General features: G+C 62.0%; 373 protein-coding genes, 10 tRNA genes, 1 other RNA gene, 4 pseudogenes and 1 other annotated feature (1 of these 389 only partly in view). Of the genes and pseudogenes, 236 read left to right on the forward strand and 152 right to left on the reverse strand.

Annotation, left to right across the window (positions count from 1 at the left end):
- Positions 1-169, forward strand: a pseudogene (locus ACZ6WW_RS03575) (integrase core domain-containing protein); the annotation flags it as partial.
- Positions 170-480: 311 nt separating this feature from the next.
- On the opposite strand, the gene ACZ6WW_RS03580 reads toward ACZ6WW_RS03575, so the two are convergent.
- A complete protein-coding gene (locus ACZ6WW_RS03580; RefSeq protein WP_465273017.1) occupies positions 481-942 on the reverse strand; it encodes a hypothetical protein in 462 nt (153 codons plus the stop codon).
- Positions 943-1311: 369 nt separating this feature from the next.
- Here ACZ6WW_RS03580 and ACZ6WW_RS03585 point away from each other — a divergent pair, with 369 nt between their 5' ends.
- The 6 genes from ACZ6WW_RS03585 to ACZ6WW_RS03610 all read left to right on the forward strand — a co-directional run bounded on the left by ACZ6WW_RS03585 (position 1312) and on the right by ACZ6WW_RS03610 (position 5351).
- Positions 1312-1521: a cold-shock protein gene (locus tag ACZ6WW_RS03585; protein ID WP_281852751.1), complete on the forward strand. Its 210-nt coding sequence runs from the start codon at positions 1312-1314 to the stop codon at positions 1519-1521.
- Positions 1522-1806: 285 nt separating this feature from the next.
- The gene (locus ACZ6WW_RS03590; RefSeq protein WP_465273018.1) at positions 1807-2016 is read left to right on the forward strand and encodes a cold-shock protein; all 210 of its coding nucleotides are present in this window, start codon (positions 1807-1809) and stop codon (positions 2014-2016) included.
- A gap of 93 nt (positions 2017-2109) precedes the next feature.
- Entirely contained in the window at positions 2110-2985 is an 876-nt protein-coding gene (locus tag ACZ6WW_RS03595; protein ID WP_465273019.1) for an alpha/beta hydrolase family protein, read from the forward strand.
- Positions 2986-3040: 55 nt separating this feature from the next.
- Positions 3041-4099 carry an NADH:flavin oxidoreductase/NADH oxidase gene (locus tag ACZ6WW_RS03600; protein ID WP_465273020.1) on the forward strand — a complete coding sequence of 353 codons (1059 nt, stop codon included), beginning with the start codon at positions 3041-3043 and terminating at the stop codon, positions 4097-4099.
- A gap of 10 nt (positions 4100-4109) precedes the next feature.
- Positions 4110-4985 (forward strand): pirin family protein, encoded by an 876-nt coding sequence (locus tag ACZ6WW_RS03605; protein ID WP_465273021.1) that lies wholly within the window; start codon positions 4110-4112, stop codon positions 4983-4985.
- A gap of 63 nt (positions 4986-5048) precedes the next feature.
- Complete coding sequence (locus ACZ6WW_RS03610) at positions 5049-5351, forward strand: Mpo1-like protein (protein WP_281852755.1); 303 nt, start codon at positions 5049-5051, stop codon at positions 5349-5351.
- Here the strand turns inward: ACZ6WW_RS03610 and ACZ6WW_RS03615 are convergent, their stop codons facing one another.
- Entirely contained in the window at positions 5352-5741 is a 390-nt protein-coding gene (locus ACZ6WW_RS03615) for a cytochrome c (RefSeq protein WP_465273022.1), read from the reverse strand.
- Positions 5742-5881: 140 nt separating this feature from the next.
- Between ACZ6WW_RS03615 and ACZ6WW_RS03620 the strand changes: the two genes are divergently transcribed.
- On the forward strand, positions 5882-6685 hold the full coding sequence (locus ACZ6WW_RS03620; protein ID WP_465273023.1) for a tRNA threonylcarbamoyladenosine dehydratase: 804 nt from the start codon (positions 5882-5884) through the stop codon (positions 6683-6685).
- Positions 6686-6881: 196 nt separating this feature from the next.
- On the opposite strand, the gene phbB is transcribed toward ACZ6WW_RS03620, so the two are convergent.
- Together phbB and gluQRS are read right to left on the reverse strand one after the other, a co-directional pair.
- Complete coding sequence (gene phbB, locus ACZ6WW_RS03625; protein WP_281852759.1) at positions 6882-7622, reverse strand: acetoacetyl-CoA reductase; 741 nt, start codon at positions 7620-7622, stop codon at positions 6882-6884.
- Positions 7623-7778: 156 nt separating this feature from the next.
- The gene (gluQRS, locus tag ACZ6WW_RS03630; protein WP_465273024.1) at positions 7779-8642 is read right to left on the reverse strand and encodes a tRNA glutamyl-Q(34) synthetase GluQRS; all 864 of its coding nucleotides are present in this window, start codon (positions 8640-8642) and stop codon (positions 7779-7781) included.
- Positions 8643-8795: 153 nt separating this feature from the next.
- Here gluQRS and htpX point away from each other — a divergent pair, with 153 nt between their 5' ends.
- The 4 genes from htpX (at position 8796) to ACZ6WW_RS03650 (ending at position 13446) form a co-directional block, all read left to right on the forward strand.
- Positions 8796-9680 carry a protease HtpX gene (gene htpX / locus ACZ6WW_RS03635; protein ID WP_465273025.1) on the forward strand — a complete coding sequence of 295 codons (885 nt, stop codon included), beginning with the start codon at positions 8796-8798 and terminating at the stop codon, positions 9678-9680.
- 89 nt (positions 9681-9769) lie between these two features.
- Complete coding sequence (gene htpG, locus ACZ6WW_RS03640) at positions 9770-11626, forward strand: molecular chaperone HtpG (RefSeq protein ID WP_465273026.1); 1857 nt, start codon at positions 9770-9772, stop codon at positions 11624-11626.
- Positions 11627-11873: 247 nt separating this feature from the next.
- Positions 11874-12536 (forward strand): hypothetical protein, encoded by a 663-nt coding sequence (locus ACZ6WW_RS03645; RefSeq protein WP_465273027.1) that lies wholly within the window; start codon positions 11874-11876, stop codon positions 12534-12536.
- Positions 12537-12543: 7 nt separating this feature from the next.
- On the forward strand, positions 12544-13446 hold the full coding sequence (locus tag ACZ6WW_RS03650; protein WP_465273028.1) for an AEC family transporter: 903 nt from the start codon (positions 12544-12546) through the stop codon (positions 13444-13446).
- Here ACZ6WW_RS03650 and ACZ6WW_RS03655 read toward each other — a convergent pair.
- A complete protein-coding gene (locus ACZ6WW_RS03655) occupies positions 13438-13746 on the reverse strand; it encodes a ribosomal protein L7/L12 (protein WP_465273029.1) in 309 nt (102 codons plus the stop codon). The genes ACZ6WW_RS03650 and ACZ6WW_RS03655 overlap by 9 nt on opposite strands.
- Positions 13747-13786: 40 nt before the next feature.
- Here ACZ6WW_RS03655 and ACZ6WW_RS03660 point away from each other — a divergent pair, with 40 nt between their 5' ends.
- The gene (locus tag ACZ6WW_RS03660; protein WP_465273030.1) at positions 13787-14197 is read left to right on the forward strand and encodes an RNA-binding S4 domain-containing protein; all 411 of its coding nucleotides are present in this window, start codon (positions 13787-13789) and stop codon (positions 14195-14197) included.
- A gap of 63 nt (positions 14198-14260) precedes the next feature.
- Here the strand turns inward: ACZ6WW_RS03660 and ACZ6WW_RS03665 are convergent, their stop codons facing one another.
- Positions 14261-15700, reverse strand: coding sequence for a catalase (locus ACZ6WW_RS03665; protein ID WP_465273031.1), 1440 nt, complete (start codon positions 15698-15700; stop codon positions 14261-14263).
- A gap of 152 nt (positions 15701-15852) precedes the next feature.
- Entirely contained in the window at positions 15853-18429 is a 2577-nt protein-coding gene (mutS, locus tag ACZ6WW_RS03670; protein ID WP_465273032.1) for a DNA mismatch repair protein MutS, read from the reverse strand.
- Positions 18430-18853: 424 nt separating this feature from the next.
- Between mutS and ACZ6WW_RS03675 the strand changes: the two genes are divergently transcribed.
- Entirely contained in the window at positions 18854-19558 is a 705-nt protein-coding gene (locus ACZ6WW_RS03675) for a response regulator transcription factor (RefSeq protein WP_465273033.1), read from the forward strand.
- 188 nt (positions 19559-19746) lie between these two features.
- On the opposite strand, the gene ACZ6WW_RS03680 is transcribed toward ACZ6WW_RS03675, so the two are convergent.
- The gene (locus tag ACZ6WW_RS03680) at positions 19747-20286 is read right to left on the reverse strand and encodes a DUF2058 domain-containing protein (RefSeq protein ID WP_281852771.1); all 540 of its coding nucleotides are present in this window, start codon (positions 20284-20286) and stop codon (positions 19747-19749) included.
- Positions 20287-20349: 63 nt separating this feature from the next.
- Complete coding sequence (locus ACZ6WW_RS03685; protein WP_465273034.1) at positions 20350-22158, reverse strand: hybrid sensor histidine kinase/response regulator; 1809 nt, start codon at positions 22156-22158, stop codon at positions 20350-20352.
- Positions 22159-22383: 225 nt separating this feature from the next.
- Here ACZ6WW_RS03685 and ACZ6WW_RS03690 point away from each other — a divergent pair, with 225 nt between their 5' ends.
- From ACZ6WW_RS03690 to ACZ6WW_RS03725, 8 genes are all read left to right on the forward strand, one after another.
- Positions 22384-24369: a S8 family peptidase gene (locus ACZ6WW_RS03690; protein WP_465273035.1), complete on the forward strand. Its 1986-nt coding sequence runs from the start codon at positions 22384-22386 to the stop codon at positions 24367-24369.
- A 189-nt stretch (positions 24370-24558) separates the two neighbouring features.
- Positions 24559-31527: an ESPR-type extended signal peptide-containing protein gene (locus ACZ6WW_RS03695; protein ID WP_465273036.1), complete on the forward strand. Its 6969-nt coding sequence runs from the start codon at positions 24559-24561 to the stop codon at positions 31525-31527.
- A gap of 113 nt (positions 31528-31640) precedes the next feature.
- On the forward strand, positions 31641-32183 hold the full coding sequence (locus ACZ6WW_RS03700) for a CinA family protein (RefSeq protein WP_281852777.1): 543 nt from the start codon (positions 31641-31643) through the stop codon (positions 32181-32183).
- Between the two features lie 110 nt (positions 32184-32293).
- Positions 32294-33340, forward strand: a complete 1047-nt coding sequence (recA, locus tag ACZ6WW_RS03705) for a recombinase RecA (protein ID WP_281852778.1) — start codon at positions 32294-32296, stop codon at positions 33338-33340.
- 191 nt (positions 33341-33531) lie between these two features.
- A complete protein-coding gene (locus ACZ6WW_RS03710; RefSeq protein ID WP_465273037.1) occupies positions 33532-34035 on the forward strand; it encodes a regulatory protein RecX in 504 nt (167 codons plus the stop codon).
- A 56-nt stretch (positions 34036-34091) separates the two neighbouring features.
- Positions 34092-36737: an alanine--tRNA ligase gene (gene alaS, locus ACZ6WW_RS03715; RefSeq protein WP_465273038.1), complete on the forward strand. Its 2646-nt coding sequence runs from the start codon at positions 34092-34094 to the stop codon at positions 36735-36737.
- Between the two features lie 256 nt (positions 36738-36993).
- On the forward strand, positions 36994-37200 hold the full coding sequence (gene csrA / locus ACZ6WW_RS03720) for a carbon storage regulator CsrA (protein WP_281852782.1): 207 nt from the start codon (positions 36994-36996) through the stop codon (positions 37198-37200).
- 75 nt (positions 37201-37275) lie between these two features.
- A tRNA-Ser gene (locus ACZ6WW_RS03725) sits at positions 37276-37368 on the forward strand.
- A 437-nt stretch (positions 37369-37805) separates the two neighbouring features.
- Here the strand turns inward: ACZ6WW_RS03725 and lpxH are convergent.
- The 7 genes from lpxH to ACZ6WW_RS03760 all read right to left on the reverse strand — a co-directional run bounded on the left by lpxH (position 37806) and on the right by ACZ6WW_RS03760 (position 46939).
- Positions 37806-38543, reverse strand: a complete 738-nt coding sequence (gene lpxH, locus ACZ6WW_RS03730; protein ID WP_465273039.1) for a UDP-2,3-diacylglucosamine diphosphatase — start codon at positions 38541-38543, stop codon at positions 37806-37808.
- 7 nt (positions 38544-38550) lie between these two features.
- Positions 38551-39267 carry a peptidylprolyl isomerase gene (locus ACZ6WW_RS03735; protein WP_281852785.1) on the reverse strand — a complete coding sequence of 239 codons (717 nt, stop codon included), beginning with the start codon at positions 39265-39267 and terminating at the stop codon, positions 38551-38553.
- Positions 39268-39358: 91 nt separating this feature from the next.
- Positions 39359-40876 carry a Ppx/GppA phosphatase family protein gene (locus tag ACZ6WW_RS03740; RefSeq protein WP_281852786.1) on the reverse strand — a complete coding sequence of 506 codons (1518 nt, stop codon included), beginning with the start codon at positions 40874-40876 and terminating at the stop codon, positions 39359-39361.
- 59 nt (positions 40877-40935) lie between these two features.
- Complete coding sequence (gene ppk1 / locus ACZ6WW_RS03745) at positions 40936-43041, reverse strand: polyphosphate kinase 1 (RefSeq protein ID WP_465273040.1); 2106 nt, start codon at positions 43039-43041, stop codon at positions 40936-40938.
- 73 nt (positions 43042-43114) lie between these two features.
- Positions 43115-44380, reverse strand: coding sequence for a phosphate regulon sensor histidine kinase PhoR (gene phoR, locus ACZ6WW_RS03750; RefSeq protein ID WP_465273041.1), 1266 nt, complete (start codon positions 44378-44380; stop codon positions 43115-43117).
- Positions 44381-44475: 95 nt separating this feature from the next.
- A complete protein-coding gene (gene phoB / locus ACZ6WW_RS03755) occupies positions 44476-45165 on the reverse strand; it encodes a phosphate regulon transcriptional regulator PhoB (protein WP_281848095.1) in 690 nt (229 codons plus the stop codon).
- 148 nt (positions 45166-45313) lie between these two features.
- A complete protein-coding gene (locus ACZ6WW_RS03760; RefSeq protein ID WP_465273042.1) occupies positions 45314-46939 on the reverse strand; it encodes a M48 family metalloprotease in 1626 nt (541 codons plus the stop codon).
- Positions 46940-47067: 128 nt separating this feature from the next.
- Here ACZ6WW_RS03760 and grxC point away from each other — a divergent pair, with 128 nt between their 5' ends.
- From grxC to ACZ6WW_RS03775, 3 genes are all read left to right on the forward strand, one after another.
- Positions 47068-47334, forward strand: coding sequence for a glutaredoxin 3 (gene grxC, locus ACZ6WW_RS03765; RefSeq protein ID WP_281848097.1), 267 nt, complete (start codon positions 47068-47070; stop codon positions 47332-47334).
- Positions 47331-47714, forward strand: coding sequence for a carboxymuconolactone decarboxylase family protein (locus ACZ6WW_RS03770; RefSeq protein WP_281848098.1), 384 nt, complete (start codon positions 47331-47333; stop codon positions 47712-47714). The genes grxC and ACZ6WW_RS03770 overlap by 4 nt, the downstream gene beginning before the upstream one ends.
- A 410-nt stretch (positions 47715-48124) precedes the next feature.
- Positions 48125-49141 (forward strand): isocitrate dehydrogenase, encoded by a 1017-nt coding sequence (locus ACZ6WW_RS03775; RefSeq protein WP_465273043.1) that lies wholly within the window; start codon positions 48125-48127, stop codon positions 49139-49141.
- A gap of 60 nt (positions 49142-49201) precedes the next feature.
- Here the strand turns inward: ACZ6WW_RS03775 and ACZ6WW_RS03780 are convergent, their stop codons facing one another.
- The 8 genes from ACZ6WW_RS03780 to ACZ6WW_RS03815 form a co-directional block, all read right to left on the reverse strand.
- A complete protein-coding gene (locus ACZ6WW_RS03780; RefSeq protein ID WP_281848100.1) occupies positions 49202-49672 on the reverse strand; it encodes a carboxymuconolactone decarboxylase family protein in 471 nt (156 codons plus the stop codon).
- Positions 49673-49718: 46 nt separating this feature from the next.
- Entirely contained in the window at positions 49719-50612 is an 894-nt protein-coding gene (gene sigJ / locus ACZ6WW_RS03785) for an RNA polymerase sigma factor SigJ (RefSeq protein WP_465273044.1), read from the reverse strand.
- 58 nt (positions 50613-50670) lie between these two features.
- Positions 50671-51645, reverse strand: coding sequence for an aspartyl/asparaginyl beta-hydroxylase domain-containing protein (locus tag ACZ6WW_RS03790; protein ID WP_465273045.1), 975 nt, complete (start codon positions 51643-51645; stop codon positions 50671-50673).
- A gap of 54 nt (positions 51646-51699) precedes the next feature.
- Positions 51700-52485 (reverse strand): bifunctional hydroxymethylpyrimidine kinase/phosphomethylpyrimidine kinase, encoded by a 786-nt coding sequence (gene thiD, locus ACZ6WW_RS03795; protein ID WP_465273046.1) that lies wholly within the window; start codon positions 52483-52485, stop codon positions 51700-51702.
- A gap of 37 nt (positions 52486-52522) precedes the next feature.
- Complete coding sequence (locus ACZ6WW_RS03800) at positions 52523-52849, reverse strand: GIY-YIG nuclease family protein (RefSeq protein ID WP_465273047.1); 327 nt, start codon at positions 52847-52849, stop codon at positions 52523-52525.
- Between the two features lie 220 nt (positions 52850-53069).
- On the reverse strand, positions 53070-54449 hold the full coding sequence (locus tag ACZ6WW_RS03805; protein WP_281848105.1) for a PhoH family protein: 1380 nt from the start codon (positions 54447-54449) through the stop codon (positions 53070-53072).
- A 127-nt stretch (positions 54450-54576) separates the two neighbouring features.
- Complete coding sequence (locus tag ACZ6WW_RS03810; protein WP_465273048.1) at positions 54577-55038, reverse strand: peroxiredoxin; 462 nt, start codon at positions 55036-55038, stop codon at positions 54577-54579.
- 228 nt (positions 55039-55266) lie between these two features.
- Positions 55267-55857: a glycine cleavage system transcriptional repressor gene (locus ACZ6WW_RS03815; protein WP_281848107.1), complete on the reverse strand. Its 591-nt coding sequence runs from the start codon at positions 55855-55857 to the stop codon at positions 55267-55269.
- A gap of 85 nt (positions 55858-55942) precedes the next feature.
- Between ACZ6WW_RS03815 and dapA the strand changes: the two genes are divergently transcribed.
- Positions 55943-56836, forward strand: coding sequence for a 4-hydroxy-tetrahydrodipicolinate synthase (dapA, locus tag ACZ6WW_RS03820; RefSeq protein WP_465273049.1), 894 nt, complete (start codon positions 55943-55945; stop codon positions 56834-56836).
- A gap of 43 nt (positions 56837-56879) precedes the next feature.
- A complete protein-coding gene (locus ACZ6WW_RS03825) occupies positions 56880-57485 on the forward strand; it encodes a hypothetical protein (protein ID WP_281848109.1) in 606 nt (201 codons plus the stop codon).
- 86 nt (positions 57486-57571) lie between these two features.
- Here the strand turns inward: ACZ6WW_RS03825 and fdxA are convergent, their stop codons facing one another.
- Both fdxA and ACZ6WW_RS03835 read right to left on the reverse strand, forming a co-directional pair.
- Positions 57572-57895, reverse strand: coding sequence for a ferredoxin FdxA (fdxA, locus tag ACZ6WW_RS03830; RefSeq protein ID WP_281848110.1), 324 nt, complete (start codon positions 57893-57895; stop codon positions 57572-57574).
- Between the two features lie 48 nt (positions 57896-57943).
- A tRNA-Glu gene (locus tag ACZ6WW_RS03835) sits at positions 57944-58019 on the reverse strand.
- A 175-nt stretch (positions 58020-58194) separates the two neighbouring features.
- Between ACZ6WW_RS03835 and pcnB the strand changes: the two genes are divergently transcribed.
- The 6 genes from pcnB to pgi all read left to right on the forward strand — a co-directional run bounded on the left by pcnB (position 58195) and on the right by pgi (position 64158).
- Complete coding sequence (gene pcnB, locus ACZ6WW_RS03840) at positions 58195-59556, forward strand: polynucleotide adenylyltransferase PcnB (protein WP_465273555.1); 1362 nt, start codon at positions 58195-58197, stop codon at positions 59554-59556.
- A complete protein-coding gene (folK, locus tag ACZ6WW_RS03845) occupies positions 59553-60035 on the forward strand; it encodes a 2-amino-4-hydroxy-6-hydroxymethyldihydropteridine diphosphokinase (RefSeq protein WP_465273050.1) in 483 nt (160 codons plus the stop codon). The genes pcnB and folK overlap by 4 nt, the downstream gene beginning before the upstream one ends.
- A gap of 64 nt (positions 60036-60099) precedes the next feature.
- On the forward strand, positions 60100-60930 hold the full coding sequence (gene panB, locus ACZ6WW_RS03850) for a 3-methyl-2-oxobutanoate hydroxymethyltransferase (RefSeq protein ID WP_465273051.1): 831 nt from the start codon (positions 60100-60102) through the stop codon (positions 60928-60930).
- Between the two features lie 41 nt (positions 60931-60971).
- Complete coding sequence (panC, locus tag ACZ6WW_RS03855; RefSeq protein WP_465273052.1) at positions 60972-61817, forward strand: pantoate--beta-alanine ligase; 846 nt, start codon at positions 60972-60974, stop codon at positions 61815-61817.
- Positions 61818-61987: 170 nt separating this feature from the next.
- Positions 61988-62374: an aspartate 1-decarboxylase gene (gene panD / locus ACZ6WW_RS03860; RefSeq protein ID WP_281848114.1), complete on the forward strand. Its 387-nt coding sequence runs from the start codon at positions 61988-61990 to the stop codon at positions 62372-62374.
- Between the two features lie 149 nt (positions 62375-62523).
- Entirely contained in the window at positions 62524-64158 is a 1635-nt protein-coding gene (gene pgi / locus ACZ6WW_RS03865) for a glucose-6-phosphate isomerase (RefSeq protein ID WP_465273053.1), read from the forward strand.
- A 242-nt stretch (positions 64159-64400) separates the two neighbouring features.
- Here the strand turns inward: pgi and queG are convergent, their stop codons facing one another.
- A complete protein-coding gene (gene queG, locus ACZ6WW_RS03870; RefSeq protein ID WP_465273054.1) occupies positions 64401-65474 on the reverse strand; it encodes a tRNA epoxyqueuosine(34) reductase QueG in 1074 nt (357 codons plus the stop codon).
- Positions 65475-65532: 58 nt separating this feature from the next.
- Here queG and ACZ6WW_RS03875 point away from each other — a divergent pair, with 58 nt between their 5' ends.
- The 5 genes from ACZ6WW_RS03875 (at position 65533) to ACZ6WW_RS03895 (ending at position 72119) form a co-directional block, all read left to right on the forward strand.
- The gene (locus ACZ6WW_RS03875) at positions 65533-67014 is read left to right on the forward strand and encodes an NAD(P)H-hydrate dehydratase (RefSeq protein ID WP_465273055.1); all 1482 of its coding nucleotides are present in this window, start codon (positions 65533-65535) and stop codon (positions 67012-67014) included.
- The gene (gene tsaE / locus ACZ6WW_RS03880; protein ID WP_465273056.1) at positions 67011-67475 is read left to right on the forward strand and encodes a tRNA (adenosine(37)-N6)-threonylcarbamoyltransferase complex ATPase subunit type 1 TsaE; all 465 of its coding nucleotides are present in this window, start codon (positions 67011-67013) and stop codon (positions 67473-67475) included. Before ACZ6WW_RS03875 ends, tsaE begins: the two co-directional genes overlap by 4 nt.
- Before the next feature lie 172 nt (positions 67476-67647).
- On the forward strand, positions 67648-69249 hold the full coding sequence (locus tag ACZ6WW_RS03885) for an N-acetylmuramoyl-L-alanine amidase (RefSeq protein ID WP_465273057.1): 1602 nt from the start codon (positions 67648-67650) through the stop codon (positions 69247-69249).
- Between the two features lie 43 nt (positions 69250-69292).
- Positions 69293-71128 (forward strand): DNA mismatch repair endonuclease MutL, encoded by a 1836-nt coding sequence (gene mutL, locus ACZ6WW_RS03890; protein ID WP_465273058.1) that lies wholly within the window; start codon positions 69293-69295, stop codon positions 71126-71128.
- Between the two features lie 61 nt (positions 71129-71189).
- Positions 71190-72119: a DUF1684 domain-containing protein gene (locus ACZ6WW_RS03895; RefSeq protein WP_465273059.1), complete on the forward strand. Its 930-nt coding sequence runs from the start codon at positions 71190-71192 to the stop codon at positions 72117-72119.
- Positions 72120-72402: 283 nt separating this feature from the next.
- On the opposite strand, the gene ACZ6WW_RS03900 is transcribed toward ACZ6WW_RS03895, so the two are convergent.
- A complete protein-coding gene (locus tag ACZ6WW_RS03900; protein ID WP_465273060.1) occupies positions 72403-73185 on the reverse strand; it encodes an enoyl-CoA hydratase-related protein in 783 nt (260 codons plus the stop codon).
- Positions 73186-73317: 132 nt separating this feature from the next.
- Here ACZ6WW_RS03900 and ACZ6WW_RS03905 point away from each other — a divergent pair, with 132 nt between their 5' ends.
- The 3 genes and pseudogenes from ACZ6WW_RS03905 to ACZ6WW_RS03915 all read left to right on the forward strand — a co-directional run bounded on the left by ACZ6WW_RS03905 (position 73318) and on the right by ACZ6WW_RS03915 (position 75736).
- Positions 73318-74034 carry an FKBP-type peptidyl-prolyl cis-trans isomerase gene (locus ACZ6WW_RS03905; RefSeq protein WP_465273061.1) on the forward strand — a complete coding sequence of 239 codons (717 nt, stop codon included), beginning with the start codon at positions 73318-73320 and terminating at the stop codon, positions 74032-74034.
- Between the two features lie 54 nt (positions 74035-74088).
- Positions 74089-74891 (forward strand): annotated as a pseudogene (locus tag ACZ6WW_RS03910) (CoA pyrophosphatase).
- Entirely contained in the window at positions 74888-75736 is an 849-nt protein-coding gene (locus ACZ6WW_RS03915; RefSeq protein WP_465273062.1) for a sulfurtransferase, read from the forward strand. The pseudogene ACZ6WW_RS03910 and the gene ACZ6WW_RS03915 overlap by 4 nt, the downstream one beginning before the upstream one ends.
- Here the strand turns inward: ACZ6WW_RS03915 and ACZ6WW_RS03920 are convergent.
- From ACZ6WW_RS03920 to uvrA, 4 genes are all read right to left on the reverse strand, one after another.
- On the reverse strand, positions 75733-76488 hold the full coding sequence (locus ACZ6WW_RS03920; RefSeq protein ID WP_465273063.1) for an enoyl-CoA hydratase/isomerase family protein: 756 nt from the start codon (positions 76486-76488) through the stop codon (positions 75733-75735). The two genes, ACZ6WW_RS03915 and ACZ6WW_RS03920, sit on opposite strands and share 4 nt — an antisense overlap.
- A gap of 303 nt (positions 76489-76791) precedes the next feature.
- The gene (locus tag ACZ6WW_RS03925; protein ID WP_465273064.1) at positions 76792-78246 is read right to left on the reverse strand and encodes a DUF4139 domain-containing protein; all 1455 of its coding nucleotides are present in this window, start codon (positions 78244-78246) and stop codon (positions 76792-76794) included.
- Positions 78247-78350: 104 nt separating this feature from the next.
- A complete protein-coding gene (locus ACZ6WW_RS03930) occupies positions 78351-78785 on the reverse strand; it encodes an acyl-CoA thioesterase (RefSeq protein ID WP_465273065.1) in 435 nt (144 codons plus the stop codon).
- Positions 78782-81640 carry an excinuclease ABC subunit UvrA gene (gene uvrA / locus ACZ6WW_RS03935; protein ID WP_465273066.1) on the reverse strand — a complete coding sequence of 953 codons (2859 nt, stop codon included), beginning with the start codon at positions 81638-81640 and terminating at the stop codon, positions 78782-78784. Before uvrA ends, ACZ6WW_RS03930 begins: the two co-directional genes overlap by 4 nt.
- 174 nt (positions 81641-81814) lie before the next feature.
- Here uvrA and ACZ6WW_RS03940 point away from each other — a divergent pair, with 174 nt between their 5' ends.
- The 7 genes and pseudogenes from ACZ6WW_RS03940 to ACZ6WW_RS03970 all read left to right on the forward strand — a co-directional run.
- Positions 81815-82345, forward strand: coding sequence for a DUF2059 domain-containing protein (locus ACZ6WW_RS03940; RefSeq protein WP_281848129.1), 531 nt, complete (start codon positions 81815-81817; stop codon positions 82343-82345).
- Positions 82346-82591: 246 nt separating this feature from the next.
- Positions 82592-82906 (forward strand): 50S ribosomal protein L21, encoded by a 315-nt coding sequence (rplU, locus tag ACZ6WW_RS03945; protein WP_281848130.1) that lies wholly within the window; start codon positions 82592-82594, stop codon positions 82904-82906.
- Positions 82907-82931: 25 nt separating this feature from the next.
- Positions 82932-83189, forward strand: coding sequence for a 50S ribosomal protein L27 (gene rpmA / locus ACZ6WW_RS03950; protein WP_281848131.1), 258 nt, complete (start codon positions 82932-82934; stop codon positions 83187-83189).
- Positions 83190-83368: 179 nt separating this feature from the next.
- Entirely contained in the window at positions 83369-84448 is a 1080-nt protein-coding gene (gene cgtA / locus ACZ6WW_RS03955) for an Obg family GTPase CgtA (RefSeq protein WP_465273067.1), read from the forward strand.
- Positions 84449-84502: 54 nt separating this feature from the next.
- Complete coding sequence (locus ACZ6WW_RS03960) at positions 84503-85972, forward strand: DUF3375 domain-containing protein (protein ID WP_465273068.1); 1470 nt, start codon at positions 84503-84505, stop codon at positions 85970-85972.
- A 46-nt stretch (positions 85973-86018) separates the two neighbouring features.
- A pseudogene (locus ACZ6WW_RS03965) lies at positions 86019-86621 on the forward strand (DUF4194 domain-containing protein); the annotation flags it as partial.
- Positions 86618-90019, forward strand: a pseudogene (locus tag ACZ6WW_RS03970) (ATP-binding protein); the annotation flags it as partial. The pseudogenes ACZ6WW_RS03965 and ACZ6WW_RS03970, both read left to right, overlap by 4 nt.
- A gap of 277 nt (positions 90020-90296) precedes the next feature.
- Here ACZ6WW_RS03970 and rpsT read toward each other — a convergent pair.
- A complete protein-coding gene (rpsT, locus tag ACZ6WW_RS03975; RefSeq protein ID WP_281848135.1) occupies positions 90297-90560 on the reverse strand; it encodes a 30S ribosomal protein S20 in 264 nt (87 codons plus the stop codon).
- A gap of 232 nt (positions 90561-90792) precedes the next feature.
- Here rpsT and murJ point away from each other — a divergent pair, with 232 nt between their 5' ends.
- The 13 genes from murJ (at position 90793) to ACZ6WW_RS04040 (ending at position 107647) form a co-directional block, all read left to right on the forward strand.
- A complete protein-coding gene (murJ, locus tag ACZ6WW_RS03980) occupies positions 90793-92400 on the forward strand; it encodes a murein biosynthesis integral membrane protein MurJ (protein WP_465273069.1) in 1608 nt (535 codons plus the stop codon).
- Between the two features lie 150 nt (positions 92401-92550).
- Positions 92551-93504, forward strand: a complete 954-nt coding sequence (locus tag ACZ6WW_RS03985; protein ID WP_465273070.1) for a bifunctional riboflavin kinase/FAD synthetase — start codon at positions 92551-92553, stop codon at positions 93502-93504.
- Between the two features lie 77 nt (positions 93505-93581).
- Positions 93582-96455: an isoleucine--tRNA ligase gene (gene ileS / locus ACZ6WW_RS03990; RefSeq protein ID WP_465273071.1), complete on the forward strand. Its 2874-nt coding sequence runs from the start codon at positions 93582-93584 to the stop codon at positions 96453-96455.
- Between the two features lie 56 nt (positions 96456-96511).
- Positions 96512-97009, forward strand: a complete 498-nt coding sequence (gene lspA, locus ACZ6WW_RS03995; protein ID WP_465273072.1) for a signal peptidase II — start codon at positions 96512-96514, stop codon at positions 97007-97009.
- A 63-nt stretch (positions 97010-97072) separates the two neighbouring features.
- Entirely contained in the window at positions 97073-98032 is a 960-nt protein-coding gene (gene ispH / locus ACZ6WW_RS04000) for a 4-hydroxy-3-methylbut-2-enyl diphosphate reductase (protein WP_281848139.1), read from the forward strand.
- A 54-nt stretch (positions 98033-98086) separates the two neighbouring features.
- Positions 98087-98162 (forward strand) — tRNA-Thr (locus ACZ6WW_RS04005).
- A 191-nt stretch (positions 98163-98353) separates the two neighbouring features.
- Positions 98354-98881 carry a type IV pilus modification protein PilV gene (gene pilV / locus ACZ6WW_RS04010; RefSeq protein WP_281848141.1) on the forward strand — a complete coding sequence of 176 codons (528 nt, stop codon included), beginning with the start codon at positions 98354-98356 and terminating at the stop codon, positions 98879-98881.
- Positions 98882-98895: 14 nt separating this feature from the next.
- A complete protein-coding gene (locus ACZ6WW_RS04015) occupies positions 98896-99999 on the forward strand; it encodes a PilW family protein (protein ID WP_465273073.1) in 1104 nt (367 codons plus the stop codon).
- Positions 99999-100736 (forward strand): PilX N-terminal domain-containing pilus assembly protein, encoded by a 738-nt coding sequence (locus tag ACZ6WW_RS04020; protein WP_281848143.1) that lies wholly within the window; start codon positions 99999-100001, stop codon positions 100734-100736. Before ACZ6WW_RS04015 ends, ACZ6WW_RS04020 begins: the two co-directional genes overlap by 1 nt.
- Before the next feature lie 36 nt (positions 100737-100772).
- Entirely contained in the window at positions 100773-106184 is a 5412-nt protein-coding gene (locus ACZ6WW_RS04025) for a pilus assembly protein (RefSeq protein WP_465273074.1), read from the forward strand.
- An 11-nt stretch (positions 106185-106195) separates the two neighbouring features.
- On the forward strand, positions 106196-106606 hold the full coding sequence (locus ACZ6WW_RS04030; RefSeq protein ID WP_465273075.1) for a type IV pilin protein: 411 nt from the start codon (positions 106196-106198) through the stop codon (positions 106604-106606).
- Positions 106607-106608: 2 nt separating this feature from the next.
- Complete coding sequence (locus ACZ6WW_RS04035) at positions 106609-107037, forward strand: DUF4124 domain-containing protein (protein WP_465273076.1); 429 nt, start codon at positions 106609-106611, stop codon at positions 107035-107037.
- Positions 107027-107647 (forward strand): GspH/FimT family pseudopilin, encoded by a 621-nt coding sequence (locus ACZ6WW_RS04040; RefSeq protein ID WP_465273077.1) that lies wholly within the window; start codon positions 107027-107029, stop codon positions 107645-107647. Before ACZ6WW_RS04035 ends, ACZ6WW_RS04040 begins: the two co-directional genes overlap by 11 nt.
- A 12-nt stretch (positions 107648-107659) precedes the next feature.
- Here ACZ6WW_RS04040 and recD read toward each other — a convergent pair whose 3' ends face one another.
- Genes recD through recC form a run of 3 tightly spaced genes read right to left on the reverse strand, consistent with a single transcriptional unit; the run spans position 107660 to position 116701 of the window.
- A complete protein-coding gene (gene recD / locus ACZ6WW_RS04045) occupies positions 107660-109582 on the reverse strand; it encodes an exodeoxyribonuclease V subunit alpha (protein WP_465273078.1) in 1923 nt (640 codons plus the stop codon).
- Positions 109572-113234 (reverse strand): exodeoxyribonuclease V subunit beta, encoded by a 3663-nt coding sequence (gene recB, locus ACZ6WW_RS04050; protein WP_465273079.1) that lies wholly within the window; start codon positions 113232-113234, stop codon positions 109572-109574. The genes recD and recB overlap by 11 nt, the downstream gene beginning before the upstream one ends.
- Positions 113231-116701 carry an exodeoxyribonuclease V subunit gamma gene (gene recC / locus ACZ6WW_RS04055; RefSeq protein WP_465273080.1) on the reverse strand — a complete coding sequence of 1157 codons (3471 nt, stop codon included), beginning with the start codon at positions 116699-116701 and terminating at the stop codon, positions 113231-113233. The genes recB and recC overlap by 4 nt, the downstream gene beginning before the upstream one ends.
- A 189-nt stretch (positions 116702-116890) precedes the next feature.
- On the opposite strand from recC, the gene ACZ6WW_RS04060 reads away from it, so the two are divergent.
- The 15 genes from ACZ6WW_RS04060 (at position 116891) to ACZ6WW_RS04130 (ending at position 142393) form a co-directional block, all read left to right on the forward strand.
- On the forward strand, positions 116891-117601 hold the full coding sequence (locus ACZ6WW_RS04060; RefSeq protein WP_465273081.1) for an STN domain-containing protein: 711 nt from the start codon (positions 116891-116893) through the stop codon (positions 117599-117601).
- Positions 117602-117605: 4 nt separating this feature from the next.
- Positions 117606-118151: an RNA polymerase sigma factor gene (locus ACZ6WW_RS04065; RefSeq protein WP_281848152.1), complete on the forward strand. Its 546-nt coding sequence runs from the start codon at positions 117606-117608 to the stop codon at positions 118149-118151.
- Between the two features lie 4 nt (positions 118152-118155).
- A complete protein-coding gene (locus ACZ6WW_RS04070) occupies positions 118156-119157 on the forward strand; it encodes a FecR family protein (protein WP_465273082.1) in 1002 nt (333 codons plus the stop codon).
- A gap of 378 nt (positions 119158-119535) precedes the next feature.
- The gene (locus tag ACZ6WW_RS04075) at positions 119536-119715 is read left to right on the forward strand and encodes a hypothetical protein (RefSeq protein ID WP_281848154.1); all 180 of its coding nucleotides are present in this window, start codon (positions 119536-119538) and stop codon (positions 119713-119715) included.
- Entirely contained in the window at positions 119712-121316 is a 1605-nt protein-coding gene (locus tag ACZ6WW_RS04080; protein ID WP_465273083.1) for a ShlB/FhaC/HecB family hemolysin secretion/activation protein, read from the forward strand. Before ACZ6WW_RS04075 ends, ACZ6WW_RS04080 begins: the two co-directional genes overlap by 4 nt.
- Before the next feature lie 50 nt (positions 121317-121366).
- On the forward strand, positions 121367-123187 hold the full coding sequence (locus tag ACZ6WW_RS04085) for a DUF2341 domain-containing protein (protein WP_465273084.1): 1821 nt from the start codon (positions 121367-121369) through the stop codon (positions 123185-123187).
- 14 nt (positions 123188-123201) lie between these two features.
- On the forward strand, positions 123202-123609 hold the full coding sequence (locus ACZ6WW_RS04090) for an ExbD/TolR family protein (protein ID WP_281848157.1): 408 nt from the start codon (positions 123202-123204) through the stop codon (positions 123607-123609).
- A gap of 16 nt (positions 123610-123625) precedes the next feature.
- Entirely contained in the window at positions 123626-124297 is a 672-nt protein-coding gene (locus ACZ6WW_RS04095) for a TonB C-terminal domain-containing protein (RefSeq protein WP_465273085.1), read from the forward strand.
- 53 nt (positions 124298-124350) lie between these two features.
- The gene (locus ACZ6WW_RS04100; protein WP_465273086.1) at positions 124351-126105 is read left to right on the forward strand and encodes a putative porin; all 1755 of its coding nucleotides are present in this window, start codon (positions 124351-124353) and stop codon (positions 126103-126105) included.
- A 15-nt stretch (positions 126106-126120) separates the two neighbouring features.
- Positions 126121-126753, forward strand: a complete 633-nt coding sequence (locus ACZ6WW_RS04105) for a hypothetical protein (RefSeq protein WP_465273087.1) — start codon at positions 126121-126123, stop codon at positions 126751-126753.
- A complete protein-coding gene (locus ACZ6WW_RS04110) occupies positions 126750-127367 on the forward strand; it encodes an OmpH/Skp family outer membrane protein (RefSeq protein WP_465273088.1) in 618 nt (205 codons plus the stop codon). Before ACZ6WW_RS04105 ends, ACZ6WW_RS04110 begins: the two co-directional genes overlap by 4 nt.
- Positions 127364-127729 (forward strand): hypothetical protein, encoded by a 366-nt coding sequence (locus ACZ6WW_RS04115; RefSeq protein WP_465273089.1) that lies wholly within the window; start codon positions 127364-127366, stop codon positions 127727-127729. Before ACZ6WW_RS04110 ends, ACZ6WW_RS04115 begins: the two co-directional genes overlap by 4 nt.
- Before the next feature lie 217 nt (positions 127730-127946).
- Positions 127947-140111, forward strand: coding sequence for a filamentous haemagglutinin family protein (locus ACZ6WW_RS04120; RefSeq protein ID WP_465273090.1), 12165 nt, complete (start codon positions 127947-127949; stop codon positions 140109-140111).
- Positions 140112-140279: 168 nt separating this feature from the next.
- Complete coding sequence (locus ACZ6WW_RS04125; protein WP_465273091.1) at positions 140280-140651, forward strand: hypothetical protein; 372 nt, start codon at positions 140280-140282, stop codon at positions 140649-140651.
- 359 nt (positions 140652-141010) lie between these two features.
- Positions 141011-142393, forward strand: a complete 1383-nt coding sequence (locus ACZ6WW_RS04130) for a PstS family phosphate ABC transporter substrate-binding protein (protein ID WP_465273092.1) — start codon at positions 141011-141013, stop codon at positions 142391-142393.
- A gap of 72 nt (positions 142394-142465) precedes the next feature.
- On the opposite strand, the gene ACZ6WW_RS04135 is transcribed toward ACZ6WW_RS04130, so the two are convergent.
- Positions 142466-144922: a TonB-dependent receptor plug domain-containing protein gene (locus ACZ6WW_RS04135; protein ID WP_465273093.1), complete on the reverse strand. Its 2457-nt coding sequence runs from the start codon at positions 144920-144922 to the stop codon at positions 142466-142468.
- A gap of 302 nt (positions 144923-145224) precedes the next feature.
- Here ACZ6WW_RS04135 and ACZ6WW_RS04140 point away from each other — a divergent pair, with 302 nt between their 5' ends.
- From ACZ6WW_RS04140 to ACZ6WW_RS04155, 4 genes are all read left to right on the forward strand, one after another.
- Positions 145225-145686 carry a DUF3574 domain-containing protein gene (locus tag ACZ6WW_RS04140; protein WP_281848170.1) on the forward strand — a complete coding sequence of 154 codons (462 nt, stop codon included), beginning with the start codon at positions 145225-145227 and terminating at the stop codon, positions 145684-145686.
- 32 nt (positions 145687-145718) lie between these two features.
- Positions 145719-147314: a hypothetical protein gene (locus ACZ6WW_RS04145; RefSeq protein ID WP_465273094.1), complete on the forward strand. Its 1596-nt coding sequence runs from the start codon at positions 145719-145721 to the stop codon at positions 147312-147314.
- A gap of 639 nt (positions 147315-147953) precedes the next feature.
- Positions 147954-148940 carry a hypothetical protein gene (locus ACZ6WW_RS04150; protein WP_465273095.1) on the forward strand — a complete coding sequence of 329 codons (987 nt, stop codon included), beginning with the start codon at positions 147954-147956 and terminating at the stop codon, positions 148938-148940.
- 69 nt (positions 148941-149009) lie between these two features.
- A complete protein-coding gene (locus ACZ6WW_RS04155; RefSeq protein ID WP_465273096.1) occupies positions 149010-149321 on the forward strand; it encodes a hypothetical protein in 312 nt (103 codons plus the stop codon).
- Positions 149322-149759: 438 nt separating this feature from the next.
- Here the strand turns inward: ACZ6WW_RS04155 and ACZ6WW_RS04160 are convergent.
- Positions 149760-149834 (reverse strand) — tRNA-Val (locus ACZ6WW_RS04160).
- A gap of 137 nt (positions 149835-149971) precedes the next feature.
- On the opposite strand from ACZ6WW_RS04160, the gene ACZ6WW_RS04165 reads away from it, so the two are divergent.
- On the forward strand, positions 149972-150316 hold the full coding sequence (locus ACZ6WW_RS04165) for a lipid-A-disaccharide synthase N-terminal domain-containing protein (protein ID WP_281848174.1): 345 nt from the start codon (positions 149972-149974) through the stop codon (positions 150314-150316).
- A 15-nt stretch (positions 150317-150331) separates the two neighbouring features.
- Here ACZ6WW_RS04165 and metH read toward each other — a convergent pair whose 3' ends face one another.
- The 3 genes from metH to ACZ6WW_RS04180 are packed head-to-tail and all read right to left on the reverse strand — an operon-like array spanning position 150332 to position 155066.
- Entirely contained in the window at positions 150332-153016 is a 2685-nt protein-coding gene (gene metH, locus ACZ6WW_RS04170; protein ID WP_465273097.1) for a methionine synthase, read from the reverse strand.
- Positions 153017-153053: 37 nt separating this feature from the next.
- On the reverse strand, positions 153054-154127 hold the full coding sequence (locus tag ACZ6WW_RS04175) for a homocysteine S-methyltransferase family protein (protein WP_465273098.1): 1074 nt from the start codon (positions 154125-154127) through the stop codon (positions 153054-153056).
- Positions 154128-154130: 3 nt separating this feature from the next.
- Positions 154131-155066 carry an ArsR/SmtB family transcription factor gene (locus ACZ6WW_RS04180; protein ID WP_465273099.1) on the reverse strand — a complete coding sequence of 312 codons (936 nt, stop codon included), beginning with the start codon at positions 155064-155066 and terminating at the stop codon, positions 154131-154133.
- Between the two features lie 154 nt (positions 155067-155220).
- Between ACZ6WW_RS04180 and ACZ6WW_RS04185 the strand changes: the two genes are divergently transcribed.
- Entirely contained in the window at positions 155221-156381 is a 1161-nt protein-coding gene (locus ACZ6WW_RS04185; RefSeq protein ID WP_465273100.1) for an acyl-CoA dehydrogenase family protein, read from the forward strand.
- 234 nt (positions 156382-156615) lie between these two features.
- Here the strand turns inward: ACZ6WW_RS04185 and msrA are convergent, their stop codons facing one another.
- From msrA to ACZ6WW_RS04210, 5 genes are all read right to left on the reverse strand, one after another.
- Positions 156616-157317 (reverse strand): peptide-methionine (S)-S-oxide reductase MsrA, encoded by a 702-nt coding sequence (gene msrA / locus ACZ6WW_RS04190; protein ID WP_465273101.1) that lies wholly within the window; start codon positions 157315-157317, stop codon positions 156616-156618.
- A gap of 72 nt (positions 157318-157389) precedes the next feature.
- On the reverse strand, positions 157390-157608 hold the full coding sequence (locus tag ACZ6WW_RS04195) for an RNA-binding S4 domain-containing protein (protein WP_465273102.1): 219 nt from the start codon (positions 157606-157608) through the stop codon (positions 157390-157392).
- The gene (locus ACZ6WW_RS04200) at positions 157608-158042 is read right to left on the reverse strand and encodes a barstar family protein (RefSeq protein ID WP_465273103.1); all 435 of its coding nucleotides are present in this window, start codon (positions 158040-158042) and stop codon (positions 157608-157610) included. The genes ACZ6WW_RS04195 and ACZ6WW_RS04200 overlap by 1 nt, the downstream gene beginning before the upstream one ends.
- Positions 158039-158461, reverse strand: a complete 423-nt coding sequence (locus ACZ6WW_RS04205; protein ID WP_465273104.1) for a guanyl-specific ribonuclease — start codon at positions 158459-158461, stop codon at positions 158039-158041. Before ACZ6WW_RS04205 ends, ACZ6WW_RS04200 begins: the two co-directional genes overlap by 4 nt.
- A gap of 22 nt (positions 158462-158483) precedes the next feature.
- A complete protein-coding gene (locus tag ACZ6WW_RS04210; protein WP_465273105.1) occupies positions 158484-159332 on the reverse strand; it encodes a DUF72 domain-containing protein in 849 nt (282 codons plus the stop codon).
- Between the two features lie 135 nt (positions 159333-159467).
- Between ACZ6WW_RS04210 and ACZ6WW_RS04215 the strand changes: the two genes are divergently transcribed.
- From ACZ6WW_RS04215 to ACZ6WW_RS04225, 3 genes are all read left to right on the forward strand, one after another.
- The gene (locus ACZ6WW_RS04215) at positions 159468-160448 is read left to right on the forward strand and encodes a TolB family protein (RefSeq protein WP_465273106.1); all 981 of its coding nucleotides are present in this window, start codon (positions 159468-159470) and stop codon (positions 160446-160448) included.
- A gap of 68 nt (positions 160449-160516) precedes the next feature.
- The gene (locus tag ACZ6WW_RS04220) at positions 160517-162166 is read left to right on the forward strand and encodes a serine hydrolase (protein ID WP_465273107.1); all 1650 of its coding nucleotides are present in this window, start codon (positions 160517-160519) and stop codon (positions 162164-162166) included.
- Between the two features lie 210 nt (positions 162167-162376).
- Positions 162377-162874, forward strand: a complete 498-nt coding sequence (locus ACZ6WW_RS04225) for a DUF3761 domain-containing protein (protein ID WP_465273108.1) — start codon at positions 162377-162379, stop codon at positions 162872-162874.
- Positions 162875-163042: 168 nt separating this feature from the next.
- On the opposite strand, the gene ACZ6WW_RS04230 is transcribed toward ACZ6WW_RS04225, so the two are convergent.
- Together ACZ6WW_RS04230 and ACZ6WW_RS04235 are read right to left on the reverse strand one after the other, a co-directional pair.
- Complete coding sequence (locus ACZ6WW_RS04230; protein WP_465273109.1) at positions 163043-163459, reverse strand: VOC family protein; 417 nt, start codon at positions 163457-163459, stop codon at positions 163043-163045.
- A gap of 22 nt (positions 163460-163481) precedes the next feature.
- Complete coding sequence (locus ACZ6WW_RS04235; RefSeq protein WP_465273110.1) at positions 163482-165947, reverse strand: DUF3772 domain-containing protein; 2466 nt, start codon at positions 165945-165947, stop codon at positions 163482-163484.
- Between the two features lie 105 nt (positions 165948-166052).
- Between ACZ6WW_RS04235 and nfi the strand changes: the two genes are divergently transcribed.
- From nfi to ACZ6WW_RS04300, 13 genes are all read left to right on the forward strand, one after another.
- The gene (gene nfi, locus ACZ6WW_RS04240) at positions 166053-166715 is read left to right on the forward strand and encodes a deoxyribonuclease V (protein WP_465273111.1); all 663 of its coding nucleotides are present in this window, start codon (positions 166053-166055) and stop codon (positions 166713-166715) included.
- Between the two features lie 196 nt (positions 166716-166911).
- Entirely contained in the window at positions 166912-168756 is a 1845-nt protein-coding gene (locus ACZ6WW_RS04245; protein ID WP_465273556.1) for an ABC transporter ATP-binding protein, read from the forward strand.
- 91 nt (positions 168757-168847) lie between these two features.
- Positions 168848-169336, forward strand: a complete 489-nt coding sequence (locus tag ACZ6WW_RS04250) for a DUF6496 domain-containing protein (protein WP_465273112.1) — start codon at positions 168848-168850, stop codon at positions 169334-169336.
- A gap of 73 nt (positions 169337-169409) precedes the next feature.
- On the forward strand, positions 169410-170120 hold the full coding sequence (locus tag ACZ6WW_RS04255; RefSeq protein WP_465273113.1) for an rRNA pseudouridine synthase: 711 nt from the start codon (positions 169410-169412) through the stop codon (positions 170118-170120).
- A 216-nt stretch (positions 170121-170336) separates the two neighbouring features.
- Positions 170337-170801: a DUF4126 domain-containing protein gene (locus tag ACZ6WW_RS04260; RefSeq protein ID WP_465273114.1), complete on the forward strand. Its 465-nt coding sequence runs from the start codon at positions 170337-170339 to the stop codon at positions 170799-170801.
- Positions 170798-172177 (forward strand): FAD-containing oxidoreductase, encoded by a 1380-nt coding sequence (locus ACZ6WW_RS04265; RefSeq protein ID WP_465273115.1) that lies wholly within the window; start codon positions 170798-170800, stop codon positions 172175-172177. Before ACZ6WW_RS04260 ends, ACZ6WW_RS04265 begins: the two co-directional genes overlap by 4 nt.
- Before the next feature lie 359 nt (positions 172178-172536).
- The gene (locus tag ACZ6WW_RS04270; protein ID WP_465273116.1) at positions 172537-174858 is read left to right on the forward strand and encodes a TonB-dependent hemoglobin/transferrin/lactoferrin family receptor; all 2322 of its coding nucleotides are present in this window, start codon (positions 172537-172539) and stop codon (positions 174856-174858) included.
- 11 nt (positions 174859-174869) lie between these two features.
- Positions 174870-175958 (forward strand): hemin-degrading factor, encoded by a 1089-nt coding sequence (locus tag ACZ6WW_RS04275; RefSeq protein ID WP_465273117.1) that lies wholly within the window; start codon positions 174870-174872, stop codon positions 175956-175958.
- On the forward strand, positions 175951-176796 hold the full coding sequence (locus tag ACZ6WW_RS04280) for a heme/hemin ABC transporter substrate-binding protein (RefSeq protein WP_465273118.1): 846 nt from the start codon (positions 175951-175953) through the stop codon (positions 176794-176796). Before ACZ6WW_RS04275 ends, ACZ6WW_RS04280 begins: the two co-directional genes overlap by 8 nt.
- Positions 176793-177854 (forward strand): FecCD family ABC transporter permease, encoded by a 1062-nt coding sequence (locus ACZ6WW_RS04285; RefSeq protein WP_465273119.1) that lies wholly within the window; start codon positions 176793-176795, stop codon positions 177852-177854. Before ACZ6WW_RS04280 ends, ACZ6WW_RS04285 begins: the two co-directional genes overlap by 4 nt.
- A complete protein-coding gene (locus ACZ6WW_RS04290; RefSeq protein WP_465273120.1) occupies positions 177851-178678 on the forward strand; it encodes a heme ABC transporter ATP-binding protein in 828 nt (275 codons plus the stop codon). Before ACZ6WW_RS04285 ends, ACZ6WW_RS04290 begins: the two co-directional genes overlap by 4 nt.
- Positions 178679-178776: 98 nt before the next feature.
- Positions 178777-178944, forward strand: coding sequence for a hypothetical protein (locus ACZ6WW_RS04295; protein ID WP_465273121.1), 168 nt, complete (start codon positions 178777-178779; stop codon positions 178942-178944).
- A 239-nt stretch (positions 178945-179183) separates the two neighbouring features.
- Entirely contained in the window at positions 179184-180170 is a 987-nt protein-coding gene (locus tag ACZ6WW_RS04300) for a multidrug resistance efflux transporter family protein (RefSeq protein WP_465273122.1), read from the forward strand.
- Between the two features lie 232 nt (positions 180171-180402).
- On the opposite strand, the gene ACZ6WW_RS04305 is transcribed toward ACZ6WW_RS04300, so the two are convergent.
- Positions 180403-181221 carry a dienelactone hydrolase family protein gene (locus tag ACZ6WW_RS04305; RefSeq protein ID WP_465273123.1) on the reverse strand — a complete coding sequence of 273 codons (819 nt, stop codon included), beginning with the start codon at positions 181219-181221 and terminating at the stop codon, positions 180403-180405.
- A gap of 92 nt (positions 181222-181313) precedes the next feature.
- Here ACZ6WW_RS04305 and ACZ6WW_RS04310 point away from each other — a divergent pair, with 92 nt between their 5' ends.
- The 9 genes from ACZ6WW_RS04310 to ACZ6WW_RS04350 all read left to right on the forward strand — a co-directional run bounded on the left by ACZ6WW_RS04310 (position 181314) and on the right by ACZ6WW_RS04350 (position 194165).
- Complete coding sequence (locus ACZ6WW_RS04310) at positions 181314-182312, forward strand: GlxA family transcriptional regulator (RefSeq protein ID WP_465273124.1); 999 nt, start codon at positions 181314-181316, stop codon at positions 182310-182312.
- Between the two features lie 213 nt (positions 182313-182525).
- Positions 182526-183110, forward strand: coding sequence for an RNA polymerase sigma factor (locus tag ACZ6WW_RS04315; protein WP_465273125.1), 585 nt, complete (start codon positions 182526-182528; stop codon positions 183108-183110).
- Positions 183111-183112: 2 nt separating this feature from the next.
- The gene (locus ACZ6WW_RS04320) at positions 183113-184126 is read left to right on the forward strand and encodes a FecR family protein (RefSeq protein ID WP_465273126.1); all 1014 of its coding nucleotides are present in this window, start codon (positions 183113-183115) and stop codon (positions 184124-184126) included.
- Between the two features lie 290 nt (positions 184127-184416).
- Complete coding sequence (locus ACZ6WW_RS04325) at positions 184417-187017, forward strand: protease pro-enzyme activation domain-containing protein (RefSeq protein WP_465273127.1); 2601 nt, start codon at positions 184417-184419, stop codon at positions 187015-187017.
- A 291-nt stretch (positions 187018-187308) separates the two neighbouring features.
- On the forward strand, positions 187309-190410 hold the full coding sequence (locus ACZ6WW_RS04330; RefSeq protein ID WP_465273128.1) for a TonB-dependent receptor: 3102 nt from the start codon (positions 187309-187311) through the stop codon (positions 190408-190410).
- 86 nt (positions 190411-190496) lie between these two features.
- Positions 190497-191417, forward strand: a complete 921-nt coding sequence (locus ACZ6WW_RS04335; RefSeq protein WP_465273129.1) for a YihY/virulence factor BrkB family protein — start codon at positions 190497-190499, stop codon at positions 191415-191417.
- Between the two features lie 404 nt (positions 191418-191821).
- Positions 191822-192304 (forward strand): DUF3465 domain-containing protein, encoded by a 483-nt coding sequence (locus ACZ6WW_RS04340; RefSeq protein ID WP_465273130.1) that lies wholly within the window; start codon positions 191822-191824, stop codon positions 192302-192304.
- Between the two features lie 126 nt (positions 192305-192430).
- The gene (locus tag ACZ6WW_RS04345) at positions 192431-193435 is read left to right on the forward strand and encodes an alpha/beta fold hydrolase (protein ID WP_465273131.1); all 1005 of its coding nucleotides are present in this window, start codon (positions 192431-192433) and stop codon (positions 193433-193435) included.
- A gap of 22 nt (positions 193436-193457) precedes the next feature.
- The gene (locus ACZ6WW_RS04350; RefSeq protein ID WP_465273132.1) at positions 193458-194165 is read left to right on the forward strand and encodes an ArsR/SmtB family transcription factor; all 708 of its coding nucleotides are present in this window, start codon (positions 193458-193460) and stop codon (positions 194163-194165) included.
- A 19-nt stretch (positions 194166-194184) separates the two neighbouring features.
- Here ACZ6WW_RS04350 and ACZ6WW_RS04355 read toward each other — a convergent pair whose 3' ends face one another.
- Together ACZ6WW_RS04355 and ACZ6WW_RS04360 are read right to left on the reverse strand one after the other, a co-directional pair.
- Positions 194185-194817, reverse strand: a complete 633-nt coding sequence (locus ACZ6WW_RS04355) for a Vgb family protein (RefSeq protein WP_465273133.1) — start codon at positions 194815-194817, stop codon at positions 194185-194187.
- 294 nt (positions 194818-195111) lie between these two features.
- Positions 195112-196332, reverse strand: coding sequence for a helix-turn-helix domain-containing protein (locus ACZ6WW_RS04360; protein WP_465273134.1), 1221 nt, complete (start codon positions 196330-196332; stop codon positions 195112-195114).
- A gap of 92 nt (positions 196333-196424) precedes the next feature.
- Here ACZ6WW_RS04360 and ACZ6WW_RS04365 point away from each other — a divergent pair, with 92 nt between their 5' ends.
- From ACZ6WW_RS04365 to ACZ6WW_RS04375, 3 genes are all read left to right on the forward strand, one after another.
- Entirely contained in the window at positions 196425-197189 is a 765-nt protein-coding gene (locus ACZ6WW_RS04365) for a DUF899 domain-containing protein (protein ID WP_465273135.1), read from the forward strand.
- A 6-nt stretch (positions 197190-197195) separates the two neighbouring features.
- On the forward strand, positions 197196-197984 hold the full coding sequence (locus ACZ6WW_RS04370; protein WP_465273136.1) for a DUF2182 domain-containing protein: 789 nt from the start codon (positions 197196-197198) through the stop codon (positions 197982-197984).
- Between the two features lie 361 nt (positions 197985-198345).
- The gene (locus ACZ6WW_RS04375) at positions 198346-200568 is read left to right on the forward strand and encodes a hypothetical protein (RefSeq protein WP_465273137.1); all 2223 of its coding nucleotides are present in this window, start codon (positions 198346-198348) and stop codon (positions 200566-200568) included.
- Between the two features lie 87 nt (positions 200569-200655).
- Here ACZ6WW_RS04375 and ACZ6WW_RS04380 read toward each other — a convergent pair whose 3' ends face one another.
- Positions 200656-201546 (reverse strand): helix-turn-helix domain-containing protein, encoded by an 891-nt coding sequence (locus ACZ6WW_RS04380; protein WP_465273138.1) that lies wholly within the window; start codon positions 201544-201546, stop codon positions 200656-200658.
- 718 nt (positions 201547-202264) lie between these two features.
- On the opposite strand from ACZ6WW_RS04380, the gene ACZ6WW_RS04385 reads away from it, so the two are divergent.
- From ACZ6WW_RS04385 to ACZ6WW_RS04405, 5 genes are all read left to right on the forward strand, one after another.
- Positions 202265-213160 carry an autotransporter-associated beta strand repeat-containing protein gene (locus ACZ6WW_RS04385; RefSeq protein WP_465273139.1) on the forward strand — a complete coding sequence of 3632 codons (10896 nt, stop codon included), beginning with the start codon at positions 202265-202267 and terminating at the stop codon, positions 213158-213160.
- Between the two features lie 51 nt (positions 213161-213211).
- Positions 213212-214423, forward strand: coding sequence for an alpha/beta fold hydrolase (locus tag ACZ6WW_RS04390; protein ID WP_465273140.1), 1212 nt, complete (start codon positions 213212-213214; stop codon positions 214421-214423).
- Positions 214424-214812: 389 nt separating this feature from the next.
- A complete protein-coding gene (locus ACZ6WW_RS04395) occupies positions 214813-216204 on the forward strand; it encodes a hypothetical protein (RefSeq protein WP_465273141.1) in 1392 nt (463 codons plus the stop codon).
- Between the two features lie 7 nt (positions 216205-216211).
- Positions 216212-216937: a hypothetical protein gene (locus tag ACZ6WW_RS04400; RefSeq protein ID WP_465273142.1), complete on the forward strand. Its 726-nt coding sequence runs from the start codon at positions 216212-216214 to the stop codon at positions 216935-216937.
- Positions 216938-216987: 50 nt separating this feature from the next.
- On the forward strand, positions 216988-217668 hold the full coding sequence (locus tag ACZ6WW_RS04405; RefSeq protein WP_465273143.1) for a hypothetical protein: 681 nt from the start codon (positions 216988-216990) through the stop codon (positions 217666-217668).
- Positions 217669-217772: 104 nt separating this feature from the next.
- On the opposite strand, the gene ACZ6WW_RS04410 is transcribed toward ACZ6WW_RS04405, so the two are convergent.
- Together ACZ6WW_RS04410 and ACZ6WW_RS04415 are read right to left on the reverse strand one after the other, a co-directional pair.
- The gene (locus ACZ6WW_RS04410) at positions 217773-219506 is read right to left on the reverse strand and encodes a UvrD-helicase domain-containing protein (RefSeq protein ID WP_465273144.1); all 1734 of its coding nucleotides are present in this window, start codon (positions 219504-219506) and stop codon (positions 217773-217775) included.
- Entirely contained in the window at positions 219503-221590 is a 2088-nt protein-coding gene (locus tag ACZ6WW_RS04415) for an ATP-dependent nuclease (RefSeq protein WP_465273145.1), read from the reverse strand. Before ACZ6WW_RS04415 ends, ACZ6WW_RS04410 begins: the two co-directional genes overlap by 4 nt.
- 790 nt (positions 221591-222380) lie before the next feature.
- On the opposite strand from ACZ6WW_RS04415, the gene ACZ6WW_RS04420 reads away from it, so the two are divergent.
- From ACZ6WW_RS04420 to ACZ6WW_RS04470, 11 genes are all read left to right on the forward strand, one after another.
- Entirely contained in the window at positions 222381-222803 is a 423-nt protein-coding gene (locus tag ACZ6WW_RS04420; RefSeq protein WP_465273146.1) for a heavy metal-responsive transcriptional regulator, read from the forward strand.
- Positions 222800-225130 carry a heavy metal translocating P-type ATPase gene (locus tag ACZ6WW_RS04425; protein WP_465273147.1) on the forward strand — a complete coding sequence of 777 codons (2331 nt, stop codon included), beginning with the start codon at positions 222800-222802 and terminating at the stop codon, positions 225128-225130. The genes ACZ6WW_RS04420 and ACZ6WW_RS04425 overlap by 4 nt, the downstream gene beginning before the upstream one ends.
- Before the next feature lie 359 nt (positions 225131-225489).
- Entirely contained in the window at positions 225490-225648 is a 159-nt protein-coding gene (locus tag ACZ6WW_RS04430) for a hypothetical protein (protein ID WP_281848220.1), read from the forward strand.
- Between the two features lie 50 nt (positions 225649-225698).
- Positions 225699-226106: a ketosteroid isomerase-related protein gene (locus ACZ6WW_RS04435; protein WP_465273148.1), complete on the forward strand. Its 408-nt coding sequence runs from the start codon at positions 225699-225701 to the stop codon at positions 226104-226106.
- Positions 226103-226699, forward strand: coding sequence for a GNAT family N-acetyltransferase (locus ACZ6WW_RS04440; RefSeq protein ID WP_465273149.1), 597 nt, complete (start codon positions 226103-226105; stop codon positions 226697-226699). The genes ACZ6WW_RS04435 and ACZ6WW_RS04440 overlap by 4 nt, the downstream gene beginning before the upstream one ends.
- A 15-nt stretch (positions 226700-226714) precedes the next feature.
- Positions 226715-227992, forward strand: a complete 1278-nt coding sequence (gene folC / locus ACZ6WW_RS04445) for a bifunctional tetrahydrofolate synthase/dihydrofolate synthase (RefSeq protein ID WP_465273150.1) — start codon at positions 226715-226717, stop codon at positions 227990-227992.
- Between the two features lie 74 nt (positions 227993-228066).
- The gene (locus tag ACZ6WW_RS04450) at positions 228067-229122 is read left to right on the forward strand and encodes an SPOR domain-containing protein (protein ID WP_465273151.1); all 1056 of its coding nucleotides are present in this window, start codon (positions 228067-228069) and stop codon (positions 229120-229122) included.
- A gap of 34 nt (positions 229123-229156) precedes the next feature.
- Positions 229157-229912, forward strand: a complete 756-nt coding sequence (locus ACZ6WW_RS04455; RefSeq protein WP_465273152.1) for a CvpA family protein — start codon at positions 229157-229159, stop codon at positions 229910-229912.
- Positions 229913-229924: 12 nt separating this feature from the next.
- Positions 229925-231400, forward strand: coding sequence for an amidophosphoribosyltransferase (purF, locus tag ACZ6WW_RS04460; RefSeq protein ID WP_281848226.1), 1476 nt, complete (start codon positions 229925-229927; stop codon positions 231398-231400).
- Between the two features lie 58 nt (positions 231401-231458).
- Positions 231459-232280 (forward strand): ferritin-like domain-containing protein, encoded by an 822-nt coding sequence (locus tag ACZ6WW_RS04465; RefSeq protein ID WP_465273153.1) that lies wholly within the window; start codon positions 231459-231461, stop codon positions 232278-232280.
- A gap of 133 nt (positions 232281-232413) precedes the next feature.
- Positions 232414-233790: a phosphatidylinositol-specific phospholipase C gene (locus tag ACZ6WW_RS04470; RefSeq protein WP_465273154.1), complete on the forward strand. Its 1377-nt coding sequence runs from the start codon at positions 232414-232416 to the stop codon at positions 233788-233790.
- Between the two features lie 175 nt (positions 233791-233965).
- On the opposite strand, the gene ACZ6WW_RS04475 is transcribed toward ACZ6WW_RS04470, so the two are convergent.
- Positions 233966-234042 (reverse strand) — tRNA-Pro (locus ACZ6WW_RS04475).
- Positions 234043-234206: 164 nt separating this feature from the next.
- Here ACZ6WW_RS04475 and hisS point away from each other — a divergent pair.
- Complete coding sequence (gene hisS, locus ACZ6WW_RS04480) at positions 234207-235595, forward strand: histidine--tRNA ligase (protein WP_465273155.1); 1389 nt, start codon at positions 234207-234209, stop codon at positions 235593-235595.
- An 81-nt stretch (positions 235596-235676) separates the two neighbouring features.
- The gene (locus ACZ6WW_RS04485; RefSeq protein ID WP_465273156.1) at positions 235677-237566 is read left to right on the forward strand and encodes an HAL/PAL/TAL family ammonia-lyase; all 1890 of its coding nucleotides are present in this window, start codon (positions 235677-235679) and stop codon (positions 237564-237566) included.
- Between the two features lie 1159 nt (positions 237567-238725).
- Here ACZ6WW_RS04485 and ACZ6WW_RS04490 read toward each other — a convergent pair.
- A complete protein-coding gene (locus ACZ6WW_RS04490; RefSeq protein WP_281848231.1) occupies positions 238726-241938 on the reverse strand; it encodes an efflux RND transporter permease subunit in 3213 nt (1070 codons plus the stop codon).
- A gap of 15 nt (positions 241939-241953) precedes the next feature.
- The gene (locus tag ACZ6WW_RS04495; RefSeq protein ID WP_465273157.1) at positions 241954-243165 is read right to left on the reverse strand and encodes an efflux RND transporter periplasmic adaptor subunit; all 1212 of its coding nucleotides are present in this window, start codon (positions 243163-243165) and stop codon (positions 241954-241956) included.
- A gap of 602 nt (positions 243166-243767) precedes the next feature.
- Between ACZ6WW_RS04495 and ACZ6WW_RS04500 the strand changes: the two genes are divergently transcribed.
- From ACZ6WW_RS04500 to ACZ6WW_RS04535, 8 genes are all read left to right on the forward strand, one after another.
- A complete protein-coding gene (locus tag ACZ6WW_RS04500) occupies positions 243768-248696 on the forward strand; it encodes an NAD-glutamate dehydrogenase (RefSeq protein ID WP_465273158.1) in 4929 nt (1642 codons plus the stop codon).
- Positions 248697-248818: 122 nt separating this feature from the next.
- Complete coding sequence (locus ACZ6WW_RS04505) at positions 248819-249580, forward strand: NAD kinase (protein ID WP_281848234.1); 762 nt, start codon at positions 248819-248821, stop codon at positions 249578-249580.
- Positions 249581-249614: 34 nt separating this feature from the next.
- Positions 249615-250544 carry a 5'-nucleotidase gene (locus ACZ6WW_RS04510; RefSeq protein WP_465273159.1) on the forward strand — a complete coding sequence of 310 codons (930 nt, stop codon included), beginning with the start codon at positions 249615-249617 and terminating at the stop codon, positions 250542-250544.
- Positions 250545-251025: 481 nt separating this feature from the next.
- Positions 251026-252036 (forward strand): LysR substrate-binding domain-containing protein, encoded by a 1011-nt coding sequence (locus tag ACZ6WW_RS04515; RefSeq protein WP_465273160.1) that lies wholly within the window; start codon positions 251026-251028, stop codon positions 252034-252036.
- 231 nt (positions 252037-252267) lie between these two features.
- Entirely contained in the window at positions 252268-253437 is a 1170-nt protein-coding gene (locus tag ACZ6WW_RS04520; RefSeq protein ID WP_465273161.1) for an acyl-CoA dehydrogenase family protein, read from the forward strand.
- Between the two features lie 50 nt (positions 253438-253487).
- The gene (locus tag ACZ6WW_RS04525; protein ID WP_465273162.1) at positions 253488-254030 is read left to right on the forward strand and encodes a GNAT family N-acetyltransferase; all 543 of its coding nucleotides are present in this window, start codon (positions 253488-253490) and stop codon (positions 254028-254030) included.
- Positions 254027-254488: a hypothetical protein gene (locus tag ACZ6WW_RS04530; protein ID WP_465273163.1), complete on the forward strand. Its 462-nt coding sequence runs from the start codon at positions 254027-254029 to the stop codon at positions 254486-254488. Before ACZ6WW_RS04525 ends, ACZ6WW_RS04530 begins: the two co-directional genes overlap by 4 nt.
- A 58-nt stretch (positions 254489-254546) precedes the next feature.
- Positions 254547-256811 carry a thiamine pyrophosphate-dependent enzyme gene (locus tag ACZ6WW_RS04535; RefSeq protein ID WP_465273164.1) on the forward strand — a complete coding sequence of 755 codons (2265 nt, stop codon included), beginning with the start codon at positions 254547-254549 and terminating at the stop codon, positions 256809-256811.
- Here ACZ6WW_RS04535 and ACZ6WW_RS04540 read toward each other — a convergent pair.
- A complete protein-coding gene (locus ACZ6WW_RS04540) occupies positions 256808-258529 on the reverse strand; it encodes a sensor domain-containing diguanylate cyclase (RefSeq protein WP_465273165.1) in 1722 nt (573 codons plus the stop codon). The two genes, ACZ6WW_RS04535 and ACZ6WW_RS04540, sit on opposite strands and share 4 nt — an antisense overlap.
- A 227-nt stretch (positions 258530-258756) precedes the next feature.
- Here ACZ6WW_RS04540 and ACZ6WW_RS04545 point away from each other — a divergent pair, with 227 nt between their 5' ends.
- Positions 258757-259311 (forward strand): NADPH-dependent FMN reductase, encoded by a 555-nt coding sequence (locus ACZ6WW_RS04545; RefSeq protein ID WP_465273166.1) that lies wholly within the window; start codon positions 258757-258759, stop codon positions 259309-259311.
- 18 nt (positions 259312-259329) lie between these two features.
- Here the strand turns inward: ACZ6WW_RS04545 and ppk1 (ACZ6WW_RS04550) are convergent, their stop codons facing one another.
- Positions 259330-261501, reverse strand: coding sequence for a polyphosphate kinase 1 (gene ppk1, locus ACZ6WW_RS04550; RefSeq protein ID WP_465273167.1), 2172 nt, complete (start codon positions 261499-261501; stop codon positions 259330-259332).
- Positions 261502-261620: 119 nt separating this feature from the next.
- Entirely contained in the window at positions 261621-262415 is a 795-nt protein-coding gene (locus ACZ6WW_RS04555) for an AraC family transcriptional regulator (protein ID WP_465273168.1), read from the reverse strand.
- 125 nt (positions 262416-262540) lie between these two features.
- Between ACZ6WW_RS04555 and ACZ6WW_RS04560 the strand changes: the two genes are divergently transcribed.
- Positions 262541-263809, forward strand: a complete 1269-nt coding sequence (locus ACZ6WW_RS04560) for an MFS transporter (RefSeq protein ID WP_465273169.1) — start codon at positions 262541-262543, stop codon at positions 263807-263809.
- Between the two features lie 133 nt (positions 263810-263942).
- Here ACZ6WW_RS04560 and poxB read toward each other — a convergent pair whose 3' ends face one another.
- From poxB to ACZ6WW_RS04625, 13 genes are all read right to left on the reverse strand, one after another.
- A complete protein-coding gene (gene poxB, locus ACZ6WW_RS04565; RefSeq protein ID WP_465273170.1) occupies positions 263943-265673 on the reverse strand; it encodes a ubiquinone-dependent pyruvate dehydrogenase in 1731 nt (576 codons plus the stop codon).
- Positions 265674-265922: 249 nt separating this feature from the next.
- A complete protein-coding gene (murB, locus tag ACZ6WW_RS04570) occupies positions 265923-266951 on the reverse strand; it encodes a UDP-N-acetylmuramate dehydrogenase (RefSeq protein WP_465273557.1) in 1029 nt (342 codons plus the stop codon).
- Positions 266952-266961: 10 nt separating this feature from the next.
- Complete coding sequence (locus ACZ6WW_RS04575) at positions 266962-267999, reverse strand: quinone-dependent dihydroorotate dehydrogenase (protein WP_465273171.1); 1038 nt, start codon at positions 267997-267999, stop codon at positions 266962-266964.
- A gap of 4 nt (positions 268000-268003) precedes the next feature.
- Entirely contained in the window at positions 268004-268771 is a 768-nt protein-coding gene (locus ACZ6WW_RS04580) for a class I SAM-dependent methyltransferase (protein ID WP_465273172.1), read from the reverse strand.
- 5 nt (positions 268772-268776) lie between these two features.
- Positions 268777-269550: an SDR family NAD(P)-dependent oxidoreductase gene (locus ACZ6WW_RS04585; protein ID WP_465273173.1), complete on the reverse strand. Its 774-nt coding sequence runs from the start codon at positions 269548-269550 to the stop codon at positions 268777-268779.
- Positions 269551-269739: 189 nt separating this feature from the next.
- Complete coding sequence (amaB, locus tag ACZ6WW_RS04590; protein ID WP_281848249.1) at positions 269740-271275, reverse strand: L-piperidine-6-carboxylate dehydrogenase; 1536 nt, start codon at positions 271273-271275, stop codon at positions 269740-269742.
- Positions 271276-271356: 81 nt separating this feature from the next.
- The gene (locus ACZ6WW_RS04595) at positions 271357-272568 is read right to left on the reverse strand and encodes a type III PLP-dependent enzyme (protein ID WP_465273174.1); all 1212 of its coding nucleotides are present in this window, start codon (positions 272566-272568) and stop codon (positions 271357-271359) included.
- Complete coding sequence (locus tag ACZ6WW_RS04600) at positions 272565-274313, reverse strand: IucA/IucC family protein (RefSeq protein WP_465273175.1); 1749 nt, start codon at positions 274311-274313, stop codon at positions 272565-272567. The genes ACZ6WW_RS04595 and ACZ6WW_RS04600 overlap by 4 nt, the downstream gene beginning before the upstream one ends.
- A complete protein-coding gene (locus tag ACZ6WW_RS04605) occupies positions 274291-275472 on the reverse strand; it encodes an MFS transporter (protein WP_465273558.1) in 1182 nt (393 codons plus the stop codon). The genes ACZ6WW_RS04600 and ACZ6WW_RS04605 overlap by 23 nt, the downstream gene beginning before the upstream one ends.
- Positions 275469-277262, reverse strand: coding sequence for an IucA/IucC family protein (locus tag ACZ6WW_RS04610; RefSeq protein ID WP_465273176.1), 1794 nt, complete (start codon positions 277260-277262; stop codon positions 275469-275471). Before ACZ6WW_RS04610 ends, ACZ6WW_RS04605 begins: the two co-directional genes overlap by 4 nt.
- Entirely contained in the window at positions 277259-278488 is a 1230-nt protein-coding gene (locus tag ACZ6WW_RS04615; RefSeq protein ID WP_465273177.1) for an ATP-grasp domain-containing protein, read from the reverse strand. Before ACZ6WW_RS04615 ends, ACZ6WW_RS04610 begins: the two co-directional genes overlap by 4 nt.
- Positions 278489-278567: 79 nt before the next feature.
- A complete protein-coding gene (locus ACZ6WW_RS04620) occupies positions 278568-280637 on the reverse strand; it encodes a TonB-dependent receptor family protein (RefSeq protein WP_465273559.1) in 2070 nt (689 codons plus the stop codon).
- 51 nt (positions 280638-280688) lie between these two features.
- Positions 280689-281438 carry an HpcH/HpaI aldolase family protein gene (locus ACZ6WW_RS04625; protein WP_465273560.1) on the reverse strand — a complete coding sequence of 250 codons (750 nt, stop codon included), beginning with the start codon at positions 281436-281438 and terminating at the stop codon, positions 280689-280691.
- 386 nt (positions 281439-281824) lie between these two features.
- On the opposite strand from ACZ6WW_RS04625, the gene ACZ6WW_RS04630 reads away from it, so the two are divergent.
- A tRNA-Arg gene (locus ACZ6WW_RS04630) sits at positions 281825-281901 on the forward strand.
- Positions 281902-282222: 321 nt separating this feature from the next.
- A complete protein-coding gene (locus tag ACZ6WW_RS04635) occupies positions 282223-282714 on the forward strand; it encodes a hypothetical protein (RefSeq protein ID WP_281848255.1) in 492 nt (163 codons plus the stop codon).
- A 94-nt stretch (positions 282715-282808) separates the two neighbouring features.
- On the opposite strand, the gene ACZ6WW_RS04640 is transcribed toward ACZ6WW_RS04635, so the two are convergent.
- On the reverse strand, positions 282809-284395 hold the full coding sequence (locus tag ACZ6WW_RS04640; RefSeq protein WP_465273178.1) for an MASE1 domain-containing protein: 1587 nt from the start codon (positions 284393-284395) through the stop codon (positions 282809-282811).
- 328 nt (positions 284396-284723) lie between these two features.
- Between ACZ6WW_RS04640 and ACZ6WW_RS04645 the strand changes: the two genes are divergently transcribed.
- From ACZ6WW_RS04645 to ACZ6WW_RS04660, 4 genes are all read left to right on the forward strand, one after another.
- Positions 284724-287228, forward strand: a complete 2505-nt coding sequence (locus ACZ6WW_RS04645) for a glucose/quinate/shikimate family membrane-bound PQQ-dependent dehydrogenase (RefSeq protein WP_465273179.1) — start codon at positions 284724-284726, stop codon at positions 287226-287228.
- 19 nt (positions 287229-287247) lie between these two features.
- The gene (locus tag ACZ6WW_RS04650) at positions 287248-288963 is read left to right on the forward strand and encodes an esterase/lipase family protein (protein ID WP_465273180.1); all 1716 of its coding nucleotides are present in this window, start codon (positions 287248-287250) and stop codon (positions 288961-288963) included.
- A 90-nt stretch (positions 288964-289053) separates the two neighbouring features.
- Positions 289054-289416 carry a DUF2946 domain-containing protein gene (locus tag ACZ6WW_RS04655; protein ID WP_281848259.1) on the forward strand — a complete coding sequence of 121 codons (363 nt, stop codon included), beginning with the start codon at positions 289054-289056 and terminating at the stop codon, positions 289414-289416.
- Positions 289417-289539: 123 nt separating this feature from the next.
- Positions 289540-291810, forward strand: coding sequence for a TonB-dependent receptor (locus ACZ6WW_RS04660; protein ID WP_465273181.1), 2271 nt, complete (start codon positions 289540-289542; stop codon positions 291808-291810).
- Positions 291811-291904: 94 nt separating this feature from the next.
- On the opposite strand, the gene ACZ6WW_RS04665 is transcribed toward ACZ6WW_RS04660, so the two are convergent.
- The 7 genes from ACZ6WW_RS04665 to ACZ6WW_RS04695 all read right to left on the reverse strand — a co-directional run bounded on the left by ACZ6WW_RS04665 (position 291905) and on the right by ACZ6WW_RS04695 (position 300868).
- Complete coding sequence (locus tag ACZ6WW_RS04665) at positions 291905-293281, reverse strand: MFS transporter (RefSeq protein WP_465273182.1); 1377 nt, start codon at positions 293279-293281, stop codon at positions 291905-291907.
- A 185-nt stretch (positions 293282-293466) separates the two neighbouring features.
- Positions 293467-294411, reverse strand: coding sequence for a dihydrodipicolinate synthase family protein (locus ACZ6WW_RS04670; protein WP_465273183.1), 945 nt, complete (start codon positions 294409-294411; stop codon positions 293467-293469).
- A 34-nt stretch (positions 294412-294445) separates the two neighbouring features.
- Positions 294446-295306, reverse strand: coding sequence for an IclR family transcriptional regulator (locus tag ACZ6WW_RS04675; protein ID WP_465273184.1), 861 nt, complete (start codon positions 295304-295306; stop codon positions 294446-294448).
- 310 nt (positions 295307-295616) lie between these two features.
- Positions 295617-297137 (reverse strand): CoA-acylating methylmalonate-semialdehyde dehydrogenase, encoded by a 1521-nt coding sequence (locus tag ACZ6WW_RS04680; protein WP_465273185.1) that lies wholly within the window; start codon positions 297135-297137, stop codon positions 295617-295619.
- A 13-nt stretch (positions 297138-297150) separates the two neighbouring features.
- Entirely contained in the window at positions 297151-298656 is a 1506-nt protein-coding gene (locus tag ACZ6WW_RS04685) for an aldehyde dehydrogenase (RefSeq protein WP_465273186.1), read from the reverse strand.
- A gap of 34 nt (positions 298657-298690) precedes the next feature.
- Complete coding sequence (locus tag ACZ6WW_RS04690) at positions 298691-300079, reverse strand: MFS transporter (RefSeq protein ID WP_465273187.1); 1389 nt, start codon at positions 300077-300079, stop codon at positions 298691-298693.
- A gap of 54 nt (positions 300080-300133) precedes the next feature.
- Positions 300134-300868: an enoyl-CoA hydratase/isomerase family protein gene (locus ACZ6WW_RS04695; RefSeq protein WP_465273188.1), complete on the reverse strand. Its 735-nt coding sequence runs from the start codon at positions 300866-300868 to the stop codon at positions 300134-300136.
- Between the two features lie 119 nt (positions 300869-300987).
- Between ACZ6WW_RS04695 and ACZ6WW_RS04700 the strand changes: the two genes are divergently transcribed.
- Positions 300988-301695: a GntR family transcriptional regulator gene (locus tag ACZ6WW_RS04700; protein WP_465273189.1), complete on the forward strand. Its 708-nt coding sequence runs from the start codon at positions 300988-300990 to the stop codon at positions 301693-301695.
- Between the two features lie 252 nt (positions 301696-301947).
- On the opposite strand, the gene ACZ6WW_RS04705 is transcribed toward ACZ6WW_RS04700, so the two are convergent.
- Genes ACZ6WW_RS04705 through ACZ6WW_RS04720 form a run of 4 tightly spaced genes read right to left on the reverse strand, consistent with a single transcriptional unit; the run spans position 301948 to position 305140 of the window.
- Positions 301948-303159, reverse strand: coding sequence for an epoxide hydrolase family protein (locus ACZ6WW_RS04705; protein WP_465273190.1), 1212 nt, complete (start codon positions 303157-303159; stop codon positions 301948-301950).
- A 49-nt stretch (positions 303160-303208) separates the two neighbouring features.
- Positions 303209-303529: a DUF1634 domain-containing protein gene (locus ACZ6WW_RS04710; protein WP_465273191.1), complete on the reverse strand. Its 321-nt coding sequence runs from the start codon at positions 303527-303529 to the stop codon at positions 303209-303211.
- Entirely contained in the window at positions 303526-304389 is an 864-nt protein-coding gene (locus ACZ6WW_RS04715; protein ID WP_465273192.1) for a sulfite exporter TauE/SafE family protein, read from the reverse strand. Before ACZ6WW_RS04715 ends, ACZ6WW_RS04710 begins: the two co-directional genes overlap by 4 nt.
- A 10-nt stretch (positions 304390-304399) precedes the next feature.
- A complete protein-coding gene (locus ACZ6WW_RS04720; protein WP_465273193.1) occupies positions 304400-305140 on the reverse strand; it encodes a GntR family transcriptional regulator in 741 nt (246 codons plus the stop codon).
- A 63-nt stretch (positions 305141-305203) separates the two neighbouring features.
- On the opposite strand from ACZ6WW_RS04720, the gene ACZ6WW_RS04725 reads away from it, so the two are divergent.
- Positions 305204-305695 carry a DoxX family protein gene (locus tag ACZ6WW_RS04725; RefSeq protein WP_465273194.1) on the forward strand — a complete coding sequence of 164 codons (492 nt, stop codon included), beginning with the start codon at positions 305204-305206 and terminating at the stop codon, positions 305693-305695.
- 9 nt (positions 305696-305704) lie between these two features.
- On the opposite strand, the gene ACZ6WW_RS04730 is transcribed toward ACZ6WW_RS04725, so the two are convergent.
- The 3 genes from ACZ6WW_RS04730 to ACZ6WW_RS04740 are packed head-to-tail and all read right to left on the reverse strand — an operon-like array spanning position 305705 to position 308714.
- Positions 305705-306598, reverse strand: a complete 894-nt coding sequence (locus tag ACZ6WW_RS04730; protein ID WP_465273195.1) for an alpha/beta hydrolase — start codon at positions 306596-306598, stop codon at positions 305705-305707.
- On the reverse strand, positions 306598-308103 hold the full coding sequence (locus tag ACZ6WW_RS04735; protein ID WP_465273196.1) for a GMC family oxidoreductase: 1506 nt from the start codon (positions 308101-308103) through the stop codon (positions 306598-306600). Before ACZ6WW_RS04735 ends, ACZ6WW_RS04730 begins: the two co-directional genes overlap by 1 nt.
- Entirely contained in the window at positions 308100-308714 is a 615-nt protein-coding gene (locus ACZ6WW_RS04740) for an isochorismatase family protein (protein WP_465273197.1), read from the reverse strand. The genes ACZ6WW_RS04735 and ACZ6WW_RS04740 overlap by 4 nt, the downstream gene beginning before the upstream one ends.
- 268 nt (positions 308715-308982) lie before the next feature.
- Between ACZ6WW_RS04740 and ACZ6WW_RS04745 the strand changes: the two genes are divergently transcribed.
- Positions 308983-309894: a LysR substrate-binding domain-containing protein gene (locus tag ACZ6WW_RS04745; RefSeq protein ID WP_465273198.1), complete on the forward strand. Its 912-nt coding sequence runs from the start codon at positions 308983-308985 to the stop codon at positions 309892-309894.
- 23 nt (positions 309895-309917) lie between these two features.
- Here the strand turns inward: ACZ6WW_RS04745 and ACZ6WW_RS04750 are convergent, their stop codons facing one another.
- Positions 309918-310778, reverse strand: coding sequence for a pirin family protein (locus tag ACZ6WW_RS04750; RefSeq protein WP_465273199.1), 861 nt, complete (start codon positions 310776-310778; stop codon positions 309918-309920).
- Between the two features lie 349 nt (positions 310779-311127).
- Here ACZ6WW_RS04750 and tehA point away from each other — a divergent pair, with 349 nt between their 5' ends.
- Positions 311128-312141 carry a dicarboxylate transporter/tellurite-resistance protein TehA gene (gene tehA, locus ACZ6WW_RS04755; protein ID WP_465273200.1) on the forward strand — a complete coding sequence of 338 codons (1014 nt, stop codon included), beginning with the start codon at positions 311128-311130 and terminating at the stop codon, positions 312139-312141.
- A gap of 73 nt (positions 312142-312214) precedes the next feature.
- Here tehA and ACZ6WW_RS04760 read toward each other — a convergent pair.
- Positions 312215-312290: transfer RNA gene (locus tag ACZ6WW_RS04760), tRNA-Ala, on the reverse strand.
- A gap of 862 nt (positions 312291-313152) precedes the next feature.
- On the opposite strand from ACZ6WW_RS04760, the gene ACZ6WW_RS04765 reads away from it, so the two are divergent.
- The 3 genes from ACZ6WW_RS04765 (at position 313153) to ACZ6WW_RS04775 (ending at position 318934) form a co-directional block, all read left to right on the forward strand.
- Positions 313153-315675, forward strand: a complete 2523-nt coding sequence (locus ACZ6WW_RS04765; RefSeq protein ID WP_465273201.1) for a TonB-dependent receptor — start codon at positions 313153-313155, stop codon at positions 315673-315675.
- Positions 315676-315894: 219 nt separating this feature from the next.
- Positions 315895-316986: a glycerophosphodiester phosphodiesterase gene (locus ACZ6WW_RS04770; protein WP_465273561.1), complete on the forward strand. Its 1092-nt coding sequence runs from the start codon at positions 315895-315897 to the stop codon at positions 316984-316986.
- 895 nt (positions 316987-317881) lie between these two features.
- Positions 317882-318934, forward strand: a complete 1053-nt coding sequence (locus ACZ6WW_RS04775) for an acyltransferase family protein (protein ID WP_465273202.1) — start codon at positions 317882-317884, stop codon at positions 318932-318934.
- A gap of 189 nt (positions 318935-319123) precedes the next feature.
- Here ACZ6WW_RS04775 and ACZ6WW_RS04780 read toward each other — a convergent pair whose 3' ends face one another.
- Entirely contained in the window at positions 319124-320620 is a 1497-nt protein-coding gene (locus ACZ6WW_RS04780; protein WP_465273203.1) for a hypothetical protein, read from the reverse strand.
- Between the two features lie 300 nt (positions 320621-320920).
- Here ACZ6WW_RS04780 and ACZ6WW_RS04785 point away from each other — a divergent pair, with 300 nt between their 5' ends.
- Both ACZ6WW_RS04785 and ACZ6WW_RS04790 read left to right on the forward strand, forming a co-directional pair.
- Positions 320921-321907 (forward strand): phytanoyl-CoA dioxygenase family protein, encoded by a 987-nt coding sequence (locus tag ACZ6WW_RS04785; RefSeq protein ID WP_465273204.1) that lies wholly within the window; start codon positions 320921-320923, stop codon positions 321905-321907.
- 245 nt (positions 321908-322152) lie between these two features.
- Complete coding sequence (locus tag ACZ6WW_RS04790) at positions 322153-323802, forward strand: MASE1 domain-containing protein (RefSeq protein ID WP_465273205.1); 1650 nt, start codon at positions 322153-322155, stop codon at positions 323800-323802.
- Here the strand turns inward: ACZ6WW_RS04790 and ACZ6WW_RS04795 are convergent.
- Complete coding sequence (locus tag ACZ6WW_RS04795; protein ID WP_465273206.1) at positions 323780-324241, reverse strand: hypothetical protein; 462 nt, start codon at positions 324239-324241, stop codon at positions 323780-323782. The two genes, ACZ6WW_RS04790 and ACZ6WW_RS04795, sit on opposite strands and share 23 nt — an antisense overlap.
- Positions 324242-324471: 230 nt before the next feature.
- On the reverse strand, positions 324472-325593 hold the full coding sequence (rnd, locus tag ACZ6WW_RS04800) for a ribonuclease D (protein ID WP_465273207.1): 1122 nt from the start codon (positions 325591-325593) through the stop codon (positions 324472-324474).
- Between the two features lie 100 nt (positions 325594-325693).
- Here rnd and ACZ6WW_RS04805 point away from each other — a divergent pair, with 100 nt between their 5' ends.
- Positions 325694-327637 (forward strand): SUMF1/EgtB/PvdO family nonheme iron enzyme, encoded by a 1944-nt coding sequence (locus ACZ6WW_RS04805; RefSeq protein WP_465273208.1) that lies wholly within the window; start codon positions 325694-325696, stop codon positions 327635-327637.
- A 260-nt stretch (positions 327638-327897) separates the two neighbouring features.
- Entirely contained in the window at positions 327898-328047 is a 150-nt protein-coding gene (locus tag ACZ6WW_RS04810) for a hypothetical protein (RefSeq protein WP_465273209.1), read from the forward strand.
- 226 nt (positions 328048-328273) lie between these two features.
- Here the strand turns inward: ACZ6WW_RS04810 and ACZ6WW_RS04815 are convergent, their stop codons facing one another.
- The 27 genes from ACZ6WW_RS04815 to ACZ6WW_RS04945 all read right to left on the reverse strand — a co-directional run bounded on the left by ACZ6WW_RS04815 (position 328274) and on the right by ACZ6WW_RS04945 (position 350628).
- Positions 328274-328573, reverse strand: a complete 300-nt coding sequence (locus tag ACZ6WW_RS04815; RefSeq protein WP_281848299.1) for a putative quinol monooxygenase — start codon at positions 328571-328573, stop codon at positions 328274-328276.
- On the reverse strand, positions 328570-329289 hold the full coding sequence (locus ACZ6WW_RS04820) for a glutathione S-transferase family protein (RefSeq protein WP_465273210.1): 720 nt from the start codon (positions 329287-329289) through the stop codon (positions 328570-328572). Before ACZ6WW_RS04820 ends, ACZ6WW_RS04815 begins: the two co-directional genes overlap by 4 nt.
- Positions 329290-329339: 50 nt before the next feature.
- Positions 329340-330068 (reverse strand): cytochrome c biogenesis CcdA family protein, encoded by a 729-nt coding sequence (locus tag ACZ6WW_RS04825; protein WP_465273211.1) that lies wholly within the window; start codon positions 330066-330068, stop codon positions 329340-329342.
- The gene (locus tag ACZ6WW_RS04830; RefSeq protein WP_465273212.1) at positions 330068-330454 is read right to left on the reverse strand and encodes a thioredoxin family protein; all 387 of its coding nucleotides are present in this window, start codon (positions 330452-330454) and stop codon (positions 330068-330070) included. The genes ACZ6WW_RS04825 and ACZ6WW_RS04830 overlap by 1 nt, the downstream gene beginning before the upstream one ends.
- A gap of 453 nt (positions 330455-330907) precedes the next feature.
- A complete protein-coding gene (locus ACZ6WW_RS04835) occupies positions 330908-331393 on the reverse strand; it encodes a DUF3455 domain-containing protein (RefSeq protein WP_465273213.1) in 486 nt (161 codons plus the stop codon).
- A gap of 244 nt (positions 331394-331637) precedes the next feature.
- Positions 331638-331988 (reverse strand): hypothetical protein, encoded by a 351-nt coding sequence (locus ACZ6WW_RS04840; protein WP_465273214.1) that lies wholly within the window; start codon positions 331986-331988, stop codon positions 331638-331640.
- Between the two features lie 176 nt (positions 331989-332164).
- Complete coding sequence (locus ACZ6WW_RS04845) at positions 332165-332869, reverse strand: hypothetical protein (protein WP_465273215.1); 705 nt, start codon at positions 332867-332869, stop codon at positions 332165-332167.
- A gap of 313 nt (positions 332870-333182) precedes the next feature.
- Positions 333183-333268, reverse strand: a tRNA-Leu gene (locus tag ACZ6WW_RS04850).
- Between the two features lie 25 nt (positions 333269-333293).
- Positions 333294-333872 carry a cysteine dioxygenase family protein gene (locus ACZ6WW_RS04855; RefSeq protein WP_281848313.1) on the reverse strand — a complete coding sequence of 193 codons (579 nt, stop codon included), beginning with the start codon at positions 333870-333872 and terminating at the stop codon, positions 333294-333296.
- Positions 333873-333939: 67 nt separating this feature from the next.
- The gene (gene metX / locus ACZ6WW_RS04860) at positions 333940-335040 is read right to left on the reverse strand and encodes a homoserine O-acetyltransferase MetX (protein ID WP_465273216.1); all 1101 of its coding nucleotides are present in this window, start codon (positions 335038-335040) and stop codon (positions 333940-333942) included.
- Positions 335040-336074, reverse strand: a complete 1035-nt coding sequence (locus ACZ6WW_RS04865; protein WP_465273217.1) for a tetratricopeptide repeat protein — start codon at positions 336072-336074, stop codon at positions 335040-335042. Before ACZ6WW_RS04865 ends, metX begins: the two co-directional genes overlap by 1 nt.
- Positions 336071-336517, reverse strand: coding sequence for a cytochrome c-type biogenesis protein (locus tag ACZ6WW_RS04870; protein WP_465273218.1), 447 nt, complete (start codon positions 336515-336517; stop codon positions 336071-336073). The genes ACZ6WW_RS04865 and ACZ6WW_RS04870 overlap by 4 nt, the downstream gene beginning before the upstream one ends.
- Positions 336517-337059, reverse strand: a complete 543-nt coding sequence (locus tag ACZ6WW_RS04875; protein ID WP_465273219.1) for a DsbE family thiol:disulfide interchange protein — start codon at positions 337057-337059, stop codon at positions 336517-336519. The genes ACZ6WW_RS04870 and ACZ6WW_RS04875 overlap by 1 nt, the downstream gene beginning before the upstream one ends.
- Complete coding sequence (locus ACZ6WW_RS04880; protein ID WP_465273220.1) at positions 337056-339032, reverse strand: heme lyase CcmF/NrfE family subunit; 1977 nt, start codon at positions 339030-339032, stop codon at positions 337056-337058. Before ACZ6WW_RS04880 ends, ACZ6WW_RS04875 begins: the two co-directional genes overlap by 4 nt.
- Positions 339033-339120: 88 nt before the next feature.
- Positions 339121-339591: a cytochrome c maturation protein CcmE gene (gene ccmE / locus ACZ6WW_RS04885; RefSeq protein WP_281848319.1), complete on the reverse strand. Its 471-nt coding sequence runs from the start codon at positions 339589-339591 to the stop codon at positions 339121-339123.
- Between the two features lie 24 nt (positions 339592-339615).
- On the reverse strand, positions 339616-339813 hold the full coding sequence (ccmD, locus tag ACZ6WW_RS04890) for a heme exporter protein CcmD (protein WP_281848320.1): 198 nt from the start codon (positions 339811-339813) through the stop codon (positions 339616-339618).
- The gene (locus tag ACZ6WW_RS04895) at positions 339810-340568 is read right to left on the reverse strand and encodes a heme ABC transporter permease (RefSeq protein ID WP_465273221.1); all 759 of its coding nucleotides are present in this window, start codon (positions 340566-340568) and stop codon (positions 339810-339812) included. The genes ccmD and ACZ6WW_RS04895 overlap by 4 nt, the downstream gene beginning before the upstream one ends.
- A gap of 4 nt (positions 340569-340572) precedes the next feature.
- Complete coding sequence (gene ccmB, locus ACZ6WW_RS04900) at positions 340573-341259, reverse strand: heme exporter protein CcmB (RefSeq protein ID WP_465273222.1); 687 nt, start codon at positions 341257-341259, stop codon at positions 340573-340575.
- A 165-nt stretch (positions 341260-341424) separates the two neighbouring features.
- Positions 341425-342051: a cytochrome c biogenesis heme-transporting ATPase CcmA gene (gene ccmA / locus ACZ6WW_RS04905; protein ID WP_465273223.1), complete on the reverse strand. Its 627-nt coding sequence runs from the start codon at positions 342049-342051 to the stop codon at positions 341425-341427.
- Between the two features lie 53 nt (positions 342052-342104).
- Complete coding sequence (locus tag ACZ6WW_RS04910; RefSeq protein ID WP_465273224.1) at positions 342105-342503, reverse strand: DUF3293 domain-containing protein; 399 nt, start codon at positions 342501-342503, stop codon at positions 342105-342107.
- Entirely contained in the window at positions 342496-343899 is a 1404-nt protein-coding gene (locus ACZ6WW_RS04915; protein ID WP_465273225.1) for an FAD-dependent oxidoreductase, read from the reverse strand. The genes ACZ6WW_RS04910 and ACZ6WW_RS04915 overlap by 8 nt, the downstream gene beginning before the upstream one ends.
- Before the next feature lie 175 nt (positions 343900-344074).
- Complete coding sequence (phaR, locus tag ACZ6WW_RS04920) at positions 344075-344572, reverse strand: polyhydroxyalkanoate synthesis repressor PhaR (RefSeq protein ID WP_281848326.1); 498 nt, start codon at positions 344570-344572, stop codon at positions 344075-344077.
- A 101-nt stretch (positions 344573-344673) separates the two neighbouring features.
- Positions 344674-346227 carry a DHA2 family efflux MFS transporter permease subunit gene (locus tag ACZ6WW_RS04925; RefSeq protein WP_465273226.1) on the reverse strand — a complete coding sequence of 518 codons (1554 nt, stop codon included), beginning with the start codon at positions 346225-346227 and terminating at the stop codon, positions 344674-344676.
- 54 nt (positions 346228-346281) lie between these two features.
- A complete protein-coding gene (locus ACZ6WW_RS04930; RefSeq protein WP_465273227.1) occupies positions 346282-347490 on the reverse strand; it encodes an EmrA/EmrK family multidrug efflux transporter periplasmic adaptor subunit in 1209 nt (402 codons plus the stop codon).
- Entirely contained in the window at positions 347477-349009 is a 1533-nt protein-coding gene (locus tag ACZ6WW_RS04935; protein ID WP_465273228.1) for an efflux transporter outer membrane subunit, read from the reverse strand. Before ACZ6WW_RS04935 ends, ACZ6WW_RS04930 begins: the two co-directional genes overlap by 14 nt.
- Positions 349006-349530, reverse strand: coding sequence for a MarR family winged helix-turn-helix transcriptional regulator (locus ACZ6WW_RS04940; protein ID WP_281848330.1), 525 nt, complete (start codon positions 349528-349530; stop codon positions 349006-349008). Before ACZ6WW_RS04940 ends, ACZ6WW_RS04935 begins: the two co-directional genes overlap by 4 nt.
- 321 nt (positions 349531-349851) lie before the next feature.
- Complete coding sequence (locus tag ACZ6WW_RS04945; RefSeq protein ID WP_465273229.1) at positions 349852-350628, reverse strand: TatD family hydrolase; 777 nt, start codon at positions 350626-350628, stop codon at positions 349852-349854.
- A 201-nt stretch (positions 350629-350829) separates the two neighbouring features.
- Here ACZ6WW_RS04945 and ACZ6WW_RS04950 point away from each other — a divergent pair, with 201 nt between their 5' ends.
- On the forward strand, positions 350830-351396 hold the full coding sequence (locus ACZ6WW_RS04950; RefSeq protein WP_281848332.1) for a glycine zipper 2TM domain-containing protein: 567 nt from the start codon (positions 350830-350832) through the stop codon (positions 351394-351396).
- Between the two features lie 12 nt (positions 351397-351408).
- The gene (locus ACZ6WW_RS04955) at positions 351409-351888 is read left to right on the forward strand and encodes an outer membrane lipoprotein (protein WP_281848333.1); all 480 of its coding nucleotides are present in this window, start codon (positions 351409-351411) and stop codon (positions 351886-351888) included.
- 100 nt (positions 351889-351988) lie between these two features.
- Here ACZ6WW_RS04955 and ACZ6WW_RS04960 read toward each other — a convergent pair whose 3' ends face one another.
- A complete protein-coding gene (locus tag ACZ6WW_RS04960; RefSeq protein ID WP_281848334.1) occupies positions 351989-352432 on the reverse strand; it encodes a cell wall hydrolase in 444 nt (147 codons plus the stop codon).
- 461 nt (positions 352433-352893) lie between these two features.
- Positions 352894-353691: a CAF17-like 4Fe-4S cluster assembly/insertion protein YgfZ gene (gene ygfZ / locus ACZ6WW_RS04965; RefSeq protein WP_465273230.1), complete on the reverse strand. Its 798-nt coding sequence runs from the start codon at positions 353689-353691 to the stop codon at positions 352894-352896.
- A 142-nt stretch (positions 353692-353833) separates the two neighbouring features.
- Here ygfZ and ACZ6WW_RS04970 point away from each other — a divergent pair, with 142 nt between their 5' ends.
- The 15 genes from ACZ6WW_RS04970 to ACZ6WW_RS05040 all read left to right on the forward strand — a co-directional run bounded on the left by ACZ6WW_RS04970 (position 353834) and on the right by ACZ6WW_RS05040 (position 367328).
- Complete coding sequence (locus ACZ6WW_RS04970; protein ID WP_281848336.1) at positions 353834-354001, forward strand: DUF1674 domain-containing protein; 168 nt, start codon at positions 353834-353836, stop codon at positions 353999-354001.
- Between the two features lie 88 nt (positions 354002-354089).
- The gene (gene sdhC / locus ACZ6WW_RS04975; protein WP_465273231.1) at positions 354090-354485 is read left to right on the forward strand and encodes a succinate dehydrogenase, cytochrome b556 subunit; all 396 of its coding nucleotides are present in this window, start codon (positions 354090-354092) and stop codon (positions 354483-354485) included.
- Positions 354482-354892 carry a succinate dehydrogenase, hydrophobic membrane anchor protein gene (sdhD, locus tag ACZ6WW_RS04980; protein WP_465273232.1) on the forward strand — a complete coding sequence of 137 codons (411 nt, stop codon included), beginning with the start codon at positions 354482-354484 and terminating at the stop codon, positions 354890-354892. The genes sdhC and sdhD overlap by 4 nt, the downstream gene beginning before the upstream one ends.
- 6 nt (positions 354893-354898) lie before the next feature.
- On the forward strand, positions 354899-356686 hold the full coding sequence (gene sdhA, locus ACZ6WW_RS04985) for a succinate dehydrogenase flavoprotein subunit (RefSeq protein WP_281848339.1): 1788 nt from the start codon (positions 354899-354901) through the stop codon (positions 356684-356686).
- A gap of 75 nt (positions 356687-356761) precedes the next feature.
- The gene (locus ACZ6WW_RS04990; protein WP_281848340.1) at positions 356762-357547 is read left to right on the forward strand and encodes a succinate dehydrogenase iron-sulfur subunit; all 786 of its coding nucleotides are present in this window, start codon (positions 356762-356764) and stop codon (positions 357545-357547) included.
- A gap of 61 nt (positions 357548-357608) precedes the next feature.
- The gene (locus ACZ6WW_RS04995; protein WP_465273233.1) at positions 357609-357857 is read left to right on the forward strand and encodes an FAD assembly factor SdhE; all 249 of its coding nucleotides are present in this window, start codon (positions 357609-357611) and stop codon (positions 357855-357857) included.
- The gene (locus ACZ6WW_RS05000) at positions 357829-358365 is read left to right on the forward strand and encodes a protein YgfX (RefSeq protein ID WP_465273234.1); all 537 of its coding nucleotides are present in this window, start codon (positions 357829-357831) and stop codon (positions 358363-358365) included. Before ACZ6WW_RS04995 ends, ACZ6WW_RS05000 begins: the two co-directional genes overlap by 29 nt.
- 160 nt (positions 358366-358525) lie before the next feature.
- On the forward strand, positions 358526-359770 hold the full coding sequence (locus ACZ6WW_RS05005) for a lipoprotein-releasing ABC transporter permease subunit (RefSeq protein WP_281848343.1): 1245 nt from the start codon (positions 358526-358528) through the stop codon (positions 359768-359770).
- A 4-nt stretch (positions 359771-359774) separates the two neighbouring features.
- Positions 359775-360497, forward strand: coding sequence for a lipoprotein-releasing ABC transporter ATP-binding protein LolD (gene lolD, locus ACZ6WW_RS05010; RefSeq protein ID WP_465273235.1), 723 nt, complete (start codon positions 359775-359777; stop codon positions 360495-360497).
- Between the two features lie 77 nt (positions 360498-360574).
- Positions 360575-362884: a DNA internalization-related competence protein ComEC/Rec2 gene (locus ACZ6WW_RS05015; protein WP_465273236.1), complete on the forward strand. Its 2310-nt coding sequence runs from the start codon at positions 360575-360577 to the stop codon at positions 362882-362884.
- Between the two features lie 102 nt (positions 362885-362986).
- Positions 362987-363646, forward strand: a complete 660-nt coding sequence (locus ACZ6WW_RS05020) for a MotA/TolQ/ExbB proton channel family protein (protein ID WP_465273237.1) — start codon at positions 362987-362989, stop codon at positions 363644-363646.
- Positions 363647-363651: 5 nt separating this feature from the next.
- Positions 363652-364098: an ExbD/TolR family protein gene (locus tag ACZ6WW_RS05025; protein WP_281848347.1), complete on the forward strand. Its 447-nt coding sequence runs from the start codon at positions 363652-363654 to the stop codon at positions 364096-364098.
- The gene (msbA, locus tag ACZ6WW_RS05030; protein WP_281848348.1) at positions 364095-365867 is read left to right on the forward strand and encodes a lipid A export permease/ATP-binding protein MsbA; all 1773 of its coding nucleotides are present in this window, start codon (positions 364095-364097) and stop codon (positions 365865-365867) included. Before ACZ6WW_RS05025 ends, msbA begins: the two co-directional genes overlap by 4 nt.
- A 13-nt stretch (positions 365868-365880) precedes the next feature.
- Entirely contained in the window at positions 365881-366858 is a 978-nt protein-coding gene (lpxK, locus tag ACZ6WW_RS05035) for a tetraacyldisaccharide 4'-kinase (protein WP_465273238.1), read from the forward strand.
- Positions 366859-366935: 77 nt separating this feature from the next.
- Complete coding sequence (locus tag ACZ6WW_RS05040; protein ID WP_465273239.1) at positions 366936-367328, forward strand: DUF6165 family protein; 393 nt, start codon at positions 366936-366938, stop codon at positions 367326-367328.
- Positions 367329-367611: 283 nt separating this feature from the next.
- Here ACZ6WW_RS05040 and ACZ6WW_RS05045 read toward each other — a convergent pair whose 3' ends face one another.
- Positions 367612-368655: a glycosyltransferase family 9 protein gene (locus ACZ6WW_RS05045; protein ID WP_465273240.1), complete on the reverse strand. Its 1044-nt coding sequence runs from the start codon at positions 368653-368655 to the stop codon at positions 367612-367614.
- Between the two features lie 40 nt (positions 368656-368695).
- Between ACZ6WW_RS05045 and ACZ6WW_RS05050 the strand changes: the two genes are divergently transcribed.
- The 10 genes from ACZ6WW_RS05050 to ACZ6WW_RS05095 all read left to right on the forward strand — a co-directional run bounded on the left by ACZ6WW_RS05050 (position 368696) and on the right by ACZ6WW_RS05095 (position 374626).
- The gene (locus ACZ6WW_RS05050) at positions 368696-369427 is read left to right on the forward strand and encodes a 3-deoxy-D-manno-octulosonic acid kinase (RefSeq protein WP_465273241.1); all 732 of its coding nucleotides are present in this window, start codon (positions 368696-368698) and stop codon (positions 369425-369427) included.
- A complete protein-coding gene (locus tag ACZ6WW_RS05055) occupies positions 369424-370182 on the forward strand; it encodes an MBL fold metallo-hydrolase (RefSeq protein ID WP_465273242.1) in 759 nt (252 codons plus the stop codon). Before ACZ6WW_RS05050 ends, ACZ6WW_RS05055 begins: the two co-directional genes overlap by 4 nt.
- Before the next feature lie 26 nt (positions 370183-370208).
- Positions 370209-370715 carry a DinB family protein gene (locus ACZ6WW_RS05060; protein WP_281848354.1) on the forward strand — a complete coding sequence of 169 codons (507 nt, stop codon included), beginning with the start codon at positions 370209-370211 and terminating at the stop codon, positions 370713-370715.
- A gap of 90 nt (positions 370716-370805) precedes the next feature.
- Positions 370806-370898 (forward strand) — tRNA-Ser (locus ACZ6WW_RS05065).
- A 36-nt stretch (positions 370899-370934) separates the two neighbouring features.
- Positions 370935-371031: signal recognition particle sRNA small type (gene ffs / locus ACZ6WW_RS05070), an RNA gene on the forward strand.
- Positions 371032-371118: 87 nt separating this feature from the next.
- Positions 371119-372792 (forward strand): DNA polymerase III subunit gamma/tau, encoded by a 1674-nt coding sequence (gene dnaX, locus ACZ6WW_RS05075; protein ID WP_465273243.1) that lies wholly within the window; start codon positions 371119-371121, stop codon positions 372790-372792.
- 40 nt (positions 372793-372832) lie between these two features.
- Positions 372833-373156 (forward strand): YbaB/EbfC family nucleoid-associated protein, encoded by a 324-nt coding sequence (locus tag ACZ6WW_RS05080; RefSeq protein ID WP_281848356.1) that lies wholly within the window; start codon positions 372833-372835, stop codon positions 373154-373156.
- Between the two features lie 97 nt (positions 373157-373253).
- A complete protein-coding gene (gene recR / locus ACZ6WW_RS05085) occupies positions 373254-373856 on the forward strand; it encodes a recombination mediator RecR (protein WP_465273244.1) in 603 nt (200 codons plus the stop codon).
- Between the two features lie 2 nt (positions 373857-373858).
- Positions 373859-374260: a GNAT family N-acetyltransferase gene (locus tag ACZ6WW_RS05090; RefSeq protein WP_465273245.1), complete on the forward strand. Its 402-nt coding sequence runs from the start codon at positions 373859-373861 to the stop codon at positions 374258-374260.
- 21 nt (positions 374261-374281) lie between these two features.
- Positions 374282-374626 (forward strand): histidine triad nucleotide-binding protein, encoded by a 345-nt coding sequence (locus tag ACZ6WW_RS05095; protein WP_281848359.1) that lies wholly within the window; start codon positions 374282-374284, stop codon positions 374624-374626.
- Between the two features lie 112 nt (positions 374627-374738).
- On the opposite strand, the gene ACZ6WW_RS05100 is transcribed toward ACZ6WW_RS05095, so the two are convergent.
- The 4 genes from ACZ6WW_RS05100 to ACZ6WW_RS05115 are packed head-to-tail and all read right to left on the reverse strand — an operon-like array spanning position 374739 to position 379237.
- Positions 374739-375320: a Slp family lipoprotein gene (locus tag ACZ6WW_RS05100; protein WP_465273562.1), complete on the reverse strand. Its 582-nt coding sequence runs from the start codon at positions 375318-375320 to the stop codon at positions 374739-374741.
- 49 nt (positions 375321-375369) lie between these two features.
- Entirely contained in the window at positions 375370-377340 is a 1971-nt protein-coding gene (locus ACZ6WW_RS05105; protein WP_465273246.1) for a transglutaminase TgpA family protein, read from the reverse strand.
- On the reverse strand, positions 377337-378296 hold the full coding sequence (locus tag ACZ6WW_RS05110; protein ID WP_281848361.1) for a DUF58 domain-containing protein: 960 nt from the start codon (positions 378294-378296) through the stop codon (positions 377337-377339). Before ACZ6WW_RS05110 ends, ACZ6WW_RS05105 begins: the two co-directional genes overlap by 4 nt.
- Positions 378296-379237: an AAA family ATPase gene (locus tag ACZ6WW_RS05115; protein WP_281848362.1), complete on the reverse strand. Its 942-nt coding sequence runs from the start codon at positions 379235-379237 to the stop codon at positions 378296-378298. Before ACZ6WW_RS05115 ends, ACZ6WW_RS05110 begins: the two co-directional genes overlap by 1 nt.
- A 41-nt stretch (positions 379238-379278) precedes the next feature.
- Between ACZ6WW_RS05115 and ACZ6WW_RS05120 the strand changes: the two genes are divergently transcribed.
- Positions 379279-380871, forward strand: a complete 1593-nt coding sequence (locus tag ACZ6WW_RS05120; RefSeq protein WP_465273247.1) for an ArnT family glycosyltransferase — start codon at positions 379279-379281, stop codon at positions 380869-380871.
- Here the strand turns inward: ACZ6WW_RS05120 and ACZ6WW_RS05125 are convergent.
- The 3 genes from ACZ6WW_RS05125 to ACZ6WW_RS05135 all read right to left on the reverse strand — a co-directional run bounded on the left by ACZ6WW_RS05125 (position 380868) and on the right by ACZ6WW_RS05135 (position 383164).
- Entirely contained in the window at positions 380868-382052 is a 1185-nt protein-coding gene (locus ACZ6WW_RS05125) for an RDD family protein (protein WP_465273248.1), read from the reverse strand. The two genes, ACZ6WW_RS05120 and ACZ6WW_RS05125, sit on opposite strands and share 4 nt — an antisense overlap.
- Positions 382053-382127: 75 nt before the next feature.
- Entirely contained in the window at positions 382128-382712 is a 585-nt protein-coding gene (locus ACZ6WW_RS05130; RefSeq protein ID WP_465273249.1) for a Maf family protein, read from the reverse strand.
- Positions 382709-383164, reverse strand: a complete 456-nt coding sequence (locus ACZ6WW_RS05135) for a hypothetical protein (RefSeq protein ID WP_465273250.1) — start codon at positions 383162-383164, stop codon at positions 382709-382711. The genes ACZ6WW_RS05130 and ACZ6WW_RS05135 overlap by 4 nt, the downstream gene beginning before the upstream one ends.
- A 140-nt stretch (positions 383165-383304) precedes the next feature.
- Between ACZ6WW_RS05135 and ACZ6WW_RS05140 the strand changes: the two genes are divergently transcribed.
- The 42 genes from ACZ6WW_RS05140 to gyrA all read left to right on the forward strand — a co-directional run bounded on the left by ACZ6WW_RS05140 (position 383305) and on the right by gyrA (position 427005).
- Positions 383305-383823 carry a YceD family protein gene (locus ACZ6WW_RS05140; RefSeq protein WP_465273251.1) on the forward strand — a complete coding sequence of 173 codons (519 nt, stop codon included), beginning with the start codon at positions 383305-383307 and terminating at the stop codon, positions 383821-383823.
- An 18-nt stretch (positions 383824-383841) separates the two neighbouring features.
- Positions 383842-384036, forward strand: coding sequence for a 50S ribosomal protein L32 (rpmF, locus tag ACZ6WW_RS05145; RefSeq protein ID WP_281848368.1), 195 nt, complete (start codon positions 383842-383844; stop codon positions 384034-384036).
- A 171-nt stretch (positions 384037-384207) separates the two neighbouring features.
- Positions 384208-385182, forward strand: a complete 975-nt coding sequence (locus ACZ6WW_RS05150; protein ID WP_465273252.1) for a beta-ketoacyl-ACP synthase III — start codon at positions 384208-384210, stop codon at positions 385180-385182.
- A gap of 346 nt (positions 385183-385528) precedes the next feature.
- Positions 385529-386473 carry an ACP S-malonyltransferase gene (gene fabD, locus ACZ6WW_RS05155; RefSeq protein ID WP_465273253.1) on the forward strand — a complete coding sequence of 315 codons (945 nt, stop codon included), beginning with the start codon at positions 385529-385531 and terminating at the stop codon, positions 386471-386473.
- Between the two features lie 46 nt (positions 386474-386519).
- A complete protein-coding gene (fabG, locus tag ACZ6WW_RS05160; protein ID WP_281848371.1) occupies positions 386520-387263 on the forward strand; it encodes a 3-oxoacyl-ACP reductase FabG in 744 nt (247 codons plus the stop codon).
- Between the two features lie 271 nt (positions 387264-387534).
- Positions 387535-387774 (forward strand): acyl carrier protein, encoded by a 240-nt coding sequence (gene acpP, locus ACZ6WW_RS05165; RefSeq protein WP_281848372.1) that lies wholly within the window; start codon positions 387535-387537, stop codon positions 387772-387774.
- 222 nt (positions 387775-387996) lie between these two features.
- Positions 387997-389235, forward strand: coding sequence for a beta-ketoacyl-ACP synthase II (gene fabF, locus ACZ6WW_RS05170; RefSeq protein WP_281848373.1), 1239 nt, complete (start codon positions 387997-387999; stop codon positions 389233-389235).
- A 17-nt stretch (positions 389236-389252) separates the two neighbouring features.
- Entirely contained in the window at positions 389253-390587 is a 1335-nt protein-coding gene (locus ACZ6WW_RS05175; RefSeq protein ID WP_465273254.1) for an aminodeoxychorismate synthase component I, read from the forward strand.
- On the forward strand, positions 390587-391417 hold the full coding sequence (gene pabC / locus ACZ6WW_RS05180) for an aminodeoxychorismate lyase (RefSeq protein WP_465273255.1): 831 nt from the start codon (positions 390587-390589) through the stop codon (positions 391415-391417). Before ACZ6WW_RS05175 ends, pabC begins: the two co-directional genes overlap by 1 nt.
- On the forward strand, positions 391414-392451 hold the full coding sequence (gene mltG, locus ACZ6WW_RS05185) for an endolytic transglycosylase MltG (protein ID WP_281848375.1): 1038 nt from the start codon (positions 391414-391416) through the stop codon (positions 392449-392451). Before pabC ends, mltG begins: the two co-directional genes overlap by 4 nt.
- Positions 392448-393080, forward strand: coding sequence for a dTMP kinase (gene tmk, locus ACZ6WW_RS05190; RefSeq protein WP_281848376.1), 633 nt, complete (start codon positions 392448-392450; stop codon positions 393078-393080). Before mltG ends, tmk begins: the two co-directional genes overlap by 4 nt.
- Positions 393077-394012, forward strand: coding sequence for a DNA polymerase III subunit delta' (holB, locus tag ACZ6WW_RS05195; RefSeq protein ID WP_465273256.1), 936 nt, complete (start codon positions 393077-393079; stop codon positions 394010-394012). Before tmk ends, holB begins: the two co-directional genes overlap by 4 nt.
- Positions 394013-394020: 8 nt before the next feature.
- Positions 394021-394947 carry a PIG-L deacetylase family protein gene (locus tag ACZ6WW_RS05200; RefSeq protein WP_465273257.1) on the forward strand — a complete coding sequence of 309 codons (927 nt, stop codon included), beginning with the start codon at positions 394021-394023 and terminating at the stop codon, positions 394945-394947.
- Between the two features lie 79 nt (positions 394948-395026).
- Positions 395027-395383 (forward strand): PilZ domain-containing protein, encoded by a 357-nt coding sequence (locus tag ACZ6WW_RS05205; RefSeq protein ID WP_281848379.1) that lies wholly within the window; start codon positions 395027-395029, stop codon positions 395381-395383.
- A gap of 377 nt (positions 395384-395760) precedes the next feature.
- Positions 395761-396117: an NADH-quinone oxidoreductase subunit A gene (locus tag ACZ6WW_RS05210; protein ID WP_281852894.1), complete on the forward strand. Its 357-nt coding sequence runs from the start codon at positions 395761-395763 to the stop codon at positions 396115-396117.
- The gene (locus ACZ6WW_RS05215) at positions 396108-396665 is read left to right on the forward strand and encodes a NuoB/complex I 20 kDa subunit family protein (RefSeq protein WP_281848380.1); all 558 of its coding nucleotides are present in this window, start codon (positions 396108-396110) and stop codon (positions 396663-396665) included. The genes ACZ6WW_RS05210 and ACZ6WW_RS05215 overlap by 10 nt, the downstream gene beginning before the upstream one ends.
- Before the next feature lie 13 nt (positions 396666-396678).
- Positions 396679-397407 carry an NADH-quinone oxidoreductase subunit C gene (locus ACZ6WW_RS05220; protein ID WP_465273258.1) on the forward strand — a complete coding sequence of 243 codons (729 nt, stop codon included), beginning with the start codon at positions 396679-396681 and terminating at the stop codon, positions 397405-397407.
- A 2-nt stretch (positions 397408-397409) separates the two neighbouring features.
- Positions 397410-398663 carry an NADH-quinone oxidoreductase subunit D gene (locus ACZ6WW_RS05225; protein ID WP_281848382.1) on the forward strand — a complete coding sequence of 418 codons (1254 nt, stop codon included), beginning with the start codon at positions 397410-397412 and terminating at the stop codon, positions 398661-398663.
- Positions 398664-398682: 19 nt separating this feature from the next.
- Positions 398683-399210 carry an NADH-quinone oxidoreductase subunit NuoE gene (gene nuoE / locus ACZ6WW_RS05230; protein WP_281848383.1) on the forward strand — a complete coding sequence of 176 codons (528 nt, stop codon included), beginning with the start codon at positions 398683-398685 and terminating at the stop codon, positions 399208-399210.
- An 11-nt stretch (positions 399211-399221) separates the two neighbouring features.
- Positions 399222-400532, forward strand: coding sequence for an NADH-quinone oxidoreductase subunit NuoF (gene nuoF / locus ACZ6WW_RS05235; protein WP_465273259.1), 1311 nt, complete (start codon positions 399222-399224; stop codon positions 400530-400532).
- Complete coding sequence (gene nuoG / locus ACZ6WW_RS05240) at positions 400529-402853, forward strand: NADH-quinone oxidoreductase subunit NuoG (protein ID WP_465273260.1); 2325 nt, start codon at positions 400529-400531, stop codon at positions 402851-402853. Before nuoF ends, nuoG begins: the two co-directional genes overlap by 4 nt.
- Positions 402854-402856: 3 nt before the next feature.
- Entirely contained in the window at positions 402857-403882 is a 1026-nt protein-coding gene (gene nuoH / locus ACZ6WW_RS05245; protein ID WP_281848386.1) for an NADH-quinone oxidoreductase subunit NuoH, read from the forward strand.
- Between the two features lie 7 nt (positions 403883-403889).
- Positions 403890-404381 carry an NADH-quinone oxidoreductase subunit NuoI gene (gene nuoI, locus ACZ6WW_RS05250; RefSeq protein ID WP_281848387.1) on the forward strand — a complete coding sequence of 164 codons (492 nt, stop codon included), beginning with the start codon at positions 403890-403892 and terminating at the stop codon, positions 404379-404381.
- Between the two features lie 12 nt (positions 404382-404393).
- Positions 404394-405041, forward strand: coding sequence for an NADH-quinone oxidoreductase subunit J (locus ACZ6WW_RS05255; RefSeq protein WP_281848388.1), 648 nt, complete (start codon positions 404394-404396; stop codon positions 405039-405041).
- On the forward strand, positions 405038-405343 hold the full coding sequence (gene nuoK / locus ACZ6WW_RS05260) for an NADH-quinone oxidoreductase subunit NuoK (RefSeq protein ID WP_281848389.1): 306 nt from the start codon (positions 405038-405040) through the stop codon (positions 405341-405343). Before ACZ6WW_RS05255 ends, nuoK begins: the two co-directional genes overlap by 4 nt.
- Before the next feature lie 4 nt (positions 405344-405347).
- A complete protein-coding gene (gene nuoL / locus ACZ6WW_RS05265; RefSeq protein WP_465273261.1) occupies positions 405348-407387 on the forward strand; it encodes an NADH-quinone oxidoreductase subunit L in 2040 nt (679 codons plus the stop codon).
- Between the two features lie 12 nt (positions 407388-407399).
- A complete protein-coding gene (locus ACZ6WW_RS05270; RefSeq protein ID WP_465273262.1) occupies positions 407400-408911 on the forward strand; it encodes an NADH-quinone oxidoreductase subunit M in 1512 nt (503 codons plus the stop codon).
- Between the two features lie 12 nt (positions 408912-408923).
- Complete coding sequence (gene nuoN, locus ACZ6WW_RS05275) at positions 408924-410369, forward strand: NADH-quinone oxidoreductase subunit NuoN (RefSeq protein WP_465273263.1); 1446 nt, start codon at positions 408924-408926, stop codon at positions 410367-410369.
- Positions 410337-410420: a sequence feature (Trp leader region), on the forward strand. It overlaps the preceding gene by 33 nt.
- 104 nt (positions 410421-410524) lie before the next feature.
- Positions 410525-410601: transfer RNA gene (locus ACZ6WW_RS05280), tRNA-Met, on the forward strand.
- 211 nt (positions 410602-410812) lie between these two features.
- The gene (locus tag ACZ6WW_RS05285) at positions 410813-411337 is read left to right on the forward strand and encodes a ribosome maturation factor RimP (protein WP_281848393.1); all 525 of its coding nucleotides are present in this window, start codon (positions 410813-410815) and stop codon (positions 411335-411337) included.
- 48 nt (positions 411338-411385) lie between these two features.
- Complete coding sequence (gene nusA / locus ACZ6WW_RS05290; RefSeq protein ID WP_465273264.1) at positions 411386-412891, forward strand: transcription termination factor NusA; 1506 nt, start codon at positions 411386-411388, stop codon at positions 412889-412891.
- 126 nt (positions 412892-413017) lie between these two features.
- On the forward strand, positions 413018-415906 hold the full coding sequence (infB, locus tag ACZ6WW_RS05295; RefSeq protein WP_465273265.1) for a translation initiation factor IF-2: 2889 nt from the start codon (positions 413018-413020) through the stop codon (positions 415904-415906).
- Positions 415907-416044: 138 nt separating this feature from the next.
- Positions 416045-416425: a 30S ribosome-binding factor RbfA gene (gene rbfA, locus ACZ6WW_RS05300; RefSeq protein ID WP_465273266.1), complete on the forward strand. Its 381-nt coding sequence runs from the start codon at positions 416045-416047 to the stop codon at positions 416423-416425.
- A gap of 236 nt (positions 416426-416661) precedes the next feature.
- Positions 416662-417588 carry a tRNA pseudouridine(55) synthase TruB gene (gene truB, locus ACZ6WW_RS05305; RefSeq protein ID WP_465273267.1) on the forward strand — a complete coding sequence of 309 codons (927 nt, stop codon included), beginning with the start codon at positions 416662-416664 and terminating at the stop codon, positions 417586-417588.
- Between the two features lie 152 nt (positions 417589-417740).
- On the forward strand, positions 417741-418010 hold the full coding sequence (gene rpsO, locus ACZ6WW_RS05310) for a 30S ribosomal protein S15 (RefSeq protein WP_281848398.1): 270 nt from the start codon (positions 417741-417743) through the stop codon (positions 418008-418010).
- Between the two features lie 26 nt (positions 418011-418036).
- Complete coding sequence (pnp, locus tag ACZ6WW_RS05315) at positions 418037-420142, forward strand: polyribonucleotide nucleotidyltransferase (protein WP_465273268.1); 2106 nt, start codon at positions 418037-418039, stop codon at positions 420140-420142.
- A 169-nt stretch (positions 420143-420311) separates the two neighbouring features.
- The gene (locus ACZ6WW_RS05320; RefSeq protein WP_465273269.1) at positions 420312-421421 is read left to right on the forward strand and encodes a poly(R)-hydroxyalkanoic acid synthase subunit PhaE; all 1110 of its coding nucleotides are present in this window, start codon (positions 420312-420314) and stop codon (positions 421419-421421) included.
- A gap of 9 nt (positions 421422-421430) precedes the next feature.
- The gene (locus ACZ6WW_RS05325) at positions 421431-422498 is read left to right on the forward strand and encodes a class III poly(R)-hydroxyalkanoic acid synthase subunit PhaC (RefSeq protein ID WP_281848401.1); all 1068 of its coding nucleotides are present in this window, start codon (positions 421431-421433) and stop codon (positions 422496-422498) included.
- Positions 422499-422522: 24 nt separating this feature from the next.
- Positions 422523-422711 (forward strand): PspC domain-containing protein, encoded by a 189-nt coding sequence (locus ACZ6WW_RS05330; RefSeq protein ID WP_281848402.1) that lies wholly within the window; start codon positions 422523-422525, stop codon positions 422709-422711.
- A gap of 118 nt (positions 422712-422829) precedes the next feature.
- On the forward strand, positions 422830-423855 hold the full coding sequence (gene mtnA / locus ACZ6WW_RS05335) for an S-methyl-5-thioribose-1-phosphate isomerase (RefSeq protein WP_465273270.1): 1026 nt from the start codon (positions 422830-422832) through the stop codon (positions 423853-423855).
- Between the two features lie 17 nt (positions 423856-423872).
- Positions 423873-424262 (forward strand): GtrA family protein, encoded by a 390-nt coding sequence (locus tag ACZ6WW_RS05340; RefSeq protein WP_281848404.1) that lies wholly within the window; start codon positions 423873-423875, stop codon positions 424260-424262.
- A gap of 139 nt (positions 424263-424401) precedes the next feature.
- Positions 424402-427005, forward strand: coding sequence for a DNA gyrase subunit A (gene gyrA, locus ACZ6WW_RS05345; protein ID WP_281848405.1), 2604 nt, complete (start codon positions 424402-424404; stop codon positions 427003-427005).
- A 73-nt stretch (positions 427006-427078) separates the two neighbouring features.
- Here the strand turns inward: gyrA and ACZ6WW_RS05350 are convergent, their stop codons facing one another.
- Complete coding sequence (locus ACZ6WW_RS05350) at positions 427079-427555, reverse strand: redoxin family protein (protein WP_465273271.1); 477 nt, start codon at positions 427553-427555, stop codon at positions 427079-427081.
- A gap of 139 nt (positions 427556-427694) precedes the next feature.
- Here ACZ6WW_RS05350 and ACZ6WW_RS05355 point away from each other — a divergent pair, with 139 nt between their 5' ends.
- Both ACZ6WW_RS05355 and ACZ6WW_RS05360 read left to right on the forward strand, forming a co-directional pair.
- Positions 427695-428147, forward strand: a complete 453-nt coding sequence (locus ACZ6WW_RS05355) for an Hsp20/alpha crystallin family protein (protein ID WP_465273272.1) — start codon at positions 427695-427697, stop codon at positions 428145-428147.
- A 146-nt stretch (positions 428148-428293) separates the two neighbouring features.
- Complete coding sequence (locus ACZ6WW_RS05360; RefSeq protein ID WP_465273273.1) at positions 428294-429202, forward strand: DnaJ C-terminal domain-containing protein; 909 nt, start codon at positions 428294-428296, stop codon at positions 429200-429202.
- Positions 429203-429256: 54 nt separating this feature from the next.
- Here the strand turns inward: ACZ6WW_RS05360 and pilH are convergent, their stop codons facing one another.
- From pilH to purB, 9 genes are all read right to left on the reverse strand, one after another.
- Entirely contained in the window at positions 429257-429622 is a 366-nt protein-coding gene (gene pilH, locus ACZ6WW_RS05365; RefSeq protein WP_465273274.1) for a twitching motility response regulator PilH, read from the reverse strand.
- A gap of 69 nt (positions 429623-429691) precedes the next feature.
- Positions 429692-430699, reverse strand: a complete 1008-nt coding sequence (locus tag ACZ6WW_RS05370) for a YhdH/YhfP family quinone oxidoreductase (protein ID WP_465273275.1) — start codon at positions 430697-430699, stop codon at positions 429692-429694.
- 13 nt (positions 430700-430712) lie between these two features.
- Positions 430713-431306 carry an LOG family protein gene (locus ACZ6WW_RS05375; protein WP_465273276.1) on the reverse strand — a complete coding sequence of 198 codons (594 nt, stop codon included), beginning with the start codon at positions 431304-431306 and terminating at the stop codon, positions 430713-430715.
- A gap of 277 nt (positions 431307-431583) precedes the next feature.
- Positions 431584-433008 (reverse strand): dihydrolipoyl dehydrogenase, encoded by a 1425-nt coding sequence (gene lpdA / locus ACZ6WW_RS05380; RefSeq protein WP_465273277.1) that lies wholly within the window; start codon positions 433006-433008, stop codon positions 431584-431586.
- A 121-nt stretch (positions 433009-433129) separates the two neighbouring features.
- Positions 433130-434323, reverse strand: a complete 1194-nt coding sequence (odhB, locus tag ACZ6WW_RS05385; RefSeq protein ID WP_465273278.1) for a 2-oxoglutarate dehydrogenase complex dihydrolipoyllysine-residue succinyltransferase — start codon at positions 434321-434323, stop codon at positions 433130-433132.
- Between the two features lie 7 nt (positions 434324-434330).
- Positions 434331-437189, reverse strand: a complete 2859-nt coding sequence (locus tag ACZ6WW_RS05390) for a 2-oxoglutarate dehydrogenase E1 component (protein WP_465273279.1) — start codon at positions 437187-437189, stop codon at positions 434331-434333.
- A gap of 284 nt (positions 437190-437473) precedes the next feature.
- On the reverse strand, positions 437474-437974 hold the full coding sequence (locus ACZ6WW_RS05395; RefSeq protein WP_465273280.1) for a DUF7931 domain-containing protein: 501 nt from the start codon (positions 437972-437974) through the stop codon (positions 437474-437476).
- A complete protein-coding gene (locus ACZ6WW_RS05400) occupies positions 437974-439164 on the reverse strand; it encodes a JmjC domain-containing protein (protein WP_465273281.1) in 1191 nt (396 codons plus the stop codon). The genes ACZ6WW_RS05395 and ACZ6WW_RS05400 overlap by 1 nt, the downstream gene beginning before the upstream one ends.
- A 157-nt stretch (positions 439165-439321) precedes the next feature.
- Positions 439322-440686 (reverse strand): adenylosuccinate lyase, encoded by a 1365-nt coding sequence (gene purB, locus ACZ6WW_RS05405; RefSeq protein WP_465273282.1) that lies wholly within the window; start codon positions 440684-440686, stop codon positions 439322-439324.
- 144 nt (positions 440687-440830) lie between these two features.
- On the opposite strand from purB, the gene ACZ6WW_RS05410 reads away from it, so the two are divergent.
- On the forward strand, positions 440831-442234 hold the full coding sequence (locus ACZ6WW_RS05410) for a class II fumarate hydratase (RefSeq protein WP_465273283.1): 1404 nt from the start codon (positions 440831-440833) through the stop codon (positions 442232-442234).
- Here ACZ6WW_RS05410 and ACZ6WW_RS05415 read toward each other — a convergent pair.
- The 7 genes from ACZ6WW_RS05415 to ACZ6WW_RS05445 all read right to left on the reverse strand — a co-directional run bounded on the left by ACZ6WW_RS05415 (position 442231) and on the right by ACZ6WW_RS05445 (position 447056).
- Positions 442231-443469 carry a serine hydrolase domain-containing protein gene (locus ACZ6WW_RS05415; protein ID WP_465273284.1) on the reverse strand — a complete coding sequence of 413 codons (1239 nt, stop codon included), beginning with the start codon at positions 443467-443469 and terminating at the stop codon, positions 442231-442233. The genes ACZ6WW_RS05410 and ACZ6WW_RS05415 overlap by 4 nt on opposite strands.
- 67 nt (positions 443470-443536) lie before the next feature.
- Complete coding sequence (locus tag ACZ6WW_RS05420) at positions 443537-444097, reverse strand: DUF2884 family protein (protein WP_465273285.1); 561 nt, start codon at positions 444095-444097, stop codon at positions 443537-443539.
- Between the two features lie 29 nt (positions 444098-444126).
- On the reverse strand, positions 444127-444510 hold the full coding sequence (locus ACZ6WW_RS05425) for a hypothetical protein (protein WP_465273286.1): 384 nt from the start codon (positions 444508-444510) through the stop codon (positions 444127-444129).
- A gap of 27 nt (positions 444511-444537) precedes the next feature.
- Positions 444538-445503 carry a hypothetical protein gene (locus tag ACZ6WW_RS05430; RefSeq protein WP_465273287.1) on the reverse strand — a complete coding sequence of 322 codons (966 nt, stop codon included), beginning with the start codon at positions 445501-445503 and terminating at the stop codon, positions 444538-444540.
- Positions 445500-446357, reverse strand: coding sequence for an ABC transporter ATP-binding protein (locus tag ACZ6WW_RS05435; protein WP_281848423.1), 858 nt, complete (start codon positions 446355-446357; stop codon positions 445500-445502). Before ACZ6WW_RS05435 ends, ACZ6WW_RS05430 begins: the two co-directional genes overlap by 4 nt.
- On the reverse strand, positions 446354-446734 hold the full coding sequence (locus tag ACZ6WW_RS05440; RefSeq protein ID WP_281848424.1) for a GntR family transcriptional regulator: 381 nt from the start codon (positions 446732-446734) through the stop codon (positions 446354-446356). The genes ACZ6WW_RS05435 and ACZ6WW_RS05440 overlap by 4 nt, the downstream gene beginning before the upstream one ends.
- Before the next feature lie 4 nt (positions 446735-446738).
- The gene (locus ACZ6WW_RS05445; RefSeq protein ID WP_465273288.1) at positions 446739-447056 is read right to left on the reverse strand and encodes a hypothetical protein; all 318 of its coding nucleotides are present in this window, start codon (positions 447054-447056) and stop codon (positions 446739-446741) included.
- 308 nt (positions 447057-447364) lie between these two features.
- Here ACZ6WW_RS05445 and ACZ6WW_RS05450 point away from each other — a divergent pair, with 308 nt between their 5' ends.
- The 4 genes from ACZ6WW_RS05450 (at position 447365) to ACZ6WW_RS05465 (ending at position 452129) form a co-directional block, all read left to right on the forward strand.
- On the forward strand, positions 447365-448150 hold the full coding sequence (locus tag ACZ6WW_RS05450) for an SDR family NAD(P)-dependent oxidoreductase (RefSeq protein WP_465273289.1): 786 nt from the start codon (positions 447365-447367) through the stop codon (positions 448148-448150).
- Positions 448151-448346: 196 nt separating this feature from the next.
- On the forward strand, positions 448347-449972 hold the full coding sequence (locus ACZ6WW_RS05455; RefSeq protein WP_465273290.1) for a methyl-accepting chemotaxis protein: 1626 nt from the start codon (positions 448347-448349) through the stop codon (positions 449970-449972).
- A gap of 173 nt (positions 449973-450145) precedes the next feature.
- A complete protein-coding gene (locus tag ACZ6WW_RS05460; protein WP_465273291.1) occupies positions 450146-450394 on the forward strand; it encodes a hypothetical protein in 249 nt (82 codons plus the stop codon).
- Positions 450395-450470: 76 nt separating this feature from the next.
- Positions 450471-452129: an amidohydrolase gene (locus ACZ6WW_RS05465; RefSeq protein WP_465273292.1), complete on the forward strand. Its 1659-nt coding sequence runs from the start codon at positions 450471-450473 to the stop codon at positions 452127-452129.
- A 135-nt stretch (positions 452130-452264) separates the two neighbouring features.
- On the opposite strand, the gene ACZ6WW_RS05470 is transcribed toward ACZ6WW_RS05465, so the two are convergent.
- Entirely contained in the window at positions 452265-452849 is a 585-nt protein-coding gene (locus tag ACZ6WW_RS05470) for an FMN-dependent NADH-azoreductase (protein ID WP_281848430.1), read from the reverse strand.
- Between the two features lie 113 nt (positions 452850-452962).
- On the opposite strand from ACZ6WW_RS05470, the gene ACZ6WW_RS05475 reads away from it, so the two are divergent.
- The 3 genes from ACZ6WW_RS05475 to ACZ6WW_RS05485 all read left to right on the forward strand — a co-directional run bounded on the left by ACZ6WW_RS05475 (position 452963) and on the right by ACZ6WW_RS05485 (position 456118).
- Positions 452963-453922 (forward strand): LysR substrate-binding domain-containing protein, encoded by a 960-nt coding sequence (locus ACZ6WW_RS05475; protein ID WP_465273293.1) that lies wholly within the window; start codon positions 452963-452965, stop codon positions 453920-453922.
- A 268-nt stretch (positions 453923-454190) separates the two neighbouring features.
- The gene (locus tag ACZ6WW_RS05480) at positions 454191-455336 is read left to right on the forward strand and encodes a pyridoxal phosphate-dependent aminotransferase (protein ID WP_465273294.1); all 1146 of its coding nucleotides are present in this window, start codon (positions 454191-454193) and stop codon (positions 455334-455336) included.
- A complete protein-coding gene (locus ACZ6WW_RS05485) occupies positions 455324-456118 on the forward strand; it encodes an amidohydrolase (protein WP_465273295.1) in 795 nt (264 codons plus the stop codon). The genes ACZ6WW_RS05480 and ACZ6WW_RS05485 overlap by 13 nt, the downstream gene beginning before the upstream one ends.
- A gap of 522 nt (positions 456119-456640) precedes the next feature.
- On the opposite strand, the gene arsC is transcribed toward ACZ6WW_RS05485, so the two are convergent.
- Genes arsC through ACZ6WW_RS05505 form a run of 4 tightly spaced genes read right to left on the reverse strand, consistent with a single transcriptional unit; the run spans position 456641 to position 460410 of the window.
- Positions 456641-456994 (reverse strand): arsenate reductase (glutaredoxin), encoded by a 354-nt coding sequence (arsC, locus tag ACZ6WW_RS05490; RefSeq protein ID WP_465273296.1) that lies wholly within the window; start codon positions 456992-456994, stop codon positions 456641-456643.
- 11 nt (positions 456995-457005) lie between these two features.
- The gene (locus ACZ6WW_RS05495; RefSeq protein WP_465273297.1) at positions 457006-458517 is read right to left on the reverse strand and encodes a pseudouridine synthase; all 1512 of its coding nucleotides are present in this window, start codon (positions 458515-458517) and stop codon (positions 457006-457008) included.
- Entirely contained in the window at positions 458514-459473 is a 960-nt protein-coding gene (scpB, locus tag ACZ6WW_RS05500; protein ID WP_465273563.1) for an SMC-Scp complex subunit ScpB, read from the reverse strand. The genes ACZ6WW_RS05495 and scpB overlap by 4 nt, the downstream gene beginning before the upstream one ends.
- Positions 459474-459498: 25 nt before the next feature.
- Positions 459499-460410 carry a segregation and condensation protein A gene (locus ACZ6WW_RS05505; RefSeq protein WP_465273298.1) on the reverse strand — a complete coding sequence of 304 codons (912 nt, stop codon included), beginning with the start codon at positions 460408-460410 and terminating at the stop codon, positions 459499-459501.
- A gap of 888 nt (positions 460411-461298) precedes the next feature.
- Here ACZ6WW_RS05505 and ACZ6WW_RS05510 point away from each other — a divergent pair.
- Positions 461299-461373: the start of a PilZ domain-containing protein gene (locus tag ACZ6WW_RS05510; protein ID WP_281852896.1), read on the forward strand. The gene runs 234 nt beyond the window's last position; only the first 75 of its 309 coding nucleotides appear in the window; its start codon is at positions 461299-461301; the stop codon falls past the right edge of the window.

The raw sequence follows: 461373 nt of genomic DNA on the forward strand, positions 1-461373 counted from the left end.
CGGCGCGTGTTGCATGACCTGGCCGATGCCCAGGAGGCCTTCGATACGTTTCGCGATATCTACAACCAGCAACGGCCCCATCAGGCGTTGGACCTGGCCGTGCCGATCTCGCGTTATCGCCCGAGCGAGCGCACCTATCCCGAGCGGCTCCCGCCGATCGATTACGGACCCGCGGCAACGGTACGCAAGGTCGACAGCAGCGGACGCATCGTCTTGCGAGGACGCAGTTACCGCATCGCCAAAGCCCTGCAGGGCTTACCTGTCGCGGTGCGACCCGATCCGGAAAATGATCACTGTCGGATCGTCTATTTTTGCCATCAACCCGTCCGGAGGATCGATCTGACCGCCAACGACCCGATGGATTAACCTGTTACCCATGTCCCCGAACACCTGTCACCTATGTCCCCGGTCCATACACTGAGCCAGGGGAGAGGGTTGGAGTGAGGGGCACAAAAGGCGGTGCGAAGCGAGCCTGCAGCTTTATTGGCCGCCACCATTTACCGCGGCCCCACTGCTACAGGATTTGCCATGCAGCACCTGATGCAGCTGGTTGGCCAGCGCGACACAGCGCGTGCCCAACTGAGGCCGCATGTCGGGATCCTGGGAATCTTCGATCAGGCTATGGCGCATCTGGTCGTAGCGGCTTTCGATCTGGTCGGGCGCGTAGATGCCAGCAGCCCGGTGGCAGGCAACATAGCTGGCCAGGTAATCGTCGCAGGCGGCAATGCCAGTTTTGGCCGGCAGGTCCGAGGACGTTTCCGGCTGGGCTGGTGCCGTCTGCTTCGGCCTGGTCGAGGCACCGGAGCGAGAGCTCGCGCCGGTCACCGTGGTGTGCGTGCTGCCGGTAGTGGTGGTATGGCGGGCGGGTTTGTCCGCACAGCCGGCCACGGTCAGGCCAGCGATGAGCGCCAGCAAGGCAAGTCGAGCTGAGGAAGTGAACATGCGCGCGCTCCTGCGTAGCGGTGGATGCTTTGGCGGCGTCAGCATACCTGTCGCCACCCTGTCGACCACTAAACTATGCTCGTGGTAAAGGAAAACTGAAGGAAAACCTGTGGCATGAACGTGTTTAGACCGATCTTAAGCCGATCCAAGTCTCGTTATCGCATAAATAAATTCGCAATGGCGCGAATCTGGGCTATGATCCGCTAGCTGTGTTTGCCAGGGGTCACCAGAGTTTTGTGACCCGATGCCTCAGATCTGCGATCTGCCTCATCGCCTCACCCCTAGGGTTTCCTTAGCACACCAGTAAGCCGTCCGAGCCGTATTTTGTGGTTCGGACTGAGTCTTTCTATACCTTTAGGAGTGTTTTACATGTCAGATCGTCAGATCGGTACCGTCAAGTGGTTCAACGATGCCAAGGGTTTCGGCTTCATCAGCCGTGACAATGGCCCGGATGTTTTCGTGCATTTCCGCGCGATCCAGGGCAATGGCTTCAAGAGCCTCGCCGAAGGCCAGAAGGTTAGCTTCAAGGTCGTGCAGGGCCAGAAGGGCCTGCAGGCAGACGAAGTCAACGTCGCCTGAGCTAGCTCAAAAGTTGTAAGAAAAAGCCGGGCAGCAATGCCCGGCTTTTTTTATGACCAAATGTGAAGACGATTAATTGCACAAATAATCGGCCAATACCCACTTGTAATCCGAAAATCCGTTATGCTGGGGTCACTGTGTCTGCTAGGTCACGTGCGTGCCCCGATGTTCGGTTCCACAGAATCCTCACATCGCCTCACCCGAATTCCTGCATGCCCAGTAAGTCGTCGGCCAGAGGGGAGGCTGACTTGTCTCAGTATCGAGAAGAGTCGGAGTGAGTGAGTCATGTCGGATCGTGAGAATGGCACCGTAAAATGGTTCAACGACGCCAAGGGGTTCGGGTTCATCAGTCGGGAGAAGGGACCGGATGTATTCGTCCATTTCCGTGCTATCCAGGGCACTGGCTTTAAGTCTCTCAAAGAGGGGCAGAAGGTCAGTTTCAAGGTAGTGCAGGGACAGAAGGGCGAGCAGGCCGAGGAAGTTCAACCGCTCTGAGCGGTACTTTCCGAAGCTTAGGTTTGTCGTTAAAGAAAAGGCCGGCGCTAGCCGGCCTTTTCTTTAACCATAGCCATAAAGCCGAGAGCCTGCGTGCAGCCTGCCGATTCGGACACACCGATCCACGAAACTGGATTACCCGTTACTGCCGCCGATGGAGCCTCCACACAGTTATTGTGGCGTGCGCCGGAGACGCCAGTACATGAAGTGCTCTACTGGATGCCAGCCCTGGGCGTGGCCGCCAAACATTATCTGCCGCTGGCCGATGCCCTGGCCGCACGCGGTATCGCGGTGGCCATTCATGAATGGCGTGGCATCGGGTCGAGCAATCGCCGCGCCGGTCGCCAGACCGATTGGGCATACCGGCAATTGCTGGAGCTGGACATGCCGGCAGGCATTGCCGTGGCGCGAAGCCAATGGCCGGGTGCGCGGTACTGGATCGGCGGGCACAGTCTCGGCGGCCAACTGGCCACGGTGTACGGCGCGCTCCATCCGCAAGCTTTCAGCGGCCTGGCCCTGGTCGCCAGTGGCGCGCCTTACTGGCGGCGATTCCCGCGATCCTGGCTGATCGGATTGGCCTATGTCGCTGCGCCCTGGCTGGCGCGACTGGTGGGACACCTGCCTGGGCGCCGTATCGGTTTTGGCGGCAACGAAGCGCGTGGCGTGATCGACGATTGGGCGAGGACCGGCCGTACCGGGCGATACGCTGCGCGTGGCATGGCGGACACCATGGAAGCGAAGCTCGCCGCATTGCATTGGCCGATCCTTACGCAGCGCATGCACGACGACTGGTTGGTGCCGCAGTCGTCGCTCGACTGGTTGATCGACAAGATGCCGCTCGCGTCGCGTCGCTCGTATGTTCTTGCATCGAGCGACCTCGGTCATGTGCACGCGGATCATTTCAGCTGGATGAAAGCGCCGGGTGCCATCGCTGGACATATCGCCGATTGGATCGACAGCGGCACTTGAACTGGCCGGAAGTGAGGGCACTTAGCCGTGATGCCTTTCTTTTGAGATGACCGGAATGAACCTCTACGCACCTTTTGCACAACGCAGTCTCACCTTGCGCAATCGGCTGGTGATTTCACCGATGTGCCAGTACTCCGCCGTCGATGGCGTGCCCAATGAATGGCATCTGGTCCATCTGGGCAGTCGCGCCGTCGGCGGTGCGGCGGTGATCGTGACCGAGGCGACGGCGGTGTCGCCGGAAGGACGCATTTCGCCCGGAGACGTCGGTCTGTGGAATCAGGAGCAACTGGATGCGTGGAAGCCGATCGTGCGTTTCATCGCGGCGCAAGGGGCGATCCCCGGCGTACAGTTGGCCCATGCCGGCCGCAAGGCCAGCGCGCAGCGTCCCTGGGATGGCGGTGGCGCGTTGCGCGCCGATCAGGATCCATGGACTACGGTAGCGCCGTCGGCCGTCCCGTTCGACCAGGGTTGGCATGTGCCGCAAGCGCTCGACGATGCGGGTATCGCCAAAGTGATCGCGGATTTCAGCGCGGCGGCGGTGCGCTCGCTGGAAGCCGGCTTCCAACTGATCGAACTTCATGCTGCGCACGGTTATCTGCTGCACCAGTTCCTCTCGCCGCTGAGTAACCATCGCGACGACGGCTACGGCGGCAGCTTCGAAAATCGTACCCGTCTGGTGCGCGAAGTGATCGCCGCGGTGCGTGAAGTGTGGCCTGAGCATCTGCCGTTATGGCTGCGCATTTCTGCTACCGATTGGGCCGAGGGTGGCTGGGATATCGACCAGAGCGTGCGACTGGCCGCGATGGTGCGTGAACTCGGCGTCGACCTGATCGATGTCTCCAGCGGCGGCCTGATACCGCATGTCAAAATTCCCCTTGAGCCCGGTTATCAGGTGCCCTTTGCTGCACGCATTCGTCGTGAGGCAAAGATCGCCACTGGCGCGGTCGGCCTGATTACCGAAGCCGACCAGGCCGCCGGTATCGTCGACGACGACGCGGCCGATCTGGTGCTGATTGCACGCGAAAGCCTGCGCGACCCATATTTCCCGCGTCGCGCGGCGAAGACACTGGGTGCGGATATCGCCGCGCCGGCGCAATATCTCAGGGCCTGGTAAGGAGTTCGATATGGAGCAGCAGCCGATCTTGATCGATGGTCGCCAGCACGATCTGGGCGATGGGTTTGTAGTACGGCGGCTGTTGCCCGTATTGCAGGCGCGGCACGTCGGGCCATTCGTGTTCTATGACCATATGGGGCCGGCCCGGTTTGCGCCGGGTCGCGGCATGGACGTGCGGCCGCATCCGCATATTGGCCTGGCCACCGTCACCTGGTTGTTCGATGGCGCCATCCGGCATCGCGACAGCCTGGGCAGCGTGGCCGATATTCGTCCCGGCGAAGTGAACTGGATGACTTCCGGTCATGGGATCGTCCATTCCGAGCGCACGCCGCCGGAAGAGCGTCGCGACGGACAGACAGTGCACGGCATCCAGGTCTGGGTGGCCTTGCCGCAGGGCGATGCCGAAGTGGATCCCGAGTTCCATCATCACGATGCGAGCCAGCTGCCGCGGATCGAGCGCGATGGCGCGTCACTGGTCCTGATCGCCGGTACGGCTTATGGCCAACAATCGCCGGTGAAAGTGTTCGCGCCGATGTTCTTTGTCCAGGCGCATCTGAAGGCGGGCAGCGAACTGGAGTGGCCGAGCGAACACATCGAGCGAGGTTTGCACGTGATCGACGGCGAGGTGCAATGGGGCGATCTGACGGTGGCTTCACAGCGGGTGGCGGTGCAGGCAGGCGAGAAGGCCGCGCCCATGCGCGCAACCCAGGACAGCCGCGTGATGCTGTTTGGCGGCGCGCCGCTCGATGGCGAGCGCCACCTGTGGTGGAACTTCGTTGCCAGCAGCCACGAACGCATCGAAGAGGCCAAACAGGCCTGGGCCGAGCAGCGCTTTCCGCGTATTCCCGGCGACGATCAGGAGTTCATTCCGCTGCCGGAGCGCTGAAGCAGCATCGATCGGGTCTTAGGGTTTAGGCTTGTCGCCATCGCTCCAGCGGAGGTTTGTCCCATGTCCGGCTTTGCCAGCTTTCGCCAGTTCTATCCCTATTACCTGGGCGAGCACAGCAATGTGCAGTGCCGCCGCCTGCATTTTGTCGGCAGCACACTGGTGCTGCTGATCTTGCTTGCTGCGGTTTTCAGCGGGGCGTTGGTGTGGCTATGGCTGTTGCCGGTGGTGGGCTACGGATTTGCCTGGGTCGGGCATTTCTTCTTCGAGAAGAATCGGCCGGCGACGTTTCGCCATCCGCTTTACAGCCTGATGGGCGACTGGGTGATGTTCTGGGATGTATTGCGCGGGCGCGTCAAGCTCTGATCAGCGGTACTGCTGATGACAGGAATGGCAGGCCTCGCCGATCGGCTTGAGTGCGGCGGCCAGGGCAGGGCAATCCGCCGGTGCGGCCACGGCGGCGGCCTGAACGGCCGCGTGCAGCTTGTCGGCAGCATCCAGGAACGGTTGGTCCACCCCAGGAAAAGCCGGTCCGATGTCTTGCGAAACCGTCAGCAGGCTGCCGAGTTGGGCATGCGTCTTGGCGGCGTCGCACTGCTTGGCCTTGACCGCGTTACCCAGTTCGCCGAAGTGATGGGACATCACCACCATCACCGAGTGCGGCATGGGGTTGCGATCGCGCAGCGCATTCATCGAGAAAACGGTGCCGATGACGCCGATCACCAGGCCCAACACAATCAATAGAGCGGCACGCATCGTCGGTTCCCTTCTCGATTCGAATCAGGGCGGGAGGGTAGCACAGGCTTTGCGGCCGCTTCCCGGATAAAATGACACGCTGGTTTTCAGGAATTCGTTCACATGTCCCGCCGTACCCGTTTCTTCATCCAGGCCCGCGCATGAGCACCCAGGCGCAACAGAATCAGGCGCAGCATGCCGAGCGCTTTGCCGGCGTGGAAAGGCTCTATGGTGTCGGCAGCCTGGAGAAATTTGCGCGCAGTCATGTCGCTGTCATTGGTGTCGGCGGCGTGGGCTCGTGGGCGGCCGAGGCGCTGGCCCGAACCGGCGTGGGCCGATTGACGCTGATCGACGCGGACGAAGTGTGCGTGTCCAATACCAATCGTCAGCTGCATGCACTCGATGGCGAATACGGCAAGCCGAAGGTCGGCGTGGTCGCCGCGCGTGCGCACGCGATCAATCCGGGTATCCGCCTGGAAGCGATCGAACGGTTTCTCACGCCGGCGACCTTGGATGAATTGCTCGATCGCGGCTACGACGTGGTACTGGACGCCTGCGACGCGTTTCGCGTCAAGCTCGAAGCGATCGCCTGGTGCCGGCGTCGCAAGCTGCCGATGGTGACGGTGGGCTCGGCCGGTGGCCGCACCGATCCGACCCAGGTCCGCGTGCGCGATCTCTCTCGCACCGAACACGATGCGATGTTCAGCCTGATTCGGAAAAAGCTGCGCCAGGATTTCAACTTTCCGCGCAACCCCGATCGTTACTTCGGCGTATCGGCCGTGTACTCGCTGCAGAACGTGCAGTATCCACAGCCCGATGGCACCGTTTGCGGCACGCGCCCGCCAGGCGGCGATGCATTGAACCTGGCCTGTGGCGGCGGTCTCGGCGCGGCGACCCATGTCACCGGGGCGTTCGCGTTTGCGGCGGTGGGGAAGGTGATCGAGAAAATTCTCGAGAAAAGCTGAAGTCGTCGACCTCGGGGACCTCTAAAAAACCTCTCCGACTCGTCATCCCGGCGCAGGCCGGGATCCAGTGGCGTTGTGATCGGTTATCGCGAGAGCACAGAGAATCCGCTCTATCGCGAAAGCCGTAAACCGAAGTCACTGGATCCCGGCCTACGCCGGGATGACGATATGGAAACTGTGGTTCCTTCAGTCGGTGTTACCACCCCATGTAATGACCGCCATTGATCGCCAGGTTCGCCCCGGTGATCCAGCTGGCTTCTTCACCGGTGAAAAACGCCACGGCATGCGCGATCTCTTCCGGTTTGCCCAGGCGCCCCACCGGAATCTGCGCGATGATTTTCTCGCGGACTTCCTCGGGCACCGCCATCACCATGTCCGTACCCACGTAACCCGGTGACACCGTGTTCACGGTGACGCCGAAGCGTGCGTTCTCTTGCGCAAGCGAAATAGTGAAGCCGTGCATGCCGGCCTTCGCCGCCGCGTAGTTGGCCTGGCCGTACTGGCCTTTCTGTCCGTTGATCGAGCTGATCTGCACGATGCGACCCCAGCGCTTGTTGCGCATGTTTTCAATCACTGGGCGCGTGACATTGAAGCAGGCATTGAGGTTGGTGTTGACCACCTCGGTCCACTGCTCGTAGGTCATCTTGTGGAATGTGGTGTCGCGCGTGATACCGGCGTTGTTGACCAGGATCTCCACCGGGCCCAGCTTGCTGTTGATCGCCTCGACCATCGTTTCGCAGGCGGCGGGCTCACCCACGTCGCCGGGAACCAGCAACACCTCGATACCTTCGCGGTTCATTGCATCGCGCCATGCTTCGGCCTTGGCCTGATCGCGATAGTTGGTGGCGACCCGATGGCCTTGGCGGGCCAGATAACGAATGATCGCGCTGCCGATGCCGCCAGTACCGCCAGTGACCAATGCCGTGCGTTGCGTCATACCTCGTCTCCTCAACTGTTTGGATGTCCATTTCGCAGCACCGTCTACGCGGTGAAACTCCGACGCAAACAGCCTAGCGATGGATCATGGCAGAACGTTGGCGTTCCGGGAACGCTGTTTGTGCGTAAAGATCGTGCTTAGTTCATCGAAGCAAGATTACGCGTGACGTTCGCTGCAGTGCGGTAAGGCGCTGGGGTCGAAATGGCGCAGCGCATCTTGCAGCAATGTGTCTACGTCATGGCTGATGTTCGACGTGTCGACATCGAGAAAAGCCAGTGCGCGACGCAGCGCGGGCAGTGGATTCATGGGATCGACAGGCAGGGCGCCATCGGATTTGGACAGCTTGCGGCCTTCATCATCCAGCGCCAACGGCAAATGTAGATAAGCCGGTGTCGTCAGGCCCAGGCAGCGTTGCAGCCAGATCTGTCTGGCGGTCGAATCAAGCAGGTCATGGCCGCGTACCACTTCGGTAATGCCTTGATCTGCATCGTCGACCACACAAGCCAGTTGATAGGCGTAGAAACCTTCCACTCGCTTGATGACGAAGTCGCCGGCGGCCTCTCGCAGGTGCTGGCGTTGCTCGCCCTGCAGGCCATCGGTAAAGACGATCTCGATATCCGGGACGCGTATCCGCCACGCCGGCGGTCGTAAAGGGTCCGATGCTGCGACGCAATATCCGTCGCGGTGCATGCCCCTGCTGGCCGCCAGATCGCTACGGCTGCACCAGCAGGGGAACACCATATCGGCGGCACGAAGACGCTCAAAAGCGACGTCGTACGCTGCACTGCGTTCGGATTGGTACATGGCGGGTCGATCGGCCAGCAATCCGAAGGCGGGAAGCGCGGCCAGGATGCTCTGCGCCGATCCGGGCACTTCGCGCGGCGGGTCGATGTCTTCCACCCGCAAGAGCCATTGCCCACCGACATGCCGCGCGCAAAGCCAGCTGCCCACCGCGGCCACCAGGGAACCGAAATGCAGCCGGCCGGTCGGAGAAGGGGCAAAACGTCCGCGGTAACTCATCGGTGCGATTTTAGAAGATCGAACCCCGGAGTTCGCAACGCTTTTTGAACGGCCGGCGGGAGCGGGTAGCCACGACTACCCTTGAAACTCACCGGTACAGCCACGATTCTTGTTAGGGTTACACCCCCTTTCATGACTGCCCGAGAGACAGCCATGCGACGCATCGCATTATTCCTGCTTACCAATATCGCCGTCCTTTTCCTGCTGAGCATCGTCTGCCATCTGTTTGGCATCGATCAGTGGGCTGCCTCCCGTGGTTACGGCGGCATGACCGGGCTACTGATCTATGCCGCCGTCTTCGGCATGGGCGGCGCTTTCATTTCGCTGGCCATGTCCAAATGGATGGCCAAGATGTCCACCGGCGCCCGGGTGATCGAACAGCCGCAGAACGAAGGCGAGCGCTGGCTGGTCGAGACCGTGCGTCGCCACGCCCAGGCTGCCGGTATCGGCATGCCCGAGGTGGCGATCTACGACGCGCCGGACATGAACGCCTTCGCCACCGGCATGAGCAAGAACAGCTCGCTGGTGGCCGTCAGCACCGGCCTGTTGCAGCAGATGGACCGCGAGCAGGTGTCGGCCGTGCTCGGCCACGAGATCGGCCACATCGCCAACGGCGACATGGTCACGCTCACCCTGATCCAGGGCGTGGTCAACACCCTGGTGATCGTGGCGGCGCGCGTGGTCGGTCGTATGGTCGACAGCTGGCTGTCGGGCGGTCGTGACAATCGCGATGGCGGCGGCATCGGTTATTTCGTGACGGTGATGGTGCTGCAACTGGTGTTCGGCCTGTTCGCCTCGATGATCGTGATGGCGTTCTCGCGCTGGCGCGAATTCCGCGCCGACGCAGCCGGCGCCAGCCTGGCCGGGCGCGCGTCGATGATCTCCGCGCTGCAGCGCCTGCAGGCGGGCCACGGTGAGACCACGCTGCCGCAGACGATTGCCGCGTTCGGTATTTCCGGTCATCTGGCCGGGGGCTTCAAGCGCCTGTTCATGAGCCACCCGCCGCTTGAAGAGCGCATCGCTGCGCTGCAAAAGTAGTTCTGAACATTCCGGTAGCAAGGCGGGCGCCTGACTGAGGCGCCCGTTCGCTTTTTCCCTTTTCTCACTCCATCGACTTTCAAGTTGCCATGACCGCCGAAACCCATAAGTTCCAGGCCGAAGTCGCTCAGGTGCTCCACCTGGTCACGCACTCGCTTTATTCGCACAAGGAAATTTTCTTGCGCGAGCTCATCTCCAATGCATCGGACGCGTGCGACAAGCTGCGCTTCGAATCGATTGCCCAGCCCGACCTGCTCGGCGGCGACGGTGAATTGCATATCGATGTCAGTTGGGACCCGCAGGCACGCACCGTGACCGTGCGCGACAACGGCATCGGCATGACGCGCGATGAAGTGGTCGCCAACATCGGCACCATCGCCAGCTCCGGCACCCGTCGTTTTCTCGAAGCGATGTCCAGCGAACAGAAGACCGACGCGCGCCTGATCGGCCAGTTCGGCGTGGGCTTCTATTCCGCGTTCGTGGTCGCTGACCGCGTCACCGTGCTGACCCGCCGCGCCGGCGCTACCGAAGGCGTGAAGTGGGAGAGTGACGGCAAGGGCGAGTATTCGCTCGAGTCGACCGAATTGTCCGAGCGCGGCACCCAGGTGATCCTGCATCTGAAGGCCGACGAAGACGAGTTCCTGAAGCCCTGGACCTTGAAATCGCTGATTACGCGTTACTCCGATCACGTCGCCTTCCCGATTCGCATGCCCAAGGAAGAAGACGGCAAGCCGGGCAGCGAATGGGATACGGTCAATGCCGCCTCCGCGCTGTGGACGAAGCCGAAATCGGAGATCAGCGACGAGGACTACCAGAGCTTCTACAAGTCGCTCGGTCACGACTTCAACGATGCGCTGGCCTGGACGCATAACCGCGTCGAGGGCAGCCAGAGTTTCACCACGCTGCTTTATCTCCCGGCGCAGCCACCGTTCGATCTGATGATGGGCGGGCGCGACGAGCGCAAGGGGCTCAAGCTCTATATCAAGCGTGTTTTCATCATGGATGCCGCCGAAGAGCTGCTGCCGAACTATCTGCGCTTCGTGCGCGGCGTGGTCGACGCGGATGATTTGCCGCTCAATGTAAGCCGTGAAATCCTGCAGCAGAATCGTCAGCTCGATCGCATCAAGGCGGCCTGCGTCAAGCGCGTGCTGGACCTGATCGAAAAGCTGGCCCGCGATGAGCCGGAAAAATTCGCCACCTTCTACAAGGCCTTCGGCAATACGTTGAAGGAAGGCATCGCCGAAGATCAGGCCAACAAGGAACGCATCGCCAAACTGCTGCGTTTCGCTTCGACCAAGGGCGATGGCGCGGCACAGACCGTGTCGCTTGACGATGTCGTCGGCCGGTTGCCGGTGGGCCAGGACACGATCTGGTACATCACCGCCGACAGCTATGCGGCGGCGGTCGGCAGCCCGCAGCTAGAGGCCTTCAAGGCCAAGGGCGTCGAAGTCCTGCTGATGTTCGATCGTATCGACGAGTGGATGCTTGGCAGCCTCAACGAGTATGCCGGCAAGAAGCTCAAGAACGTCGCCAAGGGCGAGCTGCCGCTGGACGAAGCCGACAAGAAGCAACAGGAGGAAGCCACCAAGGCCGCCGAGCCGTTGCTGGTCAAGCTGAAAGAGCTGCTCGGCGATCGCGTGGCCGACGTACGCGTTTCCGCCCGCCTGACCGACTCACCGTCGTGTCTGGCATTGAGCGATTACGAAATGGCCCCGCATCTGGCGCGCCTGTTGCGCGAAGCCGGTCATGACATGCCCGAAAGCAAGCCGACGCTGGAGATCAATCCGCAGCATGCCTTGCTTAAGCGCGTCGAGGCGGAGGCTGATACCGGCAAGGCAAAGGATCTGGCCAACCTGCTGCTTGAGCAGGCGGAGATATCCGCGGGGGCGCAGTTGCCGGATCCGGCGGCGTTTGTGCAGCGGATGAATCGCGTTTTACTGGGCTGATGGTGACGGACAGAAATTTCTAAGCACCACCTCCTACTCGTCATCCCGGCGCAGGCCGGGATCCAGTGACGTTGTGGTTGGGTTGTCGCGAAGTCATCAAGCATTTGCTCTGCCGCGAAAACCGGAAACCGGAGCCACTGGATCCCGGTCTGCGCCGGGATGACGATATAAGGAGAGGCCTTCGGTAAATAACCGAAGGCCTTTTTTGTCGTGCTATGTTGAACATAGGCCAAGGGGATAGCCGCCTATGTCATGGCATCAACTCAATGTTGGCGCACATATCGCCATGGGCGCATTCGGCCTGCTGGTAGGCTTGCTGCCGCTGTGCTCGCGCAAGGGTTCCACGATGCATCGGCGCGCCGGCCGCCTGTTCGTTTGCCTTGCCGGTGTCGTACTGACCACGGCCGCGATCGCCGATGTATTTTTCCCTGTGCCCATGACGCTGGTGGCAGTAACGCTATCGGCGGCCTACCAATACGTGAGCAGCCTGCGCGCGTTGTATCTGCGCACGTCACCACCCGGCCCGCTCGATGCCGCCCTTGCAGGAGCGACCCTGCTGGCCTGCGGGTTTTTCATCATGTCGATGGGGAAGGGCAATGCGTCCTTCACGCCGGCGATCGGCTATTCCACCATCGGTTACGTGGCGATCGTGGCCATCTACGATCTGTCTCGTGGTTTCTGGGGTGAGCTCTGGCTTCGTCGCGTGCGCCCGCTCGATCATGGCCTGAAGATGACCGGCGTGTATTTCGCCATGCTATCGGCGGGTGCAGGTAATCTCCTGCGTGGGTTGCAGCCTTGGAGCCAGATACTTCCCTCGGTGGTTGGAACACTCGTGCTTATCGCGCTCGCAGTCCGTTATATCCGCCGATGGCGTGCTGTCACGGCCAATGCCATGCCGATCGTGGAATAAACGACTGATGAGTGCCTTGCTGCTGCTTTTTACCTGTCTGCTCCTGGGCATCGCCGTTGCGCGTTGGGCAAAGCCGCCGGCGGGCATCGTGCCCGGCATTAACTGGTGGGTGATCAACGTCGCGCTGCCGTCGCTGGTGCTGGGGCTGATTCCCAAGATCCACTTCGATCCGCAGCTATGGTTTCCCGTCGCGGCGATGGCGATAACGTTCGGTGGCTCCTGGCTGGTGTTTGCCACGCTGGGCGCATGGCTGGGCTGGTCGCGCCAGCGTGTCGGCGGGCTGATCCTGGTGTGCGGCTTGGGCAACACCTCGTTCATGGGCTACCCCATGATGCAGGCCCTGCACGGCAAGGAAGGCCTGGCGGTTGCCGTGGTAGCCGATCAGCTTGGCTGCTTTCCCTTGCTGGCATCCGCCGGGGTACTGGTGGCGTCGCTTTATGCGGGACGTCGTCCTCCAATAGGCCTGATAGCGAAACGCATCCTCAGCTTTCCGCCGTTCATTGCGCTGGTGGTGGGCGTGCTGGCAGGTCTATGCGGCGGCTGGCCACCTATGGTCGATGACGTACTGGCGCCGTTGGGCGCAACCTTGACCCCGCTCGCTTTGTTTTCGGTCGGTTTGCAGTTCAAGCTGCATCCTGGCGAAGGGCAGATCAAAGTGGTGGGATTGGGCTTGGCATGGAAGCTCGCGCTTGCACCACTGGTTTGCTGGCTGCTCGGCATCGCAACCGGCGTACATGGATTGACTCTGACCGTTGGCGTTCTGCAGGCCGCGATGGCACCGATGATTTCCGCGGCAATTCTTGCCGACGAATACGAACTCGAACCCACGTTGGCCAACACCGTGCTCGGGGCGGGTATCGTGCTGTCGCTGGTGACGATTCCCCTCGGGAATTGGTTGTTGTCAGCGTAGATCCAGGTGGCGTCGAGCGGCGATCGCCTCGACGGTATCCTTGGCTTCGCGTAAACCAACGCCGGTATGCTCGCGATACAGCTTGATCGCTTCGATCTTGCTGCGCTGGCTCAACAGCAAAACGACCTGGCTTTCCAGGTCTCTGTCCATCAGTGGTGCTGCCGGTGGTTTGTAGCTGGCTTGAACGGATTTGGGGCGCCGCTCGTGCTGCGGACGCTGGCGCGCGGTAACGCGGCCGATGACAAAGCCCAGTATCAGCAGCAAGGCGTAGACGATATAAGTCTGCGTTTGTTGATCCATAAACACCTCGCCGGGAATCGATATACGGGATAATGCGCCCATGTTGACAGATCACGCCAACCCGCCAACCCAGGTGCGTGCCGACCAATGGTTATGGGCCGCCCGCTTCTTCAAGACGCGCAGCATCGCCAAGCAGGCGATCGAGGGCGGCAAGATCGATGTGAACGGTGCCGGCTGCAAGCCGGCCAAGACGTTGCATGTCGGCGACACGCTGAAGATCAGCCGTGGCGAGGAACGCCTCGAAGTCGAAGTGCTCGCCTTGTCCGCGCAACGTGGCCCGGCATCGATCGCGCAGACACTCTATCGTGAGAGCGAAGCCAGCATCGCGGCCCGCGAAGTCGCCCGTGCCGAGCGCGGCACACGCAACGGCGGCTTGTTGCGCCCGCCCTCACGACCGAACAAGCAGGAACGGCGGCAGCTCATGCGCTTCAAGGATCAGGATCAGGGCTGACGCAAAACCCCGCGCATCGTGGGCTGCTGACTCACGATGCGCGGGGAATGCGGGTGGAGCGTTTTACAACGTCAGGCCGAGCGCCTTGGCCACGCCTGCTGCATAGGCCGGGTCGGCCTTGCCAAAATGCCCCAGCTGACGGCGAACAATGGTTTCCGGCACGCCCTGCATGGCGGCCGCAATATTGCCGAACAGCTGTTGCTTCTGGTGCTCGTTCATCAGGCGGAATAGATCGCCGGCCTGAGTGTAGTCATCGTTGCCTTCCCGGTGGTCGTAGCGATCGGCATCGCCCGAAATCTTCAACGGTGGTTCTTTGGCCGAGGCATCCTGTACCGGACCGTTGAACGAATTGGGCTCGTAATTGACGCTGCCACCACCGTTGCCGTCAAAGCGCATCTGACCGTCGCGGGCATAGTTGTGCACCGGACAGCGCGGGCGATTGACCGGTAGCGCATCATGATTGACGCCCAGGCGATAACGCGCTGCGTCGGCATAGGAAAAGATGCGGAACTGCAGCATCTTGTCCGGGCTGTGGCTGATACCGGGCACCACGTTGGCTGGCGAGAAACTCGATTGCTCGACCTCGGCGTGATAGTTCTCCGGGTTCTGGTTGAGCTCCATTACGCCCACTTCGATCAGCGGATAGTCCTTGTGCGGCCAGACCTTGGTGAGATCGAACGGGTTGTAGCGGGTTTTCTCCGCATCGGCTTCGGGCATCACCTGCACATACATGGTCCAGCGCGGGAACTCCTTGCGCTCGATGGCTTCGTACAGGTCGCGCTGATGTGACTCACGGTCTTCGCCGATGATCTTGGCCGCTTCCTCGTTGGTCCAGTTCTTGATGCCTTGCTGGGTCTTGAAGTGGAACTTCACCCAGTAACGCTCGCCTTGTTCGTTCCAGAAGCTATAGGTGTGGCTGCCGAAGCCGTGCATATGGCGCAGGCTGGCGGGGAGGCCGCGATCGCTCATCAAGGTGGTGACCTGATGCAGCGACTCGGGCGATAACGACCAGAAATCCCACATGGCCGTGGCGCTGCGCATATTGGTGCGCGGGTCGCGTTTCTGGGTGTGGATGAAATCGGGGAATTTGTAAGGATCGCGCACGAAGAACACCGGCGTGTTGTTGCCGACCAGATCCCAGTTGCCTTGTTCGGTATAGAACTTCAAGGCGAAACCGCGCACGTCGCGCTCGGCATCGGCCGCGCCGCGCTCACCCGCCACGGTGGAAAAGCGCAACAGCAGCGGCGTCTTGCTGCCCGGCTTGAACACCTTGGCCAGGCTGTAACGGGTGATGTCATGCGTGATGGTCAGCGTGCCGAATGCAGCCGAGCCCTTGGCATGAACGACGCGTTCGGGAATGCGCTCGCGATTGAAATGGGCATGCTTCTCGAACAACTGGTGGTCTTGCACCAGCAGCGGGCCGCGGGGACCGGCGGTGAGGCTGTTCTGATTGTCCGGCACCGGAGCACCGGAGTCGGTAGTAAGCGTTTTACGGTCGCTCATGGGCTGATTTCATCCTGGCTGGGCGTGTGGGGAGTGGGCTGACGATGCCCTGCCTGGATGGAATCTACGGAGGTTTGCCGACTAGTGGAATTTGATTGATTTGATGCTCTTCATAGGCGATGCCTATTATGGGGTTGAGGGACGATCTCCCCTCAACCCTTCAAATGCTTCAACCGATAAAGCGCCTCAAGCGCCTCACGCGGCGACAGTGCATCCGGGTCGATATCTTCCAGCGCGCGCTCGACAACCGAAGGCGCAGCAGCAAACAAACCCAGCTGCGGCGATGCATCGGTCGACGCGGCCGGCTTCGCCACATGCGCATGCATGCCGCGTTCAAGCTCGGCCAGGGTGCGCCGAGCATCGGCAATCACACTCTTTGGCAAACCGGCCAGCGCCGCTACCTGCAAACCGAAACTGCGATTGGCGGGCCCTTCCTTGACCGCGTGCATGAAGACCAACTGTTCGCCGTACTCCACTGCATCCAGATGCACGTTGGCGATGGTCGAATACTCGGTGGCCAGCTCGGTCAGTTCGAAGTAATGCGTCGCAAACAAGGTGTAGGCGCGACTGGCCGCAGCCAGATGTACCGCCGCGGCGCGGGCGAGCGCCAGGCCATCGTAAGTGCTGGTGCCGCGACCGACTTCGTCCATCAGCACCAGGCTGTGTTCGGTGGCGTTATGAAGAATGTTCGCCGTCTCGCTCATTTCCACCATGAAGGTGGACTGGCCACGCGACAGGTCATCGCCGGCGCCGATACGCGTGAAGATGCGATCGACCGGGCCGATCGTGGCGCTGCTGGCCGGCACGTAGCTGCCGATATGCGCGAGCAGCACGATCAACGCGTTCTGGCGCATATAGGTCGACTTACCGCCCATGTTCGGGCCGGTGATCACCAACATGCGGCGCTCGTTGTCGAGCTTGAGATCGTTCGGCTCGAAGGGTTCGTCGCGAACTTTTTCGACGACCGGGTGGCGACCGCGCTCGATGGCGATGCCGGGCGCATCGATCAGCTTTGGCTCGCTCCAATCCAGCGACGCCGCGCGCTCGGCCAGCGTGGCAAGCACGTCGAGCGCGGCCATGGCGGATGCAGCGGCTTTGAGCGGTTCGAGTTTTTCGATCAGGCTGTCGAGCAGCGCTTCGTACAGCGCGCGCTCGCGCATCAGCGAGCGTTCCTTGGCCGAAAGCACCTTGTCTTCGAAGGTTTTCAACTCTTCGGTGATGTAGCGTTCGGCGTTCTTGGTGGTCTGCCGGCGCGTGTAATGCGTCGGTGCCTTGTCGGCCTGCCCCTTGCTGATTTCGATGTAGTAGCCGTGCACGCGGTTGTAGCCGACTTTCAGCGTACTGATGCCGCTGGCGGCTTTTTCGCGTTCTTCCATCTCGACCAGATACTGGTCGGCGTTGGTGGCCAGGCGACGCAGCTCGTCCAGCTCCGCGTCGTAGCCATCGGCGATCACGCCGCCGTCGCGCTGCAGGACCGGTGGCTGTTCCACCACGGCGCGCACCAGCAGGGCAGCGATATCGGCGTGGTCGCCGATGCTCTCCACCAGTGTGTGCAAGAGCGGACTGTCGAGCGTGGCGATCCGCTCACGCAAGTTGGGTGCGGCAGCCAGACCGTCGCGCAAGGTGGAAAGATCGCGTGGACGTGCGGAACGCAGCGCCACGCGAGCCAGGATGCGTTCGAGATCGCCGATACCGCGTAACGGTTCGCGCAGGTTTTCGTAATGGCGATTCTCGATCAGCATGCCCACCGCCTGATGGCGGCGGCGCAAGATGTCCTGCGAACGCAAGGGACGATTGAGCCAGCGGCGGAGCAGGCGTGCACCCATCGGCGTCACCGTCTCGTCGAGTACGCCGAGCAGGGTGTGTTCGACGCGGCCGCTCGGGTGCGTGTCCAGCTCCAGGTTGCGGCGCGTGGCCGCGTCCAGCGCGATCGTTTCGCTGGCGCTTTCCACCGCCATGCCCGAAAGATGCGGTAGTGCGCTTTTCTGCGTCTCTTCGACATAGCCCAGCAGGCAGCCGGCAGCGGCAATCGCCAGCGGCAGGTTGTCGACGCCAAAGCCATCGAGGCCGCGCGTGCCGAAGAAACGATTGAGTTCGCGTCGCGCCGCGTCGCCGTCGAAATGCCACGGCGGGCGCTTGCGCACGCCGGGTAGGGCGGTGACCAGGCGAGGCCAGGCGATGTCTTCGCTGACCAGGGTTTCGGCCGGCTGCAGGCGCGCCAGCTCCGCGGCCAGGGCTTCGGCGGTCGGCACTTCGCTCAGCAGAAAGCGGCCACTGGAAAGATCCGCCCAGGCCAGCCCGTAAGCGCCTTGCGCGCCGGCGGCGATGGCCAGCAACAGGTTGTCGCGGCGTTCTTCCAGCAACGCAGCATCGGTCACCGTACCGGGAGTGACGATGCGTACCACTTTGCGTTCGACCGGCCCCTTGGACAAGGCCGGGTCGCCGATCTGCTCGCAGATCGCCACCGACTCGCCCAGCCGTACCAGCCGGGCCAGATAGTTTTCGGCGGCGTGATAAGGCACGCCGGCCATCGGAATCGGTTGCCCGGCCGACTGACCGCGCTGGGTCAGTGTGATATCCAGCAACCGCGCGGCCTTGCGCGCATCGTCGTAGAACAGCTCGTAAAAATCGCCCATCCGGAAAAACAGCAGCACGTCCGGGTGCTCGGCCTTGGCCGACAGGTACTGGCGCATGAAGGGGGTGTGGGCGGCGTGGTCTGGTCTATCCATCGAGCGCTTGGCTTGTCTTGAAGGCAGGCACGGCAGCGCCGCGCGGAACGAGCGATTGTGCGCTGGACCGGCTTTTATCTCCAGCCTTGCCAGGTTGCCGTGCCGCTCGGGCAGTCGTAGGGCATGCGTTAGAACCTGCCACCCTGGCCGGCGCAAACGTCGGTCAAAAGTCGATTTAACTCGTGGAAAACCGATTTGAATAGCCAAATATGACGTAACAAATTACGTGAGTGATGTCGGTCACGAAAGCGCAGCGCAAGCTTGACGGCCTCCTGGGGCGGGCGCAATCTCGTGAAGCTGCGGGTAGGGGGCTCCTCGCGCGTTGGATCCGGTGCATCGAAGCACCGGAGCATTTCCGCCACTGCTGGGAGGCTGTGCGACGATGCTTGCGTCTGTGCCCTTATCTTCTTCGACCGTGCCGCCGATGGAGGCTGTACCTCCGGCGATGCACGTGCTGGTGCTCGAAGACGACGATTTATTGCGTGATCGTGTCCTGGTGCCGCGGCTGCGGCAGTTCGGTTTCGACGTCGTCGCGATCGGCCAGGCGGCGGATCTGCCCGATCAATTGCGCCGTCGTCGTCCCGATATCGTGCTGCTTGACGTGGGTCTGCCCGATGCCGATGGCTTCGACGTGACGCGGCAGTTGCGCCGCGATACATCCGAGATCGGCATCGTCATGCTGACCGGCCGCGGTCGCAAAACCGATCGCGTGCGGGGCCTCAGCGAAGGTGCCGATGCCTATCTGGCCAAGCCGATCGATCTGGATGTGTTGGGCGCGACGCTTTTCAGTCTGGCGCGGCGGCTGCGTAGCGCCTGCACCTTGCCCGAATCCCTGACCCGGGGTTGGCGTCTGGGTGCCGACGGCTGGTGTCTGATCTCTCCGGCGGGTGGCACGGCGGCGTTGACCAAGACGGAGGGGCGCCTGATGGACAAGTTCCTGAAGAACATCAACCGGGTGATTTCGCGCGAGGAGTTGATTGCGCTATTTACCGCCGATGCGTACGACTTCGACCCGCATCGTCTCGACTCGCTGATTCACCGTTTGCGCAAGAAGGTCTTGACCGTGCTTGGTGAGCCGCTGCCGTTGAATGCGGTGCATCGCGAGGGGTATGTGATGGTGCGGGTGTAGGACTAAAAAGCCTTTCCTACCCGTCGTCCCGGCGAAAGCCGGAATCCAGCGCCTTACGCTGCAACGTGTTGAAGGCGCTGGGCCCCGGCGTTCGCCGGGGCGACCATGAAAACTGAGGTTATTTGAGATGAGTGAAGAGTAGCGAGCGGATAGAGAAAAGCTCGGCACTCACTCATTCCCCGAGTTACTCACCAGGTCAGGTCGTCCGGCACCTGGAACTGCTTGTAATACTCGTCGTCTTCGCTAGTGCTGTCGGCGGTACTCGCGCGGCCATGGTCCAGCACGATCATCGACGCGTCGCGCGCATAGACCTTGTCTGCCGCGGCGCGGGGCAGCAGTTCGTAGCCCGCGTCGTGACGCGCAATCACCAGCGCGCCAGCCGCCAACTGCTTGCGTAGCGCATCGTTGACCAGCAGGCTCTTGATCGCGTTGCCGTCGGAAAAACGGTAGTCGATCTCGCCTTCGCGTTTGACCTTGTTGGTTTCCACGATCTGGCGGATCTGCGCGCGCAGTTCCTTGGCATGTGCCTGCGCGTTGCGCTCGGCGGCAATCGCACGATCGCGCTCGGCCCGTTCGGCCTGTACGCGCTGGGCATCGATACGCTCCGCGTCAGCCGAGACCGGCGCTTTTCCCTCGCGTTGCTTGGTCTGTTCGCGCACCACCTGGGCGACCTTGCCCTTTTTGACCAGGCCCGCTTTAAGTAGCTGTTCTTGCAGGGGATTGCGCATATGAATACGAGTCGGGCGTTGATTTTGACGCGGGCATTGTACCGCTGGAGGGACGGTCGCGACTCACTCCTCACTCCTGATCACTGCTCTTTCCCCGGCGACCTTCAACACGCGCGCCAGCAAATGGCTGGGCGCAAACGGCTTGGGTAGCCGCTCGGTGAAATCGTCCTCATTGCGAAACGGTTGCCCGTCGCTTTCCAGGTAGGCGGAAATCAGGATGACCGGCACGCCCGGCAGGTGTGCGCGCAGTTTCCTGAGCAAGGTGATGCCGTCGGTATCAGGCATGCGGTTGTCGCAGACGATGATCTGCGGCGCATGTCGCGCCGTCTGCACGAGCCATTCGGCCTCGTTGCCGGAGGCTGCCATGCACACGTCGCAGCCGCCTTGCTCAAGCGCGTTGGCAAGCAGGGTGCGCAGATCTTCGTCATCATCGATCAACAGCACGCGCACGCGTTGACGCGCCTCCACCAGTTGCGTGCGGGGAGCTACCGTGGCCGGCTCGCTTATCGGCAGGATCAAGGTCAGGCTCGTTCCATGGCCGGGCGAGCTGTCGACATCGATCGAGCCACCGGCGCGTTCGATCAACGCATACACCACGGAAAGGCCCAGACCGGTGCCACTGTCCGCGGGTTTGGTGGTGAAGAACGGCTCGAAGATGCGTCGGCGAACCGATTCGGACATGCCCGCACCGGTGTCGCTGAGCGTGATGCTGATGGCCGCCGGGGCATGACGCGTGGCGCAGATGGTGAAACTGCCGCCGTCGGGCATGGCATCGCGTGCATTGGAGGCGATATTGAGTATGGCCAGTTCGAACTGGCTGCGATCGAAACTGATCGGTAGCGGCAACGGCGACGATTCGATCAGCAGCCGTATGTCCGGCGGCAGCAGCTGGCGCAGCAAGGGCACCAGTTCGCGCAAGGCTTCGTCTGCGTCGAAGGTTTCGATATGGGTCACATCGTGGCGCGAAAAGTTCAGCAGCTTGCCGCTGATCGAGGCACCCCGTCGCGCCGCCATCTCCACGCCTTCGAGCGCATCGGCCAATGCCTGCGTGTCGGCATTGAGGGCGGCGTCGGGCTCGTTGAGCCGATGCCGTTCCATGCTGAAGCCGAGAATGATCCCCAGCACATTGTTGAAGTCGTGCGCGATGCCGCTGGTAAGGCGGCCCACGGCGTCCATCTTCTGTGCGTGCAGCAGCTGTTCCTGCGCATGCTCCCGCTCGATCATCTCGTGTTGCAGCTGGCGTCGTTGCAGGTTCGACTCCTCCAGGCTGCTGCGCAGCGCGCTGGTGCTTCGGTCGAGAATGATCACCACCAGAAGGTAGCTCAAGGCCAGCGAGATCAATCCGTCGTACGAGGCCAGCAACGGCTGCAACGAATGCGTCTGGCGAAACTGGTCGCGGGTCATCCCAGCCACGAAGACCAGCATCACGATACCGTAGATGCTCCACAGTGCAGTGCGGCCGAGCATCAAGCCACCCAGCGCCAACGCAACGATCGCCACCAGATCGTGCGGCCAGGCCACGTAGCCGAAGGTGCTGTAGGCAATGGCCGAAGAAAGCAACAGCACGGCCAGGAACTGCGCGACGGCAGGGCGGAAGCGCCCGCGACGCAACAAGTAGAAACCGAACCATGCCGAAAGCGTGATGACCAGGTCGGTACCCAGGTCGATTTCCAGCGCAAAGCGAGGCCAGGCGGCGATATTGCCCTGGCGAAGCAAGGCATAGGTGGCGTTGTAGCAAAGCAGGTACAGCTTGTTGAGCGGGATTTCGCATCCTTCGTAGATCATCAGCAACTGCATGAAGAATGCATTGCGCAGATCGACCGGATCGTCGATGGGCAGCCGCTTGAGCCACCCGATAAGGCGTTGCCACATACATCCCCCTGCCCAAGCTCGCCTGTACGCCGCGGTTCGACGTGCCCCTGTCATTGGACGGCTGGCCGTCCGAATGCCGCGGTGACTTTTGGTGAGTTTAGCGAAGAACTCGTGCGTGACGAGCGATATCGGTACTCACTAATTTCGAAAAGGCGATGACCGCCACATGACGGTTGTCGACAAACGAGTCGGCGAGATCACTGTCTTTCTTGGGGAGAGGTTGCCTTGAACACGAAAGCTTTCAAATTGAATGCATTGGCTGCGGTTTTGGCACTGGCTTTGGGCAGCCAGGCGTCTTTCGCGGCCGATGTCGCAGCGCCGCTGTCGGCGCGTATCAACGCCAGTGCGATGCAGGAGAACGGTTCATACGATCGTTTCATCATCACCTACCGCGACGGCTCGACCCAGCGCCGCGACCACGCCGCAGCCACGCAAGCGGTCAGTGCAGCCATCGGGCGTGCCGGTCTGGTGACGCGCGCGGCGGCTGGCAAGGCCTCCGTGCGCACAAGTACTGTCAATGCCGTTTACCAGCGCAAGCTGGCCATCGGTGCCGATCTGGTGAGCATCTCGCGCAAGTTGAGCCGCGCCGAAGCGGTCTCGCTGATGCAGCAACTGGCAGCCGATCCGAACGTGGCTCACGTGGAGCCGGACGTGATGCTGCGCGCCATTCGCGACACGCGTGCGTCGGCGATGCTGGCACCGACGGCGTTCACGCCGAACGACCAGTACTACGCGGCCTATCAGTGGCATCTGCGCGCCGGTGACGGCACCAGCGAAAAGATCGGTGGCGACAGTTCCAGCTACCCCAACAAGGGCGGCGCGGATGTCGCCGCGGCCTGGGACCTCGCCGATGGCACCGGCGTGACTGTGGCGGTCCTCGATACCGGCCTGACCCATCATCCGGATATCGATACCTCGCTGGGCGATGCCGGCTACGACTTCATCAGCAGCGGTTTCGTTTCCGGTCGCTCTACCGACGATCGCGCCGCGGGCGGCTGGGACACCGGCGACTGGACCACCGGTGACGAGTATCTGGCCACCAACGGCGGTTGCGTGGATGCGACCCATCCGGCCGAGGACAGCTCCTGGCACGGCACGCATGTGTCGGGCACGGTGGCCGAGTTGACCAACAACGGTACCGGCATGGCCGGTTCCGCATTCAACGCGAAGGTGTTGCCGGTGCGTGTGCTCGGCCATTGCGGCGGCTTCAACTCCGATATTGCCGATGCCATCGAATGGGCCTCGGGCGGCCATGTCGACGGTGTGCCGGACAACCAGAATCCCGCGCAGCTCATCAACATGAGCCTGGGTGGTGGCGGCAGCTGCTCGGCCACCGACGTGCTCGGCCAAGCGATTGCCGACGCCAACAGCCGCGGCACCGTGGTGGTCGTGGCTGCCGGTAACAACAATGCCGACGTGTCCGGTTTCTCGCCGGCCAGTTGCCCGGGTGCCATTGCCGTCGGTGCGATCGGTATCTCCGGCAAGCGTGCGTTCTACTCCAACTTCGGCTCGGGCATCGCGGTCGCCTCGCCGGGCGGCGGCATCTACGCCAACGACGCGTCCAGCGGCACACAGGTACAGGCCGGCTTCGTATGGTCGGCGATCAACGATGGCACCACCGTGCCGGACGAGAGCGGCTACACCTATGGCGGCTACGCGGGTACTTCGCAGGCCACGCCCCATGTCACCGGCACCATCGCGCTGGTGATAAGCGCCTTGAAGGCCGCCAGCCTGCCGGCATTGAGCCCGGCCGATGTGCGCACGCTGATCACCTCCACTGCACGTAGTTTCCCCAGTACGCCGGACCAGACCCTCGGTGCGGGCATCATCGATGCCGCCGCCGCGGTCAACAAGGCATTGGGTAACGATGGCAATCCTGGCGGTCCCGGCGGCGATGCCACCGCGCTGACCAATGGTGCCGCGGTCGTAGTCAGTGGCAACGCCGGCGATACGAAGCTGTACAAGATCGACGTGCCAGCCGGTGCACACGCATTGGTACTGCGCACCTTCGGCGGCACTGGCGACGTATCGCTGTATGTGAAGAACGGCGATGTGCCGACCACCAGCAGCTTCGACAAGTCGTCGGTGCATGTGGGCAACAGCGAATCGGCCGTGTATGCGGTACCGGCCGCTGGAACCTACTACCTGCTGGTCTCTGGCGTAGCCGACTTCAGCAACGTCTCGGTACAGGCGACCTTCGTGTCTCCGTAATAGCTCGTAAGCAACACCGGCCGCGCGATCGACGGGAGCGATCGCGCGGCCACCTGGCTTGACCGACACCAGTACGCAGCGATGACGCAGCGGGCCGCTTCGAAGTGGTGGCCCGAAGGCGAGTGTCGCGCGAGCGCTCAATTCAACGCATCACTGCTGCGGCGCGCGCAGTGAGCTAAGGGGAATGTCATGAACAAGATTTACAGCAAGGTATGGAGCAAGTCGCTGGGGATGCTCGTTGTGGCATCCGAGATGGCCAGGGCGAACGGCAAGGGCGGTACGGCACGCCGCACGCGCGCCGGTGTTGTAGCACGAACGCTCATGGCCTCGACGCTGCTGGCCGCTGCTGCCGTTCTGGCACAGCCGGCATTGGCTGCCGATGCAGCGCAACCCGCTAAAGCTGCGACGACTCAAGCCAAGACCACGCAAAAAGCCAAGCCGGACAAATCGGCGACCGCGCTGGGCGACAGCGCCAATGCATCAGGACAATCGTCCACCGCTATCGGTTCGGATACGCAGGCGGCGGGTGACTACAGTTTTGCCGGTGGCAACGCTTCCACCGCGTCGGGCACCGATTCGCTCGCCATCGGCGGCTACGGCGCCAATGCAAGCGGGCAGGGTGCGGTCGCGCTGGGCACGCAGAGTGCTGCGGCGGGCAAGGATGCGGTGGCACTCGGCGATAGCGCCGATGCGCGCGCAGCCAACAGCATGGCGCTGGGCGCCGACAGCCAGAGCACGGCCAAGAACAGCGTGGCGCTCGGCGCAGGTTCCGTAGCCAACCGCGCCAACACGGTGTCGGTCGGCAGTGCCGGCAATGAACGTCAGATCACCAACGTCGCCGCCGGTACCAAGGGCACCGACGCGGTGAACGTCGATCAATTGAACACACTGGCCGACGCAACTTCGTCGGCTGCACATTACTTCTCCGCCAATGGTGCGGCCGATGGCAGCGATGATGCGTCGGCGACGGGCAAGAAATCCGTGGCCGCCGGTCCCGATGCCAAGGCATTCGGCAAGGATTCGGTGGCGATCGGCAACAAGGCCGTGGCGCGCAAGCAGGGCGCGACCGCTGTCGGTAACCAGGCGACCGCCAAAGGCCAGGAAGCTACCGCGCTAGGCGACGGCGCGCAGGCGACCGACAACTTCGCCATGGCGTTGGGCGGTGGCGCGCTGGCTAACAATGTGGGTGCTACGGCCATCGGTACGTTCGCCTCCGCGGTGGGCGACCAGTCCACGGCAATCGGCAATTCGGCGCGCGCTTCCGGCGACAACACACTGGCGATGGGCACGGGAGCCTATGCCGCAGGCGTCAACAGCATGGCCCTGGGTCCTGACAGTTGGTCCGATGGCGAGGAATCGATTGCCATGGGGCAGTTTGCCACCGCAACAGGCGCTAACTCGCTGGCCATCGGCGACAACAGTTCCAGCACCGGGCAAGGCAGCGTGGCGCTCGGGTCCGGCGCATGGGCGTTGGCCGATGGCGCCACCTCGATCGGCATCAACAGCCAGGCTAGCGGCAATCTGAGCACGGCGCTGGGTCAGACCGCGTTCGCTAGCGGCCTGGGTGGCACCGCGCTCGGTGCGCAATCGCATGCCACCGGGACGCAGGCGACTGCGGTCGGTTCGGCAGCGGCGGCACAGGGCGATTTTTCTTCGGCGCTCGGCAGCGGCGCTACGGCGGTCAACCTCAACGACGGCAGCGACGCGACCAACGGCACCGCCGTTGGTGGCCAGGCGCTGGCCGGTAATCAGAACGCGACCGCCATCGGCGCCTTCAGTCAGGCCACCGGCAGCAACAGCACGGCAACGGGCGAAGGCTCTTCGGCATTCGGCAACGACAGCACGGCGACCGGCGCCAACGCCATCGCCAATGGCAACGAAAGCGCAGCCTATGGCGCCAACTCGGTAGCGTTCGACGACAACAGTACGGCGACCGGTGCGAATGCGATCGCGCAGGGCGTCGGTTCCACTGCGCTGGGTAGCGGCGCGGCCACCAACGGCAACTACGCTACGGCGACGGGCTATGGCGCGGCGGCAAGTTCGATCAATGCAGCGGCTTATGGCGCCGGTGCGCAAGCCAGCGGCAGCAGCGCGGTGGCGATCGGTGGCCAGGCGGTGGATGCCGATGGCAACCCGCTGATCGTCTATACCGCGACCGGTCAGGCGGTCGGCCCGGCACTGGCCAGCGGCATGGCCGCAACGGCAGTAGGTCCCAGTGCGCAAGCGACGGGAGATCTGAGTGCCGCACTGGGTACGGCGGCACTCGCTTCGGGCACGCGCTCGGTAGCCACCGGCTCCCTGGCCGATGCCTCGGGCAATTTCTCGGTGGCAAATGGCTACGGCGCACAGGCCACCGGCGAGGAGAGCGTCGCGGTCGGTGGTGCGGCGTTGGGCCTGGTCAGCGCGCAGGCCAGCGGCCTGGGTGCGGCGGCCTTCGGTGCGGGTGCCTTTGCCACCGGAGATCTCTCGACCGCCAGCGGCTGGATCAGCACGGCCTCCGGTTATCAGTCGTCCGCGTTCGGTTCGGCCTCGACGGCCTCCGGCGACAATGCCACCGCCATCGGTGGTGCTTCGCAGGCCACCGCCGTTTTCAGCTCCGCTATCGGTTCGGGCTCGGCCGCGGAGGGGCAGCTGTCGACCGCGGTTGGCGCCGGTGCCTTTGCGCAGGCCGACAGTTCCACCGCTATCGGCACAGCCAGTTACGGTGCCGGAGAACAATCGACCGCGGTCGGCCTGGCCGCCAGCAGCCTCGGCGACAACAGCACCACGGTCGGCGCGTACACCACCGCTTCGGCTGCCAACAGCACGGTCGTCGGCGGCAACTCGCAAGCGACTCAGGAAGGCGGCACCGTGACAGGTGCGAATGCCGCTGCATTCGGCAGTAGCGCCACCGCCAATGGTGTCAACGCCGTGGCCAACGGCAACGAAAGTACGGCTGTCGGCGCCAATACGGCAGCGATCGCCGACAACAGTACGGCGGTGGGCGCGAACGCGACCGCGCAGGGCGAGCGTGCGTCGGCGTTTGGTAGCGGCGCGGCCACCAATGGCGACGATACGACCGCAGGTGGTTATGGCAGCGTGGCGGCAGCGAACAACACCACCGCCTATGGCAGTCAGGCGCAAGCAGGCAATACCTTTGCCACGGCGGTCGGTGCGAACGCGCAAGCCCTGGGCAACCAGGCACTCGCTTTTGGTGCGTCCTCACAAGCGTCGGCTGATTACTCCGGTGCCATCGGTTACAAGAGCGAGGCGACCGGCGAATCGAGCCTGGCGATCGGTGGTCAGGCCAACATCTTGCACGGCATCCCCGGCGGTGCCGCTTTCCTGCACACGCAGGCGCTGGGTTATGGCGCGACATCCATCGGTGCGGCGGCGTATGCGCGCGACTACGGCACGGCTGTCGGTCTGCTGGCGGCGTCGGGCGGTACGCAGGGCACCGCGGTGGGTTGGAGTGCATCGGCGTATCAGGAAAATGCCACGGCCCTGGGCGAGTTCGCGATCGGCTACGGCGTCAACTCGACGGGTGTTGGTGGCGAAGCGACGGCCTATGGCAACAACTCCATCGCGCTGGGTTACCAATCGGGCACGGATGAGGCCGACACCATTTCGATCGGTTCGCACAGCACCGCGGTGTTCGATGGCGCGGTCGCACTGGGTACCAATGCCTACGCGAACAACACCAACTCGGTAGCGTTGGGCACCAATTCCATGACCGTGCGCGACAACACGGTGTCGGTCGGTGCGTCGCAGGAATGGGTGGATCGCAACGGCGTGGTGCACGAGCCCTTTACTCGGCAGATCACCAATGTCGGCGCGGGTACGGAAGCGACCGACGCGGTGAACGTCAGCCAGCTCGATGCGCTCACGCAGCAGACAGCTTCGGCATCGCATTACTTCAATGCCAATGGCGCGGCCGACGGTAGCGACGATGCCTCGGCCACCGGCGAACACAGCGTGGCGGCCGGCGCCAACGCTATCGCCAATGGCACGGAAAGCAGTGCGTTCGGCGCGGGTGCGGTGGCGTTCGACGACAACAGTACGGCGGTGGGCGCGGGCGCGATTGCGCAGGGTGTCGGTTCGTCCGCCATCGGTAGCGGCGCCAACACGGCAGCCGATTATGCGACGGCGGCGGGTTACGGCTCGGTGGCGTCAGGCGGCAGCAGTGCGGCATTCGGCGCGAATGCACAGGCGATCGGTAGCGGTGCTGTGGCGATCGGCTCGGCGACATCGGCCAACGGTGCGGCAAGTACGGCCATCGGTGCCAATTCGGTGGCCGGTTCCGATAACTCGATTGCTATCGGCGGCGCATCGGTGGTCGGCACCAACAACTACAACAGCATTGCCGCGGGTTTCTTCACCAGCATCGGCGATGGTGCGGGTAGTTCGATCGCCATGGGTGTGGATGCTTCGGTGGCCGCGGGTGCGGCCAATTCGGTGGTGTTCGGTTCGTTCGCGCATGCAGGCGATCAGAACGCGATCGCGATCGGTCCATTTGCCTATGCCAATGGTTTCCACAGCATCGCCATCGGTGCGCTGTCGAGTGCGTTGACGCAATCGTCGGTGGCTGTTGGTGGCATCTACGATGGCCCGACGCTGATCCGCGGTACCAATGCCAGCGGTGCGCAGTCGGCGGCCTTCGGCGCAGGTGCCTGGGCGACCGGTGCCAATACCACGGCATTGGGCACGGCAAGCCAGGCCGACGGCGCCAATTCGGTGGCGCTCGGTGCGCTGTCGGTGGCCGATCGTGCGAACAGCGTGTCGGTGGGCAGCGTCGGCAACGAACGTCAGATCACCAATGTGGCGGCCGGCACGCAAGGTACCGATGCGGTCAACGTGAATCAGTTGAACGCCCTGGCGGCATCTACCGCATCGGCTTCGCACTATCTGCAAGCCACTGGCGCGGGCGATGGCAGCGACGATGCGGCGGCGATCGGCGACAACAGCGTGGCAGCCGGTTCGAACGCGATAGCCAATGGCAAGGAAAGCTCGGCCTACGGTTCGGGTTCGGTCGCATTCGACGACAACAGCACGGCCGTCGGTGCGGGTGCGATTGCGCAAGGTGTCGGTGCATCGGCCTTGGGTAGCGGTGCGAACACCAACGCCGACTACGCGACAGCCAGCGGTTACGGTGCGAGCGCATCGGGCGTGCATTCGGCGGCCTACGGTGCGGGTGCGCAAGCCAACGGCGAGTCGTCGACGGCGCTCGGTGGGCAGAGCGTGCAGATCGATCCGGTGACTGGCAACCCGGTACTCGATCCGAACGGCAATCCGGTACTGCAATCGACGACCGCAGGCACGTATGCAACGGCGGTCGGCGGCGGTGCGCAGGCGAACGATGCATCCACGGCGGTGGGCAATCTTGCTCAGGCGTCCGGCGTGCAATCGACGTCGGTGGGCTTCCAGAGTGGGGCGTCCGGACAAGGTGCGTTGTCGGTCGGTGCGTATAGCCACGCGAGCGCGGACTATGCCGCGGCCGTCGGTTACCAGGCACAGGCCAGCGGCCAGTTCGGCATCGCGATGGGCACGGCGGCCAACGCCGCGGGTGTCGACAGTGTTGCCATTGGTGGGGTGGATACCTTGAGCGGCAGCAATGCATTCGCCATGGGTACCGGTTCGACCGTAGTCGGCGCGGCGGCATACGACTATCAGGACTACGGTACGGCGATCGGCTACTTCGCCGGTGCCGGTGCGCAAGGTGTGAGCGTGGGTGCGGCGGCGCGCACGTTCGGTACGGGTGCAACGGCTGTCGGTGCGCTGGCCCGTTCGGAAAACGATGGCGACACGGCGCTGGGTTATCTCTCGCACGCCTATTGGACCAACAGTACGGCAGTGGGCTTCCAGGCCCAGTCGATCGGTGACAACGCTGTCGCTATCGGTGCCGGTTCTTATGCGCAGGGCGAGAACAGCATCGCGATCGGCAACAAGTCGCAGACGGGAGACGGTGCTGGCGGCACCTATGGCCCCGAAGCAGTCGCATTGGGCGATTCGGCCTGGGCTTCGCAGCAGAACAGCATGGCCTTGGGCGCCAACGCCAATGCATCGGCGGTCAACAGCGTTGCGCTCGGTGCCGGTTCGGTGGCCGATCGGGCCAATACGGTGTCGGTGGGCAGCGTCGGTAGCGAGCGCCAGATCGCCAATGTGGCTGCGGGCACGCAGAACACCGATGCGGTCAATCTCAGCCAGTTGAATCATGCCGTCGCCAACGTCAACGGTGTGGTGGGTGCGGAGTACTCCGCGCTGGGCGAAGACGTTGCCGCGGCGATGGGCGGCGGCGCGATGATGACGCCCGGCGGCTTTGTCGGTCCGTCGTACAGCATCCAGGGCTCGAGCTACAACAACGTTGGCGCTGCGTTCCATGCGGTCGATGGCGTGTTGACCGGCGCGCTGCAAAGCATCAACCAGTTGCAGAACGACGTCGCGCAGTTGCAGAACGGAGGTGGTACCAATGGTTCGGGCGGGACCGGCGGTGGCAAGGTCGGCACGGGCGATCCGCAGAACGGAGGTCACGTACTGGCGACTACCGCCAAGGCGGCGATAGCACCACAGGCACCGGCCAATGCATCGGCTTCTGGCGGTGCGATCACGGCAGCGGCTGCCGCTGCACCGGTAGCCGCGGCCAGCCCGGCGCAGGCGGCCGCACCGCTGGCCAGTGGCGATGCAACCACCGTGTCGGCAGCCAGCACGACCGGGGGTACCCGCCGCGTCACCAACGTCGCGGCGGGTACAGCGGCGACCGATGCCAGCACGGTTGGTCAGGTCAACGACGCTCTGCAAACCGCCAAGACCTATTCCGATGCGGGTGATCGCACCACCTTGAGCTCGGCGCAGGCATACACCGACGCCAAGGTGGCCGGCATGGTCAGCAGCAGCGATTTCGATAACTTCCGCAACCAGGTTTCCGATCAGTTCCATAGCGTCAACCAGCGCCTGGATCGCGTCGGTGCCATGGGTACGGCGATGGCGCAGATGGCTGCCAACACCTCGGGCCTGGCTGGAAACAACCGCGTCGGGGTGGGCGTGGGCAACTACGGTGGTCAGTCCGCCTTGTCGGTGGGCTATCAGCGGGCCTTCGCCAATAACCACGCCAGCATTTCGATCGGCGCTTCGGCATCGGGGTCGGAAAGCAGCGTGGGCCTGGGCGGTGGGTTCAGCTGGTAAGCATTAGATGAGGTAAACGGGCCGGCGGCGCGCGCCGCCGGTCCGTGCAGGTGGGCGCAAGCTCTTGCCGTCAAGTCTTGGCGGCGCGCGGGCGAAAGAGTAGAAAGCCCTCGATGGACGCCTCTACTACGACCCAAGATATCCATGGCCCGAACGATGCCGAGCTCAATCGCCTGGCTCGCGAGGTCGCTGCCGCCGTCCAGTTGCGGCGCATGATGGCGGTGACCGCCGAGTCATGCACCGGCGGCTGGATCGCCAAGGTGTTGACCGACCTGGCGGGCAGCTCGGCCTGGTTCGACGCCGGCGTGGTCACCTATAGCTACGAAGCCAAGCAGGCACTGCTGGGCGTCAACCCGCGCACGCTCGAACGCACCGGGGCGGTCAGCGAAGAAACCGCGCTGGAAATGGTCTCCGGAGCCCTGTCGCGCTTTGGCGCCGGCATCGCCGTGGCGGTTACCGGCATCGCCGGCCCCAGCGGCGGCACGGTCGACAAGCCAGTCGGCACCGTCTGGATCAGCTGGAAGTGTCGCGGCGGCTATCCGCGTGCGCAGCTTTTTCATTTCCCCGGCGACCGGGAAGCGGTGCGGCGTCAGACAGTTGCGGCCGCTTTGAGCGGCATGCTCGAGATGCTGACGCATGGACCGGGAAAGTCCTGACCGACTTGACCGGTGTGGGATACTCGAACTTCACCTGATCAGATCGCAGCCCGTGAGACATGACACGGGCATCATGCATTTCATTCACAGCCAAACCGGGATTCAAGACGATGGATGACAACAAGCGCAAGGCGCTCACTTCCGCCCTCAGCCAGATCGAAAAGCAGTTCGGCAAGGGTGCCGTGATGCGTCTGGGCGACCGCGCCGACGAGGCCATCGAAACCGTATCCACCGGTTCGCTGGGCCTGGACATTGCCTTGGGCATCGGCGGCCTGCCGCGTGGCCGCGTGGTCGAAATCTACGGCCCTGAGTCCTCGGGCAAGACCACCCTGACCCTGCAGGCCATCGCCAACTGCCAGAAGAACGGCGGCACGGCGGCCTTCGTCGACGCCGAGCATGCGCTCGACCCGACCTATGCTGAAAAGCTCGGCGTCAATGTGGCCGATCTGCTGATCTCCCAGCCCGACACCGGTGAACAGGCGCTTGAAATCGCCGACATGCTGGTGCGTTCGGGCGCCGTGGACATGGTCGTGGTCGACTCGGTCGCCGCGCTGACGCCCAAGGCCGAAATCGAAGGCGAGATGGGCGACTCCCACGTCGGCCTGCATGCCCGCCTGATGAGCCAGGCGCTGCGCAAGCTCACCGCCAATATCAAGAAGTCCAACTGCCTGGTGATCTTCATCAACCAGATCCGCATGAAGATCGGCGTGATGTTCGGCAGCCCGGAAACCACCACCGGTGGTAACGCGCTGAAGTTCTACGCTTCGGTGCGCCTGGATATCCGCCGCATCGGCGCGGTGAAGAAGGGCGACGAGGTGATCGGTTCGGAAACCCGCGTCAAGGTGGTCAAGAACAAGGTCGCGCCGCCGTTCCGCCAGGCCGAGTTCGAGATCCTCTACGGCGAGGGTACCTCGCGCGAGGGCGAGATCATCGAGCTGGGCGTGGCCCAGAACCTGATCGACAAGTCCGGCGCCTGGTACAGCTACAAGGGCGATCGCATCGGCCAGGGCAAGGAAAACGTCCGCCAGTTCCTGCGCGACAACCCGGCCATCGCCAACGAGATCGACGCCGAGCTGCGCGTGCGCCTGCTGACCAACGGCAAGGGTGCCTCGCCGGCGGCCTCGGCCGCTTCGGAAGAGGCGCTCGAAGAGGTTTGATTCATCGTCTTACGACAGTGGCCGCGTCAAATTAGGACGTGGCCCCGTTTTTGGCTCGTCATTCCGGCGTAGGCCGGAACCCAGTGTCGTAAGAGCTCGGTCTTCGCGACAACTGGCAACCGATGCCACTGGGTTCCGGCCTACGCCGGAATGACGGCTTGGATGGGTTTCGAAAAACATTAGCGCTTCGCATGCCCAAACGCCGCCCCGACAACCCCGACGACAAAAAGCCCAAGCGCAGCGCCTACGACAAGGCGCTGGGCCTGTTGGCGCGCCGCGAACACTCGCGTCGCGAACTGGGCCTGAAGCTGCGCCAGGGCGGCTACGAGGGCGACGAAGCCGGTGCCGCGCTCGACCGCCTGGGCGAGCAGCAGTACCAGGACGACGACCGCTTCGCCGAAGTGCTGGTGCGCAGCCGGGTGGGACAGGGCTACGGCCCGCAGCGCCTGCGCGCGGAGCTCAAGAGCCACGGCCTGTCCGATACGCGTATCCGCGAATGCCTCGATCAGGCCGAGGTCGACTGGAATGCCTCGGCGGTGACCCAATTGCATCGGCGCTACGGCACAAAACCCCCGGTGGACCCGTCGGAGCGGGCCAAACGGGCGCAATTTCTCTTGCGCAGAGGCTTTTCCGCCGCCACAGTACGGAGTGTTACCCACGCCGAAGTGGACGACGCAGCCGACGGAGACGACTGATCCTCGAAGCTGGAGCGTTCGAATGGCGTGTCCCCGCAGCTTGACGCCACGAATCCATGAAAACCGCTGAAATCCGCTCCGCTTTCCTCGATTACTTCCGTTCCAAAGGCCATACCATCGTGCCGTCCAGCTCGCTGGTTCCCTCCAGCGATCCGACCCTGTTGTTCACCAACTCGGGCATGGTGCAGTTCAAGAACGTGTTTCTGGGCAGCGAAAAGCTGTCCTATGTGCGCGCGGCCGACGTCCAGCGCTGCCTGCGTGCCGGCGGCAAGCACAACGACCTCGATGCCGTGGGCTACACCGCCCGCCACCACACGTTCTTCGAAATGCTCGGCAACTGGTCGTTCGGCGACTACTTCAAGCGCGACGCGATTGCCTTCGCCTGGGAACTGCTGACCGACGTCTTCAAGCTGCCGAAAGAAAAGCTGTGGGTCACCGTCTATCACACCGATGACGAAGCCTTCGATATCTGGAACAAGCAGGTCGGCATTCCGGCCGAGCGCATCGTGCGCATTGGCGACAACAAGGGTGCGCCGTTCGCCTCGGACAACTTCTGGCAGATGGCCGACACCGGCCCCTGCGGTCCTTGCACGGAAATCTTCTACGACCACGGCGCGGAGATCGCCGGTGGCCCACCCGGCTCGCCGGATGAAGACGGCGACCGTTACATCGAAATCTGGAACCTGGTGTTCATGCAGTTCGACCGTGCGCCGGACGGCACGCTGTCGCCGCTGCCGGCGCCCTGCGTCGATACCGGCATGGGGCTGGAACGCCTGGCGGCCGTGCTGCAGCACGTGCATTCCAACTACGAGATCGACCTGTTCGCGCACCTGATCAAGGTCGCCGCCGAGCTCACCAGCACCGCCGATATCGGCAACAAGTCGCTGCGCGTGATCGCCGATCACATCCGCGCCTGCTCGTTCCTGATCGTCGACGGCGTGCTGCCGTCCAACGAAGGCCGTGGCTATGTGCTGCGCCGTATCATCCGTCGCGCCTTGCGTCATGGCTGGATGCTCGGTGTGCGTGGCGATTTCTTCTGGAAGATGGTGCAGCCGCTGGTCGAGGAAATGGGCGAGGCCTATCCGGAATTGGCTGCCAAGCAGCGCTTCGTCGAAGAGGCCTTGCGTACCGAAGAGCAGCGCTTCGGCGAAACGCTCGAGCACGGCATGCGCGTGTTCGACGAGGTGGCCGGCAAGTCGGGCAAGACCATTCCCGGTGCCGACGCCTTCCGCCTGTACGACACCTACGGCTTTCCCGTTGACCTTACCGCCGATATCGCGCGCGAACGCGGCCTCGATGTCGACATGGTCGGTTTCGAGCAGGCCATGGAAGAGCAGAAGGAACGCGGCCGCAAGGGCAGTAACTTCCAGGCCAAGGGCTTGATGCCTGCCGAGCTCGCCAGCCAGCTCAAGCCCACCGAATTTCTCGGCTACGACGCACTGAGTACGCAGGGCGGCAAGGTCGTCGGCATCGTGCGCGACGGCAAGCAGTTCGATCAGTTGAACGATGGCGAAGACGCGCTGGTGATTCTCGATCGCACACCGTTCTACGCACAGTCCGGCGGTCAGGTGGGCGATATCGGTACGCTGGTCAGTACGGCGGGCCGCTTCGACGTAGGCGATACGCTGAAGATGGGCGGCGTGTTCTTTGGTCATGCCGGCCAGTGGCATGGCGGCCAGCCGCTGCGCGTGGGCGACGAGGTCGCGTCGCATGTGGACGCCGATCGCCGCCAGGCGATCGTGCTCAATCATTCGGCCACGCATCTGCTGCATTCGGCCTTGCGCAAGCTGCTGGGCGAACACGTCGCGCAGAAGGGCTCGGAAGTCGCGCCCGAGCGTCTGCGATTCGACTTCTCGCACTTCAAGCCGCTCAGCCGCGACGAACTCGCGCAGATCGAGGCGATGGTCAACGAAGAAGTCCGCCACAACGATGCCGCCGAAATCCATCACATGGGCTACGACGAAGCGATCGACTTCGGCGCCATCGCGCTGTTCGGCGAAAAGTATGGCGATGAAGTGCGTGTGTTGAAGATGGGCGATTTCTCCACCGAACTTTGCGGTGGTACGCATGTGGGCCGTACCGGCGACATCGGCTTGTTCAAGATCGTCAGTGAGTCCGGCGTCGCCTCCGGCGTGCGCCGGATCGAAGCGGTCACCGGTGCGGGTGCGTTGGCCTATGTGGCCGAGGAGGAGCGCCGCCTGGGCGAGCTGTCGCAGCTGCTGTCCAGCAGTGGCGATGACGCCGTGGAGAAGCTGCGCCAGGTCTTCGACAAGCAGAAAAAGCTGGAGCGCGAGCTGGAATCCCTGCGCTCCAAGGCGGCCGGTTCGGCCACCGCGGACCTGGCCGCCTCGGCGAAGAACGTGGACGGCATCCGCGTCGTTTCGGCCCGCTTGGAGGGCTTCGATGCCAAGGCCCTGCGCGACAGTGTCGACCAGCTCAAGCAGCAGCTTGCCGACTGCGTAGTACTTTTGGCCGGTGCCGCCGATGGCCGTGTGTCGCTCGTAGCGGGCGTGCATGGCAGTGCCATGGGGCGGATCAAGGCAGGTGACGTGGTTGCCCACGTAGCCGCGCAGATCGAAGGCAAGGGCGGCGGCCGGCCGGATATGGCCCAGGGTGGCGGTAACGATTCGGCACAATTGCCGGCACTTCTAGCAGGTTTGCCTGACTGGATCGGTGCCCGTTTGAGTAGCGCCAAAGCGTGAACGGCCGGTTTACACCGGCCCGTACGCATTGCGCACGGTACTTCCGCTCGGCTAGTATCGTTTGAATGTTGGTCCCGCCGGTAGCGGTGGGGCCAACGAGGCGAAGCGTCTTTAACCCGGAACGCGCCGCCTCGTTGCGCCGGGGAAGGCAGTGGGCCTTCGACGGTCGTAATCGTCGAACTACCAGCGGTGATGCTCAGGGGTGAGGCATCGCAGGTGGCTGGCCTGTGACCATAGCATTCATGGAGTGGCAAACATGTTGATTCTGACCCGTAGGGTCGGCGAAACCTTGATGATCGGTGACGAGGTGACCGTCACCGTTTTGGGCGTGAAGGGCAACCAGGTGCGTATCGGCATCAACGCGCCCAAAAACGTAGCCGTGCATCGCGAAGAGATTTACCAGCGGATCAAGAACGAACACGATCCCGAAGGTGGTCCTTCCGGTGACACAGGTGAGCGCTGACATACATTAAAAGCTTTACCTCGACCGCGCCGGTTTAGTATCCTTGCCGGCTCCGCAGAGATGCGGAACAAAAACGGAGAGATGCCCGAGAGGCCGAAGGGGCTCCCCTGCTAAGGGAGTATAGGGTCAAAAGCCTTATCGAGGGTTCGAATCCCTCTCTCTCCGCCAGATACGCAAAAAGCCCCGCAAGGGGCTTTTTGCGTATCTGGCGGAGAGAGATGTTATCTCGCACCCTCCCGGGTTATTCGGCGCATCCTGCGCCTCACCCTTCGGGCCATCGGCTGCGCCGATGTTCGCTCCGGCATTCTGCCTCCGCAGTCGACAAAATTGTCTGGAACAAAATTGGACAGCCGAAGGCTGGCCCCGAAGCGCGTAGCGCGTAGGGGTGAGGTCCATGGATGGACCTCACAATCCCGAGCGTCACGTAACCGAACGCACAACGAAGCCCGAGGGGCTTTTTGCGTATCTGGCGGAGAGAGGATGAGTGTTCGGCAACACTTCCAACTCGTCATTCCGGCGAAGGCCGGAATGACGAAGTAAGTGGGAGAGAGGCAAAGGATGGAGGCAGCGTGTCAATTGCCAGAGCGTTTGTCAGCGCGATCGAGTTACGCGCCCGACGCCACACTCAATCCACGCAACTCCGCCGTATCGGCATCCACACGCAACACCGACCCATGCTCGTACCAATCCCCCAGCACGATACGCTCGGCGGCTTTACCGTCGACATCGAACCGATGAACCGCCGGCCGATGCGTATGCCCATGAATCAACCGATCGACGCCAGCCGCACGCATCGTCTGCGCGACGGCATCGGCATTGACGTCCATGATCGTTTCCATCGTGCTGCCGGTATGCGCACGGCTGTCTTCGCGCGCCTTGGCGGCGAACGCACGACGGGCTGCCAGCGGCATGGCGAGAATATTGGCCTTCCATTCGGGCGTGCGCACCTGCTTGCGTACGGTCTGGTAGGCCACGTCATCGGTACACAGCACATCGCCATGCATCAACAGTGTCGGACGGCCATACAGGTCGTGCACGGTGCCGTCGTCCAATAGCGTGAGACCGGCGCGCTTGGCGAAATCCGCGCCCAACAGGAAATCGCGATTGCCGACCATGAAGTAGACCGGTACGCCGCTATCACTCAACGCGCGCGTTGCATGCGCGATGCGTTGCGGCAGTTCCGCATCGTCGTCGTCGCCGATCCACGCTTCGACCAGGTCGCCGAGTATGTACAAGGCATCCGCCTGCCGCGCTTCGTCGCTGGCAAGATAGCGTTCGAACAGCTCGGTGATCTGCGGACGCGCGTCGTCCAGATGCAGGTCGGCGATGAACAGCGTAGTCATGCGGCCTTTAGCCTTTGCTCTTGGTTTTGGCGGGCTTCTTGGCGGGCGGTGGCGGCGTGGGCGTCGATGCAGGGGCGGCTGGTGCGGTCACCGGCGTGGCAACGGGCGCGGCAGCTTCCTCGCCCACGACGTTGGCGCTGTTGATGACGACCAGCGGATTGGGCACGTCGCTGGCGAACGGTCCCTGGCCGCGGGTGGGCAGGGCGGCGATCTTGTCGACCACATCCATGCCCTTGATCACCTTGCCGAAGACCGCATAGCCCCAGGTCAGGCCGCTCTGGTTGCCGGCATAGTCCAGCCGGCGGTTGTCGACCAGGTTGAAGAAGAACTGCGCCGTACCGGAGTTCGGATCCGCACCTCGCGCCACCGCCACGGTACCGCGCAGGTTGGACAGGCCGTTATCCGCTTCGCTGGGAATGGCCGAGTGCGTGCGCTTGGGTTGCAGCTCGCGCGTATACAGGCCGCCTTGCACCAGATAGCCGGGAATGGCGCGATGCAACACCGTGCCGCTGTAGAAGCCGTCGCGCACGTACTGCAGGAAGTTGGCCACGCTTTTCGGCGCTTTGTCCGGGTAGAGCTCCAGGGTGATATCGCCCTGCGAGGTGTGGATCGCCACCTGCGGATGCGGCTGGGTATCGAGGGCGGTCGCCGCGGGTTTGGCGGTTTGCGCGGCCAGGCCAAGCGGCAGCATCAGCGATAACGTGGCAAGCAGGAGTCGGTGCATAACGGATCGGGCGGCGTGAGACATCCGTCCATGATACGCGGCACTGAGCGCGATGTGGCTTAAGCGCACTTTAAGAGCGCGTTGGCACGGCTCAGAACGTGTCGAGCTCCAGCCGCGCTCCCAGATCGGCCATCGGCGCACGTTCCTGCTCCAGGTCCGCCTCGGTCAGCGGATGCTGCTCCAGCCAATCGGCGGGCAGGCTCAGGCGCAAGCGCTGGCTGGTCGCGGCCAGGCGCATCTGCGGCAGGGATTCGGCGCGCCGCGCGCGGCGGAACAGCACCGCCAGGCGCAACAGGGCCGTGACATGGCGGGCCAGCACGCGATAGCGCTGGGGCAACGCCGAGAACAGCGCCTTGTCCGGTTTGCGCCGATGCGATTGCACGACCGCCGCAAGCAATTGCTGCTCCTGCCGCGAGAAACCGGCCAGGTCGGCGTGACGCAGGATATAGGCGCCGTGATGATGGTGTTGGCTATGGGCAATCGCCAGGCCGATTTCGTGCACGCGCGAACACCAGGAAAGCCATTCGCGTGCCTCGCCGTCGAGCTTCCACGCCTTGGCTACCTGATCGAACAACAGCAGGGCGGTCGACTCGACGCGCCGCGCCTGTGCCCGGTCCACGCCATACCGCGCCGCCAACGCATCGATGCTGGCCGTACGCGGATCGCTGCCGCCGGCACGGCCAAGCAGATCCCATAGAAGCCCTTCGCGCATCGAGCTTTCGCAGATGCGCATGCGCTCGATACCCAAGGCGGCAAACGCCGCTTCGAAAATCACTACGCCACCGGCCAATACCGGCGCACGGTCCTCGGCCAGCCCGGGCAGCTTCAAGGCACTGATCTGGCCTTGGGCGAGCAAAGCCTCGCGCAACGAAGCCAGCGAGGCCGGCGTGATGCCGTCATCGGAAAACTTCATGGCCTGGACCACCGAGCCGATGGCCTTGGCGGTACCGGATGAGCCATAAGCGTCGAGCCAGCCCGCCTCGCGGTATTCCTCGGCAAACTGTTGCAGCAGCACGCCGATCTCGCCCAGCGCCTTCTGCCAGCGTTTGCGATTGAGCTTGCCACCGGGGAAGAAACGCATGGTGGAGGCGATACAGCCGGCCTGCACGCTTTCGGTCTGCATCGGCGCCAGGCCTCGGCCGATGATGAATTCGGTACTGCCGCCGCCGACGTCGATCACCAGCCGGTTTTCGCGTGAAGAGGGCAGGTCGTGCGAGGCGCCGAGAAAGATCAGGCGGCCTTCTTCGCGGCCGGAGACGATTTCCACCGGATGCCCCAGCGCGCTTTCGGCGGCGGTCAGGAAGGCTTGCGGCGAAGCGAGACGGCGCACCGAGTTGGTGGCCACGGCGCGCACGCGCATCGAGGGCACGCCGGCGATGCGCTGGCCGAAGCGCGCGAGGCAGTTGAGCGCACGGGCACGGTGTTCGGCGTCCAGGGTGCCATCGGCACGCAGGCCGGCGGCCATGCGCACGGTTTCACGCAGGCGGTCGATCACGCGGGGTTCGCCATGTTCCACCCGCGCCACCACCATGTGATAGCTGTTCGAGCCCATATCCACGGCGGCGATCAGTTCGCCGTCTTTGATCTGAATCTGATCGCCTTGGCTCATACGTGGCTCTTGTGGCTACAAGTTGCCGATTCTCGCACGTAGGCGAGTGAAGACGAAGCTCACACTTTGGTCGTGGGGCAAATCTTTTCCAGCAAGATCTGCTGCGCGTTGTGCGGTATGGCGTCGCCGGGCTGTGCACGTTGGTAGTGCCCATCGCTGCCGAGCAGCCATGCCTGGGTGTTGTCGCTCAGGTAATTGGCCAGCGTTTCGTTGTAGACGCGTGCCGCCAGCTCGGGATCGAGGATCGGGAAGGCGATCTCGATGCGGCGCATGAGATTGCGTTCCATCCAGTCCGCACTGGCGCAATAGATTTCCGGCGCGCCATCGTTGGCGAACCAGTACACGCGGCTGTGCTCGAGAAAGCGTCCGACAATCGAACGCACCCGAATGCGCTCGGAGACACCGCGCAGACCGGGGCGGAGCGTGCAGGCACCGCGCACGATCAGGTCGATTTCCACGCCAGCCTGCGATGCGCGATACAGCGCCTCGATCACATGCGCCTCGTTGAGCGCATTGAGCTTGGCGACGATGCGAGCCGGCTTGCCTTCCTGTGCATGCTGGGTCTCGCGTTCGATTTTTTCCATCACGCTCTTGTAGAGCGTGAACGGCGAATGCAACAGGCGCTTGAGTTCGATCATCGGGCCCAGGCCCGAGAGCTGCTGGAAAATCTTGTGCAGGTCTTCGCCGATATCCGGGTTGGACGTCATCAGGCCGATGTCGGTATAGGCGCGGCTATTGGCCTGGTGATAGTTGCCCGTGGACAGGTGCACGTAACGGCGCAGCGTGTCGCCCTCGCGGCGCACGATCAACAGGGCCTTCGCGTGCGTCTTGTATCCGACCACGCCATAGACGACCTGCACGCCGGCCTCCTGCAGGCGCGTGGCAAGCCGGATATTGGCCTCTTCATCGAAGCGCGCACGCAGCTCGATCACCACGGTGACGTCCTTGCCGTTGCGCGCCGCCTCGACCAGCAGGTCGACCAGCGGCGTATCCACGCCGGCGCGATAGAGTGTCTGCTTGATCGCCAGCACGTTCGGGTCCTGCGCCGCTTGCCGCAGCAGGTCGACCACCACGGCGAACGATTCGTAGGGGTGATGCATCAATACATCGCGCTGGCGCAGCACGTCGAACTTGCATTTGACGTCGTCGAAGGCGTGCGGTAACTGCGGGGTAAAGCGTGGGAACTTCAGTTCCGGGCGGTCGAGCTGGTCGTAGATGATGCCGGCACGAATGATATTGACCGGGCCGTTGCAGCGGTAGACGTCGGTGTCTTCCAGTTCGAAGTTGGCCGTCAGCATGGACACGATCGCCTTGGGGCAATCGCTGCCGATCTCCAGCCGCACCGGCCGCGCATAGCCACGGCCGAGCAGTTCCTCGCTGAGCGCGCGCGCCAGGTTGTCCACCTCGGCCTCTTCGACCACCAGCTCGCTGTTGCGGGTGACGCGGAACTGATACGAACCGGCGACCTTGAAGCCGGGGAAGACCAAGTCGACGAACGCCTGCAGCAACTCGGCGAGAAACACGTAGTTGTCGCCGGTATCGCAGACTTCATCGGGCATGCGGATGATGCGCGGCAAGGAACGCGGCGCGCGCAGCAGGGCCATATGGCCTTCGCGCCCGAATGCATCGCGGCCCTTCAGCACCACGGCAAGGTTCAGCGTCTTGTTGAGAATGCGCGGGAAGGGATGCGCGGGATCCAGCCCCAGCGGGGACAGCACCGGCATCACTTCGTTTTCGAAATAGCCCTGCAGCCAGCGACGCTGGCGGTCGCTCCAGCGGTCGCGCGTGAGAAAGTGAATGTCCTCGCGCGCCAGTGCAGGCCCCAGCTCGTCCTGCCAGGTGATGTATTCCTCGGCCACTAGTTCGAGCGCGCGCTTGCGAATGCGCGTTAACAGCTCGCCCGAGGAAATGCCGTCGGGGCCGGGGGCTGCCGAGCCGTAATAGTGGTGATGCTTGAGCATCGCCACGCGCACCTCGAAGAATTCGTCGAGGTTGTTGACCACGATGCTCAGGTAGCGCAGCCGTTCCAGGACCGGAATCTGTTCGTCGCGCGCCTGCGCCAGCACGCGGAAATTGAATTCCAGTGCGGCGAGTTCGCGGCTGAGGTAGAGCTCAGGTGCGGAGCGGTCGGCGGTGGGCGAGGGTGTTTCGGGTTTACGGCGCATGACGCCATTCTGGCCTAAGCAGCTTTCACGTACATGCCGCAGTGCCGTAAACGTGATGGCCGTTCAGCGACGGTCAGCTCTCGTCGTTGCCGCCGGGCTTGAGCAGGCGCTCGTGGCTGAAGCTGCACGAGAAGGTCGAGCCCTGGCCCGGTTCGCTCTGGATGTCCAGGCGCGCCTGGTGCAGGTTCAGCACGTGCTTGACGATCGACAGCCCCAGACCGGTACCGCCGCTGTCGCGCGAGCGGCTGGACGATACGCGATAGAAGCGTTCGGTCAGGCGAGCCAGATGCGTCGCGGGAATGCCGAAGCCGGTGTCGGTCACCGAGTAGGTCGCGCCTTCAGGCGTGCGCCGCCAGCGGATGGTGATGCTGCCGCCGGTGGGTGTGTAGCGCACGGCGTTGCTGACCAGGTTGGACAGCGCGCTGTGCAGATCCTTGGACGAACCGAGCAGGTCGGCCTCGGCGGTCGACTCGAGCGTGATGCGATGCCGGCCTTGGCTGAGCGCTTCGGCTTCCTTGCGGATGGTCGCCATCAACGGCGTCATCGGCACGCGTTCTTCGCTGATGTGCTCCTGCGTTTCCAGACGCGACAGCGTGAGCAGGTCTTCGACGATCTGGCCCATGCGCTTGGACTGCGCACGCATTTCGCCGAGCACCGGTGCCAGTTCCGGCACGTCTTCCGGATCGATCAACTCGAGATAGCCGTGGATCACCGTCAGCGGCGTACGCAGTTCGTGCGAAACGTTGGCGACGAAGTCGCGGCGAATCTGTTCCAGCCGTGTCATGTGACTGATATCGCGCGCCAGCAACAGACGCTGGTTGCTGCCGAACGGCAGCAGCGTCACATTGATATGGCGGTTGGGATGGCCTGGAGCCGCGACATCGTTGAGCGGCTCGTGCGCGCCGTCTTCCAGCCAACCGGCCAGTTCGGTAGTGCTCAGGCGCTGATGTAGGTCCGCGCCGCGGTCATGCGGGCGGCGCAGGCCAAGCAGGTCCTCCGCCGCGTGGTTGAACCAGCGGACATGTTGATGACCGTCCAGCAACACGACGGCATCCGGAAGGCTGCCGGCGGCGCTGCGCAGATCACGCAAACTGGAGGCGATACGACGAGAACGCGTCATGAAACGGTCATGCTGCAAAGGGCTGATGCCGGGGACAGATGTCATCATGAGCTGTGTTTCATGACGAATTCGAGTCAGCAAAAAGACGATTTCCGCAATAGCGACAATAGCCACGCCAGTTGCGACATGCCCGCCCGCGAACCAGCCGATCGCGCCGCCGAAAAACAACGCAGCGGCCAGTGCTATGGCAAGTTTCCAGCGATGGGCGGGTTCGAGCATGTAGCGCTGCCTGGGCTTGGGACGCTCAAGCATCGGCAGTGCACTCAAGGAAAGCAAGCTGCCGAGTCGAGCGAGCCGGCACGGCAGCGCAGCCCTCAGGTGTTGGCGGAGAAGCGATAGCCGGCACCGCGCACGGTTTGCACCATGTCATCGAGCTTCCACGGTTCGAGCGTCTTGCGCAGACGGCGGATGTGCACGTCGACCGTGCGCTCCTCCACATACACGCTGCCGCCCCAGACATGGTCGAGCAGCTGCGCGCGCGAGTACACACGCTCGGGATGGGTCATGAAGAAATACAGCAGGCGGTATTCGGTCGGACCGATCGGCACGGCGTCGTCGCCGGCAAACACGCGATGGGCCGGCCCATCGATGCGCAGGCCGCCCAGTTCGACCAGGCCCGAGCCGTCGTCGCCCTGGCTGCGACGCAGCACCGCCTTGATACGGGCGACCAGCTCGCGGGTGGAGAAGGGCTTGACCACGTAGTCGTCCACGCCTGCCTCCAGCCCGTTCACCCGGTCCATCTCCTCGCCTCGGGCGGTGAGCATGATGATCGGGATTTCGCGGCTGAGCTCTTCCTTGCGCAGGCGGCGAGCCAGCTCCAAGCCACTGGTGCCCGGGAGCATCCAGTCGAGCAGGATCAGATCGGGGACTTGTTCGGCTATCGCCAGTTGGGCAGCGCGGGCATCGGCGGCGTGCGCCGCGTCCATGCCAGCCTTGCGCAGGGCGAAGGCGACCATGTCGCGGATCGAGGCTTCGTCTTCGACGATAAGTATGCGTTTATGCACGCTGGTGATCCGCTTGAGAGGCCTATGACGCAATTATTGCAACGATCCAATGTTACGCGACAATGACAAGCGGCACTTTTTGACAAAAATAAGCAGATTTTGAGGCTGGGTAACGATTCCGTTTTTGGGGTTTTCCGAGCTCAGCGGGTCAGTTCAGCTGCTGATCGCGTCCGGAAGGGTTGTCTTCGGTCTGTACCCGGCGTTTACGCAGCTCCATCACCAGCGGGGTCAGCTCGGTAATCCGGGCCTGGATACGGGCCCGGGCGTAGTAGTCGAGATCCGGGCGCTTGAGCAGGCGCTTGAGCTGCTCCATGGCGTCGAACGGGCGCCCCGACAGGTAGCTGGCATCGGCATAGGCTTCGCCGGCCCGGACGGGGTCGCCGGCTTTTTCGCTGGAGCGTGCGTAGGTGCGATACACCGTCGGCTCATCGGTATCGTCCAGCATCGGGCGCAACATATTGGCCGCCTGGATGGCATCGTCGCTGTTGCCGGCCACCAGCGCCTGCGCATAGCCCAGCGCGATCGCGCGATTGCGCGGCGACAGCCGGTTGAGTTCGGCATACAGCGACAAGGCCGCACCCCGCTGGCCCGATTGCAGGTACGCGTCGGCCAGGCCGATCTGCAGGATCTGATTACCCGGATAGGTCTTGAGCAGCTTCTGCATCTGCTCGGCAGCCAGCGTGCCACGGCCACTGCGGGTCAACGAGAGCGCGTAACCGTAATGGTTTTCCGGGGTATCGAATGTCTTGTCCCTGGCGAGGTTGTCGCCGTAGTAGGTGCTCAGCTGCAAGGCATCGCCGGACAGCACGCGAATGCGCTCGCGCATCAGCAGGTAGGTGTCCAGATCGGTCTTGGACGAACCCTTGAGCAGGGTGGTCGGGTCCTTCACGTAGATGATCGGCGCGGTGGATTTTTCCCACTGATCCTTGACCAGGGTGGTATGGCTGGGTTTCAGCTTTTGCTGGGCGATCAGCGTGCCGGCGCGCGACTTGGCGTCGCTGATGCGCGATAGCGTGACCGGATGGGTCTGCAGGAATTCGGGCACGTCGCGGTCGCCACCCGAACCCACGCGCATGGTGTCCTGCATGCGCTCGAAGAAATCGGCCATCGCGTTCGGGTCATAGCCTGAATTGGACAGCGTCTGGATGCCGGCGCGGTCGGCTTCGACCTCGTCCTTGCGGGTGAAGTTGATCTGCCGCTGCATGATCAACCCCTGGCCGCCGGCGAGCACCGCCGCGGCGCCGTCGCCCGCTCCGGCGCCTGCACCGGCGGCGATCGCGCCGAGCAGTACCAGGGCCAGCAGTGGGGCGTCCTTTTTCGATGCTTCGAAGGCGCGTTCCAGATGGTTCTGGGTGATATGACCGATTTCGTGAGAAATCACCCCGGCCAGCTCGCTTTCGCTGCGGGTGATGACGATCAGGCCGGAGTTGACCGCGATATAGCCGCCGGGCGCCGCAAAGGCGTTGATCACCGGGTCCTTGACGATAAAGAACGAGAAATGATCCTTGGGCTTGGCGCTATTGGCGGCCAGGCGGTGACCCAGGTCGTTCATATAGTCGTCGAGCATGGCGTCGTCGATGACCATGTCCAGCGCGCGCATCTGGCGCAACATGGCGGCGCCGTAGTCCTGGGCCTCCTGCGGGGAGATCAAGGCGTTGGCCGAGCTGCCCAGGTCGGGCAGGCGCGTGGGATCCTCCTGGGCACCGGCACTCAGGGCGAGGCCGGCGCAGATCAGGGTCGTAAGAAGTCGTACGGTCAGGGAGCGTGGTGCCATGCGCATAGGTGAGCGACAATACCATTTGAGACAACCGCCCGGCGTAACGGTTCAGCCGCCGCCGGGTTGATTTTTGCCCTTTTTGCCCCATAAAGCGGGCTATCTACAGCTCTTCCGGAGTGTGCGTCGTGTCCACCAAGATTGAGGTCTATTCGACCGCGGTTTGCCCCTACTGTGTCGCTGCCAAGAACCTGCTCAAGTCCAAGGGGCTGGAGTGGAGCGAAGTGCGCATCGACACCGATCCCGCACAACGCGACGCCATGCTGGCGCGCAGCGGCGGTCGCCGTACGGTGCCGCAGATCTTCGTCAACGATCAGCACGTCGGTGGCTTTGACGACCTGGTGGCGGCCGACCGTAGCGGCAAGCTGGCCGAACTGCTGGGGCAGGCTGCATGAGCAAGGATCGCGTCGCCGAGTTCACCGCTTTCCGCCAACGCATGAACGAGCGGATCCTGGGCGAAGACAATCAGGTCATCCGCCGTTTCTTCGCGCTGGACACTCAGACCTACAAGCCCGGCGCCCTGGACGTGAAGACCAAGGAACTGTTGGGCCTGGTGGCCTCGATGGTGCTGCGCTGCGACGACTGCATCAGCTACCACATTGCCCAGTGCGTCGAGGCCGGCGTGACCCGGGAAGAGTTCTTCGAAACCTTCAGCGTCGGGCTGGTGGTGGGTGGCTCGATCGTGATCCCCCATCTGCGCCGTGGCGTGGATTTCCTGGATCAGTTGGAAGGCGGTACGGCCGCTGGCGCGGAAAATTGCGCCGATCACGCCTGAGGGTTTGATAGGAGCTGTTGGGGCAACTTCAGTTGCGACAGCGCAGTTACGTCACGGGCGCTCGCGACTGAAGAAAAGCCCTAAATTCTCTCCTATCCGTCGTCCCGGCGAAGGCCGGGACCCAGTGCCTTACGCTTCAACGTGCTGAAGACACTGGGCCCCGGCCTTTGCCGGGGCGACGATGGAAACAGAGGGTATTGGAGGTTCCCTGAAATCTGTTCCTGCAATAACGGCAGGGGCAGGGCGCCCGTTCGAGTTTGCTTGACGCTGCATACGAGGATTTGCAACGCCTCACCACGCGTCCGCACTGTTCCGGCGCAGACGCATCGGCGATAATCGTTAGGTTATGCAGGCGCCTGAAGCCTTTGCCGCCTGATCAGCTTCCCCCTTCCGTTTGAGGAGTTCCCCCGATGAGCAAAACCATTGCCGTGATCCCGGGCGACGGTATCGGTCCGGAGATCATGAATGCCACGTTGCGCGTTCTCGATGCCCTGGACACCGGCCTGAGCTATGACGTTGTCGAAGCGGGCATGGTCGCGCTCGACAAGCACGGCGATCTGTTGCCGGCCGCCACGCTGGAGGCGATCGCCAAGCACAAGGTGGCGCTCAAGGGGCCGCTGACCACGCCGATCGGCGGTGGCTTCACCTCGATCAACGTAACCCTGCGTCGCCATTTCGATCTGTACGCCAACGTGCGTCCGGCGATCAGCTTCCCGGGCACCAAGGCGCGTTACGACAATATCGACATCATCACCGTGCGCGAGAACACCGAAGGTGCGTATCTGGCCGAGGGTCAGACGCTGTCCGAAGACGGCGAGACGGCGCAGTCGATCATTCGCAATACCCGCAAGGGCAGCACGCGCATCGTGCGCTATGCCTTCGAGATGGCCGTCAAGAAGGGTCGCAAGAAGGTCACGGCGGTGCACAAGGCCAACATCATGAAGACGAGTTCGGGCCTGTTCCTGAATATCGCGCGTGAAGTGGCGAAGGAATATCCGCAGATCGAGTTCAACGAAATGATCGTGGACAACACCTGCATGCAGTTGGTGATGAAGCCCGAGCAGTTCGACGTGATCGTCACCACCAACCTGTTCGGCGACATCCTTTCCGATCTTTGCGCTGGCCTGGTCGGCGGCCTCGGTCTCGCACCGGGCGACAACATCGGCGAGAGCGCGGCGATCTTCGAGGCTGTGCACGGCTCTGCTCCGGACATCGCCGGCAAGGGCATCGCCAATCCGTGTGCGCTGCTGCTGGCCGCCGCCGACATGCTCGATCACTTAGGCATGGTCGAGAAGGGCAGCAAGATCCGCGCAGCCATCCGCGACACCATGGCCAACGACCGTGACCACGTCACGCCGGACCTCGGTGGCAAAGGCAGCACGGAAAGCTTTGGCGAGGCGATCGTCAAGCGCGTCAAAGCCGCCTGATCCCAGGTTTCACCCACAAAAACCCCTCCGCATGCGGAGGGGTTTTTCTTTGCGTAACGATCAGGAAGCGAGCTTGGCCTGCGCCGGCTGGTAGTGCCCGGGTTCGGACTGGAAGGTGATGCCGAAGCGGTTGAAGCTGTTGATCATCACCACCGCCATATTGAGATGGACCAGTTCCTCGTCGCTGAACGCAGCGGTGGCCTGCTCGTAGACGTCGTCGGACACGCCGTGCTCGCCGAGTTTCGTCACGGCCTCGGCCCAGGCCAGGGCGGCACGCTCGCGCTCGCTGTACATCGAGGCGGCCTCGCGCCAGACCTGCACCAGATACAGGCGCTGCTCGGTTTCGCCCCCCGCACGCGCATCCTTCGTGTGCATGTCGATGCAGAAAGCGCAGCCATTGATCTGCGATACGCGCAGCAGCACCAGCTCGATCAGCGGCTGCTCGAGGCCGCTATGGCGCAGCTGCCCGGCCATGGCGAACAAAGGCTTGAGAATGCTGGGAAATTTGTTGTAGTCGAGGCGCTTGGACATGGGATGTCTCCTGTGAGTTGTGGGGCCAAAGTGCTTGGCTTCATCTCTAGGACGCACGACCCGGGCTGGGCGTGACAGCTTTCAGCCGGGCCAGTTTGAGCGGGTCGCGCAGGGACTGGATCGCCACGATCTGCTCCCCATCGGTTTCGATCCACATCACCGTCGCCAGTTCGCCCTCGACCCAGGTCAGCAGGGCCGGAGCACCGTTGAGCCACTGCAGGCGGTGTACCGCCTCCACCGTCTGATAGCGCGCGGCGATCTGCGTATAGAGCCGGGCGACGCGGTCACTGCCTTGCAGCGGACGCAGTGCAGCGGTGGCGCGGCCACCGCCGTCGGCCAGCATCATCACATCGTCGGCGAACAGGCTCTTGAGCACATCGGGCGTAGGCTGCTGCATGGCCTGCATGAACTTTTCCAGCAGACGTTGCTGCGTCTCGGGTGCATGGGTGAAACGCGGGCGACCTTCACGCAGGCGCTGTTTCGCACGATGTGCGCGTTGTCGGCAGGCGTCTTCGGCGATGCCGAGCATGGCGGCCGCCTCGGCATGGCTGTAGTCGAAGATGTCGTGCAGCAGAAAGGCGGCCCGTTCCTCGGCGCTCAGTCGCTCCAGCATCAACAGAAAGGATATCTGCAGACTTTCGCCGCGCTCGGCCCTGGTCTGCGGTTCTTCCTCTTCGGCGATCAGCGGCTCGGGTAACCAGGGACCGACATGGTGCTGGCGTTCGGTCTTGGCGCGACGCAGGCGGTCCAGCGCCAGCCGCGTGGTGACCGTGACCAGCCAGGCTTCGGGGTCGTCCAGCAGCGCGGTGTCCTGTTCATGCCAGCGCAGCCACGCATCGTGCAGCACATCTTCCGCGTCACCCGGCGTGCCCAGCATCCGATAAGCCAGCCCGAACAGGCGTGGACGGTGCTGCTGGAACAATGCGGTTTGTGCGTCCATCGGATACTCCTAGGGTGGATAGTCCCAGGACGCACGACTCACGTGAAACGTGACCGTCTCAGCGAAAGAAGGGGTAGGGCGCCAGGAACACCAGCCAGATCACCAAGACAATACCGGCGTACTTCGCCACACGAAAAAGCTTCGGATATTTTTTCTTGAACGCGCGGCTACGTTCGCGGCTACGCTGATTCAAGGCGAACATCTGGTTGACGAAGCCGGTTTTCTCTTCCGGCGACTCGGTATTGGGCGAGGCGGTGATCTTGCCCATGAAAGCGCCGACGCGGTGATTGATCGTATTCATCCAACGCGTGCGCAGCGGGCGCTCCACGTCGGCGAACAGAATCACGCGGGTCTGGTCGCTACGGTTCTCGGCCCAGTGCACATAGGTCTCGTCGAACACTACGTCCTTGCCGTCGCCCCATACGTGTTCCTGGTCGTCGACGATGATGCGGCAGTTATCGGAGTTGGGCGTGATCAGGCCCAGGTGATAGCGCAATGAGCCGGCGAACGGATCGCGGTGCGGATTGAGTTTGCTGCCCGGCGGCAACAACGCGAACATCGCTGCCTTGACGCTGGGAATCGAGCGCAGCAGTTCGACCGTCTTCGGGCACAGCGATTCGGCGGAGGCCAACGGCTCGCCGTACCACTTCAGATAGAAACGCTTCCAGCCCTGCTTGAAGAAACTGTTGAAGCTGGCGTCGTTGTGCTTTTCGGCAGCGCGAATATAGCCCTCGTCGAAAAGATGCATCGCCTCTTCGCGAATGGTCTGCCAGTTGGCCTGCAACAGATCGAGCTGGGGAAAGCCGCGGCGATCCAGAATAGGGCGTGCCGGCACGGCGGAGAACGCGTACATCAGCAGGTTGTACGGCGCAAAGATCGCCGAGTGATCCACCAGCTGGCGATCGAAGCGCAGTCGCGCCCGTCCGCGCAGGTGCACCAGCAGCACGCACAGAACAAACAGCGCGAAGACGATCAACAGGATGAGTCGGGGCGAAAGCATCAGTGGGACCAGGCCAGGGGGCGACAGATACATGGCTATTCTACTCCGGCCGGACAAGGGGGCGGATTCAACGATGTCGCAGGCCGTTCAGTGTCCCAGGACGTGGACGCTTCCGCCGCCAGGGCGATAGGCGCGCTGCAGGGCCTGGTGGACGTAGGTTGCCGCGCTCCGCACCGCCGAGCGCGGCGTGCGCCCCTTGGCCAGCTCCGCTGCGATGGCCGAGGCCAAGGTGCAGCCCGTGCCATGGCCTTCGAGCTTGAGCCGGGGGTGGTGGAGTTCGAGTACCCCGCGCGCGTCGTAAAAGTGGTCGATGACCGTACGACCGCCCGCATGGCCGCCCTTGAGCAGCACGCTCTTGGCGCCAAGTTCGAGCAGCGCCAGGCCGGCACGATCGAAATCCGCCGGCTTGCGAATCGACCAGCCGAGCAGGGCTTCGGCTTCGGGAATGTTGGGAGTCAGGATGTCCGCCAACGGAATCAGTTCCTGGACCATCGCTTCGACGGCGTCCTCGTCCAGTAGGCGCGCACCGCTGGTGGCGATCATTACCGGGTCGACCACCAGCCATGACGGCTGCCGCCGTTGCATCTCTTGTGCGACCAGCCGAGTGATGGCGGCGCTGCCCAACATGCCGGTCTTTACGGCGCCGATGGGGAAGTCGTCGAACACGGCGGCGATCTGGCTGCGGATATGTGCCTGCGGTACGGCATGCACTGCGGTGACGCCGCGGGTGTTTTGCGAGGTGATGGCGGCGATGACGGACAGGCCGTGCACGCCACGGGCGTGGAAGGTTTTCAGATCGGCCTGGATACCGGCGCCGCCGCCTGAGTCGGAGCCGGCGATGGTTAGGGCGATGGGTGGGGGGGCTTTGGGCATGAGGGATTTGAAATTGAATTGCGGTCAGCTTACCTACCTACTCGTCATTCCGGCGCAGGCCGGAACCCAGTGGCATCAGTGTCGAATAAAGATCGGTCCACTCCGGATTCTCGCCTTCAATAAGGCGAGCTTTCCATACACGGTGCCAACCCTTGAGTCGTTTCTCGTGCAGGATCGCAGATTCCATGGTTTCGTGCAGTTCATACCAGACGAGCGTATGCGCTCGATGGCGTCGACTGAAGCTATCGGCAACGTTGTTCTTATGCTGCCAGACGCGTTTGATCGGATCGCTGGTCACGCCTATATAAAGCGTGCCATTGCGCCGGCTCGCCATCATGTAAACACAAGGTTGCCGCCTTTCCATGGCGTGATCTCCACTGGGTTCCGGCCTGCGCCGGAATGACGAGTAGGTAAGGTGACTACCGAATACCTACCTTTTGATCGTCATCCCGGCGCAGGCCGGGACCCAGTGGCATCAGTGGTGATAGATGCTGCTATCAACATTTGGCTTTCTGTACAGGCGCAAGCCGGTCTTCCTTGTCATCTAAAAAGCCGGAACGGTGAAAGCTGCCCCGGCCCCAAACTCACAAAGCCTCAGAAGCAAAATCCGCCAACCTCGACCGCTCACCACGCCGCAACGTGATATGCGCCGAATGCTCCCAATGCTTGAACCTGTCCACCGCATACGTCAAACCAGACGTCGTCTCAGTCAGATACGGCGTATCGATCTGCTCGACGTTACCCAGGCAAACAATCTTGGTACCCGGGCCGGCACGCGTGATCAAGGTCTTCATCTGCTTCGGTGTCAGGTTCTGCGCTTCATCGATAATCAGATAACGCGACAGGAAGGTCCGTCCACGCATGAAGTTGAGCGAACGAATCTTGATGCGCGATGCCAGCAGGTCGTTGGTCGCCTGACGCCCCCAACTGCCGCCCTCTTCCGGATTGGCCAGCACTTCCAGGTTATCGGTAAGCGCCCCCATCCACGGCGTCATCTTCTCTTCTTCGGTACCCGGCAGAAAACCGATGTCCTCGCCAACCGACACCGTGGCACGCGTCATGATGATTTCGCGATAGCGCTGCTGATCCATCACCTGGGCCAGGCCGGCGGCCAGCGCGAGCAGCGTCTTGCCGGTGCCGGCGGTGCCGAGCAGGGTGACGAAATCGACATCGGGATCCATCAGCACGTTCAGTGCGAAGTTCTGTTCACGGTTGCGCGCGGCGATGCCCCAGACACTGTGATTGGCGTGACTGTGGTCATCCAGCAATACCAGGGTGGCTTTGACATCGTCGACATGCAGCACGCGAAGTTCGACGGCGTTTTCCCCAGGCAGGAACAGACACTGGTTGGCGTACCAGTCCTCGCTTTCGTGGCGATCGACTTTGTAGAACGTACGGCCTCGTTCGTTCCACGATTGAACTTCCGGATGCTTGTCCCAGAAATCTTCACCCAGCTCCGTGGCGCCGGTATAGAGCAGGGCGAAATCGTCGAGCGCGCGATCGTTTTCATAATCCTCTGCATCGATGCCATAGATCTTGGCCTTGATGCGCAGGTTGATGTCTTTCGTCACCAGGATGACCGATCGGTCCTGGTTCTGTTCCTGCAGCTCGATCACCGCGGACAGGATCTGGTTGTCCGCCTTGCCGTGTCCGTTGCTGGTGCGCTGCTGAAAATACAATCGCCCCACCGCGCCGCCGCGTTTGAGCGTGACGCCTTCCGGGTTGGTCAGTTCCAGGCCGTTGCTGATGCCGTGGCCGTTGCCACGGACGATCAGCTCATTGAGAAACCGGCTGACCTGGCGGCCGTTGCGGGAAACTTCCGAGGCGCCTTTTTTCTTTTCGTCCAGCTCCTCCAGAACTGTCATCGGAATGAATACGTCGTGTTCTTCGAAACGGAACAGCGACGTGGGGTCGTGCAGCAGAACGTTGGTGTCGAGAGCGTAAATGCGCTTGCTTCCGGTCATGCGGAAGTGCCTCGCTTAAGTCGCAGTTGGAGGAATCGCGACGGAGTCGTCGCGAGTGTCTGGCCATGGCGGCCAGTCGGCCCGCGGGCAGCGGGCCGGTGGAACGGGAAGTGACGATGCCGTTGGGTCACTTCGCCGGGATTGCGTCGAGCACAGCTTGCGCGTGGCCGGGGACTTTCACTTGACGCCATTCATTCACGAGTTTGCCTTCAGGGTCGATCAGGAAGGTACTTCGTACGACACCCATGTGACGTTTTCCATACAGCACCTTCTCGTGGATCACATCGAAGGCCTGGCACCAGGTTTCGTCGGGGTCGGAAACGAGGGGGAACGGCAGCTCCTGCTTGGTGGCAAAGTTGGCATGGGACTTCACCGAGTCGCGCGACACGCCAACGATCTGGGCGTTGCGCTTGAGGAACTTCGGATACAGATCGCGGAAGTCTTTCGCTTCCGTGGTGCAACCGGGCGTGCTGTCCTTGGGGTAGAAATACACCACTACCCACTTTCCCTTGAGACTGTCGAGCTTCAGTTCGCTACCGTCGCCGGTAAGAGCTTTCAGCTTGGGTACTTTCTTGCCGATTTCAGGCATGGATTCTCCTGCGCGACCTGGGGCGGCCACGGCTATGTGTATAAATCAGAGAAAAGACATCGTGACGACGGAGTCGATGGCGCGGGAGGGTGTTGGACATCGTGCGATGGATATCGCTCGATCTTCGGACCCGCATGCGCGCCCCTCCTGTGTGATGCCTTGGGGCAAAGACTAGCGCGATCCGGGACAGATAACAGCTCTTGCGGAGCGATCACCCTGGGAGCATTCTCAGAACTTCACTGGGTCCATGATGGCGTCCAGATTCAGGCCGTCGCAGAACTCCAAGAAATCGTCGCGCAAGGCGGCGATATGCGTCTGGGCCGGAATGCCGATAGTGATCTGCGCCTGGAACATCGCGGTGCCGGTCTGCATGGCGCGGTAGCGCATCGAGCTCAACTGTTCGACGCTGATCGCGCGGCGATCGAAAAATTCCACGATCTTGGCCAGGATGCCCGGCCGATCCATCGAGATCACCTCGACCAGATAGGGCAGGAGCTGCGCATCGGCGTCGTCCTCGCCCTGGCCGGTGCGGTAGTGGCTCAGATGCCAGTCTTCCTCGCGCGCCAGCTTGGCCAGCGCAGTCTCCAGCTTGGCGATCGCATCCCAGGCGCCAGTCGCCAGCACGGTGATGGAGGTGTCCGGGCCCAGGCTCGACACCCGGGCATCGGCCAGGTTGCAGCCGGCATCGGTGATGCGGCGGGCGAGGGCCTGCAGCGGCGTGCGGGAGGCAGGGGTAAGCGTCTGGATCAGCAGCTGATGATCGTTACCGGTACGCGTGGAGGGACGGTTCAAGTGCTGTTCTCCCGCTCGACGCGGCATGACTTAAGGGCGTCCAACCAGCTTACTTGCCGCCCCAGCAAGCCCGCAAGTAACATGCATGGCTTGGATTTAGGCGGAGTCAGCCTTGAACATTCGTGGAAGCATCTGTGCGCTGGTGACGCCGTTTACGGCGAACGGTGCACTTGATCTGCCCGCTTTCGGTCGCCTGCTCGATTATCAGATCGCGGACGGCACCGAGGCCGTGGTGGTCGCCGGTTCCACCGGCGAAGCGCATATGCTCGACCATCACGAGTACGAGCAGCTGTTGAGCTACGCGGTGGAACGCGTCGCCAAACGTATTCCCGTGCTCGCCGGTACCGGCGAAGCGGCGACCAGCAAGACCGTGGCGCTGACCCGTCGCGCCCGTGAACTGGGCGCCGATGCCGCCCTGGTGGTGGCCCCCTATTACGTGCGCCCCACCCAGGAAGGTCTGCGTCGCCATTTTCTGGAAGTGGCCGAGCAGGGCGGCCTGCCGGTGGTGCTCTATAACGTTCCCAGCCGGACCGGCTGCGACGTGCTTCCGGCCACTGTGGCCGGCCTGTGCGAGCATCCGGGGATCATCGGCATCAAGGAAGCGGTGGGTTCCGATGAACGCATCCGTGCGATCTCGGAACTTGTGCGCCCGGATTTCGTCTATCTCACCGGCGACGACGGTACGGCCTGCAAGGCCATGCTGGGCGGCGCGGCGGGGGTGATCTCGGTAGTGGCCAATCTTGTACCCAAGGCGTTCCGCGCGTTCTGCGATGCGGCGACCCGGGGCGACAAGACGGCCGCCGAGCGTCACAATGCCGGGCTGATGCCGCTGATCGAAGCGCTTAACTGTGCGCCCAACCCTATCGCCGTCAAGGCAGGGCTGCCTTCGCTGGGGCTGGGCACCGCGGGTTTACGCCTGCCTTTGGTCGAATTGGAAGACGGCCCCGACCGTGCACGCATACTCGCGGCACTGGCGGGTCTGGCATCCTTGGCGGATGCCGCCTGAATCTCCTGCTCGATATAAAAAACTTTTACCGGAACCCGACTTCATGAAGAAAACCCCGCTCGTTGTGGCCCTGCCGATCCTGGCGATGTCTGCCTTGCTGTTGTCCGGCTGCGGCATGTTTCGTTCGCACAAACAGTGGGAGACCGCCAAGCAGGAGTCGCCGCTGGAGATTCCGCCGGGCCTCGATACGCCCTCGACCAGTGCCGCGCTGGTGATTCCGGAGCCGGGTGCCAACGCTCCGACGCCCAACGGCGCCACCGCCAAGTTCGGTCCGGGCGGCGGCGTGATCGCTGACGGCTTCGTGATGACCGATACGGTCGACGCGACCTATCAGCGCGTGGGTCAGGCGTTGGAGCACGGCGATATCGGCCAGGTGCTCTCGCATGACGACGCAACGCACAGCTACACGCTGAGCGTGGTTGCTTCAGACAATCCGGCCCCCAAGCGTGGCTTCATTGGCCGCTTGTTTCACGGCAAGTCGGACAATGGCGCAGCCGATTCGTCCAGCGCCCCGGGCGCCAAGCCGCATCAGGTGCAGTTGGTCGTGTCCGCAAGTGGCGAGACCGCCGCCGAAGTGCGCGCACAGGGCGATGCCGGCGCGGTGTCCAAGGTTATCGACACGCTCAAGTCGCGCATGGGCGCCAAGTGAGTTAGGGGTCAACAGTCAGGAGTGAGGAGTACAAGCTTTTGCTCCTCACACTGCATAAAAAAAAACCGGGCGATGCCCGGTTTTTTTTATCTCTGTAGCAAGCCCAGCTTATCCGGCTTGTTCTCCCACTCCTTGGCGTCGGCCAGGCCGTCCTTGCGCTCGGTGATGACCGGCCAGTCGCGGGCCAGTTCGGCGTTCAGTGCGACGAAGCCTTCTTGCCCGGCGGGCACATCATCTTCCGGATAGATCGCGTTGATCGGGCATTCCGGCTCGCACAAGGTGCAGTCGATGCACTCGTCCGGGTTGATCACCAGGAAATTGGGGCCTTCATGGAAGGCATCGACCGGGCAGACTTCGACACAGTCGGTGTATTTGCACTTGATGCAGTTGTCGGTGACGACAAAGGTCATGTGGCGGCGCGCCTTTTTGAAGCTCTTGGCCCGTGCCAGGCCGGGATGTGGCGCTCCCTACGAGGTTCGAACTCGTGTTCCCGCCTTGAGAGGGCGGTGTCCTAGGCCACTAGACGAAGGGAGCGAAATGCACCGGAGCGCGGTAGTATAACGGAAATGTTCGGCCCGGCAATGCCCGTTGGCGCTGCGGAACGAACCTAAAAAGGCCCCCGGCAACGCCTCTGGCGTGCACCGGGAGCCACCTCTTCCGGGGCTCAGGGGCCCGTCTTTATGGTTGCAAGGATCCACATCGCTTGAACTTGAAAGCAAGGAACGAGAACGACGCCACGCCTGCGTTACGCATCATTCCGCGCGAGCAGCATGTGATTTCGCGCAAGAACATCAGCAAGGCGGCGTTGCGTGTGCTCTATCGGCTCAACGAGGCTGGCTACGCCGCCTACCTGGTTGGCGGTGCTGTGCGCGATCTGCTGCTTGGCGGCCATCCGAAGGATTTCGACGTCGCTACCAATGCGACGCCCGAAGACGTCAAGAAGCTGTTTCGCAACTGCCGCCTGATCGGTCGCCGCTTTCGCCTGGCGCATGTCGTCTACGGCTCGGAAATCATCGAGGTGGCGACCTTCCGCGGCACCGGTGAGGAGGGCGTCGCCAACGATGGCGATCGCCACGTCGTCGACGGCCGCATCGTGCGCGACAACGTCTGGGGCACGATCGAGGAAGATGCGGTGCGCCGCGACTTTCGTGTCAACGCGCTGTACTACGACATCAGCGATTTCTCGGTGCGCGACTACGTCGGCGGTGTACAGGACGTCCAGGACCGGGTGCTGCATCTGATCGGCGACCCGGAAACGCGTTATCGCGAAGATCCTGTCCGCATGCTGCGTGCCGTTCGCCTGGCCGCCAAGCTGAATTTCCGTATCGATGCGGCTGCGTCGGCGCCGTTCGACGATCTCGGGCCGTTGCTCGCCGATGCGGCACCGGCGCGTCTGTTCGACGAGTCGCTGAAGCTGTTCCTGGCCGGCCACGGTCTGAAGAGCTTCCGCATGCTCGAGCAATGCGGTTTGCTGCGTTTCATGTTCCCGGCCACGGCGCGCGCGCTCAAGCGCGGCGACGACGCCTTGCGTTCCCTGATCGAACAAGGGCTGTCGAGCACCGACGAGCGTGTCGCCGAAGGCAAGTCGGTCACGCCGGCGTTCCTGTTCGCGGTGCTGCTCTGGGGCGAGGTGCGCGATCTTGCGCATGCCTGGATGGCCAAGGGCGTCGACAGCAACGAAGCCTGGTCGCGTGCGTCGATGAACGTCGTGGCCGAGCAGTGCCAACGCGTGGCGATTCCGCGCCGTTTCACTTTCACGATGGAAGAGATCTGGTCGCTGCAGCCGCGCTTCGAGCAAGTACAGCGCAAGCGCGTCTTCCGTTTGATGACGCATCCGCGTTTCCGCGCCGCGTTCGATTTCCTGCTGTTGCGTGCGGGTGAATCGCCGGCGATTCGCGAGCTCGGCCAGTGGTGGGACCACGCGCAGAAGTTGCCGCATGAGACCTTGGCTGCGGCGTTATCGGGCAGTGCAGCCGTGACCGAAGCGCCGCCGCAGGCATCGGCCAGTCAGGCAGCGGCCAAGCCGCGCAAGCGCCGTCGCCGCCGCAAGAGCAAACCGGACGCCTCGTGAACCAGGCTTTTATCGGCCTGGGGAGCAACCTGGGCGATTCGCGTCAACACATACTGGATGCCATCGACGCGCTGGCGCGGTTGCCTGGGACACGGGTGCTGGCGCGGTCGCGTCTTTACAGCACGCCGCCCTGGGGCGTGCTTGAACAGCCATCGTTTGTGAACGCTGCCGTGTCGATCGAGACGCCGCTGGCGTCGCACGAACTACTCGATGCCTTGTTGACGATCGAGCGCGCCGCCGGTCGCGTCCGTGATGGTGAGCGTTGGGGTCCGCGTACGCTCGACCTGGATCTGCTGCATATGTCGGGCGTGACATTGAGTGACGAGCGACTGACCTTGCCGCATCCACGCATGGCCGAACGTGCCTTCGTCCTGTTGCCGCTCAACGATCTCGCGCCTGACCTCCAAGTGCCCGGAGCTGGCACGGTCGGCGAGTTGCTGGCGGCTGTCGATAGCTCGGAATGCACGTTATTGCCTTGAGCCGTTATGGCTGCGCGCCGGATAATGGCTACTTCGCTGTTTAGCTGACTCTGAAGGAATTCACGTGTACGTTCAGAACGCCAACGCATCCGATCGCAAGCCGGTTACCGTGCCGGGTCTGCGCGCGATGAAAGCGGAAGGGCGGCGAATCGTCATGTTGACCGCCTATGACGCCAGCTTCGCCTGGCAGCTCGAGGCCGCCGGGGTCGATGTCGCGCTGGTCGGCGACTCCTTGGGGATGGTGGTGCAGGGGCATCGCAGCACCCTGCCGGTGACGTTGGACCACATGGTCTATCACACCAGCATCGTCGCGCGTGGCTTGAATGCGACCTTGCTGGTAGCCGATCTGCCGTTCATGGCCGACCGCGATGTCGCGCATATGCTGGAAGCCGGTGCGCGCCTGGTGGGTGAGGGTGGTGCGGCGATGGTCAAGGTCGAGGGTGCGGCGCCGCATATTCTCGACGGCATCCAGGCGCTGACCGTACGGGCCATTCCGGTCTGTGCCCACCTGGGGCTGACGCCGCAGTCGGTACACAAGTTTGGCGGTTTCCGTATCCAGGGCCGCGAAGAAGAAGCCGCCGAACGTTTGGTCAAGGAAGCGCTGGCGGTCGAAGCGGCCGGCGCGGCCATCGTGGTGCTCGAGGGCATCCCGACGGCCCTGGGTGAGCGGATTACCCAGGCCATATCGATCCCGACCATCGGCATCGGTGCCGGTCCGCATTGCGATGGCCAGGTACTGGTATTGCACGACATGCTGGGCATTACGCCCGGCAAGCGTCCCAAATTCAGCAAGGATTTCCTCGCAGGACGCGATTCTGTAGCGGCGGCCATTGCCGCCTATGTACAGGACGTACGCAGTGGTGCCTTTCCGGCACCGGAACACGGCTTCAACTAGCTCGCGCCGGGCCCATTTTTTAAGAGTAAAGCGACTCCTTTATGCAGACAGTGCAAGACGCCGCGGCCCTGCGTGCCGCCGTTCGCGGTTGGCGCAATCAGGGCCAGACCGTGGGTTTGGTGCCTACCATGGGCAACCTGCATGCGGGTCACTACTCGCTGATCAAGCTGGCCCGTGCTCGTGCCGACCGTGTGGTTGCCAGCGTGTTCGTCAATCCGACCCAGTTCGGGCCAAACGAGGATTTCGAGCGCTACCCGCGTACCCTGGCACAGGACCAGGCCGGCCTGGCCGAGGCCGACTGTGACGTCCTGTTCGCCCCGGAAGTGGCCACGATGTATCCGTTCGGCCCGGCCAACAGCGTCAGCCTGCACGTGCCGCAACTGACCGAAACCCTCGAAGGTGCACATCGCCCGGGTCATTTCGATGGTGTGGCGACGGTGGTGTGCAAGCTGTTCAACCTGGTGCAGCCGGATCTGGCGGTGTTTGGCCAGAAGGATTTCCAGCAGCTCAAGGTGATCGAGCGGATGGTTCGCGACCTCTCGTTGCCGGTAAAAGTGATGGCTGGCGCCACCTTGCGCGCGGACGACGGCCTGGCACTCAGTTCCCGCAACCAGTATCTGTCGCGGGACGAGCGCGAGCTTTCGACGCAGATTCACGCCACCCTGTTGCAGATGCGCGAGCTGATCGGCAAGGGACATGCCTGGCGCGTGGTGGAACAGGCCGCGGCGTCCAAGCTGCAGCGTGCCGGTTTCGAGCCGGACTATGCGGCCATTCGCCGCGCCGAGGACCTTGCCGAGCCGGCCGATGGCGAGACCGGTGGGCTGGTGGCCCTGATTGCCGCCCGCCTGGGCACCACCCGGCTGATCGACAACCTGCTGTTCGATTGAGCGACCTTTCGTGAGCCGCCTGGGCCGCCTTTCGGCCCGGGTCTTGCTCCGATATTGAACCCTCGCGCCCCGCCCCCACGTAGGGGCCCAGAGAGAGTAAGTTGCGGCGACTGGTTCGTCGGTTGGATAATTTCCCGTTACGCAGGGCTGTTCCTGCTGGAATGTCTGTCATGAATCTGAACATGCTCAAGGCCAAGATCCACCGTGCCACGGTGACCCATGCCGAGCTCCATTACGAAGGCTCGATCGCGATCGACGGTCTGCTGCTCGATGCGTCGGGCATCCGCGAGTACGAGCAGATCCACTGCTGGAACATCAACAACGGCAAGCGCTTCGTCACCTATGCGCTGCGTGCCGAGGAAGGCTCGGGCATCATCTCGGTCAACGGCAGTGCCGCGCACCGCGCGCAGCCGGGCGATCTGGTCATCATTGCCGCGTTCGCCCAGTTGTCCGAAGCCGAAGTCGAGCAGTTCCAGCCGATGCTGGTGTATGTCGATGCGGACAACCGCATTTCGCATACCAATCGCTCGATTCCGAAGCAGATGGCAGCTGCCTGAGGGCGGTAAACGGTCAACAGTGAACGGTCAATGGAAGAAGCGTTGCTTTTTCTATTGACCATTTAGCGTTTACTGCTGACTCAAACGTTTTACCTTCACATCGCAACTCGTAAGATGGAGGCTTCCGTGCCACCCATCTGCGAGTCCCTATGTCTGCCGATTCGAGTTCTCCGTTTGCCGAACATGTCGAGCGTCTTTCGCGTACCCACCTGCGCGATCTGCTGAAAGACGGCGCACGTGGCGAAAGCCTGCGTTTGCGACTGGGTCCGATCCTGCTCGACCTCAGCCGGCAGAAGCTCGATGCCGAAGCGCTCGATGCGCTGGGTGCTTTTGTCGAGGCCAGCGGTTGGGAGAAGGCGCGTGATGCGATGTTCTCCGGTGAACCGATCAATACCTCGGAAAACCGCGCGGTGCTGCACACGGCCTTGCGTGCCAGCGGTTCGCGCCTGAAATCGCCGGCACCGCGCGAGGCGCTGCAGGAAATCGAGCAAACGCTGCAGCGTATCGAAAAGCTGGTCCATGCCGTCGAGCACGGCGATACCGAAAGTCTCGGTCTCGCGCCGACGATTACCGACGTGATCAACGTGGGCATCGGCGGTTCCGATCTGGGCCCGCGCCTGGCCACGCATGCGCTCAACAATTTTCATGTGCCGCGTATTCGCAGCCATTTCCTGACCAATGTCGACGGTCAGGCGGCAGCCGACCTGATGCGCGATCTCGATCCCAGGCGCACTCTTGTCATCGTGGTTTCCAAGACGTTTACGACGCAGGAAACTCTGCTCAACAGCCAGGTGCTGCGCGACTGGATCGTGCGCGCCTACGAAGGCGACGAGCGCGCCACGACGCGGCATTTTCTTGCGGTCAGCTCCAACGTCAAAGCAGCCGAGACCTGGGGCATTACGGCATCGCACGTGTATCCGATGTGGGATTTCGTCGGTGGCCGCCTGTCGGTATGGTCCGCGGTCGGCCTGTCGCTTGCGATGGCGGTGGGCATGGAGAATTTCCGTGCGTTCCTTGCCGGCGCCGCCGAGGTCGACGACCATTTCCGTACCGCGCCGTGGCGACAGAACCTGCCGGTGCTGTTGTCGCTGGTCGAGTACTGGAATCGCAATGTGCTGGGCTACAGCAGCCGTGCGGTGATTCCGTATGCCGACCTGCTGGGCGATCTGACCTCGTACCTGCAGCAGCTGGAAATGGAAAGCCTCGGCAAGCAGGCCACGCCGCAAGGTGGCCACGTCAAAGGCTCGACGGTGGCCGTCGTGTGGGGCAGTGTCGGCACGAACGCACAGCACGCCTATTTCCAGGCGCTGCACCAGGGTACCGACACGGTGCCGCTCGATTTTATTGGCGTGATCAAGCCGGCGCACCATCTGCGTGCCAGCAACGATGCGCTGCTATCCAATCTGCTGGCGCAGGCCGCGGCGCTGGCCTTGGGCAAGACGTTCGACGAGGCCTTGGCCGAAGCCAAGGAGGGCGATGAGGTTGCGCGCCGTGCCTTGGCCGCACAGCGTACGTTCCCGGGTAATCGCCCCAGCAGCGTGTTCATGCTCGATGCGCTGACGCCGCATTCGCTTGGCGCACTGATTGCGTTGTACGAGCACAAGGTGTTCATGCTCGGTCACTTGTGGGGCGTCAATGCGTTCGATCAGTGGGGCGTGGAACTGGGCAAGTCGATCGCGCGGCAGATTCTGCCGGCGTTGAATGGCGATGCGAAGGAGCTGGCGGCGTTGGATTTGTCGACGCAGGCGCTTATTGGAGCCATCCAAGGCAAGCGCGAAGGCTAATAGCTATTCGGCAAACTCTTAAATAGCCCCAGTTTTTCCTACCGTCATCCCGGCGCAGGCCGGGACCCAGTGACTTCGATCTCCGGTTTTCGCGATAGGCCGGACGCTTGATGCTTTTCGCTATAACCGACCGCAAAGTCACTGGGTCCCGGCCTGCGCCGGGATGACGAGTAGGAAGGGGCGGAGTTTTCCTCACTCGTGATGCGCCGTTGCATCACGGCCGGTCGCGACTGAAGTCGCTCCTACAAAGATTTGCCGTGTTGTCGCAATGCCCACGCCACATGCTCCCGCACCATCTCCGACGGATAGTCGGCCCGCGCACGCAGCGAAGCGATCACTTCGGCAGAAGACGGCGCATTCCCCAACCCCACCGCGATATTCCGCAGCCACCCTTCAAACCCGGTGCGCCGAATCGCCATGCCCTCGGTACGCTTGAGAAACTCCTCCTCACTCCAACCGAACAGCTCCACCAGCTTGGCCCCATCCAGACTGTGCCTGGGAGCGAAGTCTGGCTCGCTGGCGTCCTGCGCGAACTTGTTCCACGGACAGATCAACTGGCAATCGTCGCAGCCGAAGATGCGGTTGCCCATCGGTGCACGCAATTCTTCCGGGATGCTGCTCTTCAACTCGATGGTGAGATAGGAAATGCAGCGACGCGCATCGAGCCGATACGGCGCGACGATCGCTTGCGTCGGACAGATATCGATACAACGTCGACAACTGCCGCAATGCGCACTGGCAGGCTTGTCGACCGGCAAGGGCAGGTCGGTATAAAGCTCGCCCAGAAAGAAGTACGAACCCGCGCGGCGATTGATCAGCACCGTGTGCTTGCCGATCCAGCCAAGCCCGGCGTTGCGCGCCAGGGCCTTTTCCAGCACCGGCGCGGAATCCACATAAGCGCGGTAACCGAAATCGCCGACCTGTTCATGGATGCGCTCGGCCAGCTTCTGCAGCCGGTTGCGCATCAGCTTGTGATAGTCGCGCCCCAGGGCATAGCGCGCGACATAGCCTGCTTCGGCATCGCCCAGTACGTCCCATGCATTGCGTGTGCCGGGCGGGACATAGTCCATGCGTACTGAAACAACGCGGATGGTGCCGGGTTCGAGTTCCTGTGGGCGGCTGCGCTTGTCGCCGTGGCGCGCCATGTAATCCATCTCGCCATGGTGGCCGTCGTCGAGCCAGCGCTTGAGATGCAGCTCGTCCTCGGTCAGGTCGGTATCGGCGATGCCCGCATCGGCAAAGCCGAGTTCCAGCGCCCAGCGCTTGATATCGCGCGCGAGCGCAGCGTAATCGCGAGAGGGCGGAGAGGAGGACATCGGGGTATTTTACGCGCTGAATGCTTGCCTCATGCCACGCGGCTTCTACAATCGCCCGATGACTTCCCAAACGCATCGCCACGCGCTTTACACGGTCGATCAGGTGCGCGCGCTGGACCAGCGTGCGATCGACGACCTGGGTATTCCCGGTTATGAGCTCATGCGCCGTGCCGCCTGGGCGGCCTTGTCCAGCTTGCGGCGTCACTGGCCCTACGCGCGTCGCATTGCCGTCTACGCGGGGCAGGGCAATAACGGCGGCGACGGGTTCCTGCTTGCCGCGTTGGCCAGCGAAGCGTCGATGCATGTCGATGTCTGGTCGGTCGGCGGTCCTTCCCATGGCGATGCCGCGCGCGCACGCGCTGCCTGCGAAGCGGCACATGTGCATGTCGTCGATGGCGATGCTCCCGATGTGCTGGCCGAGGCCGATGTCATCGTCGATGCGCTCTATGGCACCGGGCTGCGGCGCGCGCCCGAAGGCGCTACGGCGACGCTGATCGAACGGATCAATCGCAGTGGCATTCCCGTGCTGGCATTGGATGTTCCCAGTGGGCTGGATGCCGATACCGGCCAATGCCCGGGCGCGGCCATTCGCGCCGCCGTGACGGTGAGCTTTATTGCGGCCAAGCGGGGGCTCTACACCGGCAAGGCTGCTGGCCAGGTGGGTCTGCTGGAACTCGATACGCTCGGCCTGCCCGAGGAATTATGGGCGGATCGTTCGGCGTATGCCTCGTTGCTGGACGTGCACACCTTGCCGCGTCGTGCGCGCGATGCGCACAAAGGCAATAACGGCCACGTGCTGGCGATTGGCGGTGATCATGGCACCGCGGGGGCCATCCGTCTTTGTGGAGAAGCCGCGCTTCGAGCCGGTGCGGGTCTGGTCAGCGTGGCGACGCAGGCCGAGAACATCATTGCCTTGAACAGTGCGCGCCCGGAACTGATGGCGCATGGCGTGCATGGCCCGCAGGCGCTGGAGCCGCTGCTTAAAAAAGCCAGCGTGCTTGCGGTAGGCCCGGGGCTGGGTCAGGCGGGTTGGGGGCATGCGATGTGGCTGACCGCGCTGGAGGCCGGCAAACCGCTGGTGCTCGATGCCGACGGCTTGAACCTGCTGGCGCTGGAGCCACGTCGCTTCGAGCAAGCGGCGGTGATGACACCGCATCCTGGCGAGGCAGCGCGTTTGCTCGGCATCTCCACTCGGGAGATCGAGGCTGACCGTTATGCCGCGGTAACCCAACTGGCCACGCGCTATAACGCGGTTGCCGTGCTCAAGGGCGCAGGCAGTCTGATTGCCGCACCGGATGGACGTCTAGCCGTCTGTCCCTGGGGCAATCCCGGTATGGCCAGCGGTGGCATGGGCGACCTCCTGACCGGCGTGATTGCCGCCCTGCTGGCCCAGGGCCTCGATGCCTGGGAAGCGGCCTGCCTCGGTGTCGGACTGCACGCGCGTGCTGGCGATGCGGCGGCACAGGAGGGCGAGCGCGGCTTGATCGCCAGCGATCTGCTTGGGCCGATCCGGCGCCTTTTGAACGAGAACGCCGCATGAGTCGCTGGTCGGTGGATCTACCCGACGAAGCCGCCACCATCGCCCTGGCCGAACAGGTCGCGGCGGTCATGGCCGAAGGCTTGGTCATCTATCTGCATGGCGATCTGGGCGCGGGCAAGACCAGTTTCGCCAGAGCCCTGTTGATGGCGCTCGGGGTCGGCGAGCGCGTCAAGAGTCCGACCTACAGTCTGGTCGAGTCCTATCGTTTGCCCGAACGCACGGCCTGGCACCTGGACCTGTATCGGATTGCCGATCCTGGTGAACTGGAGTGGCTCGGGTTGGACGCGCTCTCCGATCCGGCAGCCCTGGTGCTGGTGGAGTGGCCGGAGCGTGGTGCGGGTGCGTTGCCGGCGGCCGATCTGCAGATTGACCTGGCTTATGCGGGATTGGGTCGTAAGGCGGCGTTCAGCGCGCTGACATCGCGTGCTGCGGCGCTACTGACGCGAATGGGAAAGGTTTAAGTCTTTGTTTGGTCTGGTTAATTTTTGATGCCTTCATGCTTTTCGCCGCCAATTCGATAGCTTCGTTTACAGCCCAAAGCTGGACGTCACCTGACGAAAAGCTTGCAGGTTATGGATAATCAAGGGAAAAGGGGCTTGTGTTCAGCGAAACGCTGCGCTTCAATACCGCCCTATGAGGGGATACCGCGCCGTATGTTGCCTAATCACCAGCTTCGCCATCCTGGCGAGCCTGCCCTTTGGTGTGTCCAAAGCGGCTGATGTGAAGTCGGCCCGCGTCTGGGCTGGGCCGGAATACACCCGCCTGGTGCTGGATCTGTCCGGCCCGGTGACCTACAAGATCGATCAGGACAGTGGCCAGGTCGTGCTGAATCTGCCGAGCAGTGCACTCGCCGGTGGATTTGTCTCGCCCAAGGCCCAGGGCCTGTACAAGGGCCTGGGCAGCGATAGCCAGGGCAGCCGGTTGCTGCTGACCGCCAAGGTCGACCCTGATAGCCGCGCCAAGAGCTTTGTCATCAAGCCGTCCGCCGATGCCAAGGATTACCGCCTGGTGGTCGACCTGTATCCAGGCAAAGGAAATCAGGGCAAGGGAAGCGCCGGCAGCAGCAAGACCGCGCCGGTCGACGACGATGACGATTCGGCACCGGTCGCCGACGCCGCGCCATCTGTTCCGCCACCGACGGTAACGCCGAGCAAGTCCGGCGGCCGCAATAGCGTCAAATCCAGTCAGAGCGGTATGGCCTCCACGCGCCAGGCCGCGGCGTTGCTCAACGGTAGCCGCAAGGTCGTGGTGGCGATCGATGCCGGCCACGGCGGCAAGGATCCGGGTTCGCACGGTCCGGGCGGCACCTTGGAGAAGAACGTGACGCTGGCGGTCGCCAAGGAGCTGGCCGATCAGATCAATCGCCAGCCCGGCATGAAGGCCGTGCTGACGCGCGATGGCGACTATTTCATCCCGCTGGCGCAGCGCTACAAGATCGCGCGCGAGAACAACGCGGACATGTTCGTCTCGATTCACGCCGACGCGTACACCAGCTCCGACGCGCGCGGCTCGTCCGTGTGGGTGCTGTCGCCGCGTGGCAAGACCAACGAAGCGGCGCGCTGGCTGGCCGATCGCGAAAACCGCGCGGACTTGATCGGCGGCGTGTCGCTGGACGATAAGGACGATAGCCTGGCTGCGGTGTTGCTCGATCTGCAGCAGGGTTACGCCATGCAGGCCAGCGAATCGATCGCCGGTAACGTATTGAAGGCATTGGGGTCGCTGGGCCCGACGCATCGTGGTTATGTCGAGCGCGCGAACTTTGTCGTGCTGCGTTCGCCGGATGTGCCCTCGATCCTGGTCGAGACGGCCTTCATCAGCAATCCGGTGGAAGAGCGCAAGCTGCGCGATCCGACGCATCAATCGCGCCTGGCCGAAGCGGTCATGGGTGGCGTGCGCAACTACTTCGAAGCCACGCCGCCGCCCGGTAGCTGGTTTGCCGCTCAGGCGGCCCGCAGAGCAGGGGTGCAGGTCGCTTCCACGAGCGGTTCCGACAATGCCGCTGCCGATGATGACGACGACAGCAGCAAGTCGCCGGCCCCGTCCAGCAAGACCATGGTTGCCAGCGCCAGCAAGGACGAAGACGTGCGCGATCTGCACAAGGTCGAGCGCGGCGAGAGCCTGCGCAGCATAGCGCGCCAGTATGGCGTCAGTATCAGCGCGCTCAAGAGCGCCAATCGTCTCACCAGCGATGCGTCTGTGCGCACCGGCATGGTGCTGGCGATCCCCTCCAGCTAAGCACGGTCTAGCCCTCATCGGGTTCAAGCTCTAAGCTTGCCCGATGTCTGCCATACGCCCGCTTCCGCCTGAACTGATCAACCAGATTGCCGCCGGCGAGGTGATCGAACGTCCTTCGTCCGTGGTCAAGGAACTGGTGGAAAACAGCCTCGATGCAGGCGCCACCCGTATCGAAGTCGATATCGAGCAGGGTGGTGCACGCCTGATCCGCGTACGCGATGACGGCGGCGGTATTCCCAAGGACGAACTGCCGCTGGCGGTGGCATCGCATGCCACCAGCAAGATTGGCAGTTTCGACGATCTGGAGCACGTCGCCAGCATGGGTTTTCGCGGCGAGGCTTTGGCCTCCGTGTCGTCGGTGGCACGCTTTGCGCTGACCTCGCGCGCGCGCGGCGAAGACGCGGCGTTTCGCATCGAAGTCGATGGCGGCAAGCTGCAAGCGGCGCGGCCGGCACAGCATCCGCAAGGCAGCAGCGTCGAGGTACGCGATCTCTTCTACAACGTGCCGGCACGACGCAAATTTCTCCGCGCCGAGCGCACCGAGTTTGCGCATATCGATGACTTGCTCAAGTCGCTGGCGTTGGCGCGCAGCAAGGTCGAGTTCCGCCTGAGTCACAACGGCAAGCCGGTGCGCATGCTCAAGGCAGCACGCGACGAAAACGCCGCCTTGCAACGCGTGGCCGAAGTCTTGGGCGAGGAGTTCCCGGCGCAAAGCCTGCGTATCGATCACGCGGCGGCGGGCCTGCATCTTTCTGGTTGGGTCGGTTTGCCGACGGCATCGCGGTCCCAGGCCGATTCGCAATATTTCTACGTCAACGGCCGCCTCGTGCGCGACCGCATCGTAGCGCACGCGGTGCGGCAGGCCTATGCCGACGTGCTGTTCCATGGCCGGCACGCTGCTTTCGTGCTGTATCTGGAACTGGATCCGGCTGGCGTCGACGTCAACGTGCATCCGGCCAAGAGCGAAGTGCGCTTCCGCGAGCAACGGCTGGTGCACGATTTCCTGTTTCGTACCCTGCACGAAGCGTTGGCGCAGACGCGTGCCGGCCAGGTGGTGACGAACGCGCAATCGAGCGATGGCGTATTGGCGATGGCGTCGACGACACAAGCTGCATACGCCAATCCCATGCCGGTGCGAACCTCGACACCCGCGTGGTCCGGGCAATTCAGCCAGAACCGGTTGAACCTCGGGGTGCGCGACGAACCCTTGGCTGACTACGCTGCATTGCTGGGCCAGCCGGGCAATGCGCCGGTGGCCGCCGCCATGCCGTTACCCGAAACGGAAGAGGGCGACGCGCCGCCGCTGGGCTTCGCGATCGCGCAGCTGAAAAACATCTACATCCTCGCGGAAAATGCGCAGGGTCTGGTGCTGGTCGACATGCATGCAGCACACGAGCGCATTACCTATGAAAAGCTGAAGACGGGGCGCGCTTACAGCAATCTGCGTTCGCAGTTGTTGCTGGTGCCGTTGCAGGTCTCGGTCAGCGCCAAGGAAGCCGCCGCCGCGGAAGAACATGCCGACGCTCTTGCCGAGTGGGGTCTGGAGCTTTCGCGCAGCGGCCCGTCCGGCGTGGTGGTGCGGCGCATTCCCGCCTTGCTCGAAGGCGCGGATGTAGCGCAGCTCTGCCGCGATGTGCTCGGAGAGCTTGCTCAACATGGCAGCTCCCGGCGCCTGCAGGAGCTCGAAAACGAACTGCTTTCGACCATGGCCTGTCATGGCTCGGTGCGCGCTGGCCGCCGTCTGAGCGTGCCCGAGATGAACGCGTTGCTGCGTGAGATGGAGGCGACCGAGCGCTCCGGGCAATGCAACCACGGCCGTCCCACCTGGACCCAGCTCAGCCTGGGTGAGTTGGACCGCCTGTTCATGCGAGGCCGCTGAAGGCTTGCGTTCTGGATTTGGACGTCCATACTGCAAAACGTCCATCTCACCGGTGTCCGCCATGCTAGGTCGATTTCTGTTTGGGTTTGGTTTGAGTCTTGGAGTGGTTACTGTGCACGCCGAAAATACCGTGTCGCTGTCTGACGCCTCTGCCGCCGAGGTGACGAAACAGGTCGAGCAATGGAAGCAGGGGCGCCTGCAGCGCCTTACCGCGCCGGACGGCTGGCTTAGCCTGGTCGGGCTGGAATGGCTGCACCCGGGCGCCAACCGGGTAGGCAGCGCCAGCGACAACGACATCGTGCTGAAAGTCGGCCCGGCGCACCTGGGCGTGGTCACCCTGGCCACCGATGGCACGGTCAAGATCGTGCTGGCCAAGGACAGTGGTGCCACTATCGATGGCAAGCCAACACAAGAGTCGACACTGGTCGACGATATCCAGGCCGGTGAAAACGGTCATCCGACGACGATCGCCTTTGGTACCGCGAATTTCTACGTGATCGAGCGCGATGGTCGCAAAGGGCTGCGCGTCAAGGATGCGGACGCGGCAACGCGCAAACACTTCCTGGGGCTGGACTATTACCCCATCGACCCGTCCTGGCGCATCGTTGCCGACTGGGTGCCGTTCGATCCGCCGCACAAGCTGGAGATCGGTTCGGTGCTGGGTACCATCGACAAGGTCGACGTGCCGGGCAAGGCCGTCTTCAAGCGCGACGGTCATACTTTCGAACTGCTGCCGTATCAGGAAGAGCCGGGCGGCGAGCTGTTCTTTGTGCTGGCCGACCGCACGTCAGGCAAGGAAACCTACGGCGCTGCGCGTTTCCTCTACGCCGCGCTGCCGAAAGACGGCAAGGTGATCCTGGATTTCAATCGCGCCTACAACCCGCCGTGTGCCTTCACCGAATACGCGACCTGTCCGCTGGCACCGCCGGAGAATCGGTTGGATGTCGCGGTGACCGCGGGCGAGAAGAAGTACCGCGGCTCAGAGCACTGAAACCTCGAGCTATCCTGATTTTGTAGGAGCGGTTTCAGTTGCGATGTCATGGTTACGTCACGGCATATCGTGGCTAAAAGGCACCTCGAATAACCTCAGTTTTTGTCGTCATTCCGGCGAAGGCCGGAATCCATTCCTCAGCTTAGATACTCGCCACATGCTGCCTGACAAGCGGCAACTGAGGAGTGGATCCCGGCCTTCGCCGGGATGACGAATAGGTAAGGTTTTTAGAGGTTCCCTGAAGTCGATCCTACAAACTAGCCAGGTCTTCGGAGGTTAGCTCTCAGCGCCCCTTGAACTCCGCCTTGCGCTTCTCCAGGAACGCCGTCGTCCCCTCGCGCATATCGTCGGTCGAGAAAGCCAGTGCAAACGCTTGGGTCTCGAACTCAAGTCCTTGATCGATCACGGTCTCGCCGCCTTGCAGGATGGCATCGAGAATGCCGGCGGCGGCTAGCGGCGCGGCGGCGGCCAGTTGATCGGCCATCGCATTGACCGTGTCGTCCAGTGCCTCGGGCACAACGACGCGGTTGACCACGCCCAGTTCATAGGCGCGCTGCGCGTTGATCGGCGCACCCAGCAGGCACAGCTCGAGTGCCGCGGCGCGTCCGGCCAATCGCAGCAGGCGTTGCGTGCCCCCGAAGCCCGGAATCAGCCCCAGATTGATTTCCGGTTGGCCAAATCTGGCTTTTTCGCTGGCCACGCGCAGATGACAAGCCATCGCCAGCTCCATGCCGCCGCCCAGGGCAAAACCCTGCACGCGTGCGATTACCGGTTTGCCTAGGCGCTCGATGCTGCTCATCAGGCGTTGCCCCGCACGCGAAAATCCCTGCGCCTGCACCGGTGTGTATCCGTTCATTTCGGCAATGTCGGCACCGGCCACGAATGCTTTCTCACCCGCACCGGCCAATACCACGACACGCACGGCATCGTCCTGCGCAGCCTGGGCAAAGGCCAGGGTCAACTCGTTGAGCGTCTCGCGATTGAGCGCATTGAGTTTGTCCGGGCGGTTGACGACGATATGGCGCACCGCGCCGCGGTTGCTGATTTCCAGGTTGCGATAGGCCATGGCAAGTTGTCCGGTAGATAAAGCGCAATATTATCAGCGGGAACCTTTGCGGCGGCCCGCTTTCTTATGCCTGATCCGGGCGCTGGATGCGTACGGGCATGGTAAGGTTCGCGAGTTGCGACGGAGGATGGCATGACATATTGGCGTTGGTTGGCTCTGGGCATGCTTTTGCTGGCAAGTCTGGCGCATGCGCAGAATCGCGCCGCCGCGCCCGGTCCGGCTCCCGTGAAGCTGGACAAGAACAAGCTTTCCTATGCGATCGGTTACCAGATCGGCAGCCAGTTCGCTGGCGGCGATCCGGATGTCGATATCGCCACGCTGCAGAAAGCCATTCAGGACGCCTATAACAAGCGTCCGCCCGCGGTGCCGATGCTCGACATGCATCGCCAGTTGCAGGCACTCGACAGTCAGGCTCACGATCAGGCTGTTGCCGAATTCAAGCGCATAGCGGCATCGAACGCCCGCAAGAGCGCGGACTTCCTCGAGCGCAATGCCAAGCAGTCGGGCGTGGTGCAATTGCCCTCCGGCATTCAGTACCAGGTATTGAAGAAGGGCGACGGTAGCGCCAGCCCGGTGGTGACCAGCATGGTCACGGTCAACTACCGCGGCATGCTGATCGACGGCACCGAGTTCGATAGCACCTGGGCCCGTGGCGCCCCGGTCAGCTTCATGGTCGACAAGGTCATTCGCGGCTGGCAGGACGTGATCCCGCGCATGCACGTGGGCGACCGCTGGAAGGTCGTGATCCCGCCGAATCTCGCCTATGGCGAAGGCGGTGCCTTGCCGCGTATCGGGCCGAACGAGGCCCTGGTGTTCGAAATCGAGCTACTCGAAATCAAGCAGCCCTGATACGGGGCTGCTCTCGCACCGCAGCGTTTGGTCGGAGGCGACCTGAGCTAATATATGAGGCTCATGTCGAACGATTCCGCCCCCCTCATTACACCTCCGCTAAGCCCCTGCATCGGCATCTGCCGGCTGGATTTTCGCGGCTATTGCGAAGGTTGCCTGCGCAGCGGCGATGAGATCGCGCGCTGGCGTGGCATGGACGATGCCGAGCGCCTGCGCTATATGCGTGAGATTCTTCCCGCGCGGCGGCTCGATTGATGGGGCCGACGTGGCCCGAGCTGGAAGGCGCATTACTGCCGCTGTCGCAACCACCGACAGGGCCAGGCTGGAACCACGCCGAAATGGCCGATCTGCTGGGCGAAGGCGAGCGCCGTCCGGCTGCCGTACTGGTGGCCCTGCGAGAAAGCGTCGAGCCGCGATTGATCCTGACCGTGCGTACCGATCATTTGCAGTCGCATGCCGGGCAGGTGGCGTTTCCCGGCGGCAGCATGGATTCGGACGATCGCGATGCCGTGCATACGGCCTTGCGTGAGGCGCACGAAGAAATCGGTCTCGATCCGACGCTCGTTACACCCATGGGTTACCTCGACGGTTTCGAAACGATCAGCGGGTTTCGTGTCACGCCGGTGGTGGCGCGCGTGTCCGCCGATGCGCCGGTGTATGCCGCCCCGGATGAGGTGGCGGATATCTTTGAAGTGCCGTTATCGTTCTTTCTGGAGCCGGCCAACCTGCGGCGCTACACCATGGATTTTCGTGGCCATCGTCGCGCCATGGTGGAATTCACGCACGGTGGTTACCGCATCTGGGGCGCGACAGCGGCCATGTTGCTGAATCTGCTGACGAGGCTGGGGCGCGTATGACTTTGCACACAACGTTGATTTCGGTCGACGAGCTGGCCGCATTGGCGGCCGAGAGTGTACTGATCGTCGATTGCCGTACCGACCTGGCCGATCGCAGCAAGAGCGAGCAGGCTTATCGCGAGGGACACATCCCCGGCGCTGTCTATGCCAGCCTCGAAGACGACCTGTCTGATCTTTCGCGCATTCCGCAAGGTCTGGGGCGTCATCCGTTGCCGATGGAATCCGCGTTCAGCACGCTGCTATCGCGTTGGGGCTGGCAGCCCGGCATGCAGGTGGTTGCCTATGACAGCGCCGGTGGTGCCTTAGCCGCCGCGCGTCTGTGGTGGATGCTGCGCCTCGTCGGCGTACGCGATGTTGCCGTGCTCGATGGCGGTTATCAGGCGTGGCTGGCCGCGGGCAAGCCGGTGGAAACGAAGGTGCAGGAGCGTGTGGCGAGTAACGTCTCGGTGCGTTACGACCCGGCGCAGGTGTTGTTTGAATACGACGCTTCGGATCGCTCCGGCGCATTGCTGATCGACGCGCGCGCCAATCCGCGTTTCCGCGGCGATGTCGAGCCGCTCGATCCGGTGGCAGGACATGTGCCCGGTGCGCGCAATCGTCCTTATGGCGATAACCTCGACGAGCAGGGACGCTTCAAGCCCGCTGCAACATTGCGCGAGGAGTTTCGCTCCATACTCGGCGACAGCACGGCCGACCGGGTCGTGCATATGTGCGGTTCGGGTGTAACGGCCTGCCATAACCTGCTGGCCATGGAGCATGCCGGTCTGCACGGTGCGCGCCTGTACGCGCCTTCGTGGAGCGGCTGGGTCAGTGACCGCAGCCGCCCGGTGGCCAAGGGCGACTAGCCTTTGTTCTTCAGTCGCGCGACCAGTGCCTGCAGAACGGCCTGGGTCTGCGGATGGAAGAAGCCATCGATAAAGTCGTTCAACGGCAGAGCGTCGACGTCGGCATAGGCGGTACTCAGATCGGCGCGTGCGGTCGCTCGTGTGGCAAGCATGGCGAGCGATGGGAGCGCCAGCACGTCGCTCAGCCAATGCAGCGCACGCGGCACTACTTGTTCGACCGCGGTCAGCTCATCGACAAATCCATAGCTCAGTGCTTGTTCCGAATCGATCATCGCGCCGACCATCAGCAGACGTTCCGCGCGATACGCGCCCACGACACGGCGCAATGCCAGCTGGATGCATTCCGGCACGGACAGGCCCACCTGTACTTCGTTCAAGCCGATGCGGAACGGGCCGTTTGCCATGATGCGGTAGTCGCAGAACAGCGAGAGCACCGCGCCGCCAGCGGGGCTGTGGCCGGTAATGGCCGCAACCACCGGAACGGGGGAACGCGCCAGGCGCGCGCAAACGGTAAAGAAGGCATGCCAGTAGGTACGAATGTCCTCGCGCTCGCGACCGAGCAGCGACGGTACGTCTACGCCGGCGGAAAACATGCCTTGCGCGCCGGACAGCACGATGCCGCGTGCGCCATCGGCTACGGCGCGATCCAACGCATCGCGCAGAGCATGCAGCAGTTCCAGATTCAGTGCGTTGACCGGCGGTCGCGCGAGATTGATTTCGACGATGGCGTCGTGGGCGATGATGTTGAGCATGGCACGGCCTGGAGGCGGGAGAGGGAAGATGCCATTGGCCGATAAAATGGGGCGGGATGCAACAGGCGGTGCAGCAAGGGTTTGTTTCAAACGGGAGTGGAGACGTGCCGTTCGTGAGTCGTCCGTGACTCACTCGTGACCCACCTAGTCGTCATTCCGGCGTAGGCCGGAACCCAGTGGGCTCAGTTGTGGGTTTTCGCGAACACATCCAAGAGTGATGAGGCGGCGACGCGACAACCGATTACCGAAGTCACTGGGTTCCGGCCTGCGCCGGAATGACGACTAGGTGGGGCCGACGTTTCGTTATTGCGGCTTGATATCAGCCGCCCACTGATAACGTACCGAATATTCCAGCGTAGCGTTGCCATGCGCAGGCACTTCGACTCGGAAATCCAGCGTGTCCGGCGATTGCTTGCTCGGCTTGGCTGACGACGAAGTCACCGTCCATTCGCGCCAACGACTGGGACGTTCGCGCACCGTGATCGTGCGCGCGCTGTCCCCGGCATTGCTCAGGTCGATCTTGAACGATTCATCCATCGTGCGTGCGGCTTGATCCACTTTGAATGCGGTGCGCTCGCGTTTCGCCGTGAGGTCGAACGCCTGCCCCAATGTGATGGTGGCATCCTGCCCTTTGGCGGTGTCATTGATGCGGCCTTCACCGATTACCTGTGGCGTACCGCTACGGTCTGCAGTCAGGACGCGCAGGAAGCCGGCGGGCAGGCTGTCGAAGGCCTTGATCTGCACTGTGCTTATAACGTTGCCGCCGTCGCTCATCAGATCCGGTGAAATGTACGGCTGCGGAGGATGCCATCCGCGGTTACCCGATTCGTAGAGTGCTGTCTGCTCGCAATCGATCGTGCGCGTGGCATACAGCGGCGATTGCGTCACGCTGCCATCGGGCAGATCGATGCTGCCGGGCAAGGTGTAGCTGCGGTAATCAGCCAGCGTGGCTTGCTCGGGCATCGCATCCATCGCGGCCATCGGCGCCGGAGCCGCCTTGGCCATCATGTACGCACGTGGTGCCGACGGTTTGTTCAAATTCGGCTCGCCGGCGATCAACGTCAGCTTGAGGCCGTTCCAGTCGCGGCCGCTGCGGTTTGCAATGCTGGCACGCGCTTCGAAACGCATCTTGCAACTGCTACCCGGTTGCAAGGTACCAATATAAGACGCACGCCAACCCAGGCCCGAAGTAGGGTAGCTAAGCACGGCATCGGCCTTCCCGGCGCGCTCGCTCTGTACCCGAACCTGCAACACGGACCCTGGCGTCATATCGCCGTTTCCGAGAATACCCGCATAGTTGCGGATCAAGGCTGTGCCTTGAGGGCCTTTGATCAGCAGCCCGTTGTTGGCGCTGATCAGGGTGCCGCTGATCATGGGTTTGCCATCGGGACCCAGCACCGAGATATCTTTGCCGACCAGGCTGCCGGCAATCGCGTCCTGGCCCTGGCCGAGAATCAGCCGCTGCGAAATCACCTTCGCGCCGCCATCGATCGACAGCGACAGGCCTTCGGTATCGAGGAACTGCGGTAGGCCGCTCAGGCTGACGTCTTGCACGCCGCTTTTCAGATCCAGCGCGCGCGGCTCACGTGCCACGGCGTAACCGGACGAGACGCTGCCATTGTTGTCGGCACTGAAAAGCGAACTGTCGTCGCTGCGATAAAGCGTCAACTCGGTATGGTCAAGTGTCGCGGCGGCAGCCTGGCCGGCGAAAGCGGTGGCGCAGGCAAGGGCGAGCAGGGAGGGGGAGGGGCGGCGCATGGGGCGAACTCCTTTCGTGGGATCCGCACCGATCTTACCCATATCGCATGAAGCTGCGGCATCCGTGCCGCAGCTTCGATCAACCCCAAACGGGGTTCTGTGCGTTATGCCGCCGCGCTATCGCGAACGACTTGCGGCAGCGGCACGGATTTGCCGGTCTGCGGGTTCATCCACACCATCACCACATGGCCGTCGCAATAGATACGCTCGCTGTCGCTCGCGTCGACAATGCGGTGGCCGATGACCATCGAGGTATTGCCCAGGCGTTGTCTGAAGAGTTGCACGCGGACCTGTGCCGGCCACTCGATCGGCCGGCGATAGTTGACTTCGCTGGCCGCCATCACGGGTGCGGCCTGTGCATTCATCCACTCGCCCGGCAGTTGCTGCAGCCACTGCAAACGGGCTTCTTCCAGATAGGTGAGATAGTTGGAGTTGTTGACGTGGTTGAACGCATCGAGATCGCGCCAACGGACGCTGATGTCCGCCTCGATCAATGCGACGGTGGGTGCGCTGTCCACGATGGTACCGGTCGAACTCATGCTTTCTTTTTCCGTGCCTTTGGCTTTCTGATTTCAAGATGCGGCGCCAGGAAGCGGCCCGTATGCGAGTTGGGTGTTTCCGCGACGACTTCCGGCGTGCCCGATACCAGGATGCGCCCACCGCCGCCACCGCCTTCGGGGCCTAGGTCGACGATCCAGTCGGCGGTCTTGATCACGTCGAGGTTGTGCTCGATGACCACCACGGTATTGCCCTGGTCGACCAGTTGATGCAGCACGTCGAGCAATTGCTCGATATCGTGGAAATGCAGGCCGGTGGTCGGTTCGTCGAGGATGTACAGGGTGCGGCCCGTATCGCGCTTGGACAGCTCCTTGGACAACTTGACGCGCTGCGCCTCGCCGCCGGACAACGTGGTCGCGCTCTGGCCGAGCTTGATGTAATCCAGGCCGACCGCACGCAAGGTATCGAGCTTGCGCGCGATGGTCGGCACGTTCTCGAACAGCTTCAGTGCGTCTTCCACAGTCATGCCGAGCACGTCGGAAATGGTGTGGCCCTTGTACAGAATCTCCAGCGTCTCGCGGTTGTAACGCTTGCCGTGGCAGACGTCGCAAGGCACGTAGACGTCGGGGAGAAAGTGCATCTCCACCTTGATCATGCCGTCGCCTTCGCACGCCTCGCAGCGGCCGCCGCGCACGTTGAAGCTGAAGCGGCCCGGCGTGTAGCCGCGCGAGCGTGCCTCGGGCACCTGCGCGAACATCTCGCGCAGCGGCGTGAACAGGCCGGTATACGTGGCCGGGTTCGAGCGTGGCGTGCGGCCGATCGGCGACTGGTCGATGTCGACAACCTTGTCGAACAGCTCCAGCCCTTCGATCGATTTGTACGGCGCCGGTTGCGCACTGGAACCGTTCAATTCGGCGGCGGCCAGACGGAACAAGGTGTCGTTGATCAGGGTGGACTTGCCCGAACCCGAGACGCCGGTGACGCAGGTAAACAGGCCCGCGGGGATATCCAGGTTCACGTTCTTCAGGTTATTGCCGCTGGCACCTTTCAGATGCAGCCACGAGTCCTTGTCCGTCTGTTCGCGGCGTTCCTGCGGTACTTCGATCGCACGCTTGCCGGAGAGGTACTGACCGGTGACCGAGCGTGGCGAGTTGAGGATGTCCTTCATGCTGCCTTGCGCGACGATTTCACCGCCATGCACGCCGGCACCGGGGCCGATGTCGAGCACATGGTCGGCGGCGCGAATGGCGTCCTCGTCGTGTTCCACCACGATGACCGTGTTGCCAAGGTCACGCAGCCGCGTGAGCGTGCCGAGCAGGCGCTCGTTGTCGCGCTGATGCAGGCCGATCGACGGTTCGTCCAGCACATACATCACGCCGACCAGGCCGGCGCCGATCTGCGATGCCAGGCGGATGCGCTGGGCTTCGCCGCCGGACAAGGTGTCGGCCTGGCGATCCAGCGTGAGGTAGTTGAGGCCGACGTCGTTGAGGAAGGTCAGGCGTTCGCGAATTTCCTTGACGATCTTCACCGCGATCTCGCCGCGCCAGCCGGCCAGCTTCAGCGCATCGAAGAAAACCAGCGTGTCGTCGATCGAGCGTGAAGTCAGCGAAGGCAGCGCGTGGTCGGCAACGAACACGTTGCGCGCCGAGCGGTTCAGGCGCTGGCCGCCGCAGTCGGGGCAGGGATGATCGCTGATGTACTTGGCCAGCTCTTCGCGTACGGCTGGTGATTCGGTTTCTTTGTAGCGGCGTTCGAGATTGGGGAGGATGCCTTCGAAGGCATGCTCGCGCGTGACCTTGCCGCCGCGCTCGGTGAGGTAGCGGAAGGCGATCTTGTCCTTGCCGCTGCCGTAAAGCACTGCCTGCTGGACCGTATTGGACAGCTTCTGCCACGGCGTATCGACATCGAAGCCGTAGTGGTTGGCCAGCGACATGATCAACTGGAAATAGTGCGCGTTACGCCGGTCCCAGCCACGCACCGCGCCGCCGGAAAGCGGCAGCTCCGGGTGGCCGACCACGCGCGACGGGTCGAAGACCTGGGTCACGCCCAGGCCGTCGCAGGTCGGGCAGGCGCCGACCGGCGAATTGAACGAGAACAGGCGCGGTTCCAGTTCCGGTAGCGAGTAATCGCATACCGGGCAGGAGTAGCGCGACGACATCAATTGTTCCGGCGCCTTCGGATCGTCCATGTCCGCCAGGATCACCAAGCCATCGCCAAGCCGCAGTGCGGTCTCGAACGATTCGGCCAAGCGCTGCTTGATGTCTTCACGCGGACGGAAACGGTCGATCACCGCTTCGATGGTGTGCTTCTGGCGCAAGGTCAGCGGCGGCACCGCATCGAGATCGAACACCGTGCCGTCGACGCGCGCGCGCACGAAACCCTGGGCGCGCAATTGCTCGAACACCTGCACATGTTCGCCCTTGCGCTCGCGGATCACCGGCGCCAGCAGCATGAAGCGCTTTTCCGGGTCGAGCGCGAGGGTGGAGTCGACCATCTGGCTGACCGTCTGGGCTTCCAGCGGGATGCCGTGATCGGGGCAGCGCGGGGTGCCCACGCGTGCATACAGCAGGCGCAGGTAGTCGTAGACCTCGGTAATGGTGCCGACGGTCGAGCGCGGGTTGTGCGAGGTGGACTTCTGCTCGATCGAGATCGCCGGGGACAGGCCTTCGATGTGATCGACTTCCGGCTTTTCCATCATGGAGAGGAATTGCCGCGCATAGGCCGACAGCGATTCGACATAGCGTCGCTGCCCCTCGGCGTAGATGGTGTCGAACGCCAGCGACGACTTGCCCGAGCCGGAAAGGCCGGTGATGACGATCAGCTTGTCACGGGGCAGGTCAAGGTCGATGTTCTTCAGATTGTGCGTGCGCGCGCCGCGTATGCGGATCGTATCCATAGCACCTGGGGTGTCGGGGGTTGGGAAAACTGTACTATACCAAACCGCTCAGGTTACTTATTGCGGCGTGGTGGTGTTCCGAGGGGGTTGTGGCTTAATACCGGATGCGGCCGTACTCGGGTCGCCGGCAGGCCTCTTATCTGGGGCTGAAATACGAATAATCGAGGGATAACGATGAAAAAGAGCGTATGGCTGAGTCTGGGCGCGGGTCTGGCGCTGACATTGACCGCCGGGCAGGCGTTGGCCGCCCAGGCGACCGAGGCCAAGGTTCGCGAGCTGATGGACGCTGTGGGGGTCGGCAAGATGCTGTCGCAGATGAACGGTCAGATGGCCGGCGTGATGCAGCAGACGCTGCCTTGCGTGCCGGGCAGCTACTGGCAGGGCTTTATCGATGCCAACGGCACCCAGCAACTGATCGGCCGCATGGTGCCGATCTACCAGCGCCACTTCACCGCCGAGGACGTCGACGGCCTGCTGAAGTTCTATCGTTCTCCGCTTGGCCAGAAGGTGATCACCGAAATGCCGGCGACCATGGCCGAAGGCATGCAGATCGGCCAGCAATGGGGCCAGGAGCGTGGCCGCCAGATGATTACCGAGCTGCAGCAGAAGGGCACCCTGGATGCCCAGGGGCGCTGTCCGGCCTCGCCAGCGGCCGCTCCCGCGACCCAGCCGGCGGCGCCGGCCAAGGGCAAGGGGAAGAAGTGATTGAGTAAAGCCGGCCGCTTTGCGGCCTGGAAAGGGTAAAGTCGGCTGCTGCGCAGCCTGGGAAGGGGAAGAGCGGGCTGCTTTTCCTCTTTACTCTTTACTCTTTTCAGCCGCGCAGCGGCGGCTTGACGCCCTGGCTGGTCAACAATTGACCAGCCTCCCTTCCCCCCGATATACTCCGCAGTTCGCCAAGCCCGAAAGGCTTTGAGCGAAACCCAAGAGAATAACGACAGAAGGGATAATCCCATGAGTTATGCAGTCATCAAGACCGGTGGCAAGCAGTACCGCGTTCAGCAGGGCGATGTCCTGCGCGTGGAACTCTTGAACGCCGAAGAAGGCGCCAGCGTGAATTTCGACCAGGTGCTGCTGGTCGGTTCGGGCGAGAGCATCACCGTCGGCGCGCCGACCGTGAGCGGTGCCACCGTCAGTGCCACCGTGCGCAAGCACGGCCGCGCCGATAAGATCCGCATCGTCAAGTTCCGCCGCCGTAAGCACTACAAGAAGCAGCAGGGACATCGTCAGCACTTCACCGAAGTCGAGATCACGGGCATCAACGCCTGATCCGCCAATTCTGGAGTAATCAGTCATGGCACATAAAAAAGGCGTAGGTTCGTCGCGCAACGGTCGCGATTCGAACCCGAAGTACCTCGGCGTGAAGATCTACGGTGGCCAGGCCATCGAAGCCGGTAACATCATCGTGCGTCAGCGCGGCACCCAGTTCCATCCGGGTACCGGCGTGGGCCTCGGCCGCGACCACACCCTGTTCGCCCTGGTGGACGGCGTGGTGCAATTTGCGGTTCGCGGCGAGAAGAACCGTCGTTACGTCGACGTCGTCCAGGGTTAATTCCCCGGCGCCGTTGCGGTAAAGGCCCCGCCTCGGCGGGGCTTTTTCGTTGTAAGAGCAGTAAATGGTCAACAGTAAGTGGTCAGTGGGAAGAGCCGGGTAGCCGGTTCTGCGGACCATTGCCTAAGAATTGCCGTTTGCTTTTCCCATTCACTGTTTACCCTTTACCATTGACCCCTATGAAATTCGTCGACGAAGCGATCATCAAAGTCCATGCCGGTGACGGCGGCAACGGCTGCATCAGCTTCCGTCGCGAGAAGTTCATCCCGTTCGGCGGCCCCGATGGCGGCGATGGCGGCAGCGGTGGCTCGGTCTGGCTGATTGCCGACGAGGGCCTCAATACGCTGATCGATTTCCGCCACCAGCGCAGCTTCAAGGCGCAGCGCGGCCAGAACGGCATGGGCAGCGACATGTACGGCAAGGGTGGCGAGGACACCACCGTTCGCGTGCCGATCGGCACCGTGGTGACCAACGTCGACACCGACGAAATCATCGGCGACCTCACCGTGCACGGCCAGCGCCTGTTGGTGGCGCAGGGTGGCAAGGGCGGCCTGGGCAATATCCACTTCAAGAGTTCGGTCAACCGCGCGCCGCGCAAGTCGACGCCAGGTACGCCGGGTGAAGTGCGCGAGCTCAAGATGGAGCTGAAGCTGCTGGCCGACGTCGGCCTGCTGGGCTTCCCCAATGCCGGTAAATCCACGTTTATCCGTGCGGTATCGGCGGCGACGCCACGCGTGGCCGATTATCCGTTCACCACGTTGCATCCGAATCTGGGTGTGGTGAGCCTCGGCACCGACCAGAGCTTCGTCATTGCCGATATCCCCGGCCTGATCGAGGGCGCAGCCGATGGCGCGGGTCTCGGCATCCAGTTTCTGCGCCACGTTTCACGCACGCGCATCCTGCTGCATCTGGTGGACATCGCGCCGATCGACGGCAGCGACCCGGTCGAGCAGGTACGTGCGATCGAGCAGGAGCTGCTCAAGTTCGACCCCGAATTGTTGGAGCGTCCGCGCTGGCTGGTGCTCAACAAGGCCGACGTGTTGCCCGACGACGAGCGCCAGGCGGTTGCCGAAGACATCGTTGAGCGTCTCGAATGGAAGGAACCCTGGTTCCTGGTCTCGGCGATCGCACGCGAGAACACCATGGTTGTCTGCCAGCAGGTGCAGCGCTTCTTCGAATCGCAGCGGAACCTGCGCGAGAGCCGCGATGACATGCTGCCGGGCGATGTGCGCCTGCGCGGCGAAGTGTCTGGCGAGTAAGCCGCTCGCCGGTCTGGATCAGCGAAGGATCGTCGCGGGGGCGCCATTCCAAGCATGAAGTCGCAAGCTCGTATCGCCGGATACCGGCGGCTGCGCGAACAAGCTCTATGGCGACTGCTGGCCGCCGATCACGCGCCTGAAATCATCGGTCTCCTGCAGACGGTATTGATGGACGGCGAGCGCAAGCTCGGTGCATCCGTGCTGCTGGAGCGCCTGCAATACCAGCTGGACACGCTCAATGCGTCGGAGCTGCCACGCGAGTTGCCGCGTACGGCCCAGGCCTATGTCGCCGACTGGCTGTCCAAGGGCATTCTGGAACGTCGTCTGCCTGACGATGCGTTGGAAGAGGAATACGAGCTATCGGCGCAGGCGGCACAAGCCATCCGTTTTATCGGCGGCCTCGACGCGCAGCGTAGCGCCGCCACGGAAAGTCGCCTGGCCCTGGTGATCGAGCAACTCGTCCGCCTCGCCGAACAGACCGAAACCGATCCAGCCGCACGTCTGTCCGCCCTCTATGCAGAGCGTGACCGCATCGATGCTGAAATTACGCGCATCGGCACCGGCAAGGTGGCCGCCATCGACGGTAAGCGCGCCCTCGAACGTACGCGCGAAATCATTCAGCTGGCCGACGAGCTTACCGAGGATTTCCGTCGAGTACGCGACGATTTCGAGCGACTCAATCGGGAATTTCGCGAACGTATCATCGACGATGAAGGCGAGCGTGGCGACGTGCTCGACCGATTGTTCGAAGGTGTGGACGTCATCGGCGAGAGCGAGGCTGGCCGAAGCTTCAACGCCTTCTGGAGCCTGCTCAACGATGTCGAGCAGAGTGCGCAGCTCGACGCGGCGCTGGAAGAAGTTCTTTCACGCAATTTCGCACGCAAGCTGCAGCGCAACGAGCGGCAGTTTTTGCGCGGTATTACCGGCGTCATGCTTGAACGCGGTGGCGAAGTACACGATGTGCTGCAGACCTTTGCCCGCAGCCTGCGCGGTTTCGTGCAGAGCCGCGGCTACCTGGAACAGCGGCGGCTCAACCAGCTGCTCAAGCAGGCACAGGCCGAGGCCTTGCAACTGCGCGACTCGGTGCATACCCGCCAGCGCACGTCCTATACCTTGCAACTGACGACCAGTCGCCTGCGCTCGCTATCGCAATGGAAGCTGCACGACCCGCGGAGCACCAGGATCGACGGTCGCATCGACCGTAGCGGTGGCGCGGCCATTTCGCTCGATAGCGTGAGCGAACTGGTGGCCCAGTCCGAAATCAATTTCCGCGGCCTGCGTCGCGATCTGCATGAGCTATTGGACACGCACGAGCAACTTTCCATTGGGCAAGTGCTATTGCAGAAACCGGCCGAACAAGGCCTGGGCAGCGTGATCGGCTATCTGTCGCTGGCAACACGCCATGGCGTGGTTGCCGACGGCGAATGGGAAGCGATCAGCTGGCTCGGCGGCGACGGAAGCTGGCGGCATGCTCGCGTACCTCTGGTGTGGTTCCTGAAAGAGAAGCGCAATGAATTTGCTTGAGGACGAACTCCCCATCGAGGAGGCCAGCGCGACGCCATCGAAATCCGGCGCGCTCTTCGATGGCGATACTGGCGGCTTGCCGTTGGACGCGCGTCGCGCGCTTTGCCAGCTGTTGAGCGGACCCAGCCTGGATGCGGGTCGTCACGACACGCTGTGGCCGGCATTGCTGCGCTACGAGTCGCCGGTGCGTTCGCATCTATGCGAGCTGTTCCTGGAGCTGGTGATCGACCGCGAGGCCGGTGTGGCCTTTACACGCCAGGCCGATACCGGCGAGCTGGACACGCCAGTACTGTTGCGCTCGTCACCGTTGACGTTCATCGATTCAGTCCTGCTGCTGCACCTTCGTCAACAACTGGCCGAGGCGGAAGCCCGCGGTCATCGCGCGGTGGTCGAAGAGGCCGCCTTGTCCGATGCGCTTTCGGTCTACGAAAAGAACCTGTCCACCGACCGGGCCGGTTTCGCCAAGCGCGTGTCTTCGTCGATCGCCAAGATGAAGGAAAACCACGTGCTGGAAAAACTGCGCGGCAGCGAAGACCGCTACGAAGTCTCGCCCGCCTTGAAGCTGCTGTTTTCCGCCGAAGACGTGCAGGCGCTGGCACAGGTTTACCGCGAGCTGCGCGATGCTGGCGATGACGAGGTAGACGCATGAGCACCAAGCCCAAGGCGCCGCGTAAGAGTGCGCCGAAAAAGCCCAAGCCGGTTCGCGCGGTCGCACCGTCGCTGTTTCTATCGGATTTGCCCGATCCGCGCGACGAACAGTTCCGCATGCGCCGCCTGCAGGTGTTCAACTGGGGCACGTTCAGCGGTCTGGTCGAAGTGCCCATTGCCGAGCGTGGCTTTCTGTTTGTCGGTCGCTCCGGCTCAGGCAAGTCGACCTTGCTCGATGCAATGTCCGCCTTGCTCGTGCCGCCGAACCTGGTCGATTTCAACGCCGCCGCGCGCGAAGCCGAGCGCAGCGGGCGTGATCGAAATCTCGCCTCCTATGTCCGCGGCGCCTGGGCCGATCAGCACGACAGCGATTCGGGCGAGATCGCCACCCAGTATCTGCGCAAGGGCAGTACCTGGACGGCACTGGCGCTGGAATACGGCAATCGCCTCGGTCAGACCGTCAGCGTGATCCGCATGTTCTGGATCGCCGGTAATGGTTCGGCAGCGGCAGACGTCAAAAAGCATTACATGGTCACCGAGCGTGCATTCGATATTGCCGCCGAGCTGGACGGTTTCGACCTCGACCTGCGCCGCCTGAAAAACCGGCTGGGCGATGACGTTCATCACTTCGATACCTTTGCCGGTTATGCCGAGCGTTTTCGTCGTCTCTTGGGCATCCAGAACGAGATGGCGCTGAAGCTGCTGCACAAGACGCAGTCGGCCAAGAACCTGGGTGATCTCAACCAGTTTCTGCGCGGTTTTATGCTGGACGAGCCGGAAACCTTCGCCGCGTCGCAACGCCTGGTCGCGGATTTTGCCGAGCTCGATGCCGCGCACAAGTCCGTGGTGATCGCACGCGAGCAGGTCGATACCTTGTCGCCCGCCCGCGTCGCGCACGACGACCTGTTGACGCTGCGTCGGCAGACCAGCGAGCTGCGCGAGTTGCATCTTTGCGTGGATGCCTATCGTGAACAGCGCCGTCTGGTCCTGCTGGATGCACGCATGGCCGAGATCCAGGTGCAGGACACGGCGCTCGCCGGCGAAGTAGCGCAGCGGCGTCAGGCGGTGGAAAACCACGATCAGCGTCTGGCGGATCTCGAGCGTCAACGGCGCGAGCAGGGCGGCGATGCGCTCGATGCACTCGAGCGTGAACATGGTCAGGTAACGCGCGAACGCGACGATCGCCTGCGCCGCCGCGGCAAGGTCGAACAAGCCTGTCGCGAACTCGCCTGGAGCCTGCCCGGTACGGCGCAAGGCTTTGCCGAAATTGTGGGTCAGGCGCGAGAGTTGCTGGACGGCGCACGCGATCGTGCTGCTGGCGTCGAAGACCGTATGGATGCGATCAAGCGCGAACGCGTGCAGGCCGAGCAACGCTTTGCCGAGGTGCGCGCCGAAATCGACGCCTTGAAGCGCAACCCGTCGAACATTCCGGCGCCGGTCCAGGCCATGCGCGCGCGCCTGTGTCAGGAGCTGGGCCTCTCCGAGAATGCGTTGCCATTTGTTGGCGAGCTGTTGCAGGTCAAGACCGAGCACGCCGCGTGGCGTGGCGCGATCGAGCGCGTGCTGCATGGTTTCGCGCTTTCGCTGCTGGTCGACGAGCAGCATTACGCCGAAGTATCGGCCTGGATCAACAAGACGCACCTGGGCGGCAAGCTGGTTTACTACCGCGTCGGTCATGTCGATGCTATGCGCGGTCGCGCTCTGGATGCGCGCTCGATGGTGCATCGGTTGGATATTCGCGACCATGCCCACCGCGACTGGCTATCGGCCGAGTTGTCGCGTCGTTTCGACTATACCTGCGTGGATACGGCGGCGGCGCTGCGCCATGCCGAGCGTGCGATCACCCGCGAGGGTCAGGTCAAGCATCCGGGCGATCGTTTCGAGAAAGACGATCGCCGTGCGGTCGACGACCGTCGGCACTGGATTCTTGGTTTCGACAATCGCGACAAGCTGGGCGTTTTCGAGCAGGAAGGGCAGGGGCTGGCGCAAACCATTGCGCAAAGCGCGGCGGCGCTCGATACGTTGAAGGCCGAGCGCGACGCCGACGGCGACCGCCGGGTGTCGGCGGCCAACCTGCTGCATGTGGAATGGGAAGAGATCGACGTGGCGCCGAAGCTGCGCCGCCTGGGTGATATCGAAACCCAGTTGCAGCAGTTGCGTCAGGGCGATGCGAGCCTGCAGGACGTGATGCAGCGGCTCGACGAAGAGCGCACCTTGCGTGTCCGCGCCGCCAAGACATACGAAGACGCGATGGCCGAACGGTTGGCCGTGGGCAAGGAGCGGGAGCGGATCGAAGCGCGCCGCGAGGGTTGTGCATCCAGAGCCGGCGAGATGCCGCTGTCGCCCGTGCAGTCCCAGGGGCTTGCTGGACGTCTGCCGGCGCATCCGCCGCTTACGCTGGACAACCTGGATGGCCAGATCAACCAGGTCGAGCGTGGCTTGAACGAATCGCTGGCCCATCAGGCTGCGCAGGACAACGCACGGGTTCAGGCCATCGAAGAATGTTTCCGCGCGTTCTGCCGCCGCTGGCCCCAGGATGGCGGTGACTTCACGCCGAATATGGATTCCGCCGAGGGCTTTCTCGCCCGCCTGCGCCGGTTGGAGCTCGACGGCCTGCCCAAGCATGAGGCGCGCTTCTTCGATCTGTTGCAAAGCCAGAGCAAGCAGAACCTGCTGGTCCTGCAGAAACATATGACCGAGGCGCGCAAGTCGATCGGCCAGCGCATGGACGAGGTCAACGAGAGCCTGGAGCGTGTCCCCTTCAACCGAGGCACGCTGTTGCAGATCGATCTCTCCGATCGCGGTCTGCAGGAGGTGCGCGACTTCCAGCAGCAGCTGCGCGACGTGCTATCGCACAACCAGACCGAAGATCGCGAGCGCGCGGAAGCACAGTTCGCGATCCTGCGCCAGTTGGTGGCCCGCCTCGGGGCGGATGACCCAGAGCACAAGCGTTGGCGCGAGCAGGTGCTGGACGTGCGTCAGCATGTCGAATTCGTCGGCGTGGAAATGGAGGCCGATACGCGTCGGCAGATCGAGGTGTATCGCAGCGGTGCGGGCAAGTCAGGTGGTCAGCGGCAGAAGCTGGCTACCACCTGTCTGGCTGCCGCGTTGCGTTATCAGCTCGGTGGCGACGACGGCCACCTGCCGCGCTATGCACCGGTGGTGCTCGACGAGGCGTTCGACAAGGCCGACAACGAGTTCACCGCGTTGGCGATGAATATCTTCGAGAACTTCGGGTTTCAGATGGTAGTGGCCACGCCGTTGAAATCGGTGATGACGCTGGAGCCTTTTATTGGCGGGGCGTGTTTTGTCGATATCACTGGACGCCACGATTCGGGCGTGTTGCTGATCTCGTATGACGAGGACGCCAGGCGGTTGGCGTTGCCGGAGAAGGTGCGTGAGGTTGAGGCGGTGTAAGAGTCCCCCTCACCCCAACCCTCTCCCCCGGCAGAGCCAGGGGAGAGGGTTGGGGTGAGGGGGCGCCCTCGATCAGAAAACAAAAAAGCCGACTTTCGCCGGCCCGCTTTTATAGGCAAACAAAAAAGCCGACTCACGCCGGCCCGCTTTTATAGGTAAACAAAAAAGCCGACTCACGCCGGCCCGCTTTTATAGGTAAACAAAAAAGCCGGCTCACGCCGGCTTTTCTTATCCAACCCGAATGTAATCCAAGGCCGGCTTACGCCAGCTCATGGATCTTCGCGTTGAGGCGGCTCTTATGACGAGCGGCCTTGTTCTTGTGGATCAGGCCGCGGGCGGCGTAACGATCCATCACCGGCTGGGCGGTGGCAAAGGCTTCGACAGCGGCAGCCTTGTCCTTGGCCTCAATGGCCTTGATGACCTTCTTGAGGGCGCTGCGCACCATGGAACGGGCGCTGACGTTGCGCAGGCGGCGCTGCTCGGACTGGCGCGCACGCTTCTTCGCGGACTTGATGTTGGCCAAGGTAGAACTCCGAAATCGTTAGGGTTGGAAAAAGACGGCGATTATCACGTCTTTGCGTCGCTACGTCAATAGCTTAGCTCGGGGCGACGCAGGCGAGGATCGCCATTTTGCCACATCTGGCCTGTCATCTTGCCCGATGGGGCTGTCAAACTACGCGCCTTTTCGGGCAAGACCGCAGTTTACGCGGTTTTGCCGCCCATTCCGCCTCCCAAGAGAAGGTTCCGGCGACCGCATGAAGTCCCCCAGCATGTTCCGCGGGCTGCTCTCGTTCAGCAGCATGACGATGGTTTCGCGCGTCCTCGGGCTGGTCCGGGATATGTCGATCAATATGGCGTTCGGCGCCAATGCCGCCACCGATGCGTTCTGGGTAGCGTTCCGTATCCCCAATTTCATGCGCCGGTTGTTCGCCGAGGGCTCGTTTTCCACTGCCTTCGTACCGGTCTTCACGGAAGTGAAGGAAAAGCGCCCCCACGAAGACCTCAAGGGGCTGATGTCCCGGGTCTCGGGCACCCTGGGCAGCGTCCTGCTGATCATTACGGCGCTGGGCATCATTTTCGCCCCCCAGGTGGCCTCGCTGTTCGATTCGGGCGCAGCCGCCGAGGCTGGCAAGTACGAGCTGACCGTCGACCTGCTGCGCCTGACCTTTCCCTTCCTGCTGTTCGTCTCGCTGACGGCGTTGTCGGGCGGGGCATTGAACAGCTTTCATCGTTTCGGCGTGCCGGCGCTGACGCCGGTGATCCTCAACCTGTGCATGATCGCCGGCGCCCTGTGGCTGTCGCCGCGCTTGCATACCCCGATCCTGGCGATGGGCTGGGCGGTGCTGGCGGCCGGCCTGCTGCAGCTACTGTTCCAGCTCCCGGCCCTGCGTCAGCTGGACCTGCTGACGCTGCCGCGCTGGGGCTGGAAGGACCCGGACGTGCGCCGGATCATGCGGCTGATGGTGCCGACCCTGTTCGGCTCTTCGGTGGCACAGATCAACCTGCTGCTGGACACCCTGATCGCCGCCCACCTGATCGACGGCTCGCAAAGCTGGCTCTCGCAGGCCGACCGGTTTCTCGAGCTTCCGCTGGGTGTGTTCGGCGTGGCTCTGGGTACGGTGATCCTGCCATCGCTGTCACGTCACCACGTGGCCACCGATCGGTCCGGTTTTTCGATGGCGCTCGACTGGGGTCTGCGCACCACGTTGCTGATCGCGGTACCGGCGATGTTCGCGCTGATGCTGCTGGCCGAGCCGCTGGTGGCGACGCTGTTCCAGCATGGCGCGTTCACTGCGTTCGACACGCACATGGCGACCTTGTCGATTTCCGCGCTGAGTTTCGGCCTGCCGGCCTTTGCCCTGGTCAAGGTGGTGTTGCCGGCGTTCTACGCGCGCCAGGACACGCGTACGCCGGTCCGTGCGGGCGTGGCGTCGCTGGTGGCCAATATGGTGTTCAACCTGCTGTTTCTGGCGCTGCTGTTCAGTTGGTGGGCCTCGCCGGAGATCAAGCAATTGCCGGTGATGGAAGCATTGGTCAAGGTGCCGGGGCTGCATATGGCACTGGGCATGGCGAGTGCGACGGCCAGCTATATCAATCTGGCGCTGCTGTGGCGTTGGTTGGGCAAGGCCGGCGTCTATGAGCGCCAGCCGGGGTGGGGGCGTCATTGGGTGCGGCTGGGCTTGTCATGCGCGGTGATGATCGTCGTGCTGCTGCTGGGTCGATGGTTGTGGCCGGATTGGTCCACGACGACGTGGTGGACGCGCGTCTGGCATCTGGGCGCGCTGGTGGCTGCCGGCGGTGGTGCGTATGTCGCAACGTTGTTTGCAACCGGTTTCCGTATGCGCGACTTGCGCGGCGTGTAAAGGCGCTGGGCCCCGGCGTTCGCCGGGGCGACGGTAAATTGAAATGGGTCGCAAACTTCGTCGCCCCGGCGAACGCCGGGGCCCAGCGTCTTGAGCCGTCAAGGCGATTTCGGACGGCCAGAATCCAGGTCCAGCCGCTATACTCGGCCGATGATGAGACTTTCCAGGGACGTCGCGGGCCCTTGTCTGGCCCCCGGCGGTAGCGTGGTTGCCGTTGGCGCCTTCGATGGCCTGCATCGCGGGCATCAGGCGCTATTGGCGCAGGTGCGTGAGCGCGCGCAGATCAGCGGCTGGACGCCGACGGTGGTGAGCTTCGAGCCGCTGCCGCGGGCGTTTTTTTCGCCGGTGCCGGTGCCGCGGCTTTCCGGCGTGCGCGAAAAGCTGAAAGGCTTCGGTGCAGCCGGGATCGAGCAGGCCTTGCTGCTGCGTTTCAACAAAGCTCTGACCGCCATGTCGGCCGAGGATTTCGTGCAGCGCGTGCTGGTCGAGCGCCTGGCCGCGCGGGAAGTCTGGGTCGGCGGGGATTTTCGTTTCGGTCACAAGCGCGCAGGTGACGTCGCCCTGCTGGAATCGATGGGGGCTGCCTGCGGCTTCGAAGCGCATGTGATGGCGCCGGTATTGCTGGAAGGCGAGCGCGTATCGGCGACCCGCGTGCGCAGCCTGCTCGCTGCCGGCCAATTTGCCGCTGCCGAACCGCTGCTGGGCCGCCCGTTCGTGATCGAGGGCAAGGTCGAATACGGCAACCAGCTTGGCCGTACCCTTGGCTTTCCGACCGCCAACATCCATCTTCGTGAGAGGGTCACGCCGGTGCAGGGCATTTTTGCCGTCCGCGTCGGCCTGGGCGAAAGCGAGTGCAGTTGGCCTGGCGTCGCCAGCCTGGGTGTGCGGCCCACGGTGAACGAAGTGGCCGAGCCCTTGCTCGAAGTCCATCTGTTCGACTTCGATGGCGATCTGTACGGTCGACGCATGGCGGTGGAGTTTGTCGCCAAGCTGCGCGACGAGCAGAAGTTCGACGGCCTGGAAGCGCTGACGGCCCAGATGAATCGCGACGCACGTGAAGCGCGCGCGGCACTGGGCATGAATCCGCGCCTGGCCGAAGCGTGACCTAAGTTTTTCAAGAATCGCGCGGCACCGTTCGGCGACGAACCGGTGCCGACCCCTACCCGATGGCAGCGTAAACAATGAGCAAGGATTACAAGAGCACCATCCATCTGCCGCAGACGGAATTTCCGATGCGCGGCGATCTGCCCAAGCGCGAGCCGAACTGGCTGGCCGAGTGGGAGAAGGTGGACCGCTATGCGCAGATTCAGGCGCAGACCGCCGGTCGCGACAAGACGTTCGTGCTGCACGACGGCCCGCCCTATGCCAACGGCATGATTCACCTGGGCCATGCGGTCAACAAGGTGCTCAAGGACGTCGTGGTCAAGTCCAAGCTGATGGCCGGCTACCGCTCGCCATACGTGCCGGGCTGGGACTGCCATGGCCTGCCGATCGAAATCGCCATTGAAAAGAAATTTGGCCGCGTCGGCGACAAGCTCGACGCCGATGCCTTCCGCCAGAAGTGTCGCGAATACGCGCAGCAGCAAATCGATCTGCAGCGCACCGACTTCAAGCGTCTTGGTGTGCTGGGCGACTGGCAGAACCCTTATCGCACCATGGACGCCAAGTACGAAGCGGACATGCTGCGTGCGCTGGGCAAGATCGTCGAGAACGGGCACGTCGTGCGCGGCGCCAAGCCGGTGTACTGGTGTTTCGACTGCGGCTCGGCACTGGCCGAGGCGGAAATCGAGTACGGCGACAAGACCTCGCCGGCCGTCGACGTGGCCTACGATGCCGTCGATGCAAAAGCGCTGGCGGCGAAGTTCGGCGTCGATGCCGGTGACGCCATCGTCGCGATCCCGATCTGGACCACCACGCCGTGGACGCTGCCGGAAAGCCAGGCCGTCTCGCTCGGTGCGGCGATCGACTATGTGCTGATCAAGGCACCCACGCGCGACGGGCGCGAGGTGTGGGTCGTGGTCGCGCAGCGCCTGGCCGACAAGGTCGCGCACCGCTATATGCAGGTCGAGCACGCCGAGCAGGTGGCGGGCAGTCTCGCGGTAGCGGGTGCGGAACTCGATCGCGTCGCTCTGCGTCATCCGTTCTATCCGCGCGAAGTGCCGGTGATCCTGGGCGACCACGTGTCGGATGAAGACGGTACCGGTGCGGTGCATACCTCGCCCGATCATGGCGCGGAAGATTTCGTCGCCGCCAAGCCGTATGGCATCGGCACGCTCAACTACATCGGTTCGCGCGGCACCTACGGCGACAACACGCCGAACGTGGGCGACACCGTGCTGGTCGGTCAACATATCTGGAAGGCCAACGACCAGATCGTCGAGCTGCTGCGCGAGCGTGGCGTGCTGCTGGCGTTTGCGAAGATCGAGCACAGTTACCCCAATTGCTGGCGGCACAAGACGCCGGTGATCTTCCGCGCGACGCCGCAGTGGTTTATCAGCATGGAGCAGAAGGGTCTGCGCAAGACCTCGCTCGATGCGATCAAGACCGTGCGCTGGATCCCCGGCTGGGGTGAGGAGCGCATCTCCGGCATGATCGCCGACCGCCCGGACTGGTGTATCTCGCGCCAGCGTACCTGGGGCGTGCCGATCGCGCTGTTCGTGCACAAGACAACGCAGGATCCGCATCCCGATTCCGTCGCGCTACTCGAAAAAGTCGCGCAGAAGGTGGAGAAGGGCGGTATCGATGCGTGGTTCGCGCTCGACCCGGTCGAACTGCTGGGCGCGGATGCGGACAACTACGAAAAAGTCACCGACGTACTTGACGTGTGGTTCGATTCGGGTACGAGTCACTTTACCGTGGTCGGTCAGCGTCCCGAGCTGCAGCAAGGCACCGCGAGCGAATACAAGGTGATGTACCTGGAAGGCAGCGATCAGCATCGCGGCTGGTTCCATTCCTCGCTGCTGACCTCGGCGGCCATCTACGCACGTGCGCCTTACCAGGAAGTGCTCACCCACGGCTTCACCGTGGATGCGCAGGGCCGCAAGATGTCCAAGTCGCTGGGCAACGGTATCGAGCCGCAGGACATCATGAAGAACCTGGGTGCGGACATCCTGCGCCTGTGGATCTGCTCGACCGACTACCGTAACGAGATGTCGTTGTCGGACGAAATCCTGAAGCGCGTGGCCGATACGTATCGTCGTATCCGTAACACTGCGCGCTTCCTGCTCGGTAACCTGGATGGTTTCGATCCGGCGACGCAGTTGCTGCCGGTGACCGACAGCGTGTTGCTCGACCAGTGGGCCGTGCAGCAGGCCTACGACACACAACAGGCAGTGGCGGCCGCGTACGATCGTTACGACTTCCCGGAAATCGTGCAGCGCGTGCAGAACTTCTGCACCAACGAAATGGGCGCGCTGTATCTGGATATCACCAAGGACCGGCTCTACACGATGCCGGAAAACAGCCATGGTCGCCGCAGTGCGCAGAGTGCGATGTATCGCATCCTCGAAGCCCTGGTGCGCTGGTTGGCGCCGATGCTGAGTTTCACCGCCGAGGAAATCTGGCAGCACATGCCGGGCAAGCGCAGCGAAAGCGTGATGTTCGAAACCTGGTACGACGGCCTGGCCGCGACGCAGGGTTCGCCCGAACAGCGCCGTTACTGGTCCGATCTGCTGGTCATTCGCGACACCGCTTCGCGTGTGCTCGAAGAGATGCGCAAGGGCGGTCAGATCGGCGCGTCGCTCGAAGCGAAGCTCGCCATTCACGCCGACCAGGCCGTCGTGTCGCGTTACGCGTCGGCGATGGAAGAAATGCGTTTCTTCTTCATCACCTCCGATCTGCGTCTGGATGTTGCCGGCGGTCAGCCGGAGACAGCAGTGCTCACCGAGCTGGAAGGGGCCGATGTGTGGGTCTCGGCCACGGTCAGCGAAGCGCCCAAGTGCATCCGCTGCTGGCATCGTCGCGACGACGTCGGTACGCATGCCGAGCATCCGGAGCTGTGCGGCCGTTGCGTGAGCAATGTCGACGGTCCGGGCGAAGATCGCCATTACTTCTAAGACGCAAGGGCGCACCTCAAGGGTGCGCCTGATTTTTTCTTCGACCGAGTTTGTTCATGTCGCCCAAACCCTCTGCTCTGTCCTGGCTGTGGCTTACCGCCGTGGTCATCGTGCTCGATCAGCTCAGCAAGGTCTGGGCATTGAGCGCGTTGCAACCACCGGGCGTGCCGCACCCGGTCATCCCCGGGTTGCTTAACTGGACCCTGGCCTTCAATACCGGCGCGGCGTTCAGTTTCCTGGCCAATAGCGCCGGCTGGCAGCGCTGGTTTTTCGTGGCACTGGCGCTGGTGATCGACGTGACGCTGGTGGTGTGGCTGTCGCGCATTTCGCGCCGCGACTGGCGCACGGCGGTACCGCTGGCGATGATCATCGGCGGCGCCTGGGGTAACGTCATCGACCGCCTGCATCAGGCCAAGGTCACCGATTTTATCCATGTGCACTACTACGACAGCTGGGATTTTGCGGTCTTCAATGTGGCCGATTCGGCCATTACGGTGGGGGCGGTGATGTTGATCGTGTTTGGGCTGTTTACCAAGCAGGCTGGGCAACCCTAACAAAGCTGAACGTCCCGACGTGCGATAATCCCTTCAAAGCAGCCAACGAGCTTCCCCAGCCCCATGGACATCCTTCTCGCCAATCCCCGCGGCTTCTGTGCCGGCGTCGATCGCGCCATTGCCATCGTCGAGCGGGCGCTCGAATCGTATGGCGCGCCGATCTACGTGCGTCACGAGGTCGTGCACAACCGCTATGTGGTCGACAAGCTGCGGGCGGGCGGGGCGGTATTCGTCGAAGAGCTCGACGAAGTGCCGGATGGTTCCACCGTCATTTTCAGTGCGCACGGCGTGTCCAAGGCGGTGCGTGAAGAAGCCGAAAGCCGCAACCTGAACGTTTTCGACGCGACCTGTCCGCTGGTCACCAAGGTACATATGGAAGTGGCGCGCCTCGGGCGCGGCGGGCGCAGCGTGGTACTGATCGGCCATGCCGGCCACCCGGAAGTCGAGGGCACGATGGGGCAGTGGAACCCGGCCAATACGGGCGAGATCCTGCTGGTCGAGTCCGTCGATTGTGTGGCGAAACTGCAGCCGAAGTTTCCGCACGAGCTGTCCTATGTCACGCAGACCACGCTGTCGGTCGACGACACCAAGGCGATCATCGCGGCGCTACGCGAGAAATTCCCGGACATTGATGGACCGCGCAAGGACGATATCTGCTACGCGACGCAGAATCGCCAGGATGCGGTGCGCCGGCTTGCCGATGCTGTCGATCTGGTCCTGGTAGTCGGGTCGGTCAACAGCTCCAATTCCAACCGCCTGCGCGAGCTGGCGGAAAAGCAGGGCGTGACGTCCTACCTGATCGACGGTGCCGAGCATATCGAGCGCAGCTGGCTCGATGGCGTAAAGCGCATCGGCCTGACCGCGGGCGCCTCCGCTCCGGAAAAGCTGGTCCGCGACGTGATCGCCCGCCTGCAGTCCTGGGGTGGCAACGAGGTGCAGGAGTTGGACGGCGAAGCGGAAACCATCACGTTCGCCCTGCCCAAGGAGCTGCGCGTGGTCGGCAGCTCGTCGGCAAGCCTTTAAGCATCCCGACGGCTTGCGCCGGTTGGCTCGGCCCCGTAAAATTCCAGATTCACTGCCGGAATAGCTCAGTTGGTAGAGCGGCGCATTCGTAATGCGTAGGTCGTAGGTTCGATTCCTATTTCCGGCACCAGATTCAAGAGAGCCCGCCCAGTGCGGGCTTTTTTGTGCCCGGAGCCCGGCCGAAGGCGTGTGAAGGCCATCACTCTTGTTCGGGCCGTCGCCGCCGCTCGTCGGCCAATTCCGACCGCTCATCGGTGGGGGCCTTGGCGGCTGCGCGGCCCCGGTCCACAGTTCGCCCAAGGGCATCCAGGGGGAATCCCAATGCGGGTTATATCGCGCCAGCGAGGCGTCTCGCTGATCGAAGTGCTTGTGGCGATCGTCATCTTCAGCGTCGGCGTACTCGGCCTGGCGTTGTTGCAGATCAAGGGCGCTCAATTCACCAAGCAGGCTGGGTCGCGTAGCTACGCCATTATCCAGGTGCGTAGCCTGATCGATGCGATGCGCGCCAATCCGACCGTAGCGGTACTGCCGCAGACGGCGGCCGATCAGTCGGCACCGACCGCCAGCGAGTGTCCTTATTGTTTCTCCGGCTCGACGCCGCCGACGCTGATCGATTGCTCCGCGGGCTGCACGCCGCAGCAGATAGCCAGCAACGATATCAGCCAATGGATCAATCGCCTGAAGAGTGCCGCGCCGGGACCGGTTGGCGGCAATCTGGCCACGGTGACCTGGAATGGATCGCTTGGCCAGTACCAGATAACCGCACATTGGTCCGGTGGCTCCGTCGATACCAATACGACGACCAGCGCAAACGATGATCTCTCCTACACATTGAACTACATGCCATGAAGCGACCCGAGTCCATGCAACGGCGGTCCCGGCAGTTGGGCGTTTCGCTGATCGAGCTGTTGGTAGCGGCATTGCTCGGTCTGATCGTGGTCGCGGGCCTGATTCAGGTACTTCTGGCCAATCGCCGTGCGTATCAGGTGCAGCAGGGCAGCAACTATCTGCAGCAGAACCTGCGCTTTGCCAACGACACCGTCAGCTGGTCGGTGCGCATGGCCGGCTTCTGGGGCGGCGTGTTACCGAACGAAATCCAGGGGTTGACCGATGGCACCGGGGCTTCGTCCTGCAACGACGCCTGGCTGCTGGCCGCACAGAATGCCACCGGTTCGGGTAGCGTGTACGGTGTCGATGGCGGCGCTAAATTCCCTGTCACCGGGTGCGTCAACGACGCCAACTATGTGCCTGGCAGCGACGTGCTGGTAGTGCGCTATGCCGATGCGGACCCTTGTGCCGTGGATACCGGCGCGACCGCACTCGATACCAGTACCTGCCTGCCGGCATCCACTTATTACCTGGCCGCAAACGTCGGTCAGACGGGGCAGATCTTCAAGGCATCCGCCTCGGTACCGACGCTACCGGGCAGTACGCATCGCTATGTCTATCCGTATCGGGTGGACATGTATTACCTGCAGCCGTGTTCCGATACCAGCGGCGGCAATTGTTCGGCAACGAGCGACGGTGGCACGCCGCAGCCGACCCTGATGCGCATGAGCATCAGCGGTGGCAAGTTCCAGGCGTTCCCGATCGTTTCGGGTATCGAGCAGTTGCAATTCGAATACGGTGTGTACATCCCCAGCGGCCAGCAAAGCGAAGTACCCGCGGTCAATCAATACAAGAGCGCGGCCAAGATGACTGATCAGGACTGGACCAATGTCCTGTCCGTGCGAGTGAGCATGGTGGCCCGCGGCCGCGAGCGCGACCTGTCCATTCCGCAAACCGGCACGTTCGCCTTGACCGGTACCTGCTCTTACGAAGTGGATGCCGGCGGCAAATTTACGCTTACCAGCACGGGTGCCGACTGCGATGGTTTTTCCATGGCAGGGCTGAACCGTCCCGATCAGTTCGTGCGTACGTTGATGCAACAGACCGTGCAGCTGCGTAATCGCAGTCGAGGTGGATAATGGCTAGTCGCGCTCCTGGTTACGCAACGCTCCGTCGCGCACAGCGCGGCGTCGCACTGTTTATCGGCCTGGTATTCCTTGTCGTGCTGTCGGTGGTGGCGGTCATTGCCATGCGTGGCACGCTCACTGAAATGCATATGGTCAATAATGTCGCCCAGCATGAGCAACTGTTCGAAGTATCCGAATCGTTGCGCGATGTCACGGTAGCTTTGTTCGACGACCACACTTTCAACCGTGGCTGGCCTACGACCATGACCGGCGGGACGGTGCCCTCCACCGATTTCAGTACGTTTCCGATCTGCGGCTCCAAGCCTATCGGCAGCAGCGGCGTCACCTGCGACATGCTCAAGAGCATGACCATCCGTACCGATGCCACCACCGGCACGGTCAATCTTTACGCCATTGCCTATCAGACCAGCGAACTTGCCTACGATCCTTCCACCTGGGTCAAGAACAGCAAGCCGGACGTCACCATCACCAGTTGCACCAGCGGCGATTGCACCAGCGGCGGCACATCCAGCATCTGGGTGCGGCCCGATGGCACCGGCCTGCAGGCCGGCTCGGCCGCGGCGCAGGCTGCGGGCTATCGGGGGCAGGGCAGTGGTGCCGCCGGTGGTAGCGCAGCCATGTACTTCGAAATTCTGAGCGTGGCGAGCGCCGGCGGTACCGGTCCGACGGATGCGTCCGCGACCAATGCCATGACGCTCTCGCAATACAAACAGCGCATTGCCAACTGACCGCACAGCAAGCCCATACCTTTGAAGAGACGGGTCATGAATCGATTCCTTCGTCCCAACCAGGCACTACATCGCTCCGCTCGCCGGATGATGTTGGCTGTGCTGTTGATGCTCCTGGCGATATTGCCGCTATCTGCCGCCATGGCGGCTACGGCGGCCGGCGCGCCGGGTGCTTCCATCGCGGTGAACAAGAACAACAAGACGGCGGTGGGCGGCGACTACACCGCATATCCCACCTTGAACGCCAGCGCGGTGGCGCCATTGGTGATGCTGGTTATCTCGCGCGACGAGCAGCTGTTCATCAAGGCCTATACCGACTACACCGATCTGGACGGCGACGGCGTCGTAGACACGACCTACAACGACAAATTCAACTATTCGGGCTACTTCGATTCCAACCTTTGCTACCAGTACGGTACCGCCACTTATAAGGCCAGTGCCAAGGCGACTGGGACAAACGGTCATCAGTGCGATGGCACAACCTGGAGCGGCAACTTCCTGAACTGGCTGACCATGAGCCGCTTGGATGTCTTGCGCTTGGTGCTTTACGGCGGTTTGCGTTCCACCGATACGTCGACGGCTACCACGCTTGAGCGTGCGCCGATTCCCAATGACCTGCATGCCTGGGCGAAAGTCTATTCGGGCACCGATATCAACAATTTCACGCCGTTCACCACAACGATGTCGTTTTGTAACGCGACGTTTGACGACAACGGCAACTACAGCGTCAGTGGCTCACCGCGCCTGCGCGCTGCAAAGGGTGTATTTTCCGAATGGGGTTCCACGGCCAGTCAGCAGTGCCAATGGCAGACTGGTAGCAAGCCTTCCAACGGAAACAGCAACTGGTTCGATATTCCCAATCAGTCTTCGACCGGTGGTACGTCATATACCGTACGCGTTCAGGTATGCGATCCGGGTTCGAGCTTTCGCGAGAGTTTTTGCCAGTCGTACAACAATAGCGGTACGCCCAGCTACAAGCCGGTGGGCCTGCTGCAGCGTTACGGCGAAAACGGCCAGATGCGTTTCGGTCTGATCACTGGCAGTTATGGCGACCCGCGTTCGGGTGGTGTGCTGCGACGGAACATCGGCAAGCTTGCCGGCAATGTTGCCAACACCGACTGCGGGACCGGGGACGAAATCAGTCTGCAGACGGGTGTTTTTTGTTCGTCGGCGCTGGCTTCGGGAGCCGAGGGCATCGTCAATGCGCTGAATCGCTTCAATATCGTCAATAACATCGGTAGCTGGAATGGCACCTGGTCCGATTGCAATACCTACGGCATCAATAACCGTACGGGCGGCAACGGTCATTTGAACAACCCCGGCACCACGTCGAGCTACAGCTGCGAAGCTTGGGGCAACCCGTTGTCGGAGATGTACGCCGAGGCGCTGAATTACATTGCCGGTGGTACATCTACGGCAGCTTACTTGCCTGGGACCGACCTCACTGGTTTGCCGAGCGCGACCTGGTTTGATCCTTACGGTAAGGACAGCAGCGGCAATGTGCGCAATCCGTACTGCGCGCAGTGCAGCATCATCGTGCTGTCGACAGGTCTGAATTCGTTCGATGGCGACGAGGTGTCCAGTGTTGCCATTCCCAACCTCGGCAGCACCGTTGCCAACGACTCGACCAAGACAGTAGGCACGCTCGAAGGAATCAACGGCACCTATCTGGTCGGCCGGTCGCTCGATAATCTGGTGGCGACTCAGTCGGCTACGGCAGGTCCGGCGCAGACGGGCGATGCAAGCGTAGTCGGCAATCCCGCGAACACGCATGAGGACATATGTACCGGCAAGACGGTAGATAATTTGAGCCTGGTGCGCGGTATCTGCCCCGATATTCCATCGCAGGAAGGTAGTTACCTGATCGCCGGTCTTGCTTACAAGGCGCGCATTACCGATATGCGGCCCAACTTGAAGACGGCATCGGGCGTGGCCAAACCGTCAGGCAATCCCAACAATATTCAGACCTATACCGTGGCTTTGGCGGAAAACCTGCCGAAGTTCCAGATTCCGCTCTCAAATGGTAGTTTCAGCATCGTCCCGATGTGCCAGGCCAACAATAGCGGTTCGGCCACGGCATCGTCGTCCGATTGGCGTAACTGCTATCTCGGTAACGTGACGATCGGCACCAAGACGTCAATCATTTCCCCGTTCTTCGTCTATGGCCGCCCGCAGCTCAGCACCGGCAAGGCCGGTAGTTTCTCGGTGGTATGGGAAGACTCCCAATGGGGTAACGACCACGATCTCGATACCGAGGTGATGTTCACCTATTGCGTGGGCGCCCAGTGCAACCTGACGACTACCAATCACGGTAGCTATACCGGCTATGACATCTGCTGGCTGGCGACATTGTCGACAAGCTCAGTGTGCGGCACCAGTGGCAAGCCTACTATCGGTGAAGACACGGCGCTGGTGCGCATCGAACATTTGTCCGCTTATGCGGGCAATGCAATGCTCGGTGGTTTCACCGTGACCGGCTCGGACAATGATGGTGTCAAGCGCGATCTGTTGCGTCCTGGTAATCAGGACAACTCCATTCTGACCCAGAGCAAGAACATACCCAGCACCTGGACGGTGCCCCAGGTCTACAAATTCAAGATCGGTAGCGCACAGGCCCAGGCGCTGCAGAACCCGCTTTACTACGCCGCAAAGTACGGCGGTTTTGCCGCCACCACCGACGCCAATGGCAACGCCATCAACCAGCCTTGCGACAGCACCACGACACCTGCGTGCTCGACGTCCAACTGGGATCGTGTGGACAACAACACCGGGCAGCCGACCACGACTGGTACGGGCGATGGCCTGCCGGACAACTTCTTCCCGGTGCGCAACCCGGCACAGCTCGGTGCCCGCCTGGCCGACGTGTTCAACAAGATCCTCGCCCGCTCGGGTTCGGGTACTTCGGCGGCGGTGGTTTCCAGCAGCGCCGCAGGCGAGGGTCTGACGTATCAGGCGCTCTATCAGGCGCAGCAGCAAAATAAGGACGGCAGTCAGAAGGTGGCGTGGACCGGCGCGCTGAATGCGCTGTGGACCGATGCGCAGGGTCGTCTGCGCATGGGCGGCTACAACGTGAACGGTGTGCCGACGCTGGGTAACTACACCCAGAATCCGATCGTAGTGTTCTGCACCACGACCACGGGTGAGTCGCGCTACCAGACCTTCACCGACGTAGCATCGGCGCCCAGTTCGATCGCGCCGGCGCAGTGCGCGGGCCAGACACTCGACACCTTGACGACGGTCTGGTCGGCGCAGACACAGCTCAATGCCGGCACGTACACCACCGCTACTCAGCGCACCTATGGTACGGCGGCAACCGCTGCCAATGGCCGCTACATATTTACCTGGGTCGATGCCAACCATAACGGCAAGGTCGATGCCGGCGAGCAGATGGATTTCACCTGGACGTCCAGCACCCTCAACGGCACGGGCACATGCGCGGGTACGACATTTACCGGCAACTACCGTTTCCTCAATACCTGCGATGCGACGGGTGCGAGCGCACTGGTCTCATGGGTACGCGGTGCGGACTATGTGGGTAGCGACGGCAAGCCCGACCCCAACTGGCGCTCGCGTACGCTCGATACCCAGGTCTACCGTCTTGGCGACATCATCAACTCCACGCCTTTGGCTGTCGGTACACCTGCCGAGGCGTTCGACCTGCTGTACAACGATGCGAGCTATGGCGGATTCCGAGCGGTCTATCAGAGCCGTCGCCAGATGATCTATGTCGGCGCCAACGACGGCATGCTGCATGCATTCAATGGCGGCTTCTACGACGCGGCCAACAAGCAGGTCGATCTGCAGCCGCCAAAATGCGCCAGTGACGGTACCTGTACTGCCGATACCGGCTACACCGCGCACCCGCTCGGCGCTGAAGTGTGGGCCTACGTACCCGGCAACCTGCTGCCGCATCTGCGCTGGATGGCCGATCCGCAGTACACGCACATGTTCTATGTCGACGGTTCGCCGATTTCCCAGGACGCGCGTATCTTCAGCGCGGACACGGGTTGCGCGGCCAGTGGCACGACGCAATGCCATCCCGATGGCTGGGGTACGGTGCTGATCGTTCCGTTCCGTTTCGGCGGCGGCCCGATCGGTCTGGATACCAAGTCGGGCAGCGGTGCGACTCAGCAGAACTCGTTCTCCGCGTATGTGGTGCTGGACGTGACCAATCCGGAGGCCCCGCCGGTGGTGCTCGCCGAGCTGACCAATACCAGCGCGACCAGCACGACCTGTGCCAGCACGATCGTTTCGTGCGCCGACCTGACCCAGCTGACGGCAACCTACACCTCGTCGTTGCCAGCGGTTGCGATGTTCCGCCCGGCCGGCACCACCAACCCGAACCCGAGCAAGTTCTACATGTTCACCGGATCGGGCACCACGGATAACAGCGGCGTGGGCACGACCGAAGGCGGCAGCGCGGGCTCCTCACAGAACCTGTTGATCCGAGCTTATGACATGGCCAACCTTGCCTCGGCCAACCCGACGCCGGTGACCTGGGGCAACAAGAGCAATGCGGCCGATTTCGGCAACGTCGGCAGTGCGAAAGCCGGTGCACAGAGTTTCGCGGGCGACCTGATTGCCTCGGACTTCAATCTCGATGGTATTGCCGAGGCGCTTTACTTCGGCAGTTCCCAGGGCACCAGCAACTCGTTCAGTGGCGGCATGTGGGCGATCGATTTCAACAACAGTACCGATCCCACCGCCTGGACGCCTCGTATGCTGGTCTCGGGTGTCAATCGCCCGGTCACGATCCGTCCGACTCTGGGCGTGGACGACCAGCAGCGTTCGATGGTGTTCTTCGGTACGGGGCGTGCCTACACCAAGGCTGACCTGGGCGATCAGCAGCGACAGATCGTTGCGAGCATCATCGACAGCAAGGGCACGGTCGCGCTGTCGTCGCTGATCGATATCACCAACGTGCAGATCACGGCAGACGACAAGGTCGTCGGGTCGCCGAAGACGGTGGCTAACGAAGCGGCGTTCGCACAGCTGGTGGCGACCTACCCGGGTTGGTTGTACAACCTGTCGGTCACGGACAGTAATGGCAATACAGTGCCTGCCGAACGCGTCATCAGTTCCCAGGCGCTTGCCGGCGGTGTGTTGTTGACGACGACGTATCTCCCCGGTACCGATACCTGTACCGACCAGGGCCAGGGCTTGCTCTACGGTATGGACTACAAGTCGGGCACGTCGAGCACGGGCTTGCTTGGGTTCCTTGGTACGACCACCTCCGGGCAATCGACCTATGTTGCGCGCTCCGTTTCGCTCGGTGCCGGCCTGCCATCGCAGCCCAGCCTGCACAAGGGCGGTACCGACGCCAACGGTACGCAGCAGTTGCGTGTCTGCGTGCAGACGTCCAGTGGTGCCATCATCTGCCACGATGTCACTCCGCTGCAGGGCATCACCAGTGGCGAAATTTCCTGGCGCGAGCCGCTGGACAAGTAAGGGGATACGAGATGCATCGTCGTCAATCGGGTTTTACGCTGATCGAGATCATGATCGTGGTGATGATCGTGGCCATACTTGCCGCCATCGCGATCCCGGCGTATCACCGCTATGTGGTTCGGGCGCATCGTACGGATGCGACCCGCACGTTGCTGGATCTGGCGGGTCGTCAGGAACATTTCTTCTATTCGAACAACACATATACGACGGATGTGACCGCATTGGGCGGTACGACCACGATGGCGGGTCAGTTCTACACCGTGGCCATCAACAGCGCGGATACGAAGAACTTCTCGATCACGGCAACGGCAATTGGCACCCAGGCGACAGAAGACACCGAGTGCGGGAACTTCACGATCAACCGTCAAGGTCAGCAAACCATCAGCGGCACCGGCACCAAGGCCGCTTGCTGGGGCAACTGACGATGCCGACGCTGAGCCGACCATCGTTGAATGGCCTTGCATCTGTCGCGCTGGCTTTGGTGTCCCAAGGACTTTGCGCGCAGCAGGTCTATAAATGGACCGATGCCGCCGGCACGGTCCACTATGAAGAACATCCGCAGGCAAAGAATGCCAAGCTGGTGGAACTCAAAGGGGGAGTTGATACCCCTGTGCGGTCGATGGCCGATGCACCGCAGTTGACGGTGTCCAAGGCGGATGTGGATCAGATGGACAAAACGCAGCGCGTCCATCTTTGTCAGGTTGCGCGTGACAATCTCAAACGAGTCGATGGTCAGGCAGCGGTTGTCGACGGCGGCGATATCCACGCAGCCCGATTGCTCAGCAACGACGATCGGTTGAAGGCACGTGGCGATGCCCAGGCACAGATCGGGAGCTATTGCGATGACAAATAGAAAGCACTCGATCAAAGCGGGCAGACACAGGCACCAGTCCGGCTTTACGCTGATGGAGCTGGTTATCACCACGGTGATACTTGCGATCCTGGCGGCGGCCGCGATGCCTAATTTCCGCGACTTCATGCGGCGCAATAACGTTGCCGCACAGGCCAATAACGTGCTGGCCGATCTGCAGAATGCGCGCAGCGAAGCGATCAGTCAGCGCAAGCAGGTGTCGGTATGTCCCCGCGCTCCCGGGGCTGCCGAAACGGATACGTCCTGTCAGTTGGCTAGCACCAATTTCGATGGCGGCTGGCTCTCTTACACGACCACCGCGGCCGGTTCGGCCTATGCGGCCGGTACCGCCGGTTACGATCTCCTGCACAGCAGCTCGGGGAACCCCGCGCTTTCGATTCGCTCCAACCAGTCCGTATACACCTTCAATTCGCGCGGCGAGCTTAGCGACCAGGTGCAGCACGCGATAAGCGTGTGCTTCAAGCCGGTGTCGGGTCAGGCAGCCGAAGGCACCAGCACGGGTGCGGTGCCCGGCAAGACGATCATTATTTCGCCGACCGGCCGTGCCATTGTTCAGGACCTGGCGGCTGGTACCGACTGCACGCCGACCTGAGGCTTGTTGGCGCTAGCCGGAAACTTTTTCGGCGAGTGCCGAATAGCGATGTGTCGGTTTGGCGATAGCGCTGTCGATGACCGTTTGCGACGCACAAAGCGTGAATCTCGACCGCGCGCGAGTAATGGCGGTGTACAACAACTCCCGCGACACTACGGCGTTCGCTTCGCGCGGCAGCATCAGCGCGACATGGTCGAACTCCGAGCCCTGCGATTTGTGCACCGTCATGGCATAGGCAGTTTCGTGGCTGGCCAGTCGGGACGGTTGCAGAAAGCGGATGCGCTCTACACCGTCGGTGCCCGTGGATATACGGAAAGCGACGCGCAACTGCGTCAGGCCGCCTTCGACGGGAACGGACAAGGCAATGCCGATATCGCCGTTCATCAGGCCCAGGCTGTAATCGTTGCGAGTGATCATCACCGGGCGCCCTTCGTACCAGCCGTGCTCGCTGGCAATCAGCCCGGTTTCATGCAGTAGCGAGACTACCTGCGCGTTCAGTCCGGCAACGCCGTAGTCGCCATGACGTATCGCGCACAACAGCTGAAACCGTCCGAATGAGGCAAGCACCTGGCGCGCCCATGCATCGATAGCTTGTTCGCTTGCCTGCGGTTCGGGACGCTGCGCGGTGAGTCGGTCCAGATAATATCGGTAGCCCGTGGACGCATCGAGCACCAGGACGGCCAAAGAGCGGCTGTCGATGGCGCTCTGTAGCCAGTGCATGTCGTTCGACGAAGACAGAAGCTGATGGGCGGTGTCGGCGCGACCGGCATTGACCGCTTGCGCCAGCCGCCCGATGCCGCTGGTCGCGCCGAAGCGATGGCTCTGGCGCAACATCGCAACGTGCTGATCGAGTGGTCGCGGATCGTCGCCGACCCATGGGGTAACGTCATCGCCGCTGATGTCGTGCAACCATTGCGCGGTGTCTGTGCTGTAGTGGCCGGCTTCAGCACGCTTGCACAGATCGCCCAGTACGGCGCCGGCTTCCACCGACGACAGCTGGTCCTTATCGCCGAGCAGAATCAGCCGTGCCTGCGGTGGCAGCGCGGTAAGCACGGCGGACATCAATTCCAGGTCGATCATCGAGGCTTCGTCGATGACCAGAACATCGAGGTGCAGCCGATCGTTCGCCTGGTGATGGAAACGGCGGCTGTCGGGGCGCGCGCCGAGCAGTCGATGCAGCGTGACGACATCGTTAGGGATGGCCGCGCGCACAGCGTCGCTGACGTCCAGGGCCGCTACTTGTGATGCGATGGATGCATTCAGGCGTGCCGAGGCCTTGCCGGTGGGGGCGGCCAGACGGATGCGTAGCGGGCGGTGGTGTTCGGCCAGTTGCAAGGTCTGAAGCAATCCAAGCAGACGGACGACAGCGGTGGTTTTGCCGGTACCGGGGCCGCCGGTGATGATGGTGAAGGCACTGCGGGCAGCGAGGGCGCAGGCGACACGCGGCCATTGAACGGCACCGCTGCCGTCATCTGGAAACAACCGCAACAACTCCTGCTTGAGTCCCGGTGGCGGTGTAACGGGCGAGAGCAGGCGTTGCTGTATCGCGGACGCAACCAGGCGTTCGTGGTCCCAGTAGCGACGGAGGTAAAGCCGGCCGTTATCCAGTACCAACGGTGTCGCCGAGATTCGTTCGTCGCTCGCCACCACGGTCGAGGCGTTCAGTTGTTGCATGAGTGCGGGCGTATCCAGCAACGGCTCGCGCCAGCTCGCCGGCAAGTCCAGTCGGTCGATCAAGGCGCCCAGCGCGTCGAGCTCAAGGCAGAGATGGCCTTCACCGGACTGTTGGCTGACCAGGGCGCCGAGCATCGGTGGCACGACATTGCCGGTACCGTCTTGTTCGGCCAGAAAGCGTGCAAAGGCCGCGTCCAGCGGTCGCAGGCGACCTTGGTCCGTGGCCTGTTCGATGTGCCGTAGCAGTGCTTCAAGCGGCATCGGCGCGACCTTCGTTGTCGAATAGACGATCCAGTGCATCGACCAGCGCGTAGGGCAAGCATTCGTTATGGATGCCATGCCCCTTGCCGTCGACGCCGCGCAGATACAGGTACATCACGCCGCCCATATGGCGTTGGTATTGATATCCCGGTAGGCGTGCGCGCAACTGGCGATGCAGGGCCAGCGTGTATAACGCGTACTGCAGGTCATAGCGCTCGTTCAATACGGATTGCCGCATGGCATCGTGCGTATACGCATGGGCATCGGTGCCTAGCTGATTGGATTTGTAATCGACGATGTAGTAACGCCCCTGATGCTCGAAGACCAGGTCGATAAAGCCCTTCAGCATGCCGTTGATGGTTTCGCGTGCCAGCGGTTGGCGCGGTGTGCCGCTCAGCGTGTGCTTGACGACAAGCTGATCGAGTCGTTGCGTGTCTACCCGGTCCGCTTCGATCCAGAACTCGAGTTCGGCGTAGTACTGGCCGAGGTTCAGGCTGGCCAGCGAAAGGGCATCGCCAGTGGGAAGCTCCAGCGATGTATCGAGGAACTGAATCAGCCATTCCGAAAGCATGTCTGCATGGCGTTGCCATCCGTGACGCTGCGCCCGTTGTACGGTCCAGGCGACCAGCTCATCGCGCGATGCCTTGGTATGGGCGAAGCCTTTTTCCGCGGCCCACTCGAACAGTTCATGCAGAAACGTACCTGCCATGGCACCACGGTGAAAGGCATGGATGCCGGTCGGCTCACCGTGAGCTGCGATAGCCGGCAAAGTCGTCTCGCTCAATGCCTCGGTAAGTACGTCCTGCGCCGCCGTTTCCGGGGCATGTTGCGCTGGCGCCGATTCCGCGTACTTGAGGCCGCTGTAGCTGGCGATGCGCCAGGGTTCGATGGACGATCCGGTGTAGCGAAGCGCATGCCGATTCGATGCGGCCTGGGCATGGAGGGCGCGATAGATATGCGTGTCGGCTTCTTCGGCCAGCACGGTAACGGCGATGTCCGCGACACCGTGTTTGAGATTATCAAGCCGCTTGGGAAGATCGGCCGGTTCGATCGGTTCGCCACCGGATAGCAGGTAGCCCAGCGCCGAACGATGCAGCATCGGTGCTTTTGCGTTGCCGATGCGATAGCAGGCAATACCAAGCCAGCAGGCATGACGTGCACGTGTCAAGGCAACGTAGAGCAATCGCAGGTCTTCCTGCCATTGCTCGCGTGCCGAAGCGGCACGCGCCAGATCGCCGGCTGCCAGGTCTGCTACAGGCGTGCCGTCCTGGGTATGCCATACGACAACATCGCCGTCGTTGCGGGTACGCGTCGCCGCCGCGAACGGCAGCATGACAAAGGGGTATTCCAGACCCTTGGACTTGTGAATGGTGATCACCTTGATCAACGCGTCTTCGCTTTCCAGGCGGACGATCTGTTCTTCGCTGGCGTCCACCTGTGCATCGTGTGCTTCGGTAATACGTGCAGCGAAATAACGGATCAGGGCGCGTTCGCCGTCGAGCGCGGCGGCCGCATGCTGCAGCAGTTCGGCCACGTGCAGGATATTGGTGAGGCTGCGTTCGCCGTCGGGCAACGCGAGCAAGCGGGCAGGGAGATCGAACAAGTGCAACAGATCGTGCACCATCGCCAGGACGCCATGGCGAAGCCAGGTGTCATGGAGTCGACGGAAACAGTCACCGCTGCTCTCCCAATAACGCTCGTCCGTATTCAATCGCTCGAGTTCGTCGTAGCGCTGACACATCGATGGCGTAGCCATGGCGCCGCGCATGGCGCGATCGGAGCCCGGATCGGCGCAGGCTTGCAGCCAGCGCCACATGTCCTCGGCCTGGGGCGAGGCGAAAACCGAATCGCGATCGGAAAGAAACACGCTTTTAAGGCCGCGCCGCCGCAACGCGTCGCGAATCAGTGTGGCTTCGGTACGACCGCGTACGAGAATGGCGATATCGCCCTCGCGCAGCGCGGTCAGCTCTCCTTGTGGGTCGACAAAGCCGCAGCGCCGATGTTGTGCGGCGTCGAGCAGCGCGACCAGCGTCGCTGCGGCGTGCTCAGCCATGGTATGGCGATACGATTGAATTCCGACGGCTTGCTCGCCGCCCTGTAATGCAAAGGTCAATGAGGCTACCGGCTGGCCTTCGTACGTCAGCGTTTCGCTTCGACCGTGCGCGTCCACGGGATGGAAGGGAAGCGCCTGGCCAAACCCGAAGGCGCCGCTCTCGTGCGTGTCGCCCAGTTCGAACAGCCGATTGACGGCACGGACCATGCCGTGGGTCGAGCGGTAGTTGGTGGAAAGCGTCCAGGTCGGTGACAACGCGGCATCGCGCGCGCGCAGGTAGGTGTGAATATCCGCGCCACGGAAACTGTAGATGGCCTGCTTGGGGTCACCGATCAGCAACAGCGCCTGTTGCGGTCGTGTCGCATAGATCCGCTCGAAGATACGCCATTGCAGCGGATCGGTGTCCTGAAATTCGTCGATCAGGGCTACCGGGAAATCCTTGGCCAGGGTGTGTGCCAGCCGGTCGCCGCTAAGGCCATGCAGCGCGCCATCCAGCCGACGCAGCATATCGTCAAATCCGATCTGCGCTCGTTGTTGCTTGATCGCATCGATACGTCGATGAATCCACGGCACGGCATGCGCAAATATCACGGGCTTGAGCGGCGAAGCACTGGCCTGGGCTGTCTGCCAAGTCTCGATAGCATCGAAGGCGCTGAATGTCGGCGGCCTCGTCCCCTTTTTGGTCGCGCTGATCAGACGAGCCTGGGTGTAGCGGAGCAAGACTTTTTCGTCGAGAGGGCCACCTTCAGCCCACCGACGTAGTAGCAGTAGTTCGTTTGCTACTGCGTCGGCATTCATCATTCTGATATTGAAGCCGCCACGTTGGAGAATGTCTGTGAGCGTTGATTCGATCGCGTCAGCCTGTTCGTGCCATAGGCGCTGCGCAAGCTTGAGCGCGGCAGTTTCTGGGGCGAGAGCCATTTCGATTTGCTGCCCAAGATCGGCAAGCGTCGGCAGCGCGGCACCGTCTAGGCGAAGATAACCGACGGGTTGACTCAATAGAGGGCGTAGCTTGCGATGCAGATCGCGAGGTGTTTTCCAGTAGGCCCGGATCCGGGCGGCACCGTAACGGTCCAGCGGGAAAAAGTGCGCACGCCAATAATCGCGGATCGCTTCGGCCTGGAGCAGGCTTTCGTCGGCCTGGGTGTCTTGTGCGAACGGATGACCGCTGTCGAACGCGTGCTGTTGCAGCATGCGCTGGCACCAGCCATGGATGGTATGGATAGCCGCTTCGTCCATCCATTGCCCGGCATATTCCAGGCGTCGCGCCGCACCGGCGCGTGCTTCATCGTCCGGATAGGCCGCGATCAGCTCGGCAAGAAATGCGTCGTCCGCCGCCGTGGTCGAGCGGAACGCCAGTGCGGCGTCGGCGAGACGCGCGCGGATGCGTTCGCGCAGTTCCGCGGTCGCCGCCTTGGTGAAGGTCAGGACCAGAATCTGCGATGGCAGGAGCGGTTCGCGCGTGGGTTCGCCATGACCCAGCACCAGGCGCAGATAAAGCGCGGCAATGGTCCAGGTCTTGCCGGTGCCGGCACTGGCTTCGATCAGCCGGATGCCGTGTAGCGGCATGGTCAGCGGTTGCAGCGTCAGCGTGCTCATGCTGCCGCCTCGTCGACCAGGGTTTCGATTAGCGGTCGGTAGAGCGGCAGGGTGGCTTCGAAACCGCCGCGATGGAGCGCGGCAAAGCTTGGCCAGGCGCGACTCAGATAGGCGTCGCGTTGCAGCTCCGCTGCCATACCGAAGTCGCTACCTTCATAACAAAGCCTTGCCGCTTCGTACGTAGGCTTGTCGCCGCGTTCCGCCTGCAGCCACGCGAAGGCCGTACGTGCCGACGCGGCGAGCGGTTGCGTCAAAGCCTGTTCAAGGGCGGCGATCAGCTGAGCCAGCCAGGCCAGCGCCTGCGTCGTATCGATGATTTCCAGGCGGAGCTGCGCATCGGCAGCGACGATATGCGTGCGCATCGACAAACCTTGCGCATTGGCCAGCAAGTGGATGATCCAGGGCGCGATCAGCTTGTCGTAACGCAGCGTCTTGCCGTCGCGCAGCCCGCCCTGTACCAGGGTGATGCGAAGGCGTTGGTTGTCGTCGCCGCTGCGTAGATCGTTCAGCCAATCTTCGATCGTCCAGCCTCCGATCGCGAGCTGAAGTTCGATGGGCGCGAGCCGATGGGGATAAAGCTCGTCCATAAATTGCCATAGCGCAGCCAGGTCGCCCACGCTCTCGTCCAGTTCGGCTTGCGCCAGACTGCCGAACCCACCAGGTGGCAACGCGCCTTGCGCACGCAGGCGTTCGGTGGCTGCCATGATCGCTTCGCGCGGAGCGGCAGTGCCGAGCGCAGCCACGAGCAGTTCCTGTTCGGCCTGGTAGCGATCCAGTCCGCCGAGCGCAAAGGGCTCGTCATCGACGACTTCGGTATCGCTATCGTCGAAATACACTTTAAGACGCTGGTTGAAAAAATAGCGAACCGGGCGCGCAAGGAAGTTCTGCAGCTGCGCGATGCTCAGTGCCGCCGTGGGCAAGACATCCGGCAGCGTATCGAAGGTATCGGTCACGGCAACATCGCGGCGCGCGTGCTCCCATTCGCTGGCATACGTCGCCAGCATGGCGGGGTCGTTGGCGTCGAAATACCGTCGACTGAACGCCTGCAGCGGATGAACGGTGGTCAGCGCGGAAAGCAGTGGCATGTCGTTCGAGGTGTGCCAGCCCGCGGCGAGGTAGTCGCGCAGCTGGCCGACCAGCACGGAGGGTGGCATAACACTGTTGTCCCGCTCGCTCAGACCCACCCAGCTTACGTGCAGGGTATCGCGTGCCGAGAGCAGCGCTTCGAGGAACAGATAGCGATCGTCTTCGCGACGCGAACGGTCGCCGGGGCGACTCAATGAGGGCAGCGCCATCAGATCGAAATCCGCCGGCGTCTGTCGTCGCGGATAATCGCCGTCGTTCATGCCAAGCAGGCAGATCACGCGAAAGGGAATCGCGCGCATCGGCATCAAGGTGCCGAAGCTGATTGCCCCACCCATGAAGCGTTGCGTCAGCCGGCTTTCGTCGATCGCGGCCAGCCAATGCTCGCGTACGATCTGTAGTGGTACGGGTAGATTGAACTGCGCTTGGGCACAGGCTTGCTGCCAGGTACTCAAGGCATCGTCCAGGCGGCCGAGCAGATCGCTATCGTCGCTGTCCTTGCCGGTGTCGAAAAATTCGATCAAGAGTGCGCGTAGACGTTCGACCCAGGCCTCGGGCGTTGCCGGTTCGCGCAATGCGCGCCAGTAGGCCGCCAGTGCTTCCAGCAATCTTTGCAAGGGTCCGACGGTGGCTGCGTCCAAGCCACCCACTTCGCCATACGGCGCGATGCCGTTCCACACCTCGCCATCGCCCACGGCATAACCGAGCAGCATGCGGCGCAAACCGGTCACCCAGCTGTTCTGTTCGATCTGCGGGAGATCCAGGCTGCCGATCTGGGTGGCGTCCAGCCCCCAGCGAACACCCGCACCTTCGATCCAGCGGCGCAGCATGGGCAACGCGGCCTCATCGATATCGAAGCGGCGCTGCAACGCTGGTACATCGAGCAGATCGAGTACTTCGCTCACCGCAAAGCGCGAATCGGGCAAGGCGAGCAGATGTTCCAGTGCGACCAGTAAAGGCACTGCGCCGCGGCTGCGCTGGTCGGCGACCGAATAGGGCAGGTGGCGCGGGTCGTCCCATGGAATGCGTCCGAATACCGCCTGGATATGCGGTGCATAGGTCTGGATATCCGGCACCATGACCATCACGTCGCGCGGCGCCAACGGCTTGCCGGCTTTTGCCGCCTGTTCGAAAAGAGCCAACAACCGGTCATGCAGCACTTCAACTTCGCGTTGGCGGTTATGCGCGATGTGAAAGCCTAACGATGTGTCGTTTTGCTGCCAAAGCTTGCGCCGGTCGGGCGATGGCGGCAGCGGTTGCAGATCGAGAATCGCCTGCTGTATCTGCGCAAGCAGCCGCGGACGTTCGGGGTCGGCAACGTCGGCAAACAGATCGATCCCGCGACTCCAGGCGACGAACTGGTCGCGATAGCGTTCGGGCTGGTCGAAGGCGTCGAGCAGGCGAATAAAGTCTCGCCCCTGCTTGCCCCAGGCGGCGAGCAAAGGATTGGCATGCAGATGCAGGTCTTCGAAGCGCGGCTCGGCGGGCTGGCCGGGTTTGACCGCATGGCGACGACGGTCGGCCCGAAGCAGCTCGCGCTCTTCGATGATGTCGGCCCAGTAGTGGCGGCACGGGTTGGCGACGACCAGGAATATCTGAACGAAACGCGCCAGCGCGGTCAGTGCTTCGAGTGTCTGCTGCGGCAGCGACGACATGCCGAAGACAACGATACGCCGCGGTAATGTGGCCGGCCGCGTTGTGGTGGTTTGCAGGCGTTCGACAAAAGCCTGATGCACAGCCGCGCGATGGCTGTGCCGATCCTCCGAGGCAACATCGTCGATAAGCATGCGCCAAAGGTGCGCCTGCCAGCGTTGTGCATCTGGGAGCGGCAGGCTCCGGCCGCGCAGGTCGTCGCGCAGGATCAAGCGCCCGGCTTCCCAATCGCCCAGCCAGTCGGCCCGATAGACCTGATACTGGTCGAACAGGTCGGCGATGCGTTCGGCCAGCTGAAAGCGTTTGTTCCAGTCGTCTCCGCTGAGAAAGTCCGACAGCGGCTTGAAGTCCGGTTGATGGAGCAGGTCCGGTAACAGTCGCAGCAAGCGCCAGGTCAGGCGCGACTTGTCGAATGGCGAGGTGGCGGGTACGGCCGCGTCGCCAAGGACTGCACGGTAGGCCGTCCACAGAAACCGCCCCGGCAGTTGCATGTCCACGGCGGCGCTGATTCCCAGGCCACCCTCGGCTGGGGAGCGCGCCAGGGCCAGCTTCAGCCACTGCGCGATGCCGTTGCTTTGCACCAGCATCAGCTCGTTTTCCAGCGGCCGCAGCGGGGTGCGTGCCAGCCAGGCGGTCAGCAGGTCGCGCAGGTCTTCCAGGCGATTGCCATGGATGACCATCAGGCCGGGTTCGATCGGGACGCCCAGGGGCAGCTCGAGGGTGGTACTCACGGGTGCGGCAGGCTCGCAGTCGCTTCCAGGCCCTCATTGTGGCTGGATGGGGCGTCAATGTCCCGCAAGACGGTTATCTGTTTGTCACAAACCCTGCCTAGGCTAGATGCCTTACCGAGCGCTTTGCCTCCCGGTCGCGGAGCCGACCGCCCGGTGCGTACCTCCTTTTGAGATCGGGCGGGCTGGGGAATGGCGGTGCCACGCGGTGTGCTTGTCTGGATCGGGTGCACGATGCTGGCCAGCACGCCTTGTGTTGCGGAAATCTTTCAGGCGGGCTTTTCCCAGGATGTTTCCGATGCAGCGACGGCTGACGAGCACACGAATTTCGACATCCCGGCGCAGGCGCTCATGACGGCCTTGCGTGCCTATAGCGAGCAGACGGGCGTGGCGGTGTTGTTCGACGACAACCTGGTCCGCAACCGTCGTTCACCCGGCGTGACTGGCTCTTACAGCGCGCCCGACGCTTTGCAGCGTCTGCTGGATGGCAGCGGGCTGGCCGCACACTACGCCTCGCCCAAAGCCTTCACCTTGATGCCTGACCAAACCCCCGCGGCGGCGGCGAACGACCCGAATGATGGTGTCGACGCAGCAGCCTCGGAACATTTCGCCGGTCGCTTGCAGACCAGTCTTGTGCGCAGCCTTTGCAGCTCGGAGCGGACGCACCCTGGGCGTTATCGGTTGGCCATGCAATTGTGGCTGGACGCCTCCGGTGCGGTGACGCGCACGCAGCTGCTCAGTTCCACCGGCAATGCCGCGCGCGATACCCAGATCGAAACACTCGCCGCCGGCCTTGTCGTCAGCGAGATGCCGGCCGATATGCCACAGCCGATCACCATTCTCTTGCTGCCGCGTCCAGCCGAGCATCCGTTCGACTGCAGTCCTTATCAGCGTGTCGGGTGAGGCGATGAATTCCACCTCGGTCACCATGCTTGGTCTTTTCATGCAGCGGCAGCAGGATCTGCGCCGTCGCCTCAAGCGCCGGCTGGGTTCGGACGATCTGGTCGACGACGTATTGCAGGAAACCTATCTGCGCGTCGAACGCATGGACGAAGCTGGTGGTCAGGCGCGCAATCCCGATAGTTACCTGTTTCGCATGGCGCTCAACGTGGCGGCGGATCAGCGGCAAACGGACAGTCGTTTCCTGACTGGCAGCGAGGTCGAGGAGCTGCTGCATCTGGCCGATGACGCGCTCGACCCGGCGCGGGTCGTGCACGCGCGGCTGGAGGTGGAGGTGCTCGAACAGGCCCTGAGCGAGCTCACCGCACGCCAGCGGGACATTCTGCTGGCGGCCCGTGTCGAAGAGGCGCCGCACCTGGAAATCGCCGCGCGCTACGGCATCTCGGTACGCATGGTGGGCAAGGAACTGCGCAAAGCCTTGGAATTTTGTGGCGAGCGTCTCGATCGGAAGGTGTTTCAGCGGTTCGGTCCCGGGGCAGGAAACGAGTCTTAAGAGCATGGCAGTCGAACTTTCCTCCCGCCCGGCACCCGAATCGCGCAGCGAAGCGCAGGCCTGGCTATTGCATTTGACCTCCGGTCAGGCCACTCCGGCCGACGCCGAGGCATTCCGTCTGTGGCTTTCCAGTAGCGAAGAGCACGAGCGCGCTTTCGTCGAGGCACGGTTGCTCTGGGATGGGTTGGGCGCTGCTGCCAAATCGATGCGCCAGAGCGAAGCGCACGGTACGCGGCGCCGGCCGATACGCGTGGCGCATGGCGGGCCACGCATGAATCGTCGAGCATTCCTCGGCGGCCTGCTGACCGCATCGGCTGCGGCCGTGTGCTTTCTCAGCCTGAATCCTCCGGGGCATCTGTGGCCGGCGCTGGGCGAGCTGACCGCCGATTACCGCACGGCCACGGGCGAGCAGCGCGAAGTCGCTGTCGCGCCTGGTGTGACTGTGCAGATGAATACGCAGACCACGATCAATATGCGCAAGACCGCCAGCGGTCATGTGGCGATGGAGCTGGTATCGGGCGAGGCACAGATTCTTACTGACCCGCAGCTCATCCATCCTTTTACTGTGTTTGCCGGAGCGGGCAGCGTGCGTGTTGCCGCGGCCAGTCAGTGCAATGTGCGTTGCACCGGCCCGCAGGTGCAGGTGATCTGCCTGGGCGGCGAAACCTCGCTGGAATGCGGTGACGACCATGTCGCGCTGCAGGTGGCGCACGAAGTGAATTACAGCGCCGGTGGCGTGGGCGAAGCCGTTGCGGTCGATCCCCAGAACGCGGTGGCATGGCGTCAACGCGTGCTTGTCTTCGACAACCAGCCGCTTGCCGAGGTGGTCGATGAGATCAACCGTTATCGTCCGGGCAAGATCGTGCTGATGGATAAACAGCTGGCTGCGCGCAAGGTGCATGCCCGCTTCATGCTCAACCAGCTGACCGATGTGGCGGCGCTGATTCATGACGCCTACGGGGCGCATGTGACGTCACTGCCTGGTGGGATTGTCTTGCTGAGCTGAAGAGCTCCCCCTGACCTCAAACCTCTCCCCGGCAACGCCAGGGGAAAGGGAGCTGATTGAGGCAACCTCAGTGCTTCGCACTTGGGCTCCTCCAAAGAAACGTGCCGCGACTGCAACGCCCGCATCGCCCGGGGAGGTCAGGATGCGGACGCCGTTGCAGTCGCGACAGGCGCGAACATTGTCTTTTTCTTATGACGCTTTGATGTCACGCCCGCGCGTTTGGCCACCCATCAGGCCAACTCAGTGAATTTTTCGTGACATGTGTTCAGTCGTGCCGACAGACAGCCGTCTTCCCAGGCAAAGGCATTGAACATAGCGACAAGGATGTCCACTCATTGATAGGCCCGCCGCGATAGCGACGGGCAGGGGGACGAGCGGATGGTTTATCAGGCGGACTCGGATGGTGCCTATGGCGGCCTGTCCACGATCGGCACGTCGTGGCTTGGCGGCATCGACGGTGCGACATCTGTCTGTCGCCATTCGGTTATCGATGGCGCGCTAGCGTGGCCTGCCGGCCGGCATGGAATGGTGCTGGCGCAACAGCGGGTGATCGGATGAGCATAAGGAATAAAGCGGGAGCAGCCTTGCTGCGCCGTTCGCTTGGGATGGCACTGGCCATGTCGGTGATGCCGGCTGTGTACGCCCAGCAGGCCCCCCAGGCGCCGGCACAGGCGCCGTCGAAGTTCGACGTCAACGAGTACCTAGTACGCGGCAACACGGTGCTCGATAGCGTCGATATCGAATCGATCGTCGAGCCTTTCCTCGGCCCCGACCGGAGCATGGACGACGTGCACGGTGCGCGCGACGCGCTGCAGAAGGCCTATCAGGACAAGGGCTATCAATCGATCGTGGTCGACGTGCCGCCGCAGCAGGTGAAGGGTGGTGTAGTCCTGCTGCAAGTGACCGAGAACCGCATCGGTCATGTGCGCGTCGAAGGCGCGAAATACCATTCGCCGCAGGAGATTCGCGACGCCGTGCCGGCGCTGGCCGAGGGCACGGTGCCGAACTTCGGCAACGCGCAGAACGAACTGACGCAGGTCAATCGCCAGGCGGGTCAACAGGTCGTGCCCCTGCTCAAGCCCGGTGCCTTGCCGCAGACAATGGACGTGACCCTCAAGGTCAACGATACCTATCCGTTGCATGCGAGCCTGGAGGTAAACAACGACCATAGCCAGGACACGCCGGAGCTGCGCACGATCGCCACGGTCGGTTACGACAACCTGTGGCAGGCCGGTCATTCGGTATCGCTCACGTATATCGTCGCGCCGCAGGATCGCAATGCCGCCGAGGTCTACGCGCTTTCGTACCTTGCGCCGCTCAATCAGGACTGGAGCCTGCTCGCTTCGGGCTACAAGTCCAATAGCAATGCGAACATCGTCGGTGGCACCACCGTGCTTGGTCGCGGCCATGCATACAGCCTGATGGCGACGCGCCAATTGCCGACGCTGGGGCAGTACACGCAGAGCGTCTCCTTCGGTGTCAGTCGCAAGCATTTCGATCAGAACACGACATTAGGCGCCGACACCCTCGAATCGCCGGTGACCTATCTGCCGTTCTCGTTGACCTACAACGGCCAACACGTAACGGACAAGTCGACGATGGGCTTCAGCGTTGCCGGCAACTTCGGCGCACGCGGCGTCGGCAGTACTCGCGGCGAGTTCGACAACCAGCGTTTCAAGTCGCATTCGGACTTTGCGTACCTGCGCGCCAGTTTCAACTACACCCATCAATTTGCCGGCGATTACGCGATCGCGTTCCGCGCCGATGCGCAGGGCTCCGATTCGCCGCTGGTGTCCAGCGAACAGTTCGCGGCGGGTGGCGCGGGCAGCGTGCGTGGTTATCTCTCGGCCGAGAACACGGCGGACAACGGCGCGATCGGTTCGGTCGAATTGCGCAGCCCCTCGGTCGCGTCCTGGCTGGGCGCGCCGGTCGACGAGTGGCGCTTTCATGTCTTCCTCGACGGCTCGCGTCTGCTGTTGATCAGCCCGCTGCCGGAACAGAAAAGTCGCTTCACCTTGCTCAGCACCGGCGTAGGCACGCGTTTCGCCTTGTTCGGCAGCCTCAAGGGCGAAGTCGAATACGCCTTCCCACTCAAGGATGGCGTACGCACCAAAGCACATGACGGCCAATGGCTGTTCAACGTCAAGGCCGGTCTGTGAGGCACCGGGCGATGGCATATCACTTCATTTCGGATAGAGGTTCAAAGGTCATGCGATTCCTGATCCTGGTCTGTGCGCTATGCCTAGCATGGCTGCCGCGCATCACGCTCGCCGCCGATGCGGGCTGGTGGAACGATGACTGGTCGTTCCGAAAAGAAATCACCCTGGACACCAGTGCCAAGGGCGCGAATCTGTCGCAAGGGGCAGGGCGCGTGCCGCTGTTGATCCGCTTGCATTCGGGTAACTTCCAGTTCGACGGCGTGGCGCAGAACGGCAACGACCTGCGCTTTATCGGGTCGGACGGAAAGACGCCGCTGAACTACCAGATCGAAAGCTTCGATCCGGTCCTTGGCGTGGCGCAGATCTGGCTGGACGTGACCGACCTGCCGGCCAGTGCGCAACAGACCGTGTGGATGTACTACGGCAACAGCAAGGCGCCGGCGCAAAGCAATGGCGCGGCAACCTTCGACCCGGATTACGCGCTGGTCTACCACTTCGACGACAACGCCGGTGCGCCGCCGCACGACGCCACTGCGTACAACAACAATGCGCAAGCCGGCATGTTGCGCATGGTCGATGGCGGCGTGATCGGCAAGGCGGCCAGCTTCGACGGCAAGACGGCCGTGACCCTGCCGGCCAGTGCTTCGCTGGCCACTACGGCCGGCGGCGCGTTTACCTTCAGCAGCTGGATCAAGCTCGATGCGCTGCCGACCGCGCCGACCCTGCTGTATGCACATCGCCAGGATGGCAAGGCCTTGCTGATCGGCTTGAACGGCGCGGTGCCGTTCGTGGAAGTCGATGGCGACCAGCCGCAGCGCAGCCAGCCGGGCGAACCGCTCAAGGCCGGCCAGTGGACGCATATCGCCGTGGTCGCCGGGTCCGGCCAGGTCACCCTGTATGTCGACGGCAAGTCGTATGCACAGGTTGCCGCGGCACTGCCTGCGCTGACCAGTGCGGCAACGATCGGTGGTGAGGCGGCCGGTGTCGACGCGGCACAAGCGCTGGCGAACTTCACCGGCGAAATGGACGAGTTGCGCCTCTCGCGCAGTGCGCGTCCGGTGACGCTGATCCAGGCCGACGTGCTGGCACAGGGCGCAGAGTCGAAGCTGATCGCCTATGGCGAAGACGAGAAGAAATCCGGTTTCGGCTTTGGCTACTTCGGCATCATCGTCAAATCCGTCACCGTCGACGCCTGGGTGGTCATCGGTATCCTGATGATCATGGCGGTGCTGTCGTGGGTGGTGATGTGGACGCGTGGCCGCTATGTCAGCGAAGTCACCCGTGCGAATGACCGCTTTCTCGATCGCTTCCGCGCGCAGGGCACCAACCTGCTTGGCATGGCCAGTGCGGAAGGGCAGCCGGCGTTGCTGCGCGAACTGGGCAAGTCATCGTTGTTCCGGCTTTACGAAGTCGGCGCCAAGGAAGTCTGGCGTCGCCGCGACAGTCATGGTCGCCTGGTTATCGCCTCCGAGTCGATCGAAGCGATCCGCGCGGTCATGGACTCGACGCTGGTGCGTGAGAACCAGCGCCTGGCCCGCTCGATGGTGTTGCTGACGATCGCCATTTCCGGCGGCCCGTTCCTGGGTCTGCTCGGTACCGTGGTCGGCGTGATGATCACCTTCGCCGCGATCGCCGCGGCAGGCGACGTCAACGTCAACGCGATCGCGCCGGGTATCTCCGCGGCGTTGCTGGCGACGGTCGCCGGTCTGTTCGTCGCGATTCCCGCGCTGTTTGGCTACAACTACCTGCTGACCCGCAACAAGGCAGTGACGGCGAACATGCAGGTGTTCGTCGATGAATTCGTAACGCGCCTGGCCGAGCTGCATCGCGACATCGACCAGAAAGAACCCGAACGTGCCGTGGTCGGTTAAGGGAGCGCGCTGCCATGCAAGTACAGGACGACGACAAGCCCTATGACGACATCAACATCACGCCGATGCTCGATCTGGCTTATGTGTTGTTGGTGATCTTCATCATCATGACCACCGCTTCGGTGCAGGGCGTCAAGGTGAACCTGCCCAAGGCCAGTGCCTCGGTCAGTCTGGCCAAGCCGCAGACCAAGGCGATCACCGTGTCCGATAGCGGGCAGATTTTTCTCGATGCCTTCCCGGTGACGCTGGGTGAGCTCGAGCAGCGGTTGCGCACGCAAAAGGCGGTCTCGCCGGATTTCCCGGTGATCGTCAAAGGCGATTCCAACGTGCAATACCAGAAGGTGGTGGACATTCTCGATCTGCTTCGTCGTCTGGATCTGTCGCAGGTCGGTCTGGTGACCGGCCGGCAGCAAAGCAACTGAGCCCGGGCGCGAGTCGATGGACGATTTCGATCAGAAAACTCCCTGGCAGCGCTGGCGCGGTCGTCTGATCGCGTTGGTGGTGGTCGTGCTGGTGGCGTTGGCGGTCTGGCAATTTGCCGGCCATCAGGTGGGCGTGCGCCGTTCGGCGCCGCGCATCGCCACCATCACGCCGTTGCCGCCGCCACCGCCGCCACCGAAAGAGAAGCCGCCGGAACCGAAGAAGGTCGAGGAAACCAAGCAGGAAATCGCCAAGCCGAACGAGCCGGTCAAGCCGGTCGAGGCACCCAAGCAGGCCCCGGATTCACCCAAGCAGATCACCATCGATGGTCCGGCGCAGGCCGGCAACGACTCGTTCAATATCGGTGCGGGCGACGGTGGCGGCATGGTCGGTTCGGGCGGCGGTACGGGCCTGGGCGGCGGTTCCTACGACCAATACCTCGGCTACGAATTGCAGCAGGCGATCCAGCGCGACGAACGCACGCGCCGGTTGGTGTTCGACGTGCAAGCCAATCTATGGATCGGCCCGGACGGCGTCATCAGCCGCATCGTGCTTCAGGGTTCCAGTGGTTCGCCGACCATTGATCAGGCGCTGATCGATGCCTTGCAGGGGCTGCATCTCGATACCGCACCGCCGCCCAAATTATCCATGCCCATACGCGCATCGATGCGCGGACGGCGACCCAGCTGACACCACTCTATCTATCCACCCAGCCACGGCGACTAGCCGCAGCGGAGAAACTCATGAAGTCATCGATCGCCAAACCAGGTTCCACGCGACTACACCGTCGCGCGCTGTGCCTGGCCGTCAGCCTGTTGCTGGGTGGAGCGAGCGTCAGTGTGCTAGCGCAGGATGCAGCCCCGTCCACCAATGCGACGATCAACCTGATTCGCCTGATGGTGAAGAAAGGTTTGATCACCCAGGCCGATGCCGACGGCTTGCTGGCACAGGCGCAGTCCGAAGCGGCCCAGGCCGCACGTCAGACCGCGCAGGCCAACCCCACCGCCAACGACGGTGCGCAGCCGGGCGATGTGCGCGTGCCTTATGTGCCGCAAAGCGTACGTAACCAGATCCGCGACCAGGTCAAGGAAGAAGTGATCGCACAGGCCAAGAGCGAGCATTGGGCCGAACCCAATGCCTTGCCCGAATGGCTCGATCGCATCAGCTGGTCGGGCGACATCCATGTGCGCGACGAATCGTGGCTGTTCAGCCGCAGCAATTCGCCGTTCTTTATCGACTACGGCACGCTCAATCGCACGGGTCCGTTCGACCTGAGCAAGATCACCCAGGGCGTGACGCCGCCGATCTTCAACACGCAGCAGAACCGCTTGAACATGCTGCGTCTGCAAGCGCACATCGGCATGGACGTGAAGCTGGGCGACACGATCACCGCCGGTATCCGCCTGGGTTCGGGCAACGACAATAATCCGGTCTCGACCACGCAGACCCTGGGTGGCGGCCTGATCAAGAAGAACATCTGGCTGGATCGCGCCTGGATCGCCTGGACCCCGACCGACTGGGCCAAGGCCTCGGCGGGCCGCTTCGCCAATCCCTTCCTTGCTACCGACCTGATCTATTCGAACGAACTGAACTTCGACGGCATCGCCGGTCAGTTCAAGGTGCCGTTCAACGACAGCCTCGATACGTTTGCTACGGTCGGCGCTTTCCCGATCGAGTTCACCGGCAACGATACGCCCTCGCAAGCCCTGGGTACCGAGAAGAACACCAGCTACGACAAATGGCTGACGGCGGCGCAGATCGGTGCGATCTGGAAGTTCGACCAGGATACGAAGCTGAAGGTTGCGCTGGCGTATTACTACTTCAATCGCATGCAGGGCCAGTTGTCGCAGCCGTGCGCGCTGTACACCGGCATCAACTTCTGCAGCACCGACGATACCGCGCCGCAGTACATGCAGAAGGGCAATACGGTATTCCTGTTGCGCGACATCATTCCGGACCCCACCAATCCGAGCAACTACGCGCAGCCACAGCTGGTCGGCCTGGCCTACAACTATCACCTGGCCAACGCGACCGGTCAGTTCGACTTCAAGGTCGGCCAGACGCCGGTGCGCCTGCAGGCGGACTATGTGCGCAACATGGCTTATCACGAGAGCACGGCGTTCCGTTATCCCAACGGTCTGGGACAGCCGGTCAACAACTTCGAAAGCAGCAGCGATCCCAATGTCCCCGGCGCTTACAAGAGCGGTCCGGTTGCCTGGATGGTTCGCGGCGTGGTCGGCAACCCGAACCCGATGGCGGCGAACGAGTGGAATGTATCGCTCGGCTACAAGTACATCCAGCCCGATTCGATGCTCGACAGTCTTACCGACCAGAACTTCCACCTGGGCGGCACCAACGCCAAGGGCTTCATCCTGACCGCCGATTACGGCATCGCGCCGAACACCTGGATATCCGCGCGTTACTTCAACTCCAAGGAAGTATTCGGCCCGCCGCTGTCCATCGATGTGATGCAGCTTGAAATCAGCAGCAAGTTCTAAGGAGGGCTTACGCCGATGAAACGCATCGTAGCTATGGTCGTATGGTTGGGATTGTGCGCAAGCGCATCCGGACTGCATGCGCAGCAGCAAAGTCTGGAAGAACAGCTGCGTGCGCAGCTGCGTGACACGCGCAGCCAGTTGCAGGATCTGCAGAATCAGCAGGCGCAGTGGCAGGGGCAGAAGACATCGCTGGAGCAGGAGCGCGACCAGGCCAAGAAGGCGCTGGAGCAGGCGCAGGCCGAGTTGGCCAAGACGCGTGGCACGTCGCCCGCGCTGGCTGCACAGAACGCCGCCGAAAAGGCGGGTCGCGAGAAGGCGCAGCAAGAGACGAAACAGGCACAAGCCGCGTTCGCCCAGGCGTCTAACCAGGCCAAGCAGCAGGATGCACGTAATGCGACGCTGGCCACGCAACTTGGCGAATCGCAAAAGCAGGTCGAGGCCTGCACGGCGAAAAACGAACAGCTCTACAAAGTGGGCCTTGAGGTGATCGACGCGTATGCGCATATGGACATGGGCACCATCATGTCCGCGCGCCAGCCGTTCGCCGCATCGGCGCGAGTCAAGCTCGACAATGCCGCGCAAGCCTATGGCGACCGGATGTACGAACAGCGCTTTGATCCGCGCGCTACGCCGGCGAAGCAGCCATGAGCGCGCATAGTCTGAAACGAGTCGTGCTTGGCGTTGCCGTGGCACTGAGTGCGGCAGCGGTGTCGGCGGCACAACCGCCGGCACCGCCCAAGGCGGCGCCGTTGGATGGTCCTGCGATTGCCGGCGTCTGCCTGCTGTCACGCGAAGCGGTGGTGGCACACGCCAAGGTCGGCATGGCTGCATCGGCTCGCATTACTCAGCTTGCACAGCAGGCTCAGGCGGAAGTCGATGCGCAGCGCAAGCCGGTCGATGTCGATGTGCAGAAACTACGTGCGCAAGCATCGAGTCTGAAGCCCGACGATCGCATGAAGCAGGAACAGGCGCTTGCCGTGCGCATGCAACAAGTCCAGCAGCTCAATACGCAGCGCTCGCGTGAAATCGAAATCACGCGCGAAAAGGCGACTGGGCGCATTGCTGAGCTTGCTCAGCCGGTGATCGCTAGCGTCTACAAGAGCAAGGGCTGTGGACTTCTGCTTGATCGCAATGCGGTACTTGGCGGCAACATGAGCAACGACCTCACCGCGGCCGTCGTGCAGGGACTCGACGCAAGCGTCACCACGATCAGCTTCGAGCGTGAAAACCTGCCAGCCAACGGTGGTCAACGCAGCCCATGAGCCCGTTACGCGCGAGCGTAAGAAGCCTCATATTCGTCCTCGCGGTGGCTGCTGCGCATGCCGATGACACCAAGGGCGCTACACGTGTAGCGCCCCATCCGGATACCTGTGTCGACGTCAGCATCAACGATCATCCGGTGCTGGCCTATGCGTGCCTCAATCATCAACTCGCGCCCGACACCTCGGCGCCGCCGGCGCCAGGACTGACCGCCGCGGTGGCCACCGAGCCGTCGAACCGGCAGGTGGGGCAGTTCAATTTTTCCGCGTTCAGCAATCGCATGGGCGACCAGCTGGGCAGATCGGTGCATCCGCAGCGTCCGCCACCACCCGTGCCGCCACCGTTATTGGTGCCGGGTCGATGACGGTTGCATTGCAGAGGCGCGTTAAATCGCCTGGGTTGCCCAGATAGATGAAATTTCAGTGACAGCGGTTCAGTCGGCCATGAATCGGTCGGTCTAGTTAAGTGATAGGGAAAGCGGGCGGGCAGGGACGCCCTGGCGAACACGATCGTCGATGGCTCTCGGGTCGCGGCGGTCGTGCTGCGCATATCGACAAAGCACACCAGGGGAAGAGGTTCGCGTGATCAAGCCATTGCATCCGACCAGCAAGAATCAGGCGCCCCAGGGCGCGAACAACAGGGCCCCGATGCACCGGCGCCCGCTGGCGCAATGGATTGCCGCAGCCTTCGCCATGAGCGCGATGCACGCGCACGCCGGCGGGCCGCCGCTGAGCCAGTCGTGGCTGGCCTCGCAGCGCCAGGCCGCCGCAGGCGCCAACGCGCAGGGCACGCCGGGTTCGGCAGGCATACCGGGGTTGTCCCCGCTGAACGCGGTGCAAGCGCAGCAACAGCAAAGCGTGCAGCAGGCGCTGCAGAATCTCAACAGCGCCGCGCAAGCCGTTGCCGCACAGATCAGCAACCAACAGGCGGTTCAGCAGGCGGCGCAGGCGTTGGCGGGCTCTCCCGTGCCTGACGGTATCGCGGCAGGCGGTCTGCAGGTTGCCGCGGGTATCGCCAAGAATCCCGCCCTATGGCAGAACGCCAACGCGCCAACGCAAAGCGTCAGCAACGGCCAGACCGATGTCGAGGTCAAGCAGACCGCACAGAAAGCCATCCTCACCTGGGACAGCTTCAACGTCGGCCGCCACACCACGCTGCATTTCGACCAGACCGGCGGCACCCAGACCGACGGCAGCAATAACTGGATTGCGCTCAATCGCATCAACGACACCACCGGACCCAGCAAGATCTTTGGCCAGATCAAGGCCGAGGGTTCGGTCTATCTGATCAATCGCAACGGCATTCTGTTCGGCGCCGGTAGCCAGGTGAATACGCATTCGCTGTTGGCGACGTCGATGAATCTGTTCAGTAGTGATGTGAATGCGAGCAATGCATTTTTCTTGCAGGGCGGCATCGCACAGACGACTGATCCGAACAACCTGATTAGTAGCAACGGCCAAGTGACTGCCTTCCTGGTCGACGGCGGTCAAGTGGATGCCACGTCGGGCAAGCTGGTGACAAGTGGCGGTATAACTGTCGAGAAAGGTGCCTCCATACAAGGTCAGGCGCAAGGCTATATCTTGTTGGCCGCACCAACGATTCAACAAAGCGGGTCCCTTGTTGCCGATGGCGGTACGGCCATTCTCGCTTCGGCTGACCGGTTGAAGTACGTAGCTCCGAGCAGTGGAAGTCCCGGTTCGTTTACCGTTGCTCGTGGCGATAGTCCTGCCCTGCTTCCGAACTGGACCGGTAGCGTCGAAAACGACGGTTTGATCGAGACGCGCCGTGGCGCTGTGCAGTGGCTGGGTACGTCCTTGCAGCAAAATGGCGTGGTGGTGGCTTCAACGAGTTTAAACAGTCCAGGCCAGATAACGTTTACCGGCATTCAGATAGGAGCTACCACGTCGAGCGTGGAGCTTGGACAGAATGCCGTAGTGACCGTGCTACCTGAAAAGGACGGTGAGACAACATCCTCCAGCAGTGCCGCCGATCAGGCCTTTCATACCAGCTCGATCACACTTGCCTCCACGGGTAGCATCGTTCTGGACCAAGGGGCGCTGATCGAAGCTCCGAGCGGCAACGTCAGTTTGCTGGCCGTATCCAGTGGTGTGTCTCAGGCGCCAAGCCGTGTGTATATAGACCACGATGCCATTATCGACGTATCGGGCCTGACCGATGTCGAGTTGCCGATGTCGGCCTTGCTGGTAACTATTCCGCGCGTCGGCCAGAACGAGTTGGCGGACTCGCCGTTATTGCGGAACAGTTTTCTCTATACGCAAAAAAATATCGTCATCGACAGCTCGCAGAGCGGTGTACGTGCCGATGGTCTGGATTGGGTCGGCAGTCCAGTACTTAACGCGGCCGGTTACGTGGAAAACGTGCCGCGCAGCATCGACCAGCTCATGCTCAAAGGCGGCAATATCGTGCTTGCCGCGGATCAGGTGATTACCCGTACTGGGTCGCAGCTGAGGGCGGACGGCGGCTACGTCAACTATTTGCCGGGTTGGATCCAGACGCCCAATCTGCTTGGCGCGGACGGTCGCATCTACAACATCGCCTCTGCCGATCCCAATATCGACTATGTCGGCTTTGCCGGGCAGTACGATGATGCGCATATCCGATGGGGCGTGAACGAAACCTATTCCAACCCACTACTGAGTGGCATGACCCGTTACGACAACGGGTTTATCCAGGGAGCCAATGCGGGTGCAATCACCATTGGCGGAGCGGTTGGCGACACGGCGGTGCAGGGCATCGCCGTGCTCGATGGCAATCTTTCAGCACAGGCCTATGCGGGACGAAATCAGGTTGTCCAGGGCGCGGCTCCATTGGGCGGTAGTTTGTCTATTGGCGGTGGAGATGCACTGAACAATCCGGCCAGCGCGGCAGATGTGAATTATCGTCTTGTCGATCAAGCGGCACCGATCGAGACAATCAATCCGGTTTTTGATGCGCAGACACCTTTGGGCGATCCGGATGCGCCAGGCGGTCCGCAAGATACGTGGTATCTGATTTCGACGGACATGATTGACCGTGGCGGCTTCTCGAAATTCAAATTGGCAACGGGCGGCGACATCGAAGATGACGCTCATCAGCTCAGCGTGCATCCAGGCGGTGAAATCGACCTGGTCGGTTCGCGGATAGGCTTGGCGGGCAATATCCAGGCAACAAGCGGCGCGATCAATATCACCTCGATCAACAACAATGTCGGCGGTGCTGCGAGCGGCCATTCGGGGATTACGGTTGCCAGTGGAGTAACGCTGGATGCGCGCGGCCTGTGGGTGAACGATAGTGGCCAGTCCGAGGATACTCTGGTCGGCAAGCAATATATAAACGGCGGCTCGATCAACCTTACGGCGATGGTGGGATCTGGCGCTGACGATCCCATCTTGTTGGACACAGGCAGTGTCCTGGATGTGTCCAGCGGCGGATATGTTCAGCAGAACGGTCTAGTGGAGGTTGAAAACGATCTTCCGTTGGGCAGAGGCGGGAATATAACGCTGGCAACATATGCTGGTACGACCAATTCTCCGCCGCAGAGTCTTTCCGGTGGCCGGATCACCATGGACGGCAGTCTGCTCGGATATGGATTTGCCGGTGGCGGCACACTCAGCATTTCCGCACCGCAGATCCAGATCGGTGGAGATCAGCCGGCGGATGACGCCGGGATTCCGCTGCTTTACCTGCCTGCGTCATTCTTTTCGGGCCAGGGTTTTGCCAACTATCAACTGAAGTCGATGGCGGACGCCACCATCGCGGACAACACATCGATCGTCGTCAAGCCGGCGAGTCTGCTGCCCAACTACAATGCATTGGCAGCCGCCCCGACGGGATCGAATGTGTACGCCAATGGCCTGAGTAGTGTCGGCTATCAGGATGACTATCATCGTTGGCTCGATAGCACCGGTTCGGGCAACCCGGCGGGATTTTCGCTGCAGGCAGGTCTGTATCAGGATTGGATTTCGAATTCGACCGGTCCGGTAAATTATGGGCAAAACGGCTCTCTGGTGGTCGGCAAGGGAGCGTCGATCCAGGTGGATCCGGGCGCGGACATAAATCTGCAGGCAGCCGATCGTCTCGAGATATACGGCAGTGTTGTCGCACATGGCGGCAATATCGGTTTGAGCAGCCACATCGACACTTTTGGGGCTTACATCGCGCCGGATCGCGCAGTGTGGCTTGGTCCCGATAGTCTCATCGACGCCAGCGGTATATCTCTGATCGATCCTGTGGCCCCTGTGGCCGGTAATTTGAACGGCGGGTTTATTCCCCGCACCGGAACGGTTCTCGATGGTGGTCAGGTCAGCGTCTCGGCCGACCAGTTTCTGCTGGCGCAGGAGGGGGCTCGCATCGACGTCTCCGGTACCAGCGATGTCTATCAGTTGCCAAGTGGGCAGACGTTGCTTGGTGCTCCCGTATTCAGTGTAGTGGCGACGCCGGTATGGAGCGATGCAGGCAGTATCGATCTGGCAGCGGGCGGTGGCCTGTTCTTCGATGCAAGCCTTTCGGCTCATGCTGGTGCTGCGCAAGGCAGCGGTGGCAGCCTGGTGATCCGGGCATTGACTCCACTCATTAACGGCAACCAGGTTGTTCAGCCGCAGCCGGTGGATATCGTTTTGCAGCAAAGCGGCAATCTGTTGCCAGCTGGATATCAGCCCGGAGACGCCGTCGAGCCCGATGCAAAGCAGCTGGCCGGTTCCGGTGTGCTGCGTTTTGCGATCGACCGCTTGGATGGATCGGGCATAACCGACCTCGCCATCGGGCCGACCGTAGGCGATGCCGATTCGCAGAATAACTATAGAGTCGTGCCCGTTCTTTTCGCCGGCGATGTGTCGATCAATCTGGCACGCAGCGTTACAATCAATACCACCGCTCTGGTGGCTGGTGCGGCTGATGCCGCTTTGCCGCCGGCAAATGGCAGCAGCGTAACCGGCGCAGGTGACGTCAGCATCACCGCTCCCTACGTCTATCTCGCCAACTCCAATGCGGCCACTGCCGCGCCACTTGTTGTCGGTGGCGACGGGAACCTGAACGTCAAGGGTCAATTCATCGACATCGGCGGCCGCGTATCGTTGGCAGGTTTCGCGCAATCGGGGTTTTATTCTGCGGGTGATCTGCGTTTCTATCTTCCGGCGCTGGACGCGTTCAATAGTGCGACGGGAGCGCCGCTGACCGGCTGGCTGTTCAGTAGTGGCGATATGACCTTCGGTGCCACTCGCCTTTATCCGCAAAGCGGATACAGCTTCTTGCTCGATGCTTCTCCGCAGATGGCTGGCGGAACCACGACTATTCGCTTCTTGAACAGCGGTAACACCGATAATTCGACTCCGCTCTCGGCCGGCGGAACCTTGGCGGTTGCCGCGTCGAACATCGAGCAGGGCGGCACGTTGTGGGTGCCGTCGGGCAGTATCGTGTTGGGTATCGACGATGCGGCTTCCGAACGCTCCGCACTGGGTCTCTCCTCGTCGTTTGCACTGCCGACGACAGACACCGTGGATTTGCTGCCAGGCAGCACAACCAGCGTATCGCTGGGCGGTGCGATTTTACCCTATGGCAGTACGGTGGACGGCCAGGAGTGGCGATACGACGCCTCGCCTTTTGCCACCGGGGCCGATCTGACGGCGCCGCCATCCAAGCAGATAAGTATCCACGGCCAACAGGTCTCGTTGCAGCAAGGTGCTACGGTCGATGTCTCCGGCGGCGGCGACCTCCAGGCATTCGAATGGATACCGGGCACGGGCGGTTCGCGCGATATCCTGCTGCAGTCTCAGGTGAGCTATGCCACCAGCACGACGGGAACGCAGCAATCGCAATATCCGGACAATCGGCCGGTCTATGCGGTCGTTCCTGGTTATTCCGCGCCGGTCGGCGCGCACGATGCTGCTCTTGAGAAAGGCGCTGGTGCGGATCCGGCTATAGGGCAGGCGGTGTATCTGTCCGGTGTACCGGGTTTGCCGGCCGGAATCTACACGCTGTTGCCAGCGCGCTACGCTACCCTCCCAGGAGCGTTCCGCGTCGTGCAAAACACCGGTTCGCAAGATGCCGTACTCGGCCGGAATGCGACATTGCCGGACGGTACGCAGATGGTGGCAGGCTACTTCGTCGACGCGTTGACGGGTGCCCATGACGCGCGGACTACGACATTCTCCGTGCAATCGTCGGCAGTATGGCAACAGTACTCGCAATATACCGAGACCGATGCAAGCCAATTCTTTGCCACTCAAGCCCAACATGATGGCGTCGTGGCACCGCCGTTACCCCAGGACGCCGGGCACCTTGTGCTCGCGGCCAGCAAGCAATTGGACCTCGGTGCCACATTGACTGTCGGCGTAGGTACAGGCGGGCGCGGCGCTGAAGTCGATATTACGGGACAATTGATCCAAATACTTGGTAGCGGTGAACAGGCGAAGGATGGCTATCTGGCCATTGACGCGAACGGCCTGACGACGCTTGGAGCATCGAGTCTGTTGATTGGCGGTACGCGCAGCAGCAGCGATGATGGCGATGTGCTGGACGTTCAGGCAAATAGCATCGTCGTGTCCAACGATGCCGCCAACCCGCTATCCGGCCCCGAGATCATTCTCGCGACCGACGGTTCCGGAAACGGTATCGAGATCGATGCGGGTAGCGTCCTGCGTGGTACCGGCGCCGTTACCGGCTTGAACGGTACTCCTTTGACTATCGGGCAGACAGCAAGCGGCACGGCACCTGCCGTCAGTGGCGATGGCGCGCTGTTGCGCGTATCGAGCGGTAGCGCCGGGTCTATCGTGCGTCACGACGTAACCGGTATCGATGGCGCGGCCGGCATGGCCAAGGGCAACATATCGATTGCGGCAGGTGCGACCGTCGCTGGGGATAACGCGCTGAGCATGGATGCAACCGGAAATACGCATGTAGATGCCGATGCGCTGATCAGTGCCAAGAACATTGACATAACCGCAAACCGTATTGCCTTTGTCGGTGATGCTTCGCCTGCCGATGCATCCGGATTCCTGGTCGGCAATGCGACGTTGGGCCAGTTCAACCAGGCTGACAACGTGACCTTGCGGAGTCGCGGCACGCTGGACTTCCTTGGCGATATCAATGTGAGTCTGGATCACAACCTGGAACTCGATGCGAGCGCACTGACCAGCGATGGCGGCGTCGTAGCCATCCATGCGGCTAAGTTGAGCCTCGAAAACGACACGGGTGGGACATCCGCCTTTGGAAGCGGTTCGGGTCAGTTGTCCATTCAGACCGGCGAACTGGACCTTGGCGATGGTGCTTGGACACTGCGCGGTTTCGGCGGAGCGACAATCACTGCGACTCAAGGCGTGGTTGCCCAAGGTAATGGGGTTTTCGATTTCGGACAGCTGGATCTTAACCTGCAGACGCCATTCATAGGAGCTGCAACCGGTGCCAGCACAACCGTGCAGACGAGTGGTGCACTCTCGGCGACATCGATCGCCGGCAGCCCATTGGCGCTACAGGCGACAGGCGGAAGCCTGACCCTGACCGGCGGATCGGTACTGCTCGATACGGACATTTCGGCGGCTGCCGGCAAGCTGACTGTCAATGCGACAAGCGGCGATATCACGATCGGCGATCAGGCGAATCTCAGCGTGGCCGGCGTTGCCCAGACATACAACGACGTACAGTCTTTCCTCCCTGGCGGCACGTTGACTTTGACGGCTACTGGCAATGTTCAGACAAGCGGCAACGCCGTACTGGACGTCGCGGGAAGTCAGAGTGGAGGCAATGCAGGCCGTTTGGCGGTTACGGCGGGAGGGCAGGCCGTACTGGGAAATCATCTCCTGGGCGCGGCGGCAACAGGTTATCTCGGCGGTAGTCTGAGCCTGGATGCCGGCGGTGCGGTGGACCTCAATGCGCTGGCCGATCTGCTTGCAACCAGTGGCATGGATGGCGCGTTATCGATTCGCAGCGGTGCAGGCAATCTCGACCTGGATGCCAATCGCAGTCTCTCAGCGCATCAGATCGTGCTTACTGCCGATGGCGACCCGGCGAATGGCGGTTGGATACACATCAACGGCACATTGAACACATCCGGTACGCTCGGTGGTCCCATCACTTTGTACGGCAGCGCTGGGGTGGACGTGGAGGGTTCTCTGCTGACCTTCGCCACCGGCAAGGGGCTTACGGGCGGCGATATAGAGATCGGCACGGATGGTCGCAGTTCGGGTGGCTATGACGCCACATACGGATACGAGAACGTTCTACCGGAAGATTCGGGTTCCATCGTTATCGGCAACCATGCGGTGCTGAAGATGGGTGGCGATGGCGGCGACGGCTCCCTTGTGTTGCGTGCACCATTGCTGACCACCAAAGACGTGAATGTGACTGTGGATAGCGGCGCTCAGTTGATCGACAGCAGTGGCGTTACGCTAGAGGCCTATGCCACATGGAGCACGGATGACGCCAACGGTGCGAGCAATCCCGCGCAGCATTTTGACGGTATCGTGGATCCGGCCGGCTGGTATGAAATTGATCCGGCGACTAATCAGGCTCGACTGGTTTCCGGCCATTTCGTGGATGCCGCCGGCAACCAGCCGCCTGCTCCCGATCCGAACGACGCAGCTCAGATGGCCGAATATCTGGCCAAATATATGTTCGTCCCGGATACGCCGAATACGGCGCATCAAAGCTTTTATGGGTATGTCGATGGTGATCCGTCCAAGGGGCCGGGTACGTTGATGGGCTTTGTGGAGACCCCGGGTATCAATGTCGGATCACGGTTCTCCTCGATTGCCAATTTCAACATTCGTCCGGGTATCGATCTGATCAATCCCGATCCGGGAAAGAATCAGGGCGATATCTCGATCCTGACCAATTGGAATCTTGGCGCCGGTACCCAGAACGCGGACGGAAGCCTCAATCTGGCGTATCGCTATGGCGATCAGGCGCCGATCCTCAGCTTCCGCGCGGAGCGCAACCTCGATATTCGAGCGAGCATTACGGATGGATTTTTCCAGACCTCAAGTGTCGTCTCCGGTGCCGCGCCACCGGATGGAACATGGCAGGCGGCAAGCGATGCCTGGCTGGACCTGCAAAATGCGGTTGAAAACAATCTGTTCGTGTCGACCGATGATGTGCCGGGATGGTTCTTCGCCCCAGTGGAGTTGCAGGGAGCGGATCAGGAGGCAATCAACGAATATTACGGTCAGTATATTTTGTATGCAAAATATCTGACCGAGAATTCGACCAATCCGTTGCTGGACTCCGCACCGCCGGCGCTCCTGTTGGGTGTAGTCGCGCTTGGAATAGGTACTCCTGGCATATCGCATGAGGCGCCGCCGCCATCGCCCACGACACTCAACAATTACCCTGCCTATTTCGCGAGCTATCAGGACTATCTGCTTGATGCCGCCAAGCAAGCGCAATTCAGTCAGGCCACTTTGGCGGTACCGGACGATCTGGTAACGCTGGCTGCACCGCCTACGACCGAGGACCGCATCACTCCGGCACCGCCGCCGACGGATAACAGTCCCTCGCCCTTGATGACGGCCGGTAACCCGCTTCCTTTGTTGAGCGCGACACTGGTCGGAGGCAACAGCAGCTCGTATCGACTGGTTAGTGGTGCCAATTTCGCCAGCGCGGATCCATTGGCTGTGCAGGCCGCGAGTGTGGCCCAGGCCTCTGCGGGAGGCCAGATCACCCTTGACGGCCATACCGATTATGTCGATCCCAACACTGGCCACACGGTCTATACGCCGACACTGGTGAGAACCGGCAATGGCGATATCGACATGGCTGCTGCAACCGATATCGTCTGGCTGGACGATCAGGCGCCCGCCGCCGTGTACACGGCGGGCGTGCCCTCAGGCGCCCAGACGAAGGCATCTGTTACGCTCTGGCAGGCACCTGGCACGGCCGAACTGGCAGTGAACAACGTGGTCAATCCAGTCGATGCGGGCGATATCAGCCTGCAAGCCGGTGGCAACATCATCGGCATCCAGCAGGTCGTGGATACCGATGGCAGCGCCACAGGAGTCAAGGGCACTTCGATTGCTCAGTACTGGTGGCAGTGGATGCAAACTGGCAACAGTGCCGATGGGAGCCGTTCATCGATCAACTTCAGCGGTTTCGACCAAGGCATCATGAGCGTTGGTGGCAATGTTGCTATCGACGCAGGTGGCGATATCCGCCAATTGTCGGTATCGCTACCCACCACCTGGTCCATCAGTACCAATCCCGATGGTAGCCGTGTGGTCAATACCATCGGCAGTGGCGATCTCAACGTCAATGCCGGCGGCAACATCCTTAGCGGCGACTATTTCGTTTCGCGCGGCACCGGAAATATCCACGCTAGTGGCAGCATCGGCGCTGATTTCAGCAGCACGACGTTGAACGGCACGTCCACCCCGGTTCCTGTGGCAACGCTGCTTGCCATGCAGGACGCTCAATTGACTGTTTCTGCGGGCAAGGATGTCGATCTGGGAGGGGTATACAACCCTTCCTGGCTGGATCTGGTTCCAGGTTCGGGTGTCTTGGATGCGTCGCTGCCGGCAGGGCACTTCGATGGACAGAGCTACGGGACCGATTCGTCCCTGGCCGTCCTGGCCGAGGGCGGCGATCTGCGCTTTGGCAGTCTGACCAACTCGTTGAGACTCTTTGGCAACGGTGAGGCCGTGGACGGTACGGCAAGCTTCGTATTGCCGGCGACACTGAACCTTACCGCTGCAAGTGGCGACTTGTCGCTGCTCTCGCCCGGAGAACTCTACCCATCGTCCGACGGCAATCTCACACTGTTGGCGCAAGGGTCGGTTCATTTCGACAATCAGCAGAGTAGTTATCAGTCGTGGGGTCTTATCGATGCTCCGGCATCGTTACTGCCATCGCCTCTCAATACGGATGCATTGGGCGGCAACGGGGCAAGGGTGGCCGTCAACCTGGCCGCGAACGGATACCTGTACGGTTCGACCGGCAACTGGATAGCCAACTTCGCGAGCCTGGTGCATCAGCCGCAACCCTTGCATGGTGACGACGCCGAGCCGGTGCGTATCTATGCGCTCAATGGCGACATCGTCGATGGCGAGGGTGGTGCGCTGAACGAGTTCTATCTCGTGCCGAACAAGCCGGCGCGCATCGAGGCAGGGCGGGATATCGTCGATCTGGTCTATATCGGCCAGCAGACCCATGCTTCGGATGTCAGTCTCATTTCCGCTGGGCGCGATATCTACGATACCTCGCTGACCCTTCATACCAGCCAGTTCCTGACTGGTGCATTCATCCTGCCGGTGCTTGTACAAGGTGGTCCCGGAACGCTGCAGGTGCAGGCTGGCCGCGATATCGGTCCGTTGACCAGTCAGGCGGAAGCGGTTCAAGTAAAAATCAACACCGGCAACAGTAACCTGGTCGTTGACGGCAACATACAGTCAGGCATCGATAGCATCGGTAATGCGTTCAATCCCTACCTTCCCAGCGAGGGGGCATCGATCCAGTTGATGTACGGCATTGCGCCGGGCATCAACGAGGCGGCATTCATTGCCCGTTATATCGATCCTTCGGCAGGTGTTGAAGGGATTCCGAGCCTGACCCCTGACCTTGTCAGCTTCATGGATGACTATGTATCCGGTTTGTCCGTGGATACGGGCCTGGTGAAAGACAAGCCGGTAGTGAATCTGACGACGGATCAGGCATGGAGTCAGTTCCAACAGCTACCGAGCAATGTCCAGCTCATTTTCGTACAGAAGGCTCTGTTCAAGATTCTTTCGACGGTCGGTTCCGATTACAACGACCCGTCCAGTCCGTTCCAGGGCCAATATGCACGGGGTTACGACGCGCTTTCCACCTTGTTCCCCGCATCTTTGGGATACACGGACAATGGCGCTGGAGCAGGTGGTATCAACGGCGCGCAGAAGACCATAGACACCGGCGATCTGGATCTGCGCAACACCACGATTCAGACGCAACAAGGCGGCGACGTGAACATTCTCGGCCCCGGCGGGCAGGCGCTTCTTGGTAGTACTGCGTCGCCGCCGGTGATCGTCAACAGTTTGACCGGGCAGGTCGTTGCGGGCCCCAACAATCTGGGATTGCTCACTCTTCGTCAAGGCAGTATCAACATCTTTACCGACCGTAGTGTATTGCTGGCGCAAAGTCGCATCTTTACGGAACAGGGCGGCGATATTGTCGCCTGGAGCTCCAACGGTGATATCAATGCGGGCAAGGGCGCCAAGACGACGTCCGAGATTCCGCCGCTGAGCTTCTTGTGCGATATCGATGCATTCTGCGAAATCGCTCCCTTGGGCGAGGTTAGCGGAGCCGGCATCGCGACCCTGCAAACGGTAGCGGGAGCGCCAGCTGGCAATGCCTTCCTGATGGCGCCACGAGGGACCGTCGATGCAGGCGACGCCGGTATCCGCGTCTCGGGCAATCTGGTAGTGGCAGCGGCACAGGTGGCCAACGCCGACAATATTCAGGTGCAGGGCGAGAAGATCGGTGTGCCGATTGCCCAGTCGGTCAATGTTGGTGCACTGAGCGCTGCAAGCGCCGCAGCGGGCGCTGTCAGCCACGTCGCGGAAGACATGGCCAACAGGCAACGTGACGATGCACGCAACCAGCAGCCGTCGGTTATTTCCGTCCATGTGCTTGGTAGTGGTAGTGACGCCGGTAGCAACCCGCAGGGAAGCGTTGGCGGAAATGGCTACGATCAGGACAGCCCCGTACAGGTTCTGGGAGCGGGACGCCTGACGAGCGCCAAGCGAAAAGTGCTGACGGCAGAGGAGCAAAAGCACTTGTCCCAGTAATTAAGGACGCGCTTCCGTGAGCTGCCGCCCTGATAGAACGGACGGCAGCAGCGGTCGCGCGGAAAGACGCGTTTCATCAAGGAAGGATTGGAGTATTGCGATGGCAAAGACAAGTCCGCTTGCAGCGGTCATGGCGTTTTTTTGCCTCTTTTTAAGCGAGAGGCGCTCATGAGCAGTGTTCATGTCGTAGCAGAAACCCTGCGTCAATTATTTAGTGCGGGCCAGTATCGTGTGGCGGACTGGTTTATCGATCATTGTGGGCGGAGCCAACTGGAAGAACTGATAAGGAACCAGGGTGCTGCCATTAGTCTTCGGATAGATTATGTCGTCAAAAAGCGCCTGCAACGCAGATCGGGTGGCGAGATGGCTACCGATATTATCAGGGCTCTGCCGTATGTCTTGAACCTTTGGTGCAGGGAAGGGCGCCGCAGCGCCGTGCGGTTCGTGCTTTCTGAATTGGCTGGCGATGAGTTGGATGCCTTAGGTAGCTGCGCCGATCTGGATGCGGAAGTGGCGTCAATGATTCGTGAATTTAAGTAAAGATCGATAAGATAGAAAATGGCCGATGGTTTATTTGTGATGTATCGCTCATTTATAATTTGATTCGTATCACGAAAAATATTTTTCCTTGTGTGGACATCAAATAATTATTTGATGTTTTTCAGGCATTGAATTTTTATTTTGCAATCGTTCTTGCAATAAGGTTGCTCGTTTGTAAAACATTTAAATGAAGTTAATTTGATTTACATTTAACCTTGTAATATTTAAGGAATATAAGCGGTCTTCTTTTCTTAATAGCGATGTCATTGCATTGGGGCATAAATGCTCGGCCTCCAATCCGGAGGTTACTAAGCTATTGGGGATACACCATGTCTGGAATGAAGATGGGAAATGCCCGTATGAAACTGCTCGCGGGCGCGCTTCTGTTGTGCGCCGGCGGCACCCTGGCTACCAGCGCGATGAGCACCACCCTGTACGGCGGTGGCGCTACGCTGCCGGCCGGTGGCTATGTCGGTTGGAGTTTTCTTTCGACTCCTGGTATCGCTCGTTTGTCGCAGAATTCGACGGTTGTCCCGTTCTCGTCGAACGCCGCGGTCGTTGACGCGAACTCCTTGTTCGGCGCTTGGGCGGCCACCACGAGCAACACGATTTCTTACTGCCAGACCGGTAGTGGCGGTGGCAAGCGCGTGCTGAACGGTGATACCTCCGGCTCGCCTTCGCTGTCGGCTGGTGGCGTTTGCCCGGTCTTCAGCAATCCGGCCATCACGGGTTTTGAGATTCCGACCGCTGCTGTCACGGCACGTCCGGATTTCGTCGCCTCCGACGCTCCGATGAGCGGAGCCGAATACACCACCTATGTGACCAACAAGGGCTCCGCCCACTCCGAGCCGGTGCAGTTCCCGGCGTTGGTTGGTTCGATCGCCGTCGTGTACAACAACACCGATGTCCCGCAAGGTTCCCTGAACCTGACGGATGATCAGGTTTGCCAGATCTTCTCGGGCGTGACCACCAACTGGAACCAGATCAATTCCAGCTTCCCCTCCAAGACCATCAAGCTGGTGTTCCGCTCCGACGGCAGCGGCACCACGTTCAACTTCAGCAACCATCTGGCTGCACTTTGCGGCCCGGCGGGTGACACGCTGGGTGGTCATTTCACTACCGATCAGACCTTCACGAACGTCGTCGCCACTCTGACGGGCTTCCCGGGCGGTACCGGTGTCAGTGGCAACCCAGCCGTGATCACCACGGTGAATGGCGCCGATGGCTCCATCGGTTACGCTGAGGCCGCCAATACGCTGGTCCAGCCGCAGCCCATGGGTGCTACGTCGCCGGTGACTTCGGTAAGCTACGCCAAGATCGCAAAGCATGGCACCACCGCCTTCAAGGATCCGATCACGGATCTGGTCAACCCCATCACGGCCGGCTATGCCGTCTCTGTTCCGAAGACGGATATGGTGATCACTGGCGTTAACCCTGATGGTACGCCGGTCCTGGGCGCACAGACGGTTCCGGGCACCAAGGGTTGCTTGCTCGTGGTCGATCCGACCACCTACTCGAACCCGGCCAATGGTTATCCCATCGTCGCCGTGACCTACCTGCTGGCCAACAACAAGGGTAACCCGAACCTGACTGCTCTGCGCAGCTTCTTGTTCAACCCCTATAGCCCGGCTACTGGTGTGACCACGATCGGTGCGGGCCCCAACGGTTACGGTACGGGTTACGCCTTCATCACTGGCACCAATGTCAATCAGCTCAAGATCAACGGTTGCACTGGCGCGTAATTGAGCCTGTTGCAATGAAGTCGAAGGAAAGGGCGCAGGATGCGCCCTTTCTTTTTTTACAGGCTAGCAAATCTAGAACGTATACCGCACCCGCCCATACCAATACGCCCCATTCGTACCGATCGGCGAGATCACGTCATACGGAAAATTGCCACCGTAGTTGATATCGCTATTGGAGCGGGTAGGGTACTGGTTGGTGATGTTGTAGCCACCGAGGGCCAGGCTCAGTTGCTTGGTGACGTGGTATTCCGCCTCCGCATCGAGCTGCCAGCGTGCGGCGTAGCGCTGCTCCGGTTCGAAGCCGCCGCCGAAATCGAAGACGCGCACGGTCGAGCCCTGGCGTGTAACGCGAGTGAGCAGGCTCCAGCGCGCGTTGTCCCATTTCGCGGTAAACGATCCGCGCTGTTTCGGCGCGGCGTCGGTCAAGGTATTGCGCTCTTCGTCGCCGAACAACACATTGCCAGCGCCGGTCGCCGCGAGCTGTTCGGGCGTGGCGCGAACGTGCAGGATGTCGGTATTGTTGTGGCTATAGGCCGCCGTCAGCAGCAGTTGTCCGCCGGCCCACGGTATGTGGTAATTGCCGACCAGTTCGGCGCCGCGAGTGCGTGTGTCCACCGCGTTGGTGAAAAACGCCACGCTCTGCACGCCGGGCACACCGAAGTGCTGCAGGATGTAATCTTCGAGGCCCGGGCTGTCGATGGTCTCGGAGAGCGTTACCCGGTTGTCGATATGGATCTGGTAGACGTCCAGGGTGAAATCGAACCGGCTGCCGATCTGGCCGGTCAGACCCAGGCTGATATTGCGTGACTTCTCCGGCTTCAGTGACGTAGCGCCCAAGCCGCGCGCCAGCGGGTTATTGACCGAAAGGATGCGGCCGGTGACGAGTTTGCCGTCGGCACCGTAACCGCTGGTGGTGGATTCGAAGCCGATCTGGCTCAGCGACGGTGCGCGGAAGTTGTTCGATACCGCGCCGCGCAACGCAAAGCCGGGCACGAATTCCCAACGTCCGCTGAGTTTGCCGCTCCAGTTGCCACCGAAATCGCTGTAGTGCTCATAACGCGTGGCTGCATCGACAAAGACATGGTCGGTGATGTCGCTGGACGCTTCGGCATACAGCGCTTTGACCTGACGTGTCAGATGTGCCGCGTCCTGCGGTTGCAAGCCACCGCCAGCTTGCGCGCCTGCTGGGGCGTCGACGATGGGTCCGACGGCATACGAAGCAGGATCGCCTGGTTTGGTCTGGAAACTTTCGTGGCGAAACTCGCCGCCCAGTGCCAGGGTAAGAAACCGGCTGCCGATGCTGAAGTCGCGGTTGGTGTCGAGGTTGGCGCTGGTCTGGTCGAAACGATAGGACGCAATGTGAAACGAGGTGGGGCTATCCGTACCCAGCGAGGCATTCAGCGAATCGCGCAGGTCGTAGTCGAACGCGTTGCTGCCCCAGTTCAAGCTGCCATCGTAGTTCCAGTCTCCCCATCGTCCACGCACGCCGCCTGCCACCTGCGCATCGCGGTTGTGACCCAACGATTGGGGCAGATAGCCGTCCGGATAAATCGAAGGGACATTGGCGCTGCTGTCGGGATAACGAAAATAGTTGTCACCGATCGTATGCCGCTGGGTATAGGTACCGAAGCCATACAATTTGGTCGTGTCGGTCAGCGGTAGCTCACTGTTGAACCAGCCGTTGTAGCTTTCGCTTTCCGGGTCGCCAGCGATGTAGTTGCGGCGCCCCTGCAGCGCCAGATTGGCGGGCGTGGGATCGGCGATGAAATCGGGCACGGTATCGAGGCCGGCGCGATTGGTAGCGTTGTGATGGCTGACCTCGATGCCGCCGTCGAAAAAACCGGTGCCGGCCAGCCGGGTACCGAACTTTGCGCTCGCGAACGTACTTTGCCCATCGGTGATATCACGGTTTGTCGGGCTGAAGTGCGTGTGATTGGCGCCGTAGTTGGCTACCACTTCGCCGCCTTCGTGCGCATCGTCAAGGATGATATTGACCACGCCGGCGATGGCATCGGAGCCGTATTGCGCGCCGGCGCCATCGCGCAGCACTTCGATACGCTTGATCGCGCTGATCGGGATCGCATTGAAATCGACAGGCGTGGTGCCGCGCCCGATCTTGGTGTCGGTATTGACCAGTGCCGAGGTATGGAAGCGCTTGCCGTTGACCAATACCAGGACCTGGTCCGGCGAGAGCCCGCGTAGCTGTGCCGCGCGGACATGATCCGAGCCGCCGGAGTTGGATTGGCGCGGGAAATTGAACGACGGCAACAGCGTCGCCAGCGCCTGGCCCAGCTCGCCGTTGACGGCGCCGGCGGCACGCAGATCCTGCTGCGTCAACACGTCGATCGGCACCGGTGATTCCAACGCCGTGCGACCGCTGGCACGTACGCCTGTGACGACGACCTGTTCGAGCGTTTTTGCTTGTTGATCGTCGGCCGCTTGCTGGGCATGCAGGGGCGCCACAGCGAGGCCCAGGCCAAGGGCAATATAAAGACGGCTATGCCGGAAGCGCAGAGTAGAAAGCAACATCGATGGTCCTTGAACAAACGGATGCCTTCGCCCGAGATCGCGGGCGAGGTTGGCAAGAGAGGCGCCAGGGCGCCGCGAGCGGGCAACGCCTAGCGGCGGTAACATCGCCGCATCGCGGTTAGCGCGTGCGGCATGGTGCTGGCGGGGACAAGGCAAATCACGGTGTAGCGGGTTCCCTGGAAAAGCGAAAGCGTGCGTTGGCAGTGGGCACGGGCCTGACGGGCAGGTGAGGTATTTGTTGCATTGCGGTGAAGGCTTGTCAATACTTCTTGCGATTTCAATCTATACGTCTGGATGTCCAAATGCATTTCGATAAAACCGCGCGTCATATGCTTATGACGTTTGCTTTGCTTCTTCCGCTGGCCGCTTGCGCCGTACAGTCGACGACGCCGGGCTCGACGCTACATGGCGACACCGCCCATCCGGCGCAGGCACAAGGCTGGGTCGATACACGTCTCTACTTTGGACTTGGGTTGGCCGACGATACGAAAAGCGGCGTTAGCGAGCAGGACTGGCGTGCGTTTCTCGATCGCGAGGTGACATCGCGCTTTCCGGATGGCTTGAGCGTGATCGATGTCTACGGCCAGTGGCAGGGCAAGCAACAAACCTCGCCCGAGCGGCTCCGCTCCAAAATGCTGGTGATCGACTATCCCGACACCGCCGAGAATCGCGCCAAGGTCGAAGCCATCCGTGCCGCCTGGAAGCACAAGACCGGCGATCAATCGGTGCTGCGTGTTACCCAGCCGGCCGATGTTTCGTTCTAAAGTCCTTCCTTAGCGCATCCGCAGGAATTACCGTGCAAACTGCTTCCCGTCGCTGGCTCGCGTCAGGCGATCTCAATGGCTTCCTTGGGCTGGTGGTCGACAACCTGTCGATCATGGCCTTTCTCTCCATGGCGCTGATCCATATCTTCGGGTTTCCCGCGGATATCGTCTTCCTGCGCATGTTTCCCGGGACGGCGCTGGGCGTGCTGCTTGGCAATATCGCCTATACGATCATGGCGCGGCGATTGGCCCGTCGCACGGGCAGGGAGGATGTCACTGCCATGCCGCTTGGCCTGGACGCTCCCACGAGCATCGGCATGGCGCTGCTGGTGCTGGGACCGGCCTTCCTGAGCTTCAAACAGAGCGGCATGGACCCGCATGCCGCGGCTGTTGCGACCTGGCAGTTGGGTATGGCGTCGCTGGTCGTGATGGGTGTGTTGAAGACGGTGCTGTCGTTCTTCGGCGCGATGGTGCAGCGGCATGTGCCGCGCGCCGGGTTGCTCGGGTCGATTGCCGGCATCGCACTGGTGCTGATGGGTTTCCTGCCGCTGGTGGAGATTCTGAAAGTGCCGGTGGTCGGTTTTGCCGGGCTGGGTATCGTGTTGTATGCGCTGGTGGCAAGAGGGCGTCTGCCGTTTGGCCTTCCGGGTGTGTTGGTGGCTTTCGTTGTTGCTGCCTTGCTCTACTTCCTGCTCGGTCCCTTGGGATTGCTGGGGAACGGCTACCACGTGCCGCCTGCATGGGAGTGGCGCTTTGCCTTACCGCTGCCCACGCTCGAATGGACGCATGGCCTGGCATACACGCTGCCGTATCTGCCGCTGATTCTTCCGTTCGGCCTGTTGATGGTTGTCGGCGGTATCAATGTGACCGAAAGCGCGCGCGCCGCCGGCGACGACTACTCCACGCGCGACATCCTGCTGGTCGAGGCGCTGGCCACTTTGGTGGCCGGTTTCTGCGGCGGCGTCGCGCAGACAACGCCGTACATCGGACAGCCTTCGTACAAAGCCATGGGGGCGCGTAGCGGCTATACCTTGCTGACCGGTCTGGTGATCGGCTTGGGCGGTATTTTTGGCTATGTGTCGAACATCGTCGAGCTGGTGCCCCTGTCGGTACTCGCGCCGATTCTTGTCTTTGTTGCCATTGGCATTACCGTGCAGGCCTTCGAGGCCACGCCGATGCGCTATGCCGCTGCCGTGGTCTTCAGTTTCTTTCCGGCAATCGCACGCATGGTGACGATCAAGCTCAGCGATCCCACGTATGTGGCGCCGGATCATTTTGTTGCGTTGTTCAACGACAACACGCGTGGCATCTCCGAGTTGGCGGTGATCGCCGTGTTAGGCAACGGCTTCATCATCACCTCGATGATCTGGGCCAGTTTTGTCGTGGCGCTTATCGATGGACGCGTTGCACGTGCCGCGGGCATCGTGCTGCTTGGCGCGGTGCTGACAGTATTCGGCCTGATTCATTCGGTCGATCTGGCCGGCGGAATTTATTTACCCTGGCAGTTGAGCGCTGGTGCGCAGTCCATGGTGTGGCAGTTCGTCGGGGCCTACGTTGCATTGGCAGTTGTGTTGTTCTTGTTGTCGTTGCAACGGGACAAGCCATCTGGAGTGAGCCACACCTCTTAGGCGCTCAGGCAATCTCTGTAGGAGCGACTTCAGTCGCGACAAGCCGTGACGCAGCCGGGTGTCGCGGCTGAAGCCGCTCCGACAAAAACGCAGGCGGGTTTTCAGCGGATGGGTGTTAACCGCATCGCCTATGGTCGCCTTAATGTGCAAGATGAGCTGTTTCTTTCGGCTGATGCGCCAGCCAAGCAGAAGGTGATTTCTTGCGCCAAGCCTTCGCCAGGCTTTCGATGCATACGCAGCCCGGGGCACCGATGCGCTTTCCACCTGGCCTGTGCTCTGTCGTCGTAACTTTGTGCGTGAGCGGTGACGCGAAGGCGATTGATAGGCCTTAAGTTAGAGTCGCCCGTTCTGGCCTTTTTCCGGCAAATGCCGGTGCTAGCATCGCTGCAAGGCATCGTTATCGATGGCTAGCAGGGGAGTCCAATGCGAAGCGCAGCGTGTGCTGGTGTACCGGCAATTGTCGTCGGTCGCGGACCGACCGCGCTTGGTATTTTGCGCTGCTTGCGCATGGCGGGCATCGACAGTTACGTAGCCTGTCCTAAAGGCGACCATGTAACTGCATCGCGATGGTATCGACCGACGCCGGACGTTCCCTGGGATGGCGCTCTGGGGAGTGCTGGTCATGAGGCTCTCGATCGTATGCCGCTGGATAAGGCTGTACTTATCGCTGGCGCGGATGATGCTGCGCTCTGGATGAGCGAACTACCCGACGCACTACTGGGATCAAAATTTGCCGTGAGTACCGCGTCGTCGGCGACGCAGGCGCTATTGCAGGACAAGTCAAAGTTCGCGCGGTTCTTATCCGGCACCAGCATGCCGCACCCGAGAACGTTCTATCTCGAAAGCGTGGATGACGTAACGGCGGTGCCCTTTGACGAGCTCGATCGGGTATTTCTCAAGCCGATCAATTCGCAACAGTTCAGCGATGTGATGGGTGCAAAGGGCGTCTGGGTCACCAGCCGCACCGAGCTGCTCACCCGCTGGCAATCCCTGCATGCGAGGGGATTTAAGCTGATGGCGCAGGAGTATGTCCCCGGCACGGCGGCGGATCACTATTTCATCGATGGTTTTCGCGACCGCCATGGTGTCCTGACCGGCTTGTTCGCGCGAAGGCGGTACCGTATTTCGCCGCCTGACTTCGGCAACAGTTCGTATTGCGAAAGCATCCCCTTGATCGATGTAGAGGTGCCTTTGCGACACCTCGAAGCGCTGTTGGCGGCGTTGGATTATCGCGGGATATTCAGCGCGGAGTTCAAGCGCGACGCTCGCGATGGCGCGTTTCGTATCCTGGAGATCAACTCGCGCGCCTGGACCTATGTGGAGTTTGCCGCGCGCTGCGGTGTCAACGTCTGCGAGATGGCCTGGCAGGATGCACTGGGGCATGAAGTGCGGTTGGCCTCGCCTCACTATGTCGTGGGCGCCGGCTGCGTTGATTTCTACAGAGACTTCGGGACCTTATGGGCACAGCGCCGGGCCATGCCACTCAATTGGTGGGCCGTCGTTCGTCAGTGGACGCATGCTCACTACCACTCGTTCCGCCTGGATGATCCGAGTCCGGCGTTTCGGTTTGCGGTGGGTGTGGTCAAGCGACATGCCAAAGATGCCCTGGTAGCCAGGAGCCGGTAAGAGGCGGGAAGCCGCCGCCCAGTTTTTCGTTGTACCTTGTGTCCCGGAACAGCCGGCTGGTCGAGTCGCTTGTTCGTGCGCCACGAGGACAGCACGGTGGGACCCAAGAAAAAAAAGAGCCCTCAAGAAAACACCAAGGCGGCCTCCGCGGAATTGCGCGTGGACGGCCTCACGTTGACCGCGCACGAAGCCGCCGTGCTCCGATTCCTTTACATGGGATACGTTGGCTTGCTCAAGAGCGACAAGGAAGCCTTGTCGGGGCTGGAGGCCAAGGGCCTTGCTCAGTACCTCATGGGAGGGTGGCTTTTGACATCGCTGGGGAAGTCCTGTGCTCAGGAGCTTGGGTCTGGTTCGAAGGGTGCTCCAACAGAGTCCCTCTGATCACGCGGCCCTGAAACGACGAAACCGGCCGCAAAGGGCCGGTTTCTGAATCGGTGGTGGGCGGTACAAGGATCGAAGGTGTGACACCTGCCGTGTGAAGCGCCCGCTGCTACACGCACGCTCCGCTTTTCCGTTGCCCTGAAACGACGAAACCGGCCGCAAAGGGCCGGTTTCTGAATCGGTGGTGGGCGGTACAAGGATCGAAGGTGTGACACCTGCGGTGTGAAGCGCCCGCTGCTACAAGCACGCTCCGCTTTTCCGCAGCCCTGAAACGACGAAACCGGCCACAAAGGGCCGGTTTCTGAATCGGTGGTGGGCGGTACAAGGATCGAAGGTGTGACACCTGCGGTGTGAAGCGCCCGCTGCTACACGCACGCTCCGCTTTTCCGTTGCCCTGAAACGACGAAACCGGCCGCAAAGGGCCGGTTTCTGAATCGGTGGTGGGCGGTACAAGGATCGAACTTGTGACACCTGCCGTGTGAAGGCAGTGCTCTACCGCTGAGCTAACCGCCCGCCGAGAACGCGCCATTATAGGGACTTCGGGACCGGCGTCAATGCCTGCCGGGGCAGGTTTCCGGGCCGAAAGCTGCCGGGAAGGGGCGTATGGCTTGATAGAATGCCCCGTTTCCCTTCCTGCATCCGGCCCGCTTATGGACTTCCTTCAGCACGAACTCAACCACATTATCGAGGCGCTGAATCGCTTCCATCTGACGCCGTGGAAGGCGGTGGGCTATGCCGGCTCGATCATGTTTACCAGCCGCTGGTTCGTCCAGCTCTACTACACCCGCAAGTTGAAACGGGTGGTGATGCCGCTGGCGTTCTGGTGGTTGTCGGTGTGCGGCAGCGTGTTGTTGCTGGCCTACTTCATCATCGGCAAGAACGATTCGGTGGGTATTCTTTCCAACTTTTTCCCGACCTTTGTTTCCGTCTACAACCTGTGGGTGCATCTGCGCGAGGTGAAGCGGCGCAAGGCGTTAGTGGAGAGTGAGGTTTAGAGCGACCGCCCTCAATTACTCCGGATCGTAATCGAGATTCGGAGCCAGCCAACGCTCGGCCTGCTCGCGGGTCCAGCCTTTACGCTTGGCGTAATCGTCGACTTGTTCCCGGGTCAGACGCCCGACGACGAAGTACTGGCTTTCCGGGTGCGAGAAATACCAGCCCGAGACGGCCGCGGTGGGATACATCGCGAAGCCTTCGGTCAGCTCGATGCCGGCGTTGCCAGTCGCATCCAGTAACTGGAACAAGGTCGTCTTTTCGGTGTGATCGGGGCAGGCCGGGTAGCCGGGGGCAGGGCGGATGCCCTGGTACTTCTCTTCGATGAGCGCGTGGTTATCCAGGGTTTCCTGCGGCGCATAGCCCCAGAATTCACGACGTACGCGTTCGTGCATACGCTCGGCAAAAGCCTCGGCGAGGCGATCGGCCAACGCCTTGAGCATGATCGAGGAATAGTCGTCGTGCACAGCCTCGAAGCGGGCGACATGCTTCTCGATGCCGATCCCGGCAGTGACTGCAAAACCACCCAGCCAATCGTGTTTGCCAGCGTCCTTGGGTGCAACGAAATCGCTTAGACAGAAGTCGGGGCGTTCGACGGGTTTGTCGACCTGCTGGCGCAGGTGGTGGAGTCTGGTGGTCTTGCCGTCGTTGGTAACGACGATGTCGTCGTCGATGCTGTGTGCAGGCCAGAAGCCGATCACCCCACGCGCGGTCAGCCAGCGCTCGGCGATCAGCTTGTCCAGCATGGCCTGTGCATCGGCGAACAATTCGGTGGCCTGCTTGCCGACCACCTCGTCGGTAAGAATGGCCGGATAGCGGCCGGCCAGTTCCCAGGCATTGAAGAAGGGCGTCCAGTCGATGTACTGGCGCAGTTCGGCCAAATCATAGTTGTCAAAGACAGTCAGGCCGGCTTTGTTGGGTGTCGGCGGCGTATAGCTCGCCCAGTCGCAACGCCAGCGTTGTGCGCGTGCTTTCTCCAGTGGTACGAGATGCTTGCCGGGGCCACGTTGCTTGTGGCGTTCGCGGATTTCCTCGTACTCGCTGCGGATCTTTGCCATGAAGTTGTCGACCAGCTCCTTGCTGACCAGCGACTGCGCCACGCCTACGGCGCGCGAGGCATCCTTGACCCACACGGTCGGTGATTTGTAGTGCGGCTCGATCTTGAGCGCGGTATGCGCACGCGAGGTGGTGGCGCCACCGATCATCAGCGGTATCTGGAAATCCTGTCGCTGCATCTCGCGTGCGACCTGGCTCATTTCTTCGAGCGAGGGAGTGATCAGGCCGGATAATCCGATGATATCGGCGTTCTCGGCACGCGCTGTATCAAGGATCTTTTGCGCGGATACCATGACACCGAGGTCGATCACTTCGAAGTTATTACACTGCAGCACCACGCCGACGATGTTCTTGCCGATGTCGTGCACGTCGCCTTTGACAGTCGCCATGACGATCTTGCCGTTGTTCTTGCCGGCATCGCCGGTGCGCAGTTTTTCTTCTTCGATATACGGAATCAGATGGGCGACGGCGCGCTTCATTACGCGCGCGGATTTCACTACCTGGGGCAGGAACATCTTGCCGGCACCGAACAGGTCGCCGACGACATTCATGCCGTCCATCAGCGGCCCTTCGATCACGTCCAGTGGGCGTGTGGAGTCCTTACGCGCTTCTTCGGTGTCCTCGACGACATACTGGTCGATGCCGTGTACCAGCGCGTGGCTCAGGCGCTCGCGTACCGGCTTTTCGCGCCAGGCGAGGTTTTCGACGATGACTTCGCCTTTCTTTGCCCTGAAGCTTTCGGCGATTTCCAGCAGACGCTCGGTGGCGTCGGTGCGTCGGTTAAGCACGACATCTTCGACGCGCTCGCGCAGTTCCGCCGGGACATCGTCATAGATCATCAACGCACCAGCGTTGACGATGCCCATGTCCATGCCGGCGCGAATCGCGTGATACAGGAACACCGAATGGATCGCTTCGCGCACGGTATTGTTGCCGCGGAACGAGAACGATACGTTCGAGACGCCACCGGATACATGGGTATTCGGAAAGCGCCGCTTGATTTCGCGGGTGGCTTCGATGAAGTCCACCGCGTAGTTGTTATGTTCTTCGATGCCGGTGGCGATGGCGAAGATATTCGGATCGAAAATGATGTCTTCGGGCGGGAAATCGAGTTCGCGGGTCAACAGCTCATAGGCACGCGAGCAGATCTCGACCTTGCGTTCGCAGGTATCGGCCTGGCCCTGTTCGTCGAACGCCATGACGACCACGGCGGCACCGTATTGCTGCACCTTGCGCGCATGTTCCAGGAACAGCGCTTCGCCTTCCTTCATCGAGATCGAGTTGACGATGCCTTTGCCCTGCAGGCAGCGCAGACCGGCCTCGATCACGGTCCACTTGGAGGAGTCGACCATCACCGGTACGCGTGCGATATCCGGTTCGGCGGCGATCAGGTTCAGAAAGCGCGTCATCGCCGCTTCCGAATCGATCAAGCCTTCGTCCATGTTGACGTCGATGATCTGCGCGCCGCTGGCCACCTGTTGACGCGCGACGTCGACGGCTTCCTCGTAGCGTTCTTCCTTGATCAGTTTCTTGAACTGCGCCGAGCCGGTGACATTGGTACGCTCACCGACATTGACGAACAGCAGGTCGGGTGTAAGTACCAGCGGTTCGAGGCCGGACAGACGGGTGTGGCGGGTGACGCTCATGTATAACGGGACTCTTGTCTTTTTATGCAGCAGCCGATCACGCGGCTTGCTGCTCGGCCGTGGGGAGCGCGCGCGGGGCGTAATCGCGCACAGCCTCGGCAATGGCGCGTATATGCGCAGGCGTCGTGCCGCAGCAGCCGCCGACCATGTTGAGCAGACCGTCGCGAGCGAAACCGCCGATCACCGAGGCCATCTGCTCGGGTGTTTCGTCGTATTCACCAAAGGCGTTCGGCAAGCCGGCATTCGGATGCGTGCTGATAAAGCAGCTGGCACTGTTGGCCAAGGTCTGCACATGAGGACGCAGATCGGCGGCGCCCAGTGCGCAGTTGAGGCCCACCGACAACGGCCGCGCATGGCTCACGGAATAATAGAAAGCCTCCGCCGTCTGGCCGGACAGGGTGCGGCCGGAGCGGTCGGTGATGGTGCCGGAGATCATGATCGGCAGCCGGTAGCCGCGCTCGCGAAATACTTCGCTGATCGCAAACAGCGCGGCCTTGGCATTGAGCGTATCGAAGATGGTCTCGACCATGATCAGGTCGGCACCGCCATCGATCAGTCCGCTGGTCGACTCCATGTAGTTGCTGACCAGCTCCTCGAAAGTCACATTGCGGAATCCCGGGTCATTGACGTCCGGCGACAGCGATGCGGTACGGCTGGTGGGACCAAGCACACCGATGACAAAGCGCGGACGTTCCGCTGTCTCCACGGCATCGCACGCGGCGCGGGCCAGCGCGGCACCTTCGCGATTCAACTCGTAAGCCAGATGCTCCAGGTGGTAATCGGCCTGGCTGATGCGCGTAGAGTTGAAGGTATTGGTTTCGACCAGATCGGCGCCAGCTTGCAGATAAGCCTCGTGCACGCCGCGAATGATGTCCGGTTTGGTCAGCGTCAGCAGGTCGTTATTACCCTTGAGGTCGCAGCTACCGGGATGGTCGTGCTGGTGATGACTGTCGTGGCCTTCGACGAAGCGATCGCCACGGAAGCTCGACTCGTCCAGCTGATGGCCCTGCAGCATGGTGCCCATGCCGCCGTCGATAATCAGAATACGTTCGCGCAGCGCCGCTTCGAGTTTGGCGACGCGCTCGGGGTTGTGCCAGGGTAGTTGGCTCATGCTTCACTTCCTCGCCGGTTTACGGGCCAGCAGGCTGATGACTTCGAAATGCGGTGCCTTGCGTTCGCGGCTCAGACGGATGCAGCTGATCACATCCAGCCTGGCGCTCTTGGCAAAACCTTCCAGATCGGCGCTCGAAAAACCCAGGTTGCGGTGATCGAACGGCTCGACCACCGCGCGGTGATCGTGCTTGCCCAGCGTCACCGCAAGCAGCCGGCCGCCGGGGCGCAGCACGCGCGAGGCTTCGGCCACGGCTTGTGCGGGCTGCTCGGTGTAAGTGAGGGCGTGCAGCATCAAAACCAGGTCGAAGCTGGCGTCCTTCAGCTGCAGTTGCTGCATGTCGCCCTGTTCCACTCGTACGTGCTCGAATGCCTTCAGGCGCATCCTGGCGGCTTCGACCACGCGATCGCTGCTGTCGATGCAGACGATGGAGCGCGCATGCGGTGCCAGCAGTTCGGCGGTCAGGCCGTCGCCAGAGGCGATATCGAGCACATCGCCGGTTTCCAGCAGCTGCATCAGCGCACGGGCGACGGTTTCCCAGGTACGACCGGGTGAATAATGCCGCTCCATGTCGCCGGCCACCGTGTCGGCCCAGCCTTGTTCGCGGGCACGATTGGCCAGCACGGCAGGCAGGCGCGCCGCATCGTCGCGCAGCAGGGCATCGTCGATGCTTTCGCGCAGGGACTTGAGCAGCTCGTGCTGCTTCTCGTCACCTTCGCTGTTGGCGCGGTAGTACGCCGAGACACCCGCGCGGCGGTCGCGGACCAGGTTGGCTTCTTTCAACTTGGCCAGGTGCGTGGATACGCGTGGCTGGGCAAGATGGAGCACGGCAGCAAGCTCGGCCACGGTCAATTCTTCGCGTTCAAGCAGCGCAAGCAGGCGCACCCGGGTCGGGTCCGCGAGCAGTCGCAGCACACTGGACGCAGTGGCCAGATCCATCAGGCATCCTTGTATCGCGATAAAGAGATGTTAAGGCTAGGCCGATGGGGTGCGGGCGTCAAGGGTTTGTGGGGCAATTGCTGCAACCGCACAAGGCCTTACCGCCGCTCCACGCTAAAATAGAGGGCTTCCCTAGATTCCTCGGAGCTTCCCCATGGATTTCAGCTTTACTGAAGACCAATTGTCGATTCAGTCCATCGCCCGCGACTTCGCGCAGAAGCGCATCGCACCCGTGGCGGCGGAGCTGGACGCCAAGGGCGAGTTTCCGCTCGACAATATCCGTGAGATGGGCCAGCTGGGCCTGATGGGTATCGAGGTGCCGGGGGAGTACGGCGGCGCGGGCATGGATCCGATCGCCTATGTGCTGGCGATGATCGAGATCGCCGCGGCCGATGCGGCCACCTCGACGGTGATGTCGGTCAACAATTCGCTGTTCTGCAACGGCATCCTCAAGCACGGCAACGAGGAGCAGAAGCAGAAGTACGTGCGCGCGATCGCTTCGGGCGAAGCCATCGGCGCCTATGCGTTGACCGAGCCGCAGTCCGGTTCCGATGCATCGGCCATGCACACCCGCGCCACCAAGAACGCCAAGGGCGACTGGGTGATCAACGGCAAGAAGAGCTGGATCACTTCCGGCCCCGTCGCACGCTATATCGTGCTGTTCGCCATCACTACGCCGGGCATCGGCGCCAAAGGCGTGTCGGCCTTTATCGTCGATACGCAATTGCCGGGTTTCCACGCCGGCAAGACCGAGCCGAAGCTGGGCATCCGCGCATCGGCGACCTGCGAGATCGAATTCTCCGATTACGTCCTGCCGAAGGAAAACCTGCTGGGTGAAGAGGGCAAGGGCTTTTCCATCGCGATGGGCGTGCTCGATGCCGGCCGTATCGGCATCGCTTCGCAGTCCGTCGGTATCGCACGCGCGGCCTATGAAGCCACGCTGCAGTGGTCGCGCGATCGCAAGGCATTCGGCCAGCCGATCGGCACCTTCCAGATGACCCAGGCCAAGATCGCCGACATGAAGTGCAAGCTCGACGCGGCGACGTTGCTGACGCTGCGCGCGGCATGGGCGAAAGGTCAGGCGGAAAAGAACGGCGGCCGTTTCGGCACCGAGGCGTCGGTAGCCAAGCTGGTCGCATCCGAAGCGGCGATGTGGATCGCCCACCAGGCCGTGCAGATTCACGGCGGCATGGGTTATTCGAAGGAGATGCCGCTGGAGCGTTATTTCCGCGATGCGAAGATCACCGAGATCTACGAAGGCACCAGCGAAATCCAGCGCATGGTGATCGCACGCGCCGAAACCGGCCTGCGCTAAGGTTTCGATTTACTCAACGCCCGGTCACCTTGGTGCCCGGGCGTTTTGCTGTGTGCATGTCGCGACTTCACGGAACCCCGAAAAACCTCAGTTTTCATCGTCGTCCCGGCGAAAGCCGGGACCCAGCGCCTTATGCTTCAACGTGCGGAAGACGCTGGGCCCCGGCTTTCGCCGGGGCGGCGGATAGGAAAGGGTTTTTAGAGATCGACTGAAATCGCTCTCATAAAAGCGCTGTTAGTGCAGCTGCACGCTCACGACCTGTTCCTGCGTGCGATAGATGTCGGGAAAATAACGCTGCAGGTTCACGACCTTCGGTGCATCGTTGACCACGATATAGCGATCGTCCGGATGCAGGCGTGCATAGTCCTGGTGATAGGCTTCGGCCGGATAGAACGCCTTCAGCGGCACCACCTGGGTCACGATCGGATCGTCGAAGGCCTTGTCCGCGCCCAGTTGCGCGATATAGGCCTTGGCTACGCGCTCCTGTTCGGGCGTGTTGAAGAAAATCGCCGAACGATATTGCGTGCCAACGTCGGGACCCTGGCGATTGAGCAGCGTGGGATCCGTCGCAACGGAGAAGAACACCCGCAGCAGCTGACCGTAGCTCACCTGCGCAGGGTCGTAGATGATCTTCACCGATTCGGCATGGCCGGTATCGCCATCGCTGACCTGATCGTAGGTCGCGGTGGCCGCGCTGCCGCCGGAATAACCGGACCACACGCGCTTCACACCTTTGACATGCTCGAATACCGCCTCGACGCCCCAGAAGCAGCCACCCGACAGCACAGCCACTTCTTCGCTATGCGTCTTGGCCAGAGGGGTATCGGTCTGGGGGGCTGGCAAAGCGCCCGATTCATGGCTGATGGCAGGCGTGCTGCAAGCCGCGACACCTGCGGCAATCAGTAGCGCGGCCAGGGGTTTGAGCGTAAACGACATAAGCGCACTCCGGCTGGGGACGGTGGGCAGGGTTGCCCCTGTATCACCTATTCGTCGTGCACGCCGGGAAGGTTACGCCGCTTCCACCACGTAGATCGTGATGTCGCCGACCTGCACGGTCTGGCCCGCGTGGATCTTGCAGGTCTTGCGCAGTTCCTGCTCGCCATCCACGCTCACGGCGCCGCTGGCGACGATCGCTTTGCCAGCACCGCCGCTGTCGCACAGGCCGCTGAGCTTGAGCAGCTGATTGAGTTCCACGTAGTCGCGGTCCAGCTCGAAATCCAGTTCCATCAGGCGTCGGCCTCGTCAAAAGCGCTTTCGGGCAATGCGACAAACGCAAAGAAGGGGGTCTGGTTGTCGAACCAGTGTTCCGCCGCCTCATCGAGCACGTCGAGCAAGGTATCGAAATCTTCTTCGCTGGCGTCGCGCAGGGTTTCGCCGTGCACGATCAGCAACAGATAACCGGAGGCTTTCAGCCAGGACAGGTCGCGCAGGCTGTCGGCGAGCGCATCCCAGTTGTCGCCGAAACTCTCGGGGAAATGCAACGCATCGTTGAGATGCCGCATCAGCGAGGTCTTGTCGGTGCAGCCGTGCAAGTCGATATGCAATGTGCGCAGCGGATACTTGCCGGCCGCCTTGTCCAGCGCAGCGATGTCGTCCTGGGTAACGAAAAACACGCCGCCGCGCGCAGGATCATTCAGGTCGATGTCAAACGAAGCGCTCATGCGTGCACCTGGAAACAGCGGAAGCTGCGGTAGTGGTCGTCAGTGTAATAGTAGATCGTTGGCGGCGTGCCGCCGGTGATGATGCGTCGTGCGCCGCGATCCGGGCTGCCGGGCGTTTCCACGGTGTATTCGTGGTAGTAGCCGTTGGCTTGTTGCGGCAGCAGGTTTTCGCGGTTGCCGAAGACCACCCCATCCTGGCGATGCGGGAACGGGCCGTTACTCTCGATCAGCTTGATCGTCTGATAAGCCTCCTGCGGAAGGAACATGGGCAGGACGGGGCAGGCACTCGTTTCGGTGCTGGCGGTTCGTGATGGTGTTTGCGCCGTATTGAGCTGGCTGGGGTGCCGGTTGGGCTGCAAATAAAGCCAGCCAACGACCAATACCAGGATGATCAATGGAAGAATGCGATTGACGCGCATGGATAATCCTTATCGAGATGACTTAGGCGGCTGCGTCGACGCGTTTTTGCAACGCCATCGCTGCGGCGGGGTTTCGATGTTTTGCCGCGCTGATAAAAAACACGAACACATCGCGCGGCGCGGTTTTTGGCGTGGCCTCGGTCATGTGCGGAAGATCGGCATTGTCTTCGCCGCTTGCCCAGCGTTCGGCACGTGATGCCCATGCATCGAGATTGTTGTCGGCATAACCGGTAGCGATCTTGTCCTCGCTGCGCATCAGCCGTGCATAGGTGAAATCTCCGGTGATATCGGCCAGCGAAGGATAGTCGGGTGAATCGGTGAACACGGTCGGGATGCGGTGCTTGCGCGCCAACGCGACGTACGCTTCGCTGAGAAAGCTGGGGTGGCGCACTTCAAGCACATGCCGCAACGGTTCGCCTTCGAGCTTGGCCGGGAGCAACGCCAGGAACGCGTCCAGGTCGTCGGCATCGAAGGGTCGCGAGGGCGGAAGCTGCCACAGGATCGGCCCCAGGCGGTCGCCCATTTCCGACAGGCCGCCTTCGACAAAGCCGCGAATGCCTTTCTCCGTATCGGCCAGGCGCTTGCCCTCGGTGACGTAGCGTGGCGCCTTGAGCGAAAACACGAAACCTTCGGGTGTTTCCGACGCCCAGCGTGCATAAGTAGCGGGCTTCTGCGCGCCATAGAACGTGCCGTTGATTTCGATCGCGCGCAGGTGGCGGCTGGCGTACTCGAGCTCGCGCTTTTGCGTCAGGCCGTCCGGATAGAAATTCTTGCGCCAGGGTGCATACGTCCAGCCGCCGATACCGGCGCGTATCGGGTGGGTGGCGGCAACGCTGGCGAACAGATCGCCTTTGGGGGCACGAGTAGGCATCGGAAAGGTCGTGACAAGCGGCGCACCATGATGCCACGCCCGGCCCGGCGTGACTTCAAGCACGCGCGGCAGTCGCGGGCGCGGCGCAGCTTATGGCGGGCTTGCCGTCCCCCGTCCATACAATGAGGATCAATCATGCAGCGCATCAGGGGTGTGTTGTTGGCCGTCTTGGCATGTAGCAGCGCAGCGGCAGCCGCGCAGACCGCGACGCCGGAAGTGTTCGCGCCGGGCGTCATCTCCGGGCCGGCGAGTGAGGATTTGGCCGCGTTTTCGCCCGATGGAAATACCCTCGTCTTTGATCGCAGCACGGGCCAGAACCAGATCGTTCTGGTGACCCATCGGGTGCACGGGCAATGGCAGCCGCCACAGATCGCACCGTTTTCGGGGCGCTGGCTGGACCACGATCCGGCGATGTCGCCGGATGGGACCTTCGTGGTGTTCAGCTCCAATCGGCCCGACACGCCGGATGGCAAAGCCCTGGACGCGCAGTTGTCCAACGGCAAGGTGTCGGCCGGCTGGGGCGGCCGCTTGTGGAAAGTCGAGCGGCATGGCGATCGTTGGGGCGAGCCGGTGTTGTTGCCGGCAACGGTGAATCAGGGCACACGCACCTATTCGCCAAGCATTGCCGCCGATGGCAGCCTGTATTTTCAACGTCCGGTCCCAGGCGGCGGGCAGGGTGCTTTCAAGTTGTATCGGTCTGTTTATCGGGATGGCGCGTATCAAGAGGCCGAGCCTTTGAAACTCGGCAACAGTGATACGCATGAGCTCGACCCGGCTGTTGCGCCGGATCAATCCTTTATCGTGTTCGACGCCAATTATGCCGGCAAGGACGATCCGGATCGGCTATACCTGGCCTTCCGCGACGGCGACGGCTGGAGCAAGCCGATCGACCTGGGCGACGAGATCAACCGCGGTTCGCCATGGGGCTCGCATCTGGGCGCCGACCATCGCACGCTGTATTTCAGTAGCCCGCGCACGACGCGTGTGGTTTATCCGCGTGCGGCCGGGCAGGCCTCGCAGGACCTTTCGCGGATGCAGACCTGGGACAACGGTAACGACAACCTGTGGTCGGTGTCGCTCGCGCCCTGGCTGGATGCACACGCCTCCGGGGGCTGACTTCCGGCGCTGGTGTCGGGGCGCATTTAGCGAGATAGTTCCGGCTTTGCCCAAGGCTGGAGCCAGCGATGTCCCATCGACCCTTGTCCCCGCGCCTGCTTGGCTGTTGCGCCTTGTTCGTGTTCGCCACGAACGTTTTTGCGCAGACGCCAGCCAGCCAACCCGTGTCGCCTGCGGCGACTGCCGATGCAGCGTTGCCGGCACAGTTGCAGGATTTCGGCGCCTATGTGGACAGCGCGCGCAAGACCTTCGAGGTGCCCGGCATCGCCGTGGCGATCGTCAAGGACGGCAAGGTGGTCATGGAGCAGGGCTTCGGCGTGCGCGAAGTCGGCAAGCCGGAACAGGTCGACGCGCATACGCTGTTTGCGATCGCATCGAACACCAAGGCCTTCACCGCCGCCTCGCTGCAGATGCTGGCCGAGCAAGGCAAGCTGAAGATGGACGATCGGGTCACCGATCATCTGCCCTGGTTCCAGATGTCCGATCCCTATGTCACGCACGAGATGCGTATTCGCGATCTGCTCGCGCATCGCAGCGGCCTGGGCCTGGGCGCAGGCGATCTGCTGTACTGGCCGCCGACGTCGTACACGACCAAGGAAGTGGTCGAACGTTTGCGCAACGTGCCGCTGGCGACCAGTTTCCGCAGTGCGTATGCGTACGACAATATTCTGTTCGCGGTAGCGACGTTGGTGATCGAAAACGTCTCCGGCCAGAGCTACGCGGATTTCCTGCGCAACAACATCTTCAAACCGGTCGGCATGGACGAGACCCTGGTCGATATGACTTATCTCAAGCCGGGCATGGATGTGGCCATGGGCCACGCCAAGTTCGACTTCAAGGATCTCAAGCCGGTGCCGCCGATGGCCTGGTCGAATAATCCCGGTGCAGGCGGTATCTACTCCAGCGTGCACGACCTGGCCAAGTGGATGAACGTGCAGTTGGCCGGCGGTGTGCTGCCATCGGGCAGCGGCAAGGAGCAGCGACTGTTCAAGCAGAGCAGCCAGGACCAGATGTGGTCGATGCTTACGCCGATGAAGGTCAACAAGCCGCCGGTGCCGGAACTGGAAAGCCTCAAGCCGAATTTCGCCGGTTACGGCGAAGGCTGGTTCCTGTCCGATTACCACGGTCAGCGCCTGGTGTGGCACACGGGTGGCTGGCCGGGCATGGTCTCGCGTGTGACCCTGGTACCCGAGTTGCATCTTGGCGTGGTGGTGCTGACCAACCAGGAGTCGGGGGCGGCATTTAATGCGGTGACCTATCGCGCACTCGATGCCTACATGAGCGGCAGCAAGACCGATTGGGTCGCCGCTTACGACAAGGCGGTCAAGAAGGCCGAAGGCAACGCGGACGATAGCTGGAAGAAGCACGAGAAAGAGCGCGACAAGAACGGCAAGCCGTCGCTGGCGCTGGCGAAGTATGCCGGTACCTATCGCGACCGCTGGTATGGCGATGTCATCGTCAGCAACGAGGGCGGTAAATTGCGCATGCGCTTCTCCAAGACCGCGCAACTGGTCGGCACGATGACGCCGTGGCAGCACGACAGCTTTATCGTGCGCTGGGACGATCGTGCGCTCAATGCCGATGCCTTCGTGACGTACTCGCTCGATGCCGACGGCTCGATTCGCGATGTGCGGATGGAGCCGATTTCGCCCTTGACCGACTTCAGCTTCGACTTCCAGGATCTGCGCCTGGAGCCGGTGAAACCGGAAGCGCCCTGAGTGCCGCGACGGCCATTCGCATGAACTTGCGAAATGGCCGTCTGGCGGTTGAATGACTTCTTGCGCCGCCGTGTCGGCTCGCGTGTTTTACAGGCATAGTCGCCGCCGCAAGCGTGCATCAGACACGCTTGAGTGTGACCTCGCTTCGAACGCGGCAGGCCGCGTCGATAGCGTTGGCACGACAGACGAATGCGTTTGGAGGGAGTCGACATGAAATCGTTTGGATGGATGGCCACGTTGCTCGTATGCGCTTTGGCCGGCGCACCTGCATTTGCCCAACAATCTGCGGCGCCTGCCGGTTCCACCGGCCAGTGCAACGACGGCACGTACACCGATCACAATGGCAAGCGTGGTGCCTGCGCCGGTCACAAGGGCGTCAAGGAGTGGTACACCGCAGCGGCTGCGGCGGCCCCGGCAGCTGCGGCTCCCGCGCCGACAGCGGCACCCACGCCAACGCCTGCGCCGGCAGCTGCTCCCGCCCCGGCTCCGGCACCCAAGACGGCCGCGACGCCGCACGCGCCGGCAGCTCCCGCCGGTGCCGCCGCACCGGGCGGTGGTCCGGGCATGGTCTGGGTCAACGACAGCAGCAAGGTTTATCACTGTCCTGCTGACAAGTGGTATGGCCGTACCAAGAAGGGCGAGTACATGAGCGAATCGGACGCGAAGGCCAAGGGCTTTCATGCCGATCATGGGAAGGCTTGTAGTTGATGTTACGTAAAGTCGCTCGCTGGCGCTCGCTGGCGCTCGCTGTAAGTCCGCGCCTGCGGCGCTGTAAAGAGTAAAGGGGAAGAGCAAAGAGCCGGAAGTTATGAGTGCCGGTTTCCCCCTTTACTCTTTACCCTTTACAGGCCACGTAGTGGCCGGCTTTACGCTCTTTCAATGTTCCTGCCAAGGATCGTAACTCCCGAACCACCACAAATGACCTTCCGGGTCGCTGCACGCGTAACCCGCGCCGCCGTATTCCTGCTCGGCGTATTCATCGATGATGACCGCGCCGACTGACCTGGCCTGATCGTAGTGCGCCTTGACGTCCTTGACGATAACGCAGGCGCATTGCGTTTCGCGTCCGGCCACCTGATCGGGCTGCACGAAGTGACGGCCAAAAAGATTGTCGCGAACCTCGCTGAGCATGATCATGCCATTGCCGTAAATGAGCTGCGCATGCACGATGACGCCGTCTTCTTCATACACGGCGTTTTTCTCGAAACCGAACGCCTTGCATAGCCACTCGATCATGGCCCGCGCGTCGCGGTAGCGCATGGAAGGAATGATGGTGCTGCCTTGGCTGGTCATGAGCACGCTCCGGTCTGAAGAATCAGGTTTTCTTGCTGTCGTCCCCTGGCGCATCGTCAGTGCCGACGACCGTTGACGCTTCGGATTTCTCGACGGTCTGTCGCACGGTGTGAATCACCATGTCCTGCGGACTGCTCAACGGAATCGCCGCTTCTCGCAGCTTGTTCAACAGCTCGAACAGAATGTCGCTCTTGACGCCACCGGCATCGCGCGGGCTTTTTACATAGCCGGTGCACACGAAGGTCATCGTGCCGCCGTCGAGATTGTCCAGCGTGACGCTGGGCGAGGGTGTTTCGAGCGTGGCCGGATGATGGCGAAATACGTCCAGAACAAGCGTTCGCGCTTTGCTGGCATCGGTGCTGAGCGGTAACGACAGCTGCAGTTGCACGCGGCCCTGCGCATGCCCCAGCGTCACGTTGCGCACGTTCTGGCTGATGAACTGCGAGTTGGGCACGATCATCGTCGAGCGGTCGCTCATCTGGATTTCCGTGGCACGCACGTTGATGCGCCGGACATCGCCTTCGACACCGCCGCCAAGGCTGACCCAATCGCCCACTTTCACCGGTCGCTCGGCCAACAGGATCAGGCCGGAAATAAAGTTCTGCACGATGGCCTGCAAGCCAAAGCCGATACCCACCGACAGCGCGCTGGCGACCCAGGCGATGCTTTGCAGGTTGAACTTGAGCGCAGCCAGGGCAAGCAGGAAAACCAGGATGCCGCCGACATAACCCAGCAGGGTCACGATCGAATTCTGCATGCCCAGTTCGAGCGATGTCTTGGGCAGCAACTGGTTGCTCAACCATTGCTTGATGCCACGCACTACCAGCATCCCGAAGAACACCACCAGTACGGCGTTGAAGATGTCTCCGGGAACGATCGGCAACGAACCGATGTTGTTTGCGCCGCTAAACAGTTGCAGCACGCGTCCGCTCAGCTCGGAGGGGCCGGCACCGTAGCGGGAGAACACCAGCGAGATCGCTAGCAGCAAAAGCAGGGCACGGCATATGCCCGAAAGAATCGTCGCGGTCTGTTCCAGCCGCTCGGCAGAGAGGCCGAAGGCTTCCTGCATGCGCTGGCCGGTGCGTTCGGTGGGCGAAAACAGCGTTTCGAACACATCGTGGAGCAGGTGCGAAAACAGATACAGCGACAGCACGATGACGCTGGTCCAGACGATCTGTCGCGCTACCACCCACGACAGCGCGAAGTAGCCGCTGAGCACTGCCAGCCAGCACACCAGCACGCCCGCAAAGGCGGCAAAGACCAGCAGGCCAACCCATAGGGGGCGTCTGGCTGGCGTATCGCCGGCCGCCAGCATGACGCGGCGGGCATGGCCCATACGCAACAGCACCGCACCGATCAGCGAAGCGATGATCAGCGACAGCGTGCCGTTGGTGATGACCACGGCAGCCAGACCGGCGCCGATGTCCTTGTTGATCTGGTCGACCGTGCCCATGACAAAGACGGCTGCCGCCAGCAGCCACGGGAACGGGCGCAAATGTTCGGCGGTGTCGTCAGACACCTGAGGCATGCGCCACGATGGACGCTTCACGCTGAGCAGTGCACGCCCCAGCCCCGCGACGTACGCGCAGAAGCAGACCAATCGCACCAGGGCATGCAGGAGATTCTGTAGATCCTCGCTCAGCAGATGGTTCCAGTTGAGCGAGAGATAGGCCAGATAGGCGGCAAAACCGACGCAGGCCAGCGTGATCAGGGTAATGATCGTAGCCAGCGTGCTGCGGCGGAGATGGCCTTGCGGGAGGTGCTTGGCGCCAAGGCGAATGAACAGTTTTTCGATCAGGCGGCGGGCAACCAGCAAGCCGATCGCGGCCAGCAGGCACAGTACGAAAGGCAAGCGATTGGGTGGCTGCCACGCCTGGCGTATGGCCGCACCGAGGTCCCGGCCGAGTTGACCAAGTTCCGCCATGTCGCTGGGCAGGTCGTGGGCCAGGCTCGACCAGAAACTGCCGGTGAGCGGCGACGCGGTACGTTGCGAAAGCTGTGCCTCGAAAGCATCGCGCTGCAACGCCGAGATCATGTTGAGCACCTGCACGCTGTCCAGGCTGGCCGTATTGGCTTGCTTGATCTGGCCGTCGACATCGGCCTTGGCGGTGTTCAGATCCTTGCGCTGGCTGGCGATCTCCGGAGCTTCGGGCGGTGAGCCCTTGGCCGGCGGCGCACCGAGCACGGTGAGTTTGGCCTGCAGGCTGTTGCTTTGCGGAGTCAGTGTGCTGGTCAGGTCGGTCGACTGCTTCTGGATCGTCTGCACCTTGTTGCGCAGCTCGATCAAGGTCGCATCGTCGGGTCGTTCCTTCGCCGACAGCTGCTGCTGGATATCGGCCAGTTGATCGTTCAATTGATCGGCCGTCGGCGGCGCGGGCGTGCTCGCGGACGCGGCGGGAGCATCCGCAGCCAGGGCGTTCTCGACCAAGGCCGTGGGGGCGGCCAGGATGAGCGTGAAGACGAGCAGGAATCGAAGTAGCAGGCGCATTTCGGGGATGATCCCGGGCTCGGTGGATGGGGTCAATCGTCACGGACGATTTATGCCGGTCCTGTACGATGCTGCGTTCAGTCTACGGCCCCTGCACGGAAGAATATGTCTTCGATTCCATGGCCCGAATGGGATGGCGATGTCGCCAAGGCGCGTGCCCTGCAAACCCAATTGGCGACCCAGGTCGTTATCGAAGACGACTTTGGGCCGCTGAAACACATTGCCGGCGTCGACGTCGGTTTCGAAGCCGGCGGCGCCATCACGCGCGCTGCGGCGGTGCTGCTGGACGCGGCCAGCCTCAAGCCGGTAGCCCATGTGGTGGCGCGCCTGCCCACGCGGATGCCGTATATCCCCGGACTGTTGTCGTTTCGCGAGTTGCCTGCGGTGCTCGATGCACTGGCCGGGCTGCCGCAAACGCCGGACATGGTCTTTGTCGACGGGCAGGGTATTGCCCACCCTCGCGGCCTGGGCATTGCGGCGCACCTTGGCGTCACCATCGGATTGCCGACGATCGGGGTGGCCAAAAGCATCCTGGTAGGCAGTCACGGTGAGCTGGGCGAGCAGCGTGGGGCGCGTGCCGATCTGGTCTATCGCGGCAAGGTGATCGGGACGGTGCTGCGCAGCAAGCAGAAGGTGAAGCCGTTGATCGTTTCGCCCGGGTATCGGGTAAGCATGACTACGGCTGCGGATCTGGTCCTGAAATGTTGCACGACGTATCGGCTACCCGAACCGACGCGCTGGGCGGACAAGTTGGCGTCGCGGCGTTAGGCCTCCTAGCTTGTCATCCCGGCGAAGGCCGGGATCCATTCCTCAGTCAATGCCTGTCAGACACATCCAGGTAAGCAGTTACGTTGAGGAGTGGATCCCGGCCTTCGCCGGGATGACAGTCGAAACTGAGGTGCTTTTACTTACCCGCACGCATCCCCCTTTACACTACGCACTCCCCACCCGAGCCTTCCCCATGATTTTCCTCTGGTTCGAATCCCTCATCGACGCCTTCAAGGAACCCGTCGACGCCATGCCGCCCAAGTCGGTATGGCGTTTCTATGCGTTCTATCTGCGCCAGGTGTGGCCGATCTTCGCGGCCACGATCGTGGTGGGTTTTGGTGTGGCGCTGGTCGAAGTGTCGTTGTTCGGTTTTATCGGCAGCATCGTCGACATGGCCAAGGGCGTGCCGAGCAAGGATTTCTTCCGCTTGCATGGCAACCAGCTACTGTGGATGGGTTTTGTCGCGCTGGTAGCACGGCCCGTATTGATTGCCCTGCATGATCTGCTGGTCAACCAGACCATTCTGCCGAACCTCACCGCGCGCATCCGCTGGCAGAACCACCGCTATGTGATGCGGCAGAGCCTGGGCTTTTTCCAGAACGACTATGCCGGGCGCATCGCCAACCGCATCATGCAGACGGGTGCATCGCTGCGCGAATCGGCCGTGCAGATCGTCGACGCGATCTGGTACGTGGCCATCTATACGGGCAGCGCATTGGTCATGTTTGCGCAGGCGGATATCTGGCTGGCCCTGCCGCTGCTGCTTTGGCTGTTTGCCTATGTCGGCACGCTGGCCTATTTCATTCCGCGTACCAAGGAACGCTCCTGGAAGCAGTCCGAGGCACGCTCCAAGTTGATGGGCCGCATTGTCGACGGCTACAGCAATATCCTTACGCTGAAGCTGTTTGCGCATACCGAGCGCGAGGAAGGCTACGTCGCCGATGCGATGCGCGAGCAGATGGAGAAGCTGCGCCGCATGACGCGGTTGACCACGGCTATGGACAGCACCATCACCACCTTGAACGGTTTCCTGATCGTCGGTACCTCGGCTCTGGCTATCTGGCTGTGGAGCGAGGGCAAGGTGACGGTGGGTGCGATTGCGCTGTCGACCGGCCTGGTGATCCGCATCAACAACATGTCCGGCTGGATCATGTGGGTGGTCAACGGTATTTTCGAAAATGTCGGCACCGTGCAGGACGGCCTGGAAACCATTTCGCAGCCGCGCGCCGTGCAGGACCGCGCGGATGCCGTGCCGCTGACGGTCAGCCAGGGCAGCGTGCGTTTTGAAGAAATCCATTTTCACTACGGCAAAGCGTCGGGCGTGATGGCCGGCCTCGACCTGGCCGTGCGTCCCGGTGAAAAGATCGGCCTGGTCGGCCCTTCGGGCGCGGGCAAGTCGACCCTGGTCAATATCCTGTTGCGGCTTTACGACCTCGAAGACGGGCGCATCCTGATCGATGACCAGGACATCGCCGGGGTCACCCAGGAAAGCCTGCGCTCGCAGATTGGCGTGGTCACCCAGGACACGTCGCTGCTGCATCGTTCCATCCGCGACAACCTGCTCTACGGCCGGCCCGGCGCCAGCGAGGAGCAGATCATGGATGCGGTGCGCAAGGCGCGCGCGGACGAATTCATCCCGCAACTGGTCGATGGCGAGGGCCGCACTGGTTTCGACGCCCACGTGGGCGAGCGTGGCGTAAAGCTCAGCGGTGGTCAGCGCCAACGCATCGCGATCGCGCGCGTGCTGCTGAAGGACGCACCGATCCTGATTCTCGACGAGGCGACCTCGGCGCTCGATTCAGAGTCCGAAGCGGCCATCCAGGAGAGCCTGGAGTTGCTCATGCGCGGCAAGACGGTGATTGCCATCGCCCATCGCCTGTCGACCATCGCGCGCATGGATCGGCTTGTCGTGATGGACAAGGGCATCGTGGTGGAGAGCGGCACGCATGCACAGCTTCTCGCTCACGGCGGTCTGTATGCCCGGCTATGGGCACGGCAGACGGGTGGCTTCGTGGCCGCGGTGGACGACGTCGTCGCCTGAGCGCGCGTGCATCGCGTTGATTTTTTCTTGCCCGCTGCTTCACGTGGTGCGGTGCACTGTGCGGCTACATCCGATATAGCGGAGAGTCGTTATGCCCGAGAAGAGAACCGTCAAGCGTGCCCAGGCCGCCAAGCGCGCGGGCAAGGCACCCAGCACCCAGGCTGGGGAATTCGTGCATGAGGAAATCGAACACATTCGCGAGGGCAAGCACGGTGCGCGATCGGCAAAGCAGGCGATCGCGATCGGCTTGTCCAAGGCGCGCCGTGCAGGCGTAAAGATACCCAAGAAGGGTGCGGCAGCTAAAAAGACGTCGGCGCGCAAGCGTCCGGCGACAAAAAAAGCCGCACGCACATCGTCCGAGTCCACAGCAACGCGTAAACGGGCAGCCACCAAGGCCTTGAAGCGCGAGGGCAGCAGCAGTGTTTCAAAGACAGCGCTTTCAAGGCAGGCACGCAGCGCTGCCAGCAAGCGAACCGCGAGCAGTCGTTCGGCCGCGGCCAGGAAGGCCGCGCGTACAAAAGGCGGTGCAGGCCGCTCGGCCGCCGCGAAGAAAGCGGCGCGCACAAGAAAGCGTGCTTGATCAAATCGCGGTGTTACGGGCGTTATGAGGGCAGGACGCCTACAATGGCCACCTTGAATCCCAGGCCACCTCCATGACCGAACCCGTCCGCCTCGCCAAACGCATCGCCGCGATGACCCAGTGCTCCCGGCGCGAAGCGGAGATGTATATCGAAGGCGGCTGGGTGCGTGTCGATGGCGAGACGGTCGAAGAGCCGCAGTTCATGGTCGGCGACCAGCATGTCGAGATCGATCCGAATGCCGAGCTGGTTCCGCCGGAGCCCGCCACACTGGTGCTGCACAAGCCCGCGGACATGACTGCGGACCAGGCGCGTGCCTTGATAACCATAGACAGTCATGCCGAAGACGACGCATCGGGCGTGCGCCTGTTGAAGCGTCATTTTGCGCGGCTGGAATCACCCTTGCCGTTACCGGACAGTGCCAGCGGCTTGCTGGTATTTACCCAGGACTGGCGGGTCAAACGGCGTTTGGAAGAAGACTCCGAGCGTATCGAGCAGGAGGTGATTGCCGAGGTCGCGGGCACGCTGGCACCGGAAGGTCTGGCACGACTGAACCACGGGCTCAGCTTCAACAATTATGCGCTACCGCCGATCAAGGTGAGCTGGCAGAACGAGCACCACTTGCGTTTTGCCTTGAAGCGTATTGCACCGAGCATGGTCGAACGCATGTGCCAGGCCGTCGGCTTGCAGGTGCTGTCGCTCAAGCGTATTCGCATCGGGCGTATTCCCATGGCGCGCCTGCAGCCGGGGCAGTGGCGGTATCTGGCGAGTACGGATCGGTTTTGAGTGCATGAAGATGGGACTACTGCGGCAGCTTTCCTAACTCGTCATCCCGGCGAAGGCCGGGATCCATTCCTCAGCATGGCGGCTTGTCCAAAGCTGTCTGACAAGCGAGAACTGAGGAATAGATCCCGGCCTTCGCCGGGATGACGAGTAGGAAGGGTATGATTGCCGCGGGTTTGTATGCGATCTTCAGCTCGCTCACTGCCGGAGGGGTCGTCCATGACATTCGTACTTGCTGCCTTGTTGATAGGTATGGTCGCCGGTCTGCGCGCCATGACCGCACCGGCCGTCGTGAGCTGGGCCGTGCATCTGGGATGGCTTTCGGTAGGCGATAGCTGGACCGCTTTCATGGGGTGGCGTTTTACACCGTGGATTTTCACCGTATTGGCGGCGGCAGAACTGGTGACCGACAAACTGCCCACCACACCCAGCCGCAAGTTGCCGGTCCCCTTTTCGGCGCGACTTGTATCGGGAGCACTGTGCGGTGCCACGGTTGGCGCAGCCGGCAGCATGATGCTCGCCGGCCTGGTGGCCGGTATCGTCGGCGCCGCGATCGGCACCTATGGTGGCGCATGGGCAAGAGCGCGTCTGGCAGCTACTTTCGGTAAGGATTTCCCGGCGGCGATCCTCGAAGACATCGTCGCCATCGGTGGCGGCCTGCTGATCGTGGCGATGCCGGCATGAGCCGCGCGTTCGACGCCATCATCGTCGGGGCTGGCCAGGCCGGGCCGCCGCTGGCCGGACGTTTGACAGCGGCAGGCATGAAGGTTGCGCTGATCGAGCGACACCTGTTCGGCGGTACCTGCGTCAACACCGGCTGCATGCCGACCAAGACCCTGGTGGCGAGTGCGCGCGCCGCGTATGTGGCACGCCGCGCGGCGGAGTATGGCGTGCTTATCCAGGGTGATATCGGGATCGATATCCAGCGCGTCATCGGTCGCGGACAGACGGTGGCCACGCATGCGCGAGGCAATGTCGAACGCTGGCTCGAAGGCATGCAAGGCCTGACCGTGTTGCGCGGACATGCCCGTTTCGAAAGCGCCGACAGCTTGCGGGTGGGCGATGAGCTGCTGACCGCGCCACACATTTTCCTCAATGTCGGCGGCCGCGCATCCGTGCCGGACATGCCTGGGGTAGGCGAGATCGACTACCTGACCAATACGTCGATTCTGCAACTGGAGACCTTGCCCAGACATCTGGCGATCGTCGGCGGCAGTTACATCGGCCTGGAATTCGCGCAGATGTTCCGCCGTTTTGGTTCCGAGGTGACGGTCGTCGAACGCGAGTCGCGGCTGATCCCCCGCGAGGACGAAGACGTTTCCACGGCCATACGCGAGATTCTCGAAGGCGAGGGTATCCATATACGTACGGATGCCAACTGCATCGCGTTCGCGCCGCGTACCGACGGTGTTGCGGTGCGTGTGGATTGCACCGCGGGAGCCCCTGAGGTAATGGCCGACCGCGTGCTGCTGGCGATGGGGCGACGGCCAAATACGGACGACCTCGCGCTGGAGCGCGCGGGCGTCAAGACCAACGAAAGAGGCTATATCGAGGTCGACGACGAGCTTCGCACCAACGTGGCGGGCATCTGGGCGATGGGCGATTGCAACGGGCGTGGCGCGTTTACGCATACGGCGTACAACGATTTCGAAATCATCGCGGCGAACCTGCTCGATGGGCAGCAGCGCCGCGTGTCGCAACGTATTCTCGGCTACGCGCTTTATATCGACCCGCCACTGGGCCGCGTGGGCATGACCGAAAGCCAGGCGCGCAAGAGCGGCAGGCCGTTGTTGGTTTCGAAACGGCCGATGTCGCGCGTGGGGCGAGCGGTTGAGCGTGGAGAGACGGCCGGTTTTATGAAACTTATCGCCGACGCGCAGACACAACGCATACTCGGCGCGGCCATTCTCGGTGTGGAAGGCGACGAGTCCATTCATGGCGTGCTCGACCTGATGAATGCCGATCAGCCAATCAGCACGTTGCAATGGGCGGTGCCGATCCATCCGACCGTGTCGGAGCTGTGGCCGACGGTTGCGAATGATTTGAAGCCCGTCGAATAACCACGCCACCACAATCTAACCTCGCCACCACAATCATCGTCATCCCGGCGCAGGCCGGGATCCAGTGTCGTTATCGCAAGGTTGTCGCGACAGAGCCTGGCGCGTTCGCGAAAACCTAAAACCGAAGCCACTGGATCCCGGCCTGCGCCGGGATGACGAGTAGGTGGTGGTTTTTAAGATTCCCTGGCCAGCCGCAGGCCTTTACGACCCAAATCTAAATGAGATATATTCTCATTTAGATTTTCGCGGACCGGCATCTCCCGGTCCTGATTCGGCCGCCAGCCACCGATGCCTCGAGCGTCCTTGCCAGCAAGCCGCGTGCAGCTCCACACACGCCAGGGTAAAGGACCTTTTCTTTCATGCGTATCGCTCCGCTGGCCGCCATCATTGGCGCGCTGTTGTCGTCTTCCGTCACTGCCTGGGCCGCCGAGCCGGCCGGGTTGTCCACGAGCCCCGACCAAGCTTCCAACCTGCCGCGCGTGCAGGTCACCGCCACCACGCCAAGCTTGCAACTCAATACGCCGGGCACGGTGTCGATGATCGATCGCGTGCAGATGGATCGTCATCTGGTGCTGACCATTCGCGACCTAGTGAAGTACGAGCCGGGTGTGTCGGTGATCGGTACGGCGGGGCGCTTCGGTCTGGACAGCTTCAACATCCGTGGGCTGTCGGGCAACCGCACGCGTATCGAGATCGACGGCGTATCGCAACCGGCGTCGTTCGGTGCGGATGTTGCCGGCGGCAGTTTTCGTGCAGGGCGCAACTTTATCGATCTGGACGATATCAAGCAGGTCGACATCATTCGTGGTCCGGCATCGGCGCTGTATCCGTCCGATGCGCTCGGCGGCGTCGTCAGCCTGCGGACAAAGGATCCGGCCGACTATCTGCGTCCGGGGCATGATCCGTATGTGGCGCTCAAGGAGCAGTACGACAGCAGCGATCGCAGCCTGACCAGTACGGCAACCTTGGCCGGCGGCGATGCGAAGAACGGCATCCTGTTTATCGCCAATCATCGCGAAGGCCACGAAACAGCGAACGAGGGTGATATCGGCGGCACGGGCGCGGCACGCACGCGTCCCGATCCGCAGACATATACGCTCGATAGTTTCCTTGCCAAATACGTGCATACGGCCCAGAGCGGACGCGCCGATCGTGTGACGCTGGACGGCTCGAATACGCGCACCAACACCAATAGCCTGTCCAATATCGCGCCGGGCGTGGGTTATTACCGCTCGCAGGATGAAAACCAGCGCATGCGTGCCAGCATCGGGCAGTGGTATCCGCATCTGGATAGCGCTGTTGCCGATACGCTGGAGTGGAATGCGTACTGGCAGAAGACACGCACGCGCACGGATACGCAAACCGATACCGCCGCCTATGCGCGCTTCTATGAAAACCTGCCTCTGCAGGAGAAAGTTTCCGGCGGCAAGCTGGTTGCCGTAAAGCAGCTGGGTGAGGGCAGTGCCGTCACCCAGACCATCAGTTACGGCGTTGAGTTATCGCGTACCGATGCAGAGTCGACGGCCGGTGGTTACGCTATCAGCAAGCGCACCGGTGCGATAAGTAGCAGCAAGCCGGCCATGCCCGGCAACTACCCGTTGCACCTGATCCCATCCAGCCCTACCGATCGTTATGCCGCGTTCGGCCAGGACGAATTGGGTTTCTTCGACGGCCACTTGACCGTCACGCCAGGCGTGCGATTGGAGCGCTACGAATACAAGCCCGAACAGGACATGCTGTACGCCGCTTACAACCCTGGCTACGTCAAACGTGATTACGAAAAGAGCTATGCCTCGCCCAAGCTCGGGGTGGTCTGGCGCTTTACCGATGCATTGAGTGCGTACTTTGACTATGCGCGCGGTTTTCGGCCGCCGCTATATAGCGAAATCGCGGGTGCCTGGAACGAGCAGCCGTTTCCCGGCTTCAATATCGCGTTCCTGCCCAACGACAAGCTGAAAGCAGAAACCAGCAACAACTTCGAACTTGGCGTGCGCGGCAAGGGCGATATCGGCTGGTTCAGCGTCGGTGGCTACTACAACAAGTACCGCAATTTCATCTGGTCCGGCTTCGCCTTGCCGCCCTCGCAGATACCGTCGTGGTACCAGGCACCGCCGGGGCAGAATCTACTGTTCCAGGCAGTCAATACGCGTCGTGCCTTCATCAAGGGCCTGGAGGCCAGCGGCAGTTTGCGGCTCGGCCATTTCAGCGATGCGTTGGACGGCTGGGCCGTGCGCGGCAGTGCATCGGTAGCAACGGGGCGCCTGATCGAGCCGGGCGATACGGGTTATAGCCCGCTCAATACCGTTGATCCGGCCAAGCTTGTCGTCGGCATCAGCTACGACGCCGCCAAGTGGGGGGCTGAACTTACCGGTACCGCCGTGCGTCGTCATACCCAGCTAAGCGACCCGACCGCATTCCGGCCGGCGGGCTACGGCACGCTCGACCTGTATGCGCACTACTCGCCGTTCGACGAGGGCGCGATGACGAGCCTGGAGATCTATGCCGGCATCACCAACCTCACCGACCGAAAGTATTGGGACTGGGGCAATTTGAACGGCGGCGTGCTGGGCAATCTGGTCAGCGGCAATGGCTTCAACGATAGCGGTACCGGCGGCTTGCCCGCCGATCGCCTCACCATGCCGGGGCGTGCACTCAGCCTCGCCGCGAAAATCGCTTTTTAAGGATCGTCGATATGTTGAATGCATCCAGCAATACCTCATCGGGCGCCATGCCGCCGCCGAAACTCCGCGACGAATGGATGCGCTTGCGCGAACTGGAGCCGAACCTGCGCGCACGCGATCTGGCCGAGCGTCTGGGCGTGAGCGAAGCGGAGCTGGTCGCCATTCGCTGCGGCGATGGTGTCACCCGTCTAGAAGGGCCATGGAAGGAGCTGATTCTTGCGCTGCCGGAACTCGGCCACGTGATGGTGCTCACGCGCAACGACAGTTGCGTGCATGAGAAAAAAGGCACGTTCGGACATATCGATATCGGCGCGTCGATGGGCGTGGTGCTCGACGAAGCGATCGATCTGCGCTTGTTCTTGAAGCACTGGATATACGGCTTTGCCGTGCGCGAGGAGTCGCGTGGACGTTGGCTGCAGAGCCTGCAGTTCTTCGATGCCGACGGTTGCGCCGTGCATAAGATTTATCTGACCGATCAAAGCCATCGCGAAGCATGGAGCGGTCTGGTCGGCCGCTTCGCCGCGGGTGTGCAGTCGCCGTTGTTGGACCGGCAGGCGGTCGCGGAACCGCTACCGCTGTTGCTCGACGATACGGAGGTCGATATCGCTTCGCTGCGCAGTGCGTGGCGAGCGATGCGTGATCCGCACGATTTCTTTGCGTTGCTGAAAAAGCACAAGGTGACACGCACGCAGGCCTTGCGCCTGGTTGGCCCGGAGTTTGCGCGTCCCGTGGTCAATGCATCGATTCGCCATGCGCTCGAAACCGCGGCTGCCAGTGGTTTGCCGATCATGGTGTTCGTCGGTTCGCCGGGTGTCGTGCAGATCCATACCGGAACCGTGCACAACATCAAGCCGATGGGGCCGTGGCTCAACGTGCTCGACGAAGACTTCAACCTGCACCTGCGTGAGGATCACATCGTCGAAAGCTGGGTCGTCAAAAAGCCTTCGCCTGAAGGCGCGGTGACATCGCTGGAGCTATATGACGCCCGGGGTGGACAGATCGTGCAACTGTTCGGCAAGCGCAAGCCCGGCGTGCCGGAGCTGGCCGAATGGCGCGAACTGGCCGACGGTCTGCCTGCCACGGAGGAAGAGCATGTTTAAGCCATCGCTTTTGCTTGCGTTCGCCGTTGCCTTGCCGGGTCTCGCATCCGCCGCTTCGCCCGGGCGCATCGTGTCGCTCGGTGGCGATATCACCGAAACGATCTATGCGCTCGATGCGCAGTCGTCGCTGGTCGGTGTGGACAGCACCAGCGAATGGCCGGCGGCAACGCGGACGCTTCCCGACGTTGGTTATGTACGCCAGTTGGCTGCCGAGGGTGTGCTGTCCCTGCGCCCGGAGCTGATCATCGCGACGCACGATGCCGGTCCGCCGCCGGTGCTTGCGCAGTTGCGCAGTGCAGGCGTACGCATCGAAACCCTGCCCGTGACCTATACGCCCGATGAGGTGGTCGCAAAGGTGCGCAGCATTGGGCACCTGCTTGGCAAGGACGGTGCGGCGAATCAGCTGGCCGATAAGATTCAGGCGCAATACCGCGAACTGGCCAGGGCGGTGGCTGGCATGCCCAGGCATCCGCGCGCGATCTTCATGATGTCCGCCGGTGGCGGCAGTCCTCTATTGGCCGGCCATGACACCGCAGCCACGCATGCTATTGCGCTGGCCGGCGGCGTGAATGCCGTCGATGGCTATACCGGTTACAAGCCGGTCTCTGCCGAGGCGATGGCTGCTTTGGCACCTGACGTAATCGTGCTGATGCGCGAGCGTGCCGATGTGCTCGGAGGCGTCGAGGGAGTCCTGAAACTTCCGGGCGTTGCGTTGACGCCGGCAGGCAAGGCACGCCGGATCATCCTGGTCGATGGCCAGGCGCTGCTCGGTTTCGGTCCTCGTAATGCGGAACAGGAACTCGTGCTGCAACGCGAGCTGGCTGCGCTGAGCCGATGAGCAGCGTGGCGTTGCCGCATCTGCGTGTGGACCGCGGCCGGGCGCTCGCCTTGCCGGCTCTGAGTCTGCTGTTGCTTGTTACGGCGGTGATCGGCCTTGGCGCCGGCGCGATCCGCATATCGGCATCGGAGGTGCTTGGCGCCTTGATGCGCGGCGTCAATGGCAGTGCGTCGCAAGGCGACGATCAGATTGTCCTGATGCTGCGCCTGCCACGCGTATTGATGGCAGCCCTGGTCGGCGCGTCGCTGGCGTGTAGCGGCGCGGCCATGCAGGGTTTATTTCGCAATCCCCTGGTCGAACCGGGATTGATCGGTGTGTCGGCGGGAGCGGCGCTGGGTGCGATCGGCATGATGGTGCTCGGCACACCACTGCTGACGATCTTGCCTGCGTTTGCAGGCTCGCTGAGTGTGGCCGCCATGGCTTTCATGGGTGGCCTCACCGCGACCATGCTGGTTTATGTGCTGGGGCGTCGTCGTGCCGGCATGGCTACCTTGTTGCTCGCGGGTGTGGCCATCAATGCCATTGCGATGGCCGGCGTGGGTTTGCTGACCTTCATGGCTAACGAGCGGCAGTTGCGCGATCTGAGCTTCTGGACCCTGGGCAGCCTGGGCGGCACGGATTGGCGACGTCTGGCCGCGGTCGCCTTGCCGATGCTGTTGCCGGTGTTGTGGTTGCCACGTTATGCCCGTGCCTTGAACGCGTTGCTGTTGGGCGAGACCGAAGCGGCATTGCTCGGCTTTCATCCGCAACGTGTACGTGTACGCCTGATCGTTCTGGTGGCGCTGGCAACCAGTGCGGCGGTTGCGATGTGTGGTGTGATCGGTTTCGTCGGCCTGCTGGTGCCGCATGTGTTGCGGTTGATCTGGGGCCCCGATCATCGGCTGCTGATGCCGGGATCGGCGCTGGCCGGAGCCAGTCTGCTGATTGCTGCCGATGCGGTGGCACGCATCGTGGTCGTGCCGGCGGAGTTGCCGATCGGCGTGCTGACCGCGTTGCTTGGTGGCCCTTTCTTCCTTTGGCTATTGATGCGCACGCGTATCGGCGAGGCACAGGCATGAACATGCCATGGGATTGGGGCGCCAACGAAGCGACCGAGCAGGGCAGTGGGGTGATCGCCGTGCGCGGCGTGCATCTTTCGATCGGCGGCCGGCGTGTATTGCACGATGTTCATCTCAAGGCGCGCCCCGGTCGCCTGCTTGCTCTGGTCGGCCCTAATGGCGCAGGCAAAAGCAGCCTGCTAAGCGTCATGGCGGGTTTGCGTCGGCCGTCATTGGGCGAAGTGACTCTCGACGGTCGCTCGTTGCAGGAATGGCCCGCGCAAATCCTGGCGCGGCGGCGTGCGATGTTGTCGCAGAAGGTGCAGCTCGGTTTTGGATTTCGCGTCGACGAAGTGGTGATGATCGGGCGCAGTCCTTTCGGTGAAAAGACGGGTGCGATGGATTGCCATCTGGTGGATGCTGCATTAGGCGCGGTGCAGGCCAGTCATCTGCGCGAACGCAATTACCTTGAACTTTCCGGCGGCGAGCAGCAACGCGTGCAGCTGGCGCGTGTGCTGGCGCAGGTAAGCGAACCGTCTGCTGCGCCGGCGTGGCTGCTGCTGGACGAACCCGAAGCCAGCCTGGACATAGCGCATCAACATCTGGTGCTCGGTCACGCGAGGCGGTTGGCGCAGCGTGGTTACGGTGTCATCGCCGTGCTGCACGATCTCAATCTTGCTGCGCGCTACGCCGACGATGTTGCCTTGCTGGCACAGGGGCAACTCGTGCGTCATGGCAAACCGGAAGATGCGCTTGATTCGGCGGCACTGTCCCGGATCTATGGCTTGCCGCTGCGTCGCTCCGAAGTGGCCGATATGCATGGCTGGTTGATCCATCCGGCCTGACCAGTTATTCGGAAACGGCTTGGTGCCGGGCTTTGAGGTGCAGACCAGTTTTTGTGCTGCGGCAGGGGTAGAATGGTCGGGATATCAAGGAGTTGAACATGAGCAACGGCAACACTGATCTCAACAAGTCCGGCCCTACCGAGGCCGTGCCGCCGACTACCCCGCATACCTCGCACAATGTGCTCGACACGATCGAGACGGCTGCGCTCGATGAGGTGCAGCACGAGGCTGCCTTGCGCGACTCCGCGTTGCGCGTGCCGCGCTAAAAGCCCCCCTCACCCCAGCCCTCTCCCCCGGCGAAGCCAGGGGGCAGGGAGCCAAAAAGCGCGCAAGATCCAAACTTGCCTCTATCTGCTCCCTCTCCCCTGGCTCTGCCGGGGGAGAGGGTTGGAGTGAGAGGGAAGCAAGAAGCGATGCGAAGCGAGCCTGCATAGGCGGTATAAAAAAACGCGAAGCTTCGGCACACTGAATCTCCAGTCCCCCCAGTTACGGATAGCAGTCACCGATGCGCAGCAACGCTCTTGCCGCCATAGGGCTCGCGTTATGCGCGGCTCTGTTCTTCACCATGACCTACGTACTCAACCGCAGCCTGGTGGCTGGCGGCGGTCATTGGGCGTGGGCGGTGATCCTGCGCTATCTCATTACGCTGCCGCTGCTTGCCCTGGTCGTACCCTGGCAGGGCGGCATGGGCGATTTGCCGAAAGAATTGAAGCGCCACCCGCGCTCATGGCTGCTGTGGAGCTCGATCGGTTTCGTGCTGTTCGGCATACCGCTGACCTGGGCCGCCAATAGCGGGCCATCGTGGCTTGTGGCAGGCAGCTTCCAGACCACGGTGCTTGCCGGTCCCTTGCTCGCGCCTTTTATTTATCGTGACGAACGACGTCGCCTGGCCTGGTCCAGTCTGGCGATTGGCGCCCTGATCGTGGCTGGCGTGTTTGCGTTGCAATGGGGTTATGCCGGTGGTGCGCTGAGCGCGAGCGACTGGCTCGCTATTGCCGCTGTCGTGCTATCGGCTTTTGCGTATCCCCTGGGCAATCGCATGCTGCTATTGCATCTGGAACGAACCGGCACGCGGCTCAATGCGGTGCAGCGCGTCTTTGGCATGACGTTATGCAGCTGGCCGTTATGGTTGCTGTTCACGGTTGTTGCGTGGCTCACCATCGGGCCGCCGACATGGCGTGAAATCGCACTGGCTGGTGGTGTGGCCTTGTCTTCGGGCGTGATCGCCACGGTATTGTTCTTCGGGGCTACCGACAAAGTACGCAGCGAGCCCACCGCGTTGGCTGCGGTCGAAGCGATGCAGGCAGCCGAGCTGCTGTTTGCCACGGTGATCGGTGCGACGTTTCTCCACGAAGCGTGGCCGCATGGTTACTCGGCGATCGGCGCCGTCGCGATTATTGTCGGCATTGCCCTGTTCAGTTGGATAAGTGGCCGCGATGCCGCCGGGCACGATCGCGAGGTGCGCGAGTTGCGTAGTGATCGCGGGGCCTGATTTCGGCAGGGTAATCTTTGTGAGATCGACTTCGGGGAATCTCCAAAATCCTTTCCTATCCGTCGTCCCGGCGAAGGCCGGGACCCAGTGTCTTACGCTTCAACATGGTGAAGACGCTGGGCCCCGGCCTTCGCCGGGACGACGATGAAAACTGAGGTTATTCGAGGCTCCTTCAGCGGCGGCAGATAGTAACGAAGCTGTCTGGCGTGGCTGATCCTGATCCTGCAAAAAATTAGCTGGCCAGCCGCTGCACAAAGAACGCGAGAATTTCATCGCGCGCCTTGCGGGTGGGTTCGCCTTCCTTGTCGATGAGGTGAACCGTTACGACGTTGTGCGGTGTCTGCACCACCTTTTCGAAAAAGGCTGGCACGTCCCTGTTAGCTGCGCTATCGGGTAACACGCGGCCGATAAAACGATCGCCCAAGGCTTCCTGGTAAGCAGCGAAGCGCTGTGCCTTGCAGAAACGATCTCCCTCGAAGCGATAGGCCATCACGGTGAGATCTTCCTTGTCCAGGCGCGCCTTCACGGCTTTCAGTTCGTCAGGAGCAATTTCCAGGCCTCCGGCATCGTCCAGCGGCAGTGCCGGCTGCGACAGAACCGGCGCCAGCATCGAAGGCTCAAGCATCATGCTGAGCGCAAAGTTGCCGGAAAAGCACATGCCGATCGCGCCCACACCACGTCCGCCGCACTCGCCATGCGCCAGGTTCGCCAAGGCCCGAAGCCATCGGGTTACCGGGCTGGAGCCGCCGGCACCAAATGCCCTGAACTCCGCGCTTACGCAAAGACGCTTGAAGATGGCTTGGCCGACATCCAGATCGATCGGCTCGCCATCGCGACCATAGAGCGACGGCATGTAGACGGTGAATCCTGCTTCGCGTACCCAGCGTGCGAATCTCGCGACGTGCGGGCTGATACCCGGTACTTCCGGAATGACGATCACGGCCGGCCCGTTGCCCGAAACGTGGACCATCTTGGTGATGTCATTGAGCGTGATCTTGCGTGGCGTGAAATCTTCGAGCGGATCGTAGGCATCCAACGGTCGCGTCTGCATGGCTTTCTACCTTGGTCAGGGGCTTGCATTTGACCGGTAAAAGGCGTCTGCTGGCAGTGTCCGGTATGACTCTTTTCAAGCTAAATCAGCCAATGTTCGATTTCACGATACTTGTGCTCCCTGGCGCCTTTGCTTCTGGCGTGGGAGCGACCCTGGATATCCTGTCGAGCGCGGCGGCGCTCGCGAATCGTGCCGGTTGCGCCGCTCCTCGATGGCGCGTCTACTCGACGGAAAAGACAGTCGTGCTCAGCAACGGCCTCAGGGTCGACGCAGCCGTTTTACCGAAGAGGCCACGGCCGGATAGTTCGATCTGGTTGGTGCCCGGCCTTGGCCTCAATGATGCTGATGCGGTGCTTGGCAGATTCCTGGCTCCGCAAGTCGCACCGGCGATCAAGGCGTTGCGAGCTCAGGCCAACGCCGGTGGGACCATTGCGGCGTCATGTTCTGCCGTCTTCCTCTTGCGTGAAGCAGACCTGTTGACGGGCAAAAGGGTAACGACGACCTGGTGGCTTGGCAGTCTGCTGCAACAGCTGGAGCCGCGTTGCATGGTCGATGTCGATCAGATGGTCGTCGCCGATGGGACGATCGTTACCGCCGGCTCGGCCTTTGCACACATCGATCTCATGTTTCATCTGCTTCGTACGAGATTCAATCCATCGCTCGCCGATGCGGTGTCGCGCGCAATGCTTATCGACGGGCGACAGTCCCAGGCGCAGTACATCGTGCCAGCGGTACTTGCCCATGGCAACGACCTTGCGGGCAGGCTGGTCGCGCGCTTTGAGGCGGGGCTGCCGAACCCGCCCAGCGTGGAGGCGCTCGCTGCGGAGTTGCACATGTCCAGTCGAACGCTTTCCCGTCACGTAAAGGAATCGACTGGGCGCAGCGTATCCGCGCTGCTGCAGAGTGTGCGCATCCATCGCGCACGCATGCTCCTGGAGACCAGTCATTTGTCGGTCGAACAGGTTGCCGAACAGGTCGGCTACGCCGACGCCACTGCGCTGCGGCGCCTTATGCGGAAAATGACCCAGGCAACACCAAGACAATTCAGGCCGGTGGTATTCGACCACAAGCAAAAAGCCAGGCGTGAATAGGCCGTGAGTCAGTCTTTATGGCCGTGGGGATTATCTCAGGCGCTCCGGATATTTGGATCGAGTTAATCAGTGTGAATCGAATGGCCGTATATCGATATCACGCATTGTTTTAAACAAATCTCTGCCGGGTGCGCCACGGTGCTTGCCGGGCCATTGTCTTTTTGTGCCATGATGCGGCGGCTAGGGGATACCACGTGAGGTGTTGTTCGAAGCATGACCAACAAGGGTGACAGCGCGCCGAATCTCCGGTTGCCACAGTTGGCGGCCGCCGAGCCGCGCACGAATGCCCACGGCTTCGATGCCTTCCTGCGCGAGCATTACCGCAACCTGGTGACTTTTTTGCGGCGCCGCACGGCCAGCGAGCAGGACGCCGAAGACGCCGCACAGGAAAGCATGACCAAGCTGCTGCGCTACCGCGAGTCCGAGCCGTCCTCGGCCTGGAAGCAGTTGCTCTACCGGATCGCGGTCAACGTGGCGCATGACCAGTTCCGGGTTTCTTTGACGCATTACAGCAAAGACCATGTCACGCTGGATGGCCAGGATATCGCCGATACCGAGCATTCGCCGGAAGAGCGCGTGGCCTACCAGCAACAGGTGGCGCGGTTGAGCCAGGCCATCCTGGAGCTGCCGCCCAAGTGCCAACGGGTTTATCTGCTCAAACGTGTGCATGGCCTGAGCCGTGCGCAAATTGCCGATCGCTGCGGTATTTCGGTCAAAATGGTCGAAAAGCACCTCGCTACCGCGCTAGTCCTGTTGAAGCGCAAGGTAGGCGATTCCTCGGCACGCACGTTTGAGTGAACATGGAAGAAAGAATTTCCGACGACCAGCATCCCTCGACGGGCTCGCAGGACGAGGCCGAGCGCTGGTTCGTGCGCCTTTTGGAAGAGGACTGTCCTGACGGCTTGCGCGCGGATTTTGAGCGCTGGCGCGCGGCCGACCCGGCCCATGCCGCGGCCTATCGGGAAGTGGAATACCTGTGGAAGCAAAGCGGTGACGCCGTCCAGGACGCCGCGGTGGCCGCCGCCGCCCGCCGGGCGTTGCACCGCACGCCCTCCGAATCCTGGTTTGCGGGCCGCCGCTGGCTGTTTCCGGCGGTAGGCTTGAGCTTTGCCATCGTGCTGGCCCTGGTCGCCATACCCCGCTTCTCGGCTCCGCCCGAGCCGGCCGGGACCCACTACACCGCCCTCGCCGGACAGCAGCGGACGGTGCAGTTGAGCGATGGCTCGGTCATCCTGCTCAATACCGACACCGAGATTGTCGAGCGCTATGGCACCCAGGCGCGGCGCATCGATCTGTTACATGGCCAGGCGCAGTTCCAGGTGCAGGGCAACAAGGCGTGGCCGTTCGTGGTGCACGCCGAGCACGGTACGGTAACGGCGGTGGGCACGCAGTTTCAGGTGCGTATCGATGGCGACACGACCGGTGTGATCCTGCTCAAGGGCAAGGTCGACGTGGCCACGCAGGCACCCAACGCCTCGCCGCAAACCGTGTCCCTGTTGGCGGGGCAGCAGGTCGCGTTCGACCGTTCGGGGCGTATCGATACCGTGAAGCCGGCCGATACCGAGCTGGCCAAGGGCTGGACGCAGGGCAAGCTGTTCGCGCATGACTGGCGCCTGCCGGATCTGCTAGCGGAAATGAATCGTTATAGCGCCACGCAATTGAGCATTGGCGACCCGTCATTGCGGGACCTGCGAGTCAGCGGGGCATTCCGTACGGGCGATCAGGAGAATTTGATTCTCGCCCTGCAGGCCGGTTGGCAGATCCGTGCCGATCGCAGTAAATCGGGCCAGGTCATATTGCGCAGTACGCGATAAAACCTGCCGCAATTCTCATTTTTCAACCAAAGCGGCCATCGGCCGCTTTTGTTTTTTAATCCAAGGTAGGCGTTTGGTTTTCCCGTCCGTCTTATCCTCATGTGACGCTGAGTGCGCCAATGGCAACGGAGGGCAGGGGGACATTGGCGTAAGGGTTCCAGGGAGTCGCTGGATAGTTTTTTGCGGTGGAGGGGTCGCACTAACGCGACAAAAAAAGCGATCGAGGCATGTGGCCAACATAGGCCGCATTGGTCTCGTTCGTCTCAAAAAATCCAAATGGGAGTTCACTGATGTCGAGCAGTCTTCGTATGTCGGGGTATCGCAAGGCACTGTTGCCGGCGGCGCTGTCGTTGGCCATGTTCACGATGTCGGCGCATGCCGCCGAGTCGTGGGTCGGCACGAACACGCACGCCAGCTTGCAGAACAACAGCAGCACCAAGGTATCCACGCTGGTCATGACGGGTCACCCGACCGTCGATGCCACGCAGATCATGCCGCTGGAAGCGAGCAAGCAGTTGCACGTGATTGTCAGCTTGAACCACCGTAACGCCGACCAGCTGCAGAGCTTCCTGCAGGAAGTGAACCTGCCGGGCAGCCCCAGCTATCACAAGTTCCTGACGCCGGCGCAGTTCAAGGCCAAGTACGCGCCGACCGATGCACAGGTGCAGGCCGTCGTGGCGCATCTGCAGAAGAACGGCTTCACCAACATTGTGGTGTCGCCCAATAGCACGCTGATCGAAGCCGACGGCACGCCGCTGAGCGCGAGCGCCGCCTTCAACACCAGCCTGAAGACCTTCCAGTTCAAGGGCGAGCAGCATTTCGCCAATGACACCGATGTGCAGGTTCCGCAGTCGCTCGGTGGCATCGTGCAGGGCGTGCTCGGTCTGCAGGACGTCAACAAGCCGCATGTGATGTCGCATCGCTTGAGCCCTGACCAGATCAAGACCTTCGCCGCTGCCGGCCAGGTGGGTCACCAGCCGACTGACTTCGCGCAGATCTACAACGCCGGCAGTACGCCGACGGCTTCCAATACCACCGTCGGCATCATTACCTGGGGCGACATGACCCAGACCATCGCCGACCTGAAGACCTTCACCACGGCCCACAGCCTGCCGACCGTCAACACGCTGACCGTCAAGGGCAGCACCGGTACGCTCGCCAACGACGGCGATGACGGCGAATGGGCCCTGGACAGCCAGGACATCATCGGTACCTCCGGTGGCGTCAAGCAGCTGATCTTCTACGCGGCCATCAACGGCGACAGCAACGACAGCGGCCTGACCGATGCCAACATCACCGCTGCGTTCAACAAGGCCGTGACCGACAACGTCGCCAAGGTCATCAACGTGTCGCTGGGTTCGGACGAAACCGCCGCGCACAATGGGGGCACCCAGGCTGCCGACGACCAGGTATTTGCCCAGGCCGCTGCACAGGGCCAGACGTTCTCGATCGCTTCGGGCGATGCGGGCGTGTACCAGTGGTCGACCGATGCCTCGACCGGCTCGCCGGGCTACATCGCCAACTCCAGCGGCACGGTCAAGATCGACCTGACTCATTACAGCGTGAGCGAGCCGGCGACCTCGCCGAACGTCATCGCCGTGGGCGGCACCACCCTCTCCACCACCGGCACCACCGTGTGGGCTGGCGAAACGGTGTGGAACGAAGGCTTGGCACACATCACCTCCAGCGCCAGCTCGAACGAGCGCCTGTGGGCCACCGGCGGCGGCGTGAGCTTGTTCGAAAACGCACCGGCCTGGCAGACCGCCGCGCTCGGTTCGTCGGTGACCAAGCGCCAGGTGCCTGACCTCGCGTTCGATGCGGCGTCCGCCACCGGTGCCATCATCGTCGCCAACGGCCAGTCCGGCCAGCAGTACGGCGGTACCAGCCTGGCCTCGCCGATCTTCGTCGGTATCTGGGCGCGTATTCAGTCGGCCAACAACAACACGTTGGGTCTGCCGGCGCAGGACATGTACACCAACTTCGTCAACGACAGCACCCCGCTGCACGACGTGACCTCGGGTAACAACGGTTACCAGAGCCACGGCTACAACGCGGCTGCCGGCTTCGACAACACCACCGGTTGGGGCAGCCTGGATATCACCAAGTTCAACGCCTATGTGACCCAGTACTTCGGTGGCGGCAGCACGCCGCCCCCGGGTAGCCCGGTGGCGAACTTCTCCGATACCACCAGCGGCCTGACCGCGACCTTCACCAACACCTCGACCGATACCGGCGGCACGATCACCTCGTACGCCTGGACCTTCGGCGATGGCGGCACCTCGACGGTAGCCAGCCCCAGCCATACCTATACGGCGGCCGGCACCTATACGGTCACGCTGAAGGTGACCGACAGCACCGGTGCGACCAACACCAAGACCGGTTCGGTCACGGTGACCAGCTCGGGCAGTGGCGGTTCGACGCAGCTGTTGACCAACAGCGGTTTCGAGAGCTCGGCTTCGCCCTGGACGGTGAGCTCGGGTGCGTATTGCACCAACAGCACCTGCTCGGGTGAAACGGCTCATGGCGGTACCGGCTTCCTGTGGCTGGACGGTTATGGCTCGACCCACACCGATACGGCTTCGCAGAGTGTTGCGATTCCGAGCGGTAAGACCTCGGCCACGCTGTCCTACTACCTGCACATCGACACGGCCGAGACCACCACGTCGACCCAGTACGACAAGCTCACGGTGCAGGTGTTGAACAGCTCGGGCACGGTGCTGGCCACCCTGGCCACGTTCTCGAACCTCAATGCCGCCTCCGGCTACACGGTGCACACGGCCAATCTGACCCCGTACATCGGTCAGACCGTGACCATCAAGTTCACCGGTAAGGAAGATTCGTCGGCGCAGACCTCGTTCGTTCTGGACGATGTCACCCTGACGGTTCAGTAATTAGGATGGCTTGAATGCCGCCGGCGCACAGGGATGCGTGCCGGCCAAGGATGGATTTAAGCCCGGCCCCGATTGGCCGGGCTTTTTTATGGGTCCGCGCCATTCGCCCTGGATTATCTGGTATGGGGTAGGGCGGACGTGAGTCGGCCGCTGTTTTTGCCCCTGAGTCCATGCTCTACTTGGGTTGTTTCGACTCAAGTCATGGCATAGGTTGGTGAACGCGCAAGCAATCCCATGCATTGTTGGCTACGGCTATCCGGCAGGCTCCGCCGCTTGTCGTGCCATGGTGCTATGCGCGTTATAAACGGTCTGCGTGCCCTCCCGATCGCCTTGAGCTACGCCCTGATGCTGGGCGTCCCCTCGGCGGGATATGCCGCGTCCACGCAAACCCGCATTTACACGATTGCCCCCAGCAGTCTGCGCGGTGCGCTGGACACGTTGGCCGCGCAAAGCGATGTAGAAATCGTCTATTCGCCCGAACTGGTAGCCGGCAAGACCACGCAAGGTATCTCGGGCCGTCTGACGACCGATGACGCATTGAGGCAACTGCTGGTCGGTACCGGCTTGAGCTGGAAAGCGGTCAACGAATCCACCATTGTGCTGCAGTTCGCATCCGCGCCGCACCACAATCTGCCGCCGGCCAAGGCCGAAGTCGTCAAGCAGGAAGCGCCGCGCACGCTTGAGGCGTTCAATGTCAGCGGGTCGCTGATCAACAACGCGCAGATCCAGACTGCAACGCCAACCTACAGCATGAGCGCCGAAGCGATCAGCGCGCGCGGCTTCAACAGCGTCGCCGAAGCGTTGCAGAACATTGTTCTGGCGACCGGTTCCGTACAAGGTCCGCAAACTTCGGGCTCATTCACGCAGGGTGCGCAAGCGGTCAGCTTGAACGGCTTCGGTCCCGGTTTCACCTCCATCCTGATCGATGGCAAGCCGATCGCGAGTTTTGGCCGTCTATACGACGGCACCAACAACTTCACCAGTATTTCGAATATCCCTATCTCGATGGTCGAACGCATCGATGTCATGCCCGGTGGCGCATCGTCGATCTATGGATCGCAGGCGGTTGCCGGCGTGATCAATATCATCACGCGGCAGCATATCGACGGCGCGGAAGTATCGGTACGCACTGGTGGCTATACCGGCGGTGGCGGTGCGAGCCAGCGGGTCTCCTTCGGCTATGGCCATGATTTCGACAAGCTCGACGTGCTGGCCATGTTCGAGTTCGACAACAGCCTACCGATCTGGGGCTATCAACGTGCCTTGACCTCGGGCACGCGCGCCAACCCGAGCGGTTCGAGCACGGCCAGCCTGCAGGCGGGCATTCTCGACTACGGTACGCTCGATACGTTTACCGGTCGTGCGCAGGGTTTTCTCGATCCACCGGCGGGCTGTGCTGGCAACCTGTTCGGTGGCAGCAATATGCTGGCGAGCCACAACGGCAACGCAGGTCATTATTGCGGTTCGACCGATTTGAATGGCTATACGACCTACAGCAACAAGAGCCGCAGTTACGACGGCATGCTCAAGCTCAAATACGACGTCAGCCCGACGTTGCGTCTGTATGGCGACGTGCTGCTCGATTGGCAGGAACAGAAGTGGTTTACCGGCGTCGACGGCTGGTTTCCCGATGACTTGCCGGGTGGTGCAATCGAGGATGCCGATACCGGGCATATCCTGTATCCGGAAAAGATCTATGCACCGGAAGAAATGCCGCACGGCGCCACCGGCCAGATGGTTCGTCAGCAAGACTTGATGTACCAGGCGGATATCGGCGCGAATGGTCAATTCGGCGAATCGAATTGGGATTGGGATATTTACTACCTGCGTTCAAGCGACCGCACCCAGATCGTCGAGCGCCTGGGTATCGCTTCGCGCGTCGACAGTTTTTTTGACAACCTGCTCAATCCCGTGGGTGTCGATCCTGACACGGGTTTTGGTTTGTATCGTCCCAACTACCCGGCATTTTTTGCGCCGTTGACACCGGCGCAATATGCGAGCTTTACCCAGGGCGTTGGCGAATTCAGCAAAACCTGGGTCAACGATACGCGTGTCACCATCAGCAATACCCGCTTGTTCCCTCTGCCCGGCGGCGATGCCGGCTTTGCCGTGTTGGCCGAGGGTGGCAATGAGGCATGGTACGAGCCGGTCAATCCACTGTTCGCCGATGATGAAATTTTCGAGCATGCCGCGACCGGCGGTGGTGGCAGGCGTTCGCATAGCGCCGCCGCGTTCGAATTGAACTTGCCGATGTTCCGGCAACTCACCGTCGATCTTTCGGGGCGTTACGATTACTACTCGTCGGACGACGCGGCGAGCAATAGCAAATTCACCTACAAGGCTGGCGTCGAATATCGTCCGTTCGATAGCCTGTTGTTGCGTGGCAACTACACCACCGCATTCAAGGCGCCCGATCTCTCGGCCATCTATCTGGGGCCATCCAACTATTACACCCAGGTCACCGATTACTATCGCTGCGCGCTTGCCGGCAGCCAGAGCTGCGATCGATTTACTACCGACGTGATGGGGCAGTCGCGCGCCAATCGTAACTTGCAGCCGACGACGGCGCAGAGCTGGAGCGCGGGTGCGGTATGGTCGCCGATCGAGCGTTTCAGCCTAAGCATGGATTATCTGCATACGGCGGTGAAGGACGAGGTGATTGCGCAGGACACCGATATTCTCGTGCGGCAGGATGCCCAGTGCCTGCTCGGCCAGCTCGACAACAATTCGGCACAATGCCAGGCCATTACCAATCCGGTCGATGGCCAGGTTCAGCGCGGCGTCTTGAACGCTGCTCTACGCAACGCCGTGAGCATGTTGGCGGCGCCGCCGATCACCGGCATCACGACCTACTACGCCAACCTTGCCAACGAAGTCGTCGATTCGGTGGTGGCAACGGGGCGTTATCAATTCGCGCCTACATCCTGGGGCAAGCTCGACGTACAGCTGGCCTATAGCGACATGCTCAAGCACGACTATCAACTTGCTCCGGGGCAGCTCCCCATCGATGAGTTGACCAATCCCTTGTACAACGCCGGATTCAAAAGCATCGTCAACGGCACGCTGAGTTGGGTCAGTGTGGACAATCGCTGGAAAAGCACCTTGTATGGGCGGCGTTACGGGGCGACACCGAACTTCAAGGCACAAAACAGCGGAGCGAACGCAAACGGCGCCAGCCGTCTGCATCCGTGGATCACTTTCAACTGGACGCTGGCCTACGAACCGACCGACGATCTGTCGTTATCGCTATTGGTCAACAACATCGCCAACAAGATGCCACCCAAGGATCGCAGCGATACGACGTATCCGTATTTCGACGTCGAGGATTACAACGTGTACGGGCGCGAGGTCCTGTTGCAGGCGACCTACCGGTTTGCCCGAGGCAACCATTAGCGGCGAAAACGCCCTGTCTTTTCCATGTCATGAGCTCCGCTTCACGCGTGCACCGATAGTGTCGATCCTGCGTGAGGTCTTTCAGGATGCGAAAGTTCATTCGATTGGTGGGTCGTACCTTTCATGTCGCCATCGACGGTTTCGCCGACGATGAGCTGATGACGCGTGCCTCGGCGTTGGCGTTCTGGTCGGCACTCTCGTTCGCACCGATTCTGGTATTGACCTTATGGAGCCTGTCGGTACTGCAGCCGTCCTCGCAGGATCAACTGGTCGCCATGCTGGCCGGCGTGCTGGGCAAGGAAGGCGCTGGTGCGATCAAACTGGTCATGGACAATGCAAAGCAGCAGCCGCGGCTGGGTAATATCCTTGGCTTGATCGGTATTGGTGTGACGGTCTTCAGCGCATCGACGGTGTTCGCGCAATTGCAGTCGACCCTGAATCGTATTTTTGGCGTGCAGATCAAAGGCGGCACCCGCGAGGCGGTACTTAGTTGGCTGAGCATGCGTGCGCGTGCGATCGGTTTGCTGATAGGTATCTTCTTTTTGTTGATCGTTTCTTTCGTCGTCACGGCCATCATCCAGACCTTGCTGCCGGGCGACACGCTGGCCTGGCAGTCAATCGAGATCTGCGCCTCGCTGGTGGTGTTCGTACTGGCTTTTGGCGCCATGTACAAAGTGCTGCCCGATGCGAGCATTCCGTGGAAGGATGCTGCACGTGGCGCTGTGCTGACAGCGGTGTTGTTCGTTGCCGGCCAGTTTGTCATCGGGCTTTATCTGGATCGAGCCAAAGTCGGCGGCGCCTACGGGCCGGCCGGCGCCGTTGTAGTGCTGTTGACCTGGATGTACTACGCCTCGGTGATCGTGCTGCTTGGCGCCGAGCTGACCCATGGCCTGGCCGTGGCACGAGGGACGCACATCGAGCCGAATCGCTATGCGGAGCGCATCGACGAACCGGAGGATCGGTTGCCTACCCATGGTGACAACAAGGATGTCGATCGGCCGACGTAGCGAAGCGTCAAACTCAGTTGGGTAAACATGGCGGCCCTTCGCAATCCGGTTTTGTCGCGTGGGCTCGTCCTGCCACGAGAACGGCCGATAAAACGATAACGAAGCGGTGGAGTGTCTTCATGAATTGATGGCCTTGATTCGGCTGGTCATGTTTGTGTATGGACAACCGTTTTACCTGGAATTATGACGATTTTTTGTCAGTGCATTTTGAGTTGAGTTTTATGCTTGTGCTGAAAACGATTTCGCGCTTAAAACAGTTCATTGGGCGCATCAACAAAATATTGCGAATCAAAAAATGTTATCTGGTTGGCCTTCTGTGTGAGCTAAATTTCGCCGATGAATGGTTGCCGTAATGTTTATTATCTATATTCATGGGAGGGGGTAATTAATCATGAGGGATAGTGATGAAACTTCGTTTCCTTTCGTTAGGATTAGTGGGGGCTTTGGCGCTGTGTTCGGCGGCTTCGCAGGCGCAGGATACGGGGGAGATCGCCGGCTTCTCGAAAACGGCCACGTATCCGTGCAACAACGCGCAGTTCTTGCAGGATCAGCAAAACTTCGAGAATGGTGAAATCTCCGCGGATCAGTTCGTTGACGTTTGCGGCGTCGTCACCGCGGTGCTTCCCGCCAAGCACACCCGCAGCGGCAATCACGGTTATTTCTACGTGCAGGTTGCCCAGGGTGTGACGATCGAAATCGTTTCCGACCTGGACCAGATGAACGCGCCGAAGTGGCCGTGGGTCATGGTGGGCGACAACACCTATGTGCAGGGTCGCTACTACTACGATAACGACTCGAGCCAGGGTATCGACTGGACCCATCACGGCACCAGCAGCTCCTGGCCGCATGCCGGTTACGTGGTCGTGAACGGTACCAAGTACCAGTAAGCGTTCGGTCGAACCGCAAGGCGCCTGGGCTGTCTTGCGGTTCGACCACGATTCGTTGCCGATCGAAGTATGGATACCGCGGACTCGCTACGGTGCTGCCTTTCGGGCTGACCGCGCGGGTGCTGCATGCTGTCGATGGTTGCGTTGAGTCGGGTATCCGCGCTTCTGGTGGGGACTGCCGTTGCTCCGATGGATACGACGTATCTGGCGTTGCCGCATGCATCCGGCCAGCACGTGGCGTTGCATTGCATGGCGCCTGCGAAGCCGACCGGGCGGGGCGTACTTTTTATTCATGGTTCGAGTTTCCCGACCGGGCTCGCCGCAGGATTCGAATTCGCGCCCGGCGATTCGTGGATGCATTTCATGGCCGAGCGGGGTTTTCTGGCCTGCGGCCTGGATTTCCTGGGCTTTGGCGCATCGAGTCGTCCGCCGGCGATGCTGGATGTGGCCGAACATGCGCAGCCGGTCTTGCGAGCACAGGAAGCTGCGGACGATATAGCGCTTGCTGTCGCGCACATGAAAAGCGCCCGTGGCGTGCGCGAGCTTCATGTCATTGCGCATTCCTGGGGCACGATTCCCGCTGCGACGTACGCTGCGCAACACGTGACAGCGCTGAAGTCGCTGACCCTTTTCGGCCCGGTCGTTCCCGTGGCATCGCCCGAGAAAGAGGGGGGCCATGGGGCCTGGTTTTCGTTGACGGCGCAGCAGCGGCTGGCACAGCTGCGATTTGCCGACGTGGTTCCCAAGGACAAGCGCTTGCTTGAAGCGGCGATCGAACAGCGCTGGGCCGCGGCCTATGCGGCGTCGAGCCCGCACGTGCCAGGCGACGAGTCGGACCTGATACGTATCCCGGAAGGCCCCAATGTGGATATCGCAGCGGCCGTGCGCGGCGTCTATCCTTACACGGCCGCCGACATCGATGTACCCGTATTCGTGGTGTATGGGAACTACGATGTCATCGTCGATGACGCCGGTGCGTCGTCATTCCTGGCGCGGTTTACCGCAAGCCCGATGAAGTGGCAGTTGCGCATCGACGATGGCACGCATGTGATGCATCTCGAACACAACCGTCGTTCCCTGTATGAAAGCGTCAATGCGTTTATCCAGGCGGCAGAAGCCGTGCCGCCGTGAACGAACCTGCGAGGTAGCCGCCATGGATATCGAAGATCACGAGACCGGCCTGGCCCGCGTCGCATCGGCGATTGCCGAGCCAGCGCGCAGCCGCATGCTTTGCTGTCTGATGGACGGTTGTGCGCGTACGAGCACCGAGCTTGCCGTCGTCGCGGGCGTCGGGGCACCGACGGCGAGCGCGCATCTGCAGCGAATGAGGCAGCTAGGACTGGTCGAGGTATGGGTGCAGGGGCGCCATCGTTACTATCGGTTGGCCAATCATGACGTGGCCCAGGCGCTGGAGGCCTTGATGGTGGTGGCCGCTCCGACAACCCGGCGTTTCGTGCCATCGACGCCTGCGCCGCTGCGCATGGCGCGTACTTGTTACGACCATCTGGCCGGAACCTTGGGCGTAGCGTGGCATGACCGCTTGCTGGCGATGGCCTGGGTCGCTCCCGGCGCGGATGCGACCGACTATGTACTTACCGATCTGGGCGTACGCAAGGTAGCCGAGCTCGGCATGGACTCGGAGCTATCGCCACGCCGCCGCTTCGCTTACCCATGCTTGGACTGGAGCATGCGTCGTCCGCACGTGGGTGGCGCCTTGGGTGCCGCGCTGCTCGAGCTCGGGATCAGGCGCGGCTGGCTGCAGCGACAACTCGACAGCCGCGCATTGACGGTAACGAACAAGGGGCGGCGCGAACTGGAGTCGATCTTTGGAATAACACAGTTGGCGGTTACGCCGGCGTAGCGCGTCGCTTAACGGGATCTCACTTGGGGCGACGTATGGCTCGGAGTTTGCTGTTGACGCCGTCGCCGCAGAAGAACCGGTCCGCGCCATCGGATTCGACGCCGGATACACCGATGCCGGCCGGCATCTCCAGGATGTCGAGCGTTTCGCCGGTGAGCGGGTCGATGCGCCTTACGTCACTCTGATCATCCTCCCAACTGCCATGCCAAAGCTCGCCGTCGACCCAGGTGACGCCGGTGACGAAGCGATTGGATTGAACCGTGCGAAGGATCGCGCCGGTTTGCGGATCGATCTGATGGATCTTGCGCTCCCGATACTGCCCCACCCACAGCGTGCCTTCGGCCCATGCGAGTCCCGAGTCGGCGCCACCGCCCGGTGCCGGAATGGTGGTCAGTACGCGACCGGTGGCGGGGTCGATCTTCTGGATGCGGTCTTCGGCGATCTGAAACAGATGCTCGCCATCGAAGGCGGTGCCCGCGTGCGCGGGAACATCGATCGAGCGCAGGGTCTTTCCACTGGCCGGATCCATGGCTTTCAAGCTGTCGCCAGTAGCAAACCACACGTGCTGACCGTCATAGGTCACGCCGTGCACGCGCTCGACACCCGGGAAGGGGCCGTATTCCTGGATGATGTTGGCTGGCGATCGTTTCATGGGTGTCTCGAGAACCTTTGGATGTGAGGGGGCTTTGAAGAGCAGGCTTAGTGTGCAAATGCGATTTCAGGGAACTTCCAAAAACCTCAATCTCCCCTATCGTCATCCCGGCGTAGGCCGGGACCCAGTGGCTTTGTGATCGGTTATCGCGAGAGCCAACAAGCATCTGCTCTATCGCGAAAACCGGAAACCGACGTCACTGGGTCCCGGCCTGCGCCGGGATGACGACTAGGAAGGCTTGCAGTCATTCCTACCAAGTGGCAGGTAATTCGAGCCGTCCTGCATGTCGCCATCCTAGTCGCCCGGTAGCGGAGCCGGGAGTAACAAGGTCGTCGCGAATCCTGGCAGGGGTGGCGTCATCCATCGGCGTGCACGTCCGTGGCCGAACGACTGCACTTTGCCGGCTGCGGCCAGCGTATCGAGCGCTCGCTGCACCGTGCGCTGGCTGGCGCCGAGCGCGAGCGCCAGAGCCGAGCTCGACCAGGACTCGCCGTCAGCAAGGAAAGCGAGCACGGCGGCGTGTTTTTCCTCGACCGGTCGCGCCAGTAAGACAACGTCGCGTGCATGCCGCGGTGCCAGTGCAAATCCGCGCTTTGTCGCGTTGATATCGGCCAGTGGCTCCAGCATGCCGCGAAGCCTTCCGATTTCGACACGCAAGCGTACGCGATGCGTTTCATCGATGAGTTTTGCGCGAAAGGCCTGCTCAATAAGCGTCTCCCGCGACACGTCACCCGGCCACGCTTCGCCCAGCATCCGGGCCAGCGCGAATAACACCGGGCGCGTGGCGAGCGACACCACGTTATGCGCATCGCGCACGATATAGCGGCATGCATCGACGACAAACGCTTTTGACGCCAGCAGGGTCTCGACCTCGTCGAGTAGTACGAGCCGCTGTTCGCCATCTACGATCAGGCGCGCGGCGGGCGTATTCAGAACCAGTCGAGCGCTATCGACCTCTGCCGCCAGCGCGGGAATGCCGGCGCGATGCGCGGCATGCGCCGCCCGATCGAGCGCGGCACGCGCGGCTTGAGCCTGCACGCGTCGCATGGCGATACCTGCCAGGACCAGTTCGTGCGCGGCCATCAACGCGGGCGGGAAGGGCGTCGTATCCAGGCCGGCGAGCACGCGCTCGACTTCGTCGAGTTGGCCGATCAGCAAAAGGCGCCGCACCTGAAGATACTGCGCATGTGCGGCATTGACCCGATCGCCATGCTGTTCGAGTGTCACCCGCGCGGCATCGAGGGTTTTCGCCGGCCAGCCCAGCTCACGTGAAGCCAGTGCAATCTCCGCCTCGGCCACGACACATCGTGCGCGGGCCACGGGCTCTTTCGGGCCGAATGCGCGCGCGGCGCTACGCAGGAGTGTCTTCGCACGCGTGAGATCGCCCAGCTGCGCCATCGCGATGCCGCGCAGCGCGAGTGCCGGCGCATCGTCGCGCAGGGCAACGCGGTTCAGTGCGCCCAGCGGATCACCCGAGGCCAGCGCGCGCGCCGCGGCCGTGATCAGCGAGTCCATCGGAATCCCGACACACTTGTCACTCCCACTGTTCGATTGCCCGGGTTCAGTCTATCTCACGACAACCACCGCATTACACCGAGGAGAGCGCTATGAAGACACATACGACCGGGACGCGTGAAGAATGGCTGGCGGCGCGACTGGAGCTGCTTGATGCCGAAAAGGAGCTTACGCGCCGCAACGACGCATTGGCGCAGCAGCGGCAGGCGTTGCCGTGGGTGCGCATCGACAAGTCCTACCGATTCGAGACCGATCAAGGCGGCGCCTCGCTGGCGGACTTGTTCGGCGGCCGCTCGCAGCTCATCGTGTATCACTTCATGTTCGGCCCCGACTACAAGGCCGGCTGCCCGTCGTGTTCGTCGATTGCCGATAGCTTCAACGGCATCGTGACGCACTTGCAGCATCACGATGTCGCGTTCTGGACGATGTCGCGGGCGCCCTTGGAAAAATTGCAGGCCTACAAGAAGCGCATGGGATGGACATTTCCCTGGGCCTCGTCGAGCAGCGGCGATTTCAACTTCGACTTCAATGTCTCTTTCACCGAACAGCAGCAGCGCGACGGCCAGATCGAATACAACTACCAGCGCGGCGGGCACGCGATGGATGCCGCACCGGTGCCCGAACCGGTCGTGCAGTTCGCCGATACCTGCGGCACCGATCCAAGCACCTATGCACGCGACCGCCCCGGCATAAGCACCTTCGTGATGGAGGACGGCGTCATCTATCACACGTATTCGACGTATGCGCGCGGTGTCGATGGTATCTGGGGCATGTATCAATGGCTCGACCGGGCACCCAAGGGCCGCAACGAAACAGGTGTCTGGTGGCGACGCCATGATGAGTACGACAAGGGTTGATCCGGGATGTCTACCTGGCGTCGTGAGGGTATGTTCTATGTGGCGTGCACGCTGCTCTTTGTCGGTAGCGTCATTGTAACGACGCTCTGGTGCAGGGCCATGTCGGGTATGGGCGGCATGCCCATGCCCGGCCACTGGCTATTGTCGATGGCGTGGATGCCCATGGATGGGCAGACGTGGCTCGACCTCGCGGTATCGTTCCTTGGCATGTGGACGGTGATGATGGTGGCGATGATGCTGCCGTCATTATTTCCCGTGCTGCGACATTATCGTCATGCCATCACAAAGACGGGTCTTTCGCACGTCGGCCGTCTCACCGTAAGCGTGGGTACGGGATATTTCTTCGTTTGGGCTGTTTTAGGCATGGTGATCTTTCCGCTAGGGGCCGGGTTTTCGGCACTGGCGATGCAATGGCCGGCGCTTGCGCGTGCCGTGCCGGTCATGATCGGCGTCGTCGTGGTGATCGCCGGTGCGCTTCAGTTCACGGCATGGAAAGCGCGTCAATGGGTGTGTTGCCGTCCATGGCCTATGCATGGTTGCAGTCTGCCAACTAATAACGTCAATGCCTGGCGTTATGGTGTACGGCGCGGCCTTCATTGCAGTTATTGCTGTGCCGGAATGACGGCAATACTTATCGTCAATGGTGTGATGGATCTGGGCGTGATGGGAATCGTCACGGTCGCTATTACGGTTGAACGCCTCTCGCCTTCGAGCACGCTGCCGCGGGCCATCGGGATCATCGTTATCACGGTGGGTATAGGAATGATCGCGCAGGCTTTTCCATTAACCCATTAATAGGCCTTTGGTTGTAGGAAAGCGCCGATAGACTTTTGCCGCTTTATGGGCGCAAAATCCTGCGCATTAAAGTCCTTCGTTATGCCTGCATCTGGATGTCGTCCACACAGAAATGGCATCCGTGATGCGAAAGGCGCTTAAAGGGTAAACAGATAACCAGTGCGTGGCGGCAACCTTCATGTCGCTCGACGCATCGTTGCGTGCTGATCGTCCGGTATCAAGAAACGCTCTTTTGACCAAGGGTGACGGGAAACTGTGCTTCCTAGCTGCGTGGCGTGGCCTTTTGTGGCGCCAGTTCCTTCGAGGCCAGTGCTCCGTTCGCGTGAGTTCTGAAATCCAACTCGTCGTTTCGGAGGATGCAATGTCCATTATCGAAATTCAGATACGTAGCGATCGATTCGGTGAAATTATTCGAGGCGAAATTAATAGCCAGGTTCTTGCTGCGCCAACCTTGACTCAATTGGACAGTATCGATTTGCCCGCCGGCATTGCGCCGGGTCTTATTGAGCTCAAAGGCAAGTTCCTGGAAAAGATCGAATGTGCCAGTTGTTCCTTCGATAGTTGGGATATGGATACTTCGGTCATTTTCAGAGGGACGTTGACCGTCCGGTATCACAACTCGCTAGCCGATATTCGTGCCGCGGGGAGCCTTCAGCCGGCTATGACGGCTGCGGCGGAGCTTCCCTTCAAGATCACACTCAAGATGCGCTTTGACCTATCGACGGGTCTGCCGCCTGCATTGACCTACGACCTGAAGGTGTATGAGTATTTTTCAGTGCAAACGGGGACTTTTGCACTGGATATTCCCAGCGATATCAAAGTGAAGTGTGCATCCATCGTGGGGAACGAACAGGTTGTAGCCATCCGATTCGGAACGGAACAAACCGATGCCGTTTTAGACGCGCCGGTGGATCACCTCAATGGCGATGAATGGAATCAAACAATTCCCGGGGCATTCATCGCGGAAACAGTGCGAGGCATTCTTGACCAGTCGCTGGATACGGCAGTCGTACCGCCGCCTCCGCCCGATCCGAACAAGCCCTGGCTGCCGCAACCCAAGCCGCAGGAGTTGCGAAAGGACGAAGCAGCGAGAGCCGTGTGGGTTCCGACGCTCCCCGCCGTTGTAGGTACGGGCAACATCATTGCCGTTGATGCGTGCCCGCTCTTGAGCGTGGACATATCCATCGAGTTGAGCTTGACGGTGAGCTTCCAGTTTCTGGGGCCCGATACTCTCAAGTCGATAGCTGTACTGACCTGGGATGCAGATTCCACCTGGTGCGATGTCTTGGCGACATTAGCTCTGGGCATACCGTTCGGTATCGGTTTTCACATCGGTGCCGAGTCTGGCGTCTCCGATGCGGTGCTCGGCAGGTCGCCGTCTCCAGGGGATGGGTTCGAGGAGGTCGGTCATACGGACGACTCCATCACGTTCGAGCGCGTCGCGTGGGCGCCGTCGTCACCTTCAAGAGCATTCGTGCAGACCCGCGCCGAAGTCACGGCCGCCGGATTTGTCATGGGCGGGACCGTGAGGCCCAAGGTAGCTCCTTTACTTGCTGGCGAGATGATCCAGGCGACGTCTGGCTTTCACATCAATTGCAACCTGAGAGCCGTGTCGATGGTCTTCAATCCGGCTCAGGTCGTTCTGCGGAACGCAGCATCCGGGTACGCAGGTGGGCCACCTCGCGTGTTCCTTGACCATACGATCTTCGATCCCGCGAATGCATGGACGGTCGACACCGACAAGGTGAACATGTCCGATCCACTTTCGACATCGCCGCAAACAGTCCTTACTTTTGTCGACCCTCCGACTGGCCGCCTGGCAGCGGGAACTGCGACATCGGTGTTTCTTTTTACCGATTACGGTGTTCGATGGGTCGACCTGAAAACCATTCCGGTCGTGCCCGCATCGCCACCGCCAACGGCCAGGCGGCTGATGGATAGTTACTGTGATTCCATACGCAATCCATGGGCGCATGGCGTAACGCATCTTAGCTGGGACGATCCTCTGGTTGATCCTGACTACGATCATGAGCTCGCTTTCGACCCGCTTCGCTTGTGGATGGTCGGCCTGCGCAAGCTCCCTGAGCGAGCGCGAATTGATTTCCTGGCGATCGGTCCGCACGGACGCGAGCGATTGCTTGGGACGATCCAGGAACAACAGAACGCTGCGCTCGAGATTGTTACCGAGGCCAATGAAACCCTGGCTATTCGCCCGCATGCGCCTTTCTCGGCTCCTTCGCCGACGCTGACGCGAAGCTGGGTCTATCCGCTTGCCGCTCGTGCATTCAAGACAGAAGCCATAGCGATCGCTTCGACAGGCGGACTGCTTGGCGCGCTGGCGCCGGACGGGAGCGTGCAGGTACTTCAGACCCGAGAGCTAGGTCTGAACGTGCCGGATGATAGCCGCGCGGCACAAGGCTCGGAAGCGCAACGCGCGCGCATGATGAACGCGCTCTCTCGTCAGAAGGCTCGGGGCGCCATGACTTGGTCGACAGTGGCGCGGATCGACAAACGATCTGTGGCTTTGATTCACCGCGGTCAACTGGTGCTTGGAATGCTAGGTGAGCTACGGAAAGTGCAGTAGGGGTCTGGTCCCCCTTTCTCGACGGCCAGACGTTCGCGTAGCGTGTCGGTTTGAACGTGCAGCGTCCAAGCACTGGCCGCGCGAAGATCAGCTGAACAGTTCTTCGAGCCAGTCGTCGACGGCCTGATAGTAGCGCGCGGCCTGCTCCTGCGGCACCGGTGACGATGGTCTGGGAGGGGCAGCGCGCACCCCTTCCTGACGCGCCTCTCTTGGCGTCATCGCAAAACGGCGTTGAAATGCCCGTGCGAACTGACTGCTGTTGGAAAAGCCCAGCCGAAGCGCGATATCGGTGATCGATTTGCCGGCGGTCTTTGCACCCAGGGCAATTTCGCGATAGGCGGCGTCAAGTCGCTTGTCGCGAATGATCTTGGCGATGCCGCCATCGGCGGCGAATATCCGATACAAGTGTGCTCGCGAGACTTGATGGCGTTGCATCAACAGGGCAGGGCCAAGCTCGCGTTCGTAGAGGTTGGCTTCGATGAATTCAAGCAACTGCTGGCGCAGCATCTGCATCATCGGTGTGCTGACTTCGGGTGTTGCCGCATAGCTATCCTGGGCCAGCCCCGCGGTCAGCAGGCTGAGCAGCGACTGTTCGACGGCAAAGGCTTCCTGGTCATTGAGATCGGATGCCGCCCGACACACGCTCAGAACGAAATCGGCAAGGATCCGTGTCAGCGGTCGCTCCGCCGGCATGATCACGCCATGCAGGCTCTTGCCGCGGTTTGCCCGATCCAGCGGCCCCCTTGGGATGACCAGCGATACCGTGGAGCCATCCGTTGCAGCCGTGGAAAAAGGCCGAGCCAGATCGAACAGGCAGATATCGCCCGAGCGCAGAAAGATCGGACGCCCGTCGCATGTGCTCTCGTTCGAGCCGACCAGATACAACTGCAGCAGGTATTGATCGAACCCGATCTGCAGCGCCAGCTTGCGGTCGCGTTGGTACTGCGGGTGATTGAATCTCGACGAGCCGACGATCATGCGGTCGGCCGGTAGTGAGCACGCGACGTTTCAGCCTGCTTCGTCGACACACGTATCCCTTGTCTCACTGCTTTCCCCTGTCGCACACACTCGAGACAGCGGCGGAGTTTATCCAAGCGGCTTACAGGAATAGTGATCGGTGACCTGTTTTGCAAATAACTGTCGCGTGACTAATGGCATATATACAAGTTATATCTGATATTCAAATCAGGAATGCCAGAGACAAATTGACGAATTTGATGAGACAAGTCGGATATCGTCGTTACGCACCATCCCCATAAACTTTCCGAAAGATTGACGTCAGGAACGGGGGCGTAGCAATTCCGCGTGGTGAGGGCTTGCTTGGCAGCCAGCGCCCGCAGGCGTTCGCGCATGATCTTGGCTTTCTACTCGACAACAGCGATGCATGTCGCGTTGCCGGGGTAGGGAGCTGGCGTCCCCAGGGAATCGGGAGGCACAGGGTGCGGCGTTCTATTGCGTTTGTCTACGTAAGTTTTTACAGAATACCTGCCGTGCGGCGACTCGCCGCCATATTCCGCGCAATCGCCTTCGCACACCTGTCAGGTGTCATTGGCCTGCGCGATGCATGCATCCGTCGCATGCCGCATTCGTGGCCCTTACACACCGCTTGTCTTGCATGAGTCGCGTCCGCGCGACTCTTCATACAGCCATGTCTCCAGTTAAGTCCGTATTCGTTTGATATCCACAGGGGAAAGTGATGAATCGAGTATTCCGCATCGTCTGGTCCACGGCACTCAATACATGGGTGGTGGCGTCGGAACTGGCGGGCAGGCACGGCAAAGGACGCGGACGTTCCAGTGCAGGCGGCACGGATGATCGCTCTTCATCGCGACTCGCACCGTTGACGTTGCGCCTGGGTATGTTGGCGGCGCTTGCGGCGTTGTACGCCCCCGCGACTTTGGCAACTGACCGCTACTGGGACGTCAACGGCGGTGCGGCCGGCAGTGGCGGATCGGGTACGTGGGACACTTCACTGGCGAATTGGAACACTGCCAGCGATGGCGTTGCCGGTCCTTTCACGGTATGGAACAACGCGGCGCTCGACAACGCCATCTTCGCCGGGACGGCCGGCACGGTGACGCTGTCTACACCGATCACTGCCAATGCGCTCACTTTCTCAACGAACGGTTACACACTTACTGGCAGCACGATCACGCTGGCCGGTACGGCACCCAGCATTTCGGGCAACGCTACGATCAATTCCGTTATTGCCGGCAACGCGGGGCTTATCAAAAACGCAGCCGGCATATTGACCCTGAACGGGGCTAACACCTTCAGCGGCGGCATCACTGTGAACCAGGGGCAGCTCACACTAGGCAGCGATACCGCCCTGGGTGCCGCCAGTAACGGCGTCACCATGGCTGATGGCACTCAGCTAAATGCCAGCGCCCTGGCTCCCCTGGCTGCCAGCCGTGTGATTACGCTGAATGGCACCGTCAACATTGTCGGTGGTGGCGTCGGATCGGCCCGCTTCACGGGAACCGGCGGTCTCGTGGAGAGCTCTGGCGTCGCGATGACCAACAACGCCAATGACTACACCGGTGTGACGACCTTTGGTGGCGGTGGCAGTTTTAATTTTTCCTCCATCGGTAACCTGGGGCAGGCCAGCGCGCTAGGCGCCCCAACGACAGCCGCCAACGGCGTGGTGAACGTCGTTGCAGGCAGCGGCAGTGCCACAACCTTGAACTACACAGGCAGTGGCAGCACCACCAACCGTAACTTTGCATTCGGCAATACTTTCACTACCGGCACGGCACTCACAAACATCGGTACCGGTACTCTGGAGCTGGACGGCAACATTCTGATGTCCGGTTCCAACCCGCCGGCCAACACCTTCGCTGCCTGGAATGCCGACATAAAACTGTTGGGCGTGATCAGCAGCCCTACGTCGACGCGTTCGATGAGCTATACCGGTTCGGCGGGCCGGACCATCACGTTGGCGGGCTCCAACACCTATACCGGTGCCAGCGGCATCACCGCGATCACGGTGGTTGCGCCGGTGCTGACCGATACCGGCACGAGCAGCTCCTTCGGCACGGGTACGGCCGGCGGCATCAACTTGCTGTCCGGCACGCTGAGCTACACGGGCGGGGCGACGTCGTCCAACCGCGTGTTCCAGTTCGACGGTGCCAGCACCATCGCCAATAACAACAATCTCACCGGCGGTCCTCTTACGCTCACCGGCGCGGCCAATTTCGTCGCAGGCGGCACCGATACGATCACGCTGGGCGGCAGCTACGGCGGTACCAATACGTATTCCGGTGCCATCGGCGGCACCGGCAGCGTGCTGATCAACACCAGCGGCAATTGGGTGCTGAGCGGTGCCAATACCTATGTGGGCACCACTACGGTGACGACCGGCACGCTCACCGCCGGCAACGTCAATGCCTTCGGCGCTTCGAAGGGCCTGATCGTCAACGGTGGCCTGCTGGATCTCAACAACCTGGCCATTACCGCACCTTCGTTAGCCGGCACAGGTGGTGCTGTGAATCTGGGTAGTGGGTCGCTTACGCTCAATGCGGCCTCGGGAAGCACGTCGTATGCGGGCAGCATCGGCGGCACGGGCAGCCTGACCAAGTTGGGCGCAGGCACGCAGACGCTGACCGGTGCCAATACGTATACCGGTGCCACCACGATCGGTGGCGGCACGTTGGCATTGGACTATTCCGTCGCGGGTGCGCCGGCCAGCGGCATCATCAGCGGCAGTTCGACGCTCAATCTGGACGGCGGCACGCTTTCCATCAAGGGCGCGGCTGCGGCGAACACGCAGACATTCAACGGCCTCAATATTACAGGTGGCAATAACCGCATCAGCGCCACTGCCGGTTCGGGTGGTTCGCTGGCAGTCTCGCTGGGCGCGATCAATCGCAGCGCCGGCCTGGTCGATTTTGCCTTCAATACCGGTACGACGATCAGCACCACGAACGCGGACGGTGCGCTCGGTGGCTGGGCCACGGTCAACCAGTCGGACTACGCGCAGGTAACGGGCGGCGTCATCACCGCCTTCACCAACTACGCGAACAAGGACGATGCGAGCACCTGGGCAAGCGGCGACATCGTCAGTGACGGAGGCGGCAACGCCAATACGCCGTACTTCGGCACAGTCAATGGCAATGTAGCGTTGGGCGGCATGAAGGTCACCGCGGCGGCCGGGTCCACCGTAAACGTCGGCGCGGGCAATACGCTGAGTGTCGACGGCAGCATCATCGTGTCGCCGACGGTAACGACCGCCAATCAGACGATCCAGGGCGGCTCTCTGACGGGCGGCACAGGTGGCAGTCCGCTGGGCGTGCTGCAGAACTCTGGCGGCAACTTCAGCATCAACTCTACCGTTGTCGACAACGGTGGCGCCACCAGCTTCACCGTCAACGGCCTGGGCACGGGCGCGGTGACGCTCAACGGTGCTAACACCTACACCGGCTCAACGACGGTGAGCGGGGCCACGCTGGCTTTCAACAGCGTTGCCAATGGCGGCGCGGCGAGCGCGATCGGCGCCTCATCCGCCGATCCGTCGAACCTTGTGTTGGAAAACGGTACGCTGCACTACACCGGCGCAACCAGCAGCACGGATCGCGGTTTCACCCTGGTCGATAACGGTCCCTCGCGGACGATCCAGGTCGACGGCACCACCAACCTGACGTTCAGCGGCGTGGTCACCAGCCCCGACGATGCCGGTTTCACCAAGACCGGCGCGGGCACGTTGACGTTGTCGAATGCGGCCAATGATTTCGTTGGCCCTGTTACGGTGAGCGCCGGTTTGTTGTCGACCGGTACGTTGGCCAACGGCGGTGTGGCCAGTGGCATCGGCGCAGGCAGCAATGCCTCGTCCAGCCTGGTGCTGCAGAGCGGCGGCGGCCTGGAGTACACGGGCGCCACCACGCCGACGGACCGCGGCTTCACGCTCGCCGCGGGTCAGGGCCATGTCGCGGTCGACCAGGCGGCTACCACGCTGACCGACAGCGGCGCCGTGGTCGGAACGGGCACGCTGGTCAAGGACGGTGCAGGCACGCTTGTGCTGTCCGGCGCCAACACTTACACGGGTGGTACAACGATCACGGCCGGTACGTTGCGCGCGGGTTCTGCTACTGCCCTCGGCGGTAATGGCACGATGACGGTCAACGCTGGCGCTACGTTGGACGCGGCCACCTTCCCGGTCAGCGTCGGCGCATTGAGCGGCGCGGGCACTGTTACGCTGGGTGCTGCGGGCACTGGGTTGACGATCAACGGTAACGGCACATGGTCGGGTACCATCAGCGGCGTGGGGGGTGTGACGATCGCCAGCGGGCGCAGCCAGATCATGACCGGTTGCGGTAACAGCTATACAGGTCCTACCACTCTCTCATCCAGCGTGCTTACCACTGACTGTCTCGCCAACGGCGGTCAGAGTAGCGGTATCGGTGCGTCGGCCAGCAATCCGGCCAACCTCTCTATCAATGGCGGCACGCTTATCTATACCGGGGCGACCGTCAGCACCGATCGCGGCATGCTGCTTACTGGCAATGGTACGGTGCAGGTAAACAATGCGGCGACCACACTGACCCTCAGCGGACAGATCACCGGCGCAGGTGCATTGATCAAGCAAGGTGCCGGTACGCTGGTGTTGACCGGCACCAGCAATAATTACGCGAATGGGACCTTGTTGCGAGCAGGCACCTTGCAGGCTGGTGCCGTCAATGCATTCGGTAGCAATGCGATGAACCTTTCCAACGTCGCGGGCGTGCAGCTCAATCTGAAAGGGTTCAATACTTCCGTGACTTCGGTGATCGGTGGCGGCACGACTGGCGGAGACATCAACCTGGGTGGGGCCACGCTGTCCATCACTTCAGGCTCCGGCGTCTCCGTCGGCGCAGGGGCATACGGTGGGACCATTTCCGGTACAGGCCAGATCATCAAAAGTGGCGGTGGTGCCGAGTATCTCTCCGGTGTGAATAGCACTTACGTTGGCACGACCACGATCAATGCCGGCACGTTTGCGGTGAACTCGCTGACCAACGGCGGCCAGGCCAGTTCGATCGGTTCATCAAGCAATGCCGCCAGCAACCTTGTGCTCAATGGCGGCTTGCTGCAATACCTTGGCGCAGGCGACAGCACCGATCGCCTGTTCTCGTTGGGGCCATCCAATGCAAGCAGGGTGGATTCGTCGGGCACGGGTGGGCCGCTGCAGTTCACCAACACGGGTGCCATCGCATTTACGGCACCCAACACCACGCAGGCCGTTGCGCTGACCGGCGCCAATACTGCCGATAACAGCCTGGCGTTACAGATAACCAATAATGGCAGCGGCCAGACATCGTTTAGCAAGACCGGGGATGGTACCTGGATCCTGCGAAACGCCGCCAGTAGCTACACTGGCGTCACCACAATCAGCGGCGGCGTGCTTGGCGTGGATCATCTGGCCAATGGCGGCCAGGCAAGCAGTATTGGCGCCTCGACGGGTGTCGCCAGCAACCTGGTGATCGGCAACGATGCCACTTTGCGCTATACGGGTGCTGGCGATACTACGGATCGCCTGTTCACATTGTCGGCGGGCAGTAGCGTTATCGAATCGTCCGGCACCGGCGCGATCGTCTTCAGCAACACCGGCTCGGCAGCCTACAGCGGTAGCGGCGACCGAACGTTGGGCCTGGGTGGTACCAACACCGGCCTCAACACCATGGGTGGGACCATCATTGATGGTCTCGGTGGCATCACCACATTGGCGAAGAACGGGGCCGGAACCTGGCTGCTGACCGGTAGCAACACTTATACCGGCAATACGGTAGTCAACGCGGGCCTGTTGCAGTTGGGCAATGGTGGTACCACCGGCTCGATCACCAGCCCCACCATCATCGTCGACACGGCCGGCACGCTGGGCTTCGATCGCTCCGACACGATGACGCTGGCAGGCACCATTTCCGGCGCCGGCGACGTGGTGCAGTCCGGTACCGGCACGACCGTGCTGACCGCCACCGAAACCTATACCGGCGGTACGACGATCAGTGCGGGTACGCTGCAGTTGGGCAATGGTGGTGCGAACGGCTCCATCGTGGGTAACGTGGTCGACAACGGCACGTTTGCAGTCGATCGTTCGGACGTCTATACGTTCGCCGGATCGATTTCGGGCAACGGTGGCGTGACACAGAGCGGTAGCGGCACGACGGTGTTGACGGCGGCCAACAGCTACAAGGGCTCGTCGACGGTGCAGTCCGGCACGCTGCTGATCGACGGCGATCAATCGGCCGCGACCGGTGCCACCGTGGCACAGATTGGCGGCACACTAGGCGGCAAGGGCACGATCGGCGGCGACGTGGCGATTGCCGATGGTGGCACGCTGAGTCCCGGCGATACGGGGGCGGCTGGCACGCTGACTATCAACGGCAGCCTGGCGCTGAGCGGTGGCTCGGCGATGAACTACCAGTTCGGCCAGGCCAACGTGGTCGGCGGTACGCTCAACGATCTGACCGTCGTGCACGGCAACCTCACACTGGACGGCACGCTCAATGTATCGGCCACACCGGGCGGCAGCTTCGGCCCAGGCCTGTATCGCATCATCAGTTACGACGGGTCGCTCAACGATCAGGGCCTGACGCTTGGCAGCACGCCCTCAGGTACCTTCCAGGTGCAGACGTCGGTGGCCAATCAGGTCAACCTGCTCAACAGCAATGGCTTGTCGCTCAACTTCTGGGATGGCCCCAACGGCCACGCGAACAACACCGTCGATGGCGGCACCGGTGTCTGGCAGAGCGCTGCGGGCAATGACAACTGGACCGACCAGACGGGGCAGTTCAACGCGCCCTATGCCAATGGCCAGTTCGGCATCTTCATGGGTACGGCCGGTACGGTGACGGTCGATGGCAGCCTGGGTGCGGTGACTAGTTCGGGCATGCAGTTTGCGGTAAGCGGTTACAACGTCATCGGCGATGCCATCACGCTCAACAGCGGAACGGCGATCATCCGCGTGGGCGACGGTACTGCGGCGGGTGCGAACATGACGGCGGTCATCGGCTCGGCGCTGATCGGCACGGGTGGATTGGAGAAAGACGATCTCGGTACGCTGGTGCTCGAGGGCACCAATACCTATACCGGTGGTACCGCGATCAATGGCGGTGTGCTGCAGGTGTCGCGCAATTCCAGCCTTGGCTTCGCCGCGGGCACGCTCAGCTTCGATGGCGGCACGCTGCGCAATACCGGGGCATTTCTTATCGCGCGCGACATCACGATCAATCAGGGTGGCGCGACATTCGACACCCAGGATGACCTGAATCTCACGCACGCCATTGTCGGCGCCGGTGCGCTTACCAAGATCGGCGCCAGTACGTTGACGTTGGGTGGTGCCAATACTTATGCCGGTGGCACGGCCATCGATGGCGGTACCGTTTCGGTGTCCAGCGACGCCAACCTCGGTAATGCCGCCGGTGCGCTATCGCTCGATGGCGGCACGCTACTCAATACTGCGGGGTTCACCTCGGCACGCAGTGTCACCCTGGGCAATGGTGGTGGTACGTTCAATACGCAGGGCGATCTGACGCTGTCCAGCGCGGTCGGTGGTGCCGGCGCATTGACCAAGGATGGCGGTAGCGCGCTGGTTCTTGCCGCCAACAACACTTACACCGGTGGTACGACGATTTCAGGCGGCGTCCTGCAGCTAGGCAACGGCGGCACGGCCGGCTCTGTTACCGGCAATATCGTCGACAACGGCACGCTGGTTTTCGATCGCAGCGATACGTCTACGTTTGCAGGGGCGATTTCCGGCAGCGGCTCATTGGAGCAACAAGGCAGCGGTACCACGGTGCTGTCGGGCGCCAATACGTATACCGGTCCGACGGCCGTTCGTGCCGGCAGCCTGATCGTCAATGGCGATCAGACGGCGGCAACGGGCGCGACATCGGTTGATGCCGGCGGCACGCTGGGTGGCATGGGCGTTATCGGTGGTGACGTCAATCTGGCGGATGGCGCCTCGCTGAACCCCGGCAACGTCGGTACGGCACCGGGCACGCTGTCCATCAAGGGCAGCCTGACGATGAGCGGTACGTCCAACCTCAATGTCGACTTCGGTCAGGCCAACGTGGTGGGTGGCCCGCTCAACGACCTGGTGCAGGTGGGCGGCGATCTCACGCTCGACGGCAATCTCAACGTGTCGGTGTCGTCGGGCGGTACATTCGATCCGGGCATCTACCGCATCATGAGCTATGGCGGAGTGCTTACCGATAACGGCCTGACACCTGTCTCGGTGCCGTCGTCGGGCTATCTCCTGCAGACCTCGATCGCCCAGCAGGTGAACCTGGTCAACACCACGGGCCTGCCCGTCAATTTCTGGGACGGCAATGGCGCACGTGGTGACAGTCAGGTGCAGGGCGGCGATGGCGTCTGGCAGAACGCGGCAGGCAACGACAACTGGACACTGACGGATGGCTCGGTCAACGCGTCCTACCAGGACAGCACCTTCGCGATTTTTGCGAGTACCGCCGGTACGGTGACGGTCGATGCGAGCCTGGGCGCCATCAACAGCGGCGGCATGCAGTTTGCGACCGATGGCTACCGCATCGAAGGCGATCCGATCGTGCTGGTCGCTACCGGCGGTAACGCGCCGGTGATTCGCGTAGGCGATGGCACGACGCTGGGCGCGAGCATGACGGCGACGATCGCCTCCGAGCTACAGGGAACCGATGGTCTGACGAAAACGGACCTGGGCACCCTGGTGCTGGCAGATGACAACACCTACGGAGGCAACACGACCATCAGCGGCGGCACGCTGCAATTGGGCGAGGGTGGTACGACCGGCTCGATACTTGGCGATGTTGCCGATAACGGCACGCTGGCCTTCAATCGTTCGGACGTCCATGCGTTCGACGGCCAGATCTCCGGCACGGGCGGTGTGACGCAGCTTGGCAGCGGTACGACGGTGTTGACCGGAACCAATACTTATACCGGTGCAACCACGGTGCAGGGCGGCACGTTGTTGATCAATGGCGATCAGACGGCCGCTACCGGCGCGACGACAGTGCAGAGCGGCGGCACGATTGGCGGCACAGGCATCATCGGCGGCGACGTGACGATTGCCGATGGCGGCACGCTGAGCCCGGGTGCAGCAGCGGGAGCGGCCGGCACGCTTACCATCAACGGCAACTTGGCGCTTGGTGCGAACTCGACGCTCAACTACGAGCTCGGTCAGGCCGGCACGCCGGGCGGTGCGTCCAACGATCTCACCGTGGTGCATGGCAATCTCACCCTGGACGGCACGCTCAATGTGGCGACTACGGCAGGTGGCAGCTTTGGTGCGGGCGTATACCGGATCTTCAGCTACGACGGCACGCTCACCGACAACGGGCTTGCGCTGGGCACGCTGCCCGGCACGGATGTGTTCGTGCAGACTTCGTTGGCCAACCAGGTCAATCTGGTGAGCACGCAAGGACTGACGCTCAGCTTCTGGGATGGCCCAGGTCACGCCAACGACGGTGCGATCAATGGCGGTGATGGCACATGGCGACTGGCGGACAACGACTCCTGGACGGAGGCGACCGGCACCATCAACGCGCCGTATTCCAACGGATCGTTTGCTGTCTTCGGCGGTACTGCCGGTACGGTGACGGTGGATGACGCCAATGGGCAGGTGACTGCGTCGGGCATGCAGTTCCAGACCGATGGCTATCACCTCACGGGCGGCTCCATCGAACTGACGGGCAGCGCCGCTACCATTCGTGTGGGCGACGGCACTGCTGCCGGAACCGGCATGACGGCCACCATCGACTCCGCACTGACTGGCAGCGCCATGTTGGTGAAGGACGACCTGGGCACTCTCGTACTCACCGGCGCCAACACCTATGGCGGCGGCACCGATGTGCACGCCGGTACGCTACAGGTGGCAAACGACGGCAACCTCGGTCTGGCATCGGGCAGTCTCTCGGTCGACGATGCAACGCTGCACACCACTGGCAGCTTTGCGACGAGCCGCACAATAGGACTGGGTGGCGCGGCCACCATCGACACCGATGACGGCACCACACTCACGTTCAATAGCGGCATCGGTGGCACCGGCAGCCTCACCAAGACTGGCGCCGGTACACTGGTATTGGGTGGCGCGTCGAGTTACAGCGGTGCCACCACAGTAAGCGCAGGTAGCTTGAGTGCGGCGGTGGATGGCACGTTCAATGCGTCGTCTGCATTTACGGTGCAACAGGCCGGCACGCTGGACCTGGGTGGCCATGCGCAGACGGTGGCTTCGCTTACGCATGCGGGTACGGTGAATTTCGGCACCGCGCCTGGCACCACGTTGACGGTGAAGGGCGACTACGTCGGGCAGGGCGGTACGTTGAATTTCAACACAGCGCTTGGCGACGACAGCTCGGCCACGGATCAGTTGGTAGTTGCCGGCAGTACCTCGGGCAACACCACGGTGCACGTGAACAACGTCGGTGGTGCAGGCGCGCAGACCACGCAAGGCATCAAGCTGATCGATGTGCAGGGCGCGTCCAACGGCAGCTTCGCATTGCAGGGCGACTACGTGTTCCAGGGCGATCAGGCGGTGGTTGCAGGCGCCTATGCGTATCGTCTCTACAAGGGTACGGATGCGAACCCGAGCGATGGCGACTGGTATCTACGTTCGGCCTTGCTCGACGGTTCGGGCACCACGACCACGCCGCCGCTGTATCAGCCCGGTGTGCCGTTGTACGAGGCCTATGCCGGCATCCTGCAGCAGATCAATGCACCGGAAAGCCTGTTCCAGCGCACCGGCAACCGTGTATGGGCGGGCGACGAAGTCGCGGACAACATGGCTCCTGGCGAAGGCCTGTGGATGCGCGTGGAAAGCGGCGACCAGACGATCAAGCCGGACATCACCACCAGCGGAACGAACTACGACATCTCGGCCTGGAAGTCCGAGGCGGGTATCGACGCCACGGTGAGCGAAGGCGAAAGCGGCAAGCTGGTTGCCGGCGGCACGCTGCAATACGGTCGCTATCAGTCGAATGCAAGTTCCATCTACGGACAAGGCCGGCTCAAGACCAACGCCTATGGCGTAGGCGGCTCGCTCACGTGGTACGGCGAGAACAACTTCTATGTCGACGGTCAGGTCCGCTGGACGAGTTTCGATACCGACCTGCGTTCCACCACGCTCGCGCAGCTGCTGAAGGACGACAACAAGGGCAACGGTTACGTTGCGGGTGTGGAAGTGGGGCAGCGGTTGCGCCTGGGCGATCAATGGTCGCTCGTGCCGCAGGCGCAGGTGAGCTATGGCAATGCCGAGTTCGACAACTTCACCGATGCCTTTGGCGCACAGGTGTCGCAGAAGCAGAGCGGCACGACGACCGGGCGCCTCGGCGTAACGATCGACTATCGCCAGGCCCACCAGGGCTCGTACGGCGCCGTCGCGACGCACTTGTATGCCATTGCCAACTTGTACCGGACCCTCGGCGATGGTTCGCGCGTGGCCGTGGCCGGCACTGACTTCACCACCCGCAACGAGCGGCTGTGGGGCGGCTTCGGCCTGGGCGGCTCGCTGGATTGGGCCGACGGTCGTTACTCCGTGTATGGCGAAGTGCAGGCGCAGACGGGGCTGGATAACTTCGGCGACAGCCATGCGTTGAACGGTACGCTCGGGTTCCGCATGCGCTGGTAATGCAAGCGGTGAGAGCTGCGTATCGACAGGTTGCGTCTGGCGGAGATCCGAATGGGCCGCCAGGCGCAATCTGTCACGGTAGCGATGTTGCCCGCTGACGAGGCTAGGGCTTTATTCGCAACCGGGATATATTCCGTCTCACATGGCATGTCGGCCATGACAGGGGAATACATCATGATGAAAGGGATCGCGCTGGCCCTGGGGCTGGCATTCGTTGTGTGCGGATCATCTTCGATGTCCGCCGATGCGCCTGCGCGCAGTGCGACACGCGACGAAAGCCTTTCGCCCTCATGCAAGGGCAAGCCGACCAAGGTCGACGATGCGGGCTTTGTCGTCATCGGCGGCATCGAGCAGTGGGTGACGGCCAAGGGAGATAGCTGCGCCAACCCGGTTCTTCTCTTCATCAGCGGTGGCCCCGGCAATCCCCTCAGCGGTATTTCCGATAGCGTTTACGGTGCTGGTCAGCGCGACTTTATCGTCGTCCAGTGGGACCAGCGCGGATCGGGCATGACCTACGGCCGCAGCCCGCCGGCGCCGGATGAAAAACTGACCATCGAGCGGATGGCGCAAGACGGCAACGAACTGGCTGCCTACCTTGCCAAGCGCTATGGAAAGCGGAAGGTCATCCTGTGGGGCAGTTCCTGGGGCTCGATCCTTGCCGTGCATATGGCCAAGGCGCATCCGGAATTGTTCTACGCGTACGTGGGTACGTCCCAGGTAGTCAATTCGGTAGCGACCCAGGCGGCGAGCTATAAAAAGCTCATGGCGCTAGCTACAAAAGAAAACGACAAAGATTCGCTCGCCGTGCTCAACCAGGTCGGATCACCACCATGGACTGACCCACGCAGCTTCGGGAAAGTGCGCCGGATCATTCGCAAATACGAAGCCAAGGTCACCTTGCCGCCGCCAGACAGTTGGCATCGAGCGCCGGCTTATACGACCCCTAAGGCTGAAGAAGACTACGCTGCCGGCGAGGATTATTCCTTCTTGAATTTCGTCGGGATGCACGGCGACGGCATGCTGTCGCACGTCGATCTGCCGAAGCTGGGCACGGACTTCGCCATCCCGGTGTTCTTTGTCGAGGGTGCGCATGATTTGCTCGCACCGCCGGAGATGGCTCGTCAGTATTACGAGAGCATCAAAGCGCCAGAGAAAGACTGGGTGCTGCTGGAGCATTCCGGGCACGATCCGAACCAGGAGGTGGTGGATGCTGAGTACAAAGTGCTTCGTGAGCGAGTTTTGCCGCTGACCCAAGGTAAGTAGCGCAGGCGTTCTTGTCGAAATAACTTAACTCTGTCGCTAATTGCAAATTATTGAATTACATGGAATTTTTCTCAACTTGGTCGTGAGATGAGCGTGTCAGTACCATCGTTAGGGGCTGTGCTGCAGGCCGGGGACAGCATTACTAGCCTTTCTGACGGCAACTCTGGTGACAGCGCCACCTGGGATCGGCTAATCGGCTGTAACGGGTTACTCTCCCTGTTGCACTCCAATGAGAGTTCTGTGCTGACAGACTTACTGGCGCACGGAGTAATCGTGACTTTCATTGGCTGTCGGGAAAGCTCGCTAGAGAGTAGAGGGAGCGTATTGAAGCTGGGCGTATTTGGGCCGTAAGTGATCCGCTGGCCGATGTACCCGGAACGAACTGGCCTATGTCCGGACAGGACGCACTGGACATCCTGACGCTCGTGTCGCTGATTCACCGAAAACTGGATGGCACCACGAAACAGCTGCTGTATCGCTATAGGGAAAGGATAGGAATGGACGAGGCGATTGTTGTCTTCTCTCGGAAAGGAATTTTCCAGACCAGGATCACCGCGCGCGACATTCGTAGCCGGGAACATGCGCGCAAACTGTGGCCTTTGGTATCTCCTGATCCACCTCGGCAGATGCTGACATGGGTTAGCCCTTCCTTTGATAGCGGGACATTGCGTCGGCGCTCCCATTTCCGCGTGCTGCCTGCGCAGGCTACCTTTAACCCCAAAGCGCACTTTGATGATGAAGAATCCAGCAGGTGGCACTCTGTGCAGGAAAGCCCCGAGCATCGGCAAGCGAAAGAACTTATCGCGGCCGAGCTTTCCAGGCGCTTAAGATCCGCGCTTGCGATGCCGTGGGCATTTAAGGACATGGATGCGTCGGACTATCCGCTGGAAGGCAACTTGCTTCTCGGTGCAGATCAGGTGGTAACCGAACATCCACTGGAGACGCCATTTGGTAGCAAATTTCGGCTCGACGTTGCTGTGCTGGGTCCGCCGGTCCAGGCCGAGCCGATGGTGTTGGGTGGCGTTGAAATCGAACTCGGCCACGCCTTCGATGGACGTAAGGCGCTAATCGGGAAGTCACTCGGGTTCCCGCTCATCTCTATCGATATCGCGGAGATGGCACTGGAGGAACTCACGCCCAAGTGGGCGCAGCAGGTATTGACCGCGACTACGCGGAGCCACGAGCAAGGACGCCGGCAGACGTACATCTATCTCCACGACCTCCTATATCCCCTCTACGCACAACTTCCGGTATTCCTCGACAGCGAGCAACGTCACCAATTCCTCGTGTTTGCAGACGATGACACTCTACGCAAGCTGGTGCGTTGGATGAATGTACTGGCCGAAAAGCTGGAGTATCCGAAGGGTGTAGTCGCCGTGGCCTTGGTTAATGGAAAGAACGATCAGTCGCGCAAGATGCTGGAGCGGGCTGGGCAGGTCGTTGGACCCGATTGGAAGGATTTTAACGGCCAGAGATGTCTGCGCCTGACCATACCGCGTCCTAGTGGCCCAGCGGATCTCCGGGCTCATCGCTTTCACATGACAATGGCGCGGGTGTTGCTCTCACACTCTGATGCGCTCGTTGGATACAAGTATTGCAATGGTGTCGATAACGACCATCCCGAGGAAGATATTTGGGTCGCGCATCGCTGGATCGCCGATAAGAACACCCATACCCAGCATCGTGTATTACCGAAGCGTTTGGCGGAGCCGATCAACAGGTTGATCGCGGTTGTTTCGGATTTGCATCGCAATCACGGGATAACCTCTCAAGAGGCTTGAGCATCCGATGTCAGAGATCATTCTGCTTGCAGATACTTCAGCGGAGCTTAGGAGCCAGCTCGCCGAACTGGACATTCATGTTCCCGCGCGGTCCGCAGGGCGTAGGAATCATCATGCGGAACGCTATTCGATCGCGCACCTGCTGGCGACACTGCCGGCTGAACGATTCGAGTTCCCACTAACCCTTATTCATCGAGACAAACCGGACTTCCTGTTGACGATGTCTAACGGCGATGTCGGCATTGAGCACACGGAAGCGGTTCCGGTAAACGTCGCGCGCGCCCAAGTGATGCGGGAGCGTGGTTTGGGGCCGGAAGTTTATTTCACCCCGCACGTCGTGCCAGGGGAGCCAAGGAAAGCGGCGGAGGAAATACGACGAGAGATCGAGGCCGATGATTCCGGTTGGGGGTGGTACGGTGATTCTCCTGAGCGCGAATGGGCTGAGGCGATAACACACTACGTTAAGGAGAAACTCCCCAAGGCGATGGCCGATGGCTTTGCGCGATATCCTATCAATTGGTTGATCGTCTACGACAACTGGCCGTTGCCGGCGATCGACCTCGCCAAGGCGACTTCGTACCTTGCACCGCTTCTGAAGGATGAAGGCGCTTATCTGGTTTTCGATGCCATTTTTGTTCACGACGAATCGAATATGTGCGAATTTCGACCGTCCTTTTCTCCCGTAATCTGCACCTTGGTGAGGCCGGAGACGGATGTTGATAACTCTCTCTAAAATTCACTGGTTGCTACGAAATGAGCGCCAGGCTAATCGAGGCCTCTGTCTTGGACGATGAGCTGAACGTAGCAAATAAGTACGGGCTTTTTTGGGCTGGGGCCTTGATTGAAGACGAGAAAGGCAAAGCTCTGGCGGACGGCTTCTACATCTATCAACCCGAACGGTACTCTGACACATTTTTTCTTCTCTTCGACAAGCTGCGACAGCTCAATGATTATTGCTTCAATCAGCTTCTATCTTCGGAGAAGCAGCTGCGCATGCTCACAGATCAAAGAAGTGAAGCCGACGCGCGTGAACGTTGTGGAGCCGAAGAGTTGGATTGTCTCGATGATCAGATTCCAATGTGGGAGGACAACGTCGAGGTGGTTGGAAGAGCTACATCAATCGTACTTCTTTGCAGTTTTGTCGAATGGGGACTAAAGCTGGTAGCAAAGGAACTCTGCGGTTCTATCCCTAGCAAGCGTGGCCGATCAATGAGCGACTTCGAGTTCATGCTCCATCACCTTCAACATAATGGCGGACTCCATCTGAATATTGATGATGGGTTGGTTAGCGTTGTTCATATGTTCCGCGGAATACGGAACGCGTTTGCTCATGGGGATTGGGCCATGTTGAACGAACGGTTGGATTCCGTCTTTTTGCGCACGTGCTTTGAGGCTGTCGCACGAATTTTTCAGTGTATTGAAGAATCAGCATGGCAGAGTCCTTGGGGAAAGTTTTCTTCTTGACCTATCCATCGTGTCAACGTCGCGCTGCAGATCTGTGGGCGACGCTCTGTGCCATCGCAAGTTACAGTCCGCGCGCGGGGTGGCTCCATAATAAGCGGATGGTTTTATATAGGAATCGTAAGCTCCTCTACATTGTCTTTTCCAAAGATCCGGCTCACAGCTGCGAGAGCGGTGTCGGACAAGGTTTGTGTGGCGAGCACTGCAAGTCGCGTCATGGGCCGCGAAATAGAGACGTAGAAAAGATTGCGTGATCGGTAGAAGCCTTTCGTGTTTTTTGCATTTAGCGCTCCTGTCTCAAGAAGCTCCAATAGCTGTGGCCAGTTGTAGTGGTTCCAGCCTCCGCCGAGCACTACAAGAACATTCTCAAACTCGGCACCCTTGACGCTGTGTTGCGTAGCAAAGGGTGTCTGTTTTTCGACGAACTTCACCAGTTCGATCATTTCGCCGTAACTAACGTTTAGGAGCCTGCTGTAGCGCTGGAGTGCGGTGGCGTCCTCAGGTATGGGTTCGCCATTCAATGCGGCAAGTTCATCATCGCGCCGCAGAAGGCGATCCGGCGGCGACGGGCGCTTGGACTTCTTCAGGTGATCAATAACGTGTCCAATCGTTCTTTCAGTCCGCAGGGTTTGAAGGATGTCCATGTCGCTGCGCCAAGACGCTTTATCCTCATGTTTCGTGATGGCAGGTCCAGAGCCGAACACCCTGAACATGTCGCCATAGCGCGAAGCGATATAGGCTGCACACATAGGCTCGACCGTCTCAGCAAAGAACTTGATCGCGGGATCTTCCTTCTTTGCAAACAACTCCGTCCGGCCGCTGAATATCTCGGCGATGGTTGGATATCCCTGCTCGGCGGCCAGGACATTGTGGGTAAGCATGAGAACCTTAGTCTTGCCAAGCTCCCATCCCTCGGCTTGAAGTCGCCCCATAAGGATTTCCCGCGTGCTTCTCGCCAGTTCGGGAGGGAGATCTTCCTTCGAGTTTCTGTCGTTGGTTCGTTGCCCTTTGTAGGCATTGGCATGAAAAAATCTTGCTTCGCCAATCGCGCCTGGGTCACGAGCGGCTTGTGTCAGTTCTGGCCGAAGTTTGTTGAGTACATCCACGATGACCGGTACCGACCGGAAATTGGAGCCTTTGCCAATTTCCTCAATCGGATATTCGGCGAGTTCATACTCACTGCGGTAGATGGTCTGCCAATGGTCCCCAAACAGCCCGATCAACGGCCCAGTTTTGGGCTTTAAGAAATGCTCGGTAATCGCCTCCATGAACTGGCGGTGTGTGTCCTGATACTCATCGATGAAGATGACGGGAAACTGTTGCATCAGCACACGACGAAACTTTTCGCGTTGTAGGAGTACCGCCATCATTTCGGGAATGTCGTCGTGGCTGAGCGTGATTCGGTCGGTATCGACACCGAAGAAGCCCAGATCATAGTCCACGAGCTTCGAACCTACGCCCCCGCCGTGCTCGATCTTTTCGCGCCGGTCTTCCATTTCTGTAATGAGGTCGCGCAATGCCTTCTGAAATTGGCGTAGGAACGCCCACGAGAAGCCGTGGATGGTGTCCACGAGAATCGCGGGATGATCCTCGATCTCCTGTGCAATCTCGTTTCGTGCAACTTCGGTGTACGTTATGCACGCAACTTTTTGGCCAGCATGAACCAATGCCGGTCCGCGCTCTGTAATGAGTCGCTTTAGGGCTGCGACCAGGGAATACGTTTTCCCCGCTCCTGCGCCGGCTTCAAGTCGAAAGCTGCGGCCTGCATCAAGGGCATCATTGATCTTCTGTTGAGCTTTCTCAGCCGCAACGAGAGCGGGGTTGTCAGCGGCTTCGGTCATGCTGCCTCCGCGTTGGCTGGCGCTTCTATAGGCAGTGCCCCCTCTGGAGGAGGGGGTTCGGAGAGCCATGCGAGGCCTTCTCGAATATAGCGCGGTACGGTCCAGTCTTTCTCACGAATGGCAAAGCGCAAAGCGGTATCCGCTTTCGCGAGCCCTTGCGCGATTTCCCATGCCTCGCTCGCCTCATCCTGTTCTTTGGGCCATTTGAACCGATCTGGGTTTGCAAGAACGAGCGCATCTTCATAACTACGAGCACAGATTTTTGAGTCATCTGTCTCTGCAATTTGGTAAGCAATTCTGCGGTAGCCGCTTTGCTTTTCTTTGGACGTTTTGGCTACAAGGTTAGCGGGTGTGATTTGCCAATCGTCCTTGTTCTCTTCGTTCTTGGGGCGAAACCATTCTCTGATGGCGGCATTAGAAGTCCGCTCGCCTTCTGCGACAGGGCATTTCTCCCACGTTTTTATCTTCTTTCCATGCTTATTCTCCTTTTCGACCAGCTTGATTGAATCGAGGTCGGTGATGACAAGTGTCTTGAGTTCGAGGAAATCGAGAAGGGGATAGAAGATGTGAGCGTAGGCGCCACCTACCTCGACACAGGTCACGTACTGTTTGCCCAGCTTCTGCTTTTCATCGAGCGTCTTGTCAACCAGCTCACACAGGCGCGGCATCAGCAGCCGCTCCGTGGTTCCTTCCACCATGATAGCTTTGTCTGCAAAGTAGAGGTCACACTTGGTCAGTGTCATGTACTGGTGAAGGAAGTCTTGATCCTCGGGGGGTATCGAGGTCATCCCTTTCTTGAAATCCTTGACCTTGGTCTGCCGAGTACTCGATTTTTCTGCCGATTCATTCAGGAAATACCGCATCGCTTCGAACGACGCGGCATTCGCAACATGCGGTGAATGCGTCGTGATTATGAACTGCACGTCCCATGAGGGCTCGTTGGGATAACTAGCCGACAGCTTGCCGATGGCTGCATTCAACTGACTAATGAATACCTCTTGCATCTGCGGGTGCAAGTGGGCCTCAGGCTCTTCGATAAAGATTAGGTGGGTAACAGGGCGGGTTGCTTTTGCGCGATAGGTCTTGTGGAAGCTTTCGAGCTGCAACAGCATATAAATCAAGTTGCGGGTGCCCAAGCCGTTATAGCCTTCCGGTAAGTGAATGCCATCCGTGCCGGTGTAGACCACTTTAGTATGGTCTGAAAGAAGTGCTTCAACATTCAATGAGGTTTCCGGCCGAAGCTCCGTATCGTTGAGGCTCGGAAAGCCTAGCACTTCCATGGCCGGAAGCAGCTTCTTCAGCATCTCGTCGAAATCTCCTTGAACGCTTCGTTCAATGTCTTCAACGGAAGCCTTCAGTTTGGCGGCAAGCTCTTGATCTGCCGCCGCGGCTGTCGGTGTAGTGGCAGTCTTAAAAAGGGTGCTGAGCAGCTTACCAATGACGTCGGCGTCTCCGTGCCTAGCATGGTCAAGCGTACGCTGTGCACGTACGAAATTACATTGCACCAAAGCAGCTAATGCAGCTGTTCCATCAAAATCGCGACGGTTAGTGTCGTCCGTTGGATCGATGGCGCAAACGTGGACGCTGTACGCCTTCGGTAAGGTTTCGCGCAGCGAGCGGAGAAAATGTGCATTCGGCTTGGCACCTTCTGCCGGAGGTGGTATATCGAGCAAGGCGTGGAGTGTCGCCAATGTTGGACCATACTCAACGCGCACAATCGCTTTGGTGGATGCGACGTCCAGATCGATAACAAATGGAGCAAGAGGGCCCAGATTTGGCGCCGCGCTGTCGTAGGCGAAGGTGAGCGTAAGCACGATTTTCGGAAGTGCGGCGAGAATTTCCTCTGGGCGGGCTTCCTTTTCTCGCAGCGCCTTCGCATCGAAAAATTTGCTACGCGACGCGGCCGAGAAATCTTCTAGCCGGAAGCGGGCACCGGTCTCTCCTGTGAAGCGATCGAAGGCATCGGTGAGGGAGGTCTTGCCGCTGTTGTTCCGTCCCACGATCACCGTGGAATTGGATTCCAGCATGATGTCGACATCCTGAAGTAGCCGAAATCCTTCTATCTTGACCTTTTCAATGCGCATTTCTGCCTCCCTGTATTTGTATTCTTAATGGCTGCGTGATTCGATGGCATGCACCCACACAAATATCTGACGACGCACAGATTATAACTTCGCGTTTTTAAAGCAAACCCGCAGCGAGCAACTCCCGGCGAAGCTGGGCCGCGCTGTAGTACCGCGCATCGAGCTCAAGGAAGGGGGGGGCTGATTGGCGATATGACAGGCGAAGGAATCGTCGTATGCCGAGAAACCCTAATGGGATTCTGGTGCGGAATCAGCTGTCAGCTATTTAGGCACGACGAGCCGTATTCGTTCTGGTTGCTCATACGCTAGGTCAACTGGATATTGATTTGCGATTCGAGACGGCGCGCGGTTACCTCTAGGTCGATCTGAGGAGTGAGTCTCGCATGTTTTGAAATACCAAGATTTTCCAGCACGCAAAGGCGGTTTTGAAGGCTGCAATAACCTAGCTTTTGATCTCGCGGCATCACGTTGACTCATTTGTGCCTTCGGTGATGCTCGTTTAGGTGAGCAGCGTCATGATCAGACAGAGAAACTCGTGCCCAGCAGAGGCGTCTATACGAGCTATCCTCTGATGCTGTCGCTGTATAACTTCCAAGAAGACATTTTAGCGAGGGGACCCTAGGGACGCTCTTGCGGTATCGGGGAAAGACTTAGGGGCTCAGTGCCATCCTTAGAGGCTGGTGCCAGGGTTATGGTCTCTGTTGGCAAGGTAACGGAGCCTCGACAGCGGGTGTCTCGAATGGGGAAAGGGTTGACTCTGGACCTTGATCAATGGTCTAGACTTGGCCCCATGAACGCAAACCCCACTCTCACCATCGGTGCCGTCGCCAAGCGCGTCGGCGTGGCTATCGACACGATCCGCTACTACGAGCGCGAGGGCCTGCTGCCCGAGCCGGAGCGGCGGGCGTCGGGTTATCGCAGTTACGACGAAGGCGCGGTGCGGCAGTTGCGCTTTATTCGGCGCGCCAAGGATCTGGGTTTCACGCTGGAGGAGATTCGCGATCTGCTGGCCTTGTCCGCCGACCGTCATCGCGGGGTCAAGGCGGTAAAGCAGCGCGCGGAACAGCGCCTGGCGGCGATCGATGCACGCATTGCCGAGCTGACGCGTGTGCGCGACGGTCTGGAGCAATTGGTCGATGCCTGCCCGGGACACGGTTCGCCGGACAAGTGTCCGATCCTGCGTGCGCTGGTCGATGAGGACGCTGCCGAATGAGTGCCACGCACAGTTGCTGTGGTGCTCATCAACATGCCCCGGCACAGGCGACCGATCCGATCTGTGGCATGACCGTCGATACGGCGACGGCCAAGCATATGGCCGATCACGCTGGTCAGACGTTCTATTTCTGTTGCGCGCGCTGCAAGGAAAAGTTCGTCGCCGAGCCGGATCGTTATCTGCAGCCCAAGCAAGATGAGGCCGAGTCCGCACCGCCGGGCGCCATCTACACCTGCCCGATGCACCCGGAGATCGAGCAAGAGGGGCCGGGGCATTGTCCGATCTGCGGCATGGCGCTCGAACCGATGCTGCCAAGCGCGGATGCCGGCGACGATGGCGAAGCGGTGGCGATGATGCGTCGCCTGTGGATATTGATCGGCTTGACGCTGCCGGTAGTGGCCGTGTCGATGGGGCCGCATCTGTTCGGTTGGCACTGGCCCTCGCCTTGGGATATCGGTGCGAGTTGGGGCGAGGCGTTGCTGGCAAGTATCGTCGTGCTGTGGGGTGGTGCAAGCTTCTTCGCGCGAGGCTGGCGTTCGCTGCGGCCGTGGCGACCGAACATGTATACCTTGATTGCGTTGGGAACGGGCGTGGCCTGCGTCTACAGCGTGATTGCATTGTGTCTCCCTGGTTTGTTTCCGCCGAGTACGCTCGACATGCATGGTCGCGCACCGGTGTATTTCGAGTCCGCCGCGGTCATCGTCACGCTGGTGACATTGGGTGACGTGCTGGAGGCGCGTGCGCGTCGCCGTAGTAGCGATGCTTTGAAGGCTCTCCTGGGTCTTGCGCCCAAGACCGCGCGACGCATCGATGCGCATGGCGAGCATGACGTGCCCCTCGATCAAGTGCGCCAGGGCGATCGGTTGCGCGTGCGCCCCGGTGAGAAACTACCGGTCGACGGCGTCGTGCTCGAAGGGGCCAGTCATATCGACGAATCGATGCTGACCGGTGAGCCCTTGCCGGTCGTCAAGGCGGTGGGCGATGGGTTGACCGGGGGTACGGTCAACCAGGAAGGCGCCTTGGTCATGCGTGCAGAAAAGGTGGGTGCGCAAACCCTGCTGGCGCAGATCGTCGCGCAAGTGGCACAGGCGCAGCGAAGCAAGGCACCGTCGCAGCGCCTGGCCGACAAGGTGGCGGCCTGGTTCGTGCCGCTCGTGATCGTCGCAGCGTTGCTGGCATTCGCGGGTTGGTGGTGGCTTGGGTCCTCACCACGCTTCGTACACGCGATGTTGGCCGCGGTCTCTGTGCTGATCATTGCCTGTCCCTGTGCGCTGGGTCTGGCTACGCCGATTTCGATCATGGTGGCGAGCGGTCGCGCTGCGCGCGAAGGTGTGTTGTTCAAGGACGCCGCGGCGATCGAAGCCTTGCGTGGCATCGATACGCTGGTGCTGGACAAGACCGGTACCTTGACCGAGGGCAAGCCGTCGCTCGATCGCATAGTGACCTTGGGCCAGGAGACGAGAGACAACGTACTGGCCTTGGCCGCGGCGCTCGAGCGTTCCAGCGAACACCCGCTGGCGCATGCCTTGTTGGCAGCCGCGGAGCAGGCGAGCCTGAGCTTGCCAGATGTGCAGGATTTCGAGGCGGTGGCCGGTGGCGGTGTACGCGGCAAGATCGACGGTCGTGTGGTTGCGCTTGGAAGCACGGCCTGGGTCGAGACGTTGGGTGCTGTGTTCAGTGATGACGCGCGTGCACAGGTCCAGGCATGTCGCGATGGTGGCGCAACGGTCGTGGTGCTCGTTCGGGATGGGCAGGCGAATGCGTTGCTTGCGATCACCGATCGCATTCGCAAGAACGCTGTCGAGGCGCTCGCCTCGTTGCGTGATCGTGGCTTGCACCTAGTCATGTTGAGCGGCGATCACCTTGCGACGGCGCAGGCTGTAGCACGTCAACTCGGTATCGACGACGTGCATGCCCAGGTATCTCCAACGGGCAAGGCCGAAGTGATCGATCAATTGCGCAAGCAGGGACGTCGCGTCGCCATGGCTGGCGATGGCATCAACGATGCGCCGGCTCTCGCGGTGGCGGATATCGGCATCGCCATGGGCAGTGGAACGGACATCGCCATGCATAGTGCGCAATTGACCTTGATGAAGGCGGATCTTGGGGCGATCGGGCGTGCATTGACCCTGTCGCAGGCCACGGTGCGAAACATTCGCCAGAACCTTTTCTTCGCCTTTGTCTACAACACCGTGGGTGTGCCGTTGGCTGCGGGTGTGCTGTATCCGTGGTTGGGTGTGACGTTGTCGCCGATGTTTGCTGCCTTGGCGATGAGCTTGTCGTCTGTTTCGGTTGTCACCAATGCCTTGCGGCTCAATCGGCGGTAGCGGTGGTGTCGTGGTCGCGACTTGATGGAATCTCGAATAACCTCAGTTTTTATCGTCGCCCCGGCGAACGCCGGGGTCCAGCGTCTTTAATATGTTGAAGCGTAAGGCACTGGATCCCGGCGTTCGCCGGGATGACGGATAGGAGAGGGTTTTAGAGGTTTCCCGAGGTCGCCCCTACAAGCTAGCTGTGCCTGCCTGAGTCTTCAGTCACGACCGTCCCGCCACGGCATCACCGAGCACACGATTATCTCCTGGGCATGACGCCTGTCACTCCCAACACTTGACGTCCGCCGCTGCCGCCGCTCCCGCGAATTTCGCATCATTCTCCCAGCACCATGGGGGTGCGGGGAGATACCATCATGCAAACCGTCAACGACACACGCAGCACGTTCGATAAATACCTGCCGCTGCTGCTCGGCGTACTGGCCGCGCTCCTGGCCGGGCGTATGCTGAAGAAGATGTTCTGGACCGCATTTGGGATGTACTGGGCGCTGCGCGCAACGGGCATCCACTGGTAAGCGCCCGATGGCTTAAACTGCGCGCTTGGAGTCCTTAGGGAAGCGCGCCGATGTCCGATACGCAAACGTTGATCGCCCAGTATTACGCCGCATTCAACAGCGGCGACTGGGCCGGGATGCTCCAATGCCTGAGCGACGATGTGGCCCACGATATCAATCAGGGGTCACGCGAACATGGCCGCGACACATTCGAGGCATTTCTCGCACGCATGCAGCGCAGCTATCGCGAGCAGCTCAAGGACATCGTGATCATGGTATCGGCCGATGGCCGGCGTGCCGCGACCGAATACGTGGTGCACGGCGAGTATCTTGCCGATGACGAGGGGCTGCCGCCGGCCAGGGGGCAGCGTTATGTGCTGCCCGGTGGCGCGTTCTTCGACATCGACGGCGGCCGCATCACGCGCGTGACCAATTACTACAATCTCAACGACTGGATTGCCCAGGTCGGCGGAGCATGAGCGTTCGCGTCGTCACCTGCGTCGGCTCGGCGGTAGCGCCGTATGTCGACGACCTGGCGCGCCTGCGCATCGAAGTGTTTCGCGATTATCCCTATCTCTACGAAGGCGATGACGCCTATGAGCGGCGTTATCTGGAGGCCTACGCGGCCTCGTCACGTAGCGTGTTCGTGCTGGCGCTGGACGGTGCCAAGGTGGTGGGCGCGTCGACGGGCATCCCTCTATCGGACGATGGCGAGGCATTTCATCAGCCATTTCGAGCGCGGGGTATCGCAGTGGATGACGTCTATTACTTCGGCGAGTCCGTCTTGCAGCCCGCGTATCGTGGACAGGGTCTGGGGCATCGCTTTTTCGACGAACGCGAGGCCCATGCGCAATACCTGGGTGGCTACGCGATGACTGCATTTTGCGCAGTCGAGCGTCCCATCGACGATCCTCGCCGGCCAACCGACTATCGCAGCAACGACATGTTTTGGCACAAGCGCGGCTACGAGCGGCAGGATGCGATGTTTTGCACGCTAAAATGGACCGAACTGGGCGACAGCGAGCAGAGCGAACATCGGTTACGTTTCTGGCTGCGTCCGTTAACCGTTTGACGCAGAGAAGGCTACATGTCACGCACGCTCGCCCAATGGCTGGAGTATCAGGAACGCGTCAACGTACGCAGCATCGAGCTGGGTCTGGATCGTGTCAGCGAAGTATGGCGGCGCATGGGCGCGCCGCGCGTGGCGCGTCATGTCGTTACCGTGGGCGGGACCAACGGCAAAGGTTCCACGGTGGCTTTCCTGGAGGCCATGCTGCGAGCGGCTGGCTTGCAGGTTGGCTGCTATACCTCGCCGCACCTGCTGCATTACAACGAGCGCATCCGTGTCGACGGCGCGGATGCCAGCGATGAGCTGCTGGTGGCGAGCTTCGAGCGGATCGAGCAGGCGCGTGGCGAACTGCCGCTGACCTATTTCGAGTTTGGCACGCTGGCCGCATTGGATATCTTTGCCCGTGCCGAGCTGGATGTCGCCGTACTGGAAGTGGGCCTGGGCGGTCGTCTGGACGCCATCAATATCGTCGACGCCGATGTTGCGGTGATTACCACGGTCGATCTCGATCATATGGACTGGCTGGGCAACGACCGCGACAGCATCGGCCGGGAGAAGGCCGGTATTGCGCGGGCAGGGCGCCCGGCCATCGTCGGTGAGGATGCGCCGCCCGCAGGCTTGCTCGATACGCTGCACGCGCTGGGTGCGAAGGTGCAGCGTGCGGGTATCGATTTTCGTGCACAGCGCGATGCAGACGGTTGGCGCTGGATCCACAGCGGTGGCACGGTGCTGAACCTGCCCGATCCCGCCCTGGCCGCGCCTGTGCAATACGCCAATGCCGCGGCTTCCATCGCTGCCCTGCACATGCTGCCGGGCAACGAGCCGTGGCAGCAGCGGGACGTTTTTGCCGATATCGCGGCCAAGGGCCTTCGCCAGGTACAGATCGCCGCGCGGCTGCAATCGCTGGGTGGCGATCCGGAGCTGATCGTCGACGTGGGCCACAACCCGCAGGCCGCGCGCGCACTGGCGCAGTGGCTGGACCGTAGCCCCGGCGGTCGCGTGCATGCGGTCTATGGTGCATTGGCGGACAAGGATGTCGACGGCGTCATCGCCGCACTGGGCGAGCGCATCGCGCATTGGCATGTGGCCGGGCTGGATCGGGACACGCCGCGCGGTCTCTCGGCCGACGCGGTGGCCGAGCGTGTTCGTGCCGTCCTGCCCGACGCAAAGGTCGACCGACACGAGAGTGTTGGTGAGGCACTGGCTGCGGCGCGTTCGGTCGCGCAGCCGGGCGATCGGCTGCTCGCTTTCGGCTCGTTTTTCGTGGCTAGTGCAGTGCTGGCTGAATCCGCGTAACGGGCCACGGGCGGGGCCGGCGTGCATCCGGCTATAATCGCGCCCGTTGTGTGCCGGTTGCATTGGAGTCCGACTTGAAAACACGCCTGCTGGGAGCCGCCGTCCTGTTCGCCGTGGCGGTGATATTTGTTCCGATGTTTTTCTCCAGCAACCCGCCGGCGACCGGCGGCGACAAAGCGGTGGACCTGGCTATCCCGCCTGCGCCCGATCGCGACATGCAGACCAAGACCATGAGCCTGACGCCTGGCGTGGCGCCCGGCAGCAGCGCAGCGGCAGCGCCCAAGCCGGCGGTGTCCGGTACGGCCGTGCCGGCAAGCTCCGACCAGTTGGCTACCGTGAATATCGGTTCCAACCGCCCGCGCGATGTGGAAACCGACCCGCAGGCCGGGCAGAAGCCCGAGCCCACCACGGTGACCCGTCCCGGTCCCGCGCAGCCGGTGATTCCGGCGCAGACCAAGCCGGCCAACGAGCCGACGGTCAAGATTCAGAAGCCCGGTACGCCGGCCGTAGCCGCACCAAAGCCGGCCGCGCAGGCGCCGGTGATCCCGGCGGCGACGCAGCAGGAGGCGCCGGCGACCGCGGCACATGGTCATTTCATGCTCAACCTCAGCGCCTATGGCTCCAGCGCCAGCGCGCAGAGCCTGATGCAGCGCGTGCGTGGCCTGGGTTATCCGGTGACGAGCAAGCCGATCAACCAGGCGGGCAAGTCGCTGACCCTGGTCACCGCCGGTCCGTTCGAATCGCGCGCCGCGGCCGAAGCGGCGCGTCTGAAGATCACGCAGGCCATTCCGGGGGCGCCGGCGCGCCTGGAAGCAGGTGCCAGTACGCCGTCCCAGGATGAGGCTGCTCCAGCTCCCGCCGCTGCCGCACCGGCCAAGGCCGCTGCGCCGCGAGCCGGCGGCTGGGCGGTGCAAGTGGCTGCCATGGGGAGTCAGGGCGATGCCAATGCGTTGCGCGATAAACTGCGCGCCAATGGTTTTGACGGCTATGTGGACACGGTTAACGCGGGCGGCAAGCAGCTATGGCGCGTACGCGCCGGCCCGCAGACGCAACGCGACGATGCCGTACGCATTCGCGATCAGATCAAAACCAAGCTCGGCATCAGCGGCAACGTGGTCAGCGCGCCCTGAACGCCGGGTCGCCAGGGATAGGGAGTAGCGACGGATGAACTGGGTCGACTGGATCATTCTGAGCATTCTGGGCATTTCAGTCTTGATAGGACTGTTTCGCGGCCTCATTTCAGAGATGTTGGGGCTGGCGATCTGGGCGACCGCATTCTGGGCGTCCTGGGCGTTTGGTCCGTCCGTGGCAGGCTGGCTTGGCCGGTATTTGTCGATGCCGACGGCGCGACTGTTTATTGGCTACGTTGGCGTGCTGATGAGCGTGCTGATCATTGGCGCTATCATTCGCGCCATCATCAGCCGGATCATGTGGCGCACCGGGCTTTCGGGCATGGATCGCATGCTGGGCATGGGTTTCGGTTTTGCCCGTGGTGCGCTGATCGTGGCATTTATGGTGTTCCTGTTCAGTTTGACGGCACTGGTCCATGAATCCTGGTGGCGACAGTCCAGTCTGGTGCCGCAGTTCCAGGGGTTGGCAGGTTGGCTGGGCGCTCGGGTGCCGGCGAACGTCAATCACTATGTAGCGCAGTCGGGTGAACTGCTGGACAAGGTGCAGGTGCCGCAGATCGACATGAAGAATTTTCAGCTGCCCAAGGACTTTCAGCTGCCTAAGCAGATGCCCAACCAATTGCCTAACGACTGGATGGAAAAGCTGAAACAGGGTTCGCCGTTTGGCGCCCAGACGTTCCAACCCCAGGCCCAGCCGTATTCGCAGCAACAAAATTCGGCACAACCCGTTCCCGCGACGCCAAATTCGGACGGCGCGAGCAATCGACCCGACCCTCTTCAAGTTCAATAGTAGGCAACAACCATGTGCGGAATCATCGGCATAGTCGGTACCACCGAGGTGGCATCGTCGCTCTATGACGGATTGACGGTGCTACAGCACCGTGGCCAGGACGCCGCCGGCATCGCCACCGTGGACGGTGCGCGACTGCGTTTGCACAAGGGCAATGGCCTGGTGCGTGACGTATTCAGCCAGACCACGATGATGCCGCTGCGCGGCCGCATCGGCATTGGTCACTGCCGTTATCCCACGGCCGGTTCGGAAGGCTCTTCCGAAGCGCAGCCGTTCTACGTCAATTCGCCTTATGGCATCGCGTTCGCGCACAACGGCAACCTGGTCAATACCGAGGCCCTGCGCCGCGAGATGTTCGAAGACGATCGCCGCCACATCAACACCGATTCGGATTCGGAAGTGCTGCTCAACGTGCTCGCGCACGAGCTGCAGATCCAGGACCGCATGGCATTGACGCCCGATCACATGTTCAAGGCTGTCGCCGGCGTGCATGCACGCGCACGCGGCGGTTATGCATGCATCGCGCTGGTGCTGGGTTATGGCCTGCTGGCGTTCCGCGACCCGAACGGCATTCGTCCGCTGGTGCTGGGCGAGCGCGTCACGGCGGAAGGTCGCGAATACGCGGTCACCTCCGAGTCGGTGGCGCTCGATATCCTCGGCTTCAAGCGCCTGCGCGACGTGGCGCCGGGCGAAGCGGTGTTCATTACCGAAGACGGCCAGCTGTTCACGCGTATGTGTGCCGACGGTGCGACGCATGCGCCGTGCATTTTCGAGTACGTCTACCTGGCCCGTCCCGATTCGATGATCGAAAACGTGTCGGTGTACAAGGCGCGCCTGCGCATGGGCCAGAAGCTGGCCGAGAAGATCCTGCGCGAGCGCCCCGATCATGGTATCGAGGCGGTGATCCCGATTCCCGACACCGCCCGCACTGCTGCCAGCGCCCTGGCCGAAACATTGGGTGTGCCGTTCCGCGAGGGCTTCGTCAAGAACCGCTACATCGGCCGTACCTTCATCATGCCGGGGCAGGGCGAGCGCGTGAAATCCGTGCGCCGCAAGCTCAACCCGGTCGAGCTGGAGTTCCGCAAGAAGAACGTGTTGCTGGTGGACGACTCGATCGTGCGCGGCACCACATCGCGCCAGATCATCCAGATGGCACGCGATGCGGGCGCGAAGAACGTCTACTTCGCCTCTGCCGCGCCGCCGGTACGCTACCCGAACGTGTACGGCATCGACATGCCGGCCGCATCGGAGCTGGTGGCCTCCGGCCACAGCGAGAAAGAAGTGGAAAAGATGCTCGGCGCCGACTGGCTGATCTACCAGGATCTGGCCGATCTGGTCTGGGCCGTGCAGGACGGCAACGAGAAGATCAAGCACTTCGACACGTCCTGCTTCTCCGGCGAGTACGTCACCGGTCTGGACCGCAGCTACCTGCAGCAGATCGAAATGCTGCGCTCGGACGACGCCAAGGCCGCCCGCCGCACGGCATAAGCTCTGCTCCTTCTCCTCTGGTTCTGCCGGGGGAGAAGGCTTCAGATGAGGGGGGCTCTTGATCTCATCGACCAACGACCTGCACACGGCGGCGAAGCGCTGCCTCGATGCAACGGATCCAACCGAAAAACTGCGACTGACCCACGAAACCTGGGCCGCGTTGCAGGCTGGCGCGTTGCGCGCCGATCCTCATTCGCCGCCGCCCGAGCCGATTGGTCCGCCTGGTCGTCCGGCGCGCCCACTGCTGGTCCCGCAGCGCCAGGTGCCGCATCGCGGCCTGGGCAGCGAAGAAGGGCGCGCCGCATTGGTCCATGCCGTCGCGCATATCGAATTCAACGCGATCAACCTGGCCTGGGACGCGGTCTATCGCTTCCGTGACAAACCCGATGCGTACTACGTCGACTGGGCCAGCTGTGCCAACGACGAGGCGCGACACTTTGCGATGCTCAGCGAGCGCCTTGCCGAGATGGGGCACAGCTACGGCGATTTCGACGCGCATAACGGCTTGTGGGAAATGGCCGAGAAAACCGCGCATGACGATACGGCGCGCATGGCGCTGGTCCCGCGCGTGCTCGAAGCACGCGGCCTGGATGTGACGCCGGGCATGATCGAGCGGCTACGTGGCGTGGGCGACGAGCGCACGATTGCGATACTCGAAGTGATTCTGCGTGAAGAGGTGGCGCATGTCGCAGCGGGTAGTCGCTGGTACCGGCATTGCTGCGAACGCGATGGAGTCGACCCGCGGGAGACATTCCTGGACTTGTTGCGCGACTACATGGGGCGCAATCTTCGCGGGCCGTTCAATGTGGCTGCGCGACTGGAGGCGGGGTTTGATGAAGGGGAAATGGCTGCGCTTGCGCAATTGGCGCTGATTACCTGAGAGTGCGCCTTGGCTCGCGGCCTTGGTAAATGCGACCAGGAAATATCTCGAAGCGCCACCCCGGCGAATCTCCGAGGGGGCACGGAGAAGTGCTGGCGAATTGCTGTGCCCTGAAATGAACCAGGAGGTGACTATGGATCCGGTTGTCGACCTTGCGCTGAAACCCTTTTTTCGCTACCTGCATCCCCAGACGCACGATTACTTTTACACGTTGAACCCGAACGGGGAGGGCGCGCCGGCGGCGGGCTATCGGTTCGAGTGCATTGCGTGCTTTGTTTTTGATCAGCCGCAACCCGGCATGACGAAGCCGCTCTATCGATGGGTCAAGGGAAACCCATTGATGCATTTCTATACGACCGACCCCAGCGGCGAAAGGGCGGTCGCCGCCGGCTTTCGCAAGGACGATCCGCACTATATCGCCTGCCACGTGCTGGAAGTGGCTCCTCGTGGCACCGTGCGGCCCGTCAAGTTGCAGCGCTGGTATGCGACTGCTCTCAACGGTTCGCACTTCTACACGACCGATGAGCAGAGCCCCGGCCCCCTCTACGTTCGTGAGCACGTGGATATGGGTGATGTGTTTGCTTTCGATCAAAAGCGGTGGATGCATTACATCGATGGCAGCAAGAGCCTGGCCGCCTTGACGATTCCCGGAACCCACGACACGGCCACCTATCTTTACCCCGACTACGGCTACACCCGCTGCCAGGACCTGCCGCTGACGCAGCAGTTCGAGGAAGGAATTCGTTTTATCGATATCCGTCTCAAGTACGCCGACAAGAAGGGGAGCGGAGAATCGAATAGCCACGACGATCTGTGGTTGTTCCGCGGCAACGTGTTTCTGGAGCGCAACTTCCAGCTCGTTCTCGATGCATGCAGTCAGTTCCTGGAGAGGCACGCTTCGGAATGCATCGTGATGCAGGTAAAGAACGAGGCAAAGACCTACCACCGCGACGATCAGTTCGAGGCGCGGATGCGCCAATACGTTGCGAGCAAGTCCGGCCTGTTTTCGTTAAGCGAGGATGTACCGACCCTGGATCAGGCACGGGGGCGCATCGTCCTGGTGCGTCGCTTCAAGAAGGCGGGAACTGGCCCATTCGGTATCGACCTGACCCAGTGGCCCGACAACCAGACGTTTCAGCGGACGGCGCCGGGAGGACCGATCTACACGGTGCAGGACAAGTACGAGTCCTATACGGTGGGGTTCAAGTCGTACAAGTTCGATCATCACGTCAAGCCGTTCTTCGAGGAGAAGGTGGTCAGGTACAACCGGCTTGGCGATCTGTTCATCAATTTTACCAGCGGGACCGGCGGCGTGTGGCCGCGCACGCTGGCGACCGGCATCGAATCGGGCGACAGCTTTCAAGGCACGAACCAGTTGCTGTTCGATTACCTCGCGCGCATGCCGCTTGGCCGCTATGGCATCGTCCCCATGGACTTTCCCAGCTATCCCTACGGAGGCGCGTTGATAAGACGACTCGTGTCCCTCAATGCGTTTTCCTTCCGGCGATAAAGAAAAGGCGCGGCGGAACATCCAGCTATTCGAACGGATGAAAGTGATCCGGTGGCCAGGCGCGGATCGACGTCGTGCTGCGGGCGCAAGCGCTGGCTTCGGATCTTGGGTGCGCAGTCGAGAAGCTCAAAGAAAAAGGCCCTGGAACCAGTCGATTCCAGGGCCTTTTCTTATTTGGTCGGGGAGACATGATTCGAACATGCGACTTCTACGTCCCGAACGTAGCGCTCTACCAGGCTGAGCTACACCCCGCGGGAGCCGCATATCTTAATGGCGCTTTGGGGCCTTGGCAACTGGTTGAGCCGGGTCTTTTTTCCGGACCCGGTCGCGCGGGCTTAGGGACGGTCTTCTGGTAACCTAAGCGGCTGCGCCAAACCCCTTTGTGGCGCGCTTTAACACGTGAAAAAGAGGATTCCATGGCGCTTACCCCGGCCCGTACCATGCCTGGCGTACTCGAGCTGTTGCCGCTCGATCAGATTGCTTTTCAGCGCATGCTGGACACGATTCGCCGCAACTATGAGCGCTTTGGGTTCTTGCCGGTGGAAACGCCGGTGATCGAGTTTTCCGATGTGCTGCTGACCAAGACCGGCGGCGAAACCGAGCGCCAGGTCTATTTCGTGCAGTCCACCGGTGCCTTGAACGCGTCGGAGAAGGCCGAGGAAGGCAAGCCGGAACTGGCACTGCGCTTCGACCTGACAGTGCCGTTGGCGCGCTATGTTGCCGAACACGAGCACGACCTGTCGTTCCCGTTCCGCCGTTACCAGATGCAGCGCGTGTATCGCGGCGAGCGCGCGCAGCGCGGTCGTTTCCGCGAGTTCTATCAGTGCGATATCGATGTGATCGGCAAGGACAGCTTGTCGGTGCGCTATGACGCGGAAATTCCGGCGGTCATTTATAGCGTGTTCCGCGAACTCAATATCGGTCCGTTCACGATCCAGCTCAATAACCGCAAGCTGATGCGCGGCTTCTTCGAAAGCCTCGGCGTGGCCGATGGCGAGCAGCAGACGCTGGTGCTGCGCGAAGTGGACAAGCTCGACAAGCGCGGCGCCGACTATGTGCGCGAGACGCTGGTCGGCGAGCAGTTCGGTCTGAGCGCGGATGTCGCCAACAAGATCCTCGATTTCGTCCAGGTGCGCTCGACCTCGTTGCAGGACGCGTTCGACAAGCTCGATGCGCTGGGCGCAGGCCCGGAGGCGATGGAGCAGGGGCGTACCGAATTGAAGGAAGTGCTCGGCCTGATCCGCGATTTTGGCGTGCCCGAGTCGCATTTCGTGCTGAACCTGTCGATCGCACGCGGCCTGGACTATTACACGGGCACAGTCTACGAGACCACGCTCAACGACCACCCGCAGATCGGCTCGATCTGCTCGGGCGGGCGTTACGAGAACCTCGCCGGCCAGTACACCAAGTCGCATCTGCCAGGCGTTGGCATTTCCATTGGCCTGACCCGTCTTTATTGGCAGCTGCGCGATGCCGGTCTGATCAATACCGCACAAAGCACGGTCGACGTGCTGGTGACGCAGATGGACGCCGCGCAGATGCCGGCGTATCTGGCGTTGGCGAGCGAGCTACGCGGTGCGGGTATCGCCACTGAGGTCGTGCTCGATGGCGGCAAGCTCGGCAAGCAGTTCAAATACGCCGACCGTGCCGGTATCCGCTTTGTGATCGTGCTGGGCGAGGACGAAATCGCCAATAACGTGGTCACGGTGAAGGACCTGCGTCGCGAAGACCAGTTCCAGGTGGCGCGTGGCGAACTGATCAAGACGCTGCGTGTCGAACTGGCGCAAGCAGCCATTCAATCCTGAGCCGACTTGGCGGCGTGAGCGGGAAGCTGCTCACGCTACAGGCCGGTACGGGTCTCCCAGAATATTTGTAGCGGTGCAGGCATGACGGCAAAAACGGTTCTTCTCGATGGCAATAGCCTGACGCGTGAACAGCTGGTGGCGGTCGCACGCCACGGCGTGAGCGTGGCGCTGGATCAGTCTCAGCTGGTGCGCGTGCAGCGCGCGGCGGATTTTCTCGCCGACAAGGTGAGCTGCGGCGAGCCGACGTACGGCGTTACCACGGGTTTTGGCAGCAACGCCGACAAGTTGCTCGGTGCGCATCGCCTGCGCGACGAACTGCCGGGTGGGCATCCCGACAAACCCGAAGGCACGCTGCTCGAAGAGCTGCAGCACAACCTGATCATTACCCATGCGGTCTGCGTCGGTAAGCCGTTTGCCGCCGATGTCGTGCGCGCCATGCTGGTGATCCGCATCAATACTTTGATGCGCGGGCATTCGGGTATTCGCGTGCAGACACTCGAAGCGCTGACCGCATTGCTCAACAGCGGCGTGGTGCCGGTAGTGCCGGAGAAGGGTTCGGTCGGTGCCAGTGGCGATCTTGCGCCGCTCTCGCATCTGGCGATCGTGCTGCTCGGCGGTGGCGAGGCCTTCTACCAGGGCAAGCGCATGTCCGGTGCCGAAGCGCTGAAGCTCGCGGGCCTCGAACCGATCCGCCTGTCGTTCAAGGAAGGCCTGGCGCTCAACAACGGCACGGCGCAGATGCTTGCTACGGCGGCGTTGAGTCTGCATTCGTTGGAATATTTGCTCGACCTCGCCGATCTCGCTGCCGCGACAACGCTGGATGCCTTTGCCGGCCGCAGCGGTGCCTTGCGTCCGGAAGTGCATGCGTTGCGGCCGCATCCGGGTCAGGTCGACACGGCCGCGCACGTGCGCGAGCTGCTTGCTGGTTCCACCCTGGTCGATATTCCGTATCACCTCGTACCGCGCTTCAAGTCGTGGACGGCCGAGGCATGGAGTACGCCCGAAGACCAGGCGCTGAGTTTCGATATCGGTTGGGACTGGGTCCCGGCCAATCAGCGTCATGGGCGCGAGGCGTTCTACGCCCGTTTCCTGCCATTCAAGGGCGGCAAGAAGCACCAGCCGCAGGACGCGTATTGCCTGCGCTGCATGCCGCAGGTTCACGGTGCGGTACGCGATGCATGGGCACAGGCTTGCCGCGTGATCGATATCGAACTGAATTCGGTTACGGACAATCCGCTGATCTTCCCCGATGCGGAAAATCCGCAGTTCATCGAAGAGCAGGTGATTTCCGCCGGTCACTTCCATGGCATGCCGTTGGCGTTGGCGATGAGCTACGTCAAGGCCGCTATTCCCGTGCTGGCCTCGATCTCCGAGCGCCGTCTGAACAAGCTGGTCGATCCGGCCACCAACGATGGTCTGCCGGCTTTCCTCACCGGCAATGAAGACGGCACCGATTCGGGTTTCATGATCGTGCAGTACACCGCAGCGGCCCTGGTCAATGACCTGGCCACGCGTGCGCACCCGGCCAGCGTCTACTCCGTGCCGACCAGCGCGAATGCGGAAGACCATGTTTCCATGGGCGCCAACGAGGCGCGCCATGTGCTGGAGATGATCGACGACCTGGGCCATGTGCTGGCGTTGGAGCTGTACACCGCGGCGCAGGCATTGGATTTCCGTCAGGCGATGCTCAATGCGGCACGCCGGGTTGCCGCTCGCGGCGACTGGAAGGCCATTGCAGGCAAGATCGCCAATGCGCCGCGTGAGGACAGTCCGCATTACGCGCAGTTTGTCGAAGAGGTGAAGCAGTTGATGGCGGCCTTGGCCGACGTCGGCGACTTCCATGCTGGCGAGGCGGTGCGCGATGCGCATGCGGTATTGCGCCAGCAGATCGGATTCATGGCGCGGGATCGGGCGATGGATTCGGATGTGCGGGTGGTTTGTGAGTTGGTTCGAGATCGGGCGTTTGGGTAGTTGTTGTTTTTGATATCTCCTTTGCGTCGCACGCCCGCACGATTTCCGTAAGAGCCACAATCTCGTCATCCCCGCGTAGGTGGGGATCCAGTGGCTTCGGTGGTAGGTTGTCGCTTGAGCGTTAGTCGCTCTGGCTTAGCGTTTCCGCTAGAAAGTCGCCTGCGGCGTGTTTCGCCCGCCTGCCGGCGAGCGAGTTACTTTCTTTGCTTGTCCACGCACGCAGTGCGAACGGCGTTAGCCGGCCCGAAGGGCGGAGGGCCGTAAGGCCCGGAGTAAAGAAAGATAACCAAAGAAAGGACACCCCGCGTCCGCCGTCGCTGCGCGACCGTGAGGTTTGGCCGGGCTTTAGGACGGGACATCCGTGTCCCGTCCTAAAGGCATCGACGTCCTGTCGATGCCCCCTTCGGGGCCTGATCGTCCAAACCTCACTCGGCTCCCGAGGGGGCCCGAAGAGCTGACCGCTCGCTGCGCATCGCTTGCCAAGAGCAAAGCACAACCCTAAACCTCGCCCCCTCTCCCCTAGTCGTCACTCCGGCCTACGCCGGAATGACGAGAGGGGTAAGCGAGGGTGAGGGGACATCTTAAGTCCTCAGCACCGCGACGCCTCGCGCACAGATCCGGTGTACCTCAGAAGCGCCAGAAGTGTCCCCTGTCGGTTCGAGTAGGCGGCACGAACGGTTTTATCTCTCAATGCTGCTCAGAGCTCTTGATCCACAGGCCATTTCTCTTGGGTTACTTTCTCTTTACTCCGGACCTAAAGGTCCTTCGCCCTCCGGGCCGGCTTTCGCCGTTCGCACTGCGTGCGTGGGCCAGCAAAGAGAAAGTGACTCGGACGCCGGCAGGCGTTCGAAACGCCCGCTGCGTAAGCGGCCAGGTCGCGAAAGCACACAGGCAAGAACCGAGCACTGACGCCACTGGATGACCAGCTTCGCTGTTGAAAAAGCGCTTCCGGCCTACGCCGGAATGACGAAGTAGGAGGGGGTGCGCAAGCGGCCAGGTCGCCCGAACACACAGGCAAGAACCAAGCACTGATGCCACTGGGTTCCAGCCTACGCCGGAATGACGACATAAGGTTGTGTAAAAGCAATGCGCATCAACAAAAAAAAGAGGCGCACCAAAGTGCGCCTCTCTCCGATCGATCACTACCGATCAACCCACATCAAGTCCCGCGATGCGGATCCGAATCAAACGAAGCCGGCGGCTGATGATCTCCGCCACCATGATGCGGCAGCTTGCCCGACGGCTCGTCGAGCTTATCGCCCAGCAAGCGACGCACGCTCACATAGAACACCGGAATCAGCAGCAGGCCGAGGAAGGTGGCGAACAGCATGCCGCCGATCACGCCCGTACCGATCGCATGGCGGGAGTTCGCGCCCGCGCCGGTGGAGACCGCCAGCGGGAACACGCCCAGAATGAACGCCATCGAGGTCATCAAGATCGGGCGCAGTCGCAAGCGAGAGGCCGTCACTACCGCGTCGAACAGCGACTTGCCCTGTTGCTGCTGTTCCACCGCGAATTCCACGATCAGAATCGCGTTCTTCGCCGCCAGACCGATCACCGTGATCATGCCGATCTTGAAGTACATATCGTTCGGCAGGCCACGCAGCATGGAGAAGACCACCGTACCCAGCAGGCCCAGCGGAACCACCAGCAACACGGCGACCGGGATCGACCAGCTTTCGTACAGTGCCGCCAAGCACAGGAACACGATGACGATCGACAGCACCAGCAACAGCGTGGCCGAGTTGCCTGCCAGGATTTCCTGGTAGGACTGGCCGGTCCAGTCGGAGCCGAAGCCCTTGGGCAGGTCGTTGTCCACGATGCTCTGCAGCGCGCCCATGGCCTGGCCGGTGGAGTATCCCTTGCCTTCGCTGGCGACGATTTCCACCGCGGCATAGCCGTTGTAGCGGGTCAGTGCCGGCGAGCCCGTGCTCCAATCGGATTTCACCACGCTGGAGATCGGGATCATGTTGTACGGATTGACCGCCGAGCTGGTGTTGTTGTTGGCCAGCGAGCTGGGCGTGAACACGTGCTGCAGTGCGTCCGGACCCATGCGGTAGGCCTGGTCGGCCTGGATGTAGACGCGCTTCACGCGGCCGCCGTAGACGAAGTCGTTGACGTAGATCGGCGCCAGGGTGAGCTGGATGGCCGTATACACGTCGCTGACCGACAAGCCCATCGACTGGGCCTGCACGCGGTCCACCTTGATGTCCCACAACGGTGCATCGGGCAGGGAGTTCGGACGCGTGCCCAGCAGTGCCGGGTTGCCCTGGGACTTGCCCAGCACCATGCCCATGGCCTGCATCAGCTCGCCATGCGTCTGGCCTGCGCGAGCCTGCAGGTACATGTCGATGCCGCCGAACTGGCTGAGGCCGCGGATAGTGGGCAGGTTGACCACGAAGATCTGCGCGTCGCGAATGCCGTGCAGCACGCCGTTGGCCTGCATGATCAGCTCGTCCGCAGTGATCTTGCGCTCACTCCAGTCCTTGAGCTTGATGAAGGCCATGCCCGCACTTTCGCTCTGGCCGACGAAGCTGAAGCCGCTGATCTGATACATGCCGACGATATCGTCGTTCAGCGGGCTGTTCTTGATGCGCTCGCGCATCTCGGCCATCACCTGTTCGCTGCGCTTGAGGGTGGCGCCCGGCGGAAGGTTCACGATGGCCAGCGCAAAGCCCTGGTCCTCGCTCGGCACGAAGCTGGTCGGCAACTTGGTGTACAGGAAACCGGCCAGCACGGCGACCAGTGCGAATATGACCATCCAGCGTGGTGCATGACGCGTGGCGCTGCCGATGTGGCCGCTGTACGTATGCGTGACCCAGTCGAACACCTTGTTGAAGCCGCGATACACCGCGTTCTTCTTCTCGTGGTGCGTTTCCTTGAGCATGGTGGCGCATAGCGCCGGCGTGAACGACAGGGCCAGGAAGGCCGAGAAGCCCATCGACACGGCAATGGTCAGCGCGAACTGCTTGTAGATGACGCCGGAGGCGCCGGCCTGCAACGCCGAAGGCACGAACACCGCCGCCAGCACCACCGTGATCGCAACCACGGCGCCGGTGATCTGGCCCATCGCCTTGCGGGTGGCTTCCTTGGGTGGGAGGTGCTCCTCGGTCATGATGCGTTCGACGTTTTCGATCACCACGATCGCGTCGTCCACCACGATACCGATCGCCAGCACCATGCCGAACAAGGTGAGCTGGTTGATCGTGAAACCCAGTGCGATCAGACCGATGAAGGTACCCATCAGCGCGACCGGGATCACCAGAGTGGGGATGATCGTGGCGCGGATGTTCTGCAGGAAGATCAGCATCACCAGGAAGACGAGGATGATCGCCTCGATCAGGGTGTGCACCACTTCGTTGATCGACACCGTCACGAACGGGGTGGTGTCGTACGGTGCGAACCAGCTGACGCCCTGCGGGAAGTCCTTCGCCAGTTCGTCCATCTTGGCGCGCACGGCGGTAGCCACATCGAGCGCGTTGGCGCCCGGCAGCAGCTGCACACCCAGGCCGCCCACCGGCTGACCGTTCCAGGTGGAGGTCAGGCCGTAGGTCTGCGGACCGAAGGACACGCGGGCCACGTCGCTTAGACGCACCACCGTGCCGTCGCTGTTGGCGCGCAGGATGATGTTGCCGAACTCCTCGGGCGTCGAGAAACGTCCTTCAGCCGACACCGTGGCAGTGAATGCCTGGTCATCCGGCGCCGGGTCGGCACCCAGCGAACCGGCAGCGAACTGCACGTTCTGGGTGGAAACGGCATTGAGGACCGTGCTGGCCGACAGGCCATAGCCTTGCAGCTTGTCAGGGTTCAACCAGATGCGCACCGCGTATTCGGCACCGATCACGCGGGTGCTGCCTACGCCCGGAATACGACCGACCTGATCGGCGACCTGCGAGGCAATGATGTCGGCCAGGCGGTTGCCGTCGATCTCCGGGTTGGTGGACACCAACGACACGAACATCAGGAAGTCGGGGTTGTTCTTGGCCACCACCACACCCTGCTGGGTGACGGCGGTAGGCAAGCGTGGCTGGGCCAGCGAGACCTTGTTCTGCACCTGCACCTGCGCGATGTCGGGGTTGGTGCCCGTCTCGAAGGTGAGCGTGATGGTCCCCGAACCGTTGGAGTTGGAGGAGGAGCTGAAGTAGAGCAGGTGATCGATACCGGTGAGCTGCTGCTCGATCACCTGGGTAACGTTCTTCTCCACCGTATCCGCGTTGGCGCCAGGGAAGGTCGCCGACACCACCACCTGTGGCGGGGCGATGTTGGGGTAGGACTCGATACCCATGTTCAGCATGGCGATACAGCCGACCATGGTGATGAGGATCGCTACCACCCACGCGAAAATCGGGCGGTCAATGAAAAAACTCGGCATATCGGTCGACTCCCGTTACTGCTTGCCGGCCGCAGGCTTGGCGCCCTGCGTACCGTTGGGCGGGCCGGCGTCCTTGCCCGGCTGCCAGGGCGCCGCCTTGGCGGGGGCACCCGGCTGGACGGACTGCAGGCCCGACACGATGATCTGGTCGCCGGCGGCGAGGCCTGCGGTAACGATCCAGTTGCCGCTGCTCAAGTCGTTGGCGGTGATGTTCTTGCGCTCGACCTTGCCCTCCTGGTTCACCACCAGCACGTAGCCGCCGGCGACATCGCGCGCCACGGCCGGCTGCGGCACCAGGTACACGTTGTTCTGCTGGCCGAGGTTCGCCTTGATGGTGACGTAGGTGCCCGGCAGCAGGCGCTTGTCCGGGTTGGCCAACTGCGCACGCAGATTGATCGTGCCGGTGGTCGGGTCGACCGTGGCGCCGGAGAAGTCGAGCAAGCCTTGCTGGTCGTACTTGCTGCCGTCCGGCAACACGACCTGCACGGTGGTCTTGGTCGGATCGCTGAGGCTGACGTTGCCGGCGGTCTGGGCGCGACGCAGGCGATCCAGGTCGGCGGCGCCGACGGTGAAGTTCACGTACAGCGGATCAAGCTGGTCGACCGTGGTCAGCAGGGTGGAGCTGACGCCGCTGTCGGCGTTGCCGTTACCCACGATGGCGCCTTCGGTGACCTGCTGCTGGCCGGCGCGGCCGTCGATCGGCGCGGTAACGCGGGTGAAGCCGAGGCTGATGCGCGCACTTTGTACGGCGGCCTGGGACTGCTTCACCGCGGCAGCCGAGCTGCGCTCGCTGGCCTCGGCGGCATCCAGGTCCGATTGCGAGACATAGCCCTTCGGACGCAACGAACGGGCGCGTTCGGCGGCGTTGTGCGCGTTGACGTAGGTGGCCTGGGCCGAAGCGAGGTTGGCCAGGGCGGAGTCCACATTGGCCTGATAGACCGCAGGATCGATCTCGAACAGCACCTGGCCCTTCTTCACGTCCGTGCCTTCCTCGTACACGCGCTTGAGCAGCACGCCGGAGACACGGGCGCGTACATCGGCGCTGCGGAAGGCGGAAAGGCGTCCCACCAGGTCCTTGCTGAGCGGGGCGCTCACGGGCTGGGCCTTGACGACGCCGACCTCCGGGGTGGGCATCTGGGGCGGACCTTGTTCCTTCTTGCCGCCGCATGCGGCCAGCGAGAGCAGGCCAAGGCACAGCAGGGGTGTGCGCAGTGACGAGGACTTCATGGGGACTCCATTCTTATTACGTAAACTTGGGGCGCCACCCCTCGCGGGGCGATGTTTAAATCGGACAGCTTACTGCGGCGCAACACGTTGCCCAGTGCCGATGGTCGGGTGAACCATGGCGTGGGCGCACGGCATCGAGCCGTCCGGTTCGTTAGACGGTAGTAGACTACACCGTACAGTTTATAATTTGCCACGGATCGCGGTCTAGCCCCAGATAGGGGGGCAGCGCGGTTTTTCTGCGTATCGATGGCAGCAAGCATCCGCGGCTTCCGGCTTGGGGAAGGGTGGGGCTAGGCATCGGCCCACCAGGGTGTGAGACGGATTCTGACGCAAATCAGTGCTGTGGGTAAGCGCCAAATGACTTGATATCGATCGATATCGATCTTTTTTTGCACTAACTGCCAAGAAAGCACACAGTCGACTGCGCTGTCCTTAGGCTTCGCGCATCATCGTTTGTGTCATGCCTTCGTCGCATACATCGACAAATCTACCTGCATGAAGCCACAACATTGATGCAGTACAGCACGCATCACGGTGGATTCGCTTTCTTGCGAGGCGTATTCTTTTCCGGCTTTTTTCGTCTCCACTGACCAGTAGATGCCATGAATGCGATGCGTGCGTCCGGCGACCGTCTAATCCAGACCGTCGTACTCGAAGAACTCAAGAAGAATGGATTTTCAACGACGCGCCTTGAAGAGGCGCAATTTTTTATCGACGCTTTCTTCGCGCGCATTGGCGCCACCGACCTTGACCTGCATTCCAGTGCCGAATGGGCCACGCTGGTCGCCGGCCTGATCGACTTCATGCAGCAGCGCCAGCCGGGGCGTGCCTCGGTGCGTGTGGTCAACCCGGAAACCGGCTTCGCCGGCCGCAGCCTGGTGCAGGTGGTGACCGACGACATGCCGTTCCTGGTCGATACGGTGACCATGAGCGTATCGCAGTGGCCGATCCATGCCGTGATCCATCCGGTCGTCAAGGTGACCCGCGATGCCGCCGGCAAGCTGCAACGCCTGGGCGACGATGGCGATGCGTCCGAGTCGGTGATGCATTTCGAGATCGACCGCGTGGCCACCGAGGCCGAACTGGTGCAGCTTCGCACCCAGCTTGAAGGTGCGCTCGACGATGTGCGCGACGCCGTCCGCGACTGGGCGACGATGCGCGACAAGGCGCTGGCGATCGCCGCGGATCTGCCGCAGCGCAAACTGCCGCTGGATGCCGCCGGGGTCAAGGAGGGAACCGAGTTCCTGCACTGGCTGGCCGACGACAACTTCACCTTCCTCGGCTATCGCGAATACGAGGTCAAGCAGGCTGACGGCGAACAGGTGCTGTGCGCCGTCGAGGGCTCGGGCCTGGGCATCCTGCACAAGCGCGAGCGCTCGATTGCCCCGCGCTCGTTGCGCACCCTGGTCGCCAGCGAACTGCCGCAGTCCGGTTCGACCGATGCGATCATCCTGACCAAGACCAATGCCCGTTCGGTCGTGCATCGTCCCGGTTACATGGATTACGTGGGCGTGCTGAAGTTCGACGACAGTGGCCGCCCGATCGCCGAGCAGCGTTTCCTGGGCCTGTTCTCGTCCAACGCCTATATGGCGCGCCCGCAGGACGTGCCGATGGTGCGTCAGAAGGTCGAGACGGTGCTGGCGCGTTCGGGCCTGAAGCGCGACTCGTATTCCGGTAAGTCGCTGCGCCACATTCTCGAAACGCTGCCGCGCGACGAGCTGTTCCAGAGCAGCGAGGACGAACTCAACACCACTTCCAGCGGCATTCTCGAACTGCGCCAGCGCGCACGTACGCGTCTGTTCATTCGCCGCGACCGTTATGGTCGTTTCTTTACCTGCATCGTCTACATCCCGCGCGACCGCTTCAACACCGCGGTGCGCGAGCGCGTGGAAACCTTGTTGCGTGACGCGCTGCATGGCGAGACGGTCGATTCGGCCGTGCTGATGGGCGAGGCCGCACTGGCCCGCCTGCATGTCGTGGTGCGCCCGAAGATCGGCGATCACGCCGTGTACGACGCACAGCAGCTGGAGCAGCAGGTCGCCGTGATCGTGCGCAACTGGCACGACGAACTACGCGACATGTTGATCCGCGATCGCGGCGAGCATGACGGTGTCGTGCTTGCTAACCGTTACGGCAAGGCCTTGCCGGCCGGTTATGTGGAAGACGTTTCGCCCAGCGTGGCGGCCGAAGATGTGTATCAGCTGTCGCAGCTCAAGGGTGACGACGCTATCCGGATGTCGTTCTACCATCCCGAGCATCGCCCGGAGGCGCTGCGCTTCAAGGTCTACCGCAGCGGTTCGGATCTGCCGCTGTCGGAAATCCTGCCGCAGCTGGAAAATCTCGGCCTGCGCGTGCTCACCGAGCACCTGTACGACCTGCCGATGGGCGATGGCACGCTGTACATCCAGGATTTCGAAGTGCAACCGGTCGGCAACCTCGCCTTTGGCGTGGAGCAGGTCGGCAGCCTGTTCGAAGATGCGTTCGAGCAGATCTGGCGCGGCAATGCCGAAAACGACGGCTTCAATCGCCTGGTGCTCGGTGCCAAGTTGAACTGGCGCCAGGTCGCCATGCTGCGCGGCTACTGCAAATATGTGTTGCAGACCGGTGTGGCGTTCTCGCAGTCGTATATGGAAGACGCGCTCAACCGCTATCCGGCGATTGCCGGTCTGCTGGTCGAGTTGTTCCTGGCCAAGTTCGATCCGCGTCGCGAGCAGTTGACCGTCGACGAATTGAAAGCCGCCGGCAACACCTTCACGGCCGAGATGCATGCGCTGATCCCCGAATCGATCCGTGCCGCCCAGCCGGCGCTGATCGACGGCATGATCGGTGCCATGGCGCGCCCGCGCGCCGAGCAGATCGCCGTGCTCGAAGAAGCCATCGGTACGCTGCTCGAAACCGTCTCCAGCCTCGACGAAGACCGCATCCTGCGCAGCTTCATGTCGCTGATCCGCGCCACTTTGCGCACCAGCTTCTTCCAGCAGTGGGAAGGTGCGCATCGCGGTTACATCAGCTACAAGTTCGATTCGCGTCGTGTGCCGGACCTGCCCAAGCCAGTGCCGTATCGCGAGATCTTTGTCAGCGCGCCTCGCGTGGAAGGTATCCACCTGCGCTTCGGTGCGGTGGCGCGTGGCGGCCTGCGCTGGTCCGATCGTCGCGAAGACTTCCGTACCGAAGTACTGGGCCTGGTGAAGGCGCAGATGGTGAAGAACACCGTGATCGTGCCGGTCGGCTCGAAGGGCGGTTTCTTCGTCAAGCGTCCGCCGGTCAACGGCGATCGCGACGCGCAGCTGGCCGAAGGCATTGCCTGCTATCGCATGTTCATCAGCGGCCTGCTCGACATCACCGACAACCTGGTCGAGGGCAAGGTCGTGCCACCGCACGACGTCGTGCGCCATGACCAGGACGATCCATACCTGGTAGTGGCTGCCGACAAGGGCACTGCGACGTTCTCGGATATCGCCAATGCGATTTCGGTGGAGCACGGCTTCTGGCTGGGCGATGCATTCGCATCGGGCGGCTCGAACGGCTACGACCACAAGGGCATGGGCATCACCGCGCGTGGTGCGTGGGAATCGGTGAAACGCCATTTCCGTGCGCTGGGCCGCGATAGCCAGAGCCAGGATTTCACCTGTGTCGGCATCGGCGACATGTCCGGCGACGTGTTCGGCAACGGCATGCTGTTGTCCAGGCATATCCGCCTGCTGGCCGCGTTCGATCACCGTCATGTGTTCCTCGACCCCCATCCCGATACGGCGCGCTCCTTCGCCGAGCGCGAGCGCATGTTCAAGCTGCCGCGTTCGAGCTGGGACGATTACGACAAGTCGCTGATCTCCGCTGGTGGTGGCGTGTATTCGCGCACGCTCAAGTCGATTCCGATTTCGCCGGAAGTGCGTGCGGTGCTGGGCCTCAAGCCCGAAGTCACGCAGCTGGCGCCGAGCGACCTGCTGAGCGCGATCCTGAAGGCGCCAGTCGACCTGCTGTGGAACGGCGGCATCGGTACCTATGTGAAGGCATCGAGCGAAACGCATGCGGATGTGGGCGACCGCGCCAACAACGCGCTGCGCGTCAACGGTGGCGAGCTGCGCTGCAAGATGGTGGGCGAGGGCGGCAACCTGGGTCTGACCCAGAAGGGCCGTATCGAAGCTGCCCAGCATGGCGTGCTGCTCAATACCGACTTCATCGACAACTCGGCCGGCGTGGATACCTCCGATCACGAGGTGAACATCAAGATCCTGCTCGACGATGCCGTCCAGCGTAATGAGATCACCGTCGAGGGTCGCAACAAGCAGCTGGCAGTGATGACCGATGAGGTCGGCGACCTCGTGCTGTGGGACAACTATCGCCAGAACCAGGCGATCACCCTGATGGAGCATCAGTCGGTGCGTCGCCTGGGTTCGATGGCGCATTTCATCCGCATCCTCGAAAACGAAGGCACGCTCGACCGTCAGGTCGAGAACCTGCCCAGCGAATCGGAGCTGACCGAGCGCAAGGCACGCAGCCAGGGCCTGACCCGTCCGGAGCTGTCGGTACTGCTGTCCTACGACAAGCTGCGCCTGTATCAGCAGTTGCTCGAGTCGGACGTGCCGGAAGATCCGTACCTGTCCAAGGAACTGGTGCGCTACTTCCCTGCGCCCTTGCACGAGAAGTACGCCGAGCACATGCAGCGCCATCGCTTGAAGCGCGAGATCATCGCCACCGCGGTGACCAACTCGACGATCAACCGCATGGGCGCCACCTTCATGATGCGCATGCAGGAAGACACGGGGCAGGGCCCGGCGGCGATCGCCAAGGCCTATACCGCCGCGCGTGAAATCCTCGGCGCCCGCGACCTGTGGGCACAGATCGAAGCGTTGGACAGCAAGGTGGCCGAAGACACCCAGATCGACGCGATCATGCAGATCTGGTCGCTGCTGCGTCATCTGACACGCTGGCTGCTCAACCGTCCGGGCGGCACGCTGGATATCGCTGCCAACGTCGAGCGCTATCACGCCGGGGTGAGCGTGCTGAGCAGCGCATTGCCCGGCGTGTTGACCGCCACCGGTAATGCCGACTTCTCCACCAGCCAGGAAAAGTGGGAAGGCCTGGGTCTGCCGCCCGAGTTGGCGCTACGCCTGTCGCGTCTGCCGGTGCAGCGTCCGATGCTGGACATTGTCGAGGTGGCCCAGCAGAGCGGCCAGCCGATCGATCAGGTGGCCGGCGTGTTCTACGAACTGGGTGAGGCGCTGGATCTGGAATGGTTGCGCGACCAGATCGAGGCGTTGCCGGTGGACGGACACTGGCATGCACAGGCGCGCGGTTCGCTGCTGGACGAGCTGACCCATCAGCATCGCGCGCTCGCCTTGCAGGTGCTTGCCCTGGCGGGCAACAGCAAGGACGTGTCGCCGGTGCAGGCATGGCTCAACCGTGACGATGCCACGCTGAAGTACACCCGCAGCATGCTGGCGGAAATCCTGACGCAGAATGCCGACTATCCGATCGCCTCCGTGGCGGTTCGTCGTCTGGCACAGCTGGCGCAGGTGCCGCTCGGCTGATCGCCGCCGGCCCGTTTCAGGGGCCGGGCGATAAAGTGTGAAGGCGTAAGATCATCCCGGTCTTGCGCCTTCATGCTATCTGGGCTCAACTGAGCACTTCGATCAAGGATGGCTAGCCGCCCATGCGTTTTGCCTTTGTCGCCAGCGAGACTACGGTTGCCCAACAGGCCCGGCGCAAGTTTGTCGATCGCTACAAGGACGTTGCGCCCACCGAAGCCGACGTGATCGTCGCCCTGGGCGGCGACGGTTTCATGTTGCGCACGCTACATACCTACCGCGAAACGGCGGCGCCGGTGTACGGCATGAAGCTCGGTCGCGTCGGCTTTCTGATGAACAAGCACCGGACCGACGACCTGGCCGAGCGCGTCGAGCGCGCGCATGCTGCCTTGCTGTATCCGCTGGAAATGCGGGTGACCTGTGGCGGCGGCGACGTGCATCAGGCGTTGGCGTTCAATGAGGTGTCGCTGTTGCGTCAGACCAATCAGGCGGCGCATCTCGAAGTCAAATTGAACGACGCGGTCAAACTGGAAACCCTGGTCTGCGACGGCATCCTGGTCTCCACACCTGCCGGCTCGACCGCCTACAACCTGTCGGCGCACGGCCCGATTCTGCCGCTCGACAGCAATGTGCTGGCGCTGACGCCGATCAGCCCGTTCCGTCCGCGACGTTGGCGTGGCGCGATCCTGCCGCACCGGACGGTGGTCAGCCTGCGGGTGCTCGATGCGGGCAAGCGTCCGGTCAGTGCCACGGCGGATTTTCATGAAGTGCGCGACGTACGACTGGTCGAAATCCGTCAGCAAACCGAGCACGGCGTACGCTTGTTGTTCGATCCGGAACATAACCTCGAGCAGCGTATTCTCGACGAGCAATTCGCTCCGGACTGACGTGCCGACAACCCCGTCTGCTAGATTGCTTGCCATGACACGCCCAACTTCCGACGCTCACGATCCCAAGGCCGCCGCCGACAATCGACTGGTCGTAGCCATCTCTTCGCGCGCATTGTTCGATCTCGGTGACAGTCACGATCTGTTCGAGCGTGACGGGCTGGACGCCTATCGGGCGTTCCAGATCGAGCACGAGAATGAGATTCTGCAACCGGGCGTGGCCTTTCCATTGGTGCAGAAACTACTGGGCTTGAACAAGCTCGCTGGCGACCTGCCGCCCGTCGAAGTCATCTTGCTGTCGCGCAACTCGGGCGATACGGGGTTACGCATCTTCAATGCGATTCAGCACTATGGCCTGGAGATCAGCCGCGCGGCGTTTACCAGCGGTGCGCCCACCTCGGACTACATCGCACCGTTCAAGGCCGACCTCTTTCTTTCCGCCAATGCCGAAGATGTTGGCCGTGCACTAGCCGCCGGCGTTGCTGCCGCAACCATTCTGCCCTCAGTTGCGCCGCCGCGCGCGACCGAGCAGTTGCGTATCGCGTTCGACGGTGATGCCGTCATTTTCGGTGACGAAGGCGAGCGTGTGTCGCGCGAGGAGGGGCTTGAGGCATTTCATCGCAACGAACGCGAGCAGGCCGACACGCCTCTGTCGGTAGGCCCGTTTCGCGGGTTTCTTACCGCGTTGCATCGCCTGCAGACGGCGTTCCCGGCCGAGAATTCGCCCATTCGCACGGCCCTGGTCACGGCGCGTTCGGCACCAGCGCACAAACGCGTGATCTTGACCCTGCGGCGCTGGGGCGTACGCATCGATGAGGCACTTTTTCTGGGAGGCCGCGACAAAGGGCCATTCCTGGACGCCTTCGGCGCGGATATCTTCTTCGACGATTCGCCAGCGAATGTCGAGTCCGCACGCAGGCATGTTGCGACGGGTCACGTGCCGCATGGCGTCAGCAACAACTGATAGCCCATCTTCTTGGGAAATATCTTTCTAATTCATGTGGCTAGCCGGCTTACTCCACGCGGCTCTTTGGCCTTGCCTGGAACGTAAGGCATTTTTCTCCGATTGAATCTTCGATTTAATCGGTTGCGCCAAGACGCCGACCCTTCTAATTTTGTTGTCGACCCCAGCACACTTTCGCCGCTCGATATCGATCGGTAGCGTTGTGTCGGGAACAGCTCATGAAAGGATTCAGAGCTATGGACATCGATGACCCGCGGCATCCATGCCAAAGGCGTTCAAGTTTCGCGAACAGTCTTTCGTCGGACAGGCGAACCTGGAGCGGCGCTTAAGAAAGCGTGAGCGATTTTGACGTTGCGATAGCCGAGTCGATGCTCATCTGAGTAACTGTGTTGACGCAACCTGTGTTGACGCGGCGGGTGCTGCCCCAAGGACAAGGACGTGTCCTCAAGGCAGTAATGATAGACCTTCGGGCTTCGCTGACATGGAAGCATCGAAAACATTGCAAGGAGAGCCGGCGATGAAACGGAAGATGCCACCGCTCAATTCGCTCAAGGCATTTGAAGTAGCTGGTACGACGGGTAATTTCACCCGGGCAGCGGAGCTGCTGAACGTTACCCAGAGTGCCGTCAGTCGGCAGGTGCGCCAGCTGGAGATTCAACTGGGCGAGCCGCTGCTACTGCGGCGTCATCATCATTTACAGCTTACCGATGCAGGGCGTTTGTTGCTGCGTGCGCTGAAACAGTCCTTCGACAAGATCGAACTCACGGTACGCGATATTCGAGACCGGCGGCATGTGAGTCGACTGCGTGTCAATGCGCCGCCGACGTTTTCGGGCCGCTGGCTGCTCCCTAGGCTTTCAAGCCTGCGCGAACTGCATCCCGATATCGAGATCACCCTGACGAATTTTGCGAGAGACAACCTCTCGGGCTCGGGAGGGATTGATTGCGCCATTCGGTGGGGCGATGGAGAGTGGAGCGAGCTCGACAGCACCTTTCTCATGCGCGAGCGCAGCATTGCCGTATGTTCGCCAAGTCTGTTGTGTGCAAGCGGTAACGACGTACCCGACTTCTCTCGTGTTCCGCTGCTGCATGTGCTTTCGGCCGACGGCCAACGGCAGCGTAGCTGGACACGTTGGCTGGAGGCGGCGGGGATCACCGGGGTCAACGTCGATGCAGGTTACGAGTTCGATCAATCCGATATGGCGATTCGTGCTGCGGTGGACGGGTTGGGGATAGCCATCGCCGACTGGCGGATGGTTGCCCGTGAGCTGCAGGAGGGCCCGTTGGTCCAGGTGCTCGATGTCCACGTAGAGGGGCATCAGTCCTATTGGTTTGTCACGCGCTCCGATCCGGCTCCGGCAAAGTCATTGCAGGCGTTTCGACAATGGCTTCAGCAAGAAGCAGGCGCCCCGCCTTCCTCCTCCGCCAACGGGACCATGCCAGGTCACATCGACAAGGCTATGGCCGAGCCCTATCGCTCAAAACCAAGCTAGTGCCCTGTCTCCAGGCTGACGATCCCCGGATGGCAGTTAGGTGGCACGCCGTAGACGTCACGCTGCCTTCTTTTGGCCGTAGGTTCAGGCAATGCGGGGTGGGGAACCCTTGAAATGCCCTCTGGGGCTCGTTTTCGAGTGGACTCGCCTAGGGTTGCTACGCGTCATGACCGGCGGGTAAGGGACAGCTAGAATAGCGGGCTTGTCCATTGCCTTTTCGGAAGCTGAAGCATGTCCGCTCGTTTGAACCCGTTCGACCTGTATGACGTCCGTTCGATGCTCTCTGACGAGGAGCGCATGGTGCAGGACACCGTGGCGCGATTTGTCGACGAGAAAGTCCTTCCGATCATCGGCGACTGCTTTGACCAGGCGCGTTTCCCGAAGGAACTGGTCCCCGAGATCGCCAATATGGGCTTGCTCGGAGCCACCCTTCCCGAGGAATACGGTTGCGCGGGCATGAACGGCGTCAGCTACGGCCTGATCTGCCAGGAGCTGGAGCGTGGCGATTCGGGCTTGCGCAGCTTTGCCTCCGTGCAGAGCTCGCTGTGCATGTACCCCATCTACGCCTACGGCAGCGAAGAACAGAAAAAGAACTATTTGCCGCGCATGGCCGCAGGCGAAGTCATCGGCTGTTTCGGTCTGACCGAGCCGCATGGCGGTTCCGATCCGGCGAACATGAAGACCCATGCCAAGAAAGACGGCGGCGACTGGGTCATCAGCGGCGCCAAGATGTGGATCACCAACGGCAATCTGGCGCATATCGCGATCGTCTGGGCGCAGACCGAGGACGGCATCCAGGGCTTTATCGTGCCGACCGACACCAAGGGCTTCACCGCGCAGGAAGTGCACAAGAAAATGAGCCTGCGCGCGTCCGTGACGTCGGGCCTGTTCTTCGACAATGTGCGCGTGCCCGACAGCGCTCGCCTGCCTAACGTCAAGGGTCTGAAGGGGCCGCTTGGCTGTTTGACCCAGGCGCGTTATGGCATTACCTGGGGGCCGATCGGCGCCGCCATCGCCTGCCTGCAGGAAGTACGCGACTACACCCAAGAGCGCATCCTGTTCGGTCGTCCGTTGGCCGCCAACCAGGCGATCCAGCTGAAGATGGCCGATATGGCCCGCCGTATCACCACCGCCCAGTTGCTGTCGCTGCAGTTGGGTCGGCTGAAGGACGCCGGTGCGATGCAGCCCACCCAGGTATCCCTGGCCAAGTGGAACAACTGCCGCATGGCCATCGATATCGCGCGCGAATGCCGTGACATCCTCGGCGGCGCGGGTATCACCACCGAGCACTCGGCAATCCGCCACGCCTTGAACCTGGAGTCGGTCATCACCTATGAGGGCACCGAGACGGTGCATCAGCTGGTGGTCGGCCGCGAATTGACCGGTATCAACGCGTTCTGAGCGCATGCCTCCGGCCTGCCGGAGGCGTCAGTGTTGGGAGGAAGGCTGCAGTGGATTGGCAGAGTATCCGTATCGAAACCGAGCGTTTGGTTCTCCGGCCGCCGAGGCTTGAGGATTTCGATGGCTGGGCCGCCAACATGGCTGACGAAGAAGCCGCGCGTTTCATCGGCGGCTATCAGCCGCGTGCGGCCGCGTGGCGCAATTTTCTGGTGATGGCCGGTGCCTGGCAGATGCAGGGCTTCGCCATGTTCTCGGTCATCGAGAAGGCGACCGGCCGGTGGATCGGACGGCTCGGCCCCTGGCAACCGGAAGGCTGGCCGGGCACCGAAGTGGGCTGGGGTCTGGCGCGCGAAGCCTGGGGCAAGGGTTACGCGTTGGAGGGTGCATCGGCAAGCATCGACTGGGCTTTCGACAACCTGGGCTGGACCGAGGTCATCCACAGTATCGATCGCGACAACGACGCTTCGCAGGCGCTGGCGCATCGGCTGGGCTCGACCAATCTTGGACCGGGGCAGTTACCTGCGCCGTACGAGCACGTGCAGATCGATATCTGGGGTCAGACGCGCGAGCAATGGCGCAGCCGCCGCGCATGAACGACCCGTTGCAGCAAACCCTGCAAGAGGCCTTGCCGGACCTGCAACGGCTGTGCGTTGACCCGTGGGTGCTTATTGGCAGTGCGGCGGCACGCCTGGTTGGCGCCGACGTCGGCGTGGCCGATATCGATGTGCTGACCAGCGTCGCTGACGCCGACCGCCTGAGCGAGCATTGGCAGGCACGCCGTGAATCGCTGTTCGAGCCGGCTGGCGCTGAGCGGTTTCGTTCGCGTTTTGCGCGGTTTCGTTTTACGGGACTGCCGCTTGAAGTGATGGGCGGACTGCAGCTGCACGACACGCAGGGATGGGAGTCCGTGCTGGCCGGCGACACCATGCTGGTAGCTTTTGGCGGCATGCAGATACCGGTGCCGCAGGTCGCCGAGCAGATTCGCATCCTGGAAAGTTTTGGACGTCCCAAAGATTTGCAACGCGCGGCATTGCTACGCGCCTTGAGCTAGTTACGACATACGTTTTTCGCGCGATGACATCGCGCAACCTAAATCCCTGGATACCGACATGTCTGTTCCGTTTGCCATTACTGCTCGTCACAAAGGTTTCAACCGCGCCGAGATCGTCGATCAGAATTTCACCGAGTTCGTGCAGTTCTGGCAGGGCGACGTACGCGGCACGCCCGATGACGACGCACCGGTAGTGCCAGGCAGCGAGTTGAACGCACAGGGCTTTCGCGAGTTGCTCGAATCGCAGCTGATTTCGCGGCATCTGGACCTGATGGCCCGCGTGTTGCGCGTGCAGAACAAGGTGTTCTACACAATCGGTTCGTCGGGCCACGAAGGCAATGCGATGGTCGCGCGGCTGACGCGTCATACCGATCCGGCCTTCCTGCATTACCGCTCCGGCGGCTTCATGGCCGAGCGTTTCCGCAAATTGCCGGGCATGGATCCGGTGATGGATTCTGCGCTGTCCTTTGCCGCCAGCAGTGAGGATCCCGCCTCCGGCGGCCGCCACAAGGTGTGGGGCAGCAAGCCGTTGTGGGTATTGCCGCAGACCTCGACGATCGCCTCGCATCTGCCCAAGGCGCTAGGCACGGCCGTGGCGATCGAACAGGCTCGCCGCATCGGCCATACCCTGCCGATTCCGACGGACTCGATTGCGATCTGCTCGTTCGGCGATGCATCGAGCAACCACGCCACCGCGCAAACCGCGTTCAATGCGGCCGGTTGGACGGCCTATCAAAAGCTGCCGGCTCCGGTCCTGTTTGTTTGCGAAGACAACGGCATCGGTATTTCGGTGAAGACGCCGACGGGTTGGGTGGCAAGCAATTTTCAGCAGCGCTCCAATCTCGATTACTTCTTTGCCGACGGCCTGGACCTGGCCGAAGGTTATGCGCAGGTGCAGCGCGCGGTGGAGCATTGCCGTACCACGCGTCGCCCGACCTTCCTGCATTTGAAAACCACGCGCGTGATGGGCCATGCCGGCACGGATTTCGAAATCGAATGGCGCAGTATCGAAGAGCTGGTGTCGGTGGAATCCACCGATCCCTTGCTGCGTTCGGCGGCGATCGCACTGGAGTCCGGGCTCTACAGCAAGGACAGTCTGCTGTCCCTGTACGAAGCCACCCGCAAGCGTTGCTTCGCCGCGGCCGAAGAGGCTGATCGCCGTCCCAGGCTGACCAGCCTGGCCGACGTGTTGAAGCCATTGGCGCCTTACACCCCCGACGCAGTCAAGCGCGAAGCGGAGCGGACCGATTACGCCGAGCGCCGCGTCGCGGCGTTCGGCAGCGAAGACAAGCTGCCCGAGAAGCAGGCGCCGCGCCATCTGGCGATTCAGATCGGTCAGGCCTTGCACGATCTGATGGCCAAGTATCCGCAGTCCTTGCTGTTCGGTGAAGACGTAGCGCAGAAAGGCGGCGTCTATACCGTCACCAAGGGGCTGCATAAGGCCTTCAAGAACAGCCGCGTGTTCAATACGCTGCTGGACGAAACGATGATTCTCGGTCTGGCTCAGGGCTTTGCCAGCATGGGCATGCTGCCGATTCCGGAAATCCAGTATCTGGCGTATTTCCATAACGCCTGCGACCAGATTCGTGGCGAAGCGTGCAGCCTGCAGTTTTTCTCCAACGATCAGTATCGCAACCCGATCCTGATGCGCGTGGCTTCGCTCGGTTATCAGAAAGGCTTCGGCGGTCATTTCCATAACGACAACTCGATCACCGCGCTGCGCGATATTCCCGGTCTGGTGGTCGGTTGCCCGAGCCGCGGCGACGATGCGGCAACCATGCTGCGTACGTTGTCCGCACTGGCGCAGGTCGATGGTCGTGTCTGCGCATTCCTGGAGCCGATCGCCTTGTACATGACCAAGGATCTGTACGAAGCCGGCGACGGTCAGTGGCAGTTCGACTATCCGGCACCGGGTTCGGCCATGACGTTGGGCGAGGGCCGCATCTACCATCCCGAGGCCAACGACCTGGTGATCTTCACCTTTGGCAACGGCGTGCCGATGGCGTTGCGTGCCGCGCGCCAGATCGAAGCGGCGCATGGGTGGAAGACGCGAGTGGTCGATCTTCGCTGGCTGGCACCGTTGAACAACGCCTTCATTGCCGAGCAGGCACGCGATGCCAGGCGAATCATCGTGCTCGACGAGGGGCGTCGCAGCGCAGGCGTCGGCGAGGGTGTCATCACGGCGATCGTCGAAGGCGGTTTCGGGAAGACGCCGCTGCGTCGTGTGGTCGGCGAGGACACCTATACGCCGCTGGCGGGTGCCGCGCTGCTGGTGCTGCCGGGCGAATCGGATGTCGTTGCGGCAGCCGCGGAGCTGGCTTAGGACTTGCGCGCCGAGGCTCTTGCCCTCGGTACGCTGGGCGTCAGGCGCGGATCGAGCTGTACCCGATTGCGTCCATTGACCTTCGCGCCATACATCGCCTGATCGGCACGCTCCACGATCGACTCCACGGTGTCGCCCGGCGAACGCATGGCGACACCAATGCTGACGCTGAGCGCCAGATTCTTGCCATCGACCGGAATTTCGAGTCGATGCACGCGCCGGCACAGTCGCGTAGCCACCTGCATGGCGAGTTCCTGATCGAGGTCGTACAGCATGGCTACAAATTCTTCGCCACCATAGCGGCCCAGCAAGTCGGCAGGGCGCAGCTCATGGCGTAGCGCTGCGGCCACGGCGACCAGTGCACGATCGCCGGCAGCATGCCCTTGCTTGTCGTTCAAGGTCTTGAAGTTGTCCAGATCGAGAAACAGCAGTGCAAGCGGTTGTCCGGGCGTCGTGGCGAATATTTCCCGCACGCCTTCGGTCCAGGCCCGGCGATTGAGGATATTGGTCAGCGCGTCGTTGTCGGCCAGCACGCGGACCATGTCGCGGTCGCGCCGCACATTGAGCGCGCGATCGGCCAGGCCAAGCGAAAGGACGATCGCCTCGAACGCGCCAGCGGCAAGGCTGGCATCGTTGAGCCACAGGATATGGGGCAAGGCGCCGCCGATCTGGCTGCTGCACAGCGCGGTCAACACGAGCAGGGGCGTCCAGCCCAGCAGAAAGAACCAGGCGTGGCGCGAGCCGCGCGCGACGGCCACGATCGCCGCCAAGAGCAGCAGCAAGGCACCGAGAATCAATAGCGGGTTGATGAGTACTTGCGCGGTGTGTTCCAACACGTCGATATGGCTGCTGCGCAGTAACAGGATCAGAGGCATGCCGATCGCCAGTGCGATTACCGGCGGATGCAGCCAGGGCGCATAGCGGCGCAACTCGCAGAAGCGCGCCATGAAAAGAGCGGCGAACGCCACGGACAAGGCAACCGCGAAGGTCGCCAGCGTCATCGCCGACCCGACCAGGAATTCCGCATCCAAGGGGTGAAACAGATAACCCGTCTGCACGCTCTGGATAAGCATGTAGCAAAGGATGTATCCGGCATACCAGGCAAACGTCGGATCGCGCAACAAGGTGGCGAAGCACAGTGCCATCAAGGCCATCGCCAGCATCACGGCGAAGCATGCACTGGCGAAGGCCAGCCAGCTCGCATCGTCACGCTCGTACTCGATGCGGTTTTGCAGGATGAAACTGACCGGGGCTGCGATGGTCGATGTCGGTTCGAATTTCAACAGCAACGGCTGCGAAGCGGGTATCTCGGCACCGATCCGAAACGTCACGCGTCCATGGCCATGCATCGCCGCGGAGAAATCGTTCAATGCGTTGGTCTGGCTCGCCCCGTTCGCGTCGTACAGCGTGATCTTGCCCAGCGAAGGCGGATACACCGATAGCTGGCGCTCCACATCGATCCAGGGTCGGTCGGCTTGCAGGACGACCCAACTACCATCCTGTGGCAAGCGTTCCAGCGTGCCTGGATCGAACGCGTGGAAATCGCCATGCCGATAGGCGGCGAGCACGGTCTGCGGCGTGTCGCCGGCACGCACGTCGCGCCAGGCACCCTGCAAGGTATCGGCGGCATGGCAAGGCCCGAGCAACGCGGCCAGTAGCCACGCTACGTTTTGCCACCGTCGGCGGCGTCTGGCCTTTTCGACCGACTCTCCGTCCATCCCCTATCCCCTGTGTCGCCAGTTTGTCCTGTCGACGTATCCCCGGCCGCCCGCCGGAGGGCATCCGGTGGGAGTCAGGTGATCTTGCCCACAGAATAGGCTAGCCGGATAAAAATGTGCCGCAATTCACAAAAATTAACCTGTGGCAGTCGTCACGTGCCCTGAATCCGCCGCGCGCCAGACTGGCCCGCGGCGCCAGCGGGGCGCGACCCATCCGAGGAGCGGTTATGAGCAAGGTGAATGTGGCGGTATTCGTTGGCAGCCTGCGCAAGGAATCGTTCAATCGCTGCCTGGCCCGCGCAGTCGAACGGCTGGCGCCCGCGGATTTCGCCTTCAACCACGTCCGCATCGACGATCTGCCGCTCTACAGCCAGGATTTCGATCACGACTACCCGGCCAACGCCACGCGCCTGAAGCAGCAGGTCGAGGCTGCCGACGCCCTGTTGTTCGTTACGCCCGAATACAACCGTTCGATCCCCGGCGTGCTCAAGAACGCGCTGGATATCGGCTCGCGGCCGTGGGGCACCAATTCGTTTGCCGGCAAGCCGGGCGCGGTGATCGGCACCTCGATCGCCACCACCGGTTCGGCCATGTCGCAACAGCATTTGCGCAATGTGCTGGCCTACCTCGATGTCCCCCTGCTGGCGCAGCCGGAAGTGTTTGTCCACTTCAAGGACGGCCTGTTCGACATCGACGGCAATATCAGCGTGGAAAGCACGCAGAAGTTTCTGCAAGGTTTTGTCGATCGCTATGTCGCGTGGGTACGGCGCTTCAAGCCGTAGTCCTGGCAAAAGCGGCGATCAGGCCTCGTTGGAAGCACCGACGCCGCAGATCTTTTCCAGCAGTTGTGCCTGCACGTTCCGCTGGCCAGTGCTCGACGGACGCAGATATTGACCGTCCGACTGCAGCTGCCATGCGCTCGTGTTGTCGCTCAGGTAAAGATCGAGCTCCTTGCGCACACGCTGCTGCAGCTTTTTGCCCTCGATCGGAAAACCGGTTTCGATGCGGCGGTCGAGATTGCGTTCCATCAGGTCGGCGCTGGCCAGGTAGAAACGTTCCTCGCCATCGTTGGCGAACCAGTACACGCGGCTGTGTTCCAGGAAACGGCCGACGATCGAGCGCACGCGAATATTCTGCGACACACCTGGCACACCGGGGCGCAGGCAGCACATGCCGCGCACGATCAGGTCGATCTTCACGCCGGCCATGCTGGCCTTGTAGAGCGCGCGAATGATCTTGGGATCGGTGATGGCGTTGACCTTGGCGATGATCTGCGCCGGTTTGCCGGCCGCCGCATGGGCGGTCTCGGTGGCGATCAATTCCAGCAAGGTCTTTTTCAGCGTGAACGGCGCATGCAGCAGCTTCTTCATGTGCTGCACCTTGCCCATGCCGGTGAGCTGGCTGAAAAGCTTGTGCACGTCTTCGCACAGGGCCTCGTCGGAGGTCAGCAAGCTGTAGTCGGTATAGAGGCGCGCGTTGCCGGTGTGATAATTGCCGGTACCCAGATGCGCATAGCGCACCAGTTCGCTGCCTTCGCGACGCTGGATCAGCATCAACTTGGCATGCGTCTTGACGCCGACCACGCCGTAGATCACCACGGCACCGGCCTGCTGCAGGCGCGAGGCCAGCGTCAGGTTGGATTCCTCGTCAAAGCGTGCGCGCAGCTCGACCACGGCGGTCACTTCCTTGCCGGAGCGGGCCGCATCGACCAGTGCGTCGACGATTTCCGAATTCGCACCGCTGCGATAGAGCGTCTGCTTGATCGCCAGCACGCTCGGGTCCTTGGCGGCCTGATGCAACAGGTCGACCACCGGCGCGAACGACTCATAGGGATGCAGCAGCAGCACGTCCTGCTTGGCGATGACCTGGAACAGGTCTTCGGCCTTCTTGAGCGACTTGGGGATTGCCGGCGTGAACGGCGGATAGTTCAGCTGCGGGCGCAACGTCTTACTGGCCAGGCCGAACAGGCGCGCCAGATTGACCGGCCCGTTGACCTCGTACATTTCAGCCGCGGTCAGGCCGAATTGCTTGAGCAGGTAATCGGTGAGGTTCTTGGGGCAGTTGTCGGCCACTTCCAGGCGTACCGCATCGCCGAACCGGCGCGAATACAGCTCGCCGCGCAGCGCACGCGCGAGATCCTCGACGTCTTCCGGATCGATGGTGAGGTCGGCATTGCGGGTCAGGCGGAACTGATAGCAGCCCAGCACCGACATGCCGGGAAACAGCTCGTCGGCATGTTCGTGAATGATCGACGACAGCAGCACGAAGTTGTCGCCGCCTTCGCATACCTCATCGGGCAGGCGAATCAGGCGCGGCAGCACGCGCGGCGCCGGGACGATCGCCAGGCCCGAGTCGCGACCGAAGGCATCGATGCCTTCCAGTTGCACGATGAAGTTCAGGCTCTTGTTGACCAGCAGCGGAAAGGGATGCGTGGGATCGAGGCCGATCGGCGTGACCAGCGGCGCGACCTCGTGGCGGAAATAGCGGCGCACCCACAGCTTCTGCTTATGCGACCACTGGTTGCGGCGCACGATGCGCATGCCTTGCTTGTCGAGCTCGGGCAGGATGGCATCGTTGAGGATCGAATACTGTCGCTCGATCTGCTTGTGCGCGATTTCGCTGATCTCGGCCAACGCCCGCTTCGGGGGAATGCCGTCCGGCCCGACGATTTCGTGATCGAACGCGATCTGACTCTTCAGGCCCGCCACACGAATCTCGAAGAATTCGTCCATGTTGGTGGAAAAGATCAGCAGGAATTTCAAGCGCTCGAGGATCGGCTTGCTTTCGTCCAGCGCCTGATCCAGTACGCGGATGTTGAACTGCAGCTGTGAAATCTCGCGATGGATATACAGGCTGGCGTCGTTCAGATCGGGCGCTGCCACGGCCACTGTTTCGACTGCGGTAGTTTCCGTCGCTACCTTCTCGGTGCGCGGAAGCGGAGCGGGCGTGGGGCTGTCGACGCTTGTATTCATTGAGATGCCATCGCGTTAGTCGGGTTGTCGTCGTGGGGCGAACAACACGAGTCCAAAGACAAAGCTAACCTATTAAGGCCGTTGGAGTGTTACAGACGTATGATGCTGCGGGGCGTTTTTCATGTGGTGGCGGATGGGCCGTTGTTGGCAAGAAAACGGCTGGGCGGAGCGCCGAGTACGCGACGAAACACCGCCGACAGCGCGCTGGAACTGTTGTAGCCCAGCTCCATCGCCACCTGCGTGACCGGCTCGCCATTGCCCAGCCGTGTCAGTGCAGCCAGCAGGCATGCCTGCTGGCGCCACGCAGCGAAGCTCATGCCGGTCTGTTCGCGAAACATACGGGTGAAGTTGCGGCGGCTCATGCCGGCGCTCATCGCCATATCGTCAATCTTCACCTCTTGCGACGGATGCTCGAGCAGATGTCGGCACAACGCCGCCAGCCGCCGCTCGCGCGGTAGCGGGGTATTGAGCGCAAGTGTCGGCATGCGCCTGATTTCTTCCAGCAGCAGGCGCATGACCATGCCGTCACGGCCATCGAGCTCGTAAAGAGCGGGCAGATCCACCGCCTCGATAAGCAGCTCGTGCAACAAGGGTGAGACGGCGAGGACTTCGCAGTGCGTGGGCAGCCCGGTCGCCTGGGCAACATGCTCGAGTACAAAAGCGCTGCGCGTGGACGTCGGGCCACCCAGATGGACTTCGTGCATTACCCCCGACGGAATCCACAGCGCGCGGCGCGGTGGAATCACCCAGCTGCCTTCCTCGGTGATGACCGTCATGACGCCGGTCATCGCGTAAAGCAGCTGGCAACGACGATGCGAATGGGGGCTTAGCACGTAATGCGCCGCGTACTCGTTGCCGGTGGTCACGACGTCCCGCGGGATGTCCTCATAGCGGTCGATACGTGCGTTGCGCATGACTTGGCCCAAATTCGCTGATAGTTGACCCGATAACGTGTGCGGGCCGTCCGGCTTGACTCTAAGGTGTCGATCCATGGCGATGCAACCCACGCCATTCCCCGTCCCCCAGCCATCCGGTCACCATGCAAGCTCAAGTCGAGTCACCTTTAAGTCCCGTGGCGCCTCCGGTATTGCCCAGCGTCGCTCCGGCGGAGCATGCCGAGCCGAAAACCGAGTTCAGCATCATCGGCGCGATCAGTTTTTCGCATCTGCTCAACGACATGATCCAGTCGTTGATCCTGGCGATCTATCCGATCCTGAAAGGTGATTTCCACCTGAGTTTCGGCCAGATCGGCCTGATTACCCTGACGTATCAGCTCACCGCGTCATTGCTGCAGCCCCTGGTCGGCATGGTGACCGATCGCAAGCCGATGCCGTTTTCGCTGCCGATCGGCATGGGGTTCACCTTGTTCGGCTTGCTGCTGCTGTCGGTCGCGCCCAGCTTTCCGGTGCTCTTGCTGGCTGCTGCCCTGGTCGGTACGGGGTCGTCGGTGTTTCATCCCGAGTCGTCGCGCGTGGCGCGCATGGCCTCCGGCGGCCGGCATGGTCTGGCGCAGTCCCTGTTTCAGGTAGGCGGCAACGCCGGCTCCTCGCTCGGCCCGTTGCTGGCGGCCTGGATCATCGTGCCGCACGGCCGCGGCAGCGTGGCCTGGTTCGCGCTCGCAGCCTTGCTTGCCATGGCCGTGCTGCTCCAGGTCAGCCGGTGGTACAGCGCGCATCACGCGGTGCGCGGCAAGAGCCGGGCAGGGCATGCCTCGGCGATAACGCTGACCCGCAGCAAGGTGGCCGCGTCGTTGGCCATCCTTGGCCTGCTGATCTTCTCCAAGTACTTCTACCTGGCCAGCATCAGCAGCTATTACACCTTTTTCCTGATCCACAAATTCGGCGTATCGGTGCAGAGTGCCCAGACGCATCTGTTCGTGTTCCTGTTTGCCGTCGCGGCCGGCTCCCTGTTTGGTGGCCCGATCGGCGATCGCATCGGACGCAAATGGGTGATCTGGGTATCGATCCTGGGCGTGGCGCCGTTCACCCTGATGTTGCCGTACGCCAACCTGTTCTGGACCGGCGTGCTGACCGTGGTGATTGGCCTGATCCTGGCTTCCGCGTTCTCCGCGATCCTGGTTTATGCGCAGGAATTGATCCCGGGACGCGTCGGCATGATTTCCGGGCTGTTCTTCGGTTTTGCGTTTGGCATGGGTGGCATTGGCGCGGCGGTATTGGGCCACGTTGCCGATGCGCGTGGCATCGACTACGTGTATCACCTGTGTGCGTTCCTGCCGTTGATCGGGGTGATTACGGTGTTTTTGCCGAATCTGGATGTGGCAAAAAAGGTGGCTCTCGCCAAGAGCTAGAGGCCAACGTTGTAGCCTCGAATAACCTCTGTTTTTCCTATCGTCATCCCGGCATTCGCCGGGATGACGAGTAGGGAGGATTTTCGGGAGTTCCCGCCATTCATTGCGCCAGTGCCACAGGAAGGCGACAACATCACCGTCGCAAATTGGTTATCGCCAGATCGATCAACTCATCGCCACGCCCGTTCATCACCGTGCGCAACGCCCACAGGCTGAAGCCTTTGACCTGTTCCAGCTGAATCTTCGGTGGCATGGACAACTCCTGCCGGTTGGTGACCACATCGACCAACGCCGGTCCTTTGTGCGCAAAGGCTTCGCGCACCGCGTCTTCCAACCCACCGGCGTCTTCCACGCGTATCCCGTGAATGCCCGCCGCGCGTGCCATCGCTGCGAAGTCTGGGTTATCCAGCGTAACGCCGACCGGTAGAAAACCCGACGCTTTCATTTCCAGCTCGACAAAGCCCAGCGTGCCGTTGTTGATGATCACGATCTTGACCGGCAGCTTGTGCTGTACGAGCGTGAGCAGATCGCCCATCAACATGGCGAAGCCACCATCGCCCGAGAGGCTGACGACTTGCCGTTTCGGATACGCCGTCTGCGCGCCAATAGCCTGCGGCATCGCGTTGGCCATGGAGCCGTGATTGAACGAGCCGAGCAGGCGGCGCTTGCCGTTCATATGCAGATAGCGCGCCGCCCAGACGGTCGGTGTGCCGACGTCGCACGTGAATACCGCATCGTCGTCGGCCAGATCGCTGACCACGCGCGCGACATGCTGTGGATGGATCGGCTTGCTGCTGCCTTTGCCGGAGGCCAGCTCGTCCAGTCCTTCACGTGCCTTCTTGTAACTGGCCAGGCTGGTTTTCAGATGAGTTTCATCGCCGGTCGGCTTGAGCCGCGGCAGCAAGGCATCGATGGTGGCCTTGACGTCGCCGACCAGGCCGAGATCGAGCTTGCAACGGCGGCCGAGATTTTCGGCGCGCAGATCGACCTGACAGATCTTGGCATCGGTAGGGAAGAACTGGCGATACGGAAAATCGGTGCCTAGCATGAGCAAGGTGTCGCAACTCATCATCGCCTCATAGCCGGAACTGAAGCCGATCAGACCGGTCATGCCCACGTCGTACGGGTTGTCCCATTCGACATGTTCCTTGCCGCCGAGCGCATGCACCACAGGAGCTTTCAGTGTCTCGGCGAGACGTACGACTTCATCGTGTGCGCCCGCGCAGCCACGACCGCAGAACAGCGTCACCTTGCGACCTTTGCCGAGCAGGGCAGCGAGACGATCGAGATCTTCGGGCGTCGGTGTAACGACCGGCCTCGATGGCAACAGGCCTTCTTCGATCGCGGAAATGGCCGTGGCGTCGGATAAGGCGACATCGCCCGGCAACACAATGACCGCTACACCGCGCTGGCCGACGGCGGCGCGAATCGCGTTACCGACCACGCGTCGAATCTGCGACGGGCTGCTGACCAGCTCGCAGTAATGGCTGCATTCCTGAAACAGATTTTGCGGATGGGTTTCCTGGAAATAGCCGCCGCCGATTTCCGCCGACGGTATGTGCGCGGCGATCGCCAGCACCGGCGTACGGGTGCGCTGCGCATCGTAAAGGCCGTTGATCAGGTGCAGATTGCCTGGCCCGCAGGAACCTGCACACACCGCCAACGCGCCGGTCAGTTGCGATTCGGCGCAGGCGGCGAAGGCGGCGGCTTCTTCGTGCCGGTAGTGGATCCAGTCGATGTCCTTGCGTTGGCGCAAGGATTCGGTAATGCCATTGAGGCTGTCACCGACTACCCCGTGAATGCGTTTGATCGATGCCTGGGCAAGCATCTCGGTCAGGACGTCGGCGACTTTTACCGTGCTCATGCGATGGCTCCTTTCCTTGCGTCATAGGAAAGAGGCCATCGTGTCAGGGGGGAGCTTTCAAAAGCGTGAAAGCCGAGCTCGCTTCAGGAAATCTCTCAAAGCTATTTCCTACTCGTCATTCCGGCGAAGGCCGGAATCCATTCCTCGATGTAGAGGCTTGCCCCATGTCGCCTGACAGGCGAGGACTGAGGAATGGATCCCGGCCTTCGCCGGGATGACGATAAAAACGGGGGTTGTTCGAAGCTCGCTTCAGACCTGTCCGACGATGATCGGCTCGGGTTCAAGCGTCACGCCGAAACGTTCGCGCACCCCGGCAACCACCTGTTGCGCCAGTGCCCACAGCTCGGTACCACTGGCCTTGCCATGGTTGACCAATACGAGCGCATGGCGATGCGATATGCCCGCATCGCCTTCGCGCAGCCCCTTGAATCCGGCCGCCTCGATCAACCAGGCCGCCGACAGTTTGGTCTTGCCGTCCTGGCCGGGCCATGCGGCAAGTTCCGGCTGCGCCTGCTTGAGTGCATCGGCTAGGGCGGTATCGACGATAGGGTTCTTGAAGAAACTCCCCGCATTGCCGATAACCGCCGGGTCGGGTAGCTTGCGCGAACGCAGGTGCACGACCGCTTCGGCGACATGAAACGGCGCAGGCTTTTCGATGCCCATGCGCGCAAGCTCTTCGCGAATGCCTGCATAGTCGAGCCGAAGTTCGCGCTGGCGCGGCAGTACGAAGCGCACGGCGGTCACGATGTAGCGGCCCGGTTCGCGCTTGAATACCGAATCGCGATACGCGAAGGCGCAATCGTGCTTGCTCAGCACGGCGACACGACGCTCGCGCGTATCCCAGGCTTCGACGCTCTCGATGAACTCGGCCACCTCCGTGCCATACGCGCCGATGTTCTGAATCGGCGCCGCGCCGACAGTGCCGGGAATCAGGATCAGGTTTTCCAGGCCAGCCAGACCTTGGCCCAACGTCCAACGCACGAAGTCGTCCCAGCGTTCGCCCGCGGCCACGGCGATACGCACGACTTCGCCGTCCTGCTCCAGTTGCACGCCACGCGTGCCCATTGCCAGTACGGTGCCGTCGAAATCACCGGTGAAAAGCATATTGCTGCCTTCGCCCAGTACCAGCAACGGTCGCTGCCGGATGGCAGGAAAATCGAGCAGCTCGGGTAGCTTGGCAGCGTCGTTTATATCGGCCAACAATGACGCACGTGCATCGACACGCATGGTATTGCGGCCCAACAACGGGGCATTTTCGGTCAGCGTATAACCGCCCATATCGGTAACTTCAGCCCGCATGCGCGGCTCCATGCTGGCGGCGAATTTCTTCGACGCATTCGCCGATCAGATGTGGGCCGCGATAGACCAGGCCAGAGTAAAGCTGGACCAGGTTGGCGCCGGCAGCGATTTTTTCCGACGCATTGTCGCCGTCGAGAATGCCGCCCACCCCAACAATGCCGATGTCCTTGCCCAATCGCTGACGCATGCCGCGCAGCACTTCGGTAGAACGCGCGAACAAGGGTTTACCGGAAAGGCCGCCGGCTTGCTGTGCATTCGGGTCGCCAGTCACCGCGCTGCGATCGATCGTGGTGTTGGTGCAGATCACGCCGTCGACCTTGGCCTGCAGAAGCACCTCGGCGATGGCGTCGAGTTCGGTTTCGGATAGATCGGGTGCGATCTTCAACAGCATCGGCTTGCGCGTACCACTTTGCGAGCCGAGCTTTTCCTGTGCTTCGCGCAGCGTTTCGATAAAGCGGCGCAGTGTGGCTTCTTCCTGCAGATCGCGCAGGCCTTGCGTATTTGGCGATGAGATATTCACCGTGATGTAGCTGGCATGCGCATAGACGCGTTCCAGGCAGAACAGGTAGTCGTCGACCGCGCGTTCGTTCGGCGTGTCCTTGTTCTTGCCGATATTGATGCCCAGCACGCCGCGATAGCTCGACCGCTGCACGTTGCGCACCAGGGCATCGACGCCGTCGTTATTGAAGCCGAGGCGATTGATCACGGCTTCGTGGTTGGGCAGGCGGAACATGCGCGGCTTATCGTTGCCGGGCTGTGGCCGTGGCGTGGTAGTCCCGACTTCGATAAAGCCGAAGCCGAGCGTGCCCAATGCATCGAGGTAGTCGGCGTTCTTGTCTAGTCCGGCGGCAAGCCCGACCGGATGCGGGAACCGTATGCCGAAAGCCGTCGTCGGCAACTCTGCCGGTGGCTTGGCGATCAGATGGGCAAGGTTGCTTCGCTGGGCTACGCCCAGACCGTACATCGTCAGATGATGCGCGGCTTCCGGATCGAGCATGAACAGCAGGGGGCGTAGTTTTTCGTACATGTCGTTACTCGAAGCTGCCGATGTAGACGCGGGTGTCGTAATCGAAGCTGACGCGGCCATCGTCCGCGCAAGCATCGAACAGTTCGCGCAGCGCGACCATCATCGGCTCGTGGTTGATATGGCCCGGTTTGGGAGCATACGACGAAGACATCAGGCGACCACGCAGCTGGTCGAAATCCACCCGCTGGCCGTGATCGAAATGCGCCGTGCCACGGTAGCCGCTGCCAAACCATTCGCGCATGAACGCGTCGTCGGCATAGCGCTCGGCGACCGTGACATAGTCCGTGCCATAGGTTTTCAACAAGTTCTCGTAGCCTTCGCGAAACGGCGTGCCGACAAGCAGGCGAGAATTCCAATAGATCGCCACCAGCCCGCCGGGGCGCAGGATGCGCTTGAACTCGGTGCGCGTCGCTTCCGGCTCGAACCAATGAAAGGCCTGTGCGACCGAAATCAGGTCGATGCTGTGGCTATCGAGCTTGCTGGCATCGGCCTGGCCATCGGTGGTGCTGAAGCCGGGATAGTCGGCCAGCCAGCGTTCGGCGGCGCCACGCATCGAAGCGTTCGGCTCGACCGCGACAACACGGTGGCCGGCATCGAGAAACATCTTGCTGGAAATGCCGGTGCCGGCACCGATATCGGCCACCTGCCAGCTGGCGGTGACACCTTGCGTCTTGTGCAGCCAGTCGAGCAGAGCAGGCGGATAGTCCGGCCGATAACGCACATAGTCGTCGACGCGGTCGCTGAAACGTTCGGTGGCGTTGAGATGGGACATGCTCGTTACCCGGTAAGCAATTGGCCGCCATCGACGCATAGCGTCTGGCCGGTAATCCAGCCCGCCCAGGGCGAAGCGAGAAACAGCACCGCATGGGCGATATCTTCCGGTCGACCGTAACGGCCGAACGGAATCTTTGCCAGGATGCTGCGATAAAGCTCCGGCGCTTCGGTCCTGCGCTTGTCCCACAGGCCGTCGGGGAATTCGATCGAGCCGGGTGCGACCGCGTTGACGCGGATGCGGTCCGGTGCCAACGCGAGCGCCTGCGACGTGGTGTATTGATTGAGCGCCGCCTTGACCGCGGCATAGGCCGGCCCGCGTACGCCCGGATGGAAGGCGGCGATCGACGAGGTATGCACGATGCTCGCGTGCGATGAGGCTTTCAGATACGGCAGCGCGTAACGCGACGCGCGCACGGCCGCCATCAGGTCAACGTTGAATCCGGCGGCCCAGCCTTCGTCGTCGTCGCTGAAACCGTATCCGCTGGCGTTGTTGATCAAGACATCGATCCCGCCAAGCGTTGCAGCAGCTTGTTCGATATAGCCTTCGATGGCCTTGCCGTCGGCCAGGTCGCAGGATGCGGCGTGCGCTACGGCACCCGTTGCGGCGATGGCGGTGCGTGTTTCATCGAGTGCCGTTTGTCCGCGTGCGCAAATCGATACGGCCGCGCCGGCGTGGGCAAATGCCAAGGCGATGCTGCGACCGATACCACGACTGCCGCCGGCAACTACGATGCGGTAGTTGCGGAAATCGAAAGCTGCGGGGGAGGTGGGTGACATGCGGCCTCAATGGATCGGCTTTCCTTCCTATTCGTCATCCCGGCGTAGGCCGGGACCCAGTGGCGTTATAAGTCGGTTGTCGCACCAACGCGAACGCTTCAGCCTGTTCGCAAAAACTGATAACCGAAGTCACTGGGTCCCGGCCTGCGCCGGGATGACGAGTAGGAAAGGCTATGCGTGTTTATGGACTCAAAGATCGAACTTGATGCCCTGCGCCAGCGGTAGCGAATTGGAGTAATTGATCGTGTTGGTCTGGCGACGCATATAGACCTTCCACGCATCCGAACCCGACTCGCGACCACCGCCGGTTTCCTTCTCGCCACCGAACGCGCCGCCGATTTCCGCACCCGAGGTGCCGATATTGACGTTGGCGATACCGCAATCCGAACCGGCTGACGACAGATACTGCTCGGCCGACTTCAGGTTCTGCGTGAAGATCGACGAGGACAGACCCTGTGGCACGCCGTTCTGCAGTTCGATCGCTTCGTCGAGCGTCTTGAACGGCATGACGTAGAGAATCGGCGCGAAGGTTTCGGTCTGCACGACCTCGTCGGCGTTCTTGACGCCGGTGACGATGGTCGGCAGCACGAAGTTACCCTTGCGGTCGCTCAACGCAGCGCCGCCGGTACGCACGGTGCCGCCCGTCGCCTTGGCCTTTTCGACCGCAGCCAGATAGGCCTTGACTGCGTCCTGGCTATTGAGCGGACCCATCAGCGTGGTGGCCAGGGTCGGGTCACCGATCTTGCCTTCGACCTGCTTGTACGCCGTGACCAGCTTTTCGGTGACGTCGTCGATGATCGACTCGTGCACGAACAGGCGGCGCGTGGTGGTGCAGCGCTGGCCGGCGGTGCCGACGGCGCCGAACACGATCGCCGGGATCGCCAGTTTCAGGTCGGCGGTTTCGTCCACGATGATGGCGTTGTTGCCGCCCAGCTCCAGCAGCGAGCGACCCATGCGCTTGGCAACGCGCTCACCGACCTGGCGGCCGACCTTGGTCGAGCCGGTAAAGCTGATCAGCGGAATGCGCTTGTCGTCGACGAAGGTCTGGGACAGATCGGTACCGGCATCGTTGAACAGGAAGAACAGATCCGGATAACCGGCGGCCTTCAGGGCATCGTTGCAGATCTTCAGCGTGGCGATGGCCGACAGCGGGGTCTTGGGCGACGGCTTCCAGATGCAGATGTCGCCACAGATGGCGGCCAGCATGGCGTTCCAGGCCCATACCGCTACCGGGAAATTGAAGGCGCTGATGATGCCGACCAGGCCGAGCGGCTGGTACTGCTCGTACATGCGGTGGCCCGGACGCTCCGAATGCATCGTGTAGCCGTACAGCATGCGGCTCTGGCCCACGGCGAAATCGGCGATATCGATCATTTCCTGCACTTCGCCATCGCCCTCGGGCTTGATCTTGCCCATTTCCAGGGCGACCAGCGAGCCGAGTGCGTCCTTGTGCTTGCGCAGCGCTTCGCCGCACAGGCGGACCGCTTCGCCGCGCTGCGGGGCGGGCGTGACGCGCCAGACCTTGAAGGCCTCCTGGGCGCGCTTGACGATCACTTCGTAGTCGGCGGCGCTGGAGGCGTGGACGCTGGCGATAACCTCGCCCGTGGCCGGATTGACCGGCTGCAGGTGGCCGGCGTCGGTGGTCTTGGACCACTCGCCCTGGCCGAGATACGTACCGGACTGCTCGCTGCCCAGACCGAGCGCTTTGAGGATTTCGTGCGACATGCCTACTCCTGAAGCCGACAAGGCGCCGTTCGGCGCCGGGGAAACGCCAATTCTAGCAGGCCGGCCTGTTCAGGAATGGGGCTAGCCGGCGACCCCAGGGAGCCCGCTATCCAGAAACACCATCTGCGGCGGGGGATGCATCAGGAAATTCTGGTGCGAGATATTCCAGGCATAGGCACCGGCCAGGGAAAACGCCAGGCAGTCGCCGGGGGCCAGCGCGGCGATCGGCTGTTGCCGGGCGAGCACGTCCTTCGGGGTGCAGAGCTGCCCGACCAGGGTGACGCGCGTGTCCTGGACGACCGGCTGCTGCGTGCCGCGCAACACCACAAAGGGATGGTCGTGTCCCTGGGCAGGCGGCGTACGGAAGTGGTGGGTGCCGCCACGCGCCACCGCAAAGTACTCGCCGTGGCTGCGCTTGATATCGAGCACTTCCATGACGTACCAGCCGCAGCCGACGCTGACATAGCGGCCCGGTTCGAAACGCAGGCGCAGTGCTTCCTGGCGTTCGCTCAGCAGGCGTTTGAGGCCTTCGCAGAAGTCGAGCCAGTCGAATGAGCGGGCTGGCTCGCCATAGTCCACGCCAAAACCGCCGCCGGCATTCACGACTTGCACCTTGATCCCGTATGCCTCTTGCCAGCGGTTCACGATATCCAGATAGGCGCGGACCAGCATGAGCTGCGCGCCGGCATCGCGCTGGTGCGACATCAGATGAAAGTGGAAGCCCTCCAGATGCAGTTGCGGATAACCGCGCAAGGCTTCCAGAGCAGCAGGGAGGTCGGCCTCGTCCAGCCCGAAGGGTGTGGGCTTGCCGCCCATCATCAGCCGCGTATCGCCCATGCCCGGCACGCCGATATTCATACGCAGGAAGATCGATGCCTTGCAGCCGAGACGTTCGGCGATGGCGGCTAGTCGGTGGAGTTCGCCCAGGCTTTCCACATGCAAGGTGCAGCCGGGTTGGTCGAGTGCCAGTTCGAGCTCGCTATCGAGCTTGCCGGGGCCGCCGAACAATAGCGGCTTGCCGGGCTGGGCCTGGCGCAACCAGCGCAACTCGCCGCCGGATGCCGCTTCGAAACCGTCGACCCACGGCGCCAATGTGTCCAGGATCGGCGCTTCGGCATTGGCCTTGGCCGCGTAGTAAAGCTCGCAGCCCTCGGGAAGCGCCGCGCGCATCCAGCGGACATGGCGCTGCAAGGCGTCGAGATCGTAGACATAGGCACAAACGGGCTCGCCCGACTCGACGCGTAGTCGGTCGACGGCGGCGCGCACGCGCGGCAGCGAATCGCTGGTGTTCATGCGGCCACTCGTGTGCGGGCGGGGCGGAGCATGGGATTGGGCAGCCCGGTGTAATCGGAGTCGCGATCGGCGCGCTTGAACAGTCGCGTACGCAGATTGTTCTTGCTGGGCAGCGCGTCGCCCTCGATCAAACCCTGCAGCAAGGCCTGGCAACCATGACGCTGCTGCCAGCGTTCGGCGATGTCGGCGATCGATTGCCATAGGCGTTGTTCGAGCGCGTGATCGCAACCGGCAAGATGAAAGATCGCCTCGGCGAGATTGTTGACCAGGGCGCAATAAGCCACGCGTTTCCAGCCGAGCCCGGCCGAGTAGTGCACCGATGCGCGTGCCCGTGGCGAAAGCTCGCCCAAGCGATGGTTCGGCCAGAAACTGTCGACCAGCTTGGTGCCTTCCAGATCGCGCACCCAGACGCGGGCCGGCATGCCGCGTTCGAAACCGACGAGGGTGTTCTGCAGGTGCGGCTCCAGAATGATGCCGTGTCCAAAAAACGCCAGCCAGATGCCATCGAGCAACAACGACGCATAGGCTTCGAACCATGCCTGGGCCATGCTCGCGTAGTGACCGCCCAGACTTTCCACGTGCTGGCGGCAGACACTCTTGCCATGGCGGTCGGTAGTGAACAACGCACCGGCGACCTGCGGCTGGTAGTACATGCGTTGCAGCGCCGGCAGGTTTTCGCGATAGAGCATGCCGAAGCTCTCGGTCATGTCGCGCAAGGCGTCGCTATCGTCCGATAGCGGACTGAAATCCAGCGTGGTCGCGGCCGGCTCCGGCATCACGTCGAAGCCGGGTACTTTCGACCTCACTTCCTGCCAGGACGGCGCGAGGAGATCGGTCAGGACCACCGCACTTTCCAGTTCGTACCAGGCGTTCTTGCGTACGCAGTTGGTCAGGCGCACATGAATGGACAGCTTCAGGAAATAATCGAGCTCGGGGTGATACATGGTGCGCACGGACGAGGTCGGGTAAAGGGCCTTTCCGACAGCGCCCACCGGCTCGATCCAGCCGTGTTCGATGGCTTGTTGCATCAGCGGCTGGGCGAGCAGGCGCTGCGCTTCCCAGGGGTGGCATGGGTAGAGATGCGCTTCGCCCGCGACGTGTTCCAGCGTCGAACGCACGTCACGCCCGTAGCTGCGCAACAGGCGCGGATCGATGCGGAACCAGTACAGCGGAACGCGCGTGCGCGCTTCGGGAGAGGCGTCGAGCGCCACAGACACCGGCAGGCCTTCGCGGCTCTTGGGCGTGGGATGCAAAGCGTGTCCCCACAACATGCCTTGTTCGGCATCGAGCAGTGCATCGCCGGATCGTGGCGCCTCCAGCGAGAGCGCGAGCAGCCGGCTTGCGATCTCGATGCTGTTGAGGGTCTGGCCGAGCAGCTCGTTGTTGAAACCGCATTCGGGCGCCAGGCGCTCCAGCAGGAAGTGCACGACCGCTGCGGCGTCGACACAACGCCATGCTTCACCCGGGCGCTTCACATACGGCGCAGACAGGTAGTCGCAACGACCCAATACGCTGACGCGCGCCACACGTATGCACAGCAGGTGGCCGGCATCGGCAAAGTGAATACGCACTACCTGACCATCGCCAAGCAGCAAACCGGCGGGCATGTCGAGTCCGCGGTAATCCAGGTCGACCTGTTCGCGCGGTAGCGCGAATTCACGCAGATAGCAGTTGAGCCAGCAGGCGATCGCCTGCGATTCGGCCTGGGCCTGGTGCCACTGTTCACGCATCGCTTGCGGGGACATAGAGCTGCCTCTTCTGGGGACGGAAGACATAGGCGGCCGTGCACGCGGCGGCGAGGCCGGCAAGCGTGGCGGCGACAAAAGGCGTGGACAGTCCGAAACGCTGCACCAGCGCGCCGGCGATCAGGCCGCCGCAGGCGCCGGCCCACTTGCCGCAGGCATCGAACAGACCGAAGATGCGACCGGCAGCGCTACCGCCGGCACGCGCGCCCAGGGCACGATTCAAGCCGCCGATGGCCAGCAGCATGCCGGCGCCATAGAGGCAGCGCGCGGGTGCCAGCCACAGCGGTTCGCTCATCCATGCCTGTGCAAGGCAGGCGATCGAGAACAGGCACAGTCCGATCAGCAGAGGGCGTTGCGGCGCCAATGCCGAGCCGCGCCACCAGGGCAGGGCGATCAGATAGACCAGGTGCGGCAGGCTATAGAGCACACCAGCAGCGCTGTCGTGACCGATGCCGAGGTGTTCGCTGTAGGGGATGAAATACGGGAACGTCACCACCATGGCGAAATAGAACAGAAACTGCACCGTAAGCAGCCCGCTCCAGCTTTGCCAGGCGCGTTCGGGTAGTGCGGACTTTCGCGACGAAGATGTCGGCGTGGCGACACTATCGGTCGGCAAGGTCAGCGTCACGACAAATGCCAGCAGCGGCAACAAGGCGAGATAGCGATAGAGTTCCTGCGCCAACCCCCAGCCAGTGGCAATGCCGAGCAGGGCGGGCGCGGTCACCATCGCCAATCGCGCAGAGAACTGCGTCCAGTCCAGGGCGCGCGCCAATGTGGTTTGCGTATTGCCGGCGCTGAACTGCGTCGAGAGATAGGCGTTAGCGGCCGCGAGCGAACCGCCACAGGTGCCCTGGATAACCAGGGCGAGCATGAACCAGGCCAGGTTGGGGGCGAAGCCGGCGAGCACAAAACCCAGGGCCAGTCCTGCCTGCGCACGCAATAGCGAGAGCTTGCGGCCGTAGCGGTCAGCGAGCCGCCCCCATGTCGTTGCCGTGAGCGCCGTACAGAGGGTCGGCAAGACATACAACGCACCCGCCAGCCAGTTAGGGGCGTGCGGCGCCAATTGTTCAAGTACGCGCGGCATGAATACCGGCATGCCGAGCGCGGTGAATGCCGCCAGATAATGTGCGGTCAGAACGGGGCCGAGCACGCGCATCAGCGTGCTCCGCCGCGTAGTTGTGGGTTGAGCAGGAAGTTAGGTCCGCTGTCGCCGTAGAACTTGTTGATGTCAGTGGCACCCGTCGCCTGCTTGCTGAGCAGGCTGCCCGCGCTGAGCAGGTATTTCACCGGCAACCGGTCGGCGGCAAGCAGTCGACGTGCAGGCTGTACATCGATGCCTTCGTCCTGCAGCGTGGCGAGCGTGTTGTCGAGCGTGTCGCCAAGCACCTGGTAGAACGGCTGGCGCGAGGTCGGTTCGTATGCCGCGATGCCTTCCAATACGGCAAGCAGGCAAAGTTGCAGGGTAATGGTGCAGAACATGCGGCCCAGGGCATCGTCGTCGCTCACCACGATGCGCTCGTCGCGCGGCAGTCCCAGCCGTTCGAGTTCGGGCAGCTCGGCCAGCAGGCGCGGCACCAGCGTGCGCGCGGCGTCGTTGTCCTTCATGAGCAATCGTGGAGCGATGCCCGCTTGATAGATCAGTACCGCGTTTTGTTGGTTGGATTCCAGCGCCACGCCGTGTCGCAACCATAGCCGCAGGTGCACGTCGCACAGCAGCGCTGCGTACTCGCGCCACCAGGCCAGTACATCGCCGTTGTAATAACGATCGGCGATGTGCACCGCCAAGGGGCGCTGGTCCGGCATCGACGCGCAAAGTGCGGCCACCGGAAGAATGGTTTCGCTGTCCAGCGCCGGATAGGTGCGCACGATATATGCCAGGTGCCGTGCGTCGTCCACGTGTCCGCCATGCGATTCGTCGACGTGGATATAGCGGGAGCGCAGCTTTTCATCGTGCTCGCCAATCGCGTTGAGCACCTGCTCGAACCAATGGCCGTCGTAGATCGTCGAGGGCTTGATCAGGCGCAGGTTGAGCGCGCCGAGCGTGCGCATCAACAGCGGTAGCTTGATGTGATGGCGCGGATGGTCGACCGGCATCACCGTGCGCACGGAAAGCGTCGGTCGCACGGCCAGATATGCCTGCGGTGCGCGTACGCTGCCAGGCGGCAGGCCAAAGTCGTCCAGGCGCGCCCAGTTCAATGGATGTACTGGAAGCGCGCCATGCGTGGCGTCCATGTCTGCCGATAGCCCCAGCATGGCCATCGTTGGCCAGAAGTCCGGTGGCGCGGTGGTCAAGGTCAGTACATTGCGAGGAACGGCCAGCCAGCGCAGTTCGAAGACCGGCGCGAATTCGGGCGCGTACGCGTGGAGGTCGCTTGCATCGAAGCCCGACTTGGCCCGTGCGGTCGGATAAAAAGGATGGTCGCGATGGCTGGCCACCTGGTCGCACAGCAGGGCGCGCTCGAAGGCATCGTCATGGGTCAGTGCCTGCGCAAGCTGAGCGCTGTGCCGGGCAAAGCCTTCGCGGGACAAGCTGCGGTGTGCCGCGGCACAAGCCGCCTCGTCGGCATATTGGCGATGCAGCGCGCGCGTTTGCTCGTCGAGACCTTCGCTCAGGAGGTGTAGCCATTCGGTAGCACCTTCTTCGTAGTGCGCCGTACCGTTCTGCTCGCGCATCCATCCGTGGCTGATCGCACCGATGTCCTGCATGTAGTCACTTCGCATGACAGGCATCCAGATGACGCCACCAGGCAGGTGCGCAATGCGCCACCACAAGGCGGGAAGCGCATGCGGCCATGCATCCACGATGGTGTTGTTCGGTGTCGTCGCCTGTCCAAGACGCACGATGTCGCGCAGGTTTTCGCGCAAGCAGGTATCGATGATCCGTCGCGCGATATAGGCCTCGTCGGCATCGAGCAGGTTATCCCGCTGGGTATCGAGCTGGGCGTTCATGAACCCGCCTCAGCCGATGTCTGCTCGGCAGCAATGTCCCAATGCAGTTGCGCTTCGGCGACATGCAAGGTGTGGTGCAGAGCATCTTCGTTGTCGGCGACAACGTGCAGGATGCCCAGATAGTCCTTGTTCGAATACGACAGGCGGATGTCGTCTCCGGCCTGGCGCAGGCTGCGGTAATCGCTGTGACCCAAGGGGGCGGCGTGGCTTTGATCGGTGCTGGCCGAAGCCAGTCGACCTTCCTGCCGGGCGACGTAGTAACGTACCAGGGCGTGATCGCGCGTCGCCTCCGGTAGCGCAAGGCGCTCGCCGCGGTGCAGGCGCAGGATGGTTTCGAACCATTGCCGTTCGAACATGCGATCGAGCATGAATTCCCGGCCGTCGCCGATGCTGCGATAGTTGATCTCGACCAGCACGGGTCCTTGCGCCGTCAGAATGAATTCGCTGTGGCAGACGCCAAAGCCGATGCCGAATGCCCTGACCTGCGCTAGCGCTTTTTCCTGCCCGCGTTTGACCGCATCGCCGTTCCAGCGCGCTTCCAGTTCGATGAAATGGGGCGGCTCGGACAGGGTGACGTCGAAGCCGCCGATCACATCGATACGTTCGCCGTCGCTCAAGGTTTCCAGAGTGAACAACGGCCCTTCGAGGAACGCTTCCAGCAGCACCGTGCGTCCCGGGTAACGTTGCCAGAAGGTATCGAGATACTCACGCAAGGCCAGCTCGTCGGCACAGAGTTTTACGTCCAGGCTGGCCACGCCTTCCCGTGGCTTGGCAATCACCGGCCAGGGTGTGTTTTGCGGCAGCGATTGGCCGGGTGCGAGACTGTGAAACCACGGCGTGGGCAAGCCCAGCTCTTGCAGGCGTTCGCGCATGGCCGCCTTGTTCTTGGCCGCGTAACAGATCCGCCAATCTTTTGCGGGCAGCCCAAAGCTTGTAGCAACAAGCGCAGTAGCTGTTTGCAGATGATCGCTATTGGAGAAAACCGCGGCCGGGCGAATGCCGGCACTGCGTAAAGCGTCGATAACACTCAGCGGATTAAAAACGTCGCATTCGATTATCTGTAACGGTGCATTATCTGTAATTGAGCTGAAATAATGCAGATGATCCAAGCGATGGTCGGTAACCAGTACGACTGGCAAGCCCAATCGATGGGCGGCGGGCAGGAAACCCTCGGTAACGGCGGCATGCCGGACGTGCGTAAGGATGACAAGCGGGGAAATATCCATAACCAGCTTCGCCTAGTGGGAGATTAAGTTGTCCTGCGCGCGGCCCATGGGGGAATGGCCGCGCGACTTTTACTCAAGATTAGAAGGTCAGCTCCACGCCGGCTGTGACCGTGCGCCCGGGAGCGGGTTCTCGGCCCCACGGACTGGTGTCGATACCGCGGAAGTAATAGCGACGATCGAACAGGTTATTCACCGCCAGTGACCCCTTGAGCGTGGTGTCGTTGACGCGCAGGAAGGTGTGCGTCACCTGGGCATTCCATACCGCGTAAGAAGGCAGCTCGCCCACCGATGCAATGGCGTTTTCCAGCTTGGTATTGGCAGCATCGGTAAATGCGCTGCTGAAGTAATAGCCGTTCAGCGCGAACACGGTGCGGTCCAGTTCGTACGAGGCGCCCAGATTGAATTGATTGCGCGAGGTGTAGGGAACGCGCAGGCCGGCGTATTGCCCGGACTGCTGGCTGGCATCCAGATAGGCATAGCCGAGGTCGAGCTTGAGCTGGCGCAGGCCGAGCGGACTCCATTCGAATTGGGCTTCCGCACCCTGATGCCGCGTCTTGCCGAGATTGGCGTAGGTGCGCGTGGTGTTGTCGAGTGCAATCTGGTTATCGAAGTCGATACGGTACACATCGACATTGAGGCTGGTGCCTTCGCTCGGGAAATAGCGCGCGCCGGCCTCATAGTTCCATGCCAGCTCCGAATTGAGATCGTCGCCGAAGACGATCTGCGTCACCTGCGGCGGGCGCAGCGAGCGCTGCGCATCGGCATAGACGTACCATTTCGGCGCGAGTTTGTAGCCGATAGTCAGACCGGGCAGGCCGTTGCGGATGTTGTTCTGCGTGGTCTTGCCGCTGACCAGATCGTGATAGTTCGAGTCCAGATGTTCGTAGCGCACGCCGGGCGTTACGGTGAGGCGGTCGTCGAAGAAGCCGATGGCATCGCTCACGTAAGCGGCCAGGGCGCGGTCCTTGAACTTCCAGTTGCGCACCAGCGTGTAGACGCCATTGTCCAAGCCGGTGTTGCCGACGACGAAGTCGATGTCTTCGCGTTCGGCACGCACGCCCACCGTCCATTGTTGCGTTATGCCGCCACTTTCCATATGCAGGGCCAGGCGCGGTTCGGTGCCATAGACGCTGAAGCCGCGCGGCGCGCTCTGCAGCAGCTGCGGTGGCAAGTCCGAGCGCCAGGTTTCCGTGGACAAGCGGCGCATGCCGACGATGAAATTGCGTGAGCTTTCCGCGCCGAAGCTGGTCCAGTTGAACTGAGATTGGTCGAAAGGACCCCAGGCGCCGAGGTCTTGCTGATAGGTGAGCGAGCTACGTGTCGTACGCCCGGTAAAACGATCCAAGGGACGCGTTGCCTGACGCGGGTCTTGTTGATAATCGGCCACCGACAAGGCACCGGCCATATCCATGTTTGCGACATAGCGGCCGATATCGGCCTTGATCACCTTGTCGTCGTCCAGCCACCATTCGGTGCGCAGCCGAACGTTCTTGACGTCGGTATTGCTGTGGTCGCGCCAGTACTGGCCCTTGAGCCAATCGGCATCCAGTTGCAGGCCAAAATTGGGCGAGAGATAACCGCCGGTGCTCGCGGAGGTGTCCTTGAGGAAATGCCCTGCGCCGCCGCCGGTAATCTTTTCGCCGATCGTCGTCGTCCAGGTCTCGGGAATAGGCTTGCTGACCAGATTGATGACACCACCGACATTGTTCGGACCGTATTGCACGGCGGCACCACCACGCACGATGTCGATGCGATCGATCTGGTTGATGGTGACCGGGAACAACGACAGGCTGGTCTGGCCGTACGGTGCAAGCGACAGCGGGATGCCATCTTCCAGCACCTGCACACGGCCACTGCGGCTCTCATACAGACCGCGCAGCATGATCTGCGGTAGCACGCCGGTGCCGGTCTCGTCGAAGATCTTCACACCGGGCACGTGCTGCAGGGCGTCGTCCAGCGAGCGATACGCGCCGGTGGAAAGCGTCTTCTGGTCGATCACCTGGCGACTGCCCGCATAGGTGCGTACGTCTTCGACTTTCGATGCGCCCAGTACATTTCCCTGGACGGTAACGGCCTGCAGATCGCGTGGCTTGGAGCTGTCGACCGTGTCGTCGGCGTAGGCTTGCGCACAGAAAAGAGCGCAGCCGATCGCAACGCTGAGGCACTGGGGGCGGTACTTGAAACGCAAGGTCTGAATCCTTCAGGAAGCGGCGGTAGTTGGAGAGGAAACATGGAGCGCACGCCGCCGTTCGCGCAGCGCCGTCATCAGCAGCCCGCGGTCTTCGCCGGCGAGTAGCCAGCGCGGGTTGCGTGTGAACCAGTAATCGCGTTGCTTTTCGTCGCGCGGGTTGGCGCACAAAGGCACGCCTGCAGCATCGCAATACGCCGCCATGCGCAGTAATTGATCCCAGACGCGTTCGTGCATGGGGTGCGGCCCCAGGCCCATGTCGAGCGCGAGATCGAGAGCGCCTTCCATGACCAGAGAAATGCCTGGCACGGCAAGGATCGCGGGCAGGGCATCGACGCCGGCCGCGCTTTCGATCATCGGTACGACGCGGATGGCGTCACGGGTCCAGGCGATGTAATCGTCAAGCGAGGTCTTGCCGAATCCGGTGACTCGACCGCCGGTGATGCCGCGCCGACCGAACGGCGGAAAATGTGCAGCCTTGACTGCGCGCTCCGCTTGTTCGGCGGTTTCCAGACGCGAAATCACTACGCCTCTCGCGCCGGCGTCCAAGACACGTCCGATCAATTTTTCATCGACTTCGGGTACGCGCACCCAGGGTTCGCACTGACCCAGTTCGCAGGCGCGTATGGCGTGCTGAAGTTGATCGGGCGAGAGCAGTTGATGCTCCAGATCCAGCACGACGAAGTTGTAGCCGGCATGCCCGAACATCTCGCACAACAAGGGCGACGGAACCGAGTTGAGTAATCCGACGGAGCAGGGCATGGGTGGCCAGGCGGCAAGGGAATCCATGCAAGTTATCGCGAATGCGAACCATTATCAATAGCGATAATGCCAACGGAGCCGCAAATTTTTGTGCTTTTGCAAAAAGTGGGGTCCGGGATTTTTGCAGGAGCGACTTCAATACCTCGATGAACCTGGAGTTTTTATCGTCCTCAATTTTCATCGTCATCCCGGCGCAGGCCGGGATCCAGTGGCTTCGGTTTCCGGTTTTCGCGGTAGAGCGGATGCTTGTTGGCTCTCGCGATAACCGATCACACAGTCACTGGATCCCGGCCTGCGCCGGGACGACGAGTAGTAGGAAGGACTACACCACCATTGCCCACTCGTGCTTTCCCCACATCCCCGTTCCCCGCTATCCTTTATCGGATGGCCCCGTAGCTCAGCTGGATAGAGCGACGCCCTCCTAAGGCGTAGGTCGCCCGTTCGAATCGGGCCGGGGTCACCAGTGATGGGGCGATGTGCGATGTCCAATCGCATCGATGATTCACCCTTGTCGAGGATGAATAGCAGGCGTTTTAATCGCCTGATTACAGCATTTTGTTCACTTGGCTACCGGTAATGTATCGCCCGGTTTGGGGCCACCAACGGCCTGAACTGCGGCTCGAGAGCCGGTCATTCTGAGACTCTCATCACGTCGGGGGGCGGTGCCGGATGGCGCTGCCGAGTCGCCATTTGCCATGCTGGCACTAGTCCAGGGAACATTCCTGGCGCCAGGTAGGGTTGGCTTACCAGGCTTTTCTCATCCACCTTTAAAGGGGACGTCGCCATGTTCGGTTCGATCAACTCGCAAAATCGCTTCTCCCGCCCTGCCGTCATGGCCGGTCTGCTTGCGCTGGCACTTTCCACGCCGGTGTTGGCTGATGACCCGCAGAGCAATGGCCTGGGTCAATCCTGGCCGAATGCACAGGACGTGAGCTCCAGTCCGAATTTTCACGTGTATGTGTTCGTACGCGATGGTGTGCGCTACCTGCAGGTCAACGACACGAACGGCCAGGTGCGTGGCGCCGTTGCCGCTGCCGCTGGCCAGTTCCTGGTATTGCCGCTGGGTTCGGATTCGCAGCGTGTGAGTACGCCGCAGACACCGGCCGCGCCGGTGCCGTCGGGTGTACAGGCCGGTACGCCGCAGACGGTGTATTCCGATAGCACTTCGCAGACGCAAGTCACCGTGACTCCGCTCAGCAACGGCACCATGCTGATGAGCACGAGCATCTGCAAGAACCCGGAAGACTGCTCTTCGGCTGCTGCTGGAGCAAAGTAACCACGTCGCCCCAGGGTAGTGGGGATGGAGAATGGGGCGAGCGTGTCAGTACATAAAGTGGGAGTGTTGAAGTTGCGTAACGGGCTTCGGCGCGTTATGCAACTTCAGCTTCTGTGAGAAGCAGGGTAATACGCGGGCGGCCTTCGGTGGATCGCATTCTTACGTTGCCACCGTAGACTTTGGCCTGGCCGCGTAACGCTTCGAGATCCATACCGCTTGCGCCAAGGTGGCGCTGCAGCATGCTGCCACGAATGAAAGGCTCGTTGGCGGCTTCGCCACCTTCGATACTCATCAGCGCCCAGACCCGCTCACCAGTGACGCCAACGCGCAGGCGCAGATGGATGCGTTTGCTGTGATATTGCGTACACAGGTGCAGTGCCGCTTCGCATGCAAGGCGGTAAAGCGCGATGGGCAATGCAGGCCCAAGCTGACCGGGGGCGCGATTTTGAACATCGCAACGATAGGCGACGCCCGCTTCATCCAGCGCACGGGCCAGCGTGCCATTGCTCAAGGTCACCGGCAAATCTTGCTCGCGCTGAAGGCGCGGCGAAAGTCCGCCGGCCAATTGATAGAGCTGCTGTTGCGTTTGCGCGGCATCCCGGCGGAAGCCGCGCTGTTCGGCCGGCGATAACAAGCGCTGGAAACGATCGAATATGTAGTCTTGCGACACGGCCATGATGTCGCGCATATCTTCCAGTGCTTCGGCTGCCTGATGCAGACGCCGTTCGCTTTGCAGGATGCTGCTCTGTGCAAGCTGGATGGCGCGCCGCTCGTCGATGCGTTCCTGCTGCTCGCGCGAATGCAGCGCGCTGATGCGGCTACCGAGCAACAGCAAGATGCCGCTGGTCAAGGCGATAAACGCCTGCGCAGCTACGGTGCCCGGATCGCGGGCCGCAGGCATGGCGATAATGACGCAGATGCTGGCCAGCGCGCTGCCGATGGCTGCACCACGCCAACCATTGCGTAGAGTGAGCGCCGCCACAGGCAGGAACATCGCCATGCGGGCGATTTGCGCAATCTCATCGCTGCCCTTGATCGCCAGCCAGGTCAAAAAGAACAGGGACGGCACAAGAATGACGGTGCTTTCCAACGCCAGCCGGCTGGAAACGAATTCGTTCCAGAGTTCACGCCAGGTCGATTTGTGCCGCGCTTCATTGAGCCACAGCAGCAGCGGCGTCAGCGTGATAATGCCCACGCACTGGCCGAGGAAATAACGTTCCGCCAAGAGATGATAGGGCGGCGATACGTATCCGGCCGGCGTACGCAGCATGGAGAAGATCACCAGGCTGTAGGCCGCCCATACGGCCGATACGGCGAGCGCGCAGCCCAGTAAAGGCGCAACGTTGGCCGAGACCTTGTCACCCAGCCGCGGCCAGCGATTACGAAACGCCTGAATGATGGGCATGGCCAGCACGACGGTGGGGAAGGCGCGAAACGCCGCCCAGCCCCAGCCATACAGCGGCCCGCACTCGATAGCCACCGCGCCAAGCGACGCGAGTTCACCCACCGCCAGGGCAGGCCAGAATCGATAAGGCAATACGAGGAGTAAAACGAGCCGCAACCCCGCGTAGGGCTGAAAATGTGAAATGACGAATTGCTGCGCGATATAACCGACAATTCCATAGCCTATGGCTACGGCCGCCTGTTGCAGCCAATTAGGCATTCCCTTTGCTTTCAACATTCCCGCACTCCCTGATTTGGAAAACGGCATCCCTTGGAGGCACACCGTTTACGGGCCACGCGTTGATGAAAAATACGCCCTGGACGTCGTCCGCTCATCCCCCGACGAGTAGGCTCTTGGTTCGCGATGTTAGCAGCCATATCGGCCTTTTGCGCAAAGTCTGAAGCCGCCTTGAGCAGAATGTGATGCAAAGCAAAATCCTGCGACGATATGACTGAAATTCATAGGTTTATCTGACGTTCGTCGTCACGAAATCGTGACGAAAGGTCCACAACCATGGACCGTCCTGGCGGCACCTGCGCCGCGGGCCCAAAAGAGCGAGAACGCCATGGCTAAGACATCACGATCCGGGGCGTGGTTGTGGATGACAGGGCTGGTTTTCATCGTGCTGGGCCTGGCATTGGCCATCGGGGGAGGCTGGCTGGTGAGCCTTGGCGGCTCCTGGTATTACCTGATTATCGGCCTGGCCTTAATCGTCGACGGCTATTTGTTAATTAGTGCTCGTCAGACAGCTTTATGGCTTTACGCATTGATATTGCTGGGAACGGCTATCTGGTCGGTCCTCGAAGTGCGCTTCGACTGGTGGCAGCTAGTGCCCCGTATGGCGGTCTGGTTTGTGCTCGGACTATGGCTGGTGATGCCCTGGATCAGCCGGCGTCTGGTCGTGGGCAATCCCCATGGGCACAGGGGAACCTGGGCGGTCTGGCTGGCCCTGGTCGTGAGCCTGGTGGTCGGTGCGGTGGGCTATTTCACGGACTACCACACCCTGGCCGGCAGCGTGCCGGAGGCCAACATGGCGGCAGTGGGGACGGACGGCTCGGGCGTCCCGCCAGGTGATTGGGTGGCCTATGGCCGTTCGGGCCTTGGCCAGCGCTATGCCCCTACCGCCCAGATCACGCCGGCGAACGTCGGTCAGCTTAAAGAGGCCTGGACCTTTCATACCCGCGACTTCAGGGGGCCGGGCGACCCGTTCGAGATCGCCAACGAGGTCACTCCGCTCAAGGCGAACGGCAAGCTGTACATCTGCACGGCGCATAACATCGTGATCGCGCTCGATCCGGACACCGGCAAGGAGCTGTGGCGGTTCGATCCGAAGATCAATCGCGACGCGAAGACCTACCAGCACATGATCTGTCGTGGCGTTGCCTACTACGACTCCGGCAGCTATGCCGCCGCCGCACCGACGAGCGCGGCCAGTGTGGCGACAAAACCCGCTGCATCCGGCGCGCCGGACAAGCCGGTGATGGCTGCACGGGGCGCTGTACCTGCCGATGCGATCCACTTCGACAGCTGCCCGCGGCGCATCTTCGCGCCGACCGCCGATGCGACCATCGTGTCGATCAATGCTGATAACGGCCAGCTATGCACCGACTTCGGCGACAAAGGCGTGATCGGCCTGTACCAGGGCATGTCGATGACGCAACGCGGCTTTCTCAATCCGACCTCGCCGCCGGTGGTGACGCAGCATGTGCTGATCGTATCGGCCGCCGTGACCGACAACGACTCCACGCACGAGCCGTCCGGCGTGATTCGCGGTTACGACATCGACTCGGGCCGCTTGTTGTGGAATTGGGATTCGGCCAACCCCGACGAAACCGCACCGCTGGCGCCAGGCCAGTTCTACAAACACAACTCGCCCAATTCCTGGAGCGTATCCAGCGTCGATGAAAAACTCGGCATGGTGTACATCCCGATGGGCAACCAGACGCCGGACATGTGGGGTGGCAATCGCTATCCGGAAGGCGAGAAATTCAACAGCTCGATCGTTGCGCTCGATATCGCCACCGGCAAACTGCGTTGGGTGTTTCAGACCGTGCACCATGATCTGTGGGACATGGACGTCGGTGGGCAACCCAACCTGATGGATCTGGATACGCCACAAGGCAAGGTGCCGGTGGTGATCGCTTCGACCAAGCGCGCCGACATCTACGTGATCGATCGACGTGACGGCAAGCTGGTGGTGCCCGCACCCGAACAACCGGTTCCGCAGGGTGCCGCCGAAGGCGATTACAGTGCACCGACGCAGCCTTTCTCCGCCTTGTCGTTCAAGCCGGAGCGACGGCTGCGCGAGAGCGACATGTGGGGAACCAATCCGTTCGATCAGCTGATGTGCCGCATCCTGTTCAAGCAACTGCGCTACGACGGCATCTTTACGCCACCTTCGGAGCAAGGCTCGCTGATTTATCCAGGCAACTACGGTGTGTTCGATTGGGGCGGCGTCGCGGTCGATCCGGTGCGCCAGGTGCTGGTCGGCAACCCCAATTACGTAGCCTTCGTATCCAGGCTGCATCGTCGCGACACGATCGATGCCAAGGGCGGCACCGGTAGCGAGCAGGGATTGCAGCCGATGACCGGTACGCCGTTCGCGGTCGATCTGCATCCCTTGCTGTCGCCGCTGGGTATTCCCTGCCAGGCACCGCCGTGGGGCTATGTCGCTGCTGTCGATCTGAAGACCATGCAGAAGGTGTGGATGCATCGCAACGGCACGGTAGTCGACAACGCGCCGTTGCCGATCCCGCTGCCGCTGGGCGTGCCCAGCCTCGGTGGTGCCATCACGACGGGTGGCGGGGTGGTTTTCATGAGTGCCACCCTGGATTACTACTTCCGTGCCTACGACCTGCGTACCGGCAACAAGCTGTGGGAAGTGCGGCTGCCGGCCGGTGGTCAGGCGATACCGATGAGTTACGTATCGGACAAGACCGGGCGCCAGTACGTCGTGCTGATGGCCGGTGGTCACGGTTCGCTGGGAACGAAGATGGGCGATTCGTTGATCGCCTACGCCTTGCCATCGTCGGGAGCGACGCAACCGGTGCCAGCCCAATCGGCGCCGTGAGCAGCAGGCGGGTTCGGCGGTGAGCGGTGCGATGCGCGCGCAGGCGGTGCCATGGCAGGCTGTGATCATGGTCTGCATGGTGTTGTTATCGGCCGCCTGTGCGCCGGTAAAGCCATCGCCGTCGGTTGATGCCGCGCCTCAGCATGAAGCAGTCGATTGGCTGGCCCAGGCACGTAGCTGGGCGACGGACGCATCGCATCAAAAGCGTCCCGAATTATCGCAGCGTGGCTGGTTGCGTTGCGCGGCCGCCGGCTATCGCGCGCTTGCCAACGATGCGAGGCAGGTGCGCGAGGCCCTGCATTGGTACAGCCTGTGCACGACGCGTCTGGTGGACGACGTGTTCGATCGCGATGCGGATGGCTGGACCTCACGCACCTTGAGTTTCGGCGACGACACCATGTCGCTCGTGATCGACGCGATGCCGGCGAGTCTGCATGGACCGTTGCAGCTGGTGCCGGCCGATAGCGTCACGATTCCCGAAAGCTTCGGCGTGCGTCACACAGCACCAGGCCTGGGCGTGCCTTTGGTGGTAGCGGCACAGCGTTGCAGCGACAAGCCGTTGTGCAAGCTCTATCCGCCCGAAGGCGTATCGCGCGCGGCGACTGCGTGGATCGATGTCGATGCACAGGATCGGCCTCGTCTGCATATCACCGATCCAGAGCATGCCCCGGATATCGTGATCGGCTCGACGACCTATCCGCTGGCGCGCGATACCACCGCGCCCTATGCCTATCTGTTCGATCAATCCAAGCTCAAGCGTCTGGCCGTATGGAACCTGATCGGCGGGAAGGAGATCGGGTTGCGGCAGGGGCTTTATCTGCTGGAGGATTACGACCCACACAAGACGCCGATCGTGATGATTCATGGCCTGGGAGCCAGTCCGCTGATCTGGGGTAAGCTGACCAACCGCGTCCTGGGTACACCCGAGCTGCATGCGCGCTATCAGATCTGGCATGTGGTTTATCAAACCGATGCGCCGTTGTTGGTAAGTCGCTTGCGGGTGCAGCAGTTTCTCGATCAGGGTTGGAAGCTGCTCGATCCTTCCGGTGCCGATCCTGCCAGGCAGCAAATGGTACTGGTCGGTCACAGCATGGGCGGCGTGATCGCTCGATTGCTCAGCGCGGACAGCGGCGATCTTTTATGGCGTACCGCATTTACCGTGCCGCCGGAAAAAATCAAAGCGAGCGCGTCCGATCTGGACATGCTCAAGCGCTTGTTCTTTTTTCATCCCTATCCGGGCGTAACGCAGGCGATATTCCTGGCCGCGCCGCATCTGGGGAGTCCGGTGTCGCAACGTCTCCTCGGCCGTATCGCCGTGCTGGTGCTCAATCCGCGTGGGCCCGAACTGGATGCGTTGCGGCGTATGGCCAAGAACGATCCGGCGGCAGTGCAGAGCAATGTGCTGGCGGTGTATCAATCGGCAGGCCTGAGCAGCGTAAGCACGATGCGCGATACCCAGCCGGTCAGTCACGCCAGCCAGTCCCTGATGCCGGCGCCGGGTATCCGTTACTACACGATTGCCGGTGATCTGCCGGGTGCCAGCGTGCGCGGCGATGGCATCGTGCCGTTGAGCAGTGCGGTCATCCCCGGTGCTGTATCGACCACGATCGTGGCGTGGGGGCATAAGCTCTATAACAACCCGGAAGCGATCGACAAGGTCATCGGTATCCTGAACGAGAAGCCGGTCGATCGAGAAAATCCGCCGCGTGACGCTTTGTCGCAACAGAAACCTTGAACCCTGGTCCAGGGTTTGTGGGATGATCCCGCCGACGTGCATAAGGGGCACTTGAGAACGATGTCACGCAGGGCGATCCAACGACGATGTGTGGCTTGGCTGGCTATCGCCGCCATGGCCCTGGTCGCGTTCGCTCCCGGCATTTCCCAGTACCTCGTTGCCGTCCATGCGATGACGAGTGTGGACGCGCTGTGCCCCGAACATGCGGCGCAGGCCGATCACACGCATGCCGGCCACCGCACGCCGGACATGCCGATGGGCGAGCACGGCGACGCCTGCGGCTATTGCACGTTGCTGTGTCATTCGCCGGTAACGCCCACCGTGTTTCGACTCCCGGTCATCGCCACGCAGATGCGTGCCGATGCGCCGATCCGTGTTCCGGCCATCCATAGCGATAGCGCCGTCGTCCTGAGCGCGGAGCCGCGCGGGCCGCCGGTTTTTTCCATCGGTTGAATATTCGTGCCGCTTCGGCGGTATGTCTTTCATGATGCTTGAAGCGGCGCTCGACACGAGCGTCGCCGGTATCGCGTTCCTGCGTCCAGGTAACCGACGCAGACTACCGATTGGAAAAACAAGATGGATGCCCCTGATATCCGGCGCCTGCTCGCGCTGCCGTTATCGCTATTGTCTGCCTCGCTCTGGCTGGCTCATGCGGCCGATGCGCCGCCTGATCCCCAGATCACCGATCTGCGCGGCATGAAGGTCACCGCCAAGGCGCCGCAAGGCGAACCGCATTTCCCGGCCGTGCAGGTCAGCGTGCCCGCGGCGCGCATCGCCGCCACCGTCAATGCGGTCGATGTCGAGGATGCGGCCAAATACCTGCCCAGTGTGTTCATTCGCAAACGCAACTACGGCGATACTCAGCCCGTACTGGCGACGCGCACCTGGGGTGTGGGATCGAGTGCGCGGACGCTGGTCTATATCGACGACATTCCGATTTCCGCCTTGATCGCCAACAACAATACGATCGGCGCGCCTCGCTGGGGCATGGCTTCGCCCGAATCGATCGAACGCATCGATATGCTGTACGGCCCGTTTTCTGCCGAATATGCGGGCAATTCGATGGGCGGCGTGATGCATATCGTCACGCGGATGCCGGAGAAAACCGAGGTCACGATCAAGCAGACCGAAGCCGTGCAGGATTTCGATCTCTACGGCACGCACGATCATTTTTCCACGAGCCAGACCAGCCTCACGGCGGGTGGTCGTCACGGCGACCTGGGTTGGTTTTTCTCGGCCAATGTACTCAATAGCTTCAGCCAGCCGTTGTCGTATATCACCAGTCCTGGATTTCCTGCTGGTACGGAAGGCGCCATCGCGGCGAAAAACAAACTCGGGCAAACCGCCAACGTGCTCGGTGCGGGCGGCCTGTTGCATACTCGCATGCTCGACCTCAACGGTAAACTGACCTACGACATCGCGCCGCAGTGGCGCGCAACCTATATGGCCGGCTTCTGGAGCAACCACGGGCAGTCGCAGGCGCAGACGTATCTGACCGACGCCAATGGTGCGCCAAGCTTCGGTCGCACCGCGGGCTTTGCCAGCAATATCTATGACCTGAGCGCGCATCACCTGATGCAGGCGTTCTCGTTGAAGAGCGACACGCGCGGTGACTTCGATGGCGAAGCGGTCGTAACCCACTATGCGTTCCTGAAGGATCAGCAGCTTTCACCAGCGGGTGTGCTCGGCGGCACCGACCTGACGACGAACGGGCGCCTGGCCAGTTACGGCGGTACCAACTGGTCGACCGTCGACCTGAAAGGTTATTGGCGCCCGCAAGGTTACGGTGGAGGCCAGGAGGTTTCCTTCGGTGCGCATGGCGATCGCTACGAGCTGGTCAATCCGACGCGTAACCTGACTGACCGTGACGATGCCGCAACCACGACCACACTGTTCTCGGCGGGCAGCGGCAAGACCACCACACAAGCAGTGTGGATCGCCGACAATTGGCAATTTGCGCCCGCATGGTTGTTGACGGTCGGTGGTCGCTACGAGTGGTGGAAGGCCAGCGATGGTTTCAACTTCAGCGGCGGCAAGGCGGTGCAGCAGCCAGTCGAGAAGAGCGACGGGTTCTCGCCAAAGGCAACGCTGCAATGGCAACTGGATCCGAGTTGGCGCATCACCGGGTCGCTGGCGCGCGCCATTCGTTTTCCCACGGTGAGCGAGCTGTATCAGCTGGTGTCGACCGGCTCGACGTTTACCTCGCCCAATCCCGATCTGAAGCCGGAAAAAGTGCGGAGCGGCGAACTGGCGATCGAACATGGGCTGTCGCAAGGGCTGTTGCGGTTGTCGCTGTTCCAGGAGAACACCAAGGATGCCTTGATCGCGCAGACTGCATTTCTGCCGAATGTAGCGGCTCCAGTCAACTTCACCACCAATGTCGGCGAGGTGCGCAACCGTGGTGTCGAGCTGGTGGCCGAACAGCGCGATGCGTTGATCCATGGGTTGGAGTTGTCCGGTAGCGTTACCTTTGTCGACTCGACCATTCTTTCCAACGACAGCTTTGCCAGCACCACCGGTACTACGTCGACCGGCAAGCATGCGCCGAATGTTCCGCGCTGGCGTGCCACGGCGGTGGCAACCTATCGTCCGGATGATGCATGGGCCTTGACCGTGGCTGGTCGTTACAGCGGAAAGCAGTATTCAACGCTCGATAACACCGACAACACGCCGCATGTGTTCGGTGCATTCGACAGCTTCACCGTGTTCGATGCGCGCGTGCAGTACCGTATCAACGAGCATCTGACAGCATCGGTTGGCGTGGATAACTTCACCAACGAGAAGTACTTTCTGTTTCACCCGTTTCCGCAGCGGACGTACGTGGCGGATGTGGAGTTGAAGCTTTAGGCTCGCTTCGCTTCGCCTCTTGCTCCCCCTCACCCCAGCCCTCTCCCCTGGCTTCGCCGGGGGAGAGGGTTGGGGTGAGGGGGGCTCTAAGCCCTCAAGGCGACAACTCTTCCAACACCCGCCCCTTGGTCTCGGTAGCAAACAACGCACACGTCACTGCACCGGCAATCGCCACCACGGCAAAACTCAAAAACACCGTATGCACCCCCGACTCGGCCACCACAAAGCCGATCAACGCCGGCCCGGCCATCGAGCCGGCACGCAGCCACGCGCTACCGATACCGGCACCTACCGCACGCATACGCGTCGGGTAAAGCTCGGCCGAATACAGATACAGCGAATAGGTGATCGTCTGGATGATCGCGTAAGCGCAAGTGGCAAATACCAGCACCTGGATGGCGGTGCTGGCACCGATGATCCACAACACACCCAGAGGAATGACGGCCAGCCCGAACGCACCGATATACCACGGCCGCCGCCCCACCTTGTCGATCGAGATAGCGCACACAAAGGACACGACAACCGCCACGGTGGTCATGATCAGTCCGTACAGCAGACTCGTTCGCAACGGAATATTGAATACGGTGCGATAAAGCGTCGGCAACCAGGTCGCCAGGCCGTTATTGATCAGGTACGAACAGAACCACAGTACCCATAGCGTCAGGGTGCGTTTGCGGTAAATGCCGGAGAACAGATCACGCCAGGAGCCACGTTCGAACGATGCCACGATGCCTGTGGCGCGTATCGGCGGCGGTAGCTCGATACCGCGATCGGTGACGTCTTTTTCCAGACGGGAGATCACAGCTTCCGCTTCGGGAATGCGCCCATGCGTGAGCAGCCAGCGCGGTGACTCTGGCAGGAAGAAGCGGAGCGGCACGGTCAACACCACCGGCACCACCCCGATCCAGAACATCATCTGCCAGCCGAACCGCGGTACCAGTTCATAGCCGATCAATGCGGCAAATACCAGGCCGACCAGGAACAGCAGTTCGTAAAGCAGGAAAAAGCGCCCGCGACTACGTGCGCCGACGAATTCGTTGACATAGGCGCTGGCCACCGGCACTTCGCCGCCGGTACCGATGCCCTGGATAAAACGGAACACGATCAATGACGTCGCATTCCAGGAGAAGATGCAGGCCACGCTCATGATCGCGAAGATACTGACTGTGATCGTCAACGTACGCAGGCGCCCGATGCGTTCGGCCAGCCAGCCGAAGAACAGCGCGCCGATCAGTTGCCCCAGGTAACCGGAGGAAATCACCAGCCCCACTTGGGACGGCGGCAGCTGCCACAGCTTGGCTAGCACCGGCATCGCATAGGCAATCGCGAGCGTCGTGTAGCCGTCGAAGAACGTTGCCGAGCCCACCACCATGCGTGCCCATACCAGCGGGCGCGATACCGGCAGCCGTTCCAGTCGGGCTACGATCCCGGCGGCCGAGCGGTCCACGTCCGCGTTCTCTTTGATCGTCATGCGTATCTCCACCAAAACCATTCCGGCACGGGCAGCCACGAGCGGCCACATTGGCGCCTGTCTGAGCGTTTGCTAGGCTTGGGACGCGGATGGCGCGCCAACGCCATCCGTATCCTTGGAGCTTCAACGAGTGTCTGAGGGGCCGTCGGCGTGTGCGGTCGGAAAAATCGTCACGCCGATGGTTTTCATGCCGCTGCCTGCGGCTTCAGGAAGCCGGCGCCTTTTACCGCCGCTTCGATCGCCTGCAGCGCGGCACCTTCCGGAAGACGCGTCGGCGGCTGCACGGTGGCCGATTTCAGGATGCCGGCGAACGACATCGCCACCTTCATGCGGGCATGTGCATCGCCAGTCGGCTCACCACCACCGTAGACCACGTCCTTGAGTGGATTGATCTGCGCCTGGATCGCCTGCGCGGTCTTGAGGTCGCCCGCCTGCACGGCGGCGTAGAGGTCGATGATCTTCTGGGGAATGAACGAGGCAAAACCGACCAGTGCGCCGTCGACACCCTGGATCATCGAGGCCAGCAGGTATTCGTCGTGACAGGTGAGGATGGTGACGCTCGGGTCGGCCTCGCGAATGGTGCGGATATCGCGGGCGTACTTGTTCATATCGCGCGTGCCGATCTTCATGCACTTCACATGCGGCAGCTTGGCCAGCGCGGCCAGCGTCTCGAACGAATACGACGCGCGCGTCCAGGCCGGGTAGATGTGCACGATGATGTCGAGCCCGGAACCTTCGCCCACGGCGCGGAAGTAGTCGACTACGTTATCCGGCTGCTGCATGCCGAAACGCAGCCAGCCGTGCGGCGGCATCAACAGGATCGCGCTGGCACCGGCATCGCGTGCCATCTTGGCGTGCTCGACCGCTTCGGTAATGCCTTCGCAGCACACGCCCGACACCACCGGCACCTTGCCCTTGGCTTCTTCGGCGACGATGCGCGTGACGCGTGCACGCTGCTCGGCGGTGAGCGCGAACACTTCGCCGGTGTGGCCATTGGTCACCAGACCGCCGATGCCCTGATGCGACACCAGCCATTGCGCAAAGCGGCGCAGTTCCGGCTCGTCGATCGACAGGTCGGATTGGAAAGGAACCTGCAGGGCAGGGAGGATGCCCTTGTAAACCTGACTCATGATGTGACTCCGTTGTTTCGGGGAGGAAATAAACTCAAAAACTGGTGCTGCCACTTGCTTCCAGTGCACGGGCGATCTGCTTGGCTGCCGCGCGCACGGGTTCGAGCGCTGATGTCTCGAATTCTTCGATGGTGGTACGCACCGCCGGTGCGGCCACGCTGATCGCGCCGACGGGATGCCCATCCACATCGAGCACCGGGACAGCGATGATGCGCAGTCCCTCGGTCAAGGTGGACGGTGCCAGCGCGTAGCCCTTCTTGCGGATCTTGCGCAGCGCTGGCATCACGTCGGCCACGCTGCGTTTGTCCTGGTAGCTATGCGTGCGATTGGCATCGGCGATGACGATGCGCTTCATGTCCGGCTCGGAGAGGAAGGCCAGCATGCTCTGGCCGATCGCGCTGATATGCGCGGGAAGCGTCGAACCGACGCGAATGTCGACACCGAGGCGGATGGCGCCGGCGCGCACGCGTTCGATGTAGAGCACGTCCGGCCCTTCCAGCACCGCGAAGCTCGCCGCTTCGCCCAGATGCCCGACCAGGTCGCGCAGGTAGGGGCGCACGATCGCGCGCATGTCCTGGTGGGCGAGTGCGTTGAAGCCGAGGTCCAGCACTTTCAGCGTCAGCCGGAAACGCTTGGTCTCGGGAATCTTCACCACATAGCCGAGGCTCACGAGGGTGGCGAGCATGCGATGGGCGGTGCCCGGATCGAGGCCGGCGGCCAAGCCGACTTCACTCATCGTCAGCTCGGGCGTCTCGGCGGTGAAGGCTTCGAGGACGCGAAAGCCCTTGGCCAACGACTGCACCGTGCTGCGCATGTCAGGCGCGGCCAGACCGGTGCCGGCAACGCGGGTGGGAGCGTTGCCCTTGAGCGGTGTTTTCTCGATCGGCTTGACCATGGTCGCCTCTTCTGTAAACTTCGGAATGCGAAAAAGTTTTCGTATTTCGAAAATAGAATCTGCCCCCATGCGGCGCCGATCAAGTTGCGGCGCAGCAATGTGCTTTGTGGCTGTGTTTGGCTACATGGGGAAACAGCGGCGCATGCGATGGCGCGGCGAAAAGCCCCCCTCACCCCAACCCTCTCCCCCGGCAAGCCAGGGGAGAGGGGGCACACTGGGACAAGCTTTCAACACCGCGCGCTTTTGCTCTCTCTCCCCTGACTTTGCCGGGGGAGAGGGTTGGGGTGAGGGGGGGGCTCTTAGAGTGCCCTTACTTAGCCACAGGCATCGTAAATTCCGCACCCTTGCCGATCGAATCCGGCCACCGCTGCATGATGCTCTTGTAGCGCGTATAGAACCGCACGCCTTCATCGCCATAAGCATGATGATCGCCAAACAGCGAACGCTTCCAACCGCCGAACGAATGCCAAGCCATCGGCACCGGAATCGGTACGTTGATACCGACCATGCCCGCATGCACCTGACGACCGAAGGCACGCGCCGTGGCACCGTCGGACGTAAAACACGCGGCGCCGTTACCGAACTCGTGTCGATTGATCAACTCCACCGCCGACTTCAGATCAGGTACGCGCACCACGGCCAGCACCGGCCCGAAGATCTCCTCACGATAGATATTCATCGCTGGCGTGACGTGGTCGAACAAGCTCGCACCCAGGAAAAACCCCTCACCATGGGTCACCGAGTGCTCGCGGCCGTCGACCACTAACTTCGCACCTTCCGCGACGCCTGCTTCGATATAGCCGGCCACCTTGTCGCGATGAGCAGCGGTCACCAGCGGGCCCATCTCGACGTCCTTGCGCATGCCGTCGCCGATAGAAAGCGTCTTGGCACGCTCGCGCAGCAACGGCACCAGCTCGTCGCCAATATCGCCGACAGCCACGGCCACCGAAATCGCCATGCAGCGTTCACCGGCCGAGCCATAGGCGGCGCCGACCAGCGCATCGACGACTTGCTCCAGATCCGCATCGGGCATCACGACCAGGTGGTTCTTGGCACCACCCAGGGCTTGCACGCGCTTGCCACGACGGCTGGCCTCGGTATGGATGTATTCGGCAATCGGTGTCGATCCGACAAATGACAGCGCCGAGATGTCCGGATGCTCGATCAAGGCGTCGACTGCGACCTTGTCGCCATGCACGACATTGAAGACACCTGCCGGCAATCCGGCCTCGGCCAGCAGTTCCGCCAGGCGCACCGACGGCGCGGGGTCGCGTTCAGACGGCTTCAACACGAACGTGTTGCCGCAGGCGAGGGCGACGGGGAACATCCACATCGGCACCATCACCGGGAAATTGAAGGGCGTTATGCCAGCCACCACACCCAATGGCTGGCGCAGATTCCAGTTGTCGATGCCGCCGCCGACGGCATCGGAGTGATCGCCCTTGAGATGGCTGGTGATGCCGCAGGCGAACTCCACCACTTCGATGCCGCGCGTCACTTCGCCCTGTGCATCGGAAAAGATCTTGCCGTGCTGACGCGTAATCAGCGCTGCCAGTTCGTCGCGATGTTGCTCGAGCAGTTCCTTGTAGCGGAACATGATGCGCGAGCGTCGTAGTGCGGATGTATCCGCCCAAGCGGGAAAGGCCGCCGACGCAGCCTGCACGGCCTGGTCGACCTCCGCGGCAGTTGCCAGCGGCACCTGCATGTCGATACGGCCGGTGGCGGGCTGATAGACCGGCGCGGTGCGGCCCGAGGTGCCGGCGACACGCTTGCCGCCGATGTAATGCTCCAGCTCCGCGTTGTTCGCGGTGGCTGTGGGATGCGCGTTCATTGTCGATGCCTCGTCAATTGAGCCGCTTGGGCTGTCCGGAGTTGTCGTACCAGTCGTTGGTGACGCCGCTGGTGTTGATGGTGACGGCACGCGGCTCGGAGAACTGGTCGAACGATTCGACGCCCGTCTCGCGTCCGGTGCCGGAGTTCTTGAAACCGCCCCACGGCGAGGCCGGATCGAGCCGGTGATGGTCGTTGACCCAGACCATGCCGAAGGTGAGCTTGCCGGCGACGCGGTGCGCACGCGCGACATCGTTGGTCCACACCGAGGCTGCGAGACCGAACTGCGTACCGTTGGCGATACGCAGTGCGTCGGCTTCGTCGTCGAACGGCATGATCACGGTCACCGGGCCGAACACTTCTTCCTGGCCGATTTCCGAATGCGGATCGACGTCGTAGAACGCCGTCGCCTGCAGGTAGAACCCGTCACCTGGCACCGCATTGCCTCCGGCCAGCACTTTCGCGCCGTCTTCGCGCGCACGCTCCAACATGCCCAGAATGCGCTCGCGCGAGCGGGCCGAAATCACCGGTCCCAACTGCGTGGATGCATCGGCGGGATCGCCCACGCGAATGCTTTCCACCTTGCCGCGGAAACGTTCCAGGAACGCGTCGTAGATCGAGCGCTGCACCAGGATGCGCGCGCCGCAGACGCAGGTCTGACCGGCACCGATAAAGGCCGCGAACGCAGCGCCGTTGACTGCGCGCTCCATATCGAAGTCGTCGAAAATGATCACCGCGCCCTTGCCCCCGAGTTCCAGCGTGGTCATCGCAAAATGCTGTGCGGCCGCCGCGCCGATTTCGCGGCCGACCGCGGTGCCGCCGGTGAAGACAATCTTGGCGACATCCGGGTGTTTCGCCAGCGCCGCGCCAGCATCACGCCCTTCACCGTTGATCAGGTTGACCACGCCATCGGGCACGCCCGCTTCCTTGAGCAAACGCACCAGCAGCAAGCTGGTAATCGGCGTCTGTTCGGACGGTTTGATCACCACGGTATTACCCGTGGCCAACGCAGGCGCCAGGCTCTTGGACAGAATCATCAAGGGATGATTGAACGAAGTCATCAGCGCACACACGCCCAGCGGCACGCGCTGCGTGTACACCAGATACGGTCCCTCGACGGGAATCACATCGCTGCGGCGGGTCAGCGCCAGCGCGGCAAAATAGCGGTAGAACTGCGGCAGGCGAGAGATCTGTGCGCGCGTTTCCGCGACGGGGCGACCGTTGTTGAGTGTTTCCAGGCGATAAAAGTCCTCGATGTTCGCCTCGAACAGATCGGCGAAGCGATTGAGAATGCGCGCACGCTCATGGACGGACAGTCCGCTCCACACGCCGCTGTCGAACGCACGCTGCGCAGCTTCGACAGCGCGGTTGACGTCGGCCTCGCTGGCAGCGGCAAGTGCGCCGATGGCGCGTCCGGAGGCCGGGTTGACGATATCCATCGTGCGCCCGCTGGCGGCGGGCGTTTCCTTGCCGTCGATAAACAACGGCACATCGAACGGTTCAGCAGGTTTCACGGTCATGACTTGTCTTCCGTTTTACGCGGCCGCTCGTGTTCTAAAGCGGCGGAGGGGGAGTGATATGGGTCAGCTGCGTGTCGCGGGGAAATCGCGCATCGCCCGCGGCGACTTCTTCCAGGCCGCGGCCCTTGGGTTCGACGCCCCAGACCGCCACCACCACAATCTGCAACAGCAGCAGTGAAAGCATCATCGCGAGCACACCGGTGATGCCGTAGTGGCCGAACAGCCATACCACTGCAAAAGGCGTGAGGATGGTGGCGCCGCGGCCGAAGGTATTGCAGATGCCGGCAGCGCGCAGGCGGATTTCGGTGGGAAAGAGCTCCGGTACATAAATGCCGAACAGCAGGGCCACCAGCACGTACACCGGGATGACCAGCAGCAGGCCGACCAGGGTCAACAGGATCGGCTGGTCGACGAACGGATAGATCGCCCCGAACACGATCGCCATCAGCGACGCGCCGATGATTACGCTCTTGCGCCCCCAGCGATCGGCGGTGAGTGCGCCGATGCCCGAGCCAATCGGTGCGCCCAGCGACATCACAAACGCGAACATGAACGACTTGGCGATATCCATGCCCTGGCTGACAAAGAAGGTCGGTAGCCAGGTGACGAAGCCGTAGAGCAGGGTGTTGATCACGATCAACACCAGGCAGCCGACCAGCAGCCGGGGAAGGATCTGCGGCGAGAACAGCGACGAGAACGCGCGCGAGAAGGTCGGTGCGACCGTGGTAGCGGGTGGCGGCAGCGGGCCTTTCTCCGCGGCGACTTCTGCCTCGATCCGGTTGAGCAGTTCGTCGGCTTCGCGGTCATGCCCGTTGGCGGCCAGCCAACGCGGCGATTCGGGCAGCTGCTTGCGCGCATACCACACGGCGATCGCACCAAGGCCACCCAGCACGAACATCACGCGCCAGCCGAGCATCGGTACCAGCAGCAATCCGGCGAGCGCGCTGATCGGCAAGCCGGTCACCACGAATACCGCCATGATGCCCTGCAGCCTGCCGCGTGCTTGCGGCGGTACGAATTCGGTCATGGTGGCGTAGCCGACCACGTTTTCCGCGCCCAGTCCCAGGCCCATGAAAAAGCGGCACACGATCAGGAACAGCATGTTCGGTGCAAACGCGGAGGCCAGCGAGGCCAGGCCGAAGATCATCAGGTTGGCCTGGTAGGTAAAACGCCGGCCGAAGCGGTCACCCAGAAAACCCGTGGCGAAGGCACCCAGCGTCATGCCCAGAAAGGTCATGGAAACGAACATGGCGTTCTGCGGCAAGCTGGAGAAACCGCTTTTCAAGGTGGCGCCCAGTACCGTCGAGGCGACATAGATATCGAAGCCGTCGAAGAACATGCCGATGCCGATCAGCCACATGATGCGCCGATGAAACGCGGACATGGGCAACCGGTCCAGTCGTGCGCCTGCATTGATGGCCATGAACATGTCCTCCAGCAGCATCGAGACCGACCGGCGTGCCGGCCGGTGTCAGGATCAGGATTGATGGGCTTGCAGGCGCAGTGTTTGCACGGTGAGCAAGTCAGTAGCGTGACGGAAATTACTGTCCATCGATTGCGCCTGCGCGGCAAGGAAGTACGCCTTGCACTGGCGGGTGCCCTCGGGATCCATGGCCAGGATACGTTCGACCAATCGGTCGGCTTGCGCACGCAGCGTGTCGCGCGGGCAAACCGTAGTGATCAGGCCGATCTCCAGCGCGCGTGCCGGAGTGAAGTCGTCGGCCAGCAGGATCAGCGGAAAGATGTGCTTGGGCAGCGCGTATTGGCCGAGGTAAGCCATGATCGCCGCAGGTGGAAGGCCCTTGCGCATCTCGGGGAACGACAGCGTGGCGTGCTCGGCGACCAGGGTGAAATCACACAGTACCGCCAGGCCGATGCCGAAGCCGGCGGCGTCGCCTTGCACCTCGGCCACCGAAATCATCGCGGTTTCACGAATGGCCTGCTTGAGTGCGATCAGGCGGGCGACCTCGGTGCGGATGGCAGTGGCATCGCGGCCGGCTCGTTCGCGGCCACGGCAGAACACCTCGCCCTGGGCGCGGATACGTAGTACCCGAGCCGTGGGAGAGGCGGCTTCGGCGCGAAGGCTATGCAGCATGTCCTCGAACATCGCGCCGGTGATTTCGTTGCCGGACTGGGGATGGTCGAGCGTGAAGATCAGGCTGTCGCCTTCACGGGCAATGTCGACCTTCGCGGGAGAGACGTTATCCTTCATGAGCGGGCTCTCAACAAGATTGTATACACTGTATACAATCCGTTTGGCGCATGCACATTGCACTGCAGCATCCGTTCCGACACGCACCATGACACGCTCCAACCAAGGGAATGCACGCCATGTCCGATCCGCTTACCGCCATCGCCGAACGCCTCCGCGCCAACCGCCGTCCCGCCAGCGGCAGTGGCGAGGCGCTGAGTGACGTCGTGGTCATTCCCGCCTTGCGCGAGGCCATCGTCAGCAACCTGTTGCCACCGGGCGAGCGCTTGACCGAAGTGACGCTGGCCGCACGACTCAATGTGAGTCGTACCCCGGTTCGCGAAGCCTTTGCGCAACTGGAGCGCGAGGGCCTGGTCACCATCGTGCCGCGCGCCGCGGTGTTCGTTCGCGAGGTCAGCGAGCGCGACGTCGAAGAGACCTATACGGTGCGCGCGGCGCTCGAATCCCTGGCTGTCGAGTTGGCGACCAGACGTCGCTCGCCGATGGCTGCCGCGCGCCTGGACGAAGTGCTCGCGGACATGAGTGCTGCCGTTGCCCATGGGGATGCGGTGGCCTATACCGATGCGCTGGACCGTTTCTACGCCGCCATCATGGCGCTCTCCGAAAACATCACCCTGCATGCCACGCATACCACCTTGCTCGGTCCGGTACGTCGTTTGCGTCGTATCGCCATGAGCCAGCCGGGCCGCATGGAAGCGTCGCATCGGCAGTCATTGAAAATTCGCGATGCGATCGTCAACGGCGACCCTTCCGGTCCGGAGTTGATGCGCGAACAGCTCGCCAATGCCTGTCACTCGGCGATGGATGTGTTGCGCGCGGGGCATTGATGTCATGCGCTCTTTGCGGGAGCGCTTTCAGGGAACCTCGAATAATCTCAGTCTTCATCGTCGCCCCGGCGAAGGCCGGGGCCCAGTGCCTTGCGCTTCAACGTACTGAAGGCGCTGGACCCCGGCCTTCGCCGGGGCGACGGATAGGAAAGGATTTTTTTAGAGGTTTCCTTAAGTCGCTCCTACAGAGAAGCCAGCTATTCGCGGCTCATTTCAGTTCGTACTTTCGGGCGACGGCCGGATGAAGGCCGGCTATGCAGATCCGGACTGCGCTCGCATCGGGCGAAACATGTCGCGCAGATCGTCAATGACTGCGCCTGCATTCTCGTAATACCCGAAATGGCCACCGGTTTCGTGGGCACGCGCGTACACGGTATTGAAGAACTGCGCACGCGGGCCCGACTTGAAGATCGCGACGCGCTGGTCGGTGCTGACGCCGGGCGGATTCTCGCCTCCAAGAAAGGTTATGCCGGTAGGCGCTTCCACGACGGGTTGTCGATCATGTGACGGTGTCCAGGGATGCCGGGCCGCATCGGCATAGGCGCGCATCGACGATCCCGCCGTGCCGGTCACCCAGTAGATCATCGTGTTGGTGATCATGTGCTCTTTCGAGAACACGCGCTCCGGGTCGCCATGGCTATCGCCCCATGCTCGCCAACGTTCCAACAGCCAGGCCAGAAGGCCCACGGGGGAGTCAGTCAACGCATAAGCGAGCGTCTGTGGATCGAGTACATGGACGGCGAAATGCGCAGCGAACTTCGTGCTGCCTGCGGGTGGCTTTTTGCCGGTATCCCAGGCTCGTGCCGTAACATCCCATGGGCGATCGCTGTTGAACTGGTCGAGCAGCATGGGATGCATCAAGTGCACGCCATAGAGGCGGTCGGCATATTTGTGCCCCAGTTGCGAAGACACCAAAGCGCCCCAATCGCCCCCACTGGTTGCGTAGCGCGAGTAGCCGAGTACATCCGTCATCAGATGGTTCCACAAGTCCGCCGTGCGCCAGAAGTTGACGCCTGCGTGCGGCGATGGTCCGGAAAAACCGTAACCGGGAAGTGAGGGGATCACGACATCGAATGCGTCGGCCGGATCGCCGCCGTGCGCGCCGGGATCGGTGAGTGGCTCGATGACCTTGTGCATGTCCCAGAACGACCACGGCCAGCCATGCGTGAGCACGATCGGCATGGGGGAGGGGCCTTTCCCTTTGACATGCATGAAATGAACCGGCACCCCGTCCAATACCACTTTATAGTGAGGAAACGCATTGATTCGTCGTTCCACGGCGCGCCAGTCATATGCATGGCGCCAGTAGTCGACCAGGCTTTTCAGATAGGCGCGATTGACGCCATAGCTCCAGTCATCATTTCCCGGGTCGTCAGGCCATACGGTGCGATCCAGTCGCTGGGCGATATCGGCGAGTACGGCATCGTCCACCTGGACGGTAAAAGGTTCGGGTTGCTGACTCATCGAGAACAACTCCACAGGATGAAGAAACCGGTGCAATCCGCGTCGACGCTCAGGCGATGCGCATGCCCGTGAATGCGGCTACGCCAATCACGGCGAGGACGGCAATGGCCATGACGCCGAGCATCACGTCACGCGTTCGAACAAAGGCAATAGCCATCAGCAGAACGCGTAGGATCGGAAGGAGAATAAAAAGTGCGATGCCTACCGTAATAGTGCGCGCGCAAGTGAGGGCTGACATCACGTGCCCCCAACGCAGGCACTGCATGGTCAACCCGATAGCGATGGCGGCCGACCCCAGCCACGTTCCGATGGAAAGAACATTTGCCAACAGGCGTTCCAGTTTGCGCTCCCCGGCGCTGTCCATGCTCATGCGGGTTCTGCCTTGACATGAAATCCCAGGGCCGTCATGAACATTTGCGCGGCCAGCCCGATCAGCACCAGCGCGAACACCCATCGAAGCTTGTCGCTCGGTATCAGCATGAGAAGCCGTGCGCCGATCCATGCACCCATCACCGAACCGAGCGCGATCGGCCCGGCGATGGCCGGATGCATGTCGCCATGAATGAAATAGGCCACGCCGCTGGCCGCCGCCGTCACGCCGATCATGAAGTTGGAGGTGGCCGAGGAAACCTTCATCGGCAAGCGCAGCGCCGAGTCCATCGCCGGAATCTTGAGTACGCCACTGCCGATGCCCAGCATGGCGGAGATCACACCGGCGCCATACATCAATGCGAGTCCCAGATGCAGGCGTCGCACGCGATAGAACACCGGCCGACCATGCATGTGATCGGGATAGCTGGAATGAAGCCGCAACAGGCTGGCCCAGTCGGACGCCTGCGCCTGCTCGGCAGGCTGTGTTGATTCGCGTCCCCGGCTGACCATCTGCCAGGCAGAGATCAGCAACACCGCGGCAAACAATGCGCACAACGATGAGGCTGGGAGCCGGTTCGCCAGCAGGACGCCCGTCAATGCGCCCGATGTGGTGGCCACTTCCAGCGTGATGGCCAGGCGTATGTTCGTAAGACGGTTTGTCAGGAAGGAGGCCGCGCTGCCGCACGAACAGGCGATGACCGACACGATACTGGCCGCTACGGCGGTGCGGATGTCCATGCCGCCGAATACGGTAAGCAGCGGCACGATAAAAATGCCGCCAGCCATGCCCAGCGTACCGCCGACGGCGCTTGCGCCGATCGCGATGGCAAGCAGCCAGAGGGTAAACCCGATGTGCAATGCGATGCCGTCAGCGATCTACGGGCTTGCGACGAGCGAGCCGGGTGCGAAACCGTATGAGGTCGCCGCGATAGTGCAGTTTCTCGTAGTCGATGGGCCGGTTGTCGGCGGTGTAGGACGTACGCTCGATAAGAAAGATGGGGCTGCCCACATCCACTGCCAGCGCCATGGCGACATCGTCGTTTGCTGCGGTCGCCTCGAGTTTGTATTCCGCTTCGATAAGCGGAATGTCGTAGCGTTGTTCGAGCAGCTTGAAGATGGGTTCGGCGGCCAGGTCATGCGAGACGATCTTCTCGCCGATCTCGCGCGGCAGATAGGTTTCATCCAGTGAAAGCGCCACCCCGCTGGCCAGGCGCACGCGCCGGATGCGCATGACCGATGTGCCCACGTTCACCGCGAGATTCCTGGCGACATCGTCGTCGGCCGCGACGATGGCGTGATCGATGACGCGTGCGGTCGCGACCAAACCCAGCGAATCCATGTCTTCGACAAAGCCGGTGAGCTCGGTCATCTCCTGGATGATTTTAGGTTGCGCAACGAAGGTGCCCGTACCGCGGCGAATTTCGACCAGACCGCGACCGGAGAGGTTCTCGATGGCCTTGCGGATCGTTGTGCGACTGACCGAAAAGCGCTGAATCAACTCGTCTTCCGTGGGCAACTGGTGACCGACGGGAAAGGAACCGTCACCGATCGACGAGGCAATTTCGGCCTCGACGACCGCATAAAGGGGCAGGGCGGATGGTGTCTTCATATTTGACATCATGACATAGTGACATCATGATGTCTATCTCATCCCTCCCTCCCCGGATATGTCGTGAACCCCCTGATCGAACGTTGCTCGCAGCTATTTCCCACACCGCGCCAGCACTGGGCAGCCCTTCCTCTTCGCCTGATCGTCGGCTTTGGTTTCATGCAACACGGCTACGCCAAGCTGGCGCGCGGCCCCGATGACTTTGCGAACATCCTGCATGCGCTCGGCATGCCTTTTCCGGACCTGCTGGCATGGGCAACCGTCGCCATCGAGCTGCTGGGTGGATTGGCCGTGCTACTCGGCGCCCTCATCCCACTGGTCAGCATCCCGATGGCGGTCGTGCTGCTCGTCGCCATTTTTACCGTGCATCTGCCAAACGGCTTCAGCTCGATCAAGCTTCAATCGGTCACGGCTGCCGGAGCGCACTTCGGACAACCCGGCTATGAGACGGATCTGCTTTATCTGGCGGGCTTGATCGCCTTGGTGTTGGGAGGCTCCGGTCCGCTGGCGATCGACAGGCTTTGGTTCGGTCGGTCCGCTCAGTCCAACGGATGATGCAAATGATTACTCCCAGTGCCTCGCCAAAAACGCAGTAGCACGGTCCAGCGCCCGACGTGCACTGATCAATTGAATGTTCAGTGGAAATACGTGATGCATGCCTTGCCACACTTCGAGCTCTACCTGTCTTCCGGCGTTGGCGATCGCCTCGGCCATGCGGCGGGAATCGTCGAGCAGGTTCTCGTCCGAGCCGACCTGGATCAGTGTGGGTGGCAGAAGTTTCAGGTCGGCTGAAAATAATGGCGAGGCACGTGGATCCGTGGGTTGCGCCGATCCCAGATAACGTGTGGCGCAATCGCGCAGATAGGCCGGATCGAGCAGCGGATCGCCCACCGCCATATCGCGTGCACTGGCTCCACTGAACGTGAAGTCGGTCCAGGGCGAAAACGCGACGATGGCCGATACCGGAATGTTCCTTCTTCGCGCTTCAAGCACGGTGGCGAACGACAAGCCACCACCGGCTGAATCGCCGACCACCGCCACCGAAGCGAATCGAGATGCCAAACGTTCCAGGGTCGCCACTGCGAGATCCAATGCGACAGGCAGTGCGGCTTGTGTCGAGAGCGGATACTCCAGCACGAAGACCGGGACACGTGCCCGTGCTGCAATCTGACTGACGAAACCGCGGTAGGGCCCGGCATGACCGACGAAATAACCGCCGCCGTGGATGTACAGGATTGCCTTGCCGGCCTCCGCGTCGACCGGCTCGCACCACCAGCCCGGTCCGGCATCGTCGGCGGATGGGCGGGTGGCGACTGCTGGCGCCATCGGTGTCAGGGCGATGAACTGGTCATAGATATCTTCGGGCTCGCCTTGAGTCGCGGACCAGAACCGTGCGAATTCCATGCGTAGCGCACGCGCCGCTGCGATGTCGTTCTCATCGATAGGAATGATGGCCATCAGTGAACTCCAAACGTGCGGCGTGCGAGATGCCACGCCATCATCATGGTGGTGATGTTCGGCGGTGCGCTGCATGCAAGCGGCATGATCGACGCGTCGATGACGAACAGGTTATCCACGCCGTAGACCCGTCCGCCGGCATCGACGACACCATCGTCAGGGCGACCCATGCGGCAGGTCGATGTCGGATGTGCATAGCCATCCACTTGCCGTTCTATCGTTTGCTGCAGTTCCTGCCCGTCGGAGACGCCAGGTCCCGGAAACATTTCGGCGGCGACGAGACCGGCAAACGGTTGCTGCCGCCCGATAGCTCGCGATAAACGTACGCATTCGAGCATGCGGGCCATATCGTTGGGCGTGCCTAGCAGGTTGTAGCGGATGCGCGGAGCGCTACGCGGATGCCGGTCGACGAGTTCCAGGCTGCCTCTGGCTTCAGGCTGAGTGACTGCGCAGGCGAGCACGATCGCACCGCCCGTGGCGCTTTGCGTCGGATCGAACAGGTGCGTGGCCGAGACGTGCAGGTCGAGATCGCCCGGCTCCGCGGTGGAAGAGGCTGTCCACAACATGGCTCCGGAGGCTGGATGCATGCCGTTGGCCTCGGGTTTGAGCGCGTAGATGTTGTAGTAGAACGGATGCTCCTGCAGGCCCTGGCCCACCGGCAAATTCGCGACGACCTTGATGTCCAGAGCGGCCAGTCGATTTGCTGGGCCGATGCCCGAGCGCATCAGGATCGCCGGACTGCCGAAGGCTCCCGCGCTGAGGATGACCTGTTCAGCGCGATGGATATGGCCATCGGCATCTACGACGCCTGTGGCGCGGCCGCCTTCGATCAGCACACGATCAACGTCGACACGCCCGCGTATCGCAAGGTTGGGTCGCGCACGCACGTCGTCGCCAAGAAAGGCGATACCCGTGTTGACCCGCCGGCCGGAAATGACGTTCAGCGGATAGGGCGACACGCCATCCTGTGTATCGCTGTTGAAATCTTCTACGCGTGCATGGCCAAGGCGTGCTGCCGCTTCGACGAATGCATTCGCACCGGGCGTCAGTTCGTCCGGACGGCGATGCCGAATCGGCAGGAGGCCGTTGCGCCCCCTGTAACGATCGTCTCCGTCCGGCGTGTTCTCGATCGCCTTGAAGTCTTCAAGCAGTTCCGGCCAGTCCCAGCCGTCGACGCCCATCGCCCGCCATTTGGCAAAGTCGGCCGGGCGCGCACGGATGGCGACGGCCGCGTTCACACTCGAGCTCCCGCCCAGCGTCTTGCCGCGCGGCGCACCGATCGTGCGGCCCGCAAGGCCCGTTTCGGCGGTGTAGCCCCAGTTGTGACCGTCCGGTCCCGTCACCGTGTCTGCATCGGCGAGATCGCGAGGAAAGACATTCGGTCGATAGGCCTCGCCGGCTTCGAGCAGTAACACCTTGCGCGACGAATCACTACTCAGACGATGGGCAAGCACCGCACCCGCGGAGCCGCCACCGACGACGATGACGTCGAATGTCCCGTTCATTTGCGGAGCGCCTGAGCGACCTGACCCATAAGAACCGCGAAGGGCATGTCGAGCGCCGCATACACATCCAGTGTTTTCGGATCGGCGTTGTCGCCCATGATCTCGACCATCAAGGTGGAGTAATCGGAAACTTCGATGCCCAATGTGTTCAACCGTGCCAGTCCCGCCTCGCGCTTGGTGGCCGAGAAGGTGCCGCAGGCATCGAGTGCGATGATGGGCTGATAGCCTTCTTCGCGCGCTGAAATGGCAGGCAAGGATGCGCAGACTTCGAAGGAGAGGCCCGCAATGATCAGGTGATCGCGCTTGGTCGCTTTCACGGCCGCAACGAAAGGTGCGTAGTCCCATGCATTGACGGTGGAACGATCCATGATCTCGCCATCGCCCAGGACTTCTTTCAGCTCGGACGCCGTTGGGCCCCACATGCTATCGCGGGCAGTCGTCACTGCCACGATGGGCAAGCCAAGCACCTTGGCAGCTTTCGCCAGGCCAACCACGTTGTGCTTCAGGTCGCTCACGGTCATGTCGCGCACGCCGGTCATCAGGCCAACCTGGTGATCGATGAGCAGCACGGCGGTGTTGTCGCGGGTCATGCGGGTGCGTTGCGTGGTCATGTGAGTTCTCTCTGATTGGAATGGGATGTGTGCCGTTTGAAGGCGTATTCATTCCGACAGAGAGGAAAAACTTAGACAAGACAAAAACAGCGTTTTTCGCTGGGATTCAACTTCCATGTCTTTGGACGATGAGTGGGTTAGATATTCGTCTTCCAACAGGTTGAACGCTGTGTCTACACGACGGGATGGACGAATGACTTTTTATGGCAGCGATCATGGCAAGCTATCCCGCAGTGACGCGGGTCAGTCCCGACTTGAGAGAAAAGCCATGCTCGACCTCAACGATTTCTATCTGTTCGTGCAGGTTGTCGATCGCGGCGGTTTCACTGCCGCGGCGCGGGTGCTGCAGGTGCCCAAGTCCACGCTGAGCCACCGCATTCAACAGCTCGAGGCGAGCCTTGGTGTGCGTCTGCTCAATCGAACGTCACGGCATTTCGGCACCACGGACGTGGGCAACGATTTCTATCGGCATGCGGTGGCGATGGTGCAGCAGGCGGAGGCAGCCGAAAATGCGATCAAGCTTCGCCTGGGTGAACCATCGGGATCGGTACGCTTCACCGCGGGTGTAGCGACGATGCAGTTTGCCGTCAGGGATATGCTCTCGAGCTTTCTGGAGCGTTATCCCAAGGTCGATCTGGTGGCTCACGCGACGGACCAGAATGTAGACATCATTGGCGACAACTTCGACGTGGCCATCCGGGCGCACTCCGATCCGTTGCCCGACTCGGGCCTAGTCCAGCGCACACTTGCTCCCAGTCCGTGGTTTCTGTTTGCCGGAGCCGCTTACGTCGACAAGCATGGCATGCCCATGTCGCCTGACGATCTGGGCGACCATCCTTCGCTGTTCATGATGCGCACGGGTGTGCTGCCTCGATGGCGGCTACGCCATGTCGCGGGTACTCGTCCCGATGTCGTCGTACCGCTTTCACCACGTCTGGTCAGTGACGACATGGTGAGCTTGAAGCAGGCCGCGGTTGAAGGCTGCGGCATCGTCGCGCTGCCCGGATACGTGTGCCGCGACATGGTGGCGACAGGGAGCTTGCGTCGTGTCCTGCCGGAGTGGCTTGCAGGCGAATCCACGATCACTGCGTTGCTGCCTTATCGGCAGGGCCTGTTGCCGTCAGTCCGGGTGTTCCTGGAACACCTGGCTACCGAATTTCCCAAAGTCGTGCTCATGTAGATCAACAGATGCGCCCGGTGCCGTCATCGCGGGAGAGCTTCTCCAATGGGACGCGCCGCCGCCAGAAAGAACTGTCCGCCATTGATGCTCGACAGTATGACGTCGGCAGGCCGACCGGCGGAAACAGCCAGCGCGTTCCCGGCCTGAAGCGACACCGCTTCTCCATCCAGGGTGACATGGATATTGCCCCTGACAGCGTAGATCCAGGCCTGCCGACTCTGTGGCAGCGCATGGGTGAATGCACCATCGGTGCCGAGAGTGCCATCGAGCATGGTCATGTCTTCGGGTGTGCCGTCCGCACCCTGGACGCCACCGGTCGCGCCCACCATGACGCGAACGCGGTGATCCTTTCCGGTGATGATCGGCATCGCCGCTGCCTGGACATGCTGTGCGCGCGGAGGCTCACCCTTCAGTCGGTGGGGCAGGTTGACGAAGATTTGCAAGGCGTGGATGCGGGCGTCGGCGGCGGGCCGTTCTTCGTGGGCGGCGCCACGGCCCGCGGTCAGCCAGTAAAGATCGCCCGGTTCGAGCGCGACGTTATGGCCAAGCGAGTCACGATTGAGGAACTGCCCCCGGGTGTCTTCAAAGAGAGCGCTGACGGCAGAGATGCCGGTATGAAGATGCGGCTCGAAGGTCGGTGCCGTCATCACGAAGTGGTCCACCATGATCAGCGGATCCATCGCGCCGTCAAACATGTCCTGGGTGAAATGCTGCGCATGGAAGCCTTCGCCGATGACCTGCGATTTTCCGGAGACAGGCCGGCCGAGTCGCGTCTTCTCCTGCGATGGGTGCTGCTTTTGCTGGCTCTTGTTCATCCCGTCCTCTTTTTTCGTGGGCTTTTCAAAGCCTAGGTTCAAGCCGGGCGGGGGAGAAGTCGGCGTCATGGAACGTAGGTTCCAATGGTTGGGACGATGAGAGGAAAGAAGCGCTTTCAGGAAACCCCGAAACCCTTCCTGATCGTCATCCCGGCGTAGGCCGGGATCCAGTGACTTCGGTTGCCGGCTTTCGCGATAGAGCAGATGCTTGTCGGCTCTCGCGACAACTGATCGCCAAGCCACTGGATCCCGGCCTGCGCCGGCATGACGATAGGGAAACTGAGGGGCTTTCTAGGGCAACCCATTGGATGCAGCGTCCAACCCCATGCGCTTCAAGGTGAAACCGAATCTCTCTAGAGTCTGCCCTACATCGAAAGCGACATAACGCTCAATCCACCCAGTAAAAGGGCAACACGACATGACTGATCCAGTGGCATCACATTCGTTTCCACGTGTGCCCGCGTCGTTTTTTGGCATCGTGCTTGGACTGGCAGGCTTGGCCAACGACTGGCGAGCGGCTCATGTGGTCTGGGCGCTTCCAGCCATCGTCGGTGAGGTACTCGTTGCGATCACCGTGCTCGCATGGCTGCTGATCACCGTGCTGTACGGATGCAAATGGCTTGTCGCCCCCGCCGTTGCAAAAGAGGAAGCCGTACATGCCGTTCAATGCTGTTTCATTGGATTGGCCGGTGTCGCCACGATGCTCGTCGCTCAAGGCGTCCTGCCTTACTCCCGGCCCGCGTCAATCGCCTTGCTCATGATCGGCGCCGCCTTCACGGTCTTCTTCGGTCTTTGGCGCACGGGTGTTCTTTGGCGGGGTGGGCGCGACCCGGCAGCGACTACTCCAGTTCTCTATCTGCCGTTGGTCGCCGGATGCTTCGTATGCGGGATCGTCCTGGCAAGCGTGGGTTGGCCGGAGTGGGGACAACTGGCCTTTGGCGGCGGGTTCTTCACGTGGTTGGCGGTGGAGTCCGTGCTGCTTCACCGGCTTTACACCGCGCCGGCTCTCGCGCCTGCCTTGCGGCCTACGCTGGGCATTCAACTCGCGCCTCCCGCTGTCGGTGCGGTTTGCTACCTGTCGGTGAGCGGCGCTCATTCCGACCTGGTGGTGCACATGCTGATTGGTTATGCCTTGCTCCAGGCCCTGCTGCTCATTCGGATGAGCCGCTGGATCGCCGAACAACCCTTCGGCGCATCCTATTGGGCGTTCACCTTCGGCGCGACGGCATTGGCTGGCGCAACCATTCGCGTATCGATCGGCGATCCGCACGGCGCCATGGCCATGCTGGCGCCTGTCCTGTTCGTTCTGGCAAACCTGCTCGTGCTGGGCATCGCGGCCGGAACCCTCTGGTTGCTGATCACGGGCCGGCTGTTTCCGCCTGCGCAAACGCCCGCTTCGCCCGCACCCACAGTGCCCCAGAAAGCCACCTGAAATCGCTGCAAGGCGGGCAAACAAAAAAGCCTTGGAAACAGTCAGTTTCCAAGGCTTTTTGGCTGGTATGAATTGGTGGAGCGGAGGAGGATCGAACTCCCGACCTTCGCATTGCGAACGCGACGCTCTCCCAGCTGAGCTACCGCCCCACGAAGCTCCAATCATATCAACCCTCAGGATTCCTGCCAATATCGGTCCCGGCAGGCATCCACGAAGGCGCGCCAAGGGTTTGTCGGGGGTGGTTGCCTCATCCTCAGGAAGGCGTTGGGGCACTGCGGGGCAACAATGGAACGCGGTGTTCCCCCATGACACGCGCCAGCAAACTCGGAGAAGGTTTGGCAGACCGAAGGGAGCGATCGAGCATCCGTGCGAGCGGCCGTCGGAATGATGTGCGGGGCATGCAGGGTGACCTGAGCCAGTCGTTTCCTTATGAACCAAGCAATGCTCGATGTCGTACCGATGCTGTCGGGCTGGCCAAAGCATCAGCGACCGAGCAGGCGTTGAATCTGTCTACGTGCTCTTTCGTCAGCTTCGCGAATGGTAAGCATTGTTGAATGATGGGATGGGCGCGCGAATGCAAGTAGACGCCGCCCTCCAGAAGAGCATTCGCGCAGCTCGCCTATGCCTCAGCCACGATCGAATTCTCGATCCCATCCATCTGCAACGCTTGCAGATGGGTTACTACGCCGTTCCCATGAGATGTGATCTGAAGAGATTCTGAATGGAAGCATGGACGTCTAGACGTCTCATCGCATGAAGTTCTTTGGCGAGTCACGGGATCGTAACTTTTGCACTGCATCATTTGCGCACTGACGCGCAGATTCGCACGATCCAGGGGAATTATCGGTGTCGCGCTCCTCGCGCGCACGCTGGTGCCGCGCCGCATGTCGGCGTCATTCCTGTTGAACGACCAGCCGGGGCGATCTGCGCTAAGCATTGTTGTAATTCGATGCCGTAGTGGCTTGGCCGCTTTGGCGAGCGTTCTTTGCGCGACATCACCTGAGGAACTCCATGATTTTTGATCAAAGCAGAGCGTTTCGGTTGCCGGCGACGCCTATCCATTCCGAGCTCGAAGAGCTTTCCGTGCGTGGAAGGGGGCATTCGCAGCGCAAGTTCGCGGGCGCGGATGGCAGGGTCAAGCTATTGGCCGCGAGCGTACTGGCCGTGTTGAGCGCCATGGCGCATGCGGGTGGCAGCGACATGCCGCAGGCGCCGGTCTCGGTGACGACAGCCACTAGCGGGACCGCGCCAACCGGCGGCACGCCGGACAATGCCACCCAGGACACCGCCAAGCAGCTCGATGTGGTGAGCGTCTCGGCGAAGAACAGCACGCGTTCGGCGGTATCGCTGAGCGGCTCGGAGATCCAGAAGATCCTGCCCGGCACCAGTCCGCTGCAGGCGATCCAGACGCTGCCAGGTGTGCTGTATCGCACTGCCGATCCGTGGGGCAACAACGAGCAGAATGCGTCGTTGTTCGTGCATGGCTTCAACGGCCAGCAGCTTGGTTACACCATGGATGGGATACCCCTGGGTGATCAGCAGTACGGCAACTACAATGGCCTGACGCCGCAGCGCGCAATCATCAGCGAGGACATCAGCAGCGTCACGTTGTTCTCAGGTGCCGGCGACCTGGCCACCGCATCCACCTCCAACCTCGGTGGCAGCGTAGCTACCTTCTCCAGCGATCCGGCGGCTGAAATGGGTGGTCGCTTTTCGCAGACCATCGGCAGCCACGACGCCACGCGCACCTATGCGCGCTTCGACACGGGTCGCTTCGCTGGCGACAACTCGGCCTATATCTCGGTCATGCACCAGGATCAGCGTGCGTGGGATTTCCGTGGTCATCAGCGCGGCAACCAGCTTGACGGCAAGTTCGTGCATCACGACGAGCACGGCACCTTCACTTTTTTTGCCGACTATTCGGACAAGACCGAGCCGAATGAGGACTCCATCTATCACGGCACGGTGGCGGGCCAGGGCGGCAAGCCATACACGCGCGCCTTCATGTATCCGGATTTCCAGCAGGCGCTGAACTATCTCGGCGCCAATGGCGCGCCGCCGGTCGCGGACGGCAACAACTACCGCAACTACTACAGCGATGCGCAGCGTACCGATTACCTCACCTACGCCAAGTACGAGTGGAACCTTAGCGACTCGCTGACCTGGTCCAACCAGGTGTATTTCCATCACGACGATGGCGCCGGCGTCGTGGCCGGGCCGATCCAGGTCGCCGGTCTGCCTGCGCTGTTCGCGGTGTATTTCCCGAACCAGAACCTGAAGCAGGTGTTCGGCGGATCCGGCTATGCGATCCGTACCACCGAATACGATATCAATCGCCGTGGCTGGCTGTCCGCACTGAACTGGAATACCGACACCAACGAACTGAGCGCGGGCGTCTGGTGGGAACACAATCAGGTGTCGCAGGACCGACGCTGGTATCCGCTCGATGTGAACAATCCGGGTGCGTCCACACCGTATTCGCGGCCGAGCAATCCTCTGATCACCCAGTATGAAGACAAGGCACGCAGCGACGTCATTCAGCCCTACGTCTCCGACCTGTGGCGTGTTACGCCGGACATCACGCTGCAGGCCGGCTTCAAGTCGAGCTTCCAGTATGCCGATGGCTGGTACCCGGTGGAGCCGTTGCCCAACTCCACCGTGGGTGTGACGCAATACCCCAACGGCACCATCAACAGCCACAAGGCTTTCCTGCCGCAGCTCGGTGCGACCTGGGAGGTCAGCGCGCACGACGAGCTGTTCTTCAATGCGCAGCAGAACATGCGCCAGTTTGCTACCGCCAATAACCTGTCGCCATGGAGCCTGGGCAGCCAGCAGGCGTTCAATATCTTCAAGCAGACGGTGAAGCCTGAAACGGCGTGGGTGTACGAGCTTGGCCTGCGTTCACAGCATGATTTTGATGTCGGTCCGTTCACCGGCCTGGATAGCCAGGTCAGCGTCTACCACGTGAATTTCTCCAACCGCCTGCTGCAGATCAGCCCGACGCCGGTGATTTCCTCGATTGTCGGTGGTGCATCGATCATCCAGAACGTTGGCAGCGTCACCACCGATGGCGCCGATCTCGCCGCGACGCTGCATATGGGCGAGCACTTCAGCATCTACGACGCGGTGTCCTACAACCACTCCAAGTACGACGACAACTATTTCAGCGGTACAACGTTAGTGCCGACCGCTGGCAAGAAGGTGCCGGGCAGTCCGGAATGGATGAACAAGTTCATCATCAGTGCGAACTACGGGCGTTTTACCGGCCAGTTGAGCGGTGACACGGTGGGCAAGGTTTACGCGACCTATACCAACGACCTGTCGATATCGGGCTATTTCTTGATGGGTGCCCAGCTCAGCTATGCACTACCGCTGGAGAGTTTCCTGCACGACGCCAAGCTGAGCCTGAACGTGACCAACGTGACTGATCGCAAGGGTAACTACCAGGTGGTGGTGGGTGCCGCTTCGGGCACCTACAACACTTACCCGATCGCGCCGCGGCAGTGGTTCCTCACCTTTTCGACGAAAATCTGATAGGACGCTCTATCAGGCATTCGCAGCTCAGGTAGGTATTTAGCAGTTCCCAAGTTGTCCTGTTGGCTCAAGGACGCCTCGATATCCTTCGAGGCGTCCTTTCGAGTCAAGTATGAATCATGGCGACAAGCCCAGGCGCCTGCATGACGGAGCAGGCGCCGATATGGCTCATGTCGGATTTCAAACCCACGGAGGCAAGACATGCGACACGTTGTTTTGATGATTGCGGCCGTATGGGCGACCTGCGCGATGACAGCCTACGCAGCAGAAAAGCCCCTGGCGGCCAAGGTGCTGGTGATCGGCCATCGTGGCGCCAGCGCGCTGCGCCCGGAGCATACCCTCGCCTCATACGGCAAGGCGATCGCCGATGGCGCCGATTTCGTCGAGCCCGATCTGGTGATGACCAAGGACGGTGTGATGGTGGCGCGCCACGAGAACGAGATCGGTGGCACTACCGATGTCGCCAGCCATCCCGAGTTCGCCAGTCGCAAGACCAGCAAGGTCGTTGACGGTGAGACCATCACAGGTTGGTTCACCGATGACTTTACCCTGGCCGAGCTGAAGACGCTCCGCGCGCGCGAGCGTCTGCCGCAGTTGCGCGGCACGAAGTACGACGGCGAGTTCCAGATCCCCACTATGGACGAGATCATCGACTTTGTCGCGGCGGAGTCGGCGGTGGTCGGCCGGCCGATCGGCATCATCCCGGAGATCAAGCACAGCACTTACTTCCAGAAACTGGGCCTGCCGATGGAGGACAAGCTGCTCGCCACACTGGCGGCGCATAGCTATACGCGTACCGCGCCGGTGGAGATCCAGTCGTTCGAGATCGCCAATCTCAAGTACCTGCACGAAAAGCTGGGTGGTGCGCAGGCACGTCAGAAGCACCCGAATATCCGCTTGCTTCAACTGCTGGCCGATCTGCCCGAAAGACAGACTTACGATGTGACCGCCGCGGGCGGCAAGCTGCGCTTTGCGGACATGATAACGCCCGCTGGCTTGCGCCAGATCGCCAGCTACGCCGATGCGATCGGTCCGTCCACGCGCATGATCATTCCGCTCAAGGCCGACGGCACCCTGGGTCAGCCGGCGGCGCTGGTACACGACGCACATGCCGCTGGACTGGAACTTCATCCCTATACGTTTCGACCGGAGAATCAGTTCCTGGCCAAGAACTTCTGGCAGGGCAGCGATCCGAAGACGTTCAACGAATCGGGTTCGGCCGCTGAGATCCGCGCTTATATCGACGCAGGCATCGATGCATTTTTCACCGACGATCCGGCCATCGGTCGCGAGGCGCTGGACAAGCGCTGATGCACGCATAACGATCGCCACGGTTACCGATGCATGGGACTCACCATCGCACCTGTCCCTAACTCGGGGCAGGCGATGGTGTTCCTTGCCTGCCCTAAACCCCCGGACAAGTGGGCAATGATCTCGCAAATGCGAAGGGCAGGCCGATGCCTTTGGCACCGTGGTGATAAGCGGTGGACGAATGAATGGGGCGCCTGCGGGTGACCCACAACGTTGTCCACGCGCTTATTCAGCGCCTCGTGCCCTTGAGGCTAAATCGAGGGCGCCAATAGCATCCCGCCTGGACAGTTGGGGCTGTCCGAGCTCATCAGGTCAACGTCAAAAACGGACCTCATGATCGGTTTGCCCGATCAAGAGTCGTCTCGCACCCGTGTCAGTGGCCCCGGGGCTCCACCCAGCTACCGCTCTTGATCGCGCCCCTCTCCGGTCAGAGGACTTCCCAAAACGCAACCTTTCTGGAGATTGGCGGCACACACTGCCCTTTATGCAGCGAAAAAGGGGAAGCCTGTGTCGGAGGGGGAGGGATGGGGCGCATAGCACGTATCGAGAGTGCAGTGGCTGAGGCTGTTTCGTCCACGCCAAAAAAGTCATTGTTTGCACGTCGTCGGGGGCTTCCGTTCGTGGGGGTTTCAACCACGGTTTCGTTACCACCCCCGGCAGCAGGGCAGGCAACTGCATATCCGGGTGTTTCGACATGGCCAATGATCCATGCCGCGGCAAGCGGCCACCGGGTTTCTTTGCCTTGTCGGACGAAGTGGGCCTCAGTAGCCATAGCCCTTCGTAGAATCCTTGCGGCTTCTTCCTTCGACAAGGCGGCTCTAAGCAAAGGTCGGTGCAAGATCACCGTTGATGTCAGTCTGGAAAAAATATCACCCGGCGTTAAGAAGAAGGTCAAATGAAGAGCATCGACGAACATGATCGTGGAAATTGCTACGACTTGATGCGGCATTTCGCTGCTCTACTCGTGCTATACAGCCATCAATTTGCTCTGCATGGGGCGGTCGAGCCGGTTTATCCCTTTTGGGATAGCTATGGCTTCGTTGCGGTCGCTATCTTCTTTTCCATCTCGGGCTACTTCATGCCCGACAGCTTCAAGCGATCCGGCAATTTTATTGAATTCAGCAAACGTCGGTTGCGGCGTCTGTTGCCCGCCATGGTCGTGTGTTCGTTTTTGATGACCTATGTTTTGGGTGCTATCTACACAGGTGAGTCGAAGTTGGACTACATCACGTCCAAATTTGCATGGGTCACTTTTCTGAAGTATTCGTTATTTTTGGGCCAGGCCATTCCGGGAGTTTTTGCTAACTATATTTATCCCAATGCATTGAATGGAAGCCTGTGGACGCTGCCTATTGAGTGCATCTGCTATATCGCTATCGGCGTTGCGTTGTCGTTCTCGCAATCCTGGAAGATTCTTCTCGCCCTCTTTGCGGGCTCGATTCTTGGGACGGCATCGCTTGTGCATACCGGCACTGGATTTGCATTTTACGGTGTCCCGTTGAATTACCTATGCATGTTCGGAATATGTTTCAGTGGCGGAGCTTTGCTATCCGCAACCAAGGAGGCCTGGTATCCCAACAGGTGGTTCTTGTTGATGTTTGGGGTTGTTGGCATGTTTGTCATGCCGGGTGGGCTCGAATACAGTGTTCTGGGGACGCTGGGCATCACTATCGTTGTTGCCGTTGTGGGAGAGTCATTCAGCGAAAAACTGATCAACGGAAGGTTCGACATTTCGTATGGAATGTATATTTATGGGTTTCCCATCCAGCAAATCGTTATAAACAGAATTACACATCATTTCTGGCTTGGCATGGCAATATCTGTCGTTCTTGCAATGGCTGCTGGGTATCTTTCTTATCGCTTCGTCGAAAAGCCTTTTCTTCGCAGAAGGCAGAGAGCTCAGTCATCATCCGACGCTGCAATGACTGGCTTGCCTGAACCCGATTAGCAGGTCGATCACCTTGCGAATGCGGGGGGGCAGGATGGCGATAGCCCCGATGGGCTGACGATGCGGCTGTCAGGGGGCGCGTAGCGTTCTCGTCGCTATGGCTTGATGACTCTCGCATGCCGGCTCAAAAGCAGAGCGATGTCATCGGTACCGCGGGAAGGCATCCCGCGGTGCGAATGGAAGCACCGTTCAATGAACAGGATGCTTCACGACAATCCGGTTCACGGAAAAAGGCGGTAGGACGAAATGACGCCCATCGAAGGCGTGCGTCCCGTGGGATAGCACATGCGCCGAATCCACGATGGTCGTCAATGAAGGCGCGTTGAGACTCTCCATCGTTCCTTGCCCCATGCCGGGATATTTCAGCGTCTGTGGCTTGGAGGAGAGATTGACAAGGATCCATTGGCTTGTCTCGCCCATCAAGGCAATACCGGTCACGGAAGGATAGGGCGTTCCTGACTTCGGATGGACCATGGACGTCTCGGGAAACGTCAGGGCAGAGACCGATGTCGCTTGCTTCAACGCGCCGCCAAACAGCGCATACGCCTGTCCTGTGGCGGTCAAGTCGCCGGCAGTCGCGTGAAAGGTCATGCTTTTGTTTTGACACGCGTTCCAATACGACGATGTGTTCTGAAACATCAAGGAACCCGTGCTGCCCGTGATGTTGTAGAGCTCGATCTGGTCGACCGACGGCGTTGAGAGGAACTGGATGGCCATCTGCGCCTGGTAGAGCGCTTCCAGCCATGTGCCGGTGAAGCGTGCGTTGGAGGTGCAGTCTTTGAACCCGCTAAATTCGGTCACCCATAGACGAAGCCTGGCTTTCTCGATCGGGTGCACTTCACCCGAGACGATTTTTTCCCAGTCGGTGAACACATGGCTCAGCACCGCATCCGGAGCGGTTCCATCCCAGACCCCGCCATCGACGATGCTGTCATAGCGATGCAGCGTGATGGCGTCCACATCATGGATCTTGCCGATCACTGCCTCGTTCCAGTTCTTGGTGCGCGCATCGCCCGAGGAGGGAATGGATCCGACAGCGGCGATGTTGGCATGGGGATAGTCTTGCCTCAGGCGTGCGGTCCACTGATTCATGTCCGTCGCATAGTCGGCGGCAGTGGGGAACGCGCGATCGTGGTCCGGTGAACTCCAAAAGAACTCGTTGCCAAGTTCCAGGTCTTCGACCGGAAGCTTCATGCCATGGGCAGCATCGAGCATGCGAAGCTGGTTGGCGACGCCTTGCGACAGATTGGCGCGAGACAGGACAGCGTTATTCAGCGTCATGACGTTCAAGCTGTAGATCGGGTAGGTTCCCGTGGCGCGGGAGAGATCGAGGAGGGCGTTCAGAGAGTCTTGCGTTTGACTGGCCTTGCCTATGGGGTAGACGGTTCCCTTCTGCCAATCCCAGTAGTTGCCCACGTCGCCGCCTGGAAAGCGGATCGCTTCAATGCCGGCTTCCTTGATCGCTCTTTCAAGCATGGGATCGGTCCACGAAAGGATCGGTGGACTCATGTAGCTGTTTTCGATGTTGACGCCGAAGAAATGTGATGAAACCTCATGGGGCGGCGAGATCATCTTGGGTAAATCGGCACCCTGCGCGAAGGATGCCGGGAACACGCTCAGGAGTGCGCATCCGATTGCGATCACATGCGAAAGGATGAGCTGACGTCGGTAGTTCAGGCGAGCCATGTTTTTCCTCCGTATCGATGATTGACCCAAGCCAGATGACCAGCGCGCCACACCGTGTCGAGGAGGAGCGCGCTGACCCCAAAGAGTGACGTCTTGAAGATGGAAAGTGTCTTTCAGCCACCGGCGATGACGTTGGCAGCAAGAACGGGCTTCAAAGGCGACATGTTGACCGTCGTGCGCGACGCCAGTCATCGTGCGTGCAGCCAGCCCCTTTCTTGCCAACACGAAACGTCTCATGATTCGGCGCAGCCTTGTCGAGGCGCTCAGGGCCGGAAAATCTTAAAATAGCGAGGGGGCAGGATGGTCGAGGCGGCGACAAGTCTTGGTATCGAGGAGTTGCATACTTACTGGGCTCGCCAGTGCGCACCAGGGACCGTTGCTCGGTTACCGCAGGATGTCGAGAAGGCATTGCTGGCTGGCTTGCGTCTTAACGTGCTGGAAACCCTGCGCTATTTACATCACGAGCGGCCAGGTTATGCGCAGTTCGAAGCCTGGGTCCGAGAGCGAAATGGCGATGACCTGACAGAAGCGTCGCTGGACCGCTTGCGGCGTGCACTGGCAGGCGAGAGGGTCGGCGCCGAAGTCGGCCATCTCGATCACGTAGAAGGCCTGAGCGCGGACGATCTCGCACACTGGCACGAGCATGGCTACGTCATCCTGCGCAACGCGATCAGTCCGGAAGCGGCGAAAAGTGCAGAGATGGCCATCTACGATTTCCTAGGGATGGACCGCGACGATCCGGAGTCCTGGTATCGCCCGTCGCTGGGCCATTCCATCTGGGTGCCGCTGTTGCGACACCCGGCGCTGGTCGCCAATCGTCGCTCGCCACGTATTCATAAGGCCCACGCCCAATTGTGGGGACGCGAAGATCTTTGGGTAACCATCGACCAGGGCGGACTGAATCCGCCGGAGCGCAGCGACTGGCCGTTCCCCGGACCGCATTTGCACTGGGACGCCACGCTGGCCGAGCCGCATCACCTTGAGTTGCAGGGCATCCTGTATCTCGCCGACGTCACAGAAGACCAGGGCGCCTTCAGCTGCGTGCCGGGCTTTCATCGCACGCTGAAGCAGTGGCTGAAAAGCGTGCCCGCAGGCGTGAATGCGCAGGATCATGCGCGACGCACCTTGACGATGACGCCGATTGCCGCAAAGCGCGGCGACATGATCATCTGGCATCACCTGCTGCCGCATGGCAGCAGTCCAAACCGAGCCCAACGACCGCGCGTCGCCCAATATATGTCGCTGCGGCCCACGCGCTTTGCCTACACCGAGGAATGGAAGTCTTGATGGCGGTGGCTTCGCTGGCGACGGCACCCAGGTGGCTGCGTCATCACTCTTGAGATGGACGCTTAATAAATCACTCGATCGTCAGGTCGCTGCGGTGGCGTGACCCATCACACATAATGTTGGCGAGAGCAGACTGAAAATCGGGTATGCTGATTGAATCGTCATTTTGACGAATGCGGATACCAAGCCCAGGACCTCGTGTCGTCGGGCATCTTGCGTCAAGGTTTTGGGCGAAGAGGTAAGGGATGCAAGGAGCAAGGTGGGGCGAAGCGTTCAAGCAAATCATAACCGCGCTCGGTTATGCAGCCGGCTATTGGATACTTCAAAAAATTTCGTTTCCCTATTGGGTTCTCTTTGCGGGTTTCAGACTCGCAGCGTTGATTTTCATTCCTCAACGTTACTGGGGCGCCTTGGCGCTTGGTGAATTGGCTCCATTGGGTTATCTGGCGGTGTCGTGCGCTCCCCAATACGGCATGGCATGGGCGGCATTGACCGCGTTTCCGACGCCGATTGTTCTTGCGATGCCGCTGGTGCATGCCTGCAAGCGCTGGCTGCGCATGTTTCCCGTCCGCGGCGGGGCTCGCATGGGTGTCCTGCTGCTGTGCATGTTGGCGGTAGCCTCGTTGTGGACCCTCATGAATACCGGGCGTCTGGCGGTCACGCGCGTACCGGCTGATTACCACGTTGATTACAGCGCCGCGCTGGCGCGCTGGTTCATTGGTAATTTTCTCGGCGTACTGACAGTGGTGCCGCTGGCGGTATGGGTGCGCGAGGCCTGGCGCTCGACCACCGTGGGAGAGCGGTGGCAGCGCGTGATGGATAGTCGCCTGCTCATGGAGGGCGCCTTTCTGTTGGTGCCGGCCCTGGGCCTGCTGGTGTGGATCGCCACGCACGCGACCGCCGGCAGCAGCGAGGACGCTGCCCGGATGGCGATGTTCCTGCCGGTGGTGGTTCTCGCGCTCCGGCATGGCTGGCAGGGCGCCGCAGTGGGCGGCACCCTGGCAAGCGTGGCCGTGGTGCTGACCATGCAAGGCATGGACGATGCGGGGGCCATCCAGGCTGAGACCTTCATCGCCTTCGCGATCAGCAGCATGTTGTTGCTGGGATCTCGCATCAGTGTGCTCAATCAACGCGATGCCATGGAGCGCGTACAGGTCCAGGATGCATTGGTGCTGGCGCGCCGGAACATTGCAATCGGTGAGGCCCGGTTACGTGTCGCTGCGGAGTTTCTCGAGCAGATTCGCGAAATGATCCACGTGGGTTATGAGCACATGCTCACCCAGCTCCGGCATACGCCGTCGGTCGACAGTCGGCTTTATGCCAGGCAGGCAGCGCTCGCCCAGGAGCAACTGTTCCGCTTGTCCGATGGGCTGTATCCCACCGGTTGGCGGGACAAGGATCTGGTGTTGGCCTTGCGCCAGGGCCCACTCGCGCGAGCGCTCGATGAGGCCGGCGTGAGCTATTGGTGCGAAGCCCGCGGCGACTTTTCCAAGGTCTCGTCAGCGCTTCACTTGGCGATTTACCGCCTCGTGGGCGAGTGCTTGGCGCTGACCTGTCAGAACTTGCCGCCGACGCATGTTCGGGTACGGTTACGCGCCGGCCAGCGGGGCGGCCAGCCCTGGGTCGGGTTGCGCTTGCGAGCGTCGACGGAAGTCGATCGTGTCGCGGCGGTTCGCCTGGATGACGTGCGGCTACGCCTTGGGAGCGCGGGGTTGAACTGGGGAGCTGCCGAAGATCGTGCGCGTTCCTATCAAGGGCGGCTGCGTCAGACTCACGTGCCTGGCGGCCAGGTGATCGCGGCGGTGCTGCTCGACCCGGAGACTCAGGTGCGAGCCACCCGCGATCCGACGTCGTGGATCGCGGGTGGAGAGGTCATTGTGCCGGGGCGGCCATGATCTGCGTATTGCAGGTGATCGGATCCTTGCATGCGCTGACGGCCTGAATGCGCACCGTGCCGTTGCGCTGAGGCTGGGCGGTGATCGCCACCTCGTCATCCTGGTAGACCGGCTCGGCGTTGACGGCCGGCGCTGCCGCAGGAGCATCGGCGGCCGGGGCATTCTGGACGACCACTTGCGCGGCCGTGCCGATCGGCAGAACCAGCATCTGGCCGCCAGCCGTCGCCAGGGCACCCCGCACACGACCGGCCGAATCATTGATCTGGATAAAGCGGACGCCGTCCTTCACAAACACAAAGACGTGGTAATGGGCGCTGGAACTCAAGTCCGGTGTATTGGGCCAGGATTGGCCCAGGCCCGAAGACGCCGGCGAGTCCGCCAAGGCAGCCCCAGAGATGAAAACGCTTGCAGCAACGAGATAACGCAATAGCTTGCTCATAAAGCCCCTTAATTAGGTAGTTACAGGTGTGTAACGGGCCTCAATCTAGCACTCAATCTATGCCGCAGAATGGCTTGAAACCGGGGCCTGCCCCGCATTTTTCATTTCAGTCCTGGCGGATTTGAAATGAGGGGCAGAACCTTAAATACGACGCTCCAAAACGTCGATTGCGATCCGGCTTTCCAAGTCAAAGTGAATAACGGTCGAAACGGTTCGACAAGCCGCCGGAGCTAGGCGGGGAGCAGGGCACTCAGCGGCGCGTGCAGCACGTCCCGGCGCCAGCCTTCGAGAAAGTCCGGCCACTCGGCGGTAACGACATATTCCTCCAGCGCCTTGCGTGGGCAAAGCAGGCCGGCCGGAAGGTCGAGTTCTATCGCCAGCGCATCAACCTTCTGCTTCATCACGCCGAGCGCCTGCTTGGCGGCACCCTGCGGCATCATGGGGATCGCGGCGGTGTCGGCGATTTCTTCTTCGCTGATTGCCGGTGCCAGCAACTGCAGCAGCTCGGCACGCTGCGGCGAGCGCAGTGCGCGCTGGCCGCGGCTGCGTTGTTCGAGATCGGCAGCGTTGCTCGGCGGCTGCTGGGCGAGGTTCATCGCCAGCGCGTCTTCGAGCAGCCAGGGGCGAGGGCGATCCTGCGAGCGTGCGGTCTGGTCGCGCCACAACAAGATGCGACGCAGCCGTGCGCGCTGCGCGGGTGTCCATTCGGCGGCACCACGGAAGGTGCGCTGCGGTTGCGGGTCGCCCTCGCGGAAACAGGCGCGCTGCTTCAGGCGTTCGCAGTCTTCGGCATGCCAGGCCTCGCGGCCGCGTTGCTTCAGGCGTTCGGACAATTGCTCGTGCACCGGCTTGAGATACACCACATCGAGCGTGGCATAGCTGCGTTGCGATTCGGTCAGCGGACGCTGCAGCCAATCGGACCGGGTCTCGCCCTTGTCCAGCTCGACCCCGACCAGTTCGGCAACCAGTGCGCGATAGCTGATACCCAAGCCCATGCCGACAAAGGCGGCGGCGATCTGAGTATCGAACAATTGGCGGGGCCCGCCGGGCAACATGGACGAGAGCGCTTCGAGATCTTCGCTCGCGCTGTGCATCACGGTGACGGCATTGCCATCGCCCAGCAGCGGCCGCAAGGCATCGCCGATGGAAAACGCCAGCGGGTCGACCAGCGCATAGCGCTCGGCAAAGCCCAGCTGCAACAACGCCAACTGCGGATAGAACGTATTGCGCCGCATGAACTCGGTGTCGAGGCCAAGCGCTGCGTCGTGCGGTACCGCTTGCAGCCATCGATCGAGTGCGTCGCGATTGTCGATCCAGTCGGCGGGTGGCACCGGGGGAAGGGATTGCATCATTTACGTCCTTGAAACCGGTGGAACGCTGCTCATTGTCCTGTCACCGGTTTGTGCCTATGGTTAGCAGCGCACCATAGCAGGCCACCCAAGGACGCACACTATGCCGAGCAAGGAAACCGTACTTCGTCAACGCGCCTTCGGTGGTGCGCTCGGCGTCGTTCTGCTCGGTATGGCGCTGGTCTATCACTTTTTCCCGCGTGTCTTTCACGTCGATCCGGCTCAGGTGGCCCCGCGACGTTCGATGAGCGTGGGGCCGATGACGTCGTCGTTTGGCACGCCTCGCGCCGCACTGCCCGAAGCGTCCGAAATCGATGCCGGCCCGCCGCTGACCCTGGCGCCGACCGATGTGATCGTCGCCCGCATGACCGCCAGGAACACCCAGCTGCCGGAACAGAAATCGGCCGATACGCCGCAAGTGCAGGCCCTACTGGTCGATGCCGGCAAGGCACTGCGCGCTGGGCAGTTGGTGGGTGACAAGAACAGCGCCGCGGCGCTCTACCAGGAGGCCCTCAAGCTCAAGCCCGATAGCCGCCGCGCGGCGCAGGGCCTATTCGAGGTGAAGGCGCGGCTGGTGGCCGCCATCGGCCAGGACGTGGCCATGGGCGATGCGGATTCGGCCAACGACCTGCTGACCGCATTGAAGACCTTGCCTGACGCCGAGGAGGACGTCGCGTCGCTCAGCCAGGAGATCAAGACGCTGAACGAGGTCCGCCCCTTGCTGGCCAAGGCTGCCAGCCTGTTGCAGGAGGGCAAGGCCGACCAGCCCAAGGGCAACAACGCCCTGGAGATTTACCGGCAGGTACAACAGCTCGATGCGGATAACGCCGTAGCGCAGCAGGGTCTGCTGCAGGTGCAGCGTGCCGTGCTGGACCGCGCGCTGGCGGCCGTGGCGCAGAACGATTTCAACGGCGCCGAGCAGGCCCTGACCCAGGCGGCCGATGTACAGCCCGATTCGCCGCAGCTGAGGGACGTGCAGGGGCGGGTGGACGGCATGCGCAAGCAGCGTGGCAGTACCTTGATGATCCAGGCGCGCTCTGCCCTCGATGCCGGCAACCTGAGCCTGGCCGAGCAATTGGCCGGCCAGGCGCAGGCCATCGGTGCCGATGCCGACGCGCTCAAGGACTTCAACGAGCGCCTGACCAACGCACGCCTTTACGCCAGCTTCAAGCCCGGCCAGACCTTTACCGATCGTTTTGCCGATATTCCCGGCCAGGCGCCGTCGATGGTGGTCGTGCCGACCGGCAATTTCGCCATGGGCGCTGCAGACAACGACGATGGCCGCAACGACAGCGAGACGCCCCAGCACGAGGTCGTGCTCGACAAGGGCTTTGCGATGGGCCGCACCGACGTCACGGTGGGCCAGTTCCGCGAATTCGTGAAGGCAAGCGGGTATCAGCCCGATTCGCAACGGTTGGGCGGCGCCAGCGTCTATGACGAACGCAGCGGCTCGATGCGCGACGATACCGGCGCGAGCTGGCAATCGGACTACGCGGGGCACAATGCCGACGACAAGCTGCCCGTCGTGAACGTGTCCTGGAACGACGCCAGAGCTTACGCCGAATGGCTCAGTCAGCGCACCGGGAAAAAGTATCGCCTGCCCAGCGAGTCGGAGTTCGAATACGCGCTGCGCGGTGGTACAACGACGAAATACTGGTGGGGCGACAGCATCCCCAAGAGCAGGGTCGAGAACCTTACCGGCGGCAACGACCGCTCCTCCAATGGTCGCCGCTGGAGCAACGCGTTCGCAGGTTACCGCGACGGCTTCTGGGGGCCGGCGCCGGTGATGAGCTTTGCGGCCAACCCGTTCGGTCTTTACGACATCAACGGCAACGTATCGGAATGGGTGCAGGACTGCTGGCACGACAACTACATTCGTGCCCCGCGCGACGGCAATGCCTGGCTTAATCCGGGCTGCAGCACGCGGGTCATCCGTGGCGGCTCCTGGGGCAGTTCGCCTGACCAGGTGCGTTCGGCTTATCGACAAGGGGCGGACGCCTCGGTGCGAAGCGGGCGCGTAGGATTTCGCGTCGTACGTGAGCTCTAGACTGTCGAGTCAGCTTTAACCGGGCGTAAACGTGCAACGGAGTTACTATCCCGGTGTAACAAGGTTCTGCCAGACTGGCTCTGTCGCGTTTCCGCGAGATCGCCCCGAACACAAGGACCTCCCCGTCCACCCCTGTGGCTCGGCTTGGCCGTCTCTCCTCCAGACGTATTCGAGGTGGCGCCATGGTTCCGGAAAAAATAAGGCTCTTCGTGCCTTTCACCGCCGACACCCCGTGGGTCGTCCGTGGCGAAGCTGCTCGCATGGGTACCTTTGCCAGCCGCGCGGAAGCGGTATCGGCAGCGATTGCGATGCGCTCACGTCTGGTTCGCGCCCATGGCCGTGCGCATCCGCCGGTAAGAATCCAGGAAAGCGACGGCAGCTGGCGGGACGTGGTTGAAGCCGAGGCGTAAGGAACCGCGTCACGGTAGCGCGCTGCCTGCCTACATGCCATGTAGGGCGGTGCCTACAGAAACCACTATCGATCCCGGGCTTAATGAATGCGCCTGCGGAGGGCTTTTCGAGGCGATTCCTCTCGAAGTTCCGCACGCGCCCCCCGGTGATCGCCCCCCGGTCACCCTTTAGGCGCTCTGGTTTTCAGAGCGCCTTTTTTGTGCCTGATGTTTGTTCGACGACTGATCAGGGCAGCTTGTCGGCCAGTACCTGTGCCTTGCGGATATTCGGGGCTTCGGAAAGCAATTCGCTGGCGTTGGCCATCAAGGCTGCTGCCACGGCACCATTCAAATGCGCATCGCGCCCACTTTCCTCGTCGAACGCATCGAAGATCGCAAACGTGTGTTGATCCAGGCGTATCGCGAACCAGGCCACCGTCGCGGGTTCGGCATTCACCAACGCCTGTGCACTGGCGAGAAAGGCGGCAACGTCTTCTTCCTTGCCGGGCTTGGCTTTGAGTTCGACCGAGAGTGCATAACGTGTCATGACGTCGATTCCTTAGGGAGGGCGGGTGGGTAGTTGGACGGAAAAAGTGCGCGCCGCGCTTCTTCGTCCATATCCTTCTTGAAGAGATGGTCGCGAGCGACGCCACGTGCCCGCGCGGCTGCGGGACGTGCATCGATGTCTTCGAACCAGCGTTGGATATGCGGGAATGCGGCCAGGCCACCGCCGTCACCGGGCAATACGCGTGGTGCGCGGTCGATCCAGCCCCAACCTGCGATATCCACGATCGAATAGGCGTTACCGACGATATAACGCCGGTCGCGCAAGTGATCATCGAGCACCTGATAGTGGCGTTCCGCTTCGCGGCGGTAACGATTGACCGCGTAGGCGGGCTTGTCCGGTGCGCTGTGCTGGAAATGGACGGCCTGGCCGGAAAACGGACCCAGACCGCTGGCGATGAAAAACAGCCACGACAGCAACTCGCCACGATCGGCAGGCGCACCCATCAACTGTCCGGCTTTTTCGCCGAGATAGAGCAGGATCGCGTTCGAATCGAATACCCGTATCGCGCCGCCGACACCATCGGTATCGACGATGGCCGGCAGCTTGCCATTGGGGTTTATGGCGCGAAACGCGGGAGCGTGCTGCTCGCCCTTGCTGGTATCGACCGGTATGACTTCATAGGGGAGGCCAAGCTCTTCGAGCAGCAGGGCGACTTTGGCGGGGTTGGGCGTCGGGTGGTAGTAAAAGCGGATCACGGCGTACGTCCTTAAGTCGTTGAACGATCCCGAGCAAAAACGTCGCTCGGTCAGAGCGACGTCGTAAAGCGTGTTAGCCATTCCGGACTGATCGACACCAGAAACGCTTCGAGCTGTCGATCCAGGCCGGTCAGTATCAATACGCCAAACAGGATGAAGAAGGCGCCCATGGCGATCTTCACGCCTTTGCCCCAGTTCGCCAGCGAGCCGCGTACGCGCAACATGGTGGCGTTGGAAAGCGTGCCCAGGATCAGCAGCGGCATACCGGCACCGAGGCCGAACAACGCCATCAGCAAGGCGACGTGGCCGAGGTCGCGCCCCTGTGCTGCCAGCGTGCTTGCAGCTCCCAGGGTCGGACCGACGCAGGGACTCCACACCAGGCCGAGCAACAAGCCGATCAGGAACTGGCTCCACGGGCCTTCGCCCTTGATATTGCCGAGTGCCTTTTGGCCGCCCGAACCCACGCCCGAAGTGATGCGCGCAAACCACTCCTGCAGACGCGGTATCACCATCACCAGGCCAAAAGCCACCATCAGGGCGGCAGCCACGCGACGGAAGGTTTCCGAATCCAAGCCGATCGACACGCCGATCGTCGCAATAAAGATGCCGACGACGGAGAACGACAACGCAAGGCCGCCCGCGAGCGCCACCACACCGAGCCGGCTTCGCGACAGGGCGGAGGCGATCAGGATGGGTAGGATCGGCAATACGCAGGGCGACAGCAGCGATGCCGCGCCGGCCAGAAAACCCAGCGCATAAGTGCCTACGGTGAAATCCATTACAGCGCTTCTTGCAGCGTTGCGCGGATCGCCGATTCCTGTGTCTGACCGGTGGAGCGGTTCACTTCATGGCCCTGCTTGAACACCACGAAGGTCGACTGCTGGGCGATGCGCAAGGATTTCTTCAGCGCGCTTTCCTTGTCGAAGTCGGCAACAAACACCGTCACCGGCTTGAACTGCGGCTCCTGCACCAGGCGATCCAGGATGGGCTTCTGCGCGCGGCAGGTCGGGCACCAGTCGGCATGCAGATACACCACGGTGGGCTTGCCGGCAGCCACGGCCTGATCGAACTGCTGCTGATTGAACGGCACCTCGTCAGCCAGGACGTGGCCGGCGAAAGCCAGGCCAATCAAAGCCAACAGCGTTCTGACGATGGGTTTAATCATGGTGGTGCTCCTTGCACGGTCATCGAGATATCGCGGGACAGGTCGTCCCGTGCAAGGAGTATTCGTGGGGATGGGCGGTTGGGTTACAGGCGGCGTCTGCCAAGCTTGGAACCTGGCCGGTTCTTGTGCCATGTGCCAGCGACTTTAAGGTCTTGCCGACCCCTTCCTACCCGTCATTCCGGCGCAAGCCGGAATCCACTCCTCAGCGTGGACGCCTTGCCATAAGTCGTCTGACAGGCGAGGACTGAGGAATGGATCTCGGCCTCCGCTGGGATGACGACAGAACTGAGGTTGTCTGGCCCTTTAGCGAGGGGAGGGGGCCTCCAAAAAACCTTCCTACTGTCGTCCCGGCGAACGCCGGGACCCAGCGCCTCACCCTTCAACGCACCGAAGACACCGGGCCCCGGCGTCCGCCGGGGCGACGATGAGCACCGAGGTTTTTTTTAACCCACCTCAATGCCCAAAAAACAAATACGAAGCCTTATAAGCCACCCGCACCTCCGCACCCACATGCGAAGCATCACACCCAGCAGCCGGCGCCACACCGCCCTCAGTACGCGTGCGCACCACATAATCCACATTCGCCAACACACCATTCCCCGCATGCGACTTGGCATGCAACACGATCCAGGGAATCGCACCGGCCTGTGGCGAAGGCGACACACTCACCGGCTCACCCACCACCGAACTACCATCCGTCCACTGCCAGGTCGGCCCGGCAAAGTGATGGACGACGGCCTTGCCCTGTGCATCGCGTAACGTCGCATCCGGTGCCTTTAGCACCCAACTGACGCCAGCATCGGCTTGCTTGCAGGTATAGATCTGCACACCTTCGGCGGAAAGCTCAATAGCAGACGGCTTTGCCACTGAGCGTTCGGCATGAACGCCGGCACACAGACCAAGAAACATCACAGCCGATCCGATCCACTTCGTTTGCATGAGCGTGCGCCTGGGTGTTGGGAAAGCGGAATTAGTACCGGATTCTACTCATCCGTCCAATCCAAATTTCGGATCGATGCGATAGTTGCATGCTATGTGCAGCGCAAGAAATGGCGAGGTCTACGGTGATGGCCGTGGCTGCAGCCGCCTATCGCAGGGGCGCGGGACGCAATCGTTTTCCAGGGGTGATCGCGCCATGTGCTATCCCCACATCGATCGCAGGGTTTTTCCATGTCGATAAGGTCTATGCGTAAAGGGCAACGCTCAAGGCAACGCATAGTGCCCAGATCACAAAGCCACCATAAAGGGCTGCCTCGCGTAGTGGATGCCATTTCCAGGAAGTGGCCCAGGCGATCGTGCCAAAACCCGCTGTGGCTACGCCTACAAGTAACAACAAGAAACCGGCGATGGCGGCCGGAATGCTGTGCGGTTTGGTATGGGGCAGCGCCAGCGATGCTGCAAAGAATCCGACGCCCGCAGCATAGGATTTGATCAGCTCAAGCATGGCCTTGGACTTGGCATTGAGCCATTCGAATTTTTCTTCTTCATTGCCCTTCGCATAAAGGTGCGCCTTTCGCGCTGCGAGGACCTGCAAGAAAGTTCTCATATTCGCCTCCATTAGATGGAGGGTGGATCGGCTTTATTTCGCAGAACTTTAATGTTTCGACAACCTGCAGTCGACATGGCCGATCAAAGGAACTGCTTGCCCAGGTCACCGAGCACAAAGGGATAGCAGTTAACTAACTGGGTATGCGCTTATCTCGGGGCTAGTCATTTGGCTGCTAGTTCTCTGGCCTCATCCAACAACATCACCCTTTCATAGTGGGCGCTCACGTAGGCTTCAATTTGATCCATAGCGAAAGTGAGGTTTGCAAGTAACTTTGGGAGTTGATGGGCTATTTTGTCTCTTACGAAGTCCATCTTGTTTTGTTTGCCCGGTCTCGCCGAATAACCTGCTATGAGCGCCATGATTCGCAGAAAGTCGCCGTACGCAAAAATGAGCGACGTAGACGGCCGACCAAGATCCGGCAGAGCATCGGCGTACTTGTCGAAGGCAACCATTTTGATGTTGCCCATGTCGATGCACCACATGTCGAAGTCTTCCTCAGTGGTGTAAGCCCTATCCCCCACTTTAATGCCGCGCGCCAGCTTGAATTGGCTAGCTATAAATACGATGACTGTCCTCAAATCCGAGTAGAGGGCGTCAGCCATGGCGCGCAAGAGCTCGTCCTTGCGTCGATCATCTGCATCTTTTCTGTCGGCTCGATCCTGCGTTGCTATTGCCATCGCAGTATTTGCGCCATGGACCGCGGCCCATGCTGCCCCGATGCTCCCGCAAGCTGCAAACCATGTGGCGACATCGCCAACGTGTAAGTCGTCGTTCCAATGGGCATGTGGCGGATAAACGATGAAGCAACAAATGAAAAAACCAACCGCAGTCGAAATAAGAGCAGTAGCGACCAAGGGTTTGGTCATGCGTGAATCCCCCCATCCTCTTAAATGGCGTCATGCTGATAGCTTCCGGAGCCAAACCGCAACTGGAACGTATGGCATGAGCAACGATATCGAGCAGACTCTAACCCTGATTGCTGCGTTGGTAACCGGCGATCGATGGTTATCTGCGGAAAGAGATTTGGGACGCCCAAGAAATGGTCCTTCTTAGATGAGGGATGCCCAGTTCCGTGTCCCTTCCCGATCAGCGATAATGATCAGAGCACAAAAAAACCCGCTGATCAGCGGGTTTTTTCTAGTTCTTGACGATCGCCTTTGGCGTCCTTGAACCCTTACGTGGTACCGGTGATAGGACTCGAACCTACACGACATCGCTGCCAGTGGATTTTGAGTCCACCGCGTCTACCATTCCGCCACACCGGCACGTAAGCCGCACATTATGCATAGTTCAGTGGACGGGGTCGAGCCCCAATTTGCGCTCCTGGCGCTCGTAGTGCTGATCGGCGTCGACCGGCTTGAAGACGGCGCAGCGGGTCATCTGGCCGGAGTAGATATGCAGGCTGACGGCCACTTCGTCGGTGGGGTTGCGGATGGTGTGGTACTCGTGCGGCGGGATCAGGCTGCCGGCGGAGCCGGGGCCGGCCTGGATCGAGCCGACTGGCTGGAAGCGCCAGTGGCCTTCTTCGTTGGCCAGGCGCTCGTACTGCACTACCTCCAGCGCGCCGCTCCAGACGCCCTCGACGCACCACATGCCGTCGTGGTCGTGGATCGGGGTGCCCTGGCCGGGGCCCCAGGTCATCGCCACGACGCAGTAGCCGTGCTCCTCGCTGCAATAGAGTTCGCGGCGGGCGTAGCGGCCTTCGGCGGTTTCGAACACGCACTCGGGGAGCTTTACTTCCTTGCCGCGGATGAGCTGGCACAGGCTATTGCGCAGGCTGTCGGTGATGGCCGGGGTCGTGTCCTTGACCACGGCGGCGTCGATCGCATCGATGAGTTTGCGACAGCCTGGAAATTCCATAGTAAGCATGGTGGTTCTCGGGGGACGACGGATGCGGCGCCAGTTTACCAGTCTGCGGAAAAGCCTGCGTTAGGCCTTAAAGCTGAGCCAGAAACCCGCCGATCGCCCGGCTGTAGTTCTCGATATCGACCAGAAAGGCGTCGTGGCCCTGGGGGGAGTCCAGCGCGACGAATTCGACCCGCGCACCGGCCGCTTCCAGCCCCTCGGCGATCTGCTCCTGCTGCTCCAGCGGAAACAGGATATCGGTGCTGACGCCGATCACCATCGCCTGCTCGATGCGGATGCGCTTGAGGCCTTCCTGCACGTTGCCGTTGCCGTACTCGGCCATGTCGAACCAGTCGCTGGCGCGCGACAGGTAGAGGTAGCTGTTCGGGTCGAAGGTGTGCACGAAACGGCGTGCATGGCCTTCGAGATAGGACTCGACCTCGAATTCCAGGCCGAACGGATCGTCGTCGCGCTCTTCCGGGTTCAGCCGGATGCGGGCGAAACGGCCGTTCCATTCCATCGCCGAGCGATAGGTGATGACGCCGAGCTTGCGCGCGATAGCCATGCCGGTATCGGGATAGCGTTCATCGGTGTAGAGCCCTTCGTTCCAGTTCGGATCGAGTCGGATCGCTTCGCGTTGCAGCGAGCGGATCGCGATGGCGAAGGGCTGTGCCTGCGGTGCCGTATCGACACTGATATGCGCACGTACGCTGCCCGGATGCAGCAGCATGTAAGCCAGCGCGCTCATGCCGCCCATCGAGCAGCCGATCAGGCAGGCCAGTTTTTCGATGCCCAGGCCGCTTACCGCTGCATGTGCTGCGTTGGCGACGTCTTCCAGCGACAGCTCGGGAAAGCTCAGGCGATAGGCGCTACCGGTGGCCGGATCGATCGACGCCGGGCAGGTCGAGCCCTTGTCGCTGCCCAGCGAATTGACGCAGATGACGAACCAGCGATTCGTATCGATGGCCTTGCCTGGGCCGATCATCGCTTCCCACCAGCCGGACGAGGGGTCTTGATCGTTCGATGCGGCATGCGCACTGGGCGAGAGGCCGGTGAGGATCAACACGGCATTGTCGGCGGCAGGGCTGAGTTTGCCCCAGGTTTCAAAAGCGACCTGCGCGCCATGCAACTCGCCGCCGCGCTTCATGGCAAAAGGCGAGGGCAGTTCGTGGTAGCGGCGCGCGTCGTTCATCAATGAACCTTGTCGATAGTGATCTTGATCGGAGTCTTGCTGGCCACGTCGACCACGCCGGCATCGCCTTCCAGGTCGCCGCTCTGCGCGATCGCCTGGCCGCTCTTGCTGATGCGGGCACCGACGAACACACGGCTGGCGGTGGACAGGCGCAGCTGCGGGGCCATCGCCATGGCGTCGGTGAGTGTGACATGCATTGGCCATGCGGCCGGCGCGAGTTTGGCGACAGCCAGCGGCATCGGTGGGCCTTGCTCGGCACGCGCGTAGACGAACAGTGCATCGCCCGCAGCCAGCTTGTTTTTCAATGCGGGCGACAGGCTGACTTCGACTTGCAGCGCAGGGCCGTTGGCAGCGGCGGTCGATGCCGAAGCGGGCTGGGGGCCGGCGCGCGATTCGGCGGCGACAATCTGTTGGGCTACGGCCTGCGCCACTTTCGAGCTGGGATCCAGCAGCGGTTGCAGCTTGCGCCAGGTGGCCGCGGCCTCGGCGAATTGATCGTGCTGAAACTGGCTGATACCGAGCAACCACAGGCCGCGCTGATTGTCGGGTTCCAACTGCACCGCGTGTTGAAGCAGCTCAAGCGAGCGGCCGTCGATCAGGTGGTCGCTGCGCTGAATCGAATCGGCTTCGGCCCAGCCAACCATGGCGGCGGTATTGTTGGCATCGAGGTCGAGCACCTTGCCGTAGGCATCGCGTGCTTCGCTACCCTTATGCATCGCGCTATAGGTCTGCCCGAGCAGCAGCCAGCCCTGCACGTCGTCCGGCTTTTGCGCCAGATGCTGCTGCAGCTCGGCCACGGCCTGATCGATATTGAGCGGCGCTTCCTTGGGCACGCCGTTCAGCGCGACAGGCGTACCGACCACGAGATACAAACCGACGGCGGCCAGCGGCAGCAGCAGCGTGATGACCAACGCCAGCACGAAAATCCGGCGAGGATAGCCTTCGCCGCGAGCGCGGCGAATCATCGGAACCAGAACGAGCGCCAGCGCCACGACAACCATCGCGGTGGCGATGGCATAGAAACCGAATATCACCAGTCGTCCCCTTGGTCGATCGTAGCCGTATCGATCGGCGTGCCGGCGCGACTGCGCTTGCGCACGGTAAACACCACCACGCCCGCACCTGCCAGCAGTATCACCAACGGTCCGAACCACAGCAGCAAGGTGCTTGCCTTGACTGGTGGGTCGTACAGCACGAAGTCGGAATAACGGTCGACCAGATATTGCTTGATCTGCGCGTCGCTCTTGCCGGCCTGCATCTGTTCGAACACTTCGTGGCGTAGGTCGCGCGCGAGGTCGGCATTGGAATCGGCCAGATTCTCGTTCTGGCAGACCAGGCAGCGCAGTTCACTGGTCAGCTTCTGGAAGCGTACTTCCTCGGCGTGGTCCTTGAACGGCAGCGGATCGATCGCCTGCGCAGCAAGCGTGCCGCACATCAGCAACAAGGCAACGCAAACGATAAGGCGCAGGGCGCGCATCACGGCTGCTCCTTCGCCAATGCGGCGATGGCCGGCTTGAGTTCCTTCGCGATCACATCAGGCGTCAACGGACCGATGTGCTTGTAGCGGATAACGCCCTTGCCGTCGACCAGAAAGCTTTCCGGCGCGCCATACACGCCGAAGTCGATCGCCGTGCGGCCTTCGCGGTCGACGATGATCAGGTCGTAGGGGTTGCCATGCTGGGTGAGCCACGCCTTGGCATCTTCCGGTGCATCCTTGTAGTTGTAGCCGACCAACGGCACGCCGATGTTCTTGCCGTCGGCCATCAACACCGGATGCTCTTCGCCGCAGGCGACGCACCAGCTTCCAAAGACATTGATCAGATACGGCTTACCCAGCAGCGTGTCGCGGCTGACGGTTTGCGCGGGATCGTCCAGCTTGGGCAATGCGAAAGCTGGCGCTGGTTTGTTGATCAGCGGCGACGGCACTTCACGCTGGTCGTGCTGCGTGTTCCACCAGATACCGAAGCCGAACAGCACTACCAGCAGCAGGAAGCCGAAGAAAGGAATCAGCCGACTCATGCCTTGGATTCCTTCAACGGCGTTGCTTTGGTGGTCTTGGCGGGTGCTTCCGCACGGCTTGCACGGAAGCGACGCTCGCCGGCACTGACAAAGCCACCCAGCATCATGAACAGGCCGCCGAGCCAGATCCAGCGGATGAAGGGCTTGTGATAAAGCCGCAAGGCCCACGCGCCTTCGATGCTGTTCGGATCCATCGGTTCGCCGAGCGCGACGTACAAGTCGCGGGTAATACCCGGATCGATCGCCGACTCGGTCTGGATCTGCCCACGCGAATACATGCGTTTCTGCGGATGCATCACAGTGACCGGCGTGCCGCTACGCGATACGGTGACCGTGCCTTGGTCGGCTTTCCAGTTCGGGCCTTCGGTTTCGCGCACGCCATCGAAACGAAATTCGTAGCCGCCGATCACCTGGGTCTCACCCGGTGCCATGCGCACATCGCGCTCGACGCTCAAGGATTCGGATAGCAACACACCGGCCAGGAAAATGCCCACGCCAAAATGCGCCAGCAACATGCCGGCCATTTCGGCTGGGTAGCGGCGGCCACGCGGCATCTCGCGCCAACGCTTGAACACATAAAGCAGCGTGCCGACACCGGTCCACACCGCCGCAGCAACGCCAGCCGTAGCCTTCGCGTTGCCGTCGGTAACGATCGCGGCAACGATGGCGCAGGCGATCGCGGCAAGGCCCGCACGCCACAGCACCTTCTTGAGCGTGGGCATGTCGCTCTTGCCCCAGCGCAGATACGGGCCGAACGGCAGCAGAAGCACGACTGGCAGCATCAGTAGGGTAAACAGGAAGCCGAAGTAGGGCGGCCCCACCGAAATCTTGCCCAGGTTCAAGGCGTCGCCGATCAACGGAAACAGCGTGCCCAGCAGCACCATTGCCGCGGCGACGGTCAGCATGAGGTTGCCGATCAGCATCGCGGTTTCGCGCGAGACCAGGGCAAATGCCTTGCCCCCGGCGACCTTGGGCGCGCGCAGCGCATACAGCAGTAGCGAGCCACCGACGACGACAATCAGGAAACAAAGGATGAAAAGCCCGCGGCGCGGATCGGACGCAAACGCATGCACCGAGGTCAGCACGCCCGAGCGCACCAGGAAGGTGCCGAGCAGGGACAGCGAAAACGCAAAGATCGACAGCAGGATGGTCCACGCACGCAAGGTGCCGCGCTTCTCCGTGATCGCCTGCGCGTGTACCAGTGCCGCACCGACCAGCCACGGCATGAAGCTGGCGTTTTCGACCGGATCCCAGAACCACCAGCCGCCCCAGCCCAGTTCGGCATACGCCCACCAGCTACCGGCAACGATGCCCGCCGACAGGAAACCCCAGGCGATATTGGTCCATGGCCTGGCCCAGCGCACCCACGCCAGTTCGAGCTCGCCGCCGAGCAGGGCGGCGATCGAGAACGCGAACGCCACCGAGAAACCGACGTAGCCCATGTAGAGCACCGGCGGATGGAACGTCATGCCGGGGTCTTGCAGCACGGGATTGAGATCGCCACCGTCCGCCGGCATCGGCAACATGCGCAGGAACGGGTTGGACGTGAACACGATAAAGGCGAGGAAGCCGACCGCCACCAGACCAAGCACGCCGAGCACGCGTGCGACGAATACCTCAGGGAGATGACGGCTCAATGCAGCCAACGCCACCGTCCACAGGTTGAGGATAAAAATCCACAGCAGCAGCGAACCTTCGTGCGCACCCCAGACGGCGGCGATGCGGTAGTACCAGGGTAGGGCGAGGTTCGAATTGTCGGCGACATAGCGCACCGAGAAATCGAAATGCAGGAAGGCGCTGACCAGGATGAAAAACGCCGCGGCCACGAACACGGCTTGTCCCGCAGCTGCGGGGCGCGCGACGGCGATCAGCGCGCGATTGCCGCGCCAGGCGCCGATCAGCGGCAGCACGCCCTGCGCCAGGGCGAGCAGCATGGCGAGGATAAGCGCGAGTTGGCCGAGTTCTGGGGTCATGATTACCGGGACTTGAAGGAGGAAAAACGCACGACGGAAGGGAAAAGCTCAACCATGTGAATTCCGTTCGTGAGCAGGTCGGTTCATGCTATTCGCCTTCGGGCCGCGCCGCGTTGCCACCCAAGCCGGGCTTGCCCTGATGGGCCTTGGCCATGGCGTCCTTCAGTTCCTTGGGCATATAGGTTTCGTCGTGCTTGGCGAGCACTTCGTTGGCGATAAAGCGCGCGTTATCCATATGGCCGGTCGCGATCACCGATTGGTTGTCGCGAAACAGATCCGGCAGGATGCCTGTGTATTCGACCGGCATGTTGCCGCCGGCATCGACCACGGTGAAGGTGACTTTGAGCGAATCGGGGCTGCGCTGGATCGAGCCCGCCTTCACCATGCCGCCAAGGCGAAAGGTCTTGTAACGGGTGGCTTCGCCCGACTGGACCTGGCTCGGCGTAAACAGGTAATTCATGTTCTGCTGCAGGGCGAACACGATCAGCGCGACCGCGACCGTTGCCGCAGCGACGACGAGAAGCACGATGATGAGCCGACGTTTGCGAGTGGGATTCATGGAGCGCTCGTTGGGGGCTTCGCGTTACGACGAAGCCGATGGAGTACGGGGCGTGCGTTCCTGCCGCGCAGCCTGACGCGCAAGACGCGCACGCAGTTCGCGCAGGTTGCGGCGGCGGCGCAGGGCGGGAGCGATGAAGTCCGCGATCAGCACGATAAAAAACACGGCATAGGCCGGCCAGACATACGCCGCGTAACCGCCCATGGCGAAGAACGCATTCATGCGTGCGCCTCGCTCTCGGCGATCTGGCGTACCCAGTCCTTGCCGCTTTCCATCGCCAGCAGATCGGTGCGTGCACGGCCGAACAGGCTGGCGACGTAATAGAACTTGGTCGCAGCCATCATCGTCAGCAGCGGCCACAGCATGCTGCCGACCATCTTCGATGGGCCGAGCAGGCGCACGGTGGAGCCCTGATGCAACGTGTTCCACCAATTCACCGAGAAGTGCACGATCGGTACGTTGATCACGCCGATGATCGCCAGGAACGCGGCAGCGCGCGCGCCTTGGCGGCGATCTTCGAAGGCGTGATAGAGGCCGATGACGCCCAGGTACAGGAACAGCAGCACCAGCTCGGAAGTAAGTCGCGCGTCCCAGGTCCACCAGGTGCCCCACATCGGCTTGCCCCAGAGCGAACCGGTGACCAGGGTGATAAAGGTGAACGAAGCGCCGATCGGCGCCGACTCCATCGCAATGACCTCGGCCAGCTTGACGCGCCAGACCAGGGCGATGAACGACGCTATCGCCATTACAAAATAAATAAAGAGACTCATCCAGGCGCACGGCACGTGGATGAAGATGATCCGGTAGGCATCGCCTTGCTGATAGTCGGCCGGCGCAAGCACCAGGCCGCCATAGAGCGCCAGCGCGGCCAGCACGACTGCCAGGGCGATAGCCCAGGGGCGCACGATGCCGGCGAAGCGATAGAAGATCGGTGGCGAACCGAGCTTATGTACCCAGAGCGGGATCCATTTGGCCATACGGTCAGGCGTCCAAGGCTATGCGGAGTGCGATGGCACAAGCCAATGGAGCCAGTACCAGCGCCAGAACCAGTCCGGCACCCAGCCAAGCAATCGGCGCTAACCACGGCAGCCCTTGTTGTGCCGCGGCGACAGCACCGGCGGCAAAGATCACCACCGGCACGCAAAGCGGCAGCAGCATCAAGGCCAGCAGCATACCAGAGCGCCGCGTACCGGCTGTCAGCGCCACCAACACCGCGCCGAGCAGGCTGAGCAGGGGTGTTGCCAGCACTAACGCCAGCATCAACACCGGGATGACAGCGTTCGGCAAATGCAACATGCCGGCCAGCAGCGGCGAGATCACGATCAGCGGCAGCGCGGTGGTCAGCCAGTGCGCAAGAATTTTCATGCCGAGCATCAGCGCCAACGGCTGCGGCGCGACGACCAGTTGTTCCAGCGAGCCGTCTTCGATATCGCTGCGGAACATGGCGTCGAGCGCCAGCAGCATGGCCAGCAGCACGGTGACCAGCACCACGCCGCCGGCAATGCGTTGCAGCAGGGTGTCTTCCGGGCCGAGGGCAAAGGGGAATAGCGTGGCGACGATCAGCGCGTAGAGCACCGGCATGGCGATGTCACCGCGGCGACGCCAGGCGAGGGTGAGGTCGCGGCGGAGGATGGCCGAGCAGGCGGCGGTCAGGGAGGGGCGGGTCATGAGAGTGCCTGGGCGAAGAGCGCCCCCTCACCCAACCCTCTCCCCCGGCAAAACCAGGGGAGAGGGCTCAAATAGGCGAAGCCTCGAATCTTGCCCAACGCTGCTCCCTCTCCCCTGGCTTTGCCGGGGGAGAGGGTTGGGGTGAGGGGGGCTCTTGCACGCAACTCACCCATGCAACCGAATCCGTTTAGGCTCACCACCCACAAAACTCACCGCACCATGACTGGTCACCAACACCGCACCACCTTGAGCCACCTGCTGCTCGATTAATCGATTGACCAGCTCGATGCCGTGACGGTCGAGATTGGCGTAGGGCTCATCCAGCAACCACACGGTCGCCGGCACGATCAGCAATCGAGCGAGCGCAGCACGCTTCTTTTGCCCAGCGGACAGGCGTCGGGTCGGCTCGTCTTCATAGCCCGACAGACCTACGGTGGCGAGCGCCGCCTCGGCCTGCACGCCATCGCGACATCCATACAGGCCCGCCGCCGCGGCGAGATTTTCGCGTGCGCTCAAATCAGCCTTGAGACCCAGCTGGTGCCCTAGAAAAAGTACCTCGCCTGCACAAAGATCCCGATGCCAGGGCGCGTCTCGCCAACGCAGCTCGCCTTCATCGATATGCAGCAAACCGGCCAGCACGCGCAGCAACGTCGTCTTGCCGCTGCCATTGTCGCCTTCGACCAGGGCGACTTCTCCCGCATGCAGGCTGAAGTCGAGCGGGCCGAATACAGGCTCGTCCTGCCGATAAAACGACAGGGCGCGTGCTTCGAGCAATGGAGTGGCAGCGGTCATTCCGTCGATTGTCCGCAATGGCTGGCGCGCTTGTCCATGCGGTGCGCTGCCGCTCAAAGGATGCGCAGCATGGCGGGGCCGGCGGCTTTGCCATGGATATAGGCATTCTGCCGATAACGACGGGCATAGGTATCCATCGTTGTCGTGTCCGGGCCGATCGCGAACAGGCTCGCCTCACGCCAGGAGCTACCCACACCTTCAGCCGCGACGATGGCCTCGCAGCAGGTTTTCAGCTCACCCAGCAGGCGATGCTGCGCATCACGATTGTCCGCCCGCGACCGAGGTTCGGAGTGCGGGTTCCAGGCGGTCAGCACGCTCCAGCTACCGGTACCGACCAGGGTGACCAATGCCGGTGGCAGCGGCGCATCGATGCGGATGGCTGCCCAGCCGCCACGCGCCAGGCGCACCCGATAGATGGTGGCCCGGTACGCGGCGAGCAAGGTTTCATCCATGCCGCAATTCGGGCAGTGGAGGCAAGGTGGCGAGCAAGGTCGTTACCGCAGCATCCAGATTGACGCTGGCCGCTTCGGTCGAGCCGCGCAGCAATTGCTGCAGCAATTGATCCTGGGCGCGGCCGCGCTCGAACGCGTAGGCATAGGGCAGGTGCGTAAAGGTGACCATGCGATAGCGCGCCATGAAATGCTGCGGCGCGCGTTCGGCCAGCAAGGCGCCGAGTTCGCGCTTGGCCAGATAGTGCGGATCGGCGACCGAGTCGCGCATTTCCACATAGTTCTCTACCGCCATCGCGGCAATCGCGTTGGCGTTGGGCTGGCGAATGCGCTGGAACTGGTCGAAGACACCGGCGGTGTCGTGCGGCTGCTCGGCCAGCAGATCGGCCAGGACCACCGTGTCTTCGAAGCCGCAGTTCATGCCCTGGCCGTGGAACGGGACGATGGCGTGGGCGGCGTCGCCGATCAGCAGGGCGCGGCCGTCGATATGCCAGCGGTCCAGATAAAGCGTCGACAGGCTGCCGATCGGATGACTGTCGTAGTCCTCGGCAAAATCCGGGATCAAGGGCAGCAGGTCGGGAAAGTCGTCCCGGAAAAACGCTTCTGCTTCCGTGGCGGTCGGCAAGGTGGCAAAGCTGGGATGCGGCCCCTGGGCGGGCAGGAACAGCGTGACCGTAAAGCTGCCCTCGGTATTGGGCAGCGCAATGCACATATAGCCGCCGCGCGGCCAGATGTGCAGGGCGTGCGGCTCCAGCGCGAACTGGTCGTGACCGCCGGCTTCACGCAGCAAATCGGCCGACAGCTTGGAGCCGGGCGGGATTTCCAGCTCCTTGTACGCGTGGCCGAGTGCTTCGACGCGTTCACCCAGCGGCGAATGGGCATTCATGGCCATGCGCAGTGCGGAACCCGCGCCGTCGGCGCCGATCACGATCGGCGCATCGATATCGCGCTGCGTGCCCTGTTCGTCGATCAGGCGGATACGGCCGGCGTCGAAATCGGCGTCATGCAGCGATTGCCCGAAATGCAGCCGCACACCAGCCGCTTCTGCAGCATCGAGCAACAGCATGTTCAAAGCGCCGCGCGATACCGACCAGATGACCTCGCTGTCGTCCACGCCATAGCGTTGCAGGCCCGAACGGCCATCGCGCGTATGCACCATGCGACCGCGCATCATCACGGCGCGCTGCATGACCTGATCGGCAAGACCGGCGGTGCGCAACGCCTGCAGGCCGCGTTCGGCCAGGGCCAGATTGATCGAGCGCCCGCCGATAAAGCCCGCTTTGCGCGGATCGGGGCGTTTTTCGAAGACATCGACCGTGAAGCCACGGCGCGCCAGTTGCTGGGCCAGCAGGGCGCCGACGAGGCCGCCGCCGATAAGAGTGATCGATGCTTGCGCCATGCTGCGACCCGTCAGAAGAATCCGTCCACTTTGTGCAAGGCGAGGCCGTTACGCAAGAGGTTGCATTTGCAAGTAATCGGGCCTTATTGCCAGATAAGGCAAGCGCGATGCCGCGAAGCAGCACGTGTTGTGCTGCAACGGTCTGTTACAGGTATCGCGACCCGTGTAGCGGCGATCAGCCGGGCTTCTTGGGACCAGGGCGGTTGGCGGGGTTGGCCGGATTGGTCTGCGTCGCCACGTCTAGGAAGCCGCGCTGCATCGATTTCCAGGCATCCATGTTCCGCTCGGTCAGCTCGTTGAGCATCGACCACGGGGTCTGCCCAAGCAGGCTGTTGAGCTGGGTGCGGAATTGCTGCTGCTGGTCCAGGAAGACCTGCAGGCTGCGCTCCAGATACGGGCCCATGAAGCCCTGCAGCGAATCGCCGTAGAAACGGATGATCTGGCTGAGGAGCTGGGGCGACAGCATCGGCTGCCCCTTTTCCTCATGCTCGGAGATGATCTGCAGCAAGACCGAGCGGGTCAGATCCTCGCCGCTCTTGGCGTCGCGGACTTCAAAGGTTTCACCGTCCAGAACCAGCTGACGGACTTCTTCCAGCGTGATGTAGCTGGAGATTTCCGTGTCGTAGAGCCGGCGGTTCGGATACTTCTTGATGGTGCGAATTGTTTGTGCCATGCGTCACAACCTAACAGAAGGTATTGCGGCGCACCAGTCGCTTACATGAAATTTTTGCTGCACCCGAAGGTGCAGCAAACCTGTATACAGCAAGTGGTATTTCAGTGGCCTACGGCACCGCCGGCGCTGCCAAAAGGCGGCTTGGCCAGCCAAAGCAGCGGAATCAGCGCCAGGAACAGCACGGCGCATACCCAGAACACATCGTTGACTGCCAGCGTGAGGGCCTCGCGTGTGACCAATTGGTCGACCAGTGCCAGTCCGGTTTTTCCTGTCGCGCCCATCTGGGAAAGCTGCTGCAGAAAGCTGGTTGCACCCGTCGAGGCGGGGTTGACGCTTTCGGTCAGCACGGCATGGTGGAATTCGCCGCGGTGCTGCCACAGCGTCACGGATGCCGCGGTCGATACGCTCGAACCCATGGTGCGGCAGAAGTTGGCCAGGCCGGAGGCACTGGCGATGTCTTCTCCGGGCAGGCCGGACAGGTAGATCTGGTTGAGCGGAATAAAGAAGCAGGCGATACCGGCGCCCATCACGAAGCGCGGCAGCACCAGCGTGGCGAACGAGGCGGAGCTGTCGAAGCTGGCAAACCAGTACGAGGTGCCTGCGAAAATCATGAAGGCCAGGGTGACCACCGCGCGCAGTTCGAGCCGGTTGATATTGGCGCCGATCACCGGCGCCATCAGGAAAGCGAGAATGCCTACCGGTGCGGTCGCCAGGCCGGCCCAGGTGGCGGTGTAGTTCAACGTGGTCTGCAGCCACAGCGGAAACACCACGTTGATGCCGAAGAACGCCATCATTCCAAGCGATAGCGCGGTAACGCCGATAGTGAAGTTGCGTCGCTTGAACAACGACAGGTCCACCACCGGATGCTTGGCATGGATCTCCCATACGATCAGGAAGGTCAGGCAGACCAACGCGGTGATGCCCAGCGCCAGGATCATCGGCGAGGCGAACCAGTCGTTGTCGTTGCCGTTGTCCAGCATGAATTGCAGTGAGCCCACGCCGACCACCAACAGGAGCAGGCCGATGACGTCGATCGGCGTGCGCGATATTTTGGTCTCCCGCTTGCGCAGCAGGGCCCAGGTGATCACCGCCGCGAGCAGGCCGACTGGGACGTTGATGTAGAAAATCCACGGCCAGGAGAAGTTGTCGGTCAGCCAGCCACCCAGGATCGGGCCGAAGATCGGCGCCACCACCACGGTCATCGCCCATAGAGCCAGGGCAATGCCTTGCTTGGCTTTCGGATAACTCGACAGCAGCAAGGTCAGCGACAACGCCACCATCGGGCCGGAACCGGCGCCCTGCAGCAGACGGCAGATCACCAGCATCGGCATGCTGCTGGCCAGGCCGCACAGCATCGAGAACACCACGAACAACAGCACCGAGGCGACGAAGGTCTTCACTTCACCGAAGCGCTTGGCCAGCCAGCCGGTCAGCGGCTGCATGATCGCGCTGGCCAGCGCGTAGGAGCTGATGGTCCAGGTACCTTCGCTGGAGCTGACACCGAGGCTGCCGGCGATATGCGGTACGGCGACGTTGACGATCGTCATGTCCAGCACCTCCATGAAGGTGCTGAAAGCCACGGCGATCGTCAGCAGCACCAGCGGACCGCCATGCAGCGGTTTCAGTGGAGCGGCTTCGTTGGGCGTTGAGGACATGGTCGAGTGCCGTCAGGGAAAGGGACGAAGGAATGGCGGGATGGGGTGGTTACCTCAGTTCGCGCTCGCCGCCTTGCCCAGATTGGCTTGAATGACCTGATCGGCCTCCGCATCCGCCTTGCTCGCCATCTGGTCGTAGACCGAGGTCTGCGCCAACGGCTTGTCGGACGGCGCCTGCGCCAGGGCCGCGCCATGGTCGTCGGTGATGTCGATGGTGACTTCGGTCGACAGGCCCACGCGCAGCGGATGCTTGTCCAGATCCTGATCGTTCAACGCAATGCGTACCGGCACACGCTGCACGACCTTGATCCAGTTGCCGGTGGCGTTCTGCGCCGGCAGCAGCGAGAACGCGCTACCCGTGCCGGCGCCCAGGCCGATCACCTTGCCGTGGTATTCGACACTGCTGCCGTAGACGTCGGAAACGATCTTCGCCGGCTGGCCGATGCGGATGTGGCGAAGCTGGCCTTCCTTGAAATTGGCGTCCACCCATAGATCGTGCAGCGGCACCACGGTCATCAGCTGCTGGCCAGGTTGCACGCTATTGCCCAGCTGTACGCTGCGCTGCGCGACATAACCGCTGACCGGCGCGTAGATGTCGTTGCGCTGGGCCGCCACCCAGGCAGCGCGGAAATTCGCGCGTGCCTGTTCCACGGCCGGGTTGTTGACGACCTGGGTGCCTTCGATCGACGCGTGCGCGGCCGAGGCCTGGGCCTGGGCGGTGACCAGCGAGGCGCGTGCCTGATCGACGGCGTCGCGCAGATGCTGGATGTTTTCCGGCGCTTCGGCCTGTTCGGCGATCAGCGGCAGGCGACGCTTGAGATCCGCCTCGGCCTTCTTCAGGTTGATCTGTGCGGTGACGACCTGCGCGTCCGCGCTACTGGCCGAATCGGTCTGCTGACGGACCTGGCGCACCGCCTGTGCCAACTGGCTGCGTGCCTGACGCAAGCGTACGTCCGCATCGGTGCTGTCGAGTTTCACCAGCACCTGGCCGGCTTCGACACGCTGTGTGTCGTCGGCAAAGATGGCCACCACTGTGCCGGGCACTTGGGTGGACAACGCGACCTGATTGCCACCGACATAGGCGTCGTCCGTGGTCTCGCGCTTGGAGAACACGAACAGCCACAACAACAGCCACGCGAGCGCGGCAAGGATAAAAACCAGGGCGACGATCAGCAGTGCGCGACGGCGCTTGCCTGGATCCTTGGCAGCCAGGCCGCTGTCGTTATCGTCCGTGGGCTTGGCGGTGGATTCACTGGCGCTCATGGGCGGCGTCTCCGGAAGAGGTGGAAGGCGTGGAAGTGGAGGCTGTCGTGTCGGACGTCTGGCGATAACCGCCACCGAGCGCCTTGATCAGGCTCAGATCGGTGGACAGCGCTTGCGCGTGCAGGCTGACGGCATCGTCCTGTTGCTGCAGCAACTGGGCCGTTGCGGCGAGTTGTTCGCGTGCGTCGCGCACACCTTGCCGGGCGCGCGCTTGCGCCGTGCCGACCAGACGCTGGTTGGCGTCGATCTGTTTGGTCTTTTCCTGGCGACGCGCGGCCAGTTGTTCCGCGCCGAGCGCCTGGGTGGCGACATCGCGCGCGGCATCGGTGACCGTGCTGTTGTACTGCGCGATCGCCGCATCGAGCTGCGCACGACTCACACCGTAGGCAGCTTGCAGGCGGCCACCTTCGAAGATCGGCAAGTGCAGGGCGGGGGTCAGGCCGAAGACGCGACTGCCGCGCGAGAAGATATTGCCGAGATCGCCGCTGCCGCCACTGGCCAGACCCGGGATATTCGGACCGCCCTGGTTGGTGCTGGACAGGCCGACCATCGCGCTCACGCTGACATCGGGATAGAACTGCGCGCGCGCTTCATCGGTCTGCTTGAGCGCCGATTCGACCTGCCAGCGGCTGGCTGCGATATCGGGGCGACGCGCGACCAGATCCAGGCGAGCATCATCGGGCAGGCCGCTCTTGATTTCAGGTAAGGGCCGCGGCGAAAGCGCCGGCAGTTCCGCCTGTGAGACGCCGAGCAGGGCGGCCAGTGCAGCGAGACGAATCTTGCCGGAGCCGTCGAGCGCTACGCGCATCTGGCGCGTGGCCGAGAGCTGGCTTTCCGACTGTTGCACGGTATCGGACAGGTCCACGCCCTGGCGTACGCGCAGCTGCGCGATGCGCAACAGACGCTCCTGCGTGCTGATCGCCTGATCGGCGAGCTGCAGGCGCGCATGATCGGCCAGCCAACCGAAGTAGGTATCGGCAACCGCGTTCTGAATCGTGAGTGCGGCGGCACTGCGTTGCGCTTCGGCGGCGTGCGCCTGATCCAGCGCGGCTTCGATGGCGGATTTTTTCTTGCCCCACCAGTCGAAATCGTAGTCGAACTGCACGCCGAGATCGGCCTGGTTGTACCAGGTGAAACCGAGGAACTGCGGCGGGATCATGCCGTGTTCGCTCAGGCGTTGACGCGTGACTTGCGCGCTGCCGTTGATGGTCAGTCCCGCCTGCGCAGCGGCGACGCGTACGTTCTGTTCGGCGTTCTGCACACGCGAGTGCGCCTGGGCCAGATCGGGCGATTGCTTCATCGCCAGTTCGATCAGGTTGTCCAGCTGCGGGTCGTTATAGACCTTCCACCACTGCGCATCGGGCCAGCCGGCACGATTCGTGGTCTGCAGGCCGGCCAAGGGCACGTCGTCGCGTAGCGTCGGATGCGAGATCTTGGCCGGTATCGCACAACCGGCCAACAAGGCGGTCAGCGCGGCGGCGAGTATCCAGCGCGTGGATGTCGTCGGAGCTTGCTTCATGATTGGGCGTCCGCGTCCAGATGATCGAGATTGACCGCCAGTTTGCGTAGCAGGCGGCTGAAACTGCGTTTTTCGGTGTCGCTGAAACCGACGAAGACTTCCATCAGCTGGGGGAACATCGGTGGCAGCATCTTGCGTACGAATTGTCGCCCCGCCGGGGTGATGCGGATGGTGACGCGGCGTCGATCTTCCTTGCTGTTCTGCCGGGTGATCAGGCCGCGCTTGACCAGCGCATTGGCGATGCGCGTCATGTTGGTCGGCCCCTGCGAAGTGAATTCGCACAGTTCACCCGGTGTCGACGTTCCATCGGGTCGACTGAACAGGATATTGAGCGTCATGAACTCGCTGTCGTTGAGCTTGTGTGGTTTCAGCTTGCGAGCGAGCTCTTCTTCGACACGCGCGCCGACCAGCCGTATCAGCCGCGCGATGGTGGCTTCACAGGCGGGCAGGTCGGGGATGTTTTCTTTGATCTGCGAAATGCCCTCGTCGAGCATCAGGATGCAGGGGTTCAACTTGGTCATTTCATCAGAGCATAGTTCACCGGTGAAATAAAACGATAGCAATAGGCGCTGTTGGACGGCAAGTGCCAAGGGCAGGGCTCAAATGCCGCTACCTTGCAGCAGCGACTTCTGAGAACCCTTTCCTAGTCGTCATCCCGGCGTAGGCCGGGATCCAGTGACTTTGTGATCGGTTGTCGCGAGAGCCAGCAAGCATCCGCTCTATCGCGAAAACCGAAGCTCGAAGCCACTGGATCCCGGCCTGCGCCGGGATGACGATGATGGAAACAGAGGGTATTCGAGGTTCCGTCACGGCCGGTCGCGACTGAAGTCGCTCCTAGCAAGCTAGGTGGCTTGCGGAATGTTGAACAGTTTTGTTGCATTGGCCGACGTCGCCGCAGCGACGCTCTCGGCGCTTTCCCCGCGCAACTGCGCGACCGTCTCCAACACTTCAACCAGAAAAGCAGGCTCATTCCGCTGCCCACGATGCGTCGCCAGCGGTTGGTCAGGCGAGTCGGTTTCCAGTAGCAGATATTCGATCGGCATCTCCGCGACGACACGGCGCAGGCGTTGCGCCCGCTCATAGGTAATCGGACCGCCGATGCCGATGCAGAAATCCAGCTCGAACAACTGACGCGCCTGTTCGACGCTGCCCGAGAAGCTGTGCGCCACGCCGCGCAATCCGCCGCTGCGCCGCAAGGCCAATGTCACTTCCTCCAACGCCTTGCGGGCATGCAGGATCACCGGCAGTTGCATGTCTCGTGCAATGTCCAGCTGGCGATGAAAGTAGAAGCGCTGATCCTCGGCAGAGAGACCCTCGACAAAGAAATCCAGGCCGATCTCGCCGACCGCAACCGCGCCACCGTTGGCCAGCCAGCCGGGTAGGGCATCCAGATGTTCGGGGCGATGTTGTGCCAGGAACATAGGGTGCAGGCCATAAGCGGGGTGCAGGCCGGGGTGGCTGTCGCAGAGCTGTCGGATCTTCTCCCAACTGGGCGCGTCGACACCGGGAATGATCTGCGTGTTGACGCCGGCCGTGCGGGCACGCGCGATGGATGCCTCACGGTCGGTATCGAAACTGACGTCGTCCAGGTGTACGTGCGTGTCGACCAGGGCATGCATAGGTGCGTTCGTTTGGCAATCGTTCAAATGGAAATAGCGGATTCGTATCACGTTCTGTCAACGGCAGCTGGCCGTTAATGTCGCGTGTCGGTTCGGTCTAGCCCGTATTCAGTTAACGAGCGGTATCAATGCCGCCGCTGGTCCGCGCTTTGGGGGCGCATGGCGTCGACGCGACCAGGAACACTTATGAGGAGAGTCACCATGAACAGGTTGATAGTCAATGCGCTTTATGTGGGGATGTCGGCTGCGCTGGCACTAAGCCTGTCTGCCTGCGACCGCGACGCCAATGCCGACCCGGGTACCACCGCCGGTGCGGCAGGGGATAACGGGGCCAAATTCGGCCGCGTAGTCAGTGTCGACCCGGTGCATGACACCGCGCCGCAGCGCGTCTGCCACGATGAGGTCGTCACGCATACCGCGCCGCCGAAGGATCAGCATCAGATCGCCGGCATGGCCATCGGTGCCGTGGCGGGCGGTCTGCTCGGTAACCAGGTCGGCAGTGGTAAAGGCCGCACGCTGGCCACGGTGGCCGGCGCGGTCGGCGGCGGTTATGCCGGCAAGCGCATCGAGGAAAGCCACCAGCATGGCCAGGTCACCCAGCAGGTCGAACACCGTTGCTCGACGACCGCCGGCGACCCGAACAAGATTGTGGCGTACGATGTTCGCTACGAGTACAAGGGTGTGACTCGCACGATACGCATGGACCATGATCCGGGCGATCGCGTACAGGTTCAGGAAGGTGTGGTTGCCGTTTCAGACGCTCGCTAAGGAGGCGACATCATGCTTATGTCAAACAACAAGTGGATCGCAGGTGTGCTGGTCGCTGCCAGCGTCAGTCTGGCCGGTTGCCAGCCGTACGACACCCGTCCGCGCTACAGCGATCGTCCGCCGCCGCCGCCCGTGCAGCAGGGGCGCTACGGTTGCCAGTGCGGCGTGGTGCAGAACATCCAGCAGGTCAATACCGGCGGCGGTGGCAATGGCGGCACGCTGGGCGCTGTGATTGGTGCCGTGGCAGGCGGTGTGCTGGGCAGCACCATCGGCAAGGGCGATGGCCGTACGGCCGCTACCGTGGTCGGTGCGGTGGGCGGTGGCGTGGTCGGTAACCAGATCGGCAAGAACAGCGATGGCGGCGGTTACGCGTTCCAGATCAACATTCGCATGGACGATGGTCGCTACGCCACGGTGACGCAGCGCGAAGATCCGCAGCTTCGCCCTGGCGACTATGTGGAAATTCGCGGCGATCACGTTTATCCGCGTTGATTTGTTTGGACGTCTAGACGTTTAAACGATGAAAAATAAAAGGCCCTCGAATGAGGGCCTTTTTTTATGCCTTGAAAAAGGCTGCAGGGTGTTCTGAGTTTTAGTTGACGCGATAGAACGTGTGTTCGCCGATGGTGCTGACGGCTTTGCCGTTATTGTTGCGCGACCAAAGCGGCGATACGGCTACAGTGGCGAAGTGATCTGCATGAGGAACAAGCAGGCGACGTTCCGCAAGCGGCAGCGCCCAGTTGTTGATCGATTCGCCGGCAATCTTCCATGCTTTGTTGAATGCATCGAGATTGCTGACGTCGAACGTTGCTGGTGTGGTGGCGGTCGCAAATTGATGCGGCGATTTCACCACTTCACATACAGTGTTGCCCCACTGGCCGCGTTCACGCCGGCGCAGTGCTACTTCAGCCACGGCGAACTGCCCGTTCGTCGGCTCACTGCGGGCTTCGAGATACACCGTCGTTGCCAGGCAGGTCTGGTCAGCGAGGGGTTGAGGCAGCACGGACGCTAACCACAACAACATAGAAAGTTTCATTTCTGCCTCCAACGTGCTGTACGCGCGAAGTCAAAAAACAACTTCGAGCGCCGTTGCGGTGGACGGGCGGGCAGGCCGTTCCACCTGGATTACTCGTTCATGCCGAAACTTGTGGCCGAACGCTTTGCCGCGGGATTGCGGCTTACTTGAGTGGCTGTCCGGGAGCCGCTCGCGTATTCGTTGCTGACACAACAAGACGCAGTGCCCTCAAAGAGCACTACATACCTGCAACAGCTGATCCGCACGATGGCGGTTGTCTACGCCGGCATCTTCAGCCGGGTCGCGCCGATCCGGACCCCTCCGGTTCGTCGCGTAATTGGACACCTCCGTTTGGAGGCATCTCTCATTTGACCGGCGGAGCCTAAAGGTCGATTGCTGAACTGGCAAGTGCCGTAACTATCAAATTCACGTGGCGCTCACGTTTATGTTTTTGCGATACACATTCAACTGCGATCTATCTCTCAGTTTGGCCAGCGTTCGCTGAAAGTTACGCAAACTTTTTCATGAACGATCTCTAACGTGTTGTCGTGCAAGCCTTCGAGCAGTTCGTCGGCGACGACAGCGAGCGCGTTGTATTGATTGTTTTGCTCGACAACATCGAGCAAACGCAACGTCTCGCGCTCATCGCTGCGCCATACGGTGCCTGCGTCAACTTGTCGCGACAATACGACACTGTGCATATGCCGCTTGTTCCCGCCGCGATAGTGCAGACGCGCAACGATTTCCTGTCCCGGATAGCAACCCTTGTCGATCGATACCGCGTGCAGGTGATGCAATGAAATCATCGGTGGTAACAGTTGATTCAATGCGTCGTTTGGCAGCCATGGCCAACCCATGTGCAGTTGCGGCAAACACCATGCGTTGTCGCTTGCTTCACCGATCACCAGACTGTGCGTATCGCAACCAAGCGATGTGCGTGCATCGTCATGTTCGACAGCGTGCATGTTCATCGCTGCACTTGTCGAAAGCGTGCGCGGAGCAAACGCAGTCAACGTGACTTTTGAACGAAACACGAAACGCTTCATTGCATCGACGATGTCTTGCGCGCGACCGCCGCGCAACAGCAACAGCAGGCGATCGTCGGCGATGCGCGCCACATGAAACAGCGCGATCACGCGTCCTTTCGCATCGAGCCAGGCGCTGAAGCGCCATTGCCCTGTCGGGATATCGTCGATGCGGCTGCTCAGCTGGGCCTGTGCGAAAGCGATGGCATCGGGGCCTTCGATCGCAAGAGTTTCGGCGAGATAGGGTGAAGTCATAGACCATCGAACCTGGGGGCGGGTGGTACCAAGCTCAAGTGTCCGGAGGCTTGTGGCGGCATGTGTCTTGCAGGTCTGGCGGCGTCCGTCAAGGTTGTGCTGTATTGCCGCAAGTATTACGCTTCCGCGGCTTTATAAAACCATGTCCGATACCTCCTCTCAAACCGAAACCAAGCCCGTGCCCGCTCCTGCGGGGCCTGCCGCCGTGCCTGTCACGCCGGCCACGGACAAGGCACCGGTCGAGCGGCCGGCGCCCGATCCCACCCGCTACGGCGATTGGGAAAAGAACGGTCGCTGTATCGACTTCTGACTAGGTCTGCGCCGGCGTTGGCGTCGGCTTGGGTTTGGACAGGGGTGGGCGGTAAGGGCATCAGCGATTCCAAACCAGGATAGCCGCCATGGCAGACACCCGACGACCGCTCTCTCCCCATCTACAGATATATAAGTGGCAAGTGCAGATGGTGACCTCCATCGTGCATCGCGCCACCGGCATTGCTTTGGCCGTCGGTACCTTGATGGTGCTGTGGGGCTTGCTGGCGCTGGCCGGCGGCGAGTCGACGTTCAACCAGTTCAAGACCTGCACGGGCAGCCCGATCGGGTTGGTCCTCCTGTTTGGCTGGACCTGGGCCCTGTTCTACCACCTGTGCAACGGCATCCGACACCTGATCCAGGACGTTGGCGCTGGCTACCAGATCGCGCAGTTCCTGCGTTCAAGCTGGGCCTCGATCATCGTCAGCGTCGTGCTGACCGTGGCCGTGTGGGCCTACGTGCTCTCCGCCGGAGGTGCCGCATGAGCGCCAACGACAACAGCAAGGTCGCCAAGGATTTCCGCAATCCACTCAAGCGCGCTCGCGGCCTGGGTTCGGCCCAGTCGGGCGTTGGCCACTGGTGGACGCAGCGCTTGACCGCCGCCGCGCTGGTGGTGCTGGTGCTGTGGTTCGTCGCCACCGTGCTCGGCCTGCTGCATGCCGACTACGCCACCGCACGCGCCACCGTGGCCAAGCCATGGAACGCCGTGCTGCTGGCCGCTTTCATCATCACTGTGTTCTGGCATGCCGTGCTGGGCCTGCAGGTGGTGATCGAAGATTACGTGCACACCCGCTGGAAAGAAGTTTCCTCGATGGTGTTGATCAGGTTCCTCGCGGTGTTGGGCACGCTCGCTGGCGTGCTGGCCGTGCTGCGCATCGCTCTGGGGGCATAAGAGCCAATGGAAAGCTACAAGATTCAACAACATAAGTATGACGTGATCGTGGTCGGCGCCGGTGGCGCGGGCCTGCGTGCCACGTTCGGCCTGGCCGAGAAGGGCCTCAAGGCGGCCTGCATCACCAAGGTGTTCCCGACCCGTTCGCATACGGTCGCGGCCCAGGGTGGTATTTCCGCCGCGCTCGGCAACATGGGCGAAGACGACTGGCGCTTCCACTTCTACGACACCATCAAGGGGTCGGACTGGCTGGGCGACCAGGACGCGATCGAATACATGTGCCGCGAGGCCATTCCCTCGATCATCGAGCTGGAACATTACGGCGTGCCGTTCTCGCGTACCGAGGAAGGCAAGATCTACCAGCGTCCGTTCGGCGGCATGACCACGCACTACGGCAAGGGCACCGCGCAGCGCACCTGCGCCGCGGCCGACCGTACCGGCCACGCGATCCTGCATACGCTGTATCAGCAGGCGCTGGCGCACGACGCCACGTTCTTTATCGAATACTTCGCCATCGACCTGGTCTTTGACGAAGAGGGCGTCTGCCGCGGCGTGCTCGCGCTGGACATGAACGAAGGCACCTTGCACTTCTTCCGCGGTCACGCGGTGGTGCTGGCGACCGGTGGCTACGGTCGTGCCTACTTCAGCGCCACCTCGGCGCATACCTGCACCGGCGATGGTGGCGGCATGGTGCTGCGCGCGGGCCTCGCGCTGCAGGACATGGAGTTCGTGCAGTTCCACCCGACGGGCATCTATGGCTCGGGCTGCCTGATCACCGAAGGCGTGCGTGGCGAAGGCGGTTACCTGACCAACTCCAACGGCGAGCGCTTCATGGAGCGCTATGCGCCCAACGCGAAGGATCTGGCCTCGCGCGACGTTGTCAGTCGTGCGATGACCATGGAAATCCGTGAAGGCCGCGGCGTAGGCGAGCACAAGGATCACATCCACATCAACCTGATGCACCTGGGCAAGGACGTGATTCATGAGCGTCTGCCGGGTATCGCCGAGTCGGCGCGCATCTTTGCCGGTGTGGACGTGACCAAGGAGCCGATTCCGGTGATCCCGACCGTCCACTACAACATGGGCGGTATCCCGACCAACTATCACGGCGAAGTCGTGCAGAAGCGCGGCGATAACGTCGATGCAGTGGTGCCGGGCCTGTTCGCCATCGGCGAAGCGGCCTGCGTGTCGGTGCATGGCGCTAACCGCCTGGGCTCGAACTCGCTGCTCGATCTGGTGGTGTTCGGCCGTGCGGTGGCCCACCGTTGCGCCGAGATCATCAAGCCCAACACCTCGCACAAGGACCTCCCGGCCAGCGTGCTGGACAAGGCCCTGGGTCGTTTCGACGGTCTGCGTCACGCCAAGGGCAGTCTGCCGACGGCGAAGATCCGCGCTGAAATGCAGCGCACCATGCAGTCGGACGCCGCGGTGTTCCGTACTGACGAGTCGCTCAAGGAAGGCTGCCGGAAGATCACTGCCGCTTACGACTCCTTCAAGGATGTCGGCGTCAGCGATCGTTCGATGGTGTGGAACTCCGACCTGATCGAAACGCTGGAGTTGTCGAACCTGCTGGGTCAGGCCGTGGCCACGATGTATTCGGCCGAGCAGCGTCCGGAAAGCCGCGGTGCGCATGCACGCGAGGATTTCCCGGACCGCAACGATCACGAGTGGCAGAAGCACACGCTGGTGTCGGTGGACGACAACGGCAAGGCGTCGTTCGACTTCCGCCCGGTGCATATGTACACGATGACCAGCGACGTCGAAGTGGTGCCGCCGAAGAAGCGCGTTTACTAAGCGCGCGTCTTTTCTCGAATGCTGTAAGGCGCCCGCCTAGGCGGGCTGTCAGCCAAGTAAAACAGTGAGGCAATCGTGGCCGAGTTCACGCTACCCAAAAATTCGAAGGTCCAGCAGGGCCAGCACTTTCCGGCCAAGGACGCGAAAAAACCGCGTACCTTCCGGATCTATCGCTGGACGCCGGACGACGGCAAGAATCCGCGCATCGACAGCTACGAGGTCGATCTGGCCGCATGTGGCCCGATGGTTCTGGACGCACTGCTGAAGATCAAGAACGAAATCGATCCGACGCTGACGCTGCGCCGCTCCTGCCGCGAAGGCATCTGCGGTTCCTGCGCGATGAACATCGACGGCACCAACACCCTGGCGTGCACCCGCGCGATCGAAGATTGCGCCTCGGGCGACGTCAAGATCTATCCGCTGCCGCATATGCCGGTGGTGAAGGATCTGGTGCCTGACCTGACCCACTTCTACGCCCAGTTCGCCTCGATCAAGCCCTGGCTGCGTACGCAGAGCCCGGCGCCGGCCGACAAGGAGCGCCTGCAGTCGCCGGAAGACCGCAAGAAGCTCGATGGTCTGTACGAGTGCATCCTGTGCGCCTGCTGCTCGACCAGCTGCCCGAGCTACTGGTGGAATGGCGACAAGTACCTGGGTCCGGCGATCCTGCTGCAGGCCTACCGCTGGATCGTCGACAGCCGCGATGAAGACACCGGTGCGCGCCTGGACGATCTGGAAGATCCGTTCAAGCTGTATCGCTGCCACACCATCATGAACTGCGCCCGCACCTGCCCGAAGGGTCTGAACCCGGCCAAGGCGATTGCGGAGATCAAGAAGCTGATCGTCGAGCGCCGCGCGCCCTGACGGCGATGGCCGGCAGGGACCGATCCCCGCCGGCCCTATCGCGGTTTACGGTCTGAACGCTATGGACGAAGCCCGCATCAAGCGCCTGCGCTGGCGCACCCGCCGTGGTACCCGGGAGCTCGACGCCCTGTTCGGCGGCTGGCTCGAAGATCATTTTGCCGGTGCCGATAAAGCCACCCGGCAGGCATTCGACGAATTGCTCGACGTGCAGGACCCGGATCTCTGGGACTGGGTCATGGGCCACGCCCAGCCCGAACGCGCAGACTGGAAGCGCATCATCGATGACATCCGAGCCCGGCATTCGCTTTGAGTATCGGCCTTCGCGGCTGCCTTTGTACCTGGCGTCGAGTGGCTTGTGCCTGGTCTTGCTGGCGGTGTTCGCCACCGATATTCCGCTGATTTTGCGGTTCTCGATAACGACTGCGGCGCTGATGCTGGCGTTCTATCGACAGCGCCATGCGGCGGATCGCGCTGTACGCCGAGTCCAGTGGGCCTCCGATGGAACCTGGACCCTTGATCTGACCAGTGGCCGTGAAGTCGCGATGGAGCTGGACACGTTCCGGACGTTTGGTTCGCACGTCGTGCTGAATCTGCGCTCTGACGATGCGGTAGGGCCGATCCTTTGGCTGGCCGGCGACAACACCGATGAGACGACACGACGGCGATTGCGCATGCGTTTGGCCAAGGCCGCATCGGCAGAGCTGCCGGAGACCCTCCCTGATCCGTCATCCCGGCGAACGCCGGGATCCAGTGCCTTGCGCTCCAACGTGCGAAAGACGCTGGGCCCCGGCGTTCGCCGGGGCGACGATGGGAAGTGAGATTGTTTGAAGCTTCCATCAATCGCCGGGGCGCCGAACCCATGAAAACTTGCCGCATTTCCCCGTATCGGGCACTTTAGCCAGCGCAACGCGGTCATATGCCCGATAATGCCTGCTCTGGGCGGCCATAGCCCTGCGACTCCTAATAAGCGACCCATTCATGTTTCGACCGCTAGAGCTTTTCATCGGCTTGCGCTACACCCGCGCCAAACGGCGCAACCAGTTCATCTCGTTTATCTCGGCGGTTTCGATTATCTGCATTGCGATCAGCGTGACCGCGCTGATTGCCGTGTTGTCGGTGATGAACGGCTTCGATAGCGAATTGCGTTCGCGCATCCTCGGTGCGATTTCGCATGCGACCGTCTCCGGCCTGCCGGGCGAGAGCGTGCAGGATTGGCACAAGGCGGTGCAGGTGGCCGATGCCAACGCGCACGTCAAGGGCGCGGCGCCGTATGTGGAAGCGCAGGCAATGCTGCTTGGCCGGCGTTCGAGCGGTGCCATCGTGCGTGGCATCGAGCCCGATCAGGAGCCGAAGGTTTCCGATATCAACACGCATATGGTGGAGGGCACGCTGGACGGCCTGACACCGCGTAGCTGGAATATCGTGCTGGGCAAGGAGCTGGCGCTGCAGTTGGGCGTCAACACCGGCGATACGGTGATCATGGTGGTGCCGCAGTTTCGCGGCACGCCGATGGGCTCGGTGCCGCGCCAGCGCGCTTTCAAGGTCAGTGGCGTGTTCGAGCTGGGTATGCAGGAGTTCGACTCGGGCCTGGCGCTGGTCAATATGACCGATGCCGAAGTACTCAATGATCTGAACGGCCCCACCGGCGTTCGCCTGAAGCTCGACGATCTGTTCAACGCACGCCCCGTAGCGCGCGAGCTGGCCGACGCGCTGGGCCAGACCTATCGCGTCGAAACCTGGATGGACAGCCACGCCAATTTCTTCTCCGCCATTTCGATGGAGAAGAAAGTCATGTTCATCATCCTGTCGCTGATCATCCTGGTCGCGGTGATCAACCTGATCTCGATGCTGATGATGCTGGTCACCGACAAGCAGGCCGATATCGCCATCCTGCGCACGCTTGGCGCAACGCCGCTCAGCATCATGGGCACCTTCATGGTGCAAGGCGTGTTGGTGGGTTTTGTCGGCATCGGTGTCGGTGTCGGCCTGGGTTCGTTGCTGTCGTGGAAGCTGCCGGTCATTGTCAAATGGATCGAGCACACCTTCCATGTGACCTTCCTCTCGCCGGACGTCTACTACATCAGCGAATTGCCCAGCCAGTTGTTGGCCTCGGACGTGGGCTGGGTGACGCTGATCACCTTCGGCTTCTCGTTGTTGGCCACCTTGTATCCCGCGTGGCGCGCCTCGCGCACGCAGCCGGCGCAGGCGCTGCGCTATGAGTGATTTCATGAATCAGACTGCTCCAGACCAGCCCGTTGTGAACCAGCCCGTCGTGCTGCGCGCCAGGAATATCGCCAAGACGTACGAAGAGGGCGGTTTGAATACCCAGGTGCTGAGCAATGTGAGCTTCGAGCTGCGTCGCGGCGAGACCTTGGCTATTGTCGGTGCATCGGGCTCGGGCAAGAGCACACTGCTGCATATCATCGGCGGCCTGGATACGCTCACCGCTGGCGAGGTCGAGGTGGAAGGGCGCCTGCTCTCCAAACTCTCCGACGCTGAGCGTGGTCGCGTGCGCAATCGCTCGCTGGGTTTCATCTATCAGTTCCATCATTTGTTGCCCGAGTTCACCGCGCTGGAGAACGTCTGCATGCCGTTGCTGATTCGCGGCGTCGCCATTGCGCAGGCGGAAAAAGAGGCGAAAGCGCTACTCGATCGCGTGGGCTTGAGCAAACGCATCGAACACAAGCCCGGAGAGCTTTCCGGCGGCGAGCGCCAACGTTGCGCGGTCGCGCGCGCCTTGGTGACCCGGCCGGCCTGCGTGCTGGGTGACGAGCCTACTGGCAATCTGGACGAAGGCAATGCCGCACAGGTCTATGAGCTGATGCTGGAGCTCAATCGCGAAATCGGCACCAGTTTTATTCTGGTCACGCACGATAGTCGCCTTGCCGGGCGCATGGACCGAACTCTGGAACTGCACAACGGCAGTTTGATGGAGCGCCAGCGCGCCTGATTTTCACGCGCGAAGCCTACGAGGCTTTCGTCCTGGAACGGGACGCGCATCGGCCGGGCTGACTTCATCCTTGCGGGATGATCGGTCTGTCGCGATTTACCGGCGTAGTGCCGCTGAGCCTGAGCATGCTCGGCGGTGCCCTCACTGTCGCCTGTCTGCCGAACTTGTTATCGCGCTATGGCATTACCGCGATTACCTTGGTCTTGCTCGCGGTGGCTTGCCGTTGGCGTGGGTGTCGGCTACCGGCGTTTTTTGCGCTTGGCTTTGCCTGGGCAACGATCCACGGTTCGCTGGCGATGGAAGCCCGCTTGCCAGATACCTTGTACGGCAAGAACGTACTTGTGACCGGACACATCGATGGCCTTCCGGTGGCACGGTCGGACGCAACCCGTTTCATGCTGCGTATCGAGCAGGCTGAGCTGGATGGCCAGCCACTCGACTTGCGCGGCAAGCTTCGTCTCTCCTGGCACAGGCCTCGCCTCCATTTGCCGGCCTGCTCGCGCTGGCGATTGATGCTGCGGCTGAAGCGTCCGCGCGGCCTGGTCAATCCCGGCGGCATCGACAGCGAACGCGTCGCGCTGACCAATCGCATCGTAGCGACCGGCTATGTGCGCGAAGACGCCGCGAACACGATGCTCGCCGATTCAGGCACGTGTGTGGATGGCTGGCGAGAGAGCTTGAGCCAGCGCATTGCCGAGCGAGTGGCGGACCGCCGCGACGCGGCTTCGTTGCGTGCGTTTGCCGTAGGCGATACGCGGGGGCTCGATAACCGCGATTGGGAAATCGCGCGGGCGAATGGCATTCCGCACCTGATCGCCATCTCCGGTTTTCACGTCGGCGTTGCGGCGATCGGCGGCGTATGGCTGGTGCAACTGCTTTATCTGCTGTGGCCGGCGCTGGGGGTACGTATACCTGCGCCGATCGCAAAAGCCGTCATGGCACTACTGGTCGCCGCTGGCTACGGCGTATTGGCCGGGCTTGGCGTGGCGACGGTTCGAACGTTATTGATGATTGCAGTCATCGCGTGGGCTCGCTGCCTTCGGCGACAGCCCGATGCGGCAGTCTCACTCGCCATCGCGTTGATCGCGATGCTGTTGCTCGATCCGCTTTCGGTGCTGACGGCCGGATTCTGGTTGTCGTTCGTCGGTGTAGCTTTGCTGATGTTCTGCCTCAAGACGCGGCGGGGCGGCTGGCGCGGTTTCATACGCGAGTTGTGTTCGGCTCAGTGGCTGATGACGGTCTCGCTGCTGCCGTTGACGATGTGGTTTTTCGGCGAGGCTTCTCTGGTTGGTGCACTCTCCAACTTGCTAGCGATCCCGGTGGTGAGCCTGCTCGTCGTGCCGGGGGTTTTGTTGAGTATGGTCTTGCTCATGCTCTGTCCACCTTTGGCGACGCCGCTTCTGTGGCTGCTTGCCGGGCTGATGCATGGGCAATGGTGGGTATTCGAACAACTGGCGCGGTTGCCGGGTGCGCATTGGTATCTGCCGCAGGTTCGGCTATGGGCTTTGCTGTGCGCGCTGATCGGTGCCGTATGGATGTTCTCCCCGCGAGGCGTGCCTCTGCGCATACTCGGCGCGTTGCTGTTTCTGCCTCTGTTGTTTCCGCCGCTATCGCCCCCCAAGCAAGGGGCCTTTGAAATGTGGATGCTGGATGTCGGGCAGGGGCTGGCAATCCTGCTGCGCACACAACATCACACGCTGGTGTATGACACCGGTGCTGGATATTCCGCCGATTTCACTATGGGCGATGCCGTGGTGTTGCCCTCGATGCGGGCATTGGGCTGGAGTTGGCTCGACCGACTCATCGTCAGTCATGCGGACAACGATCACGCCGGTGGCGCGCAGGCGGTGATGCGCGCGTTTCCCGAGGCCATCGCAACCACAGGCGAGCCGGAACGCCTGCCTGATCTTGCGCGATGCGAATCGGGCGAAAACTGGATATGGGATGACGTGCGCTTCAGCCTGATCCAGCCGCGCAGTAGTCCGGGCAGTTCAAATAACGATCGATCCTGTGTGCTGCTGGTGGAGGGGCGAGGCGGCAGTCTTGTCATCGGTGGCGATATCTCGGCGAAGGTCGAAGCCAGGTTGCTGGACCGCTTTCCGCTGTCCTCGCCCACCGTATTGCTGGCACCGCATCACGGCAGCCGCAACTCATCCAGCGAGCACTTTATTGCCGCGGTCCAGCCATCGCTGGCCCTGGTCTCCGCAGGCTGGCGCAGCCGCTTCGGCCATCCGCATCCGCGGGTGGTCGAGCGTTACGGCGCAGCCGGCGTTCTCTTGCTGAATACCGCCGATACGGGGGCCGTTCGCATCGATTTTCCCGCCGACGCCGCGCCGCATGTTGCAGCACGATGGCGTCAGGTTCGGCGCCCATACTGGCGCGAATAGCCCAAAAGGCGGGTCACCCCCGGGAACGGGCGCGATTGCACGGAAACGAACGACGGCGCTGCTATGATTCGCGCTTCGTTAACGTTTGGGAGCGCAGGGCTCGTGCTGGATATCCTGATGGCTGGCGGTTGGGCGATGTTGCCCATCCTGATCTGTTCGGCGGTCGCACTGGCGATCGTGCTTGAGCGCTGTTGGACCCTGCGCCGTTCCGCGGTGCTACCGGCAGGTCTGGGCGACGAGGTGCGCAATTGGGCGCGCTCCGGTCAGCTCGATCCCGCCCACCTGCAGACGTTGGCCAACGGTTCGCCGTTGGGCGAGCTCCTGGCCGCCGCGCTCGCGGTGCGCAATCGTCCGCGCGAATTGATCAAGGAACGCATCGAGGACACCGGCCGCCATGTCGTGCACAACATGGAGCGTTACCTCAATACCCTGGGTACGATCGCACTGATCGGCCCGCTGCTTGGCTTGCTTGGTACCGTGATCGGCCTGATCCGCATGTTCATGGAAGTGATGCGCGGCGGTGTCGGCGACCCGATGAAGATGGCCGGCGGTATCGGCGAGGCGCTGATCTGCACCGCGTCGGGTCTGGTCGTGGCGATTCCCGCCTATGTGCTGCACCGTTATTTCCGTTCCAAGGTCGCCGGCCATGTGGTCGAGATGGAAAAGCAGGCGACGGCCTTGCTGGACGAACTGACCCCGGCGCCCCCGGCACCGCGCACGCGTCGTAGCAGCGCGGCCAGCGCAGAATCGAGCGCGGGCTGACACGCATGCGTATCGGCAATGATCGCCGGCAGGACGATTTCGAGATCAACGTGATCTCGCTGATCGACGTGCTGCTGACCCTACTGATGTTTTTCGTGCTGACTACCACGTTTATCCAGCATTCGCGGATGCAGGTGACCCTGCCCAAGGCGAGCGCGGAAGAGCGCGACATGCAGGCGCCCGCGGTCACTGTCGTGGTCGACCGCGACGGGCATTTCTTCGTGGGCAGCGATGAAGTGCATGGTGAGGGCATCGAACCGCTCAAGCAGGCGATCGCACAGGCCGCCGGTGACGATCGCGAACGCCAGGTCACGATCCGGGCCGATGCGATGACGGCGCATCAGAACGTGGTCATCGCGATGGATGCGCTCGGGCAATTGGGCTTTACCAAGCTGTCGATCGCGACGACGCCGAGCGAAGCCGCGCCGACCGACGCAGGCAGCGCCAAGTGAGCAAGAAAACCGGTTCTGTCTGGGGCAGCGACTCCTGGCAGACGTACAAGCGCCTGCTTGGTTATCTCAAGCCGTATCGCGCCATCGGTGCGATATCGCTGCTCGGCATGGCGATTGAAAGCGGCTGCCTGGCCGCTTTCGTCAAATTGCTGCGTCCGCTGATCGACCAGTTGCTGGCCGAGAAGGACCCGTATCTGATTTTCTGGATGCCGATCTGGATCATCGGCATTTTTCTGTTGCGTGGCGCGGGGATATTCATCAACGACTACGGCATTTCGTATATCGGCCGTAACATCGTGCAGACCATGCGACGCGATGTGTTTTCCGCCTATCTGCGCCTGCCCGCACGTTTTTTTGGCGACGAGCATTCCGGCCAGCAGGTTTCGCGCATCACCTACACCAGTGAGCAGGTCGCGTCCGCGTCGACCGACGCGGTGAAGGTCGCGGTCACCGAAAGCCTGACCGTGCTCGGCATGCTCTACGTCATGCTGAGCAACAGCGCCTACCTGACCATGGCCTTGTTCGTCATGGTGCCAGCCATTGTCTTGATCGTGACTGTGGTGAGCCGTCGCTATCGGAATATCAGCCGGCGTATCCAGGGCACCATGGGCGCGGTGACCGGCACAGTGGAAGAGTCGGTCGGCGCGCATCGCGAAGTGCGCATTTATGGCGGCCAGGAACACGAGTCCAAGCGATTCGAGGAAGTCACCAACTACAGTCGTCGCCTGAACCTGAAAGTATCCGCGACCAGCGCGATGTCCAGCGCCACCGTGCAGACCGCCGCGGCGTTTGCGCTCGCCCTGCTGGTCTACCTGGGTACGCGCCCCGGTGAGATCGACAAGATCTCGCCCGGCGTGTTTATTTCCGTGCTTACCGCGATGGGCGGCATGATGCCGTCGCTGAAGCGACTGACCAATGTGCAATCGAACGTGCAGCGCGGTCTGGCCGCATGCGACGACCTGTTCGAGATCATCGACATGCCGCCGGAGATGGATCATGGCACGCGCGTGCTCGAACGTACGCAGGGCGATATCGCATTCAAGGACGTCCGGCTGGTGTATCCACGCAACCAGTTCGAAGCGCTGCGCGGTATCGATCTGCAATGTCGCCCCGGTACGGTGACGGCCCTGGTCGGCCGTTCGGGCAGCGGCAAGAGCAGCCTGGTCAGCCTGTTGCCGCGTTTCTATGAGCCCAGCGGCGGCACGATTACCGTCGACGGCGAGGACTATCAAGGCTATACGCTTGCCTCGCTGCGTCGGCAGATTGCCTGGGTAGGGCAGAGCGTGGTGCTGTTCGACGGTACGGTCGCCGATAATATTGCTTACGGCGAACTCGCCGGTTCCAGCGACGCGGCGATCGTTGCCGCGGCGGAGGCCGCCAATGCAATGGAGTTCATCGCCAAGCTGCCCAACGGTATCCACACGCCGATCGGCCAGGGCGGCAACATGCTTTCCGGCGGTCAACGCCAGCGCATCGCCATCGCACGCGCGATTCTGAAGAATGCACCCATCCTGGTGCTGGATGAAGCGACCAGCGCCCTGGATACCGAGTCGGAACGGCTGATCCAGCAGGCGCTGCAGCGCCTGATGCGCGATCGCACCACCTTGGTCATCGCGCATCGCCTTTCCACCATTGAGGGTGCCGACCAGATCGCCGTGATGGACCAGGGTCGCATCGTCGAGCGTGGTACCCACGACCAGTTGTTGGCGATGAGCGGCCACTATGCCGCCTTGCATCGCATGCAGTTCCACGAGAAGCCGAGCGACTGAGGCGCCCACGACGGTGCTGGCCGATACGCTTCAATCCGCCTGGTATGGAAAGGGACGCGCGCCCTGGTGGGCCTGGCCGCTGAGTGCGCTTTATGGCGGACTGATCCGCCTGCGTCGTGCGCTTTATCGCGCTGGTACCTTCAGCAGCGAGCGCTTGCCCGTTCCGGTCATCGTCATCGGCAATATCAGCGTGGGCGGTACCGGCAAGACGCCGCTGACCATCGCGGTTGCCGAAGCGCTGCAGCATTACGGTTTGCGTCCTGGCGTGGTCAGCCGCGGGTATGGCGGTACGCAACGTGAGCCGATGCTGCTGGGCGCGGCCCCCGATCCGGCGCAGGTGGGCGACGAGCCCTGCCTGATCCGTGCGAGCGGGGTCGAAGTGGCGATCGGGCGTGATCGTCCGGCGGCCGCGCGACTGTTGCTGGAGGCCGGCTGCGATGTCGTGATCGCCGATGATGGGCTGCAGCACTACCGCCTGGCCCGCGATATCGAAATCTGCGTCATCGACGGTCAGCGTCGCTTCGGCAATGGCCGTCTGCTTCCGGCAGGCCCGTTGCGCGAGCCGATGGGGCGGCTGGCATCGACCGATTTTCGGGTTTGCAACGGTGGTCGGCCCGAGGCCGGCGAAGTGCCGATGACGCTTGCCGGCGGTCAGGCACGCGCGCTGCTGGACGGGCATACCCAAGCCCTCGCCGAATTTGCCGGGCAGCGGGTACGCGCTATCGCGGCGATCGGTAACCCGGGGCGCTTCTTCGACAGCTTGCGCAGCTACGGGCTGGACGTGGTGGAGCAGGCCTTTCCCGATCACCACGCCTATACCGCGGCCGAGCTGGATTTCCACGACAGCTTGCCGCTGCTGATGACCGAGAAAGACGCGGTCAAATGCGCGCCGTTCGCCCAGCCGCATTGGTGGGCGGTACCTGTGCGGGCGGAGCTGCCTGCGTCGTTTCTGGCGGCCCTTATTCAGCGTGTCGGGGCCCTGAAGCGCTGAGCCCGGCCGGGGCTGGTTTATCATGGGTGTCCGGGCTATCCCGCACATCCATTCTGCAAGCGCTTTTCGGAGACGTCATGAGCCTTATCCAAACGCCGGTGTCCTACGGCGAACTGATCGACAAGATCACCATTCTCGAAATCAAGTCGCGTCAGATTACCGACCCGGCCAAGCTGGCCAATGTGCGCAACGAGCTGGACCTGCTCAATGCGACCTGGGCCAATGACGCCGCTTCGAAGACGGATATTTCCCGTGAGCGTGCCGATCTGCTCAAGGTCAATGAAACCTTGTGGGATATCGAAGACCGTATTCGCCTGAAGGAAAAGGCGCAGGCATTCGATCAGGAATTTATCGAGCTTGCTCGCGCGGTGTATTTCCGCAATGACGAGCGCGCTGCGTTCAAGCGCGAGATCAATCTCAAGCTTGGGTCGCAGTTGGTGGAAGAGAAGTCATACCAGAATTACCGCTGACAAGGTGTCGTGGCGGCCGCGACTGAAGTAGCTCCTACAAGCTAGTTATGCCTACCTAAGTTTATAGAAGCGACTTCAGGACACCTCTAAAAACCCTTCCTACTCGTCATCCCGGCGCAGGCCGGGATCCAGTGACTTTGCGATCGGTTACCGCCAGAACGTTCAAGCATTTGCTCTATCGCGAAGATCGAAAACCGAAGCCGCTGAATCCCGGCCTGCGCCGGGATGACGATAAGAGGACTGAGGTTATTCGAGGCTCCCTTCAGTCGCGGCCGCTTTCATATCACCCCAGGCCCAAGAACGCCGCACACGCCTCAAACCGCTCGATCACCGCATCCACCGAAATCAAATCCATCACCCCGGGCTTTTCGATCTTCGTGCCCCAGGGAATCTCGTTCGCCGGCTTGCCCAGATACTTGCGTGACGCCGCGTCGTACATGTTCACGCACCAGCGTCGATCCGAGTAAGGACCGGAACGGTCCGGATTGCTCGCGGCATGTAAGCCCAGCACCTTGCAGCCGACCGTATTGGCCATATGCATCGGCCCCGAATCGGGCGTCAGCAGCATCGGTGCGCGGGCAAGCATCGCCATCAACTGCTTGAGGGTGTCCTTGCCGGTCAGGTCGAGTGGCTTGTGATGTGTGGTGGCGAGGATGGTGTCGGCCATGCTGCGCTCAAGCGCCGACGGTCCGCCGACCAGTACCACGCGCCAGCCCTTGGCGGCGGCATGGTCCATGACCTGGGCGTAGCGCGCCGGCTCCCAGTTGCGTAGCGCATGGCTCGATGTCGGGCTGACCAGCAACGTCGGCGTATCGCCGGGAAGCTTTTCCGCTGCCCAGGCATGCGCCTCATCGGGAATCGGGATATCCCAACGCACTTCACGTTGTTTCAGTCCCAGCGGCTCGCAGAAGCTGCCGATGGCGTCGAGCACATGCTCGCCGGTTCGTGCGGGAATACGTTCGTTGATCACCAGGCCGTGCAGATCCTTGGCGCGCGCGTGGTCGTAACCGATGCGGCGTTTCGCGCGAACTCCCAGGCTGAGGAGATTCGAACGCATGGCCACCTGCATCTGCAGCAAGGCGTCAAACCGCTGATTTTGCAAACTTTCGCGTACGGCGCGCATGCCGCCCCAGCCGGCGCCCTTGTCGAAGGTGACGAATTCCACGTCAGGAAGGTCGCCAACCAGCTTGCGCTCGAGTTTGCCGACGATCCAGGTCAGCCGCGTTTGCGGCCAGGCCTGCTGCAGGGTCCGGACCAGCGGGACGACGTGTGTGACATCGCCGATGGCCGAGGTGCGCAACAGGCAGATCGAGGTGGGAGCGGACATAAGGCCTTCGGTTAGAATGGTCGAACGAGTTGAACCGGGCATGATGATGCAAGAGCAAGTCCGTGAGGACGCCGGTGGAGCGATTTTGTTCGACGCCGCCGCATCGCCACAAGTCGACGGTAACTGGTTCGCGCCGGCCTACTGGAGCGAACGGGGTGCCTTGCGCACCCAGGCGGGCGGGCGCGGTGGCATCGCGATCGTCGATACCCCCGCGGGCGAATGCGTGCTGAAGCATTATCGGCGCGGCGGCATGGTGGCCGCGTTGATGGGCGATCGCTATCTGTGGAGCGGCCCCGATCGCACGCGAGGCTTTCAGGAGCTGCGCCTGCTTGGCGTGATCGCCGAGCTCGGATTGCCCGGCCCCAGGCCCGTGGCGACACGGTATATCCGTCATGGCCTGTTCTATAGCGCCGATCTGCTGACTGGTCGTATTCAAGACGCCTCGACGCTGGCCGAGTATCTCGCCCAGGGGCGCCTGGACGACACCCTGGCTGTTGCCGTCGGCGATGTGATCGCGCGGTTTCATCGCGCCGGTATCTGGCATGCCGATCTCAATGCACACAACGTGCTGATCGCCGATACCGGTTTGTACCTGATCGACTTCGATCGCGGCGAACGGCGCGCGCCGGAACGCGCCTGGCAGCAAGCCAACCTGCAGCGGCTGCGCCGATCGCTGCTCAAGCTTGGCGCTGCGGGGCAGGGCGAGGCGGTGTTCGACGCAACGATCTGGAAGCCCCTGATCGAACGCTACGAGCGTACCCTTACGTCATGAACTGGACTCTGCATTTTCTCGGTGTCGGTGCGGCACATGCGGTCGAGCTGGGCTCGTCTGCTGCGGTGCTCGAATGCGACGGCAAACCGGCGCTGCTGATCGACTGCGGTCCGGACACACTCGATCGTTACATGGCCGCCTATGGCGAGCCGCCGCGTGCCTTGTACATCACGCATACGCATATGGATCATGTGGCCGGCCTGGAGCGGACGTTCTTCCGCCTGTGGTTCGACGAAACCTTGCGTGGTCAGACGCGCTTGTTCGCGCACGCCGGTTTGATCCCCTGGCTGCAGACGCGTGTCGCGGATTATCCGGGCGTACTCGCCGAGGGCGGGGTGAATTTCTGGGAGGCGTTCCGGTTGGTGCCTTGCAGTCGCGGCTTCTGGCTGGATGGCCTCTGGTTCGATGTGTTCGCCACGCGTCACCATATGCCCGGTACCTCCTATGGCCTCGCGTTGGATGGCAGTTTTGCCTATACCGGCGACACGCGCCCGATACCGGAAGTGCTCGCCCGCTACGCCGGCGGCAACGAAATCATCGCGCATGACTGCGGTATAGCCGGCAATCCATCCCATACTGGCGTGGACGATGTCGAGCGCGAATACCCGACTGAATGGCGCGAGCGTTTGCGGCTTTATCACTACGGCAGCCATACCGATGGCGCGACCTTGCAATCGCGTGGTTTCCAGATCGCCAGGGCCGGCGATCGCATCGCCTTGCCCACGCCGCCACCGCCACGTGCGGATGCCGGTTGATCCCCTTTTAGAACGAGAATCGAAGCATGAGTACGCAATCGCTGCGCCGTTTCGCCCGCTACAAGGCCTGGGCCGACCGGATGATTTTCGAGGCCGCCGCCAAGTTGCCGGAAGAGGAGCTGTTGCGCCCGCGCCAAGTGGTTTTCGGCAGCATGCTGGCGATGCTCACTCACGTGTACACGATCGACAAGGTTTTCCAGGCCCATCTCGAAGGCCGTGAGCATGGATTCACCGCTCGTATCACCAGCGAAAAGATCGCGCTGGACGAGCTGGCCCGGCGTCAGTTCGAACTGGACGAGTGGTATGTCGCCTGGGCCGATGGGCTTGGCGAGGCAGACGTCGACGAAACCGTGCAATTCGGCTTTATCGGTGGCGGCGAGGGCGCCATGACCAAGGCCGAAATCCTGCTGCACCTGGTCAGCCACACCAATTATCACCGCGGGTTTGTCGCCGATATGTTCTACGGAGCCGGTGCGAGGCCGCCGACCACCGATTTCCCGGTCTTCCTGCGCGATGTGGCCCAGGTCGCCTGAGACATGTCTCTTGTCACTGGTCCCTCCGCCCGCTATCCTTTCGCCTCTTTGCCGGGCCAATAGGCCTCGCAGCGCAGGTTTCACCACCGCGGAGAGGTGTCCGAGTGGTTGAAGGAGCACGCCTGGAAAGTGTGTATACGGCTTATCCCCGTATCGCGGGTTCGAATCCCGCCCTCTCCGCCAGTGAGTGAACCCTCGCAATAAAGTCTATGGTGGCCCTGTCGGTCCCCCCGCGACGATAGTTCGTAAACTCCGCCAGGTCCGGAAGGAAGCAACGGTAGCGAACGATTCGGGTGCCGGGGTGTGGCTGGCAGGGCCGCCGCCTTTCTGGGCCGCGTAGCGGCCGGGCTGCAAAGCAGCGCGCACCTTGGCACAATCGTCCTTCGCCCCAAGGTAATAGCGAATGTCCTATCAAGTCCTAGCCCGCAAATGGCGTCCCCGTAAATTCGCCGAACTGGTCGGGCAGGAGCACGTGGTACGCGCGCTTACCAATGCGCTCGACAACGGACGCATGCACCATGCCTACCTGTTTACCGGCACGCGTGGCGTCGGCAAGACCACGATCGCGCGTATTTTCGCCAAGTCGCTCAATTGCGAGCGCGGCGAATCGGCCGATCCCTGCGGCGAGTGTGCGGTCTGCACGGCGGTCGACGCGGGACGCTTTGTCGACCTGCTGGAAATCGACGCGGCCAGCAACACCGGCGTGGACGACGTGCGCGAGGTGATCGAGAACGCGCAATACGCTCCCGCCCGCGGCCGCTTCAAGGTGTACCTGGTCGACGAGGTGCACATGCTCTCCAAGCCGGCTTTCAACGCCTTGCTCAAGACGTTGGAAGAGCCGCCGCCGCACGTGAAGTTCCTGCTCGCCACCACCGACCCGCAAAAGTTGCCGGTGACGGTGCTGTCGCGCTGCCTGAAGTTCAATCTCAAGCGCCTGCTGCCGGACCAGATTTCCGGGCAGATGCGCCATATCCTCGGCGCCGAGAATATCCAGTACGAAGACAGCGCCATTGTCGAGCTGGCTCGCGCCGCCGACGGTTCGCTGCGCGATGGGCTGTCCTTGCTCGATCAGGCCATCGCCTATGGTGGTGGTGCGCTGCAGGCCGATGACGTGCGCGCCATGCTCGGTAGCGTGGCGCGCGGACAGGTACTTGGTCTGCTGGAGGCGTTGGCTGTCGGTGACGGCCAGCAGCTGTTGAACGAATGCACACGCATTGCCTCGTTCTCGCCGGATTTCGGTGGCGTCCTGGACGATCTGGCCGCCGTGCTGCACCGTCTGCAACTGATTCAACTGGTGCCGGGCTATCGGCCCGAAGGTGGCGATGCCGACGACAGCGCGCTTGTTGCGCTGGCCGAGCGCCTGATGCCCGAGGACGTGCAGCTTTATTACCAGATCGCCACGGCGGGTCGCCGCGACCTGGCGATTGCCCCCGATGCGCGTACCGGTTTTGAAATGGCGATGCTGCGCATGTTGGCCTTCCGTCCGGCCGATGGCGGCGAAGCGCCGCGCCGTGAACGTCCTGCCGCTGCTCCCGTCGCGCGTCAGGCCGAGCCACCGGCACCGCGTGCGGCACCGCCGGCACCCGTGGAACGACAAGCCGCTCCACCGATGGCTCGACCCGAGCCGGTGGCTGCGGCGCCTGTACCTGCGCAGGCACCTGCACCACGTGAGGTGCCGCGCGATGCGCGTGGCCTGCCGGTGTGGGAAGCCCTGATCGAACAGGCGGGCTTGCGCGGACCGCTGGGCCAGTTGGCCCAGAACGCGCATCTGCGCGAGCGCGATGGTCAGACGCTGGTCATGGGGCTGCAGTCGGCGCATATGCATTTGGCCGTGGAACCGATGGTCAGCCAGATGGAAGAACGCATCAGCAACGCGCTGGGCGAGCGTATTCGGTTGCGTTTCGTCAACGACCAGAGCGTTGCCGCGCATACGCCGGCTGCGCGCGCGGCGAACGCGCGCGAAGAAGCGCAGTCGGCCGCCGAGGCATCCATCGACAGCGATCCGCTGGTGCAATCCTTGAAGCGCGAGTTCGGCGCCAAGGTGGTGCCGCAATCGATCAAACCCTTCGAGCCGTAAGCGCTCGTTACCGATAAAACCTGAGTCACCGGAGAAGATCATGAGAGGACAAATCGGCCAGCTGATGCAGCAGGCGCAGCGCATGCAGGAAGACATGAAGCGCGCGCAGGAAGAAATCGCCAAGCTCGAAGTCACCGGCAGCGCCGGCGGCGGCCTGGTCACGGTGGTGATGAGCGGTGCGCACGAAGTCCGCCGCGTCACCATCGACCGCAAGCTGTTCGCCGACGATCCGGAAATGGCTGAAGACCTGGTAGCTGCTGCGATGAACGATGCGGTCAACAAGGTTGCCGAAGCGAGCAAGTCGAAGCTGGGTGGTGTCACGGCAGGCATGAACTTGCCGGCCGGGTTCAAGATGCCGTTCTAAGAGCAGGAGAGAGTGGAGAGGAGTGAGTAGGCACTCGCTAGTCCTCACGTTTCGCTTTCACTCACTTCTCACTCCTGATCACTCACTACTGGGTTTTATGTCTTCAAGCTCCCCCCTCCTTGCCGATCTCATCGAAGCGCTTCGTTGTTTGCCCGGCGTGGGGGGCAAGAGTGCGCAGCGAATGGCGTTTCATCTGCTGGAACGCGAGCGCGAGCGTGGCCTGAAATTGGCCGGCGCGCTGGAACAGGCGATGCGTCGCATCGGCAACTGCAGCCGCTGCCGCAATTTCAGCGAGGATCCGGTCTGCAGCCTGTGTGCGAGTACTAGCCGCGATCGCCATACGCTGTGCGTGGTCGAGTCGCCGACGGATCTGGCGGCGATCGAGCAGGCGACCGGTTTTCGCGGTCAGTATTTCGTCTTGCTCGGACGTTTGTCGCCACTGGACGGCTTAGGTCCGGAAGAGCTGGGCCTGGGTCAATTGAACGAGCGGTTGGCCGAAGGCGAGGTCGAGGAATTGATCATCGCGACCAATCCCACCGTGGAAGGCGAGGCGACCGCACATTACCTTGCCCAATTGGCGCACCAGGCCAAGGTACGGCCCAGCCGGCTCGCGCATGGCGTACCGCTGGGCGGCGAACTGGAATACGTCGATCGCGGCACGTTGGCGCATGCCTTCGGCAGCCGGCAGGACGTGGACTGACGATGCCCGTACTGACGTTGGAAATCCCAGGGTCCGATGAATACCGCGCGCTGCGTGTGGCGGCGCGTCTGAGCGCCAAGAGCGCCGAAGCCGCCGACGCCGGGCTCAAGAACAGCTGGGCTTCGGTGTGCGTGCGCGACAACGGCGAACTGATCGGCATGGGGCGTATCGTCGGCGATGGCGGTCTTTTTCTGCTGGTGGTCGATATCGCGGTAGCGCCTGCCTGGCAGCGCAAGGGCTGGGGCGCGAAGATCATGCAGGCCTTGATGGACGAGCTGCACGCCCGTGCACCCAAGAGCGCACATGTCGCCTTGATCGCCGACGGGACCGCGTCCCAGCTTTACCAGCGTTTCGGCTTTACGATGTCGGCGCCGGGCGCGCACGGCATGCAGATGCGCCTGTAAAAATCATTGAAGGAGCAGCTTGTGGGCGACACCATTTTCGGCAAGATCATCCGTCGCGAAATTCCCGCGGACATCGTTTACGAAGACGATGACGTACTGGCGTTCCGCGATCTCAATCCACAGGCACCGGTGCACGTGCTGTTTATTCCCAAGCGCGCGATCGCCACGCTGGATCAGGCCACGGCAGCGGATGCGGAGCTGCTGGGCAAATTGTTGCTTGCCGCGGCGGCGTACGCGCGTAGCGAAAACCTGGCCGAGCAGGGTTACCGCACGGTGATCAACTGCAACGAGCACGGCGGGCAGACGGTGTTTCATCTGCATGTGCATTTGCTGGGCGGCCGACAGATGCATTGGCCGCCGGGCTAGAGCCAGAAGTGAGTGGAGAGGAGTGAGGAGTAAGAGAAAGGCATGTTGCTCTCACTCACATCCCAAAAAGAAACGCCGGCTTTAGGCCGGCGTTTCTTTGATCGCATGCCGCTTACTTGGATGGCCCACGCGGTACCACGATCACCCGGGTCGGGCGATAGTAACCGCCGCCCCAGTACGGACCCCACGGACCACCCCAATACGGGCCCCAGCCCGGACCCCAGAACGGGTCGTAATAAGGGTAGGGGGAGACCGCCACGCGCTTGGGCCACAGGTAGACCACGTCGGCCTCGACGCGCGGGTAGGCGTAGTCGTATTCGCCTACCTTTTGCGACACGGTGCCGTGCAGCGTACCGGTGACGGTCACTTCACGACCTCGCGAGAAGACCTCCGGGTCGTAGAAGCCCGCACGACAGGCTACAAAACGCCCGCCGCCTTCGGACTGACTACGCCCTTCAGGACGGGCTTCGCTGTCGAGCGGACGCGACATCAGGTAGAAGCAGGTCTCTTGCGGACCCGGTTCCGTCTTGATGATCTCGCCGCCCCAACGGACCTTGCTGCCACCAGCGCCGCCCTGCTGGGCCTGCGAGGTGGATATATCGGTATATGTGCCTTGCAACGGTTGGGGAATCGTTGCGCAGGCGGCCAGCGTGGCAGTCATGGCTGCCAGGGCCATCGTCTTGTACATGGGCATGATGGCTTTCTCCTTTGGGGCCGGAAGCATGCTTATCCTCCTAACACCTTCATTTGACCACGCGGCGTGGTCGAAAATCCCGTACGGCTCGCCGAAAGGCGCGCAGCGATTCAGGGGGCGGTTCGTCATGGGCGTAGCGCAGGTCGAGATAGCTCCTCATCAGCTGTTCCAGCCTGTCGCGCTGATGGGGCAGGGCCCTGGCAGCACGACTCAGGTAATGCTGCGGTCCCTCGCTGTGACGGCGTATGACATCAACGCCGGCCAATTTGTGCTCCAGACGCGCCATGGCCGCTCGAAGCGGATCGGTTTCGCGCTGTCGCCACAAAGCCCATACAAGACCGATCATGGCAAACAGCACGCAACCGATGGCCAGCAGCAACCCAAGTTTCTCGGCATCGGTTTCGGCAATGCCCAGTGGCGACAGCAGGCCGCGCTGACGTAGCGCGCTGAAGCCGATAACGCCTTGGTTCCACCAACGGTTGACGACGTCCCAATGGTTGCGTGCATCACGTAACCATTCGCTACCAAACCAGTTTCCCTGATCGCCTGCGACAGCGGCCGCACCCAGGCTGACGCGATCGGGTCGTACTGCGGCGGTGGGATCGACGCGCACCCAGCCGCGTTCGGCGATCCACACTTCGCCCCAGGCATGTGCGTCCGATTGCCGCACCAGCAGATAGTTGCCCAGGCCGTTCCAGTAGCCACCCTGGTAGCCGGTGACCACGCGCGCCGGAATACCGGCAGCGCGCATCAGTATCGTAAAAGCTGACGCATAGTGTTCGCAGAAACCTTCGTGCGTGGAGAACAGGAAGTCGTCCATCGCATCGCGCCCCAATGGTGAAGGCGCCAGCGTGTAACGGAACACACCGTTGTGGAACAGGGTCAATGCTTCGCGCACGATGGCGTTGGTGTCGTCGCCATGACGCTGACGCCAGCTTTGCGCCAAGGCGATCGTCTTGGGATTGAAGCCGTCGGGCAGTTGCAAGGCGCGTCGCCGCGAGCGGTCGTCCAGCACCGGTTGCAGGCGATAGGAGAGCGCCGATTCCATCGAATAGGTCAGTGCGTCGTTGACCGGTCGGCTGGCGACGACTTCGCGATCGCCGCCAAGTTGCCCTTGCGGCGGTGCCTCGACCGGCACGTCCATGGCAGGCAGCACTGTCTGCCCGCTAGGTTCCAGGCTGATCTGGTATTTGATCGTGTGCTCGGCGATCAGGGATGCCGGCTCGCGCGGATAGTCGGCATAGGCCCAGCTGCGGCCGTCATAGCGCCACATGACGTAGGCGCGAAAATAGCGCGTGCTGTTTGGCGGTGGCGTGCCGTCGAAGCTGACGCGCATGGCGGGACGATCGTCGGTCAGCAGGTCGGCGAAATCGCCCGGTGACATGCGGTCGCTCAAGCCGGTGCGCGCTTGTGACGAAGGCGGTGCACCCCACAAGGGCGAGCTCAGTCGGGGTACGGCGACAAAGGCGAATAGCGCAAGCGGCAGCGACAGGCCGAGCATGGTGAGCACGGGCAGGAGCTCGCGCTTGAGCGATACCGCTACGCGCGCGGGTTCCAGTGCGCGCAAGGCTGCCAGCGCGGGCAGCAGGCCGAGTGCGACCAGGAAGGTAATGACCATGCCCTGGTCGAACAGCAGCGCGGTCATCAGCGCAAAGCAGGCGAAGGCGATGCCCACGCGCGCGTCGCGCGCCGTTTCCGATTCGAGCAGCTTCAATACCAGCAGGCCGACTGCGAGCGCGGCGCCGGCTTCGCGCCCGAACAGGCTGCCGTAGCTGGTGATGATCGCGATGGCCAGCAGACCCAGTAGCGGCAGCTTGAGGTAGACCGGCGCGCGTCCGGGTTGCTCGCGGCGCTTCCACCAGCGCCAGCCAAGCAGCAGCGCCAGCACCACGCTCAGCCAGATCGGCAGATGCCCGATATGCAACACGAACACGCTGGCGATGGTCACGCACAGGAGATCGAATGCACGGTTGTCGAGCGGCTGTTCGTGACGGCTGGTCCGGCGCAGGACGAATTTCATGGCATGCGCGCCAGTGCGTTCATGCAACGCTCGTAATGCGATCGACCGCGACCGGAAGGAATGTCTTCTTCGGGCAGCCACAGGCTGCTGGCGCGCCCGGCGTTTTCCGCTTCACCGACCCAGCGTGCCAGGCGCTGTATACGCGACTCGTTATCCAGGTGTTTGACCACCCGCCAGTCCAGTTGCCAGTCCTGGCGACCTTCGGGCTGCTCGAATTCCTTCACCAGCAGGCTGTGGTGACGGGCGCTGACCTTCCAGGCGATATGCCGCATTGGATCGCCCGAGTGATAGTCGCGCAGCGCTGCCAGATCGTCACCGCGGCGCAGCTGGCGACGCTGATCTTCGTCGCTGGATGGCAGATTCGGCGGCGGTCCCATGGCTTCCGGACGCGGCCATACCAGTACCTTCTGTTCCGGATACACCCAGCTCCAGGCCCGAAACAATCCGAATGGCCAGGTGCTCCAGATCTTGATGCGCGGCAGCGGCTGCCAGCCGCGCTCGAAAGTGGGCATCGGCAGATCGATGTGTATTTTTTCGTTTGCCTGCAAGGCAAACGCGCGCGACTGGCCGTCGATGTCCACGCGCACGCTCTGATAGATGCGCCCGTTGCCGGAAAAATGCAGTCGTACCTCGATCGGTTCGCCGGCGATCGCGTGCCCCGACTGTATCGTCGTCAGTTGCAAGCCGTTCAAGGTGCGGAACGCGACCAGCATGCTCGACGATGCCGCTGCACCGAGCAGGCAGGTCAGCAGCAACGCAGCGTTGTTGGCGTAGTTCAGTGCGCCGACCAGCATGACGATCAGCAGTACGCAAAAACCCATACCGAAAAACGAAGGCACGATGTAGATGCGGCGGCGATGCAGCCGGATCGGCAGGGACTCGGCACGTCGATAACGCGTCAACGCCGGCAGCCGGCCCTCGGCCCAGCGCTGTAGACGCCCCAGGGCCTCTTGCATCAGTTGACCGCCACCTCGGCGAGCAGGCTGCGCGCCAGCGTATCGCCGGTCGCGCCACGTGCGGGCACCAGGCGATGCGCAGCGAGCGCCACGAACAAGGCCTGGACGTCTTCGGGAATTACATGGCCGCGGCCGGTCAGCCACGCCCATACGCGGGCTGCGCTCAACAGGGCCAGGCCGGCACGCGGTGACAGGCCGACGCGAATGTCGGGATGTTTGCGACTGGCGGCAAGCAGAGCCTGCAGATAGTCGAGCAGGGCCGCGCTGGCATTCACCGTTTGGGTTTCGCGTTGCAAGGCCGAGAGGTTGGGGCCATCCAGCTGCGGTTCGAGCTGTGCCAGCAGATCGCGCCGATCGCTGCCGACCAGCAAGGCGCGTTCGGCCGCCGCATCGGGATAGTCCAGCGACACGCGCAACATGAAGCGATCGAGCTGCGAATCGGGCAGCGGGAAGGTGCCGTTGAGGTCGAGCGGGTTCTGCGTGGCCACGACGAAGAAAGGCTGTGCCAGCGTATGCGTCTGACCGTCTACGGTGACCTGACCTTCGGCCATCGCCTCGAGCAGGGCGCTTTGGGTTTTCGGCGTGGCACGATTGATTTCGTCGGCCAGCAGCAGGCCGGTGAAGATCGGGCCGGGATGAAAGCGGAACTGCGCGGTCTCGCGCTCATAGACGCTGACCCCGATAATGTCCGACGGCAACAGGTCGCTGGTGAACTGCACGCGCTGGAAATCGAGCGCGAAGCTGGCGGCCAGTGCATGAGCCAGGGTGGTCTTGCCGACGCCTGGGACATCTTCGAGCAGGAGATGGCCGCCGGCGATCAGGCAGGTAAAGGCGAGTTTCACCTGGCGGGGCTTGCCGAGCAGTACGCGATTGACCTGGGCCATGGCGGCATCCAGGCGGGAGCGTAAGGTTTCGTCGTGGAGCGAAGTAATGGCAGACATGGGCGATGGGCGACCGGCAGTGGCGGGACGGGGGAGATCGCGTGCGTGAGGAAAGCAGTGTAGCGGTCGAACTCAGGCGCTGGCGAGACGCTTTTGTCACGGCGTTCGTCGGCCTGCTGGCGATCAAGCTGCTGATTGCCTGCACGCTGTCGCCGTTTGGCGACGAAGCGTTCTATTGGATGGAGAGCCGTCGCCTCGCATGGGGCTATAGCGATCTGCCGCCTCTGACCGCTTGGTTGATCCGGTTGGGCGAGAGCGTTGCCGGTCACAGCCTGATCGGTATGCGCTGGCCGTTCCTGCTGCTGGGAGGTGTGCTGCCCTGGCTGGTCGTGTGGTTTGCCCGCGAAGCGTTCGATCGACGGGCAGGGTGGCAGGCTGGCCTGTTGTGTCTGGCGCTGCCCCTGGCGGGTAGCCTTGGCGTACTGGCGTTGCCGGATGTGCCCCTGACCGTCGCGATCATGCTTGCCATGCTGGCGCTATTGCGCGCGATGCGCGGCAACCGGTTGAGCGACTGGATGCTGCTCGGATTGGCGCTGGGCATGGCATGGGCGACGCATTACCGCGCCGCCATGGCGATGCTTGCCGGCTTGCTGCTCCTGCTCGTCACCGAGCGTGGACGTCTGCAATGGCGTCGCGGCGGCCTCTGGCTGGCGTTATTGCTCGCTGCGCTGGGGCTGGTGCCCCTGGCGATTTCCAATTGGCAGCAGCGCGGCGCCGGTATCGCTTTCCAGCTGGTCGAACGCAATGCATGGCAGTTTCAGCTCGATGCGCTGGTACAGCCCCTGGAGCAGGCCGTGGCGTGTACGCCGTTGCTGTACGGCATGCTGTTGTGGGCGGCATGGATGTGCTGGCGTCGTCGCAAGGAGGGCGCGCCCTGGGATCTGATTGCCGTGGTGTCGCTCAGCTTTATCGTGCTTTATTTCGTGCTGGGGCTGTTTGCCGACGACCTTCGCTTTCGTGCGCATTGGCCTTTGCCGGGTTATCTGCCTCTGCTCGCGGCCTTGCCCGTGCTATGGCGGGCGCAGGCACAGAAGCGCGGCTGGCGCCGCTTTGCGTGGCTTGCCTTTGCGTTGACGGCGATAGGGCAGTTGAGCGGCATGGCTTATCTGGGTTTGGCGGCATCGCGCGATGGCGCGGCAGCGTTGGCGTCGTTCAAGGCATTTCCCTCCAACTTCGTCGGTTGGCGCGAGAGTGGCGATAGCGCACGCGAGTTATTGCGAGACAAACCTGCGGTATTGATCGCCGATAATTTCATGCTTGCCGCGGAGCTCGACTTCCAGCTGGGCGGCGAGCGACCCGTGTATTCGTTGGATAGCCCGCTCAACGTAAAGCATGGCCGCGCGCCACAGCTCGCCGTGTGGCGACTGGATGAAACCGGGCTCCGTAGTGCACATGCGGGCGAGCCGGTGTTGCTGGCCGTCGACGAAACGGCCTTGCGCGAACGCGAGCGTGGCGCCTGGCTGGGCACCGTTTGTAACCGTCTGATCGATATCCAGCCGCTCACGCGACTGGATCTGTTTGCAGGCCGCAAACGTATCGCTTTTTACGTGGCGCGCGTGCCTGATGCATCATCGTCGCCGTTGTCGAACGATGTGGCGCGCTGCCTGGTCTGGCAGCGCGCCGTAGCGCCTTAGCGGCACTGTTGCGGCAGATAGCGGGCCGATAAATCGGAGGAACATTTCCATTCCAGGCTATCGGTCCCAGCTGACGTGCTTAACCATAGATGCTTGCCATCGATGGCGCTGCTGGTCGAATGGATCGTTACCTGCAAGGCGCATTGATGCGGATCGTTATTGAACGAACCGATAGTGATCGCGCTGACGGATTGGTCCGCATAGGCATCGGCGTCGCGCAGGCCGGCTTCTCCGTTGACCGGGCAGCGCTGTTCGGTTCGATAGGCTGCGGCAAACGTCGGTTTCAGTGCTTCCGCGCTCATGTAGGCGCTAGCCACCTGGCTGCGCATGACATAGCTCTGATAGGAGGGAATGGCGATCGCTGCAAGCATCGGTACGATGACGAAAAACACCAGCAGTAGAATGCACACGGCGGCGATCGCGCCGGAGCCGCCATTTTTCTGCCGTTCGGGATGCTGCGTATAAGCCCAGCGATCGACTACCAGGGTGCTCGCAAGCATGTCGTGCAAGGCCTGCTTGCGTGAGGTGAACAGGCTTATTAGATAGCCGATGCAGAGCAGGAAGCCGGAAAGTATGCGACCGAACCAGCGGCCGATGGCGCGGCCCCAGCCGATCGGCTTGCCCTCCAGGTCGGTGACCTTGATGCCCAGTGCACGCTTGCCGAAGGTGGCCTGATGCGATGAACTTTCCTGCACGCTCGAATACAGCAGCGATAGAAGAAACATCGCCGGATAGATCCACAGAAAGTATTGCGGCTGCATATGTCCGGAGGCCGCGCCAATCATCGCCAGCACGACGACCAGCACGATGCTGATGACCCAAAGAATCAGCGAATCGAGCATCAGCGCGAGAAAGCGGCGCGCGAAGCCGCCGTAAATCACTTCGTTCGAGTTTGTCGCATAGGCCCAATCCGCCACAAAGCCGGAGGGGCTGGTGGCAAAGGGATTGGTTTCGACCAGGTCAGGTGGTGTCGGCGGCAAGGGCGGTGTCGCTGCGGTCGGTGGCTGCAGCTCATGCGCCATCGACGACAGCGGCTGCCACTGCGCAAGACCTTCGCGCCATACCAGGCTGGTCGGTCGCAAGCGCCCCTGTGCGATGACCTCCAATAGCTGCTGTTGCGACATCGGCCCTTTTCTCTGGCCGAGCAAATCCACGAAGTACCAGGTGACTTCCTTCTGCATCGTTGGTTTCCCCCTATAGGAAGCCTCACGATAGGCGAAGTCCTTGCGGGTGTCATCGGGGGCTGCGCAACCTTTTTACGGCACTGAAACGCCCGCTTCCCTCAACAGGCGCGTCAGCCCGATCAGCGGCAGGCCGATCAGCGCGGTGGGGTCTTCATTGTCGATCCGCTCGAACAGGCTGATACCCAGCCCTTCGCACTTGAAGCTGCCGGCGCAATCGAGTGGGTTTTCACGTGCTACATAGCGTGCGATTTCGGTTTCGTTGAGTACGCGGAACTGCACCCGGGTGTGATCGACATGGAAATAGCGCACGCCATCGCGGGTATCGAAAAGACACACGGCCGTATGAAAATGGACCTCCTGCCCGGAGCTGGCGGCCAACTGGGCGCGCGCACGGTCGGCGACCCCGGGTTTGTCCAGCACCGCGCCATGCAATTCGGCCACCTGGTCCGAACCGATCACCAGTGCATCGGCCTGGCCCGCGCCGGCGGCTTCGGCCTTGGCGATGGCCAGGCGCAGTGCGCGTTGGGCAGGTGTTTCTCCTGGCAGTGCGGATTCGTCGGTGCCCGGTGCGCGTTGCTCGAACTCGGGATAGACCCGGCGTAACAGTTCGGCGCGATAGCTGGAGGTGGAGCCAAGAATCAGACGGGGAGAGGTCATGCATCGGTCTCGCGGCGGATTTGTTCGCGCATGGCGTCGTCCAGATCGTGTTGGGCCTGGTCCAGCCCGGCCAGAAGCGGGCGGAGTCGATTACGGGCTTCGCTCATGGTCGCCACGGCCTGGTCCAGCTCCTGCTGGGTGGCTCGTGGCGCCTTGTCGCGAATCCATATGCGTTGCTGCAGCAGCGAGCGAAGCCCGGCCTCGATGGCGTTGCGGGCCTCTTTTTCGCTCTGGGCGGGCAGGTCGGGGTTGAGCGACATGACGGCGTGGGCCTGCTGCAGGCCGTTGCGGCAGTTCTTGAGGTCGATTTCCAGGCGGTCGGCCAGCTCCAGCAGGTGGCGAACGCTGCCTGTACGCCGATAAAGTCGCTGGCGGTAGGCGATAGCAATGGCGCCCACGATAGCCAGTACAATGAACAAGGTGGTCAGACCGGCCATCAGGTAGGCGTTCACGAGGGGCGTGGGCTCGAAGGCGTGTAAGGCGTTCAGTCTGCCGCATGGAGCCCGATCGACGCAAAACGATCCTTTGCCCCCGCCTTAAGCGCTTGTATGCAGTTGACTTCTCCCTTGCCTGAACCTAGAATTTCACGATTATGTCCGTGACACTGCCAGAGTCCGTGGACGCATGGCGCATGGTCGCGGCAAGGCGTTCGTTTCAAGGTGCCTTGCCGATCGCTGCTTTGCAGCGCCTCTCCGAGGTGCTCGCTGGCACGGATGGGGCGGCTCAGTACGAGTTGGATTTCGGTCGCGATGAGTTCGGTACGTCCTATCTGGACGTGCGTATTCAGGCGCCGCTCGAACTGATCTGCCAACGCTCGCTGGAGCCGTTCGTGTTGCCGGTAACGGTGGATACGCGGTTGGGCTTGATTCGTACCGAGCGCGAGGAGTCGGCACTTCCCCCGGGAAGCGAGCCGCTGCTGGTTGCCGAAGACGGCAAGCTGAGCCTCGCGGACGTGATCGAAGACGAATTGCTGTTGGCATTGCCGCTGATCCCGATCAACCCGGAAAGCAGCCTGCCGGAAGAAGTAGTTGGCCTTGAGCCGGAGCAATCCGCGGCTGAGGGTCGTCCCGATAACCCGTTCGCGGTCTTGCGCGAACTCAAGAAAAACTGATTTAGCTGGAGACTTGCCATGGCCGTTGCCAAGAGCCGCAAAACCCCGTCCACCCGCGGCATGCGTCGTTCGCACGATGCGCTGAAAACCGTGCAGCTGGCCACCGACCCGACCAGTGGCGAGGTGCATCTGCGCCATCACGTCACCAAGGACGGCTACTACCGTGGCAAGAAGGTCATCCAGACCAACGCTTCGGTGGTCGAAGAGGATTGATCGAGCCCTGAGGGCCTGTCACCAGGCTCCCGGACTTTGGATCAGCAAAGCGGCGCGACTACGCGCCGCTTTGCGTTTTGGCGCTCAGGCAGCGTAACGTTGCCGGTTTGGCCGCCCGGTTTTTCTGGCCGACCCGCCTGGCGCGTTGCGCGCCCCGTAACTGGATAGTCAATGGCTCCGATCTACTCTCGTATCGTCGCGACCGGCAGCGCGCTGCCCGAGCGCGTACTGACCAATGCCGACCTGGAAAAATTCGTCGATACCAGTGACGAATGGATTCGTACCCGCACGGGTATCCGCCAGCGCCATATCGCCGCCGACGGCGAAACCACCGGCGATCTCTCCACGCTTGCCGCGCAACGTGCGCTGGATGCCGCAGGCATCAAGGCGTCCGAAATCGATCTGATCGTGCTGGGCACGACCACGCCCGATATTATTTTTCCGTCCACCGCCTGTCTGGTGCAGCATCGTCTGGGTGCCAACGGTTGCGCTGCGTTCGATGTCAATGCCGCCTGTTCGGGTTTCGTCTACGCGTTGGGCGTGGCGGACAAGTTCATCAAGACCGGTTCGGCGAAGAAGGCTTTGGTGATCGGTGCCGAAACGCTGACTCGCATGATCGACTGGAATGAGCGCGAGACCTGCGTGCTGTTCGGCGACGGCGCGGGCGCGGTGGTATTGGAAGGCAGCAGTGAGCCGGGCATCTACGCCACCTGCCTGCACGCCGATGGCGGTCACAAGGAACTGCTGTACAACCCGGTGGGCGTGTCCGCCGGTTTCACGGACGAACCCAACCATGGCGTGCGCATTCGTATGGCTGGCCGTGAAGTGTTCAAGGTGGCGGTGAAGACGCTCGACGCGTTGGTCGAAGAAACGCTCAAGGCGGGCGGGATGGATGCCGCGCAGCTCGATTGGCTGATCCCGCATCAGGCCAATCTGCGCATCATCGAAGCAACCGCCAAGCGCCTGAACATGTCGATGGAGCAAGTGATCGTCACCGTCGACCAGCATGCCAATACGTCGGCCGGTTCCGTGCCGCTGGCGCTCGATCATGCGGTGCGTTCGGGCAAGGTGAAGCGGGGGCAGAACCTGCTGCTTGAGGCGTTTGGTGGTGGATTTACGTGGGCGTCGGCGTTGTTGCGTTATTGATCATTACCCTGCATTTTTCTTGGACGGCCACGCAAGATTTGCGTGGCCGTTTTGTTTGGAGAAAGCCTGCCGTTGCCAACGACTCCGGGGGGCCCCTCGTAACCTTTCCTATCCGTCGTCCCGGCGAAGGCCGGGACCCAGTGCCTTACGCTTCAACGTGCGAAAGACGCTGGGCCCCGGCCTTCGCCGAGGCGACGATGAAAACTGAGGCACAAATCCCGCCGCTTTTGAGCGGGTATTTTGATTTTCGCGCCGTCACTACCCACCCACATGCCCCCAAACAGCTGCGTACGGAGCCCATAACTGGCACCATTCCGCTTTTGGTACCCCGGACGCTTCCTACTCCATGACTCCATCTGCCTCGCTCGCTTTCGTTTTCCCCGGCCAGGGTTCGCAATCGGTCGGCATGCTGGCCGAACTGGCCGCCGCACACGGCGACGTCAAAGCCGCGTTCGATGAAGCCTCGCAGGGCGCGGGCGTCGACCTGTGGACAATGAGCCAGCAGGGGCCCGAGGAGCAGCTCAACAGCACGCAGAACACCCAGCCGGCGTTGCTGGCGGCCAGCGTCGCTGTTTGGCGCGTCTGGCAGAAAGTCGGCGGCGCACAGCCGGCGCAGATGTCCGGTCACAGCCTGGGCGAATACAGCGCCCTGGTTTGCGCGGGTGCCTTGTCATTGCATGATGCGGCCGCCCTGGTTGCCGAGCGCGGCCGCCTGATGCAGGCCGCGGTGCCCGCAGGCGTCGGCGCGATGGCGGCGATTCTCGGTGGCGACGATGCACAGATTGCCGCCGTGTGCGAAGAAGTGGCGCAGGGGCAGGTGGTGGCGCCGGCCAATTTCAATTCGCCCGGTCAGCTGGTGATTGCAGGGCATGCCGAAGCGGTCGATCGTGCCTTGGCCCGCCTGGCCGAGCTCGGCGTGAAGAAGGCGGTCAAGCTGGCCGTGTCGGTGCCGTCGCATTGCGCGCTGATGCGCGATGCGGCCGAGAAGCTCGACGAGCTCATGGCCTCCATTGCATGGCAGCTGCCGGTGATTCCGGTTGTGCAGAACGCGGTGGCCAAGTCCTTCGATACGATTGCCGATATCCGCGGCGCGTTGCAGCAACAGCTCTATATGCCGGTGCGCTGGACCGAATGCGTGCAGGCGCTGGTGGCTGGTGGTGCGACTCGCATCGTCGAGGCAGGCCCGGGCAAGGTGCTCGCCGGTTTGATCAAGCGTATCGACAAGAGCGTCGAAGCCCGCGCTATCGGAACTCCTGCCGATCTCGACGCCGTACGTGCCGAATGGTCGTGAGCGTCGCTTCGAAATTTTGCTATCCGATGCATAAGGAATCCTGAGCATGAGTCATTCTTTGCAGGGCGAAATCGCTCTGGTCACCGGCGCCAGCCGTGGTATCGGCGCTGCGATCGCCGATGAACTGGCCCAGCGCGGCGCGACCGTGATCGGTACGGCGACCAGCGAGTCGGGTGCTGCGGCTATCGGTGAGCGGCTGGCGGCACACGGCGGTTCGGGTCGCGTTTTAAACGTGACCGACAGTGCGCAGGTCGAGGGCTTGATCGATGCGATCGCCAAGGAGTTCGGGCCGGTCTCGATCCTGGTCAACAATGCCGGCATCACGCGCGATCAGCTCCTGCTGCGCATGAAGGACGAGGATTGGCAGGCCATTCTCGATACCAATCTCACCTCGGTTTACCGCACCTCCAAGGCGGTGCTGCGCGGCATGATGAAGGCACGCAAGGGCCGCATCATCTCGATCGCCTCGGTGATCGGCCTGACTGGCAACCCGGGCCAGGCCAACTATGCCGCGGCCAAAGCCGGCATCATCGCGTTCTCCAAGTCGCTGGCGCGCGAGATCGGTACGCGCGGGATCACCGTGAACGTGGTGGCGCCGGGCTTTATCGATACCGACATGACGCGCGCGCTGCCGGAGGAGTCCAAGCAGGCTCTGCTGGGTCAGATCGCCCTGGGCCGCCTGGGCGAGTCGAACGATATTGCGCAGGCGGTGGCGTTTCTCGCGTCCCCGGCGGCGGCCTATATCACCGGCGAGACGCTACATGTCAATGGCGGCATGTACATGCCCTGATAGTGAAATTTGGAGGCCAGGCCTTGAAGCCTGGCCCGGGCGTGCCCATACAGGCTCGCGTCTCAGCGTATTGGGATATTTTTCGGCAGTTGTCGCCAGCGGGCGATTTTTAGGCGACAATTAGCCTTTCGCGTCGGCCCGATGGGTCGACACATAAAACCGCGCCGGCGGACCGTGGCGGCCAACAGGCTTAGCCATTACAATCCGCCGGCCTTGCCGGTCGGAAGGCCGGTTCAAGACAAGCAACTACTCCTTGGGAGGTATTGGCAACATGAGCACCATCGAAGAACGCGTCAAGAAAATCGTCGTCGAGCAGCTGGGCGTGAAAGAAGATGAAGTCACGGCGAACTCCTCGTTCGTGGACGATCTGGGCGCGGATTCGCTGGACACCGTGGAACTGGTGATGGCTCTCGAGGAAGAGTTCGAGACCGAGATTCCGGACGAAGAAGCCGAGAAGATCACCACGGTGCAGCAGGCCACTGATTACATCAAGGCCCATACCAAGGACTGATCGTGACGAGGCGGGCATGCGCTTATCGCCTTGCCTGCCGACGAAAGCGATATCGAAAGCTGCGCCATATCGGCGCAGTTTTCGTTTCTGCAATAAGCAACGTCCGACCCCGTATGGTCGCCTTGTATAGGCCTGTGAGGGCCTCAAGGTATCGGACGGCGTGGCTGCAATCGATGCGGTAGTTTGCGACGGCGGCCGCGGAACCCCAAAGGGAAAGATCAGATGAGCAAACGACGTGTGGTAGTAACCGGCATGGGCATCATTTCGCCGGTTGGCAACGACCTCGCCAGCGCCTGGGACAACATCCTCAAGGGTGTCAGCGGTATCGGTGAAGTCACCCATTTCGACGCGACCGCCTATGCCACGCGCATTGCCGGTCAGGTCCGCGATTTCAACCCAGGCGACTGGATTGCGCCCAAGGACATCAAGAAGATGGATCCGTTCATCCACTACGGCATCGCCGCGGGCACGCAAGCCCTGCGCGATTCCGGTCTGGAAGTGACGGAAGAAAATGCACCGCGCATCGGCGTGGCGGTGGCGGCTGGTATCGGCGGCCTGCATACCATCGAACATACATCGATCGAACTGCATGAAAAGGGCCCGCGTCGCGTGTCGCCGTTCTTCGTGCCCAGTTCGATCATCAACATGGTCTCGGGCCATCTGTCGATCATGTACGGCCTGAAGGGGCCGAACATCGCCTGCGTCACGGCTTGCACCACGGCCACGCACAATATCGGGCTGGCCATGCGCATGATCCAGTACGGCGATGCCGACGTCATGGTGGCCGGTGGCGCTGAATTCGCCACCACCGGCACGGCGATGGCGGGCTTCTGCTCGGCCAAGGCCATGTCTACCCGCAACGACGCGCCGACCAAGGCCAGCCGTCCGTGGGACAAGGATCGCGACGGCTTCGTGCTGTCCGACGGCGCCGGCGTGCTGGTGCTGGAGGAATACGAACACGCCAAGGCACGCGGCGCGAAGATCTACGCCGAGCTGGTCGGCTTCGGCATGAGCGGCGATGCGTATCACATCACCGCGCCGAGCGAAGGCGGCGAGGGTGCGGCACGCTCGATGGAGGCTGCCCTGAAGGACGGCGCGCTGAACCCGACCGATGTGCACTACGTCAACGCGCACGGCACCTCGACGCCGCTGGGCGACCTGGGTGAAGTGCTCGCGGCCAAGCGCGTGTTCGGCGATTACGCGTACAAGCTGCCAGTCAGCTCGACCAAGTCGATGACCGGTCATCTGCTCGGTGCGGCCGGCGGCGTGGAAGCGATCTTCAGCATCCTGGCACTGCGTGACCAGGTGTTGCCGCCGACGATCAATCTCGACGAGCCGGGCGAAGGCTGCGATCTCGATTTCGTGCCGAACACGGCACGCGAAGCGAAGGTCGACGTGGTGATCTCCAATTCGTTCGGTTTTGGCGGCACCAACGGCACCTTGGCGTTCCGTCGCGTCTGATTGGCGTGACCATATCGGTGCGTTACCTTGCCGGCCGGCGCGATCTGCTCGCGCCGGCCGCGCTGTTTCCGGAGCGTTATCCTTGCCTGCTTGAAAGCGTGGTCCGCGGTACGCCGCAGTCGCGCTATGACCTGCTGTTCGCGTTTCCACGCGCAAGCCTGACCTTGCATGCCGATGGGCGCGTGCTCGATGACGCGGGCGTCCTGCAGCCCGGCGGTTTTCTCGATGCCCTCGATCGCGCGTGGCAAGCCGAGCGCACGGACGGGTGCGCCGACGAGCTGCCGTTTCATGGCGGTTGGGTGGTGATGCTGGCCTATGAGCTGGCCGCGGAAATCGAGCCGAGACTGAAGTTGCGCCGACACGACGTTCTGCCGGTGGCGCTGGCCTTGCGCTGCCCGGCGGCGATCGTTGTCGACCATCTGCGGGACCGTACGATACTGGTGGCGGAAGAGGGCAGCGAAGCGCTGCTCGATCAGCTCGAAGCGGATCTGGCTTCGCAGTGGGCGGCGCAGGCCTTGCCGGAGCCAACGGCTATCGATGAAGACGCGCCCACGCTTTTCCTCGATGGTGTCGAACGCATTCACCAGCATTTGCGCGACGGCGATATTTTCCAGGTCAATCTGTCGCGTGCATGGCGCATGTCTTATGCCCAGCCGCCCAGGCCTGCCGACGTCTATGCGGCCTTGCGCCAGGCCAATCCCGCGCCGTTTGCCGGCCTGTTGCAGCATGGTGGCTGGGCGATCGCCAGCTCCTCACCCGAGCGGCTGGTCGAAGCGCGCAAAGGCATGGCGCAGACGCGTCCCATCGCCGGTACCCGACCACGTGTGGCGGGCGACGACGAACTCGCGCGGATCCGCGAATTGAGCACGCATCCGAAGGAGCGCGCCGAGCACGTCATGCTGATCGATCTGGAGCGTAACGACCTGGGACGGGTCTGCGTGCCGGGTACGGTCGAGGTCGACGAGCTGATGGTGGTGGAGAGTTATGCCCACGTTCATCACATCGTGTCCAATGTGCGAGGTCGCCTGCGCACCGGAGTGACGCCAGGCGAGGTGATCCGTGCGACCTTTCCGGGCGGTACGATCACCGGTTGCCCGAAGGTGCGCTGCATGGAAATCATCGCTGCGCTGGAGGACGCACCCCGCGGCGCCTATACCGGCGCGCTGGGCTATATCGATCGCAACGGTGACCTCGATTTGAACATCTTGATCCGCACGCTGACGCAGTCCGCCGGACAGATCAGTCTGCGAGCCGGCGCCGGGATCGTGACCGATTCGGTGGCAGCCGCCGAGCTGGAAGAAACCCGCGCCAAGGCACGCGGCCTGTTGCGTGCACTCGGGGCTGCCGGTTGATGTCGACCACGCCGGTTCGCCTGCTGCTGGATGGCAAGGCGGAAGCTGCGGTGTCTCCGCTCGACCGAGGCCTGCTTTACGGCGACGGCCTGTTCGAAACGGTCCGCTTTGCCGCCAGCAGCGCGCCTCTGTGGGCGCGGCATATGCAGCGGCTGCAGCACGGCTGCAAACGGCTTCATCTGCCAGCCATCGACGCCGAACAGTTGGAAAGCGAAGCGTTGAGCGTGATCGACGGCATGCCCGAGGCCGTGGTGCGTATCACGATCACGCGCGGCATCGGCGAGCGTGGATACCGCTTGCCTGCCCATCCGCAGCCGACGCGCCTGGTGGCCGCATTTGCGCCGCCGCCATCGCCGCCTGAGGACTATCGCGATGGCGTGGTGGCACGACTGTGTACGCTGCGGCTGGCCTCGCAGCCACTGCTGGCAGGCCTGAAGCATCTCAATCGACTGGAACAGGTGCTGGCGCGTGCCGAATGGGACGACCCGGCAGTGTTCGAAGGACTGCTTTGCGACGAAGCCGGTCGAGTGATTTCGGCCACCATGGCCAATCTGTTTGCGGTCATCGACGGCGTCCTGGTGACGCCGGCACTCGACCGCTGTGGCGTGGCGGGTGTCGCGCGCGCTGAAATCCTGGCCAGAGGGGGCGTGCAAGTGCGCGATTTGCCGCTCGATTTACTCTGGCAGGCCCAAGAGCTCTTTCTCAGTTCCAGCGTACGCGGCATTCTTCCGCTTCGGACGGTGGGCGAAACGGCCTTTGCCCCCGGTCCACACACCCGTGCCTTGCAACAGCATTGGCGCGATCTGGGTTTTTCAGGAAGCCAAGCATGAGCCGTAGCAAGCAATCCGGTGGCGCGCTGTTCCGCGTCGTGGTGGTCATCGTCCTGTTGGCGATCGCCGCCGGAATCGCCTATGGCTGGTTCGACTTCGCGCGTTTCAGCCGTACGCCGCTCACCCTCACCACCACCAATCAAAGTATCGATATCGGCCGTGGCAGCAGCTTCAAGGACATCGTCGGCGAACTGCGCCAGCGCGGCTTTACCCAGGCATCGCCGCTTTACTGGCGACTGCTGGCCGAGCAGATGCGTGTGGCTGGCAAGCTGCATGCGGGCGAATATGCCCTGAGCGGCGGCATGACGCCGCGCGACCTGCTGACCAATATGGCGGCCGGCAAGGTGTTGCAGCGCTACTTCACCATCGTCGACGGCTGGAATTTCCGCGAGCTGCGCCAGGCGCTGACGCATGCGGATCGTTTGCGACAGGATGGTGCGGTGCTTGACGACAAGGCATTGATGGAGAAGATCGGCAGCGCGGGCGAAGAGCCCGAAGGTCGTTTTCTGCCTGAGACCTATGCCTATGTGAAGGGCGATAGCGATCTGGACGTTCTCAAGCGTGCGCATGCGGCCATGAGCAAGGCGCTCGACGCAGCGTGGCAGGGCCGCGACAAGGACCTGCCGCTGGCGACGCCTTACGACGCGCTGATTCTCGCGTCGATCGTGGAGAAGGAAACCGGTCGTGCCGACGAGCGCCCGCGCATTGCCGGCGTATTCGTGCGCCGCCTGCAGATGCATATGTTGCTGCAGACCGATCCCACGGTGATCTATGGCATGGGCGACAGCTACGCCGGCAACATCCACAAGTCGGATCTGACCACTGACACCCCATACAACACGTATACGCGCCAGGGCCTGCCGCCGACGCCGATCGCCATGCCCGGCAAGCCGGCATTGCAGGCGGCGACGCATCCGCTCAAAGGCAGCGAGCTTTATTTCGTGGCGCGTGGCGATGGCAGCCATGTGTTCTCATCGACCCTGGACGAGCACAATCGCAACGTCGCCTGCTACCAGTTGAAGCGCTGCTCATGACACGCGGACGATTCATTTCACTCGAAGGTGGCGAGGGCGCCGGCAAGAGCACCTTGCTGGCAGGTCTGCGCGACTACTTCGTGCAGCATGGCGTGGAACTCGTACAGACGCGCGAGCCGGGCGGTACGCCGCTGGGTGAAGCGGTGCGCGCCATCGTGCTCGATCCGGCCAAGCGTGGTATTGCGCCCGAAGCCGAGCTGCTGCTGATGTTCGCCGCGCGCGCGCAGCTGGTGCGCGAGCTGATCGAGCCTGCGCTGGCGGCCGGTCAATGGGTGCTGTGTGACCGCTTTACCGATGCCAGCTACGCCTATCAAGGCGGTGGCCGCGGTCAGCCGCGCGAACGCATCGAAACCCTGGAGCATTGGGCCACCGAAGGCTTGAAGCCCGATCTCACCCTGTTGCTCGATCTACCCGTCGAGACCGGCCGCGCGCGCGCTGCCGGACGCGGTGAGGCCGATCGCATCGAAAGCGAAGCCGATGCCTTCTTCGAGCGCGTGCGCAGCACCTATCGGGAGTTGGCCAGGCAGGAGCCGCGGCGTTTTCGCGTTATCGATGCCAGCCAGTCGGTCGATGGCGTACTGCGTTCGGCGATCGACGCGGTCGCACCCCTGCTGGAGCAACACGTATGAGCGCGATGCCGTGGCACGACGAACACTGGCAACGGCTGCAGGCACGCAGGGAACGCGGGGCGATGCCGCATGCGCTGTTGCTGACCGGACCGGCGGCACTGGGCAAGCGCGCTTTCATGTTGCGTCTGGTGCGTGGGCTGTTGTGCCCGCAGGCGCGCGACGGCGACGCCTGTGGAGAGTGCCGCAGCTGCCTGCTGTTCGCGGCTGGCACGCATCCGGACTACGTCAGCTTGAGCTACGGGCTGCGCAAGGATGGTGTGCAGCGTAGCGAGATCGTGGTGGATCAGGTGCGTGAGCTGTCGGCACGCCTGTCCATGGCCAGTCAGTTTGGTGGCTGGCAGATCGCCAGCATCGATCCGGCCGACGCCATGAATGCCGCCGCGGCCAACGCCTTGCTCAAGACCCTGGAAGAGCCGTCGGCCCAGACCATGTTGTTGCTGGTGGCCGATGCTCCCTGGCGTCTGCCGCAAACGATACGCAGCCGTTGCCAGCGCATCGAGTTTCAGCTGCCGCCGCGTGAGGAAGCCCTCGCATGGTTGCAGGCGCAGGGCGTCAAGGATGCCGTGGCCGCGTTGGATGCTGCCAACGGCAATCCCGGTCTTGCACGGCAATGGTCGGAAGAGGGTGCATTGGCCCGTCGCCAGGAAGTACGCAAGGATCTGGCGGCACTGGCTGGTGGTCGCGGCGAAACGATGGAGGTCGTCCGTCGCTGGCTCGACAACGAGCCGGAACAGCGTTTGTGGTTTGCCGCCCAGGCCGCGGCCGACGAGGCGCGCGCCAAGGCCGGTGCGGTCGCCGGCCCTTGTGCCAGCGGACTGGACAGCGAAGGTCTGGATGACTGGTACATGGCGGCCAACCGTACGCGTGAGTCCTTGCGTGGCCCATTGCGCGGCGATCTGCTGCTGCTGGAACTGCTGGCTCGTTGGCGCTGATCGGCTCCATGCTGCCCATCCCCGACAAGCAGACTCGCTTGCTGGTGATCGCACCGCATCCGGATGACGAGACGATCGGGGCCGGCGGCCTGTTGCAGCAGGTTCGCGAGGCGGGCGGCGAAGTACGTATCTGGCTGCTGACCGATGGCGACAACAACCCATGGCCGCAGCGCTGGCTGGAGCGTCGCCTGTGGATCGGTGCCGCCGAACGCGAGCGCTGGGGCCGTCGTCGGCGTAACGAAGTCGCGCAGGCTCTGGCCGCGCTCGGCATCGCACCGGAGCAGCTGGAAGGCTTCAGTTGGCCCGACATGGGGCTGACCGGTCGGCTCAAGGGCCAGTTCGCCGCCATGCTCGACCTGCTCGAGGTACGTCTGCGCGCGTGGTGTCCGAATCTGGTGGTATTGCCCGACCTGGGCGATCGCCATCCTGACCATGGCGCTGCGCACGTTCTTGCGCGGCTCGCCATGGCACGCGAATCGCTGACGCCGATCCTGTTGACCTACCTCGTCCATGGTGGGGCCATGGCTGGCGCCGGGGAGATCCTGAAGATCGGTCCTGTGCATCAGGACGCCAAACGCCAGGCGATGGAGGCGCATGCCAGCCAGACCGCACTGAGCGGTACGCGCATGCGCCAGCTGGTCGAACGCCCCGAGGCATTTACCCGCGTCGAGATCGGGCGTGGCAGTCCGTCGTCATATAGGTTGCCGTGGCAGCCGGCTCCTTGGCTGAAACCTTTGCTGCGCCTGACATTGGCCAGCCCGTCAGGCGTACGCAGCTGGTCCTGGCGTCGTGCCCCGCTCATCGAACAGGGGCAGGGTCAGGTCATGCTGTCGTCCGAAGTCGTCGCGACGGCGGGGCCGCACTTCGTGAAATTGCATATGGATCTGCCATCGCCCTGGATTTTCGATGTCTGGGGCTGGCACGAAATCTCCTGACGTTGCCAAGCAAGACGCACCGAAGCTGTGCCGGCTGCGTTAGGATGCCGCCTAAGTCATTCGTGCCGCAGGGGCAGACATGAATCCCGCCGTCAACGCTCGCCAGGGCATTATTTCCTTGAAGATCAAGGATGCCGCTGCGCTCTATAACGCGTACATGCCTTTCCTGAAGAACGGCGGGCTGTTTGCGCCCACGGCGCAGCGTTATGCCTTGGGCGACGAGGTGGTGCTGCTGGTCAATCTGACCGACGAAGGGGAGCGGCTTTCTGTCGCAGGCAAAGTGGTATGGGTGTCCCCGGTTGGCGCGCAGGGTAACCGCACGGCCGGCATCGGCGTGCAGTTCAACGAATCACCCGACGGCGAAGCGGCACGTACCCGTATCGAGAACCTGTTGGCCGGCGTGACGGCATCCGAGCGCCCGACTCACACGATGTAACGCATCAGGCTGGAGCCCAGCAGGGCTTCTGGCTGACGAATCGTGTGTTGAGGCCGTCTTGCTATCGCCCCCGATGTGGCGATGCAAAAAAAGATAGCCGCGTTTGCTTTCTTTCCTGACGGCAAATTTCATCGACAAATCAACGCAGCCGGGCCTTCGGGCGAGCTGCGGTGCACACATTCCCTGTTCCCCATCCCCCATTCCCACTCCAAAGTGTCTTGTCGTCGCTGAACGCACTGATACAATGTGCCGATTGTATGAATTGAATCGAGTCAAACCGACCCCCTGGGCCTGGTAAACGCTTGATCCGAGTTGCTTCCGAACCGTTCCCCAACGGTCCGCTGATGCGCCTTCGAGGCGCGGAGGTACGTTCCATCGTGCTTGCCGAATACTGGCCCATTCTGCTTTTTATCGCCGTCGCCACGGGCCTAGGCCTGGTGCTGCTGGTCATTGGCCTCCTGGCCGGCCCACGTCGTCCGGAGTCGCACAAGCTCTCGCCGTACGAGTGCGGTTTCGAAGCCTTCGAAGATGCGCGCATGCGTTTCGACGTTCGCTACTACCTGCTGGCCATCCTTTTCATCATCTTCGATCTTGAAGTCGCCTTCCTGTTCCCCTGGGCGGTGGTGTTCGACAAGATCGGCCTGATCGCGTTGGTCGAGATGGCGCTGTTCCTGGTGCTGTTGGTGGTCGGTTTCGCTTACGTGTGGAAGAAGGGAGCACTGGAATGGGAGTGATCTCTTCCCTCGACCGGGTGATGCACAACCCGCAGCCGTTGAACCTGGTCGACGACATTCTGCGTCCGGCCGGCGACAACCCGATCGTGCAGCGCGGCTTTGCCACCACCAGCGTCGATGCGCTGATGAACTGGGCGCGCACCGGCTCGATGTGGCCGATGACCTTCGGTCTGGCCTGCTGCGCCGTCGAAATGATGCACGCCGGCGCGGCGCGCCTGGATCTGGACCGCTACGGCGTGATCTTCCGCCCGAGTCCGCGCCAGTCCGACGTGATGATCGTGGCTGGCACCCTGGTCAACAAGATGGCCCCCGCGTTGCGCAAGGTTTACGACCAGATGCCCGACCCGAAGTGGGTGATCTCCATGGGCAGCTGCGCCAACGGCGGCGGCTATTACCACTATTCGTATTCCGTGGTGCGCGGTTGCGACCGCATCGTGCCGGTGGATATCTACGTGCCGGGCTGCCCGCCGACGGCCGAGGCACTGATCCACGGGATTCTGCAGTTGCAGAAGAAGATTCGTCGCACCAGCACCATCGCGCGTTCCTGAGAGCTGTCTGGCCATGACTGATACGCAATCGAACTCGCTGGTCGAGCGCCTTGCCGCGCGATTCGGCGATCTGCTGGCGGTAACCGTCGCCCGCAACGAAGTCACCGCCGAGCTGGCGGCATCCGACCTGATCGCCGTTGCCACCGCGCTGCGCGACGAAGCCCCGTTCCGCTTTTCCGAAGCGGTCGACGTCTGTGGCGTCGACTACCTCGGCTACGGCCAGACCGAATGGGATACCCAGACCATTTCCGGCACCGGTTTCTCGCGTGGCGTAGAAGGCGAGGCCATGGGTCGCTTCACCTGGGCCGACCGCCCGCGTGACGTCGAGCAGCCGCGCCGTTTCGCCGCCGTGATTCATCTGCTGTCGATCGAGCACAACCAGCGCCTGCGTCTGCGTGTCTTCTGCGAAGACGACAGCCTGCCGGTGGTGCCGTCGCTGACCGGCATCTGGCCGGGCGTGAACTGGTTCGAGCGCGAGGCGTTCGACCTTTACGGCATCATTTTCGAAGGCCATCCGGACCTGCGCCGCATCCTGACCGACTACGGTTTTGTCGGCCATCCGTTCCGCAAGGACTTCCCGCTGATCGGCAACGTCGAAGTACGTTACGACCCCGAGCAGAAGCGCGTTGTCTACGAACCCGTGTCGATCGAACCGCGCGTGCTGGTGCCGCGCGTGATCCGTGACGACGCCGACCTCACGCAGGCCAAGGCCGAAGCCGCCGACAACTGGCGGGAGAATTGAGCATGCAGGAAATTCGCAATTACACGATGAACTTCGGCCCGCAGCATCCGGCCGCACACGGTGTGCTGCGCCTGGTGCTGGAGATGGACGGCGAAACCATCGTCCGTGCCGATCCGCACGTCGGTCTGCTTCATCGCGGCACCGAAAAGCTGGCCGAGTCCAAGCCGTTCAACCAGTCGATCGGCTACATGGACCGTCTCGACTACGTGTCGATGATGTGCAACGAGCACGCCTACGTCATGGCGATCGAGAACCTGCTCGGTATCCAGGCACCGGAACGTGCGCAGTACATCCGTACGATGTTCGACGAGATCACCCGCATCCTGAACCACCTGATGTGGATCGGCTCCAACGCGCTCGACCTGGGTGCGATGGCGGTGTTCCTCTACGCGTTCCGCGAACGCGAAGAGCTGATGGACGTCTATGAGGCCGTATCGGGCGCGCGCATGCACGCGACCTATTACCGTCCTGGCGGCGTCTATCGCGATCTGCCGGGTCACATGTCGCAGTACCGCGAGTCGCCCTGGCACAAGGGTAATGATCTGAAGCGCCTGAACAGCTGGCGCGAAGGTTCGATGCTCGACTTCCTCGATGCGTTCACCAACGATTTCCCGGCGCGCGTCGACGAATACGAAGAACTGCTGACCAATAATCGTATCTGGAAGCAGCGTACCGTCGGCATCGGCGTGATCTCGCCGGAGCTGGCCCAGCAGTGGGGCATGACCGGTGCGATGCTGCGCGGCTCGGGCGTGGCCTGGGATCTGCGCAAGAAGCAGCCCTACGCCAAGTACGCGCAGATGGATTTCGATATCCCGGTCGGCGTCAACGGCGATTGCTACGACCGCTACCTGGTGCGCGTGGAAGAAATGCGCCAGTCCAACCGCATCATCAAGCAGTGCGTGCAGTGGCTGCGTGCCAACCCCGGCCCGGTGATGCTGAAGAACTTCAAGGTCTCGCCGCCGTCGCGCGAGGAAATGAAGGAGGACATGGAAGCCCTCATTCATCACTTCAAACTGTTTACCGAAGGCTATGGCGTGCCGGCCGGCGAAACCTATGCAGCGGTCGAGGCGCCCAAGGGCGAGTTCGGTTGCTACCTGGTTTCCGACGGCGCCAACAAGCCGTTCCGCGTGCATTTGCGCGCACCGGGTTTTGCCCATCTGTCGTCGATCGATCCCATCGTGAGTGGCCACATGCTGGCCGACGTGGTGGCGATGATCGGCACCTATGACCTCGTGTTCGGCGAAGTCGATCGCTGAGCCGACGGGAGCATATGCAATGAAAGCCACCGGAAATTACGAGCAGGTCAAGAACGTCGATCCGCTCGTCGTACTGAACGACCATACCCGCCATCACATCGATGAGTGGGTGGCCAAGTTCCCGCCCGATCGCAAGCGCTCGGCGGTGATCCAATCGCTGTTTGCCGCGCAGGAGCAGAACAACGGCTTCCTGACCGACGAGCTGATCAATGCCGTCGCCAAATACCTGGACCTGCCGCCCGTGTGGGCATACGAGGTCGCCAGCTTCTATTCGATGCTGGAAACCAAGCCGGTCGGTCGCAACAACGTGGCGATCTGCACCAATGTCTCGTGCTGGTTGAACGGCGCCGAAGACCTGGTGCGTCATTGCGAGAAGAAACTCGGTATCAAGCTCGGCGAAAGCACCGCCGATGGCCGCGTCTATCTCAAGCGCGAAGAAGAATGCATTGCTGCGTGCGCCTGCGCACCGGCGATGACCGTCAATGGTCACTACCACGAGCGTCTCACGACTGAAAAAGTCGACGAGATTCTCGACGGTTTGAAGTAAGGGCTTCGGCAATGGCATACGGTCCGGCACCCAAAGAACATCAGGTCGTCTATACCACGCTTCATTTCGAGAAGCCGTGGGCGATGGAAAGCTACGTCCAGGTTGGTGGCTACGAAGCGTGGAAGAAAATTCTCGCCGAGAAGCCCGACCCGACCACGCTGATCGACGAGATCAAGAAGAGCAACCTGCGCGGCCGTGGCGGCGCGGGTTTCCCGACCGGCTTGAAGTGGTCCTTCATGCCCAAGGGCGACATGCAGAAGTACATCCTCTGCAACTCCGACGAATCGGAGCCGGGCACCTGCAAGGATCGCGACATCCTGCGCTTCAACCCGCATGCGGTGATCGAAGGCATGGCGATTGCGTGCTACTGCACCGGTTCGACCGCGGCCTATAACTACCTGCGCGGCGAGTTCCATCACGAGCCGTACGAGCATCTCGAAGAGGCGCTCAAAGAGGCGTACGCCGCGGGCCTGCTGGGCAAGAACATCCAGGGCACCGGCATCAATATCGACATCTATAACGCGCTCGGCGCCGGCGCCTACATCTGCGGTGAAGAAACCGCCTTGATGGAGTCGCTCGAAGGCAAGAAGGGCCAGCCGCGCTTCAAGCCGCCGTTCCCGGCCAACTTCGGCCTGTATGGCAAGCCGTCGACGATCAACAACACCGAAACCTATGCCTCGGTTCCCTCGATCCTGCGCAAGGGCGCGGACTGGTTCCTGGCGCAGAGCAAGACCAAGAACGGCGGGCCGAAGGTTTTCTCGGTCTCCGGTTGCGTGCAGAAGGGCGGCAACTTCGAAGTGCCGCTCGGCACCACCTTCGACGAACTGCTGGAAATGGCTGGCGGACTGCGTCCGGGCCGTACCTTGAAGGGTGCGATTCCTGGCGGTGTGTCGATGCCGGTGCTGACTGCCGAGCAGTTGAAGGGCCTGCCGATGGATTACGACACGCTGCGTGATCTCAAGACCGGCCTGGGCTCGGGCGCGATCGTGGTGCTGGACGACACCGTCTGCACGGTGCGCTTCACCCGTCGCATCTCGCAGTTCTTCTACAAGGAATCGTGCGGCCAGTGCACGCCGTGCCGCGAAGGCACCGGCTGGATGAATCGCGTGCTGACGCGCATCGTCGACGGGCAGGGCACGATGGACGACCTGCATCGCCTGAAGGCTATCGCCGGCCAGATCGAAGGCCACACCATCTGCGCCTTCGGCGAAGCCGCTGCTTGGCCGGTGCAGGGTTTCCTGCGCCAGTTCTGGCATGAATTCGAGTACTACATCGTCAATGGTCGCTCGATCGTCGACGACAAGATCGGAGCTGCTGCATGAGCGCCCAACCCACCGCCGCCGTTTCCGATCTGCTGAACATCGAGATCGACGGCAAGCCCACGCAGATTCGCAAGGGCGCGATGATCATCGAAGCGGCCGACGCCATTGGCGTCGCGATTCCGCGTTTCTGCTATCACCGCAAGCTGCCGATCGCCGCCAACTGCCGCATGTGCCTGGTCGAAGTGGAAATGGGCGGCAAGCCCATGCCCAAGCCGCAGCCGGCCTGCGCCACTCCGGTGGCTGAAGGCATGAAGGTGCAGACCCGTTCGGCCACCGCGCTGAAGTATCAGCGCGACGTGATGGAATTCCTGCTGATCAACCATCCGCTCGATTGCCCAATCTGCGATCAGGGCGGCGAGTGCGAACTGCAGGACGTCTCGCTTGGCTACGGCCGTGGCGTGTCGCGTTACACCGAGCGCAAGCGCACCATCGCCGATGAAAACATCGGGCCGCTGGTCGCTACCGAAATGACCCGCTGCATCCAGTGCACGCGCTGCGTGCGCTTCACCAGCGAGATCGCCGGCACCTACGAACTCGGCGGCATGAGCCGCGGCGACAACCTGCAGATCGGCACCTATATCGGCAAGACGCTGGAAACCGAGCTGTCGGGCAACATCATCGACGTCTGCCCGGTCGGCGCGCTGACCAACAAGCCGTTCCAGTTCCAGGCGCGCGCCTGGGAGCTGGTCGCCAAGCCGTCGGTGGCCTACCACGACGCACTCGGTTCCAACCTGTGGTTGCACACGCGCCGCGGCGAAGTGCTGCGTACCGTGCCGCGCGACAACGAAGCGGTCAACGAATGCTGGTTGTCCGACCGCGACCGCTACAGCCATCAGGGCATGTATGTCGAAGACCGTCTGCGCGCACCGCAGGTGAAGCGCAACGGCCAGTGGACCGCGACCACCTGGGAAGACGCGCTTGCCGTCGCCGCCGAAGCCTTGAAGAAGGTGCCGGGCAGTGAGTTGGGCATGCTGGTTCACCCGGCCACATCGAACGAGGAAGGCGATCTGCTGATGCGTCTGGCGCGTGGCCTGGGCAGCGCCCATGTCGATCATCGCCTGCGTCAGCAGGACTTTGCCGACAATGCCGTCGCGCAGACGTTCGCTACGCCGGTGGCTTCGCTGGACAAGGTCAAGGCCGTACTGCTGGTCGGCTCGGATCTGCGTCACGAACTGCCGCTGGTCAATCATCGCGTGCATCAGGCGGTGAAGAAGGGCGCCAAGGTCTTCGCGGTCAATCCGGCCGAATTCGATTTCAACTATCCGCTGGCCCATGAAGCCGTGGTCGCGCCGCAGCATCTGGTCGATGCGTTGCTGGCGGTGGCCAAGGCTGCCGCAGAAGGCGGCGCGACGTTGCCGTCGTTCGCGACGGACGCCGCCGCGAACGTGGAAGTGACCGACAAGGCACGCGCTGCGATTGCCGCGCTGAAGTCCGGCCATGCTGCCGTGATCGTGGGCGAAGCCGCCGTCACGCATCCGCAGGCTTCGTGGCTGCGCGCGATTGCGCGCTTCATCGCCGACGCCACGGGCGCCGGTTACAACGAACTTCCGGTCGGTGCGAATGCGATCGGTCTCGCCCGCGTCGGCGTGCTGCCGGCCAATGGCGGGCTCGATGCGCAGGCGATGCTGGCGCAGCCGCGCAAGGCTTATGTCTTGTACGGCGTCGAGCCGCCGCACGATTTCGCCGATGGCACCGCGGTGCTCAAGGCCTTGCATGCCGCCGAACAGGTTGTCGCATTCAGCGCTTACGCCAGCCCCGTGCTGCGCGATGTCGCCGACGTGATCCTGCCGATCGGCCTGCTACCGGAAATCGATGCGACCCTGGTCAACGTCGACGGCATGGTGCAGAGCGTGGGTGCCGGTTCGCAGGCACCGGGCGATGCGCGTCCGGGCTGGAAGGTGCTGCGTGCACTGGGTGGCCTGTTGAAGGTGGCCAGCTTCGAGTTCGACGATCTGGCCGGTCTGCGTGAAGGCGTCACCGAGCGCGCGCACACCGCGCGTGGCGAGGTTGCCGCACGCCAGGCATTCAACGGTCTGAGCCGCCTGGCTACCTGGCCGATCTACCGTACCGACGCGGTGCTTCGTCGCGCCAAGGCACTGGGCGAGCATCCGCTCAACCGCGCACCGGCCATTCGCCTGAGCGCGGCTGAAGCGCAGCGCCAGAGCCTGGCCGATGGCGGCAAGGCAACCATCGCGGGCGTGACCCTGCCGGTGGCGATCGACAGCACGGTGCCCGATGGCACGGTGTGGATCGAGGCCGCGCACAACGACACCGCCACGCTGCCGCCGTACGGCGCGGCCATCACCTTGAGCAAGGCGTAAACCATGGAGCAGATCCTCAACCAGCTGGTTTGGCCGTTGGTCTACATCATTTGCATCGTGCTGCCCCTGATCATCGGCGTGGCGATGTTCGTGTACTGGGAGCGCAAGGTCATCGGCTGGATGCACGTGCGCATGGGACCGAACAAGATCGGTCCGCTGGGCTTGCTGCAGGCCTTCGCCGACGTGGTCAAGCTGCTGATCAAGGAAGTGATCCTTCCGACCAGCGCGAACAAGTTCCTGTACTACCTCGCACCCTTGCTGGCGCTGATTCCCGCGCTGGCCGCGTGGGCGGTGATTCCGTTCAGCGAGAAAATGGTGCTGGCCAACGTCAATGCAGGTGTGCTCTATCTGCTGGCGATGACCTCGCTGGGTGTGTACGGCATCATCCTGGCCGGTTGGGCATCCAACTCGCGCTACGCGCTGCTCGGTGCGATGCGTTCGGCCGCGCAGGTCATCTCCTATGAACTGGCGATGGGCCTGTGTCTGGTCTGCGTGCTGGTGCTCGCCGGTAGCTTGAACCTGACCGACATCGTGCATGCGCAGACCGGTCACAAGGGTGTCTTCGACTGGTTCATGTGGCCGCTGCTGCCGGTCTTCATCATCTATTTCATCTCGGGCGTTGCCGAGACCAACCGCGCGCCGTTCGACGTGGCCGAAGGCGAGTCGGAAATCGTCGCCGGTTTCCACGTGGAATACTCCGGTTCGGCGTTTGCGATCTTCTTCCTGGCCGAATACGCCAACATGATCCTGGTCAGCTTTCTGGCGGCCACCTTGTTCATGGGCGGCTGGCTGTCGCCGTTCCCGACCTCGTGGGGTTTCATCGGGCAGGGCGGCTTCCTCTGGCTGTTCATCAAGGCCTTCGTGTTCGCCTTCATGTTCCTGTGGTTCCGCGCCAGCTTCCCGCGTTACCGCTATGACCAGATCATGCGTCTGGGCTGGAAGGTCTTTATCCCCATCACGATCGTATGGGTCCTGGTAGCCGGCTGCATGAAGTATTTCGGCTGGGTCAGCATCGGCACGGGAGCTTAAAAAAGCCATGTCTCGCGTAACTCACTATTTCAAGAGCCTCCTGCTCATCGAGCTGCTGAAGGGCATGGCGCTGACCATGCGCTACATGTTCAGCCCGAAGTACACGATGCGCTACCCGATGGAGCACATCCCCAAGTCGAACCGCTTCCGCGGTCTGCATGCGCTGCGTCGTTATCCCAACGGCGAAGAGCGCTGCATCGCGTGCAAGCTGTGCGAGGCGGTGTGCCCGGCCCTGGCGATTACCATCGACTCGGCGCCGCGCCCGGGTGACGGCCAGCGCCGCACCACGCGTTACGACATCGATCTTTTCAAGTGCATCTTCTGCGGCTTCTGCGAGGAGAGCTGCCCGGTCGACTCGATCGTGGAAACGCACGTGCACGAATATCACTTCGAGCATCGGGGCGAGAACGTGGTGACCAAGCCGCAGCTGCTCGCCATCGGCGACCGCTTCGAGAAGGACATCGCAGCAGCTCGCGCGCAAGACGCCGCGTATCGCTGAGGACGGGACATCATGATCGATCCGCAACTGTTCCAACTCATCTGCTTCTACGCTTTCGGCGCGGTGACCATCATCGCGGCGCTGGGTGTGATCACCCTGAAAAATACAGTGCACGCGGTGCTGTCGCTGGTGCTGACCTTTTTCAGCACGGCCTGCATCTGGCTGCTGGCCGAAGCGGAGTTCCTCGCCATCGCCCTGATCGTCGTCTACGTCGGCGCGGTGATGGTTCTGTTCCTGTTCGTGGTGATGATGCTGGACATCGACAAGGAAAATGTCCGCGAGGGCTTCATTAAGTTCCTGCCGGTGGGCATCATCGTGGCCCTGGTCATGCTGGGCGAGATGCTGGCGCTGATCGGCGTGCGTGCGATGCACGCCCAGGTGATGGGCGCCAATCCCGCCACCGCGGCCGGTCTTTCCAATACCGAATGGCTGGGCAAGGCGTTGTACACGCAGTTTCTGCTGCCGTTCGAAATCGCCGCGTTGATTCTTACCGTCGGCGTGGTCGCTGCGGTGGCCCTGACCTTGCGCCATCGTGGTGGCGTGCGCCATCAGACGGCGCTTCAGCAGGTCAGCATCAACCCGCGTGACCGCGTGCGCCTGATCAAGATGGCGGCCGAACAGCCGGCCGCGACGTCGCCGCAACAGGAGTCCACCCCATGATCACGCTTTCGCATTTCATCGTGCTGGGTGCGGTGCTGTTCTGCATCGCGGTGGCCAGCCTGTTCATCAACCGCAAGAACGTCATCGTGTTGCTGATGTCGATCGAGCTGATGCTGCTGGCGGTGAACATCAACTTCGTCGCGTTCTCGCGCTTCATCGGCGATCCGGCGGGGCAGGTGTTCGTGTTTTTCATTCTCACGGTGGCCGCGGCGGAAACCGCGATCGGCCTGGCGATCCTGGTCCTGCTGTTCCGCAATCGCAGCACGATCAATATCGCCGAAATCGACAGCATGAAGGGTTGAGTCGATGCAACTGTCTACCTCCATTCTGCTGGTCATCGCGCTCGCGCCGCTGGTCGGCTGCCTGCTTGCCGGCTTTCTTGGCCGCTTCATAGGCCGCGCCGGTTCGCATACCGCGACCATCCTGGGCGTGGCCGTCTCGTGCGCACTGTCGATGTACGTGCTGTATCAGATGTGCACCGGTGCCGAGATCTACAACCACAACATTTACACCTGGTTCGAGATCGGCAAGTTCAGCGCCAGCGTCGGCTTCATGATCGACAAGCTGTCGGCCATGATGATGGTCGTCGTCACCTTCGTGTCGCTGCTGGTGCATATCTACACCATCGGCTACATGGCCGACGATGACGGTTACCAGCGCTTCTTCAGCTACATCTCGCTGTTCACCTTCTCGATGTTGATGCTCGTGATGAGCAACAACTTCATGCAGCTTTTCTTCGGCTGGGAAGCGGTGGGCCTGGTCTCGTACCTGCTGATCGGTTTCTGGTTCAAGCGTCCGACGGCGATTTTCGCCAACCTGAAGGCCTTCCTGGTCAACCGCGTGGGCGACTTCGGCTTCCTGCTGGGTATCGCGGCGATCCTGTATTTCCTGGGTACGCTGGACTACGCGACGGCCTTCAGCAGTGCGGACAGCCTGATCGGCCGGACCTTGCATATCACCGCCAATACGCAGTGGGATGCCGCCACGGTGATCAGCATCCTGCTGTTCATCGGTGCGATGGGTAAATCCGCCCAGGTGCCGCTGCATGTGTGGCTGCCCGACTCGATGGAAGGCCCGACCCCGATCTCCGCGCTGATCCATGCGGCGACGATGGTGACCGCCGGCATCTTCATGGTCGCGCGCATGTCGCCGATCTTCGAACTGTCCGAGTCGGCACTGAGCTTCGTGATGATCATTGGCGCCACCGGCGCGTTGTTCACCGGCCTGATCGGTATCGTGCAGAACGACATCAAGCGCGTGGTGGCATATTCGACACTGTCGCAGCTGGGCTATATGACGGTCGCGCTCGGCGTGTCGGCCTATGCCGGCGCGGTGTTCCACCTGATGACCCATGCCTTCTTCAAGGCGCTGCTGTTCCTGGGCGCGGGTTCGGTGATCATCGCCATGCACCACGAGCAGGACATGCGCTACATGGGCGGCCTGCGCAAGTACATGAAGATCACCTGGATCACCATGTGGATCGGTTCGCTGGCCTTGTGCGGCGTGCCGTTCTTCGCAGGCTTCTACTCGAAGGACGCGATCATCGAGGCCGTGCACGAATCGCATCGCTGGGGTTCGAGCTACGCGTATTTCTGCGTGTTGATCGGTGCCTTTGTCACGGCGCTCTACACCTTCCGCCAGATGTACCTGACCTTCCACGGCAAGGAGCGCTTCACGGTCGTCTCCGACCATGGTCACGGTCACCACGACGCGCACGACGATCATCATGACGACCACGGTCATCACGAACCGGGCGTGCTGCACCATGCGCCGAAGGAGTCGCCGTGGGTGGTGACTCTGCCGCTGATCTTGCTGGCGATTCCCTCGATGGTCATCGGCGCCATTGCCGCCAAGCCCATGCTGTTCGACGGCTGGTTCGGCAGTGCCATCCGCCTGCACGAAGGCAACAACGTGCTGGAGAAGGTGGGCGAGGAGTTCCATAGCTGGTGGCAGGCCGGATTGAGTGGCTTTACGCAGCCGCCGTTCTGGCTGGTGGCTGCCGCTTTCGCCATCACTACGTACATCTATTTGTTCAATCCCAAGCTGGCCGGTAGCATCAAGTCGGCACTCAAGCCGCTGTGGACCGTGCTGGATCGCAAGTACTGGATCGACAATGTGTACTTCGCCGTGTTCGCCAAGGGTGGCGTGGCGCTGGGACGTGCATTGTGGAAGGGCGGCGATACCGCGGTGATCGATGGCGTCCTGGTCGATGGCTCCGCCTCGCTGGTGCAGCGCATTGCCTCGATCGCTCGCCGTCTGCAGTCCGGTTATCTCTATCACTACGCCTTCGCGATGATTCTCGGCCTGATCCTGCTGCTTGGCGGGTACTGGCTGGTCGGGCAATAAGGGAAACGTTCCATGTCCAATTACTTGCTCAGCCTGCTGATCTGGCTACCCGTCGTCGGTGCCATACCGGTGCTGCTTGCCGGCTCGGCCCGTCCGAACCTGGCGCGCTGGCTCTCGCTGCTCGTCGCCGTGCTGACCTTCGTGGTCAGCCTGATGCTGCTGCCGCACTTCAATGCCAGTGATGCGACCAAGCAGCTGGTCGAAAACTACAGCTGGATCACCTCGATCAATGTGCACTACGCCCTGGGCGTGGATGGCATCTCGGTCGCGCTGATTCTGCTGACCACCTTTGTCGGCATCCTGGTGATCGTCGGCGCCTGGGAGGTCATCCAGGACAAGCCGCATCAGTACATGGCGGCCATGCTGGTGCTCGAAGGCCTGATGATCGGCGTGTTCTGCGCGACGGACGCATTGCTGTTCTATGTGTTCTTCGAAGCCATGCTGATCCCGATGTTCATCCTGATCGGCATGTGGGGTGGTCCGCGCCGCGTGTACGCGACGCTGAAGTTCTTCATCTACACCTTCCTCGGCTCGATCTTCATGTTGATCGGCCTGATCTACCTGTACAACAAGACCGGCGGCAGCTTCGACCTGGCCACCTGGGCGGCGCAGCCGCTGAGCATGAAGGAGCAGAGCTGGCTGTTCTTCGCCTTCCTGCTGGCCTTCGCGGTGAAAGTGCCGATGGTGCCGGTGCATACCTGGCTGCCGGACGCCCACGTGGAAGCGCCCACCGGCGGTTCGGTGGTGCTGGCCGCGGTAATGCTGAAGATCGGCGGCTACGGTTTCCTGCGTTTCTCGCTGCCGATCGTGCCCGATGCGTCCGAGTACTACGCCTGGCTGGTGATCGCGCTCAGCCTGATCGCGGTGGTCTACATCGGCTATATCGCGCTGGTGCAGGAGGACATGAAGAAGCTGGTGGCGTATTCGTCCGTGGCGCACATGGGCTTTGTCACCCTGGGCATCTTCGTGGCGTTCCTGCTGGTGCGTGACCGTAACAACCTGGATGCCGGCAATCTGGCGATGCAGGGTGCGATGGTGCAGATGATTTCGCACGGCTTCGTCTCCGGCGCGATGTTCTCGTGCATCGGCGTGCTCTACGACCGCCTGCATACGCGCCAGATCAAGGACTACGGCGGCGTCATCAACGTGATGCCCTGGTTCGGTTTCTTCTATGTGCTGTTTGCGATGGCCAACAGCGGTCTGCCGGGCACCAGCGGTTTCGTCGGCGAGTTCTTCGTGATCCTGGCCAGCTTCAGCGCCAACCCCTGGATCGCGTTGTTCGCCGCCTTCACCCTGATCATCGGCGCCGCCTACACCTTGTGGATGGTCAAGCGCGTGCTGTGGGGTGAAGTCACCAACCCGCACGTGGCCGAAATGAAAGACATCAACGGCCGCGAAGCCTTTGTGCTGATCGCGTTCGCCGCGGCGGTCATCGCCCTGGGCGTGTGGCCGCAGCCGCTGATTCACCTGATGGACGCCTCGGTGACGCAGCTCGTGCAGCAGTTGGCCAATCACAAGGTTTAAGCAGGGCTGATCATGAATCTTCCAAATCTCAATGACATTCTGATCCTGCTGCCCGAGGCCTACCTGACGGTTGCCGCGTGCTTGCTGCTACTGATCGATGCCTTCATGAAGCCCTCGCAGCGCGGGACGCTGCATTGGATTTCGATCGCGGTGCTGCTGGTCGGGATCTACCTGGTCGTGGCCCAGCAGCCGGATGTGACGGTCACTGCCTTCAGCGGCATGTTCGTGCGCGACCGCGTGTCGGAGATCCTCAAGGTCTTCGCGCTGCTCGCCACCGTGCTGGTGTTTATCTACGGTCGCCCGTACCTGACCGATCGCAAGCTGTTCGTCGGCGAGTTCTACACGCTGATGATCTTTGCGGTGATCGGCATCATGCTGCTGGTCTCGGCCGGCAGCCTGGTGACGATCTACCTGGGTCTGGAACTGCTGACGCTGTCCTCGTATGCGCTGGTCGCGCTGAATCGCGATTCGCGTCTGTCCTCCGAGGCGGCGATCAAGTACTTCGTGCTGGGCGCCCTGGCCTCGGGCATGCTGCTGTACGGCATGTCGATGGTCTACGGCGCCGCGCATACGCTGGATCTGCACCAGCTGCATGCCGCCGCCGCGCATACCGACATGCCCAACCTGATGCTGTTCGGCATGATGTTCATGATCGTCGGCATCGGCTTCAAGCTCGGCGCCGCGCCGTTCCATATGTGGATCCCGGACGTTTACGAGGGTTCGCCGACCGCCGTGACCATCTTCATCGGTTCGGCGCCGAAGCTGGCCGCATTCGGTATGGCCTACCGCCTGCTGGACTCGGGCCTGGGTGACCTGTCGCATTACTGGCAGCCGCTGCTGGCCTCGCTGGCGGTGCTGTCGCTGGCGATCGGTAACCTGGTTGCCATCGTCCAGACCAACCTGAAGCGTCTGCTGGCGTATTCGACCATCTCGCACATGGGTTACCTGTTGCTCGGTCTGGTCAATGCCGGTCCGGAAGGCTACGCCGCGGCGATGTTCTACGCGATCAGCTACACGCTGATGGGTACCGCGGCCTTCGGCATGATCCTGGCGCTCGCACGCAGCGGTTTCGAGTGCGAGAACATCGACGACCTGAAGGGCCTGAACCGCCGTTCGCCGTGGATGGCGTTCCTGATGATGCTGGTGATGTTCTCGCTGGCCGGCGTACCGCCGCTGTTCGGCTTCTTCGCCAAGCTGCTGGTGCTGCAGGCCGCGATCCACGCCGGCATGATGTGGCTGGCCATCGTGGGTGCGGTGTTCGCGATCATCGGTCTGTATTACTACCTGCGTGTGGTCAAGGTGATGTACTTCGACCAGCCGGTGGAAGGTACGGAGATCAAGGTGCAGGGCGATGTATCGCTGCGTCTGGTGCTGTCGATCAATGCGCTGGCCTTGCTCGCGCTGGGCTTTGGTTCGAGCCCGTTGCTTGCCTGGTGCCGTAGCGCATTTGGCGCATAAGCGCACTTGCTGAAAGATTTAAAAAAGCCCGCAAATAGCGGGCTTTTTTTTGAATTCGTTCATCAGGCGCACAAGCAATTTTACGTTTTTGTGAAAAACTTTCACAAAACAACTTGCAAGAAATCGGCCATGTCGTTAGACTTCTCGAACTCTGATGCGGGGTGGAGCAGTCTGGCAGCTCGTCGGGCTCATAACCCGAAGGTCGTAGGTTCGAATCCTACCCCCGCTACCAGGATCTTTCTTAGAACAAGAAAGCCTCCTCGTGAGGCTTTTTTGTTGGGCGCAAGGATGCGTCGCATGAGCGTCACAGCTATCTTTCAAGCTAGCGGCGCCGGTGCCCGGGAAGCATCTGGACGAGTCGGGACATCGGCGAGGACGCTCTCACTGAGGGCAGGGAATGGGCCGCTTGAGCCCATTTTTCGTTTCTGGCGACTGGAAATTTTATGGATACGCAGGCACTCGCAACTCGATTTACCGAGGTTTTGGCCGATTTGGGGCTGGAATGCATCGGCGTGGAGTTCACCCCGTCGCAGGGGCAGAGTACTCTGCGCGTCTATCTGGACGTCGAAGGCCGTGAAGTGGGTCTGGACGACTGTGAGGCGGCCAGCCGCGAGCTGTCGGCGATGCTGGACGTGGAAGATCCGATTCCCGGCCATTATCTTTTGGAAGTTTCTTCGCCGGGTATCGATCGGCCGCTGTTTACTGCGGCGCAGTTCGCTAAATACGTGGGCGGAGAAGTGAAACTGCTGCTCAAGGCGCCGCTGGAAGGGCGTCGCCGCCTGAAAGGCAAGGTATTGGCAGTGGAAGGCGAGCGGATTTCGCTCGAGGCAGAAGGCAAGACTTTCGATTTCGAGCATTCGGCAGTGGAAAGCGCGCGCGTGGTGCCTGATTGGGTGGCGCTCGGTTATGTGCCGCAGCCCAAGCCGGGTGGCAAGAAGCCGGCGACTAAGAAGGCTTCGAAGAAGTAATTCAACTAGAGCGATCGGACGCTAGGCGGCGTCGATGGAGTTGCTGCAATGAGCAAAGAATTATTGTTGGTTGTCGATGCGGTTGCCAACGAAAAAGGCGTGCCGCGCGAAGTGATTTTCCAGGCGATGGAAGCGGCGCTGGCGTCGGCCGCGAAGAAGCGCTATCCGGACGAAGATCCGAATATCCGCGTGTCGATCGATCGCCAGAGCGGCGAGTACGAGACCTTCCGTCGCTGGGAAATCATCGCCGACGACGGCGAGATGGAATCCCCGTTCCACCAGCTGCGCCTGATGGACGCCATCGACGAGCGCGAAGACGCGCAGATCGGCGAATACATCGAGCAGCAGATTGAAAATGCCGAATTCGGCCGCATTGCTGCACAAGCCGCCAAGCAGGTGATCGTGCAGCGCGTGCGCGAAGCCGAGCGCCAGCAGGTGGTCGATGCGTTCAAGGATCGCGTCGGCGAGCTGATCACCGGCATCGTCAAGCGCGTCGAGCGCGGCAATGTCTATCTGGACCTGGGCAGCAACGCCGAGGCGTTCATTCCGCGCGACAAGACGATTCCGCGCGAATCGGCCCGCGTCGGCGACCGCGTTCGCGGCTACCTGTACGAAGTGCGTTCGGAAGTGCGCGGTCCGCAGCTGTTCGTTTCGCGCGCCGCTCCCGAATTCATGATGGAGCTGTTCAAGCTCGAAGTGCCGGAAGTCGGCCAGGGCCTGGTCGAGATCAAGGGCTGCGCCCGCGATCCGGGTGACCGCGCCAAGATTGCCGTGGTCGCGCACGACAGCCGTACCGATCCGATCGGTGCCTGCATCGGCATGCGCGGTTCGCGCGTGCAGGCGGTGTCCAACGAGCTCAACGGCGAGCGCGTGGACATCATCCTGTGGCACGAGAACCAGGCGCAGTACGTTATCAATGCGATGGCGCCGGCCGAAGTGCAGTCGATCATCATGGATGAAGAAAAGCACTCGATGGATATCGCGGTGGCCGAGGACAAGCTGTCCCAGGCGATCGGCCGCGGTGGCCAGAACGTGCGTCTGGCCAGCAAGCTCACCGGCTGGCAGCTCAACGTGATGACCCAGGACCAGGTCACCGCCAAGAGCGAAGCCGAGCAGGAGGCCGCCCGCCAGCTGTTCATGGACAAGCTGGAAGTGGACCAGGAGATCGCCAATATCCTCGTGCAGGAAGGTTTCTCCAGCGTCGAGGAAATCGCCTATGTGCCCAGCGCCGAGCTGCTGGCCGTCGAGGGCTTCGACGAGGACATCGTCGAGGAACTCCGCGCCCGCGCCCGCGACGCGCTGCTGACCGAGGCGTTGGCGGTGGAAGAGGGCATCGAAGACCATCAGCCGTCCGACGAGCTGCTGGGCCTGCCCGGTATGGACGAAGCCACGGCGTATGTGCTGGCTTCACGTGAAGTAGTGACACTGGACGATCTGGCCGACCTCGCGGTCGATGACCTGATCGATATCGACGGCATGGACGAAGAGCGCGCCGCCGCGCTGATCATGGCTGCACGTGCGCCGATGATCGAGCGCCTGGAGAAAGGTGGCTGACCGCGGGTGGCAGCACCCTCGGATGGGTGCGCCCAGAGAGACTGCGATGTCTCTCACCAAGGATGGCGGTGGCTGTATGGCAAGCCGTACAGACGATAAGCGCGGGAACGGCGGAGAAAGAACACGATGTCAGATGTGACGATTAAACAATTGGCCCAGGTATTGAGCATGCCGGTCGACAAGCTGCTGACGCAGCTGTCCGAAGCGGGCATGCCTTTTTCCGACCCGGAGCAGGTCATCAGCAGCACCGAAAAGGTGAAACTGCTGGGCTTTCTGCGCCGTACGCACGGTAAAAGCGAGGCCACCGTCGAGGCCGACGACAGCTCGCCGCGCCAGATCACGCTCAAGCGCCGCAAGGTCAGCGAACTGAAAGTCGCGACCCCGGGCGGGCGTGGTGCCGCAGCCGCCAAGACGGTCAACGTGGAAGTGCGCGCCAAGCGCACCTACGTCAAGCGCAGTGTGATCGCCGAGGAAGCCAGCGGCGATGCCACGCGCGAAGACGCCGTGCGCAAGCTGCAGGAATCGCAGCAGCAGCGCGACCACGAAGAGAACGAGCGCCTGGAAATCGAGCGCCGCCGCCACGCGGAAGCGGAGCAGCGCGCCGAAGAAGAGCGCCAGCAGGCCGAAGCCGCCGAGTTGCAGCGTCAGCAGGCGGAAGCCGAGGCACTGGCTGCCCAGGAGCGGGCTCGCGAAGCGGATGAAGCCGCCGCACGCCAATCGCAGGGCGAAGCGCAGGCCCCTGCCGTCGAAGCGGCTCCCGCTGCCGCTCCAGCCCCCTCGCGTGCAGACAGAGACAAGACGCTGGTTATGCCGACGCAGAAGATTGATCCGAAGGCGCTGGGTATGATCCTGCCGCGCATTCACGAGCCGCGTCGCCGCGAAATCAAGCCCGTGGCAGTGCCCGCACCGGCACCTGCGCCCGCGCCGGCTCCGGCCGCCGCACCGGCCCACGCTCCGGCCCGTGCGGCTGGATCGCCGGCACCGGCAGCTGGCAACGCCGCCGCACCGGCCAACGCCGACGCACGCAACAAGCCGCGTCATGGCGGCGGTGGCGGTGGGCGCGATCGCGACGAAGGCCCGGGCGGCAAGCGTTTCGCCTCCGGCGAACTGCATCTGAGCGATGCCGACCGCGCACGCCGTTCCAGCAAGCGCGGCAAGCCCGGCAAGGGCGGCAACAGCCGCGACAACTTCCGTGGTGGCGGTACGCAGGCAGCCAGCGGCACGCATGGTTTCTCGCGTCCGACCGCTCCGGTCGTGCGTGAGGTGGTGATCGGCGACAACAACGTCGTGGCCGAGCTCGCCAACAAGATGGCGGTCAAGGGTTCAGAAGTGGTCAAGGCGCTGTTCAAGATGGGCGTCATGGCGACCATCAACCAGACCATCGATCACGACACCGCCGTGCTGGTGGTGGAAGAACTCGGCCATAAGCCGGTCGACGTCAGCCAGGACAACGCCGAAGCGGCGCTGGCGGCACACACCCAGAATGCCGAGCTGGAGGGCGAGAAGGTCGCGCGTCCGCCGGTCGTCACCATCATGGGTCACGTCGATCACGGCAAGACCTCGCTGCTCGATTACATCCGCCGTACCAAGGTCGCCTCGGGCGAAGCCGGTGGCATTACCCAGCATATCGGTGCGTATCACGTGGAAACGCCCAAGGGCGTCATCACCTTCCTCGATACCCCGGGCCATGCCGCGTTCACCTCGATGCGTGCCCGCGGTGCGCAGTCCACGGATATCGTGGTGCTGGTGGTAGCGGCCGACGACGGCGTCATGCCGCAGACGGCCGAAGCCGTGCAGCATGCGCGCGCCGCCAAGGTGCCGCTGATCGTTGCGGTCAACAAGATGGACAAGTCCGACGCCAATCCGGACCACGTCAAGCAGGGCCTGGGCGTGCTGGAAGTGATCCCGGAAGAATGGGGTGGCGACACGCCGTTCGTGCCGGTATCGGCCAAGACCGGCATGGGTATCGACGAACTGCTCGACGCCATCTCGGTCCAGGCCGAAGTGATGGAGTTGACCGCCGTCGAAGACGGCCCGGCCTCGGGTGTGGTGATCGAATCGAGCCTCGACCGCGGTCGTGGTCCGGTCGCCACCGTGCTGGTGCAGCAGGGTACGTTGAAGCGCGGCGACTTCGTTGTCTGCGGTATCGAATACGGCCGTATGCGTGCACTGGTCGACGAGAACGGCAAGACCGTGCAGTCGGCCGGCCCGTCGATCCCGGTGCAGGTGCTGGGTCTGTCCGGCGTGCCCGAATCGGGTGACGACTTCGTGGTCGTGGCCGACGAGCGCCTGGCGCGCGAAGTGGCCGCCGAGCGTCAGTTGAAGCGTCGCGAAACGCGCATGGTCAGCAAGGCCAACCGCCTGGAAGACATCATGGCGCAGATGAGCCAGGGTGCCGAGCAGCAGACGCTCAATATCCTGGTCAAGGCCGACGTGCAGGGTTCGGTGCAGGCGTTGCGTGAATCGCTCAGCCAGATCGGCAACGAGAATGTGAAGGTCAACGTGATCGCGGCCGGCGTCGGCGGCATCACCGAGTCCGACGCCACGCTCGCCGCCGCCTCGAAGGCGCTGGTGATCGGCTTCAACGTCCGTGCCGATGCCTCGGCACGCAAGGTGATCGATACGGCGGGCCTCGACGTCCGTTACTTCTCGATCATCTACGACGTGATCGACCAGGTGAAGCAGGCCGCCTCGGGTCTGTTGGGCATGGAAGTGCGCGAAGAGATCATCGGTGTCGCGCAGGTTCGCGAAGTCTTCCGCAGCTCCAAGTTCGGCGCGGTGGCCGGTTGCATGGTCATCGAAGGCAACGTCAAGCGCAGCAAGCCGATCCGCGTGCTTCGCGACAACACCGTCGTGTTCCAGGGCGAACTGGAATCGCTGCGTCGCTTCAAGGACCTCGTCGACGAAGTACGCAACGGCATGGAATGCGGTATCGCTGTGAAGCAGTACAACGACGTCAAGGTCGGCGACCAGATCGAGTGCTTCGAACGTATCGAAGTGGCTCGTTCGCTGTAAGAGCGGAGTTGGGAGATGGGTAGCGGGAGCGCATGCTCCCGCGCCTCGCAAGTCGGGGCGTTGGCCGTTTCGGCGGCAGCCGGTTTTCGCGCCCCCACAACCCGTCTCCCACCCCCAAAGAATTTTTAAGGAGGCTCTATGCCCTCACGCGATTTCAAACGTACCGACCGCGTCGGCGCCGAACTCCGGCGTGAGCTTGGCCTCCTGGTTCACAGCGCGGTGCGCGACCACGGCCTGCCGTCGGTCAGTGTGTCCGATGTGGAAGTCACCCGCGACCTGGACTGGGCGACCGTCTGGGTTACCGCTTTGATGCCCGAGCAATCGTTGCAGGCAGTCAAGGCGCTGAACGAGCTGAAAGTCGAATTTCGCCGCGAGCTGTCGCGCTCGATGCGCCTGCGCCGCGTGCCGGAACTTCGCTTCAAGTACGACGACTCGGTCGACAAGGGCGAGCGGATCGAGCAGTTGCTGCGCGATTCGGGCGATGCTGCGCCATCGACGGATAACGACGAGCCCGCCTGATTCTCTGTGGGAACAACTTCTGGAAACCTTGAGTAACCTCAGTTTCCATCGTCGCCCCGGCGGACGCCGGGGCCCAGCGTCTTCAGTACGTTGAAACGTAAGGCACTGGGTCCCGGCCTTCGCCGGGACGACGGGTAGGAAAGGGTTTTAAAGGCCCATTACTCGCTACCAGCCGTGACGCAACCGTAGGTCGCGACTGAAGTCGCTCCTACAACATCGATCAGTCTCGCCTCAAAATGCGCATCAAATTCCGCAACCTGCACGGCATCGTCCTGCTCGACAAACCCCTGGGGCTCAGCTCCAACCAGGCCCTGCAGGCGGTCCGCAAGCTGCTGCGTGCGGAGAAGGGCGGGCACACCGGTGCGCTCGATCCGTTGGCGACCGGCCTGCTGCCGCTGTGCATGGGCGAGGCGACCAAGGTTGCCGGCACCTTGCTGGGCTCGCGCAAGGCCTATCTGGCCGAATGCCGGCTGGGCGCCACCACTACCACGGCCGATCTGGAAGGCGAGATCGTCGCCGAGCGCCCGGTGCCTGAGTTGGACGAGGCCCGGATCGAACAGGCCCTGTCGCGCCTGCGTGGTCGTATCACTCAGATACCCCCGGTCTATTCGGCGCTCAAGCAGGATGGCGAGCCGCTGTATCTGAGGGCGCGCCGTGGCGAGGACGTGGCTGCACCACCGCGCGAGGTGGATATCTACCGCCTGGACCTGCTGGAGCGGGCCGGTGATCGGCTCAAGCTCTACGTCGAATGCGGGTCGGGCACCTATGTGCGCAGCCTGGCTGTGGACCTGGGCGAGGACCTGGGCTGTGGCGCGCATCTGACGGCGCTGCGGCGCTTGTGGGTCGAGCCCTTTCGTGAGCCGCGCATGGTCACGCTCGAAACCCTGCAGGCCGCTGCGGCGCAGGGTGATGCGGCCCTGCTGGCTCATGTGCTGCCGATCGCCGAGGGCCTCACCGATTTGCCGCAGCTGCGGCTGGACGCGGAGCAGAGCTTTGCCGTCTCACAGGGGCGTCAGATTCCGGTCGAGCCGTTGGTCGAGGAGACCCGGCACGCTGTCTTTGCCGATGACGGCCGCCTGCTGGCGTTGGCCGATATCCGGGAAGATGGGGTGCTGCGCATCGCCCGCGGCTTCAATTTGCCGCCTGGTGGGGCGATTTGTTAGTCCAGGAGCTGTCATGCTCTTGTTGTCTAGGTGTATCAATCGTTAGAATAGCCAGCTTGTTCCAAATCATTCATTCACAAGGCGAAGCTTGCGCAATGTCATCCCAGTGACATTGCGCAAGCTTCGCATCGCCTTTTAAGGAAGAGATTCTCATGTCCCTTACTGCAGAACAGACCGGCAAGATCATTGCTGATTTCGGCCGCGTGCCGAACGATACCGGTTCGCCGGAAGTCCAGGTGGCCCTGTTGTCGGCCCGTATCGACCACCTGACCGACCATTTCAAGACCCACAAGCAGGATCACCATTCGCGTCGTGGTCTGCTCAAGCTGGTCAATCAGCGCAAGTCGCTGCTGGGCTACCTCAAGAAGAATGACCTGGGCCGCTATCAGAGCCTGATCGAACGTCTCGGCCTGCGCCGCTAATCGACATCGACAAGGACACACACAACGTGGCGAAAGTAACCAAGTCATTCCAGTACGGTAATCACGAAGTCACACTGGAGACGGGCGAAATCGCCCGCCAGGCGTCCGGCGCAGTCATGGTCAGCATGGGCGGGACCGTTGTCCTGGTCACGGCCGTAGCTGCTTCCAAGGCGCGCGATGGGCAGGATTTCTTCCCTCTCACTGTCGACTACGTCGAGAAGTTCTACTCGGCCGGCCGTATCCCCGGTGGCTTCTTCAAGCGCGAAGGCCGTCCGACCGAAAAGGAGACGCTGACCTCGCGTCTGATCGATCGCCCGGTGCGTCCGCTGTTCCCGGAAGATTTCAAGAACGAAGTCCAGGTCATCGCCCAGGTCATCTCGCTCAATCCTGAGATCGACGGCGATATCCCGGCCATCCTGGGTGCGTCCGCTGCGCTCACCCTGGCCGGTATCCCGTTCAAGGGTCCGATCGGCGCTGCTCGCGTCGGTTACGCCGATGGCAAGTACCTGCTGAATCCGACCGCTACCGAGCTGAAGACCTCGGACCTCGACCTGGTCGTCGCCGGTACGCACAACGCCGTGCTGATGGTCGAATCCGAAGCCAAGCTGCTCACCGAAGAAGTGATGCTCGGCGCCGTGGTGTTCGGTCACCAGCAGATGCAGGTGGCGATCGAAGCCATCAATGCGTTTGTGGCCGAAGCCGGCCGTAAGACGTTCCATTGGGAAGCCCCGACGCGCAACGACGCGCTGTTCGATTCGATCAATTCGATTCTTGGCGACCGTCTGGAAAAGGCTTTCGCGATCCGGGACAAGCTGGAGCGTCGCGACGCCATCAGCGCGCTCAAGGGCGACATCAAGACCGGCATCTCGCAGACCGCGGCGAATCACGGCTGGTCCGATGCGGATATCGGCAATGCCTTTGCCGAAATCGAATACACCACGATGCGCAGCGGCGTGCTCAAGACCAAGGTGCGCATCGACGGTCGCCAGCTCGATGACGTGCGCCAGATCACTGCGCGTGTCGACGTGTTGCCGCGTACCCACGGTTCGGCGCTGTTCACTCGTGGCGAGACGCAGGCACTGGTCGTCGTCACGATGGGCACCACGCGTGACGCCCAGATCATCGATGCGCCGGAAGGCGAGTCGAAGGATCCCTTCCTGTTCCATTACAACTTCCCCCCCTTCTCGGTGGGCGAAGCGGGCCGCTTCGGCGCCCCGAAGCGTCGTGAAATCGGTCATGGCCGTCTCGCCAAGCGCGGCGTCCAGGCGGTCAAGCCGACGATGGAGCAGTACCCGTATGTGCTGCGCGTCGTCTCGGAAATCACCGAGTCGAACGGCTCCTCGTCGATGGCCTCGGTTTGCGGTTCGTCGATGGCCATGATGGCGGCCGGCGTGCCGCTCAAGGCTCCGGTGGCGGGTATCGCCATGGGCCTGGTCAAGGAAGGCAACGATTTTGTCGTTCTGTCGGACATCCTGGGTGACGAAGATCACCTCGGCGACATGGACTTCAAGGTGGCCGGTACCGCCGATGGCGTGTCCGCGCTGCAGATGGACATCAAGATCGACGGCATCACCGAAGAAATCATGAAGGTGGCGCTGGAGCAGGCCAAGCGTGGTCGTCTGCACATCCTGGGCGAAATGGCCAAGGTGATCAGCGAGCCGCGTTCGGAAATGAGCGAATACGCCCCGCGTCTGCTCACCATCAAGATCCACCCGGACAAGATCCGTGAAGTCATCGGCAAGGGCGGCGCCACCATCCGCTCGATCACCGAAGAGACCGGCACCACCATCGACATCACCGACGACGGCACGGTCGTGATCGCTTCGGTCAACCGCGAGGCAGCCAACGCCGCCAAGGCGCGTATCGAGCAGATCGTCTCCGACGTCGAGCCGGGTCGCATCTACGAAGGCAAGGTCGCCAAGCTGATGGACTTCGGCGCATTCGTCACGATCCTGCCGGGCAAGGACGGTCTCGTCCACGTCTCGCAGATCTCCAACGAGCGCGTCGAGAAGGTCTCCGACAAGCTGAAGGAAGGCGATATCGTCAAGGTCAAGGTGCTCGAAGTGGACAAGCAGGGCCGTATCCGCCTGTCCATGAAGGCCGTCACCGAAGATGAGAACGCTAACGCTTAAGTTCTAGCGTAAAGCGTATCGACAAAAAGCCCGGTCTCGCGATCGGGCTTTTTGTTTTAAGGGAGTACCTGCATGCAGGGTGGTGTTTTAGCGAGTTGGTCGCGACTCACCGTGACGCAACCGCAACTCACGGCTGCTACCATGCCCTCATGTGACGGAGGACCCAAGCATGGCCGATCAGCCAACCGATTTTCTAAAGGATTACCAGGCACTCGCGCAGCAATCCTGGGACGCGTGGACGCGCTATTTGCAACAACAGCCCGGGGCTGTTTCTCCATTCGCGCCGTCTGGTTCCAATACCCGCGCGGACGACTTCATGACACGCAGCATGGCCGGCGCCAAGGCTTATGCCGACTGGTTGCGCAGCGCCGCGACGAGCGGCCTGGGGCAGGGCGGCGATGACTGGCAGCGCCAGATGCAGGGTCTGTTTGCCGGCATGGGCGGCCAGCCGTTTACTCAGGCATTTGCCGGGCTGGACGGTGCATCCGCGCAGAGTTTTTTCCAGCAGTGGCAACACTGGATGCAGGCACAAAGCGGTATGGGTGCGATGCCAGGCCTTGCCGGCATGTCGGGTTTCAATGCCATGCCGAATTTCAACGCGATGCCTAACTTCGGTGCCATGCCGAATTTCGGTTCGATGCCGGGCTTTGGCGATGCCACCGCCGCTTTTGGCTTCACGCGTGAACGTCAGCTACAGCAGCAGGCACTCGCCGCAGCCATGCGCGAATACGCCGAGACGGCCTCGCACTATCAGTCGCTGATCCAACAAGCCAACGCGCAAGGTTTCGAGCGCTTGCAGGCACAGCTTGCCGAGATGGCCAATACCGGCAAACACGTGGATTCGCTGAAGGCGTTGTACGACCTTTGGGTGGATGCCGCGGAAGAATGCTACGCGCAGATCGCGCTGTCGACCGAGTTCAAACAGGTCTACGGCGCCATGGTCAACGCGCAGATGCGCGTGCGCCAGTTGCAGCAACAGCAGCTGGAAGCGGCATGTCGCGAGCTGGGCCTGCCTACGCGTAGTGAAGTCACCGCACTGGGCAAACGTCTGCAGGAACTACGCCGCGAAGTTCGTTCGGCGGCTGCGGCCACGCAGCCCGATGCCGGCGACAACTCCGACGCGTTGCGCGCCGAAGTGGCCGCACTCAAGCGCAAGCTCGCCGAGGCGCAAAAGAAAACCGATACCGCCGCAAGGACGGCCAAAAAGCCTGCGCCGGCCCGTTCGGCAGCACCGAAAAAGACGGCCGGCGCCAAGACCGGCACGCGTCGCAGCAAGTAAGGAACCGCGATGAACGTACCTTTTCAATTCGATCCGGCCAGCCTGCTTGCCGAAATAAGTAGCTTCCAGCAAAAGCTTTCCGCGGGATTGAGCAACGTGCGTGGCATGGTCGAGCCGGAGTATGCCAATACCCCGCGCGAAGCGATCTATCGCGAAGACAAACTCACCGTATGGCATTTCAAGGGTGACAAGGCGCCGACGGCGAAAACACCCTTGCTGATCGTGTATGCGTTGGTCAACACCGCCTGGATGACCGACCTGCAAGCCGATCGTTCGCTGGTGCGTAACTTGCTGGCGCAGGGTGAGGATGTCTACCTGATCGACTGGGGCTATCCCGATGGCGCCGACCGTTGGCTGACGTTGGACGATTACATCAACGGCTATCTCGACCGCTGCGTCGATGCGGTGCGTAAACGCCACAACCTGGACGCGATCAACGTGCTGGGCATTTGCCAGGGCGGTGCGTTCTCGCTGTGCTACACCGCGCTGCAGCCGGAGAAGGTGAAAAACCTGATCACCATGGTGACACCGGTCGATTTCCAGACGCCGGGCAATATGCTTTCGCACTGGACGCAGAACCTGGACGTGGATCTGTTTGTCGACACGATGGGCAATATCCCGGCCGAGTTGATGAACTGGGTTTACCTCACGCTCAAGCCGGTGCGCCTGAACCAGCAGAAATATATCGCGCTGGTGGACATTCTCGACAACCCGAAAGAGCTGGAAAATTTCCTGCGCATGGAGCGCTGGATCTTCGACTCGCCCGATCAGGCTGGCGAAGCATTCCGCGAATTCATCAAGGATTTCTACCAGGGCAACAAATTGGTCCATGGCACGTTGACCATCGGTGGCAAGCCGGTAGACCTGGGCATGATCACGCAGCCGGTGCTGAATATCTTCGCCGAGCAGGACCACCTGGTGCCGCCGGACGCATCGAAGGCGCTGGCCAAGAAAGTCGGTACGACCGACTACACCGAGTTGGCCTTCAAGGGCGGTCATATCGGGATCTACGTCTCGGGCCGCGCGCAGCGTGAAGTGCCGCCGGCGATTCACCAGTGGCTGCGTTCCAGGGACTGACGATTCAGAGCGAGAGGGGTATGCATGAATAGCGAAAAACGTTTGTGCCGTTCGAGCAGCCAGAAAATGCTGGCGGGTGTGTGTGGTGGTGTCGCCGAGTATCTCGGTTGGGATGCCACCATCGTGCGCGTGATCTGGATCATCCTGACCCTGGCCGGTGGCTCAGGCATCCTGCTTTATCTGATCCTGTGGCTGGTGATGCCGCAGGGTTGAGTGTCGCCAAAACCGCGTGTTTGCAGCGGGAAGGTCGCGACTTCAGTCGCGACCGCGGCATCGACGGATGGCTGTGCATTCGGTCCCGATCTGCTTCGCCATCCCGTAAAATAGCCCGATGACTACCTCCGCCAAGACCCTCTCCCACGACACCATCCGCGCCGTCCAATGGCAGGGTGACCACTTGCGTCTGCTCGATCAGCGCCTGCTGCCACGCGAAGAGCACTGGTTCGATTGCCGCGATTACGTGCAGGTCACCCAGGCGATCAAGGACCTGGCCGTGCGCGGTGCTCCGGCCATCGGCATTGCTGCGGCCTGGGGTGTGGTGCTTGCCGCCCAACAGGGCCAGTCGCTCGACGCGGCCCTGGCCACCTTGCGCGCGGCGCGTCCCACGGCGGTGAACCTGATGTGGGCGCTCGATCGCATGAAGGCGGTGATTGCCACGGGTGCGGACGCTGCGCGGCTGGAGCGCGAGGCTCAGGCGATCCAGGATGAAGATCTGGCCGCCAACCGTCATATGGGCGAACTGGGCGCCGCGTTGATCGCGCCGAACTCCGGCGTGCTCACGCACTGCAATACCGGTTCGCTGGCGACCGCCGGTTACGGTACGGCGCTGGGTGTGATCCGCGCCGGCGTGGCCAATGGCCATATCGAACAGGTCTATGCCGGCGAGACCCGGCCCTGGCAGCAGGGTGCGCGTCTGACCATGTGGGAGCTGGTGCGCGACGGCATTCCGGCCAAGTTGATTGCCGACTCCGCCGCGTCGCATCTGATGCGTTCGGGGGCGGTCCAGTGGGTCATCGTCGGCGCCGATCGCATCGCCGCCAATGGCGATACCGCCAACAAGATCGGCACCTACCAGCTGGCGATCGCCGCGCGACACCATGGCGTGAAGTTCATGGTGGTCGCACCGTCGTCCACGGTCGACATGGCCACCGTGTCGGGCGACGACATCGAGATCGAACTGCGCGATCCGACCGAGCTGCTCGGGCTGGGCGGCCAGCGCACCGTGGTCGAAGGTGCCGATGCCTGGAATCCGGTATTCGACGTGACGCCAGCGAGCCTGATCGACGCCATCGTGACCGAACGTGGTGTGATCGAGCGGCCCAATACGATGGCGATGCTGGCGATGTTCGGCCGGTGAAACTTCGCCAGGAGCTCATGCTGTTCGCCGTTGGCGGGGTGCTTGGGCTGGTTGTCGATGCCGGCGTGGTGCAACTGCTGGTCGGCGCATTTGGCTGGAATCCCTACCTTGCGCGCGTGCTGTCGTTTCTGCTGGCGGCCACCGTGACGTGGTGGTGGAACCGGCGCAAGACGTTTGCCGAGCGCAGCAGCGGCCGCTCGGCCCATGCCGAATGGTTGCATTGGATGGCTCTGATGGGCGCCGGCGCGGTGGTCAATTACGGTGTCTTCGCCGCGCTTTTATGGACCATTCCGGCGCTTCGCCCATGGCCTGCGGTGCCTACTGCGGCAGGTTCGGCGGTGGCTGCGCTGGTCAATTTCGCGACAGCGCGCGGGATGCTTTTCCGGCAGTCCAAAACATCGTTATAAGTTATTGATTAATATATAAAAAATAGTGTCGTTTTAACGACATTCGTGCTACACTTCACGCACTGAATTTGTAGGTCGCTGGGGCATGCGCTCGGGGGCGCTGTGCCGCGACCTTTTTCTTCTTCCAGGGAACCGATTGATGGCAGAACTCGCCAAAGAAATCATTCGCGTAAGCATCGAAGACGAAATGCGTCAGAGCTATCTCGATTACGCCATGAGCGTAATCGTGGGCCGCGCACTTCCGGATGTTCGCGATGGTCTGAAGCCCGTACATCGCCGCGTATTGTTCGCGATGAACGAATTGGGCAATGTCTGGAACAAGCCTTATAAGAAATCGGCCCGCGTGGTCGGTGACGTGATCGGTAAATACCATCCGCACGGCGATGTGGCTGTCTATGACGCCATCGTTCGTATGGCGCAGCCGTTCTCCCTGCGCTACATGCTGATCGACGGCCAGGGTAACTTCGGTTCGGTCGACGGCGACAGCGCGGCGGCCATGCGTTACACCGAAGTGCGCATGTCCAAGCTCACGCACGAGCTGCTGGCCGATATCGACAAGGAAACCGTCGACTTCGGTCCGAACTACGATGAAAGCGAGCACGAGCCGCTGGTGTTGCCGACGCGCGTGCCGAACCTGCTGATCAACGGTTCGGCGGGTATCGCGGTCGGCATGGCCACCAATGTGCCGCCGCACAACATCAATGAAGTGATCGCCGCCACGATTGCGCTCATCGACGATCCGTCGTTGTCGATCGAAGACCTGATGACGCACATCCCCGGCCCGGACTTTCCGACGGCGGGCATCATCAACGGTTCGTCGGGCATCATCGAGGCGTACCGTACCGGTCGCGGCCGTATCCTGGTGCGCGCCAAGGCCGATATCGAGACCGAAACCAACGGCCGCGAGACGATCATCGTCACCGAGCTGCCGTATCAGGTGAACAAGGCACGGTTGATCGAAAAGATCGCCGAGCTGGTCAAGGAAAAGAAGCTCGAAGGCATCAGCGAGCTGCGCGACGAGTCCGACAAGGACGGCATGCGCGTGGTCATCGAGATCCGTCGCGACGCGATGGGCGATGTCGTGCTGAACAACCTGTTCCAGCAGACCCAGCTGCAGGTCACCTTCGGAATCAACATGGTGGCGCTGATCGATGGCCGCCCGCAGCTGTTGAACCTCAAGGACATCCTCGAGGCCTTCATTCGCCACCGCCGTGAAGTCGTCACCCGCCGCACCATCTTCGATCTGCGCAAGGCCCGTGCCCGCGCGCATATCCTCGAAGGTTTGACGGTCGCGCTGGCGAACATCGACGAGATGATCGAGCTGATCCGTACGTCGGCCTCGCCGGCCGAGGCGCGCGAACGCATGCTCGCACGCAAGTGGCAGCCAGGCCTGGTGAGCGCCATGCTCACGGCGTCCGGCGCGGATATGTCGCGCCCGGAAGACATGGATCCGCGCGATGGCCTGAAGGGCGATACCTATCAGCTATCCGATATCCAGGCGCAGGAAATCCTGGCGATGCGTCTGCATCGCCTGACCGGATTGGAGCAGGACAAGCTGTCGGACGAGTATCGCCAGATTCTCGATACGATTCGCGGTTTGATCGAGATCCTCGAAGATCCCGAGCGTCTGCTCGCGGTGATTCGCGAAGAGCTGGAGAACATTCTCAGCGAGTTCGGCGATGCGCGTCGTACCGAAATCCAGCATTCGCAGGAAGACCTCAACGTACTGGATCTGATCGCGCCGGAAGACGTCGTCGTCACGCTGTCGCACTCCGGTTACGTGAAGCGTCAGCCGGCCAGCACTTACCGTGCACAGCGTCGTGGCGGCAAGGGTCGTTCGGCATCGGCGCTGAAAGACGAGGATTTCGTCGAGCAGTTGTGGGTGGTCAATACCCACGACACGCTGTTGACCTTTACCAGCACCGGTCGTGTGTATTGGTTGAAGGTTTATCAGATGCCCGAATCGGGTCCGAATACGCGCGGCAAGCCGATGGTCAACCTGTTGCCGTTGTCGGAGGGCGAAAAGGTGCAGGCCGTGTTGCCGGTGCATGAGTACACCGACGACCGCTTCGTTTTCTTCGCGACCCGTCAGGGTACGGTGAAGAAGACGCCGCTGACCGAGTTCGCTTATCAGCTGCAACGAGGCAAGATCGCGATCAACCTCGATGAGGGCGATGCGCTGGTCAATGTGGCGCTGACCGACGGCAATAGCGATGTGCTGCTGTTTGCGTCGAACGGCAAGGTCGTGCGTTTCGACGAAGGTGAAGTCCGCTCGATGGGCCGCACCGCCACCGGCGTGCGCGGTATGCGTCTTGCCGACAAGAGCGAAGTCGTGTCGCTGATCGTAGCTGCCGAGGGCGATATTCTCACTGCGACCGAGCGTGGCTACGGCAAGCGCACGACGCTGGACGAGTTCCCGAAGAAGGGCCGCGGTACGCAGGGTGTCATCGGCATCCAGTGCTCCGAGCGTAACGGTCCGCTGGTGTCGGCCACCCAGGTGACCGAGGCGCACGAGCTGATGTTGATTTCCAACCAGGGCACCCTGGTGCGCACACGCGTGGCGGAAGTCTCGCAGCTCAGCCGTAACACGCAGGGCGTGACGCTGATCCGCTTGCCGGCGGACGAAGCCCTGGTCGGTGTGGTACGTCTCGATGCCTTGCCCGAAGGTGAGGGCGAGGAAACGGGTGAAGAAGGTGCGGAGCCATCGGCCGCACCCGAGTCGCCTGATACGCCTCAGGATTGATAGCGTTGTAATGCTCTACATCAAACCCCGTTCGCAAGAACGGGGTTTTTTGTTGTTCTGTGCCATATGGGAATCAGATGGCGCCAAGCATGGCGTCAGCGGTCGAGACCTTCAGTTCACCCGGCGCTTCCACTTGCAACAGCCTGACCACGCCGTTTTCCGCAAACAGCGCAAACCGGCGTGCGCGCAGACCCATGCCGTAGGCACTGCCATCGAGTTCCAGGCCCATGCTGCGCGTGAACTGCCCATTGCCATCGGCAAGCATCAGCAGGTCGTTGGGAATGTGCTGATTCCGCCCCCACGCCTGCATCACATACGCGTCGTTCACCGACAGGCACATCACGTCGATACCGCGTTCGCGGAATGCGGGCATGTGTTCGATATAGCCCGGGAGATGCTTGTTGGAGCAGGTGGGCGTGAACGCGCCGGGCACCGCAAAAAGCAGCACGCGGCGACCGGTAAACAAGTCGGCGGTCCGGGTGCGTTCGATCGTCTCGCCGGCCAGGTAGATATCGGTATCGGGGAGGGTCTCGCCCGGTTGGATGCTCATGGTTGCCACGCTGAAGGAAGGGAAAACAACGCGCATGGTAGGGCCTGTCCATGGCCCTGTCGTCTTGAATTTGTCCGGCCAGCGCCTATTTCCTGTGTCAGGCGGCAACCAGCCGCAACCCTATTCAAGGAGTTACCCGATGAACCGCATTCCCTCTCAGTTGACCTGGGGCACGCTGCGCAACTTGAACGATGTGCGTCATGCATTCGACCGCTTTTTGAGCACCGACGAGACGGACGTTGCCAGTCCGTCCGCGGGCCAATGGGCGCCGCGTGTGGATATCAAGGAAGAAGACGCCCGCTTCGTGATATTGGCCGATATTCCGGGCATCGATCCGGCGACGATCGAAGTGAGCATGGACAAGAACGTACTGAGCATCAAGGGCGAGCGCGTTGCCGAAAAGACCGAGCAGAGCGCGAAGTTCACCCGTATCGAGCGAGCCTATGGCAGCTTCAACCGCCGTTTCTCGCTGCCGGAAAGCGCCGATGCCGAAGGCATTACCGCCAGCGGCAAGCATGGCGTGCTGGAGATCGTGATCCCGAAGCGTGCGCAGACCGCGCCTCGCCGCATCGCGATCGACACCGCGCACTGATAGGCCTGTACTCAAGGCATGAAGCCAGGCGATCGGCTCACGGTCGCCTGGCTTTCGCGGGTAGACTGCAATGACATGAAAGGCCTGTCGTGGACGATCGTCTGCGGCAGGCTGCATGTGCTTAAAGCATTGGCCGGGGAGCGGCGGTGGAATTCAAAGATTATTACGACATCCTGGGTGTGAAGCCCGATGCCAGCGAGGCCGATATCAAGGCGGCCTATCGCAAATTGGCGCGCAAATATCATCCGGACAAGAACAAAGAAGCGGGCGCCGAAGACAAGTTCAAGGCGATTAATGAAGCCAATGAAGTGCTGCGCGATAAAGAAAAGCGCGCGGCTTACGATCAGCTGCGCGCCGGCGGTTATCGCGGTGGCGAGCAGTTCCGTCCACCACCGGGCTGGGGACAGGGCGGGCAGGGTTTCGATTTTGGCGATTCGGGCCACGGCGACTTCAGCGACTTTTTCGAAAGCCTCTTTGGCGCGCGTGCCGGCGGGGCCGCCGGGCGCGGCGCGCCACGGCCGCGCCGGGGCGGCGACGTGCAGGCGCAGGTACAGATCGACCTGAAGACCGCCTTCGACGGCGGCCGCACCCGTCTGGTACTGCAGGACAGCCATGGCGGCGAGCGCACGCTGGAAGTGAAGATTCCGGCCGGGATCCAACCGGGTAAGGTCATCCGCCTCGCCGGTCAGGGCCATGCAGGCCAGGCCGGCGGTCCCAGTGGCGACCTGTTGCTGGAGGTCGGTATTCGCGACGATGCGCGCTTCCGCCTCGAGGGGCACAACGTACTGCACGTCCTGCCGATCACGCCCTGGGAAGCCGCCCTGGGTGCTACGGTGCCCGTGCCGACCCTGGCCGGCACGGTGGACCTGCGCATTCCCGCCGGCTCGCAATCGGGCCGCAAGCTGCGCCTGAAGGGCCGGGGGATGCCGGGCACGACACCAGGCGATCAACTGGTCGAGTTGTCGATTCGGGCGCCCGCTGCAGCCAGCGAGGAAGAGCGCAAGGCGTATGAAGCCTTGCGCGACGCGTTTGCCGGGTATGACCCGCGCAGTTAGCGATTAAAAAAAACGGCGCCTTGGCGCCGTTTTTTTTATCGAAGCAAGGCCGGCTTATGCAGGCAGCAATGTCTTCAGCGTCGTCACCAGCTCTTCTTCCTTAATCGGTTTGGTGACATAGGCTTTCGCGCCTTGGCGCATGCCCCACACCTTGTCCGTGTCCTGGTCCTTGGTCGTGACCAGCACGATCGGAATGTGCGCGGTGTCCGGATCCTTGCTGATGGTGCGTGTGGCCTGGAAACCATTGAGGTTGGGCATCACCACGTCCATCAGAATCAGATCAGGCATTTCGCGCTTGGCGGCTTCGACACCGGCTGCGCCGTCTTCGGCGGTTACCGCCTCATGCCCGAGCTTTTCGACGATACGCTTGATGCCAAGCAACTGCGACGGCGAATCGTCGACGATCAGGATGCGTGCCATAAGGAATAAGTTCCCCTAGTTGTTTCAGTGATTCTAAGCTGCGTTTATCGCGGGTTCCAAGCCACTTGTCTAGGCATCGGGACCAATACGTACCAAGGTACGACCAAATGACTCACCTGCCAGCATGGGTTCAAACACCCCGGCCAGGTTGTCCAGGTCGACTTCACGTGTCGCAATGCGGTCGAGATACCGTGGTTTCCAGTCTGTTGCCAGACGTTGCCAGACCTCTTCACGGATATCGCGTGCGGTACCGGCCGTGGCCACGCCCAGCAAATTGACGCCACGGATGATGAAGGGCATCACAGTACTGTCGAAGGCGAAACCACCGGCGTTGCCGCAAACCGCAACATTGCCATAGGGTTGGATCAGAGGAAGTAGCCCGGCCAGCATCTTGCCGCCGACGTTGTCCAGCGCCCCGCCGAAGCGGGCCGAGTCCATCGGCTTGCCACTGAAGGCCAACTGGTGGCGGTCCAGGCATTCGCTGGCGCCCAGTTCGCGCAATACGTCGAACTGGTCGGTCTTGCCGCTGATCGCATGCACCTCGTAGCCGGCACGCGAGTAGATATCGATCGCCAGCATGCCTACGCCGCCTGTAGCGCCGGTAACGGCGATCGGGCCTAGCGATGGTGTCTGCCGGTTGTTCTCCATCTGCCAAAGGCCCAGCGCGGCGGTAAAGCCGGCTGTGCCCAGGATCATGCTTTCGCGCAGGCTCAGCTGGGCCGGCAGCGGAATTGCCCACTGCGCGGGCAGGCGAATGTATTGGCCGTAGCCGCCATCGCGCGTCTCGGAAAGGCCGCTGCCGGTACAGAGCACAGCGTCGCCTTCCTTGAACCTGGGGTCAGTGGACGCGACGACGCGGCCGGCGACATCGATGCCACCGTTCAACGGGTACTGGCGCAGGATCTTGCCCTTGCCGGTACCGGCAAGCGCGTCCTTGAAATTGACTGAGGAGTAAGCCACCTCGACCAGCAGCTCGCCAGGGCTCAAGGCATCGGCGTCGATGGTTTCCGCGCCGGCGCGATAACCCGATGCGTCGTTATGAATGCGAAATGCGCGAAACGATGCGGTGGAGCTCATGCTTCGATCCTCTTCAGGCCTTGACGCTGCTGCTGTCGATCCACTTGGGCGTATAGCCGCTCTGGTAGGCGCTCATCCAGTCGAACATCGCGTCCATGCCTTCGCCGAACCATATGTTTTCGCGCTGCTCGCTGCGCACGAAACCTTCGCCGACCATGTGATCCATCATGCCGCGCAGCGGCGTGTAGTAGCCGCGCACGTTGTAGAACGCGCAGGGATAACGATGCAGGCCCAACTGTGCCCAGGTCAGCATTTCGAACATTTCGTCCATGGTGCCGTAGCCGCCGGGCAATGCGACGAATGCGTCAGCCAGCTCGAACATGCGCGTCTTGCGTTGATGCATGGTGTCGACCACTTGCAACTCGGTCAGGCCCTGGTGGGCGACTTCGCGTTCGACCAGCTGGCGCGGAATCACGCCGATCGCCTTGCCACCGGCGTTGAGCACCGCATCGGCCACCGTGCCCATCAGGCCTACCTTGCCGCCACCGTAGATCAGGCTGATGTTGCGCCTGGCCATTTCGGTGCCGAGCGAAACAGCAACGTCGGTGTAGTCGGAATGATTGCCGCTATTGGAGCCGCAGTAGACGCAGAGGGCGGTGGGGTGCATGGTGGTGGGTGCTTTGGATGAGAAGGGGCTTAAATGTATTAAGCAACTTTAGGGAGTTTCTAAAACCGCTTCCAAGCCGTCATCCCGGCGAACGCCGGGATCCAGTGCCTTACGCTTCAACGTGCTGAAGACGCTAGGCCCCGGCCTTCGCCGGGGCGACGATGAAAACTGGGGTTAAAGACAGCTCCTACAAGAGCTCATGCATGTCTGGAATAAAAAAGCCCGCTCATGTTGCCACGAGCGGGCCATGTTCGCGCGCTTACAGCACGCCGATCCCTCAGTTGCCCTTGTGAATCGCGCGCTTGTCCACCGACAGCGCCGCTTCGTGCACGGCTTCGGAAAGCGTCGGATGCGCGTGGACGATGCGGGCGAGGTCTTCGGACGAGCCCTTGAACTCCATCGCCACGACGCACTCGGCGATCAGCTCGGACACGCCCGGGCCGACCATGTGCACGCCCAGGATGCGATCGGTTTCGGCGTGGGCGATCATCTTCACCTGGCCGATGGCTTCGTTCATCGCCACGGCGCGGCCGATGGCGGCGAACGGGAAGGTGCCGACCTTGTAGGGAACGCCTTCGTCCTTGAGCTGCTTTTCGGTCTTGCCGACCCAGGCAATTTCCGGCTCGGTGTAGATCACCCACGGCATGGTGTCGTAGCCGACGTGGCCGGCCTTGCCGGCGATCCACTCGGCGACCGCCATGCCTTCTTCAAAGCCCTTGTGCGCGAGCATCGGGCCGCGCACGGCGTCGCCGACAGCCCACACGCCGTCCACGCCGGTGTGGCAATGCTCGTCGACCACGATGCGACCGCGCTCGTCCAGCTTGACGCCGACGTCGTCGGCCAGCAGGCCGTCGGTGTAGGCGCGGCGGCCCACGGCCACCAGCAGCTTGTCGACCACCAGATCGTGATCGCCGTCCTTGTCGTTATAGGTGAGGTGCACTTCGTTGCCCTTCACCTCGGCCTTGGACAGCTTGGCGCCGAGCTTGATCGCCAGGCCCTGCTTGGCGAATTCCTTCAACGCGATCTTGGCGATGTCGGCATCGGCGGCGCCGAGGAAATCCGGCAGCGCTTCGAGCACGGTCACTTCCGAACCCAGACGGCGCCACACACTGCCCAGCTCCAGGCCGATCACGCCTGCGCCGATCACGCCAAGACGCTTGGGCACATCGCTGATGTCCAGCGCGCCAGCGTTGTCGATGATGAACTTGTTGTCGAACTTGGCGAACGGCAATTCGATCGGCACCGAGCCGGACGCAAGGATCACGTTGGTCGCGCTGATCGTCTGCTTCTCACCGTCGTTGCCGGTGACTTCGACGTTGTTGCCCTTGAGCAGCTTGCCCTTGCCGAAGTAGCTGGTGATCTTGTTGGCCTTGAACAGCTGCGCCACGCCACCGGTGAACTGCTTGACGATCTTGTCCTTGCGGCCGATGAAGGTGCCCAGGTCGACCTTGGCGTTCTCCACCGTGATGCCGTGCACCGGCAGGTTGTGCGCGATGTTGTAGAACTGCTTGGACGAATCGAGCAGCGCCTTGGACGGGATGCAGCCCACGTTCAAGCAGGTGCCACCAAGCGCCTGCTTGCCGTCCTTGCCGACGAACGCGTCGATGACGGCCGTCTTCAGGCCCAGCTGCGCGGCGCGGATGGCCGCGTGATAACCGGCGGGACCGCCGCCGATGACGATGACGTCGAATTTGTCGCTCATGGTGTTTCCTTGATGCTTGCCGCGCTTGGGAGCTGCGGCTTTTGGGTTACGGCGAGCATGCGAACCATCGCAACGCTCGCCGCCAGAGCTTCGTTACCTATTTCGTCTTTGAGCGGGGCGCTCAAAGACCAAGCAACATCCGCTGCGGATTCTCCAACTGGTTCTTGATATCGACCAGGAACAGCACCGCGTCCTTGCCGTCGATGATGCGATGGTCGTAGGACAGTGCCAGGTACATCATCGGGGCGGCGATCACCTGGCCGTTCTCGACGATGGCGCGCTCCTTGATGGTGTGCATGCCAAGGATCGCGCTCTGCGGCGGGTTGACGATCGGGGTCGACAGCAGCGAACCGAAGGTGCCGCCGTTGGTGATGGTGAAGGTGCCACCCTGCAGGTCGTCCAGGCCGAGCTTGCCGTCACGCGCCTTCTTGGCGTAGTTGACGATGCCCTTTTCGATATCGGCGAAGCTCATGTCCTGCACGTCGCGCAGCACCGGCGTCACCAGGCCCTTGTCGGTGGACACGGCGATCGAGATGTCCTGATAGCCGTGATAGATGATGTCGTTGCCGTCGACCGAGGCGTTCACCACCGGATGGCGCTTCAGCGCTTCGGCGGCGGCCTTGACGAAGAAGCTCATGAAGCCGAGCTTCACGCCGTTCGACTTCTCGAACTGCTCGCCCAGCGTCTTGCGCATCTTGCTCACTTCGGCAAGGTTCACTTCGTTGAACGAGGTGAGCATCGCGATCGAGTTCTTCGACTGCATCAGGCGCTCGGCGATGCGTGCGCGGATGCGCGTCATCGGCACGCGCTCTTCCGGACGCGAGCCCGGCGTCGGCTTGACGGCCGGCGCGGCAGCAGCGGGAGCCGACTTCGGCGCGTTGACCACGTCTTCCTTGATGATGCGACCGTCGCGGCCCGTGCCGGCGATACCGGCGGTGTCGACCTTGCCTTCTTCGGCGGCGCGGCGTGCGGCCGGCGAGAGATCGCCCGATGCAGCGTGGCTGGCAGCCGGCGCAGCAGCGGCCGGTGCAGGTGCAGCCGCCGCGGCAGGAGCCGGTGTCGGCGCGGCAGCAGCGGCGCCTTCTTCAATGATGGCGATGACCTGCTGGCTGTTGACCGTGTCGCCGGTCTGGAACTTCAGCTCTTTCAGCACGCCGTCGACGGGCGAGGGCACTTCAAGCACGACTTTGTCGGTTTCCAGGTCGACCAGGTTCTCGTCGCGCTTCACCGCTTCGCCGGCCTGCTTGTGCCAGGTAGCGATGGTGGCGTCGGAGACGGACTCAGGCAGGACGGGGACTTTGACTTCGATGGACATGCTTGTCTTACTCCGCGGAGTGGTCGGTGCCGACGGGCGCGACCAGCGCCTGTTCGACGAGCGCCGTCTGTTCGGCGACATGGGTGTTGAGGTGACCGGCAGCCGGTGCTGCCGAGCGCGCGCGGCCTGCATAGGACAGGCTCTGCTTGGCGCCGACAACGGCCTGCAGGTGATGACGAATCTGGAACCAGGCGCCCTGGTTCATCGGCTCTTCCTGGCACCAGATCACTTCCTTGGCGGAAGCGTACTTGTCCAGTTCGGCCTTCACTTCGGCGCGCGGGAACGGGTAGAGCTGCTCGACGCGCACGATGGCGACGTCGTTGATCTCGCGCTTCTCGGCTTCTTCGAGCAGGTCGTAGTAGACCTTGCCCGCGCACAGCACGACGCGCTTGACCTTCTTGGCCGGCAGGTCGCGGTGCTCGCCGATGACCAGCTGGAAGCTGCCCTCGGCCAGTTCGTCCAGGGTCGACACGGCCAGCTTGTGGCGCAGCAGCGACTTGGGCGTCATCACGATCAGCGGCTTGCGCGTCGGGCGCAGCATCTGACGACGGATCATGTGGAAGTCCTGCGCCGGCGTGGTCGGCACGCAGACCTGCATGTTCTCCATCGCGCATAGCTGCAGGAAGCGCTCGAGGCGGGCGGAGGAATGCTCCGGTCCCTGGCCTTCGTAGCCGTGCGGCAGATAGAGCGCCAGACCGCACAGGCGATCCCACTTGGACTCGCCCGAGCTGATGAACTGGTCGATCACCACCTGGGCGCCGTTGGCGAAGTCGCCGAACTGGCCTTCCCAGATATGCAGGGTGTAAGGATCGGTGGTGGAGTGACCGTACTCGAACGCCATCACCGCTTCTTCGCTGAGCAGCGAGTCGATTACTTCGACATCGGCATCGCTGCGAATGTTGGTGAGCGGCATGAAGGTGTGGCCGTCCTTCTGGTCATGCAGCACGGCATGACGATGGAAGAACGTGCCGCGGCCCGAATCCTGGCCGACCATGCGCAGGTTGTAGTTCTCGTCGATCAGCGTGGCGTAGGCGAGGTTTTCGGCAAAACCCCAATCGCCGGCCTGTTCGCCCGCGGCCATCTTGCGGCGGTCGTCGTAGATCTTGGCGACGCGCGACTGCAGCGTGATGTCGTTGGGAATGTCGAGGATCTTGTTGGCCAGCTCGATCAGCTTGGCCTTGGGCACCGTGGTGTCGGTCGGCGTCGACAGCTTGCCGCCGATAAAGCGGGCCCAGTCGACCGGGATATCGTTGCGCAGATCTTCGGCCGTCGTGGCCAGCGTGCCGCCGGCCTCGAGGCGGTCGCGGTAGGCGTCGAACTGCTTCTGGGCGTCGCCCTCGGCGATCGTGCCTTCCTTGACCAACTGCTGCGCGTAGAGATCGCGCGTGGTCGGGCGCTTGCGGATGATCTGGTACATCACCGGCTGCGTCGCTGCCGGCTCGTCAGCCTCGTTATGGCCGTGGCGGCGGTAGCAGACCAGGTCGATCACCACGTCCTTGCGGAATTCCTTGCGGAAGTCGTAGGCAAGGCGGGTGGCCTGGATCACCGCTTCCGGATCGTCGCCGTTCACGTGGAACACCGGCGCGTTGACCATCTTGGCCAGGTCGGTGCAGTACAGCGTGGAGCGGGCGTCCTGCGGATTGGAGGTGGTAAAGCCCACCTGGTTGTTCACCACGATGTGCAGACTGCCGCCGATCTTGAAGCCGCGGGCCTGCGACATGTTGAACAGTTCCATGTTCACGCCCTGGCCGGCCAGCGCCGCGTCGCCGTGCACCAGCACGGCCAGCGACTGCTTGCGCTCGGTGTCGCGACGGCGCGTCATGCGGGCATGCACGGAGCCGGCCACGACCGGGTTGACGATTTCCAGATGGGACGGGTTGAACGCCAGCGCGACGTGCACGCCGCCGTTGGGCGTCTTGACGTCGGCGGAGAAGCCCATGTGGTACTTCACGTCGCCGGAGTGGGCCGGATCGTCCGGGTGATCCCACTTGCCTTCGAATTCGTTGAACAGCGTCTTGGGCGGCTTGCCCAGGATGTTGACCAGCACATTCAAACGGCCGCGATGGGCCATGCCGATCACCACTTCCTTGACGCCGTTGTCGCCCGCTGCGCGGACCACATCGTCCATCATCGGAATCAGGCTGTCACCGCCTTCGAGCGAGAAGCGCTTCTGGCCGACATACTTGGTGTGCAGGTAGCGCTCAAGGCCTTCGGCGGCGGTGAGACTATCGAGCAAGTGTTGCTTGGCGCCCTTGTCCAGGCTGGCCGAACCATTGGCCTGCTCCAGACGCGTATAGATCCAGTTGCGCTGCTCGTGATTGCTGATGTGCATGAACTCGGCACCGATCGTGCCCGCATACACTTTTTTCAGCGCTGCCAGCAGGTCGCGCAATTTCATGCGCGGGCCGGTACCGGCGAAGTTGTTGGTGTCGAACTGGGTGTCGAGATCGGCGTCGGTCAGGCCATGGAAGGCCAGGCCCAGATCCGGCGCTTCGAGCTTCTGGGTCAGGCCCAGCGGATCGAGGTCGGCGGCCAAGTGGCCGCGCGAACGGTAGGCCGTCAATAGGCGCAACACGCCAGCCTGCTTGCGCGCGTGGGCATCGTCCACGCTGCCGGCCACTACGCCGCCACCGCCGCTGCCATTCACGTAGCGCTGCTTTTGTGCAGCCTCTATACGCGCAATGGCCGCGGTGTGGGATACGTCCCCCGACTCGCGGCCTTTGAAGGTCTGGAAATATTGATTCCACTCGGCGGGAACCGACGCGGGGTCGGCGAGCCAAGCTTCATACTGTTGTTCGACATAATCGGCGTTACCGCCTGCGAGTTGAGAGGACTCGAAGAACTCGCGAATCAGGTTTGTGCTCACGTCACCACCGGCAGGGAAGGGAGGCTGACAGCGTGTCAGGCCTGACGGACCCAAAACGCTGGCGAAAAATCCTGTTAATTATAGCTCCGGGGTGCTGCGACGCGGCAACCCGAATTGTTGATAAAAGTGGGGATCGGCGACGAAATTTCGAGTCCCGGGCGTTCGACCTTGGTCAGAACGGCGCTGGCGCAGCGGATTTGTGGCTGTTTTGCCTTACAGGCAACCCAGCCATTCGGCGAATCGGCGTTCAGCCCTCAGAAGGCCGGTGGAGGCCGGCAGGTCGTTCAGAGGTCGAGGGATTGCAGGGCGGTTGCGCGCTCGGCCCGTTCCCAGACCTCGTCGAAGTGCTGCGACAGGGGCGCCTGCGACGACCGGTCCTCAACAGCGGCACGGCCTTGGGGACGCTGGGCATCGGGCTGAAACACGTAGCCGCCGGCATCATTGAGAAGGAAGGCGCTGCCGTAGCCCAGATCGTGTTCTTCGACCGGTACGCGAATCGAGATCACGCTGGGCAGCCGCTGGGCCAGCGCGATCAATCGATGGCTTTCGCGCAGGGCGGCTTGCGGGTCGTGCAGGAGGATTCGGATCGACGCGTTGCGGCCTGAGCTGGCGATGCGTCGGAGCTCGGCGATGTCGTCGGCACTATTGAACGCGTTGGCGGTCAGCAGGGGCTGATAGATCGCCAGACGGTAGCGGGCCTGGCGAAGCAGGGTGAGCCGGGCCGAGGCCAGTTCATCCTGGCTGTCGACCGATAGCGTTTCCTTAGGGGCACTGGCCGGTTCCATCAGCGGGCTTTCTTTTTCTTGGCCAGCAGGTGGCCATCGTTGATCAAGGCCAGCAGCAAGGCGCGATCGGCCGCGGCGGGCTTGCGTGCAGGTACAAGCACGCGCTCGGCACACAGTGGCTCGGACAGCTCCACGGTGGCCGGATAGGCATGTCCATTCGCGTAGAGCGTGCAGCCGTTCCTGCCGCGACTCCAGGCGAAGCGCGACCAGGGATGGCGCAGCAGTTCGCAGCCGCCTTCGAGCAGCTTGGCCAACCCGGCTTCGGTTAACGGCTTGTCGGCCGGGGCTGGCGTCTGTGCGCTGCGATAGCGGGTAATAAAGCGGCCGAACCAGTCGCGCAGGGTGTCGTCGTCCAGCGCAGCGGCGATCGGCATCGAGTCCTTGATGCGTGCCAGCGCGTGCTTGTCGATTTCGCCCACGGCCTTGACCGGCGCCAGGTCGGGGTCAGCGTAGCGCTGGTCTTCGGTCAGTCGCTCGGCCAGATAATCGGCCAGATCGCCGGTGAGTTCGCCCTGCGATGGTGCACGCATGCCGACGGAGAACGTCATGCAGGGGCCGCCGAACGCGACGCCGTCGTGTGCGATGCCGGGTGGCAGGTAAAGCATGTCGCCCGGTTCCAGCAGCCATTCGTGGGAGGGCTCGAATACTTTGAGCTGCTTCAGCTCGACGTCGTCGCGAAAATCCTTGGGCGCATTCGGGTCTTCGTTGATCGCCCAGTGCCGTTGACCCAGCGCCTGCAACAGGAACACGTCGTATTGATCGACGTGGGCGCCCACGCCACCACCCGGCTCGGCATAGGAAATCATGATGTCGTCGACGCGCCAGCTCGGCAGGAAGCGGAACGACTCGAGCAATGCGGCGACGTCCACGTCCCACTTGTCGACGTCCTGCACCAGCAGCGTCCAGTTGCTGTCCGGGGTCTTGGAGAAATCGTCCTCGCTCAGCGGCCCCGTCTTGACGCTCCAGCGGTCGCGCTTTTCGTCGTGGACGATCAGGCGCGACAGGGCAGCTTCTTCGCAGGCGAGGCCGGCCAGGTCGTTCGGCTCCAGTGGCGGTTGGAAATCCGAGAAGGCGTTGCGGATCAGCAGCGGGCGTTTCTGCCAGTAGTCGCGCAGGAACTGTGCGGGCGACATGCCCAGGGGCTGCTTGGCGCTGCCACGGACTTCGATGGGGAGGGTGGGGCTGGCCATGCTGGGCGTCCTGTTCCGCTGAATATTCGCGAGAGACTTTTTTGTTCGTCATCCCGGCGAACGCCGGGATCCAGTGTCTTGGAACGTGGTTATCGCCACGCTCCGACATGAAAGACGCTGGGTCCCGGCCTTCGCCGGGACGACGGGTAGGAGGGGGTTAGATATCTTTTGCCAGCGGCACGGCCAGGCCGATATAGCCGCCCGGCGTCAGATCCAGCAAACGCTGTTTCGCATCGGCCGGCAGCGCGAGCCCTTCGATAAACGTACGCATCGATTCGCGCGTGATCCCCTGACCACGCGTCAACGCCTTCAACTGCTCATACGGCTCGGGCAAACCATAGCGACGCATCACCGTCTGTACGGCCTCGGCCAGCACTTCCCAACTGGCATCCAGATCGGCCGCAAGGCGATCGGCATTGACCGTGAGCTTGCCCAGACCCTTGAGCAACGATTCCAGCGCCACCAGCGTGTGGCCGAACGCGGTGCCCAGCGCGCGCAACACGGTGGAGTCGGTGAGATCGCGCTGCCAGCGGCTGATCGGCAGCTTTTCGGCGAAGTGACCGAGCAGGGCGTTGGCCAAGCCGAAATTGCCTTCGGCGTTTTCGAAATCGATCGGGTTGACCTTGTGCGGCATCGTCGACGAGCCCACTTCGCCCGCCTTCAATGCCTGCTTGAAGTAGCCCAGCGAGATGTAACCCCAGATATCGCGTGCCAGATCGATCAGGATGATGTTGGCGCGGCGCACCGCATCGCAGTACTCGGCCACGCCGTCGTGCGGCTCGATCTGCGTCGTATAGGCGTTGTAGTCGAGCCCCAGGCTTTCGACGAAACGCTGCGAGAAGCCGCGCCAGTCCACTTCCGGATAGGTAATGGCATGGGCGTTGTAGTTGCCCACGGCACCATTGATCTTGCCGGGGATTTCCAGTGCTGCAAGCTGCTTGCGCTGGCGCTCCAGGCGCGCCACCACATTGGCCAGTTCCTTGCCCAGGGTGCTGGGCGAGGCGGTCTGGCCGTGCGTACGCGACAGCATCGGCAACTCGGCGTTGGCGTGCGCCAGCTGGCGCAGCAGCGTGATGACCTTGTCGAAGGTCGGCAACAGCACCTGATCGCGTGCATCACGCAGCATCAGCGCATAGGACAGGTTGTTGATGTCTTCGCTGGTGCAGGCGAAATGCACGAACTCCTTCGCCTGGGCGAGCGCGGCATCGTTGCCCATGCGCTCCTTGATGAAGTACTCCACCGCCTTGACGTCATGGTTGGTGGTCGCTTCGATCGCCTTGATACGCGCACCATCCTCCACGCCGAACTGGTCGGAGATCGCCTGCAACTGGGCGACCTGCGCCGAAGAAAACGGCTCCAGTTCGACGATGCCGCGATCCGACGCCAGCGCCAGCAGCCAGGCGATCTCGACCTGCACGCGACGGTGCATCAGGCCGAATTCGCTGAAGATCGGGCGCAGCGGTTCGACCTTGCTGGCGTAACGGCCGTCCAGCGGCGACAGGGCGGTCAGGGCGTGGGACATGGGGGAGGGTTCCGGAAACGGGAAATTGGGCATTTTACAACGGATGGCGACAGGGAGGCCGGAAGCGGCGGGCTTGTGCCCCCACTACCCATCCCCCATCTGCTTAAGGCATATAGTCAGCCTCCCTCGCCAAGGACCGCTCCCATGAGCAACAACCGTTTCCGCATCGAACACGACAGCATGGGCGAGTTGAAAGTCCCCGCCGATGCCCTCTATGGCGCACAGACCCAGCGTGCCGTCGACAACTTCCCGATTTCCGGCCTGCACCTGCCGCGCGAGTTCATCCGTGCGCTCGGCCTGATCAAGGCGGCCGCCGCCGAGGCCAACCTGGGGCTGGGGTACCTGAAAAAATCCCAGGCCGCCGCCATTCGCAAGGCGGCGCTGGCGGTCGCCGACGGCGAGTACGACAAGCAGTTCCCGATCGATATCTTTCAGACCGGCTCGGGCACCAGCACCAATATGAATGCGAACGAGGTGATTGCCCACGTCGCGGCCAAGGCCGGCGCCAAGGTGCATCCCAATGACCACGTCAATTACGGCCAGAGCTCGAACGACGTGATCCCGACGGCGATCCACGTGAGCGCCACGCTGACGACGAGCGAGCAGTTGATCCCCGCGCTCAAGCATTTGCGCAAGACCATCGACAAACGCGCCCGGGAACTGAAGAACGTTCCCAAGACCGGCCGCACACATCTGATGGACGCGATGCCGATCACCTTTGGCCAGGAGCTGTCGGGCTGGGCGGCGCAGATCGACTCGTCGATCGAACGGATCGAGGACAGCCTCAAGCGCATGCGCCGCCTGCCGCAGGGTGGCACGGCGGTCGGTACCGGTATCAACGCCGATGCCAGGTTCGGACCGGCGTTGGCGCGTGAACTCAAGAAGCTCACCGAGGTGCGTTTCGAATCGGCGCAGAACTATTTCGAGGGCATGGCCGGACAGGACGCGGCGGTAGAACTCTCCGGCCAGCTCAAAACATTGGCGGTCGCCTTGCTCAAGATCGCCAACGACCTGCGCTGGATGAATTCCGGTCCGCTCGCCGGCCTGGGCGAGATCGAGTTGCCAGCGTTGCAGCCTGGTTCCTCGATCATGCCCGGCAAGGTCAACCCGGTGATTCCCGAGGCGACCGCGATGGTCGCCGCGCAAGTCATCGGCAACGATGCCGCCATTACCATCGGTGGTCAGTCCGGCAACTTCCAGTTGAACGTGATGCTGCCGATGATCGCCTACAACCTGCTGCAGTCGATCGAGATCCTGGCCAATGTCACGGTGCTGCTTGCCGACAAGGCGATCGCCGGTTTCAAGGTCAATACCGCGCGCGTCAAGGAAGCCCTCGACAAGAACCCGATCCTGGTCACCGCGCTCAATCCGGTGATCGGTTACGAGAAGGGCGCTGCCACCGCCAAGCAGGCCTATAAGGAAAAACGCCCGATCATGGATGTCGCACTCGAAACCACTGGCCTATCGAAAGACGAACTGAAGAAGCTGCTCGATCCGATGACGCTGACAAAAGGCGGCATTCATGGCGGCGGTGGTGGCGGTGGCTAAACCTTCGCGCATGGTGGATGCGGCAAGCTCCTGGCTGCCGCATCACGCCATTGGGGATGATCGTAGGGAACATAGCCTTCCCAGAACCAGGGAAAGCAGGTCGGCCCCAGGGTGGCGTCGATCAGGTACTTGAAGATGCTTTCGGCATTGGAGCTGTTGCTCAGGATCATCACGCAATCGCGCGACGCCTGCAGGCACAGGATCAGATTGTTGGTGCCGTCGTCGTGGCCGCTCTTGAACCATGCGGGCCCCTGTGGCGATCTAAACGTTACGACACCGAGCGCATACGACAAGCCGATGCTGTCGTTGTCATGCGTGGTGGTGGTATCGAGCGTCGGAAACTGTTGCACCGAGTGGATGGCGATCACCGGCTCGAGCCATTGTGCATGCGCTTTCGCGCTCAGGCCATCGCCGCGAACCATGCCGGCAAGTAACTGCGCATAGTCGGCAGGCGTCGTATCCATCGAGCCGGCAGCGCGTACCGAGCCGCGCTGTTTATGGCCCAGCGGCTTGCCGGCTTCGTCATAGCCGATGGCCAGGTTGTTCGCGAAATCGTCGCGCCAGACCATGCCGGTGCGCTTCATAGCGAAGCGATCGAATAACTGCTGCTGCATGAGCTGCCCGGCATCCTGGTGCAGGCCTTCTTCCAGCACGAACTGCATGAGATTGATGCCTTCGCCGGAATAGGCGAAACGCGTGCCCGGATCGAAGTAGATTTTCAGTTTGCCGTTCGGATCGTAGCCCCCTTCGGGCTTGAAGAAACGGAAATTGGCAAAACCCGCCGTATGGCTGAGCAGCATGCGTGGCGTGATCTGTCGCCAGCGCGGGTCGTCTTTGAGATCGGCGTATTTGTCGTAGTCGGGTAGCGGCTTGGGCAGCAAGGCCGGCAGCGGCTCATCGAGATCGAGTCGATGTTCGTCGACCAGAGTCATGGTGGCATACGCAAACGCGGCCTTGGTGATCGAGGCCGCGTACATGGTCGTGTCCACGGTGAGGGGCAAATGCTTTTCGGTATCGCGTTCGCCGTAGGCACGCAGATGGACGATGCGTCCATTCTCGATCACGGCGAGGGCGAGTCCGGAGACGTGAGCCGCTTGCATCAGCATTTGCACGCGTGTGTCGAGCGCGTCGCCGTACAGTCTTTGTGGAGCAGGGTGATGCGGAGCAGGGGATGCGCAACCGGCCAGACATCCCAGCGCAGCCAACGTCAGCGCACATCGACGAAGCAGACGCATCGCGATCCCTCCGAAAGATGATCGTGGACGGCCTCGGCATCCTTGCCGAAGCCGTCAGCGACAACGCTCAGCTCTTCGCGTCGTCCTTGCCCGCGGCATCCTTGCTGTCGTCCTTGGCTTCGTTGACGCAGCTGTCCACGCTCGCGTTATCTACGATATTTGCATAGGGCTTAAAGGCAGGTAGCTGCGCGCCGAGCTGATCCTGCACGGTCTTGATGCCGGCGGTGTCCTTGCAGATGTCCATGCTCATATTGGCCAGTTCCTGGGCCGCGTCCTGTGCCTTGTCTTCCTTGCTGGTACTGGCGGCATGCGCCAACGCTTGGACGGCGACCTTGCCACCGGCCTTGGCCATCTTGATGCCGGTGTTGTGAACATCCACAACGTTCATGTAGTACGCCATCAACAAGGCTTGCTGGGCCGGCGTCACACTGACGACTTTGTCGTCGATCGTCAGGTTGCCACTGGAGTCGATCGCTGCCTTGGGTTGATTGGCCGGGCTAAGGACGACCTGTTTGTCCTTGAGCACGATGGCACCGTTCATCATGGTGGTGTCGGCGTCCATGACATCGCAACCGGCGATCAAAGCACCACACACCAGCACTGCTCCAAGCCATGGCTTGTGATTCATGAGTTTTTCCCCTTCGTAATCACTGAGGATTATTGCCGGCTCAGGCCGGTGTGGATATAGACCGCGTTTTTCGCGTTGCCACCTTTCATCGAGAACGTGGCGTGGCCGGGTGAGGTGGCGACCAGACGCGTCGTGACGCCGCTCGCATCGGTTGCGCCGAACGTATTGTCGTCGACGCGATCGAGAATAACGGTCTGGCCGTCTCGCACACCCATGTTGCCGGTGAGCGTCAGCTTCAACTGTCTGCCGGTGGTCTCGACAGCGACGACCTTGTCCGTAGCGCCATCGGCTGTCCAGCGCCCAACGAAAGACTGGCTGGGATCGCTGGCATGCGAGGAGAAAGTGCCCATGCCGACGAAGATCGCAACGGTGATGGCTACCCAGGATGCTCGCGTGACTTTGTTCTTTTGCATGATGCCTTTCTCCCCAGGAGTTACGGATCAGCTGTCGTCGCGAACGCGGCGGAACCAGATGGCGGCGGCGATCAATGCGATACCGGCAACCACACCGATCCACAACTCGATCGAACCCAGCAGGAGGAAGCTGCTACCCGGGGTCAGGATGGCCGAGGGCGCATCGTCACCCAGCTGTGCCATCGCCTGCATCTGATGCTCGTCGAAGACTAGGTTCGAGCCGGGGAACACGCTCAGGATGATGCGCTGGACGATGTGATGCCAGAACCAGCTTGAGGACAGGTTGAACAGCCCCATGATGTTGAACCAGGTCACCATCAGGCCGGTCACCAGCGGTGCGGCTACCGCCCACAGGAAGGGCTTGCTGCGTGCCCAGGCCGAGCAGAGCATCAACCAACCCACTGCCGGCAGCGCCCACAGCGCATACAGCGGAACCGCGGTGATCATGGCCAGGATGGTGCGGATCGGATGGGCCAGCGTCAGCAGCTGCCAGGCGTTGATGCCATGGAAGGACAGCACGATGGCGAACATGATGAGCTGGATGACGCCGATCGCGATACCGATGACCACGGCAATGACCGGGACCAGGATCACTGCACTGACAACCTTGGCCAGGACCGTGCGCATGTCGGAAATCGGCAGCGATTTCCAGAACAGGATGCTGCGGTCGCGACGGTCGTCGTAAAGCGAACCGAGGCAGTAGAACAGCACCACGAATCCCATCACGATACCGATGATGCCGGTGGACGAGAGCAGGGCGAGATCCAGCCCGGTGCCGACTTTTGCCAGGTCGCCCGCATCGGCCTTTTCGATCAGCATATGCAGGTCGCTGCCGCCAAAATGCATGCCGTGACGCATGCCGATTACTTCGGCGGCAATCAGGGCCATCATGTTGAGGATCAGAAAGACGGAGCCTGCCACCAGCGGTGCCCACAGAAAACCGCCGCGGTGCTCCCAGAATTCGCGTTTGACCAACCAGACGAAGGTTTTCATGCGTAGGTTCCCTTCATGGTGGCGACGAACAGATCGCTGACGGATGGGCGACGGACTTCGCCCATGCTTTCGAGCGTCGCGCGGTCCGCGCCGTCGAACAGGAAAATGCTCTTGCCAAAGATCTGCCGCTCGTCCAGCGGATTGAGCCGGCGCGCGTCGGCAGCGCGGTCGGCGCTGACCATCACTTCGGCGAAACGGTCGCCCATGGCGTCCATGTCGGTGTTGAGGACGATCTTGCCGTCACGGATAAACATCAGGTCGGTGAGAATGTGCTCGATCTCTTCCACCTGATGGGTGGTGATGATGATCGTCTTGTTCTCGTCGAAATAATCTTCCAGCAAGGTCTGGTAGAACTGCTTGCGATACAGGATGTCCAGGCCCAGCGTGGGTTCGTCCAAGATCAGCAAGCGTGCGTCGATCGCCATGACCAGGGCCAGGTGCAATTGCACGATCATGCCCTTGGACATCTGCTTGACGCGCATCGAGGGCTGCAGCTTGGTACGTGCCAGAAAGGCCTCGCACTTGGCGCGGTTGAAGCGTGGATGCACGTTGGCGACAAAGTCCACCGCTTCGCTTACGCGTATCCAGCGTGGCAGCACGGCGACGTCGGCGATAAAGCACACCTGTTCCATCAGTTGATTGCGCTGCGAGCGTGGGTCAAAACCCAGCACATTGAGCTGTCCCTGGAAATCGGTCAGCCCCAGGATCGCCTTCAGCGCGGTGGTCTTGCCTGCACCGTTGGGACCGATCAGGCCGACGATACGGCCGGAAGGGATTTCGAAACTCACCCCGTCCAGCGCGACGGATTGCTTGTAGCGCTTGACCAGGCCGCTTGCGGTCACCACGGCATTCATGACGGGTCCTCCGGGTTGGCCGAGGCCGGTGCTTCGCGCAGCAGGGTCTTCAGATCCAGGCCCAGCCGTTGAAGACGTGCGTAAAGCATCGGCCATTCTTCGCGCAAGAAGCGTTCGCGCTCGGACTTGAGCAAGGCTTCGCGAGCTCCATCATTGACGAACATGCCCAACCCCCTCCTTTTTTCCACAAGTTGATCGTCGACCAGTTCCTGGTACGCCTTCGATACGGTCAGCGGATTGATTTGGTAGTCCGCCGCCACCTGGCGCACTGACGGCAGCGGGTCGCCCTCGTTCAAGGCGCCGTCCAGGATCATCGCCACTACGCGTTCGCGGAGCTGGCGGTAGATCGGGACGCTGTCGTTCCAGGTGATGGACATACGGTTATTCCTTCGTGATACGGCCGAACTGGGTGCCAAACGAATAGTAGGGCATGGCTAGCTGAGTACCGAGCAAGGTAGCGCTCGCTTCGACCCCGCGGCCCAGGCTGGCGCCGACGCCAGCGACCGAGTTGTCGCTCAGCAGAGCAGCGGCGCGGCGGTCTTCGGCGCTGGGGGTGACATTGACCGGAGCCAGGTCGATTACCTTGGCGCCGTTGATTTCACTGACCGGGACGGCCATGACGTTGGAGTGGATCGCGGCCAGGCTGGCGGAGGTCAGCAAGAACGCGGCGGTCAGGGTTAATAGGTTCTGCGCTTTCATGGCGTGCTTCCTCGTTAGTGGTCTCGTGGACCGGTGTTGTAGTGAACTATAACACCACTTCGACAACCGTCAAGCGGCAATGTGCGATTTCGCAACATGACTGATGGCCTATATGGTGATCGGCTGCGGCAGAGCTCGCTTCGAGCGGCTACAGACTGCCCCGACGTTGCTTATGCTGGGCAAATGGATCGTCTCGCGGCAGAAGCGTCCATCAGTCATCGCATATGACATCTATCAGCTCCGGTCTCGTCGGCTTTGCGCAGGCCATGCTTCAATGCGCGCGTGATACAGGTAGCGGAGCATGCGGCATGAATCTGGAGCTGGAAGGTCGGGTAGTGGTCATCACGGGCGCGAGCAAGGGCATCGGGCTGGCCTGCGCCGAGCTGTTCGCACGCGAAGGCGCGAAAGTCGTCGGCATTTCGCGTGATCTCCATCGCCTGCATGAAGCGCAACGCCAGCTCGGCGCATCGGGTTTGACGATGGCCGTACATACGGCGGATCTATCGGACAGCGTGGCGACCCGGATGGTCATGGAGTGCATCGAGAACGATCACGGCCCGATCGACGTATTGGTCAATTGCGCGGGCGCCGCGCGTCGCCGGCCGGTCGACGAGCTGGACGCCGAGGCCATCCATGCGGCGATGCAGGCGAAGTACTTCCCCTATATGCATGCAATCGACGCAGTTATTCGCCACATGGCTGTGCGTGGGCACGGCAGCATCGTCAACGTGGTCGGGCAGGGCGGACGCCAGGCCAACCCGCTGCATATCGGTGGCGGCGCCGCCAATGCGGCTTTGATGCTTGCATCGGTGGGTTACGCCACGGCGTACGCAGCCCGCGGCGTGCGCGTCAATGTCATCAATCCCGGCACCACACGAACCGAACGCATGGAAGAAGGCCTTGCCGCGTCGGTGCGTGCGACCGGGCGTTCGCAGGACGAACTGTTGAAAGAGCTGACGGATGAGATTCCATGCGGACGCGTTGCCGAGCCGGAGGAAATTGCGCGGGTCGCCGCTTTTCTTGCCTCGCCCATGGCCAGCTATGTCACTGGCGCCATCATTCCGATGGATGGGGGCAAGGCGGGAGTGATTTGAGGGACGTGTGTGGATGGGATGCACAGCGGGTCGCGACATCACCGTGCATGCAATTATCGCCGTGCAAAAAAACAGGTTCGGAAACATGCCTGTCAAATAACTGCGATGTAAAGAAAAATTCATCAAATATCTTCTCAAGCCCAACGCTGTATTGCCGACCTCGGGGGGTGATCCCCGTCCCCTCAAGGTCATCCCCATGCCTTCGCGGCTTCGTTTTTCCCCGGTTTTTCAGTCTCTCTCCCTTCGTGCACTGCTGCTGATTCGCCTCGCGGGCGTATTGGCCATGCTGGCACTCATTTGCGTGCTCGGTGCTTCTTTGTTGAACCGTGCCGACCAGCGCATTCAATCGGTGGTCGGCGACACGCTGTCGCCGGTGTCCGATGTCGGGCGCATCCAGAACGACTACAACGACAACTTTCAGGCGATCGCGCATGCGGTCATGACGCGGCTACCGTCTTCGGTCGACGATGCGAAGACCGCATTGAAAAGCAATCGCGTGGATATCGAGCGGCATTGGAAGCCGTTAGCGGCCAGCGGCTTGGGGCTGCAGGAAAAGCAGCTGCTTGCGATCGCCGCCGAACACCGCAAGGCGGCCGAGCAGTCGATGGACGAGACATTGGCCATGCTCGATGCCGAGCAGTACGACATCGCGCAGGTCAAGCTCTCCTCCGAGTTGCAGCCGGCGCTGCTGCCCTTGCAGACCGACTTCACCAACCTGTTCGAAAAAGCGCTTGCCGCCGGTGGCGAGCAGGCTGCGGCACAGCATGTCGCCAATCAACATGGGTTGATCCTGCTGGTTGCGGCATTCGTGGCTGCCTTGTTGCTGGCCTGCCTGATCGATGGCGGAATGATTCGTGCATTGAGCAGACGCCTGAAGCTGGCATCGGCGGTAGCCGAACGCATTGCGCAAGGTCGTGTCGGCCAGGCGATCACGGTCGGTCGTGCCGACGAAATCGGCGCCGTCTTGCGACATCTCGCAGTGATGGATCAGCAGTTGGCCAGCGTCGTCGAACAAGTCCGCGCGGCTGCGGCCTCGGTGCGACACGACGCGCAAGGGCTGGCCAGCGCCAGCGATGTGCTCAATCAACGTACGCAGTCGCAGGCGGCGCATCTGGAGGAAACCTCCGCGTCGATGGAGCAGATGGCGGCAACAGTGGCCGAGTCGGCCGGTCATGCGACGCAGGCCGACCGCATGGCGCGGCTTTCCAGGGAACAGGCTGCGCAGGGACACACCGTAGTCGCTGGCACCATCGCTTCGATGGGCGCGATACGCGATAGCGGTCAACGCATCGCCGAGTTTGTCGGCTTGATCGACGAGGTGGCATTCCAGACCAATCTGCTCGCACTCAACGCGGCCGTGGAAGCGGCGCGTGCAGGCGAGCATGGCCGTGGGTTTGCGGTCGTTGCCGCCGAGGTGCGTGCACTGGCTCAGCGCTGCAGCCTTGCCGCGCGTGATATCCGCAGAACCATGGAAGCCAGCGAACAGGCGGTGGCCGATGCCGATGGCCTGGTCGGGCAGTCGGGACAGGCCTTGGCCGGGATCGTCAGCACGGCACAACAGGTGGCCGAAAAAGTTGCGGCCATCGCGCTGGCGGGGCGCGAGCAGACGGCCGGCATCGAACAGGTCAACCGCGCTGTGGCGGACATGGATGAGATGACGCAGCAGAACGCGGCCATGGTGCAGCGTGTTGCCAGTACCAGTCTCGCCATGCGGCGCAATGCCGATGCCTTGCTCGCGCAGGTGGATTTCTTCCGTGTCGGCGAGTCGGTCATGGACGAAGAAATCACTCCGCAGGACAGCGGGCGCATGCTGGCGGCGTAAATAGCCTTACGCTGGATATTCCGAAAGTTGTAGGGAGTTGCCTACGTTGCGCCGCGACCTGAACCGATAGCCGCACCGCCCTTGTCTGGCGCACTCTTGTGCTGGCAGGGGACGGTGATTGAGAGCTTCTTCGCCTTGCGCGGAGTGGCTCTCCTCAAGCTACAGGGATAGGCATGGTCGTTTACTCACTAATGCAGTCGGCGAATGGTTTCTGGAATGTCAGGCGTGGCGGCTTTTCGCTGTTCAGCGATTTGCGCCTCGGCCCGGCGATCAAACTGGCGCGTGAGCTGGCGCGCGACGAGCACGAGCGCGCGGGCCGCGCATGTTGTGTAGAAATGCCTGGCCCCGCATCGAGCATTCGCTTGGCGCAATACGCTCGTGCGCCGCGCTTCGAAGAAGCGGACACAGCCATCGCGGCCTGAGCCGTGCGCCGCTAGGCTTGTGTAAAGCCCCTGGCCTGGGCACAGTGCCACGGTTTTCCTCGAACGGAAGCCGTCCATGCGCTTGATTCCCCGATTGACCGGCGTCGCCTTGCTGGCGATGACCATGCTGCCGCTGCACGCGACCACCTTGCTGGTCCACGCGCATATCCACACGATGGATCCGGATCGGCCCGAAGCGACCGCGCTCGCCTGGGGCGATGACGGCAAGTTGCTTGCCGTTGGCACCGATGCGGAGCTGAAGCAGCGCTATGCCGACGCCCGTCAGGTCGATGCGAACGGTGCGACGGTGGTGCCCGGCTTGATCGATGCTCACGGGCATATGCTCGGGCTGGGGATGCTGAGCAGCCAGGTCGATCTGGCCGGAAGCCCCTCCAAGGACGACATCATCAACCGCCTGAAAGCGGGCGCGGAAAAGCTGCCCAAGGGTGCCTGGCTGATCGGTCATGGCTGGGATCAGAACCGCTGGACCGGCAAGCAGTTTCCTACCGCCGCCGATCTCGATCGCGCGTTTCCGGATCGCCCGGTATATCTGGAGCGTATCGACGGGCATGCATCATGGGTCAACAAGGTGGCCATGAAGCGCGCGACCAAGTCGCTCGATGGCGACTGGCAGCCCGATGGCGGTCGGATCATGCGTGTGGGCAAGAAGGCCAGCGGCGTGTTGATCGACGGTGCGCAAGCCCTGGTGCGCGATGCGATCCCGCCGCTGACACCGGAGCAGACCCGCGAGGCCTACAAGAAGGCTTTCGCCGAAGCGGTAGCCAATGGTCTCACCGGTGTGCACGACCCAGGTGTCAGCCTGAACGATTTCAAAGTGCTGCAGCAGATGGCCACTGCGGGCGAAATTCCGCTGCGCCTGTATGAGATGGCCGACGGCAATCACGCGGCACTGGAATGGCTGTGTCAGCAGGGCGGTGAGTGGCAGGACCCGAGCGGCCGTCTTCGCATGCGTACGGTCAAGCTGTACATGGATGGCGCGCTGGGCAGTCGCGGCGCGGCGCTTCTCGATGATTACAACGACGATCACGGCAATCGCGGCATCTTCGTCACCCAGCCGGACGAATACAAAGCTGCTGTGGAAAAGGCCTATCGCTGCAAGGTGCAGGTCGCCACGCATGCCATTGGCGATCGCGGCAATCGCATGGTGCTCGATACCTACCAGAGCGTGCTCGGCAAGACTGCCGATAGCGACCATCGCTGGCGCGTCGAGCATGCGCAGATCGTGGCATTGGACGATATTCCCCGATTTGCGCAGCTACGCCTGATCGCATCGATGCAGCCCACCCATGCGACATCGGACATGCCCTGGGTTGAGCAGCGTCTTGGTTATCAGCGCCTGCAAGGCGCTTATGCATGGCAGCGCTTCATCCATGCCGGTGTGCCGCTGGCGTTCGGTTCGGATTTCCCGGTCGAACACGTCAATCCGATGCTGGGCATCTATGCTGCGGTCACGCGGCAGGATCTCGCCGGACAGCCGCCGGGCGGCTGGTTCCCTGACCAACGCGTCAATCGCGTACAGGCACTGGCCGGATTCACGCGTGGCGCCGCCTACGCTTCGTTCATGGAAAACGAGGTGGGCGTGCTGAAGGCGGGATATCGCGCCGACTTCGTGGTGCTGGACGCGGACATCATGACAGTGGCACCACGCCGGATCGCCGATATCAAGCCGATCAGCACCTGGGTGGACGGGAAGGTGGTGTATCAGAAGCCGTGAAGCCGTCCGCTACGCGGGCTGTAAAGGGTGAGGTCGGCTGCTTTGCAGCCCGAAAAGGGGAGGAGCACAAATGCTCTTCCCCTTTTCTCTTTACCCTTCTCAGCGAGCGTCAGCTCGCGGCTTTACGCCGTGTTATCAGGCCGCCTTACGCCGCACCACCGAACCAATCGCCGCTTGCGCCGCTTCCACGGCCTGCGTCTTGTGATCGGCGCTCATGTTGACGCCTTCGGCGCGGATGAACTCGATGTCGGTGATGCCGAGGAAGCCGAACACGGCACGCAGATAGGGTTCCTGGAAGTCGAGGCCCGCTGCCGGGCCGGCGCTGTAAATGCCGCCGCGGCTGGAGGCGATGATCACGCGCTTGCCCTTGGCCAGACCCTCGGGACCGTTGGCGGTGTACTGGAAGGTCTTGCCGGCGACGGCGATGCGGTCGATCCACGCCTTCAGCTGGCTGGGAATGCCGAAGTTGTACATCGGCGCGCCGATGACGATGGTGTCGGCGGCCAGGAACTCTTCCAGTAACGCCTGGCCGAGTACGGACGAAGGATCGTTGGCGTCAGCCACCGGCTGCCAATGGCCGATCGACTCGGCGGCAAGGTCACGATAGCTGACGCTGTGGCCGGGTTCGGCACGGGTCAACTCGGCTACGATGGACTGGGTAAGGCCGCGGGAGACCGAGTGGCTGCCCAGTGCGCTGGCGTCGATATGCAACAGTTTCATGGTGAATTCCTCGATTCGAACCGGGTGGGCCGGCGTTGAATTAAAGATATACCTGGAACAATGACTAGGTAAGATGGGCGAATTGGAACTTATTGTTCGTTTTTGGAAACAATATGACGATACTCGATGGCACCTTGCAGGACCTCAACGATCTGTATTTTTTTGCCGCGGTGGTCGAGCACGGTGGGTTCTCGTCGGCTGGCAGGGCGCTTGGCATCCCCAAGTCCCGCCTGAGCAAGCGCATTGCGCAGCTTGAAGACCGCCTGGGTGTGCGCCTGTTGCAGCGGACTACCCGGCGTTTCGTGGTGACCGAGGTCGGCGAGCGTTTCTATGGACACTGCCGCGCGGTGCTGGAGGAGGCCAGGGCGGCACAGGACGCGGTCGACGAGTTGCGCTCCGAGCCGCGTGGCGTGGTGCGGGTCAGCTGCCCGGTGTCGTTGTCGCAGACGGTTTTGGCGGACGTGCTGCCGGGATTTCTCGCACAGCACCCCAAGGTGCTGGTGCGGCTGATTGCCACCAATCGCCGGGTCGATCTGATTGGCGAAGGCGTCGACGTGGCGATCCGGGTGCGCAGCAAGCTCGATACGGATGCCACCCTGGTTGTGCGCAGCTTCGGCCAGTCGCGGGTGCTTGCGGTCGCGAGCCCCTCGCTGCTCGAGACGTATGGCCGTCCCAAGCAGCCATCGGATCTATCGCAGCTACCGGCGTTGACCATGAGCGAGCATGAAGGCGCACAAAGTTGGGAGCTGGTAGGCGCCGACGGCGAGCGTGTCACCGTAGACATCCATCCGCGCCTGATTACCGGCGAGTTCGGTGCGCTGCTTCAGTCGGCACGTCGTGGCATCGGCGTGACCCTGTTGCCGGAGTTCGTCTGTGCTCCGGCGATCACGGCCGGCGAGCTGGAAGTAGTCCTGCCCGAGTGGAGCGTGCCCGATGGCGTGATGCACTTCGTCTACCCCAGCCGCCGCGGCCTGCTGCCTGGCGTACGCGCCTTCGTCGACTACCTCGCCGAGCGCCTGCCCGATGCGACGCGCCGTAACCATGAGGATTGCTCCAAACGAGAACTTCCCTAGCTTTGTAGGAGCGACTTCAGGGAATCTCAAATAACCTCAGTCTTCATCGTCGCCCCGGCGAAGGCTGGGGCCCAGCGTCTTCAGCACGTTGATACGTAAGGCGCTGGGTCCCGGCTTTCGCCGGGACGACGGGTAGGAGAGGGGTTTAGAGGCTCCCTTCAGTCGCGACAGATCGTGTTGAAATCGCTCCTGCAAGAAACCAAATCCTTGCAAATGCCGTGCTAGCATCCCCCTCATTTAGCCATCCAGACTTCCCAATCCCGAGCCTATGCATATCCAGACCAAGCTTCCGAAAGTCGGCACCACCATTTTCAGTGTGATGAGTCAGTTGGCGGTGGAACACAAGGCCGTCAATCTGGGGCAGGGGTTTCCCGATTTCGAACCGCCCGAAGCGCTGCGCGATGCGGTGACCCGCGCGATGACCGATGGTCGCAATCAATACGCCCCAGGTATTGGCCTGCCCAATCTGCGCGAACAGATCGCGCTGAAGACCGAGCGTCTTTACGGTCACAAGATCAATGCCGATACCGATGTCACGGTCACCTCCGGTGCGACCGAAGCCTTGTTTTCGGCGATTGCCGCAATCGTTCGCGAAGGCGAAGAAGTGATCGTGTTTGATCCAGCCTACGACAGCTACGAGCCAGCGATCGAACTGCAGGGCGCGCGCGCCGTGCATATCCCGCTGACCGTGCCGTCGTTTTCGATCGACTGGCAGCGCGTGCGTGACGCCGTCACATCCAGGACGCGCATGATCCTGATCAACAGTCCACACAATCCCTCCGGCGCGGTGCTTTCCCGTGCCGACCTGGATGAATTGGCGGCCATCGTGCGCGACACCGACATCGTCGTGCTCTCCGACGAAGTGTACGAACATATCGTCTATGACGGTGCCGAACATCAAAGCGTGCTGCGGCATCCCGAGCTCGCCGTGCGCAGCATCGTGGTGTCGTCGTTCGGTAAGACGTTCCACTGCACCGGTTGGAAGCTCGGTTATGCCGTGGCGCCGAAGGCGCTGTCGGCCGAGTTTCGCAAGGTACATCAGTACCTGACGTTCTGTACCTTCCACCCGGCGCAACAGGCCTTCGCCGAGTTCCTGGCGAGCACGCCGGAGCATTACCTGGAATTGCCCTCGTTCTATCAGGTGAAACGCGACCGCTTCCGTGCGCTGATCGCGCCGTCGCGGCTGAAGCTGCTCGACGTGCCGGGCGGCTACTTTCAATTGGTCGACTACTCGGCGATCCGCGACGAAGACGATGTCGCGTTCTGCGAGTGGATGGTCAAGCATGCCGGCGTGGCGGCGATTCCGCTGACACCGTTTTATGAGAAGGCGCCGGGCACGCGCCTGGTGCGCCTGTGCTTTGCCAAGAGCGACGCGACCATGGACGCGGCTGCGGAGCGCTTATGCAAGCTCTGACCGTCAGCCTGATCCAGGGTGCCACGCGCTGGCACGATGCGCCCGCCAATCGTGCGTACTACGGCGATCTCGTGCGTTCGGCCGGCAAGGCGGACCTGATCGTATTGCCCGAAACGTTCCTGTCCGGCTTCAGCAATGACACGCGTGCCAGTGCCGATACGATGGAAGGCGAGGGTGTCGCCTGGATGCGTGCGCTGGCCGCCGAAGTGGATGCGGTGTTGTGCGGCAGTCTGGCGATACGCGAAGGCGATACCGTCTACAACCGCCTGATCTGGGCGCGCCCGGACGGCAGTTTCGAGCAATACGACAAGCGTCACTTGTTCCGCATGGCCGGCGAACACACGCGCTACGGTGGTGGCGACAAGCGGTTGATCGTCGAGCTGAAAGGCTGGCGGATTCTGCCGCAGGTTTGCTACGACCTGCGCTTTCCGGTTTGGCTGCGCAATCGGCGCCTGGAGCAGAGCACCGGCGGTATGGATTACGACTTGTCGATTTTCGTTGCCAACTGGCCGGCGCCGCGTCGTCAACCATGGCGCACGTTGTTGCGTGCGCGCGCGATCGAAAATCTTTCGTATGTGATCGGGTTGAATCGCGTCGGCGTGGATGGCAATGAGTTGCCGTATGCGGGCGATAGCGCGGTCATCGATCCGGTAGGCGAGCCGCTGATCGAGCTGGGCTCGCAGCAGCAGATCGCTACGGTAACGCTCGATCCTGCGCCGCTGCTTGCGCATCGCGAGCGTTTTCCGGCGTGGATGGATGCCGATACGTTTACGCTGGAATAAAGCAATCTAAGGGTTGCGCCACGACAGCCTCGAAAAACCACTTCCTATTCGTCATCCCGGCGAAGGCCGGGATCCATTCCTCAGTCTTCGCTTGTCAGACAGCGTGTGGCAAGCATCCACGCTGAGGAATGGATTCCGGCCTTCGCCGGAATGACGACAGAAACATGAGGACATGTGAAGTTCCACGCGATAACAACTCGCTGAAACTCCTCCTCCGACATCAGATATAGATCGGCTGTGGAATACCGCCGACCCTCACTCCGCCCTAGCATCCACGACATGGCAGGCTGATGCCTTGCGCAAGGAATGCGTCGATCGTTGTTGTCGTATACGTATCTGTCGGCCGCGGGCGGCGTCCCCGGCGGATCCGAGTCGACGAAGTAGCGTGGTCATGGCGTCTCCCGTTGTCCCAAGCCTGTCTGGTAAGCCAAGGACGCGATACGGGACGGCGGTAACCGGACAGGGGGAGGAGCGGGGGCTGCCGCTCAGCATGGCGGTAGCCTTCGCTTGTCTGCGCGTCGATTAAAGCAGGTTGAGCACCGACTCGGGCGGACGGCCGATTGCCGCCTTGCCATCGACAACCACGATGGGCCGCTCGATAAGGATCGGATGCGTCGCCATGGCAGCGATGAGTGCATCGTCACCAAGCGTCGGTTCGTCCAACCCCAGTTCGCGATAATCCGGCTCGTTGCTGCGGATCAATTCACGCGGTGTCATACCGAGTTGATCGAGCAGCTGCGTCAGCTCCGCCACGCTGGGCGGCGTTTCCAGATAGTTGACGACTTCACACGTGCAGCCACGTTCCTGCAGCAGCGCCAGCGTCGCGCGCGACTTGGAGCAGCGCGCGTTGTGATAGATGCGTGCGGCGGTAGCCATGCGCGATGCGATCAGCGATTGCCGCCGCGGTTACCGCCGCCGCTGCGGTTGCCGCCACCGCCGCCGCCGGGACGACGATTACCGCCACCCTGGCCTTGCGGACGACCGCCGCCGCCTTGCGGGCGACCACCACCGGAACCCTGCGGACGACCGCCGCCGGAGCCTTGCGAACGGTTGCCGCCGCCTTGACCGGGACGACCGCCCAGGCCGCCACGGTTGCCGCCCTGGCCTTGGCCCTGACCGCCGCCACCGCCAAAGCCGCCGTACGGATTGCCGCTACGCGCGCCAGCCGGTTTGCCGGGGCCGCGGCGCTGGCCTTGGCCCGCACCACCACCACCGGCAGCACCGCCGCCGTAGCCACGGCCGGGGCCGCGCGCTGCGCCGCCGCCTTCGCGGCTGTCGCCGGCAAACCACGTGCGCACCGAAGGCAGTTCCTGTCCCGGCGCCACGCCACGCTTGCCACCGGGCTTGCGACGGCCCGGATTCGCGCCGCGATCGGGGCGAGCCACATTGCCGTTCACTTCCTTGCCCGGACTGCGGCGCGGCTTGCCACGCGTGGGTTCGTCGCGGATGCGATCGAAGGCACGCAATTCGCGCGCTTCGTCCGCGTAACCGCCGGCATATGCGTTGCCGGTGCCGCGCTCAGGGCGATATTCGGTGACATTGCGATTGGCGCGACGCTGGTGCAGCACCGGGCTCAGGGTCAGCACCGGTTGCGGTGCGCCCAGGCCGGTTACCTTGCGCAAGTCCTTGACGATCTCTTCGCTCAGCGTTTCGCAATCGCCACGGCGCAATGCACGCGGCAGATCGACGTTGCCGTAACGGATACGTTTCAGTCGGCTGACCAGGAAACCCTGCGAGTCCCACAGACGGCGCACTTCGCGGTTGCGGCCTTCGCGGATAACTACGCGGAACCAGCTATGGCTACCGCCGCGGCTGATGATGGCGATTTCGTCGAAGCGGGCCGGGCCGTCTTCGAGTTCGATGCCAGCCTTGAGCTTTTCGATGACTTCATCGGGCACTTCGCCGTGTACGCGGCAGAGGTATTCGCGCTCCAGGCCACTCTTGGGATGCATCAGTGCGTTGGCCAGATCACCGTCGGTGGTGAGCAGGAGCAGGCCGGTCGTGTTGATGTCCAGGCGACCCACGGCGACCCAGCGCGCGCCCTTCAGTCGCGGCAGCTGTTCGAACACGGTGGGACGGCCTTCGGGATCTTCGCGAGTAGTCACCACGCCTTCGGGCTTGTGGTAGACCAGCACTTCGGTCTCATCGCGATTGTCGGTGGCGACGACGAATTGCTTGCTGTCGATGGTCACGCGATCGCCGGCGTGAACGCTGGCGCCGATGCCGGCTGCCGCGCCGTTCACCTCGACTTCGCCGGCCTGGATGCGTTGCTCCAGCATGCGGCGCGAGCCCAGGCCCGCATTGGCCAGCACCTTGTGCAGGCGCTCTTCCAGCGGTGGGACGTTTTCGTTACGCGGTTCGCGTTTCAGGGTCAGTACGGATTTCTGCGGCGCATTCATGCGCGGTACTCCTCGGTATCTTGCTCGTCGGCGTCGCCGTGTTCGGCGTCCGCGGTGTTTGCTGCGTCATCGCTCTTGGCGGTGCTCGCAGCCGTATCGGGTTCTTCCACCGACAAGGCGTCGTCGGAAGCGTGTTCGATGGCAGGCTCGGTGACGTCCTGCGCGATGTGCTCGGATGCGGACGGCGAAACGTGGAAGGTTTCGGCTTCGTCGTTATCGGTCTCGTCGGCCGATGCGTCCGGATCGGTCACGTGATTGTCTGAAGTCTGGCTTTCCGTAGTCTTATGCTGCGCTTCGGCTTCGGCTTGCGCCTGGTTCTCGGCGAGCTCGTCGTCCGTGCCTTGCTCCAGCTCCGCGTCCGGATCGATCGGAAGATCCTTGATCACTCGTGGCGGCAAGGGATTCTGGTCGATCCGCATCTGCGGGTCTTCCATATCGCGGATTTCCGACAGCGGCGGCAGTTCGTCCAGCGATTTCAGATTGAAGTAGTCCAGGAACAGGCGGGTGGTGCCGAACAGGGCCGGCTTGCCGGGCACGTCGCGGTAGCCCACCACGCGGATCCATTCGCGTTCTTCCAGTGTCTTGACGATATTGGACGACACCACCACGCCGCGGATCTGTTCGATTTCCGGGCGGGTAATGGGCTGGCGATAGGCAATCAAGGCCAGAGTCTCCAGCAGCGCGCGCGAATAGCGGCTGGGTTTTTCCGTCCACATCCGCGAAATCCACGGATGCACATCCTGGCGCACCTGATATCGAAAGCCGGAGGCGACTTCCAATAGCTGCACGCCGCGGCCTTCGCAGTCGGCGGCCAGGGCTTCGAGCGCCTTGGCGATATCCTCGCGACCGACTTCCTCATCTTCGTTGAACAGCTCGTTCAACTGGACGACGGTCATCGGTTGGGAGGCGGCCAACAGCGCGGCCTCGATAATGGGTTTCAATTGCTCGATCTGCATGGCCTTCAGGTCGGATGCGGATGCATTATTCGTAGGCTGACGCGGCGAGGTCGTCATCGGGGGCGGTTTCTTCCGCTTCCGCCGGTTCCTCTGCCATCGTCACCTTTGCCTTGACGTAAATCGCTGCCAGCGGTTCTTCCTGCACGATCTCCACCAACATTTCCTTGGCCAGCTCCAGCATGGCCAGGAAGGTCACCACCACGCCCAACCGCCCTTCGCTGACATCGAACAGGGTTTCGAAGCGGTGGAACTGACTGTCGTTCAAGCGGCCCAGCAACTCGCCCATACGCTGGCGAACGCTGAGCGCCTCGCGTTTGATCGCGTGATGACCGAACAATTCGGCACGGTGCATCACATCCTTGAGTGCCAGCAAAAGCTCCTTGAGGTCCAACGGCGGCGGCAACTTGATCACGTTGCGCTCGCCGACGTCGGCCTGGACCACTACCGTGTCGCGCTCCAGCCGGGGCAGGGCATCGATATCTTCGGCAGCACGCTTGAACCGTTCGTACTCCTGCAAACGACGTACCAGCTCGGCACGCGGGTCTTCCTCGATGCCTTCTTCGGAAGGCGGCCGGGGCAACAGCAGCCTCGACTTGATCTCGGCCAGGATCGCGGCCATCAGCAGGTATTCGGCCGCCAGCTCCAGGCGCATGACATCGCGCATCAGCTCGATGTATTCCATGTACTGCCGGGTAATCTCGGCGACCGGAATATCCAGAATGTCCAGGTTTTGCCGGCGGATCAGATAAAGCAGCAGATCCAGCGGGCCCTCGAACGCCTCCAGGATGACTTCGAGCGCATCCGGCGGAATGTACAGATCCTGCGGCATCTGCAACATCGGCTCGCCGCGCACGATGGCCAGCGGCATTTCCTGTTGTTGCGGTACCGACGCGAAAGCGTCCTGCGGTGCTACGACCGCTTCGGGCTCGGTGCTCATCAATACATGTCGTTGGGCCGCGTGCGGGCGGCAGGTAATGCTTTCAACACATTAGGAACCGTTCTGTCCGGCCGGTAAGTCCCGGCGTGCGCTTAACGAATGTCCCCGTCAGGATGCCGATTGTCAGGCGGCGACCCGATGACCCTGAAGCTAAATAATCGTTGGCGTTCAGCTGCGGCGCCACGCGCGCCATCGTCACCCCGGTATCTCGCTTGATGAAACCGCTCCATGGCGATTTCGGTCAGGCGGGCCGTGCTGAGCGACCACCACGGCACCATCGTTCGGCCAGTTAACCGGTACGACGACGCAAGCCATGAGGTGACGAGCCTGGCGTCACTGATGGTTTGGCGGTCTGCTGAGCGCATGGGGCTTGAGCCGTGGCAACCGGTTTGGACCGGCTTGTGCGGCAATCTAAGAACCCTTGCGTGGCTGACAGAGTAATGGCAGTGAGACGACAAGTCCAGTATCGCCCCGGGATTAAGCACGGGATATTCAGCACTGAGGCGGCTGGGGTTATCCGCCTCAGTGCCGCCTATTCGGTAGTGGGGCAGCATGTGACCCATCGTGTCGGCGCATGGCGCGGTTCGGTCATGATGCTATGCGACAAATCGCCCGCGCATGGTCGCAATAGCTGTCAAACCGCACATATTCGAGCGATAGCGGCGATAAAGTCGCGTCTACAAATGCCTAAAACGACCTTGAAATGATACAAATAGGTGACATGGCATACGGCTTGCTTTGCGGTGGTAAGTGGTCGCCAAAGAAACGGGGTTCGAGCGGCGGGGTGCCCTTGGACGAACCGGCGAGCAGGCGGCGGGGAGAAGGCGCGTGACGAAAGACGACCAAACCAGCAAAGGAAGCGATTCGGAGCAGCTGAGGCCGGCGCGCATGCGCATCGAGACCACAGTGCTGATGAGCCGCGGCGATCAATCGCAGCCCACCGATCTGGTGGACATCTCGGCC

This window comes from Dyella sp. NPDC103356 (assembly GCF_055584465.1).

What these genes read in the sequence shown, in the direction of transcription:
- ACZ6WW_RS03580 (WP_465273017.1), bottom strand. Translation starts at nt 942, where the DNA reads ATGTTCACTTCCTCAGCTCGACTTGCCTTGCTGGCGCTCATCGCTGGC.
- ACZ6WW_RS03585 (WP_281852751.1), top strand. Translation starts at nt 1,312, where the DNA reads ATGTCAGATCGTCAGATCGGTACCGTCAAGTGGTTCAACGATGCCAAG.
- ACZ6WW_RS03590 (WP_465273018.1), top strand. Translation starts at nt 1,807, where the DNA reads ATGTCGGATCGTGAGAATGGCACCGTAAAATGGTTCAACGACGCCAAG.
- ACZ6WW_RS03600 (WP_465273020.1), top strand. Translation starts at nt 3,041, where the DNA reads ATGAACCTCTACGCACCTTTTGCACAACGCAGTCTCACCTTGCGCAAT.
- ACZ6WW_RS03605 (WP_465273021.1), top strand. Translation starts at nt 4,110, where the DNA reads ATGGAGCAGCAGCCGATCTTGATCGATGGTCGCCAGCACGATCTGGGC.
- ACZ6WW_RS03610 (WP_281852755.1), top strand. Translation starts at nt 5,049, where the DNA reads ATGTCCGGCTTTGCCAGCTTTCGCCAGTTCTATCCCTATTACCTGGGC.
- ACZ6WW_RS03615 (WP_465273022.1), bottom strand. Translation starts at nt 5,741, where the DNA reads ATGCGTGCCGCTCTATTGATTGTGTTGGGCCTGGTGATCGGCGTCATC.
- ACZ6WW_RS03620 (WP_465273023.1), top strand. Translation starts at nt 5,882, where the DNA reads ATGAGCACCCAGGCGCAACAGAATCAGGCGCAGCATGCCGAGCGCTTT.
- phbB (WP_281852759.1), bottom strand. Translation starts at nt 7,622, where the DNA reads ATGACGCAACGCACGGCATTGGTCACTGGCGGTACTGGCGGCATCGGC.
- gluQRS (WP_465273024.1), bottom strand. Translation starts at nt 8,642, where the DNA reads ATGAGTTACCGCGGACGTTTTGCCCCTTCTCCGACCGGCCGGCTGCAT.
- htpX (WP_465273025.1), top strand. Translation starts at nt 8,796, where the DNA reads ATGCGACGCATCGCATTATTCCTGCTTACCAATATCGCCGTCCTTTTC.
- htpG (WP_465273026.1), top strand. Translation starts at nt 9,770, where the DNA reads ATGACCGCCGAAACCCATAAGTTCCAGGCCGAAGTCGCTCAGGTGCTC.
- ACZ6WW_RS03645 (WP_465273027.1), top strand. Translation starts at nt 11,874, where the DNA reads ATGTCATGGCATCAACTCAATGTTGGCGCACATATCGCCATGGGCGCA.
- ACZ6WW_RS03650 (WP_465273028.1), top strand. Translation starts at nt 12,544, where the DNA reads ATGAGTGCCTTGCTGCTGCTTTTTACCTGTCTGCTCCTGGGCATCGCC.
- ACZ6WW_RS03655 (WP_465273029.1), bottom strand. Translation starts at nt 13,746, where the DNA reads ATGGATCAACAAACGCAGACTTATATCGTCTACGCCTTGCTGCTGATA.
- ACZ6WW_RS03660 (WP_465273030.1), top strand. Translation starts at nt 13,787, where the DNA reads ATGTTGACAGATCACGCCAACCCGCCAACCCAGGTGCGTGCCGACCAA.
- ACZ6WW_RS03665 (WP_465273031.1), bottom strand. Translation starts at nt 15,700, where the DNA reads ATGAGCGACCGTAAAACGCTTACTACCGACTCCGGTGCTCCGGTGCCG.
- mutS (WP_465273032.1), bottom strand. Translation starts at nt 18,429, where the DNA reads ATGGATAGACCAGACCACGCCGCCCACACCCCCTTCATGCGCCAGTAC.
- ACZ6WW_RS03675 (WP_465273033.1), top strand. Translation starts at nt 18,854, where the DNA reads ATGGAGGCTGTACCTCCGGCGATGCACGTGCTGGTGCTCGAAGACGAC.
- ACZ6WW_RS03680 (WP_281852771.1), bottom strand. Translation starts at nt 20,286, where the DNA reads ATGCGCAATCCCCTGCAAGAACAGCTACTTAAAGCGGGCCTGGTCAAA.
- ACZ6WW_RS03685 (WP_465273034.1), bottom strand. Translation starts at nt 22,158, where the DNA reads ATGTGGCAACGCCTTATCGGGTGGCTCAAGCGGCTGCCCATCGACGAT.
- ACZ6WW_RS03695 (WP_465273036.1), top strand. Translation starts at nt 24,559, where the DNA reads ATGAACAAGATTTACAGCAAGGTATGGAGCAAGTCGCTGGGGATGCTC.
- ACZ6WW_RS03700 (WP_281852777.1), top strand. Translation starts at nt 31,641, where the DNA reads ATGGACGCCTCTACTACGACCCAAGATATCCATGGCCCGAACGATGCC.
- recA (WP_281852778.1), top strand. Translation starts at nt 32,294, where the DNA reads ATGGATGACAACAAGCGCAAGGCGCTCACTTCCGCCCTCAGCCAGATC.
- ACZ6WW_RS03710 (WP_465273037.1), top strand. Translation starts at nt 33,532, where the DNA reads ATGCCCAAACGCCGCCCCGACAACCCCGACGACAAAAAGCCCAAGCGC.
- alaS (WP_465273038.1), top strand. Translation starts at nt 34,092, where the DNA reads ATGAAAACCGCTGAAATCCGCTCCGCTTTCCTCGATTACTTCCGTTCC.
- csrA (WP_281852782.1), top strand. Translation starts at nt 36,994, where the DNA reads ATGTTGATTCTGACCCGTAGGGTCGGCGAAACCTTGATGATCGGTGAC.
- lpxH (WP_465273039.1), bottom strand. Translation starts at nt 38,543, where the DNA reads ATGACTACGCTGTTCATCGCCGACCTGCATCTGGACGACGCGCGTCCG.
- ACZ6WW_RS03735 (WP_281852785.1), bottom strand. Translation starts at nt 39,267, where the DNA reads ATGCACCGACTCCTGCTTGCCACGTTATCGCTGATGCTGCCGCTTGGC.
- ACZ6WW_RS03740 (WP_281852786.1), bottom strand. Translation starts at nt 40,876, where the DNA reads ATGAGCCAAGGCGATCAGATTCAGATCAAAGACGGCGAACTGATCGCC.
- ppk1 (WP_465273040.1), bottom strand. Translation starts at nt 43,041, where the DNA reads ATGCGCCGTAAACCCGAAACACCCTCGCCCACCGCCGACCGCTCCGCA.
- phoR (WP_465273041.1), bottom strand. Translation starts at nt 44,380, where the DNA reads ATGCTCGAACCCGCCCATCGCTGGAAACTTGCCATAGCACTGGCCGCT.
- ACZ6WW_RS03760 (WP_465273042.1), bottom strand. Translation starts at nt 46,939, where the DNA reads ATGGCACCACGCTCCCTGACCGTACGACTTCTTACGACCCTGATCTGC.
- ACZ6WW_RS03770 (WP_281848098.1), top strand. Translation starts at nt 47,331, where the DNA reads ATGAGCAAGGATCGCGTCGCCGAGTTCACCGCTTTCCGCCAACGCATG.
- ACZ6WW_RS03775 (WP_465273043.1), top strand. Translation starts at nt 48,125, where the DNA reads ATGAGCAAAACCATTGCCGTGATCCCGGGCGACGGTATCGGTCCGGAG.
- ACZ6WW_RS03780 (WP_281848100.1), bottom strand. Translation starts at nt 49,672, where the DNA reads ATGTCCAAGCGCCTCGACTACAACAAATTTCCCAGCATTCTCAAGCCT.
- sigJ (WP_465273044.1), bottom strand. Translation starts at nt 50,612, where the DNA reads ATGGACGCACAAACCGCATTGTTCCAGCAGCACCGTCCACGCCTGTTC.
- ACZ6WW_RS03790 (WP_465273045.1), bottom strand. Translation starts at nt 51,645, where the DNA reads ATGTATCTGTCGCCCCCTGGCCTGGTCCCACTGATGCTTTCGCCCCGA.
- thiD (WP_465273046.1), bottom strand. Translation starts at nt 52,485, where the DNA reads ATGCCCAAAGCCCCCCCACCCATCGCCCTAACCATCGCCGGCTCCGAC.
- ACZ6WW_RS03800 (WP_465273047.1), bottom strand. Translation starts at nt 52,849, where the DNA reads ATGGAAAGGCGGCAACCTTGTGTTTACATGATGGCGAGCCGGCGCAAT.
- ACZ6WW_RS03805 (WP_281848105.1), bottom strand. Translation starts at nt 54,449, where the DNA reads ATGACCGGAAGCAAGCGCATTTACGCTCTCGACACCAACGTTCTGCTG.
- ACZ6WW_RS03810 (WP_465273048.1), bottom strand. Translation starts at nt 55,038, where the DNA reads ATGCCTGAAATCGGCAAGAAAGTACCCAAGCTGAAAGCTCTTACCGGC.
- ACZ6WW_RS03815 (WP_281848107.1), bottom strand. Translation starts at nt 55,857, where the DNA reads ATGCCGCGTCGAGCGGGAGAACAGCACTTGAACCGTCCCTCCACGCGT.
- ACZ6WW_RS03825 (WP_281848109.1), top strand. Translation starts at nt 56,880, where the DNA reads ATGAAGAAAACCCCGCTCGTTGTGGCCCTGCCGATCCTGGCGATGTCT.
- fdxA (WP_281848110.1), bottom strand. Translation starts at nt 57,895, where the DNA reads ATGACCTTTGTCGTCACCGACAACTGCATCAAGTGCAAATACACCGAC.
- panC (WP_465273052.1), top strand. Translation starts at nt 60,972, where the DNA reads ATGCAGACAGTGCAAGACGCCGCGGCCCTGCGTGCCGCCGTTCGCGGT.
- panD (WP_281848114.1), top strand. Translation starts at nt 61,988, where the DNA reads ATGAATCTGAACATGCTCAAGGCCAAGATCCACCGTGCCACGGTGACC.
- pgi (WP_465273053.1), top strand. Translation starts at nt 62,524, where the DNA reads ATGTCTGCCGATTCGAGTTCTCCGTTTGCCGAACATGTCGAGCGTCTT.
- queG (WP_465273054.1), bottom strand. Translation starts at nt 65,474, where the DNA reads ATGTCCTCCTCTCCGCCCTCTCGCGATTACGCTGCGCTCGCGCGCGAT.
- ACZ6WW_RS03875 (WP_465273055.1), top strand. Translation starts at nt 65,533, where the DNA reads ATGACTTCCCAAACGCATCGCCACGCGCTTTACACGGTCGATCAGGTG.
- tsaE (WP_465273056.1), top strand. Translation starts at nt 67,011, where the DNA reads ATGAGTCGCTGGTCGGTGGATCTACCCGACGAAGCCGCCACCATCGCC.
- ACZ6WW_RS03885 (WP_465273057.1), top strand. Translation starts at nt 67,648, where the DNA reads ATGAGGGGATACCGCGCCGTATGTTGCCTAATCACCAGCTTCGCCATC.
- mutL (WP_465273058.1), top strand. Translation starts at nt 69,293, where the DNA reads ATGTCTGCCATACGCCCGCTTCCGCCTGAACTGATCAACCAGATTGCC.
- ACZ6WW_RS03895 (WP_465273059.1), top strand. Translation starts at nt 71,190, where the DNA reads ATGCTAGGTCGATTTCTGTTTGGGTTTGGTTTGAGTCTTGGAGTGGTT.
- ACZ6WW_RS03900 (WP_465273060.1), bottom strand. Translation starts at nt 73,185, where the DNA reads ATGGCCTATCGCAACCTGGAAATCAGCAACCGCGGCGCGGTGCGCCAT.
- ACZ6WW_RS03905 (WP_465273061.1), top strand. Translation starts at nt 73,318, where the DNA reads ATGACATATTGGCGTTGGTTGGCTCTGGGCATGCTTTTGCTGGCAAGT.
- ACZ6WW_RS03915 (WP_465273062.1), top strand. Translation starts at nt 74,888, where the DNA reads ATGACTTTGCACACAACGTTGATTTCGGTCGACGAGCTGGCCGCATTG.
- ACZ6WW_RS03920 (WP_465273063.1), bottom strand. Translation starts at nt 76,488, where the DNA reads ATGCTCAACATCATCGCCCACGACGCCATCGTCGAAATCAATCTCGCG.
- ACZ6WW_RS03925 (WP_465273064.1), bottom strand. Translation starts at nt 78,246, where the DNA reads ATGCGCCGCCCCTCCCCCTCCCTGCTCGCCCTTGCCTGCGCCACCGCT.
- ACZ6WW_RS03930 (WP_465273065.1), bottom strand. Translation starts at nt 78,785, where the DNA reads ATGAGTTCGACCGGTACCATCGTGGACAGCGCACCCACCGTCGCATTG.
- uvrA (WP_465273066.1), bottom strand. Translation starts at nt 81,640, where the DNA reads ATGGATACGATCCGCATACGCGGCGCGCGCACGCACAATCTGAAGAAC.
- ACZ6WW_RS03940 (WP_281848129.1), top strand. Translation starts at nt 81,815, where the DNA reads ATGAAAAAGAGCGTATGGCTGAGTCTGGGCGCGGGTCTGGCGCTGACA.
- rplU (WP_281848130.1), top strand. Translation starts at nt 82,592, where the DNA reads ATGAGTTATGCAGTCATCAAGACCGGTGGCAAGCAGTACCGCGTTCAG.
- rpmA (WP_281848131.1), top strand. Translation starts at nt 82,932, where the DNA reads ATGGCACATAAAAAAGGCGTAGGTTCGTCGCGCAACGGTCGCGATTCG.
- cgtA (WP_465273067.1), top strand. Translation starts at nt 83,369, where the DNA reads ATGAAATTCGTCGACGAAGCGATCATCAAAGTCCATGCCGGTGACGGC.
- ACZ6WW_RS03960 (WP_465273068.1), top strand. Translation starts at nt 84,503, where the DNA reads ATGAAGTCGCAAGCTCGTATCGCCGGATACCGGCGGCTGCGCGAACAA.
- murJ (WP_465273069.1), top strand. Translation starts at nt 90,793, where the DNA reads ATGAAGTCCCCCAGCATGTTCCGCGGGCTGCTCTCGTTCAGCAGCATG.
- ACZ6WW_RS03985 (WP_465273070.1), top strand. Translation starts at nt 92,551, where the DNA reads ATGATGAGACTTTCCAGGGACGTCGCGGGCCCTTGTCTGGCCCCCGGC.
- ileS (WP_465273071.1), top strand. Translation starts at nt 93,582, where the DNA reads ATGAGCAAGGATTACAAGAGCACCATCCATCTGCCGCAGACGGAATTT.
- lspA (WP_465273072.1), top strand. Translation starts at nt 96,512, where the DNA reads ATGTCGCCCAAACCCTCTGCTCTGTCCTGGCTGTGGCTTACCGCCGTG.
- ispH (WP_281848139.1), top strand. Translation starts at nt 97,073, where the DNA reads ATGGACATCCTTCTCGCCAATCCCCGCGGCTTCTGTGCCGGCGTCGAT.
- pilV (WP_281848141.1), top strand. Translation starts at nt 98,354, where the DNA reads ATGCGGGTTATATCGCGCCAGCGAGGCGTCTCGCTGATCGAAGTGCTT.
- ACZ6WW_RS04015 (WP_465273073.1), top strand. Translation starts at nt 98,896, where the DNA reads ATGCAACGGCGGTCCCGGCAGTTGGGCGTTTCGCTGATCGAGCTGTTG.
- ACZ6WW_RS04020 (WP_281848143.1), top strand. Translation starts at nt 99,999, where the DNA reads ATGGCTAGTCGCGCTCCTGGTTACGCAACGCTCCGTCGCGCACAGCGC.
- ACZ6WW_RS04025 (WP_465273074.1), top strand. Translation starts at nt 100,773, where the DNA reads ATGAATCGATTCCTTCGTCCCAACCAGGCACTACATCGCTCCGCTCGC.
- ACZ6WW_RS04030 (WP_465273075.1), top strand. Translation starts at nt 106,196, where the DNA reads ATGCATCGTCGTCAATCGGGTTTTACGCTGATCGAGATCATGATCGTG.
- ACZ6WW_RS04035 (WP_465273076.1), top strand. Translation starts at nt 106,609, where the DNA reads ATGCCGACGCTGAGCCGACCATCGTTGAATGGCCTTGCATCTGTCGCG.
- ACZ6WW_RS04040 (WP_465273077.1), top strand. Translation starts at nt 107,027, where the DNA reads ATGACAAATAGAAAGCACTCGATCAAAGCGGGCAGACACAGGCACCAG.
- recD (WP_465273078.1), bottom strand. Translation starts at nt 109,582, where the DNA reads ATGCCGCTTGAAGCACTGCTACGGCACATCGAACAGGCCACGGACCAA.
- recB (WP_465273079.1), bottom strand. Translation starts at nt 113,234, where the DNA reads ATGAGCACGCTGACGCTGCAACCGCTGACCATGCCGCTACACGGCATC.
- ACZ6WW_RS04060 (WP_465273081.1), top strand. Translation starts at nt 116,891, where the DNA reads ATGGCGGTGCCACGCGGTGTGCTTGTCTGGATCGGGTGCACGATGCTG.
- ACZ6WW_RS04065 (WP_281848152.1), top strand. Translation starts at nt 117,606, where the DNA reads ATGAATTCCACCTCGGTCACCATGCTTGGTCTTTTCATGCAGCGGCAG.
- ACZ6WW_RS04070 (WP_465273082.1), top strand. Translation starts at nt 118,156, where the DNA reads ATGGCAGTCGAACTTTCCTCCCGCCCGGCACCCGAATCGCGCAGCGAA.
- ACZ6WW_RS04075 (WP_281848154.1), top strand. Translation starts at nt 119,536, where the DNA reads ATGGTTTATCAGGCGGACTCGGATGGTGCCTATGGCGGCCTGTCCACG.
- ACZ6WW_RS04080 (WP_465273083.1), top strand. Translation starts at nt 119,712, where the DNA reads ATGAGCATAAGGAATAAAGCGGGAGCAGCCTTGCTGCGCCGTTCGCTT.
- ACZ6WW_RS04085 (WP_465273084.1), top strand. Translation starts at nt 121,367, where the DNA reads ATGCGATTCCTGATCCTGGTCTGTGCGCTATGCCTAGCATGGCTGCCG.
- ACZ6WW_RS04090 (WP_281848157.1), top strand. Translation starts at nt 123,202, where the DNA reads ATGCAAGTACAGGACGACGACAAGCCCTATGACGACATCAACATCACG.
- ACZ6WW_RS04095 (WP_465273085.1), top strand. Translation starts at nt 123,626, where the DNA reads ATGGACGATTTCGATCAGAAAACTCCCTGGCAGCGCTGGCGCGGTCGT.
- ACZ6WW_RS04100 (WP_465273086.1), top strand. Translation starts at nt 124,351, where the DNA reads ATGAAGTCATCGATCGCCAAACCAGGTTCCACGCGACTACACCGTCGC.
- ACZ6WW_RS04105 (WP_465273087.1), top strand. Translation starts at nt 126,121, where the DNA reads ATGAAACGCATCGTAGCTATGGTCGTATGGTTGGGATTGTGCGCAAGC.
- ACZ6WW_RS04110 (WP_465273088.1), top strand. Translation starts at nt 126,750, where the DNA reads ATGAGCGCGCATAGTCTGAAACGAGTCGTGCTTGGCGTTGCCGTGGCA.
- ACZ6WW_RS04115 (WP_465273089.1), top strand. Translation starts at nt 127,364, where the DNA reads ATGAGCCCGTTACGCGCGAGCGTAAGAAGCCTCATATTCGTCCTCGCG.
- ACZ6WW_RS04125 (WP_465273091.1), top strand. Translation starts at nt 140,280, where the DNA reads ATGAGCAGTGTTCATGTCGTAGCAGAAACCCTGCGTCAATTATTTAGT.
- ACZ6WW_RS04130 (WP_465273092.1), top strand. Translation starts at nt 141,011, where the DNA reads ATGAAACTGCTCGCGGGCGCGCTTCTGTTGTGCGCCGGCGGCACCCTG.
- ACZ6WW_RS04135 (WP_465273093.1), bottom strand. Translation starts at nt 144,922, where the DNA reads ATGTTGCTTTCTACTCTGCGCTTCCGGCATAGCCGTCTTTATATTGCC.
- ACZ6WW_RS04140 (WP_281848170.1), top strand. Translation starts at nt 145,225, where the DNA reads ATGCATTTCGATAAAACCGCGCGTCATATGCTTATGACGTTTGCTTTG.
- ACZ6WW_RS04150 (WP_465273095.1), top strand. Translation starts at nt 147,954, where the DNA reads ATGCCGCTGGATAAGGCTGTACTTATCGCTGGCGCGGATGATGCTGCG.
- ACZ6WW_RS04165 (WP_281848174.1), top strand. Translation starts at nt 149,972, where the DNA reads ATGGACTTCCTTCAGCACGAACTCAACCACATTATCGAGGCGCTGAAT.
- metH (WP_465273097.1), bottom strand. Translation starts at nt 153,016, where the DNA reads ATGAGCGTCACCCGCCACACCCGTCTGTCCGGCCTCGAACCGCTGGTA.
- ACZ6WW_RS04175 (WP_465273098.1), bottom strand. Translation starts at nt 154,127, where the DNA reads ATGAGCCAACTACCCTGGCACAACCCCGAGCGCGTCGCCAAACTCGAA.
- ACZ6WW_RS04180 (WP_465273099.1), bottom strand. Translation starts at nt 155,066, where the DNA reads ATGGATCTGGCCACTGCGTCCAGTGTGCTGCGACTGCTCGCGGACCCG.
- ACZ6WW_RS04185 (WP_465273100.1), top strand. Translation starts at nt 155,221, where the DNA reads ATGGATTTCAGCTTTACTGAAGACCAATTGTCGATTCAGTCCATCGCC.
- msrA (WP_465273101.1), bottom strand. Translation starts at nt 157,317, where the DNA reads ATGTCGTTTACGCTCAAACCCCTGGCCGCGCTACTGATTGCCGCAGGT.
- ACZ6WW_RS04195 (WP_465273102.1), bottom strand. Translation starts at nt 157,608, where the DNA reads ATGGAACTGGATTTCGAGCTGGACCGCGACTACGTGGAACTCAATCAG.
- ACZ6WW_RS04200 (WP_465273103.1), bottom strand. Translation starts at nt 158,042, where the DNA reads ATGAGCGCTTCGTTTGACATCGACCTGAATGATCCTGCGCGCGGCGGC.
- ACZ6WW_RS04205 (WP_465273104.1), bottom strand. Translation starts at nt 158,461, where the DNA reads ATGCGCGTCAATCGCATTCTTCCATTGATCATCCTGGTATTGGTCGTT.
- ACZ6WW_RS04210 (WP_465273105.1), bottom strand. Translation starts at nt 159,332, where the DNA reads ATGCCTACTCGTGCCCCCAAAGGCGATCTGTTCGCCAGCGTTGCCGCC.
- ACZ6WW_RS04215 (WP_465273106.1), top strand. Translation starts at nt 159,468, where the DNA reads ATGCAGCGCATCAGGGGTGTGTTGTTGGCCGTCTTGGCATGTAGCAGC.
- ACZ6WW_RS04220 (WP_465273107.1), top strand. Translation starts at nt 160,517, where the DNA reads ATGTCCCATCGACCCTTGTCCCCGCGCCTGCTTGGCTGTTGCGCCTTG.
- ACZ6WW_RS04225 (WP_465273108.1), top strand. Translation starts at nt 162,377, where the DNA reads ATGAAATCGTTTGGATGGATGGCCACGTTGCTCGTATGCGCTTTGGCC.
- ACZ6WW_RS04230 (WP_465273109.1), bottom strand. Translation starts at nt 163,459, where the DNA reads ATGACCAGCCAAGGCAGCACCATCATTCCTTCCATGCGCTACCGCGAC.
- ACZ6WW_RS04235 (WP_465273110.1), bottom strand. Translation starts at nt 165,947, where the DNA reads ATGCGCCTGCTACTTCGATTCCTGCTCGTCTTCACGCTCATCCTGGCC.
- nfi (WP_465273111.1), top strand. Translation starts at nt 166,053, where the DNA reads ATGTCTTCGATTCCATGGCCCGAATGGGATGGCGATGTCGCCAAGGCG.
- ACZ6WW_RS04250 (WP_465273112.1), top strand. Translation starts at nt 168,848, where the DNA reads ATGCCCGAGAAGAGAACCGTCAAGCGTGCCCAGGCCGCCAAGCGCGCG.
- ACZ6WW_RS04255 (WP_465273113.1), top strand. Translation starts at nt 169,410, where the DNA reads ATGACCGAACCCGTCCGCCTCGCCAAACGCATCGCCGCGATGACCCAG.
- ACZ6WW_RS04260 (WP_465273114.1), top strand. Translation starts at nt 170,337, where the DNA reads ATGACATTCGTACTTGCTGCCTTGTTGATAGGTATGGTCGCCGGTCTG.
- ACZ6WW_RS04265 (WP_465273115.1), top strand. Translation starts at nt 170,798, where the DNA reads ATGAGCCGCGCGTTCGACGCCATCATCGTCGGGGCTGGCCAGGCCGGG.
- ACZ6WW_RS04270 (WP_465273116.1), top strand. Translation starts at nt 172,537, where the DNA reads ATGCGTATCGCTCCGCTGGCCGCCATCATTGGCGCGCTGTTGTCGTCT.
- ACZ6WW_RS04275 (WP_465273117.1), top strand. Translation starts at nt 174,870, where the DNA reads ATGTTGAATGCATCCAGCAATACCTCATCGGGCGCCATGCCGCCGCCG.
- ACZ6WW_RS04280 (WP_465273118.1), top strand. Translation starts at nt 175,951, where the DNA reads ATGTTTAAGCCATCGCTTTTGCTTGCGTTCGCCGTTGCCTTGCCGGGT.
- ACZ6WW_RS04285 (WP_465273119.1), top strand. Translation starts at nt 176,793, where the DNA reads ATGAGCAGCGTGGCGTTGCCGCATCTGCGTGTGGACCGCGGCCGGGCG.
- ACZ6WW_RS04290 (WP_465273120.1), top strand. Translation starts at nt 177,851, where the DNA reads ATGAACATGCCATGGGATTGGGGCGCCAACGAAGCGACCGAGCAGGGC.
- ACZ6WW_RS04295 (WP_465273121.1), top strand. Translation starts at nt 178,777, where the DNA reads ATGAGCAACGGCAACACTGATCTCAACAAGTCCGGCCCTACCGAGGCC.
- ACZ6WW_RS04300 (WP_465273122.1), top strand. Translation starts at nt 179,184, where the DNA reads ATGCGCAGCAACGCTCTTGCCGCCATAGGGCTCGCGTTATGCGCGGCT.
- ACZ6WW_RS04305 (WP_465273123.1), bottom strand. Translation starts at nt 181,221, where the DNA reads ATGCAGACGCGACCGTTGGATGCCTACGATCCGCTCGAAGATTTCACG.
- ACZ6WW_RS04310 (WP_465273124.1), top strand. Translation starts at nt 181,314, where the DNA reads ATGTTCGATTTCACGATACTTGTGCTCCCTGGCGCCTTTGCTTCTGGC.
- ACZ6WW_RS04315 (WP_465273125.1), top strand. Translation starts at nt 182,526, where the DNA reads ATGACCAACAAGGGTGACAGCGCGCCGAATCTCCGGTTGCCACAGTTG.
- ACZ6WW_RS04320 (WP_465273126.1), top strand. Translation starts at nt 183,113, where the DNA reads ATGGAAGAAAGAATTTCCGACGACCAGCATCCCTCGACGGGCTCGCAG.
- ACZ6WW_RS04325 (WP_465273127.1), top strand. Translation starts at nt 184,417, where the DNA reads ATGTCGAGCAGTCTTCGTATGTCGGGGTATCGCAAGGCACTGTTGCCG.
- ACZ6WW_RS04330 (WP_465273128.1), top strand. Translation starts at nt 187,309, where the DNA reads ATGCGCGTTATAAACGGTCTGCGTGCCCTCCCGATCGCCTTGAGCTAC.
- ACZ6WW_RS04335 (WP_465273129.1), top strand. Translation starts at nt 190,497, where the DNA reads ATGCGAAAGTTCATTCGATTGGTGGGTCGTACCTTTCATGTCGCCATC.
- ACZ6WW_RS04340 (WP_465273130.1), top strand. Translation starts at nt 191,822, where the DNA reads ATGAAACTTCGTTTCCTTTCGTTAGGATTAGTGGGGGCTTTGGCGCTG.
- ACZ6WW_RS04345 (WP_465273131.1), top strand. Translation starts at nt 192,431, where the DNA reads ATGCTGTCGATGGTTGCGTTGAGTCGGGTATCCGCGCTTCTGGTGGGG.
- ACZ6WW_RS04350 (WP_465273132.1), top strand. Translation starts at nt 193,458, where the DNA reads ATGGATATCGAAGATCACGAGACCGGCCTGGCCCGCGTCGCATCGGCG.
- ACZ6WW_RS04355 (WP_465273133.1), bottom strand. Translation starts at nt 194,817, where the DNA reads ATGAAACGATCGCCAGCCAACATCATCCAGGAATACGGCCCCTTCCCG.
- ACZ6WW_RS04360 (WP_465273134.1), bottom strand. Translation starts at nt 196,332, where the DNA reads ATGGACTCGCTGATCACGGCCGCGGCGCGCGCGCTGGCCTCGGGTGAT.
- ACZ6WW_RS04365 (WP_465273135.1), top strand. Translation starts at nt 196,425, where the DNA reads ATGAAGACACATACGACCGGGACGCGTGAAGAATGGCTGGCGGCGCGA.
- ACZ6WW_RS04370 (WP_465273136.1), top strand. Translation starts at nt 197,196, where the DNA reads ATGTCTACCTGGCGTCGTGAGGGTATGTTCTATGTGGCGTGCACGCTG.
- ACZ6WW_RS04375 (WP_465273137.1), top strand. Translation starts at nt 198,346, where the DNA reads ATGTCCATTATCGAAATTCAGATACGTAGCGATCGATTCGGTGAAATT.
- ACZ6WW_RS04380 (WP_465273138.1), bottom strand. Translation starts at nt 201,546, where the DNA reads ATGATCGTCGGCTCGTCGAGATTCAATCACCCGCAGTACCAACGCGAC.
- ACZ6WW_RS04385 (WP_465273139.1), top strand. Translation starts at nt 202,265, where the DNA reads ATGAATCGAGTATTCCGCATCGTCTGGTCCACGGCACTCAATACATGG.
- ACZ6WW_RS04390 (WP_465273140.1), top strand. Translation starts at nt 213,212, where the DNA reads ATGGGCCGCCAGGCGCAATCTGTCACGGTAGCGATGTTGCCCGCTGAC.
- ACZ6WW_RS04395 (WP_465273141.1), top strand. Translation starts at nt 214,813, where the DNA reads ATGTCCGGACAGGACGCACTGGACATCCTGACGCTCGTGTCGCTGATT.
- ACZ6WW_RS04400 (WP_465273142.1), top strand. Translation starts at nt 216,212, where the DNA reads ATGTCAGAGATCATTCTGCTTGCAGATACTTCAGCGGAGCTTAGGAGC.
- ACZ6WW_RS04410 (WP_465273144.1), bottom strand. Translation starts at nt 219,506, where the DNA reads ATGACCGAAGCCGCTGACAACCCCGCTCTCGTTGCGGCTGAGAAAGCT.
- ACZ6WW_RS04415 (WP_465273145.1), bottom strand. Translation starts at nt 221,590, where the DNA reads ATGCGCATTGAAAAGGTCAAGATAGAAGGATTTCGGCTACTTCAGGAT.
- ACZ6WW_RS04420 (WP_465273146.1), top strand. Translation starts at nt 222,381, where the DNA reads ATGAACGCAAACCCCACTCTCACCATCGGTGCCGTCGCCAAGCGCGTC.
- ACZ6WW_RS04425 (WP_465273147.1), top strand. Translation starts at nt 222,800, where the DNA reads ATGAGTGCCACGCACAGTTGCTGTGGTGCTCATCAACATGCCCCGGCA.
- ACZ6WW_RS04430 (WP_281848220.1), top strand. Translation starts at nt 225,490, where the DNA reads ATGCAAACCGTCAACGACACACGCAGCACGTTCGATAAATACCTGCCG.
- ACZ6WW_RS04435 (WP_465273148.1), top strand. Translation starts at nt 225,699, where the DNA reads ATGTCCGATACGCAAACGTTGATCGCCCAGTATTACGCCGCATTCAAC.
- ACZ6WW_RS04440 (WP_465273149.1), top strand. Translation starts at nt 226,103, where the DNA reads ATGAGCGTTCGCGTCGTCACCTGCGTCGGCTCGGCGGTAGCGCCGTAT.
- folC (WP_465273150.1), top strand. Translation starts at nt 226,715, where the DNA reads ATGTCACGCACGCTCGCCCAATGGCTGGAGTATCAGGAACGCGTCAAC.
- ACZ6WW_RS04455 (WP_465273152.1), top strand. Translation starts at nt 229,157, where the DNA reads ATGAACTGGGTCGACTGGATCATTCTGAGCATTCTGGGCATTTCAGTC.
- purF (WP_281848226.1), top strand. Translation starts at nt 229,925, where the DNA reads ATGTGCGGAATCATCGGCATAGTCGGTACCACCGAGGTGGCATCGTCG.
- ACZ6WW_RS04470 (WP_465273154.1), top strand. Translation starts at nt 232,414, where the DNA reads ATGGATCCGGTTGTCGACCTTGCGCTGAAACCCTTTTTTCGCTACCTG.
- hisS (WP_465273155.1), top strand. Translation starts at nt 234,207, where the DNA reads ATGGCGCTTACCCCGGCCCGTACCATGCCTGGCGTACTCGAGCTGTTG.
- ACZ6WW_RS04485 (WP_465273156.1), top strand. Translation starts at nt 235,677, where the DNA reads ATGACGGCAAAAACGGTTCTTCTCGATGGCAATAGCCTGACGCGTGAA.
- ACZ6WW_RS04490 (WP_281848231.1), bottom strand. Translation starts at nt 241,938, where the DNA reads ATGCCGAGTTTTTTCATTGACCGCCCGATTTTCGCGTGGGTGGTAGCG.
- ACZ6WW_RS04495 (WP_465273157.1), bottom strand. Translation starts at nt 243,165, where the DNA reads ATGAAGTCCTCGTCACTGCGCACACCCCTGCTGTGCCTTGGCCTGCTC.
- ACZ6WW_RS04500 (WP_465273158.1), top strand. Translation starts at nt 243,768, where the DNA reads ATGAATGCGATGCGTGCGTCCGGCGACCGTCTAATCCAGACCGTCGTA.
- ACZ6WW_RS04505 (WP_281848234.1), top strand. Translation starts at nt 248,819, where the DNA reads ATGCGTTTTGCCTTTGTCGCCAGCGAGACTACGGTTGCCCAACAGGCC.
- ACZ6WW_RS04510 (WP_465273159.1), top strand. Translation starts at nt 249,615, where the DNA reads ATGACACGCCCAACTTCCGACGCTCACGATCCCAAGGCCGCCGCCGAC.
- ACZ6WW_RS04515 (WP_465273160.1), top strand. Translation starts at nt 251,026, where the DNA reads ATGGAAGCATCGAAAACATTGCAAGGAGAGCCGGCGATGAAACGGAAG.
- ACZ6WW_RS04520 (WP_465273161.1), top strand. Translation starts at nt 252,268, where the DNA reads ATGTCCGCTCGTTTGAACCCGTTCGACCTGTATGACGTCCGTTCGATG.
- ACZ6WW_RS04530 (WP_465273163.1), top strand. Translation starts at nt 254,027, where the DNA reads ATGAACGACCCGTTGCAGCAAACCCTGCAAGAGGCCTTGCCGGACCTG.
- ACZ6WW_RS04535 (WP_465273164.1), top strand. Translation starts at nt 254,547, where the DNA reads ATGTCTGTTCCGTTTGCCATTACTGCTCGTCACAAAGGTTTCAACCGC.
- ACZ6WW_RS04540 (WP_465273165.1), bottom strand. Translation starts at nt 258,529, where the DNA reads ATGGACGGAGAGTCGGTCGAAAAGGCCAGACGCCGCCGACGGTGGCAA.
- ACZ6WW_RS04545 (WP_465273166.1), top strand. Translation starts at nt 258,757, where the DNA reads ATGAGCAAGGTGAATGTGGCGGTATTCGTTGGCAGCCTGCGCAAGGAA.
- ppk1 (WP_465273167.1), bottom strand. Translation starts at nt 261,501, where the DNA reads ATGAATACAAGCGTCGACAGCCCCACGCCCGCTCCGCTTCCGCGCACC.
- ACZ6WW_RS04555 (WP_465273168.1), bottom strand. Translation starts at nt 262,415, where the DNA reads ATGCGCAACGCACGTATCGACCGCTATGAGGACATCCCGCGGGACGTC.
- ACZ6WW_RS04560 (WP_465273169.1), top strand. Translation starts at nt 262,541, where the DNA reads ATGCAAGCTCAAGTCGAGTCACCTTTAAGTCCCGTGGCGCCTCCGGTA.
- poxB (WP_465273170.1), bottom strand. Translation starts at nt 265,673, where the DNA reads ATGAGCACGGTAAAAGTCGCCGACGTCCTGACCGAGATGCTTGCCCAG.
- murB (WP_465273557.1), bottom strand. Translation starts at nt 266,951, where the DNA reads ATGGGCGGTTATACGCTGACCGAAAATGCCCCGTTGTTGGGCCGCAAT.
- ACZ6WW_RS04575 (WP_465273171.1), bottom strand. Translation starts at nt 267,999, where the DNA reads ATGTACGAAAAACTACGCCCCCTGCTGTTCATGCTCGATCCGGAAGCC.
- ACZ6WW_RS04580 (WP_465273172.1), bottom strand. Translation starts at nt 268,771, where the DNA reads ATGTCCCATCTCAACGCCACCGAACGTTTCAGCGACCGCGTCGACGAC.
- ACZ6WW_RS04585 (WP_465273173.1), bottom strand. Translation starts at nt 269,550, where the DNA reads ATGTCACCCACCTCCCCCGCAGCTTTCGATTTCCGCAACTACCGCATC.
- amaB (WP_281848249.1), bottom strand. Translation starts at nt 271,275, where the DNA reads ATGTCGCACGAAATCCTCAAAGCGCTCGGTCTGGGCAGCGAGCAGTCC.
- ACZ6WW_RS04595 (WP_465273174.1), bottom strand. Translation starts at nt 272,568, where the DNA reads ATGAACACCAGCGATTCGCTGCCGCGCGTGCGCGCCGCCGTCGACCGA.
- ACZ6WW_RS04600 (WP_465273175.1), bottom strand. Translation starts at nt 274,313, where the DNA reads ATGTCCCCGCAAGCGATGCGTGAACAGTGGCACCAGGCCCAGGCCGAA.
- ACZ6WW_RS04610 (WP_465273176.1), bottom strand. Translation starts at nt 277,262, where the DNA reads ATGAACGCCCAGCTCGATACCCAGCGGGATAACCTGCTCGATGCCGAC.
- ACZ6WW_RS04615 (WP_465273177.1), bottom strand. Translation starts at nt 278,488, where the DNA reads ATGGATATTTCCCCGCTTGTCATCCTTACGCACGTCCGGCATGCCGCC.
- ACZ6WW_RS04625 (WP_465273560.1), bottom strand. Translation starts at nt 281,438, where the DNA reads ATGCCCTGCTCCGTCGGATTACTCAACTCGGTTCCGTCGCCCTTGTTG.
- ACZ6WW_RS04635 (WP_281848255.1), top strand. Translation starts at nt 282,223, where the DNA reads ATGTTCGGTTCGATCAACTCGCAAAATCGCTTCTCCCGCCCTGCCGTC.
- ACZ6WW_RS04640 (WP_465273178.1), bottom strand. Translation starts at nt 284,395, where the DNA reads ATGTTGAAAGCAAAGGGAATGCCTAATTGGCTGCAACAGGCGGCCGTA.
- ACZ6WW_RS04645 (WP_465273179.1), top strand. Translation starts at nt 284,724, where the DNA reads ATGGCTAAGACATCACGATCCGGGGCGTGGTTGTGGATGACAGGGCTG.
- ACZ6WW_RS04660 (WP_465273181.1), top strand. Translation starts at nt 289,540, where the DNA reads ATGGATGCCCCTGATATCCGGCGCCTGCTCGCGCTGCCGTTATCGCTA.
- ACZ6WW_RS04665 (WP_465273182.1), bottom strand. Translation starts at nt 293,281, where the DNA reads ATGACGATCAAAGAGAACGCGGACGTGGACCGCTCGGCCGCCGGGATC.
- ACZ6WW_RS04670 (WP_465273183.1), bottom strand. Translation starts at nt 294,411, where the DNA reads ATGAGTCAGGTTTACAAGGGCATCCTCCCTGCCCTGCAGGTTCCTTTC.
- ACZ6WW_RS04675 (WP_465273184.1), bottom strand. Translation starts at nt 295,306, where the DNA reads ATGGTCAAGCCGATCGAGAAAACACCGCTCAAGGGCAACGCTCCCACC.
- ACZ6WW_RS04680 (WP_465273185.1), bottom strand. Translation starts at nt 297,137, where the DNA reads ATGAACGCGCATCCCACAGCCACCGCGAACAACGCGGAGCTGGAGCAT.
- ACZ6WW_RS04685 (WP_465273186.1), bottom strand. Translation starts at nt 298,656, where the DNA reads ATGACCGTGAAACCTGCTGAACCGTTCGATGTGCCGTTGTTTATCGAC.
- ACZ6WW_RS04690 (WP_465273187.1), bottom strand. Translation starts at nt 300,079, where the DNA reads ATGGCCATCAATGCAGGCGCACGACTGGACCGGTTGCCCATGTCCGCG.
- ACZ6WW_RS04695 (WP_465273188.1), bottom strand. Translation starts at nt 300,868, where the DNA reads ATGAAGGATAACGTCTCTCCCGCGAAGGTCGACATTGCCCGTGAAGGC.
- ACZ6WW_RS04700 (WP_465273189.1), top strand. Translation starts at nt 300,988, where the DNA reads ATGTCCGATCCGCTTACCGCCATCGCCGAACGCCTCCGCGCCAACCGC.
- ACZ6WW_RS04705 (WP_465273190.1), bottom strand. Translation starts at nt 303,159, where the DNA reads ATGAGTCAGCAACCCGAACCTTTTACCGTCCAGGTGGACGATGCCGTA.
- ACZ6WW_RS04710 (WP_465273191.1), bottom strand. Translation starts at nt 303,529, where the DNA reads ATGAGCATGGACAGCGCCGGGGAGCGCAAACTGGAACGCCTGTTGGCA.
- ACZ6WW_RS04720 (WP_465273193.1), bottom strand. Translation starts at nt 305,140, where the DNA reads ATGAAGACACCATCCGCCCTGCCCCTTTATGCGGTCGTCGAGGCCGAA.
- ACZ6WW_RS04730 (WP_465273195.1), bottom strand. Translation starts at nt 306,598, where the DNA reads ATGGCCATCATTCCTATCGATGAGAACGACATCGCAGCGGCGCGTGCG.
- ACZ6WW_RS04735 (WP_465273196.1), bottom strand. Translation starts at nt 308,103, where the DNA reads ATGAACGGGACATTCGACGTCATCGTCGTCGGTGGCGGCTCCGCGGGT.
- ACZ6WW_RS04740 (WP_465273197.1), bottom strand. Translation starts at nt 308,714, where the DNA reads ATGACCACGCAACGCACCCGCATGACCCGCGACAACACCGCCGTGCTG.
- ACZ6WW_RS04745 (WP_465273198.1), top strand. Translation starts at nt 308,983, where the DNA reads ATGCTCGACCTCAACGATTTCTATCTGTTCGTGCAGGTTGTCGATCGC.
- ACZ6WW_RS04750 (WP_465273199.1), bottom strand. Translation starts at nt 310,778, where the DNA reads ATGACGCCGACTTCTCCCCCGCCCGGCTTGAACCTAGGCTTTGAAAAG.
- tehA (WP_465273200.1), top strand. Translation starts at nt 311,128, where the DNA reads ATGACTGATCCAGTGGCATCACATTCGTTTCCACGTGTGCCCGCGTCG.
- ACZ6WW_RS04765 (WP_465273201.1), top strand. Translation starts at nt 313,153, where the DNA reads ATGATTTTTGATCAAAGCAGAGCGTTTCGGTTGCCGGCGACGCCTATC.
- ACZ6WW_RS04770 (WP_465273561.1), top strand. Translation starts at nt 315,895, where the DNA reads ATGATTGCGGCCGTATGGGCGACCTGCGCGATGACAGCCTACGCAGCA.
- ACZ6WW_RS04775 (WP_465273202.1), top strand. Translation starts at nt 317,882, where the DNA reads ATGAAGAGCATCGACGAACATGATCGTGGAAATTGCTACGACTTGATG.
- ACZ6WW_RS04780 (WP_465273203.1), bottom strand. Translation starts at nt 320,620, where the DNA reads ATGGCTCGCCTGAACTACCGACGTCAGCTCATCCTTTCGCATGTGATC.
- ACZ6WW_RS04785 (WP_465273204.1), top strand. Translation starts at nt 320,921, where the DNA reads ATGGTCGAGGCGGCGACAAGTCTTGGTATCGAGGAGTTGCATACTTAC.
- ACZ6WW_RS04790 (WP_465273205.1), top strand. Translation starts at nt 322,153, where the DNA reads ATGCAAGGAGCAAGGTGGGGCGAAGCGTTCAAGCAAATCATAACCGCG.
- ACZ6WW_RS04795 (WP_465273206.1), bottom strand. Translation starts at nt 324,241, where the DNA reads ATGAGCAAGCTATTGCGTTATCTCGTTGCTGCAAGCGTTTTCATCTCT.
- rnd (WP_465273207.1), bottom strand. Translation starts at nt 325,593, where the DNA reads ATGATGCAATCCCTTCCCCCGGTGCCACCCGCCGACTGGATCGACAAT.
- ACZ6WW_RS04805 (WP_465273208.1), top strand. Translation starts at nt 325,694, where the DNA reads ATGCCGAGCAAGGAAACCGTACTTCGTCAACGCGCCTTCGGTGGTGCG.
- ACZ6WW_RS04810 (WP_465273209.1), top strand. Translation starts at nt 327,898, where the DNA reads ATGGGTACCTTTGCCAGCCGCGCGGAAGCGGTATCGGCAGCGATTGCG.
- ACZ6WW_RS04815 (WP_281848299.1), bottom strand. Translation starts at nt 328,573, where the DNA reads ATGACACGTTATGCACTCTCGGTCGAACTCAAAGCCAAGCCCGGCAAG.
- ACZ6WW_RS04825 (WP_465273211.1), bottom strand. Translation starts at nt 330,068, where the DNA reads ATGGATTTCACCGTAGGCACTTATGCGCTGGGTTTTCTGGCCGGCGCG.
- ACZ6WW_RS04830 (WP_465273212.1), bottom strand. Translation starts at nt 330,454, where the DNA reads ATGATTAAACCCATCGTCAGAACGCTGTTGGCTTTGATTGGCCTGGCT.
- ACZ6WW_RS04835 (WP_465273213.1), bottom strand. Translation starts at nt 331,393, where the DNA reads ATGCAAACGAAGTGGATCGGATCGGCTGTGATGTTTCTTGGTCTGTGT.
- ACZ6WW_RS04845 (WP_465273215.1), bottom strand. Translation starts at nt 332,869, where the DNA reads ATGACCAAACCCTTGGTCGCTACTGCTCTTATTTCGACTGCGGTTGGT.
- ACZ6WW_RS04855 (WP_281848313.1), bottom strand. Translation starts at nt 333,872, where the DNA reads ATGCTTACTATGGAATTTCCAGGCTGTCGCAAACTCATCGATGCGATC.
- metX (WP_465273216.1), bottom strand. Translation starts at nt 335,040, where the DNA reads ATGAACGACGCGCGCCGCTACCACGAACTGCCCTCGCCTTTTGCCATG.
- ACZ6WW_RS04870 (WP_465273218.1), bottom strand. Translation starts at nt 336,517, where the DNA reads ATGCGCGCCCTGCGCCTTATCGTTTGCGTTGCCTTGTTGCTGATGTGC.
- ACZ6WW_RS04875 (WP_465273219.1), bottom strand. Translation starts at nt 337,059, where the DNA reads ATGAGTCGGCTGATTCCTTTCTTCGGCTTCCTGCTGCTGGTAGTGCTG.
- ACZ6WW_RS04880 (WP_465273220.1), bottom strand. Translation starts at nt 339,032, where the DNA reads ATGACCCCAGAACTCGGCCAACTCGCGCTTATCCTCGCCATGCTGCTC.
- ccmE (WP_281848319.1), bottom strand. Translation starts at nt 339,591, where the DNA reads ATGAATCCCACTCGCAAACGTCGGCTCATCATCGTGCTTCTCGTCGTC.
- ccmD (WP_281848320.1), bottom strand. Translation starts at nt 339,813, where the DNA reads ATGAATGCGTTCTTCGCCATGGGCGGTTACGCGGCGTATGTCTGGCCG.
- ACZ6WW_RS04895 (WP_465273221.1), bottom strand. Translation starts at nt 340,568, where the DNA reads ATGGCCAAATGGATCCCGCTCTGGGTACATAAGCTCGGTTCGCCACCG.
- ccmB (WP_465273222.1), bottom strand. Translation starts at nt 341,259, where the DNA reads ATGACCCGCCCCTCCCTGACCGCCGCCTGCTCGGCCATCCTCCGCCGC.
- ccmA (WP_465273223.1), bottom strand. Translation starts at nt 342,051, where the DNA reads ATGACCGCTGCCACTCCATTGCTCGAAGCACGCGCCCTGTCGTTTTAT.
- ACZ6WW_RS04910 (WP_465273224.1), bottom strand. Translation starts at nt 342,503, where the DNA reads ATGGATGAAACCTTGCTCGCCGCGTACCGGGCCACCATCTATCGGGTG.
- ACZ6WW_RS04915 (WP_465273225.1), bottom strand. Translation starts at nt 343,899, where the DNA reads ATGGCGCAAGCATCGATCACTCTTATCGGCGGCGGCCTCGTCGGCGCC.
- phaR (WP_281848326.1), bottom strand. Translation starts at nt 344,572, where the DNA reads ATGGCACAAACAATTCGCACCATCAAGAAGTATCCGAACCGCCGGCTC.
- ACZ6WW_RS04925 (WP_465273226.1), bottom strand. Translation starts at nt 346,227, where the DNA reads ATGTCCTCAACGCCCAACGAAGCCGCTCCACTGAAACCGCTGCATGGC.
- ACZ6WW_RS04930 (WP_465273227.1), bottom strand. Translation starts at nt 347,490, where the DNA reads ATGAGCGCCAGTGAATCCACCGCCAAGCCCACGGACGATAACGACAGC.
- ACZ6WW_RS04935 (WP_465273228.1), bottom strand. Translation starts at nt 349,009, where the DNA reads ATGAAGCAAGCTCCGACGACATCCACGCGCTGGATACTCGCCGCCGCG.
- ACZ6WW_RS04940 (WP_281848330.1), bottom strand. Translation starts at nt 349,530, where the DNA reads ATGACCAAGTTGAACCCCTGCATCCTGATGCTCGACGAGGGCATTTCG.
- ACZ6WW_RS04945 (WP_465273229.1), bottom strand. Translation starts at nt 350,628, where the DNA reads ATGCATGCCCTGGTCGACACGCACGTACACCTGGACGACGTCAGTTTC.
- ACZ6WW_RS04950 (WP_281848332.1), top strand. Translation starts at nt 350,830, where the DNA reads ATGAACAGGTTGATAGTCAATGCGCTTTATGTGGGGATGTCGGCTGCG.
- ACZ6WW_RS04955 (WP_281848333.1), top strand. Translation starts at nt 351,409, where the DNA reads ATGCTTATGTCAAACAACAAGTGGATCGCAGGTGTGCTGGTCGCTGCC.
- ACZ6WW_RS04960 (WP_281848334.1), bottom strand. Translation starts at nt 352,432, where the DNA reads ATGAAACTTTCTATGTTGTTGTGGTTAGCGTCCGTGCTGCCTCAACCC.
- ygfZ (WP_465273230.1), bottom strand. Translation starts at nt 353,691, where the DNA reads ATGACTTCACCCTATCTCGCCGAAACTCTTGCGATCGAAGGCCCCGAT.
- ACZ6WW_RS04970 (WP_281848336.1), top strand. Translation starts at nt 353,834, where the DNA reads ATGTCCGATACCTCCTCTCAAACCGAAACCAAGCCCGTGCCCGCTCCT.
- sdhC (WP_465273231.1), top strand. Translation starts at nt 354,090, where the DNA reads ATGGCAGACACCCGACGACCGCTCTCTCCCCATCTACAGATATATAAG.
- sdhD (WP_465273232.1), top strand. Translation starts at nt 354,482, where the DNA reads ATGAGCGCCAACGACAACAGCAAGGTCGCCAAGGATTTCCGCAATCCA.
- sdhA (WP_281848339.1), top strand. Translation starts at nt 354,899, where the DNA reads ATGGAAAGCTACAAGATTCAACAACATAAGTATGACGTGATCGTGGTC.
- ACZ6WW_RS04995 (WP_465273233.1), top strand. Translation starts at nt 357,609, where the DNA reads ATGGACGAAGCCCGCATCAAGCGCCTGCGCTGGCGCACCCGCCGTGGT.
- ACZ6WW_RS05000 (WP_465273234.1), top strand. Translation starts at nt 357,829, where the DNA reads ATGACATCCGAGCCCGGCATTCGCTTTGAGTATCGGCCTTCGCGGCTG.
- ACZ6WW_RS05005 (WP_281848343.1), top strand. Translation starts at nt 358,526, where the DNA reads ATGTTTCGACCGCTAGAGCTTTTCATCGGCTTGCGCTACACCCGCGCC.
- lolD (WP_465273235.1), top strand. Translation starts at nt 359,775, where the DNA reads ATGAATCAGACTGCTCCAGACCAGCCCGTTGTGAACCAGCCCGTCGTG.
- ACZ6WW_RS05015 (WP_465273236.1), top strand. Translation starts at nt 360,575, where the DNA reads ATGATCGGTCTGTCGCGATTTACCGGCGTAGTGCCGCTGAGCCTGAGC.
- ACZ6WW_RS05025 (WP_281848347.1), top strand. Translation starts at nt 363,652, where the DNA reads ATGCGTATCGGCAATGATCGCCGGCAGGACGATTTCGAGATCAACGTG.
- ACZ6WW_RS05040 (WP_465273239.1), top strand. Translation starts at nt 366,936, where the DNA reads ATGAGCCTTATCCAAACGCCGGTGTCCTACGGCGAACTGATCGACAAG.
- ACZ6WW_RS05045 (WP_465273240.1), bottom strand. Translation starts at nt 368,655, where the DNA reads ATGTCCGCTCCCACCTCGATCTGCCTGTTGCGCACCTCGGCCATCGGC.
- ACZ6WW_RS05050 (WP_465273241.1), top strand. Translation starts at nt 368,696, where the DNA reads ATGATGATGCAAGAGCAAGTCCGTGAGGACGCCGGTGGAGCGATTTTG.
- ACZ6WW_RS05055 (WP_465273242.1), top strand. Translation starts at nt 369,424, where the DNA reads ATGAACTGGACTCTGCATTTTCTCGGTGTCGGTGCGGCACATGCGGTC.
- ACZ6WW_RS05060 (WP_281848354.1), top strand. Translation starts at nt 370,209, where the DNA reads ATGAGTACGCAATCGCTGCGCCGTTTCGCCCGCTACAAGGCCTGGGCC.
- dnaX (WP_465273243.1), top strand. Translation starts at nt 371,119, where the DNA reads ATGTCCTATCAAGTCCTAGCCCGCAAATGGCGTCCCCGTAAATTCGCC.
- ACZ6WW_RS05080 (WP_281848356.1), top strand. Translation starts at nt 372,833, where the DNA reads ATGAGAGGACAAATCGGCCAGCTGATGCAGCAGGCGCAGCGCATGCAG.
- recR (WP_465273244.1), top strand. Translation starts at nt 373,254, where the DNA reads ATGTCTTCAAGCTCCCCCCTCCTTGCCGATCTCATCGAAGCGCTTCGT.
- ACZ6WW_RS05090 (WP_465273245.1), top strand. Translation starts at nt 373,859, where the DNA reads ATGCCCGTACTGACGTTGGAAATCCCAGGGTCCGATGAATACCGCGCG.
- ACZ6WW_RS05100 (WP_465273562.1), bottom strand. Translation starts at nt 375,320, where the DNA reads ATGCCCATGTACAAGACGATGGCCCTGGCAGCCATGACTGCCACGCTG.
- ACZ6WW_RS05105 (WP_465273246.1), bottom strand. Translation starts at nt 377,340, where the DNA reads ATGAAATTCGTCCTGCGCCGGACCAGCCGTCACGAACAGCCGCTCGAC.
- ACZ6WW_RS05110 (WP_281848361.1), bottom strand. Translation starts at nt 378,296, where the DNA reads ATGCAAGAGGCCCTGGGGCGTCTACAGCGCTGGGCCGAGGGCCGGCTG.
- ACZ6WW_RS05115 (WP_281848362.1), bottom strand. Translation starts at nt 379,237, where the DNA reads ATGTCTGCCATTACTTCGCTCCACGACGAAACCTTACGCTCCCGCCTG.
- ACZ6WW_RS05125 (WP_465273248.1), bottom strand. Translation starts at nt 382,052, where the DNA reads ATGCAGAAGGAAGTCACCTGGTACTTCGTGGATTTGCTCGGCCAGAGA.
- ACZ6WW_RS05130 (WP_465273249.1), bottom strand. Translation starts at nt 382,712, where the DNA reads ATGACCTCTCCCCGTCTGATTCTTGGCTCCACCTCCAGCTATCGCGCC.
- ACZ6WW_RS05140 (WP_465273251.1), top strand. Translation starts at nt 383,305, where the DNA reads ATGTCCGTGACACTGCCAGAGTCCGTGGACGCATGGCGCATGGTCGCG.
- rpmF (WP_281848368.1), top strand. Translation starts at nt 383,842, where the DNA reads ATGGCCGTTGCCAAGAGCCGCAAAACCCCGTCCACCCGCGGCATGCGT.
- ACZ6WW_RS05150 (WP_465273252.1), top strand. Translation starts at nt 384,208, where the DNA reads ATGGCTCCGATCTACTCTCGTATCGTCGCGACCGGCAGCGCGCTGCCC.
- fabD (WP_465273253.1), top strand. Translation starts at nt 385,529, where the DNA reads ATGACTCCATCTGCCTCGCTCGCTTTCGTTTTCCCCGGCCAGGGTTCG.
- fabG (WP_281848371.1), top strand. Translation starts at nt 386,520, where the DNA reads ATGAGTCATTCTTTGCAGGGCGAAATCGCTCTGGTCACCGGCGCCAGC.
- acpP (WP_281848372.1), top strand. Translation starts at nt 387,535, where the DNA reads ATGAGCACCATCGAAGAACGCGTCAAGAAAATCGTCGTCGAGCAGCTG.
- fabF (WP_281848373.1), top strand. Translation starts at nt 387,997, where the DNA reads ATGAGCAAACGACGTGTGGTAGTAACCGGCATGGGCATCATTTCGCCG.
- pabC (WP_465273255.1), top strand. Translation starts at nt 390,587, where the DNA reads ATGTCGACCACGCCGGTTCGCCTGCTGCTGGATGGCAAGGCGGAAGCT.
- mltG (WP_281848375.1), top strand. Translation starts at nt 391,414, where the DNA reads ATGAGCCGTAGCAAGCAATCCGGTGGCGCGCTGTTCCGCGTCGTGGTG.
- tmk (WP_281848376.1), top strand. Translation starts at nt 392,448, where the DNA reads ATGACACGCGGACGATTCATTTCACTCGAAGGTGGCGAGGGCGCCGGC.
- holB (WP_465273256.1), top strand. Translation starts at nt 393,077, where the DNA reads ATGAGCGCGATGCCGTGGCACGACGAACACTGGCAACGGCTGCAGGCA.
- ACZ6WW_RS05200 (WP_465273257.1), top strand. Translation starts at nt 394,021, where the DNA reads ATGCTGCCCATCCCCGACAAGCAGACTCGCTTGCTGGTGATCGCACCG.
- ACZ6WW_RS05205 (WP_281848379.1), top strand. Translation starts at nt 395,027, where the DNA reads ATGAATCCCGCCGTCAACGCTCGCCAGGGCATTATTTCCTTGAAGATC.
- ACZ6WW_RS05215 (WP_281848380.1), top strand. Translation starts at nt 396,108, where the DNA reads ATGGGAGTGATCTCTTCCCTCGACCGGGTGATGCACAACCCGCAGCCG.
- ACZ6WW_RS05220 (WP_465273258.1), top strand. Translation starts at nt 396,679, where the DNA reads ATGACTGATACGCAATCGAACTCGCTGGTCGAGCGCCTTGCCGCGCGA.
- ACZ6WW_RS05225 (WP_281848382.1), top strand. Translation starts at nt 397,410, where the DNA reads ATGCAGGAAATTCGCAATTACACGATGAACTTCGGCCCGCAGCATCCG.
- nuoE (WP_281848383.1), top strand. Translation starts at nt 398,683, where the DNA reads ATGAAAGCCACCGGAAATTACGAGCAGGTCAAGAACGTCGATCCGCTC.
- nuoF (WP_465273259.1), top strand. Translation starts at nt 399,222, where the DNA reads ATGGCATACGGTCCGGCACCCAAAGAACATCAGGTCGTCTATACCACG.
- nuoG (WP_465273260.1), top strand. Translation starts at nt 400,529, where the DNA reads ATGAGCGCCCAACCCACCGCCGCCGTTTCCGATCTGCTGAACATCGAG.
- nuoH (WP_281848386.1), top strand. Translation starts at nt 402,857, where the DNA reads ATGGAGCAGATCCTCAACCAGCTGGTTTGGCCGTTGGTCTACATCATT.
- nuoI (WP_281848387.1), top strand. Translation starts at nt 403,890, where the DNA reads ATGTCTCGCGTAACTCACTATTTCAAGAGCCTCCTGCTCATCGAGCTG.
- ACZ6WW_RS05255 (WP_281848388.1), top strand. Translation starts at nt 404,394, where the DNA reads ATGATCGATCCGCAACTGTTCCAACTCATCTGCTTCTACGCTTTCGGC.
- nuoK (WP_281848389.1), top strand. Translation starts at nt 405,038, where the DNA reads ATGATCACGCTTTCGCATTTCATCGTGCTGGGTGCGGTGCTGTTCTGC.
- nuoL (WP_465273261.1), top strand. Translation starts at nt 405,348, where the DNA reads ATGCAACTGTCTACCTCCATTCTGCTGGTCATCGCGCTCGCGCCGCTG.
- ACZ6WW_RS05270 (WP_465273262.1), top strand. Translation starts at nt 407,400, where the DNA reads ATGTCCAATTACTTGCTCAGCCTGCTGATCTGGCTACCCGTCGTCGGT.
- nuoN (WP_465273263.1), top strand. Translation starts at nt 408,924, where the DNA reads ATGAATCTTCCAAATCTCAATGACATTCTGATCCTGCTGCCCGAGGCC.
- ACZ6WW_RS05285 (WP_281848393.1), top strand. Translation starts at nt 410,813, where the DNA reads ATGGATACGCAGGCACTCGCAACTCGATTTACCGAGGTTTTGGCCGAT.
- nusA (WP_465273264.1), top strand. Translation starts at nt 411,386, where the DNA reads ATGAGCAAAGAATTATTGTTGGTTGTCGATGCGGTTGCCAACGAAAAA.
- infB (WP_465273265.1), top strand. Translation starts at nt 413,018, where the DNA reads ATGTCAGATGTGACGATTAAACAATTGGCCCAGGTATTGAGCATGCCG.
- rbfA (WP_465273266.1), top strand. Translation starts at nt 416,045, where the DNA reads ATGCCCTCACGCGATTTCAAACGTACCGACCGCGTCGGCGCCGAACTC.
- truB (WP_465273267.1), top strand. Translation starts at nt 416,662, where the DNA reads ATGCGCATCAAATTCCGCAACCTGCACGGCATCGTCCTGCTCGACAAA.
- rpsO (WP_281848398.1), top strand. Translation starts at nt 417,741, where the DNA reads ATGTCCCTTACTGCAGAACAGACCGGCAAGATCATTGCTGATTTCGGC.
- ACZ6WW_RS05320 (WP_465273269.1), top strand. Translation starts at nt 420,312, where the DNA reads ATGGCCGATCAGCCAACCGATTTTCTAAAGGATTACCAGGCACTCGCG.
- ACZ6WW_RS05325 (WP_281848401.1), top strand. Translation starts at nt 421,431, where the DNA reads ATGAACGTACCTTTTCAATTCGATCCGGCCAGCCTGCTTGCCGAAATA.
- ACZ6WW_RS05330 (WP_281848402.1), top strand. Translation starts at nt 422,523, where the DNA reads ATGAATAGCGAAAAACGTTTGTGCCGTTCGAGCAGCCAGAAAATGCTG.
- mtnA (WP_465273270.1), top strand. Translation starts at nt 422,830, where the DNA reads ATGACTACCTCCGCCAAGACCCTCTCCCACGACACCATCCGCGCCGTC.
- ACZ6WW_RS05340 (WP_281848404.1), top strand. Translation starts at nt 423,873, where the DNA reads ATGCTGTTCGCCGTTGGCGGGGTGCTTGGGCTGGTTGTCGATGCCGGC.
- gyrA (WP_281848405.1), top strand. Translation starts at nt 424,402, where the DNA reads ATGGCAGAACTCGCCAAAGAAATCATTCGCGTAAGCATCGAAGACGAA.
- ACZ6WW_RS05350 (WP_465273271.1), bottom strand. Translation starts at nt 427,555, where the DNA reads ATGAGCATCCAACCGGGCGAGACCCTCCCCGATACCGATATCTACCTG.
- ACZ6WW_RS05355 (WP_465273272.1), top strand. Translation starts at nt 427,695, where the DNA reads ATGAACCGCATTCCCTCTCAGTTGACCTGGGGCACGCTGCGCAACTTG.
- pilH (WP_465273274.1), bottom strand. Translation starts at nt 429,622, where the DNA reads ATGGCACGCATCCTGATCGTCGACGATTCGCCGTCGCAGTTGCTTGGC.
- ACZ6WW_RS05370 (WP_465273275.1), bottom strand. Translation starts at nt 430,699, where the DNA reads ATGAGCTCCACCGCATCGTTTCGCGCATTTCGCATTCATAACGACGCA.
- ACZ6WW_RS05375 (WP_465273276.1), bottom strand. Translation starts at nt 431,306, where the DNA reads ATGCACCCCACCGCCCTCTGCGTCTACTGCGGCTCCAATAGCGGCAAT.
- lpdA (WP_465273277.1), bottom strand. Translation starts at nt 433,008, where the DNA reads ATGAGCGACAAATTCGACGTCATCGTCATCGGCGGCGGTCCCGCCGGT.
- odhB (WP_465273278.1), bottom strand. Translation starts at nt 434,323, where the DNA reads ATGTCCATCGAAGTCAAAGTCCCCGTCCTGCCTGAGTCCGTCTCCGAC.
- ACZ6WW_RS05395 (WP_465273280.1), bottom strand. Translation starts at nt 437,974, where the DNA reads ATGGAACCGGCCAGTGCCCCTAAGGAAACGCTATCGGTCGACAGCCAG.
- ACZ6WW_RS05400 (WP_465273281.1), bottom strand. Translation starts at nt 439,164, where the DNA reads ATGGCCAGCCCCACCCTCCCCATCGAAGTCCGTGGCAGCGCCAAGCAG.
- purB (WP_465273282.1), bottom strand. Translation starts at nt 440,686, where the DNA reads ATGTCCCACGCCCTGACCGCCCTGTCGCCGCTGGACGGCCGTTACGCC.
- ACZ6WW_RS05410 (WP_465273283.1), top strand. Translation starts at nt 440,831, where the DNA reads ATGAGCAACAACCGTTTCCGCATCGAACACGACAGCATGGGCGAGTTG.
- ACZ6WW_RS05415 (WP_465273284.1), bottom strand. Translation starts at nt 443,469, where the DNA reads ATGCGTCTGCTTCGTCGATGTGCGCTGACGTTGGCTGCGCTGGGATGT.
- ACZ6WW_RS05420 (WP_465273285.1), bottom strand. Translation starts at nt 444,097, where the DNA reads ATGAATCACAAGCCATGGCTTGGAGCAGTGCTGGTGTGTGGTGCTTTG.
- ACZ6WW_RS05425 (WP_465273286.1), bottom strand. Translation starts at nt 444,510, where the DNA reads ATGCAAAAGAACAAAGTCACGCGAGCATCCTGGGTAGCCATCACCGTT.
- ACZ6WW_RS05430 (WP_465273287.1), bottom strand. Translation starts at nt 445,503, where the DNA reads ATGAAAACCTTCGTCTGGTTGGTCAAACGCGAATTCTGGGAGCACCGC.
- ACZ6WW_RS05435 (WP_281848423.1), bottom strand. Translation starts at nt 446,357, where the DNA reads ATGAATGCCGTGGTGACCGCAAGCGGCCTGGTCAAGCGCTACAAGCAA.
- ACZ6WW_RS05440 (WP_281848424.1), bottom strand. Translation starts at nt 446,734, where the DNA reads ATGTCCATCACCTGGAACGACAGCGTCCCGATCTACCGCCAGCTCCGC.
- ACZ6WW_RS05445 (WP_465273288.1), bottom strand. Translation starts at nt 447,056, where the DNA reads ATGAAAGCGCAGAACCTATTAACCCTGACCGCCGCGTTCTTGCTGACC.
- ACZ6WW_RS05450 (WP_465273289.1), top strand. Translation starts at nt 447,365, where the DNA reads ATGAATCTGGAGCTGGAAGGTCGGGTAGTGGTCATCACGGGCGCGAGC.
- ACZ6WW_RS05455 (WP_465273290.1), top strand. Translation starts at nt 448,347, where the DNA reads ATGCCTTCGCGGCTTCGTTTTTCCCCGGTTTTTCAGTCTCTCTCCCTT.
- ACZ6WW_RS05460 (WP_465273291.1), top strand. Translation starts at nt 450,146, where the DNA reads ATGGTCGTTTACTCACTAATGCAGTCGGCGAATGGTTTCTGGAATGTC.
- ACZ6WW_RS05465 (WP_465273292.1), top strand. Translation starts at nt 450,471, where the DNA reads ATGCGCTTGATTCCCCGATTGACCGGCGTCGCCTTGCTGGCGATGACC.
- ACZ6WW_RS05470 (WP_281848430.1), bottom strand. Translation starts at nt 452,849, where the DNA reads ATGAAACTGTTGCATATCGACGCCAGCGCACTGGGCAGCCACTCGGTC.
- ACZ6WW_RS05475 (WP_465273293.1), top strand. Translation starts at nt 452,963, where the DNA reads ATGACGATACTCGATGGCACCTTGCAGGACCTCAACGATCTGTATTTT.
- ACZ6WW_RS05480 (WP_465273294.1), top strand. Translation starts at nt 454,191, where the DNA reads ATGCATATCCAGACCAAGCTTCCGAAAGTCGGCACCACCATTTTCAGT.
- ACZ6WW_RS05485 (WP_465273295.1), top strand. Translation starts at nt 455,324, where the DNA reads ATGCAAGCTCTGACCGTCAGCCTGATCCAGGGTGCCACGCGCTGGCAC.
- arsC (WP_465273296.1), bottom strand. Translation starts at nt 456,994, where the DNA reads ATGGCTACCGCCGCACGCATCTATCACAACGCGCGCTGCTCCAAGTCG.
- ACZ6WW_RS05495 (WP_465273297.1), bottom strand. Translation starts at nt 458,517, where the DNA reads ATGAATGCGCCGCAGAAATCCGTACTGACCCTGAAACGCGAACCGCGT.
- scpB (WP_465273563.1), bottom strand. Translation starts at nt 459,473, where the DNA reads ATGCAGATCGAGCAATTGAAACCCATTATCGAGGCCGCGCTGTTGGCC.
- ACZ6WW_RS05505 (WP_465273298.1), bottom strand. Translation starts at nt 460,410, where the DNA reads ATGAGCACCGAGCCCGAAGCGGTCGTAGCACCGCAGGACGCTTTCGCG.